The sequence below is a fragment of the Micromonospora nigra genome (genome assembly GCF_900091585.1).
GTDB lineage: Bacteria > Actinomycetota > Actinomycetes > Mycobacteriales > Micromonosporaceae > Micromonospora > Micromonospora nigra.
Map to the genome: position 1 here is coordinate 1,766,265 of NZ_FMHT01000003.1, position 459,221 is coordinate 2,225,485.

The window sequence follows — 459,221 nt, forward strand, 5'->3', positions numbered from 1 at the left end:
GTTCTGCCCCGGAGTGCCGAACAGATAGACCTGGAGATCGTCGTTGATGGTGATCCGGCCGAAGTCCATGGCCACCGTGGTGGTCGACTTGGCCTCGACCCCCGACAGGTCGTCGGTGCCGACGCCGGCGTCGGTGAGGATCTCCTCCGTCTGCAACGGCCGGACCTCGCTCAGCGCGCTCACCAGCGAGGTCTTGCCGGCCCCGAAGCCTCCGGCGACGAGAATCTTCAGCGCGAGCGGAACCCGGTGGCCCGGTGCCTCGCGATCACAACGCACGGAGTCCACTGACCACCGCCTTGAGGATGTCATTGTCGGGCAGGTATGCGAGCGGCTGCGGCTGGTGCACCGTCACCAGGCCACGGGCCAGCAGATCACCGAGCAGCACCCGGACCACGCCGAGAGCCAGGTCCAGGTCGGCCGCGAGATCCACCACGGGGGCGCCCGGACCGGCCAGTTCCACCAGCCGCCGGTGCTCGGGATGCAGATCGGGATGGGTCCCGGGGTCAGCGCCGGGTTTCGCGAACACGTACGCCACCAGGTCGAAGCCCTCGGCGGTCGGACGGACCCGACCGCCGGTCAGGGTGTAGGGCCGCACCACGGGACCCGCCTCCCCGTCCAGCCACTCGTGCCGCAGGCGGTGCGGTTCAGCCCGCATCGGGCACCCCCGCCGTGGACCGTACGGGGGCGCTGAGATTCTCGCCCACCCGGGTCACCAGCATCGCCATCTCGTACGCGACCAGGCCGATGTCCGCGTCGGCCTCGCTGACCACCGCCAGGCACGCGCCCTGCCCGGCGGCGGTGACGAAGAGGTACGTCGACTCCATCTCCACCACCGTCTGCCGGACCGGCCCGCCGCTGAGGTGCCGGCTGGCGCCGCGGGCCAGGCTGGCGAAGCCGGACGCCAACGCGCAGAGGTGTTCGGCGTCGGTGCGGTCCTGCCCGGAGGAGCAGCCGAGCAGCAGGCCGTCGGCCGAGAGCACCACCGCCTGTCGGGCACTGGGCACCCGCGTCACCAACTCGTCGAGCAACCAGTCGAGATCGGCATTCTTGTCCGTCGATCGCATCAGGCGTCCCTCTCAGTCGGGATGGGGTTCTCGGTGATCTCCGGCCGGTCGGCGGCACCGCCGGACGGCGTGGGTCCGCCGGCCGCGCGTCGTCCTCGACTGGTACCGGCCTGGAGCGCGGACATGACCCGGCGGGCGTCCTCCGGGCTACGGGGACTGGGAACCGCCGGTCGGGCCCGCACCACCGGCTGCGCGGCGGTGGGCGCGTCCATCACGGGGCGGTCGGCGTCGGTCGGGTCCTGCGGGGCAGCGTCCACGGCGGCCGGCCGGTCGGACCCGTCGGTCGCCGGCCGGGGCCGGACGGCCGGCCCCCGGCGTCGGACCCGGCGGGGCAACCCGTCGATCTCCCCGTCCACGGCCGAGGAGCCGTCGTCGCCGGCCGGACCGGCCGGGCGGTACGCATCCGAACCGCCGACCGGCTCAGGCCGCTGCCGGGTCGACCGGGCGGCGCGCGGGCGGGGCACCGTGGCCAGCCGGGTCGCCCTGGCCAGCCGTCGCCGCTCGGGATCGCCGCCGGACGCCGCCGACGGGCCGCCCGCCGAGGCGGGCAGCGTCGAGGGCTCCTCGGTGACCAGCTCGCCCGGGATGAGCACCACGGCGGTCAGCCCACCCGTGTCCGACGGGCGCAACCGGACCCGCACCGCGTGTCGGGCGGCCAGCCTGGCGACCACGAACAGCCCGAGCCGGGCGGTCTCACCGGGGTCGAAGTCCGGCGGCTCGGCCAACCGCTGGTTGGCCTCCGCGATCGCCGCGGCGCTCATGCCCAACCCCCGGTCGGTGATCGACAACGCGTAGCCGTTGGCCACCAGCTCGCCGCGGACCTCGACCCGGGTGTCGGGCGGCGAGAACACGGTCGCGTTCTCGATCAGCTCGGCCAGCAGGTGGATCACGTCGCCCACCGCCCGGCCCAGCACCCCGGCGGGGTGCACTCCGGCCGTGTCGACCCGGTCGTACGACTCCACCTCGGAGATCGCGCCGCGGATCAGGTCGACCACGGCGACCGGGTTGCGCCAGCCCCGCCCGGGCGCCGCGCCGGCCAGGATCACCAGGTCCTCGGCGTGGCGACGTAGGCGGGTGGAGAGATGGTCGACGCGGAAGAGGTCGGCCAGTTCGTCCGGGTCCTCCGTGTCGCGTTCCATCCGGTCGAGCAGGGCGAGCTGGCGGTGCACCAGTCCCTGGCTGCGCCGGGCGATGTTCAGGAACACCTCGCTGAGCCCTCGACGCAGGGTCACCTCGTCGGTGGCGGCTCTGATGGCGACCTTCTGCACCTCGATGAACGCCCGCGCGACCTGCCCGATCTCGTCGGCGCCGTGGTCGAGCACCGGCGCCTCCCGGGCGAGGTCCACCTCTTCACCACGACGCAGCCGGTCCACCACCTCCGGCAGCCGTCGCTCGGAGCGCTCGAGCGCCCGGCGCACCAGGGTGAGGCGCTGGGCCAGGGACCGGCCGACCCGCACCGCGACCAGCAGCGACGCCACGACCGCGACGAGCCCGAGCAGCCCCGCGGCGGCGAGGCGCACCAGGATGCGTACGGCGGTGGGCACCGACCGGTCGGCGAGGCCGTCGGCCTGGCTCAGCTCGTAGTCGCGCAGCGCCTGCCACACGTCGTCGTAGGCGGCCGTCCAGTCCTGCGCGTCGACCGGTGGGCGGGCGGTGCGACCAGCCGCCACGATGTCGTCCTGCATGGAGCGCAGCCGACCGAAGGCGTCCTGTTCGGTGAGCCGCTGGTAGGCGACCCGGTCCGTCTCGGGCAGGTCGGCGACCGCCGTCTCGGTCAGGAACCGCTGGTTGCCGATGGTCTGCACCAGCTGGGTGTGCTCGCCGTCGTCGAACCGGCCGGCGGCGAGGGCACCGGCCAGCAGGGAGTCCACCTGCCCCAGCAGCTCGCGGGAGCGGCCGAGGGCGGTGACCGCCAGCGCCTGCCGGTTCAGGTTCTGGTCGGGCAGGTCGGCCATCGCGGCGAACGATCGGAAGGCCGAGGTGATCATGCCGCTGTAGAGGCCCACCGCGCCGGCCCGGTCCATCGCCCGCCGGTCGATGAAGGTACGCCCGACGGGCAGGGCCTCCAGGTCGGTCACCAGCCGGTCCAGTCGGGCGTCCAGCAGGTCCGAGGCGGCGTCACGCAGCGCGTCCCCGGAGATCCGCCGGCGCAGCTCCGCGATCGCCGTGTCGGTGCGCTCGCGCTGCTCGGTGAGTTCGGGCAGCGCGCACGGCGCGGGTGGCCGCTCACAGGTCGCCTCCGCACGGGCGAGGAAGACCGTCGACAGTCGACGCTCCCGTTGCAACTCGGCGACCACGACCTCGCCGGGCCGGCCGAGGTCGTAGAGCAGGGTCCGCGCGGCGAGCAGGTCGAGCGCCGGGCCGAAGGTGAGGGTGGTCGCGAAGATCCAGAGGGCGAGCAACGCGGTCACCGGAACGACGACCAGAGCGGTCAGCTTCGAGCGGATCGGCCAGTCGCGCGTGTTCAATCAAACCTCGCCCGGAGGGTGTGGCAGCAGGGGACGCCGGCACCGGCCGGGCAGCGCCGCCAGCCGGCACGCGCCCCACTTCTCGCGGGACACCGGCCCGGGCGCCTTGGGCAGGATACGAAATCCCCGCCGGAAGCACTACCGTCCGTGGAGCCGGCCCGTACGCGGCCGGCGGCCGAGGTACGCCGACGCCCGGCTGCGGGCCGGGTTTCGAGTGTCGCTGTGCCCGGTGCGGCGCCGGTCGGCGACCGGGTGGACGTGGCCGCCGGTTCGTCGCCGATCGTCCCGTACGCCGGAACTCGACCCCGCCTGCGCACCCGGTCCGGTCTTCGGCGGATGCCCCGCCGGGTGGCCCGTGCTGACGGGTCGGACGCACCCGGGTCGTCACCGCCGACAAGGAAAGTGACCGGATCGGGATTGGCGATCAGTGCAGGGAGGGAATACCAGGCGACGAAGGAGGAGCCATGTCGCCCACGCAGGTAATCGTCATCGTTCTCGTCGTCCTGGTGATCGCGGCGGTGGTCGCGGCCGTCGTGGTCCTCGGCCGACGCCGGGCGCTCAAGCAGCGCTTCGGACCGGAGTACGACCACGTCGTCGCCGAGCGGGACAGTCGCAGCGCCGCCGAGCGGGAGCTGCGTGACCGCGAACGCCGGCACGCCGAACTCACACTCACCCCGCTCGACCCGGAGTCGCGCGCCCGGTACGCCGCGGCCTGGGAGGAACTCCAGGTCCGATTCGTCGACTCCCCCGCCGACACGGTGGGCGAGGCGGACGAACTGGTCTCCCGGCTCATCGCGGAACGGGGCTACCCGACCGGGGACTTCTCCGACCAGATCGCCCACCTGTCGGTGGAGCATGCCCGCACGCTGACCCACTACCGCGACGCACACGACATCCACCTGCGAAACACCCGGGGCGAGGCCAGCACCGAGGAGCTCCGCCAGGCGGTCGTCCACTACCGGGCCCTCTTCGCCGACCTGCTCGGCGAGGAGCCCGTCGGCCAGGCTGCCGGTCACCGGACGCCGCAGCAGCGCCACCCGGACAGCCCGCACGACGTCACGAACCGCTGAGGAGATCACTGATGCGCCAGGATGAGCAGCGGGTGGACAACGACCACCCCGAAGCCGTGCGGTCCGCACCGGTGCCGGTGCCGCCCGCGACGTCCGGCGGCACCGCCGCCGAACCGGACGACCGGACAGAGGCCGAGGACACGACCAGCGGCCAGGGGCGGGTTCGCCCATGGGACCGCCGGCCCGGCGACGACGAGGGCGAGTTCCACAAGCCTGGCCCGGTGCCGACCGCCTTCGGGGCGACCAGCGTCGGCGGTGCGGTCGCCGCTTCCGCGCTGGCCAGCCCGCTTCCCGAGGACGAGCCGGATCCGCGCGAGGAGCGCACCGCGCGCCCCGGCGACGGCGCCGTCGGCGGTGAGCGCGAGGGGCGCCGGGCCGACCCGACCGGCCAGGCCGACGGCCCGGAAGATCCCGGGGCGTCGGGCTACGGCAGCGCCGACCCGGAGCTGGTCGACCCGGACGCGGTGCCGGCACAGACCGAGAAGGCCCTCAGCGCCGCGGCCCGGCCCACCGCGACGGCGGTGCCGTCCGAGCCGGCGACCCTGTTCGACCACGACACCGCCCAGGGCTTCCGGGACCGCTGGCGGGACGTGCAGCTGCGCTTCGTGGACGACCCGAAGGCCGCGGCCGGCGACGCCCAGTCACTGGTCGACGAGGCGATCCAGGCGCTGGCGGCGGCCCTGCGTGCGCAGAAGGAGAAGCTGGGCGGCTGGCAGGACAGCGGCTCGGCCGACACCGAGCAGTTGCGGATGGCGGTACGGCAGTACCGCGACTTCCTCGATCGCGTCCTCGGTCGCTGACCGCACCACCGGCGGGGCGTCCCGGCAGGGGCGCCTCGTCGTCGCACGTCCAGGGCGGTAGGCGGCACGACGGTGGACGCATGGCCGTCGGCGCACCGGGTACGCGGCAGGGTCCGCCGAACGCGCCTGGGACAGGAGGGCAGCACGATGACGGATCGTGACCGGCAGCGACCGCTGGAGGAGAGTCCCGAGATGGCCGCGGCCGTGGAGGACGAGACCGGCATCTCCGAGCTGATGGACGGGGGCGACGCCGACCGCGACACTCCGTCCTTCGTGGGCCCGGAGGACGAGGTCATCGGGGACCCGTACGCGGCGGGGACCGGCGCCACCGGCACCGGTACCGGTACCGGCACGGTACGTACCGGTGCGGAACAGCCCTGGGAGCCGGAGGACCTGGTGTTGGCGCGGGGTCAGGACCTCACCCCGCAGAACCTGGAGCGGGCCCGCCGCGACCTCGCCGAACTGGGGCGGGCGGCCATCGAGAAGACGGTGCCCTGACCCGGCCACAGCACCGGCACCGCGTGCCCCGACCCGTCGCCACCTCGAAGCCGGTGCGGCCGGGCCATTGGACGCCCGGCCACCGGTGCGGCGGGCCACCGCGGTACCGGGCCACCGCGGTACGGGGACGCCGGGACGCCGGGGCCACCCACGTGAGGGGCCCCCGACCCGACCGGTGCGCGGTCGGGCCGGGGGCCCGGGTAACCTGCCGCCGCAGCGCCTCACCTACTGCTGGCGGCGGGTGTGCCTGACGCTCAGGAGAGCGGCGGGTAGGCGTTGTTCATCAGCTCGGTGAGCTGCGCCGGGAACCAGGCACCCGAGATCGGGGCGTCCGGCAGGGCACCGCTCATGCTGTTGCCGTTGCGGGCGTTACCGGTGTAGGTCGGGTCGCACATCCGGTCGAAGCCCTTGCCCTCGTTGTTCGGGATCTCCTTGCTGGAGCCGTCCGACTCACCCGGGGGCTTCACCCAGACGTAGGCGTCGATGCCCGGCTCGGGGGCGGCCTGCGGCCGCTCGCCGAGGCCCGCACCGGCCTGGTTGCACCAGTTACCGGCGTGGATCCGCCGGTCGACCCGGCCACCGTCGACGTACGCGTCCACGCTGGTCGTCGGGCCCGCGCCGGTCGGACGGGCGCTGCCGCCCCAGCCGTTGCGGGAGGTGTCGATCAGCATGCCGATGTTCGAGTTGAAGCCGCGGCTGACCAGCTCCTGGCGGAACGCCTGGGCGAAGGACAGCTCGTCGACGTAGAAGTTCCAGTCGATCCACTTGGACTGCCGCACGGTGGTGCCGTTCACCGTGTCGGTGATCTTGATGTACGGCTCCCGCAGCGCGGAGTAGTTCGCGGTGTTGACGATGAAGCCGTGCACGTGGTTCACGGTGCTGCCGGAGGCCACCGCGGCGTCCTTCAGGATCTGCGCGGTCGGGCCGAAGTTGCTGTCCCAGCCGATCCAGCCGTGGTGCGCGGCGTCGATGTAGTTGTAGACGTTCGGGATCGCGCCCAGCTTGGCCAGGGCGTAGCCCACGCCGTTGACGTACGCGCCGTTGGCCTTCACGGTGTCGCACATCGTGGTGCCACCCGGGTTGCCGGAGGTGTTGGTCACCAGGTTCGGCAGCGAGTCGATCTCGATGACGTTGATGATCCGCAGGTTGCGGTACTTCGCGTCACCCTGGATCGCCGCGATCGGGTCGATGTACTCGGCCTTGTAGCGGGGCAGCTCGTCGGCCTTCAGCTCGCCGTTGGAGGCGAGGGCGGCACAGTCACGGCCGGGCAGGTTGTAGATGACGATCTGGATGTAGTCGGCACCCTGCTCGAGCGCCTCGTCCAGGTGGTCACGCAGACCCATCGCGCCGTTGGAGCTGCTGTCCGGGGTGCCGTTGATGGCGGCGATCCGGTCCAGCCAGACGGCGGTCGGGGTGTTCGAGATCCGGTTGCCACCGGGCACCGACTCGGCCTTGGCCTTCCACTCAGGGTTCACGTACCCCTGGGCGTTCAGGTAGGGGTTGTCCACCTTCTGCCCCGGCGGCGGGGTGGTGGGCGGAGGCGTGGTGGGCGGCGGGGTGGTGGGCGGAGGCGTGGTCGGCGGCGGCGTGGTGGGCGGCGGCGTCGTCGGCGAGGTGCCGTTGCAGGCGACCCCGTTGATGGTGAACGCGCTCGGTGCCGGGTTGCTGCCGCTCCAGGTGCCCTGGAAGCCGATGTTCGTGCTCGCGCCGGAGGCCAGCGAGCCGTTCCACGACTGGTTCTGCGCGGTGACGTTGGCCCCGGACTGGCTCCAGACGGCCGACCAGCCCTGGGTGAGGCGCTGGTTGGCGTCGGGGAAGGTGAACCCGAGCGTCCAGCCGTTCAGCGCGTCGCCGACGTTCTTGATGTCGATGCTGGCGGTGAAACCGCCCGGCCACTGGTTGGTCGTCCAGGTCACGTTGCACTGGGTGGCGGCGTGGGCGGCGGTGACCGGAAGGGTCACCAGCGCGCCCGCCACCAGCGCGCCAGCGCCGGTGAGGGCTACGGCCCGACGGGGGCCGGACAGCCTTCTCCACAGATTCATACATGAACTCCTTGGGCGAGACCGGATCCGCGTACGGCCCGGCACGTGGCCCGTGGGACGTCCTGCGGACGACCGCCGGTGCCAACGGGATTCTTCGGGGACGCCCGACCCGGACGGGCGTTGGTGGTGGGGTGACGCACCGGCCTCGGCCGGCAGCGGGTGTCGTCCGGACGAACCGGTGCCCTCGACTCCTGCTTACGCGGTGTGGCTCCCCGAACCGCGTGCAGAGATTCTTGCATGGGAGCGCTTCCATAGCAATGCCTGGATGCGGGTGAGCTCACCGGGCGGCGCACGCCGGAGCCGGACGCCCCCGCGCCGACGGGGACGATCGCCCCGCATCGACCAGCAGGTCAGCGCGGCCCCGAACCACGCTAGCGGCGGCCAACCCGGTCGCCAACCCCGAATGTCCACAGGACCTCACGAAGGCGTCTTGACGGGAGCTAACCGCAAAACACGAATTTTTCCCTTCATAGGTCGTGAAACGGTCTAACGTCGGTTCTGGCTCGGTTGTCACCGGGCCCAGGACAACCAGGGATGGAGTGACGCAGGTCATGGCTAACAGGATGCTCGGGAAGGTCGTCGCGGGTGCCGCCCTCGGTGGCGCTTCCCTGCTGGTTTTCTCGCCGACGGTCGCCCTCGCGGACGGCCCCCAGCCCGTTGACGAGGGCAAGGTCTACGCCAAGCCCCACGCTGTCAAGCCGGGCCACGAGGTCAAGCTGCTCCAGGTCTGCGAGGAGCCGCAGGAGCACGCGTACGTCTGGTCGGAGGTGACCGGCAAGGTGAAGCTCAAGCCGGCCCACGACCACGGGGACCGGGGCGGCGACCGCGGCGACTGGCGCGATCGGGACGGCAAGGACCGGGGTGGTGACGACAACGGCCGGCCCAAGCCGCCGACCAGCAGCCCGCAGCCGACACCCACCACCACCCCGCCGCCGGCCAACGGCACCCAGCCGCCGGCCGAGGGCGACCAGCCGTCAGCCGGTGGCCAGGGTGGCGGTGACGTCGCCCCCGACGGGCAGGACAAGGACCGGAAGGGCTACGAGCACGGCCAGGACGCGGAGGCTGGCCGTGACGACAAGGGCCACGAGGGATACGGCCGTGGTGACTGGATGAACCACGACGACTACCTCGGTGGCGCCGACAGCCGCGACCGGAAGGACCACGACAGCGACTGGGCCGGCGGGTCCGACGAGCGTGACCACGGCTGGGAGCACAAGAAGGACTTCGTCTACTACGGCGAGGCCGTGGTCTCCCCGGACGCCGCCCCCGGCACCTACGAGCTGGAAGGGTCCTGCGGCACCGGCGAACTGGTCGTCCTGCCGCACGGCGGCGTCGACGGCGGTGACGGTGGTGTCGGTGCCGGCACCGACCGCGAGCTGGCCACGGCAGGGGCGAGCCTGGTGGGCGCCGCCGCCCTGGGTGGCCTCGTGCTGATGCGCCGGCGTCGGGCCGATGCGTCCGTCGCCTGACGTCACGGCGACACGGGCCGGCGGCCGCCACGGGACACCGTGGCGTGCCGCCGGCACCGCCGTCGTCGTCCTGCTCGCCATGGTCGGCGCGGGGCTGATCGGTGCCTCGCTCAAGACCGCCCCCGCCCCGCGACCACCCCAACCGGCGGCCCAGGCCGGGGCCGCCGCCGACCCGCCGCCCGTCGTCGCGACGAACCCGACGGCAGCGGTGCCGGCACTGCCCCGGTCCGCACCCACCACGGTCACCATCGCCCGCATCGGGGTGCACGCGCAGGTCATGTCGCTCGGCACCAACCCCGACGGCACGGTCGAGGTTCCCCCGTTGGAGCAGGCCCACCTGGCGGGCTGGTACTCACCGGGGGCCAGCCCCGGTGAGGCGGGCAACGCCGTCATCGTCGGACACGTCGACTCGGCGGCGACGGGGCCGGCGGTCTTCTTCTCCCTCGGCGCCCTCCGGCGGGGCGACACCGTCGGCGTCACGCGTGAGGACGGCCGGCAGCTCACCTTCCAGGTCGACGACGTGCGCTCGTACCCGAAGGCCGCCTTTCCCACCGAACTGGTGTACGGCCCCAGCGACCGGCCGGGTCTGCGGGTGGTCACCTGCGGCGGCGTCTTCGACGAGGCGACCCGCGACTACCCGGACAACGTGGTCGTCTTCGCCTCCCTGGTGGGGTGACCGCACCGGCGCGGGGCCCGGCCGAGCGGCCGGGCCCCGCGCCGGTCAGGAGGCGGCGGAGGTACGCACCAGGGTGCGGATCTGACGCAGCAGCACCGACAGTGCCGCCAGGTCCGCCCGGGACTCGTCGAACTCTCCCATCGCCCGCTGGGCGCGGTGGATCGAGGTCGCGTTCGACTGCTCCCACTGCTGCACCCGCTCCTGCGGGGGCAGGTCGGCCGGGGTGGCCTCCAACACCTCCGCGGTGAGCGCCGCCAGCGCGGCGTACAGGTCGTAGCGCAGCGCCATCCGGGCGAGGGTCTGCCAACGGTCCTCCCGCGGCAGCAGCGAGATCTTCGACAGCAGCGAGTCCACCCGGAACCGGTCCGAGATGACGAAGTAGACCGACGCCACCTCTCCGACGTCCCGGCCGGTGCCGGTGGCCGTCTCCACCACGTCCAGCAGACCGAAGCCGTACATCAGGCGGGTGGCCTGCTCGGCCAGCCCACGCGGCAGCCCCCGGCCGGTCATCGTGTCGATGTGTGCCGCGAGGGACTCCCGCTCGCTGCCGTAGAAGCGCTCCTCCAGATCCGGCAGCAGCCGGGCCACCCCGTCGCGGAGCCGGGCGATCTCGGCCGGCACGTCGATCGGCGAGCGACGGTTCGTCACCAGCCAGCGCACCGACCGGTCCAGCAGCCGCCGGGTGTCCAGGTAGACGGCGGTCTGCACCTCCGGGTCGACCCGGTTGTCCAGGGCCTCCACCGCGGCCCACAGGTCACGCAGCCCGAACACCTCGCGGACCACCACGTACGCCCGGATGACGTCCGCCGCCGACGCCGCCGTCTCCTCGACCACCCGGAAGACGAACGAGATGCCGCCCCGGTTGATCGCCTCGTTGACCAGCACCGTGGTCACGATGTCGCGGCGCAGGCGGTGCTGGCCCATCCGGTCGGCGAACCGCTCCCGCATCGGCGTCGGGAAGTAGTTGACCAGGACGTCGGTCGTCCACTCCTCGTCGGCCAGCCCCTCGGCGAGGATCTCCGTCTCGAGCACGATCTTGACGTACGCGAGCAGCACCGCGAACTCCGGCGCGGTCAGCCCCGACTCGGCCCGCACCGCCAGCTCCTCGTCCGGCGGCAGTGCCTCCAACGCCCGGTCCAGCGCCCCCGAGCGTTCCAGCTCGCTGATCATCCTCCGGTGCACCGGGAGCAACGAGGCGGCCTGGGCCTGGGCGTTGTTGATCGCCCTGGCCTGGTCGTAGTTGTCCCGCAGCACCAGCTCCGCGACCTCGTCGGTCATCTGGGCGAGCAACTCGTCCCGCTCCGCCACGGTCAGCTCACCGTCGGCCACGGCGGTGTTCAGCAGGATCTTGATGTTCACCTCGTGGTCGGAGCAGTCCACGCCGGCCGCGTTGTCGATGAAGTCGGTGTAGATCCGTCCGCCCGCCAGGGCGTACTCGATCCGGCCGAGCTGGGTGCAGCCCAGGTTGCCGCCCTCACCGACCACCCGGCAGCGCAGGTCCTTGCCGTTGACCCGGATCGCGTCGTTGGACTTGTCGCCCACCTCGGCGTTGGTCTGGCTCGCCGCCTTGACGTAGGTGCCGATGCCGCCGTTCCAGAACAGGTCGACCGGTGCCGTGAGGATCGCCTTCATCAGCTCCTGCGGGCTGAGCCGGGTGACGTCCTCGTCGAGGCCCAGCACCGCGCGGACCTGCGGGCTGACCGGCACCGACTTGGCGGTACGCGCGAACACCCCGCCGCCGGCCGAGATCAGCTCCTGGTCGTAGTCCTCCCACGACGAGCGCGGCAGGTCGAACAGCCGCTTGCGCTCGGCGTACGAGACGGCGGCGTCCGGGTCCGGGTCCAGAAAGATGTGCCGGTGGTCGAAGGCCGCCACCAGCCGGATGTGCTCCGACAGCAGCATCCCGTTGCCGAACACGTCGCCGGACATGTCGCCCACGCCGACGACCGTGAAGTCCTCGGTCTGGGTGTCGTGCCCCAGCTCGCGGAAGTGTCGCTTCACCGACTCCCAGGCGCCCCGGGCGGTGATGCCCATCCCCTTGTGGTCGTAGCCGGCCGAACCGCCCGAGGCGAACGCGTCACCGAGCCAGAACTGCTGCGCCACGGAGATCTCGTTGGCGATGTCGGAGAAGGTCGCGGTGCCCTTGTCGGCCGCCACCACCATGTACGGGTCGTCGCCGTCGTGCCGCACCACGTCCTCCGGCGGCACGATCTCCCCGGCGACGATGTTGTCGGTGACGTCCAGCAACGCCGTGATGAACTGCTGGTAGCAGACCACCGCCTCGTCCCGGTCGCCCGGCTTCTGCTTCAGCACGAAGCCACCCTTCGCACCCACGGGCACGATCACGGCGTTCTTCACCATCTGGGCCTTGACCAGGCCCAGCACCTCGGTACGGAAGTCCTCGCGCCGGTCGGACCAGCGCAGGCCGCCCCGGGCCACCGGCCCGAACCGCAGGTGCACGCCCTCGAACCGGGGCGAGTACACGAAGACCTCGAACTTCGGCCGGGGCGCCGGCAGGTCCGGGATGGCCTGCGGGTCGAGCTTGAACGCCACGTACGGCTTCGGCCGCCCGGCCAGCGGCTTGGCGTAGAAGCTGGTACGCAGGGTGGCCTGGATCAGCGTCAGGTACGACCGCAGGATCCGGTCCTGGTCGAGGCTGGCCACGTCGTCCAAGGCGGAGTGGATCTCGGCGATCAGTTCCTTGCTCTGCTGCTGGCGTTGCTCGGCGGTCGTCGACCCGGGTGCGAACCGGGCCTCGAAGAGCCGCACCAGCAGCGCCGCCACGTGCGGGTACGCGATGAAGGTCGACTCCATGTAGTCCTGGGAGAAGACCGTGCCGGCCTGCCGCAGGTACTTCGCGTACGCGCGCAGCACCACCACCTGCCGCCAGGTGAGGCCCCCGTGCAGCACCAGCTCGTTGAAGCCGTCCACCTCGGCCTCGCCCCGCCACGCCGCCGCGAAGGCGTTCTCCACGTGCGGGCGCACCTCGGCCAACTGCTGGTGCCCCTCGGGCAGGCGCAGCCCGAAGTCGTACAGCCAGATCCGGCCGTCGACGCGTTCCACCTCGTACGGGTGCTCGTCGACCACCTTCACGCCGAGGGAGTGCAGCACCGGCAGTACGGCGGAGAGCATCATCGGCTCGCCGTACCGGTAGACCTTGAACCGCACGTTCATCGACTCGTCGACGCCGCGACCGCCCGCGCGCGGCGCGAGCTGCTTGCGGAACAGGTGCATCTCCAGCTGGCCGGGCTCCTCCAGCAGTTCCAGCTTCGCCAGGTCCTTCATCGCCTCGTACGGCGTGTGGCCGTCCTTGTAGCCCTCCGGGAACGCGTCGGCGTACCGGGCGAACAGGTGCTTGGCCTGCTCGTCGCCGAGCTTGCGCTCCAGCACCAGCCGGTAGTCGTCGTCCCACAGCCGGGTGGCGTCGGCCAGCTCCTCGGCGAGCAGGTCCGCGTCGATCTCGCCGGGCGGGTCCGTCGGGTCGGTACGGACGATGAAGTGCACCCGGGCGAGCATCGACTCGGTGACCCGGGTGGTGTAGTCCACCCCGATGCCGTTCAGCTCGCGCAGCAGGATGTCCTGCATGCGCAGCCGGTTCTGGGTGGTGAACCGGTCCCGGGGCAGGTAGATCAGGCAGGAGATGAACCGCCCGTAGGCGTCCCGGCGCAGGAAGACCCGCAACTGCCGGCGGCCCGCCATCCGCAGCACGCCGATCACCGCGTGGTACAGGTCGTCGGTCTTGATCTGGAACAGCTCGTCGCGCGGATAGGTCTCCAGGATCTGGAGCAGGTCCTTGCCGGAGTGGCTGCGCTGGGACAGGCCGGAGCGGTCCAGCACCTCCGCCACCTTGCGCCGCACCACCGGCAGCTCCTGCACGCTGGTGCGGTACGCCGCCGTGGAGAACAGGCCCAGGAAGCGGCGTTCCCCCACCACCTGGCCGGCGTCGTCGAAGATCTTGAAGCCGATGTAGTCCAGGTAGGCCGACCGGTGCACCGTGGCCCGGGAGTTCGCCTTCGTGATGATCAGCAGGCGCTTCTCGGTGACCTTCTCGTGCGCCTCCGGCGTCATCGACGACAGGGCCCGGGCCTCCGGCGAATCCTGCCGCAGGATGCCCAGGCCCGTGCCCAGCACCGCCTCCAGCGCGGGACCGCCCTCCGCCGAGCCCGGCACCAGCCGGTACTCCCGGTAGCCGAGGAAGGTGAAGTGGTCGTGGGCGAGCCAGCGCAGCAGCTCCACCGAGTCGGTGATGTCCTTCTCCGGCACCGGCGGACGGTTGTCGGAGGTCCGGGCGTCGGCCAGCTCGTCGGCGAGCGCCATCGCCCGCTGCCGCATCTTCGGCCAGTCCTCCACGGCCTCCCGCACGTCGGTCAGCACCCGCTGCAACTCGCGGCGCAGCTTGTCGCGCTCCTCCGGGTCACGGACCGGGTCGATCTCGATGCGCATCCAGCTCTCGACCAGGTCGCCCGCGATCGCGTCGTCGGGTTCGACGTCGGCGGAGACCTCGGTGAGCCGGCCCAGCGGCTCCCGGCGGACCACCACCAGCGGGTGGACCAGCAGGTGCACGTCGAGGTGGTGGGAGTTCAGCAGGGCCGTCACCGAGTCGACCAGGAACGGCATGTCGTCGGTGACGATCTCGACGACGCTGTGGTGCTGGTCGGCGTCCGGGGAGTGGATGCGCAGCTTCAGCTCGCCGGGCACCCGCTGCTGGGCCAGGTCGCGATGCGCGCGGGCCGCGTCGAGCATCTCCTCGGCGGTGAAGCCGATCAGCTCCTCGTCGGGCGCGAACCGCCAGAAGCGGCCCACCAGGGTGGCCGCGTCGTGGTCGTCGCCGGCGAGCGCGACGGCCTGGGCGACCAGGCGCTCGGCGTTGGGCACCGGCTCGTCGAGTTCGGCATCCTCCAGGTCGTCGCCCAGCGCCTCCGCGGGCAGACCAAGGTCGTAGAGGGTGTCGATGCTCGAACCGGTCATCCCGGTCACGCCTGTGTCGATCCGGCCGAAGCCGTCCGAATCGGTTGCCGAATCGAAGTTGTCGTCCCGGCCGGTGTCAACCTGCCGGGTGTCGGGTCCCGGTTTCGTAGCCGGACGCCGGTCCATCGGTGCCACTCCCCTCGACCCACCGCGTTGTGGGTCACTCTGCCGCCCAGCCTAGGCCCTACCGTTCGGGCCCTCCGTCGGTGGACCACTGGCCGGACGTCCGGATCGGGACTTGTCGTCCTTTCACCCGTGCGGGTACGAGGTCGGCCGGATCCGGGAATACCCCGCCTCCCGTTGTTCATCACACCGTCCCGGCTCCCTCTTTGCACGTGAGCGCCCTCGGTGGGGGACATTGCGGACGGCGCGACCGTACTAGCGTGCGGGGGCAGCACCGAACCGGAGGGACCGCCGATGCACCAGCCGTACCCCCACCACCGCTCCCGGCTGGCGGCGTTCGCCGCCTGCCTGGTGGCCGCGGCCACCCTCACCGCCTGCTCCGGCGAGGACGGGCCGCAGCGCAGCGTGGACGCGTTCCTGGCAGGCTGGCGCTCGGGCGACCTGCGGGCCGTGGGCCTGGTCGACCCGACCGGTGCGAAGGTCCCGGCCGACGCCGTGTCCCGGGAGATCCGCGAACTCTCCGGCGAACTGGCGGACACCCCGCCCACCCTCACCCGGCAGGGCGACCCGACGATCACCCGGGACACCGCCACCGCGACCGTCCGGGTGGAGTGGACCCTGCCCGGTGACACCCGCTGGGCGTACGAACGGCCGGTCCGGCTCACCCGGGGTCGGGACGACCAGTGGCAGGTGATCTGGGAGCCGAAGGTCGTGCAGGAACAGCTCACCCGCGGTGACCGGCTGGGTCTGCGCCGCGATCCGGCGGCCCGGGCCGCCGTGCTCGACGGCTCCGGCCGTCCCATCGTGGCGCCCCGCGCGGTGGTACGGGTCGGGGTCCAGCCCGACGCGGTCGCCGACGTGGGGGCGCTGACCCGCCAACTGGACGCCGCCTTCCGTGCCGTCCGGCCGGCGATCACCCCGCCGGTCGACCTGTCCGGCCTGCCGGAACGGCTCGCCGAGGCGGAACCGGGCGCGTTCGTCGAGGTGGTGGTCCTGCGCGACGAGGCGTACCGGCAGATCAAGCCGAGGATCTACGACCTGCCGGGCACCAGGTTCATCGCCGACGAGCTCGACCTGGCCCCGACCCGTGAGTTCGCCCGCGCGGTCCTCGGCACGGTCGACCCGGCGCAGGCCGACGACCTGGCGAGGTTCCCCGACCGGTACTCCCCGGGCGACCTGGTCGGCCACGGCGGGCTGCAGGGCCGGTGGGACGAACGGCTGCGCGGCACCCCCGGGCTCACCGTCGTGGTGGAACGCCCCGCCGGCGACGGCATTCTGGCCCCCACCGGCGCCGAGCCGTTCCGCCGCGAGCCGCAGCAGGGCCGACCGGTGCGCACCACCCTCGACCCGGCGACCCAGAACGCCGCCGACCGGGCCCTGCGCGGGCAGCAGCGGCGCTCGGCCCTGGTGGCCGTGCGGATCAGCGACGGCGCGGTGCTCGCCGCCGCCAACGGTCCCGGCGCGGCCGGCGAGAACCTGGCCTTCACCGCGCAGGTGCCTCCCGGTTCCACCTTCAAGATGGTCAGCGCACTGGGGCTGGTGGAGCGGGGAGCCGTCACCCCCGACACCACCGTCGGCTGTCCGAAGACCTTCACCGTCGACGGGCGGGCCTTCCGGAACTCCAACGACTTCGCCCTCGGGGCGGTGCCGTTCCGCACCGACTTCGCGAAGTCGTGCAACACCGCCTTCGCGGCGCTGGCGCCGAAGCTCGGCCCGGACGGGCTCGCCGTGACCGGCCGCTCGCTCGGGCTGGAGGCCACCTGGGACGTCGGCCTGGACGCGTTCACCGGCCGGGTCTCCGCCAACGGCGGCGCTACCGAGCAGGCCGCCGCCGCGATCGGGCAGGGCACCACGCTGGTCAGCCCGCTGGCGATGGCCTCGGCCACAGCCGCGGTCGCCCGGGGCCGGTTCGAACAGCCGACGCTGCTGCTCGACCCGGCCCCCGCCCAGCCCGCCGCGTCGGGGCCGGAACTGAAGGCCGAGGCGGTGGCGGCGGTCCGGGCGATGATGCGTGAGGTCGTCACGGCCGGCACCGGGAGCGCGCTCCGGGACGTGCCGGGCGGGCCGGTGCACGGCAAGACCGGCACCGCGGAGTACGACGACGACCCGGCGAACACCCATGCCTGGTTCGTCGGCTGGCAGGACGACGTGGCCGTGGCCGTGTTCGTGGAGAGGGGCGGGTCGGGCAGCGGCACGGCGGTGCCGATCGCGGAGCGGTTCCTCCGCGCCCTGCCCCGCTGACCCCGGCCGAGAGACCTCGCCGGGGCGGCACCGGGTGTCGGTTCGCGGCCGACCGCCGTCGGGTTCCCCGGCCGGCCCGGTGAGCGGTGGTGTCCGTCGGCCGTCTCCGGGCCGGGCGGTGCTGGTCAGGCGATCTCCGCACCGGGTACGGCGGTCGGCTCCCCGTCGGGCTTCGGCACCCGGCGCAGCAGGCCCGGACCGGCGGCCGCGGGTGGACCGACCGGCTCCCAGCCGGGGCCGACCGCGTGATCGACCGCCCGGTCGACGCCGGCGGCCCTCTCGACATCGGCGGCCCGGTCGACGCCGGCGTCGGCGGCCGGAGCGGCGGTGTGGTCCGTGGTGCGGTCGACCGCCGGGTCGACGGTGTCATCGGCTTCCGGCACCGTGCCGTCCGACGCCTCGGCCGCCACGGTGGACCTTCCGCCGGCCGCGGCCGGCGGCGTCGGCCGCCCGTCCGCTCGGCGGGGTGCCGGGGTCCGCGGGTCGGGCGGCTCGGCGAGCAGCCGGGGCGGCCGCGCCGAAGGCGCGGTGACCGGCCGGAGCCCGGCCACCACCGTGTTGACGATCTCGGCCGCGTACGCGCCGTCCGGGTCGTAGTCGGGGTCGAAGACGGTCAACTCGACGCCGAGGCAGTGCGGGGTGTCGACCAGCCCGGACAGCAGGATCTCCAGCTCGGCGAAGGCGATCCCGCCCGGGTCGGGAGCGTCCACCGCCGGCATCACCGCCGGGTCGAGCACGTCCACGTCGACGTGCACCCAGTAGCCGGCGCAGTCGGCGAGCTGCTCGTGGGCCCACTGCGCGGTGCGGGCCGCGCCCTCGGCACGCAGCGCCGGCACCGGCCGGGTGGTGATCCCGGCGGCCTGGAGGTCGAGGCGGTACTCGTCCTGGGCCCGGATGCCGAGCACCACCACGTCGATGTCCCGGAAGTACGGTCGGCGACCCTCGATGGCCGCCAGGTCGGCCTGCCCGCGCCCGGTGACCAGGGCGAGGTCCTCACCGGCCGCCGCGCCCACGTAGGAGGCGTTGCCCGGGTGCCGGAAGTCGGAGTGGCCGTCGACGAAGACCAGGCCGATGCGACCGCCGACCGCCTCACCGAGCCGGTGCATGGCCAGCGCGGAACCGAGCAGGACGGAGCAGTCCCCGCCGAGGACCAGCGGAAACTCGCCACGGTCGATGATCGCGCCGATCCGGTCGGCGAGGGCCGTCGAGTAGTCGGCGATCTCCCGGGCGTGGCACACCCCGTCGCCGGGTCGCCAGCCGCCCGGGTCGTAGCGGGGCGCGGTCAGGTGCCCCGCATCGCGGGCCCGCAGGCGGGCCAGCAGGCCGTGGTCACGCAACGCTCCCGGCGCCTTGCCGCAGCCGGGGACCGAGGTGGGGGTGGGTGGGCGCAGGCCAAGGTTGGTGGGCGCGTCGAGGACGGCGATCCGGCGCATCATGGGCTCCCGTCCTCAGGTGTCGGGCGGGCCGGCCGGAACGCCGGCCCGCGCTGGCGTATGTCGTGCTCAGAACAGGGCGCTGGCCAGAGCCCGGCGGGCGGAGGCGACCGCGGGGTCGTCGGGGCCGGCGATGGTGAACAACGAGACCAGGTGCTGGCGTACCTTCTCCCGGTCGTCACCGGCGGTGCGCCGGACCAGACCGACGAGCCGCTGGTAGGCCTGCTCGGCCATGCCGCTGAGCACCTCGACGTCGGCGGCCAGGAGCTGCGCCTCGACGTCGTCGGGGTTGGCCTGGGCGGCGGCGAGCGCGGCCCGCGGGTCGGTGCCCCCGACCCGACGGGCGAGGCCGACCTGGGCCAGGCCCGCCTCGGCCGTGGGGTCCGCCGGGGTCTCGGCGAGGATCTTGCGGTACGCCTGCTCGGCCGCGTCGAGGTCGCCGCTCATCAGGGCGTCGTCGGCCTCGTCCAGCCGGGGGTCCTCCGGCTCGGCCACGGTGACGCCGCCGGCCTTGAGCACCGCCTGGAGCCACTGGCGCAGCTGCGCCTCGGGCACCACGCCGGAGAACGCGTCGACCGGCTGACCGCCGACCACCGCGTAGACCATCGGGATGCCCTGCACCCGGAACATCTGGGCGAGGCGGGGATTGGCGTCCACGTCGACCTTGGCGAGCACCCAGGCGCCGCCACCCTCGACGGCCAGCCGCTCCAGCATCGGGGAGAGCTGCTTGCACGGCTGGCACCACTCGGCCCAGAAGTCCACCACGACCGGTGTGCTCAGCGAGCGCTCCAGCACCTCCGACTGGAAGGTCGCCTCCGTCACGTCGATGACGGTGACGCCTCCGCCGCCGGGGACACCGGCGGGCAGATCCGCCGACGGGGCGGCCTGGCTGGGGGCGGTGGAGGGGCGGGCGGGGGCAGGGGTGGGGGTGCGCAGCGCGCTGAGGTCGACCGCGCCGCGGGTGAAGATCGACGAGGTGATCCGTGGGTCGCTCATGGTTACCTAGTCTCGCATGCTGGCGGCCCAACTCCGATCAACCGCGACGCCGACAGTTGCACCTGTCACGCCCTCACCCGGCCCTGCTCACCACCCACTCCCGCCGGCCCCGACGATCGTCGGGGCCGGCGGGAGTCGGGCGGTGCGTCAGAAGCGGGCGGGTTCGCGGTAGACACCCCACTCCGCGCGCAGGGCGTCGCAGATCTCGCCGAGGGTGGCCTCGGCGCGGGCGGCGTCGAGCATCGCCGGAATCATGTTCCCGCCGCTGCGGGCGACCTCCACCATCCGCGTCACGGCCGCCCGGACGGCAGCGTCGTCGCGGGCCGCCTTGCGCTCGGCAAGGACCCGGCGCTGTTCCACCTCCACCTCGTGTGAGATGCGCAGGATCTCGAGGTCCTTGGCGATCGTGCCGGTGTGGCAGTTGACCCCGACGATCCTCTTGTCGCCCTTCTCGAGCGCCTGCTGGTACACGAAGGCGGATTCGGCGATGTGGCCGGTGAACCAGCCGTCCTCGATGCCGCGCAGGATGCCGGAGGTCATCGGGCCGATCGTGTGCGGGCCCTCGCCACCGAGTTGCCGGATCCGAGCGAAGATCTCCTCCGCCTCCGCCTCGATCTTGTCGGTGAGCGCCTCGACGTACCAGGAGCCGCCGAGCGGGTCGGCGACGTTGGTGACCCCGGTCTCCTCCATCAGCACCTGCTGCGTCCGCAGGGCGATCTCCGCCGACTCGTCGGTCGGCAGCGCGAGCGTCTCGTCCAGGGCGTTGGTGTGCAGTGAGTTGGTGCCGCCGAGCACCGCCGCGAGCGCCTCGACAGCCGTACGGACGACGTTGTTGACCGGCTGCTGCGCGGTCAGCGACACCCCGGCGGTCTGGGTGTGGAACCGCAGCCAGAGCGCCTTCTCGCTGGTGGCCCCGTAGACGTCGCGCAGCCAGCGGGCCCAGATGCGGCGGGCGGCGCGGAACTTGGCGATCTCTTCGAAGAAGTCGACGTGCGAGTCGAAGAAGAAGCTCAGTCCGGGGGCGAAGACGTTGACGTCCAGGCCGCGGGAGAGCCCCAGTTCGACGTACCCGAAGCCGTCGGCGAGCGTGTACGCCAACTCCTGCGCGGCCGTCGAGCCGGCCTCGCGGATGTGGTAGCCGGAGACCGACAGCGGCTTGTAGCGGGGGATCTCCCGCGCGCAGTACTCCATCAGGTCGCCGATCAGGCGCAGGTGGGGCTCGGGGTCGAACAGCCACTCCTTCTGCGCGATGTACTCCTTGAAGATGTCCGTCTGGAGCGTGCCGTCCAGCGTGGACAGGTCGGCGCCCTGCCGCTCGGCGGCGACCAGGTACATGCAGAACACCGGCACCGCGGGGCCGGAGATGGTCATGCTCGTGGTGACCCCGGCCAGGTCGATGCCGTCGAAGAGGGCCTCCATGTCGGCGGCCGTGTCGATCGCGACGCCGCAGTGGCCCACCTCGCCGAGGGACTGCGGGTCGTCGGAGTCGCGCCCCATCAGCGTGGGCATGTCGAAGGCGACCGACAGGCCGCCCCCGCCGGCACCGAGGATCATCTTGTAACGCTCGTTGGTCTGCTGCGCGTTGCCGAAGCCGGCGAACTGCCGGATCGTCCAGGTCCGCCCCCGGTAGCCCGTCGGGTACAGGCCCCGGGTGTACGGGAACTCGCCCGGCCAGCCGATCCGCTCGAAGCCCGGGTACGCCACCCCCTCGGGGGGCCCGTAGACCGGGTCGACAGGCATCCCGGAGAGCGTGGTGAAGTCGGCGTCCCGCTTGCGCGCGGCGTCGTAGCGGGCCTGCCAGCGGGCCCGTCCGGCGGCGATCTCGTCGGCGTTCATCCCCGGGGCTCCTCCTCGAGTCCTCGACTGCACCCCGAGTGTAGAGGCCCGCCTGAACGATCGCTAAGGAACTTCGTACCGGCGGGTAACCCGAGGTGCGGGAACGCTCAGGTCGAGGGCGCCGCCCCCGGCTCGCCGAGCGCCACGTCGTCCACCCGGATGTTGATCTCGTCGACCCGCAGCCCGTACGCCTCGACCGCCTCGGTCACCTTCGCCCGCACCCCGGCCGTCACCTCCGGCACCGCGTGCCCGGCCGTGATCACGATGACCAGGTTGACCACCGCCGCACCGTCCGCGACGTGGGCCGAGCAGCCCCGACGGGCGTCGCCGACCTGGTCGAGCCCGACCCGGTCGAGCATCGCGTTGACGAACCGGGCCACGTCGCCGCCCAGCTCCGCCACGCCCGGCACCGACCGGGCCGCGATCACGGAGATCTTCTCCACCACCTCGTCGGAGACGTGCGTCGCCCCGCCCGCCACCGCGGCCGGCGTCACCGCCAGCTCCCGCGTCACCTCGTCGCCCATGGTCTCCCGCCCGCTCGCACCGCCGCACGCCCGTCGCGCGGCGGTGCGAGCGTACTCATCACGGGTCCGGTGTGGACGCCTCAGGGGCGATGGCGGCGAGCAGTTCGTCGGCCGCCGCGTACGGGTCGAGGGCACCCTCGGCGACCCGCGCGGCGAGGGCCGGCAGGTGCGTACCCTCACGCAGCGAACCGATCCGGGCGCGAAGGGCACCGAGCGCGATGGCCTCGACCTCGGCGGCGGCCCGCGCCTCCTGCCGGCGGCGCAGCTCGCCGTGCTCGACCAGCCAGCCCCGGTGCTTGTCGATCGCGGCGGCGATGTCGTCGATCCCCTCGCCCCGGGCCGCGACCGCGCGGACCACCTGCGGTCGCCACTGCCCCGGCCCACGCTCACCCAGGGCGATCATGCCCTGGATGTCGCGCACCGTGGCGTCGGCGCCGTCCCGGTCGGCCTTGTTGACCACGAACACGTCGGCGATCTCCAGGATCCCCGCCTTGACCGCCTGGATCGCGTCGCCCATGCCGGGGGCGAGCAGCACCAGCGTGGTGTCCGCGAGGGAGGCGACCTCGACCTCGGCCTGCCCCACCCCGACGGTCTCCACGAGCACCACGTCGCAGCCGGCACCCTCCAGCACCCGCACCGCCTGCGGGGTGGCCGCCGACAGCCCGCCGAGGTGGCCCCGGCTGGACATGGAGCGAATGTAGACCCCGGGGTCGGTGGCGTGGTCCTGCATCCGGACCCGGTCACCGAGGATCGCCCCGCCGGTGAACGGGCTCGACGGGTCGATGGCCAGCACGCCGACCCGGTGGCCGCGGGCGCGCAGGGCCCGCACCAGCTCGTTGGTGGTGGTCGACTTGCCCACCCCGGGGGATCCGGTCAGACCGACCACCTGGGCCTGCCCCGCATAGGGCGCGAGCGCCGCCGCGATGCGCGGCAGCGTCTCGTCGCCGGACTCGACCAGGGTGATCAGCCGGGCCACCGCCCGGGGGTCGCCCGCCCGGGCCCGTTCCACCAGCAGGGGTACGTCCCGGCTGCGACGCACCGGAACGGTGGCCGTGGCCGGGGCGTGGTCGACGGGGTTGGTCACCGCGCTCACTGCCCGCTCTCGGCACCCGCCGGCACGTGGATGATCAGGGCGTCGCCCTGCCCGCCGCCGCCGCACAGCGCCGCCGCGCCGGTGCCGCCGCCCCGGCGCTGGAGTTCCAGCGCGAGAGTCAGCACCAGGCGGGCACCGGACATGCCGATCGGGTGGCCCAGCGCGATCGCGCCGCCGTTGACGTTGACCTTGTCCGGGCTGACCCCGAGGTCACGGGTGGACTGGATACCGACCTGGGCGAACGCCTCGTTGATCTCGATCAGGTCGAGGTCCTCGATGCCCAGCCCGCCCTTGCGCAGCGCGTGGGTGATGGCGTTGGCCGGCTGCGAGTGCAGGGAGTTGTCCGGGCCGGCGACGTTGCCGTGCGCACCGATCTCGGCCAGCCAGGCCAGCCCCAGCTCCTTGGCCTTGGCCTTGCTCATCACGACCACGGCGGCGGCACCGTCGGAGATCGGCGACGAGCTGCCGGCGGTGATGGTGCCGTCGGAGGCGAACGCGGGGCGCAACCTGCCGAGCGACTCGGCGGTGGTGTCCGGCCGGATGCCCTCGTCCTCGCTGATCACCAGCGGGTCGCCCTTGCGCTGCGGGATGACCACCGGGGTGATCTCGTCGGCGAAGTGGCCGTTCTTCTGCGCCGCGGCGGCCCGCTGGTGGCTGGTGGCGGCGAACTCGTCCTGCTCCTGCCGGCTGATCCCGTGCCGCGCGCCGTGCCGCTCGGTGGACTCACCCATCGAGCAGCAGTCCCAGGCGTCGCTGAGGCCGTCGAGGGCCATGTGGTCCTTCACCACGACGTCGCCGTACTTGTAGCCGCCACGCTGACCGAGCAGCAGGTGCGGGGCGTTGGTCATCGACTCCATGCCGCCGGCGACCACGACGTCGAACTCGCCGGCCCGGATCAGTTGGTCGGCCAGGGCGATCGCGTCGAGGCCGGACAGGCACACCTTGTTGATGGTCAGGGCCGGCACCGACATCGGGATGCCCGCCTCGACGGCCGCCTGACGGGCCGGGATCTGCCCCGCACCGGCCTGGAGCACCTGCCCCATGATCACGTACTGCACCTGGTCGGGGGCGACGCCGGCACGCTCCAGGGCGGCCTTGATCGCCACACCGCCGAGCTTCGTCGCCGGAAGATCCTTGAGGTTGCCCAGCAGGCGCCCCATCGGGGTCCGCGCGCCGCTGACGATCACCGAAGCCATGCCTGCCTCCGAGGGGGTGCCGACCTGTACGCCTTAACGATTGTTCGGTCAGACTAGCGTCATGGCTGAGAACTCCCCCGTCGAGCCCGCTGCCGACTTTGTCACAGACGTCGGACTGCGTCGCATCGACCACGTCGGTGTCGCGGTCGTCGACCTGGACGCTGCGATCGACTTCTACCAGCGGACGTTCGGGATGCGCTGCGTCCACACCGAGACCAACACCGAGCAGGGCGTCCGTGAGGCGATGCTGGCGGTGGGACCGACGGCCGAGGGCGGCTTCGTGCAACTGCTCGCCCCGCTGACGCCGGAGAGCACCATCGCCAAGTTCCTCAACCGCAACGGTCCGGGCGTGCAGCAGGTGGCGTACACGGTCGCCGACATCGACGTCGCCTGCGCGGCGCTGCGCGAGCGCGGGATGCGCCTGCTGTACGAGGCCCCGAAGCGGGGCACCGCCGGGTCGCGGGTCAACTTCGTCCACCCGAAGGACGCCGGGGGCGTGCTGGTCGAACTGGTGGAGCCGGCCGCCGACCACTGACACCGGTGCGGCACACAGCCCAGGTCGCGGTGCCCCGGGCACCCCGGCACCGCGACCTGGCGCACCCGCCGACCCATCCGCCGATGCACTTTTTCACACAGGACTTCCGACCCTAGCTACCGTTCAGTAACGTCCGCCCCACAGGAGCGCGACCGGCCCGGATGTGTCGGACACCGACATGGCGGCGGGCGCGCACCGGTGCCGACGATGGCAGCACAGGCCCGCGCGGGACGCGGGGAGAACCGGAGGTCACCGTGCAGGACATCCTCGAAGCGATCATGTCGGCGGAGGGGTCGTCGGACCCCGGTCGGGAGTTGGCCGGCATCGCCGGCCTGCCGGTACCGGAGAGCTACCGGGGTGTCGTGGTACGCGCCGAGGACACCCGGATGTTCGACGGCCTGACCACCCGCGAGAAGGACCCGCGCAAGGCGCTGCACCTGCAGGAGGTGCCGACCCCACAGCTCGGCCCGGGTGAGGCCCTCGTCGCCGTGATGGCCAGCGCGATCAACTACAACACCGTGTGGACCAGCATCTTCGAGCCGCTGTCCACCTTCAAGTTCCTCCAGCGCTACGGCCGCACCTCGGAGCTGGCCAGCCGGCACGACCTGCCGTACCACGTGGTCGGCTCGGACGCCGCCGGCGTGGTCCTGCGGGTCGGCCCCGGCGTCAGCCGCTGGAAGCCCGGCGACGAGGTGGTGGCCCACTGCCTGTCGGTGGAGCTGGAGGACGCGGCCGGCCACGACGACACCATGCTCGACCCGCAGCAGCGGATCTGGGGCTTCGAGACCAACTTCGGCGGCCTGGCCGAACTGGCCGTGGTCAAGGCCAACCAGCTGATGCCCAAGCCGGCCCACCTGAGCTGGGAGGAGGCGGCCAGCCCCGGCCTGGTCAACTCCACGGCGTACCGACAGCTCGTCTCCCACCACGGCGCGAACATGAAGCAGGGTGACGTGGTGCTGATCTGGGGCGCCTCCGGCGGCCTGGGCAGTTACGCCACCCAGATGGCGCTCGTCGGCGGGGCGATCCCGGTCTGCGTGGTCTCCTCGCCGGAGAAGGCCGAACTGTGCCGGAAGATGGGCGCCGAGCTGGTCATCGACCGGTCGGCGGAGGGCTTCCGGTTCTGGAAGGACGAGCAGACCCAGGACCAGGACGAGTGGCGCCGCTTCGGCGAGCGGATCAGGGAGCTGACCGGCGGCGAGGACCCGGACATCGTCTTCGAGCACCCGGGCCGGGAGACCTTCGGCGCGAGTGTCTACGTGACCAAGCGCGGCGGCACGATCGTCACCTGCGCCTCCACCAGCGGCTTCCTCCACCAGTACGACAACCGCTACCTGTGGATGCACCTCAAGCGCATCGTGGGCAGCCACTTCGCCAACTACCGCGAGGCGTGGGAGGCGAACCGGCTGGTGGCCCTGGGGAAGGTCCACCCGACGGTGTCGAGGACGTACCCGCTGGAGCAGACCGGCCAGGCCGCGTACGAGGTGCACCGCAACGCGCACCAGGGCAAGGTCGGCGTACGCTGCCTGGCCCCGACCGACGGCCTGGGGGTACGCGATCCGGAGCGGCGCGCCCGGCACGAGTCGGCGATCAACCGGTTCCGGGGGCGCTGACGGAACGGACGATGCGCCGGTGACCATTACGGCGAGCGACGATTGGGCTTTCATCCGGCCGGCCGGGCACGTATTCACGTGATCGGCCGACCGGATGCCAAAGGGCCGCGGGACGATAACCCCCGCGGCCCTTTTCCCGTCAGCGCGCGTGCTGCCCGTCCTGCCCGGGACCTGCCAAGATCGCCCTTTGGTCCGACCGTCGACGGGCGACGAGTTGACCATGTATTTCGGACGTCAAAGCCGGGCCCCGCTCTTGCGAAGCACCCTGGTGCGTCTGCCAGTATGTCCCAATGCCCCAGCAGCAGTCCTCCCCTCTCGCGTTCTTCGATAACGCGAACTCGCAGCCCGACTTCACCGTTGGCCTGCGCGGATACAACACCGGTCAGGTCGACGACTTCATCGGTCGGCTGAACGCCGCGCTCTCCCAGGCCACCAAGGACCGCGCCGACGCCGAGCAGGCGCTCAACGACGCCCAACGCCGGCTCCGGCAGTCCGAGCAGCGACTGTCCGCTCTGGAGCAGAAGCTCTCCGACACCAGCAAGCAGCTCGAGGAGAACAGCCGGCCCACCCTCTCCGGCCTGGGCACCCGGGTCGAGCAGATCCTCCGGCTGGCCGAGGAGCAGGCCAACGACCACCGCAACGAGGCCAAGCGCGAGTCGGAGGGCATCCTCTCCGCCGCCCGCCTCGAGGCGCGGGAGATCACCGACAAGGCGCGCGCCGAGGCCGCGGCCATGAAGGCCACCGCCGAGCGCGAGGCCGGCTCCGTGCGTACCGCGTCGGAGCGGGAGGCCGCCGAGGTTCGCGTCCAGGCGCGTCGCGAGGCCGACACCCTGCGCGCGGACGCCGAGCGCGAGACGAAGCAGCTTCGCACGGTCACCGCGCACGAGGTGGCCGAGCTGAAGAGCACCGTGGAGCGGGAGGTCGCCACCCTGCGCGCCACCGCCGAGCGGGAGATCACCCAGCAGCGGGCGAAGGCCGCGCGGGAGGCCGAGGAGAAGCGCGCCGAGGCGACCAAGCTGCTCACCGACGCCCGCGACAAGCGGGACAAGGACCTCCAGGCTCTCGAGCTCCAGCTCGCCGAGCGCCGGGAGAAGGCCGAGCGCGAGGAGTCGGAGCGGCACGCCGCCCAGGTGGCGCAGACCCAGAAGCTGGTCAACGAGGCCGAGCAGCGGGCCCGGGCCGCGCAGGAGCGGGCCAAGGAGATCGAGCAGCGCGCCGAGGCCCGCCGGGTCGAGTCGGAGCGCACGGCGACCGAGACGGTCGAGAAGGCCAAGGCGCTGGCCGACAAGACCCTCGGCGAGGCGCGTGCCGAGGCGCAGCGCCTGCTCACCGAGGCCCGCACCGAGGCCGAGCTGACCACCCAGGCGGCCCGCCGCGAGGTCGAGGACCTCACCCGGCAGAAGGACGCCGTCACCTCCCAGCTCGGGCAGATGCTCTCCGGCCTCGCCGGGATCGTGCCGGGGGTGCCCCCGGCCGCCGCGGCGGCCAAGCCGGAGGCGAAGAAGGCCGACGGTGCCGACGAGAAGGTGAACGCCGACGCGTCCAACTGACCGGCCCAGCCGGGGCATGACAACGGCGCGGGGTGACACCGGGTGACCGGTGGCGCCCCGCGCCGTACGCGCTTCCGGGCCGTCCGGCAACCGAGAGTGAACTACCTCCCAACAGGGGCGTCCGTATCGCCCCAGCAGGGCCCGGTGCGTGTGAGGATGAGGGCATGTCGCACGGCGAGGAACTGTTCGCTCTCGGCGGGGATGTGACCACGGAGCCCAGCTTCGAGTCCGCTCTGCGGGGGTACGAGAAACGACAGGTCGACCGGTATGTCGCTCGTGCGGAGCACGAGATCGCCGCCCTGACTGCGGAGCGGGAACAGGCGTACACACAGATCCACAAGCTGGCCGGTCAGGTGGAGGTGCTCCAGCGCGACCTCGCTCAGACGCACCGGCCCGGGGCCACTGTCGACCGGGCGGCCTTCCGGCACCTCGGTCCCCGGGTGGAGCAGATCCTCACCCTCGCCGAGGAGCAGGCCGAGGACATCGTCTCCGCCGCGAACGAGGAGATCCAGGCCCGTCGCGCCGCCGCCGAGCACATCATCGCCGACGCCCGTGCCGAGGCCGGCAAGGCGTTGAAGGACTTCGAGATCGCCCTCGCCGCCCGGCGCGCCGAGGAGGAGCGGCACACCGCCGCCCGCCGCAGCGAGTCGGACAGTGCGCTCAAGGCCGCCAAGGAGGAGGCGGCCAGGCTGCGCAGAACCGCCGAGGAGGCGCTCGCCAAGGCCCAGCAGGAGGCCGTCCAGCTACGGGACGCCGCCAAGGAGATCCACACCCGGGCCCAGCAGGAGGCGAACCGGCTGCGTGAGACGGCCCGCGAGGCGCACGCCACGGCCCAGCGCGAGTCGGCCGAGCTGCGCGAGGCGGCCAAGGAGGTGCACGCCAAGGCGCGCGAGGAGGCCAAGCGCCTCGTCGACCAGGCCACGGAGGCCGGTCGGGCCACGCATGCGAAGGCCAGCCGGGAGGCCAAGCAGATCATCGACGACGCCTCCGAGGCTGGCCGGGCGGCCCGCGACAAGGCCCGCCAGGAGGCCGAGCGGCTGACCACGCAGGCCGCCGAGGCGGCGAAGCGCAGCCGCGCGGAGACCGAGGCGTACGTGCAGCGCATGCGCGGCGAGACCGAGGCGTACGTGCAGCAGACCCGGACCCAGACACAGCAGGAACTCGGCGCCTGGCGGGCCGGCGTGGAGGAGGAGGTCAACAGCCGGCGGGAGGCAGCCGACCGCGAGCTGGCCCAGCGCCGGGCGACCGCCGAGCAGGAGTTCACGGCCCGCCGCGACGAGCTGGAGAAGCAGTACAAGGCCCGGGTCGCGGAGTTGGACGGGCAGCACACGGCCCGCGCCGCTGAGCTGGAGTCCGGCTTCGAGGAACGTCGCGCCGCGCTGGAGGCCGAGTACACGGCCCGGAAGAACGAGATCGAACAGGGTGCCGCCCGGATCCGCGAGGCCGCCGAGCAGGACGCGGTGACGATGCGCCGCGAGGCGGAGGAGCAGTCGGCGGAGCTGTTGCGCCGGGCCGAGGCCGAGGCAGCCGACAAACGTCGCCAGGCCGACGAGCACGTCGCGACCTCCCGGCGGCAGTTCGAGGAGTACGCGGCCACCACCCAGCAGCACCTGGCAACGACGCAGCAGCACCTCGCGGCGACGCAGCAGGAGGCGGCGGCGGGCCGCCAGCAGTTGGCGAAGGTCATGCTGGAGATCGCGCATGCCCAGCAGCAGCTCGCCGACCTGCGGCAGGAGACGTGGGAGTCCCGGCAGGAGTCCGACAACCTGCAACGGCAGCTGATGGAGCTGCGCCTCCAGGCGACCTCGGCCGGCGACGGTCCGGCCCCGGCGGTCGACGGCGGCGCGCCTCCGCCTTCCGGAGACGCGGGCACGACGCTGGCCAAGCCGACGGCCGAGCCCGTCACGACCCTCGACGGGGGTGCCGCGAGCGCCGGCGTGGACGGCGAGCCGACGGTCGCCGCGGTGCCCGGTGAGGGTGGCCGGGGGGCGACGCCGACGAAGATCACCAGCACCGGCGAGAACGGCAAGCGGCCGACGAAGCCGACCACCGACGAGCGCAGCGCGAAGCCCAGCACGGTCTCCGTCGAGAGCGAGTAACCCGGTGGTCCCGCCACCGGATGCGGCCCCGGGGGTGGTGGGCCCGCTGGCCGGGTCATCTTCCCGCTCGGGACCGCGACGGCAGGGAACCGGCCCGCAGTGCGAACCGGCCCCACCGACCCGGGTCACCACGAACTGACGGGCCGGTCGGTGACGGGCCCGTCAGTCGTACGACGTCAGAGGTCACGCGTTGATCGGTACCAGAAGCCAGCGCTGCTTGGCGCCGCCCCAACAGTCCCAGATCATCGCCCGGGCCCCGTGGACGAGGCCGTTGCCGGTGATGTCCAGGCACCTCTGGGTGAGCTGGTTCCTGATCTCGTGGTAGCCGTTCGCGAACTCCTGGAGTCGCCAGCGCTGCTTGGCGCCGCCCCAGCACGCCCACTGCATCGCGAGCGCGCCCTGGTCGAGGCCCGACCCCGCCACGTCGAGACACCGCTGACTGTTGAGCGGACGGATGTCGTAGTAGCCGTAGCCGACGTCGACGAACCGCCACTTCTGGTGGGCGGCACCCCAGCAGTCCGCCACCACGACCGCCACTCCGTCGCCGTTTCCGGCGTTCGCGACGTCCAGGCACCGAGAGGGGACGGCCTGGGATCTGATCTCGTAGTACTGACCGGGTACGGGGACGATCAGCGGTGCGACCCTCGCGCCGCCCGCCCGGGCCGAATGGGCAGGAACTGCACCGAAAGCCATTACCATGACCGTCGCAAGCGCGACGATCCCGAGAGCCTTTCCGATCCTTTTCATGATTGTCGCAACACCCCATTCTTTCGAGGACGTCGGTTCGGGACGCGAGAGCGTCGGTTCGGGACGGCGCCGCCGCACGGATCCAGGCTGACCGGCCGTGCTCGTCCGCTCGTGAGATCCGGCCAGCCAGGCGCAGGTCAAAAGCTACCTGTGAGGTGAGTCGATGTCGTGAGTAGCGCGGCACTCAAGAGCCAGTCACCCCACAGTACGGTCGGGAGGGCTGGGCGTTCCCGGCTGCGGTGTCGGACGGGTTCGCGACGGCGACGGCCGAACGGGACGGTACCTGGTTGGTGGGGCCACACCGCCCGTACGCCCGACGCCAGCGCCATCACGAGGACCGAAACAAGACACTTCCGCATTGACGCTGTTGTATCGCCTCTACCGACATTAACCTTCGCACATGAGGCGAGCGTGGCCGTTCGCGGGGCGTCAGGAAGAGTTGCAGAAGATCGGCACCGCCATCCGTGCCGGCGCAGGGCACGGCATCATGCTGGCCGGGCCGGCCGGGGTGGGAAAGACCAGGCTGGCGCGCGAGGCGGTCGCGCTGGCGGGCCACCGGGGAGTCACCACTGGCTGGGTCACCGGTACGGCGTCGTCGCGCAGGCTTGCCCTGGGGGCGTTCACCGGACTACTCGGTGGCCTGCGCGGTGACCCCACCGTGCTCGTGGCCGAAGCCGTTGGCGCCTTCCGGTCGAATGCGAGCGACGGTCAGGTGGTCCTCGGGGTCGACGACGCCCACCTGCTGGACGAGATGTCGGCGCTCCTGGTGCACCAACTCGTCGTACAGGCCGCGGTGGTGGTGGTGGCCACCGTACGTACCGGCGAGGCGGTACCGGACCTCGTCACCCGCCTGTGGAAGGACGGCCACCTCGAACGGCTGGAGGTGGGGCCGCTCGGGCAGCAGCAGACCGGAGCCCTGTTGGAGGCGGTGCTGGGCGGCCCCGTGGAGCGGACGACTGTGGGCCGGGTGTGGGAGTTCACCCGAGGCAACCTGTTGTACCTGCGGCACTTCGTCGTCGGGGAGGTGGAGGCCCGCCGACTGCAGTCGGTCCGGGGGATCTGGCGATGGTCCGGCGGGGCGCTGATATCACCCGGATTGACAGATCTGGTGACGATCCGGATGGGCGAGTTGACCGAGCCGGAGTCTCTGGTGGTCGACGTGCTCGCCCTCGCAGAGCCGTTGGATGTCCGCCTGCTCGCCGGGCTCACCGACCCGGCTGCGATCGAACGGGCCGAAGAGGACGGCCTCATCCACGTCGAAGCTGTCGGGCGACACCTCGAAGCCAGGCTGGCACATCCCCTCTTCGGAGAGGTCAGGCGCGCCCGCATGGGAACACTGCGGGCGCGGCGACTGCGTGGACGGGTCAGTCGGGCGCTCGCTGACGCCGGGTGCCACCGGGCCGACGACATCCTCCGTCGCGCCGTGCTGGCCGTGGACTCGGATCTGGAGCCGGACCGGCAGCTGTTGATCGAGGCGGGCCGCCGTGCCGGCCAGCTGTGTGACCTCCCCATGGCGGTACGGCTCGGGCGCGCGGCGCAGGCGGCCGGCGGCGGATTCGAAGCAGCCATGATCGTGTTGGGAGCCTTCAACGGGCTGAGTCGTCCATCCGGCGCCGACTTCGCGGTGCTGACGGCGACCGCCGGGACAGATGCCGAGCTGGTCCGGGCCACGATGGCTCAGGCCATCGACCTGGCGTGGATGGCATTCCGGCCCGCCGAGGCGGAGGCGATCCTCGATGCCGCCGAGTCCCAGGTCGCCGGGGATGACGGCCGACGGCAGCTCTTGGCGCTACGGGCGTTGTTCGACGGACAACTCGCCCGCCCGGTCCGAGCGATCGAGGCCGCGGCGAGGGCACTCGAATCCCCGCTGCTGCCCGACGAATCGGTCCTCCTCGCCACGACCGGATACGTCATCGGCCTGGCCACCGTCGGCCGGGCCGACGAGCTCGCCAGCCTGGTGGCACAGGGTACGACTGCGGCGGGCCGCGCGGCGCAGTACGCCTTCCTGCGGTTTCCGCTGATCACCGCGCAGCTGCTCGGCCTGCGCCTGGCGGGCTACCTCGGGGAGGCCGCCGACGTGGCGCACAGGTGTTGGGAGTCGGCCCGGGGCCTGGAGCTCCCGACGGCGATCGCCAGCCTGCTGGTGGGAGACGTGCTCCTGGCCCAGGGCCGGCCGGTCAGCGCCCTACGCTGGCTGCGTGAGGCGTACGCCGGGTTCGAGCCGTTCGACCGGGCTGGTGGCTTCGAACATGTCTGCCTGATCCCCCTGGTCCGCGCGCTGGCTCTCGCCGGTGAACTGACGGCCGCGACAGAGGCGGCGGCGAAGCTGCGTGCCCAGGAACACCCGATGATCCGGTGCCTCCGGCCGGACATGCTGCTGTCACAGGCGTGGCTGGCTGCGGCGCAGGGCGTGTCCAGTGAGGCGGTCGCGCTCGCGTGGGAGGCCGCGTCGGTGGCGGCGGCGACCGGGCAGTCCGCCCACGAGGTCCTGGCGCTGCACACGGCGACGTGCCTCGGCGACCGGTCAGCCGTCGAGCGGCTCACCGCGTTGACCCGTCAGGTGCACGGCCCGCGCGCACGGGCCGCCGCGGCGCACGCGATCGCGCTGGCTTCGGACAACGGCGACGCCCTCCGATCGGCCTCGGACCTGCTGGAAGCGATGGGAGACCGGCTGGCCGCCGCCGACGCGGCCGCACAGGCGACCGTCGCGTACCGCAGGGCGCACCAGCCCGGGGCCGCGCTTCAGGCTGAGGCGCGAGTACGACGGCTGATCCAGGACTGCGAGGGGATCGGGACCCCGACGACGAGGGCCACGGGCCGCCCGCTGCCCCTCACCGGGCGTGAACGGGAGATCGGCACGCTGGCCGCGCAGGGCATGTCCAACCGGGAGATCGCGCACCGGCTGGTCGTGTCGGTGCGTACCGTCGAGAACCATCTGTACCGGATCAACACCAAACTCGGCCTCAGCAGCCGGGCAGCACTCGCCGACGTGCTGGGCGGCCACCCGGTCGGGGGCGCGGCGGCCACGACAGTTGAGTCGGGTGCCACGCTCGGCGAGGGTGGCCGGGAGGCGTGCCGGCACCCCCGGAACGCGCGGGACTCCGGGAGCGGCTCCCACTGACGCGGGCCGGGACGTCGCAGTCCAGGGCCACCGGGCGCCCCCGGACGGTCGTCAGGCGGCCCCATCGGGCGCAGGGCCCGGCACCGGGGTGTCGGCGAAGGAGGCCACGGTGCGGTCGGCGTACGCGCTCACGTCACCGGTCTCCATCGGGCCGTCCCAGGTGGTCGGTAGCGGCAGCGGCACAGCCGGGGCGACCCGGCGGACCACCTCGTCCAGCACCGTCTCCGCGTCGCCGACCCAGAGGTGCTTCGCCCCGGGCACACCGACCACCTCGGCCTGCGGGATCGCGGCGAACCGTTCCCGGGCCTCGTCGGGTCGCAGGTAGTCGTCGAACTCGGGCACCAGGGCGGTCACCGGTTTGCCCGATCCCGCCCAGGTGGCCAGGTCCTCCGGGGTGGAGAAGCGCAGCGGCGGGGAGAGCAGGATCGCCCCGGTCACCGACGGGTCGCAGCCGTACTTCAGGGCCAGGTCGGTGCCGAAGGACCAGCCGAGCAGCCACACGTTCGGCAGCTCGTGGAACTCCGCGTACTCGATGGCGGCGGCCACGTCGAAACGCTCGCCGACGGCCCCGTCGAACGCCCCCTCGCTGGTGCCGCGCAGGCTGCTGGTGCCCCGGGTGTTGAAGCGCAGCACCGCCAGGTCGGCCAGGGCGGGCAGCCGCCACGCCGCCTTGCGGAGGACGTGGCTGTCCATCATCCCGCCGTGGGTGGGCAGCGGGTGCAGGCAGACCAGGGTGGCCACCGGCGGCCGGTCGACCGGCCGGGACAGCTCGCCGACCAGCCGCAGCCCGTCCGCCGTGTGCAGGTCGATGTCCTCGCGGCGGCCCGGCAGGATCGAGGACGCACGGATCGCTGTGCTCACCCGCCCAGTCTCCCGCGTGCCGCCGCGCGCCGCCCGCCGGGGCCGCAACCGGGTGACGGAGATCGCTCAGCCGTACCGGGGGGCGCTCCGCCCGCGCTGCACCACCGGCCCGCGCCGGTCCCGGGCCTTCCAGCACCCGCTGTGCCAGTGCCGCCGATCGGTCAGGTCCCCACGTCCGTCGGCGGGCCAGGCCACCAGGTGCGCCACCCCGGGCGGGATCTCCTGGTCGCATCCGGGGCAGCGGTACGTCTTGGTGGACGCGCCGCCGCTGATCGCGCGTACCTGCCAGTCGCCGTCGCGCCACTGCTGCACCGAGGCGACGCCGTGGCGCACCCGGTCGGCGTCGAGACGCGCGCTGTCGTCCCGGCGGGGTCGGTTGCGACGAGGACTCACGTCCGTCAGCCTACGACCCGGCCCGCCGCACCGCCGACGGCGTCAGCGCCTGGTGTGGTCGCGAAAGCCGCGGCCGGTCTTGCGACCCAGGTAGCCGGCGGTGACCAGGTGTTCCAGCAGGGGCGCGGGCGCGAAGCCCGGCTCGCGCAGCTCCAGGTAGAGCTCCCGCTGGATGGCCAGCGACACGTCCAGCCCGACGACGTCGAGCAGCTCGAACGGGCCCATCGGGTAACCGCAGCCCAACTTCATGGCGTGGTCGATGTCGTCGGCGTTGGAGTAGCTGGCCTCCAGCATCTTCACCGCGTCGTTGAGGTACGGGAACAGCAGGGCGTTGACGATGAAGCCCGCCCGGTCGCCGCAGACCACGCCGGTCTTGCCCAGCTTCGCGCAGACCGCCTTCGCGGTGGCGGTGGTCTCGGCCGAGGTGCGGATGGTCCGCACCACCTCGACGAGCGGCATGACCGGTGCCGGGTTGAAGAAGTGCAGGCCCACCACGTCGGCGGGACGCTGGGTGGCCATCGCGACGTCGATCACCGGCAGCGACGAGGTGGTGGTGGCGAGCACGACGCCCGGCTTGCAGATCTCGTCGAGGCTGGCGAACAGGGCCCGCTTGACACTCAGTTCCTCGACCACGGCCTCGACCACCAGGTCGACGTCGGCCAGGTGCTCCAGGGTGGCGGACCAGTTGATCCGGCCCAGGGCGGCGTCGCGGTCGGCCTCGCTGAGCTTGCCGCGCACCACGCCCTTGTTGAGCGAGGTCTTGACCGACTCGAAGACCCTGGCGGACTTCTCCGCGCCCCGGGTGACCGAGACGACCTCGTAGCCGGCCCTGGCGAAGACCTCGATGATGCCGGTGGCCATCGTGCCGGACCCGACAACGCCGATCTTGGCAACGGCTGCGGGGTTCGCCGGCGCGGTCCCGCCGGCCGCCGCGAAGCCCTGCGCGCCGGGGACGGGTGCCAGCTCGGTCGCCGACGGCGTCTGCTCGTCGGGTACGACGACCGGGGAGCCCGGCCGCTCGTAGGTGTAGAAGCCCCGGCCGGACTTGCGGCCGAGCAGCCCTGCGGTGACCATCTGCTTGATCAGCGGCACCGGGGCGTGCCGGCGGTCCCGCCCGCCCCGGCGGTACATGGTGTCGAGGATCTCGTACGCGGTGTCGAGGCCGATCAGGTCCATCAGGGCGAGGGGGCCCATCGGCAGGCCGCAGCCGAGCTTCATCGCGGCGTCGATGTCCTCGCGGGTCGCGTACCGGGACTCGAACATGCTGACCGCGTGGTTGAGGTAGCCGAACAGCAGCGCGTTGGCGATGAACCCGGCACGGTCGCTGATGGTGACGTCGACCTTGCCGAGCCGCTCGCAGAGCGCCTCCACGTCGGCGATCACGTCGGCCGAGGTGACCACCGTCCGGACGACCTCGACCAGTTTCATCACCGGGGCGGGGTTGAAGAAGTGGATGCCGACGACCTGGTTGGGCCGGGCGGTGGCGACGGAGATCTCGGTGACGGACAGCGACGAGGTGTTGGTGGCGAGGATGGCCTCGGGCTTGCAGACCCGGTCCAGTTCGGCAAAGATCCGCTGCTTGAGGTCGAGGTGCTCGGGGACGGCCTCGATCACCAGGTCGACGGAGTGCAGGGCGTCCAGGCCGACCTGGAAGGTGACCCGGGACAGCAGGGCGTCCCGGTCGGCGGCGGCCAGCTTGCCCTTGGCCACGGCACGGTCGGTCGAGCCGGTCAGGGTGACCCGGCCGCGTTCCAGGGCGGCGTCGGAGATCTCCACGGCGACGACGTCGATGCCGTTACGCGCGAACACCTCGACGATGCCGGCACCCATGGTGCCCAGACCCACCACTCCCACACTGGTGAACTCCCGCGCCACGACCGGCCTCCCCAATGCTCCGCACGCCGACTTGAACGGCCACTAAGTTATGGGCGCGAGTCTGCCACGTGACACCCGGTTGTCGAGACGCCGTGGGATTTTTCACGCACCCCCGGTGAGCGCCAGCAGCTCGGCCACGAACTCGGCCGGGCGCTCCAGGTGGGGGGTGTGCCCGCAGCCCGGCAGCGACACCTCCCGGTAGCTGCCGCCGGCGGCGGCGTACCGGTCGAGCACGGCGCGGGTCTGCCCGACCATGGGCTGCGGCGGGCAGTCCGCCGCGCCGGGCCAGCCGGGCAGCACGCCGAGCGCGCCCAGCTGTGCCAGGTCGAACAGGGACGCGTCGGACACGATCACGTCGGCGTCGCCGTGCACCCAGGTGACCGGCGGCTTCGTCGTGACGGCCACCAGATCGTCGGCGATCCGGAAGTACGCCGGGGACAGCGCGTTGAGCACGCCCCGCCGCCCCGGCGCGGTTCCCGGCCAGTGTGGCGACGGCACCCCGTCACCGGGGTAGTTGTCCTCCCCCGTGGCGGTCGACAGCACGCTGTCGAGCAGCAGCTCCTCGTCGTCGCCGAGGCAGCCGGGGTCCGCCACGTAGCTGCTGCGCAGCACGGTGCGGGGGCTGGTCGGATCCCCACCACGGTCACCGGCGGCAAGCCGGGCCACGAAGTCGGGGTTGCCGGTGCCGCCACCGGTGCCGGCGAAATCCGGCGTGGTGGGGGTGCCGGCCAGGTCGCGGGTGCCGCCGAAGCCGTACGGCGACACCGGCGCGGCCAGCAGGAGCCCCGCCATCCGGTCGGGGTGGTCGACCAGCAGGCGCATGGCGACTCCCCCGCCGAGGGAGTGCCCCACCACCACGGCGCGGCGGCCGGCGGGGACCAGTGCCGGGTCGTCGAGCAGGGCGGCCACGTCATCGGCGAAGTCGGCCAGGCCACGGGTGGCGTCCACCGGGGCCCGCCGGGTGTCGCCGTAGCCCCGCAGGTCCGGCGCGACCACCCGCAGGGTGTCCGGCAGCCGCCGGATCAGCGGTTCCCAGAAGGCGGACGACGAACAGTTGCCGTGCACCAGCAGCACCGGCACGCCATCCGGCGGTCCGGCGACCCGTACGGACTGGTTGATCCCGTTGGCCGACACGGTGAGCTGCTCGGTCCTCATCCGCGGCATGCTGCCACGGCCCTGCGGGGGTGTCCATGGGCCCGGCCACCACCGGCAGTCCCCGGTCGGTGGCGCCCGGGCCCACCTGGCGCGGCGGCCAGGACCGGTCACCGCGCCGTGCGACCAGGACCGGTCACCGCGCCGTGCGGTCGCCGACGGCGATCGGCAGCGGCAGGGTCGGCCGACGGTCGTGGCGCGGCGGCCCGAGCCGCAGCCCCACCGGATCGGTGTGCGCCACCCCGGGATCGAAGAAGCGCAGTTCGGTGCGCCCGATCCGGATCACGTCGCCGTCGACCAGTCGCGTCACCTCGGTGAGGCGTCGGTCGTTCACCCAGGTGCCGTTGGTGGAGCCGAGATCCACCAGGGACACGCCCTCACCGGCGAGCCACACCTCGGCGTGCCGCCGGCTCAGGTGCGGGTCGTGGAGCACGATCTCCACCGTGTCGGCCCGCCCGAGCACCAGTGGTTCGGGGCCGAGGCGGAAGCTGAGTCCCCGCATCGGCCCACCCGCCACCGTCAGTACCGGCATCAGTTGCGGATCTCTATCCATGAGCAAGTCAGCCCTCCACCCCGATGGTCACCCCGCGCGCCAGCCTGCCATCCGACGGTAGTCACCTGAACCGACCGGCCGGCCATCTCCACGTCACCGCCCGGGCACCTCGCGTTCGACGGTTCGTCGACCGGCCGACCCGTCGGGCCCCGCGTCGGCCGGTGGGCCCACCGGCAGGTCCTCGACGAGGTCGAGGCCGCACCGCCCGGTCGACAGCCCTACCCGCGAGTAGTTCTCAGGTCTAGACTTCCGCCATGACGGCTGTGCATGTGCCGGGCACCCCGGTCATCGAAGACGGACTGCTGGTTTCGACGAGCCCGGCCACCGGCGCCGAGGCGGGCCGCCTGCCCGTCGCCGGTCCCCAGGACGTCGCCGCCGCGGTGCGGCGGGCGCGCGAGGCGGGGGCGTGGTGGTCCGGTCTCGGCTCCGCCGAGCGTCGTCGACGCCTGCTGCGCTGGCGCGCCCTGCTCGCCCGACGGATCGACACCCTGGCCGAGTTGGTGCACACCGAGGGCGGCAAGCCCGTCGCCGACGCGGTCGTCGAGATCGTCACCGCCGTCGAGCACGTCGACTGGGCGGCCCGCAACGCCGCCCGGGTGCTGGGTCCGCGCCGGGTCCGCTCGCGGCTCATCCTGGCCGAGCACTCCGCCCACCTCGAATACCAGCCGTACGGCGTGGTCGGCGTCATCGGCCCGTGGAACTACCCGGTCTTCACGCCGATCGGCTCCGTCGCGTACGCCCTCGCGGCCGGCAACGCGGTGGTGCTCAAGCCCAGCGAGTACACGCCGGCCGTCGGGCAGTGGCTGGTGGACAGTTTCGCCGAGGTGGTGCCCGAGCAGCCGGTGTTCACGGCGGTGCACGGGCTCGGCGACGTGGGCGCGGCGCTGTGCCGGTCGGGGGTGGACAAGCTGGCCTTCACCGGCTCCACGGCGACCGCGAAGAAGGTGATGGCGGCCTGCGCCGAGTCGCTGACCCCGGTGCTGCTGGAGGCCGGCGGCAAGGACGCCATGATCGTCGACAGCGACGCCGACCTGGACGCCGCCGCCGAGGCGTGTGTCTGGGGCGCGATGACCAACGCCGGGCAGACCTGCATCGGCATCGAGCGGGTCTACGCCGTCGAGCCGGTCTTCGACGCCTTCGTGGCGAAGGTGGTGCAGCGGGCCGGGCGGTTGACCGTGGGCGCGGACGACTCGGACGTCGGTCCGATCACCATGCCGAGCCAGCTCGACGTGATCCGGCGGCACATCGACGACGCCCTGGCCCGGGGCGGACGTGCCGTGCTCGGCGGGCCGGAGGCGGTGCGTCCGCCGTACGTGCACCCCACCGTGCTGGTGGACGTCCCGGAGGACTCGGTCGCCGTTCGGGAGGAGACCTTCGGGCCCACACTGACCGTCACCCGGGTCCGCGACGCCGACGAGGCCGTCCGGCGGGCCAATGCCCTGTCGTACGGGCTGGGCGGCTCGGTGTTCGGACGGCGGCAGGCGGTGGCGATCGCCCGCCGCCTGCGCTCCGGCATGGCGTCGGTCAACTCGGCGCTGACCTTCGCGGGAATGTCCACACTGCCCTTCGGCGGCGTGGGTGAGTCGGGCTTCGGGCGGATCCACGGCGAGGACGGGTTGCGCGAGTTCGGCCGGGCGAAGGCGATCACCCGACGCCGGGCGCGTTCGCTGCTGCCGTCGACCACCTTCGACCGGACGCCCGCCGACGTGGCCCGTCTGGTGAAGGCGGTCCGGGCCATGTACGGCAGGTGATTGTCGGATAGCCGATCATGAGATCCCCCTGACGCCTGCACGGGTTTAGCCTCCGTACCCGGAGCGGTACATTGCGTTAAATGGGCCCCCATCGATTGCGCTTCCACCTTGTCGACAGTGCGGGTTCGTGGAGCGCACGGCAGCGTCAACGTCGCGCCGAGTGGTTGACACGGACCTTTCCGGATCTCGCCGACATGCACGTCGTCGACCTCGGTGGCCGGCTCGGCACGTGGACCCGGGCGAGCGTCCGCCCCGCCCGCGTCCACGTGGTGAACCTGGAGGCGCCGCCGGCGGAGGTGCCGGACTGGGCGTACATCGACCGCGCCGACGCCTGCGACCTGCCGGAGCGGATCGCCCGGAACCGCTACGACCTGGTCTACTCGAACTCGGTGCTGGAGCACGTGGGCGGGCACGAACGGCGGCTGCGGTTCGCCGACGCGGTGCACACCCTGGCCGAGCGCCACTGGGTGCAGACGCCGTACCGCTACTTCCCCATCGAGCCGCACTGGATCGCCCCGGGCATGCAGTTCCTGCCCGTCCGGCTGCGTACCGCCGTCGCCCAGCGGTGGCCGCTCGGGCACAAGCCCACCCGCACCCACGACGCGGCCCTGCACCAGGTGCTCTGGACGGAGCTGCTGGATCGCTCGCAGATGCGGCACTACTTTCCCGACTCGCGTCTCCTCGTCGAGCGGGTGGCGGGCCTGCCCAAGTCGCTGATCGCCGTGCGTACGCCCTGACGACGCGACCGGCACCCCGTACACCGGCACCCCGTACGGCGGCCATCCGGCCGGCGGACGGGCGTGGGCCGGCCGGGTGGCGCGGTCAGAACAGCGTCAGCTCGTCGCGTTCGATGCCGCGCAGCTTGTCGTAGTCCACCACCACGCAGCGGATCCCGCGGTCGGTGGCCAGCACCCGGGCCTGCGGCTTGATCTCCTGGGCCGCGAAGACGCCGGTGACGGGCGCGAGCAGCGGGTCACGGTTCATCAGTTCGAGGTAGCGGGTGAGCTGCTCCACGCCGTCGATCTCGCCGCGCCGCTTCACCTCGACAGCGACCGCGCCGGAGCTGGCGTCCCGGCACAGCAGGTCGACCGGGCCGATCGCGGTCATGTACTCCCGCCGCACCAGCGTGAACCCCTCGCCGAGGGCCTCCGGGTTGGCGGCGAGCAGTTCCTGCAGGTGTGCCTCGACGCCGTCCTTGCGCAGCCCCGGGTCGACGCCGAGTTCGTAGGAGGTGTCCTGGAAGATCTCCTCCAGGGTGATCCGCAGTTCCTCGCCGGCCTTGTTGACGACCCGCCACACGCCGGGGGCCTCCTCCAGCCGGCAGGGCGGGCTCATCCAGTTCAACGGCTTGTACGCCCGGTCGTCGGCGTGGATCGACACCGAACCGTCCGCCTTCACCATCAGCAGCCGGGTGGCCGGCGGCAGGTGGGCCGAGAGCCGTCCGACGTAGTCCACCGAGCACTTCGCAATGACCAACCGCACCCGACGAGCCTAGCGGAGGGCCCGGCCGGCGCTGCCGAGCGGCACTGGCGTGCCGGTGCCATGCTGAGATGATGCTCGAAGTGCTCACCGGCACAGGTCTCGCCGCCTCGGCGGGGTTGAACGCCTACATTCCCCTTCTCACGCTGGGCCTGCTGGCCCGCTACAGCGATGTGGTCGACCTGCCCGGCAGCTGGCAGTGGCTGGGCAACGGTTGGGTGCTGGGAATCCTGGCGGTGTTGCTCGCCGTCGAGGTGGTGGCCGACAAGGTCCCGGTGGTCGACCACGTCAACGACGTGGTGCAGACGGTGGTCCGGCCCACGGCCGGCGGTCTGGTCTTCGGCGCGGGTTCCGCGTCGGAGACGGTCACGGTGAGCGACCCGGACAGCTTCTTCTCCTCGACGGGCCAGTGGGCGCCGGTGATCGTCGGCGTGCTCATCGCGCTCGGCGTGCACCTGTTGAAGTCCGCCGCGCGGCCGGTCGTCAACGCCTCCACGGGTGGGGTGGGAGCCCCGGTGGCGAGCACCGCCGAGGACGCGGCGAGCGTGCTGATGTCGCTGGTCGCGATCGTCCTGCCGGTGTTGGTGCTGGCGTTCCTGGTCGTCCTGCCGTTCTTCCTGGGGTGGTTCTTCCGCCGTCGGGCGCAGCGCCGCCGGGAACGTCGTGCCGCGCGGGAGGCCGGCTTCCGGGTCTGACGGGTACGCGCGGACGCCGCTGGCCGGCACCCGGTGTCGGGTGCCGGCCAGCGGTTTCGTTCCCCCTGTGTGGAAGGTCTGTGTGGGTCGGTCCGGGGGGGGTCAGCTGTTCCAGTGTTCGGCGACGAGGTCGGCGGCCTGCTGTTCCCACTGGGCGTAGTGGTCGGGGTACGCCGAGACCTGGACGGTCTGCGCGGCCACGGTCAGCGGCATGTCCTGCCAGCCGTCGACCTGCTTGAGGCCCTTCAGGAACGCCAGGGTCGAGTACTCGGGGTCGGTGATCTGCTCGACCGTGCCCCAGCCGCTGGACGGGCGCTGCTGGAACAGGCCCTGCGAGTCGTGGTCGTTACGGTCACCCAGGTGACCCAGGTTCTCCAGCTTCGACTCCTGCAACGCGGTACCGATCGCCACCACCGCGGCACGCTCGTCCATCCCGGCCTTCTTCGTCGCCGCGATGATCGCCCTGGCGTTGGCGACCTGCTCGTCGGACAGGTCGATACGCGACTGGGCGCCCTGCACACCATGCGGGATGAGCTTGCCCATGTCGGGCTTGCCCGTCACCGGCTTGTCGGCCTGCACCACCGCCGGGGCGGCGTTGACCGGCTCGGCCGTGCCGTGGTTCAGCGGACCAGCGGCCATGCCACCGGCGAACGCCAGACCAGCAACACCGAGAACACTCTTACGCAGCAGCTTCGAGGTCATGACAACAGCTCCGTTCGGGGGTCGACACCCACCACAAGGGGGGACACGGTGGGTGCAAGCACCGACAGGCGCTCAAAGAACCAAGGGGGGATGTCCGGTACCGGGGGATGCCCCTCGCGGCGCCGGGACCATGTGTAACCACCGACCGGCCCGACCCATTCCCCGGAACCCACCGGGGGGGGTCGCCGCACCCGAGGTGGCACGTGCCCTGCTCGATCAGCCACCCCACACAACCACCCCCACCCACCCGCCATTCCCACCCGCGGGCGACCCCGACCACACCCCGAAACCGGACGGACCCCCCGAAGTCGGCGTGACGACACACCGCGTCCGGCGCGGGATGCCCGTCCCGGCGGCTGGCGGCCGTCTCCTGACGGGCCGGCCGTGACCGTGTCAGCCGGGTTCCGCCCAGCCTGAATGGCAACCGGCGGACCGGATATCCGCGAACTGCCTAAAATCGGGGCAATCCACTAGAGGAGGGCGACATGACCGCAGCGATGGAGATGCCCCGCGTCGAGGAGTGCGTGGTCTCGGCCTGCGCCTACAACCACACCGGCGACTGCCATGCCTTCGCCATCACGATCGGCAGCATGGATCATGCCCACTGCCACACGTTCATCGAGATGCCCGCCGTGCGGGCCGGCCTGGACGGCACCATCGCCCAGGTCGGCGCGTGCCAGCGGTCCGACTGCCAGCACAACGAGCAGTTGGAGTGCCACGCCCCGGCGATCAGGGTCGGCCCGGACAACGACATGGCCGACTGCATGACGTACACCGGCCGCTGAGCGGCGGGGAGCCGGAACGTGACCGGACGGGAGCGCGGCAGCGCTCCCGTCCGGCGTATCAGGGGCCTCAGGCCAGTCCGTTGGCCTCCCGGATGACCGTGACCAACTCGTCGATGATCCCGGTCAGGGCGAAGTCCTTCGGGGTGAAGACCCGTGCCACCCCCGCAGCCCGCAGCGATTCGGCGTCCCCGGCCGGAATGATCCCGCCGACCACCACCGGCAGGTCGGCCCGGCCGGCGGCGCGCAGACCGTCGAGCACCGCCGGCACGGCGGCCAGGTGCGAGCCGGACAGCACGGAGAGGCCGACCAGGTCGACGTCCTCCTCGACCGCCGCGGCCACGATCTGCCCCGCCGTCAGCCGGATGCCCTGGTAGACGACCTCGAATCCGGCGTCCCGCGCGCGGACCGCGATCTGCTCGGCACCGTTGGAGTGCCCGTCCAGGCCGGGCTTGCCGACGAGCAGCCGCAGCCGGCCGCTGCCGAGGTCCCGGGCGGTGGCGGTGACTCGGCCCCGGACCCCGGCGAGCGTCGCGTCGCCGCCGGCCACCGCCGCCGCGGCCAGGCCGGTGGGTGCGCGGTACTCACCGAACACCTGCCGCAGCGCGCCCGCCCACTCGCCGGTGGTCACCCCCGCCCTGACACAGGCCAGCGTCGCGTCCATCAGGTTCGCCGTGGTCGCGGCGTCCGCGCGCAGCCGGGCCAGGGCCGCGTCCACCGCCGCCGCGTCCCGACCGGCCCGCCACCGGCGTACGGAGGCCGTGGCGGCCGCCTCGACCGCCGGATCGACCTGTTCGACCGCCTCGGCGCCGGCTGCGGTCAACGGCGACGGCTCGGTCTCGGTGAACCGGTTGACGCCGACCACCACGTCGGTGCCGTTCTCCATCCGGCGGCGGCGGTCGGCCAGCGAGGCCACCAGGGCGCTCTTGAGGTAGCCGGTCTCCACGGCGGCGACCACGCCACCCATCTCCAGCACCGTGTCCAGTTCGACCCGGGCACCGGTGACGATCTCGTCGACCAGCGCGGTCATCACGTGCGAGCCCTCGAACAGGTCGGGGTATTCGAGCAGGTCCGACTCGTACGCCAGCACCTGTTGCATGCGCAGCGACCACTGCTGGTCCCACGGCCGGGGCAGGCCCAGCGCCTCGTTCCAGGCCGGCAGCTGCACCGCGCGGGCGCGGGCGTCGCGGGAGAAGGTGACCCCGAGCATCTCCAACACGATCCGCTGGATGTTGTTCTCCGGTTGCGCCTCGGTCAGGCCGAGGGAGTTGACCTGCACGCCGTAGCGAAACCGGCGCTGCTTCGGGTTCCCGACCCCGTAGCGGTCGCGGGTGATCTCGTCCCAGAGCGCGCCGAACGCCCGCATCTTGGCGATCTCCTCGACGAACCGCACCCCGGCGTTGACGAAGAAGCTGATCCGCTGCACCACGTCGCCCATCCGCTCGGCGGGCACCTGACCGGAGTCGCGGACCGCGTCGAGCACCGCGACGGCGGTGGCCAGTGCGAAGCCGACCTCCTGCACCGGGGTCGCGCCGGCCTCCTGGAGGTGGTACGAGCAGATGTTGACCGGGTTCCACCTCGGCATCTCGCGCAGCGTGTACGCGACGATGTCGGCGGTCAGCCGCAGCGACGCCGCCGGCGGGAAGATGTACGTCCCCCGGGACAGGTACTCCTTGATGATGTCGTTCTGGGTGGTGCCGGCGCAGCGGGTCAGCTCGGCGCCCTGCTCGGCGGCGACGGTGCCGTACAGGCCGAGCAGCCACATCGCCGGGGCGTTGATGGTCATGGACGTGTTCATGTCGGCGATCGGGATGCCGTCGAACAGGGCGCGCATGTCGCCGAGGTGCGCCACCGGCACGCCGACGCGGCCCACCTCGCCCGTGGCCAGCTCGTGGTCCGGGTCGTACCCGGTCTGGGTGGGCAGGTCGAAGGCGACCGAGAGGCCGGTCTGCCCCTTGGCCAGGTTGCGGCGGAAGAGCGCGTTGGTCGCGGCGGCCGAGGAGTGCCCCGCGTAGGTGCGCATCACCCACGGGCGGTCGCGCTCGGGCAGCCGGCCGGGGACAGCCTTCTCATCCATGGCCGGAGTTTAAGTTACCGTTCAGTAAAACGGGTTGTGGAAAACCACACAGCCCGATGGAGCGGACGACCGGGCGGGAAGCGGTCGACATGTGCCGGACCGCCACACCCCCGGCGCGCCTCCCCCACCCCCGGGTCGCACACTTGACGGCATGAGTGACGAGGTCGCGATCCGCGTCCGGGGGCTGCGCAAGGCGTACGGCGACACCGTCGCGGTGGCCGGCGTCGACCTGGACGTCCGCCGGGGTGAGGTGTTCGCCCTGCTCGGCCCCAACGGGGCCGGCAAGACCACCACCGTGGAGATCCTGGAGGGCTACCGGCGGCGGGACTCCGGCGAGGTGACCGTGCTGGGCGTCGACCCGGCCGACCCGACGCCCGACTGGCGGTCCCGGGTCGGCATCGTGTTGCAGGGCACCGGCGAGTTCGACGAACTGACCGTGGCCGAGGTGGTGCGCCACTTCTCGGGCTTCTACCCCCACGCCGACGACCCCGACAAGGTGGTCGAACGGGTGGGGCTCGCCGCGAAGGCCGACGCCCGCACCCACACCCTCTCCGGCGGGCAGAAACGCCGTCTCGACGTGGCGCTGGGCATCGTCGGCCGCCCCGACCTGCTCTTCCTCGATGAGCCGACCACCGGCTTCGACCCGGAGGCCCGGCGCGAGTTCTGGGAACTGATCCGCGACCTCGCCGCCGCCGGCACCACCATCGTGCTCACCACCCACTACCTCGACGAGGCCGAGGCCCTCGCCGACCGGGTCGGGGTGATCGCGGGCGGCCGGCTGGTGGAGGTCTCCGTACCCGAGCGGCTGGGCAACCGGCAGGAGGCCCAGGCGACCGTCTCCTGGCGTACCCCCGACGGGCGGGTGGAGAGCGCGCAGAGCGCGACGCCGACGGCGCTGGTGGCCGACCTGGCCGCGCGCTTCGGCGGCGAGGTCCCCGGACTCACGGTGACCCGGCCGACCCTGGAGGATGTCTACCTGAGGATGATCGGACACTGATGACCACCACCACGAAGCCGGCGACCCCGGTCCCCGCCACCGGAACCCGGCGGCTCGGCGCGGGCACCCTCGCCCTGCGTCAGGGGCGGCTGGAGATCCGGCAGTTCCTGCGCAGCCGGGAGTCCGTCGTGTTCACGATGGGCTTCCCGGTCATCATGATCCTGATCTTCGCGGCGATCTTCAGCGACGAGATCGCCCCCGGGGTGAGCTACACGCAGTACTTCATCACCGGCATGATCGCGACGGGCCTGATGACGGTCAGCTTCCAGAACCTCGGCATCTGGATTCCCATCGAACGTGACCGGGGCGTGCTCAAGCGCTACCGGGGCACGCCGATGCCCCCGTGGGTCTGGTTCGCCGGCAAGGTGATCATGGTGGTGGTGATCGGCGTCGCCGAGACCGCCCTGCTGCTCGCCGTGTCCGTCGCCCTGTTCGACCTCGACCTGCCGGCCACCGCCGCCACCTGGCTCACCTTCGGGTGGGTGGCCGTGCTCGGCGTCACCGCCTGCACCCTCTGCGGCATCGCCATCTCGTCGCTGGCCCGCACCGCCCGCAGCGGCTCGGCCGTGGTCACCCCGGTCGCCCTGGTGCTCCAGTTCATCTCCGGCGTGTTCGTCGTCTTCACCAGGCTGCCAGACTGGATGCAGCAGATCGCGGCGCTGTTCCCGCTCAAGTGGATGTGCCAGGGCCTGCGCGCGGTCTTCCTGCCGGACAGCTTCGGCACCCGGGAGCCCGGCGGCTCCTTCGAACTGGGCCGCGTCGCCCTGGTGCTCACCCTGTGGTGCGTCATCGGCCTGGTGCTGTGCCTGACCACGTTCCGCTGGACGACGAAGCGCGACGGCTGAGCGGTGGGGCCGGGCACCGCTCAGCCAGGGCGGGGCGGCACCCGACGGCGGGGCCGGGGCGCGCGACGCACCCGGCCCCACCCGAACCGGTCAGTACTGGTAGAACCCCTTGCCGGTCTTGCGGCCCAGGTCGCCGGCCGTGGCCATCCGCTGGAGCAACTCCGGCGGGAAGAACTTCTCGTCGGCGGTGTCGGTGTAGATGTTCCGCGTGGCGTTGAGCAGCACGTCCACGCCGGTCAGGTCGACCGTGGCCAGCGGGCCCATGGCGTGGCCGAAGCCGAGCTTGCAGGCGGTGTCCAGGTCCTCGGCGGAGACGACACCCGCCTCGACCAGCTTGACCGCCTCCATCGCCAGGGCCGCGATCAGCCGGGTCGTGACGAAGCCGGCGATGTCCCGGTTCACCACCACCACGGTCTTGCCGATCTCCTCGGCGAACGTCTTCGCCGTGGCCAGGGTGGCGTCGCTGGTCTTGTAGCCACGCACCAGCTCGCACAGCTTCATCATCGGCACCGGCGAGAAGAAGTGCGTGCCGACGACCGCCTCCGGGCGCTCGGTGGCCGTGGCGATCTGGGTGACCGGGATGGCCGAGGTGTTGGTGGCCAGCACCGCGTCGGACCGGCAGATCTTGTCCAGCGCGCGGAACACCTCGTGCTTGATCTCCAGCTTCTCGAACACCGCCTCCACGACGATGTCCGCGTCGGCGGCGGCCTCCAGGTCGGTCGTCGGGGTGATCCGGTCGAGCGTCGCCTCGACCTCCCCGGCAGCGATCCGCCCCTTGTCGGCGAACTTCTGCAGCGACCTGCGGATGCCGTCCACGCCCCGCTTCGTGGCCGCGTCGTCCAGGTCCCGCAGCGTCACCTGCCAGCCCGCCTGCGCCGCCACCTGGGCGATCCCCGAGCCCATCAGCCCGGCACCGACGACCGCGAGTCGACCCGCCATCTGCTCTCTCCCTCGCTGCGATTGGGTGTCTGGGAAGCACCCTAGTCGGCGGGACTGAACGAATGCTAAGGCCGGTCTGGTGCGGCCGGGCAGGACGGGCAGGCGCGGTTCGCCGTGCCCGGCCCGCAGCGACGACGGCGTCAGATGACGAGGTCGGGCGCGTCCGCGGCGGTGCCCCGCTCCACCTCGACACCCAGCGCGCGCAGGTCGGCGACGAAATCCGGGTAGCCCCGGTCCACGTGGTGCACGTGCGACACCTCCGTCGTCCCGTCCGCGCAGAGCCCGGCGATGATCAGCCCCGCCCCCGCCCGGATGTCCGTGGCCCGCACCGGAGCGCCCGACAGCCGCTCCCGGCCGCGTACCACCGCGTGGTGGCCGTCGGTCTTCACGTCCGCGCCCAGGCGCATCATCTCGTTGGCGAACATGAACCGGCCGTCGAAGATGTTCTCCGTGATCAGGGATGCTCCCTCGCTCACCGCCGCCAGGCCGATCGCCATCGGCAGCAGATCGGTGGCGAAACCGGGATAGGGCAGCGTCACCACGTCGACCGCCAGGGGTCGGTCGTCCATGCGTACCCGGAAGCTGTCCCCCCGGGTCTCCACCAGGCCGCCGGCCGAGACCAGCTTGTCCAGCGCGACCTCCAGGAAACCCGGGTCCACCCCCGTCACGGTGACGTCCCCGCCGGTCATCGCCGCCCCGAACGCCCAGGTGCCGGCCACGATGCGGTCCCCCACCGTCGCGTGCCGAACCGGCCGCAGCGCAGGAACCCCCATGATCGTCAGGGTCGACGTGCCGGCGCCGTCGATCATCGCGCCCATTCCGGCGAGCATCGTGCAGATGTCGACGATCTCCGGCTCCCGGGCGGCGTTGTCGATCACCGTCACGCCGTCGGCCAGCACCGCCGCCATGACCAGGTTCTCGGTCGCACCGACACTGGGAAAGTCGAGCACGATGTCCGCGCCGTGCAGGCCGTGCGGCGCGGCGGCGATCACGAAGCCGTGCTCGCCGGAGATCTCGGCGCCCATCCGGGTCAGACCGGAGACGTGCATGTCCAGACCCCGCGACCCGATCGCGTCGCCGCCCGGGTGGGCCACCCGGACGTAGCCGCGCCGGGCCAGCAGCGGACCCAGCACGCAGATCGACGCCCGCAGCCGACGGACCAGGTCGTAGTCGGCCTCGACACCCGGCGCCTCCGGCACGTCGATGGCGACCGACCGCGAGCGGGCCACACCGCCCCCCGCCACCATCGGATCGACCGGCTCGTCGGCGTCGAAGTGCACCGCGCACCCGAGGCGTCGCAGCACCTCGCCCATGATCGCGATGTCGGTGATCCGTGGCACGTTGGTGATGACGCTGCGCCCCGGGGCGAGCAGCGCGCCGGCCATCAGCTTCAACGCCGAGTTCTTCGCCCCCACCACGTGCACGGTGCCCGCCAGCCGGGCCGTGCCGCGCACCCGGATCACGTCGACGTCGCCGACCGCCGGGGCCGCCCCCGCGTCGCCGGGGCCGACCGTGGCGGGCCAACCCGCGGCCGGATCCGGCCGCGTCGGGATCGTCAGGTCCGGTATCCGTAGGCTGTGCGTCATGGCCGTCCACCTCACGCGCATCTACACCAAGGCCGGCGACGCCGGCATGACCAGGCTGAGCAACAACGAACAGGTGCCGAAGACCGATCCGCGGATCGCCGCGTACGCCGACGTCGACGAGTGCAACGCGGCGATCGGCGTCGCGCTCGCCCTCGGACAGCTCGACGACGAACTGCGGGCGGTGCTGGCCTCGATCCAGAACGACCTGTTCGACGTGGGCGCCGACCTGGCCACCCCCGTCGAGCCCGATCCGAAGTACCCGCCGCTGCGGGTCACGGACGAGTACGTGGAACGACTCGAAGGCTGGTGCGACGAGTACAACGCGCGGCTGGGCAAGTTGGACTCCTTCATCCTCCCCGGCGGCACCGCGGGCGCGGCACTGCTGCACGTGGCGCGGACGATCGCCCGGCGTGCCGAGCGCGCGGCGTGGGCCCTCGTCGGCCACGACCCGGACCGGACCAGCCCTCTCCCGGCAAAGTATCTCAACCGCCTGTCGGATCTGCTGTTCATCCTGTCAAGAACGGCAAATCCGAACGGCGATGTGCTATGGGTGCCGGGCGGCAAGCGCTGACCGTCGGCCAGCCGCACCACCTGGAGGTCCGGGTACCCGGCCTCGCCGCCGCCATCCCTGCCTGGGCTGGGCTTCTCGGGCGCGGGGTCGGGAGACCGCGAGATCCCGCATGTTGCGGGGATCCAGGCTCGGGACACCGTGACCTGCCGCACCTCGTGCGGCGGGCAGCGGGCAGCGGGCAGCGGGCAGCGGGCCCGGGCGGGCAGGGCGCCACACGTGACGGCCGGACGAGGCAGGGCGCGACACGTGACGGCCGGACGAGGCAGGCGGCCGGACGCTGGGCTACGTGCCCGGCGGGCCGACCGGCTGCGCGCCGCGAGGGCGGGGCGGCGTCAGGCGGCAGGCCAGTCCTGGGCGGCGAGACGCGGCGAGGCCGCCCCGGGCGGGGCGGCCTCGAGCCAGGAGAGGAATCCGGTGACGGTGGACCGCGCCATCGCGATCTCCACCGGAAGGTGACCGGTGGTACAGCGGAGGATCACCCAGTCGGCGGGCATCGAGAGACGTTCCTGCCCCTCCGGCAGCCGCCGCCGCTCGACCGTCAACCCGTCGCGGCGAAGCACCCGCCGAGGGCGTACGGCGAAGCTGAACATGCGGTACCAGCGGAGCTCGTCGCCGACGAACCGGCCGAAGCCGGGCGACCAGCCACGACCGTCGAGCACGGTGGTGGTCCGGACGCTCAGCCGGATGATGCCACCGCTACGGGTGACCAGGGCCCGCCGGACGAAGAGGAACAGGACCGCGCCGAGGATCACGGCGAAGCAGATCCCGATCCCTTCGACGACCTCCATCGGCGGGACTGCTCAGTGACTCTGCGCGGTGGCGGAGACCGGAGTGGCGTTCTCGGCCAGCACGGTGACGCCCTGCGGGCCCACCGACAGGAACCCACCAGCCACCTCGAAGGCGACCTGCTCGCCCCCGGCGAGCTTGATGCGCACCTGACCGGGCTCGGCGAGCTGGCCGAGCAGGGGCGCGTGCCCCGGCAGCACACCCAGCTCACCCTCGGTCGTCCGGGCGACGACCATCTCGGCCTCGCCGGACCAGACCTTCTCCTCGACGGCTACGAGCTCGACGTGAAGCTGCTGTGCCACGCTGTCTCCTTGCTGCGGCGGCGGATTGGCAAAGTCTAGTCCCGAGCCGGAGCCCGCCGGCATGCGGGTGGCGAGAGCTACGCCACGATCAGCCGGCCTTGCTGGCGAACTTCGGGTGTTCCAGCAGGAACAGGTCGAGCTGGTCGTTCTCCAGCGCGGCGAAGAAGTCCTCCACCGCAGGGTCGAACCGCTCGCCGAGATACTCGCCGTTCTCGATCAGCGAGCCGCCCGGCAGCTTGACCATCTGGATGTTGCTGGGGCGGATGTTCTTCAGCGCGAGGCCGTAGTCGACCACGCTGTGCCCCCGACCGTTGAAGATCAACGACTCCCCGGCGGCGCGCAGCACCCGGTCCAGCTTGATCGGATTCGTCACCACGTCGGCGCTGAGGGCCTGCCCGGCCATCGCCTTGACGAACTGCTGCTGGTGCCGCTGGCGGCCGTAGTCGCCGTCGGGGACGCCGTTCTCCGGGTAACGCTGGCGCACGTAGTCCAGCGCCTGCCAACCACTGAGATGCTGTTCGCCCTTGGGGTAGACGGCCTGCGGACCGATGTAACCGTCTCCGTTGGGGTTGCCCTTACGGTGGGTGCCGTCCGGCTCGCGGTGCTCGGAGCGCACCTCACGCTCGATCTTCATCGTGACGCCGCCCATCGCGTCGACGATCTTCTTGAAGCCGGAGAAGTTGATGATCGCGCCGGCGTCGAAGCGCTCGATCCCGGTCTCGTTCTGCACCGTCGTGGCGAGCAGCTCGAAGCCACGGGCGGCGTCCGGTTGCTGGCCGGGCACCCGGCTGCCGTATGACATGGCGGCGTTGAGCTTGTCGGTGCCGCCGTCGAAGTCGGCCTTGGCGAACCCGGGGATCTCGACATACAGGTCGCGCGGCATGGAGAACAGGTAGGCCCGGTCCATCTCGGCCGGCACGTGCAGCACCATGATGGCGTCGGCCAGCGGCGGGGTGTCGGCGTTCCGGGGGTCGATACCGACCAGCAGGATGTTCAGCGGGCCCTTGATGTCGCTCGTGCGATCGCTGGCGCCCGCCGCCTGGTCACCGAAGAGGTCGGCCTTGCCGACCGCCCCCTCGTAGCGGGCGACGAGCGCCTCGGCACCCACCAGTACCGCGCCGCTGAGCAACATCAGCACCGCGCCGAAGACGGTGCAGACCCGGGCCCACCAGGGCACCCCCGCCCAGATGGACGGCCGCCGTCTGGCCCGCCCGCCGACCCTGCCGGCCTTTCCCACGAGCAACTCCGTTCGTCGCGCCCCGGCACCGTGGACGGGTGCGCGCAGCCGCATGGTGGCAACGATCCACGCTCGTCTCAGGACGAACGCGAAATAGACGGTATCTCGCGGATGGCGCAGTCGCCGACCGTGGAAACCGGCAGCGGAGACGATACGGCGCAAAAGTGAACGGAAGGCCGCCCCGACGTTACCGGGACGGCCTTCCTGGTGTTCGTGCGCTGACCCAGGGTCAGCCCTTCATCAGCTCGGCAGCCTTCTTCTCCAGGTCGTCGAGACCGCCGCACATGAAGAACGCCTGCTCGGGGAAGTGGTCGTACTCGCCCTCGCTGATCTTCTTGAAGGCCTCGATGGTCTCCTTGATCGAGACCGTTGAGCCCGGCACGCCGGTGAACTGCTCCGCCGCGTAGGTGTTCTGCGACAGGAAGCGCTCGATCCGCCGGGCCCGGGCCACGGTGATCTTGTCTTCCTCGGAGAGCTCCTCGATGCCGAGGATGGCGATGATGTCCTGCAGATCCTTGTAGCGCTGCAGGATCCGCTTCACCTCGGTGGCCACCTCGAAGTGCTCCTGGCCGACGAACTCCGGGGCCAGGATCCGGGACGAGGACGCCAGCGGGTCCACGGCCGGGTAGATGCCCTTGTCGGAGATCGACCGCTCCAGGTTGGTGGTCGCGTCGAGGTGGGCGAACGTGGTGGCCGGGGCGGGGTCGGTGTAGTCGTCCGCCGGCACGTAGATCGCCTGCATCGAGGTGATGGCCTGGCCCCGGACGGAGGTGATCCGCTCCTGGAGCTCGCCCATCTCGTCGGCCAGCGTCGGCTGGTAACCCACGGCGCTCGGCATACGGCCGAGCAGGGTGGAGACCTCGGAGCCGGCCTGCGTGAAGCGGAAGATGTTGTCGATGAAGAGCAGCACCTCCTGCTTCTTCACGTCCCGGAAGTACTCGGCCATGGTCAGCGCCGACAGCGCCACCCGCAGCCGGGTGCCCGGCGGCTCGTCCATCTGGCCGTAGACCAGTGCGGTCTTGTCGATGACGCCGGACTCGGTCATCTCGGCGATGAGGTCGTTGCCCTCGCGGGTGCGCTCACCAACGCCCGCGAAGACCGAGGTACCACCGAAGTTCCGGGCGACCCGGGTGATCATCTCCTGGATGAGCACCGTCTTGCCCACGCCCGCCCCGCCGAACAGGCCGATCTTGCCGCCCTTGACGTAGGGGGCGAGCAGGTCGATGACCTTGATGCCGGTCTCCAGCATCTCCGTCTTCGGCTCCAGGTCCGCGAAGGCCGGGGCCTTGCGGTGGATGCCCCAGTAGTCGTCGGGCTGGAGCGTCTCGCCCTCGGCCAGGTTGAGGCACTCGCCGATGGCGTTGAACACGTGGCCCTTGACCGCGTCGCCGACCGGCACGCTGATCGGCCGGCCCGTGTCGCGGACCTCGGTGCCGCGGACCAGGCCGTCGGTCGGCTGCATCGAGATGGCGCGGACCAGGTTGTCACCCAGGTGCTGGGCGACCTCCAGGGTCAGCGTCTTCTCGCCGCCGGAGAGCGTCACGTCCACGTGCAGGGCGTTGAACAGCTCCGGCATGGCGTCGCGGGGGAACTCGGCGTCGACGACCGGGCCGATGACCCGGACCACACGACCCGTGGCCGTCTTGGTCTCGGCTGGTCCTCCAGCAGCGGTGGAAACAGTCATCACACTTCACTTCCCGACGCGGCCAGCGCGTTCGCGCCGCCGACGATCTCGCTGATCTCCTGGGTGATCCCGGCCTGGCGGGCCGAGTTCATCTCACGCGTGTACTTCTCGATCATCTCTTCGGCGTTGTCGGTGGCGCTCTTCATCGCCCGCCGCCGGGCCGCCGACTCACTGGCCGCCGACTCGATCAACGCCGCGTAGATCCGGGTGTTGATGTACTTCGGCAGCAGCGCGTCGAGCAGCGCCTCCGCGTCCGGCTCGAAGTCGTACGACGGCAGCGCGCCCTCGGCCCGGGGCCGGTCCTCGACCTGCATCGGCCCGATGATCCGCGCCACCGGGTTCTGCGTCATCAGGGAGTGGAACTCCGTGTAGACGATGTGCAGCTCGTCGATCCCGAGCACCCCGTCGACCCCCGGGTCGCCGTCGACGTCGTCCGCGCCGGCCGAGAACGCCTTGACCAGCGTCTCACCCACCTCGCGTGCGTCGGCGAACGACGGCTGCTCCGAGAAGCCCGTCCAGCTGCCCTCGATCGGCCGGTTCCGGAACCGGTAGTACGTGACGCCCTTACGGCCGACGATGTAGAGCACCGGCTCCTTGCCGTCGGCCTTCAGCCGGGCGATCAGCGACTCCGCCGTCCGGATGGCGTTGGAGCTGTAACCACCGGCCAGGCCCCGGTCGGACGTGACCAGCAGGATGCCGGCCCGCCGTACCCGCTCGCGCGGGGTGAGCAGCGGGTGGTCGATCCGCGCGTTGGACGCCAGCGCCGTGAGCACGCCGGTGATGGCCTGGGCGTACGGCAGGGACGCCTCCACCCGGGCCTGGGCCTTGGCGATCCGGCTCGTCGCCACGAGCTCCATCGCCTTGGTGATCTTCTTCATCCCCTTCGCCGAGCGGATCCGTTGACGAAGAACACGTACCTGCGCCGCCATGGCCCGGCCCTACTGCTTCTCGGCCTCGGCATCGCCGCTGTAGCGGGTCACCGTCTCGCGGTTCTCCTCGCCCTCCAGCGGCGCCGCCGGCGCCTCGTTGATCCGACGCTCGTCCTCGTGGCCGAGGAAGCCCTGCTTGAACTCGGCGATGGCCTGGTCGAGCACGCCGGTGATGTCGTCGCCCCACTTGTTGTCGGCGATCGCCTGGAGCGTGGCGTTGTGCTTGCGCCGCAGGTGCTCCAGGAACTGGGTCTCGAAGCGCCGCACGTCGCCCACCGGGATGTCGTCCAGCTTGCCCTCGGTGCCGGCCCAGACCGAGACGACCTGCTCCTGCACCGGGTACGGCGAGTAGTTCGGCTGCTTGAGCAGCTCGACCAGGCGGGCACCGCGCTCCAGCTGGGCGCGGGAGGCCTTGTCCAGGTCCGAGGCGAAGGCGGCGAACGCCTCCAGCTCGCGGTACTGGGCCAGGTTCAGCCGCAGCGAGCCCGAGACCTTCTTCATCGGCTTGACCTGCGCGGCGCCACCGACCCGGGAGACCGAGGTACCGACGTTGATGGCCGGCCGGACGCCCTGGTTGAACAGGTCGGTCTCCAGGAAGATCTGGCCGTCGGTGATCGAGATCACGTTGGTCGGAATGAAGGCCGAGATGTCGTTGGCCTTCGTCTCGATGATCGGCAGGCCGGTCATCGAACCGCCACCCATCTCGTCCGACAGCTTCGCGCAGCGCTCCAGCAGGCGGGAGTGCAGGTAGAAGACGTCACCGGGGTACGCCTCGCGGCCCGGCGGGCGACGCAGCAGCAGCGACACGGCCCGGTACGCCTCGGCCTGCTTGCTCAGGTCGTCGAAGACGATCAGGACGTGCTTGCCGCCGTACATCCAGTGCTGGCCGATGGACGAGCCGGTGTACGGGGCCAGGTACTTGAAGCCGGCCGGGTCGGACGCCGGGGAGGCCACGATGGTGGTGTACTCCATCGCGCCCGCCTCCTCCAGGATGCCCTTGATCGAGGCGATCGTGGAGGCCTTCTGGCCGATGGCGACGTAGATGCAGCGGACCTGCTTCTTCGGGTCGCCGGAGGCCCAGTTCTCGCGCTGGTTGAGGATGGTGTCCAGCGCGACCGTCGTCTTTCCGGTCTTACGGTCGCCGATGATCAGCTGCCGCTGCCCCCGGCCGATCGGCGTCATGGCGTCGACCGCCTTGATGCCGGTCTGCATCGGCTCGAAGACGGACTGCCGGGCCATCACGTTCGGGGCCTGGAGCTCGAGCTCGCGGTAGCCCTCGTTCGCGATGTCGCCCAGGCCGTCGATCGGCTGGCCGAGCGCGTTGACCACGCGGCCGAGGAAGGCGTCGCCGACGGGCACGGAGAGCACCCGGCCGGTGCGCTTGACGCGCTGCCCCTCCTCGAGCCCGGAGTAGTCACCGAGGACGACGACGCCGATCTCCCGGACGTCGAGATTCAGCGCCACACCGAGCGTGCCGTCCTCGAACTCCAGCAGCTCGTTGGTCATGGTCGAGGGCAGGCCCTCGACGTGGGCGATGCCGTCGCCGGTGTCGGCGACGGTGCCGACCTCCTCACGGGAGACGTCGGGCGAGTAGGAGGAGACGTAGCGCTCCAGGGCGCCGCGGATCTCCTCCGTCGAGATGGTCAGCTCGGCCATCCTCTGCTTCCTTAAGTATCAGGGGCCCGGGATACCTAGTACCGACCGGTCCGTGGGTCGACTGTCATTCCGGGCGCTTCGCGGGGTGCGGGTCAGCGCTTCGCGAGCGCGTTGCGGGTTTCGTTCAGGCGGCGCAGGATCGTTCCGTCGTACAGGTCGGAACCCACCCGGACACTGGCCCCGCCGAGGACCGCCGGGTCCACCGTCAGCTTCACGGCCACCGGTCGACCGTAGATCGCCGACAGGTGATCGCCCAGCCGCCGTTCCTCGTCCTCGCTGAGCGGGGCCGCGACGGTCACGTACGCGACCTGCCGGTCCCGACGTTCCGCGGCCAGCTCCACCAGCCGGGACAGCGCGATGCCGAAGGACCGCCCGCCGAAGCCGGCGAGCGCCACCTCGGCGAGACGCACGGTCACCGGCCGGGCCTTGCCGGTCAGCAGCATCCGCACCAGCTCGGCCCGCTGCGCCGTCGGCGCCATCGGGTCGGACAGGGCGTTGGACAGCCGCGCGTCGGCGGCGACCACCTGACCGAAGCGGAACAGCTCGTCCTCCACCTCGCCCAGCTCGCCGGCGGCGTCGGCGCTGGCCAGCAGCGCCCGCACGCCGAGACGCTCGGTGCCGTCGAGCAGTTCCGACGGAGCCGACCACCGACCGGAGACCAGGGTGGTGAGCAGGTCGAGAGCGTCCGCGCCGACCTTGCCCGCCAGCACGGAGTTGAGCAGGCCGGTCCGGTCGGCCGGTGGCCGCGCCGGGTCCGACAGCGCCCGACGCAGGCGCACCTCACGCCGGAGCAGGTCCGCCACGGCGAGCAGGTCACCGCCGGTGGTGGCGACGGCCGGCGGCTGGGCGTCGCGGACGTACGCCTCCAGCCGCTCGACCGCGACGGTGTAGGACTCCCGGCTGGCGGCCTGCATCAGCGGGCCCCCGCGCTCTCGAGGCCGGTGAGGAAGCGCTCGACGGTGCCCTTGCGACGGGCCTCGTCGGCCAGCGACTCACCGACGATCCGGCTGGCCAGGTCGACCGCGAGACCGCCGACCTCCGCGCGCAGGTCGCGCACGATGGTCTGCCGCTCCACGGCCAGGGCGTCCCGACCGGCGGCGATGATCCGGTCGGACTCCTCGCGCGCCTTGGCGAGGATGTCGGTGCGGATCGACTCGGCGTCGGCGCGGGCGTCGTCCCGGATCCGGGCCGCCTCGGTACGCACCTCGGCGAGCTGGGCCCGGTACTGCTCGAGCAACTGGTTGGCCTCGGCCTGGGCAGCCTCGGCACGCTTGAGGCCACCCTCGATCGCGTCGACCCGCGCCTGGTACATCGCCTCCATGCGCGGCATGACGAACTTCAGCAGGACGAAGCAGAGCAGGGCGAAGGCGATCGACCCGATGACCATCTCCTGCCAGATCGGCAGGATCGGGTTGTGCTCGACACCTTCGGCGGCGATGAACATCTCAGACCTCCAGGTCGAGAACGGGCGATCAGCTGACGGCGAAGGCGAGCACCAGACCGAACAGCGCGAGCGCCTCGACCAGGGCGAAGCCCAGGACCAGCCAGGTCCGGTTGTAGCCGGCGGACTCCGGCTGGCGGGCGCTCGACTGGATGTAGGCCGCGAAGACCAGGGCGACGCCGATACCGGGGCCGATGGCGGCGAGGCCGTAGCCGATGGTGTTGACGTTACCGTTGATGGCGGCGAGAACGTCCATTGCGGGTATTCCTCCTAGTTGACGCGTGAGGTCTCACGCGTACGCGGTCGGTACCAGAAGCCAGGTCGGGCCGGGCGGCCCGCCGAGTCTGTGTCAGTGCTCGTCGGCGAGCGACGTTCCGATGTAGTTCGCGCTCAGCGTGACGAAGACGTATGCCTGCAGGATGGCGACCAGGGCTTCGAAGAAGGCCATCACGATCGCCATCGCGAAGGAGAGAACCGAGGTCACCTGGACGAAGAGGCTGTCCGAGGCGAGCATCACGAAGCCGCCGACGGTGAAGACCAGCAGGAGCAGGTGGCCGGCGAACAGGTTGGCGAACAGTCGCAGGGCCAGGGTGACCGGCCGGACGACGAAGTTCTGCAGGAACTCGATCGGGATCAGCAGGATGTGCATGGGCCACGGCACGCCGGGGATGACCAGGCTCATCTTGAGGTACTTGCCGAGGCCGTGCTTGCGGACGCCGATGTAGAGGTACATCACGTAGGAGATCGCCGCGAGCACGATCGGGAAGGCGATGTGGGAGTTGGGCGAGATCTGCAGCCCGGGGACGATGCTGAAGAGGTTGGTCAGCACGATGAAGCTGAACAGCACCGTGAAGTAGGGCGCGAAGCGGATGCCCTCCTTGCCCATCTGCTCCCGGGCGATGTTGTCCCGCACCAGGCCGTAGAGCGACTCCGCATACCACTGGCCCTTGCTCGGAACCAGCTTCGGGTTCCGGTAGGTGGCCATGAAGAAGAGGATCAGGAGCCCGACCGCCAGCCAGACCATGAGGGTGAACTTCGTGACCCAGGGGCCGGCGAGCTCCGGCGGGTAGAAGTCTCCGACGCTGGGGGGCCAGGGAAGGCCCTCTGCGGCGACAAGCTGTCCGCTCACCGTGTCATCCTCCGCACTCGACAGACCCGCACGTGCCGACACTCAGGCACTGAGCCTCTTCATGATCAGGTAGATCGCTCCGGCTGCGCCGAGCATCATGCCCGTGGCGATTCCCAGACCGGTCGGCACGCCGAGGAGGCCCTCCGCCAACCAGCCGAGAAACCCCCACACCACGATGCCGGCGAGCAGGTAGCCGAGAACGGCTCCAGCAACGCCTTCCGACGAGGGCTCGTCGGACTGTCCACGGTGAGGGTCGTCGGCCATGACGAGGCGAACACTATCAGCCGGCGTACCAGTGAGTGCGCGGCACCCCCCACACTGCGAAGCGTGCGGGCGGCGGGCTCTGGCGGTTCTGCCGGCGCCCAGATTACTCCTGTCACGCCCGTCCTACAGGCCGACGAAACGCCGGGAGAACTCCAGCCGTACGGTCAGTGACCGTTCGGCTCGCCCACGGTGGGCAGCGGGGACCGCAGCGCCCAGGTCAGGTGGGCTCCCGTCCACACCAGCACCCCGGCGATGATCGCCACTCCCATGTCCGGCAGGCCGGGCCAGCCGGTCGCCGCGACGGCGGACATGACCACGCCCAGCAGCACGATCTTGGTGGCGTAGGTGACCAGGCCCACCGACATGATCAGCCTCGGATTGACCGCGTCGGCCCAGGCCACCGAGAGGCTCGACACCAGGTAGCTGAACACCACCAGGCCGATCCCGGCGGCCACCCCCGCCCCGCCGGTCGGGCCGCGTACCACCGCCGCGGCCGGCACGCCGATCACGGCCAGCACCGCGCAGGCCGCCAGCGGCAACCGCAGGTGCGGCAGCCGGGCCCGGAGCGCGCCCGGCTCCCCCGCCCGAGGCGCGCTCATCGGGGGTACGCCCGGACGTCGGCGCGCGACTGCTCGAAATCCGGCCCCCGGTGGGTGCCCGTCACGGTCTTCACAGCGCGAGAGTCTATGGGGCCGCACACTGGGAACCGTGAGATGCCTGGTGACCGGTGCGACGGGTTACATCGGCGGGCGGTTGACGCCCCGACTTCTGGCGGAGGGGCACACCGTCCGCTGCCTGGCCCGCAAGGCCAGGCGGCTGCGCGACGTGCCCTGGGCGGGACAGGTCGAGATCGCCGAGGGCGACCTGCGCCGCCCCGAGACGCTCGCCGCGGCGTTCGCCGACGTGGAGGTGGCGTACTACCTGGTGCACTCCCTCGGGCAGGCCGGCTTCGAGGCCACCGACCGGGAGGCGGCGCAGAACTTCGTCGCCGCGGCCCGCGCGGCGGGCGTACGCCGCATCGTCTACCTGGGTGGGCCGGAGCCGCCGGCGGACGGCACCGCCGCACCCTCCGCCCACCTGCGGTCCCGGGCCGAGGTCGGCCGGATCCTGCTGGCCGGCGGCGTGCCCACGGCCGTGCTGCGGGCCGCCGTGATCATCGGGTCCGGCTCGGCCTCGTTCGAGATGCTGCGCTACCTGACCGAGCGGCTGCCGGCGATGATCACCCCACGCTGGGTACACAACCGGATCCAGCCGATCGCGGTCCGCGACGTGTTGCGCTACCTGGTCGGCTGCGCCACCCTGCCGCCCGACGTCAACCGGGCCTTCGACATCGGCGGGCCGGACGTGCTCACCTTCGGCGCCATGATGCAGCGCTACGCGCGGGTGGCCGGGCTGCGCCGACGGCTCATCGTGCCGGTGCGGGCGCTCACCCCGTCGCTCTCCTCGCACTGGGTGGGCCTGATCACCCCGGTGCCGAACGCCATCGCCCGGCCGCTGGTGGAGAGCCTCGTCACCGAGGCGGTCGCCCACGAGCACGACATCGCCGCGTACGTGCCGGACCCGCCGGACGGCCTCACCGGCCTGGACGAGGCGGTCGCCCTGGCGCTGGCGAAGGTCCGCGACGCCGAGGTGGAGACCCGCTGGTCGACGGCGAGCGGCCCGGACGCCCCGGCCGAACCGCTGCCCAGCGACCCCGAGTGGTCGGGCGGCACGGCCTACACCGACCTGCGCGAGCGTGACATGGCCGCGCCGCCGCAGGCACTGTGGCGGGTCATCGAGGGGGTCGGCGGTGACAACGGCTGGTACTCCTTCCCCCTCGCCTGGTCGATACGCGGCTGGCTGGACCGGCTGGTCGGCGGGGTGGGGCTGCGTCGGGGCCGGCGCGACCCGCACCACCTCCAGGTCGGCGAGGCACTGGACTTCTGGCGGGTCGAGGAGATCGTGCCCGGCGAGCTGCTGCGACTGCGCGCCGAGATGCGGCTGCCCGGCCGGGCCTGGCTGGAGATGCGGATCCTGCCGCTCGACGGTGGAGGAAGCCGCTACCAGCAGCGGGCCGTCTTCCTGCCGCGTGGCCTGGCCGGGCACGTCTACTGGGGTGCCGTGGCACCGTTCCACGCGGTGGTGTTCGGAGGGATGGCCCGCAACATCGCCCGCGGCGCCGAACACCTCGCGGCCGGCCGGGTGTCCGGCCGACGCTGACCGGCGTCGGATGCCCGTCCGCTCCCGCCGACCGGCCTCAGGTGCCCCGCCGGCCGACCGGCGTCAGGTGCCCCGCCGGCCGACCGGCGTCAGTTGCCCGTCCGCTCCCCGGTGAACCGGAACGCCGTCGCCTCGCCCGGTGGCACGAAGTCGCGCACCGGGCTGTCGCGCAGGGCGAACGCGAGCACCTCACCCACCGACTCGACGATCTGCGACTGCACCTGGAAGCCGACGGCGTCGCGCGGGTCGTCCGGGTTGGCCGCCATGGCGGCGACCACCAGCTGCGGGGTGAAGGCCACCACCGTCTCCGTCTCGTACCGCTCCGAGCTGCCCGTCTTGCCCGCCACCGGCCGACCGAGCTGACCGCGCAACCGCGTCGCGGTGCCACCGCGGCAGGCGTTGTACATCGACTGGTCGCCCACCGGGCAGCGGGCCGCGTCCGCCGCCGCACGGGCCACGTCCGCGTCCAGCGCCTGCCGGCAGTCCGGCTCGGCGGCGGCGACGGGACGCCCCGCCGCGTCGGTGATCGCCAGCACCGGGGTGGGGCGGCACCAGGTGCCCTCGGCCGCCACCGCCGCGTACGCGCCGGCCAGGTCGAGCGGGGTGGTGGCGGCGACGCCGAGGGTGAACGACCCCCAGTTGCGGGCATCCTCGCTGGCTATCCGGGCGTCCCCGGGGGCCCGCAGCACGATGCCCAGCCGCTGCGCCATCTCCACCACCCGGTCGGCGCCCACCCGCTCCGTCAGCCATGCGAAGTACGTGTTGACCGACTGTCCGAACGCGGTCCACATGTCCTGCGGCCCGCTCATGCCGGCGCTGGCGTTGCGCGGGCACCAGTAGCCGTCGCAGTTCGCCGGGCCGTCGACGTCCATCGGGAAGTGGGTGAGAATCCGGGTGGGCGCGTCGAACTCCGTCCGCAGGGGCAGCCCCGACTCCAGGGCGGCCAGCATGGCGAACAGCTTGAACGTCGACCCGGCCTGGTAGCCGGAGATGGTGCCGCCGCCGGCAACGAGCTGGTTGACCGTGTTCGGGTGGTTCTGCTGGCCCGGTGGGTTGGCGGCCACCCCGTAGACCCGGTTCACGGCCAGGGCGAGCACCCGTCCCGTGCCGGGCTGCACCACGGCGGTGGGCAGGGCGTGCGGATGGTCGGCCGGGTAGACCCGGCGTACCTGCTCGGCGGTGGCCCGCTGCACGGCGGGATCGAGGGAGGTGACGATGGAGAACCCGCCGCGGCGCAGGGTGCGCTGCCGCTCGTCGACGCTGCCGCCGAACGCGGGCTGCGCGTTCCACCAGCGGGTGAACCAGTCGCAGAAGAAGCCCCAGTCGTTGCGCCCCTCCGGCACCGCCGTGCAGTCGTTGGGCGTCTCGCTCGGGCGCAGCAGCATCGGCTCGACCTTCGCCCGCGCCGCGTCGTCGGGCGCGAGCTGACCCGACTCGACCAGCCGGTCCAGCACGTACGCGCGGCGTTGCAGGGCGGCGTCGGCGTCGCCGTTGATCGGGTCGTCGGTGTGCGGGGACCGCACCAGGCCCGCGAGCAGCGCCGCCTCGGCGAGGGTGAGCCGGGCCGGGGTCTTCGAGAAGTAGCGCTCGCTGGCCGCCGCCACGCCGTACGCGCCGGCACCGAAGTACGCGATGTTCAGGTAGCGGGCCAGGATCTCGTCCTTGCTCAGCTCCCGCTCGAGGGCCAGCGCATACCGGATCTCCCGTACTTTCCGGGCGGTGCTGACCTCGGAGGCGGCGGCGCGCTGCGCCTCGGTCAGCCGCGGATCGGTGCTGAGCACGTTGCGGACGTACTGCATGGTCAGCGTCGACGCGCCCTGCCGGGTGGTGCCGTCGCGCTGGTTGACCGTGAAGGCCCGCACGATGCCCCGCAGGTCCACCCCGTTGTGCTCGTGGAACCGGGCGTCCTCGGCGGCCACGATGGCCTGGCGCATCACCTCCGCCACCTCGCCGAGCGGCACCTCGACCCGGTCCTCCTGGTAGAAGGAGGTGATCAGGGTGGTGCCGTCGTTGGCGTACAGGTTGGAGCGCTGGGCGGTGGGCGGCGTGCGCAGCGTGTTCGGCAGCTCCGAGTACGGTGCGGCGAGCGCCGAGAAGCCGAGCCCGAACACCAGGGCGGCAGGTAGGGCCGCCGCCGCCAGCACCAGCCCGGCCAGCAGCCCGGCGAACAGGACGGTGAACGCTCTTTCCAGGTGGGTCCGGGTCATCAGCTCTCCCCGCAGGAGCCGGCAGGACCATCCCAGAATGGGGCTAATCGCCCTCTTCGGGATCAGTTTCCCCTGAACCCGCAGGAAATTCACGAGGACGGGTCGTCACGCGGCCGGGCACCGGATCAGCCGCGGGATCGGGGCAGCAGAGCCACCGGGAGTCGGGGCGGCAGAGCCGCCGGGAGTCGGGGCGGCAGAGCCGCCGGGAGTCGGGGCGGCAGAGCCGCCGGGAGTCGGGGCGGCAGAGCCGCCGGGAGTCGGGGCGGCAGAGCCGCCGGGGACCGGGGCGGCAGAGCCACCGTAGGTCAGGGCAGCAGCGCCGCCGCGAGCGGCTGCACCGTCTCCTCGATCTCGTCCGCCACCCGGCTGAAACACTGGTCGCCCCGGCCCCACGGGTCGTCGAGGTCGTCGGTGGGCAGCGCCGATGCGCCCTCCCGGACCCCGTGGGCGGCCTCGACCAGCGCCACGCCCCGGGCGTACACCGCATCCGGGGTGGCCTCGGCCGCCGGCAGCGCGGCGGCGTCCACAGCGGCCAGCAGCCGGCCGAACTCCCCCAGCACGAACGTCCGCGCGGCGGCGTCGGGGCGCAGCGCCAACACGTACTCCTGCTGATCGGCGGTGGCGGTGAGGACCAGGTCGGCGGCGTCGATCAGATCCGAACGCAGCTTGCGCGCGGCGAACTCGTCGACGCTGCCGCCCCGGGTCGTCACCTGGCGGGCCGCGGGCGGGTTCATCTCCTCGCCGGCGTGCCAGCCGCCGGTGCCCGCGCTGTGACTGTGCAGCAGCTCGTCGGCCGCCGCCGGGTCGACCCCACGCCGGGACAACCGGTCCCGGACGGCCAGCGTCAGCAGCCGCTCGGCCATCGGCGAACGGCAGATGTTGCCCATACAGACGTGCAGCACGGTGAAGGGAGGCACTACGCCACCCGGCTCTCGACGATGTCCGGCACCACGTCGCGCAGCTTCGCCCACGGAATCGCGCCCTCACGCACCACCTGCGGCACCTCCCCGGTCAGGTCGACGATCGTGCTGGGCAACGGATCCGGCCCGAGCCCGGCCTCCAGGTATGCCCGCACCGAGTAGGTGAGCTGGTCGCGGGCCTCCTCGGCGGTGAGGGCCGCCGACTGGCCGGCCCGGTTGGCCGAGGCCACCGCCATCGGCCCGGTCTCCCGGAGCACCTCCAACGCCACCGGATGCAGCGGCATCCGCACCGCCACGGTGCCCGTGTCGTCGCCCAGGTCCCACCGCAGACTCGGCGAGTGCTTCACCACGATCGTCAGCGCCCCCGGCCAGAACGCCTCCACCAGGTCGCGGGCCGCGCGGGGCAGCGAGAACACCAGGCCGTCGAGGGTGTGCCGGGAGCCGATCAACACCGGCGGCGGGGTACGGCGGCCACCCTTGGCGTCCAGCAGCGCCTTGACCGCGTACGGGGTGAAGGCGTCCGCCCCGATCCCGTAGACCGTGTCCGTGGGCAGGACGACCAGCTCGCCGTTCCTGACCGCCTCGATGGCCGCAGCGATGCCGCGGTCCCGGTCGGCGGGCGACCGGCAGTCGTAGAGCATCACGAGGAGCCAGTCTGCCACGTGCCGGCCGCCGCGGCGTGCGGGCCGTCCGCCCGGCGGAACGCGGTGGCGAACCGGGGCCGCCCCGCCAGGTCCGACCGGCCCACCACGTCGACGTACCGGCCGTCGGCGGACAGCAGCTCCGGCACCGTGGTGCCGTGCGTGTCGTCGTGTTCGACGCCCAGCACCCCACCCGGGCGCAGCAACACCGCCGCCCGGGCCACCACCGGACGCACCACCGCCAGGCCGTCGACCCCGCCGAAGACCGCCTCGGCCGGGTCGTGCCCGGCCACCTCCGGAGGGACCGTCACGCCCAGCGGCACGTACGGCGGGTTGCACAGCACCACGTCGACCGACCCGACCAGCTCGGCCAGGAGGTCCGGGTCGGTCACGTCGGCCTCGACCACCGCCACCGGGCGGTCCCCGGCGGCCGCCCGGGCCGCCGCGTTCCGCCGCAACCACGGCAGCGCGGCGGGCGAGCGTTCCACCGCCACCACCCTGGCCGCCGGCACCTCCTGGGCCACCGCCAGGGCGATCGCGCCCGAGCCGGCGCAGAGATCCACGACCAGCGGGGCAGGGTGCCCGCCGACCTGTTCCACCGCCCAGCCCGCCAGCAGCTCCGTCTCGGGCCGGGGCACGAACACACCCGGCCCGACCAACAGTTCCAGGTGCCGGAAACCCGCCACACCGGTGAGGTGTTGCAACGGCTCACGCTCCGCCCGCCGGGCCACCAAGGCGTCGAACCGGTCCACCTGCTCGCCGGTGAAGTCGTCGGCGAGGGCCAACCGGCCCCGCGGCACGCCCAGCACGTGCGCGGCCAGCAGTTCCGCCTCGGCCCGGGCGGATTCGACGCCCGCGTCGGCGAGGATCCGGGTCGCGCGGGACACCACGAGGGAGGGCCGGCGGCGTCCCGTCCCGTCGGACGGGTGTTGCGGCAGGATCGTCACGCGATAATCATGAAGCGTCGCGACGTTCGGCACGAGCCGGTGCGGGCAGCGGCACACCGACGGGAGGTCTCGGGTGGGCTGGCTCGACCGGGTCGACGACCGGGTCGTCGACCTGACCCGGGCACGGGCCCTGCAGGAGGTGAGCCGCTCCGCCGAGGCCTACGCGGTCCTGACCGGGGTGCTGCGCGACAGCACCGATCCGCACGCCCGCGCCGACGCCTACGTGCAGCGCCTCTCCGCACTGATCAACCTCGGTCGCACCGCCGAGTACACCCGCGCCGTCGAGGAGGCCTCGGCGGCCGTCCGCGACCTCGCCGAGCCGTACCTGCACGGTCACCTGAACGCGCTGGCGGCGCTGGCCGCCCACCATCAGGGGGCCCTGGACCGCTGCGTCACCCACCTGGTCCGGGCCGCCCGGTCGCTGGGCGCGGTGGCCGACCCGGACCGGGACACCGCCTGGGGCTGGCACGACCTGGCGATGGCGTACTCGTACCTGAGTTTCCACGGGTACGCGCTCGGCGCGATCGAACGCGCCCGGCAGCTCGGCACGGCCGCCGGGATCCCCGAGGAGACCTTCGCCGCCCCGGGCATCCGACTGCGCAACGCGGTGGCGCTGGACCACACCGGCGACAGCGACGGCTGCCTGCGGGTGCTGCGGGACGTCGCGGCGGACCTCGACCGGTTCCTGGCCGACGGACGGGCCGACCGGCTGCGACCCAGCAGCCTCGCCGCGTACGGCTACTCGGCGGCGCGTCGGGCCGCGTTGGGTGACGAGATCCCGACGGAGGCACAGGCCGACCCGGGCCGGCTGCTCGGCCACGGCGCGGACAGCGCCCGGGCCCGCGACATGCGCCAACTCGGCCAGGTCTGCCTCGCCATCGCCGCGGACCGTCCACAGGACGCGGTCGACCGGCTCGACGGCGTCCGGGTCTCCGCCGAGACGCTCGGCATGGCCGAGCCGGCCCGGCTGCGCAGCATCGCCCTGGCCCGGGCCGGGGACCACGCGGCGGCGCACCGGGTCGACCGGCTGGCCTTCCGGCTGGCCGCACAGCGCCACGACCGGCTGCGCGACGTCTACATCGACGGCATCGCGGCGCGCATCGACCACGAGGAGATGCGCCGCGAGGCGGCGCGGTTCGAGGGCGAGGCGCTGACCGACCCGCTGACCGGGCTGCCCAACCGGCGGCGCGTGGAACGCTACGTGGCGACGGTGGCGGCCCGGGGCGAGCGGGTTGTCGTGGGCGTGTGCGACCTGGACGGCTTCGGGGCGGTCAACAGCCGGCACGGCCACCACGCCGGGGACCTGGTGCTCCAGCGCGTCGCCGGGGTGGTCAACCGGGTGATGCGCCGAGGCGACCTGGTGGCCCGCTACGGCGGGGACGAGTTCGTGGTGGTGCTCTCCGGCGCGGGCATGGTTGAGGCGGCCGAGGTGGCCCGGCGCATCGACGCCGCCGTGCGGGCGGAGGAGTGGGAGTCGCTGGTGCCGGGCACCCCGGTCGGAGTGAGCATCGGCTTCGCCGAACTCCAGGTCACCGCCCGCGACCCGCTGGGCGCGGCCCTGGAGGCCGCCGACCACGAGATGCTGCGGGCCCGCGCCCGCGCCCGCACCGCCTGAGTCGCAGGCAGGTCAGCGGCGGGCGAGGTCCGGCGTGCCGGCCAGGCGGGCGGCGCGGTCGGCCTCGGCCAGCGCGTCGAGCACCCCGTCGAGGTCCCCGCCGAGGGCCAGGTCGAGGTTGTACGCGGTGTAGCCGATCCGGTGGTCGGTGATCCGGTTCTGCGGGAAGTTGTAGGTGCGGATCCGCTCGGAGCGGTCGACCGTTCGCACCTGCGCCTTGCGGGCGTCCGAGGCGGCCGCGTCGGCCTGTTCCTGAGCCGCCGCCAGCAGGCGGGCCCGCAGGATCCGCATGGCCTGCTCCCGGTTCTGCAGCTGGGACTTCTCGTTCTGGCAGGACACGACGATGCCCGTCGGCACGTGGGTGATCCGCACCGCCGAGTCGGTGGTGTTCACCGACTGCCCACCGGGCCCCGACGAGCGGAACACGTCGATGCGCAGGTCGTTGGGGTCGATGGTGACGTCGACGTCCTCGGCCTCGGGCAGCACCAGCACCCCGGCCGCGCTGGTGTGGATGCGCCCCTGGGACTCGGTGACGGGCACCCGCTGCACCCGGTGCACGCCCCCCTCCCACTTGAGGCGGGACCACACGCCGTTGCCACCGTCGGGCACACCCTTGGTCTTGATCGCCAGCGACACGTCCTTCACGCCACCGAGGTCCGAATCCTGCGCGTCGATCACCTCGGTGAGCCAGCCCCGCCGCTCCGCGTAACGGGTGTACATCCGCAGCAGGTCGCCGGCGAACAGGGCTGACTCCTCGCCGCCCTCACCGGCCTTGATCTCGACGATCACGTCCTTGGCGTCGTGCGGGTCGCGCGGGATCAGCAGCTCCGCCAGGCGCTCCTCCAGCACCGGCAGGGACGCCGCGATCGAGTCGGCCTCCGCCGCGAAGGACGGGTCCTCGGCGGCCAGTTCGCGGGCCGCGGCCAGGTCGGCGCGGGCCTGTTCCAGCTCGTCCGCCGCCTTGTGCAACGGCACCAACTCGGCGTACCGGCGACCGATGCGGCGGGCGGTGCCCTGGTCGGCGTGGATGGCCGGGTCGGCCAGCCGCTTCTCCAACTCGGCGTACTCGTCGAGGAGGGCGACCAGGCGCTCGCTGCTCATACGGGGACTTCTCCTTCGACGGCCGGACGGGCGGGCGGGCGGACCGGGTGGGGCGGACGGGACGGGACGGGCGGGCGGCGGGCTGGCCGGGCGGAGGACCAGGCGGGCGGCGGGCCGGGTGCAGGGGGACGGGCGGAAACACGGACGACGCCCGCGCCCGGTGGGAAACCGGACACGGGCGTCGAACGGAGAGTTACTTGGCCTTCTTGGCCTGAACCTTGGCGTACTTCTGCTGGAACTTCGCGACCCGGCCCGCGGTGTCCAGGACGCGCTGCTTGCCGGTGTAGAACGGGTGGCAGGCGCTGCACGTCTCGACACTGATCGCGCCGCCCTTGGCGGTGCTGCGGGTCGTGAAGCTGTTGCCGCAGGAGCAACGGACCTCGGTGGTCACGTACTCCGGGTGGATGTTGGGCTTCATGTCGCCTCGGTCCTCTCGTTGGTGGTCGCCGGGTCGCCCCGTCGCGTCGTACGCGCCGATGTGGGCGTGAACCGGAACCGGTGGCCGATTGACCAGTGTGCCATGGGCGTGGGCCGGCCCGGCAGGCGGGCCGCTCGACCGGTCCGGCAGCGTCAACAGCGGGTTCACCTGCCGTATTCCCGCTGCCCGGAAGGGGCATTCCCCGGGTCGCGAGCCGGATCGGCCCGCCCCGGCCCGGCCTCCGCGCGACGGGAGGAACGGTGTCCGGTTCGGCGCGCGGTCGGACCACGCGGGCGCGCGGCCACGGTGTCCGGTTCCGCGCCGGACCCGCCGAGGGGGCGCGACCCGCAGGCCACGCCCCCTCGTCGGTCTCTCACCCGGGTACGGTCACTCCCCCGGCGTCGACTTGGCGATCTGCATCAGGAACTCGATGTTGGTGCGGGACTGCTTGAGCCGGTCGAGCAGCAGGTCCAGCGCCGCCTGCGAGTCCAGGGAGTGCAGGACCTTGCGCAGCTTGTGGATGATGGCCAGTTCCTCCGGCGCGAACAGGACCTCTTCCTTGCGCGTGCCCGACGGGTTGATGTCGATGGCCGGGAAGACCCGCTTGTCGGCGATCTTCCGGTCCAGCTTCAGCTCCGCGTTGCCGGTGCCCTTGAACTCCTCGAAGATGACCGTGTCCGCCATGGAACCGGTCTCCACCAGGGCGGTGGCGAGAATGGTCAGCGAGCCGCCGTTCTCGATGTTGCGGGCCGCGCCCAGGAAGCGCTTCGGCGGGTACAGCGCGGTGGAGTCGATACCACCCGACATGATCCGGCCGCTGGCCGGCGCCGCCAGGTTGTACGACCGCCCGAGCCGGGTCACCGAGTCGAGCAGCACGACCACGTCGTGGCCCAGCTCGACCAGCCGCTTGGCCCGTTCGATCGCCAGCTCGGCGATCGTGGTGTGGTCCTGCGGCGGGCGGTCGAACGTGGCCGCGATGACCTCGCCCTTCACCGACCGCTGCATGTCGGTGACCTCTTCGGGCCGCTCGTCGACCAGCACCACCATCAGGTGGCACTCCGGGTTGTTGCGGGTGATCGCGTTGGCGATCGCCTGGAGCACCATCGTCTTGCCGGCCTTCGGCGGCGACACGATGAGCGCCCGCTGCCCCTTGCCGATCGGCATGACCAGGTCGATCACCCGGGTGGTGAGGATGTGCGGCTCGGTCTCCAGCCGCAGCCGCTCCTGCGGGTACAGCGGGGTCAGCTTGTAGAACTCCGGGCGACGCCTGGCCTCGTCCGGTTCCATGCCGTTGATGGTGTCCAGCCGCACCAGCGGGTTGTACTTGTCCCGCCGCTGCTCGCCGTCACGGGCCGCACGGACCGCGCCGGTGATGGCGTCACCGCGGCGCAGACCGTACTTCTTGATCTGGGACATCGACACGTAGACGTCGTTCGGGCCGGCCAGGTAGCCGGTGGTCCGGACGAAGGCGTAGTTGTCGAGCACGTCGATGATGCCGGCCACCGGGACGAGCACGTCGTCCTCGCTGACCTGCGGCTCGCGGCCGCCGCCGTCGCCACCGGACTCGCCGCGTTCGCCACGACCCCGCCGGCGGTCCCGGAACCGGCTGCGCCGGCCGCGCCGGCCGCCGCCCTCGCCGTCGTCGTCGTTGTCGTCCCGCTCGGCGCGTTGGCCCCGGTCGTCACGCTGGCCCCGGTCGTTGCGGTCGCCACGGTCGTCACGCTGGCCCCGGTCACCGCGGTCGTTGCGCTCGCCCCGCTCGCCGCGGTCGTTGCGCTCCGACCGCTCGTTGCGGTCGCCCCGTTCGGCCCGGTCACCGCCGCGCTCGTTGCGCTCGCCCCGCTCGGCCCGGTCGCCGCGCTCGTTGCGGTCGCCCCGTTCGGCCCGGTCACCACTCCGCTCGGCGCGCTCACCACGATCGCCCCGCTCGGCCCGGTCACCGCGCTCAGCCCGGTCACCACCCCGCTCGATCCGCTCGCGACCACTCCGGCCCTCGGACCGCTCGGCGGTCTCGGCGGGCGCCTCCTCGGCCCGCGTGTCGCCACGGGCCTCGGTACGCGCCTCGGTCCGCGCCTCCGCCGTCGCGGCCCGGCTGCGCCGGCTCCGGGGACGGCTCTCTGGCTCGGCGGCTGCCGGCTCGGTGCCGCGACGCTCGGTCTCCGGCCGCTCGGCGGTCTCCGGCACCTCCGCGTGGACCTCCTCGCGGGCGGGAGCCGCAGCGGCGGCGACCTCGGCCCTCGGCCGAGGGGTGCCGGCGGCGGCACCCTGCCGCTCCGAGATCGCGCTGATCAGCTCGCCCTTGCGCATCCGCGCGGTGCCCGAGATGCCGAGCGACGCGGCCAGGCTCTGCAACTCCGGCAGCAGCATCGCCGACAGCCCGGTGCCGCCGCGCCGACGACGGGCGGGGGCTGCGGTGGTGGCATCGCCAGCGACGTTGGAAACATCCGACGTCACGTCGGTGGTGTCGCTCAATGGATTCCTTCCCTCGATAGGCCGGGACTGCCCGGGGTTGACAAGCAGGTGGCCGGGCGGCCTCGGTGCACCCGCCTCGCATGACGCGTCGCGGGAGTCTGTGACACAGCAGCCCGTCGGTGTCCCGACTCGCCAAGGAACGGTGAGCGGGTCTCGCCGTCTGCGGCGACCAGTGAAGACTGCGGTGCGGCGTGGCCTAGGCAGGGGTGACGGGCTGACCGCCGAAACGCTTCGGGGGTGCGCCGACCCGCAGGAGATCGCATGCTTCGCGGCTGTGCTAGGTCTAGAGCGTAATCAACTCTTCCGACCTGCGGCAACAGGGTCCCGCTCCGCGTGTCCCAGTCTACCCCCTGCGACCTGTGCCCCGGACACGTCTACCGGCAACTGTCGAACCTGCCAGTTTGTTCCCGCGTCGAAGCCCTCGGGCAGGTCAGTCAGCGCCAGCACGGTCGGACCCGCCCCACTGACCACGGCAGCCACACCGGCCACCCGCAAGGCATCGACCAGCGCGTTCGTCCCCGGCATGCCCGCCGCCCGGTAGACCTGGTGCAACCGGTCGACGGTGGCGGGCAGCAGCAACGACGGGTCGACGGTCAGCGCGTGCACCAGCAGGGCCGCCCGGCCGGCGTTGAACGCGGCGTCGCCGTGCGGCACCGTCGCCGGCAGCGCGGCCCGGGCCGTCGCCGTCAGCCCTCGATCGGCGGGCACGAAGACGGTCGGCATGATCCCCTCAGCCACCGGCACCGACACCGCCCGAGCACCGGTCGGCTCCGTCCAGGCCAGCGTGAACCCGCCCAGCAGGCAGGGCGCGACGTTGTCGGGATGGCCCTCGATCCCCGCGGCCAACCGCAGGACGCCCGCGTCGTCGAGCCGGTCGGGACCGTCGGACACCAGGGCACGGGCCAGTAGCACCCCGGCCACGATGGCGGCGGACGACGAGCCCAGCCCACGCGCCTGGGGGATGCGGTTGAGGCACTCCACCGCCAGGCCGCGCGGCTGACCGCCCAGCACGTCGAAGGTCTCCCGCATCGCCCGGACCACCAGGTGCCGGTCGTCGGCCGGCAGCTCGCCCGCGCCCTCGCCGGACACCTCGACCGCGACGCCACCGGACGTCACCTCGGCGACCACGTCGTCGTGCAGCGCCAGCGCCAGACCCAGGGCGTCGAAGCCCGGCCCCAGGTTGGCGCTGGTGGCGGGAACCCGGACCCGGACCGGACCGGCGGCGAAAGTCGTCGACACCCGCCCATGCTATGGCGTGCCACCGACAACCCGGCCCCCTGCCCGCCACCTGGGACGACCGGCCTTCCCGCCCGCCCGGCGGCCCTCGTCGGGGCGGGCGGTGGCCCCTCCCCCGGCCCGCCGCTCAGCCGCGCGCCGTGGGAGCTGGTTCGGCGGCGGGCTCGGCCAGCGACAACCCCCGGGTGGCGATCCGCCAGCCGATCGCGTAGACCAACGTGACCAGGCCGCAGCCGGCCAGCACCACCCGCTCGTCGACCACGTCGACCACCGACGCCACCACCAGTTGGCTCACGGAGATCGCCAGGGTAGCCAGCATCATGTCGGTGGCGAAGACCCGGCCCCGCAACCGGTCCGGCACCTCGCCCTGCAGAGCGAAGTTGGACATCACCCAGTTGCTGCCACCGGCGAAGTGGGCCACGAACACCAGCGCCAGCACCAGCGGGAACCAGGCCGCCGCGGAGGTGCCGAGGTAGGCCAGCCCGTACAGCGACATGGACAGCGCCAGCCCCGGCAGCAACCAGGACCGGTTGGTCAACACCCGGCGCATCAGGATCGGCCCGACCAGCGCGCCCGCCCCGCGTACCGCGAAGAGCAGGCCGGTGCCCACCGCACCGACGCCGTACAGGCCCGCCAGCAGTGGGAACACCGTCAGCACGCCGTTGCCCAGACCCACCGCCGACTTCACGGTGACCAACGCCAGCACCCTCGGCCGCTGCCCGATGTAGCCGAGGGCCTCGCGGATCGCCGCCCAGGTCTGCTGCGCCGGCAGGCCCCGCTCGCGGGGGGCCTGCAACGGCCGGCGGATCAGCGCGGCCAGGCCCGCCGCGCCGACCAGGCTGCCGGCGGCGATCCAGAAGCAGGCGTACGGCCCGACGGCCGCGCTGAGCACCCCGCCGAGGGACGCCCCGACGATCGTCATCGTGCCCCACGCCGACCCGGCGATGGCGTTGCCGGCGGCCAGTTCCTCCGGGTCGAGCACGTTGGGCAGGGCGGCCTGCGCCGCCGGGGAGTAGAACGCCTTGGCCACGGCGACCACCCCGATGCCGAGCATCGCCAGCCAGGCGGTGCCGCTGTCGCGTACCCCGAGCAGCAACAGCACCCCGACCAGGGCCGCCGCGTTCGCCCCGATGAGGATCTTCCGGCGGTCGAAGCGGTCGGCGATCGTCCCGGTGTAGGGCAGCAGCAGCGCCAGGATGCCCGTGTCGGCCGCCAGCACCAGCGCGCCCCACACCCCGCTGCCGGTCAGCTTCGGCAGCAGCACGAGCAGCGGGACCATGACGAACCAGTCGGCTCCGAAGACCACCAGCTCGGCGAGGAGGAGGTTGCGGAAGTTCCGGTTCCGGCGCAGGACCGACCACGTGGACGTCACGGTCGCCGACCCTACCCGCCGCCGGCACGGCGCCGATTCGCCGTACGACCAGCGCGGACGCCGGCCGCCGGACGCGACCCGCCCCGGACGCCGAACGCCCCCGGCGGAAGCCGCCGGGGGCGTTCGGACAGGTGCCGTTACTCGGTGGGCGGCAACGGTGAGGTGCGGCTACGGGGCAGGCGCAGCACCTCGAACTGGTCGGTGCCGTCGACCAGTGCGCCGGACGGCCGGGGTGCCGCCGCGACCGGCTCCGGCCGTCGGTCCTCGCCGGGTGCGCCGTCGTCGGGCCCCTCGTCGGGGCCACCGTCGCCGGGCCCGTCGTCGCCGCGCTGGTCACCGCCGCCCGGACCGCCCCCGGCCCGGCCGCCGCCCCGACGCGCGGCCAGCCGTGCCCGCAGCGACTCCTTCGTGTGCTCCACCATGGCGTACAGGGTGGGCACCAGGATCAGGGTCAGCAGGGTCGAGCTGAGCAGACCCCCGATCACCACGATCGCCAGGGGCTTGGAGATGAAGCCGCCCTCGCCGGTGAGCCCGAACGCCATCGGCGTCAACGCGCAGATCGTGGCGATCGCCGTCATCAGGATCGGCCGCAGCCGCCGCCGGCCGCCCTCCACCACGGCCTCGGCGACGCCCATGCCCCGGGCCCGGTACTGGTTGACCAGATCCAGCAGCACGATGGCGTTGGTGACCACGATGCCGACGAGCATGAGCACGCCGATCAGCGCCGGCACGCCCAGCGGGGTGCCGGTGGCCAGCAGCAGCCCGATCGCGCCGGTGGCGGCGAACGGGATCGAGACCAACAGGATCAGCGCCTGCACCATGCTGCGGAACGTGGCCACCATGATCAGGAAGACGATGGCGATCGCGGCGAGGACCGCCAGGCCCAGATCGGCGAACGTCTCCTCCTGCTCGGCGCTGACCCCGCCGATGGTGAAGCTCGCCCCCGGCACGTCGAGGGCGTCCAGCTCACGCTGGAGATCCTGACTGATCGCGCCGAGGTTGGACCCGGTGGCCGTGCCGGTCACCGAGACGCTGCGCTCCCCGTCGATCCGGGTCACCTGCGGCGGCCCCGCCGCGCGGGTGACCGTCGCGATGTCGCCCAGCTTCACCGCACCGACCGGCAGGGCCCGCAGCTCGTCCTCAGTGGTCGGCGGCGGCACCGCGTACCGCAGCACCACGTCACGCTGCCCACCGTCCAGTGTGACCTGGCCCAGCGGCGTGCCCCGGAACGCCTGGGCCACCAGCTGGCCGACGGCCGCCTCGGTGAGCCCCGCCTGGCCGGCCTTGACCCGGTCGACGACCACGTCGACCCGCTCCACCTCGGCGGCCAGGGTGCTCGACACGTCCTCGACGCCCTCGACCCGGCCCATCGCCGCCTCGGCCTGCTCGGCCGCCCGCGCCAGGATCTCCGGGTCGGCGGCCTGGACGACCACCGCCAGTTCGTTGGCCGACGCCCCGCCCTGGCCGGAGCCGAAGCTCAGGTCACCGGTGGTGGCGCCGGGGGCGTCGAACGCCGCACGCAGGACGCCGCGCATCTCCTTGGCGTCGGTGTCGTCGTCCAGCGTGACCGAGTAGCTGGCGACGTTGTTGCCGCCGTCGCCCGCCCACGGCGTGTCCCCGCCGCCGGCGGTGACCTGGTACGACTCGATCCCGGGGGTACGGGCCAGGATCGCCTCGACCTGGCGGGCCGCCGCGTCGGTGCCGGCCAGTCCGGTGCCGGCCGGCAGTTCCTGCCGGATGTTCAGGGTGTCCTGGCCGGAGTCGTCCAGGAAGTTGGTCTCCAGCTGGCGGGACAGGCCGATGGTGCCGAACAGCACCAGCACGCCCAACCCGAGGGTGATCCAGCGGGTGTCCCGGCTGCGGGTGGCGAAGCCGATCACCGGCAGGTACGCCCGCTGCAACGGGTTGCGCAGCTCCTTCTCCTCGGCGGCCCGACGCACGGCGTCGTCGTCCGCCGCCCCGGCGGGCGGCTTGAGGAACCAGAACGCCAGCACCGGGATCACGGTCAGCGAGACCAGCAGCGAGGCGAGCAGGGCCACCGTCACGGTGATGGCGAACGGCGCGAAAAGCTGCCCGACGAAGCCGCCGACCAGCGCGATCGGCGCGAACACCGCCACCGTGGTCAGCGTCGACGCCGTGACGGCCCCGGCCACCTCGCGGACGCCGGTGAGGATCGCGGCGCGCTTCTGCTCGCCGTACTCCAGGTGCCGTTTGATGTTCTCCAGGACGACGATCGAGTCGTCCACCACCCGCCCGACGGCGATGGTCAGCGCGCCCAGGGTCAGCAGGTTGAGCGAGTAGTCGCCGATCCACAGGGCGATCAGGGCCACCACCACCGACAGCGGGATGGAGACCGCGGTGACCACGGTGGAGCGGATCGACAGCAGGAAGACCAGGATGACCACGACCGCCATGACCAGGCCCAGCAGGCCCTCGGTGGTCAGCGTCTCGATCGACTTCTCGACGAACGGGGCCTGGTCGAACACGACGGTCAGCTCGGCGCCGGAGGCGGTACGCAGGTCGGCGAGGCGGTCCCGGATCTGATGGGAGATCTCCACCGCGTTGCCGTCCGGGCTCGCGGTGACCGCGAGGCCCAGGCTCTCCGTGCCGTTGGTGCGGGTGATGGCGGTGGCCGGGGCGAGCGTCTGCTCGACGGTCGCCACGTCGGCGAGGCGGATCGGGCCGACCTTGCCGGCGGCCGGTGCCACCACGATGCCGCGCAGGTCGTCCAGCGTGGCCAGCGGAGTGCCCACCTGCACGGGCAGCGTCTGCTCGCCGTCGACGACCACGCCGGCGGGCAGCGTGACGCCGTTGGTCTTCAGCGCCGTCCCGATGGCGGCCGGCGACAGCTTCGCCCGGTTCAGCTTCGCGAGGTCGGGCGTGATCACCACGATCTCGTCGCGGGTGCCGGTCACCTCGACCGACCGGACCCCCTCGATGGCTTCCAGCTCCGGCACCACCGTGCCGCGCAGCTTCTCGGCCAGGGCGCGCTCGTCGCCCCCGCCCGACGCGGCCAGCACCACTGCCGGCAGGTCGTCGGTGCCACCGGCGATGACCTGCGGGTCGACCCCCTCGGGCAACTGGGCGGCGATCCGGTTCAGCGCGGTCTGCATCTCGTTGACCACGTCGTCGAGGTCGGTGCCGAACTCGTACTGCACCTGGATCGTGGCCAGCCCCTCCCGTGAGGTGGAGGTGACGGTGTCCAGCCCGGTGATGCCCTGGAGGCTGTTCTCGACCGGCTCGGTGACCTGGGACTCGACGATCTCCGGCGCGGCACCCGGGTACGGGGCCACGATGAAGGCGGCGGGGAACTCCAGCGAAGGCAGCAGTTGCTGCTTCAACGACGGTACGGCGTACACGCCGAACGCCGTGGTCACCACCGCGATGAGGGCGACGAGCCCTCGGTTGGCGAGGCTGAATCTGGCGAGCAGCGACATCGGGTTGGCTCACTCCTGGGGGAGGAAGGGATGCGGGGCGATTGCAGTGTGCCCGACCCGCTCCGGTGGGCGACTGTCGGGGCAGCTCACCCGGTCACCCACCAAGACCACGGTCAGGCCACGACGACCCCGGTCACCCGCGACGATCCCGGTCACCCACCACGATCCCGGTCAGGCCACGACGACCGCGGTCAGGCCAGGTCGAGGGAGCGGGCGGCGGCCAGCGGGTCGTTGGCGATGGTGATGGGGGCGGGCGCGGTGGAGATGGCCCATTCCGGGTCCTTCAGGCCGTGGCCGGTGACGGTGCAGACGATCCTGGAGCCCGCCGGCACCCGCCCGGCGGCGGCCTGCTGGAGCAGACCCGCCACGCTGGCCGCGCTGCCCAGCTCGACGAAGACACCGACCTCGCGGGCCAGCAGCCGGTACGCGGCGAGGATCTCCCGGTCGGTGACCGCCGCGATCAGGCCGCCGGAGGCGTCCCGGGCGTCGATGGCCTTCGTCCAGCTCGCCGGGTTGCCGATCCGGATGGCGGTGGCGATGGTGGAGGGCTCGCGGACGACCTGGCCGGTCACGATGGGGGCGGCACCGGCGGCCTGGAAGCCGTACATCTTGGGGGCGCGGGTGGCGTTGCCGTCGGCCAGTTCCTCCGAGTAGCCCATCCAGTAGGCCGACACGTTGCCGGCGTTGCCCACGGGCAGGCAGTGGATGTCCGGCGCGTCACCCAGAGCCTCGACGATCTCGAACGCGGCCGTCTTCTGGCCGTGCAGCCGGTCGATGTTGACGGAGTTGACCAGCGCGACCGGGTAGTCCTGGGCGAGCTTGGCGGCCAGCGACAGGCAGTCGTCGAAGTTGCCGCTGACCTGGAGCAGCCTCGCGCCGTGCACCAGCGCCTGGGCCAGCTTGCCGAGCGCGATCTTGCCCTGGGGGACCAGCACCGCGCAGGTGAGCCCGGCACGGGCCGCGTACGCGGCGGCCGACGCGCTGGTGTTGCCGGTGGAGGCGCAGATGATGGCCTTGTTGCCGGACTCGACCGCCTTGGAGACGGCGAGGGTCATGCCCCGGTCCTTGAACGAGCCGGTCGGGTTGGCCCCCTCCACCTTCAGGTGGACGTCACAGCCGAGCCTCGCGGAGAGCACCGGCGCGGGCAGCAGCGGAGTGTTGCCCTCGTGCAGGGTGACGACCGGGGTGGCCCCGGTGACGGGCAGTCGGTCCCGGTAGGTCTCGATCAGGCCCCGCCACATGTCGCTCTCCTCGCCTCTGTCGCCCCGGCGCTTCGGGGTCCCTTCCAGCCTGGACCAGCCCTTTCGACCGGTCGAGGGCGCACCCACCCTTACCACCAGGCGAGACAGGGCCCGGCCGGTTCGCCCTGCCGGTTCGCCCGGCCGCGGCCCGGCGTCTCGCCGACGGAGGCGGACGCACCGCCCGCGCCGCGGCCCGCGACCCGTGGCGGGACGCCGCCCTAGGGGCCGCCCTCGACCCGCAGCACGCTCGCCACCGAGCGGACGATGTCCAGCCCGCGCAGCTCGCGCACGGTGGCGGCCAGCGCGGCGTCCGGCGCGACGTGGGTGACGATGACCAGGTCGGCGTCGTCGCCCCGGCCGGCCGCGCCACCGCCCGACGGGCCCTGCCGCACCGTGGCGATGGAGACGTCGTGCCGGGCGAACATCCCGGCCACCGCCTCCAGGACGCCCGGCCGGTCGGTCACGTCGAGGCTGATGTGGTAGCGGGTCAACGCCTCGCCCATCGGCCGCACGGGCAGGTCCGCGTACGCGGACTCGCTGGCCGAGCGCACCCCGGCGAGCCGGTTGCGGGACACCGCCACCACGTCGCCGAGCACGGCGCTGGCGGTGGGGGCGCCACCGGCCCCCCGCCCGTAGAACATGAGCTGGCCGGCGGCCTCGGCCTCGACGAAGACCGCGTTGAACGCGTCCCCGACGCTGGCCAGGGGGTGGGTGAGCGGGATCATCGCCGGGTGCACCCGCACGCTGACCGCCTCCCGGCCGGTCGCGTCGGCCCCCCGGGCAGCGATGCAGAGCAGCTTGATGGTGCAGCCCATGGCCTTGGCGCTGGCCACGTCGGCGGCGGTGACCTCGGTGATGCCCTCGCGGTGCACGTCGGCCGCGCCGACCCGGGTGTGGAAGGCCAGCGAGGCGAGGATGGCGGCCTTGGCCGCCGCGTCGAAGCCCTCCACGTCGGCGGTCGGGTCGGCCTCCGCGTACCCCAGTTCGGTGGCCTCCTCCAGGGCCTCGGCGAAGCCGGCGCCGGTGGCGTGCATGGCGGAGAGGATGAAGTTGGTGGTGCCGTTGACGATGCCGGTGACCCGGGTCACCCGGTCGCCGTGCAGCGACTCCCGCAGCGGGCGCAGCAGCGGGATCGCCCCGGCCACCGACGCCTCGTAGTACAGGTCGCCGCCACCCTCGGCTGCCGCGTCGTGCAGCGCCGCGCCGTCCTCGGCGAGCAGCGCCTTGTTGGCGGTGACGACGCTCTTGCCGGCCCGCAGCGCCTCGACCAGCCACCCCCGCGCCGGTTCGATGCCGCCGACCACCTCGATCACCACGTCGACGTCGTCGCGCTTGATCAGGCCCAGCGCGTCGGTGGTGAACAGCGACGGGTCGACCGGCAGGTCACCCCGGTCGCGGCCGAGCCGGCGCACGGCGATGCCGGCGATCTCCAGCGGGGCACCGATCCGGGCGGCGAGGTCGGCCGACTGGTCGTGCAGCAGCCGGACCACCTCGGTGCCGACGGTGCCGCAGCCGAGCAGGGCCAGGCGCACAGGTCGTTTCATCCCACATCCAAGGCGAGCAGGTCGTCTTCGGTCTCCCGCCGGACGATCAGGCGGGCCTGGCCGTCCCGCACCGCGACCACCGGGGGCCGGGGGACGTGGTTGTAGTTGCTGGCCATGCTCCGGCAGTAGGCGCCGGTGCCGGGCACCGCGACAAGATCTCCGGGCTGCACGTCGGCGGGCAGGAATTCATCCTTCACCACGACGTCCCCAGACTCACAGTGCTTTCCCACCACGCGGGCGAGCATCGGCTCGGCGGCGCTCGCCCGGGAGGCCAGGGTCGCCGAGTACGACGCGTCGTAGAGCGCGGTACGGATGTTGTCGCTCATCCCGCCGTCCACGCTGACGTACGTGCGGATGCCGTCCACGTCCTTCACGGTGCCCACCTCGTAGAGGGTGAACACGGCGGGGCCGACGATGGCCCGGCCCGGCTCGATGGACAGGTGCGGCACCACCAGCTGCTCCGCCGCGCACTCCGCATCGACGATCTTGCGGAGCCGCTTGGCCAGGTCGGCCGGCGCGGCCGGGTCGTCCTGCGTCGTGTACGCGATGCCGAAGCCGCCGCCCAGGTCCAGTTCGGGCAGCTCCACGCCCCGCGCGTCGCGGATCTGCGCCTGCAGGGCCAGCACCCGGCGGGCGGACACCTCGAAGCCGCTGGTGTCGAAGATCTGCGAACCGATGTGCGAGTGCAGGCCGCGCAGCTCCAGCACGCCCTCGTCGAGGATCCTGAAGGCGGCGGCGGCCGCCGCCCCGCCGGCCAGGGAGAAGCCGAACTTCTGGTCCTCGTGGGCGGTGGCGATGAACTCGTGGGTGTGCGCCTCCACGCCGACGGTCACCCGGACCAGCACCCGGGGGCGCACCCCGCGCTCACGGGCCAGCGCCGTCAGCCGGTCGATCTCGTCGAACGAGTCGACGATGATCCGGCCCACCCCCGCGTCCACCGCCCGGGCCAGCTCGGCGACGGACTTGTTGTTGCCGTGGAAGCCGATCCGTTCCGGCGGCATCCCGGCCGACAGCGCGGTGACCAGTTCGCCGCCGGTGCACACGTCGAGGAACAGGCCCTCCTCGGCGATCGCCCGCACCACGGCGCGGCACAGGAACGCCTTGCCCGCGTAGTAGACGTCCTCGGTCGGGAAGGCGGCCCGGAAGTCGCGGCAGCGTGAGCGCAGGTCGTCCTCGTCGAGCACGTACACCGGGGTGCCGAACCGGTCGGCGATGTCGCGGACCGACAGGCCCGCGACGGCGAGCGCGCCGTCGGCCGCGCGCGTCACGTGGCGCGGCCACAGCGCCGGCACCAGGGCGTTGACGTCGACCGGGGTACGCAGCCAGGCCGGCCCCCGGTTGCCGATGTCGCCGTGCAGGGCCCCTGCCTCGTGCGCCCGCATCAGCTGTCACCGTCCGCCGCGCGGCGGGCCGGCCGGGCCGCGCTCACATCCGCTCCGGAGCGGAGACACCGAGCAGGCGCAGGCCGTTGGCGATCACGGTGCGGGTGGCGTCGTTGAGCCACAGCCGAGCCCGGTGCAGGTCGGTGACCTCCTCGTCGCCGCGCGGCAGGATCCGGCAGTTGTCGTAGAACCGGTGGTACGCCCCGGCCAGGTCCTCCAGGTAGCGGGCCACCCGGTGCGGCTCGCGCAGCTCGGCGGCGGCGGCAACCACGTTGGGGAACTCGGCGAGCGCCTTGAGCAGCTCGTTCTCCTTGTCGTGGTCGAGCAGCTCCGGGCGGAACGCGTCCGCGTCCCCCCGGGTCAGTCCGACCTCGGCGGCGTTACGGCCGACGCTGGCGGTCCGCGCCGCCACGTACTGCACGTAGTAGACCGGGTTGTCGCGGGTCGCCCGGGTCCACAGCTCCACGTCGAGGTCGATCGGGGAGTCCGACGAGTAGCGGGCCAGCGCGTACCGGGCGGCGTCGACGCCGATCGCGTCGACCAGGTCCTCCAGCGTGACCATTGTGCCGAGCCGCTTGCCCATCCGCACCGGCTTCCCGTCGCGGACCAGGTTGACCAGCTGACCGATGAGGATCTCCAGGTTGACCGCCGGGTCGTCGCCGAAGCACGCGGCCATCGCCTTCATCCGGCCGATGTAGCCGTGGTGGTCGGCGCCCAGCATGATCACGACCCGGTCGAAGCCGCGCTCGCGCTTGTCCAGGTAGTAGGCGCAGTCGGCGGCGAAGTACGTCCACTCGCCGTTGGACTTGCGCAGCACCCGGTCCTTGTCGTCACCGAAGTCGGTGGTGCGCAGCCAGGTGGCGCCGTCGGCCTCGACGATGTGACCCTGCTCGCGCAACCGGGTCAGCGCGTGTTCCAGTTCACCCCGGTCGTGCAGGTCCTTCTCGTTGAAGTAGGTGTCGAACTCCACCCCGAAGTCGCGCAGCGACGCCTTGATCTCGTCGAACATGAGGGCGACGCCCTCGACCCGGAACACCTCCTGCGCGGCGGCGTCGTCCATGGTCGACACGTCGGGGCGCCGGGCGCGCACCTGCTCGGCGATCTCGGCGATGTACGCCCCGCCGTAGCCGTCCTCCGGCGCGGACTCGCCCCTGGCGGCGGCCAGCAGGGACCGGGCGAACCGGTCGATCTGGGAGCCGGCGTCGTTGAAGTAGTACTCGGTGCCGACCTCGGCCCCGGCGGCGCGCAGCAGCCGGCTCAGCGCGTCACCGACGGCCGCCCAGCGGACCCCGCCGATGTGCACGGGGCCGGTCGGGTTGGCGGAGACGAACTCCAGGTTGACCTTCAGCCCGGCGAGCCGGTCACCGCGCCCGTACGCGTCGCCGGCCTCGACGATCGACCGGGCGAGCTGCCCGGCGGCGGCGGCGTCGAGCCGGATGTTGAGGAAGCCCGGTCCGGCGATCTCCACCGACTTGACCCCCGGCGCGTTGCCGAGTTCCGCCGCCAGTGCGCTGGCCAGGTCGCGCGGCGGGACGCCCACCTTCTTGCTCAACTGGAGGGCGAGCGTCGACGCGTAGTCGCCGTGGTCGGGGTTGCGGGGTCGCTCGACCGCCGTACGCTCCGGCAGCGCGGCACGGTCGAGCCCGCGCTCGGTGAAGACGGCGTGGGCTGCGGTGAGGACGACCTCGGCGAGTTCTGCGGGAGTCACCGATCCATGTTATCGGGGGTAGACTCGGGCACTCGGCGGCGACCCTAGGTGTGGTAAGAGCCGCTACGCCCCCCGACCGACGAACCTGACGAGGACCGATGAGCATCAGCACCCCGGGTGGCCCGGAGCGCCGCCCGACCGTGGTCAGCACCGGCAAGAAGCCGGCGGCGGGCCGGCCGGCCGCGACCGGCAAGCCGGCCGGCGCCAAGGCCGGGGCGGGCAAGGCGACGGGCCCGCGTCCGGGCGCCGGCGGCAAGGGCCGCAAGCCGGTCACCCCGGTGAAGGTCAACCAGAGTCGCCCCTGGGGCCCGATCGCGCTCTTCGTGGCCGTGGGCCTGCTCGCCGTGTCGATCGTCGGCTACGGCGCCTGGGCCACCTTCAAGGGCTCCCAGCCGTGGGAGGAGCGCGCGGCCGACATCGACGGCGTCGTGAACTACCGGGAACTGGACAGCGAGCTGGTCAAGGGCGCGAACCACCAGGCCGGCCCCATCAAGTACGAGATCCAGCCGCCGGTGGCGGGCCCGCACAACGGTTCGTGGCAGAACTGCATGGGCGACGTCTACGACGCCCCGATCGCCAACGAGCACGCGGTGCACAGCCTGGAGCACGGCGCGGTCTGGATCACCTACCGCCCCGACCTGCCGGCCGACCAGGTCGGCAAGCTGCGCGAGCGGGTCCAGGGCGTCGAGAAGACGATGCTCAGCCCGTACGAGGGGCAGGACAAGCCGATCTCCCTGCAGGCGTGGGGCTACCAGCTCAAGGTCGACAACGCCGACGACGACCGGATCGACGAGTTCATCAAGACCCTGCGGATCAACGCCTCGATCGAGGGTCCGACGGCACTGTGCAACCAGGGCATCACGGCCACCGGCACCACGCCGCGCGACGGCGCCGGGATGCAGGGCTGAGGAGGAGACGATGAGCACCCCGACCATGATCGAGACCGGCCCGGCGCCCGACCGGGCCGTGCCGGCTCCGGCGCGGGCACGCCACTTCGGCACCGTGGCGCTGGCCCTCGCCGTCGTGGTCGGGCTGCTCCTCGGGTACGCCGGGGGCCTGCTCACGCCCCGACTGACCCAGCCCGGCGACGCCTCCGTCGAGGCGGGTTTCGCCCGGGACATGAGCACCCACCACGGGCAGGCGGTGGAGATGGGGCTGATCGCCTTCCAGCGGGCGTCCGACCCGGAGGTGCGCAGCATGGGCGGCGACATCGCGCTGGGCCAGCAGGGCGAGCTGGGCGCGATGCAGACGTGGCTGCGCTCGTGGGGGCTGGATCCGACCGGTTCGCAGCCGCCGATGGCGTGGATGCCCGACGGCGCAGAATCGGTGCACGACGGGTTGATGCCGGGCATGGCCACCCCGCAGGAGATGGCCGCCCTACGGGCCGCGCAGGGCACCGACGTCGACGTGCAGTTCCTCCGGCTGATGATCAATCACCACATCGGCGGCATCCACATGATCGACGGCATCCTCGACGTCACCGACGAACCGGACGTGGTCCGGCTCGCCCAGACGATGAAGAACACCCAGCAGACCGACCTGACCAATCTCCGCAACGCGCTGGAGCGCCTCGGCGGCTGAACCAGCCTCGGGTCACCAGCCACCTCCGGGTCCGCGCCGGCACCGTCCGGCGCGGACCCGGCTCATGTCCGACCCGGCCTACACATCCGACCCGGTCTCACGTCCGACCCGCCCTTATGTCCGACTTGGGGCAACTGCCACCTCCTGCCCTCTTGGGGCATTTGGAGACCTTTCTACGTAGATATCGTGACCAGTTGCGATTCGTACTCGTTGCGCAGGACGTGGGGGTTGCACTCAGAGACGCGCGGCGCTCGGTCACCAGCTGGTGCCGACGCCACACCATCGGCGGTGACGGGGCGGTGGCAGCCGTCCGTCGCGGACAGCGGCAGGGCGAGCCGGGAACGCTCAGTCGCGAACAGGAACTCGAACTGATCGACGCCCTGCGTGGCGTCTACCCCGACGCGTTCGGCCTGGACGAGGAGCTGTGGACTCGGCAGAGCCTGCACACGCTCATCCAGACCCGCTTCGCACTGCCGCTGGACGCCGGCGCGGTCGGGGCGTACCTGCGGGCCTGGGGGCTCGGCCCCCGCGAACCCCGCGAGCGGGCCTGCGGGCTGTGCGTCGGCGCGGTGGAACGCTGGGTCCGCAGCGAGTACCCGACGATCACCCGCGCCGCCCAGGAGCACCTCGCGGAGGTCTACTGGATCGGGCGGATCCGGCTGCGCGGCACCATGCCGGCCGCCGACGTGATCTCCGCGGTGTCGTTCCGTGGCCGGGTACGCTTCATGATCACCACACCCACCGTCGACCCGCCCCTGCCCCGCGACTTCGTGCTGCGGCTCAGCGGCGCGCAACAGCGCACCGTGCACCTGATCGTCGACGGCTCCTGGCCCCGCAACGAGTGGCCGCGCCGACTTCCCCGCCGGGTCGTCATGCATCCGCTGCCCAGTTGCGGCCGCGCGGCAGCCGCCTGACTCACCGCCCGAGGGCGTCCGGCGCCACGGCATACCGATTCGGCGTACGCGGAGGAGGTTTGCTAGTCTTCTCCAGTCGCTGAGCCCCCGTAGCTCAGGGGATAGAGCACCGCCCTCCGGAGGCGGGGGCGCAGGTTCGAATCCTGCCGGGGGCACCAGAGATCGCCGGAAAGCCCGGGCCCGAAGGGCCAGGGCTTCTTCGTACCCGGCCACCGGGGCCGAACCAGCGAGCACCGGGCCCCGGAGCCGGCGAACCACCAGCCCCGGAGCCGGCGAACCACCAGCCCCGGAGCCGGCGAACCACCAGGGCCGGACCGCGCACGCTCGGGCCGGGCGGCTACGCGTACTCAGTCGGCGGCGCGGCGGGCGCGGGCCCGGCGCTTCCCCTCGTGCATGGCGGCCACCCGGGCGACCGGGATGGTGTGCCCCTCGGCCACCAGGTCGGCGGGCAGCCGCTGCGGTGGCGGCATCCCCTCGGCCCAGGGGTCACGGTCGGTCACCAGCGCGGGCGCGGTGCGGACGGTGAAGTCCGCCGGGGCGACCGACGGCAGGTCGTCCCAGGCGACCGGGAACGACACCGGCAGGCCCGGCCGCAACCGTGGGCTGTACGCCGCCACCACGGTCGCCCCACCGGCTCGGGTGGAGTCCACGAAGACCTTCCCCTCCCGGTCCTTGCGGATGAACGCGGTGGTGGCCAGGGCCGGGTCCAGTCGTTCGGCGTGGGCCGCCAGGGCGCGGGTCGCGGCGGCCAGATCCTCCGGCGGCGAGCCCTCGTCGACGGGCACGAAGACGTGCAGCCCCTTCGCCCCGCTGGTCTTGACCGCGCCAGCCAGGCCGGCATCGCCCAGAGCCTGTCGGACCAGCAGCGCGGCGGCCACCGCCACCCCGAACGCGGCCCCCTCCGGCGGATCCAGGTCGAGGATCAGGTGGGTGGGGCGACGCGGGTCGTCGGCGGTCGCCAGCGCGGGGTGGTACTCCACGGCGCGTTGGTTGGCGAACCAGAGCAGGGTGCGCCGGTCGTCGCAGAGCGCGTAGGAGATCTCCCGGTGTGACGCCTCCGCCCACACCGCCGCCCGCCGCACCCAGTCCGGGGTGTACTTCGGCAGGTTCTTCTGCATGAACGGGGGCTGGCCGGGCCGGAACCGGATGACCGACAGCGGCCGGCCGCGCAGCACGGGCAGGATCCGGTCCCGCACCGCGTCGAGGTAGTCGACGAGGTCCCGCTTGCTGGCCCCGTCGTACAGCTCCTGGTCGAGGTTGGTCAGTGCCACCCCGTCCCGGTTCTCCCCCGCCCCGCTCATCCGCCCACCCTCCCCGCCGACGCGCCGGCGGTCAACCGGACACGGCGGCTGATCCGCCCCCCGCCCGTACGTCGGCGAGCATCCGCTCCGTGGCGGCCCGGGCCACCGCGTGGAGGCCGGTGCCGAAGCTGACCCGCGCCGCCCCGAGCGCAGCCAGAGCGGCAGGCCCGGGACCACCCGGCCGGGCGAGGAGGTTCACCGGGGCGGCCACCTGGTCGACGAAGCGCCGGGCGGGGTCGGGGTCGGCCAGCAGGATCGGGTAGACGCAGTCCGCCCCGGCGGCCAGGTAGCGGCGGGCCCGGTGGACCGCCTCGGTCAGTTCGTCCGCCGCGGTGGCGGGGGCGGACCGGAGGAAGACGTCGATCCGGGCGTTGAGCACCACCGGCACCCCGACGGCGTCGGCCGCCGCCCGCACGGACGCCACCAGGTCGGCCTGTGCCGCCACGTCGACCAGCGCGCCGGTACGCGGGTCGGAGTCCTCCAGGTTCAGCCCGACCGCCCCGGCCTCCAGCAGACGCCCGACCAGTTCGTCGGGGCGCAGCCCGTACCCCCGTTCCAGGTCGGCGGTGACGGGGACGGTGACCGCCCCGGCGATCCGGGCGACCGCCGCGAACATCTCGGCGGGCGGAGTGGCCTCCCCGTCGGCGTGGCCGAGTGACTCGGCGACGGCGGCGCTGCTGGTGGCGACGGCGGGGAAACCGGCCGCGGCGACGGCGCGGGCCGAGCCCGGGTCCCAGACGTTGGGCAGGACCAGCGGGTGCCCGGGTCGGTGCGCGGCGCGCAGCCGGGCCGCCTGCCCGGTCGGTGTCACGGTCATGGTCACCATCCTCGGCCGGTTTCCGACCCCCCGCCGAGGGCCAATCCGGCACCGGTGGACATCCCGCTGTGGCGAATGCCACGGAAGGAGTCTGACCGATCGGTCAAGGTCTGACCGATCGGTCAGGCATGCTGAAGCGGGGGGTGACCGGCAGATGGCACGGGTGGTACCGGAGACGCGTGACGAGATCCTGGCCGCAGCGGCACGGCGGTTCGCCGTGACCGGCTACCGGGGGACCTCGTTGCAGGACATCGCCCGCGAGGTGGGCTGCTCCAAGGCAGCGGTGCTCTACCACTTCGCCAACAAGGAGGCCATCCTCACCGAGCTGATGGCCCCGGCCATCGCCGTGCTGGCGGCACTCGACGAGCGCATCTCCCGGGAGACCGGCGGGGCCGCCCAGCGGGTCGCCGCCGAGGGCTTCGTCGACCTGGCGGTGCGTTTCCGGCGGGAGATCGCGCTGCTGCGCGGCGAGTTCCCCGAACTGCTGCGACAGCCCGCCTTCGCGCACATCCAGCGGATCGCGGAACGGTTGCAGGACGCCCTGGCCGGGCACACCGACCGGCTGCCCGCCCGGGTCGCCGCGCTGGTGCTGCTGGCCGGCATCTCCGAAGCCTGTGCCGAGTTCGCCGACGTCGGCGACACCGAACTGCGCGACGCGCTGCTCACGCTCGTACGACGGGCACTGGACACCCCCGACTGACCCGTCCCACCCAATCCACCCACGACCGAGGACAAGGAACGTTCATGGCGACCCTGCTCTACCGGCTCGGCCGGGGCTCGATGCGCCGGCGGCGACTCGTCGCCGTGCTCTGGCTCGTCGTACTCGTCGGGCTCGGCCTGGCGGCGGCGACGCTGCGCGGCCCGACGGCGAGCAACTTCACGATGCCCGGCACCGAGTCCCAGCGCGCCCTCGACCTGCTCGCCGAGCAGTTCCCGGCGGCCAGCGGCGCCACCGGCACGATCGCGGTCAAGGCACCGGCCGACGGCCAGCTCGGCACTCCCGAGGGGCAGGCGGTGGTCCAGGGGATCATCGCCGAAGCCGCCGCGCTGCCCGGCGTCGTCGGTGCCGTCGACCCGTTCCAGGTCGGCGCGATCTCCCCGAACGCCCGGTACGCGCTGGTCCAGGTGCAGTTCGCCGGAGGTGCCGACGAGCTGACCGACGAGCAGCGCGACGCGTACGAGGAGATCGGCGGCCAGGCCGAGTCCCAGGGCTGGCAGGTGGCTCCCGGCGGCGAGGTGCTCAACACCGAGCCGGAGGTCGGCTCCACCGAGGCGATCGGCGTCGCGGTGGCCCTCCTGGTGCTGGTGGTGACCTTCGGCTCACTGGTGGCTGCCGGGATGACGATGCTCAACGCGCTGATCGGCGTCGGTGTCGGCATGGCCGGCCTGTTCACCCTGAGCAGCGTGGTCGAGTTGACCAGCACGGCCCCGATCCTGGCCCTGATGCTGGGCCTGGCGGTCGGCATCGACTACTCACTGTTCATCACCTCGCGCTACCGGCAGAACCTGCTCGAAGGGCTCCCCGCCGACGAGGCGGTCGGCCGCGCGGTCGGCACGGCCGGCTCCGCCGTCACGTTCGCCGGTGCGACGGTGGTGATCGCCCTCGCCGGTCTCGCTGTGGTGAACATCCCGTTCCTGACCGTGATGGGTCTCGCCGCCGCCGGCACGGTGACCGTGGCCGTGCTCGTCGCCCTCACCCTCCAGCCGGCCCTGCTCGGCTTCGCCGGCCGGCGGGTGCTGTCCCGCAAGCGGCGCGACGCCGCGTTCGCGCCCGCCGCGCCCGCGCAGACCACGCAGACCGCGCCCGAGCAGGCCACGCCCGAGCAGGCCACGCCCGCGTCGGCCGACGCCGCCCCCGCCGAGGACCGGTCCGCCTTCGGTTTCCGCTGGGCGCGCCTGGTCACCCGGTTCCGGGTGCCGGTGATCCTCGTCGGATTGCTCGGTCTCGGGCTGCTGGCCCTGCCCGCCCCGGACATGCGCCTGGCGCTGCCGGACGCCGGCACCGCCCCGGTCGGCTCGCCGGCCCGCGAATCCCACGACCTGATCACCGAGGGCTTCGGTCCGGGCTTCACCGGCCGACTGGCCGTGGTCGTGGCCGGCGACGACGCCCAGGCCACCGCCGCCGCCGTGCCGCAGGTGGCGGCCCTGGTGCAGGGCACCGAGAACGTCCTCGCGGTGGCTCCGCCACAGCTGAGCCCGGACGGCCGGACCGCGCTGCTCGGGGTGATCCCGAGGACCGGCCCGACGGAGCCGGCGACCGAGACCCTGGTCAACGACATCCGTGACTCGGTCGGCGGGATCCAGAACGCGGAGGTGCTGCTCACCGGCGTGACCGCGATCGGCATCGACGTCTCCGAGAAGCTCTCCGACGCGTTGCCGGTCTACCTGCTGCTGGTGGTGGGCCTGTCCGTGCTGCTGCTGATGCTGGTGTTCCGGTCCCTGCTGGTGCCGGTCAAGGCCGCGCTGGGCTTCCTGCTCACCGTCGCCGCGACATTCGGCATCACGGTGGCCGTGTTCCAGGAGGGGACGCTGGCCGGCCTGGTCGGTCTGGACACCCCGGGTCCGCTGATCAGCTTCCTGCCCATCCTGCTGATCGGCATCCTGTTCGGCCTGGCCATGGACTACGAGGTCTTCCTGGTCTCCCGGATGCGGGAGGACTTCGTGCACGGCGACACCGCGCAGCAGGCCACCATCAACGGAATGGGGCACGGTGCCCGGGTGGTCACCGCCGCCGCGCTCATCATGATCTCGGTGTTCGGCGGCTTCGTCTTCCTCGACGACCCGGTGATCAAGTCGATGGGCTTCGCGCTCGCGATCGGCGTCGCCATCGACGCCTTCGTGGTCCGGATGACCATCGTGCCGGCGGTGATGTCGCTGCTCGGGGCGAAGGCGTGGTGGCTGCCGCGTTGGCTGGACCGGGCGCTGCCCAACGTCGACATCGAGGGGGAGGGCCTGCGCAACCACCTCGGCGAGAAGACTCCCGCGAACGTCTGACCCGCCGACCGGAGGCGGTCGCGGTGCCCGAGTGGGCACCGCGACCGCCTCCGGCGTTCTCAGGTGCCGGCCGGGTAGGTCTCCATCTCACCGGGCGTGGTGAGGGCGGGCAGCGGGTGCAGCGCCGTCGTCTCGTCGCACCAGATGAACGCGTCGTACCGCTCCCCCAGCCGGGTCGGCATGTAGTTGCCCCAGGCTTCGAACGACGGGTCGTAGACCACCCCGATGGCCCGGTGGTCCAGTGCGTCGGTGACCCAGCCGGGCTGGTCGGCGGGGTCACCGAAGACGAGCACCGCCCGCTCCGGCATCAGTTCGTGCAGCCGGTGTTCCACCGACCCGGGGCGGGCCGGCGGCACCAGCATGGCCTCGGCCGGTGAGCCCCACCGGGGCACGGCGGTCACCGTTCCCCGCCAACAGCCGAAGCCGACCAGGACGACCGCGTCCGAGCCGTGCCGTTCCCGGGCCAACTGGCCGATGTTGACCATCCCGTCGGCCGCCATGTCGGTGGCCCGCGCATCCCCGACGTGGGTGTTGTGGGCCCACACGATCCCCCGGGCGCCGGGGCCGTGGCGGCTCAGCAGCCGGTCCAGAGTGTCGGCCATGTGGGTGTCGCGGACATTCCACGACTCCGGGCCGCCGCCCACCATCGTCCGGTAGTAGCGCTCCGCGCCGGCGATCACCTCCGCGTTCTGCCAGGCCGCGAAGGCGGCGGGCCCGTCGACGGCGGCGTGTTCCCGGGTCCGGGTCAGCAGGCGGATCACCTCCTCCTCGCAGCGGGCGGAGACGAACCGGCTGGCGGTGCCGTACTCCTCGACCCGCTTGCCGTACGGCTCGAAGCACCGGTACGCGTCCTGGGCGGCCTCCAGCGACGCCGGGTCCTCCTCGCCGACGTAGTCGAAGATCGCCCGCATCGACTCCCACAGGCTGTAGACGTCCAGCCCGTGGAAGCCGGCCCGGTCCTGCTCGGGTCGTTCCAGGTTCCACGCCCGCAGCCAACGGCAGAAGCGGGCCACCTCGGCGTTGGCCCACATCCAGGTCGGCCATCGCTCGAAGCGTTCCAGCGCGGTCTGCGGCTCGGCCGCACCGCCCGGGGCGGCGACGACCGACCGGTGCACCCGTTCGCAGTCGGGCCAGTCCCCCTCGACGGCGACGAAGGAGAAGCCGCACTCGGCGATGAGCCGCCGGGTGAGCTGCTCGCGGATCCGGTAGTAGTCGTAGCTGCCGTGCGTCGACTCGCCGATCATCACCAGTCGGGCGTCCCGGACACGCTCCAGCAACGGGTCGAGGTCGCTCGGTGCGCCGAGCCGCTGAACCAGCATGGTCGCGGCTACCCGTCGCGACGAGGGGCAAACGGGTGGGCGCGGCGCACCCGAGCGGCATGCCGCCCCGCTGAGCGGGTAGCCGGGCGGCATGACCGTCACCGGGGCGCAGTTGCAGGAGTACCTGGCCGGGCTCGACTACCCGGTCTCCCGCGAGGACCTGGTCCGGTGGGGCCAGGAGAACGGGGCGAGCACGGAGGCGCTGGCGCTGCTGCGGTCGCTGCCGGCCGTGGAGTTCGGCTCCCCGGCCGAGCTGGGCGAGGCGCTGGACATGCTGGCCTGAGCAGCGGTAGCCGGCCGGAGCAGCGGCAGCCCGCCGGGGGCCGGCGACCTGGCCCGACCAGCGGCCACCACGGCCGGCCCGGTCGCCGGTCATCGGGCGTGCAGCAGACGGAACAGCACCAGCCACTGCTCCGGCCAGACGTGCCCCACCGGGGTCGCCGGGTCGAGCCGGGCGGCCCGCAGCACCGCCGCGAGCCGGGCCCGCGGATGCCGGCGCCCCAGCGAGGCCGCGAGCGAGCCGCCGACCCCGCCGAACCCGAGCTCCACCATCCTCTGGTACGCGGGCAGCGTGGCCGCCGGCAGCAACGGCTCCGGCCTACGGGCGATCCGCAGGATCCCGGCGTCCACCCGGGGCACCGGCCGGAAGGCCGTACGCGGCACCCGTCCCGCCAGCCGCCAGGTGAACTCCGGCCACGTCGAGACCGTCAACCGGCTCCAGCGGCCCTGGTCGCCGGCCCGGCGGCGGGCGTACTCCAGTTGGGTGAGCAGGGTCGCGGCGCGCAGCTCCGGCGCGGTGAGGCACCAGCGCACCACGGCCGAGGTCAACGACCAGGGGATGTTGCCGACCACCTCGAACGGTTCCGGCGGGACGGGTGCGGCGAGGAAGTCGGCCTGCCGGTGGGTGACGTTCGGCAGGGCCGCGCAGACCCGGGCCAGCGTCGCGCCGGCGGCCGGGTCGACCTCGTACGCGACCAGGTGCCCACACCGCGCGGCGAGCGGCCGGGTGAGCTGGCCGCGACCGGCCCCCACCTCCAGCAGCAGGCCGTGGGGGTCGGGTCGGGCGGCGTCGACCAGCCGGCCGATGGCCGCCGGGTCGGCGAGGAAGTTCTGGGACAGTACGCGACGGGACCGGTCGCGTTCGGTCGTGCGGGTACGGCGGGGCGCCACGGGTTCGTCCTGTCTGTCGCACTCGGCGACGGGCACGGACAGGCCGCGTCGGGGCCTGCCCGGTCAACGGGGACTCGGACGGCCCTGGTGGTGGCGCGGAGCTGATCCTTGGCACCGCAGATGCGCACCCCGCGCGGTCGCAGTGGCGTGGGTGTCGCGATGTGGTGGTCGGCGGTGGATCAGACGCGGGTCGCGCCGGCCAGGGCCGGGCGCCGGAAGCGGGGGCGGACCGTGAGCCACGGCCCGAGGACGACCGGCGCACCGGCCACCTCGATCAGAGCGTGCGCGAACATGCGCCCGACCCTACCGACGTCGACGTGCCCACTCGACCCGTTTCGTACAAGCCCGCCCGCACCGGCTCGGCGGGGCGGCACGCCCGCCGCGCCGCGCCTGCCCCCCGGCCCCGCCTGCCCACCGACCGCGGGTGCCCCTGGCCGCGCCTGCCGCCCCCGTCAGGCCGGAAGGTCGACGGTGCGGGCCTCGGCGCGGGCGGTCTCGGCGGCGGCGAGCACCGCGACCACCTCGCGCCCGAAGCGGACGTCGCAGTGGTGGTCACGGGTGCCCGAAGCGACCTCCGCCAGCAACTGGTCGATCGCCACCCCGAACGCCTCGGCCGCGCTGCCCGCACCGGGCGGCACGGCCTCGACCCCGTTGTCGCCGTAGAAGACGAACTCGTGGGCCGCCGCCGCAGGCGGCGCGTCGAGGGTGAGTGACACGGTGCTCGTGGCACCGCCGTCGTGACCGAGCAGCAGGTGCACCAGCCCCCTCGGGCCGTCCGACGCCGCCACCCGGTTCACCCGGCCGAGCACCGGCAGGAGGATCGACAGGGCGTGCGGCCCGATGTCCCAGAGCGCGCCGTGCCGCCGACGCCAGAGCGAGCCCCCGTACGGGCTGCCGGGCTGGAAGATCGACCCGAACCGGACCGCGTGCGCGGTGTGCCACCCCCCGGCGGCTGCTGCCGAGGCGAGGAAGCCGGCGACATCCGGCTGGTAACGGGCGGTGAAGAAGACCACCGAGGCGACCCCGGCCCGCCCGGCCTCGGCGACCACCCGGTCGGCGTCGGCGACAGTCAGCGCCAGGGGCTTGTCCAGCAGCAGGTGACGGCCGGCGGACGCCGCCCGGGTGGCGATGCCGGCCTGCACGTCCGGCGGCAGGGCGACGGCCACCGCGTCACACGCCTCGATCAGGGCGTCGACGTCGTCGTACGCCGGGACGCCGTACCGCTGGGCGAGGGCGGTGGCCCTGCCGGGGTCGCGTCCCCAGACGCCGGCGAGCGTGGCCGCCGGGTGCGCGTCGAGCGCCGCGCCGTGCGTCTCCGCCGCCCAGTGTCCCGTGCCGAACAACCCGAACCGCACGTTGTGCCTCCTCTGCCCTCGTGCCGGCGTGGGTCCATCCTGTCGGGTGTCGCGCCGGCCCCACCGCCCGGGGGCGGACCGGGTGGGTGGGGCTGCGGTGGGGCTTGTACTACGGGGGTTAGTAGAGTGGTGCGGTGACCGACATGCGCGCCGGGTGGAGCCGGTGACCAGCGCGGCGGCCGTGGGCGGCTCGCCGGTGGACGGTCTGCTCGCGACCGCCTCGATCGTGCTGTCCCTGCTCGTCGCCGCCTGGGCGCTGGTGTCCACGCTGCGTCACCGCGCCCCGGACCGCGTCCAGCTGATCGGGCTGGCGGTGCTGGAGTTGGCGCTGCTCGCGTTGACCGTGCTGGCGCTCGTCGCCCTGGCCGGTGGTGACCGGCCGGGCGAGCCCGGTGCCTTCTTCGGCTACCTGGTGACGCTGCTGTGCCTGCCGCCGCTGGCCGCGGTGCTCGCCCGGATGGAACCGACCCGGTGGGGCTCGGCCATCGTCTGCGCGGTCTGCCTGGTGCTCCCCGTGGTGGTGGTCCGGCTCCAGCAGACCTGGGCGGTGCTCGGTGGCTGACCGCACCGCCGGCCGACGCGGCGACGCCGCCCGGCCCGGCGCGCGGGCCGAAGCAGCGGTACGCACCAACGCCGGTCCGGGACGCCTGCTGATCGCCGTCTACCTGCTCTTCGCCATCGCCGCGACCAGCCGCGCCGGTCTGCAGATCGCGACGCGGTTCGACGAGGCGCCGGTGGCGTACCTGCTCTCGGCTCTCGCCGCCGTCGTCTACATCGTGGCCGCGGTGGGCCTGGCCCGGGCCGGGCACGCCGGCCGCCGGGTCGCGCTGGCCTGCTGTGCCGTGGAGCTGGTCGGTGTGCTGGGGGTGGGTGCGCTCAGCCTGGCCCACCCCGACCTGTTCCCCGACGAGACGGTCTGGTCGGGCTTCGGCAGCGGCTACGGCTACATCCCGCTGGTGCTGCCGGTGCTCGGCCTGGCCTGGCTCTGGCACACCCGCGACACCCCGGCCTGAGCGCCCGGCCCCGGCCGTGGACGGGCCCGCCGGAGCGGTCCGGCAGGCCCCCGGCGGTCCCCCACGGCGACCGGGCGGTCAGTCCTTCGGGCCGCCCGCGACGTAGACGACCTGCCCGGAGACGAAGGACGCGCCCTCGCTGACCAGGAAGGAGATGGTGTGCGCGACGTCCTCGGGGCGGCCGGGACGACGGACCGGGATCTCGGCGGCGGCGTGCTTCTGCAACGCCTCGAAGTCGACCTTCATCCGGGCGGCGGTGGCGGCGGTCATGTCGGTGACGATGAAGCCGGGCGCGACCGCGTTCACGGTCACCCCGAACGGTCCCAGCTCGATGGCCAGGGTCTTGGTGAAACCCTGCAGACCGGCCTTGGCCGCCGAGTAGTTGGCCTGCCCCCGGTTGCCCAGCGCCGACGTGCTGGACAGGTTGACGATGCGGCCCCACTTCCGCTCGACCATGTGCTTCTGGGTGGCCTGGCTGAACAGGAAGGCACCCCGCAGGTGTACGCCCATGACCGTGTCCCAGTCGACCTCGGTCATCTTGAACAGCAGGTTGTCGCGGAGCACGCCGGCGTTGTTGACCAGCACGGTCGGCGCGCCCAGTTCGGCGGCGACCCTGTCCACGGCGGCCTCCACCTGGGCCCGGTCGGCGACGTCCGCGCCGACACCGACCGCCCGACCGCCGGTGGCGGCGATGGCGTCGACGGTGTCCTTGGTCGCCGACTCGTCGATGTCCACGACGGCGACGGCCATCCCGTCGGCGGCCAGGCGGCGGGCGGTGGCCGCCCCGATCCCCCGCGCCGCTCCGGTGACGATGGCGACGCGCTGCTCCTCCGACATGCCTACCTCCCGGTAACTTCGCTCGACGGCAGGAGCCTAACCCACCACGGCGTCGCGCCGCCGGTGTCGATCCGGGCGCGGGACCGGATCGGCCGGCGGCGCGACGCCGTGGGGGTCGCCGTCCAGCGGACCGGTCAGGAGGACCAGGAGCGGCACAGACGGATCCAGCGGTAGCCGTAGCCGGCGACCTTGAGCCGGTCCAGCTTGCCCACCGGCTCGTAGCTGCGGTCGGTGAGCACGTCGATCGGCAGATCGGACTCGGGGGCCAGTGAACTGAGGTCCACCTCGGCGTCCTCGGTGCTCAGGTTGTGCAGGAAGACCATCGTGCCGGTGGCACCGTCCGCGCGGTGGGCCAGCACGCCCGGGGGCATCGGCTGGTCGATGTGCGTGGTGGAGCCCGAGCCGATCTCGGGAGCCTCCCGCAGCGTCCTGATCATCCGCTCGAACCAGGCGAGCAGGGAGTTGCGGTCGATGCGCTGCGCGGTGACGTTGACCTGCTCGTAGCTGAACTCACCCTTGTCGATGACCGGGCGGACCAGCTTCTCCGGCTCCGCCGTGGAGAAGCCGGCGTTCGGCTGGTACGACCACTGCATCGGGGTACGGATCGACTCCCGGCCGGGCAGTGACAGGTCGTCGCCCATGCCGATCTCCTCGCCGTAACGCAGCACCGGCGTGCCGCGCAGCGAGAACTGCAACGCGTACGCCAGCTCGATGCGCCGACGGTCGTTGCCGAGCATCGGGGCCAGCCTGCGCCGGATGCCCCGGTCGTAGATGCGCATGTTCTCGTCGGGGCCGAACTGCGCGTACACCTCGTTGCGCTGCTCGGTGGTGAGCCGGGACAGGTCGATCTCGTCGTGGTTGCGCAGGAAGGTCGCCCACTGGCCGCCCTCCGGCAGCGCCGGGGTGTCCCGCAGCGCCTCGATCACCGGCTCCGGGTCCTGCCGGGCCAGGGCGAGCATGAGCCGCCCGTTGAGCATGAAGTCGAACAGCATGTGCAGCCGGTTGGCCGAGCCCCCGGCGTCGCCGAAGAAGACCGGCAGTTCGTCGGGTTCGACGTTCGCCTCGGCCAGCAGGACCGCGTCGCCGCGCCGCCACTGCACGTGCTGACGCAGCTCGGTGAGGAACTCGAAGTCCTTCGGCGAGTCCGGGTTGCCCGGTTCGGTCTGCTCGATGATGAACGGCACCGCGTCCATCCGGAACCCGGCGACACCGAGCTGGAGCCAGAACGACATGATCTTCTTGATCTCGGCCCGGACCTCGGGGTTGGTCACGTTCAGGTCGGGCTGGAACCGGTAGAACCGGTGGTAGTACCACGCCTTGGCGGTGCGGTCGTAGGTCCAGGTCTCGTGCTGCTCGCCGGGGAACACCATGCCCTGGTGGCGGTCGTCCGGCTCGTGGTCGGACCAGACGTACCAGTCGCGGTAGGGCGAGTCCGGCGAGGAGCGGGCGGACTGGAACCACGGGTGCTGGTCGGAGGTGTGGTTGACCACCAGGTCGATGATCACCCGGATACCCCGGAGCTGCGCCTGGTGCAGCAGCTCGGCGAAGTCGCCGAGGGAGCCGAAACGGGGGTCGATGTTGTAGTAGTCGGTCGCGTCGTACCCGTCGTCACGGTTGGGCGAGGGGTGGATGGGGTGCAGCCAGAGGCAGGTCACGCCCAGCCGTGCCAGGTAGTCCAGCCGGCCGATCAGCCCCCGGATGTCGCCGACGCCGTCGCCGTCGGAGTCCGCGTACGTGTCGATGTCGAGGCAGTAGACGACGGCCTCGGAGTACCACCTGTCAGACATGCTGGTCTTATGTCTCCGATCGCCACGGCCGGCAAACGCGCAGGGCGTGGACAGGGCGGTGCGGGGGTGTCCGGTCACACGTCTGGCGGGCTACGGTGCCGGGCATGAACGTGGACGCGCCGGAAGACGACCGCACCGTGGACTGGGCGGAAGGCCACTGGTTGCACCAGCCCGTTCGCGCCGACCGCACCGACGAGGGGCAGTTGCTGGTCGAGCCGGCTGCCGGCTCGGACTTCTGGCGGCACACCAGCTACGGGTTCGTGCACGACGACGGTCCGGCGCTGCTGCGGGACATGCCCGAAGGCAGCGCGGTCGAGGTGAGCTTCGTGCTCGACTACCGGGCCCAGTTCGACCAGGCCGGGATCCTGGTGCGGGTGGACGAGCACACCTGGGTCAAGGCCGGGGTCGAGGTCAGCGACGGCCAGCCCCAGCTCGGTGCGGTCGTCACCCGTGGATCGTCCGACTGGTCGGTCGCGCCCGTGCCCGGGTGGAGCGGCCGGGAGGTCACCGTCCGGGCCAGCCGGGCCGGTGACGCCCTGACCGTACGGGCGCGGGTGGCCGGCGAGCCGTGGCGACTGGTCCGGCTCGCCCCGCTGGACCCCGACGCCCCGGCCCGGGGCGGCCCGTTCTGTTGCTCCCCGACCCGCGGCGGCCTGACCGTACGCTTCACCGCCTGGCGCGAGACCCCGCCGGATCCCGCCCTCCACCCGTGACTCACCCGCCCACCACGGACGTGCGGGATCACGGGTGGCCACCCTCCGCCGCCGCCCGGTACGAGGACGCAGGAAAGGTCCGGCACACGGGCAGGAACGGGTGTGGTGGGGGCAGGTCAGGGTAGGAGTGCACGACCCGCGACCACCACACCGAAGGATCGTCATGCCGCTCGCCCAGAACGTCGACCCCACCAGACTCGGCGGGCTGACCGGCTGGGTGGCGGGGGTGATCGACGCGGCCGGCGCGCTCGGCGTGGCGCTGCTGGTGGCCCTGGAGAGCATCGTCCCGCCGATCCCCAGCGAGATCGTCCTGGCGATGGCGGGTTACCTCGCCGGAGAGGGGCGCTTCCACGTGGTGGTGGTGACCCTGGCCGCCACCGCCGGTTCCCTGCTCGGCGCGCTGTTCCTCTACTGGGTGGGCGCGGCGCTCGGGGAGGAGCGGCTCAAACGCTGGTTGGACCGGCTGCCGCTGGTCGACCGCGACGACCTGGAACGGGCCGACCGGTGGTTCGAACGGTACGGCCGGTGGGCGGTGTTCCTCGGCCGGATGGCACCGGTGGTCCGCAGCCTGGTCAGCGTGCCCGCCGGGGCGAACCGGATGCCGTTGGGCGAGTTCGTGGTGCTGACCACGCTGGGCAGCGGCATCTGGAACGCGGTCCTGATCGGCCTCGGCTACGCGCTCGGTACACGCTGGGAGCAGGTGGACCGGTACAGCTCCTGGTTCGACTACGGCATCATCGCGATCTTCGTCGTCATGATCGTGTCCTGGGCGGTGAAGAAGATACGCCGCCGCTCCGCCGAGCGCGACCGGGCCACCGCGTCCCACTGACCCCGACCGGGCCACCGCGTCCCACTGACCCCGACCGGGCCACCGCGTCCCCGCTGACCCCGGGTCGTGGTGCCCGCAGCCGCCGCCCACCCGGCCACCACGGGCACCACGTCCGCCCTGCCGGGCACAGATCCCCTGACCGGGCACCGTGCCGCCGCCCGGGGCGTCAGGCGTCAGGGCAGGGTGTCGAGGTGGGGGGCCACCGTGCGGGCGAAGGCGTTGTTGTTGGTCACGTCCCAGTTGACCGACCAGGTCATCGCGCCCCGCAGGTTCGGGTAGGTGCGCGGCGGACGGAAGCTCCCGCAGTTGGTGCCACGGGTCAGGCAGTCGAGAGCGGCGTTGACCACGCTGGGCGCGACGACACCGCCGCCGGCCGCCCCGGGACCGGCCGGCAGGCCGAGCCCGACCTGGTCGGGACGCAGCCCCGCCTCCAGTTGGAGGCAGGCCAGCGCGACGATGAAGTTCACCGTCCCCTGGGCGTACGCGGCGTTCTGGTCGCAGCCCAGCATCGCACCGGAGTTGTAGAACTGGGTGTTGACCACCGTCAGGATGTCCTTGATGTCCAGCGCCAGCTTGAAGTAGCTGGTGGCCGGCGACTGCATGTCGATGGTCTGCGGCGCCATCGCGATGATCAGTCGACTGCCCACCTTGGCGTGCAGCGAACGCAGCGCCTGTGCCATGTAGGTGGGGTTGAGCCCGTTCTCCAGGTCGATGTCGACGCCGTCGAAGCCGTAGCGCTGGATCAGGGCGTACACGCTGTCGCTGAACGCCACGGCGGAGGCGGCGTCGTTCACCGCCACCCGGCCGGTCTCGCCGCCGACCGAGATGATGACCTTCTTGCCCCGGCTCTGCAGGGTGCGTACGTCGGCGGAGAAGTCCGCGTCGGTGTAACCGCCGAGCGCGGCGGACAGCCCGGGGTCGACGGCGAAGTCGACCGCGCCGGGGGTGGCGGTGGCGTCGGCGAAGGCCACGGCGACCACGTCGTACTCGGCGGGCACGTCACGCAGCCGCAGCTCGACGGCCGGGTTGTCGAAGTTGTGCCAGTAGCCGGTGAGGATGCGCTTCGGCAGCCCGGTGACCGGCGGCGGGCTGGTCGGGGGCGGCGTCGTGGGGGGCGCGGTCGTGGGCGGCGCGGTGGTCGGGGGCACGGTGGTGGGCGGGGCGGTGGTCGGGGGCGGGCTGCCACCGCATGACGCGCCGTTGAGCTGGCAGCCGACCGGGCTGCCCGGCCCGGTGCCGAGGAAGCCGAAGGAGACCGAGGCACCCGGGGCGATGGTGCCGTTCCAGGAGCGGTTGGTGAAGGTGTGGCGCTGCCCGGACGAGCTCAGCAGCGCGTCCCAGTAGGTGCCGACGGCGGTTCCCGCCGGCAGGTCGAACGACAGCGTCCAGCCGGAGACGGTGGACGAGCCGCCGTTCGTGATCGTGTACTTCCCCTCCCAACCCGACCCCCAGTCGGAGGTCTTGACGAACGTGGCGGTGGCTCCGGCGGCGAACGCGGGGGCCGCCACCCACACCGCCCCCAGCGCGGCGGCCACGGCCGCCACCACCGACAACACCAGAGAACGTGACCGTTTCACGCGACCCTCCACCTGGACGACATCCATGGACTTCATCATCGACGCCTATTATTAGGAGTGTTAACTGTTTCTGTCCAGGGGCGGACCGCCGGGTAACGGCGCGTGCCGCTCCGGAGAGCGGGCTCGGGCGGGCCGGGCGCGACCTCGGACGGGCCGACCCCGGAGGGCCGGCCCGTCACCGGCCACCCGTCACCGGGCAGCGGTCACCGACGGAACTGGAACCAGTTGACGTTGACGAAGTCGTTCGGCTGGCCGCTGGTGAAGGTCAGGTAGACGGTGCGCCGGCCGGTCACCGACGAGACGTTGCCGGGCACCGAGCGCCAGCTCTGCCAGCCGCCGGTGTTGGCGAGAGCGAAACTGCCGATCGGCGGGCTGGTCGGGCTGTCCACCCGCACCTCCACCAGGCCGCTGACGCCGGCACCCGCGCCCGAGGCGACCCGGGCCACGAAGTCGCGCGGCCCGGACGAGCCGAACTCGACGTTGTCGAAGCGCACCCAGTCGCCGTTGCGCAGCGCGCCGATGTTCTGCCCACCCTCGGAGCAGGCCTCGACGATGACGCCGTTCTGGCCGTTGAACGACTCGGCCTGGATGGTCGCGTACGCGTCCCGCACCCCGCCCGGTGGCGGCGTGGTCGGCGGCGGGGTGCTGCCGCCGCCCCGGCTGTAGACGGCGACGTAGTCGACCAGCATCGACCGCCCCGGCACGGTCGCCGCGGTCGGCGTCGTGCCACCGGCCACGCCATTCGGGAAGGCTCCCCCCATCGCCACGTTGAGCAGCAGGAAGTAGCCGGCGTGGTTGGTCATCTGCGACCAGTACGGCTCGCCGACGCGGTCCTGGCGCACGGTGTGGTAGAGCTGCCCGTCGACGTACCAGCGCAGTTGCTGGGGGCTGACCGAGGCGTCCCACTCGAAGCGGTACGTGTGGAACGCCGACTGGCAGGTGGCGCCCGGGCAGGCCCGCGACCCGCCGATGCCGTTGAACTCGTCGCACGGCCCGCCGGGCGCGACGCCGCAGTGCAGCACCCCCCAGACCGTGTTGAGCCCGTTGACGTTCTCCATCACGTCGAACTCACCGATGCCCGGCCAGTTCTGGTAGTTGCCCCGGTACGGCGAGCCGAGCGCCCAGAACGCCGGCCAGTAGCCGGACGCCGCCGCCCCGGTGACGTTCGGCATCTGGATGCGGCCCTCGATGGCGAGCACGCCGCCCGCCGGGGCCTTGAAGTTGCTGCGGACGGTCTCGATGCGGGCGGAGGTCCAGTTGCCGGCCCCGTCGCGCAGCGGGGTGATCCGCAGGTTTCCGCTGCCGTCGTGGCTGACGTTCGCGGTGCTGTTGGTGTAGGTCTGGATCTCTCCGGTGCCCCAGTTGGGTGGGCCGCCGGGGTAGCTGGTGCCGGTGTCGATGATCCAGTTGGCGGCGGACGGCAGGGTACCGGCGGAGCCGGTGAAGTCGTCGCTCCACACCAGGCTCCAGCCCGGCGCGGGGGCGGGCACGGCGGCGTCGGCGGTCGCCCCGGCCCCGGCCAGGACCGCGGTGGTGGCGGTGATCAGGGCGGCGGCCAGCGCCAACCGGCGTCGCACGGGCGGGGCGGCAGCAGCCGCCGGATCAGGTGTCATGGATGTGCCTCTCTGCGGGACGGTTGCGGGAGAGCGCTCTCCGACGAGTTGTACGCGCATCCCCGGACAGTTGTCAACGTCGATCGACGGCCGCCGGCTGGTTCCGGCGCAGAACCACCTGTTCCAGCGCCGGCAGGCAGCCGGCCAACGGCGACGCGCCGTGGGCCCGGTACAGGTCGAGCAACTCCCGCTGGAGCCGGGGTGGGTCGTCCGCGTATCGCCGCCGCAGTTGTTCGACCTGTGGGGCGAGCGCCGCGCGACGCCGCTCCGCACGGACCTGCGCGACGGTCAGCGGGCTGGTCAGCAGGCGGACGGCGACGGTGAGGACGACCACGGCGAGCGCGGCCGCCGCGCCACCGGCCGCCGGGGTGAGCAGGGTGGTGAGCCAGCCCAGAACGGTGCCGGCGGCACCGACCGCCTCGGGCAGGGCAGGGAGAGCGAGCATGGTGAACCCCTCGGTTCGATTCCGGGAGCGGTCCGGCCGGCGCACGGCGGGCGGGACCGGGATGGCAGGCGGAATCGACCGCGCGTTACGCGGCCGAGGGGTACGGGCCCGGTGCGCGGGGACGGGGTCAGCCGGCGGCGTCCGGATCGACCTGTCGGGGCACCCGACGACGGCGGGACGTCGCGCGCAGGGCGACGGCCCGGCGGGCCGCCCGGGGTGCGCCGACCAGCCCGGTGTGAATGGCGAGCAGGGCGACGAGCAGCGCCAGCGCGGCACCTGCGAGCAGCTCGGTCGGGCGGTCGGCCAGCACGGTCAGCTGGGCGAGCGCGTACGCCCACGTCCCCAACACGATTCCCGGCGGCACGCGCCCAGGCTAGGACCCGCCGTCCAGTGACCAGTTCCGGGTTTTCCCAGTCGGCCACGGTGGGTAATTGCCGGCCGATCCGGCGCGGACGGCCCGCGACCGGCAGGAGCGGACGGTGAACCCGATGACCGGTCAGGTGGCCACGGCCCCAGCGACGACGGAACTGCTGACCGTGGGCGTCGAGGAGGAGTTCCTGCTCGTCGACCCGCACACCGGGGCGGCGGTGCCCGCCGTGGACCTGGTCATGGAACAGGTCCCGCCGGAGCTGCGCGGCCAGGTGGAGCGGGAGTTCCAGACCAGCCAGATCGAGATCGGCAGCCCGCCCGGGCTGGAACTGTCCTCGATCCGGCACTCCCTCGGCATGCTGCGCGCGGCGCTGGCCGACGCGGCCGAGCGGGCCGGCGTACGGCTGCTGGCCATCGGCACCGGGCCGGTCGACGGGCCGGTGCCGCCGGTGGTCGACAAGCCCCGCTTCGACCGGATGGTGGAGCGGTTCCGGCTGCTGGTGCCGGGTCCCGGCAACAACGGCATGCACGTGCACGTCGGGGTGCCCGACCCGGACACCGGGGTGCAGGTGCTCAACCACGTGCGCCCCTGGATGCCGGTGCTGCACGCGGTGACCGCCAACTCGCCGTTCGCGGGCGGCACCGACACCGGGTACGCCAGCTGGCGCTCCGTCGAGTGGGAACGCTGGCCGTCGGTGGCGCCGACGCCCCACCTGGATTCCCACGAGCACTACGAGCGGCTGATCCGCCAGCTCATCGCCAGCGGCGTGATGCTGGACGAGGGAATGCTCTACTGGTATGCCCGGCTGTCGGCGAAGTACCCGACGGTGGAGCTGCGCATCGGCGACGTGTGCCCTTCGGTGGACGACGCGGTGCTCGTGGCCGCCCTGGTCCGGGCGCTGGTGGCGACCGCGATGGAGGACATCGCCGCCGGACGGCCGGCCATCCGCGCCGACCACCACCTGCTGGTGGGCGCACACTGGCGGGCCGCCCACGACGGCCTGGAGGGCCAGGGCGTCGACCTGGCCACCGGCGAACTGCGCCCGGCGTGGGAACTCCTGGACGGGCTCGTGGAGCGGCTGCGCCCCGCGCTCGAACGGCACGGCGACCTCGACGAGGTGACCGCGCTGCTGGGTGGTCTGCGCCGGCACGGCACCGGGGCGGCGCGGCAGCGGGCCGTGCACGCCCGCACCGGCCGGCTGGTGGACGTGGTGGCGGAGGTGGCGCGACAGACCCGTGGCTGATCTCCGACAATGACAGGATGGGGCTCGTGACTGAACGGCTGATCGTCATCGGCGGGGACGCCGCCGGCATGGCGACCGCATCCCAGGCGCGTCGCCGCCGGGGCCGGGACGACCTGGAGATCGTCGCGTTCGAGCGCGGCCACTTCACCTCGTACTCGGCGTGCGGCATCCCGTACTGGATCAGTGGGGTGGTGCCCGACCGCGACCTGCTGATCGCCCGGTCGCCGCAGGTCCACCGGGAGTCCTACGACATCGACGTACGGCTGCGGCACGAGGTCGTCGGCATCGACCTGGACCGCCGCGAGGTGCTCGCGCGGGACCTCGACGGCGGCGGCGAGGTCCGCGAACGGTTCGACACCCTGATGTACGCCACCGGCGCGGTGCCGGTGGAGCCGCACTGGGCCCGCACCGACGCCGCCGGGGTGTTCGGGGTGCAGACCCTCGACGACGGTTCGGCGCTGCGCGAATGGCTGGAAGCAGAACCCGCGCCGCGCCGGGCGGTGGTCATCGGCGGCGGCTACATCGGCGTGGAGATGGCCGAGGCGCTGGTGTTGCGCGGCCTGGAGGTCACGCTCGTCGAGCAGTCCGAGCAGCCCATGTCGAGCGTGGACCCGGACATGGCGCAACTGGTCGCCGAAGCCATGCGGGGGTTGGGCATCACGGTGCGCACCGGCGTGACCGTGACCGGCCTGACGGAGACCGACGGTCGGGTGTCCGCCGTGGTCACCCCCGAGGGATCGCTGCCGGCCGACGTCGTGGTCCTGGGGCTGGGGGTACGCCCCAACACCGCGCTCGCCGAGGCGGCCGGGCTGCCGCTCGGGCCGACCGGCGGGATCCGGGTCGACCGACGGATGCGGGTGGTCGGCATTCCCGGCGTCTGGGCGGCCGGGGACTGCGTGGAGACCCTGCACCGGGTCAGTGGGCAGCCGGTGAACATCCCGCTGGGCACCCACGCCAACAAGCAGGGCCGGGTCGCGGGGATCAACATCGGCGGCGGGTACGCCACCTTCGCGGGCGTGATCGGCACCGCCGTGACGAAGGTCTGCGACCTGGAGGTGGGCCGCACCGGCCTGCGGGAGCGGGACGCGGCGGCGGCCGGCTTCGAGTTCGTCTCCGTGATCACCGAGTCGACGAACCGGGCCGGTTACTACCCGGGTGCGCGCACGATGTCGGTGAAGCTGATCGCCGAAAGGTTCAGCGGCCGGCTGCTCGGCGCGCAGATCGTGGGCTTCTCCGAGGCGGCGAAGCGGATCGACACCCTGGCCGTGGCGCTGTGGAACGGCATGACGGTGGAGGACATGACGGCTCTCGACCTCGGCTACGCCCCGCCGTACTCCCCGGTCTGGGATCCGGTGCTGATCGCCGCCCGCAAGGCGGTGGACGCCCTCGCGGAAACCAGCCGCTGAGGCACGGCCACCGACGCCCCGCGGGCCCGTCGGAGAATGGCCGGATGAACACCGGTCCGCAGATCCCGGACAGCCTCTCCTGGGTGCGGAACAGCCCCGAGGGGCAGGCGTGGCTGGCGGAGCTGCCGCAGCGGCTGGCCGACTGTGCGGATCAGTGGTCGCTGCGGCTGGGCCCACCATTCGGGTACGCCTTCGCGTCCCTCGCGGTGCCCGCCGAGCTGCCCGACGGCACCCGGGCGGTGCTGAAGGTGCAGTACCCGGACGCGGACAGCGTGCACGAGGCCACCGCGCTGGCTCGCTGGGCCGGCGACGGCGCGGTGCGGCTGCTCGCCCACGACGCACCACGCCGGGCCCTGCTCGTGGAGCGGTGCGCCCCCGGCACACCCCTGCATGCCGTACCACCCGACGAGGCCCTCGGGGTGGTGGTCGGCCTGCTCCCCCGGCTGTGGGTGCCGGCCGGCCCGCCGTTCACGCCGCTGGCCGAGGAGGCCGCCGGCTGGCGGGAGCGGCTGCCGCGCAAGTGGGAACGGGCCGGCCGCCCGTACGAGCGTCGGCTGCTCGACACCGCGCTCGGCGTCCTCGCCGAGCTGCCCGGTGACCAGGGTGAACAGGTGCTGGTCAACCAGGACCTGCACGCCGGCAACGTGCTGCGGGCCGGCCGCGAGCCGTGGCTGCTCATCGACCCGAAGCCCCTGACCGGCGAGCGGGAGTTCGGGGTGGTGCCGATCGTGCGCGGCGGCGAACTGGGTCACTCACCGGCGGCGGTGCGGCATCGGCTGGACCGGGTCAGCGCCGAGCTGGGGCTGGACCGTGAGCGGGTGCGCGGCTGGGCGATCGCGCAGACCCTCGCCTGGAGCATCGACGCCGACACGGTCTTCTGGAACAACGTGGAGGCGGCCCGCTGGCTGCTCGACGCCTGAGCGACGCCGGGCCGGGAGGGCGGCCGGCCGGGCCGGGAGGGCGGCCGGCCGGGCCGGGAGGGCGGCCGGCCGGGCCGGGAGGGGCCCGCCCGACTGTGGGCCGGGCGGGCGGGGCGGGTCAGGTCGGCTGGCAGGTGGGGCACCAGTAGAGGTTGCGGCCGACCAGTTCGCCCCGGCCGACCTGCGTCCCGCAGACGTGGCAGGGCTGACCGGGGCGGCGGTAGACGTACACCTCACCGCCGTGCCGGTCGACGCGCGCCGCGCGGCCCATCGCCTCGGGCAGGTGGACCGGGCGGACGGTGTCGATCCGGCCGCTGGTCACAGCGAGCCGCATCAACCCGACCAGGTCCGCCCAGAGCGCGTCCCAGCCGGTGCGGGTCAGGGCCCGGCCCGGCAGAGTCGGGGGCAGCCCGGCCCGGAACAGCGCCTCCGTCACGAAGATCAACCCGGTGCCGGCGACCACCGACTGGTCGAGCAGCAACGCCGCCAGCGGGGTGGAGCGGCGGGAGATCAGGGCGTACGCCCGCTCGGGGTCGGCGTCGGCGCGCAGCGGATCCGGGCCCAGCCGGGCACGCAGCGCCGCCACCTCGGCGGGGGTGAGCAGCTCGCAGGCGGTGGGCCCGCGCAGGTCCAGCCAGTGCCGGTCGCTGGCCAGCCGCAGCCGCACCTGCCCCACGGGCTCCGGCGGCTCCCCGTCGCCGTCGGTGAACCTGCCGTACAGGCCCAGGTGCACGTGCAGGGTCCGCTCGTCGGCGTAGTGGTGCAGCAGATGCTTGCCGTACGCCTCGGTGCCGTCGAGCACCGTACCGCTGATCAGGGCGGCTCCCTCGGCGAAGCGGCCCTGAGGGCTGGCGGCGTGCACCTTGTCCCCGGCGAACAGCTCGGCGTGCCGGGCCGCCAGGCGATGGATCGTGTGTCCCTCTGGCACGAGTGCCAAGCGTACTCAGCGGGCAGGGCGAACTCCGTCGCGGTCAGCGCAGCCCGCGCCGCGTGTGGTGCACGAAGGCCGACCAGGCGGCAGGGTCGAACGCGAGCACCGGCCCCGCCGAGTCCTTGCTGTCTCTTACGCCCACGACGCCGGGCAGGTTGTCGGCCACCTCGACGCAGCTGCCAGACGATCCGGAGCGGGTGCTCTTGCGCCACACTGCGCCAGGTACGTCCACGCCACACCTCTTCCTACGCGGCCAATTCCTGAGCGATCCTACGCAGGTTGTCCCGTGTTGCCGTAGGCGAAAGCGCCACAGAGCAGAGCTGTTCGAAGGCGGTCGCGTAAGCCGCCACCTCCGCCGGCCGTTCCAGGTACAGCGCGCCGGTCAGCGTGTCGATGTAGACCAGACGATCCTCGACGGAGTCCGGGTACGGCGCGGGCAGCGGCGGGAAATCCAGGATCGTGAAGCTGCCGTCGAAGCCGGTACCCGCGCCGAACGGCAGCAGTTGGATCTGCACCCGGTTGCGCTCGGACTCCTGGAGCAGCCGCCTGATCTGTGCCCGCAGCACCTCTGCGCCACCTACCGCTCGACGCACGGCCCCCTCGTCGAGGATCACCCGGAGCGCCGGCTGCTCCTCGCCGCCGAGGATGGTCTGCCGATCCATCCGCAGAGCTACCTGTCGCTCGATCTCATCGTCCCGCATGGGCACGGGCGCGCCCCGGAAGACCGCTCGCGCGTAGTCCTCGGTCTGGAGCAGGCCGTGCACCATCTGGCACTCGTAGATGCGCAGCACGGACGCCTCCGACTCCATGCCGACGTAGGTCGCGAACCAGGTTGGAAGAACATCGCTGTACTGCTGCCACCAGCCACGTTGTTTCGCCTGACGCGCGACCTCGATCACAGCTTCCGCCTCGTCGCCGGTCATGCCGTAGAGCGCGAGCAGGGCACGGACGTCGTTGGGGTGAGGCCGCACCTCGGCTATCTCGATCCTGCTCAGCCAACTGACGTCGTGATCTACCCGCCTCGCCGCCTCCGAGGAGGACAGGCCGCTCTGTTCGCGGAGTTTGCGCAGCGTCAGGGCCAGCCGACGACGCTTCACGGTCGGGCTGTTACGTCTGGTCACGAGCGCATTGTCCGAGCCCGAAGCATGAAGTTCAATCGCAACACGCCGATCACCTAACCGCGATCCGCACATTGCGGATTAACGCTTTGAGTGAAACGGTGACTGCATGCAGTCATCTGGTTGCCCCTGGAGGTTCGATGGCGAAGGTTGCCTATGAGCACTACGTCCTGGCCACCGCGCTGACTTTGGCTCGCCGGCACCGGCCGGTCTGGAGTTGGGCGCGCTGGCGCAGGGTGTGCCGCTGCGGCGCGGAGCTGCCCTGCCGCGCCCGTCACCGAATCCCGATCAACCGTGGGCACTGGCCGGCGTGAGCACCTTCAAGCCGGGAGACGTGCTGCTGATCGGCGAGGCGTGCTCGGTCCAGTTCGCCGGCGACCGCGCGCTGCGCCTGCGGCTGGTCAGTGTGGACTCCTACCCGACGTACGACGGGTGGGTCTGGCTGGCCGGCTACGTGCTGAACGACAAGGACCTGGCCACCGACAAGCGCGAGGTGTTCGTGCAGCGGTCCGGCGTACGGGTGCTGCACGCGGCCCCCGCACCCGGCAGACCGATCCGGCCGGCTGCCGCCCCGAGCGTCCGCCACGTCCGCCGACCCGCCGGAGGGCCGGTCACCCCGCAGCGCCGCGCGACCTCTGGCCGGCGTACGACTGATCACGGGTGACGCGGTGGGCCTCCCCCATCCTGCGCGCCGTGTCGCGAGGTGCGGCGTGTGGCGGTGTCCCGGGCGTCGGGTGCCGCGAGGTACGGCCCGTTCGAGTGCCCGGGGTGTCGCGCAGCTCGCGCGGGGGTAACCCCACAGGTGTACCCCTGCGCGGGTGCCACCGCTCCACCGGCCGCCGCGCATCGATCTGGAGGTGTGACGTGAAGATTCCTTTGCTGTCCCGGCGGACGGAGCCGGCGACGAACGACGACCACCACGACGACCGGAGCCCGACCGGGAACGCCGACCGGCCGACGGTGACCGACCGGCCCGACGCGCAGACGACGTACCGCAGCGGCGCGGACGACAACACGCCGGCCGCCGAGCACCGGGCCGCCGAGCGGGCCGCCGTGGCCCGGGCCGCCACCAACCGACCCGTCGACGACGACACCCGGCGCGACGACCTGCCCGCCACCGAGCGGGACGGCCGCGCGGACCAAGCCACCACGACCACCCTCACCGACCACGACCGGACGGTCCACCACGACCGGACGGCCGACCATGACGGTGACGGGGTACCTGACCGACCCGTGGTCGCCGGCCCCAAGCCCCGCGCCAGCCTGCTGGCCACCCTCGGCCTGATCGTCGGTGTCGTGGGTGTGCTCTTCGTGCTCACCGGCACCCTCGCCGGCTACGGCATCGCCATCGGCGCGGTCGGCGCGGTCCTCGCGGTGGTGGGCCTGCTCGCGACCCGCCGCCGGCACGTCGCCGGCAAGACCGACGCGCTGCTCGGCATCGCCGCCGGGCTCGGAGCCGTCGTGCTCGGCGTGCTCGCCATGACCGGCCAGTTCGACTGGCCCAGCACCGACGGCGACTGGGTGGCCCGGCTCCGTGAGTGGCTCGACTCACAGTTTGTCGATCGGCTGTAGCGGGCACTGTCCGGCTCGCCGGTGGTGCACCGGCGAAACGGCCGGTGCGGAACCGGCCAGCCCGACCAGTCTGGTGGTTCACCAGCCGGGCACCACACCTTTCAGGGGCGGCGGTTCGCCGCCCCTGAAGTGTGTCCGCGGTCGCTCCGCCGACGAGGGCCGGGCGCGGTGCGGGCCGGACCCGACGAGGGTTGGGCGCGCTGCGGGCCCGACGCGGCGAGTGCCGGGCGCGGCTGGACGGCGCGCTGGCGGCTCCACCGGCCCGCGTACGCAACGAAGCTTCGCTGGGATGTGCGCAGACGCAACGAACAGGCGTCAGGCGCAAGGGTCTGCGGTGGAAAGTGCCGGCAGGGGCCGCATACGGTTGAGCAACGGCGCCAGCCCGTGGGCCGACGTGGCCGGGCGCGCGAAGACCCTGGGAGCAGGACAATGACGATGGACGCCACCAGCCAGCGCTTTCTGATGTGCCGGCCGACGTACTTCGCCGTCGACTACGCGATCAACCCGTGGATGGACCCGACGGCGCCGGTCGACGCCGACCTCGCCATCCGGCAGTGGGAGCGGCTGCGCCAGATCTACCGGGAGCTGGGTCACACCGTCGAGGAGATCCCTCCGGTGCCGGGCCTGCCCGACATGGTCTTCGCCGCCAACGGCGGCACCGTCATCGACGGCCGGGCGATGGCAGTGCAGTTCCGCGACCCGCAGCGCGCCGACGAGGCGCCCGCCTTCCGGGCCTGGTTCGAGGCCGCCGGCTTCGAGATGCACGACCCGAAGCACGTCAACGAGGGCGAGGGCGACGTCCTGCTGGCCGGCGACCACCTGCTGGCCGGCACCGGTTTCCGCACCGCGCACGCCTCGCACGCCCAGCTCCAGGAGGTCTTCGGGTATCCCGTCGTCACCATGCAACTGGTCGACGCCCGGTTCTACCACCTCGACACCGCGCTGACCGTCCTCGACGAGCACACGGTGGCGTACCTTCCCGAGGCCTTCTCCCCCGGCAGCCAGGCGGTGCTACGCCGGCTCTTCCCCGACGCGATCCACGCCACCATGGCCGACGCCGAGGTGCTGGGCCTCAACGCGGTCAGCGACGGCCGGCACGTGGTGCTGCCGGCGCAGGCCACCGACCTGGCCGCGAAGCTGCGCGACCGGGGCTACGAAACCATCGGTGTCGACCTGTCCGAGCTGCGTAAGGCCGGCGGCGGACCGAAGTGCTGCACATTGCGACTCCGTCAGGGAAAGGCGAGCAAGTGATCGAGGACATGCTGCGGACGCCCGAGGCCGTCCGCGACGCGGAGCGGTGGACCGCGCACAACTACCACCCGCTGCCCGTCGTGGTCGCCTCGGCGGAGGGCGCGTGGCTGACCGACGTGGACGGCCGGCGCTACCTGGACTGCCTGGCCGGCTACTCGGCCCTGAACTTCGGTCACCGGCATCCGACCCTGATCGACGCCGCGCACGCCCAGCTCGACAAGCTGACCCTGACCAGCCGGGCGTTCATCCACGACCAGTTCGCCGACTTCTGCCGGGAGCTGGCCGCGCTCTGCGGCAAGGACATGGTGCTGCCGATGAACACCGGCGCCGAGGCGGTCGAGACCGGCATCAAGGTGGCCCGCAAGTGGGGCTACCAGGTCAAGGGCGTCACCCCGGGGCAGGCCAACATCGTCGTGGCCGAGGGCAACTTCCACGGGCGTACGACCACGATCGTCAGCTTCTCCACCGACGCCGACGCACGGGCCGACTTCGGGCCGTACACGCCGGGCTTCACCGTGGTTCCCTACGGCGACCTGGCCGCGCTGACCGCCGCGATCGACGAGAACACCGTCGCGGTGCTGCTGGAACCGATCCAGGGCGAGCAGGGCGTGGTGGTGCCGCCGGAGGGCTATCTGCCGGGCGTACGCCGGGTCTGCACCGAGCGCAACGTGCTCTTCCTCGCCGACGAGATCCAGTCCGGTCTCGGCCGCACCGGGGCCACCTTCGCCTGCGAGCACGAGGGCGTCATACCGGACATGTACCTGCTGGGCAAGGCGCTCGGCGGCGGCATCGTGCCCGTCTCGGCGGTCGCCGCGAACCGGGACGTGCTGGGCGTGCTCGAACCGGGCCAGCACGGCTCGACCTTCGGCGGCAACCCGCTGGCCTGCGCCGTCGCCACCGAGGTGGTCCGGCTACTGGCCACCGGCGAGTTCCAGCGCCGCTCGGCCGAGTTGGGCGAGCGCCTGCACGCCGGCCTTCGTGGTCTGCTCGGCCGGGGCCTGGTGGCCGTTCGGGGTCGGGGCCTGTGGGCCGGCGTCGACATCGACCCGGCGCTGATGACCGGCCGGCAGGCGTGTGAGCAGCTGATGGAGCGGGGCGTCCTCGCGAAGGACACCCACGGCTCCACCATCCGACTCGCCCCGCCGCTGGTGATCACCGCCGAGGAGATCGACCTGACCGTGGCCCACCTGGCCGCGATCCTGGCCCTCTGACCTGCAAACCCCACTCCCCCCGCCCCGCCCGCCCCGTTGGAGGCGCGGCGGGCGGGGGTCGGGGCCGCGAAGCCGGGTGATCAGTGGGGTAGGCGCATGGCCATCGTGGGGGCCTCGGCCATGACGGAGGTCGGGGTGTACGAGGCGCCGGAGGGCAGCTCGTCCGGACGGCCGACCTGCACCCCGGGGTAGAGCTCCACCATGTCGCCCTCGCCGAGCACCCGGGACTGCTGCGGGGCCAGCGGGATCCGGTCCGCCTCGGCCATCGAGCCGCCCGGCCGGATGCCGGAGCCGTTGGTGCTGACATCGGTCACGATCACCTCGCCCACCCGCAGCTCGAACCGGACGTGGCTGCGGCTGATCCAGCGTCGGGCCTCGTCGTTGAGCCACTGGCCGAGGGTGATCCCGCCGCTGCCGTCGGGTGCCCGGCCGACCACCACCGGCTGCTCCTCGGTGAGGACGAAGCGGCGGCGGACCAGCCCGCCGACCCGGACCGCGAGGACCTCGCTGCGCGGCCGTGGCCCGCCGTCGCCGAGCCGGGTGCCGTGCCGGGGGCAGGTGGGCTGTCCGCCACGCAGCGCGGGAGGTGGCTGACCCGCCGGGGCGCGGTCCACCCGGGCCAGGTCGGCGAAGGCACCGCCGCCTCCGCCGCCGCCGAACAACGCGCAGCCCGGCTCGGGGCACCGCCACTGGCGGGCCAGCAGTTGCGTGCCGGCCGCCGAACGCTGCCCGGCCACCGGGGTGTGCCCGCCGCCGACGTGGGCGATGAAGACCGGGCCGCCGGCACCGGGCACCGGGGCGACCACCCGGCCCGGCTGCTCGACCAGCCACGGGTACCGCCCGCGCAGGCCGTCGAAGCGGACCCGGCTGAGCACGGGAAGGCCGAGCAGGTCGGCCACCTCCAGCATCCGGTCGCCGGGGTTGTCGAGCACCTCGACCAGGCCGTCGTCGGCCCAGCGCCGGACCACCATGCGTTCGTTGGAGGTCAGGTCGGCGTCCGAGAGCAGGCCGCGGTGCACCACGGCGTAGACGGCGACGCTGTCCTCCTCCAGGTGGCGGGCCAGCGCGTCGATGACCATGCCGAGGCGCAGCAGGCTGGCCGGTCGGCCACCGTCGATGTCCTGGTAGCGGATCACCTCGGCCAGGTCGAGCACCGCGCGGGCCAGCGACGGATCGGTGCAGACCCGGCCCTCGATGGCGTCCAGCACCTTGCTGATCTCGAACCTCATGCCGCCTCCCCCACGATGCCGTCGATGCGCCGAGCAAGTTCGATGTCACGTCGGGTGACTCCGCCAGCCGAATGGGTGACGCAGCGGAACGTCAGCGTCCGCCAGCGGATGTCGATGTCGGGATGGTGGTCCAGTTCCTCGGCCGCCGCGGCGACCCGGTCGACCACCGCGACAGCCGCGGGGAAGCTGACCAGTTCCACGGTACGGGTGATCCCGGTCGGGTCACCCGACCAGCCCGTCAGGGCACCCAGCTCGTCTCGCACCGCGTCCGCGGTGAGCACGTTCGCCATGGCCAGACCCTACCGGGGGCCGCCACCGCACTGTCCGAGACCGGCACCTCCGGGCTGCCCGGAGGCGCTGCCCCCGGGCTGCCCGACAGCCGTGCCGCCGAGGGGTTGCACCGGCCCGTCCCGCCCCGTCAGCTCATCCGGCCCACCGCCGTGCGCAGGCGGTCCAGGTCCCGTCGCCGCCGTTCGTACGTGGCGGCGAGCCCGATCAGCGCCAGGCCACCCACCCCCAGGTAGATCCACCGGGGCAGCAGGTCCCAGCTGCGCACCAGCTCGTGCAGGGCGAGCACCGCCAGGGTGGTCCCACCCAGCACCACAGGTGCCTGCCAGCGCCGCGACGCCCCGACCAGGGTGGTGGCCAGTGCGGCACCGCCGAGCAGCAGCCGCCGCCACGGCTGCGGCTCCGGTCCCACCAGCACCGCGGCCAGGCTGGGCAGCAGCACCGCGGCCAGCCCGGGGCCGAGCGCGAGCCAGCTGGTGAGACCGGGACGGGTACGCAGGGCCGCCGCGCCCGCGCACAGGGCGAGCACCGCCGCCGGCAGCGTGTACGCCTCCAGCAGCACCACCCCTCCCGAGGCCAGCAGGAGCCAGGCACTCAGCAGCTCACTGCCGCCGGCGATCCCCGCGAAGACCCAGCGCCTGCCGGCAGGCTCGGCCCGGCGCAGCACCCGCAGGGCCAGGATCACGCCCCAGATTCCGCAGACCGCCGCGGCATGACGGGGCGTGCCCACCGTGAGCAGCAGCGCCACCAGGGCGACCGCCTGCGCGGCGACGTCCAGCACGGCTGCCCGGGCCGCTACGCGACCGGCTGGCGGGGATCCGGCAGCGGCCAGCGACGCTTCGGCCGGGCGGTGGGTGAGCGCGGCGACGACCAGCGTCGCCGCGGCCACGCCGAGCACGGTGAACGCCGCCGTGCGCAGCGGCAGGTCGGCGGCCAACGGGGCGAGCACGGCGAGAACGGTCGCGGCGACCACCGCCACCAGGCGACCGATCAGGCGTACCGCGACCAACCGGGCGGCCATGCCGACCACGACCGCCGCCACGACCAGCAGGCCCAGGCCGGCCAGGGTGGTGGCCCGGGTGGCGAGCAGGGTGAACATCCCCGCGGCGACCAGCTTGAGCCCGACCGCCAGGCCGACACCGACCAGCGGGGTACCCACCGGGCGCAGGGCCAACGCCAGCAGCAGCCCCACGCCGGCGAGCAACGCCACCGCGGGTACCAGCGGCCAGGGCGCGGCGGCGGCGACGAGCAGCACCTGCATCGCGCCGGCCGCGAACGGCAGGGCGGCGCTCAGCATCCGCGACCACCCGGCCTCCGGTCGGACGGTCGACGCCGCCGCCACCGCCAACACCATTAGTGCCAGTCCCACCGGCAGGGCACCGGGCACCGGCTCGTCGGCCGGGACGCCGGACCACGGGGCGGGCGGGTCACCGTAGGGGGCGACCAGCGCCGTGAACAGCGCCGGAACGGCGGCGATCGCCGACACCACGAGTAGCCCGACACCTGCCACCGACAGGACGGCCGGCGGACGGGACCGCACGGCCGCCACGGCGACCAGCAGTGCGGCCAGCGCCGCGTACAGGGTCACCGGCTCGTCGCCCACACCGGTCAGGGGAGCCAGTCCGGCCGGCACGACGGCGGCGGCCAGGCCGACCGAGGCGTACCCGGTCAGTTCGGGCCGCCGACGGCGGATCACGTGCGTCGCGACCGGCAGCGCGGCAGCGGCGACCAGCGCGGCCCGCGCCTGCCACCAACCGGGCCCACCGGCGTCGAACAGTGCGAGGGCGGCCCCGGCCGGCACCGCGACCATCGCCGCGCCGACCGCGCAGCCGGCGACCCGGCGCTGCGCCGGCGTCCCGCGTCGGATCGCCGCGCCGATGCCGACGACCAGCAGCACCGCCAGGCCCGCGCCGACGCCCACCGGATCGGCCAGCCCCACCAGCAGGGCGTGACCGAGCAGCATCGCGCCGGCCACCGCCGGGGTCAGCACCATCGCGGCCCGCGCCCACGGGCGGGCCAACGCGACGGCCACCAGCGCAGCCCCCGCGACCAGGTTCACCGCCACCACGGCGGGCCACGGCGCGGCCCACGCCACGGGTACGGCGAGGGCCGTGGCCGCCACGCCGACCGCCGCGAGCGGGGGCCGGGCGGCGCGCGGCAGCAGCCCGGCGACCGCCGCCACGGCCAGCGCCACCGCCACCGGCAACTGCCAACCCCAGGGCAGCGCGGGACCGCCCGCCGCGCCCTGCCACGGAGGCAGCGACCGGGCGACGGCGGCACCGGCGAGGATCGCCGCCATCAGCACCGTCACCGCGACCATGCCGGCCGACACCACCAGCGCCCCCGCGCGCGGGCCGGTGCGCCAGCCGGTCGGTAGCCACCGCACCGCCCCGGCCAGCGTCACGGCGACCAGCGCCGCCACGACCAGCAGCACCGACGTGCGCAGCTCCGCCACCGGGCGAAGAACGGCACCGGCAAGCACCGGCACGAGCAGCCCGGCGGCGATGCCCCGGAACACCCGCTGCCCGCTGACCAGCGCACCGCCGAGCAGCACCACCGCGACCAGCAACAGCGGCGCGCCGGCCAGCACCGGCAGTCCGGCAGCCCGCCCCAGCGCCAGTGGCACCAGGGCGGTGGCCAGGGCGAGGAGCAGCGCCGCGGCGTACGCGATCCAGCCCACCACGCGACCGGCCACGAGCAGCGGCGGATCGGCCCGGGTCGCCGCGGCCCCCTCGCCCGCGGCGACCCCCGACCCGACGCCGACACCCGACCCGACGCCGTCCCCCGGCCCTCCCCCGGCCATCGACCGGTCCGCGCCGGGCACCGGACCCCCGAGCGGGGCTCCGGCCCGTCGACCGCCCAGCGCGACCAGCACCCCCAGGTCGAGCAGGGCGACCCCGACCAGGGCCAGTGTCCAACCCGACGGCCCGGGGCCGAACTCGGCCGCCAGCAGGGGAAGCACCGGCTGCGCCACGAGCAGCGCCGCGAACCACGGCACCGCGAGCCGGCTCAGCCGGGCGTACCCGACGGCGACGGCCGTGGCGACCGCCGCCACCAGGGCCGCATAGCGGGAGCCGGGCCAACCGGCCACTCCGCCCAGGTCGACCGACCATGCGGCGTACCCGTCGAGCAACACCAGCAGCAGGCCCACCGCGGCGAACGTCTCGGCGGTGCCGCGCAGTGCGCGCCGCGCCGCGACCAGCGGCACGGCCAGCGCGAGGCCCGTGAACGCGGCGAGGATCAGCGCCCGACCGGCCACCCCCACGGCCGCCCAGGCCACTGCGGTGAACACCACGGCGGCAGTGCCCAGCAGCAGCCCACCGAGCACGAAGAGCAGATTCTGCACCGTCCGGGTGGAGGTCTCCGCGCCACCCGGACGAGCCGGCGACGTGGGTGCCGCCACCGGAGGGGCCGCTGCGGGACCAGCCTGGGCCGGCGCGGCCACCGGCCACGCGGGCAGCCCAGGCGACCCGGACGACGCGGGGCCGACCACCGGACGCGCGGCCGGCACGGGCGGCACCACCGGACGGGCCACCGGCACGGGCGGCACCACCGGACGCGCGGCCGGCACGGGCGGCACGGGGAACTCGGCGCGGACCGCGGCGGCCAGGTCCGCCCGCCGGCGGCGGGTCGTCGACAGCCGGTCGACCAGCTCCCGGTACGCCAGCCGCGCCCGTTCCACCTCACCGCCGAGCGCCACGATCTGCCGGTCGAGTCGGATCACCTCGGCCGCGCGCGGGTGCGGTGGCCGCCGACAGCCGGAGCAGCCGGAACCGAGGTCGGCCGGCGCACCGCAGGCGGGGCAGGGATAACGGGTGTTCTCCTCCACCCGCCCATCCTCGGCGGGGGCCGTGACGGCGAACCAGAGTGCCCGTACCTAGGTGTACCGCCTAGGGACGGGTGTGGTCGAACACCCAGGCGGCGTAGCCCGGGTCGCCACAGTCCACCCGGGACACCAGGATCTCGGGCGTCTCGTACGGGTGGCTGACCCGGATCTGGTCCACCAGCACCGCGACCCGGTCCGGCGCGGTCTTGAACTGCACCGACCACTCGGTGCTGGTCTCCACCCCGGAGCGCCACCAGTAGGTGCTGTCCACCTGACCACCCACCTGGGCGCAGGCGGCGAGTCGCCCGGCCACGGCGGCCGCCGCGAGCAGGTCGGCGACCGACCGGGCGTCCACCACCGTCGTCACCACGCTGATCTGGTCCACGAGCGCACCCTACGCGCCGCCGTCCCGGTTGGCCGCGATCCACGCGTCCATCCGCGCCCACCAGTCGAACAGCCAGTCGATGCGTTCCTGCCGCCCGGCGGGAACCTCCTCGGGCGGCACCGACCAGAACCGCATCACGATGCGCTTGTCCATGGGCAGTTCCCGCCACACGTCGGCTGCGGTGAGCAGCCGGTCCAGGCCGGTGTGCGCCACGAAGACCACGCCGGCGTCGGGGGCGGCCTCCAGCGCCGCCAGCAGGCCACCCGGCTGCGGGGCGAGCACGTGCCGCATCCGCTCCGCGCGCAACGCCATCAGGTCGTGGCCCAGTTCCCGCAGCCGTTCGATGGCCCGGAGCCGGCGCCTCGGGGTGAAGTTGCCCCCCTCCGGGAAGATCACGAAGGCGTCGTCGTCGTCCAACCCGGTGGCCAGGTGCCCGATCTGCTCGCTGACCGACCCCCGGCCCTTCGGCCCGGGTGCCAGGAACCTGTTGGGCAGCCGGTTGAGCAGCACGTCGATCGCCGGATCCCACTGCAGGCTGTCCTTCAGCACGATGCGCGGCTCCCGGTTGAACCAGTTCACCAGCGCGTGGATCAGGATGAACGAGTCGCCGGGGCCGGCGTGTCGGCACAGCACCAGCTCGGGCCGGCCGGGCAGGGCCGTGTCCGGGTCGGCACCGGCCACCTCGATGGTCAACCGCAGCGTCCACCGGGCCTGCCAGAACAGTGCCCGCAGGAACCAGCCGGCGAGCCGGTAGTGAGCCCGTTGGAAGGCCGGTGAGCGGGTCCGCCAGCCGAAGCCGGAGCCGACCCAGAGGGCGAAGAGGGCCAGCAGTGCGGCGGCGTCCCAGACCAGGTAGACGCAGACGATCCAGAGCAGCCGCAGCGGGCGCAACCGGCCCGCCACGAACGGCGACACGGCCAGCGCGAGCAGGGCCCAGACGGGCACGGTGGTGAGCACCGTGCCGGCGAGCAGCACCACGCCGGGGCCGAGCAGCAGCCGACGGGCCCACCGGGGCGGCAGTGGCATCAGTGCTCCAGGTGGGTCGCCAGGTAGTGCCGGGACGCGGTGTAGGCGCGGCTGATCCGCCGCCCCACGGCCGCCATGTCCCGGTACGCCCACGGCGTGTCGTCCCGCGGCTCCAACCCGCCGGTGGGCAGCACGTGCACCTCCACTCCCTCGGGCAGGGCCGCCAGTTCCCGCGCGAACCGGTGCCGCCGGGCGATCTCGAACGCCACCTGGGCGATCTCCCACGGCCGGCGGGGCGGGGTCAGCGCCCGTTCGATCCGCCCCACCTGGAGCACGAAGATCCGGGTCGCCCCGGCGACGACGGCCTCCCCGATCGGGATCGAGTTGACGATGCCGCCGTCGACGTAGTGCTGGTCGCCGATGCGGGCCGGCGGCAGCAGCCCCGGCACCGAGGCGGAGGCGAGCACGGCCGGCACCAGCGGCCCCCGGTCGAACCAGTGTTCGGCGGCCCTTTCGATGTTGGCCGCACAGCAGCGGAACGGCACCTTCAGGTCGGCGAAGGTGGTGTCCGCACCGAGTTCGGCCTCCAGCAGCTTGCGCAACGGACGGGGCGAGTGCAGATGGGTCCGGGCGGCGAAGCGCCGAAGCTGCCGGGCGACGGAGTCGCCGTACACCTCGCTGGCCTCGGGCGACGCCCAGAGCCGAACCAACCGGTCGGTGACCGCCTCGGTCGGATCCGCCGCGACGAGCGCGCCGTTGACCGCGCCGATGGACGTGCCGAGCACCATGTCGGGCCGGATGCCGGCGCGGAACAGCGCCCGCAGCATGCCCACCTCGACCGCGCCGAGGACTCCGCCGCCCCCGAGCACGAACGCCACCGGTCCCGTAACCATGCCGTTCATCCTGGCACGAGCGGGCAGCCGCGCTCGGGGAGCGGGCGACCAGCACGGGACGGTCCACGATGGCGCCGGAAGGCGTTGACACCGGCGAAACATTCGCGCAACCTGATACCGCTCCCACCCCGAGGCAGGTGCGTTCGTGAAGCCAGCACTGCAGCCCGGCCGCTTGCTGGCCCGCAGGTACCGGCTGATCGACCAGATCGGCGCAGGTGGCATGTCGGTGATCTGGCGGGCTCGCGACGAGGTGCTCGACCGGGTCGTCGCCCTGAAGGTGCTCGCCCCGTCACTCGCCGCCGACGCCCGCTTCCGGGACATGGTCCGCGAGGAGGCCCGGGCGGCCGCGCAGCTCGTCCACCCGCACGTGACGTCGGTGCACGACTACGGCGAGGCGATGGCCCCGGACGGCTCCATCACCTCGTTCGTGGTGATGGAGCTGCTCAGCGGCGAGGAGTTGGAGTTCCGGCTCACCGAGGGGCCGCTGCCCTGGCCGGAGGCGGTGCGCATCGGCGCGGAGGTGGCCGACGCGCTGGCCGCCGCGCACCGGCTGGGCATCGTGCACCGCGACATCACCCCGGCGAACGTGATGATGACCGACGTGGGCGCGAAGGTGCTCGACTTCGGCATCGCCGCCCGCATCGGCACGCCCGACGACGACGAGGACGGCGGCACCTTCGGCACTCCCGCCTACGTCGCGCCGGAACGGCTGGACGGTGCGCCCGCCCAGCCGCACACCGACGTCTACTCGCTCGGGGTGCTGCTGTTCGAGGCGCTGACCGGCCGGGTGCCGTACCCGGCCGACACCTGGGAACAACTCAGCACCGCGCTGGCCACCGGAACGCCGCCGTCGCTGGCGGACCTGCCGGACCTGCCGCCCGGAGTGGCCCGGGTCTGCCTGCGCTGTCTGTCCCGCGATCCCGCGCAGCGGCCCACCGCCCGGCAGGTGGCCACCGTGCTGCGCGACCAGATGCTGCCGGCCGACCCGCAGGCCGCCACCATGCTGTCCCCCACCGTGACCCTGCCGGCGGTGGAGTCCGCCCCGGCCCAGACCGTGTCCCGGCTCGCCGGGGAACGGAACCAGCCCGTCGCGGGCCAGGCCGCACCGGCCCCGGCCGGGGAACGGGCTCAGCCCATCGGCAACCCGGGTCAGCTGGCCGACGGGCGGAGTCGGGCCGCCGGGGAAGCGGGCCGGCCCGCCGGGGTCGCCCTCGCGGCACCGGCCGACGACGCGCCGCCCGGTTACGCCGGCCCGCAGGTCGACCCGCCACCGCGACGGCGCTCCCGGATCCCGGTCCTGCTGGTGCCGGTGGTCCTGGCGCTGGGGCTGGCGCTGGCCATTCCCGCGCTGTGGCCCGACGACCCGAGCCCGCCGGTCACGCTGCCCACGGAGGCACCGGTCGAGTCACCCTCTCCCGTCGAACGGTCCGCCGAACCCGACCCGCCCACGGCGTCCGCCGTCGCGCCGCCGTCGCGTCCGCCCGCGCCGCCGTCGTCGCCGTCACCGACTCCCAGCCCGGCGACCGGCGACACCCTCATCGAGGCGGCCAACCGGATCGACGGGCTGATCGAGGCCGGCCTCGACGACGGCGGCATCCGTCCCGACGTGGGCCAGGACCTGCGCAACGAGCTGCGCAACCTGACCGGCGCGGCTGCCCGCGGCGAGGACGCGCTCGGCCCGGCGGTGGCCCGACTGCGCGAGAAGGTCGCCATCCGCCGTGCTGAGGGCTCGCTGAGCGCGGAGTACGCCCGCCAACTCGACGCCGCGATCACCGCGCTCGGTGCCGCGCGGGCCTGAACCGTGCGAGCCTGAACCGCGCCGGTCCGAGCGGACCTGAGCTGCGGGGGCCTGAGCCGTGCCGGCCGGAGCCGCGCGGAGTCCCTCAGCGGGCCGCGACCCGGGGCGGCTCGCGCACCGGTACGGGTGGCACGGCGGCGCCGACGAACCGGCGGTACACCGCCTCGTAGCCGAGCGCCATGCGCTGCGTGGAGAAGTTCTCCACGACGTGCGCCACGCAGTCCGCCGGGTCGATCCGGGACGCGGCGCGCAGCGCGGCGGGCAGTTCGTCGTCGCGTTCGCAGACCAGGCCCGTCACACCGGGCCGGACCAGCTCGGGCACCGAGCCCCGGTGCAGCGCCACCACCGGCGTGCCGGTCGCCATCGCCTCCAGGATGACCATGCCGAACGGCTCCTCCCACTGGATCGGCATGATCAGGCAGCGCGCCTCGACGAGCAGCCGCAGGGCGGCGGTCCGGTCGGCGTCCATCACCACCGTCACGTCCTCGCCCAACATCGGCCGGACCACCTCGTGGAAGTAGCTCCGCTCGGCCGGCTCGTTGCACTTGCCGGCGAGCACCAGCGGCAGCCCCGCCTCCCGACAGGCCCGGATCGCGAGGTCGGGGCCCTTGTCGGGGCTGAACCTGGCCAGCCAGAGCACCGGGCCGGGACCGGGCGCGTACTTGCGGGGGATGCCCTGCACGTCCATCGCGTTGTGTACGGTGCCGACCCACGGCAGCCCCGGGTTGAGGCGGCGCTGGGCGTGTGAGATCGCCACCAGGCCGACTCCGTGGTCGGTGTCGCCGAGCACCGTGCCGTACTCACCGACGGGGTTGCCGTGCACGGTGGCGACGGTCGGCACCGCCCGCCTGCCGGCGACCAGCGGCCCGATGGTGGTGTGGTCGTGGATCACGTCGAAGTCGGCCGGGTCGACGAGGTCGTTGACCCGGGCCAGGTGGGCCAGTTCGGGCAGCGACTCGCCCAGGCGGTGGTACTGCAACTGCGGCCCGGTCGAGACGAAGCCGGCGGCGGTGCCGTGGTGCTCGCCGGCCCCGAACAGGGTCACCGCGTGGCCGCGCGCCACCAACGCGTCGACCAGCCCCGCCACCACGTTCTCCAGACCGCCGTACCCCGGTGGAGGCACCGACAGCCACGGCGGCACCACCATCGCGATGCGCAGCGGCCGCTCGGCCGGAAGGTGGTTGTCGGCCACGAGTCCTCCCCGTCGGTCTGCGGTGGCACGGGCGCCCCGGCGGAGCGGTCGGTGGGGGTTTCCCACTGCCGGTGGCACCAAACGACGTCGCCCCGCCGGGTCAACCGCCGACCAGCAGGCGGTCCCGCACCGCCCGGACGCCCCCGGTCGACCAGGCGATCCGCTCCGCCTGGTCGCGTTCCCACCCGGAGCGGACCACCCCGCCCAGCACGACCGCACCCCCGTCGTGCACCTCGACCGTCACCCGCTCGGTGCCGATGCCCCGCAGCAGGGCCCGCTGGACGTCCCGACGGATCCGGTCGTTGTCCGATGGGGTGTCGGGCCTGACCTCGACCAGGTTTGTCACCCCGCGTACGCCGCGCAGCCGGCGCAGCTCCGCCTCGGCGGTGCGCCGCTGCCAGCCGAACTCGACCTCGCCGCGCAGCATCACCCAGCCGGCCGACACGGTCACGTCGAGCCGTTCGGCGGGCACGAAGCTGTCCCAGTCCAGCGCGCGGACGGCCGCGATGGCCAGGTCGCCGTCGGTCACCTCCACCGGGCCGGGCGGGCGTACCTCGATCTGGTCGGCGACCGCCCGCACCCCGCGTACCCGGTGGGCGCAGCGCTGCGCCGCCCACCTCCGGGCCGCGCCGTCCACCTGCCCGGTGAGGGTGACCACACCGTCGGACACGCTCACCCCGATGCCGGTGGCGTGCACCTCGGCCGCCCAGGACAGTTCGGCGAGCACGTCACGTTGGATCAGGTCGTCACTGCGGACGGCGGCCGCGGTGGCGGTCATGGCAACCCCTCCCGTACGTCTCGGCTGGTCCCACGCTGCCTCGTGGCGGGGTGGGCCGGGCTCACCCGGACCGGGTGAACCGGTCCCGACACGCCAAACGGGCGGCGGGTGACGCGACCGCTGGTCGCGTCACCCGCCGCCCGAGGAGGGAGCTGGTTGCCCGGTACCGCCTAGGACGCCTCGGCGAGCGTCACGACGACGCTGGCCTCGGCGCCGTTGCGCTGGTAGGTCACCTCGACCCGGTCGCCGACCTTGCCGGCCTGCACGGCGCCGACGAGATCGGTGGAGTCGTTGATCACCTTGTCGCCGAAGCGGATGATGACGTCGCCGCGCTGGAGCCCGGCGCGTTCGGCGGCGCTGCCGGGGCTGACGGCGGCGACCAGCGCGCCACCGCCCGGGGCAGCGTTCACGCTGACACCGAGGGACGGGTGGCTGACCTTCTCGCCCCGCTGGAGCTTGCCGGCCACGTCCTTGGCCTTGTTGCTCGGGATCGCGAAGCCCACACCGATGTTGCCGCTGCTCTGCCCGGAGGTGGCGATGGCCGTGTTGATGCCGATCACCTCGCCCCGGGTGTTGACCAGCGCACCCCCGGAGTTGCCCGGGTTGATGGGCGCGTCGGTCTGGAGCAGGCCGGAGATCGAACTGGCGCCCCGGCCCGGCTCCTGCTGGCTGCCCGCGGAGATGGTGCGGTCACGGGCGCTGAGGATGCCGGCGGTGACGGAGCCCTGTAGGCCCAGCGGGCTGCCGAGGGCGAGCACCTGGTCGCCGACCTGCATGGCGTCACTGTCGCCGAAGGTGGCCGCCTTCAGGTCGCGTACGCCGCCGGCCTTGAGTACGGCCAGGTCGGTCTTCGGGTCGGTACCGACGATCTCCGCCTGGGCGATGGTGCCGTTGGCGAAGATCACCCGGACGTTGTCGGCCGAGGCGACCACGTGGTTGTTGGTCAGCACGAAGCCGTCGGCGCTGAGGATCACGCCGGAGCCCTCGCCGCTGTCGGTGGCGATCGACACCACGCTGTCCTGTACGGCGGCGGCGATCTTCGGCAGATCCGCGCCGTTGATCACGGGTGCCGCGGAGTAGGTGCGGGTCACTCCGCCGTCGCTGTCCAGGGCGTGCACCAGCGCGCCGCCGGCCACGCCGGAGCCGAGCATCAGGGCGAAGACCGCCACACCGGCGCCGGCGAACTTGGCGATCCGGCCCGGCCGGGGGCCCGACTGCGGCGCCGGGGCCCACGGTGCCGCCGGCTGGCCCGGGTAGCCCGCGCCGGGGTAGCCGGGCTGCGCGGACGGATAGCCCGACTGGGCCGTGGCCGGATAGCCCGACTGGGACGAGCCCGGGTAACCCGACTGGGCCGGGGCCGGATAGCCCGACTGGGCCCCGGGGTAGCCACTCTGGGAAGTGGAGGGATAGCCCGACTGGGCGGCGGACGGGTAGCCGGGCTGGTTCGCGGCGTGGTAGCCGAGCTGCGGCGCGGCCGGATAGCCGGGCTGGGACGAGCCCGGGTTGCCCGTTCCCGGCCCGGGACGGCCGGGCTGCGGGCCGGCCCAGGGGCCCTGCTGACCAGGGTGGAACGGTGCGCCGGGCTGGCGGGCGGCCGGATACGGGCCGGCCTGCGGCTGCCCGGCCTGCGGGTACGGCGGGGCCGACGGCGTGGCAGAACCGCCGTCACGGGCGGCCTCGGCAGCGGCGTGGCCGCCGTCGGAGGCGGAAGCGGAGTCGGACGGGCTGCCGGGGCGGGACTCCGGCGCACCGGCGACGCGGAGCGCCTCGGTCGGTTCGGCGGGGTCGGACTGCGCACGCTCGGCGCCAGGCAGCTCGGGGGATGCCGGGTCGGCGTCGGAGGGGGCCGGCCGCCGTTGCGGGTCGGACTCGTACTCGGTCATGTCACCACTGTGCCCGGTGACACTAGGACGAGGCTGGGCCGGGGCTGAACGTTAGCTGAAAGTCACCCGCCCTCACCGTCCGCGTTCGGGGCCAGCGGGAGCCGGACCCGGAAGGTCGCTCCCCCACCCGCCGTCTCCGCCACCTCGACGGTGCCCTCGTGGGCGGCGACCAGAGCGGCGACGATCGCCAGCCCCAGCCCTGTCCCGGTGGTGCCGCCGGCCCGCCGGGTCCGTGCCGCGTCCGCCCGGTAGAACCGCTCGAACACCCGCTCCGCCTGCTCGGGGGTGAGACCCGGGCCGGTGTCGGCCACCTCCACCACGGCCACGTCCTCCACCACGGTGACGTCGCCGGGTTCGGCACGCAACCGCAGCGTCACCGTCGCCTCGGCCGGGGTGTGCCGCAGTGCGTTGGTCATCAGGTTGCCGATCACCTGGCGCAGCCGCGCGTCGTCGCCCCGCACCACCAGCGGCCCGGAGTGGGGGGCGATCTCCAGGTCGATGCGCCGGTCGGGCGCCACGGCGCGGGCGGCCTCCACGGCGTCCGCCGCCAGCACGGGCAACTCCACCGGGGCCAGGGACAGCGGTCGCTCCCGGTCCAGCCGGGCCAGCAGCAGCAGGTCCTCCACCAGCAGCCCCATCCGGGACGCCTCGTCCTCGATGCGGCGCAGCAGGTCGGCGGTTTGCTCGGGTGCGCGGGCGGCACCCTGCCGGTACAGCTCCGCGAAGCCCCGGATGGTGGTCAGCGGCGTACGCAGCTCGTGTGAGGCGTCCGCCACGAACTGCCGCATCCGCTCCTCCGAGCGGCGTGCCCGCGCCTCGGAGGCCAGCGCCGACCCGGCGGCGTCGCGGGCGGCGGCCTCGGCGGCACGGGCGGCGATCTCCGAGGCCGCCCGTGCGGTGAAGGCCACCTCGATCTGGGTCAGCATCGCGTTCAGTGCCCGCGACAGCCGGCCCAGCTCCGAGGTGGGGCAGGGATCCCCCTCCTCCGGGTCGGGCACCCGCTGGCTCAGGTCGCCGCCGGCGATGGCGGCGGCCGTGCGTTCGATCTCCACCAGCGGTTTCAGGCTGGTCCGTACGATCGCCGCGCCGATCGAGGCGAGCAGCACCAGGACCGCCCCGCCGACCAGCACGTCGATCCAGACCAGCCGGGTGACCGCCCGGTCGACGTCGGTGAGGTGCTGGCCGATGGCCGCCCACTGGCCGTTGGGCAGCTGCGTGTAGAGCATCCGCCACCGCACCTCGCTGCCCCTCGCCCGCTGCGGGACGGGCTCCCCGGCCCGCTCCTCGAAGCCCGCCGCGTTCGCCGGGATCAGCGGCAGGTCCCGTTCGTCGAACTGGCGCACGTCGTACTTCTCGGGATACACCTTCCCGCTGCTGCGGTCGGTCACCACCACCAGGTAGTCGGTGGGGAAGCCGATCGGGCCCTCCTGGCCGGCCAGCAGCGCGAGTTCGACGTTGCGGGCCGCGCCGCGCAGTTCGGCGTCGACCTGGTCGATGAGGTAGCTGCGGAGGAAGAACGTGGTCAGCGATGCGATCACCAGCAGCGCCGCCGCGACCAGGGTCAGGACCGCCGCGACCAGCTTGACGCGCAGCGGAATGCCGCGCAGCCGGAGCTTGCCCTGCTGGTACGCGTTCACGCCGCCGGCTTGCGCAGCACGTACCCGACCCCCCGCAGGGTGTGGATCAGGCGGGGCTGGGTGGTGTCGACCTTGCGCCGCAGGTACGAGATGTACGACTCGACGATGTTGTCGTCGCCACGGAAGTCGTAGTTCCACACGTGGTCGAGGATCTGTGCCTTGGACAGCACCCGGTTGGCGTTGAGCATCAGGTAGCGCAGCAACTTGAACTCGGTGGGCGAGAGCTGGACCCGCTGCCCGGCGCGGTAGACCTCGTGGGTCTCCTCGTCGAGTTCCAGGTCGGCGAAGGTGAGCCGGGCCGGGGCCTGCTCGCCGGTGCTGGTGCGGCGCAGCACGGCGCGGATCCGCGCGGTCAGTTCCTCCAGGCTGAACGGCTTGGTGACGTAGTCGTCGCCGCCCAGGGTGAGGCCGCGGATCTTGTCGTCGGTGGCGTCGCGGGCGGTCAGGAAGACCACCGGGGTACGCGTGCCACCCTCGCGCAGCATCCGGATCACCTCGAAGCCGTCGAGGTCGGGCAGCATCACGTCGAGGACCACGAGGTCGGGCCGGTGGTCCTTGGCGGCGTGCAGCGCGGCGCTGCCGCTGGTCGCGGTCGCCACGTCGAAGCCCGCGAAACGCAGGCTGGCGGAGAGCAGTTCGAGGATGTTGGGATCGTCCTCGACGACGAGCAGTCGCGCCTCGGTCTGGGTAGCGGCCATGCCGCCCATCATCCGCGCTCACGCTGCACCCGCGCTGGACGGAGGCTGGAAAGAACCTGTGAGCGTGTTCAGGCGGCCAGGTCGAGTTCCCCGGCGGGCTCCACGGCGGCGGGCTCCACGGCGGCGGGCGGGCCGGCGGACACCCGTCGCGGCGCCGCGGACGGGCGGCCCGCCGACGACGGCACGAGGCGTACCGCCGACTCGGCGGCCCTGGCCAGCGCCCGCCGGTCGGTGCCGGCGGCCGGGTGCAGCACCCCGGCGACCGTCACCGACACCACCAGCCCCGGCGCGGCCAGCACCCGGCGTACCGACCGCCACAGCGTCTCTTCGCCGAGGAACGCGGTCGCGGTGCTCGGGGCACCGGTCCCGGCGCATCCGTAGCTGATCCGCAGCGGCACCACCGGGGTGCCCGCGTCAACGGCCGCCTGGAACAGCGCCGGCCGGAAACCCCGGGCCGGTCGGCATCCGGCGGACACGCCGCACCACGTGGTGCCCTCGGGAAACACCGCGACCGTGTGCCCGGTCCGCAGCGCGGCCCGCACCCGGCCCACGGCCTCCGGCAGGTCCCGGGGGCGGGAGCGGTCGACGAACAGGGTGCCGCCCACCCGGGCGAGCAGTCCGAGCAGCGGCCAGCCCCGCACCTCTCCCTTGGCCACCATCCGGGCGGGCGCGACCGCGAGCAGCGCCGGCACGTCCAGCCAGGAGACGTGGTTGGCGACCACCAGAGCCCGGCGGCGGGGCAGCCGGCCCCGCACGACCAGCCGCACCCCGAACGCCCGGACGGTGGCCCGCGCCCAGCTTCGCAGCGCGGTTCGGCGCTCCCGTACGGGCAGCACCGGGAGCACCGCCGCCATGCCGACACCGAGCAGCAGCATTCCGAGCACGGCGAGCAGCCGCGCCGCCTGCCGCGCCGCCGAGACCGCCGGCACGGCACCGTCGACGGGCAGGCAGGCCGGGTAGCAGCCGGAGGCCGGGAGCCAGAGGTCGGGTGCGCCGACGCTCACCGTGTCGGATGCGCCGACGCTCACCGTGTCGAATGCGCCGACGCTCACCGTGTCGAATGCGCCGACGCTCACCGCTGCACCTCGCCGAGGAAGTGGCGCAGGTGGCGGGGGTGCATCCGGTCCAGGGAGAACAGCACGTAGAAGTCCGCCACCCCGAAGTCGGGGTCGTACGCCGGCTCGCCGGCGATCCACGCACCCAACCGGAGGTAGCCGCGCAGCAGCGGCGGAACCGCCGCGCGGACGGCCGGGTCGGGGAGAGCCGGCGCGCCGGGTTCGGCGAACCAGGGGCGCAGCGGTCGTACCCGCAGCCGCGGCGGCGCGAGGTGCCGGTCCTGCGCGCGGGCCCACACCTCGGCGGCGGCCTGCCCACCGTCGGCGACCGGCACGGACGCGCAGCCCCCCAGCCAGCGCATCCCGCGCAGGTGCAGGTAGCGGCTGATCCCGGCCCACATCAGGTTGATCACCGCGCCGGTGCGGTGGTCCGGGTGGACGCAGGACCGGCCCGCCTCGACCAGGTCGTCGCGCAGCGGGTCGAGGGCCCGCAGGTCGAACTCGGTCTCCGCGTACCGCCGGGTGGTCCGGCCGGGCGGGAGCAGGCGGTAGGTGCCCACCACCTCGCCGGTGTCCTCCCGCCGCACGAGCAGGTGGTCGCAGGCGGGGTCGAGGTCGTCGGCGTCCAGGCCGGCCGGGTGGGGGCGCAGGGCAGCGCCGAGTTCGGTGCCGAACACCCGGTGACGCAGCCGCTGGGCGGCGGCGACCTGGGCCGGGTCGTCAGCGATTGACAGAATGTATCCGCTGGTCGTCAGGGCTGCGCCAGCGAGGGGCGAAACGGCCATGCCACCTGTGTAGGGGCCCGGGGTTGCCGGCCACGGTGGTGAGGGGTGTCGATCGGGTGAACGCCGGCCGGCGGCCGGTGGGCGGCGTCGACCGGCCGGTGTGCGAGGCTGCCGGGGCGACTGGCGACGCGGCCGGGGCAGCCAGTACCGGGAGGGCTGATGATCATCGAGTCCCGCTTCAACGGGCCGCCCGGCTCCGGCAACGGCGGGTGGAGTGCCGGGATCTTCGCCGGGGCGTACGGCGGCAGCGGCCCGGTCGAGGTGACGTTGCGCCGCCCGCCGCCGCTGGACACGCCGCTGACCCTCGTCGACGGGGAGGTCCGCGATCCCGACGGGGAACTCGTCGCGCAGGTCGGCCCGGCGGAGCCGGTCGAGGCGGTGGTGCCGCCGGTGGACCCGGCGACCGCGCGGGAGGCCGCCGCGGCGTACCCCGGACTGGTGGACCACCCGTTCCCCGGCTGCTACGTCTGCGGGCCGGACCGCGACGACGGCCTGCGGATCTTCCCGGGCCGGCTGCCGGACGGCCGGACGGCGGCGCCCTTCCGGGCACCCGCGCAGGTCGACGTGGCGACGGTGTGGGCGGCGTTGGACTGCCCCGGCGGCTGGGCGGTGATCGGGGCGGGCCGGCCCTACCTGCTGGGCCGGCTCGCGGCCGTGGTGCGGGGTCTGCCGCAGCCGGGCGAGGAGTGCGTGGTCACCGGCGCAGCCGTCGCCACCGAGGGGCGCCGGGCGCTGGTGCATTCCAGCCTATACGGTCATAGCGGTGCCCTGCTCGGCGTGGCGCGGGCCACCTGGGTCGCGGTGCCGGCGCCACGGGTCGTCCCTGCGGAGGACCGGCCTCCTGCCTGAGGTGGAGAGGGAACTACGGACCGCGCCCGATGGTCTGGTTGCGTTGACCAGGCAGGCTGTCCAACGGCGCACCCCGACGCCGCACCCTGGGAGAAGGAGAACGATGACTGACGGGCAGCGAAGCCCCACCGTTGACGGACAGATCGTGGTGTCCGGTCTGACGAAGCAGTACCGCAACCTCAGGGCGGTCGACAACCTGTCCTTCACCGTCGAGCCGGGACGGGTGACCGGCTTCCTCGGCCCGAACGGTGCGGGTAAGACGACCACCCTGCGCATGCTGCTGAACCTGGTCACCCCGACCGCCGGCACGGCGACCGTCGGGGGACACCGGTACGCCGACCTGACGGACCCGCTGCGGCACGTCGGCGCGGTGCTGGAGGCGTCCAGCGCGCACAAGGGCCGCACCGGCATCAACCACCTGCGGGTGATCTGCGCGGCGGCGGGCCTGCCGAAGCAGCGCGCCGCCGAGGCGCTGGAGATGGTGGGTCTGGCCCCGGCGGCGAAGCGCCGGTTCAAGGGCTACTCGCTGGGCATGAAGCAGCGGCTCGGCATCGCCGCCGCGATGCTCGGCGACCCGCGGGTGCTGATCCTCGACGAACCGGCCAACGGGCTGGACCCGGAGGGCATCCGGTGGATGCGCGGGTTCCTCAAGAGCCTGGCCAGCCAGGGGCGGACCGTGCTCGTCTCCAGCCACCTGCTGTCGGAGATGCAGCTGCTCGCCGACGACGTGGTGATCATCGCGGCGGGTCGGCTGGTCCGTCAGGGCCCGGTCGACCGGGTGATCGGCTCGATGGCCCAGGGCGCCCGGGTACGGGTCCGCACCCCGAACGCCGAGGCCCTGACCACGGCGTTGGCGACGGAGTCCGCGACCGTCGAGGCGGACCCGACCGGCCCGCTGCTGATCTCCGGGGTGGACGCGCCGACCGTGGGCCGGGTCGCCCTGGCCGCTGGCGTGGAACTCCACGAACTGACCACCGAACGACCCGACCTCGAACGGGTGTTCCTGGAACTGACGGCCGGGAAGGCGGGCATCCGATGAACCTGGTCCGATCCGAACTGCTGAAGATCCGCACCACCAGCACCTGGTGGATCTTCGGGCTGATCGCCCTGCCGCTGTGGGGCATCGCTCTGCTGTTCAACTGGTTGCAGACCGACGCGCTGGCCGGCGACAGCTTCGGCGAGGTGCCGGCCGACCAGGCCGACGCGGTCGAGGCGCTGTCCAGCCCGGCGGCGCTGGCGGCGAACCTCTACACCAACGGTCAACTCTTCGGCCTGATGATCGTGATGCTGCTCGGTGTGGTCGTGGTGACCAGCGAGTTCTTCCACCAGACGGTGACCACGACCTTCCTGACCACCCCGCACCGCACCGCGGTGATGCTGGCGAAGCTCGTCGCGGCGGCCTGCCTGGGCGTGCTGTTCTGGCTGTTCACGACGGCGCTCAACCTGGTCGCCGGCACGGCGGTACTGAACGCCACCGGCGTCGGCTCCCAGCTGGGAGCGAGCGAGGCGTGGGAGGCGATCGCGCTCAACGGCCTCGCCTACCTGCTGTGGGCGATCCTGGGCGTCGGCCTGGGTGTGCTGATCCGCAGCCAGATCGGTGCCACGGTGACCGGCATCCTGCTCTACCTGGGCGGCACCATCGGCGCGGCCACCGTCATCGCGCTCCTGGCCTCGCGCTACGGCGAGTGGATCAACGATCTCCAGCTGCTGGTGCCCTCGCTGGCGTCGAGCCTGATGGTCGCCGGGACCGACATCCCCGGCAATCCGCCCCGGTGGGCGGGCGCGGCGGTGCTGATCGGGTACGCCGTGGTGGCCGGCGCGATCGGCGCGCTGACGATGCGGCGACGCGACATCTCCTGACCAGGGGCCGCACGTACGGGTGGGGGCGACGCCGTCGGGCGTCGCCCCCACCGTCGTCTCGCGCGACCGTCGCCCACCTCGCGGTCCGCGACCGTCGTCGCCTAGCAGGAATCGTACGAACACGCAGCGCTTGCGGAACTTCTGGCATCTTCTGTGAATCCGGCCACGCGACGGAGGCGGAAATGCCGGGGACTTTCGCACGGCGTAGCCTGGGACCGTCTTCCGTGTGCCCACCGTCCCGGGCTGTGGAAGCCACCGCGTGACAGCCAACCCGCGTGAAAGAGGCGATTAGCGGCCGTGTCGACCCAGCAGACTTCGCAGGAGAACCCACTGGCGGGTTTCGGCCCGAACGAGTGGATCGTCGAGGAGATGTACCAGCGCTACCTCGCCGACCCCACCAGCGTCGACCCGGCCTGGCACGACTTCTTCGCCGACTACCGGCCGGGAGCCGGCTCGGCCTCCGCCAAGACCGGGCCGACCCCGGCCAGGACCGACGACGCCGCCACGTCGGCTCCCGGGGCCGCCGAGCCCACGAAGGCCGCCGGGCCCACGAAGGAAGCCGGGCCGTCCAAGGAAGCCGAGGCCACGAAGGCCGCGGCACCCACGAAGGCCGCCACACCCACCAAGGCCGCCGAGCGCGGGCCCGAGCCGAAGCCGGCGCAGCCGGCCGCGAAGACGGAGGCCCCGGCGAAGCCCGCCGCGCCCGCCAAGCCCGCCGGCACGAAGGCCGCGCCCGCCAGGTCCACCGGCAAGGCCTCCCCGGCGAAGACCGCCCCCTCCGCCACCGGCCCGGAGACCACGCCGCTGCGCGGCATCGCCGCGAAGATCGTCCAGAACATGGACGCCTCGCTGGCCGTGCCCACCGCGACGAGCGTGCGGGCCGTCCCGGCGAAGCTGCTGGTCGACAACCGCATCGTGATCAACAATCACCTCGCCCGGGGCCGGGGCGGCAAGGTCAGCTTCACCCACCTGATCGGGTACGCGATGGTGCGGGCGCTCGTCGCCCACCCGGAGATGAACAACTCCTTCGCCGAGGTCGACGGCAAGCCGGCCGTGGTCCGCCCGGAGCACGTCAACCTGGGCATCGCGATCGACCTGACCAAGCCCGACGGCAGCCGCAACCTGGTGGTCCCCTCCATCAAGGCGTGCGAGCAGATGGACTTCCGGCAGTTCTGGCAGGCGTACGAGGACGTCGTCCGGCGGGCTCGGCGCAACGAGCTGACCATGGACGACTACTCGGGCACCACGATCTCCCTGACCAACCCGGGCGGCATCGGCACGGTCCACTCGATGCCGCGACTCATGCAGGGGCAGAGCGCGATCATCGGCGTGGGCGCGATGGAGTACCCGGCGCCCTACCAGGGCATGAGCGAGGCCACCCTGGCCGAGCTGGCGGTCAGCAAGGTCATCACGCTGACCAGCACGTACGACCACCGGATCATCCAGGGCGCGCAGTCCGGCGAGTTCCTCAAGGTCATGCACGAGCTGCTGCTCGGTGAGCACGGCTTCTACGACCAGCTCTTCACCTCGCTGCGCATCCCGTACGAGCCGGTGCGCTGGATGCGCGACGTGGCGGTCGACAGCGAGGGCCAGATCAACAAGACGGCCCGGGTGCACGAACTGATCCACGCCTACCGGGTCCGGGGCCACCTGATGGCCGACACCGACCCGCTGGAGTTCAAGATCCGCAAGCACCCCGACCTGGACGTACTCCAGCACGGGTTGACGCTGTGGGACCTGGACCGCCAGTTCCCGGTGAACGGCTTCGCCGGCAGGCAGCGGATGAAGCTGCGCGACATCCTCGGTGTGCTGCGCGACTCGTACTGCCGCCGGGTCGGCATCGAGTACATGCACATCCAGGACCCGGAGGAGCGGCGCTGGATCCAGGAGCGGGTCGAGCGCAGGTACGAGAAGCCGGCGGCCGACGAGCAGAAGCACGTGCTCAACCGGCTCAACGCCGCCGAGGCGTTCGAGACCTTCCTGCAGACCAAGTACGTCGGGCAGAAGCGCTTCTCGCTGGAGGGCGGCGAGTCGTTGATCCCGCTGCTCGGCGAGGTGCTGGAGGCGTCCGCCGAGGGTGGGCTGGACGAGGTCGTCATCGGCATGGCCCACCGGGGCCGGCTCAACGTGCTGGCCAACATCGTCGGCAAGCCGTACGAGAAGATCTTCTCGGAGTTCGAGGGCCACCTGGACCCGCGCTCCACCCAGGGTTCCGGCGACGTGAAGTACCACCTGGGCCAGAACGGCAAGTTCACCGCGCCGGACGGCGAACACGCGGTCAAGGTGTCGGTGGTGGCCAACCCGTCCCACCTGGAGGCCGTGGACCCGGTGCTGGAGGGCATCGTCCGCGCCAAGCAGGACCGCATCGACCTCAAGCTGGAGGGCTACACCGTGCTGCCGCTGGCGGTGCACGGCGACGCCGCCTTCGCCGGCCAGGGTGTGGTCGCCGAGACGCTGAACCTGTCCCAGCTGCGCGGCTACCGCACCGGCGGCACCGTGCACGTGGTGGTCAACAACCAGGTCGGCTTCACCACCGCCCCGGAGTACAGCCGGTCCAGCCTCTACAGCACCGACGTGGCCCGGATGATCCAGGCGCCGATCTTCCACGTCAACGGCGACGACCCCGAGGCCGTGGTCCGGGTCGCCCGGCTGGCCTTCGAGTACCGGCAGGCGTTCAACAAGGACGTCGTGATCGACCTGGTCTGCTACCGGCGGCGTGGGCACAACGAGGGCGACGACCCGTCGATGTCCAACCCGCAGATGTACAAGATCATCGACTCGAAGCGCTCGGTCCGCAAGCTCTACACCGAGGAACTGATCGGGCGGGGCGACATCACCGTGGAGGACGCGGAGGAGCTGCTGCGCGACTACCAGTCGCAGCTGGAGCGGGTCTTCAAGGCCACCCGGGACGCGGCCACCACGCCGCGTCAGCTCAGCCGGCCGGCCCGACAGGACGAGCCGGAGCCCGAGGTGGAGACCGCCACCGACGCCTCGGTGGTCCGGGCGGTCGGCGAGGCCCACGTCAACCTGCCGGAGGGTTTCACCCCGCACAAGCGGATCCAGCAGTTGCTCGACCGGCGCGCGAAGATGGCCGTCGAGGGCAACATCGACTGGGGCTTCGGCGAGATCATCGCCTTCGGGGCCCTGCTGCACGACGGGGTGACGGTCCGTCTCGCCGGGCAGGACTCGCGCCGGGGCACCTTCGTGCAGCGGCACGCCTCGGTGGTGGACGCGCAGACCGGCGACGACTACCTGCCGCTGGCGTCACTGACCGCCGACGGCGAGCGTTCCCGGTTCTTCGTCCACGACTCCCTGCTGTCGGAGTACGCGGCGATGGGTTTCGAGTACGGCTACTCGGTGGAGAACCCCAACGCGCTGGTCTGCTGGGAGGCGCAGTTCGGCGACTTCGTCAACGGCGCCCAGTCGGTCATCGACGAGTTCATCTCCTCCGGCGAGGTGAAGTGGAGCCAGCGCTCCGCGGTCACCCTGCTGCTGCCGCACGGTCACGAGGGTCAGGGCCCCGACCACACCTCCGGCCGCCCGGAGCGGTTCCTCCAGCTCTGCGCGGAAGACAACATGCGGGTGGCCATCCCCACCACCCCGGCGAACTACTTCCACCTGCTGCGCCGCCAGGCCCTGTCGCCGAAGCGCAAGCCGCTGGTGGTGTTCACGCCGAAGTCGCTGCTGCGCCACAAGCTCTGCGTGTCGCAGGTGGAGGACTTCACCACGGGCACCTTCGCGCCGGTGCTGGGTGACCAGGCCGCCCCGGCGTCCGAGCAGGTCAAGCGGGTGCTGCTCTGCTCCGGCAAGGTCTACTACGACCTGTTCCAGGCCCGCGAGGAGCGCGGCGTCACCGACACCGCGATCATCCGGCTGGAGCAGCTCTACCCGCTGCCGGTGGAGGAGATCCGGGCGGCGCTGGCGGCGTACCCGAACGCGGAGGACTTCGCCTGGGTGCAGGAGGAGCCGGCCAACCAGGGTGCCTGGTCGTTCGTGGCACTCAACCTGCTGGAACACCTGGCCGACGTGCGGCTGCGGCGCATCTCGCGACCGGCCGCCGCCGCCCCGGCGGTGGGCTCGGCGAAGATGCACGAGGTGGAGCAGGCGGCCCTGATCGAGGCGGCCCTCCCCCGCCCGTGACACCGACGAACGCACACCGGACACCAGGCGGGGCGTCGTGAACGACGCCCCGCCCCACCTGTCCGGGGCCGATCGCGCCAACGGACCGCCGGCGCGGTCGGCAGGTCAGCGCGTCGACAGGGCCGGCTGGCCGGCAGGTCAGCGCGGTCAACAGGGCCGGCTGACCGGACGAGACGAGGAGCATCGATGTATTTCACCGACCGGGGGATCGAGGAGCTGGTCGAGCGGCGCGGCGAGGAGTCCGTCAGCGTCGAGTGGCTGGGCGAGCGGCTGCGCGACTTCGTCGACCTCAACCCCGAGTTCGAAACCCCCATCGAGCGGTTCGCGACGTGGCTCGCCCGGCTCGACGACCCCGACGACGACTGACCGTGGCAATCGACCCGCACGGACCGGCCCGGCCCGGCCGCGAGAAGGTGGGAACAGGATCCGTCCGCGTCCGAGTGACCCACGCCGACCGAACCACGATCTTGTAGCGTGAGGGCGTGGCCCGAAGCGTGTACCTGACCAGCGTGGGATCGGGCGGGGGCAAGTCGACCATTGCCCTCGGCCTCGCCGAGCTGCTGTCCCGGCAGGTCGAACGGATCGGCGTGTTCCGCCCGCTGGTCGCGGGCAGGCGGCCGGATCCGATCCTCGCCCTGCTCGCCGACCGCTACCGGGTCGAGCTGCCCGTCGACGAACTGTCCGGCACCACCTACGCCGAGGCCACCGCCATGGTCGCCGACGGCCGGCGGGAGGAACTGATCTCCCGAATCGTGGAACGCTACCGCGAGGTGGAGCGGCGCTGCCCGGCTGTCGTCGTGGTGGGCAGCGACTTCGCCGACGGCGGCGACGGTGCGGGGCCCCGCGAGCTGGCCTTCAACGCCCGGCTGGCCACCGAGTTCGGCAGCGTCGTGGTGCCCGTCGTGGACGGCTTCGGGCAGCGGCCCGAGGCGATCACAGCCGCCGCGCGGGGGGCGTACCACGACCTGGAGGATCTCGGGGCCACCGTGCTGGCGGTCGTCGCCAACCGGGTGTCCGGCGGGATGACGCTGCCGGAGCTGCCCGTGCCCACGTACGCCATCCCGGAGGTGCCGACCGTGTCGGCGCCGACGGTGGCCGAGGTGGCGGCGGCGCTCGGTGCCACCATGCTCGCCGGGGACGACACAGCGCTCGGCCGGGACGTGCTCGACTACGTGGTCGGCGCGGCCCACGTGCCCATCCTGCTCGACCACCTGACCGACGGTGCCCTGGTCATCACCCCCGGAGACCGGGCCGACCTGCTGGTCGCCGCGGGCGCCGCGCACGTCGCCGGGCAGGTGTCGCTGGCCGGGCTGGTCCTCACCCTCGGCGAGCCGCCCGACCCCCGGGCGATGCGCCTGGTGGAACGCCTCAACACCGGGCTGGCGGTGCTGTCAGTGCCCAGCGACAGCTACGACACGGTGGCGGCGTCCAGCCGGATCGAGGGCCGACCCAGCGCCACCAACCCGCGCAAGGTCGAGGCGGCGCTCGGTGCCTTCGAGGCGAACGTGGACACCGCGGAACTGGCCAGCCGGCTGCGGGTCAGCCGCTCGGCGCGGGTCACCCCGCTGATGTTCGAGTACGACCTGATCGACCGCGCCCGCGCCCAGCGTCGGCACCTGGTGCTTCCCGAGGGCACCGAGGAGCGGATCCTGCGCGCGGCCGAGATCCTGCTGCGCCGGGGCGTGGCCGACCTGACCCTGCTCGGCCGGCCCGACGACGTGGCCCGGCGCACCCGGGAACTGGGCGTGGACATCGGCGCGGCCCGGGTGGTCGACCCGGCGACCAGCGAGTGGCGCGACGGGTTCGCCGAGGCGTACGCGAAGCTGCGCGCCCACCGTGGCGTCACCGCCGAACTGGCGCACGACATCGTGGCCCAGCCGAACTACTTCGGCACGATGATGGTGCAGGCCGGCCGCGCCGACGGGATGGTCTCCGGAGCCACCCACACCACCGCCGCCACCATCCGACCCGCGTTCGAGATCATCCGCACGGTGCCGGGGCTCTCGGTGGCCTCCAGCGTGTTCTTCATGCTGCTCGCCGACCGGGTGCTGGTCTACGGCGACTGCGCGGTCAACCCCGACCCGGACGCCGCCCAGCTCGCCGACATCGCGACCTCCTCGGCCGACACCGCCGCCCGGTTCGGCATCGAGACACGGGTGGCGATGCTGTCGTACTCGACCGGCAGTTCGGGGGCGGGGGCCGACGTGGAGAAGGTGGCGGCGGCAACCGCGCTGGTTCGCGAGCGCCGGCCCGACCTGCTGGTGGAGGGCCCGATCCAGTACGACGCGGCGATCGACCCGGCGGTGGCGGCGACGAAGCTGCCGGGCAGCCCCGTGGCGGGACGGGCGACGGTGTTCATCTTCCCCGACCTGAACACCGGCAACAACACCTACAAGGCGGTGCAGCGCTCCGCCGGGGCGGTGGCCGTCGGCCCGGTCATGCAGGGCCTGCGCCGCCCCGTCAACGACCTCTCCCGGGGAGCCACCGTGCCCGACATCGTCAACACCGTGGCGATCACCGCCATCCAGGCCGCCGGCCAACCGGCGACATCCACCGACATCCAGGCCGCCGGCCAGCCGGCGCGGGGGGTGGTGGAGTGAGCCGGGTGCTGGTGCTCAACTGCGGATCGTCGTCGGTCAAGTGGCGGCTCTACGACGACGACCGGATCGTCGACCGGGGCACCGTCGAGCGGGTCGGAGAGCCCGGCGGCGGGCCGGCGGACCACGAGACGGCGGTACGGCGGATCATCGACGGGCTGGATCTGGGCGGCCTCGTCGCCGTGGGGCACCGGGTGGTGCACGGCGGTCAGCGGTTCACCGCGCCGGTGCTGGTCGACGACGCGGTGCTGGCCGCCATCGGCGACCTGGTGCCGTTGGCGCCGCTGCACAATCCGGCGAACCTGGCCGGCATCGCGGTGGCCCGCCAGGCGCTGCCCGACGTGCCGCAGGTCGCGGTGTTCGACACCGCGTTCCACCACACCCTGCCCGAGGCCGCGGCGACCTACGCGATCGACCGGGACACCGCCCAGCGCTACGGCATCCGGCGGTACGGCTTCCACGGCACCTCCCACGCGTACGTCTCGCGGCGCACCGCCGAGCTGCTCGGCCGGCCGTACGGGCAGGTGAACACCATCACCCTGCACCTGGGCAACGGCGCCAGCGCCTGCGCGGTGGCCGGGGGGCGCAGCGTGGCCACCTCGATGGGCATGTCCCCGCTGGAGGGGCTGGTGATGGGCACCCGCAGCGGCGACCTGGATCCGACGATCGTGTTCCACCTGCGCCGCGAAGGCGGGCTCGGCGTCGACGAGATCGACGACCTGCTCAACCACCGCAGTGGCCTGTTCGGGCTGAGCGGCGACAACGACATGCGTGAGGTGCTGGCCCGGCGGGCGGCCGGGGACGGGGCGGCGGCGCTGGCCTTCGACGTCTACTGCCGGCGGATCACCAGCTACGTGGGGGCGTACTACGCGTTGCTCGGCCGGGTGGACGCGGTCACCTTCACGGCGGGGGTCGGGGAGCACGCCGCGCCGGTGCGGGAGGCGGCCCTGGCCGGGCTGGAACGGCTCGGCGTCGTCGTGGACCCGCAACGCAACGCGGGCGACGGTGACCGGTTCATCTCCCCCGAGGGGTCGGAGGTGGCCGTGTGCGTCATCGGCACCGACGAGGAACGCGAGATCGCCCGGGAGGCCCGGGCCGTGGTGGCAGCCGCCGGCTGACGCGGCCCGATCACCGGGGCGGGGCACGGTGGCCGGGCGGGCGGGGCACAATCGGAACCATGCCGCGTCGCGTCACCCCCGCCCTGCTCGTCAGCGCCCTGCTCGCCGCCGGTCTGGTCGGCTGCTCCACGGAAGGCCCACCCGCTGCCCGGGTCGACCCGCCAGCCCCGCAGGCGACCACCCCGGCGCCGGCGGCATCCGCCGGCAGCGCCCCCGGAAGGTCGTTCGCGGTCGGCGTACGCCAGCTCGAACTCACCCGGGAGGACCGTCCGCTGCCCGTGACGGTCTGGTACCCGGCCGGCGGGAAGGCCGGCGGTGAGGCACGCCGATCGGCGGCGGTGGCGCGCGGGTCGTTCCCGGTGGTGATGTTCAGCCACGGGCTGGGTGGCCGGCCGGCGGACTACGAGGCCCTGCTCACCCGCTGGGCGGCGGCGGGTTTCGTGGTGGCCGCACCGACCTTCCCGCGCACCTCCTCCGGCGGCGACGGCCACGTGCTCGACGTGCTGAACCAGCCGGCCGACGTGTCGCACGTGCTGACCCGGGTGCTGTCGCTCGACACGAAGGCGGGTGACCCGCTCAACGGCCGGCTCGACACCGAGCGGGTGGCGGCGGCCGGGCACTCGGCCGGCGGGGTGACCACCATCGGGCTGTTCACCACGGGCCGGGACGAGCGGTTGGACGCGGGGGTCGTCTTCGCGGGCACCGCCCTCGGGGTGGGCACCGCCTTCGCGGGTGCCGCCGCCCCGCAGCTGTTCGTGCACGGCGAGGCCGACGAGGTGGTCGAGTACGCGGCCGGCAGGGCCGTGTACGACAAGGTGCCCTGGCCCAAGGCCATGCTCAGCCTGCCCAGGGGCGACCACGGGCGGGGGCTGCTCGGCGACGGCGTGTCACTGCGGGTGGTCTCGGACACCACGGTCGAGTTCCTGCGCTGGACACTCTACGGCGACGAGGCCGCCAAGCGGCGACTCGCCGAGGACACCACGCGCGACGACGTCGCCACCTTCGACAACCGCCTCTGAGCGGGAGACCCGCCCCCGGCCCGGTGCCGGCCCTCGACCGGGCGGGCCGGCACCGGCCCCGACCGGTCGGGTCAGGCTGTGTGGTCGACGACGACCTTGCCGAAGACGTCCCCCGAGTGCAGGCGCGTGAACGCCTCCGTCACCCGGCTGAACGGCACCACGCTGTCCACCACCGGGCGCAGGCCCCGCTCGGCGCAGAACGCGAGCAGCTCGGTCAGTTCGGCCGGGGTGCCCATCGAGGTGCCCAGGATCTCCAGCTGCATGGCGAAGACGCGACGCAGGTTGACCGCCGGCTCGTGCCCGGAGGTGGCGCCGGAGACGACGATCCGGGCCATCGGGGCGGCCGACTTCAGCGAGTGGTCGAAGGTGGCCGCCCCGACCGTCTCGACCACCACGTCCACCCGCTCCGGCAGCCGCGCCCCGGGCTCCAGCGCGGTGGCCCCGAGCGCGGCGATCCGCTCCCGCTTGGCGGCGTCGCGGCTGGTCGCGTACACCCGTTTGCCCATCGCGACGGCGAGGGCGACGGCGGCCGTGGCCACGCCACCGCCCGCACCCTGGACGAGCACGGCGTCGGCCTCGGCCACCCGCCCCTTGGTGGTGAGCATCCGCCACGCGGTCAGCCACGCCGTGGGCAGGCAGGCCGCGTCGGCCGGCGTGAGGCCCGCCGGCAGCGGCAGCAGGTTCGACCGGGGTACGGCCACCCGCTCGGCGAGCGTGCCGGGGAAGTGCTCGGAGAGGATGGACACGCCGCGCGGGTCGCCCGGGGTGACGACCACCGGGTAGACGACCACCTCGTTGCCGTCCGGGTCGACCCCGGCGGCGTCGCAGCCGAGGATCATCGGCAACTGGTCGGCGCGGAGCCCGACCCCGCGCAGTGACCACAGGTCGTGGTGGTTGAGCGAGCTTGCGGTGACCTGCACGGTCACCCAGTCGTCGTCCGGGTGGACGGGCTCGGGCCGGTCACCGACGGTGAGGGCGGCGAGCGGGTCGGTGTCGTCGAATCGGGAGGCGAAGGCGGCACGCATGATCGGCACCGTAACAAGCTGAGCGGTCGTTCAGAAGGGTTCCGACGCGCGTCACGCCCCCGGACGGTGGCCGGCGGCCCGACCGTCCCGGGGCTGGTCCGTGCACCGGAACCAGCCCCGGAACCGGCCGGGCTCAGGCGCGGGCGACGCCGTCGCGGCGGGCGGCCTCGGCGACCGCCGCGGTCACGGCCGGCGCGACCCGCGGGTCCAGTGGCGAGGGCACGATCGCGTCCGCCGTCAGCGCCTCGGCGACCACGGAGGCGATGGCATCGGCGGCGGCCACCTTCATGCCCTCGGTGATCCGGGTGGCACGGGCGTCCAGCGCGCCCCGGAACACGCCGGGGAAGGCCAGCACGTTGTTGATCTGGTTGGGGTAGTCGCTGCGGCCGGTGGCGACCACCGCGACGTGCCGGGCGGCCACCTCGGGATGCACCTCGGGGGTGGGGTTCGCCAACGCGAAGACGATGCCGCCGGGGGCCATGCCGGCCACCGCGTCCTCCGGGATCTGCCCGCCCGAGACGCCGATCAGCACGTCCGCGCCGCGCAGCGCCTCGGTCATGTCACCCTGGCGGCCGTCGGCGTTGGTCAGCTCCGCCAGGTCGGCCTTGGTGCCGGTGAGGCCGTCGCGGTGCCGCCCGAGGATGCCCCGGGAGTCGCAGACCACCACCTGGTCGGGGTTCACTCCCCCGGCCACCAGCATCTTCGTCACGGCCACGCCGGCCGCGCCGGCCCCGCTGACGGCCACCCGCAGGTCGCCCAGTTTCCGGTCGAGCAGGGTCGCGGCGTTGCGCAGGGCGGCGAGCACCACGATCGCGGTGCCGTGCTGGTCGTCGTGGAAGATCGGGATGTCGAGTTCCTCGTCGAGCCGGCGCTCCACCTCGAAGCAGCGCGGGGCGCTGATGTCCTCCAGGTTGATCCCGCCGAACGAGGGCGCCAGCGCCTTCACCACCGCGACGATCTCGTCCACGTCCTGCGTGTCCAGGCAGACCGGTACCGCGTCGACCCCGCCGAACTGCTTGAACAGCACGGCCTTGCCCTCCATCACGGGCAACGCGGCACGCGGGCCGATGTTGCCCAGCCCGAGCACGGCGGAGCCGTCGGTGACGACGGCGACGGTGTGCGACACCCACGTGTAGTCGGCGGTGAGGCTCTCGTCGGCGGCGATGGCCTCGCAGACCCGGGCCACGCCGGGGGTGTACGCGAGGGACAGGTCTTCCCGGCTGGTGAGCGGGACCGTCGAGGTGACGGCCATCTTGCCGCCCCGGTGCAGCCGGAAGACGGGATCAGCGGGGTCCACGGTGGACGGTGACATGGTGACTCCAGGATTCGTCGAGCAACTGGACCGGCCGGTCGGGCGCGAGGTGAGGCGGCGAGCGGCGGCGCACGGTGCGGGGGGTCACCCGGACACTTCCGAGCATAGTGTCGTGTGTGGGTCCCCGATGTGAGCAGGGTCATACCCGCTTCGGTCGCACCCGTCCAGGGTCGGGCCAGTAGCGGGCGACCACGCGCCCGAGCACGTCCGCCGGCCCGTACGCCCGCGAGTCGTCGGTGACCAGGTCGTTGTCGCCGCGCAGCCACCAGCCGCCGGCCTCGGGGCGTACCGCGCGCTTGACCACGAGCAGGTCCGGCCGGGCACGGAAGACCGCCACCACCACGTCTCCGGGCCGGACCGGGCGCCCACCGGGGCGGACCAGCACGGCGTCGCCGTGGCGCAGGGTCGGCGACATCGAGGGGCCGGTCACCAGGACGGCGGTGAGTGGCCGGCGCAACCGCGGGACGGGCATCCGGTTTCACCTCCAGCCACCTCGGGGAGCACCTCCAGGAGTAATGTCGTCTTGGATCATCGCAAACTTCCCATGGAGGATCCCGATGCGACTTCCACGCATCCTTGCGCCGCGCGTGACCGCGAGCGCCCACTGCGACCTGCCCTGCGGTGTCTACGACCCGGCACAGGCCCGGATCGAGGCCGAGTCGGTCAAAATGATCTGCGAGAAGTACCAGGCGAACAACGACCCCGAGTTCCGCACCCGCGCGATCCTGATCAAGGAGCAGCGCGCCGATCTGGTGAAGCACCACCTGTGGGTGCTGTGGACCGACTACTTCAAGCCGCCGCACTTCGAGAAGTACCCCCACCTGCACCAGTTGTTCAACGAGGCCACCAAGCTGGCGGGGGCGGCCGGCGCCAAGGGCGCGACCGACCCGACCAAGGCCGACGAACTGCTGCAGAAGATCGACGAGATCTCCAAGATCTTCTGGGAGACCAAGCAGGCGTGAGCCGGCCCGGCCCGGCACCGACCACGGCCGGCACGCCACGTGGCGTGCCGGCCGTGGTCGTCACGGTGACGGCCCCCGCCCGCCCGGCCCCCCGAGCGGGTAGAGTCCCCGACCGGGGGGATGAGCCGTGACTCAACTGACCGGGCAACTGATGACCGACGACGACGTGGTGCTGCTCACGGTGCCTGCCGACGGCGGATACCTCGGCGTGCTGCGCACCGCCACCGCGGGTCTCGCGGCCAGGCTGCAGTTCGCCCTCGACGAGATCGAGGATCTGCGGATCGCAGTCGACGAGGCGTGCGCCATGCTGCTCGCCATCGCCACCCGGGACGCCGAGCTGGACTGCCGGTTCGCGGTCACGGAGGACGCGTTGACGGTCGAGGTGACCGTGCCGACGGTTCGCGGCGCGACGCTGCCCGCCGAGTCGTCCTTCGCCTGGAAGGTGCTCACCGCGCTGACCACGTCGGCTGCGGCGAGCGCCACCGACGGGCGGGCGACCATCTCCCTGCTGACCCGCCGCGCCTCGGGCTGGTGACGGCCCCGCCGGGGCAACGCCCCGGCGTCACCGCAGGCCGAAGGCCCGGGTGGTGGGCGGGCTGACCAGCAGCCAGGTGACGCCGAGGCCGAGTGCGATCAGGGGTGCGCCCAGCCAGCCCAGTCCCCCCTGGATCATGAACCAGCCGATCGGCAGCAGCATCAGTTGAAGCACGATCGCCGGGGCCCGAGCGGCTGCCCGGCGACGCAGCAGCGCCCCGCCCAGCGCCCAGAGCGCCGCCGCCACGCCGAGCGCGAACGCGGTCACCAGCAACGCCGACGGCAGGTCGGTGGTGGTGGCGGTGAGGTCCGCCCACACCAGCCAGGCCGCGACCAGCCCCACGGCGACGGCCTCACCCCGCACCAGGCGCACGGCCCAGCGGAGCGTGACGGGAATCAGGTCGGAGTCGATGGTCACGGGGGCCACGATACCGGTGGGGACGCGCGGTACAGTGCCGCGCATGCGCGCCGTCCTGGTGGTCAATCCGAAGGCCACCACCACCAGCGAACGCAGCCGGGACGTGCTGGTCCGGGCACTGCGCAGTGAGGTCGATCTCTCCGTGCGGTACACCCGGCGGCGGGGTCACGCCACGACTCTGGCCCGTGAGGCGGCGCAGGAGGGCGTGGACCTGGTCGTCACCCTGGGTGGCGATGGCACGGTCAACGAGGTGGTCAACGGCCTGATGACGGCGACACCGCCGGCCGGTGCCGCCGGGGCCACGGTGGCCGAGCGGCTGCCGGCCCTGGCGACCGTGCCGGGCGGTTCGACCAACGTCTTCGCCCGCGCGCTGGGGCTGCCCCGGGAGTGGCCGGAGGGGACCAGCATGATCCTGGAGGCGCTGCGGCTGGGGCGGCACCGGACGATCGGGCTGGGTCGCGCGGACGACCGCTACTTCACCTTCTGCGCCGGGTTCGGGGTCGACGCGGCGGTGATCCACCGGGTGGAGGAGGCGCGTCGGCGCGGGCGGGTCTCCACTCCGGCGCTGTACTTCCGTTCCACCGTGGCGCAGTACTTCCTCGGCTCCGACCGGCGGCATCCGGCGATCTCGCTGGACCGACCGGGCGAGCCGGCGGAGGAGGAGCTGGCAACGATCATCGTGCAGAACACGGCACCGTGGACGTACCTGGGCGACCGGGAGGTGAACCCGAATCCCGAGGCGTCGTTCGACCTCGGCCTCGACGTGCTGGCCCTTCGACAGCTCCGGGTTGCCAGTACGACACGCACAGTGACGCAGTTCTTCGCCCGTCAGCCCGATCCGCACGGCCGTCAGGTGCTCCGGCTGCACGACGTGGCCGAGTTCACGCTGTTCGCGCGGCGTCCGCAGGCGTTTCAGCTCGACGGCGACTATCTTGGTGAGCGGGAAAAAGTCAGATTTACCTCCGTGCCGGCCGCACTGAGAGTAATCTGCTAGGTCTCGGGTACCTCACCCGGTGGACGCGGTCGCCACACCCCCGGCGACACGACGACCGCCACACCGAACCGGTGCCGGAAATGTCAGCAATGTCACGCGGACTGTACTATATTGATCCTCGACTGTGGTAAGCCGGGTCGCCAGAGCGCTCTGGAATCCGGGCAAATGGGTTGTGGGCTTGCTCACCGCGCGGAGTTTTTCCGAGCGCCACCCTTGACATCGCGTGAGTTCGTGAAAGTATTCACAAGCGACTTGAGTTACCGGGACATTGCCTGGAGAAGCTCGGCAGGTTGAGCCGTTCCAGCAGGTCCCCGGGTCCGAAAGACTGCTCACGCAATGCCGAATGGGCGAACGCGAACCGTAACCAACGGCACTGCAGCGCATAAAGAAAAGTACGACCTGCAATATCTGCCACCCATCCAGAATGAGGAGTGTTGCCGCCATGGACTGGCGTCACCATGCTGTCTGCCGCGACGAGGACCCGGAGCTGTTCTTCCCGATCGGGACGTCCGGTCCGGCTCTCCTTCAGGTCGAGCAGGCCAAGGCCGTCTGCCGGCGCTGCTCCGTGACCGACCAGTGCCTCCAGTGGGCACTCGAGTCGGGTCAGGACGCCGGCGTCTGGGGCGGGATGAGCGAGGAGGAACGGCGCGCCGTCAAGCGCCGTGGTGGCCTCCGGGTGCTGCGCGCTCACTCCGCCTGATCAACCCCACGAAAGCCGACACGCCCCGGCGGGCTCAGCCCGCCGGGGCGTTGCGCTGCCCGGGTTCGGCGTCGACCCGCCGCAACACCAGTTCCGCCAGTTCGGGAGCGTCGGTGAGCGGGTCCGCCACGGCCACCGCGCCCGCTTCCCGGGCCGTCGCCAACACCGCGTCGTGGAACAGGCCGGGTGCCAGGAAGTACGCGGACACCGCCACCCGACGCGCGCCCCGGCTCCGCAGCCGGGCCACCGCCACCCCGGCGGCCGGCGGGGCCGCCGAGGCGTACGACACGCGGGTGGGCACGCCCAGCGCGCTGCCCAGCGCCGCGGCGGCCCGCCCCACCGAGGCCCGCGCCGCCGCGTCCCGGGTGCCCGCCGCCGCGAGCACCAACGCGTCGATCGGGCCCGGCCGCGCCTCCGTCAGCCGCCGCCGCAGGCCGGCCAGCAGGACGTCGTCCACCTCGCCGCCGGCCGGCCCGAGCACGTCGGTCACCCGCACCGCCAGCGGCGGACCGGACTCGCGGGCCGCGGCCACCGCAGCGGGGATGTCCACCCGCCGGTGATAGGCGGCGGTCAGCAGCAACGGCACCAGGACGGCCCGGGGGTGGCCCGCCGTGGCCAGTTCCCGCAGCACCTCGGTCGGCCCGGGTTCGGTGTGGTCGAGCCAGCTCGGCAGCACCGGCAGACCCGGCCGGGCGGCGGCCACCGCCCGGGCCAGGGCTCGGGTGGCCGCCGCCGCCCGCGGGTCACGACTGCCGTGCGCGACCAGCACCACCGGCTCGGGGCCGCTCAGACGTGCAGCCCGCACTCGGTCTTCTCGAACATCGCCCACCGGCCGGCGCGCGGGTCCTCCCCCGCCTTGGTGCGGCGGGTGCAGGGCCAGCAGCCGACCGAGCCGTAGCCCTGCCGGAACAACTCGTTGACCGGCACGTTCCAGCGGGCGACGTACGCGTCCACGTCCTCCTGCTTCCAGGCGGCGATCGGGTTCACCTTGACCCTGCCCCGGCGGGCGTCGAAGGTGACCACCGGTGTGTTCGCCCGGGTCGGCGACTCGTCGCGGCGCAGTCCGGCCGCCCAGGCGTCGTAACCCGCGAGCGCCCGCTCCAACGGCTCCACCTTGCGCAGCTGGCAGCACTCGTCCGGGGAACGGTTGAACAGCCGGGGGCCGTACTCGCCGTCCTGCTGGCCCACGGTCAGCCGGGGGCGGATCGACCGTACGGTCACCGGCAGCGTCCGGGCCACCTCGTCGCGCACCCGCAGCGTCTCGGGAAAGTGCAGGCCGGTGTCGAGGAAGACGACGTCGACCCCGGGCGCGACCCGGGACACCAGATGGGCCAGCACGGCGTCGGCCATCGAACTGGTCACACAGAACCGGTCGCCGAACGTCTCGGCCGCCCATCGGGCGATCTCCAGGGCCGGTGCGCCCTCCAGCTCACGGCCGGCCCGCTCGGCAAGCGCCCGCAGTTCCTCCGGGTCGCGGCGAGTGGGATCGGCAGCGGCCGGGGCGGCGACCCCGACCAGGTTCAGGTTCGCGGCGGAGAGCAGCTTCACCGGGTCACCGCCCGGGACAGCAGGCCGGAGAACTTCACGGTGAACACCCGGGCGCAGGCGTGGCACTCCCAGGCCCCGTGCCCGGCCTCGCTCGGCCGCAGGTCCTCCTCGCCGCAGTACGGGCAGTACAGCGGTGCGGAACGGGTTTCGCTCATCTGAGTTCCTCCTCGTCGACCCTGATCACCCACTGGGCGAACGCCTCACCCTCGGTCCGGCCGGCCAGGTAGCGGCGGGCCAGCCGTTCGACGTACTCGGGAAGTTCGTCGGCGGTGGTCTTCAGGCCGCGCAGCTTGCGGCCGAACCCCGCGGTCTGTCCCTGCGCCATCCCCAGGCCACCGCCGAGGTGCACCTGGAAGCCCTCGACCTGCCGGCCGTCCGGCCCGGTCACCAGTTGGCCCTTGAGGCCGATGTCGGCGATCTGGGTGCGGGCGCAGGCGTTGGGGCAGCCGTTGAGGTGAATGGAGATGTCGGCGTCGAAGTCGCGCAGCCGCTGCTCCAGGCGGGCCACCAGCTCCTCGCCGCGCGCCTTGGTCTCCACGATCGCCAGCTTGCAGAACTCGATGCCCGTGCAGGCCATGGTGCCCCGCCGCCAGGCCGACGGGCGGGCCTCCAGACCGATCTCGCGCAGCGCCGCGACCAACGGCTCCGTCCGCTCCTGCGGCACGTCGAGCACCAGCAGCTTCTGGTACGGGGTGAGCCGCACCCGGCCGCTGCCGTGCGCCTCGACCACGTCGGCGAGCCGGGCGAGCTGGGTGCCGGAGACGCGGCCGACCACCGGGGCGGCGCCGACGTAGTACCGGCCGTCGCGCTGCCGGTGTACGCCGATGTGGTCGACGGGCTTGTCCGGCAGCTGCGGGGCGGGCCCGTCGAGCAGGGTCCGGCCCAGGTACTCCTTCTCCAACACCTCGCGGAAGCGTTCCACGCCCCAGTCGGCGACCAGGAACTTCAGCCGCGCCCGGTGGCGCAGCCGGCGGTAGCCGTAGTCGCGGAAGATGCCCACCACGCCCGCCCACACGTCGGGCACCTCGGCCAGCGGCACCCACACGCCGAGGCGCTGCGCCAGCATCGGGTTGGTGGACAGCCCGCCGCCCACCCACAGGTCGAAGCCGGGCCCGTGTTCCGGGTGGTCGACGCCGAGGAAGCCGATGTCGTTCGCCTCGTACGGGGTGTCCACCAGCCAGGAGATCGAGGTCTTGAACTTGCGGGGCAGGTTGGAGTACTGCTTGTCGCCGACGTACCGGCTGACGATCTCGTCGATCGCCGGCGTCGGGTCGACCAGCTCGTCGGCGGCCACGCCGGCGACGGGGCTGCCCAGCACGATGCGGGGGCAGTCGCCACACGCCTCGGTGGTCTGCAGGCCGACCGCCTCCAGCCGGCGCCAGATCTCCGGCATGTCCTCGACCCGGATCCAGTGGTACTGGATGTTCTGCCGGTCGGTGATGTCGGCGGTGTCCCGGGCGAACTCCCGGGAGATCTCCGCGATCGTCCGCAGCTGGGCCAGGTCGAGCTGGCCGCCGTCGATGCGGACGCGGAGCATGAAGAACTCGTCCTCCAGCTCGTGCGGCTCCAGCACGGCGGTGCGCCCGCCGTCGATGCCGGCCTTGCGCTGGGTGTAGAGGCCCCACCAGCGGAACCGGCCGCGCAGGTCCTGCGGGTCGATCGAGGCGAACCCGCGGTGGGCGTAGATGCTCTCGATCCGGGCCCGCACGTTCAGCGGGTCGTCGTCCTTCTTGATCCGCTCGTTGGGGTTGAGCGGCTCGCGGTGACCGAGCGCCCACTGACCCTCGCCCCGGGGGCGGCGGGGCGCCCTCGCGGGACGCGCCGACGGGTCCCCGGGCCTGGCCGGAATGCTGCTGACCGCCATCGCGGCGTCCTCCGTTGGGTTGCTGGTGCCTCGTGGGCTGAGCGGACGCGGCGGCCGGCCCGGCGAAGGGGCCGTGGACGGCGATGTCGTTGACGGCCGGCGCGCACCGCGCCCGAGACAGATTGGTCGGGCGTCGTCAGTGGGCCGGACAGATCGCGCTGCGTACGCGGCCGTAATCGACGTGGCGGCGGGCCACGAAGCGGCGGACGACAGCGGAGGTCATGGGCTCATGCTGCCACACCCCCACCCGCCGGGCCAATGAGCGCATGCCGGATCCCACATCACGGGCTGTCGATCGCCGGGCGTCGTTGCGCTGTCGGGGGCATCCGGACCCGCGACTGCGCCGCGCCGGGTGTGACAGGCTCGGACGGTGAGCGAAATGTCCGGAAGGTCGCCGGCGGGGCCGGGGCGGGGCGTCACCGTCCCCCGTCCGCACATCCCGATCTGGCTCCTCCCGGCCCTGCTCACGCTCGCCGTCACCCTCACCGGGCTCGACCGGGCCCCGCTCTGGCGCGACGAACTCGCCACCTGGAGCGCCGCCACCCGGGGGGTCACCGGGCTGGTGCGGCTCGCCGGCACCATCGACGCCGCGACCGGCCCCTACTACCTGCTGATGCACGGCTGGATCGCCGCCGTCGGCGACTCCCAGGCCACGCTGCGCCTGCCCGCCGCGCTCGCCATGGCCGGCACCGCCGGGCTGACCGCCGTCCTCGGCGAACGGCTGGCCGGCCCGCGTACCGGGCTGCTCGGCGGGCTGCTGTTCGCGGTGCTGCCGGGCACCTCCCGGTACGGGCAGGAGGCCCGCCCCTACGCGCTGGCCGCACTGTTCGCGGTTCTGTCCACGCTGCTGCTGGTGGCGGCACTGCACCGGGGCGGTCCCGCCCGCTGGACCGGGTACGCCGCGGCGGTCACCGGCCTGGGCCTGACCCATCTGGTCGCGCTCACCCTGCTCGCCGCCCACGCCCTCGCGGTGCTGGCCGCCCGCCGGGGCCCCCGGTCGACCGCGTGGTGGTTGCTCGCCCTGCTTCCGGCGGCGCTGGTGCTGACGCCCCTCGCGCTCGTCGCCCGGGGGCAGCGCGCCCGGCAGCTCGCCTGGGTGGATCCCGCCCGGCTGGCCGACCTGTCGGCACTGCCCGGCGGGGTGGTGCAGAGCGGCGCGGCGGGCGGCCTGCTGGTCGGTCTCGCCGCCCTCGGCGCGGCACGTCTCGGCCGGCGCGGGCTGCTGCCGGTCGCCTGCGTGGCGCTCCCGGTGCTGGCGGTCTTCGCCGCCGGGCTCGTCGTGGCGCTGTGGGTGCCCCGCTACCTGGTCTTCGTGCTGCCCTTCGCCTGTCTGCTGGCCGGCGCGGCGCTGACGACTGTGCGGCTGCCGGCCGCCCTGGCCGTGCTGCTGCTGGCTGGTGCGCTCGGGCTGCCGGACCAGGCCGCGCTGCGCCGCACCCACGAGTGGCCGCGCAGCGCCGGGGTCGACTACCGGGGCGCGGCGGCGGTGGTGGCCGCCGGGGCGCAGCCGGGCGACGCCGTCGTCTACGAGCCCCGGGACAGCTGGCTCTTCCTCGATCTGGGTCTGCGCTACCACCTGCGGGGGCGGACCCCCCGGGACGCGCTGCTGGCCGAGGACGCGGCCCGTCGGGGTGACCTGTGGGCCGCCGAGTGCGACCGCCCGGCCGACTGCCTGGCCGGCGTCGACCGGGTCTGGCTGGTGTTGGCCGGGCGTCGGTCCGACCCGCTGGCGGCGGTGCCCGGGGCGAAGGGGGCCGCCCTGCGGGCGGACTACACGGTGGTTCGGGTGCAACAGCCCGACGGGCTCACGGTCGCCCTGCTCACCCGCTGACCGGGTGGCATCGCCTCCCTGACGGCGGCCCTGGACGCCCGCGGCGCGCACCGGCAGCCGCCCCCGCACCGGACGGCCGGGGACGGTTGCCGTCACGCGGGCGAGGTCAGCCGCCCGGACGGCCCTCGGGAGCGCCGCCGCGGGCCAGCGGAACCACGAGCACCGCCTCCGTGCCGCACTCGGCGCCGTCGCGCAGCTCGATGCTGCCGCGCAACTCCCCGGTGACCAGGGCGCGCACGATCTGCAGGCCGAGGTTGCCGCCGCTGTCGGCGTCGAACCCGTCCGGCAGTCCCCGGCCGTTGTCGACCACCGACACGTGCAGCATCTTGCGGAACCGGTGCGCCGACACCACCACCTCGGGGGCGACCGTCGCCGGCTCGGCCGACGCGGTGCCGTCCTCGGCCGGCGGGAACCCGTGCTCGACGGCGTTGAGCAGCAGCTCGTTGAGCACCATGACCAGCGAGGTGGCGACCTCGGCGGGCAGCACCCCGAAGCTGCCCCGCCGGCGCATGCCGATGGCCCGTTCGGTCGCCGCCACCTCCGTCGCCGCACTGGCCACCCGGTCGACGATGCCGTCGAACTCGACCGCCTCGTCGCTGGACATGGACAGGGTCTCGTGCACGAGGGCGATGGAGGCGACCCGGCGGACCGACTCCTCCAGGGCCACCCGCGCCTCGGGCATCGACACCCGGCGGGCCTGCAACCGCAGCAGCGCCGCGACGGTCTGGAGGTTGTTCTTCACCCGGTGGTGGATCTCCCGGATGGTGGCGTCCTTGGTGATCAGGGCGCGGTCTCGGCGGCGTACCTCGGTGATGTCGCGGACCAGGACCAGCGCTCCGATCGGCACCCCCGCGGGCATCAGTGGCAGGGCCCGGGTGAGCATGGTCGCTCCCCGGGCGTCGATCTCGCGACGCGGCGGCGCCTCGCCGCGCAGCGCGGCGAGGATGCCGTTGGCCGCGTCGGTGCCCTCCAGCGGGTCGCCGGCGAGCCGGCGGTGCAGCGCCGCCAGATCCTCACCCACCAGGTGGGAGGCGTAGCCCAACCGGCGGTACGCGGACTGCGCGTTGGGGCTGGCGTAGGTGACCTTGCCCCCGGCGTCGAGCCGGACCAGCCCGTCGCCGACCCGGGGCGCCGAGGTGGTCTCTCCCGGGTGCCGGGGCGGCGGGAAGGTGCCGTCGGCGATCATCTGCGCGAGGTCGTCGGCGGTGGTCAGGTAGTTCAGCTCCAGCTGGCTCGGGGTCCGGGCGGTGGACAGGTTGGTGTCCCGCCCGACGACGGCGACCACCTCGCCGGCCTCCCCGTCGGCGGTGCGCAGCCGCACCGGGATCGCCTCGTGCCGGGCCGGCACGTCGCCGTACCAGACCGGGTCGCCCTCCCGCCAGATCCGCCCCTGCCGGTAGGCGACCTCCAGGTGGGCCACCTCGGGCCCGCCCACGATCCGGCCCACCTGGTCGTCCTGGTAGGCGGTGGGCGCGGTCGTGGGGCGGACCTGGGCGACGCAGAGGAAGCCGCCGTCGCCGTCCACCGGCACCCACAGCAGCAGGTCGGCGAAGGACAGGTCGGACAGCAACTGCCAGTCGCCGGCGATCCGGTGCAGATGGTCGATGTCGGCCGGGCGGAGGTGGGTGTGCTCCTCGGCGAGGTCGCGCAGCGTGGACACGCCCCACAGCGTGCCACGTCGTCGTTCACATCGTCGCGGTGACCTTCTTCAGCCCGCGCGGGGAGTCGGGATCCTCACCCCGGGCCAGCGCCAGGGCGAGCGCCAGCCGCTGCAACGGCAGGATGTCCAGCAGCGGGGCGTAGCGCTCGTCGACCTCGGGGACGGCCATCCGGGTGGCGCCCCCGACCTCGGCCGAGCCGACCACCACCACGTCGGCGCGGCGCTCCCCGAGCCGGGGCAGCACCTCACCCATGGACCGCCCACCCGGCCCGGAGCCGACCACGGCGAGCACCGGAACGTCCGGGTCGGTCATCGCGAGGGGGCCGTGCAGCAGGTCGGCGCCGGAGAAGGCCAGCGCCGGCAGGTACGAGGTCTCCATCAGTTTCAGCGCCGCCTCCCGGGCGGTCGGGTACGCGTACCCCCGGCCGGTGGTGACGAGTTGCGCCGCGAACCGGTAGCGCGGGGCGAGCCGGGTCGGGGTGGGGTCGTCCAGGGTGCGGGCGGCCAGGTCGGGCAGGGCGGCGAGGGCGGCGCGCTCCTCGGCGGGCAGTGTTCCGTCGCCACCGGCCCGGACGCCCTCGACGAGCATCAGCAGGGCGAGCAGTTCGGCGGTGTAGGTCTTCGTGGCGGCCACCGCACGTTCGTGGCCGGCGGCGATGTCGACGCTCAGTTCGGCGACGTCGGCCAGCGGCGAGTCGGGGGCGTTGGTGACCGCGAGGGTCAGCGCGCCGGACGCGCGGGCGCTGCGCAGCACCTCGGCGAGGTCGGGCGAGCCGCCGCTCTGGCTGACCCCGACGACGAGCGCGTCGGACAGGTCGGGCCGGGCGCCGTAGACGGTGACGACGCTGGGCGAGGCGAGCCCGGCGGGCAGCCCGAGCCGGATCTCGGTGAGGTAGGCCCCGTAGAGCGCGGCGTGGTCGGAGGTGCCCCGGGCGGTGAACACGACGTGCCGGGGGCGGCGTTGCGCCACGACCGCCGCGACGTGGGCGATCTCGCGGGCGTGGTCGGTGGAGAGCAGGCGCGCGTAACCGGCGGGCTGCTCGTCGATGTCGGCGGCCATGCCGGCCCCTGGACGCGTCACGGAAGCTCCTCCCACTGCGCGTTCGCCGCGCGTTTGCTGCTCAGTCTTGCATGTTTGATCTAGATCAAGCAATCGAACGAGCAGAATCGAACAGGTGATCACCAAAGTGAGGCGAGATCACCTACGCTGTCGCCGCACCGCACCCGACGAGCGAGAGGACGACGTGGCCGAGGGAACGGACGACCGTGCGCTGCCGGCGTCGGAGGAACTGACCCTGGCCCGCCGGGCGCTGGTCGACGGTGACCTGACATCCGCCGCCGGTCACGTCGCCGCCGCCCTCGCCCAGGCCCCGACCCTGCCGGAGGTCCACGAGATCCTCGCCCGGCTCGCCGCAGCCGGCGGCGAGGACGCCCTGGACCTCTTCCCCCTGCAACACCACACCTTCGTCGGCACCGTCGTCGCCCGCGCCCACCTGCTGGCCGCCGCCGGTCGGCCCGCGGAGGGCCTGGACCTGCTCGTCGCCGCGACCGGGCACACCCCCACGGCCGACTGGGCGGGGGTGCCCTGGGTGACCGCCCCCGAGCTGGCCGACCGGCTCGACCCGGAACGGTCCGCCCGGATCCTCATGCAGGTCTGCGCCGCCGTGCCCGACCCGGTGCCCCGTCCGCAGCGGGCCGCACTGGCGGCCTACCTCACGCTGGCCCGCAACGCGATCACCGTCCACCCCGGGCACGGCCTGCTGCTGGGCGCGGCGTCCGCGCTGGCCCGGCGGGTCGGCGAGGCGGCGCTCGCGGTCCGCTGGGCCGAGCGGGGGGTACGCGCCGAGCCGTCGAAGATCGGCGAGGTGTGGCTCGGGTACGCGCTGCGCAGCGCCGGCCGGGTCCGGGAGGCGGTGGCGGCGCTGCGCCGAGCCGTCGGCCACGATCCCGACGACCTGTCCGTCTACGCCGACATCGCCGGCACCCTGGCCGACCACGGCCGCCTCGACGAGGCCCTCAGCTGGGTGGACCGGGCGCTGGCCCGGGACCCGTCCTTCGACTGCGCCGTGCACACCGCCCACCGGCTGCGCTTCCAGCGCGACGGCGACGTGGCCCACCTGGTCGCGCTGGCGGACTTCGTGCGTGACCACCCCGACGACACCCACGAGCACGGCGACCTGGCCGAGTGCTGCCGGTCCCGGCCCTGGCTCGGTCAGGTCGCCCCGGCCGAGGGAGTGCTGCCGGAGGCGCTGCGGCAGATCGTGGCCGACGACCACGGCGGCCTCGGCTCGGCCGTCCTGCTCCGTACGCCCCCGCCGCCCAGCGCGCTGCGTACCGCGTCCTGGATCTCGCCCGGACTGCGCGTGGAGGTTCCCGAGCCCGACGGACCGGACCCGCGCGAACCCCGGCGATCGACCACCCGCCCGCTGTGGCGCTACGACGACGGGGTTCCCGTGCCCGCGCTGCCCGCGCCCACCCCGGAGGCGGCCCGGCGGCTGCGGGAACTCGCCCACCCGGCCTGGCAGCACCCGCCCGCGGCCTACGACGCGGCCGTCGGCCTGGCCACCCTCGACCTGGCGGATCTGCTCGGCCTGCTGGTGCATCCGCCCGAGCCTCCGCCGACGGCGCTGGGCCGGGTGCTGGCCACGCAGGACCCCAGCCTGTGGATCCGCAGCGCGCAGGTCTGGGCGTGCCTCGGCCTGTTGCACCACAACACCGACGAGCCCTGGGCCGGCTCGACCCGGCGACGGGTGCTGCGGGAGCTGATCTGGGACGTCGAGGACTGGATCACGGAGGCCGCCCTGTTCGCCCTGGTCACCGCCGCCTGGGTGGATCCGGGGGCACGCCCCGACGTGGCCCGTACGGTGGCGGCACGGCTGGCCGACGCGGTCGAGGTGGCGCAGTCCCGCCAGGTGCCGATCGCCGTCTCGCTGGCCCACCTGGCCCTGGCCACCCCGGAGTTGGACCCCGACACCCGCGCCGTGGCCCGCGCCCTGGCCGGTGCAGCGCAGCGACGCCGTGGGGGTCGGCTCCGCCGCCTCCTGCGCGCCCTCCGGTGGCGGCGGAGCTGACCGGCTCCGTCAGACGGCGGGCGCCTTGGCGAGCGCGGTCCCGGCCTGCTCCTCCTCCGTCGCCCCGGGCGGGGGCTCGTTGACGGTACGCAGCGGAATCTCCCGGATGAACCAGGCGAGCGCCGGCACCGCCAAGGTGAACAGCACCGCCCACCAGAACACGTGCGAGATGGCGTCGGCGAGACCACCGAGGACCACGTCGCGGGCCGCCGCCGGCAGCGCCCGGAGCTGTTCCAGGTCCATCGCCGCGCCAGCCTCACCACCGCCGCCGAACGCCGCCCCGGCCGGCGAACCGCCGAGCCGGTTGGCGAAGATCGCGCCGAACAGGGAGATACCCAACGAGCCGCCGATCGAGCGGAAGAAGGTGGCGGCACCGCTGGCCGCCCCCAGGTCCTTCTGCGCCACACTGTTCTGCGCGATCAGCATGGTGGTCTGCATCAGGAAGCCCATGCCGACACCCAGCACCACCATGTAGAGCGCGGACTCCGTCCTGCTGGTGTCCACGTCGAGCAGGGTGAGCAGCCCCAGGCCCAGGGTCATCACCACACCGCCGACGATCGGGTAGACCCGGTAGTGCCCCGTCCTGGTGATCGCCCGGCCGACCACCAGCGAGACGACCAGCATGCCGAACATCAACGGCAGCAGCAGCAGCCCGGAGTCGGTGGCCGAGGCGCCCTGCACGGTCTGCTGGTAGAGCGGGAGGAAGTTCATCGCGCCGAACATGGCGAAGCCGAGCAGGAAACCGACCAGCGAGATCAGCGCGAAGTTGCGGTTGGTGAACAAACCGAGCGGCAGGATCGGCTCGACGGCCCGGTGCTCGACCAGGCCGAACGCCACGAGGGCGACCAGGGCCAGCGCGGCGAGGCCGAGGATCTGCGGGGACGCCCAGGCGTACTCGTTGCCACCCCAGGTGGTCATCAGCACGATCGCGGTGATGCCCACCGAGAGCAGCGCGGCACCCAGCCAGTCGATCCGGTGCACGGTGCGGTGTCTCGGCAGCCGCAGGGTGGCGAGCAGCAGGACCAGGGCCACACCCCCGAGGGGCAGGTTGACGTAGAAGGCCCAGCGCCAGGAGAGGTTGTCGGTGATGAAGCCGCCGACCAACGGCCCGGCCACCATGGCGACGGCCATGATGCCCGCGATCATGCCCTGGTAGCGGCCCCGCTCGCGGGGCGGCACGAGGTCGCCGATGATCGCCATGACGCCGACTATCAGACCGCCGCCGCCGAGGCCCTGGAGGGCGCGGAAGGCGATCAGCTGGACCATGCCGCTGTCCGGGCCGCCGAGCACGCCCGAACCGGCCATGCCGCAGAGGGCCGAGCCGGCCAGGAAGACCACGACGGCGGTCAGGAAGACGGACCTGCGACCGTAGAGATCGCCGAGCTTGCCCCAGATCGGGGTGGAGACGGTGGTGCCCAGCACGTACGCGGTGACCACCCAGGTGAAGTGGTCGAGGCCGCCGAACTCGCCGACGATGCGCGGCAGGGCAGTGCTGACGATCATGTTGTCGAGCATCGCCAGCATCATGGCTATCATCAGGCCGAACAGCACCAACCGGATGCGGGGTCGTGCCACGGTCTGGTCTGACTGAATCATCGGTAGGCTCCCCCGAGAGTTTTGCCGCACTTACTTGCCGCCCGGTCAGTGACCTTACTAGCCGCACGGCAAGTTGGAGGCGAGGTCCGATCAAACGAGTTGGGTGGTGCGGGTGAGCCAGAGCACAGGCGGCACGCGGGAGCGGATCAAGGCCGTCGCGCTGGAGCTCTTCACCGAGCAGGGCTACGAGGCGACGTCACTGCGGGAGATCGCCGAACGGCTGGGTGTGACGAAGGCCGCCCTCTACTACCACTTCAAGAGCAAGGACGAACTCGTCACCAGCTTCGTCGAGGACCGCTTCGGTCGGATGGACGAGCTGATCGCCTGGGCCGAGTCACAGCCCGTGAGCGCCGCCACCCGACGCGCCGTCGTCGGCCGGTACGCCGACACCATGTTCGCCGGCGAACAGCCCGCCGTGATGCGCTTCTTCGAGCAGAACCAGACGGTGCTGAGGAGCCTGCCGGCCGGCCGGGACCTGCGGGAGCGCATGCTGCGCCTGGCGAGCACGCTGTGTCGGGGTGACGAATCCCCCAGCGGTCAGCTACGGGCCACCCTGGCCCTGTTCGCCGTGCACAGCAGCTGGTTCGCCGTCCGCAGCCCCGGCATCACCGACGCCGAGCGCAAGCGGATCGCCCTGGAGGTCGCCGACGAACTCCTCGCCGGGATCGGCGAACACTCCCCACCCCCCACCGCCGCCTGACCGCGCCCGGCGAGCCGGGCGATCAGGCCGGCCAGGGTGGCGTGGACCCCCTGCGTGCGGCCGGTGCAAGAAGCGAGGGTGGTCAGGTGGGTCAGCGCAGCGGGGTCAGGGTGAGACGCAGGGCCAGCAGGTCGACACCGGGCAGCGGGGACCAGTCCTTCTCGGGCAACCGGACGAAGCCGCGCCGCTCGTAGAGGCGGTGGGCGGACTCGGCGAAGCCGCTGCGGACGCAGATCACCACGGCCGAGCACCCCAGCCCGGCAGCCCGCGACACGCACGCCTCGACCAGCGCCGCCCCCGCGCCCCGACCCTGCGCCGACGGATCCACCGCGAGCATCCGGAACTCGGCCTCCCCGGGCCCGGACAACTCGGCGTAGGGACTGCCCGGCAGCACGAAGGTGACCGAGCCGAGCAGGTCGCCGGCAGCCTCGTCGACCGCCACCAGCACCTCGCCGTGCGCGGCACGACCCACCACGTCGGCCAGCACGTCGGCGTACCCGTTCTCGCCCTTGAGCTGACCGTCCGCCTCGTACGCGGCCACGGTCAGCCGGGCCACCTTCGGGAAGTCGACCGCCTCGGCCCGCCGAACCTGGACGCCTGTCAACCGATCACCGCGATGAGGTCACCGTCCTGCACGACGTCGCCCTCGTTCACGGCGAGCTGCTGCACGACGCCGTCGGACTCGGCGACCACCGGAATCTCCATCTTCATCGACTCCAGGATCACCAGCGTGTCCCCCTCCGACACGCTGTCCCCGGCCGACGCGACGACCTTCCAGACGTTCGCCACCATCTCGGCGCGGATCTCCTCGGCCATGTCCGGCCCTCCCTCTCGCGAATGCTGCGACGTATCCAATCATGCGGCGGCCCCCCGTGGGCGCGGAGCGGCGTTCGTGCCCTTCTCGGGATCCACTCAACCGGCCGCACTAGCATCAGCGGGTCGGACCCCGGCACCGGGCGGCCCGCGTGTACGCCGACGCCGAGGGTCGCGCAGACGGTCCGACCATCACGAGGAGGTCAGCATGGCGAAGAAGGCCCGCAAGAAGAAGGCCCGTAAGAAGAGCGCCGCCAACCACGGCAAGCGCCCCAACTCCTGATCGGGGGGCCGGTCACGGCCCGACGCGGATCAGACGACGAGACCGGTGGCCCGGGTCGGCATGTCGACCCGGGCCACCGGTCCGCGTGATTCCGTCGCGGTCAGTCGGCGAGTTCGCGCGACTCGCTGCTCTCGAAGACGACCAGCTCGCTGATCCGTACCCGGAGCCGCTCGCGCAGCTCGTCGGGCGCGGACTCGTTGCCGCAGCAGCGGGCGACGAGCGCCTTGACCTCCTGCTCGATGCCGTACTCGCGCAGACACGGGCCACACTCGTCGAGGTGGTGCCGGATCAGGGTGCGCCGTTCCTCGGCGCACTCCAGGTCGAGGTAGAGGTAGACCTCGGCGATGACCTCGCGGCAGTCCGTCTTGTGCGGATCTCCACAGCTCACGTCACACCTCCCGGCCGGCGGCAGCGGTGGAGCCCTTCGACGACGCCGCACCGGAGAACCCGCGCTCCGCGGCGTAGCCCTCCAGTAGCTTGCGCAGATTGCGACGACCGCGGTGCAGCCGCGACATCACCGTGCCGATCGGCGTACCCATGATGTCGGCGACCTCCTTGTAGGAGAAGCCCTCGACATCGGTGAGGTAGACAGCCAGGCGGAACTCCTCCGGTAGCTGCTGGAGTGCCTCCTTGACGTCGCTGTCGGGCAGCCGGTCCAGCGCCTCCGTCTCGGCCGAACGCAGGCCACTGGAGGTGTGCGACTCGGCCTCGGCGAGCTGCCAGTCGGTGATCTCGTCGGTCGGCGCCTGGACCGGCTGGCGCTGCCGCTTGCGGTAGGAGTTGATGTAGGTGTTGGTCAGGATGCGGTACAGCCAGGCCTTGAGGTTCGTGCCCTCCTCGAACTGGTGGAAGGCCACGTACGCCTTGAGGTACGTCTCCTGGACCAGATCCTCGGCATCCGCCGGGTTGCGGGTCATCCGCAGACCGGCTGCGTAGAGCTGATCGACGAAGGGCATTGCGTCCCGCTCGAAGCGGGCCCTGCGCTCGTCCGTCTTCTCGGTGGTCAACCGCACATCCCCTCGCGTCGGATGCTGTCCCGCCGAGGATACGCGCACGGACCCGTCGGCCGACTCGGTTCCGACAGGTGTGCCCCCGCTCACCGCCGGTACCGCCGCGGGCCACTGCGGGCCGTCGAGCAGCCGCCGCAGCCGCCGCACCCCCCGTTCGTCCCGTTCCCGGTTCCGTGTCTCGATCGGCACCGGTCACCCCCTCCGCCACTCGTGTCCTCCGAGGGGTGCAACGCGACCGCAGGGGCGGGACATTCCGGATGCTCCGGCCCCGTTCCTGGTCCCGGCCCCGACGGGGTGCCGACGCTGGGACCAGGAAGGGCCTGGGAGGGACGGTACGACCGCCCGAACCGGGCGGGCGGCACCATCGGATGCAACGACCCTGCGCCGCCGCCGGACACGGGCTGCGGGGACCGCGAGGGACGCGGCGACCCCGGCATCATCCCGGGCGTCGGGCCCGCGCCCGGCGGCGTCGACGACCACCGGGCACCCGACCCGCCAGCACCGCCCCCGGGGTCGGCCCTCAGCCGCGCGTCCAACCCCGTGCGCGCAGCCAGTCGACCACCAGGGCGGCGGTGCCCGGGGGATCGCCGCGCAGGTCGTGGCGCTCCCCCGGCCGGGTGACGACCCGCACCTGCGGCCCGGGTTCCGGCACCCCGAACGGATCCCGGTCACCGTTGACCACGAGGGTGGGCAGGCCGGTGCCCAGTTCGGCGGCCCGCGTCCGCTCCGGCCGACCGGGCGGGTGCAGCGGGAAGGCCAGCGCGACCACCCCCGCGGCCCCGACGGCGGTCGCGGTGCGGCAGGCCACCCGCGCTCCGCTGGACCGTCCACCCACGAGCAGGGGTACGCCGCCGTGCCGCCGGCGGAGCACGGCCAGCACGGTCGTCCACGCCTCGTCGAGGTGTCCTGCCGGCGCGGGTGCCCGCCGACCGGCGACCCGGTACGGCTGTGTCACCCGGGCCACGACCAGGCCGGCTCCGATCGCGGCGGTCCGCAGGGCGACGAGATCCGGCGCGTCCACGTCGCCGCCGGCCCCGTGCCCGAGCACCAGCAGGGCGGTCGGTGGCCCGTCCGGCTGGTCGGTGTCCACCCGGGCCGGCCCCCGTGGGGTGTCGACGTCGTCGGTCTGCGGCACCGGCCCATTGTGCCTGCCACCCCGCCTGACGAGCTGCCGTCAGCAACCGACCGCCCGAACAGGGGCACCCGGCCCGGCGTCGTCAGCTCAACGGGACGAGGGTGAGCAGTCGGTCCCGGACCGGCGGGCCGGCCTCGGCCGCGGCGTCCGGATCGGGTTGCACCTCGGTGCGCCAGGCGACGAGCATCGCCCGGCGTTCGCGCGGGGTGGTGCCGCCCCACACGCCGTGACAGTCACCGACCTCCAACGCCCAGGCCAGGCAGGAACCCTGCACGTCGCAGCCGCGGCAGAGCGCCACGGCGACGTCGGCGGGCTCGTTCGGCGCCGGAAAGAACGTTTCCGGGTCGACGCTCTGGCAGGTTCCCCTTGTTCGCCACGCTTCGTCCTGTCGGCGCTCGCGCAACGCCCGCAGCAGTCGCGGATCTCGGCGTGCGGCAGCCACCTCGTGCGGGCGGGGCATACGCGCCCGTGTCATCCACCCACCTCCCCCGTGGGACCGGCAAGCTCGATGAGCATCGTTCGCCCCGTGCGAATCGACGCCCACCACCGGCGCTGTGTTCTATCGCACTTGACCGTGGGGGGACAAGGCTTTCCCGCGAGGTTGGGGTGATCACCACGCGACGTTTCGCCAGGAAACCTGGCAAATCACACCCGCCAATGTCTTTCGGTGTCAGAAGAGCGTCATATCCTCCGGGTCCTCCGCCCCGTCTACCGGCACCCGGGCCACGAGCCCCGGCCCGTCGTTGCGGACGTTGCCCACCGCCGGCCCCACCGGGCGCACCTCCAGGCCGGCGAGCCAGCTCACCGGAGGCGGTGCCAGCAGGTCCTCCGGGCCCGCGGCACGCCCCCCGCCCGCACCACGCCCGCCGGCACCACCACCGGTGTCACCGCCGGCACCACCGCTGTCACCGCCGAGCCAGGCCGACCAGCGGTCGGCGGGCAGCAGCAGCGGCATCCGGTCGTGCACCCCGGCCAACTCCCCGACCGCCGCCGTGGTCAACACACTGCACGTCACCAGCGGGCCGGCCGGGCCGTCCCACACCGACCAGATGCCGGCGAACGCGAGCACCGAGCCGTCCCGCGGGGTCATGTAGTACGCCTGCCTGGCCCCATCCGAGGCGCGGACCCACTCGTACCAGCCGTCGGCGGGGACCAGGCAGCGCCGACGCGCGAAGGCTCCGGCGTACGCCCGACTGGTGGCCACCGTCTCGGCGCGGGCGTTGATCATTCGGGCGGCGCCCGCGGACGAGCGGGACCACGGCGGCACCAGTCCCCAGCGGCCGAGGGTGAGCGAACGGTGGCCCGCGGAACTGACGCGGACCAACGGCACCGGATCGGTCGGGGCGACGTTCCAGTCGGGCGCGAGTCGCCCGTCGGTCTCGTCGACGGACTCGAACACGGCACTCAGGTCGCCCGCGCCCCGGGTCGTGGCGTACCTCCCGCACATGACCCACACGCTAGCGCGCGGACGCGCCACCGGCTGTCCCGTCCACCGGGAGCGGCGCTGCCGGCAGGCACCACGAGGCGTCCCGGCACGGCAGAATGGCACCCGTGGGCAACCTGACCGCGACCCGGCCGCTTCAGCCGTGGACCGCTCCGACCGCGACCGACCCGGTGGCGGCGACGCTGCGCCTGCCCGGCTCGAAGTCGCTCACCGCCCGGGCCCTGGTGCTCAGCGCGCTGGCCACCGGCCCGTCCACGCTGGCCAAGCCGCTGCGCGCCCGGGACACGACGCTGATGGCCGGCGGTCTGCGGGCCATGGGCGCGCACATGTCGATCGCCGACGACGAGCGCTGGCTCGTCCGTCCCCACCACCTGGCCGGCCCGGCCCACGTGGACGTGGGCCTCGCCGGCACCGTGATGCGGTTCCTGCCACCGGTGGCGGGCCTGGCCGAGGGGCAGGTCACCTTCGACGGAGATCCGCATGCCCGCACCCGCCCCCTCGGGCCGCTGATCGGGGCGCTGGGCACGCTCGGCGTCCGGGTCGACGTGACCGGCGACGGCAGCCTGCCGCTGGCCGTGGTCGGCGACGGCCGGGTGCCGGGCGGCGAGGTGGTCATCGACGCCTCCGCCTCCAGCCAGCTCGTCTCCGGCCTGCTGCTGGCCGCACCCCGCTTCGACCGGGGCGTCGTGGTGCGCCACGTCGGCCCGCCGGTGCCCTCGGCCCCCCACCTGCGGATGACGGTGCAGATGCTGCGGGCCGCCGGGGCGGCCGTCGACGACGGCACCCCCGACGTGTGGGTCGTCGAGCCGGGCCCGCTGACCGGGCGCGGCTGGGAGATCGAGCCGGACCTGTCGGGCGCGGTGCCGTTCTTCGCCGCCGCCCTGGTCACCGGCGGCGAGGTGACCCTGCAGGGCTGGCCGCACAGCAGCGTCCAGCCCGTGGAGCAGCTCCGCGCACTGCTGCACTCGATGGGTGGCGACGTCACCCTCACCACCAGCGGCCTGACCGTGCGGGGCACCGGCACGGTCCGGGGAATCCGGGCCAACCTGTCCGACGTCAGCGAGCTGACCCCGGCGCTGACCGCGCTGGCCATGCTCGCGGACTCGCCGTCGGTGTTCACCGGCGTCGGCCACATCCGGGGGCACGAGACCGATCGGCTCGCCGCGCTGGCCCGCGAGTTCGCCGGGCTCGGTGCGGACGTCACGGAGTCGCCGGACGGGCTGGAGATCCGCCCCCGGCCGTTGCGGGGCGGGGTCTTCCGCACCTACCAGGACCACCGGATGGCGCACGCCGCCGCAGTCGCCGGGCTCGCCGTGCCCGGCATCGAACTGGACGACGTTTCGTGCACCTCGAAGACGATGCCCGAGTTCCCGGCACTATGGTCGGGGATGGTGACCGGCAAGAACTGAGCGGGCGGAAGGGGCGACCCTGGGGACCAGGCGGCGGGAGTACGACGAGGACGACGTCCGGGTGCGACCCGGGAGGTCCTCGCGTCCGCGTACCCGCACCCGCCCCCTGCACGCCGACGCGCGGGACGGCTTCGTGATCGCCGTCGACCGGGGCCGGTACACCTGCGTGGTGCCCGACGCCGGGCCGGACGCGCCCCTGGTCACCGCGATGCGGGCCCGCGAGCTGGGCCGCAAGTCGGTGGTGGTGGGCGACCGGGTGGGACTGGTCGGCGACACCACCGGCGCGGCGGGGGCACTGGCCCGGATCGTCCGGATCGCCGAGCGCTCCTCGGTGCTGCGGCGCACCGCCGACGACGACGAGACCACCGCCGAGGGTCGCCTGGAACGGGTGGTCGTGGCGAACGCCGACCAGCTGGTGATCGTCAGCGCGTTGGCCGACCCGCCCCCCCGCACCGGGTTCGTCGACCGCTGCCTGGTGGCGGCGTACGACGCGGGCATCGAGCCGCTGCTCTGCCTGACCAAGGCCGACCTGGCCGGGCCCGAGGCGGTGCTCGACTACTACGCCGAGCTGGAGCTGCCGTACGTGCTGATCCGCCCCGACTCCGACCTCGACGCGCTGCGCAGCCTGCTCGCCGCCCGGATCTCGGTCATGGTGGGGCACTCCGGAGTCGGCAAGTCGACGCTGGTCAACCGCCTGGTGCCGGACGCGGCGCGGGCGGTCGGCACGGTCAGCGCGATCGGTCGCGGCCGGCACACCTCCACCAGTGCGGTCGCGTTGCGCCTGCCGGCGCTGCCGGGCCGCGACGACGACCCCGGCTGGATCGTGGACACCCCCGGGGTGCGCAGCTTCGGGCTGGCGCACGTGTCCGCCGAGAGCCTGCTGCACGGCTTTCCCGACCTGGTCGAGGCGACGGTCGACTGCCCGACGAACTGCCCGCACACGGCCGACGAGGCCGACTGTGCGCTGGACGCCTGGGTGGCCGCCGGCAAGGCGGATCCACGCCGGCTGGCCTCGTACCACCGGCTGCTGGCCTCCCGGGCCGGCGAGGGCGACCCGCGCGGCGAGGCCGACCAGCGCGGACCCGGCGAGTCCTGGGCGACCGAAGGCGACCCCCCGGCCGCCGGCTGACCCGCCCGCCCGTCGGCCCCGGGGCCGCCGCTACCGTTTGCGCCATGACCGGGTACGCCGCTGACCTCGCCCTCGCCCACCAGCTCGCCGACGCCGCCGATGCCATCTCCATGGCCCGGTTCCGCGCCCTCGACCTGCGGGTCGAGTCCAAGCCGGACCTCACCCCGGTGTCGGACGCGGACACCGCCGTGGAGCGGGAGATCCGGGCGCTGCTGGCCGCGCACCGGCCCACCGACGGCCTGCTCGGCGAGGAGTTCGGGGAGACGCCGGCCACGGCGGGGGGGCGGCGGTGGGTGGTCGACCCGATCGACGGCACCAAGAACTTCGTCCGGGGCGTTCCGGTCTGGGCGACGCTGATCGCCCTGCTGGAGGACGGGCGGCCGGTCGCCGGCCTGGTGTCCGCGCCGGCCCTGGGGCGCCGCTGGTGGGCCGCGACCGGCGCGGGAGCGTACGCGGGGCCGGACGCGGCACACGGCGCCCCGATCCGGGTCTCCGGGGTGCGGGAGCTGACGGACGCCAGTTTCTGCTACTCCTCGCTGGGCGGCTGGGAGGACGCGGGCCGGCTGGAGGCGGTGCTCCAGTTGATGCGCGACACCTGGCGCAGCCGGGCGTACGGGGACTTCTACGGCTACATGCTGCTGGCCGAGGGGGCCCTGGACGTGATGGTGGAGCCCGAGCTGTCGCTGTGGGACGTCGCCGCGCTGGTGCCGATCGTCGTCGAGGCGGGGGGCACGTTCACCGACCTGGCCGGTCGGCCGGCGCCGGCCGGCGGGGAGAACAGCGCGGTGGCCAGCAACGGCCCACTGCACGCCGACATCCTCGCGCGCCTCGGTCGGCCCACCACGCACTGACCTCCGACACCCTCTATCCTCGCGGGGTGTCCACTTCCGGCTGGTGCTTCCTCGCCGCGATGATCATCGCGTACGGGGTGGCCAACCTCCTCCAGTCGGTCGCCGCCGCGCGGACCACGGTCCACCACACCTTCGATCCGGGGCTGCTGCTGCGGTTGGCCGGGCACCGCACCTACCTGGTCGGGCTGGGGTGCCAGGTGGCCGGCTTCGTGCTGGCCTTCCTGGCCCGCCGCGACCTGCCGTTGTTCCTGGTGCAGGCCAGCGTCGCCGCTGGGCTGGGGGTCACCGCGATCCTCGGCGTGCTGGTGCTCAAGTGGCGACTGCCGGCGGCGGAGGTGGCCCTGCTGGTGCTGCTCTTCGCCGGGATCACCGCCCTGGTGCTGTCCGCCCGACCGGCCCCCTCGAAGCCGTTGGGCACCGCCGGGGTGATCGGCCTGGCGGCGGCGCTCGGGGTGATCGCCCTGCTGGGGGTCTTCGCGGTCCGGTTGCACGGTGCCCCCGGCTCGGTGGCGCTCGGCTCCCTGGCCGGGCTGGCGTTCTCCGCCGCGGCGATCGCCGCCCGGCCGCTGGCCTCCGCCCCGAGCTTCGAGGCGTTCGTCCGGGACCCGCTGCTCTACCTGCTCATCGTGCACTCCGTGGTGGGCCAGCTGCTGCTCGGCCTGGCCATGCAGCGCGGCTCCACCACGGCCGCCGTCGCGGCGATGGACGCCGCCGGTGCGGTGCCCGCCGCGATCGTCGGCCTGCTGCTGCTCAACGACAAGATCTGGCCCGGCCGGGAGTGGCTGGCCGCCGCCGGCTTCCTGGTCACCCTCGCGGCGGTCATCGGGCTCACCCGGTACGCCGAACCGCAACACCACCACGCCGTCGCCCAGGAGACCCGACGGGCGATGGTCGGCGTCGGCCGGGGCTGACGGCGCGAACCGGCGCGCGGTTCCTGCCCGGCGCTCCGGCCGACCCTCAGACGGCCTCGACGGGCTTGCGGCGGCCCACCACCCGTTCGTAGAGCCGCTCCAGGGCGTTCGCCGTCCGCTCCCAGGTGTAGCTGCACCGCACCCGGTCGACGGCCGCGTGCCCGTAGGCGAACCGCCCCGCGTTGTCGGCGAGCAGCCGGCGCAGGGTGACCCCCAGGGTGCGTACGTCGCCGGGTGCCAGGAGCCTGCCGGTGACCTCGTCGACGACCGCGTCGGCGATGCCGCCCATCGCGTAGCCGACCACCGGCACGCCGCAGGCCATCGCCTCCAGCGAGACCCGGCCCGCCGACGCGTAGTGCGGGGTGCAGGCCACCACGTCCGCCGAGCGGTACCAGGTCGCCATCTGGTCGTGCGGCACCGCGCCCACCAGCTGCACCTGCTCGGCGACACCGGTGCGCTCCGCCAACTCGCGCAGCCGACGGAACTCGGCGTGGCTGGCCAACTGCTCGACGGGCGGCCCGCCGGCGATCACCAGCTCCGCGTCACCGACGAGGCGCATGGCGTGGACCAGGTCCTCGTGGCCGTGCCCCCGGGACAGGCCGCCGACGGAGAGGATGCGGGGGCGCTGCTCCCGCGGCGCGGCCTCCCCGTCGGGCTGGAACTGCGCGGTGTCCACTCCCGTCGGCACCATCGCCACCGAGGTTCGTTGCAGCCCCATCCGGGTCAGCTCGTCCACCTCGTCGTTGCACTGGGCGACCGCGATGTCCACCACCCGGGTCAGGGCCCGCTCCAGCGGGATGCGGGTGTCCGGCCCCTGGTAGTCCGCACCGAGGTGACGCAACTGCTCGACGCCCAGCGAGTGGAAGGTCTGCACGACCGGGATGTCGGTCTCGCGGACGGCCTGCGCGGCAGCCAGGCCACCGGGCCAGTAGTGGCCGTGCACCACCTCGGGGGCCCAGTCGGCCGCCCACCGGTCAGCCAGCCAGCGACCGAAGTCGGCCAGGTGGGGCACCAGTTCGGCGGTGGGCACCGGGGCGACCGGGCCGACCGGCACCCGCTCGATCCGGTAGCCGTCGACCACCGCGGTCTCCGGCAGGTCGGGGGCGTCCCGGCGCTCGTACACCCGGACGTCGTGGCCCCTCCCGGCCAGTTCGGCGGCGACCCGCGCGATGTGCTCACGGGTGCCGACGGCAGGACCGTCGGCGTGCCGGGGGGCAGCGGCGTGGGCGCAGACGAGGCCGACGCGCATGGTCACCTCCATGCGTTCTGTTCAGCGGTGGTCTTCGGTCAGAGCGTCCCATTAACCGGGGTGCCGGGTGCCGAAACCTGGCAGATCGGGAAGTGACGGGCGGCATGAGCGGCGGCTGCGGGGGTACCGGCGAAGAATGCCACTGACCCGAAGCCTCCCCGACGCTGCGGTGGTGATCACCGGCGCTTCCAGCGGCATCGGGACGGCCACCGCGTACGCTCTCGCCCGCCGTGGCGCCTCCCTCGTCCTCGCCGCCCGCAGCGAGCCCGCACTGCGGGAGGTGGCCCGCACCTGCCGAGGCCTGGGCGGCCGGGCGGTGGTGGTGCCGACGGACGTCACCGACCCGGTCGCGGTCGAACGGCTGGCCGCGCGGGCGGCGGCGGAGTTCGGCCGGATCGACGCCTGGGTCAACAACGCGGCCGTCGGCGCGGTGGGGCTGTTCGACGAGATCCCGGTGGCCGAGTTCCGCCGGGTGGTGGAGGTGAACCTGCTCGGCGTCGCGTACGGGATGCGGGCGGCGCTGCCGCACCTGGCCGCCGGCGGTGGCGGCGTGCTGGTCAACAACGCGTCGGTGCTGGCCGAGGTGGCCATGCCGTACCAGTCGGCGTACAACGCCACCAAACACGGCGTGCGGGGCCTCTCCGACACGGTGCGGCAGGAACTCCGGGTCACCGGGCGGACCGCCATCTCGGTCTGCACGGTGCTGCCCGCCACCATCGACACCCCGTTCTTCCGGCACGCCGCCAACCACAGCGGCCGGGAACTGGTGCCACCGCCGCCGGTGTACCCGCCGGAGGTGGTCGCCGAGACCATCGTGCGGCTGATCCGCCGGCCACGCCGCGAGGCGTACGCGGGAGGCGCCGCCCGCCTGATCGGCCTCCAGTGGCGGCTGGCCCCGGCGCTGGCCGAACGGGTGCTCGGCTGGTATGCCAAGCACACCCAGTTCGGGCCAGGGGTACGCCTGACCAGCTCCGGCAACGTGTTCGCCGCGGACGCCGAGGCGAGCCGGGTCGGCGGCTGGCACGGACGGCGGCGGCAGCTCGTGCGGATGGGCGCGGCGTTCGGCTTCGCCGCGGCCGGCACGGCGGTCGGCACGGTCGCCGCGATCACCCGACGACCACGGGCAGGCCGCTGATGAGGCGTTCGGACGCGCGGGCCGGCCCCCGGCGGGACGGGACGACGACCGACGGGGACGGGCCGGCGACCGACCCGACCTGCCGGGTGGAGGCCGACGCCGGTTCGGCCCTGGTCCGGGTGACCGGAGTCCTGGACACCGCCGGGGCCCGGGCGGTACGGGAGGCGCTGCTGCTGCTGCTCGCCGACCGTCCCGGGCCGGTGGTGGCGGACCTGTCCGGGCTACGGGTCGGCGACCCGGCGGCGGTGGCCGTCTTCCCGCAGGTGCGCCGCGACGTGGTCGACTGGCCGGCGGCCGAGCTGCTGCTGTGTGATCCGGCCGGCCAGGTTCCCGGCGTGCCGTCCTGGCCCACCCTGGGCGCGGCGCTGGCCGCGTTGCCCGGAGCGCCGACGGCGGCGGTACTCAGCGCCGACCTGGACCCGGCGGTCGGATCCGCCCGGTGGGCCCGGCAACTGGTGACGGACGGCTGCGTCCACTGGGGGGTGCCGACCCTGACGGAGCCGTGCCGCATCGCGGTCACCGAACTGGTCAACAACGTGGTCGCGCACGCGCGGACCCCGATGACGGTGCGGCTGGCGCCGCGCCACCGCGAGTTGCACCTCGCGGTGCGGGACCGCTCACCGAGGCTGCCCTCCTACGCCGGCGTCTCCCCGGCCCATGTCATGGGCGGACGCGGCATGCTCCTGGTCGACACGGTCGCCCGCCGCTGGGGCAGCACGCCGGTGCCGGACGGCAAAGTCGTCTGGTGTGTTCTGCACACCGAGGACGAACCGTTCTGATCAGGCCGCTTCGCCCCCGCCGTCGGGTGGGAGACGCCGGTGGACCGGTTATGGCGGGAGGGCAGCGGGTAGTGGTCAGTCATGCGTGAGGACGAGTACCCGACCCCCGTGTCCGACCCCGAGGCCGACGGCCTGCCCGACACGGCCGACGACGATTCGACGGCGGGCGACGACGTGCTGACCGGCCGGGAGGCCGACGGCCCGTCGCCGGCCCAGTTGCCCGGCGACCGCACCCCGGTGGCGGTGGACCAGTTCGGCACCACCGCCGAGGAGCAGCTCGACGGTGAGTCGCTGGACCACAAGCTCGACCGGGAACGGTTCGAGCGCCCCGCCGACGATCCGCTGGCCGGCCCGGTCGACCCGGACATCGCGGCCGAGGCCGACAGCGAGGAGGCGGCAGCCCAGGCGCAGCTCGACGCCGACGTGCTCGAGCCGGGCCCGACCTCCGACCCGAACTCGCCGGTGTCGCTCTACGACCACGGCCGGCTGGGCAGCGTCGCCGACGGGCAGGTGGGCCGGCTCGTCGAACCGGACGAGGGCGCGCACACCGACCAGGAGACCGACTCGGTCGCGTACGACGCGGGGTCGGCCGGCGGCGGGGCGAGCGCGGAGGAGCTGGCCGTCCACGAGACCCGACCGCCGCACTCGGTCTGAGCCGCCGCCGGGCGGGTCGTGCCGCCGCACCGGGTGGGACGCCCGCACCCGGGCTGGTGGGACGGCACCGCACCCGCTGTGCGGGCCGGTGCCGCCGCCCGCTGTGCGGGCCGGTGCCGGCTCAGCCGTCGAGGCCCCGCTCGATGGCGTACCGGGTCAGCTCGACCCGGTTGTGCAACTGAAGCTTGCCGAGCGTGTTCTGCACGTGGTTCTGCACGGTGCGGTGGGAGAGCCCGAACCGCTCGGCGATCTGCCGGTAGGACAGCCCCTTGGCCACCAGCCGCAACACCTCGGTCTCCCGGTCGGTGAGCCGGGGTGCGGGGTCGCCGGGATCGCGCCGCCCGCCCGCGCCGACCGGGTCCGCCGCGAGCCGGCGGTACTCGCCGAGCACCAGCCCGGCCAGCCCGGGGGTGAAGACCGGCTCCCCGGCTGCGGTGCGGCGCACCGCGTCCAGGAACTCGGCCGGCCCGGCGGACTTGACCAGGTAGCCGGTGGCACCGGCCTTGACGGCGTCGAGAACGTCCTGCTGTTCGCCACTGGCCGACAGCATCAGCACCCGCACCTCGGGCAGCGCCGCGCGCAGGCCATGGATCACCTCCACCCCGGAGATGTCCGGAAGTTGCAGGTCGAGGACCACCACCTCCGGCCGGGCCGCCGCGGCGACGCGGACGGCCTGTCGACCCTCCCCGCTGGTGGCGACCACGTCGTGGCCGGCCTCGGCGAGGTCGCGGGCCACCCCCTCGCGCCACATCGGATGGTCGTCGACCACCATCACCCGCGCCACCGTGCCTCCTCCGTGTCCGGTCGTCCGCCGTCCGTGCGGCCGACGACGAGTTCCAGCTCCGTGCCGGCACCCGGAGCGGAGGTGATCCGCACCTCGCCGCCGAGGTCGGCGAGCCGGCCCCGGATGGACCGCGCCACCCCGAGCCGGCCCTGCGCCTCGGCCTCGGCCAGCCGCTGCGGCGGGAAGCCGGGGCCCTCGTCGCGGATCGACACGGTGACGGTCGACCCCTCGTCCTCGACCAGCACCCACGCCCGCCCGCCGGCGTGCCGGGCCACGTTGTCGAGCGCCGCCCCGACGGCGGCGGCGAGTTCCCGGGCCACCGGACCGGGCAGGGGAACCGGGGTGGCCGGCACGGACAGCGACACCGTCGCGGAGTCGTACCGACCCAGCAGCCCCCGCAGGTCCACCGGCCCGACGGCGGTGGCGGGCGGCGCGGCGGCACCGGAGATCAGCGCCCGCAGGGCGGCCTCCTGCTCCCCGGCCAACCGGGCCAGCTCGGCGGCCTCACCGTCGAGGCGGGCCCCGCGCCGTTGCACCAGGGCGAGCACCTGGAGCACGGAGTCGTGGATGTCGCGGGCCAGCCGTTGCCGCTCCCGGGTGGCGGCCTCCAGCTCCACCGCCCGGTGCAGTCGCTCCTCGGCGGCCACGGCCAGCCGGGCGACGTGCCCGACCACCACGCCGGCCAGCAGCATGAGGATCGCCCCGTTGATCGCCGACGGGGTGGTCACACCCCGCGCCGCCAGGTCGGCTCCCGCGAGCACCAGCGCGGCGACCGTGCCGCGGCGTCGCCCGCCGGACACCGCCCACGCCAGCACCGGCCCGCCGAGCCACGCCACGGCCAGGGTGGGCACACCGTCGGCCAGCGCGGCCCGCCCGATCACCCACGGCGAGGCCAGCACGACGGCCAGCACGACGGCCAGGTCAGTCAGGAGCAGCGGCCATCCGCGCAGGGCGGGGCGGGCGTAGCCGACGGCGGTGACGCCGGTCCAGGCCGCCATCGCGAGAACCACGCCCGCGGCGGCGAGGGGATGCGTGTAGCGGTCCGCGTCGCGCAGCGCCACCACGCAGACGTACGCGAGGGAGGCGAGCCGGTACACGGTGACGGCCCGCCAGAGCGGGACCTCGAGACCTCCGGGCGGTGCGGGCACGCGGTCACGATGCCACAGCCGGACGACGGGCCGCCGGGTGCCGGAGGGGCGCCGGCCGACGCACACCGCGTACGGTGGTGCCCATCGAACACACCCCACTGATCGCCGAGGCCTTCGACCAGGCCCAGGTGACCGGGCTCCGCCACTCGGTCACCTCCTGCGCGCGTGCCGCCGGGCTCGCCGACCAACGGCTGGACGACTTCGTGCTGGCCGTCAACGAGCTGATCACCAACGCGGTGCGGCACGGTGGCGGCCGGGGCTGGCTGCGGCTGTGGCAGGAAGCCGGTCACCTGGTGTGTGAGGTGTCCGACCACGGCGACGGGATCAGCGCCGGACGCCTGGCGGAACGGCACCGCCCCGCGCCGGACACCGCCGGCGGCTGGGGCCTCTGGCTGGCCCGCGAACTCAGCGACGCGATGGACGTGACGACCGGCCCGCAGGGCACCACGGTCCGCATCTTCGCCGCCACGGTGGACGTCCCCCACCACGTCGGCCGGCACCGCCGCGACTGACTCCCGCGCCCTCAGGAGAACAGGGCGCTGACGGACTCGCCGTCGTGGATGCGACGGACCGCCTCGGCCAGGGCGGGGGCGATCGACAGCACCGTCAGCTTCGGCACCCGCTTGTCGGTGGGGATGGGCACGGTGTTGGTGCAGACGATCTCCCGTACGTCGTCGGCCGCGCCGAGCCGCTCCAGCGCGTCCGTGGAGAACAGCCCGTGTGTGCAGGCCAGCCGGATCGAGCGAACCTCCAGACGGCGCAGGTGCGCCATCAGCTCGATCATCGTGCTGCCCTTCGCGATCTCGTCGTCGAGCACGATCACGTCCCGACCCGCCACCTCGCCGATGACCGCGCTGATGCTCACCCGGTCGTCGGTGAACCGCTGCTTCGCCCCGGCGGCCACCGGGGTGCCGAGCCGACGGGCGAAGGCCGCCGCGGCCTTGGCGTTGCCCAGGTCCGGCGAGACCACCACGGTGTTACTCAGGTCGTAGGGGCGGAAGTGGGCGGCCAGCTCCCGCAACGCGTGCAGGTGGTCCACCGGGACGCTGAAGAAGCCGTGCACCTGCGGCGAGTGCAGCGTCATCGCCAGCACCCGGTCCGCGCCGGCCGCGACCAGCAGGTCGGCCACCAGCCGGCCGCCGATCGAGATGCGGGGCGCGTCCTTCTTGTCCGACCGGGCGTACGCGTAGTGCGGCAGCACGACGGTGATGCGGCCCGCCGATGCGCCCCGCGCCGCGTCGACCATGAGCAGCAGCTCCACCAGGTGTTCCTGCACGGGCGGCACCAGCGGCTGGATGAGGAACACGTCGCGTTCCCGGCAGTTGGCCTGCAACTGCACTTCCAGGCAGTCGTTGGCGAACCGGGACACCCGCGAGGGTTGCAGCGGCACCCCCAGGTGGAGGCAGATCTCGGCGGCCAGCTCGGGGTGGGCGGAACCACTGAAGACGGCTATGTCGCGCACGTTGGCACATCGTACGCACCGGCGCGGCTCCGCGACCCGCGACGCGCGCTCCCTCGGCAAGCTCCGGCCCCGGCGGGTACGGTGCTGCCGTGACCGCCGACCACGTCGCCGCCATCGACCAGGGCACCACCTCTTCCCGGTGCATCGTCTTCGACCGGGCCGGGGAGATCGTCTCCGTCGCCCAGCGGGAGCACCGCCAGATCTTCCCGAGACCGGGTTGGGTGGAGCACGACGCCGAGGAGATCTGGACCAACGTCGAGGTGGTGGTGCGGGAGGCCCTGGCCGCGGCCGGCATCGACACGGGCGGGCTGGCCGCCGTCGGCATCACCAACCAGCGGGAGACGACGGTGGTGTGGGACCGGGCCAGCGGCCGTCCCGTCGCCAACGCGATCGTCTGGCAGGACACCCGCACCGACCCGCTGCTGCGCGAGCTGGGTGCCACGTACGGCGAGGAGAAGGTCAAGGCCCGGACGGGCCTGCCGCTGGCCACCTACTTCGCCGGCCCGAAGCTGCGCTGGCTGCTCGACTCGACCGACGGGCTGCGCGAGCGCGCCGAGGCCGGCGAGGTGCTGTTCGGCACCATGGACAGCTGGCTGATCTGGAAGCTGACGGGCCGGCACGTCACGGACGTGACCAACGCCAGCCGGACGATGCTGATGAACCTGGCCACCCTGGACTGGGATCCGGAGCTCCTGGAGGCGGTGGGCGTGCCGGCCGCGATGCTGCCGGAGATCCGCTGTTCCGCCGAGGTGTACGGCACGGCCACCGGGGTGCTGGCCGGGGTGCCGGTGGCCAGCGCGCTCGGCGACCAGCAGGCCGCCCTGTTCGGGCAGACCTGCTTCCAGCCGGGCGAGGCGAAGTGCACCTACGGCACCGGCAGCTTCCTGCTGCTCAACACGGGTGCCAGCCCGGTCCCGTCGCGCCACGGGCTGCTCACCACGGTCGCGTACCAGATCAAGGACAACCCGCCCGCGTACGCGCTGGAGGGCGCGATCGCGGTGACCGGTTCGCTGGTGCAGTGGCTGCGCGACAACCTCGGCATCATCTCCTCCGCGCCCGAGGTGGAGGAGTTGGCCCGCACGGTCGACGACAACGGCGGGTGCTACGTGGTGCCGGCCTTCTCCGGGCTGTTCGCCCCGCACTGGCGCAGCGACGCCCGGGGCGTGATCGCGGGGCTGACCGGCTACATCACCCGGGGCCACCTGGCGCGGGCGGCCCTGGAGGCGTCGGCCTGGCAGACCCGGGAGGTGGTCGACGCGATGAACGCCGACTCGGACGTGGCGTTGCGCCGGCTGCGGGTGGACGGCGGGATGACCGCCAACGACCTGCTGATGCAGTTCCTCGCCGATGTGCTCGACGTGCCGGTGGTGCGTTCCCGGATCACGGAGACGACCTGCCTCGGTGCCGCGTACGCCGCCGGCCTGGCCGTCGGCTTCTGGCCGGACCTGGCCACGCTGCGGGACAAGTGGCGCTCCGACGCCCAGTGGGAGTCGGCCATGGACCCGGCGCACCGCGAACGTGAGCTGCGCAACTGGCGCAAGGCCGTGCAGCGCACCCTCGACTGGGTGGACTGACCAGGTCCTACCAGCGGTTGCCGGTGAGCGTCTCGTAGACGTCGACGTAGCGGGCCCGGGTGGCCTCGACCACCTCGGCCGGCACCTCGGGGGCGGGGGCCTGCTTGTCCCACCCGCTGGCGGTCGCCCAGTCCCGCACGTACTGCTTGTCGTAGGAGAACTGCGGCCGACCCGGCTGGTACGACTCGGCCGGCCAGAACCGCGACGAGTCCGAGGTGAGCAGTTCGTCGCCGAGCATCAGGGTGCCGTCGGGCGTCCAGCCGAGTTCCAGCTTGGTGTCGGCGACCAGGATGCCCCGGTCGGCGGCCAGTTCGGCGCCACGCCGGTAGACGTCGACGGTGATCTGCCGCAGGCGCTCGGCCGTGTCCGCGCCCACCTTGTCCACCACGTCGGCGAACGTGATCGGCTCGTCGTGCTCCCCCACCGGCGCCTTCGTCGACGGGGTGAAGATCGGCTCGGGCAGGATGGACGCCTCGACCAGGCCGCGTGGCAGCTCGACGCCGGAGACCCGGCCGGTGGCCTGGTATTCCTTGAGGCCCCCGCCGGTGAGGTAGCCCCGGGCCACGCACTCGACGGGCACCATCTCCAGCCGCCGGCAGCGCACGGCCCGGCCGGCGAACTCGGCGGGCACGTCGGTGGCGGACAGGACATGGTTGGGCACCAGGTCGGACAGCTGCTCGAACCACCACAGGGACAACGCGGTGAGCAGCCGGCCCTTGTCCGGAATGGGCGTGGGCAGCACCACGTCGTAGACGCTGATCCGGTCGGAGGCGACCAGGATGAGGTCGTCGCCGTCGGCGTAGACATCCCGAACCTTGCCCGAGTGCAGAAGTTCCACGTGGTCAAGTACATCACGGTGCCCGCGTCCGGCGGTGGCGGGTGGTCACGCTCCCGCGGGCGTACCCGACCGGCGTTGACACCTTCCGCCGCGCCTGGGTGAATGGTCCGGCTGCACCCCCGTTCGAAGCCAGGAGGCCGACCGTGCCCGCCGCCCGCTGCCCGCTGCCCGGCGCGCGACCCGGCCGTCGCACGGTGCTGGCCGCGCTGCTCGGCGCACCGCTGCTCGCCGCGACCGGGGTCACCGGCTGCACCACGGGGCCGGCCTCGTCGGGCCCGGACGGCCCGATCGAGCTGTCGGTCTTCTGGTACGGCGGCGCCCGGCGGGCCGAGGCGACCGAGCGGGTGCTGCGCCGCTACACCGAACGGAACCCGGGGGTCACCTTCCGGGTCACCTGGCAGGGCGCGGCCGGCTACTACGAGCGACTCGCCACCCAGGCCGTCGGCGGCAACGTGCCCGACCTGATCCAGCTCGACGACAGCATGCTCGCGGAGTACGCGCAACGGGAGATCGTGCTGGACCTGACCGATGCCGTCGCCGGGCACCGGCTGGACCTGCGCGGCCTGCCGCCCGGGCTGGCCCGCGACGGCCAGGTGGGCGGCCGGACGGTCGGCGTGCCGGCGGGTCAGACCGCCGCCGCGCTGGTGGTGAACCGGGACGTGCTGCGCCGGCTGCGGGTGCCCGAGCCGCGGGCCGGCATGGCCTGGCCGGAGTACGTCGCCTGGGCGCAGCGGGTCACCCGGGCCAGCCGTGGCCGGGTCGCCGGCACGATGGACCCGTCGGGTGACCACCGGGCGTTCTGGATCTGGCTGCGTTCCCGCGGGCACGAGCTGTACCAGGGGCGGCAGCTCGGTTTCCCGGTCGACGCGCTGGTGGAGTGGTTCGAGCTGTGGCAGCGCGCCCGCGCCGGACGGGCCACGCCCAGCGCCGCCCTCGTCGAGCAGGCCGACACGGGCGACCCGGCCCGGCAGGTCGTCGTCACGGGTGCCGCCGCGGTGTCCGTCGCCTGGACCCACCAGCTCCCGGAACTCCAGCAGCTCACCGACGCCGACCTCGGCCTGGTCGCCCTACCCGGCCCCACCGCGGCGCAGTGGCCGCGCGCGTCGATGTACTGGGCGGCGTTCCGGGGCACCCGGCACCCCGGCGTGGTGGTGGACGTACTCAACTTCCTCACCACCAACGCCGAGGCCGGGCACCTGCTGGGTCACGAACGGGGACTGCCCCCGAACCTGGCCGTGCGGGAACGGACGACCGCCGACCTCACCGACCCGGCCCTGCGGCGGGCCGCCGAGTTCGTGGCGGCCCGCACCGGCGGTCTCGGTCCCACGCCGCCACCGCCGCCGAAGGGTCATCCCCGCGTTCGTGATCTGCTACTCGACGCCGCCGAGAGCGTCCGCGCGCGGCGGATCGGCAGTCGGGACGCCGCCGGGACGTTCGTCGCGGCGGCCGAGGCGGCCCTGGCGGGGTGACTCGCCGCCCTCCCGGCTGCGGGGGTGCCGAGCCGGGCCGCCTCGGCCGTCGGCGGCGAGGCCGGTCAGCGCGGCGGGCCGCCACCACGACGGCCACGCATCATGCGCAGCAACAGGAAGACGACCACCGCGACCACGACCAGGCAGCAGAGCAGGCCCAGCAGGCCGAAGCCGCCCCGGGAGCGCCGCCGAGCGGCCTCGACCACCAGTTCGCCCGTGCCGGTGGACGCCCAGGCCGCGACCGGCACGAAGACCGACAGGGCGACCGTTGCGAGGACCGCGCCGAGGCGGCCCCACCACTTACCGAAGGAAGACATGGCCCCATCTTCGCCGAACCGGGCAAGCGGGACGCGCGGCGCGACCGAACCGTGACCGGTTCTGGCACGACGAAGGGCCCGGAGGAATGCCTCCGGGCCCTTCGTGTCTCGTAGCGGGGACAGGATTTGAACCTGCGACCTCTGGGTTATGAGCCCAGCGAGCTACCGAGCTGCTCCACCCCGCGTCGGCTCCTTCAGCTTAACGCATCCCCCGGCGGGATGATCAGCGCCCCCCGGAACCCGGGCTCCCGGCCCGCCGCCGCCCGACCCGTCACGGAGACTCGCCGTGAGGCCGTCGCGGAGGTCCGCCGGCGAGCCCGCGGGGGGTCGGCCCCCGATGCCGAGCCCGACATGCGGAACGGCCCCGAGGAGAACTCCTCGGGGCCGTTCGGCGTGGTAGCGGGGACAGGATTTGAACCTGCGACCTCTGGGTTATGAGCCCAGCGAGCTACCGAGCTGCTCCACCCCGCGTCGGCTTCACCACCGTAGCCTAGAACCCCCACGCCCCGCAAAACGACCCGCAACCCCCGACTCGTCAGGCGAGCCAGGCTTCGACCGCCCGCACCGCCCGACGGCTGTCGAAGTCGAACCGGATCCGGTCCGTGGAGGTGTACTCCCAGCCCCGCTCCCACAGCACCGTCACCACGTCCCCGACCCGGATCGCCCGCACGAGGCGGAGCAGGCCGGTGCCGGCCGGATCCTCGTCGAAGGTCCGCGTGCGCATCTCGAACAGCACCGACTCGTCGCCGTACGCCCCGTCGGGCAGCAGCCGCTGTAGCGACACCAGCCCCGGGGCGATCTCGACCAGCGGGCACTCCCGCACCGCCCGCCGCAGGTTCACCAGCCAGTCGTCGGCCAGCCCCGGCCCGTGCACGGAGACGGTGTGCAGGTAGCTGCCGTCCGGCACGTACTCCTGCGGGGTCTGCGGGTCCAGCCAGAAGATGAGCGAACGGGTGCGGCTCAGCTCGGGTGCCGCCGGCGTGCGACCGCACAGCTCCGGCAGCACCGGCCCGTCGACGAACTCCGGCGGCTGCACGGCGGTGCCGGCGAGCGGGGTGAAGAACGCCCGGTCGGGGATCGAGGTGGGCAGCCGGGCGGGGGCGCTGGCACTCGGCGCGCCGGTGGCGGGGGGCGTGGTCCTGGCCGGGGCCGAGGTGTCGTCCGCCGACGCGGTCGGTGTCGCCCCGGCTGTGGGTGGCACCGAGGTGGGTGGCACCGAGGTGGGTGGCACCGAGGTGGGTGGCACCGAGGTGGCCGGCGGCGGCACGGGGCGGGGCGGCTGCGACGGGGGGCCGGCGGTCACCCCCCACTGGGTGCCGGCCACCGTCCCACCCGCGAGGACCGCCACCGCGAGGGCACCGGTCGCTCCCCTGGTGCGCAGGCGCCGTTCGGCCAGGCGGCGCACCGCCTCGGGCGTGGGCAGGGGGTACGCGTCCACGTCCGTTGCCAGGACGCGGTAGCGGCGGTTCAGCTCAGGCGACATCGTCGGCCTCCATCTCGTCGGCGATCGGGCCTGGCAGCAGCTCGGCCAGCCGGGTGCGGCCGCGGGACAGCCAGGACTTGACGGTTCCGGTGGGCACCTGCGCCTCGCGGGCGATCTCCTCCACCGGCAGGTCGAACAGGTAGTGCAGGGCGAGCGCCTGCCGCTGTGCCACCGGCAGCCGCCGCAGCGCGCCGACCAGCAGCACGGTGTCCTCGGTGGGGGGCCGTACCGCCTCCGGTGGCCCCGTCCGGCTCATGGCGGCCCGCAGGCCGCGCAGCCGCCGCCACCTGTCCGCCGCGAGCCGGGTGACCACCAGCCGCATCCAGGCCTCCGGCGCGGGGTGGGTGGACAGGACGGCCCACCGCCGCCAGGCACGGGCGTACGCCTCCTGGACGAGGTCCTGCGCCTCGGTGTGGTTGCCGGCGACCGCGTAGCCGTAGTGCAGCATTCGTCGCGCGGTGCCGCGGTAGAACTCGTCGAAGCTTGCGGAGTCCCTCATGTCCCACCACGTCTTCCCGAAGCGTCGCCACCGATACAGACAGGACGGACGAAGGGGACGACAGGTTGCGGTCCGGGCGGTGGGCGTCCGGAACCCGACAGAGCCCGTGACCAGCGACCTCGGGGGTCGCGGTCACGGGCTCCGTCGCGCGGGGGACCGGCGGGTCAGCCGCCGGGGTTCGGTGGCGGCGTTCCCGAAGGGCTCGCCGCCGGGCTGCCACCCGGTGCGGGGGTGGCGGCCTGCTGGGCCTGCTGGAACGCCGTCAGCGCCTCGTCGAGGGCCTTGAGCGCCCGGCCGTACCGCTCGAAGTCGCCGGACGCCTGCGCGGCCCGCACCTCGGTGATCGCGGCCTGCACCCGGGCGGCGGCGGTGGCGAGTTCGCCGGTCAGCGGCGGTGCCTCGCCGGGCGGCGGCGTCTCACCGGCCGGCGGCGGGGTCTCCCCCTCGCCCGGCGGTGGCGGCGGGGGCGTGCCGCCCGGCGCGGCGCGCTTGCCCTGCTCGACCAGTTGCTTGACGCCGTCGGTGAGGCTGTCGGCCAGCACCACGAAGGAGCCGCCGTCACCGTAGGAGAGCAGCACCTTCTGCAGCAGCGGGTACGCGTCGCCCTGGTTGCTCTTGACGTAGACCGGCTCGACGTAGAGCATCCCGTCGGCGAACGGCAGGGACAGCAGGTTGCCGTACTGCACCTGGGCCTGGTTCGACGAGAGCAGGTTCAGCTGCTGCCGGATGTTGGCGTTGTTGGTCATCTGCTGGTGCACCTGCACCGGGCCCGAGATCCGGGTCTGGTCCGGCAGTTCCAGCACCTGCAGGGTCGGTCGGCCGTCCTCGTACGACCCGGAGATCAGCGCGGCGAGGTTCTGCCGCCCGTTCGGGGTCACCGCGCTGGTGAGCTGGAAGCGCGGCGAATCCTGGCCCGGGAACTGGGTGTAGAGGTAGTACGGCGGCTGCTTCTGGCCGCTGTCCGGCGCGTCCGGCACGTTCGGCACCTGCCAGAAGTCCTGGCCGGAGTAGAAGTCGCCGGGGTTGGTGACGTGGAACCGGGTCAGCAGGTTGCGCTGCACCTTGAACAGGTCGGCCGGGTAGCGGAAGTGCGCCGCCAGGTCTGCGGGGATCTCCGTCTTCGGCGTGACCAGCTCGCCGCCGAAGGCCTTGTTCCACGCCTTGAGCACCGGGTCGTTCTCGTCGAACTCGTACAGGGTGACGGTGCCGTCGTAGGCGTCGACGGTGGCCTTGACCGAGTTGCGGATGTAGTTGACGTTCTCCCGGGCGAGCTGGAAGGTGCCCCGGCCGGTCAACTCGTCGGTGGTCTCCTGCTGGAGGTTGACCCGCTCGGCGTACGGGTAGGTCGCGGAGGTGGTGTAGCCGTCCACGATCCACTTCACCCGCCCGCCGACCACCGCCGGGTACGGGTCGCCGTCGACGGTGAGGAACGGGGCGACCTTCTCGACCCGGTCGCGCGGGTTGCGCACGTAGAGGAGCTTGGAGTTCTCGTTCACCGCATCGGCGAGCAGGAAGTTGGCCTCCTGCTCCTTGATCGCGTACAGCAGTCGGCGGGTGAACGAGCCGATCTCGACGCCACCGGAGCCGGTGTAGGTGTAGTACGCCTCGGGGCCACCCTCGCCGTCGCCGGCCGGGCGGTCGAACTCGGCCGGGTTGGCGTCGTCGCTCGGCTTGCCCACGATGGCGTAGTCCCCGTCCTCCATCTGCTCGCCGTAGTAGATCCGCGGCTGGCTCGCCGGGATCCGCTCGGTCTGCGAGGAGCACGCCTCCTGCTGCTGCTCGCCGAGGAAGCCGGAGACGAAGTAGGGCTGCCCGCCGCAGACCACCTGGTTGGCCGGGGCGGCCACCAGCCCGTAGCCGTGGGTGTAGACGGTGTGCCGGTTGATCCAGTTGCTCTGCTGGGCGGTCAGCGCGCTGTAGTTGATCTCGCGTACGCCGACCACGTAGTCCTGCGTGTTGTTCTCGACGGTGTACCGGTCGATGTCCAGCTTCGGGCCGAAGTCGTAGAAACCACGCACCTGCTGGAGCTGCGTGTAGGTCTCGCTGACCAGCTGCGGGTCGAGCAGCCGGGCGTTGGGCACCACCGCCGTGTCGGTGGCCAGGCTCTCGGGCGGGGTCAGGTTGCTCGCCGAGTACGCCGAGGACCGCGTGTCGGTCAGGTGGAACGCGGCCCGGGTGGCGTCGATGCTGCGCTGGATGTACGGGGCCTCCTTGTCCCGGGCACTCGGCTTGACCTCGAAGGTCTGCACCGCCCAGGGGTAGATGCCGCCGATGGCCACCGCCGACACGCCCAGCAGGGCCAGCGAGATGCCCGGCCAGACCAGGTTCCGCATCCAGGCGTTGGAGAAGATGATGATCGCCAGGGCGACGACCACGGAGATGTAGGCGAGGATCTCCTTGGCCGGCAGCAGCGCGTTGATGTCGGCGTACCCGGCGCCGTAGACGTTCGCGCCGTCGTTGTACTCCAGCAGCATGGCCCGCCGGTCGAGCACGTACGCGACGGCCTTGAGCAGGACGAAGAGCGCGACCAGGGTGCTCAGGTGGGCGCGTGCGGCGTTGCTCATCCGGTCGCCGACGCCCTGCAACCGGACGCCACCGAACAGGTAGTGCACGGCGAGCGCGCCGATCAGCGACAGCACCACCGCGGTGAAACCCACTCCGAGCAGGTAACGCCAGAAGGGCAGGTCGAACACGTAGAAGCCGACGTCGACCCCGAACTCCGGGTCCTTGATCCCGAAGTCGCCGCCGTTGCGGAACAGCAGCCACTGGTTCCAGCGGGTCTGCGCGGAGAGGCCGGCGAAGAGGCCGACGACCGCGGCGACGACCCCGATCCACAGCCCGAGGCGCGGCGAGAGCAACATCCGGTAGCGTTCCAGGGTGGCCTGTTCCGGCGAGTGCGGGCGCATCCGGGGGCGCAGCCGGTGGGCCAGCCACAGGTTGCCGCCGACGATCACCGCCATGCCCAGGCCGATGCTGAGGAACAGCAACAGCCGGGTGACGAGCACCCCGGTGAAGACCCCGGTGTAGTCGACCTCGTCGAACCACAACCAGTCCGTCCACGCCTGGACACCCCAGCCGAGCAGGGTGAATAGCACGAACACCCCGACCAGCACACCGATCGTGACGCGTCCGCGTCGGCTCATCCTCGGCAGGGGGCTGCTGCTACGCATGACCACTGTTGGCTCCGCACGCTCGATGTGATCGGCTCCGACCAGGCACCCAGAGTACGGGGTCTTCCTGAACGCGGTCCCCCACGGTCACGCGGGGCGGTCAGCAGCGGGTCGGCGTACCACCGGCGCGCAGGGTCTCCAGCGCCGTCAGGGCCTCGTCCAGCGACCCGACCCGCAGCAGCGGCAGGTCGGGCTGGGCGTTGCGGACGGCCTCGGCGCAGTTCGCCGCCGGAACCAGGAACGCCGTCGCGCCGGCCTGCTTCGCCCCCACCAGCTTCTGCGGGATGCCACCGATGGGGCCGACCCGGCCCGTGTCGTCGATCGTGCCGGTGCCGGCGATGATCTGGCCGCCGGTCAGGTCCTCCGGGGTGAGCTTGTCGACGATGCCGAGGGCGAACATCAGCCCGGCGCTCGGGCCGCCGATGTCCTCCAGGTCGATGGTGAGGGTGAACGGGTGCGGCTGCCGCTGCTCGATCTCGATCCCGATCCGGGGGCGGCCGTCCTGCTCCCCGCTGGTGACGGTGGCGGTCTCGGCGCGCCCGTCGCGGGTGTAGCCGATGCGCAGCGCCGTGCCCGCAGGCTTCGCCCGCACCAGCTCGGTCAGCCGGGACGCCAGCGGCACCGGCTCCCCGTCGACGGAGGTGATCACGTCGCCCGGCCGCAACACGCCGGCCGAAGGGCCGTCCGGGACCACCGCCTTGACCACGACCTGCACCTCGTAGCCGAGTTCACGCAGCGCCGCCGTCTCGGCGCTGGTCTGCGAGACCTGGAAGTCCTCGGCGTTGCGCTGCTCGACCTCCTCCTGCGTCTCCCCCGGCGGATAGACCAGCTCCCGCGGCACCACCGCCTCCTCGTCGGAGAACCAGCCCTGGATCGCCGAGCGCAGCCGCACGCCGGGCTGCACCCCCACGGTGGTGAGCCGCAACTGGCCGGCGGAGCGGGAGGTCTCCCGACCGGTGACCTGGATGACGTCCCGGCCGTCCTCCTCGCCGAGCGTGTTGACGGTCGGGCCGGGACCGAGCACCACGTACGGGATGGGCGTGCCGAGCACGCCGATGCTGAGCAGGGTGGTGAGCAGAGCACCGAGCAGGACGGTCAGGCCGCGACGTCTCATGCGGCAGAGCGTACCGACCGCCGGGGGCACTCCCGGCGGCTCGACCACGACTTCGCCCTCAGCGCAACGTCAGCGACGGCGACCTGGGGCGCGGCGCGCGTACCGTAGACGTCGTGCCTGATATTCCGTTCGGTTTCGCGCTCCCGGGTGGGCAACCACCAGACCCCAACGATCCCGCGCAGATGCAGCAGTTCATGTCGCAGTTGCAGCACCTGCTCGCCGCGCCGGGCAGCGGGCCGGTGAACTGGGACCTGGCCCGGCAGGTGGCCGCCAGTCAACTGGCCGCCACCGGTGACCCGGCGGTCACGCCGTTCGAGCGCAACGCGGTGGATGAGGCCCTGCGGCTCGCCGACCACTGGCTGGAGCCGGCCTCCGCGCTGCCGTCGGGCATCCGGACCTCGCTGGCCTGGAACCGCAACGAGTGGATCTACAAGACGCTGGACGTGTGGCGCAAGCTCTGCGACCCGGTGGCCAGCCGCATGGTCGGGGCGATGGGCGACCTGGTGCCGCCGGAGGCCCGTGCGCAGCTCGGCCCGATGCAGTCGATGGTCGCCACCCTCGGTGGCGCGTTGTTCGGCGGCCAGCTCGGCCAGGCGCTCGGCTCGCTCGCCGCGGAGGTGCTCTCCGCCGGTGACATCGGGCTGCCGCTCGGTCCGGCCGGCACGGCCGCGCTGATCCCGGCGAACATCCGGGCGTACGGCGAAGGGCTGGAGCTACCGGAGGACGAGGTACGCCTCTACGTTGCGCTGCGCGAGGCCGCCCACCAGCGGCTGTTCGAGCACGTGCCGTGGCTGCGCGGGCACGTGCTCACCGCCGTGGAGACGTACGCGGCCGGGATCCGGGTGAACCGGGAGGCGATCGAGGAGGCGATGGGGCGGGTCGACCCGACCGACCCGGAGTCGATGCAGGCGATCGCGCTGGAGGGCATCTTCACCCCGGAGGACAGCCCGGCGCAGAAGGCGTCCCTGGCCCGGCTGGAGACCGCGCTGGCCCTGGTGGAGGGCTGGGTCTGCCACGTGGTGGACAGCGCCGCCGGGCAGCGGCTGCCCAACGTCGTGGCCCTCGGCGAGGCGTTCCGCCGTCGGCGGGCGGCCGGCGGGCCGGCCGAGCAGACCTTCGCGGCCCTGGTCGGGCTGGAACTGCGGCCGCGCCGGCTGCGGGAGGCGGCGGCGCTGTGGGCCGCGCTCACCGAGCACCGGGGCATCGCGGGCCGCGACGACCTCTGGGGCCACCCGGATCTGCTTCCCTCGGACGACGACTTCGCCGACCCGGTGGCCTTCGCGACGGCCCAACTCGACCTGAGCGAGCTGGACAGCTTCGACTTCTCCGCGCCGGGCGGGCCGGAGGAGAAGGCACCCGGCGAGCGTGACGACCCGGACGGCGACACCCGCTCCTGATCCACCCCGGGGCGGTCCGCCTCGTCCTTGAGGCGGGGCGCGGCCAGGTCGGCGCTCAGCCGGGTCGGCCGGTGCCGGACAGCAGCGCCCGGGTGTTCTCCCAGCCGCCGAGGCCGGGGTCGAGGCGGGCCAGATCCGCCGGGCCGCGCAGCCGGTGCCAGCCGGGGGTGACGGCCAGTTCCCCGGGCCGGGGTGCCGCCGAGCGCACGGCCGCCGGCACGGCGGTGTCCAGGTCCAGCGCCGGCAGCCATCCCGGTACGGGCAGGCGGGCGGCGACGCCCAGGAGGCCGGGGGCGGCGCCCTCGGCCGGCGCGAGTGCCACCGGCCGGGTGGTGAGCGGGCGCAGCAGCTTGCCGACGATCAGTCCCGGCACGTCCGGGGCGTCGCCGGCGATGACCGCCGCCTGCGGGTGCCCGTCGTCGGGCGGGCCGCCCCCGGCGGTGGGTGCCTGGCCGGCAGCGGTGGACAGCGCGGCGAGCACCGCGTTCGGGGTGGGCTCGGGCACCTCGTGGACGATGGTGCCGGGCCAGATCACGGCCTCGGCCAGCCAGCGGTCGGCGGGAGTGACCGCGACCGCGGTGTCCACCTCGTTGAGCGTGGCGAGCAGGTCGACGACGTCCTCGGCGAGCGCGGTGCGCCAGGCCACCGGGTCGATGCCGGGCGGGGTCCAGGTCACCGGGGCGAGCAGCGCCACCACCACACGTCGAGCCACGTCTGCGACCCTACGCCGACGACGGCCGCGTCACCCTGCCGGGCCGCGCCGCCGGTGGGGTCGGTCCGGCGCGTGCCGGAGAACGCGGCTCAGTCCGGCGTGCCGGAGACCGCGGCGACGCCCTCCAGGTAGCCGCGGGCCCGTTCGGTCTTCGGGTACCGGCCGACCAGCGCCCAGAACTGGGCGTTGTGGCTGGGCACGATGAGGTGGGCCAACTCGTGCAGCAGCACGTAGTCGATGACCCAGTCGGGCATGTCCTGGATCCGGTGCGAGATGCGGATGGACCGGTCCGCCGGGGTGCAGGAGCCCCACCGCCCGTTCTGGTTGGTCACCCAGCGCACGCTGGCGGGCCGGGCACGGTCGCCGTACTCGGCGAGGTGCAGGGTGATCAACCGGTTGGCGCGGGTCAGCAGTTCGGCGTCGGAGCGGACGAACCGGCCCTCCCTGGCGGCGAGCCGGGCGAGCATCCGGTCGACCCACTCGCTCTCCTCGGCCCGCGAGAACTGGTCGGGGATGAGCACGACCACCCGCTCGCCGTCCCGGTACGCGGACACTGTGCGTCGCCGGCGCTGGCTGCGCCGTACCTCGACGACCGGCTTCCGCACCCCTGCCATCAGCGGGCCGCGCAGCCTCGGTTTCCGTTCACGAAGGAAAGCTAATGCCCTCTGACCAGGGCACCGCAAGAGTCAACACCACGACACACGCCCGGAAAATGGGGATTGGTCGCCAGGAGTCCCGAAAAATTTCTGTGCCGCTGGTCACGTCGGCCGACCGGCGCTCGTCGTGGACGCCCGGGGCCGGTTTCCAACCGCCGCCCACCACGTTAGGTGATCATTCACCGGGCCGCCCACCCGGGGGTGGCCGACGGGACCAGCGGCGGGCCGCGCTGCCGGGCCTGTGGCCCGTGCCGCCTGATCAGGGGCGATCTGATCGGCGTGTCCCCGCCAAACTGACTAATCCGACCTAATTCGCCGTGCACACTCTCGACGTCGACTAGCTCACAGTGTGGATGCACAGCTGACATGGAACCGCCCAGACCTGGGTAGGGTCCGCCAACCAGTGGTCACGCAGGTGGCCGCTGGAGAAGACCCCGGCGGCAACGCCCGCGTGACGCGCCGCCGGGACACCGCCGGGACGGCATCGGCCGGCGGACGAGACGAGGAGGGCTACCGTGGCCGACCAGGCCCAGACCTACAACGGTTACTGCGTCAAGTGCAAGGAGAAGCGGGACTTCGAGGGTCGCGTCGAGGTCTCGAAGACCGGCATGAACATGGCCAAGGGCAAGTGTCCGGTGTGCGGCACAACAGTGAACCGCATCCTGGGCAAGGCCAAGGTCTGACCCGTACGGGTTTCGCGGGAGGGGTGGCTCGCGGCCACCCCTCCCGCGTTGTGTTCACTGTCGGGTGACGGACACGGTTACCGGCCGGTTGTGGAAAACTCGCCGAATCCTGTGGACAACCCAGGACGTGCCGCCGAGCACCTGTGGACAACGATCCACGGAGCGCAGGGCAACGGTCACCATCGGTACCCATGAACCGTGCTCCTCTCCCCCGCCCCACCCTGCTACCCGGTCTCACCCGGCTCTGGCGGGACCGGCACACCCTCCAGCTCGGCCTCGAACCCGGGCGGGCGATCCTGGTGGAGATCGCCGACCCTCGGGCGGCCCGGCTGCTGGACCTGCTCGACGGCACCCGCAGCGAACGCCACGTGCTGACCAGGGCGAGCGGGGCCGACGTCCGCCCACAGGACGTCCGCCACCTGCTCGACGCCCTGCGGACGGCCGGGCTGGTCGTACCCGCGCACTCCCTGCTGCCCCGCGACCTGGCCGAGCCCCGGCGGGCCCGGCTCGGCGCGGAGGCCGGCGCGCTCGCGCTCGCCGCCGCCCGGCTGCCGGGCACGCCGGCCCAGGTGCTGCGACGGCGGCTGTCCGCCCGGGTGGTGGTGACCGGCACCGGCCGACTCGGCGCTCCGGTCGCCCTCGCCCTGGCCCAGGCCGGCGTGGGGCACGTCAGCCCCGACCTGCCGGGCCGGGTCGGCCCCGCCGATCTGGTCGGCACGGGCGTGCCGGCCACCGAGGTGGGACGCCCGCTGGCCGACGCGGTACGCGACGCCGTGGACCGCCTCGCCCCGGGCACGCTGACCGGGCCGCTGCGGCGGGGCCGGGTCGACCTCGTCGTCCAACTCTCCGCCGGGCGGCCGGCGGCGCTGTTGGCCGCCGGTCACGCCCGACGCCGGCAGGCGCACCTGCTGGTCGGCGTCCGGGAGGGGGTCGCGGTGGTCGGCCCGACCGTGCGACCGCCCGCCGGGCCGTGCCTGCACTGCCTCGACCTGCACCGCACCGATCGCGACCCTGCCTGGCCCGTGCTGGCCGCACAGCTCGCCACGGACGATCCCGGCGGGGCGTGCGCCGCCACCACCCTGATGGCGGGGGCCGCGTACGCCACCTCGGAGGCGTTGACCCACCTCGACGGGGGTGTCCCGGAGACCGTGGGCACGGCGGTGGAGGTGATCGGGGTGGGCCAGGTGCGCCGTCGGCACTGGCCGCCGCACCCCCGGTGCGGCTGCTCGGGCCAGGCACGGTGAGCGTACGGGCCCTTTCGGCGGGCACCCGACGCCGCGCGGCAACCCGGACGAACCGACCATCTTCAGGCGCGGCGGAGTGGTCAGCCCGGCCGCACGGCAGCAACGGAGCCGCCGAGTCGGTAACAATGGCCGGGTGACCGACATCCCGCGCCGGGCTGTGTCCCGGACCGCCAAGCTCGCCGCTCTGCCGCTCGGCTTCGCCGGTCGGACCGTCCTCGGCATGGGAAAGCGCGTCACCGGGCTCGCCTCCGACGTCATCTCCGCGGAGATCCAGCAGCGCACCGCCGAGCAGCTGTTCAGCGTGCTGGGCCAGCTCAAGGGCGGTGCGATGAAGTTCGGTCAGGCGCTGTCGGTGTTCGAGGCGGCCCTGCCGGAGGAGGTCGCCGCCCCTTACCGGCAGGCGCTGACGAAACTCCAGGAGTCGGCCCCGCCGCTGCCCGCCGCCAGCGTGCACAAGGTGCTCGCCGAGCAGCTCGGCCCGGCCTGGCGGGAGCGGTTCGTCTCCTTCGACGACACCCCCGAGGCGGCGGCCAGCATCGGGCAGGTGCACCGGGCGCTGTGGCGGGAGGACGACGGCAGCGGCCGGGACGTGGCAGTCAAGATCCAGTATCCGGGGGCTGGGGACGCCCTGCTCGCCGACCTCAAGCAGCTGTCCCGCCTCGGCGGGATGTTCCGGGCGCTCCAGCCGGGCCTGGACATCAAGCCGCTGCTGGTGGAGTTGCGCGAACGGATCACCGAGGAGCTCGACTACGAGCTGGAGGCCGAGTCGCAGCGCGCCTTCGCCGCCGCCTACGCCGACGACCCGGAGATCTTCGTCCCGGCTGTGGTGTCCTCGGCGCCACGGGTGCTGGTCACCGAGTGGGTGGAGGGCACCCCGCTGGCCGACATCATCCGCGAGGGCAGCGAGGAACAGCGCGACCACGCGGGTCGGCTGATGGCCACCCTGCACCTGTCCGCGCCGACGCGCGCCGGCCTGCTGCACGCCGACCCGCATCCGGGCAACTTCCGGGTGCTGCCCGACGGGCGCCTCGGCGTCATCGACTTCGGCGCGGTCGCCCGGATGCCCGAGGGAACACCGGAGCCGATCGGCCGCATCGCCGGACTGGCGTTGCGCGGCGACGCCGACGAGGTGGTGGCCGGGCTGCGGGCCGAGGGGTTCGTGAGTCCGACCGAGGAGATCGACGCGCAGGCCGTACTCGACTTCCTGCGACCGATGCTGGAACCGATCGCCGCACCCGAGTTCCGGTTCACCCGGGCCTGGCTGCGCGCCGAGGCGGCCCGGCTGGCCAGCCCGCGCTCACCCGCCTACCAGCTGAGCCGCCAGCTCAACCTGCCGCCTTCCTACCTGCTCATCCACCGGGTGACGCTCGGGTCGATCGGGGTGCTGTGCCAGTTGGAGGCCAAGGCCCCCTACCGGGCGGTCCTGCAACGCTGGCTGCCCGGCTTCGCCCCCACCGGCTGACACCTTCCGGTACGCCGAAGGGCGGGGGACCGTGACCGGTCCCCCGCCCTCCACAGTGGGTGGAACTACAGGACGCCCAGCTCGCGGGCCGACCGCTGACGGCTGGCCATGGCGACGGTACGGGCGGATCGGGTTGCCTCAGTGCTCGTGGTGGTGCGACCGGCCTGAGGCCGGGGCATTCGAGCCCTCGACAACGCTTCGTGGAGTAGTTGCATGTGGGTTTCGTTCGGCAGGTGCAGCATCGTCATCAGCTTTCTCGTGGCCGGTGCGGGGACCGGCGTGGGTGTAACGATCGGGAAGGTTGTCAGGCCGCCAGCCGGACCGCGTCGCGGGTGGACAGCCCGTTGGCTGCCAGCCGCGCCTCGGCCTCGACCCGGAGCGCGGCGTCGCGGGCCAGGTCCTCCTTGCGCGGACGGCCCCGGGGCCGCTTGCGCGGGACGACCGCGCCACGCTCGAAGATCTCGCCGCCCCAGACGCCCCAGGGTTCGGCCCGCTCGACCGCGCCGGCCAGGCACTCGACGCGCAGCGGGCAGTCCCCGCAGAGCGACTTGGCCAGCTCCAGGTCGGTGGGCGAGTCGGAGAACCACAGGTCGGGGTCGAACTTCCGGCAGGGCAGGTTCGCCTCCACCTCGACGGTCACGTCGAGTGGGGCCAACGCCAGACTCATCGCCCGGTCACCTCTCTCTCACTTCGATCTCGTGGATCGCTGTTCCGACGTACTTCGGCGGTGCAAAAAACTGAGGCCGCGGATCCCGGTAGCGGGTTCCGCGGCCTCGAGGTGAGCCGGTGGTCTGGTGGTCAGACCGGTCTACCTCGAGGTGGAACACCGCGGACGTCCATCCGCTTGGCGCCATCGACGCCCTTGCCCGTGAAGCCACTGGTGCCCTGGTATCCGTTCGGCGTGGTCGCGAGGATCAGCTCGGCCTGAGCCTCGACCCGGTGCGCCTGCGGAGCCCACGGTCGCGTGGCGACGGCGGTCGCCCGGACGGCCGTCGCCACAGGGGCGACGGTCAGGGCAGCCGACAGCGGAGCGACGGCAACGGGCAGCGCCGCCGGACGCTCGTAGATGCAGATCTCCATCGGTGCCACCTCCCTGACGTTCACTCGTGATCGGCTGAAACACCCCCTGTGAGCAGCCGGAACAGGCCCGCTCCCAAGGTGTGCCCTGAGGCTATGCCGCCCCGTAGGGCAAGGGCAAACGATTTAACGGCCAGATTCAGAAACTTTTCTGCGGGCAGATCTCGTCGACCGCCGCGCCCCCCACCAAGGCCAGCACCGCCTCGCCGTACAGGCCCAGCTTGCGCGGCCCGATCCCGGCGATCGCGATCAGCTCCTCCGCCCGGGTGGGTCGCCGCTCCGCCAGCGCGACCAGGGTGGCGTCGGTGAAGACGACGTACCCGGGCACCCGCTGCGCGCCGGCCACCCGCTGCCGCCACTCACGCAGCCGCTCGTGCAACTCGTCGTCGATGTCCGAGGGGCAGGTAAGGCACCGACCGAGTTTGCGGTCCCCGCCGGCGAGGAGGGTCGCGCCGCAGACCCGGCAGGACACCACCTGCACGCGCCGCCGCTCCGCCGGCCGCCGGGCGGGTCCACCGGCCCGCTCGCCGCCGCCGGAGCGGTCGAGCTGCGGCAGGAACCGCGAGGGGCGTCGGGCCCGCCCGCCCGGGGACCGGGCCGAGGCGTACGACAGCCAGAGCCACTCCCGCGCCCGGGTGACGCCGACATAGAGCAGCCGGCGTTCCTCCTCGACCTGCCCGGGTGTCCGCGCGTACGACGTGGGCAGGGTGCCCTCGGCGAGCCCCACCAGGAAGACGGCGTCCCACTCCAGCCCCTTCGCGGAGTGCAGCGAGGCCAGGGTCACCCCGTCGACGGTGGGCACGTGCTGCGCGGCGGCCCGGCGGGCCAGCTCGTCGGTGAAGTCGGCCAGGCTGACCGGCCGTTCCACCGTGGCGGCCTCGCCGATGGGCAGAAGCTGCGACCCCGCGTAATCCCCGGCGAGTTGCACCAGCGCGGCCAGCGCCTCCCACTGTTCACGCGCCGCGCCCCCGGCCGGTGGCGCGTCGGGTGTCCAGCCGACGGCGGCGAGCGCCTCCACCACGGCCGCCGGCAGCGGCGTCCGGGCCGGGATCGACCGGGTCGCCGCCCGCAGCGCCACCATCGCCTGGCGCACCTCGGCCCGCTCGAAGAACCGTTCCGCACCCTGCACCACGTACGGCACCCCGACCTCGGTGAGCGCCTTCTCGTACGCCTCGGACTGCGCGTTGGTGCGGAACAGCACGGCGATCTCCCGGGCCGGGGTGCCGGCGTCGACCAGGGCCCGGCAGCGGGCGGCGACGGCGGCGGCCTCGGCCGGCTCGTCGGTGAAGATCCGCAACTCGGGTTCGGGACCGGGTGGGCGCTGGCCGACCAGCTCCAGCCGCAGCCTCGCCTCCGCGCCCCGGGCCTGTGAGATCACCGCGTTGGCCAACCCGACGACCTGCGGCGTGGACCGGTAGTCGCGAACCAGCCGGACCACGGTGGCCCCCCGGTGCCGGCGCGGGAAGTCGATCAGATAAGCCGACGTCGCCCCCGTGAACGAGTAGATCGTCTGGCTGGCGTCGCCGACCACGGTCAGGTCGTCCCGGCCACCGAGCCACACCTCCAGCAGCCGCTGCTGGAGAGGGTTGACGTCCTGGTACTCGTCGACCACGAAGTGCCGGTACTGCGCGCGAATCTGCTCGGCGACGTCCGGGTGCTCCTCGATGCCCCAGACGGCGGCGCGCAGCATGTCCTCGAAGTCGATCACCCCGCCGGAACGTTTGAGCTTCTCGTACGCGGCGAACACCTCGGCGACCCGCGCCGGCTCGTGCGGGGTGTCCCGCAGCGCCTTGGCCGCCGCGACCACGTACTCGCCCGGTTCGACCAGCGACGACTTGGCCCACTCGATCTCACCGGCCAGGTCCCGCGCGGCGGCCCGGTCGGCCCGCAGGCCGACCCGGGTCGCGGCGAGGGTGACCAGCCGGACCTTGCTGTCCAGCAGTTCCGGCATGGCCCTTCCGGCCAGCAGCCGGGGCGCGAAGTAGCGCACCTGGCGCAGGGCCGCGGCGTGGAAGGTGCGCGCCTGCACGCCGGGCACCCCGAGCGCGGTGAGCCGGCTGCGCATCTCGGCGGCGGCGCGGGCGGTGAAGGTGACCGCGAGCACGTGCCGGGGGGAGATCTCCCCGCGCAGCGACCGGTGGGCGATCCGGGAGGTGACGGCCCGGGTCTTGCCCGTGCCGGCACCGGCCAGCACACAGACGGGGCCGGCCGGGGCGGTCACCGCCGCCCGCTGCTCCGGGTCGAGCCCGCCGAGCACGCGTTCGGACGTCGAGTGAACCACCACAGCGAGGAATTGTCTCAGCTCCACCGGACGTTGCAGTGGTTAGCCCGGGCTTGATCGGCAAGCAGCCGGGCGCGACGTTGGAGGATCTCACCATGCTGACGATGTATTCCACTCCCTGGTGCGGCTACTGCCACCGGCTGAAGTCGCAGCTCGACCGGGAGGGCATCGACTACCAGGTGGTCGACATCGAGCAGGATCCGGCGGCGGCCACCTTCGTGATGAGCGTCAACGGTGGCAACCAGACCGTGCCCACGTTGCGTTTCGCCGACGGCAGCGCCCTGACCAATCCCTCGATCAACCAGGTCAAGCAGCACCTGGCCAGCCTGTCCGCCTGACCTCGATCACGATCTGGTCGCCCGGGACGCCGACGCGTCCCGGGCGACCACGTCGTGAACGGGGGTGGACGGGCGGCGTGGGGCCGGGATGCGCGGTCGCGGGGCGGCCCCGGGCGGGCTGAGTTGGCGACCGTGCCACAGGTACGCCCCGGCGAGCAGGGTGAGCACGCCGATCAACGCGAACAGCAGCCGGTAGTCCACCACGCCGACCAGCAGCGCGCCGCCCCCGATCGAGAGCGCCTGCGGGCCGCTGACCACCGCCTCGGAGGCCGCCGCGACCCGGCCCAGCAGGGCACCCGGGGTGCGCCGCTGGATCAGGGTGTGCAGCCCCACCATGGTCAACGGCAGGGAGACGCCGGCCATCAGCACGGCCGCGAAGCCGAGCCAGAGGTTCGGGTACGCCAGGGCCAGCGCGGCCGGTCCGAAGAAGGCGACCCCGGCGGCGAGCGTGCCGACCTCCCCGGCCCGGCGGACCACGGCCGGCGAGAGCAGCCCGCCGACGAGCCCGCCGACGCCCTGCACCGTGACCAGCACGCCGACGAAGGCGGCGTCGCGGCCCAGCCCCCGGTCCACGTACGCGAAGATCAGCGACTCGGTGAAGCCCATCACGAGTGAGCCCAGCCCGTAGCCCAGCAGCGCCCGGCGCAGCGCCGGCTCACCCGACAGGTGTCGCAGCCCCGCGCTCAGTTCGGTGGTCCAGCGCAGCGTCGGCCCGGTCGGCGGGGTTTCGGTCACCCGCAGCGCCCCCACCACCAGCGCGGCGGTCAGGAATCCGGCCATCCCGACGGCGGCCAGCCCCGCCCCGCCGAGGGCCGCGTACAGTCCCGCGCCGGCCAGCGGGCCGACGAGCCGCAGCCCCTGGCGTACGGTCTGGAGCACCCCGTTGGCGTCGGCCAGCAGTTCGGCGGGCACCAGATGCCGGATCAGTCCACTGAGCACCGCGCTGAGCGTGATGTAGGACAGGCCGTAGAGCGCCGCGACGGTGTAGATGACCCACACGTCCGTCGAGTCCCGCACCGCGAAGAGCGGGGTGAGCGCCAGCGCGGTGACGAGGTTCGCGGCGACGAAGAACGGGCGGCGCGGGTAACGGTCCACGACCCAGCCGACCAGGGGGGCGAGGGTCATCGGCGCGATGATCGCGAAGATCGTCGCCCCGGCGAGTCCGTCCGAGCCGGTGAGATCCTTGACCCAGATGGCGAGCGCGAGCAGCAGGATCGACTCGGCGGCCATGCTGGCCAGCAACCCGCCGAAGAGCAGGCGGAAGTCGGGTCGACGCAGGACGGTGCGCATGGATCCCTCCGGCGGGGTGGGGCGGTTCGGGGCGCGGTTCGGTGCGGGGCGTCGGGTTCCGGACGGCGGCATACCGGCTCCCGTCGCACCCTTGCAGGGTCTCCGGATTTCTTCGGAGACACGCCCTCGCCGGAACCTCCGACGCCGGCCGCGACGTCCATACTGACCGTGGGGGGCGAATTCCATACAGTTACCGTCGCGTCTGCGGCGGTCGACGGGAAGAGAGGACACCGTGCCTCCTGCCTCACCCGGCCCGATCCTGCGTCGCCGCAGGCTCGGCACGGAGTTGCGCCGCCTACGCGAGGCCGCCGGTCTTACCGGTGAGCAGGTCATCGATCGCATCGGCTGGGCCTCCGCGTCCAAGTTGTCCCGACTGGAGAACGGTCGCAGCCGGCCCGACCCGCAGGACGTGCGTGACCTGCTGAGTCTCTACGGCGCCGACGAGGCGTCGCACGCCGAACTGCTGGGCATGACCCAGGAGGCCGGCGACATCCGGGGCTGGCTGCGCAACTTCCCGGTGATGACCCAGCAGCAGCGCGCCTTCGCCGAGTTGGAGGCCGGTTGCGCGGAGATCTCGGAGTACAACCCGGTGCTGGTGCCGGGGCTGTTGCAGACGCCGGGCTACGCCCACCTGCGGATCGCCTCGGCCCGCCAGGTGGCCGAGGGGGCGGGCGACCCCGAGGCGGGCGAGGACACCCGGACCGAGGTCCGCGCCCGGCAGGCCCGCCAGTCGTTGCTGACCCGTGGCGCCGACGCCCCCCGCTACACGGCGGTGCTGGAGGAGGCCGCGCTCGGTCGCCGGGCCGGGCCGCCGGAGGCGCTGCGGGATCAGCTCAGGCACCTGTGCGAGCTGGCCGAGCTGCCGAACGTCACCCTGCACGTGCTTCCCCGCGACACCCAGATCAACCAGTTCTACCTGCCGCCGACGGCGTTCTCGGTCTACCGGTTCGCCGATCCGCTCGATCCGGAGACGCTCGCCATCGAAGGGGGCTTCACCGACGTCATGTCGACCGAGGTAAACACCCTAAATCGATATAAAGTGGTGTTCGAGTGGCTATGCACGGCGGCGCTCTCCGCATCGGACACCCTCTCCTGGCTGAACGAGTCCTCGGGCCGGGTGTCCGACGTGGCGGCCCCGCCCACCGCGACGTACGGATCGGCAACGGCGCCGGCCCAGCGTCGCGGACACACCGGGCGCCTGACCGAGCGGTGATCCACCAGGGACCGCGATCAGGGGCGTGCCGGCCACTCGTTCCGTCGGTGGTTCACCTCAGGAGTGCAACGATGAACGAGATCCGCAACACGCCGTCCGTCCCCGCCCAGTTCGCGGACGCTCCATGGCGCAAGAGCACCCGCAGCCAGACCTCCAACTGCGTCGAGGTGGCACCCGTGCGCCCCGGCGCCACAGCGGTGCGGGACAGCAAGGACCCCGGCGGTCCGGTGCTGCTGTTCGAGCGGGCCGGTTGGCTCGGCTTCCTCACCGGCGCGCGGAACGGACAGTTCGACTCGCACTGAGTTCGCGCGTCCCCAGGGGCCGTCGGCGCACGCCGGCGGCCCCTGGGCGTACCCGTCCCCACGCGACCTCGCTGAGCAGGCATCGGATGATCGGCCCGTGCTCGCCGCCGATGGTCGCGTTTCACTTGCTGGGACGCCCGCCGGGCGTACGATGACGGCAATGTGACGTGGAAGTTCCACCCGTCACCACCTGTCGCGGGACATCCGGAGACCCCCATGCGGTTCCTGATCGTTCGCACCGAGATCCGCGCCGCCGCCGACGTGGACGTCGCCGCCGCGCTCGCCTGCGGTGGCCGGCTACGGGACGAGACGACCATCCCCGAACCCCGCCGGCAGGTGGTGCACGCCGAGAACCGGGAGGCGGCGCTGCTGCTGGCCCGCGCGCTGTCCACGGTAGGTGCCGTCCGCGCCGGCAGACAGCGGGTCAAGGTGGTCCCACTGCCCGGCCCCGACACCACGGGCGGCACCTGACCAGACGTCCGTCGTGGCCGGCCGGCTCCCCCGCCGCGTTCCCCGCCCCACCGGCCACGACGGCGCGGGTCCCCGGTCCGTGACCGTCGCGGCAACGACGGTCACGGGCCGGGACCGCACGTGCCGGGGCACCCGCCCCGGTCAGGGCCCGTCGAGCCAGCGCCGGATGAGGAACAACGCGATCGACGACGGCGGGGGCAGCACCAGGTGGGCACCGCCCGCGTCCACCTGCCCGCCGTCGACCGCCGCCCCGATCTCCCGCCGGGAGAACCATCGGGCGTACGCGATCTCCGTCGGGTCGAGCCGCACCGGGTGACGGGGGTCGGCGGTGGCGAGGAAGCCGAGCATCAGCGAGCCGGGAAAGGGCCAGGACTGGCTGCCCGCGTACGCGATGTCGGCCACCGCGACGCCGACCTCCTCGCGGACCTCGCGCAACACGGCCGCCTCGGCGGACTCCCCGGGCTCCACGTAACCGGCGAGACACGAGAAGCGCCGCTGCCCCGGCGTGCTCGGCCAGGTGACGTTGTTGCCGAGCAGGCAGCGACCCTCGGGGCCCGGCACCCCGTCGTGCACCAGCACGATCATCGCCGGGTCGGTACGCGGCCAGATCCGGTCCCCGGCCGGGTCCACCCGGGACCAACCGGCCTCGTGCGCCTCGGTCGGCTGCCCGCTGACCGGGTGGTAGAGGTGCCGCAGGTGCCAGTTGGTCAGCGCCAGCGCGGTGGTGAACAGGCCGGCGTCCCGGTCGCCGAGGAGGTGACCGATCTCCCGCAGATGCGCCGCACGGGTAGCCGGCAGCACCGGCAACCCGGCGTGCACGCAGAACACCGGCACCCCGTCCGGCTCGACGCCGAGGAACATCGCCCCCTCGGCGAGGGTCGAGGGCAGGTCCGCCGGGTCGAGCAGCACCAGCCTCGGCGGCGAGACGTCGGTGCGTACCAGCGCCCGCCCCTCGGCGGCGACGTCGAGCACCAACACCCGTGACCCGGCCCAGGCCCGCGCCAACCACTGCGGGTCCGTCCGCCGGTGCGCCGCCCGGTCCAGGGTGGACCGGGCCAGCGGTGGGGCCGGTTCGGCGCTCACGACACCCTCCCCGGCCGGTCGACGACCACCCCGGTCACCGCTCGGCCGGCACGGTGTCCAGCGCAGTCAGCGCGGCCAGGCCCGGGGCCACCCGTTCCGCGTCGCCCAGCACGACGGTGACCGCCCGGGACGGAGCCAGGTAGCGGGCCGCCGCCGCGGCGACGTCGTCCACGGTCGTCTTCGCCAGCCGGGCCGCGTGCTCGGCCAGGAAGTCCAGACGCAGCCCGTTGCCGGCGTAGGCACTGGTGAGCGAAGCCAGCCCGGCCTGGGTCGACATGCCGAGCTGGAGGGTGCCGAGGGCGTACTGGCGGGCCTGTTCCAGCTCGTCGGGCTTCGGCGGCAGCGTGGCCAGCCGACCCAGCTCGTAGCTGGTCTCCAGCAGGGCCGGCGCGGTCACCTCGGTGGCCACGTCGGCGGCGGCGACCAGCACCGAGCCGGCCACCGAGTGCTCCACCAGGGAGTGCGGCCCGTACGTGTAGCCCTTGTCCTCCCGGATGTTCTCCACCCAGCGGGAGGAGAAGTAGCCACCGAAGACGAGGTTGGCCAGTTGCAGGGCCGCATGGTCGGGATGGGTACGGGGCACCGCGGGCAGCGCCATCCGCAGCGAGGACTGCACCGCGCCCGGCCGGTCGACCAGCAGCAGCGGACCCGGCACCAGCGGCGGGGCGGGCGGCAGGTCGGCGACGTGCCCGGCACCGTTCCACCCCCCGAGGGCCTTCTCGGCGGCGTCCAGGGCACGCTCCGGCTGCACGTCACCGACCAGCACCAGCACCGCGTCGGCCGGATGCACCCGCTCGGCGTGCAGCTTGCGCAGCGCCGCGGGACGCACCGCGTTCACCTGGTCGGGCTCGGGGGTCTGCACCGCGTACGGGTGAGCGCCGTAGACACGGCGCAGCAGCGCGGTGCGGGCCAGGTGCGAAGGCTGGCTGCGGGCGACCTGGATCCGGTCGACCAGCCGGTCCCGCTCCGTGCCGACCTCGTCGCCGGGATAGGTCGCGCCGGTGAGCACCTGCCCGAGCAGGTCGAGCATCCGGTCGAGCCCGGTCACCAGGCCGGCACCGGAGAGCATCAGCCGGTCGGGGTCGATGCCGGCGGACAACCCGCCGCCGACCGTCTGTAGTTCGGCGGCGAGCCGCACGCTGGACAGCGTGTCGGTGCCGGAGAGCATCGTCTGCGCGAGCATCGCGCCCCGGGCCAGGTGAACCCGGCCGAAGGGCATCCAGAGCCGCAGCTCGATCAGCGGAACGGCGGGCCGGCGGACCGCGATCACGGTCAACCCGTTGCCGAGTCGCCGCTCGGCCTGCTTCGGCAGCTTCAGCCGGCGGGTGGGGCCGAGCGGCGGCAGCGTACGCGGACCGGCCTGGACAACTGCACTCACTGAACCACCTTCGTTCGCGACTGCGGGGCTCGCAAACCCGGCTCACTCCTCGCACTCACTGAACCACCTTCGTTCGCGACTGCGGGGCTCGCAAACCCGGCTCACTCCTCGCACTCACTGGCGGCCACCTCCCGGGACGATCTCGACGGACGCGCGGCGCTCCGGCCGCAGGGTGGCGGCGGCGGCACGGACCTGCTCCTCACCGACCTCGCCGACGAGCCGGGGCAGGTCGTTGAGCAGGCCCGGCTCACCGCGCTGCTGCTCCAGCACCGCCATCCGCAGCGCCCGGCCGAGCACCGCGTCGGTATCGCGCAGCAGGTGGGTGGCCATCCGGGCCTGGGTGCGGGCCAGTTCGCCCTCGGCCAGCCCGTCGGTGGCCAGCCGGTCGAGTTCCTCGTCGACGGTGCGCAGCACCTTGTCCGCGTCGCCGCTCGGCGGCAGGTGCGCCTGGAGCAGCAACGCCGTCGGGTCGCGCACGTCGAACGGGTCGCCCATGAAGCCGAGGTAGCCGCCCAGGCTGGTCACCGAGCGGTCGCGCTGAACCAGGCGCTCGACCAGCCGGGACGCGTCGCCGTCGGTGAGCACCTCGGCCAGCACCACGTACGGCAGGTAGGCGGCGAAGTCGCCGACCGGGTCGGGCACCCGCCAGGCCGATGCCACCGCCGGCAACGGGGCCAGCTTGTCGGTGTACGACGTGCGTCGCTCGGCGGTCAGGTCGGGTTCGGTGAAGTCGGGCCGCACCGGCGCGGGCCGGGCCGGAACGTCGCCGAAGTGCCGCTCGATCAGCGCGGTGGCCTCGACGACGTCCACGTCCCCGCTGACCGCCAGGACGGCGTTGCCGCTGGCGTAGTAGCGGCGGAAGAAGTCGGCGGCGTCGGTGACGGTTGCCGACTCCAGGTCGTCGAAGGAACCGTAGCCGTCGTGGGCGTTGGGGAAGGTGTCGAACATGACCGGCGGCAGGGTCAACCAGGGAAACCCGCCGTACGGCCGGTTCAGCACGTTGACCCGGATCTCCTCCTTGACCACGTCGACCTGGTTGCGCAGGTTCTCCTCGGTCAGCCGGGGGCCGCGCATCCGGTCGGCCTCCAGGAACAACGCCCGTTCCAGGGCGTTGCTCGGCAGGGTCTCGAAGTAGTCGGTGTAGTCGAGGTGGGTGGAGCCGTTGAAGGTGCCGCCCGCGCCCTGCACGTGCCGGAAGTGGGCCAGCTTCTCCAGGTTCTCCGAGCCCTGGAACATCAGGTGTTCGAAGAGGTGGGCGAAGCCGCTGCGCCCCTCGGGTTCGGAGCGGATGCCGACGTCGTAGACCACCGCCACCCCGATCACCGGGGCACTGCGGTCGGGGGTGAGCACCACCCGCAGGCCGTTGTCGAGGGTGAACCGCTCGACCGGGTACTTCGTCGCTGGAATTCTCGATCTCCGCGCCGCCACGGGATCGACCCTAGCGCGTCGGCACTGCCCTCACCGGTGACCTCCCCGGGCGCGGCACTCCGCCGGACGGGTGGGCCGGAACGGGCGGCCCGGCGAACCCCACCAACCACCCCCGGCCCAGCCGTCTCAGCCGGCGTGCACGTCGGTCCGCCCGGCCGTCCCGGGCGGACCGTGCAGCTCCACCAGCCCGGCGGGGCCCGCCCCGCCGGGCTGCGCCGGCCAGGGCGTGAAGGCGACGGCCAGGGCGAGCAGCAGCCCGACGGCCGCGACCGCGACAACCAGGAGCAACTCACGCACCGCCGCCACGTCGACGTCGTACGCCATGACACATCCCCTCTGCGCCGAGCCGACCCCCCGGCTCGTCCCCCGGGGGTCAGCCTTCCCGGCACGCCGGAGGGAGTCAGTCGGCCAGCCGACGCAACCGCCGCCGATTGGCGACTCGGTTGCGGTCGGCGGGGCCGGTACGGCGCGGGCGTGCTGGTGGCCACGCCGGGCGGTGACGCCTCAGGTGGTGCTGGTGGCCACGCCCGGCGGTGACGCCTCAGGCGGTGCGGGGGCGGCGGGCCCGGCGGGGGCGGCCCGAGGCCCGGTGCGGCGTCGCGCCGCCGTCACCGCCACGACCGCCCTGCGGGGCCCGACCTCCGGCGGCGGGGCGGCCCTCACCGGCGAAGCGGCTCTCGTCCACCCGCCCGGCTCCGGCGCCCCGGCCCCCCGACCGACGGGTGCCGCGACCGGCGGTGGCGACCGACGGGGTGGGCACGACGATGGTCACCGGTACGCCCGACGGCTCCCGGGCCCCGGTGACCCGGACCAGCGCCTCGTCGCCGACGGAGCGCACCTCGGTGGCCTGCGGGCGGATGCCGGCGGTGGCCATCAGCCGGGACACGTCCCGCCGTTGTTCCGGCAGCACCAGGGTGACCACGGTCCCCGACTCCCCCGCCCGGGCCGTACGCCCGCCCCGGTGCAGGTAGTCCTTCGCCTCGGCCGGCGGGTCGACGTTCACCACCAGGTCGAGCCCGTCCACGTGGATGCCGCGCGCCGCCACGTCCGTGGCGACCAGGGCGGTCACCTGCCCCGTGCGGAACTGCTCCAGGATGCGGGTGCGCTGCGGCTGCGACTTGCCCCCGTGCAGGGCGGCGGCGCGTACCCCTTTGGAGAGCAGTTGCCGGGCGAGACGGTCGGCGCGGTGCTTGGTCCCCATGAACAGGATGGTGCGGCCCTCCCGGGCCGCGATGCGGGTCAACGCGGCCGGCTTGTCGGCCGCGTCCACGTGCAGGAGATGGTGGGTCATCGCGGTGACCGTGGCGGTGCCCGGATCGACGGAGTGGGTCACCGGGCTGGTCAGGAAGCGGCGGACCAGTCGGTCCACGCCACCGTCCAGGGTGGCCGAGAACAGCATCCGCTGGCCGTTCGGGGCCACCTGCTCCAACAGCTTGGTGACCTGCGGCAGGAAACCCATGTCGGCCATCTGGTCGGCCTCGTCCAACACCGTGACGGCCACCTGGTCCAGCCGGGCGTCCCCCCGGTTGATCAGGTCGTGCAGCCGGCCGGGCGTGGCCACCACCAGTTCGGCACCGGTACGCAGGGCGTCCGCCTGGCGTTGCAGCGACAGCCCACCCACGACGGTGGCGCAGCGCAGCCCGAGGGCGCGGGCGTACGGGGCGAGCGCCGTGGTGACCTGCTGGGCCAGTTCCCGGGTCGGCACCAGCACCAGCGCCAGCGGCCGGCCGGGTCGGGCGCGGTGGCCGGCGGTGCGGTGCAGCAGCGGCAGCCCGAACGCCAGGGTCTTGCCCGAGCCGGTGCGGCCCCGGCCGAGCACGTCCCGGCCGGCGAGCGAGTCCGGCAGGGTGGCCGACTGGATCGGGAACGGCGCGGCGATGCCCTGCGCGGTCAACTCGGCGAGCAGGGCCGGCGCCAGCCCGGTGGCGGCGAAGGTCGGAAGAGTGGTGGTCATGCGAAAGCCTTCCTCGACGCGGCACGTGTCGAGGAAGGCGCCCTGAGGCGCGCGCCGGACGGCACAGCCGCCAGGCGGTCGCAAGCACGAACCGAAGGTTCCGGGCGGTCCGCCCACGCCGTCGACGTCGCGCGCCCGGAAGGGCGCGGCGTGTTGTCGCGGCGGGGCGGACCGGCCGGGCCACCGCGCCCGGCGGGCGCGGTGGGTGTCACACGGTGATCCGGCGGATCAGAGCGGACGGATGTTCTCCGCCTGCGGGCCCTTCTGGCCCTGGGTCACCTCGAACTCGACCCGCTGGTTCTCGTCCAGGCTCCGGTAGCCGGAGGACTGGATCGCCGAGAAGTGGGCGAAGACGTCGGCGCCGCCGCCGTCCGGGGTGATGAAGCCGAAGCCCTTGTCAGCGTTGAACCACTTGACGGTGCCAATAGCCATGTCTGTTTCGTCTCCTTGACGGAACGGTCGACCCGCACGTGTTGCGGGCCGGAGAGGAGCGATCCGCGCGGGATGCGTGGATCGCCTGTCGCTGCTGGTCGCCCCGCCCGGAGAACTCCGGACACAACAAAGAGCGCCTGGGGCCACAATCCGCCAGGCGCACACAGAGTCTCTGGAAACCAAAACTGCAACACCGACAACCTACCACGCCCGACGCGATCCGCTCACCCTCTCGCCGGAATTCCTGCTCCCGGAAGTTCCGCGATCAGTGCGGTGAGCCCCTCGACGTCGAGCAGGTCGGCCGGACGGACGGTCACCCCGTCCCGCACGTAGTGGAACGCCGCGCCCACCCGGTCCACGGGCACGCCCGCCAGCTCCGCCCAGGCCAGCCGGTAGACGGCCAGCTGCACGGCGGCCGCCTCGGCCGCCCTGCCCACCGGCTGCCCCCCGGTCTTCCAGTCGACCACGTCGAACCGCCCACCCGGGCGGGCGAAGACGGCGTCCATCCGACCCCGGACCACCACCCCGGCGAGGACCGTGGCGAACGGCACCTCCACCTCGACCGGCACCCGGTCGGCCCACTCGCTGGCCAGGAAGCGCTCCTGAAGCTCGGCGAGGGCCTCGTCGGGCGCGGCGTCAGCGTCCGCCGCGCCCGGCAGCTCGTCGACGTCGAGCAGCCGGTCCGCCCCGAACCGCTGCTCCAGCCAGGCGTGGAACGCGGTGCCCCGGCGGGCGTACGGACTGGGTTCGCTGGGCAGCGGCCGACGCAGGGCCCGGGCCAACGCCTCCGGATCCCGGCGCAGGGCGACCAGCTGGGTCACCGACAACTGCCCCGGCACGGCCACCTCCACCGGGCCGGACAGCTTCGTCAGCTCGGACCGCTCGGCCAGCAGCAGATCAGCCTCCCGCTCCCAGCGGGCCACCTCCGGATCGTCCGCGACCCCGTTGGCGGGGGCGGGCCCGTCGGCGGGGACGGGCCTGCCGGGGCCGTCGCCGGCTGCCAGGTTCCGGCGCACCAGCGCCGCCGCCTCGGCCAGTGCGGGCCGGCGGACGCCCAGCGGGTCGGCCGGCCACTCGGCCCGCAACACCACCTCGGTGGTCGGGTTGACCGCGTCCGGTGTCGGCTCCGGGGCCCACTCGTCGACCAGGTGGCCCGTGCCGCCGTCCAGGCACGCGTCGTGCACCTCGCGCAGCAGCACCGACGGCCCGCGCGGGCGCTTCACACCCTCGCCCCACCAGTGCCCGGAGCAGAGCAGCAGCCGACGGGGGCGGGTGACCGCGACGTACGCCAGCCGCCGTTCCTCCCGCTCGTCGTGCGCCCGCCAGGAGTCGGTGAAGTCCTCCACTGCCCGGGCCACCCCACGCTGGTCGCCCACCTCGGCCAGGTCGAGGTGCGGCAGCCCGTCGGCGTCGCCCCGCAGCGGGAACGGCAGCACCCCCAACCCGCCGAGCCAGTGGTCGGAGTTGCGCACCGGCCCCGGCCAGATCCCCCGGCTCAGCCCGGCCACCGCCACCACGTCCCACTCCAGACCCTTGGCGGCGTGCGCGGTGAGGATCTGCACCGCACCCTCGACCACCTCCACCTCGCCGGGCGCCAGTCCGCGTTCCTCGTCCTCGGCGGCGGTCAGGTAGGCCAGGAACCCGGCCAGGGTGGCCCCCGGCGTCTCCCCGCTGAACCGGGCGGCCACGTCCCCCAGCGCGTCGAGGTGCCCACGCGCCAGGCCCGCGTCGCCCGCGCCGTCGTGGCCGGCCCGTACGGCGACCTCCACGTCCAACCCGATGGTCCGCTCGATGTCCGCGATCAGTTCCGGCAGGGACTGGTCCAGGCGGTAGCGCAGCAGACCCAGCTCGTGGGCGTACGCGCGCAGCCGGGCGTAGCCCTCCGCCGAGTACGCCTGCGCCGGGCCGAGGTCGGCCAATGCCTCCACCAGGGTGGCCTCGTCCAGCAGATCCGGGGTGATCTCCGGGGCCCCGTCGTCGGCGAGCTGCCGACGGGCGGCGGCGAGGGTCTTCGCCCGCCGGTGCAGGGCCACCAGATCGCGCGGGCCGATCCGCCAGCGGGCCCCGGTGAGCAGCCGCAGCAGCGCCGCCCCGTCGGTCGGGTCGGCCAGCACCCGCAACGTGCACACGACATCCCGCACCTCGGGGGTGTCCAGCAGGCCGCCCAGGCCGACCACCTCGACGGGCAGGCCCCGGGCGCGCAGCGCCGACTCGATCGCCGGGATCTGGCTGCGCAGCCGCACCAGCACGGCCGTGGTGGGGCGCCGGGCCACCGGGATGTGCTCGGGCAGCGCGCCGGGGTTGCCGCCCGCCGCCCGCCACGCCGCCAGGACGCTGTCGGCGATCCAGTCGGCCTCGTCGGCGTACGTCGTCAGCAGCGCACAGTGCACGGTGCCGGCGGCGGCCCCACGAGGGCTGCGGTGCGGGATCGGGTCGGCGACGCTCAGCGCGGCGTGCAGCTCCGGCACCCGGGCCCCCGCGGCGCGCAGCGGGGTCGCCAGCGCGTTGGCCACCCCGAGGATCTCCGGGCGGTTGCGCCAGCTCGTGGTGAGGCCGAGCACCCGGGCCGGACCGCCGTCGGAGCGGGCGAACTCGGTGGGGAAACGGTCCAGGGTGCCGGCGCTGGCCCCCCGCCACCCGTAGATCGACTGGCAGGGATCGCCGACGGCGGTCACCGGGTGCCCGCCGCCGAACAACGCGTTGAGCAGCACCACCTGGGCGTGGCTGGTGTCCTGGTACTCGTCGAGCAGCACCACCCGGAACCGGTCCCGCTCGATCTCGCCGACGCCCGGGTGGTCCCGGGCCACCCGGGCCGCCCGGGCGAGCTGGTCGGCGAAGTCCATCGCCTCGAAGTCGTCCTTGCGCCGGGCGTACGCGCGCACCAGCGGCAGCAGCTTCAGCCGGGTCTGCTGGAGCGCGAGTGCCCTGCGCACGTCGGCGTAGACCCGGCCGGGGCGGGACTGCACGTCGGCGAAGAACCGGCCCGTCCAGGCGGCCAGGGCGTCCGGGGCGACGAGATGCTCGTCCAGCTCTCCGGCCAGCGCCAGCACCGCGTCGGTGACGGTGCTCGGCATCCGGTCCACCCCGGTCATGTCGCCGTCGTAGTTGCGCACGATCAGGTCGACCAGCTGCCACCGGGACGCCTCGGTGAGCAGCCGGGTCGACGGCTCGTAGCCGGCCCGCAGGCCGTGCTCGGTGACGATGCGGCCAGCGTACGAGTGGTACGTGGACACCGTCGGTTCTCCCGCGAGGGGATCGTCCAGCGGGTCGCGCCCCCGCCTGCCGAGGCGGCGTACGAGCTGGTCGAGTCGGGTCCTCACCCGGTGCGCCAGCTCGCCGGCCGCCTTGCGGGTGAAGGTCAGCCCGAGCACCTGCTCGGGGCGCACGTACGAGTTGGCCACCAGCCAGACCACCCGGGCGGCCATCGTCTCGGTCTTGCCCGAGCCGGCACCCGCGACCACCAGCAGCGGCTCGACGGGCGCGGCGATGATCTCCGCCTGCTCCCGGGTCGGCGCGGGCAGGCGCAGCAGCCGGGCCAGCTCCACCGGGGTGTAGCGGGGGCCCGCGTCGGGCCTGCGGGGCACCGGCGGGACGGTGCCGAACAGGGCGGGCTGGGTCACCGGGTCACCCTAGGGCCGGCAGGGACGTTTCCCACAGTCACGGCTGCGCCTCGCGGCGGGTCGGCGGCTCGACGACCTGACGACCCTGGCCCGACACGGGGCAGCTCGTGCGCACGGGGCAGACCCGGCACTTCGCGTTCGCGACGGCGGCGAAGGTGGACGCGGCCATCGTGTCGGCCGTGCGCCGCACCAGCGCCGTCGCCCAGCCGGCCTCCGGCCCCTCGCCTGCCGGCGGCTGGCTCTGTTCCCGGGCGTCCTTCGCGGCGGTGCCGAGCTGCACCAGCGCCGCGCCGCCGGACTCCTCACCGAACTCGGCGAACGCCCCGGCCTCCACCGCCGCCTGGTACGCGCCCAACTGTGGATGTTCCGTCAGGTCGGACGCGGTGACGGCGGTGGACTTGCCGGTCTTGAGGTCCACCACCACCAGGCGGCCGTCCGCGTCGATCTCCAGGCGGTCCACCCGACCGACCAGGTGGACGGGGCGGTGCGGGTCGTCGAGGCGCACCGCGAACTCGTGCTCGATGGCGAGCAACCGGCGCGGATTCGCGGCGAGCCAGCGCAGCAGCTTGTCCACCATGCCCTCGGCGCGGTCGCGTTCCGGGCCGACCATCCACCGCGCGGCCAGTTCGATCGCGTCGAAGCGCGCGGCGACGTAGTCCAGCAGCGCGCCCCGGTCGGCGCTGGCGTCCTCGGCCAGCATGGCCGCCGCGTGCACCAGGTTGCCGACGCCCTGCGCGGTTCCCGTCGGCGGGCTGCCGCCGTGCCGTTCCAGCAGCCAGCGCAGGCTGCACCGCAGCGCGCTCTCCATCGCCGACGGGGTGACCCGCACCGCGTCGCCCTCGTCGACCAACGGCCGGTCGTCGGAGAGCGGGCGCAGCCCCCACCAGTCGTCGGGGTGTGCGCCGGAGACCCCGGCGGCGGCGAGCCGGGCCAGTTGGGTCGCCGCCGCGTGCCGCCGGGCGGTCGGGGTCGCCGGGTCGGTGACCGCCGTACGCAGTTCCGCCACCAACGCCGGCAGGGTCAGCGCCCGGGGCGGCCGGCTCACCGGCAGGGTCACCGCGACCTCCGGGTCCGCCCCGCCCTCCCCGGCCCGGTCCGGTCGCCCCGGCTCCCCGACGCCACCCGAGCCGGTCGGACCCGTCGAGCCGGTCGGACCCGTCGAATCGGTCGGACCCGTCGAATCGGTCGGACCCGTCGAATCGGTCGGACCCGTCGAGCCGGTCGGGTCGCCCGGACCGGTCGGGCCGAGTTCGTACAGGAAACGGCTGGGCTGTTCCTCGTGGTCGTCGCCGCCCACGGCGGCGGAGGCGACCGCCGAGACGAGGAGGCGTCGCCGGGCCCGGGTCACCGCCACGTGGAACAGCCGGCGTTCCTCGTCCAGCAGCGCCGACGTCTGCCCGACGAGCGTGGCGACCGAGCCGCTGCCGTCGGACCGGCCGGCCAGCACGTCGACCAGCCGCTCCGAGCCGAGCAGGCTGCCCCGCAGCCGCAGATCCGGCCAGACGCCCTCCTGCACGCCCGCGACCGCCACCAGGTCCCACTCCGACCCCTTGGCGGCGTGTGCGGTGAGCAGTCGCACCGCGTCTCCCCGGTCGGCTGTGGGGGCGAGCGTGTCGGCCGGCAACTCCTGGCCGAGCACGTGGTCGAGGAACACCTCGGTCCGCGCACCGGGCAGGCGGTCGGTGAACCGGGCGGCGGCGTCGAAGAGCACCAGCACCGCGTCCAGGTCACGGTCGGCGGCCTCCACCCGGCGACGGCGTGCCACGTCGCCCTCGCCGGATGCGGCCGGCCCCCGGCTCAGGGTCGCCGACCACAGCTCGGCCAGCCCGCTGGCCGACCACACCGCCCACAGCACGTCCTCGGCGGTCGTGCCCGGCCGGGCCGCCGCGTCCCGTGCCACCGCCAGCAGCCCGGCCACCGTCTGCGCCGGCTCCGCCCACCGTCGCTCGATGCCGGCCAGCTCGGCCGGATCCCGCAGCGCCTCCACGATCAGCTCGCCCGAGGGACGGCGGTCGCCCGCCGCCAGCGCCAACGCCCGCAGGCCCTGGCGCAGCCGCCGTTCGGCCAGGGGGTCGGCGCCCCCGAGCGGCGAGTGCAGCAGCGCGACGGCGGCCTCCTCGTCCAGCCGGTCGGGCTCCAGCGCGCAGCGCAGCAGGAGCAGCAGCGGCGCCACCGCCGGTTGCAGGTGCAGCGGCAGGTCCTCGCCGTGCACCACAGTGGGCACCCCGGCGGCGTGCAGGGCCCGGCGCAGCGAGGGCAGGTGTCGCCCGGTCGAGCGGACCAGCACCGCCATCCGGGACCAGGGCACCCCGCCCAGCAGGTGCGCCTCGCGCAACGCGTGCGCCAGGAAGGCCGCCTCGCTGGTGGCGGAGCGGAAGGTGCGCACCTCCACGGAGCCCGGCGGCGCGTCGGGCAGGGGACGCAGCCGCCGGTGGGCCGCCGGGCCGCGCAGTCGGCGGGCCAACCGGGCGGCGGCGGCCACTAACCGCTCCCCCGCCCGGTAGGAGGTGGTCAGCACCACCTGGGCCGCGGGCGCACCGGAGGCCGTGCGGAACCGGTGCGGGAACGTGGTCACGCCGGCCGGATCGGCTCCCCGGAACGCGTACGTCGAGGAGTCCGGGTCGGCGAAGGCGACGAGCGGGGTGCCGCCGCCGGCCACCGTGGCGAGCAGATCGAGCTGCGCCGGGTCGGTGTCGGCCAGCTCGTCGACGTAGACGCACGACAGGCGCCGGCGCTCGGCGGCGAGCAGCTCCGCGTCGTCGCGCAGCATCCCGGTGGCCGCCCGGACCAGCTCCGCCGGGTCGTACGCCACCGAACCGCGGTTGCTGACGTCGCGCAGGGCGAGGACGGCCACGTACTCGCGCAGGAAGCGCGCGGCGGCCGGCCAGTCGGCGCGACCGAGCTGCTCGCCGAGCCGGGCCAGCTCGGTCGGGCCGACGCCCCGCTCGGCGGCACGCATCAGCAGGTCGCGAAGCTGGGCGGCGAACGCCCGGGTACGCAGCGCGGGTCGCAGATCCTCCGGCCAGCCGACCGGGTCGTCGCCGGGTTCCTCTCCCACCACGTCGAGCAGCTCGCGGATGATCAGGTCCTGTTCCGGGCCGGTGAGCAGCCTGGGCGACGGCTCACCCCGCTCGGCGGCCGCCCGGCGCAACAGCCCGAAGGCGTACGCCGGGAAGGTGCGTACCAGCGGCTCGCGCAGCACCCGGTGCCCGTCGCGGGCGATCCGCGCCTCGATCCGGTGCCGTAGCTCGGTGGCCCCCCGCCGGCTGAACGTGAGCACGAGGACGCGCTCCGGGTCGACCCCCTCCGCCACCCGGGCGGCGACCGCCTCCACCAGGACGCTGGTCTTGCCGGTGCCCGGCCCTCCGAGCACCAGCATCGGCCCCTCGGTGTGCGCGACGATCTCACGCTGCGCGGGGTCGTCGCGCCAGATCGCCTGTTCCGCGCCGCCCACCTGGGTCGGAGCACGACCGGACAGCGGCTCGCCCACCTGGGCCGGAGCACGACCGGGCAGCGGCTCGCTCGCCTGGGCCGGCCCGTCGGGCCGACGCACCAACCGGTACGCCTGCATCCCGCCATCCCATCACGGGCCTGCGACACTCCCCGACCCGCCACACCCTCGGCGGCCCAGCTCACCGGCTTCCTGTTTCGACCGGAGGATCGCCCGACAACCTCCGCCCGGAAGATCGCCCGACAACCCGAGTTGCGGCAACTCGGGCCTCCAAGCCCCGCGGACATCCCGAATTGCCGCAACTCGGGCCGCCCCACCTCCGCCCGCCCCGCCCCGCCGCCACACCACTCCGCCACACCACACCGCCGCCCCGCCCCGTCCCGTCACCCCGTCACACCGCCATCCCGTGACGATCCGTGCCAGCGCCCGCTCCACGCAGCCTTCAGGTGAGGTGGGACTCGATGACGTCGACCGCGCCGGCCACGGTGTCGGCGAGGTGGACCAGGTCGAGGCCGGCGGGCTTGAGGAAGCGCTGCTCGGCCAGCGACCGCAGCCAGTCGACCATCGGCCGGTAGAAGCCGTCGGTGTCGAGCAGCACCATCGGCTTGGCGTGCATGGCGAGGGTGGCGGTGGTCCACACCTCGAACAGTTCGTCGAGTGTGCCGAGGCCGCCGGGCAGGGTGAGAAAGGCGTCCGACTTCTCGATCATGAGGATCTTCCGAGCCGCCATCGACTCGGTGACCAGCAGCTCGTCGGAGGCGAGGTCGGCGACCTCAAGGTCGACCAGCGCCTGCGGGATCACCCCGACCGTACGCCCGCCGGCCGACCGCGCGCCGTCGGCGAGCGCACCCATCATGCCGACGCAGCCTCCACCGCTGACCAGCGTGTGCCCGCGTCGGGCCAGCTCCGCGCCGGTGGCGGCTGCCAGGTCGAGCCAGTGCTGGTCGAGGGTCCGCGAGGACGCACAGAACACGCAGATGGCCGCCACGGTCAGCCCTCCCCGCCCTGCTCCGCGGCGGCCCGCTGGTCGGCGGCGGTCCGGGCCACGGCCTCCTCGCGTACCGCCTCCTGCTCCGTCGAGAGGTTGGTCTCGGAATCCACGATGTGCCGGACGGCCGCCTCGACCTCGTCGGTGACGCAGATCAGTTCGAGGTCGACCGGGCCGATCTTGCCCTCGGCGGCCATGGTGTCGCGCAGCCAGTCGAGCAGCCCGCGCCAGTAGTCCGCGCCCATCAGCACCACGGGGAAGCGGGTGACCTTGCCGGTCTGCACGAGGGTGAGCGCCTCGAACAGCTCGTCCATCGTGCCGAAGCCGCCGGGCAGCACCACGAACGCCTGGGCGTACTTGACGAACATGGTCTTGCGGGCGAAGAAGTAACGGAAGTCGATGGCCAGGTCGACCCACTCGTTGAGGCCCTGCTCGAACGGCAGCTCGATGCCCAGCCCGACGGAGAGGCCACCGGCCTCGCTGGCCCCCCGGTTCGCCGCCTCCATGACGCCCGGCCCGCCGCCGGTGATGACGGCGTACCCGGCACGGGACAGCGCCGCGCCGAGCGCCTCGGCGAGCTGGCACTCGGGGCTGTCGGGCTTGCTGCGGGCGGAGCCGAAGACACTGACCGCCGGCGGCAGGTCGGCGAGGGTGTCGAACCCCTCGACGAACTCGCTGAGGATGCGCAGCGCCCGCCAGGCGTCCTTGGTCTTCCAGTCGTCGCGGGCCCGCGAGTCGAGCAGGCGCTGGTCGGCGGTGCTGGTCGGGATGGCCTGCCGGCGCAGCGTCACGGCACCTCTGTGCCGCTCTTGTCCCGGTTCGCGGGCGTTGCTTCGGGTCATGGGAGCAACCGTAGTGGAGTCACCCCCACCCGCCAGGCAAACAACTCGTGATCTTGGGCAACCAATTCGCTTGCCCGGACGTCCTACTATTCACATACCGGGTATGCCCCGGCAGCGCGCTTCGGGGGAGGAGACAGCGTGATCACCAACAACGAACGGATCCGGATCCGGCGCCAGATGGAGCGGCGGATCCGCGACGTGGTGGCCGAACGCCGCCGCGCCCGCCTTCTGGAGTCCCCACCGGAAACCCCCGCCAGCGATCCCGCCGACCCCTCCCACCTGACACCCGCCTGAGCCGACCCCCGTCGGGTCAGGCGGAGGCCAACCAGCGGTGCAGCGTGGCCGCTCCCTCTCGGATCTTGCCGATCTCGACGTGCTCGTCCCGGTGGTGGGCCAGGTTCGGGTCGCCGGGGCCGAAGTTGAGTGCCGGGATGCCCATCGCGGCGAACCGGGCCACGTCCGTCCAGCCGAACTTGCCGATCGGAGCCGCCCCGACGGCGGCCAGGAACTCCTGGGCCGGCGGGTTGTCCAATCCCGGTGCGGCACCGGCCGCGGCATCGGTCACCGCCAGGTCGAAGCCGGCGAACACCTCGCGCAGGTGAGCCTCGGCCGCCGCCGGGTCGCGGTCCGGGGCGTACCGGTAGTTGATCTCGATTTCGCAGCGGTCGGGGATCACGTTGCCCGCCACGCCGCCGTTGACCCGGACGGCGTTCAGGCCCTCACGGTAGTCGCAACCGTCGATGGTCACCCGGCGTGCCTCGTAGGCCCCGAGCCGGCGCAGCACCTCACCCGCCCCGTGGATGGCGTTCACCCCGTGCCAGGACCGCGCCGCGTGCGCCCGCTCGCCGTGCGTGGTCACGACCGCCCGCATCGTGCCCTGGCAGCCGGCCTCCACGATGCCGTACGTCGGCTCCAGCAGCACCGCGAAGTCGGCCTCCAGCCACTGCGGGTACGCCTGCGCGACCAGGTGCAGGCCGTTGTACTTCGACTCGATCTCCTCGGCCTCGTAGAAGAAGTACGTCACGTCGTAGCGCGGGTCGGGCAGGCTCACCGCCAGGTGCAGCGCGAACGCCACCCCCGACTTCATGTCGGAGGTGCCGCAGCCGTACATCAGGTCGCCGCGCATCGTCGACGGGAAGTTGTTGTTCAGCGGCACGGTGTCCAGGTGACCGGCGAGCACCACCCGGGTGGCCCGGCCCAGTTCCGTCCGGGCCATCACCGTGTTGCCGTGCCGGTGGGTGGACAGGTGCGGTACCGCCCGCAGCACCTCCTCGACACAGTCGGCGATCGCCTTCTCGTCGAGGGACACGGACTCGATGTCGACCAGCGCCCGGGTCAGGGCCACCGGATCGGCGAGGACCTCGGGGGTCAGCGGGTTCTCCATGCAGGGCACGGTACCGTCAGATCCGGCGACCGAGGGAGGTGAGCCCCGGAGCCCGGCAGCAGCGAACGAGGGGTGAACACGTGACGTCCACACAATCCGCGTGGGGCATCGGCCTGGCCACCGTCACCGCCGACGACCAGGTGCTCGACACCTGGTACCCGACGGGGAAGCTGGGTCTCGGCAAGCTTCCGCTGATCGCCGGTGAGGACCAGGGCGACGTGCTGGACCTGCCCCCCGGTGCCGTGGGCGACCGCTGCCTGCCCGGCCTGCGGACGGTGCAGGTGGTCACCGTGATCGGCGCGCTCGACGAGCCGATCAAGGACGCGGCCGACGCGTACCTGCGGCTGCACCTGCTCTCCCACCGCCTGGTGCGGCCCAACGAGCTGAACCTCGACGGCATCTTCGGCAAGCTGGCCAACGTGGCCTGGACCTCGGCCGGCCCGTGCCCGCCGGAGCGGGTGGACGAACTGCGCGTCATCGAGCGGGCCGCCGGCCGCCACCTGGCCGTGTACGGGGTGGACAAGTTCCCCCGGATGACCGACTACGTCGTGCCCGCAGGCGTGCGGATCGCCGACGCCGACCGGGTCCGCCTCGGCGCCCACCTCGCCGCCGGCACCACGGTCATGCACGAGGGGTTCGTCAACTTCAACGCCGGCACCCTCGGCACCTCCATGGTCGAGGGCCGGATCGTGCAGGGCGTGGTCGTCGGCGACGGCTCCGACATCGGCGGCGGCGCGTCGATCATGGGCACCCTCTCCGGGGGTGGCACCGACCGGATCAGCATCGGCGAGCGCAGCCTGATCGGCGCGAACGCGGGCGTCGGCATCTCCCTCGGCGACGACTGCGTGGTGGAGGCCGGCTGCTACATCACCGCCGCCTCGAAGATCGCCCTGCCGGACGGCCGGGTGGTCAAGGCCCGCGACCTGTCCGGGGTGGACGGGCTGCTGTTCTGGCGCAACTCCGTCACCGGCGCGCTGGAGGCGAAGCCGCGCACCGGCCGGGGCATCGAACTGAACGCGGCGTTGCACGCCAACGACTGACGGGCGACCCTGCGGGTCCGCGGCTGTCGGCCACGGACCCGCAGGGGGTACGCCTCACCGCAGGCGGTACGCCTGGACGGTGCGCTGGGTGACCGTGGTGCCGTCGGCGGCCCGGGCGGTCGCCTTGAGGGACACGTGCCCCGGTCCCGCCGGGTGCCGGAGCAGGGCCGTCCACTGTCCGCCGACCTTGACCACGTCGGCCCGCCGCCACGTCGTCCCGCCGTCGTAGGAGACCTCGACGCGCAACGCGGTCACCTTCGCCGCCGGTGCGCCGGCCTGCCTGTGCACCTGCACCGGGACGGGGAACAGCTTCCCGGCCGGCGCGGAGTTGGCGGCGTCCAGCGGAGGCAGGAACCGGATCGCCGAGGCGGGCAGCCGCAGCGGCTCGTTCCCACGGGCACGCCGGGACGGGAACGTCCACGTCGTGGTCACCTCGGTGCTCAGGTCGCCCACGCTGCGCTTCGCCGTCGACTCCAGCCGGTAGTCGGCCGCGCCCGCGGGCACCTCGAACTGCCCCCAACCGGGCTCTGGGCTCTCCCCGACCAGCACGCCCCCGCGGTAGAGGGACGTGCGGGCGCTGTCGACGACGGAACCGCCGGCGTGGCCGACCGCATCGCTGAACAGGGGCACGGCGAGAGTGATGAGGTCGCCCTGCCGGGTCAACCCCTCGCCGGGGCGGCGCGGCGCCGGGAAGTTCACTCCGTACGGCGCGCCGTTCCAGGTGTCCCGGTAGCGCTGCCCGGCCCGGTACGTACGACTGTCCGAGGACAGCGCCACGCGGTAGTCGAGCCAGCCGTCGTCGGTGGGCGCCCCGAACAGCAGTTCGGTCGTCCAGCCCATCCCCCGGGTGTTGACGTGCTCCACCCGGCGGCCGGGGACCGTCGTGGGCAGCCCGACCGCCCAGCCGCCCAGGTCATGTGGCGGGGCGGGGAAGACGAGCCGCTCGGCGGAGAGGTCCGGGTAGCCGCCACGGAACGTCTGGGTGATCGTGGCCAGGTCGCCACGACGGTAGTGGCGCTCGAAGCCGGCCGGCAGCCGGCCCGGGAACACCTCGCTCAGCGCGTACAGGTACGGGCTGCTGTCCGCCTCCAGGTCGGCCCACTGGCTGCTCACGGAGCCGACGAACCGGTCCGCCGGCACGCGCTCACCGAGCTGGCCGCTGGCCAGGCCGGCGAAGTCGTCGGAGATCAGTCCGAAGCTGTAACCGCCGTCGTCGATCAGGAAGTTCGCGCTGACCTCCACCAGCGCCGGGGTGGCGGAGCGGTCCGGCACCGTCATCCGGATCGGCCTGGCCCGACGCGCGTCGACGGTGATGCCGGTGTCGCCGTCGACCACCAGCTCCGGCTGGGCGACCAGGCTGGCACCCGGCTCCGCACCGTCCTCGTACAGGTAGCTGGACAGGCCGTACCGGCCCTTGGGCAGGCGCACCTCGGCGACGCCGTCCGGGTCGAACACGTCGAAGGAGGCGAAGTCCGCCAGGTCGACCAGCGTGGTGCTGTGGTTCCCGGTGGGTGCACCCGCCCCGTCGAGGTGCCGGATCGTCACGGTGTAGCTCTCCACCTCCTGGTGGACGGCGATCGGGGTGACCGCCGCGACCGCCCCGGAGCGGGCGACGATCCGGCCGGTCCAGTGGCCGTCCGGGCCGCCGGTGCCGGTGTCGGCGGTGACGGTGGCGGTCGCGGTGCCACCGGCCGGCACGGTGAGCGCCGTGGTGCTCAGCCGGAACAGGCCGGCCGGAACGGGCGCGCCGCCCGGTCCGGACGCCTCGACGGTCAGGTTCAGCGTCAGGTCGGTCGTGCCGCCGTTGCGCCAGGTGACCTCGCGGGTGACCGGGGCGTCGTCGTCGTGCGGCCACAGCGTGCGTCCGAAGGAGACGCTCGGCGGGTCGCTCACCAGCGCCTGGTCGATCGCCCGGGCCACGTCGACCCGACCGGCCCCCTGCTGGTACGCGGTCAGCTCCGGGTGCGCCTTCGCCGACGCCATCAGGGTGGCCTTGAGCTGGCCGGCCGTCCAGCCGGTGTGCCGCTGGGCGAGCAGGGCCGCGGCCCCCGCGACGTGCGGGGCGGACATCGAGGTGCCGGAGAGGGTGACGTACCCCTCGCCGGCCGGCTCGCCGAGCCGGGTGCCCGCAGCACGGGCGGCGACGATGTCGACGCCGGGCGCGGTGATGTCGGGCTTGAGGGCGTCGTCGCCGACCCGGGGGCCCTGGCTGGAGAACCAGGCCAGTTCGTCGTCGCGGTCGACGGCGCCGACGGCGAGGGCGGCGTCGGCGCTGGCCGGCGAGCCGACGCTGCCGGCCGAGCCGGCGTTGCCGGCCGAGATCACGAACAGCGCGCCCGTCTGCGCGGTGAGCGTGTCGACCGCCTCCTCGACCGGGTCCACCTCCGGGGTGTCCCACCCGCCCAGGCTCAGGTTGACCACGTCGGCGCGCTGCTCGGTGGCGGCCCAGTGCATGCCGGCCAGGATCGCCGATTCGGTGCAGCCGTACTGCTCACACACCTTGCCGGACAGCAGCGTGGCGTCGGGGGCCACGCCCCGGTTGCGCCCCCCGGAGGCGGCCCCGCTGCCCGCCACGATCGAGGCCACGTGGGTGCCGTGCCCGACGATGTCGCCCGGGTCGGTCTCCTCGGTGAAGTTGCGTGCCTCGGCCACCCGGCCAACCAGGTCGGGGTGGGCGGCGTCGACGCCGGTGTCGAGGACCGCCACCCGGACGCCCCGGCCGGTGAAGCCGGCCTGGTGCGCGACGGGTGCCCCGATCTGGGGGACGCTGTGCTCCAGGGTGACCTTCCGCCGCCCGTCGAGCCAGATCCGGTCGACACCCCCCGCCGTGTCGATCCGGGCCCCGCCACCGCTGATCGTCGTCCACAGTTCGCCGACGCGCTTCTTGTCGGCCGTGGCCGCGACCCCGTCGATGGCGTTCAGTTCGCGGGTGACGGTGACCCCGCCGGGGGCGGCGGCCCGCCGCTCGGCGCCGGCCCGCTGGCGCAGCAGCACCGGCAGGTCGGCTCGCCGCGCGTCGTCGTAGCCAGCCTCGACGAGCCCGGTGACGTCGAAGAAGCGGCGGTCGACGGTGCCGGCGCGCAGCAGCGGCAGGGCGTCGGCGGGGACGACCTCCAGGCGTCCCCGGTCCCGCCGGGTGAGGAACCGGACGTCGGCCCGGCCCGCACCGGGGCGGACGCTGGCCCGGCCGGTGGCGGTGACGGTGACCCGGTCACCGGTGATCAGCGTGACCGTGGTCGCGGCCGGTCGGCCGGGGGACGCGGCACCGGCCACCCCGTTCGGCGACGTGGGCGGGGCGGTGCCGGCCGGCGCGGCGGTCACTGCCGCCGGCGTGCCGAGGACCAGACCGGCCAGCAGGCCGGCCGCGGTCAGTTTCCTTCGTCGATGCAACGGAACCTCCTCGTGGGGCGTCTCCTATGGAGACGATCGACAACGGTCAGACTTGCATACTGAGTATGTAAAGTGATGTCCAGAATCTGACGAACCCGCCAACGCGGCACCCGACGCCCAGGTCGGCCCGAACGTGCAGGTGTCGACCCTCCACCCACCCCGTCGACCCGAGGCCCGGCGGGCCAGGTGGGAGGCGGCCGAACCGATCACGATCGGCGACAACACGTGGCCCGGCGGCGGGGCGATCGCGACGGTCGGTGAGAGAACCGTGGCGGGCGCGGGTGCCCGAGGCGACCCGCAGCCTGCCACCGAACGTGGTCGCGGTGGGCAACCCCGCCCGACCGGTACGCGACCTCGACCAACCCCAAGACGCCACCACCTGCATAAACGTGGCCTCCATGGGTGGCGCAACCCCTAATCCGAGGTGCACTCTGAGTAGTGACGTCGTCACTAGGAGGCGGAGATGGGCGGCCGGATTCTCGAACTACGCGTACACGGAGTCTCCAACACGCCTCCCCACCAGACGCTGGGACTGGCACCCGAGCCCACCCCGCCCCAGCCCGCGACGCCTCAACCCCTCCTCGTCGCGGGCGACGCCGTCACCGGCTTCTACCGGTCCACCGCCGCCTCCCCCCGCGACCCGATCACCGTCGAGGCGTACAGCTGGGGGCAGTTGACCTCCGGCGCGCGGACCGCGCGGGACGTCGAACGGGCCCTGTGGACGCTGCTGCTGCCCTTCGCCCTCGCCAACGTGGCGCTGCACGCCCGACCGGGGATACCCGCCGACCCCGACACGGAGCGCTGGGCCAGCCGCTCCGGCCTCACCGCCTGGCTGATTCGGCTGTTCTGCCTGAGCCTCACCGGCACGGTCGTGCTCACCTTCACGGGCATCGGCGTCGACCTGATCGCCTGGCAGTGCGTCGACCGGTCCTGCCTCGGTCGCGTCCCGGGCCCGTGGGAGTTCCTCGGCCAGGGCTGGTGGCACCAGGGCGCCCGCTCACTCGCCGTGGGACTGCTCGTGCCGCTCGGCCTGCTCGCCCTGCTCGGCATCGTCGCCTGGCGCACCTACCAGTACGAGGCGGAGATGCCCGCCGATCCGGCACGCACCCCCGCAGCCGGCCCGCCGGCACCCGCGCCGGCCGACGCGAACGTGCCCACCGGTCAGCCCGGCGAGGCACCCCCGCCGCCGGACCCGCCGCCCGGACCACCGACGAACCCCCTCCAGGACCCGACCTTCTGGTGCGGCGAGGGGCAACTGCGCCGGGCTGCCGTCCTGCACCTGTGCTCCGGGGTGGTCGTCGCCGCCGCCGTGCCGCTGGGCACCGTCCTCGCCTTGGACCCACCCCGGGACGGCCGGGCCGTCGCGGCCTGGCCCACCGTCGCGCTGCTCGTCGCCGTGGTGGTCATCACCCTGGTGGCGCTCAGCCGGCCCTGGCTCACCCGACGGGCCGGTGCCACCCCGCTCGGCCGGTGGAGCATCGCGGTCGTCGTGCTCACCGGCCTGGGCCTCGCCGGCACGATCCTCGTGCTGCTGCTGCCGGACGGTCCCGCCGGCACGCCGCTGGCCGACCTACGTCCCTCGGCGGGCTGCACCGGCACCCCCGGCTGCGGCGTCGACCGGTCCCTGCCGGGGTTCGACTGGATCATCGCCTGGCTGGGCACCGCCCAGCTGATCCTGCTGATCGCGATCGGGGGCGCCGCGCGTTCGGGCCGGCGGGCCCTCGTCGCCCCTGCCGCGGCGACGCTGCTGATCGTCGCCGGCACGTTCTGGCGGTCCGGCTGGCTGCCCGGCCTCCCCGCCGTACCGTGGGAACCCTGGCAGCTCGCGGTGCCCGGCATCGCGCTCGCCACCACCGGCCTGCTGCTGCCCCGCTCCCGGCAGGCCACCGGCAGCCGGTCCCCGGAACCCCACAGCGACCTCGCCTGGGGCGGACGGGCCCCGGCGGTTGTCGCCGGAGCCGGCTGGCTGCTCTGCATCGCCTACTGTGCCGGGCTGCTCTACTGGGTCACCGACCGGTTGAACGGCGCCGCCACCCCCGGCGGTCCGCCCACCGTGGTGCCGCCGATCCCGGTGATGTGGGCCGGGTTCTGCTTCGCCACCGCCCTGCTGCTGCTCGGCGCGGTCGCCGTACGCGCCGTGCTGCTGTTCCACCGGCTGCGCCGCGCGGAGTACGCCGCGCTGGCCCACGACGACCGCCGGCTCTCCGCCCACGAACTACGCCGTGGACGGGAGGTCGCCACCTACCGGGCGCTGCACCGGCTCGTCGGCGAGCAGGCCGTGCGGCTGGTGGGCTGGTACGCGGCCGGGATCCTGGTGCTGGCCGCCTTCGGGGTCGCCGCCGTGCTCTCCCCCACCCGGCCACAGGTGCATCCGTTCCACCCGGCCGACGGAGGCGCGGCGGCCGTGGTGGCGATCGCCGACCTGGGTGACGCCCTGCTGGGCTGGCTGCCCGTGCTGATCGCCACCCTGGGGCTGCTCGTGTACCGCAACGACACGGTCCGCCGCTCGGTGGGGGTCATCTGGGACCTGGGAACCTTCTGGCCCCGCGCCGCGCATCCGCTCGCCCCGCCCAGCTACGCCGAACGGGCCGTTCCCGAACTGCTCACCCGCACCGCCGGTCTGCTGGCCCTGCCCCACCAGGACCCGCGCCGGATGGACGGCATCATCCTGTCCGGACACAGCCAGGGCACCGTCATCTGCGCGGCCGTCGTGCTCCAACTGCCGGCCCGCTGGCGGCGGCGCATCTGGTTCCTCTCGTACGGCTGCCAGCTCACCCGGCTCTACGGGCGGGTGTTCCCCGCATACTTCGGCCCCGATCGCCTGCCCGCACTGGCCGAGGCACTGGCCCGCCCCTGCGGAACCACCGGCTGGACCAACTTCTGGCGGGCCACCGATCCGCTGGGCTGGCCGGTCACCGCCGGCGAGCGCGACATGGCGGTCACCGACCCGCAGGCGCTGCACCCCAGCGACGGCGAGGTCGCCGACCCGCCGATCCGCAGCCACAGCGGCTACCCGGACGCGGCCGAGTTCCAGCGGGAACGCTCCCGAGTGGCATGGCTGCTGCGCCAGCCCGTGCCGTCACCCCGGCGGGGGTTCGACTAGCCGTACCACCAGATCGGCGCGGTCCGCGGTGGCGGCGACCACGGCGGCGTTCTCCTCGTCGCTGCCCCACGCCCAGGCCCGGGCCTCCTCCGGCGACCGCCCGTACGCCTCGTGTCGCGCGGTCAGCCGGCGCAGCCGCAGCTCCGCCTCCAGGTCGAGGTACCACGCGTCGTGCAGCAACGACCGCACCTCCTCCCAGGGAAAGTCCCGCACCAGCAGGTAGTTGCCCTCGGTCACCACGAGCCGGACCTCCGGCGGCACCTCGATCGCCCCCGCCACCGGCTCCTCCAGCTCCCGGCGGAACTCCGGGGCCCACACGGAGGTCGGTTCCCGGCGGCGCAGCCGGCGCAGCAGCGAGACGTATCCGTTGGCGTCGAAGGTGTCGATGGCGCCCTTGCGGTCGGCCCGACCCAACCGCCGCAACGCCGCCTGGGCGAGGTGGAAACCATCCATCGGCACCAGCCGGGCCGTTGGCCCGACCGCCGCCACCACCTGCGCGGCCAGGGTGGACTTTCCCGCCCCGGGCGCACCGACGATGCCGAGCAACTGCCGGGGACCGGCCTCGGCCAGGGTGTTGGCGCGGGCCACCAGATCGGCGACGGACAGCACCCGGGCGGCGGGCATCAGGACAGGACCGGCTCGCTGATCACGAACCGCGCCAGCACGCTCGCGTGGACGGGCTGCGGCTGCGGATCCAGTTCCAGCGCCGGGGTGCTCTCCGGCAGACCGCCGTCGAACGCCGCCCGGGTCATCATCATGGGTTGGGCGCCCGCCCCCTCGTCGGCCAACTCAACCAGGGCGGTGACCTGGGCACCGAGCGCCTCTGCGTACTCCCGGGCCCGGTGCAGCGCGTCGGTGATCGCGGCGTGCCGGGCCTCCCGGCGGGCCGGGCTGTCCGGCCGCAACGACCACCACGGGCCGGCCACCTCGACCTGATCCTGGTCGGCCAGGCGCAGCATCAGCTCACCGAGGGCGGTGAAGTCGGTGACCGTCACGGTCGTGACCACGCTGCCGTGCCACGCCACCACCCGCTCGCCGGAGCGCCGGGTCTCGGGCCGCACCCGCAGGTCGCCCGTCTCCCGGCGGTCGATCAGCGGATCGTCGAGGAGCACCCGCACCGCCGCCGCCCGCTCGGCCAGCCGGGTCAGGGTTGCCTCCCGGTCCCTGTCGCGGGCCGACGCGGTGACCGTGAACCGGGCCAGTTCCGGAGGAACCTCCCGGTACGCCTCGCCGCGCACCGCCACCACCGGTCCGTCCACCATGCCCCCACCCTAGCGGCGGGGAACCCGAAGCGCCCGCCGATGCGGACGGTGATCGCCGCGCGCGGGACCGGTCCGCGCGCGGGACCGGTCGGCGCGCACCGGTCCGCGCCGGACAGGTCCGCGCGTGGGGCTAGTCAGCGTGGGGCAGGACGGCGGCGTAGGAGACGGTGGTGTCGTCGACCCCGCAGCCGCTCAGATGGCCGCCCGACGCGCCCAGTCCGCACAGCCAGGCCACCTCGTCGGCGTGGTCGCCGTCGACCGGGAACGACCGCACCTGCTCGTCGTACGTGCGCCCGGCCAGCGCGACGCGGGCGGCACGGGCCTCCGCGTACCGGGCGGTGAGGGTGGCGCCGTCGGCGGACCGCAGCGCGTCGGCCAGCTCGTCGAGAACCGCGGTGACCGCGGTCAGGGAGTCCAGCACCTCACGGCGGTTGCCCAGCAGCATGTTCACCGTGCGCTGCGGCGGGGTGCCGGCCACCCGGGTTCCGTCGCGGAAACTGCCGGCGGCCAGCGAGAGCACCGCCTCCCGCAGCGCGGAGCGCCGCACCGCGCCGGCCAGTGCCCCGGCGAGCAGGTGCGGCACGTGCGAGGCCAGCGCGGCGGCGGCGTCGTGGTCGGCCGGCGACATCGGCACGACCCGGGCGTCGAACACCACCGTCAGCAGCCGGGCGAGTCGGCGGAACGCCTCCGTCGCCGGGCCGGGCGACGGGCAGAGCACCCAGGCCGCCCCGTCCAGCAGCGCGGCGCTGGCCGCGGTGAGGCCGGCGGTGTCCGCCCCCGCCATCGGGTGGCCGGGAACGAACCGGCCGGTCAGGCCGTGCCCCCGGGCGAAGGCGGCCAGTTCCGCCTTGGTGCTGCCGACGTCGGTGAGCAGGCAGTCGTCGCGGGTCGCCGCGGCGACCTCCAGCAACGTCGCCGGCAGGGTGGGCAGCGGCCCGCAGAGGAACACCACGTCCCGGTCGGCCACCGCCTCGACCAGCCGCGGCGACACGGGTACGCCGGCCAGCCGCGCCTGCCCACGGGTCGCCTCGTCCGGGTCCCACCCGGTCACGTCCAGCCCGGCGGCGTGCAGCCGCAGCAGCACCGACCCGCCGATCAGGCCGGTGCCGACGACGGCCGCCCGCACCCGTTCCGGGGTCACGGCCCGGCGAGGCGGGCGGCGACGGCCGCGACGTGCGCGTCGGACTCGGTCAGGGCCACCCGCACGTGCTGAGCGCCACCCGGGCCGTAGAAGACGCCGGCGGCGACCAGGATCCCCCGTCGGGCCAGCCAGTCGACGGTGGCCCAGCAGTCTTCTCCCCGGGTGAGCCACAGGTAGAGGCCGGCCTCCGAGTGCTCGACGGTGAACCCGGCCGCGGTGAACGCGGCCCGCAGAATCTCCCGTCGCGCCCGGTAGCGTTCCCGCTGCTCGTCGGCGTGCGTCTCGTCGCGCAGCGCGGCGACCATGGCCGCCTGCACCGGCGCGGGCACGATCATCCCGGCGTGCTTGCGGACCTTCAGCAGCTCGGCCACGAGCTTCGGGTCGCCGGCCACGAACCCCGCCCGGTAGCCGGCGAGGTTGGAGCGCTTCGACAGCGAGTGCACCGCCAGCACACCCTCGTGAGAACCGCCGCAGACCTCGGGCGACAGCACCGAGACCGGTTCGGCGTCCCAACCCAGCGGCAGGTAGCACTCGTCGCTGGCGACGACCGCACCGCGCTCCCGGGCCCAGTCGACCACCTTGCGCAGGTGGGCGGCGGGCAGCACCCGGCCGGTCGGGTTGCCCGGCGAGTTCACCCAGACCAGACGCACCCGGGGGGTGGGGCCGACCGCCGTCAGCGAGTCGGCCCGAAGCACGGTGGCACCGGCCAGCCGGGCCCCGTCCTCGTAGGTCGGATAGGCGATCGACGGCACCACGACCACGTCACCGGGCCCCGCCCCGAGCAGGGTCGGCAGCCACGCGACCAGTTCCTTCGAGCCGATCGTGGGCAGCACACCCAGACCGCTCACACCGGTGCCGCAGGACCGGGCCACCCAGTCGGCGATCGCCTCCCGCAGCACCGGGGTGCCGGCGGTCAGCGGGTATCCCGGAGCGTCGGACGCGTCGGCGAGCGCCTGCCGGATCACCCCGGGAACCGGATCGACCGGCGTCCCCATGGAGAGGTTGATCAGGCCGTCCGGGTGCGCCGCGGCCAGGGTGGCCGCGGCGTCCAGACTGTCCCAGGTGAACTCGGGCAGCCGCGACGAGACCGGCGCGGGCCGGTTCAGTGGCCCTCGCCGCGCGGCGGCTGCGCGGCGACGAAGGAGGCGTCCTTCTCCACCTTGCCGATCTTCGAGGCACCACCGGGCGAACCCAGCTCCTCGAAGAACTCGTAGTTGGCGCCCGTGTAGTCCTTCCACTGCTCCGGGACGTCGTCCTCGTAGAAGATCGCCTCGACCGGGCAGACAGGCTCACAGGCACCGCAGTCGACGCACTCGTCGGGGTGGATGTAGAGCATCCGGTTGCCCTCGTAGATGCAGTCGACCGGACACTCCTCGATGCATGCCTTGTCAAGCACATCCACGCATGGCTCGGCGATGATGTAGGTCACCGGTCTTCTCCTCCGCAAGACACGCCGCGATCACCCGCGACGGTATGAGCCTAGTATCTCGCCGGGGAGGGGGTCGATCGTGCTCCGACAGCAGGATGTGGGACATCGGATCGTGGTTCGTCGGATTGTGGGGATTCGCGAAGGCCGACCCCTGTTCGCCGACGCCCTCGGCGAGTTGGTCGAGCTGAACGAGACACATCTCACGTTGACTACCCGGCAGGGCCGGCTCAGCGTTCCCCTCGCGGAGGTGCACCGGGCCAAGCGGGTGCCGCCGGCCCGCCGGCCGACCGCCGCCGCGGTGATCGAGCTGGAACTGGCCGCCGACGAGGCGTGGCCGGCCCCGACCCGGGCCCGTCTGGGCGACTGGCTGCTGCGCGCCGCCGACGGGTGGACCGGCCGCGCCAACTCGGCGCTGCCCGTCGGCGACCCCGACCGGCCGCTGCCGGCCGCGCTGGACGCGGTCACCCGCTGGTACGACGACCTGGGCCAGCCCGCCATGGTCAACACGCCGCTGCCGCTGGCCGCGCCGGTCGGCGCGGAGCTGGACGCCCGGAGCTGGGGCAGTCGTCCGCCGGTCCTCGTCCAGACCGTGCCGCTGGCCGGCCTGCTACCGGACGCCGACACGCCGAATGGCGACACGCCGAAGGCGGTTCCGGTGGGCCCTCCGGCGGTGGACCGGGCGGTGGTCGAGCCGGCGGCGGCGGTCGACCCGGCGGTGGTCGAGCTGGCCGGCGTGCCGTCGGCGCAGTGGCTGGCCCTGGCCGCCGGGCGCAAGGGCGGGCTGCCGGACGCCGCCCGACACGTGCTGACGGCCGTGGACCGGGTCCGCTTCGCCCACGTGCACGTCGCCGGCGAACTGGTCGCGATCGGCCGGGGTTCGGTGACGGGGCGGGGCCGGTGGCTCGGGCTGAGCCTGATCGAGGTGCTGCCCGCCGCCCGCCGGCAGGGACTTGCCGTCCGGCTGGTCCGTGCGCTCGCCGGTTGGGCCGCCGCCGAGGGGGCCACCGACGCGTTCCTCCAGGTGGAGCAGCGCAACACCGCCGCGGTGATGCTCTACGCCAAACTCGGCTTCACCACCCACCACACCTACCTGACCCGGGTCGCCCCGCGCTGACTCCGCCCAGCGGCTCCAACCGGCCTTGATCGACACAGGTTGCGGCAGCTTGGCCCTTGAAGCGCCTCTGACACCCACATGCCGCAAGCTGCGCCGGGGCGGTTGACGCGCAACCCGCCCGGACCGGACGCGACAGCCGGTCAGCGCCGGACGACGCGACGGGGCTTGGCGGTCTTGATCTCCGCGTACCGCTTGAGGATGCGCGAACGGTGGTCGAGGCCGAGTGCGGTGACCAGCAGGTAGCCGAGGAGCACGCCGGCGCCGGTGGCGACGAGGTAGAGACCGATCTGGGCGAAGAAGACGTCGCCGGAGTCGGCGAACGGGCTCTGGCCGACCAGCAGCGGCCCCACGAGCATCGTCAGCGCCAGGGCCACGCCGATCGCGGCCGCGATGTCGGGGCCCCAGTCCGCCACCGGGCGGCGGTGGCTCCAGCGGGCGGCGACCCCGGCGAGGATCAGCCCGATCACCACGAACATCCCGAGGGTCACCCGGTCGGCGGCGGTGGTGTCGGCACCGTCGAAGCCGAACCGGATGACGAGCCGGGCGACCACGTTGACCGCGAACAGCGCCACCGCGAGAACGCCGATCCCGCGCCACCACTTGCCCATCGCACGCCTCCCGCCGTACGACCCGCCCCGACGGCGGGCCTCCTGGCAGGAATATCTACCACTCGCGGCGGCGTCGCGTCAGTCCCCCGGCCGCACCGACGGGGGTGCGAGGATCAGCCGGAAGGCCATCACCGCGAAAGTGGTCGCGCCGGCCACCACCACCGCCAGGCCCACCCAGTTGCCGGCCAGCAGGATGTCCCCCTCGGCGGTCCGGTCGGCGGCGGTGATCATGATCACGAACCAGGGCAGGGCGGGCAGGGCCACCGCCCAGCGCCGGCCGACCGCCTCGTGGGCGAACCAGCTCAGCGCGACGTTCACGCCGATCGCCACCAACACCGCCGCTCCGATCAGCTGCCCGCCGACGCGGGCCGGGGCGAGCAGCAGTTCCAGCACGGCGCTGAGCGCACCGGCGACCACGGCGACGATCCCGCCGGTCACCCGCAGGACCAGGTCGACCGCCCGCGACGGACGCCGGGGTGGCGGGGCCTGTTCCTCGGGGACGACGGACATCGGCGCGGCGGGCAGGCTCACCGGAGACCGGCCGCGGGCACCGGGGGCGCACCCGCCCCGCCGGTGGTCGGCTCCGAACCGCCGGCCGCCGGGCCACCGGCACCCCCGGCGGAGGGTTCGGCACCCTCGACGGAGGGGCCAGCACCCCCGGCGGAGGGTTCGGCGCCGGCGGCCACGTCCAGCCCGGCGAACAGGTCGGACTCCCAACCGTACGGGCCGTCGCCCGGGCCCTTCTCCCCGACGGCGAGGGTGAAGTACTCCACCCCCATGAACTCGGCGCCGAAGTTGCCGGCGATCGAGTACAGCCAGGAGGTGTCGGGGATCTGCGTGGCGTGCGCCCGCATGGCCGCCTCCTTGGCGGCGTGCTGATCCGTGGCGTCGATCCGGGCCGCGATCTGCTCGTCGGGCGTGCCGAAGGGCAGCTCGGTCAGGTCGTCGATGCCGGCGAAGGGATTGTCCGACGACTCGGCGAAGTGGCTCATCCCCGCCTCCAGCACACTCAGCGGCATGGCCGTCCAGTAGATCTTCGCCGGGGCGAAGCCCTGCCCGGCGGCCAGCTCCGCCGCACGCATCGCCACCCGGTGCGCCTGGATGTGGTCCGGGTGGCCGTAGAAGCCGTTGTCGTCGTACGTGATCATGACCTGCGGGCGGACCTCGCGCATGACCTCCGCCAGGTGGCCGGCGGCCTCGTCGAGGTCGGCCTGCCAGAAGGCCCGGGGGTGCTCGTTGGTGGACAGGCCCATCATGCCGGAGTCCCGGTATCGGCCGGCGCCGCCGAGGAAGCGGTGATCGGTCACCCCGAGTGCGGCGCAGGCCGCCGCCAGCTCGGTGATCCGGTACCCGCCGAGCTGGTCGGCCTCGGCCGCGGCGAGCTGGGCAAGCGCCGGCACGTGGACCTCGCCCTCCTCGCCGAGCGTGCAGGTGACCAGGGTGACGTGGGTGCCGGTGGCCGCGTAGTGGGCCATGGTGGAGCCGGTGCCGATGGACTCGTCGTCGGGGTGCGCGTGGACCAGCAGGAGCCGGCGGGCGGGCAACGTCGTCACGCCGGTCACTCTATCCGGCGGTTCCCCCGCACCGGCCCCGACGCGTCCGCCCAGGTCGGCCACATCACCACCGGCGCGGTCCTACGATCTACAGCTGTGGACTATCCGGAGCTGGCCGCCCGTACCCGCCGGTTCAGCCACGGGGCACCGCGCGCCGTCTCCGTGGCCGACGACGGCACCCGCGTGCTCTTCCTGCGCTCCGGCGGCCCGGAGGACCCGGCCGACGCGCTCTGGCTCCTCGACGTCGCCACCGGCACCGAGCGACTGGTCGCCGACCCGACCGTCCTGCTGGGCGACGCCGATCCCGGCACGCTGAGCCCGGGTGAACGCACCCGCCGGGAGCGGCTGCGGCTGAGCGCCTCGGGCATCGGCGCGTACGCCTTGGACGCCGCCGGCCGGGTCGCGGTGTTCGCGCTGGCCGGCCGGCTGTTCCGGGCCGATCTGGTACACGGCGACGTGGTCGAGGTGGCGGCCGTCGGCCCGGTGCTCGACCCGCGTCCCGACCCCACGGGTGAGCGGCTGGCGTACGTCACCGACTCCGCCGACGGGGTGCGCCGGGGCGAGCTGCGGGTGGTGGGCCCCGACGGCGCCGACACCTTGCTGGCCGGCGAGGACGCCGGGGTGACCTGGGGGCTGGCCGAGCACGTCGCGGCGGAGGAGTTCGGGCGGCACCGCGGCTACTGGTGGGCGCCGGACGGGCGGTCGGTGCTCGCCGCCCGGGTGGACGACTCCCGGCTCGCCCGTTGGCACCTGCACGACCCGACCGAGCCGGCCAACCCGCCGACCACCGTCGCGTACCCGGTGGCGGGCGGGCCGAACGCGGAGGTCAGCCTGCACCTGTTGGACCTGGACGGCGGCTGGGTCGACGTGCACTGGGACCGGGAGACCTACCCCTACCTGACGGCGGTGCACTGGGGCGAGGGCGCGCCACTGATCACGGTGCTGCGTCGCGCGCAGCAGCACGGCCTGGTGCTGGCCGTCGACCCGCGGACCGGGGAGACGCAGGTGCACGCCGAGCTGGCCGACCCGCGCTGGGTGGAGCCGATCCCCGGCACACCCTCGCACCTGCCGGACGGCCGGGTGCTGGTCGGCGGCGAACTGGCCCACGACGGGTACGACGCGCGCTGCCTGTTCGCCGACGGCACGCTGCTCACCCCGCCCTCGTTGTACGTACGTCGGGTGGTGGGCCGCCTGGCGGCCGGCACCAACGGGACGGACCTGCTGGTGGAGGCGAGCGAGGGCGAGCCGAGCGAGCAACACCTGTTCCGGGTGCGGACCACCATCGGGGGTGGGGTGGACGCCCGGCGGGCCACCTCCGACGCGGGCTGGCACGTGGCCGCCGTCGGCGGGGACGTGCTGGTCGTGGGCAGCGCCTCGCTGGACCACGCGGGCCTGCGCTGGACGGTGTGGCGGGGCGACCGGGAGGTGGCGACGCTGCGTTCGCTGGCGGCGAACCCGCCGTACGCGCCGTTGCCGTTGCTGGAGCGGGTCACCGACCGGCGGCTGCCGGCGGCGGTGCTCTACCCCGACCAGCACGTCACGGGTCGCCGGCTGCCGGTGCTGCTGGACGTCTACGGGGGGCCGGGGCACCAGGAGGTGGTGGCGGCCCGGTCGGCGTGGCTGGAACGGCAGTGGTGGGCCGAGGCCGGCTTCGCGGTGGTCGTCCTCGACAACCGGGGTACGCCGGGCGTGGCGCCGTCGTTCGAGAAGGCGATCCACCGGCGGTTGGCGGACGTCATCCTGGCCGACCAGGTGGACGGGTTGACCGCGCTCGCGGACAAGCACCCGGATCTGGACCTGGGCCGGGTGGCGGTGCGTGGCTGGTCGTTCGGCGGCTGGCTGGCCGGGCTCGCGGTGCTGCGGCACCCGGAACTGTTCCGCTGCGGGATCGCGGGGGCGCCGGTGACCGACTGGGGCCTGTACGACACGGCGTACACCGAGCGGTACCTGGGTCTGCCGGAGGACGGCACGGACGTCTACGCGCATCACTCGCTGGTGGAGTTGGCGGCGGAGCCGGTCACCGGTCCGGCGCAGGCGCGACCGCTGCTGCTGGTGCACGGCCTGGTGGACGACAACGTGGTGGCGGCCCACACGCTGCGGCTGTCGGCGGCGTTGCTGGCCACCGGCCGCCCGCACGCGGTGCTGCCGTTGAGCGGGGCCACCCACATGGCCACGGGTGGTCTGGCGGAGCGGCTGCTGCGGTTGGAGCTGGACTTCGTCCGCGGGCACCTGTGATGATCGATCAAGCATTGATCATGCTGGAAAGCCTTTCCAATTGGCGGGACACACGGAAGACTGCCTTGCGCGGACGACCCGCCTAGATCGGCGTAACGTGTGTCACCTAGCTGCGCCGACGCGCCGGCGCGGTCGTTGGTGTGTGCGCATGACGTGGCGTGCGGTCGGCTTCGCCGGGTCCGCGTGCCGACCGTAAGTGTTCCGCCGCCCCTCGGGGCCCCGTCAGGGAGACGACTCGAATGACATCACCGGCAACGAAGCCGCGGGCGCGGGCCGCTGTCGCGGCGAAGACGTTGCGCACCGACCGCTGGTGGCTCGCCCCACTGGTCACCGTGATCGGGCTCAGCGCGTGGATCGCGTACGCGACGGTCCGGGTCTTCATGCACAAGTGGTACTGGGTGGAGGACTACCACTACCTCACCCCGTTCTACTCCCCCTGCGTCACCGACCGGTGCCTTCCGGAAGCCTCACACTTCGGGCAGTACCTGCCCGGCTGGTGGATCATCCCCGACGCCGCGCTGACGCTGCCCTTCCTGCTGCTGTTCCGGCTGACCTGCTACTACTACCGCAAGGCGTACTACCGGTCGTTCTGGCTCTCGCCGCCCGCCTGCGCGGTGCCGGACGGGCACGCCAGCTACAGCGGCGAGACCCGGTTCCCGCTGCTCGGGCAGAACCTGCACCGCTACTTCTTCTACGCCGCAGCCGTCATCTCGCTGATCAACACCTGGGACGCGATCCTGGCCTTCCACAGCCCCGAGGGCTTCGGCTTCGGGCTGGGCAACATCGTCCTGCTGGTCAACGTGGTGATGCTCTGGGCCTACACCATCTCCTGCCACTCCTGCCGGCACATCATCGGCGGTCGGCTCAAGCACTTCTCCAAGCACCCCGTCCGGTACAAGGCGTGGACGGGGGTCTCCTGGCTGAACGTCCGGCACATGCAGTTCGCCTGGATCACCCTCGGCACCCTGGCGTTCACCGACTTCTACGTCATGGCGGTCGCCGCCGGCTGGTTCACCGACCTGCGGTTCATCAACTAGAGGGCCCCCTGAGATGACCACTACCACTCGCATCGAGCGACACCACTACGATGTCGTCGTCATCGGGGCCGGCGGCGCCGGTCTCCGCGCGGCGATCGAGGCCCGCCTGGCCGGTAAGAAGACCGCGATCATCTCCAAGTCGCTGTTCGGCAAGGCGCACACGGTGATGGCCGAGGGCGGCGCGGCCGCCGCCATGGGCAACGTGAACAGCCGGGACAACTGGCAGGTGCACTTCCGTGACACCATGCGCGGCGGCAAGTTCCTGAACAACTTCCGGATGGCCGAGCTGCACGCGAAGGAGTCGCCGCAGCGCATCTGGGAGCTGGAGACCTACGGCGCGCTGTTCGACCGCACCAAGGACGGCAGGATCTCGCAGCGCAACTTCGGCGGCCACGAGTACCCGCGCCTGGCCCACGTCGGCGACCGCACCGGCCTGGAACTGATCCGCACCCTCCAGCAGAAGATCGTCTCCCTCCAGCAGGAGGACAAGGCGACCCACGGCTCGTACGACGCCCGGATCCGGGTGTTCGCCGAGACCACCGTCACCGAGCTGCTGCTCGACGGCGACCGGGTGGCCGGGGCGTTCGGTTACTACCGGGAGTCCGGCGAGTTCGTCCTCTTCGAGGCCCCCGCCGTGGTCCTGGCCACCGGCGGGGTCGGCCGGTCCTACAAGGTCACCTCGAACTCGTGGGAGTACACCGGGGACGGTCACGCCCTCGCCCTGCGGGCCGGGGCGACGCTGATCAACATGGAGTTCCTCCAGTTCCACCCGACCGGCATGGTCTGGCCGGTCTCGGTGAAGGGCATCCTGGTCACCGAGTCGGTCCGCGGTGACGGCGGCGTGCTGAAGAACTCCGAGGGCAAGCGGTTCATGTTCGACTACGTGCCCGACGTGTTCCGCAAGCAGTACGCGGACAACGAGGCCGAGGCCGACCGCTGGTACTCCGATCCGGACAACAACCGGCGTCCGCCGGAGCTGCTGCCCCGCGACGAGGTGGCCCGGGCGATCAACAGCGAGGTCAAGGCCGGTCGGGGTACGCCCGCCGGCGGCGTCTACCTCGACATCGCCTCCCGGCTGCCGGCCGAGGAGATCCGCCGCCGCCTGCCGTCGATGTACCACCAGTTCAAGGAGCTGGCCGACGTCGACATCACCAAGGAGCCGATGGAGGTCGGGCCGACCTGTCACTACGTGATGGGCGGGGTCGAGGTGGACCCCGACTCGGGGGCCGCGGCGGGACACGTCCGTGGCCTCTTCGCCGCCGGTGAGGTGTCCGGCGGTATGCACGGCTCCAACCGGCTCGGCGGCAACTCGTTGTCGGACCTGCTGGTCTTCGGCAAGCGCGCGGGCGGCCACGCCGCCACGTACGTCGACCAGCTCCCCGCCCGCCCCCGGGTGGCCGTGGCGGCGGTGGAGACCGCCGTGGAGACGGCCCTCGCCCCGTTGCAGCGGGACACCGGCGAGAACCCGTACACCCTCCAGCAGGACCTCCAGGCGGTGATGGGCGACCTGGTCGGCATCATCCGGCGCGAGGGCGAACTGGTCGACGCCCTCGCCCGGCTGGCGGAGCTGCGCGAGCGGGTGGCGAAGGTCAGCGCGGCCGGCGGCCGGCGCTACAACCCGGGCTGGCACCTGGCGCTCGACCTGCGCAACATGCTGGTCGTCTCGGAGTGCACCGCGAAGGCGGCGCTGGAGCGGCGGGAGTCGCGGGGCGGACACACCCGGGAGGACCACCCGACGATGGACCCGGCCTGGCGTCGGGTCAACCTGGTCTGCTCGCTGGAGGGTGACACCGTGCGGCTGGACCGCAAGCCACTGCCGAGGATGCGCGCCGAGCTGATCGCCCTCTTCGACCGCGCGGAGCTGGCCAAGTACCTCACCGACGAGGAGCTCGCCGACGTCGACGCCCCCGCCACCCCCGCTTCCGACGCCGAGAAGGAGCGCTGACGAATGGGTACCGAATCCACTCCGGCGGCCGGCAGGCCGGCCGCGAAGCGCCAGTTCCGGATCTGGCGTGGCGACGAGTCCGGCGGCGAGCTGCGGGACTACGCGGTGGAGGTGAACGAGGGCGAGGTCGTCCTCGACGTGATCCACCGGTTGCAGGCCACCGACGCGCCGGATCTGGCCTGCCGGTGGAACTGCAAGGCGGGCAAGTGCGGTTCCTGCTCGATGGAGATCAACGGGATGCCCAAGCTGGGCTGCATGACCCGGATGTCGACCTTCGAGGAGGGGGAGACGGTCACGGTCACCCCGCTGCGCACCTTCCCGGTCATCCGGGACCTGGTCACCGACGTCTCGTTCAACTACGAGAAGGCGCGGGAGACCCCGGCTTTCGCGCCACCGCCCGGCGTCGCCCCCGGCGACTACCGGATGCAGCAGGTCGACGTGGAGCGTTCGCAGGAGTTCCGCAAGTGCATCGAGTGCTTCCTGTGCCAGACGGTCTGCCACGTGGTGCGCGACCACGAGGAGAACAAGCAGGCGTTCGCCGGGCCGCGGTACTTCATCAGGGCGGCCGAACTGGACATGCACCCCCTCGACACGAAGCCGGACCGCAAGGAGTACGCGCAGGCCGAACAGGGCCTGGGCTTCTGCAACATCACCAAGTGCTGCACCGAGGTCTGCCCGGAGCACATCAAGATCACCGACAACGGGATCATCCCCATGAAGGAGCGGGTCGTCGACCGCAGGTACGATCCCCTCGTGTGGCTCGGTAGCAAGATCTTCCGGAGGGGTCAGGTGCCTCAGACCAGCGTGACCAGCGGGCATTCCAGCGATGCCGTGCACGCCAGCGCCGCCCACGGCGGCGTGCACTCCCACGCGGGCGGGTCGCACGACCCGCAGGCCGAGGCGCAGGCGCAGGGCGGCGTCAACTGGCACCGTGAGGTGCCCCGCCCGACCTCCCCCGCCGTCGACGAGCACGGCAAGCTGCCGCTCACGGAACTCACCTTCGACCGCCCGGCGGCACCCTCGCCGTTCGGCGACGACGTGACCTTCCCGCTGCCCCCGGAGCACCTGAACTTCGCCCACCCGGACCAGGACAAGCACTGACCTTCGGCATGTCGACGGGGGCCGCGCGGTGGGACCGCGCGGCCCCCGTCCGCATCCAGCCGACCCGCCGACCCCGCACCCGGTCGAACCCGGCCGTCAGGGACGGCCGTCGGTCCCCGCGTCAGGGAGGGCCGTCGAGCAGCCGGCGGTCAGGAGCGGGCGGAGGGCGGCGACGATGGGCACGTCGGCGGGAAGCCAGGTGACCGAGTCGAGTTCGTCGGCGCAGAGCCAGCGCATTCCGGAGTGTTCCAGCGCCTGCGGCTGGTCGCCGTGCAGCAGGCGGGCCGCGTACACCTTGAGCACCGACCGGCCGTGCGCCATCCGGACGTTGCGACCGACCCGCTCGCCGATCTCCACGCGGACGGCCAACTCCTCGGCGCACTCGCGGGCCAGGGCTGCCGTTTCGCTCTCCCCCGGTTCCACCTTCCCGCCGGGGAACTCCCACATTCCGGCCACCTCCGGCGGGGCGGACCGGGCGCAGGCCAACACGCGCCCGTCCCGGATGATCGCCGCGCCGACGATCACCTTGAGGTCCCGTCGCCCGCTCTGCCCACCGCCGCTAGCCCGTTCGGTCCGCACGGGCGTCCAGGGTGCCAGATCAATCGGCGGTTTGGGTACCGTGGCCGACCGTCAGGTCAGGAATACCCGGAAGTGTGGGCGTGGACACACCCACTGTGCGACGACAGACTAGACACCACCGACAAGACACGGGACGGCGACGATTTGGCCACAAGCCGGCAACGACGCCTGGGAGGTGCGGTGATGCGTGCGCTGTTCAGCGCTCGGGCGAAGCATGACTACCTGAGCGACGCCCTGACCCTACTCTCCGGATGGATCCGGGAGGGGGAGCAGATCAGCCGCACCCTGGTCATCGACGACACCCAGCACGCGGCCCTGACCGAGCGGGTCAAGGTCGTCGCCGACGCGTTGCACCTGCGGCCCGAGATCAGCCGCCGGGCAGACCGGACCCAGATCCGGGTCGGGCACGACGACGGGCCGCTCAGCGAGGGCGAGGTCCTGCTGGCCGCCCGCATCGAGGACGCGTACCGCGCGGTCACCGAGTCCTGAGCACGGCCCCGCTGGACGATGCGGCACGCAGAGTTCCGCCACCCGAGGCTGGTCCAGGTGTACGACGCGGAATGCCTCTGGGGCCCCGGCGCTGGGAGCGATGGAACCCGGCCGAAACGCGACGCCGGCTCGTCCTGCCCGACGGCAGCGCGGTCGAGGCGTTCGCCGAGGTGACGAACATCGACGGCGGTACCGTCGAGTTCACCCACCACTACCGGTTCGACCACGGCGAGGAACTGGTCAGCTCGGCGAGCCTGCGGTTCCGCACCGAGGCGGAACTTCGCGACTCGCTGCGGACCGCCGGATTCACCGTCGAGCAGGTGTTCGGCGGCTGGCGCGGGGAACCGGCCGGAGGCGGCGACGGCGAGTTCGTGGTCCTGGCCCGGCGAGAATGATCTGCGCTGGCGCGGCGGGCCTACCGTGGGCGGCATGGCCAACGCGACGTACGACCGTAAGGAACAGTTCCAGCAGATCCAGAGCGGCCTGCTCGACGGGGAGCAGATCATCGCCGTCTACGACGCCGTCGGCACCGGAACGGGCTTCATCGGGCTGACCGACCGGCGCGTGATCATCCAGGACCGCTCGTTCGTCGGCAAGCGGTACGCGATCACCAGCATCCCGTACTCGAAGATCACGAGCGTGAGCGTGGTCAGCAACAAGTCGTGGGGCGGTCAGTTCTTCTCCACCGGCTCCATCGCGATCCACGTCGGCACGCACACCTACGAGGTGGAGTTCCGCGGCTCACAGAAGACCCATCACGTGCACAACGTGATCCTGCACCACATCAGCTGACCCGAGGACGGGGTCGGGTGGCGCGGAGGCCCCGTGGCTGAAGGCTGACGTGCGTCGCTCCGCTTCCCCCGCTGGCGTCTCTGCTCGGCAGCATCGGGTGGTCGGCAGCCGAACTGTCCGCCGTAGGCGGCGGCGGTCGCAGCGCTCGGCCCGGAGCTTCACGTGCGACCCCTGTCGAGCTGCACCGTTTGTGCTATCAGGCCCAGCGCCTCGCCGAGGTCGCCACGGTCTCCCACCACACCGGCCCGGGGGCAGGCGCCGCGCTCCGTCTGCGCTATCAGCTCGGGAGGGTCAGCAAGGGCAGCACGCCCCCGCCGGGATGTCCCCTGCCGGTTGGGCGTTGCATGCCAGGCTGGCGACGGCTACAGGCGCTTGCGCATCTTGATGCTGGTGGGCTCGTAGCCGAGCTGCTCGTACAGGGCGCGGGCGGCGGTGTTGTCGCCGAACACGTTCAACTCCATCGCCACCACGTCCCGCTCCCGGCAGTACACCTCCGCGGCCTCGGCGATCGCCCGGCCGTGGCCCCGGCGGCGCAGTTCCTCGCGTACCTCGAAGTCGTAGCCGAAGGCGTGCACGCCGTCGGACTTCCGTTCCAGGTGCAGCCAGAGGATGCCGACCTCGTCGTCCCCGTCGTAGGCGGTGAGAAAGTGGTGGCCTGCGGTGTGGAAGCCGTCCGGCAGGAGGGACACGTAGTCGGCGCGGGCCTTCTCCCGCGCCTCCTGCGGCGGCAGCGTGCCCGAGGAGGCGATGTGCTCGGCGTACTTCTCCTCACCGACCTCCCGGTAGCGGTCGTAGCGCTCCTCGGTCATCGGCTCCAGCCGCAGCGTCCCCATCACCGCACCCTAGGGCCGAAGCGGCGCGTCCGGGAACCCGGCCGACGAAGGCCACATTTCCCCCGTACGCGGTCAGATGGTGATGGCGCCACCTGCTGCGGAACCGGCGGGTGTCAGACGTTCAAGCGGAACCTCACCGGATCCGTCGCCGATCAACGGCACAGCCGGTCGGGACCGCTCAGATTCAGGAACATCACGTGCAGCCCCACCAGGCCGTGCTCGGGGTGGTCGAACGCCTCGGGGACGGTGGCGAGCACCTCGAAACCCAGCGAACACCACAGCCGGACCGCGACCTCGTTCGACTCCACGACCGCGTTGAACTGGATGCTCCGGTAGCCGGCGGCGCGCGCCCAGCCGACGACGTGCTCACCGAGAGCGCGACCGACGCCGCGGCCGGAATGCTGTGGATCAACCATGAAACTGGCCGTTGCCACATGTGCGCCGCGGCCGGGCCGGTTCGGGCCCATCTTCGCGCTGCCGAGAACGGTCGACCCAGCCACCGCAACGACGGTCCGCCCCGGAGGGGATTCCATCCACCACCCGCGAGCCTGCTCCAGAGACAGATTCTCGGGGAACGCGTATGAGCGACCCTGCGCCACGATCTCCCTGAAGAACGGGTAGATCGCGGGCCAGTCGCCGTCCTCGGCGTCTCGGATCATCACCGGATCACCGTAGGGCCGGCCGACAGGCCGGGCAACGCGATTCAGCCGGGCAGCGCGGCCCGTACGACAACGGCCCCGGGGCGAGAGCTGTCCGCGAGATGTTGGACGGACGGAACTGGGCGTTGAAGCGGAACTCCACCAGATTGCGTCGCCGATCAACAGACGTGACACACCTGCGCCGTCACCGGAGAAAGCCCACCTACAGCCCGATGGCCCGAACCCGCTGCCCGCACAGCTTGACGATGTCATCGACATCGGATGTCAGGATCGCCACCGGCGCGGGTAGTCGCAACGCCACCTCGGCGACCATGGCATCCATGGCGTACTTGTGCCCATGAAGCCCCGCCGCTTTCAGCAGCCCCGCACTGCGGCGGGCGCTCTCCTTCGTCACCGCCTCCACCCGGATCCGGGACAGCAGCCAGGTCAGCCGCGCGACGTCCACGCCGGAGTGGGAGACCTCGATGATCGTGGCAGCCGACATGGCAAGATCGACCCCATCACGCTCCGCCTGCTCCAGCAGTCGCATCACCTTGCGGTCCCGTTCGATCCACAGTGTCAAGCCTTGCGAGTCGAGCACCAGCGACTCAAGGCTCACGCCGCGCGCCCGATCTCCTCGGCCCCGTGCAGGAGCGCCCGAGCCTCGGCCATCTCCTCGTCAGTGAACGTCCCACACTCGCCCTGGTAGCGATCCAACTCCTCTCGGAGAAGTCTGCGCCGCTCGGCCCGCTCGGCCAGCTCGGTGAGGTAGCCGGAGACGTTGTCGGTGTGTGTCTTCATGCTCTCCAGCAACTCTGCCGGCAGCGTGATCGTGACCTTCTTCGTCCTCGCCATCCCGCGACCATACCATGGTGTTACCAGTGCTGGGCGAACCCGATCCAAGCCTGGCGCGCATGCCCTGACCAGGATTGCCCGCCCAGGACCTACGCGCGGAAGGCTCTGCGGGTTCGCACCAACGCCGACTACGAGCGGCGACCCGAGGCGGCAGACGTTGGACCGAAGTCAGACATTGAACCGGAACTCGACGACGTCGCCGTCCTGCATCACGTACTCCTTGCCCTCGATGCGGACCTTGCCCGCCGCCTTCGCCGCCGCCATCGAACCGGCGTCGACGAGGTCGGCGTAGGAGACCACCTCGGCCTTGATGAAGCCGCGCTGGAAGTCGGAGTGGATGACCCCTGCGGCCTCCGGCGCGGTCGCGCCGACCGGGATGGTCCAGGCCCGCGCCTCCTTGGGGCCGGCGGTGAGGTACGTCTGGAGGCCGAGCGTGCGGAAGCCGACCCGGACGAGCTGGTCCAGGCCCGGCTCGGACTGGCCGATCGAGGCCAGCAGCTCGCGGGCCTCGTCCTCGGGCAGGTCCACCAGCTCCGACTCGATCTTCGCGTCCATGAAGACCGCCTCGGCGGGGGCGACCAGGGCGCGCAGCTCGTCGAGGAACTCGGCGTTGCCCAGCTCCGCCTCGTCGACGTTGAAGACGTAGAGGAACGGCTTGGTGGTGAGCAGGTGCAGCTCGCGCAGGTGTTCCAGCTCGATCTTCGCGGCGGCGGCCCCGGCGTACAGGGTGGTTCCGCCGTCGAGCACCTCGACGGCGGCCTTCGCGGCGGTCACGGCGGCGGCCCGGTCCTTGCGGAGCTTGGCCTCCTTCTCCAAACGGGGCAGCGCCTTCTCCAGCGTCTGGATGTCGGCGAGGATCAGCTCGGTGTTGATCGTCTCGATGTCGTCGGCCGGGGAGACCTTGCCGTCGACGTGCACCACGTTCGGGTCGGAGAAGGCGCGCACCACCTGGCAGATCGCGGCGGCGTCGCGGATGTTCGCCAGGAACGCGTTGCCCCGGCCCTGCCCCTTGGACGCCCCGCGCACCAGACCGGCGATGTCGACGAACGACACCGGCGCGGGCAGCACCTTCTGCGAGGAGAAGATCTCGGCGAGCTTGGGCAGCCGCTCGTCCGGCAGACCGACGACGCCGACGTTGGGCTCGATCGTGGCGAACGGGTAGTTCGCGGCGAGCACGTCGTTCTTGGTCAGCGCGTTGAACAGGGTGCTCTTGCCGACGTTGGGCAGGCCGACGATGCCGATGGTGAGACTCACGACGGGCCAGCTTACGCCGTGGGCCGACGCCCCGGGACAGGCCGGTCCCGAAAGGCTCCGGACCGTCGCGTCAGGCAGGTGGATCGGTGGCGGCGGCCAGGAGGGTACGCAGGAGGTCGGCGAGGCGCTCGCGGTCGGCCGGGGGCAGCGCGTCCAGCAGTCGGCGCTGCACGGTGAGCCCGGCCTCGGCGGCCTCCTCGACGAGGTTGCGGCCGGCGGGGGTCAACGTGACCCGCAGGCCCCGCCGGTCGGCCGGGTCGGGCGAGCGCCGGACCAGCCCGGCGCGTTCCAGCCGGTCGAGCCGGCCGGTCATGCCCCCGGAGGTGAGCATGAGGGACGCGGCGAGCGCCTTCGGCGCCAGGCTGTACGGCTCACCGGCGCGGCGCAGCGCGGCCAGCACGTCGAACTCGCCCCGGCTGATCGACCAGCGGGCGTACGTCCGCTCCTGTTCGTCGCCGACCAGCCGGGCCAGCCGGTAGATCCGCCCGAAGACCGCCATCGGCTCGGGGCGCATGCCCGGCCGTTCCCGGCGCCACTGCTCGACGATGCCGTCGACGTCGTCCCGCTCCACACCGGGATTGTGCCGCACCTCGCAGCCCACCTGTCACTCGACGGTAAGTAGCTTGGAGCTAAGCTACTTGCCAACGAGCAAACTGGGGGCCCTGATGAACCGTCGTCCGACCGCCGTCCTGACCACCGCCGTGGCACCGGTGGCGTGGGGCACCACCTACCTGGTCACCAGCGAACTGCTGCCCGCCGACCGCCCCCTGTGGTCCGGGGCGGTGCGCGCCCTGCCCGCCGGCCTGCTGCTGCTCGCCCTGACCCGCCGACTGCCACCGGGTTCCTGGTGGTGGCGGGCCCTCGTGCTCGGCGCGCTGAACATCGGCGCGTTCTTCCCGCTGCTGTTCCTCGCCGCGTACCGGCTGCCCGGCGGCACCGCCGCCGTGCTCGGCGCGACCGGCCCCCTGCTCGTGGCGGGCCTGACGGTGCTGCTGCTCGGCGAGCGTCCCCGCCCCCGGGCGCTCGCCGCGGCGGTGACCGCCCTGGCGGGGGTCACCCTGGTGGTGCTGCGCCCCGACGGCACGGCACCGGCCGGACCCGACCCGGTCGGCGTCGCCGCCGGGCTGTCGGCCGCCGCCGCGATGGCCGCCGGCCTGGTCCTCGCCCGGCGCTGGGGACGACCGCCCGGGGTGGGCACGCTGGCCACCACCGCATGGCAGCTCACCGCCGGCGGGCTGCTGGTGTCGCCGCTGGCGTGGGCCGTGGAGGGCCCACCACCCGCCCCGGACCTGCCCGCCGCGACCGGGTACGCCTGGCTGACCCTGGCCGGCACGGCACTGGCGTACGCGCTGTGGTTCCGGGGCGCGGCCCGCCTGCCCGTCACCCAGGTGTCACTGCTGGGCGCGCTCAGCCCACTCACCGCCGCCCTGCTCGGCTGGGCGGTGCTCGGGCAGGGTCTGACCGGCTGGCAACTGGCCGGTTTCGCCGTCGCCGTCGGCGCGACGGTGCTCGGTCAACTGCCGCCCCGGACAGGCCGCCGACCACACCCGACGGCAGGACCGGGCCTGGTCAGCCCCGCGCAGCCGGGCCGGACTGACGCGCCATCAGCAGACCCGACACCAGCGAACCCGGGGCCGGCGACGCGGTGGCCGGTGACGCAGTGGCCAGGCAATCTGAGACCAGTGAGCCCGGGGCCGGCGATCCCGACACCAGCGAACCCGGGGCCGGCGACCCTGGCGGCAGGCGACCCGGGGCCAGTTCGGCGGCGGCGGCGAGTGGAAGCATGAACCGGGCGGCGGCGGCCGGGCCGGCGGCGTGCGACTCGCGCAGCATCCAGCGCACCTCGTCGGCCGTCCAGCCCAACGCGGGGCGGCCGGCGATCTCGCGGAGCATCCGCAGCGCGACCCGGGTGTCGTCGTCGTAGAACCGCATGCACCAGTGGTGAACCCACATGCCGAGGGCCCGCAGCCCGTCCCGGTCGAGGGACCGGGCGAGCCGACCGCAGGCGGTGTCGCCGAACGCCCGGCCCGGGTCACCGGCCCGGTCGCGCTCGATCGCGCCGACGGCGGCCGGCGCGACCGCCCGCATCCGGGCGTAGAAGCCCTGCACGACCGCCCCGTCCAGCGGACGGTGCCCGTCCCGAGTCGACGCCGCTTCCCGACCCGCCACGCTCGCCATCGCCCCGCGCCCCTTCTTGAGTTGGTGCGCGCACGCTACCGACCACAACCGACACTTTCGAAAGATCACCACGAGTTCCGGCATCCCGGCCCTTCGGCGGGGCCGGACAGACCAACCTGCCGCAACCCGCGCGGCCAGCGGGGCACCGGCCACGCTCATGTCCGATCACCGCCAGCCACCCCGCGCGGGCAGGGGCATCATCGGTGACGTGGAGTTGGACTTCGAGCGGTGCTACCGGGCCGTGGACAGCCGCGACCAGCGCTTCGACGGCTGGTTCTACACGGGCGTGACGTCGACCGGGATCTACTGCCGGCCGTCCTGCCCGGCGATGACACCCAGGCGGCACAACGTCCGGTTCTTTCCCTCGGCGGCGGCGGCCCAGGGCGCGGGGCTGCGGGCCTGCCGGCGCTGCCGGCCCGACGCCGCCCCGGGCTCCCCCCAGTGGGACGTCCGGGCCGACGTCGTCGGTCGGGCGATGCGGCTGATCGCCGACGGGGTGGTGGACCGCGACGGTGTCCCGGGACTGGCCGCCAGGCTCGGCTACACCGTGCGGCACCTGCACCGGATGCTGTGCGCGGAGCTGGGCGCCGGGCCGCTGGCGCTGGCCCGCGCCCAACGCGCACAGACCGCCCGCACGCTGATCGAGACCACCGGACTCGGCATGGCCGAGGTGGCGTTCGCGGCGGGCTTCGGCAGCGTCCGGCAGTTCAACGAGACGGTACGCGAGGTGTACGCGACCGCCCCGTCGGAGCTGCGCCGAGGTCGGCCGCCCGTCGACGAGCGCGGGCGCGACCGGCGCGCGACGGCCGACGGGGCGGGCACGATCACCGTACGGCTGGCGTACCGGCCGCCGCTGCACGCCGACGCGCTGCTGGGCTTCCTCGCCGTCCGTGCGCTGCCCGGCGTGGAGGAGGTACGCGACGGGACGTACCGGCGTGGGCTGCGACTGCCGCGCGGCGCCGCCGAGGTCGCGCTGACCCCGGCCGACGGATACGTCTCGGCGACCCTGCGGCTGGCCGACATGCGCGACCTGGCCCCGGCGGTGGCCCGGTGCCGCCGGCTGTTCGACCTGGACGCCGACCCGGTCGCCGTCGACCAGACCCTGGCCGTGGATCCCGCGCTGGCGGCGGTGGTGGCCGCGGAGCCCGGCGTTCGGGTTCCCCGCGCGGTCGACGGGTTCGAGATCGCGCTCCGGGCGATCACCACCCAGCAGGTCTCGCTGACCTCCGCCCGGACGACCCTCACCCACCTCCTGGCCCACCTGCCCGACCCGGCCGACCACGAGGTGGACGGCCGGTGCGGTGGCCCGCACCCCCACGGGCCACCGGATCGACCGACCGGGCCACGGGAGGTTCCCCGGGCCGGGGAGGCGGCCGGGCTGCGGAGCTTCCCGGCGGCCGGAGCGGTGGCCGGGGCACCGGACTCGGCGTTCCGGATGCCGGCCGCGCGGCGGGAGGCGATCCGGGGGCTGGCGCGGGCCGTCGCCGCCGGAGAGGTCGACCTCGAACCGGGCGGCGACCGCGAGGAGATCCGGCGACGACTGTCGGCGCTGCCCGGGATCGGCCCGTGGACGGCGGGCTACGTCGCGCTGCGTGCCCTCGGCGACCCGGACGTGCCCCTGACCACCGATCTGGCCGTACGCCGGGGCGCAGCCGCCCTCGGCCTGCCCGACGACCCCGCCGGTCTCGACCGGCACGCGGACCGCTGGCGCCCCTGGCGGTCGTACGCGACGATCCGACTCTGGAGAGCAGCATGACCCTCTACGGCACCCGACTCGACACCCCCGTCGGGCCGCTGAGCATCCTCGCCGGCCCGGACGGCGCCGTCCGGGCGGCCGGCTTCACCGCCGACCCGCACACCCTGCCGCCGCTGGTGCATCCGGGGCTGCGCGGGCCGGTGCGCCACCTGGCCGACCTGGGGCCGGTCACCGCCGCCGTGACGGCCTACCTGGACGGCGACCTGACCGCCATCGACGACGTCGCGGTCGAGCAGCACAGCGACGGGGAGTTCCTGCCCCACGCCTGGAAGGTGCTGCGCGACGTGCAGCCGGGTGAGCCGGTCACGTACACCGCGTTCGCCGGCCTGGCCGGCCGCCCCGCCGCCGTACGCGCCGCCGCGGCGGCCTGCGCCCGCAACGCCGCCGCCCTCTTCGTGCCCTGCCACCGGGTGCTGCGCACCGACGGCACGCTCGGCGGGTACCGCTGGGGCCTGGACGTGAAGAGGTGGCTCCTCGATCACGAACGGCTGGCGTGACCACCGGCGCCGGGGGCGGATCGTCGTGCCGGCGCAAACCCGTGGCCGCCTTCGGGTGACGGTACCTACCATCGACGGATGACCGACACGGCGAGGCAGGCCCGCGCCGCCGTCCCCGAACGCCCGTCCCTCGACGGGCTGGAGGAGACCTGGGCGCGCCGCTGGCAGGACGAGGGCACGTACGCGTTCGACCGGGCCACGGCGGTTGCCTCCGTACGCGACGCGGCGCCGGGACGCGCCGGCCGCCCGTCGACCGTGTACGCCATCGACACCCCACCGCCGACCGTGTCGGGCGAACTGCACATGGGGCACGTGTTCTCGTACACGCACACCGACACCGTGGCGCGGTTCCAGCGGATGCGCGGCCGTACGGTGTTCTACCCGATGGGCTGGGACGACAACGGCCTGCCCACCGAACGCCGCGTGCAGAACGTCCACGGGGTGCGCTGCGACCCGTCGCTGCCGTACGACCCGGCCTGGCGTCCCCCGTCCGGTCCCGTCGACGACGCCGCCCGCCGGGACCCGACGCCCATCTCCCGGCGCAACTTCGTGGAGCTGTGCGAGAGGCTCACCGCCGCCGACGAGCAGGTGTTCGAGGTGCTGTGGCGGCGGCTCGGGCTGTCGGTGGACTGGTCACTGACGTACACGACGATCGGTCGGGTGGCCCGGGCCACGTCGCAGCGGGCGTTCCTGCGCAACCTGGCCCGGGGCGAGGCCTACCAGGCGGAGGCGCCGACCCTGTGGGACGTCGGCTTCGCCACCGCCGTGGCGCAGGCCGAACTGGAGGACCGGGAGCGGCCGGGGGCCTACCACCGGCTGCGGTTCCACGGGCCGGACGGCCGGGACGTGCTGATCGACACGACCCGCCCGGAGCTGCTGCCGGCCTGCGTGGCGCTGGTCTGCCACCCCGACGACGAGCGGTACGCGCGCCTGCACGGCACGGTGGTGCGCACCCCCGTGTTCGGGGTGGAGGTGCCGGTGCGCCCGCATCCGCTGGCGGACCCGGCCAAGGGCACGGGCGTCGCGATGGTGTGCACGTTCGGTGACCTGACCGACGTGACCTGGTGGCGGGAGCTCCACCTGGAAACCCGGGTGGTCATCGGCCGGGACGGTCGGCTGCTGCCCGAACCGCCGGCCGGCGTGCCGGCGCAGCCCTACGCGGCGCTGGCCGGGCAGACCGTCACCGGGGCCCGGCGCACGGTGGTCGGGTTGCTGGCCGAGTCGGGCGACCTGGTGGGCGAACCGCGCCCGGTCACCCATCCGGTGAAGTTCTACGAGAAGGGCGACCGCCCGCTGGAGATCGTCTCCACCCGGCAGTGGTACCTGCGCAACGGCGGCCGGGACGACGCGCTGCGCCAGGCGCTGCTGGCCCGGGGCCGCGAGCTGACCTGGGTGCCCGGGCACATGCACCACCGGTACGCGCACTGGGTGGGCGGCCTGACCGGCGACTGGCTGGTCAGCCGGCAGCGCTTCTTCGGCGTGCCGGTGCCGGTGTGGTACCGGCTCGACGACACTGGCGAGCCGGACCTCACCCACCCTCTCACGCCCGACGACTCCGCGTTGCCGATCGACCCGTCCGACGACGTCCCGCCCGGCTACGACGAGTCACAACGCGGCCGGCCCGGCGGGTTCGTGGGCGACCCGGACGTGCTGGACACCTGGGCCACCTCGTCGCTGACCCCGCAGATCGTGGGCGGCTGGGAGACCGATCCGGAGCTGTTCGCCGCGGTGTTCCCGATGGACCTGCGCCCGCAGGGGCACGACATCATCCGCACCTGGCTGTTCGCCACCGTGGTTCGTTCCCACCTCGAACACGGGGTGCTGCCGTGGCGGGACGTCGAGCTGTCCGGCTGGATCCTCGACCCCGACCGCAAGAAGATGTCCAAGTCGAAGGGGAACGTGGTCACCCCGATGGCGCTGCTGGAGCAGCACGGCTCCGACGCGGTGCGGTACTGGGCGGCCAACGGGCGGCCCGGCATGGACCTCGCCTTCGACCCGGCGCAGGTCAAGGTGGGCCGGCGGTTGGCCACGAAACTGCTCAACGCGTCGAAGTTCGCCCTGGGCCTGGGTGCCGCGGACGCTCTACGCGCCCCGGCCACCGAACCGCTGGACCGGGCCCTGCTCGCGGAACTGGTCACGGTGGTCGACGCGGCGACGCGCGCCTTCGAGGCGTACGACCACACGGCCGCCCTCCAGGTCACCGAGTCGTTCTTCTGGCGGTTCTGCGACGACTACATCGAACTGGTGAAGGAACGGGCCTACGGCACCGGGCCGGGTGCCGACTCGGCGCGGGCGGCACTGGCCACCGCCCTGTCGACGCAGTTGCGCCTGTTCGCGCCGGTGCTGCCGTACGTGACCGAGGAGGTGTGGTCGTGGTGGCGGTACGGTTCGGTGCACCGCGCCACCTGGCCCACCACGTACGAGGTGGGTCGGGCGATCCGGGGTGACGGGCAGCCGGAGCTGCTGCGCCTGGCGGGCGACGCCCTGGGGCAGGTGCGGCGGGCCAAGTCGGAGCGGAAGCTGTCGATGCGGGCGGAGGTGCCGCTCGCCGAGGCGCTCGGCCCGGCCGCAGTGCTCGACCAGCTCACCCTCGTCGCCGACGACGTGCGCGCCGCCGGCCGGATCGGCACCCTCGACCTGCTTCCCGACCGCACCCCGGAACTCGTCGTCGCCTGCGCCTTCTGACCCGCCGGCACGCCCCCGGCCCCCCGGCCCGGGGGCGTGCCGCGGGCGGGTCAGCTGGTTTCGCCGGTGACCGAGAAGGACCGGAGCCGGTCGACGGCGAGCACCGTGAAACCGACGCTGACCAGGGCGGTCAGCACGGCCGCCACCGGCGCGGAAACGGTGGTGCCGAGCAGGTCGGTGGGGGCGAGCCGGTCGGCCAGCGCGATCACGTACTGCTGAACGGACAACACCCTGGTGCCGCTGACCGCATTGCCGAGCAGCCCCTCCCAGATCAGCACGTAGACCAGACCGAGCAGCACCGGCCGACGGGTCAGCAGGCTGAGCGCCAGGAACAGCGCCGAGTACGCCAGCGCCCCGACCGCCGCAGCGGCGGCGAGCGCCAGGCCGAGGCGTGCCGAGTCGGCCAGCAGGCCCGCGGCGGCGAGCGGCACGGCGACGGTGACCGCGGTGACCACGGTCGCCACCGCCAGCTTGGGCAGCACGATCTGCCAGCGCGGCAGCGGCTTGGTCAGCACGTGCACCACCGTGCCGTCGTCGATCTCGGCGCCGAGCACGCCGGTGCCGACGACCAGCGCGACGACCGGCAGCACCACGGCCAGGCCCAGCCCGACGAGGATCGGGGGCCCCCAGTCGGCGGCGGCCACGCCCAGCGCCCGGGACAGCACCGCGAGCGCCACCAGCAGCACCGGCAGCGGGAGCAGCAGCAGGAACCGGCGGCGGCCGAACAGCCCGCGTACCGTGATCCACGAGACAGTCGACATCAGGCCTCCACCAGGTAGGAGAACACGCTCTCCAGGGACTCGTCCTCGGGCACCAGTTGGCGCACCCGCACGCCGTGGGCCATCGCCAGTTTCGGCAGCGCCCGGGTGAAGGCGCCGTAGTCGCCGGCCCGCACCGTCAACCCGTCGCGCCCCAGCTCCACCCCCGTCACCGAGGTTTCGGCCATCAGGGCGACCGCGAGCGCCCGGTCGTCGGTGGAGCGGACGGCGAACACGTGCGGTCGGTTGGTCATCAGCCGGCGGATCGTCCGGAAGTCGCCGGAGGCGGCGAGCCGGCCGGCCACCATCACCTGCACGGTGCCGGAGACCTGCTCGACCTCCTCCAGGATGTGCGAGCTGAACAGGATCGTGCGGCCCGTGTCGCCGAGGCGGTGCAGCAGCCCCATCATGTGCAGCCGCTGGCGCGGGTCCATGCCGTTGAACGGCTCGTCGAGCAGCAGAACCTGCGGGTCGTGCACCAGCGCCGCCGCGACCCGGGCCCGCTGCCGCATGCCCTTGGAGTACGTGCCGATCCGGCGCGACTGGGCATCCTCCAGCTCCACCATGGCGATCGCCCGGCGGGCCGCCCCGACGGGATCGGGCAGCCGGTGCAGCTTCGCGCTGGCCAGCACGAACTCGTACGCGGTCAGGAAGGTGTGCGCGGCCTCCCGTTCACTGACCAGGCCGAGCCGCCGGTAGGCGTCCGGGTTGCGCCAGGTGGGTTCGCCGTCGAGGGTCACCGTGCCGCGCGACGGGGCCAGGAAGCCGGCCATCATGTGCAGCAGGGTGGTCTTGCCGGCGCCGTTGGGGCCGAGCAGCCCGGTCACGCCCGGGCCGAGGCGCATGCTGACGTCGTTGACCGCGACCACGTTGCCGTACCAGCGGGACACGCCGGCGAGGTCGAGGGTGCTGGTGGCGGCGGCCGGCGGGGCGCCTGGGGCGAGTGTGGTCATCGGGCGGCCACCTTCCGGTAGCGGGCGAGCAGCAGGGTGACGCAGGTGGCGACCAGCAGCAGCGTGACGACGGCGTACACCGGGCCGTACGGGCCGATCTCGAATTCACCGGAGTTGGTGTCGTTGACCAGCAGGTCGCCCAGCGACCACATGCCGACGCCCTGGACCAGGGTGGACGGCGAGGCCAGGCCGGCCAGTTCGGTCACCGCCTGCGACGGCATGATGGCCAGGGTCGCCACGACCGGGGTGGTCATCAGGAAGACCGCGACGATCCCACCGGCGGCGAACGCGCGTCGCCCGGTGAGCGAGGCGACCAGCAGGCCGACGGAGGCGAAGACCACCGCCCACAGCCCGGCGTAGAGCAGGCCGGGCAGCAGGTCGAGCAGCTCGTTCCACACCCCGCGCAGCCCGCTGTCGGTGGTGAAGGCACCACCGAGGAACATCACCAGCTGCGGCGCGCCGAGCAGCAGCCACAGCGCCGTCGCCAGGGCGGCGAGCTTGGCCAGCGGATAGTCGGCTCGGGGCAGCGGGCGGGAGAAGTACAGCGGCAGCACCCCGCTGTGCAGGTCGCGGGAGACCAGCTCGGGGGCGGCGACCGCGACGAAGAAGATGACCAGCCAGCTCATCGAGTCGGCGAACTGGGCGTACGTCATGAGCACCTCCCCGATCTGGCTGCGGATCGCGGTCAGCGCGGCGGCCACCACGATCACGATGGCGACCACCAGCCAGGGGAAGATCTTGGCCTTGGCGCTGCGGCCCAGCCCGAAGGCCGCCCGCAGGCCGTGCAGGTAGAGCGCGCCGAAGACGGCCCGGCGCGCGAGGCGGGGGCCGGTGTAGCGCTGGTAGCCGATGTCGTGGATGACGCCCGTCGGCTCAGACATGGCCGGGCTCCCTCGTGGCGAAGAGTTCGGCGACGCGGTGCCGGCGCTGGTCGAGCCGGTGCAGCGGCAGGTCCAGCTCGGCGACCGCGCCGAGGATCAGGTCGTAGGTGGCGTCGTCGGCCAGCGGGACGAGCAGCAGCCGCCCCTCCCGGCTCACGGGCAGGCTCAGCGCGGTGAGGCGGCCGGCGAGGTCGTCGGTGCCCTCGCTGACCTCGACGGCGAGCACGTCGGTGGTCGAGGTCATCGCGTCGATCCGGGCGGCGCGCAGCAGCCGGCCGCCGTCGATCGCGACCAGGGTGTCGCAGATCCGCTCCACCTCGCCGAGCAGGTGCGAGCAGACCAGCACGGAGATGCCGAACTCGGTGCCGATGCGGTGCACCAGGGCCAGCATCGCGTCCCGGCCGGCCGGGTCGAGGCCGTTCGTCGGCTCGTCGAGCAGCAGCAGGTCCGGGTCGTGCACCAGCGCCTGGGCGAGTTTCACCCGCTGCTTCATGCCGGTGGAGTAGCCGCCGACCGGGCGGTACCGCTCCTCGTACAGCCCGACGTGGCGCAGGGCTTCGGAGGCCCGCTCCCGGGCGACCGTACGCGGCAGGCCGCTGATCCGGCCGAGGTGGGTGACCAGTTCGGCCGCGGACAGGTCTGGTGGGAGGCAGTCGTGTTCGGGCATGTAGCCGACCCGCCTGCGAACCTCGGCCGCGGCGGTACCCGGGTCGAGGCCGAGCACCCGGACCCGGCCGGAGGTGGGTTCGAGCAGCCCGAGGAGAATCTTTATGAGGGTGGACTTGCCGGCCCCGTTCGCGCCGACCAGGCCGATGATCCCCGGTTCGACCGCGACGGTCAGGTCTGCCAGTGCGGTGACTCCGCCCCCGTAGGTCTTCGTCAGCGACTCCGTTGCGATGAGCGTCACAGCGTCAGCCTAGACAGAAGGTGAGCTGGGGGAACTCCGGCGCGCTCCCCTACCTTCCCCCCAACTGGGCGGACGATCTCCCCTAGGGAGGCAACCCCGAGGGCCCGGTCGCGCGTCCATCTGGGACTGACCGTCCGGATGGGGGACGGCACGCAGCGTCCACGGGGGAAGGATACGAGGGTGAACGCACCGAAGGTGAGCGTGGTGGTTCCGGTGTTCAACGCCGAGACACACCTCGACAGGCTCGTGGAATCGTTGCTGCGCCAGTCGCTGCCGGCCGGCGACTTCGAGGCGGTGTTCGTCGACGACGGATCGACCGACGGCACGGCGGCCCGGCTGGACGCGCTGGCCGCGACCCACCCGCACCTGCACGTGCTGCACATCCCGAACTCCGGCTGGCCGTCGCGCCCCCGCAACCTGGGCATGGCGCAGGCCCGCGGGGAGTACGTGTTCTTCGCCGACGACGACGACTGGTTCGCCGACGAGGCCCTGGAGCGCCTGTACGGGTACGCGCGGGCCAACGACGCCGACATCGCGGTCGGGAAGATGGCCGGGCACGGCCGCAACGTGGCCCGGGAGCTGTTCCGCACCGACCAGCCCGACGCCACCCTGGAGAACACCCCGCTCATCGACAGCCTGACCTGCCACAAGCTGTTCCGTTCGGGGTTTCTCGCGGAGCACGACCTACGCTTCCCGGAGGGTGGCCGGAGACGGCTGGAGGACCACGCCTTCGTCACCCGGGCGTACCTGCTGTCGAAACGCACCAGCGTCCTGGCGCACTACACCTGCTATCACCACGTCCGACGCCGCGACGGCGGGGGCGTCACCGCCACCCGACTGGTGCCCGCCGACTACTTCGCGCGGCTGCGCGAGACCCTCGACATCGTCGACGCCCACGTCGGGCCGGGTCCGCTGCGCGACCGGCTGCACCGCCGGTGGCTACGCAACGAGATGGTCAACCGGCTGCGCGGCAAGCGGCTGCTCGACGCGCCGTCGGAGTGGCTGGACCAGGTCGCGGCGGAGGTACGCGCGATCATCCGGGACCGCTTCGCCCCCGGGGTGGCCGCCGGTCTGCCGCCGCTGCCGCGCATCGTCGCCGAACTGGCCGGACAGGGCCGGGTGGCGGACCTGCGCCGGCTCGCCGAGTGGGAGGTCGGCGTCCGTGCCCGAGCGCGCCTGCGGGGGTACGACCTGACCGGCAGCACCCTGACGGTGAGCGTCGCCGCGCACCTGCGCTCGGGCCGCGATCCGATCGTCGACGCCGGGCGGGACGGCCGGGACCGGCTGGTTCTTCCCGTCGACGGCCTCGACCCCGAGCTGCTGGACGTCACCGGTGCGCTGGCGCAGGCCCGGCTCGACCTCGTCGCCCGGCGGCAGGAGACGGGAGACGAGGTTGCCCTGCCGGTCGCGGTGGAAGCCCGGCGGGTCACCGACACCGCCGGCGCGACGCACGTCGTGCACCGCGGCAGCGTGGCGGTGGACTTCGCCGCCCTGAACTCCGGCCGGACGGAGGGCGCCTGGACGTTGCGGGCGCGGATCCAGCACTCGGGGTGGACGCAGGACGCGCGCCTGCCGTTGCGCGTCTTCTGCCCGGCCGACGGCGCCGCCCCTCAGGTGACCGACCAGCGCCCGGACGAGGAGCCGGGACGCTGGGTCCGGGTACGCGCTGCGGTGCGCCGGCTGCTGCGACCCGCGACGGGCCGCCCGGGGAGCACGGATCGGTAAGCGATCCGTAAGCGGCCGGAACCAACCGCCGGGGGCGGCAGCGGGAAGACTGTCCCCATGCTCATCCGTCTGTTCCGCAGTCCGCTCGCCTGGGTCGCGATCACCGTACTCACCGCCGGGGCCGCGCTCGGCCTCTACTGGTTCCAGCCGTGGAAGCTGGTCACCGACGCGGAGGTCGACGAGGAGTTGAGCGTGGTCGCCACGGCCGCGCCGCCGTCGGCCTCCGACACCGCGCCGGCCACGGCGTCCGCCCCGCCGGCCGGGCCGGTCGTGGTGAGCGCCGGCGGCTTCGTCACCCACGAACACGACACCTCGGGGGACGCGCGGATCGTGCGCACCCCCGAGGGGCGGCACCGGCTGGAACTGGTGGGGCTGGACACCTCCAACGGGCCCGACCTGCGGGTGTGGCTCACCGACCAGCCGGTACGCGAGGGCGAGGCCGGCTGGCACGTCTTCGACGACGGCCGCTGGGTCGAGCTGGGCCGGCTCAAGGGCAACCGCGGCAACCAGGCGTACGACATTCCCGCCGACGTCGACCTCGCCGGCCTGACCAGCGTCTCGATCTGGTGCAAGCGGTTCGCCGTCTCGTTCGGCGCGGCCCCGCTGGAACCGGCCGGCTGACCCCGTCGCCGGCGCGCGTCACCGTCGTCCGGGTGGCGGTCCTTCCCGTTGCCCTGCTGGGGGCCGTCGGCCCCCTCGGGCCCGCCACCACCTGCGGGCGGGGCGGGCCCGAGGAGTGGCGCTCTCGACCGATCGGCGGCCGGCTGCGAAACTGTGTGCCGGTCGGCGCGAGTTGGGGGTCTGATGAGCAACGGGTGGATGCTGCCCGACGAGGTGCTTCGGGACGCACCGGCGTACACGCCGCGTCCGGGGGAACTGGCCGACCTGGAGCTGCTGCTGACCGGCGGGTACGCGCCGTTGACCGGGTTCCTGACCCGTGCCGACCTGGTCTCGGTCAGCCGCCGTGGCCGGCTGATGGACGACAGCCCGTGGCCGGTGCCGGTGACCCTCCAGGTGCCGTCGGCGCTGGCCGAGAAGCTCGACCCGGGCGACCCGGCCCGCCGCACGGTGGTGCTGACCGACGGCGAGGGCGCCCCGATCGCCGCGCTGGACGTCGCCGACGCCTGGCCGGTCCGCGAGGGGGTGGCCGCCCTGGGCGGCCCGGTCCACCGGCTCGGCGACGGCGGTCACGGGCCGTTCCAGCGGCTGCGCCGCACCCCCGCCGAGATCCGCTCGCTGCTGCCCGCCGGCCGGGTGCTCGGCGTGGTGGCCGACCGGCCGCTGCACCGGCCACAACTGGCCCAGATCGCCCACGCCGCCCGCACCCTGGCCGCCCACCTGCTGGTGATGATCCCGGTCGGTGAGGAGGGCTCCGGCGGACTGCCGTCGGAGGCGCTGGTGCGCAGCATCTTCGCCGCGCGGGACCGGATGCCCCCGGCCACCCTGGTCGCCGTGCCGTTGGCCCGACGGCGGGACGAGATCAGCGACGCCCTGCTGCGGGCGCGGGTCTCCGCCGCGTACGGGGTGACCCACCTGCTCTCCACGGGCGAGATGCTCTCCGGTGCGGGCCTGCGGGTGCTGGTGCCACGGGAGTTGGCCTACGACAACCGGGACGGGCAGTGGCGCTGGCGGGAGGACATCCCGCCGCGCAACCGGCGGCTGGCGCTGACCCAGGCGGAGATCGACGATCTGCTGGACCGCGGTTTCCCGCTTCCCGAGTGGCACACCCCACCGGCGGTGGCCAAGGAACTGGTGCGGGCCCGGCCGCCGCGCCGCCACCGCGGCCTGGTGGTGTTCCTCACCGGGCTGTCCGGCTCCGGCAAGTCGACCATCGCCCGGGGGCTGGCCGACGCGCTGCGGGAACAGGGCGAGCGGACGGTCACCCTGCTCGACGGCGACGTGGTTCGGCGGGAGCTGTCGGCCGGGTTGGGCTTCAGCAAGGCCGACCGGGATCTCAACGTCCGCCGGATCGGCTGGGTGGCCGCGGAGATCGCGCGGCACCGGGGGGTGGGCATCTGCTGCCCCATCGCCCCGTACGCGCAGGCCCGGGCCACCGCTCGGGAGATGGCGGTGGCGGCCGGGGCCGGCTTCGTGCTGGTGCACGTGGCGACGCCGCTGGCCGTGTGCGAGCAGCGTGACCGCAAGGGCCTGTACGCGCGGGCCCGGGCGGGCCTGCTGACCGGGATGACCGGCATCGACGACCCGTACGAGGAGCCCACCGACGCGGACGTGGTGGTCGACACCGCACACCTCAGCGTGGACGACGCCGTGCAGGCGGTTCTGCACCACCTCACCGAGACGGGTTGGGTCGAGCCGCGCCTGCCGGGCGTCTGACCTCCGGGGTCGCCCTTCCCGGGTCGCCGGGCACCCGCTAGTGTTCGCTATTGTTCGAACACGTTTGACCGCGTGCTCGGCTTGGCCGCCACGTCGGCGACCTCGCCGCGCGGCGGCCACGGGAAGGGCGGCGGATGCTCGCGCAGCAACGGCAGGCGGCGATCCTGGACCGCGTCCGGGCGGCCGGCGGGGTACGCGTCACCGAGCTGGCCGCCGAGTTCGGCGTCTCCGACATGACCATCCGGCGCGACCTCGACCTGCTGCACGACCGGGGCCTGCTGGCCAAGGTGCACGGTGGGGCTACGCTCACCGGCCCGGGTTCCACCGACGAACCGGGCTTCCACGCCAAGTCGGTGCGACAGTCCGCCGAGAAGGCCGCCATCGCCGCCCGCGCCGCCACGCTGGTTCGCCCCGGCGCGGCCGTCGCGCTGTCCGCCGGCACCACCACGGCGGAACTGGCCCGCCACCTGGTGGACGTGCCGGGGCTCACCGTGGTCACGAACTCCCTGCCGGTCGCCGAGATCCTGCACGCCGGTGGCCGCGACGACCAGACCGTGGTGCTCACCGGCGGCGTGCGCACCCCCTCGGACGCCCTGGTCGGGCCACTGGCCGTCGGGGCCGTCCGCTCACTGCACCTGGACATGCTCTTCCTCGGCGTGCACGGGATCACCGAACGGGCGGGCTTCACCACCCCGAACCTGATGGAGGCCGACACCGACCGGGCTCTCGTCGCGGCGGCCGACCGGCTGGTGGTGCTCGCCGACCACACCAAGTGGGGCACCGTGGGCATCTCGTCGATCGTGCCGCTGGGCGCCGCGCACCTGCTAATCACCGACGACCGGTTGCCGACCGAAGCCCGTCGGACACTCGCCGAGCAGGTGGGCGAACTGGTGGTCGTGCCCGGGGCGGAACGAGGGGTGGCGCAGTGAAGCGTACGGCGATCGACCTGGCCGACGGCCGCGAACTGATCTACTTCGACGAGCGCGACGACGCGGTGCGCTCCGAGCCGGACCGACGGGACCTGCCCCCACCCCCGCCCGCCTCGCAGCTACGCCTCGACCCCCTCACCGACGAGTGGGTGGCCGTGGCGGCACACCGGCAGACCCGCACCTTCCTCCCCCCGGCCGACCAGTGCCCCCTGTGCCCCTCCAGCGGCGGGCGGCGCAGCGAGATCCCCGCGCCGGACTACGACGTCGCCGTCTTCGAGAACCGGTTCCCCTCCCTCAGCGGGCGGGTCGCCGAGGAGCCCGCGGAGATCACCCCGTTCACTCCGGCACGGCCGGGGCGTGGACGCTGCGAGGTGGTCTGCTTCACCGACGACCACAACGCCTCGTTCGCCAGCCTGCCGCCCCGCCGGGTGCGCACCGTGCTCGACGCGCTGGCCGACCGGACGGCGGTGCTCGGCGAACTGCCCGGGGTGGAGCAGGTGTTCTGCTTCGAGAACCGGGGCGTCGAGATCGGTGTGACCCTGCACCACCCGCACGGCCAGATCTACGCGTACCCCTTCGTCACCCCGCGGACCCGCGCCCTGCTGGCCGCCGCCCGTCGGCACGCCGACCGCACCGGCGGACGCAACCTGTACGCCGACGTGCTGGCCGCCGAGCGCACCACCGGCCACCGGGTGGTCGCGGCGAACGCGCACTGGACGGCGTACGTCCCGGCGGCGGCCCGCTGGCCCTTCGAGGTGCACGTCGCCCCGCACCGGCCGGTGCCCGACATCCCCGCACTCGACGACGACGAACGGGACGCGTTCGGCCCGCTGTACCTCGACCTGCTGCGCCGCTTCGACGGGCTGTTCGACCTGCCGATGCCCTACATCGCCGCGTGGCACCAGGCACCGGTGCGGGTAGACCGGGAACTGGGGCACCTGCACCTTCAACTGTTCAGCACCCGGCGGGCCCGGGACAAGCTGAAGTACCTGGCCGGCTCGGAGTCGGGCATGGGCGTGTTCATCAACGACATCGCCCCGGAGCGGGCCGCCGAACTCCTGCGCGCCGCCTGAGCCGCGCGGGCGAGGCCGGGCGCGGGCACGAGGCCGGGCGCGGGGGCCCGGGACAGGGCGCGGGGGGCCCGGGACAGGGCCCCCCGCAGGGAAGGGACGGCTGGCAGTGCACGACAGCCGGGAAGGCTGGCTGATCGGCACTCGTGCCGCGAGGCGACCGCGGTCAGCCTCCTGGACGCGACTGGCATCTCGTCCACCCAGGTCAACGAGGCGCGCCGAACGAAGTGACGCGTACTGCGTGTCACTGCCCCGACACGCCGACCGGCCGGGCCGGGCACTCCCCCGGTCGAACACGACGGAGCCCGCCGGGGGTGCCGGCGGGCTCCGGGTGCGGTGCGGCGCTCAGGCGGAGAGCCGGCGCGCCAGGTTCTCGTCGAGTGCGTTCATGAACTCGTCGGTGGTCAGCCACGGGGCGTCGCGCGAGATGAGCAGCGCGAGGTCCTTCGTCATCTGGCCACCCTCGACCGTGTCCACGATGACCTGCTCCAACGTGTTGGCGAACTCGGTCACCGCCGGGGTCTCGTCCAGCTTGCCCCGGTGGGCCAGGCCCCGGGTCCAGGCGTAGATCGAGGCGATCGGGTTGGTCGAGGTCTTCTCGCCCTTCTGCCACTGCCGGTAGTGCCGGGTGACGGTGCCGTGCGCGGCCTCCGCCTCGACGGTACGGCCGTCGGGGGACAGCAGCACCGAGGTCATCAGGCCGAGCGAGCCGAAGCCCTGCGCGACGGTGTCCGACTGCACGTCACCGTCGTAGTTCTTGCAGGCCCAGACGTAGCCGCCCTCCCACTTCAGGGCGGCGGCCACCATGTCGTCGATCAGCCGGTGCTCGTAGGTGATGCCGGCGGCGTCGAACTCCGACTTGAACTCGTTCTCGAACACCTCGGCGAAGATGTCCTTGAACCGGCCGTCGTACGCCTTCAGGATGGTGTTCTTGGTCGACAGGTAGACCGGGTAGCCCCGGTCCAGGCCGTACCGGAACGACGCCCGGGCGAAGTCGCGGATCGACTCGTCGAAGTTGTACATGCCCATGGCGATGCCGCCGCCGGGGAAGTTGGCGACCTCCATCTCGACGGGCGCGGAGCCGTCGGCCGGGGTGTAGGTGATGGTCACCGTGCCCGGGCCGGGAACGACGAAGTCGCTGGCCTTGTACTGGTCGCCGTGGGCGTGCCGGCCGATGATGATCGGCTTGGTCCAGCCGGGTACGAGCCGCGGCACGTTGGACATGATGATCGGCTCGCGGAAGACCACACCGCCGAGGATGTTGCGGATGGTGCCGTTCGGCGACCGCCACATCTTCTTGAGGCCGAACTCCTCCACCCGGGCCTCGTCCGGGGTGATGGTCGCGCACTTGACGCCCACGCCGTGCTGCTTGATGGCGTTGGCGGCGTCGATCGTGACCTGGTCGTCGGTGGCGTCACGGTGCTGGATCGACAGGTCGTAGTAGTGCAGGTCGACGTCGAGGTAGGGCAGGATCAGCTGCTCCCGGATCTGCTTCCAGATGATCCGGGTCATCTCGTCGCCGTCGAGCTCTACGACCGGGTTGTTTACCTTGATCTTCGCCATCGGCCGGCGCTCCTCTCAGGGGACACGTGCTCAAGCAGTACGAGCGTACTGGAAACAGCCCTCCGCCCCCCACCCGACCTCCCCCTTCCACCCCGCGCCCCACCGCGGCGATCATGAAGCCGTTGCCATTCCACCGGCACGTCGCAGGCGATGACTACACGATCACCGCGCGGTGGGGTGATCACCCGGCGGAGGGAGCGAGGGACAGGGAGTGGAGAGGGTGGTGGGGTAGGTCGGCGCGCGTGGGGCTACATGCTGGCGACGTCGGCCTGCTTGGCGCGGACGGCTTCGGCGGCCTCCTTGAGGCTGGCCAGCTCGTCCGCGTCCAGGTCGGTCTCGACGACCTTCTTGACGCCCTCGGCCCCGATCTGGGCCTCGACGCCCAGGTAGACGCCGGAGATGCCGTACTCGCCGTCCACCCAGGCGCACACCGGCATGACCGCACCGGAGTCCTCCGCGACGGCCTTGGCCATCCGAGCGGCGGCGGCCGACGGGGCGTAGTACGCGGAGCCGGTCTTCAGCAGCGCGACGACCTCGGCACCGCCGTTGCGGGTCTTGACGACCAGCTCCTCGATCTGCTCGGCCGGCATGGCCTCGCGCAGCGGCTTGCCGTTGACGGTGCTCTGCGAGGGCACCGGGACCATCGTGTCGCCGTGCGAACCCAGCGTCAGGGTCTTGACGGACTTCACCGGTACGTCCAGCGCCTCGGCGACGAAGTTGGTGAACCGGGCGGTGTCGAGCATGCCGGCCTGGCCGAGCACGCGGTTCTTCGGGAACTGCGTGGCGAGCTGGGCGAGCGCGGTCATCTCGTCCAGCGGGTTGGAGACGACGATGACGACGGCGTTCGGGGCGTACTTGGCGACGTTCTCCGAGACCTGGCGGACGATCTTGGCGTTGGTCTCCAGCAGGTCCATCCGGCTCATGCCCGGCTTGCGGGGCAGCCCGGCGGTGATGACGACGACGTCCGAGCCCTCGATGGCCTCGTACCCCTCGCCGTTGGGGCCGGTGGTCACGCCGACGAGCTTGGTCTCGAAGCCCTCGATGGCCCGCGACTGGTTGAGGTCCAGGGCGAGGCCGGCGGGCTTGCCCTCCACGATGTCGGTGATCACGACGGTGTCGAAGACGTCGTACTCGGCGAGGCGCTGCGCGGTGGTGGAGCCGTAGAAACCGGCGCCGACGACAGTGACCTTCTTACCCATGGTCGTCCCACTCCCTGATACCAGTCGGTTTTCCGGACCGTATCAGTCATCCTGGCACCGAACGGGCCAGGGGCGGCGGCCGTCGCCGGGATGGGGTGAACGTCACCGTCGTCCGTCGGGATGGGGCGAACGTCCCCGTCGTCCGTCGGGCCCGGCTGTCGGCGGGCGGCCACCGCACGTCACGACCGGGCCGGCAGCCCTCCGCCCCCGACCGGGCCACGCGCCGCGACCGGCCGCGAGCCCCGCCCGCCCCTGCCACGCGCCGCGAACCGACCGTCAGCCCGGCCGGGGCCACGCGCCGCGAACCGGCCGTCAGCCCCGCCAGCCGGCCGTCAGCCCCGCTCGGCGCGCTCCACCACGTTGGTCAGCAGCATGGCCCTGGTCATCGGCCCGACGCCACCCGGCATCGGCACCAGCGCGCCGGCGACCTCGGCGACCTCGGGGTCGACGTCGCCGGTGTAGCGGCCCTTGCCGTCCTGGCCGACCACCCGGGTGATGCCGACGTCGACCACGACGGCACCGGGGTTGACCATGTCGCCGGTGAGCAGGCCGGGAACCCCGGCTGCCACGATGACGATGTCGGCGGCCCGGGTGTGCGAGGCGAGGTCGAGGGTGCCGGTGTGGCAGAGGGTGACAGTGGCGTTCTCGCTGCGCCGGGTCAGCAGCAGCCCGAGCGGGCGACCGACCGTGTTGCCACGCCCCACGACGGCGACCCTGGCACCGCGCAGCGCCACGTCGTGGCGGCGCAGCAGTTCGACGATGCCGCGCGGGGTGCAGGGCAGCGGCCCGTCGTAGCCGAGGACGAGACGGCCCAGGTTCACCGGGTGCAGACCGTCGGCGTCCTTGTCCGGGTCGATCAGCTCCAGGACCCGCTGGGTGTCCAGGTGGGCCGGCAGGGGCAGCTGGACGATGTAACCGTGGCAGGCCGGGTCGGCGTTCAGCTCGGCGAGGACGGCGTCGACCTGATCCTGGGTGGCGTCGGCGGGCAACTCCCGCCGGATCGAGGCGATACCCACCTCGGCGCAGTCGCGGTGCTTACCGTTCACGTACGCCTGGGAGCCGGGGTCAGCACCCACCAGCACCGTACCCAGGCCGGGGGTGATCCCGCGTTCCGCCAGTGCCTTGACCCGCGTCCGCAGCTCGTCCTTGATCTCCGCCGCAGTGGCCTTACCGTCCAGAACCGTCGCCGTCACGCCCTGATCGTCTCACGCCCCTCGGCGACGTTCCGCAGGACCTCTCCGACCGGCCGGGCGGCCCGCCGGGTGTCGGCCCGCCGGAAGCCAGGAAGCGGGCCCGCCGGGTGGCGGACCCGCTTTCCGGGCGGCTCGTCAGTGGAAGAAGTGCCGGGTACCGGTGAGGTACATGGTGACACCGGCCTGCTTGCAGGCGGCGATGGTCTCCTCGTCCCGCACGGAGCCGCCGGGCTGGACGATCGCCGTCACACCCGCGTCGATGAGGATCTGCGGGCCGTCGGGGAACGGGAAGAACGCGTCGGAGGCCGCCACGGAGCCCCGGGCCCGCTCCGCGCCGGCCCGGTCCACCGCCAGCCGCGCCGAGTCGACCCGGTTGACCTGGCCCATGCCCACGCCCACGGTCGCGCCCTCGCGGGCCAGCAGGATCGCGTTGCTCTTCACGGCCCGCACGGCCCGCCAGGCGAAGGCCAGGTCGGCGAGGGTGGCCTCGTCGGCCGCCTCGCCGGTGGCCAATCGCCAGTTGGCCGGGTCGTCCCCGTCGGCGTCGACCGCGTCGCGCAGCTGCACCAGCACGCCCCCGGTGACGTGCCGCCACTCGGCCGGCTGCGGGCGGAACGCGGGCGCACGCAGCAGCCGGATGTTCTTCTTGGCCGCCAGGACGTCCACCGCCCCCGCCTCGTAGTCGGGGGCCACGACCACCTCGGTGAAGATCTCGGCGACCTGCCGGGCCAGTTCCACCGAGACGGGCCGGTTCACCGCGATCACGCCGCCGAAGGCCGACACGGGGTCGCAGGCGTGCGCCTTGCGGTGCGCCTCGGCCACGTCCGCGCCCACGGCGATGCCGCAGGGGTTGGCGTGCTTGATGACCGCCACAGCCGGCTGGTCGGGGAAGTCGTTCGCGGCCCGCCACGCGGCGTCCGCGTCGACGTAGTTGTTGTAGGACATCTCCTTGCCGTGCAGCTGCTCGGCCTGGGCCAGCCCGGCCGGGCCGGCCGGGTCGGCGTAGAGGGCCGCGGCCTGGTGCGGGTTCTCGCCGTAGCGCAGCACCGCCTGCCGGCGCAGCGACAGCCCGGCGTACTGCGGCCAGTCGGCCTCCGCGACCAGCTCGCGGGCGCACCACTGCGCGACCGCCACGTCGTAGTCGGCGATCGCGGCGAAGGCCTCCGCCGCCAGCGCGCGACGCTGCGTCAGGGTGAAGCCGCCCGCGTCGAGGGCGGCCAGCAGCATCGGGTACGCGGCCGGATCGGTCACCACCGCGACGGAGGCGTGGTTCTTCGCGGCGGCCCGCACCATCGCCGGCCCACCGATGTCGATCTGCTCGACACACTCGTCCTGGCTCGCGCCGGAGGCGACGGTGGCCTGGAACGGGTAGAGGTTGGACACCAGCAGGTCGATCCCCACGATGCCGTGCTCGTCGAGCTGGGCGGCGTGCGCGTCCTTGCGCAGGTCGGCGAGCAGCCCTCCGTGGATCTTCGGGTGCAGGGTCTTGACCCGCCCGTCGAGGATCTCCGGGAAGCCCGTCACCTGCTCGACGGCGGTCACCGGGACGCCGGCGGCGGCGATGGTGGACGCGGTGCTACCGGTCGAGACGAGCTCCACCCCGGCCGCGTGCAGCGCCCGGGCCAGCTCGACCAGACCGGTCTTGTCGTAGACGCTGACCAGCGCCCGCCTGATCGGGCGGCGGGAGTCCTGAGTGGAACTCACGGAACCGTGACCTTCCTTCCGGTGATCGTCCAACCTTCGCGGACCAGGCGGCCCACCTGCTCGACGAGCTGGCGCCGCTCGGCTTCCTTGATGCGCTCGGTGAGCGTGTCGACGTCGTCGTCGTCGCGCACGGGCACGGCGACCTGCGCGACGATCGGGCCGGTGTCCATGCCGGCGTCGACGAAGAAGAGGGTGGCCCCGGTGACCTTCACCCCGTAGGCGAGGGCGTCGCGCGGGCCGTGGATGCCGGGGAACGCCGGCAGCAGCGTGTTGTGCGTGTTCAGGTAGCGGTCACCGAACGCCGTCAGGAAGTGCGGACCGACGAGTTTCAGGAAGCCGGCCGAGATCACGAGATCGGGCTGGTAGGCGGCGACCTGCGCACACAGGGCCGAGTCCCAGTCCTCGCGGGTCGGGTGGTCGGCGACCCGCTCGACAAAGGTCGGCACCCCGGCGGCGACCGCCCGGTCGAGCCCGCCGATGCCGTCCCGGTCCGCGCCGACGGCGACCACCCTGGCCCCGTACGCCGGGTCGGCGCAGGCGTCCAGCAGCGCCTGGAGGTTGCTCCCGGAGCCGGAGACGAGGACGACGATGCGGGCGGCGGACGCGGGGTCGGTCACGCGCACACCCTATCGGCAGGCCGGTCCGGGCCCGGCGTGGGCGTCCCGGCCCGCCGCCCACCACCTGGCCTGGGCGGTCGGCTGCCCGCCCCACCTCACGTCGGCGGTCGGCACCCGCCCCGCACGCACCCGGCGGGTGGGGTCGGGCGTCCAGCCGCTGGGCCCCGCCGCGCACGAGGTCAGCCGGCCTGGCCCGGACCGGGTACGCTGCCGGTCGCCCGGGACCGGCGCCGTCCGTCCCGCACCCGTCAGTGAGACAAGGCACGCGTACGTGTCGCCGATTCGAGGAGTCACCGAGGATGCAGCCCGGATACCCGTCCCAGCAGCCCCAGCACGTCGACAACAACATGACGATGTCCATCGTCTCCATCTTCCTGTTCTGGCCGCTGGCCATCCCGGCGATCATCAACGCCTCGAAGGTGAACCCGCTGCTCCAGCAGGGTGACTACGCGGGTGCCCAGGCCGCCGCGGCCGAGTCGAAGAAGTGGTCGAAGTGGGCGATCATCGTCGGCGTCGCCTGGCTCGCGATCGTGCTGGTGTGCTGCCTGGGTGGCGGACTGCTCGGTGCCCTCTCCGGCAGCAGCGCCAGCACCAGCGGATACTGAGCCGATGCAGCCTGGTAACCCCGGTCAGGACCCGTACGGCCAGCAGCCGTACGGGAGCCCGGCCACACCGCCCCCGCACGACCCGTACGCCCCGCCGCCGGCCGCGCCCTACGGGCAGCCGCCCACCTCCGGCCAGCCGTACGATCCGTACGCCCCGCCGTCCCATGGCCAGCCCCCGACGTCCGGCCAGCCCTACGGCCCCACGTCCGGCCAGCCCTACGGCCAACCCCCCACCTCCGGCCAGCCCTACGGCCAGCCGGACCCGTACGCCGCGCCGCCGCCACCGGCACCCGGGCAGCCGTACGGTCAGCCCTACCAGGACCCGTACGGCCAGCAGCAGCCGTACGGCCAGCCGCAGATGTACCCGAACGCGGGCTTCGCGGCCCAGGGCCAGCAGAACACCCTCGGCCTGGTGTCGATGATCCTCGGCATCGCGTCGATCCCGCTGGGCTGCTGCCTCTACCTCGGCCTCCCGCTGGGCATCGCCGCCGTGGTGACGGGCTGGCTGGGCAAGCAGAAGGCCGACCAGGGTCTGGCCAGCAACGCCGGCCAGGCGAAGGCCGGTCTGATCTGCGGTGCCGTCGGTGCCGGGCTCACCGTGCTGCTGCTCGTCCTCGCTGTCGTGGCCAACGTCACCCTGCCCGCGCAACCCTGAGCACCGTTCGTCGAGGGGCGTTGCGGCCTTGGCCGGGACGCCCCTCGCGCGCGCCCGGCACCCCCGCACGCGCACCGCGACCGCATGAATGGGCGACCGGGGTCAGGTGCGGGTGAGCCAGCGGGTGGCCGCCGCACCAAGCAGCGCACCCACCCCGCACACGGCGGTCGTCACCGCCGCCACCTGCCAGCCGACCGGACCGACCTCGGCGAGCCGTCCGCCGCCGAGCGGCCCGCCGGAGGCTGCCGCGGCGGCACCCAGCAGCAGACCCGCGACCGGACCGGCGACGACGGCCGGTGTCAGCAGCGGACGCCAGGGCAGCACCACCCGGTCGGCGGCGGCACCACGCAGCAACCGGCGGGCCAGCAGCCCGCCGCCGGCCATCCCGGCCAGCGCGGGCACCGCGAGCAGCGCCACCCCGAGCCCGTCGACCGGGCCTGCAGGCAGGCCGGCGAACAGGGGTACGGCCGGCAGCGCGCCCACGGAGACCTCGCTGGTGCGCACCGCCGTGTCCGTGCCCACGGCGAAGCCGGGGCCGAGCAGGTAGGCGACCGCCCAGACCGCGGCGTTCGGCGCGTAGGCGAGGCTCACCAGGGTGATCCCGGCCTGCCCGGCGACCCCCGTGCGGTAGGCGCCGATCATGTCGGCGGCGTCGCCGCCACCGGTCGCCACGGCGAGCCCCGCCGCGGCGGCGCCGGCCCCGAGCAGCAGCAGAGCGGCGACCAGCCCGGTGCGTACCCCGTCGCGCAGCGCGGCCGGGGCGCGCGTCGCGACCGCGCCGGCCGCCCCGGTGGTGCGGGCCGCGCCCACGCCGGCCGCGAGTGTGCCGACGACCGCCAGGGTCAGCCCGGCCCGCACCGGCGACGCGTCCGGCCCGCCCGTGCCGGTCAGCACCGCCGCGAGCGCGCCCAGCAGCCCGTACGCGACTCCGACCGTCACCGCTGCGACGGCCGCGCGCCGGGGCGACCGGCTGGCGCGGGCACCGATGGCGCGGCTGGTGTGCACGCCGGCGCGGGTCAGCCGCCAGACGGCGAGGGCGGTGATCGCCAACGGCGCCAGCCCGAACGGGCCGGCGGAGGTGGCCAGGGGAACGCCGTGGCCGAGCAGCCAGCCGGCCAGCCCGGCCCGCAGCACCCCGGCGAGCGTGGCGGCGCCCTCGCTGGCCTGGAACAGCCAGAGCCCGGCAACCACCGGCAGCAGCGAGGTGATCCCGGCCCATCCGGCGGCCACCAGCGCGGCGAGCGCGAGCGGGGCCCGGCTGCGCGGCCCGTCACCGCCACGGGGGGCGGGGACACGCCGCGGGCCGCCGGCACGGCCGGGCGGCCGTGCGCCGGCACGGGCGTCGGCGGAGCGGCGGGGCTGATCCGGGGTGACCGAGGACATCGGGTCTACTCTGGCATGCCCGCCCGGCGGGGACCGCCCGACACCGTCCCCCACCGGCGGTGAGTTCGCCCGAACCCCGGCCGATCGCCGGTGTGCCGGTCTAGCCTCGGCCCAGGGGCGCGACGCACGCCGTGCCACCGACCCGCCGGAGGACATCCGTGAACACTGCGTATCCGCCGCCCCCGCCGCCACCGGCCGCCGCCGGCCGCGACCGTACCGTGCTGTGGGGCGTGCTGGGCATCGTGACCGGTCTGCTGTGCTGCGGCGTCCTGGGCATCGTCTTCGGTTACCTGTCGATCCGCGACGCGAAGCGTTTCGGCCAGTCGCCCCTGCTGGGCTACCTCGCCGTCGCCTTCGGCGTGCTGAACATCGTGGGCAGCCTGATCCTCGGAGCGACCGGAAACTATCCGGTCTGGGACAACAACGACTGAGGGGGTCGACCGGAACCGGTCGACCCCCTCGGTGTCACTCGTCCGGTCAGCTGCCGGACATGATCTTCCGCATCAGGTTCGCGGTCTCGGTGGGCGTCTTGCCGACCTTGACCCCGACGGCCTCCAGCGCCTCCTTCTTGGCCTCGGCGGTACCCGCCGAACCGGAGATGATCGCGCCGGCGTGGCCCATGGTCTTGCCGGGCGGCGCGGTGAAGCCGGCGATGTAGCCGACCACCGGCTTGGTGACGTTGGCCTTGATGAACTCCGCGGCCCGCTCCTCGGCGTCGCCGCCGATCTCGCCGATCATCACGATGGCGTCGGTGTCGGGGTCGGCCTCGAATGCGGCGAGGGCGTCGATGTGGGTGGTCCCGATGATCGGGTCACCGCCGATTCCGACGCAGGTCGAGAAGCCGATGTCGCGCAGCTCGTACATCATCTGGTAGGTCAGGGTGCCGCTCTTGCTGACCAGACCGATGCGGCCGGTGCCGGTGATGTCGGCCGGGATGATGCCGGCGTTCGAGGCGCCCGGCGAGGCGACACCGGGGCAGTTCGGGCCGATGATGCGGGTCCGCTCGCCCTTGGCCACGTTGTACGCCCAGAACGCGGCGGTGTCGTGCACCGGCACGCCCTCGGTGATGACCACGGCCAGGCCGATGCCGGCGTCGATCGCCTCGACGACCGCGCCCTTGGTGAACTGCGGCGGCACGAAGATGACCGTGACGTCGGCCCCGGTCTCGGCCATCGCGTCCGCGACGGAGGCGAACACGGGCAGCTCGGTGCCGTCGAAGTCGACGGTGGTGCCGGCCTTGCGCGGGTTCACACCGCCGACGACGGTGGTGCCGGCGGCGAGCATCCGCCGGGTGTGCTTGGAACCCTCGGAACCGGTCATCCCCTGGACGATGACCTTCGAGTCCTTGGTCAGCCAGATTGCCATTGTCAGACCCCCGCAGCCGCCAGCTCGGCGGCCCGCTCGGCCGCGCCGTCCATGGTGTCGACCCGCTGGATCAGCGGGTTGTTCGCGCCGTCGAGGATCGCCCGACCGGCCTCGGCGTTGTTGCCGTCGAGGCGGACGACGAGCGGCTTGGTGACCTTCTCGCCGCGCTGCTCCAGCAGGGCCAGCGCCTGCACGATGCCGTTGGCGACCGCGTCGCAGGCGGTGATGCCGCCGAAGACGTTGACGAAGACGCTCTTGACGGAGGGGTCGGAGAGCACGATCTCCAGGCCGTTGGCCATCACCGCGGCGCTCGCGCCGCCACCGATGTCGAGGAAGTTGGCCGGCTTGACGTTGCCGTGCCGTTCACCCGCGTACGCGACCACGTCGAGCGTGGACATGACCAGGCCCGCGCCGTTGCCGATGATGCCGACCTCGCCGTCGAGCTTGACGTAGTTGAGGTCCTTCTCCTTGGCGGCCTGCTCCAGCGGGTCCACCGCGGCCTGGTCGACCAGAGCCTCGTGGTCGGGGTGGCGGAACGCGGCGTTCTCGTCCAGGGTCACCTTGGCGTCGAGCAGCAGCAGCTTGCCGTCGCCCGTCGTCGCCAGGGGGTTGACCTCGACCAGGGTCGCGTCCTCGGCCACGAAGGCCTTCCACAGACCCACGGCGACGTCGACGACCTGGTCGGCGACCTCGGCCGGGAAGCCGGCGGCGGTCACGATCTCCCGGGCCTTCGCCTCGTCCACGCCCTCGACCGCGTCGATCGGGGCCTTGACGACCTTGTCCGGGGTCTCGGCGGCGACCTGCTCGATGTCCATGCCGCCCGCGACGCTGGCGATGCAGAGGAAGGTGCGGTTCGCCCGGTCCAGCAGGTAGGAGAAGTAGTACTCCTCGGCCACGTCCGCAGTCACCGTGATCATGACCTTGTGGACGGTGTGGCCCTTGATGTCCATGCCGAGGATGTCGGTGGCCCGGGCCACCGTCTCCTCGGCGCCCTCGGCCAGCTTCACGCCGCCGGCCTTGCCTCGGCCCCCGACCTTCACCTGTGCCTTGACGACCACTCGACCGCCGAGGCGTTCGGCGATCGCGCGGGCCTCCTCCGGGGTAGTGGCGACGCCGCCGGCGAGCACGGGCAATCCGTGCCGCTCGAACAGGTCCCGCCCCTGGTACTCGTACAGGTCCACGATTGCGCGTCCCGTCCCGTCTCCGCGGCGCGCCGTCGCGCCGCCACCAGCGTTGGAATAACAGTTTGACGCCTGTCATCACATCAGACAGGCCATTTGCCGCAGCCTAACGAGACGCGGCCGGGCGGCAACCGAACGGGTGCGCGGTGTGCGGTAATGCACAGCGCCGCGGCGGGGCGGCGGGCGGCCCGAGTGCCGGCCGAGGGGCGCGTGTCACCCGTTCGGGCGAACGTCGGCCGCCGGGGGCGGTCGTCGCCACAGGCGCGTAACCCCCTGGTGGGGGCGTCGTTGAGTCAGGTGTCGGAGCGCTGGACACAGCGCGAAGACGGGAGCGGCCGATGCCCTGTCGGTCGAGGGGTGGCGGCGGGGCATCGTGCATAGAGGGGCCGGACGTGTGAGGGGTGCGTCCGGCCCCTCCCCCTGTCCGGGTTCGGGCGGTCCCCCGTCCGGGTTCAGGCGACGGGCTGCGCGACGTTCTGCCGCACCCACTCCACGATCGACTGTGTGGTCGCGCCCGGGGTGAAGATCTTGGCGACGCCCAGCTTCTCCAGCTCGGGGAGGTCCGCGTCGGGGATGATGCCGCCACCGAACACGACGATGTCCCGTGCCTCCCGCTCGCCGAGAAGCTCCAGCACCCGGCGGAAGAGGGTCATGTGCGCCCCGGACAGCACGGACAGGCCGACGGCGTCGGCGTCCTCCTGGATCGCGGTCTCGACGATCTGTTCCGGGGTCTGGTGCAGGCCGGTGTAGATCACCTCCATGCCCGCGTCCCGCAGGGCACGGGCGACGACCTTGGCGCCGCGGTCGTGGCCGTCCAGGCCCGGCTTGGCGACGACGACCCGAACACGAGAGCTCATCAGCGCATCCCTTCACCGACTCCGCGGCACTTCACCTGAACGAACGGTAACCCGACCGACCGGGGCCCGGGAACCGGGGCTCGCGGAAGTGCCGGGACGCGCGGAAGTAGTAGTGCCGGGACGCGCGGAGTTACCAGCGGGCGCGGAAGCACCGGGACGCGTGGAGGCACCAGACGCGTGAGCACCAGAGCGGTGCCGCCGCAACGACCCACCTGCCGCGCCCGCCCGCCCGCGACGTCCGGGCCGGCCACGGGCCGCCTCGGCCGGTCACCGTGCGGCGGTTCGCATCAGCCACTCGTCAAGTCGGACACCTCCGCCGAACGGTCACGGTACGCAACGAACGGCCGATAACCGGGGCAGGCAACTGAGCGTGAAGCCATGACAATAGTGGACGGAAACGGACAGAACGCGCCGGCAATTCGGCGCTTCGGCTTGTGACGGACGTGGCTGTTGGCTAACGTGTCCACGGTTGTCATCAGGTCCACGGACGGGTGGCGACGCGGCCAGCCGACGTTCATCCGAGCTTCACGAGCGGCGGCGGGACGCTTCGAAACCCCGACAACGGAGGGTGTGCGTGCGCCAGCGCCTGTCGTCTGAGCCCGATCGATATCGCGGTCGCCGCCGCGTACCCACTCCCCCGCGTAGCCGCTACGCCGCCGTCGTCACCACCGCCTTCGTCGGCGCCGGTGTCGTCGCGCTGGGCGCGGGCGCACTGCCGGACGCCAAGAACGTCAGCCCGTCGGTGCTCGACGAGCTGAAGCAGGCGTCCATCGCCAGCGAGGACGCCGCCGCACGCGCCGGCGCTGCCGACCGCGCCACCCGCGACAGCGCACGCGGCGGTGCCGAGCAGGTCGACGAGTCCGACGTCTGGCTCCTCCCCCTCCAGGGTTACGACTTCACGTCCCCGTACGGCATGCGGTGGGGCAAGCTGCACACCGGCGTCGACCTGGTGGCCGCCGAGGGCACCCCGTACGTCGCCATCCACGACGGCACGGTCACGAAGGCCGGCTGGTTCGGCGGCTACGGCTACACGGTGATCGTCCAGCACCCCGACGGCAGCGAGGCCATCTACGGGCACTCCTCGGCCGTCAGCGTCAAGGAGGGCCAGCAGGTCAAGGCCGGCGACCAGCTCGGCCTGGTGGGCAACACGGGCCACTCCTACGGCTCCCACCTGCATCTGGAGATCCATGTCAAGGGCGAGCCGCGCGACCCGGTGCCCTGGCTCCAGGAGCGCGGAGTGGACATCAAGCTCCAAGTCGAGGCAATCTACAGCGAGGTAGCCGGTTCCTGACGCTACGTATCGCCCGTTGACCGCCCGGATCTAGCGATCCGGGCGGTTTTCTGTGCGCTCGCACGACGGAAAGTATTCCAGGTCACACCAGCGACTGTGGCCCACGTCACTCAGCAGCATGATCACCTTTGCCGTCATACCGCTCAGACCGCCAGGAACCGGGCTGCGCGGGACGCCGTGGGCCGGTGGGTCCAGCATGCCGATACCCACCCCGGACCGACCTGACACCACTATTTCCGGGTCAGTTGTCCCTCGATCCCGTGTCAGATGCCCATCGGGCACATGTCAGTTGTCCCTCGATCCAGTGAAGGTCCGCCGTGCAGGAACACAGCACCATCCGCAGCTCCGCCACTCCCGACGCGCCCGCCCGGCACCGGCGGCGGGCCAGCGGACGGACCCGGGCCCTGGTCGTCGGCGCGGTCGCCGTGGTGGGGCTCGGCCTCGGCGGGGTCGCCGTGGCCACCACCGCCGGAGACGGGCCCGGCCCCGCCCCGGCCGCCCTCGACGCGCAGAGCCGGGCCGAGGCGGCCGACCGGGTCGACCGCTCGGACCGTGCCGACCGCTCCGACCGCAGGACGGCCACCCCGTCCGCGACCCCCACCAGCCCCACCCCGAGCCCGTCAGCCAGCAGGCGGCCGGCCGCGGCCACCCCGGAGGCGACGAAGACGACGAAGACAGCCCGGCCCACCCCGAAGAAGACCAGCAAGCCGGCGGCGACCTGGGTCATCCCGATGAAGGGTGCGGCCATCACCTCCTGCTACGGACCGCGCTGGGGCACGCTGCACGCCGGCGTCGACTTCGCACTGCCCGCCGGCACCCCCGTGCGGGCCGCGTTCGGCGGCACCGTCACCAAGGCCGGTGACGTCGGCGACGGCTACGGCATCTCCGTGGTCGTGGACCACCACAACGGCTACCTGACCCACTACGCCCACCTGAGCACCACCAGGGTGGGGGTGGGCGACAAGGTCACCGCCGGTCAGACCATCGGCCTGGAGGGCTCCACCGGCGACTCCACCGGCCCGCACCTGCACTTCGAGGTGCACCAGGGGCAGATGTGGAACCAGATCGACCCGGCGCCGTTCCTGCGCGCCCGCGGCGTGGACGTAGCCTGCTGACCCGCGCCCGCGGCGTCGACGTGGTCTGCTGACCCGCTGGCGACAGCACCGCCCGGTCCGGCGGGCACACCGCCGGGCCGGGCGACCCGCACCGACCGCCCGCGCACCGACCCGGACCACCCGACCCCGGAGGGCCGGAAGCTCAGAGCCTGTCGATCGGGGCGTGCCGCAACACCAGCCACATCGTCTGGTCACCGAAGTCGATCTGCGCCCGGGCACCCGGCCCGTGCCCCTCCACGGCGAGCACCCGACCCAGCCCGTACCGCTGGTGATTGACCCGGTCCCCGGCGGACACCTTGGGACCCTGCGGCAGCTCACTGGCGGTCGCCAGCCGGCTGCCGTCCACCCCGAGCCGCTTCGCGAGCTGCGCCGCCTTCGGCGTACCCCCGGTGAAGCCCCCACGCCCGCCGGCCACGCGGTCCGCGCGGCCACCCACACCGCCGCCCCCACCGGCCCACGAGGTGTACGAACCCTCGGTGCGTTCCCAGCGGACCAGTTCCGGCGGCAACTCCTCGACGAACCGCGAAGGCGGGTTGTAGGACGGCTGCCCCCAGGCCGAGCGGGTCACCGCCCGGGACAGGTAGAGGCGCTGCCGGGCCCGGGTGATGCCGACGTACGCCAGCCGGCGCTCCTCCTCCAGCTCGCGGGTGTCGCCCAGCGAGCGCAGGTGCGGGAAGACGCCGTCCTCCAGGCCGGTCAGGAACACCACCGGGAACTCCAGGCCCTTGGCGGTGTGCAGGGTCATCAGGGTGACCACGCCCTGGTGGGGCGCGGCGTCGTCCGCGTCGGCGTCGTCAGGCTGCGCCGGGACCTGGTCGGCGTCGGCCACCAGGGCGACCTGTTCCAGGAAGCCGGCCAGGGTGGCCCGTTCCCCCTCGGCGCCGGTCGCCTCGATGCGCTCGGTGTACTCCCGGGCGACGCTGACCAGCTCCTGGAGGTTGTCCACCCGGCCGGCGTCCTGCGGGTCCAGGCTCTCCTCCAGCTCGGTCAGGTAACCCGAGCGGGTGAGCAGCGCCTCCAGCACCTCCTCGGGGGTGCCGGTGGTGGCCAGCTCGCGGGCACCGTCGAGCAGCGCCACGAAGTCACCGATACCGTTGGCCGCCCGGCTGGAGATGCCCGGTGCGTCCTTCGCCCGGCGCAGTGCCGCGCCGAAGGAGATGCGGTCCCGGCTGGACAGCGCCTCCACGCACGCCTCGGCGCGGTCGCCGATCCCCCGGCGCGGGGTGTTGAGGATGCGGCGCAGGCTGACCGTGTCGTCGTCGTTGACCACCGCCCGCAGGTAGGCCAGCGCGTCGCGGACCTCCTTGCGCTCGTAGAAGCGCACCCCGCCGACCACCTTGTACGGCAGCCCGACGCGGATGAACACCTCCTCGAACACCCGGGACTGGGCGTTGGTGCGGTAGAAGACGGCGACGTCACCCGGCCGGGCGTCGCCACCGTCGACCAGCCGGTCGATCTCCCGGGCCACCCAGTCCGCCTCGGCGTGCTCGGTGTCGGCCACGTATCCGACGATCTGCTCGCCGGCCCCGGCGTCGCTCCACAGCCGCTTCGGCTTGCGGGAGGTGTTGCGGTCGATCACCGCGTTGGCGGCGTTGAGGATCGTCTGGGTGGAGCGGTAGTTCTGCTCCAGCAGGATCGTCCGGGCGTCGGTGTAGTCCCGCTCGAACTCCAGGATGTTGCGGATGGTCGCGCCCCGGAACGCGTAGATCGACTGGTCGGCGTCACCGACCACACACAGCTCCGCCGGTGGGATCCCCTCGGTGCCGGAGACCAGCTCCCTGATCAACACGTACTGGGCGTGGTTGGTGTCCTGGTATTCGTCGACCAGCACGTGCCGGAACCGCCGCCGGTAGCTCTCCGCGACGTGCGGGTGCGACTGGAGCAGGTGCACCGTCGTCATGATCAGGTCGTCGAAGTCGAGCGCGTGCGCCTCACGCAGCCGACGCTGGTAGAGCGTGTACGCCTCGGCCAGCGCCCGCTCGTTGGGCCCCTTGGCGCGGGCGGCGAACTCCTCCGGGTCGACCAGCTCGTTCTTCAGGTTCGACACCTGGGCGGCCAACCCCCGCGCCGGATACCGCTTCGGATCCAGGTCGAGTTCGCGGGCGACCATCTGCATCAGCCGGCGCGAGTCGTCCGCGTCGTAGATGGAGAAGGTGCTCTTCAACCCGGCGTGCTCGTGCTCGGCCCGCAGGATGCGCACGCAGGCCGAGTGGAACGTCGACACCCACATCAGCCGGGCGCGCGGACCGACCAGCTTGGCCACCCGCTCCTTCATCTCCCCGGCGGCCTTGTTCGTGAACGTGATCGCGATGATCTCGCCGGGATGCACGTCGCGCGCCGCGAGGAGGTGGGCGATCCGGTGCGTCAGCACCCTGGTCTTACCCGAACCCGCACCCGCCACGATCAGCAGCGGCGAACCGGAATGGGTGACCGCGTCCCGTTGCGGGCCGTTGAGGCCCTCCACGAGCTGCTGTGGATCGAGCCGGGCGGGCACGGGACGGTGGGGTGGCGGCGTCCGGGCCGGCTCGGGCGCGGGCGGGGACGCGGGGAGGTCGAAGAGAGGATGCATCGCACGGCGAGTCTATGCCGCCGGGCGGACATCCCCGTCGCCGCACGGGCGCGCACGCCGGCATGGCGCGGCGCACCGGCGCGTACGCGCTCCGCGACCGGATGGGCGGCATTCGGGCCCGACCTGCCCGGATGAGACGATGCCGCAACGACGTCCCCTCTGGCGTCGTCGCCCCCCGTGCACAACGATGGCGGGGACACCCCGGCTCCTCCCCCGTACACGACCTGGGAGAAACACCATGAGTCAACCGCGCTCGCGCGGTCGGGCCGCGCTGCGTCACCTCGCCGCGCCCGCCCTCGCGCTGGCCGTCGTCGCCACGCTGCCGGCCACCGCGCCGTCGGCCCCCGCCCCCACCGAGGACACCTGGGCGGCGCTCGCCCCCGTCTCGGTCGCCTACGGCAAGCCCGCCGCAGGTAGGGAGGTCAAGGGCAACTTCCTGAGCTACAACGACTTCCACGGCGCCATCGACCCGCCCGGCGGCAGCGGTGCGGCCGTCAACGGCACCCCCGCCGGTGGCGTGGAGTACCTGGCCACCTGGCTGAAGAAGCTGCGCGCCGAGGCCAAGGCCGAGGGCCGCGTCACCACCACCGTCGGCGCCGGTGACCTGATCGGCGCGACCCCGCTGGTCAGCGCCGCCTTCCACGACGAGCCCACCATCGAGCTGATGGACGAGATCGGGCTGGAGATCAGCTCCGTCGGCAACCACGAGTTCGACGAGGGCGTCGACGAGCTGATCCGGATCAACAAGGGCGGCTGCCACCCGGAGGACGGCTGCCAGGACGGCGACGGCTTCGCCGGCGCCAAGTTCACCTACCTCGCCGCGAACACGGTCAGCCGGAAGACCGGCCTGCCCATCCTGCCCCCGGTCGACGTACGGTTCGTCGGCGGCGTGCCGGTGGGCTTCGTGGGCGTGACCCTGGAGGGCACCCCCGACATCGTCAACCCGGCGGGCATCACCGACGTCCGGTTCACCGACGAGGTCAAGACCGCCAACAAGTGGGGCGGGCTGCTCAAGCTGTTCGGCGTCCGGGCGATGGTGCTGCTGGTGCACGAGGGCGGCGCCCAGTCGGCCCCGCCGACCACCCCCGGAGTGTCGGACTGCGCCAACTTCTCCGGCCCGGTCGTCGACATCGTCAAGGGTCTGCGGCCCGAGTTCGGGATCGTCGCCTCCGGGCACACCCACCGCTTCTACTCCTGTTCCCTGCCCAACTCCTCGGGCGCGCACAGCGTGGTCACCAGCGCCGGCAACAACGGCCAACTGATCACCGACATCGACTACTCGCTCGACCGGCGCACGGGCCGGTTCACCTCGATCTCCGCGCGCAACGTCGTCGTGGAGAACGGCGTCCGCAACGCCGACGGCACCTGGCAGCAGAGCGCGCCGGGCGTCTTCGTGCGCAACCCCGACCTGGTCGACCCGGGTGCGAAGGCCCTCGCCGACAAGTACCGGGCCGCCGTCGCGCCGATCGCCAACGAGGTGGTCGGGCGGATCAGCGCGGACATCGTCCGGGACGCCCTGCCCAACGGGGAGAGCCCGCTGGGCGACGTGATCGCCGACGCGCAGTTGGCGTACACCCGGGACGCGGGGGCACAGATCGCGCTGATGAACCCGGGCGGCATCCGGGCGTCGCTGTCGTACTCGGCCTCCACCGGCGGCGAGGCACCGGGCGAGGTCACCTACGGCGAGGCGTTCACCGTCCAGCCGTTCAACAACCTGGTGGTCACGCAGACCTTCACCGGGGAACAGCTCAAGAACGTCCTGGAGCAGCAGTTCGTGGGCTTCAACGGGCAGCGCACCCAGCGGATCCTCCAGGTCTCGGCGGGGCTCACCTACTCGTACGACTCGACCGCCCCGGTCGGTTCCCGGGTCAGCGCCCTGACGTTCGACGGCGCTCCGGTCGACCCGACGGCCACCTACCGGGTCACCACGAACGACTTCCTGGCCAACGGTGGCGACGGCTTCACCGAGCTGCGGGCCGGCACCGACCGGGCCACCGCCCCCGGTTTCGACGTCGACGCGCTGATCGCCTACCTGTCGGCCGGCGAGCCGGTCGCCCCCGGCCCGGCGGACCGGATCACCCGGCTCGGCTGAGTCCTCCTCCGGCGCGCGGTCCCGGTCGGGATCGCGCGCCGGACCACGGATCCGCCGGTTTCCTTGCGCGCCGGTCGGCCGGTGGGCATACTCGACGACGTGATCGGTCAGGCGTTCTACTTTTACTACGGCTCCGGGAGTCCGGCAGCCGTAGGTCGCGCCTGATCAGACAGACCTGCGAAAGCCCCGGGCTCCTGGAGCCCGGGGCTTTCTTCGTCCCGGGATCCGGGCACCGGGCACCACGATGCGAGAGGTACCCGATGATGACTGACGTGAGGGAACAGAACGGCGCGCGGCCCGGATCCGGCGAGGCGGGCGCGACCGAGGCGGCGGACGGGCAGACCGGGACGGCAGAACCGGTCGCCTCCGCGCGGATCACCGAGATCCGCGAGCGCATCGACGAGATCGACCGCGCCCTCATCGGACTGTGGCAGGAACGGGCCGCGCTGTCCCGCGAGGTCGGGGCGACGCGGATGGCCTCCGGTGGCACCCGGCTCGTGCTCTCCCGGGAGCAGGAGATCCTGGAACGGTTCCGGGCCGCGCTGGGAGCCGACGGCACCTCGCTCGCCCTGCTGCTGCTGCGCGCCGGCCGCGGCCCGCTCTGACCGTCGCCGCAGACCGTCAGGCGCCGCGGCCTGCTCTGACCGTCGCGCAGACAGGCCGTCAGTCGCCGGTGGCCCCGGCCCGAACGAGGATCCGGGGCGCCGACCGTGGGTGACGGCCGACGCCCCGGATCATCTGAGGAGGCACTACCTTCACCGCCGGCCCGGTGCGGTTGGTCGGGCGCGACGGCGTCTGAGCGGCTACCCGGACGCGCGCACCACGTCGCGAACCTCGGCGAAGTGGCAGCGGCTCGGGTGACCGGACTTGTCCCGGATCTCCAGCAACGGCTCCTGCTCGGCGCAGATGTCCTGTGCCTTCCAGCAGCGGGTGCGGAAGCGGCAGCCCGACGGCGGGTTGGCTGGCGACGGCACGTCACCGGTCAGGACGATCTGGTCCCGGAGTCCGCGCAGCTTCGGGTCCGGAACCGGCACCGCCGAGAGCAGCGCCTGGGTGTACGGGTGAGTGGGCTTGTCGTAGATCTCGTCCTCGGTGCCGATCTCGACGATCTTGCCGAGGTACATGACCGCGACCCGGTCGGCGATGTGCCGGACCACCGACAGGTCGTGGGCGATGAAGACGTACGACAGGCCCAGCTCCTTCTGGAGCTTCTCCAGCAGGTTGATCACCTGGGCCTGGATGGACACGTCGAGCGCGGAGACCGGCTCGTCGCAGAGGATGATCTCCGGGTTGAGCGCCAGCGCCCGGGCGATGCCGATGCGCTGCCGCTGGCCGCCGGAGAACTGGTGCGGGTACCGGTTGATGTGGTCGGGGTTGAGGCCGACCAGCTCCAGCAGTTCCTGCACCCGGACCCGCCGCTTGCCCTTCTCGAGCACGTCGGGGTGCACCTGGAAGGGCTCGCCGACGATGTCGCCCACGGTCATCCGCGGGTTCAGCGACGTGTACGGGTCCTGCATGACGAGCTGGATGTTGCGCCTGCCGCGCCGACGCTCCTCGGCGCCGACCTTCGACATGTTCTTGCCCTGCACGAACAGGTCGCCGGAGGTCGGCGTCTCCAGCCCGACCAACATCCGGGCCAGGGTGGACTTGCCGCAGCCCGACTCGCCCACGATGCCGAGCGTCTCGCCCCGACGCAGGTCCAGGTCGACCCCGTCGACCGCGCGGACCGCGCCGATCTGCTTCTTGAAGACGATCCCGCTGGTGAGCGGGAAGTGCTTGGTCAGGCCACGGGTCTCCAGCACCAGATCACTCATCGCCCTTGACCTCCTTCCAGAAGTGGCAGGCGGACGTGCGGCTCGCCGACACCTGGTACAGCGGCGGGGCCGGGTCGACCCTGCACACGTCCTGCGCGTACCGGCAGCGCGGGTTGAAGGCGCAGCCCGGCGGGATGTTCGTCAGCACCGGCGGCAGGCCCTTGATGGCGCTGAGCTCCTGGCCCTTGACGTCGAGGCGCGGAATCGACTCCAGCAGACCCTTGGTGTACGGGTGGGCCGGGTTGGCGTAGATGGCCTCCACGCCGGCCTCCTCGATGACCCGACCGGCGTACATGACCGAGATCCGGTCCGCGACGTCCGCCACCACCCCCATGTCGTGGGTGATCAGGACCAGGGCCATGTTGCGCTCCCGCTGGAGCTCGGCCAGCAGGCTCATGATCTGGGCCTGCACGGTCACGTCCAGCGCCGTGGTCGGCTCGTCGGCGATCAGCACCTCCGGGTCGAGCGCCAGCGCCATGGCGATCATGACGCGCTGGCGCATGCCTCCGGAGAACTGGTGCGGGTAGTCGTTCACCCGCTGCTTCGCCGCCGGGATCTTGACCAGGTCGAGCAGTTCCGTGGCGCGGACCTTGGCGTCCTTGCGGGACATGCCCCGGTGCTTGCGGAACTGCTCGGAGAGCTGGAACCCGACGGTGAAGACCGGGTTCAGGGCGGAGAGCGCATCCTGGAAGATCATCGCGATCCGGTTCGCGCGCACCTTGCGGCGTTCCGCCTCCGGCAGCGTCAGCAGGTCGACACCCCGGTAGAGGATCTGCCCGCCGGTGACGTACCCGGGCGGGGTGTCCAGGATGCCCATGATCGCCTGGGCGGTCACGCTCTTGCCGCAGCCGGACTCGCCGAGGATCGCCCGGGTCTCACCGGCCTTCACGTCGAAGCTCACGCCGTTGACGGCGTTCGCGACGCCGTTGCGGGTGCGGAACTCGACGTGCAGGTCCTTGACCTCGAGCGGCAACGCGTCCGGGTCGAGGCCGGGCAGGGCATCCATCTTGACGTTCACATCAGTGCTCATGGTGCTCACCGGAGCTTCGGGTCGAGGGCGTCACGCAGGGCGTCACCCATGAGGATGAAGGACAGCACCGTGCCGACCAGCAGACCGCAGGGGAACAGCAGCAACCACGGATCCTCCAGGAAGTAGACCTGGTGGGCCGAGATCATGATGCCCCAGGACTGTGCCGGCGGCTGGAGGCCGACGCCGAGGAAGGTCAGGGTGGCCTCCGCGGCGACGAACGAGCCGAGCACGATGGTGGCGTACACCAGCATCGGGGCGACCGCGTTCGGCAGGATGTGCCGGAGCATCAGCCGACCGTTGCGGGCACCGACCGCCTTCGCGGCGTGCACGTAGTCGAGGTCCTTCGAGGAGATCACGCTGCCCCGGATGATCCGGGCGATCGTCGGCCAGCTCAGCACCACCAGCACGAGCGTCAGCGTCCACACGTTCTGCTGCTTGACCACGGTGAGGAACACGATCGCGCCGAGCAGGAAGGGCAGCGAGAAGAAGATGTCCATCGCCCGGGAGATGATCGCGTCGGCCCAGCCGCCGTAGTAGCCGGCGAGCAGGCCGAGGCCGCCACCGATGACCACGAGGCCCGTGGTGGCCAGCAGCGCGATCTGCATCGACGGCCGAGCGCCGTAGATGGCGTGGGCGTAGTAGTCGCAGCCGAGGATGTCGGTGCCGAACGGGAACTCCGCGTTCGGTGGCGTCCGGGACCGGTCGGTGTTGCAGGCCCGCGGGTCCGCGCTGGTCCACAGCCTCGGGAACAACGCCATCGAGGTGACCACGAGGATGTAGAGGGCCGCGATCACGAAGACCGGATCGCGGACCAACTGCCGGCGGGCGTCCGCCCACAGGCTCGCGTTGCGCTCCTTGCCGCCCGGAGGCGTCTCGGGAGCCAGCGTGTCGGCCACCGTCGGGTCGCCGGTCGCCGCCGCGCCGGCTCTCGTCACGTCGCTCATGTCCACACCTCGTTTCGCTTCGCCACACCGGTGGCGGCCGGGGACGTCCGCCCGGGCCGCCGCTTCGAGACCAGGAATCCGTCACTCATAGCGGATCCTCGGGTCGAGCACGGCGTAGAGGATGTCGACCAGCAGGTTCGCGATGAGGAAGACCAGGGCGAGCATGGTCACCACGCCGACCACCACGGAAGCCTCACCGGTACGCGCCGCCTGCGTCACCAGCCGACCGATGCCCGGGACGTTGAAGATGGTCTCGGTGACCACCGCGCCGCCCATCAGGCCGCCGATGTCGACACCCAGGTAGGTGATGACCGGGATCAGCGAGTTGCGCAGGGTGTGCACGCCGACGACCCGCTTGTTGGCCAGGCCCTTGGCGCGGGCGGTGCGGACGTAGTCGGCCCGGATGTTCTCCATGATGCTGGTGCGGGTCAGCCGGGCGGTGGTGGCCAGCGAGATCGCGCCGAGCACCAGGCCCGGGATCACCAGGCTGGCCCACGGGTAGTCGGACTTGAAGACAGGGCTGAACACGCCGTCGGCGATGAGCTCCGGAATCCAATCCTGGTCGCGCAGCACGTTGCCGAACTTGACCCCGACGAACTCCCGCACCACCACGCCGAGCACGAAGATCGGCACGGAGATCAGGAAGACCGTGGAGATCTTGACGAGGTAGTCGGCGAAGCTGCCGCCGCGCAGGCCGGCGAGCACACCGGCCGCGATGCCGACGATCGTCTCGAAGACGATGGCGATCACGACCAGCCGCAGGGTGTACGGCATCGCGTCGGCGACCAGCTCGGTGACCTCGCGCTGACGCAGGTTGATGCCGAAGTCGAAGCTGAAGAAGATGTTCTGCAACCGGTCCGCGAACAGGCCCAGGCAGGGGTTGCCCTTCTGGTCCAGGCACGGGTCGTCGTAGCCGAGCCGCTGGGTGATCGCCTGGAGCAGGGCCGGTGGCGGCGTCCGGTCGCCGAAGAGGGCCCGGACGGGGTTCCCGCTGAACTGGATCGCCAGCGAGGTGAGGTAGTGGAGCAGGAACATGGTGCCCAGCACGGTCGGGATGAACTGGAGCAACCGTCGGATGACGTAGCGCCCCATGTCGGGGTCTCCTCTCGGCGCTGACGTGGCGGCAACGATCACCCGGTGGGGAGACCGTTGCCGCCACGTCGTGTTACGGCTAGATCAGGAGTCTGAAGCGGGTTACTGCTTCAGCGAGGTCTGGCCGTAGTCGGCGTCCGAGACGGCGTTCCAGACGAAGTTGTCGACGTTCTCGCCGTACACCGCCGCCACCTTGCTGAACCACATCGGGATGACCGGCAGGTCCTCGACGAGCAGGTCCTCGGCCTTCTGGTAGGCCGGGATGGCCTCCTGGATCGAGTTCGCCGCGTCACCCTCGGTCATCAGGGCGTCGAAGGCCGGGTTGGCGTAGGTGGAGTTGTTGCTGTCGGCACCCGTGCTGTACAGCGGAGCCAGGTAGGTCTCCATGAACGGGTAGTCCGGGCCCCAGCCGAGGCGGAACGGACCGGTGAACTTCCGGCTGTCCGCGGTCTCCAGGTACTCGGGGAACTGCAGGTTGACCTTCAGCTCGTAGTCGATGCCCAGGGCGGCCTTGATCTGGTCACCCACGGCCTGCAGCCACTGGTCGTGGCCGGCACCGGCGTTGGCCCACAGGGTGAGCTTGCCACCCTTCCAGCCGCCCGCCTCGGCGAGGAGCTGCTTGGCCTTCTCGACGTCCTTCTTGCAGTACTGGCAGATGTCGTCGCGAGCGCCCTCGAAGGTCGGGGCGACGAAGCCGGCGGCCGGGGTGAACCGACCGTCGAACACCGCGTCGATGATCGACTGGCGGTCGATCGCCAGCGACAGCGCCTGGCGGACGCGCTTGTCCTTGAAGTTCTCGTTGTACAGCGGCAGGCCGACGTAGGTGAAGCTGTCGCCCGGCTGCTCGTACAGACGGTCACCGTACTGCTGCTTGGCCTCCTTGTAACGGGCCGGCGGCAGGGTGTACATCACGTCCAGCTCGCCGGCCTGGAAGGCGGCGTAACCGGCGTCGACGTCGGCGAAGATCCGGTAGTTGATCTTGTCCGGCTTGCCCGGCTCACCCTTCCAGGTGTCGCTGCGGGCGAGCGTGATGCCGACGTTGTGCTGCCAGGTCCCCTCCATCTTGTAGGGGCCGTTGCCGATCGGCTTCTCGTTGCACTGGTCCGCGGCGTCGACGCAGGCCTGGGCCATCGGGAAGAAGCCCGAGTAGCCGACCGTGGTCGGGAAGCCGGAGAACGGCTTGTCGAGCTCCACGGTGAAGGTCAGGTCGTCGACCTTCTTCAGGCCGGACAGCTCCTTGGCCTTCGGCTCCGGGGCCTTCTGCGGGCCGTCGCCGTCCGGGTCCACGGACGAGACGTCCTTGATACCGGCGATCCGCTTCATGAAGTACGAGTTGTTCTGGGCGTTCGGCCCGTACGCCGCGTAGTTCCACGACCGGATGAACGAGTCGGCGTTGACCGGCTCACCGTTGTCGAAGGTGTAGCCGCTCTTGAGCTTGATCGTCCAGAGCTTCTGGTCGTCCGAGTCGATCGACTCGGCCAGGTCGTTCTCGACGGCCGCGGTCTCGGCGTTGTACTTGACAAGACCACGGTAGAGCTGACGGATCACATAGATCGACGGCTCGTCGTCAGCGGCGGACGGCAGCAGGAAGGCCGGCTCCGACGCGTAGACGCGGAGTTCGCCACCGGACTTGCCGGTCTCCTCCGCCGCGTCATCGCCGCCGCTGCATGCGGTGGCCAACATAGCGGTGGCGGTCGCAGCGACCGCCACCTTCAGGAATTTCCCGCGCATGGGAGTGCCTCCTCAGGGCGCTCGGCTCACGAGGGGGTTGTGAGGTGCCTGCAACTGTGACACCCGATGGCTCACGGCGGGAAGGCGTGTTATCAACCCGATACCCGGCCGGGACGGGGCCGACACTCAGGCGACGGCTGGCGGACGCCAGCCGGTTGATCTGGTATGAGCTGCGACAAGACGCCGCTCCCGCGCGTGGATGACCGCCTCGGCGGACCCCTGCCGCCCCGCCCTCCGGGGGCCCGGAAGGCACACGTGAGACCACTCACTCCGGGGCGATCACACCGGCCGTACGGGCGAGAACGGGTCGTCCGGCCGGTCGACGGCACGAACCGGTCGACCGACACCGGACAGTCCCGATGTCGGCCGCCGCGCCGATTCGGGACACCGGCACACCGTCTCATTCCGGCCGTTCCGCCCCCGCGCCCCAACGCCGATCCGAGACCCGGAACGGGCGTCGACCGGCGGCGGACGCGACACCGGCCCCGGACCCGCTGGTCGCGGGTTCGGGGCCGGTGGTCGGCGACGCGGACGTCAGGCCGTGAAGCGCACCCGACGACGGCGCACCAGCAGGACGGTCACCGCGCCGGCGGCCAGCAGCACCAGGCCGGCGGCGACCGCCGCGGCGATCGGCGAGCCGGTCAGGGGCAGGTCACCCCCGTTGGACGCGGGCGACGTCGACGGGGCCGGGCTCTCTCCCGGGGTCGAGGGCGACTCCACCGGCGTGGACGGCGACGGGGAGGGGGATTCGGCCGACGGCGACGGCGACGGCGACTCCGGAGCAGCGGTGAAGGTGGCAGCCGCCTCGGCGGTCACGGTCGAGCCGGTGCTGCCGCCCAGGATCAGCTTCTGCGCGGCCCGCTTGCCGGTGAACAGGAAGACCCGGCCGAAGGAGACCGAGTCGGCCGCGGACGCCGTCACGGTGGCCGTGCCCGTGCCCTCGGCGGTCAGCCAGAACTGGCCGCCGTTGGTGGTCGAGGTGACCGGCGCACCCTCGGCGTCGACCGCCCCGCCGCCGGTGACCGCGAGGGCGATCTCGCCCGCCGGGCCCTTGACGGTGAACGGGCCGGCCTTCTCGCCGGCCGTGGCGGTGGCCGTGGCGGGGTCGATGCTCAGCTCCGCCTTCGGCTCGGGCTGGTCGGTCGCGTTCGCGACCAGGTAGTCGCGTACCTTCTGGACCACCTCGTACTGCTTCTTGCCGAGCAGGCCCCCGCCCTGCTGCCAGGCGTCGAGGGTGACGCCGTCACTGAAGTGCCAGACGGCGGTCTGGGTGCCGAAGTAGAGCAGGTTGTCGCGGCGCTTGTCGGACAGGTCCGCCGGCAGGGTGGCGCCCGCGGCGGCGAGCAGCGCGGTGGCGTCGGCGTTCGGGTAGCCGTGGGTGAGCACCCACTGCACCCTGGCCAGGTTCTTCACCTGGGACTCGTCCCAGGTGCCCTCCTCGTACTTGCCGTTGAGCGCCACGTTGGTGTGGTAGTCGATGCAGAAGGCCGGGACGAGCTTGCCACCGATCTTCAGGGCGAGCTGCGAGGTGCTCTTCTTCTCGCCGTTGAGCTTGAGGGTGACGGTGGTACCAGCGACCGACTTCGCCACGCCGGTGGCCGCCTCCTCGGCGACGGCCGGGGCCGCGACGCCGAGCGCGAGCGCACCGCCGGCGACGGTCGCCAGGGCGATCCGCGCCCAACGCCGTCCTCGTTGTCCGATCATGTGTGAGCGCACCTCTCCGCAAGGGGTGTGTCCCGCCCGGGGCGGGCTGCGTGAGCCGCCGTTCCCGCGGGATGCGCACCACCCGCGCGCGAGAAAGCGACGGGGCATTATCAGCAGGTCGTTGATCTTTTGTCAGCCCCGGCGAGGTGAACAACGGCTTATGCCCGGGAAAATCCGATCGGGTGGGGCCGTTCAGACGAGTCAGACGAGGCGACGGTCCGCCGCCCAGCGCGACAACTCGTAGCGGTTGGACATCTGGAGCTTGCGCAGCACGTTGGAGACGTGGGTCTCCACCGTCTTGATCGAGATGTACAGCTCCTTGGCGATCTCCTTGTACGCGTACCCCCGCGCCAACAGCCGCAGCACCTCACGTTCGCGGTTGGTGAGCTGGTCCAGCTCGGGATCGGCGACCGGCGCGTCGGGCCGGGCCGCGAAGGCGTCCAGCACGAAACCCGCCAGCCGGGGGCTGAACACCGCGTCCCCGTCGGCGACCCGGCGGATCGCGGCCGCCAGCTCGTCCGGTGAGATGGTCTTGGTGACGTAGCCCCTCGCCCCGGCCCGGATCAGGCCGATCACGTCCTCGGCAGCGTCGGACACGCTCAGCGCCAGGAACCTGACCTGGGGATGACTGCGCCGCATCGCCTCCAGCACGGCCCGCCCGCCGCCGTCGGGCATGTGCACGTCGAGCAGCACCACGTCCGGCTCCGACGCGGCGATCCGGCTGACCGCCTCGGCCACCGTGCTCGCCTCGCCCACCACCTCCACGTGTGCGCCCAGCTCGGCGCGGACCCCGGCGCGGAACATGGCGTGGTCGTCCACGAGGAACACCCGCAGCCGCTCGACGGGCCCGCCCGCCGACACGACCGGTGACTGCTCAGTCATGATTTGTCCCTTTCTGTGGTGGACGACTCCCCGGGGGTCGACAGGATCAGCCGGACCTCGGTCCCCTCGCCCGGCCCGGACCGGATCTCCGCCCGGCCGCCGTGGCGCTTCATCCGGCCGACGATCGACCCCCGGACGCCGTGCCGGTGGTCCTCCACCGTATCCGGATCGAAGCCCTTCCCCCGGTCCCGCACGAAGACGCTGACCTGCTCGGGCTCGACCTCGGCGTACAGCGAGACCGTCTGCACCCCCGCGTGCCGCGCCGCGTTGACCAGGGCCTCGCGGGCGGCGGCCACCAACGCGCCGACCCGTTCGTCGGTCTCCCGGTCGCCGACCACCACCGTCTCGACGGTGATCGCGAAGGTGTCCTCCACCTCGGCGGCGGCCTGCTCGACGGCGGCGGCGAACCGTTCGGTGGGCGACGCGGTGGGCTTGTAGAGCCAGCTACGCAGCGAGCGCTCCTGCCCCCGGGCCAGCCGTTGCACGGCCTTGACGTCGGTCGCGTTGCGCTGGATCAGCGCGAGGGTGTGCAGCACCTGGTCGTGCACCATGGCCGCCAACTCCGCCCGCTCCTGCTCGCGGATGCGCCCCTCCCGTTCCGAGCGGAGCTGGTTCCACGTCCGCCAGAGCACCGGAGCGGCGACGACCCCGACGCCGGCCAGCCCGACCAGCGCGAAGATCACGCCGTTGACCACGGCGTCGAGGTTCTGGGCGGGCGAGTAGACCGCCGCGACCCCGATGATGCCCACCGCGACCAGCACCCCGCCGCCGATGAACCGCAGCACGAAGGCGCGCCGGTCGCTCTCCTCCACCACGGCGCCCAACCACGGGACCGGCAGCGATTCGCCCCACTGCCGCCGGCGCTCGGGCGCGGACTGGTGCCAGATCACCCCCGCACCCACCGCGATGATCGCGACGAGCCATCCGGCGGTGCCGGCCGCGCCGACGAAGTCGAACAGCAGCACCTGGATCAACAGGACGCCCAGCCCGATCGCCACGAACGGCAGCAGCTGGGCGACGTCCCGCCGGGGCGGCACGGCGGTGTCGCCGGGGCGCAGCGGCACGACGGCCCAGAAGGCGGCGTACAGCAGCAGGCCGAGGCCCGACAGGCCGAGCAGGACGGTGAAGGCGACCCGGACCCGCACCACCGAGATGCCCAGGTGGTCGGCGATGCCGGCGGCCACCCCCGCCGCCATCCGGTGCTCCGGAGCGCGGTAGAGGCGGGGCGGCTGGGTCACGGTGATGATCGCGGGCTCCCTGGTCACGAGGTCGGCGGTCGGGAGGTCGGCGAGCCGGTCACGGAAGGCCGTCACGTCCGCCGGTCCGATCGTCACACGCCGGGTACCCGCCCGACCACGGGGACGCCCCGGACATCCGGGCCGCCGGGATCTCAGGGTGGGGTCAGGGTCGCCTCCTGAGGCCGTCCGGGCGGTCGGGGCAGCAGGATCGAGAGCATGACCGAGGAAGCTGCCCAGCCACCCCGGCCCGGGGCGACCGGGCCGGACGGGGCGCCGTCGCCCGTACCGCCGGCGACCACGTCGTCTCCGCGGGGCGAACCGTCCGAACCGCCCGAACCGTCCGACGGGGAGGCCGCCACCGCCGGGGAGGCCCCCACGGCCGGGGAGGCCCCCACGGCCGGAGCCGCCCACCCGGCCGGGGTCGCCGCCGGTCGGGAAGCCGGGGACCCACCGCCGTACTCCGGCACCCCGCCCTGGGCCACCGCGCCGCCGGTGGCCGAGCCGGCCACCGGCGCGACCGACGCGGGCCCGCCACCACCGGGAGCTGGCCTGCCACCGGGAGCTGGTTCGCCACCACCGGCCGGCTTCACCTCGCGGTACGGGCTGGTGCGCCCCCGCGAGGGCCGCTACCTGGCCGGCGTGTGCGCGGCGATCGGCCGCGCCACGAACACCGATCCGGTGCTCTGGCGGGTGCTGCTCGCCGTGCTCGGCTTCTTCGGAGGCATCGGCATCCTCGTCTACGTCAGCGCCTGGCTGATCATTCCCGGCGAGGGTGACAGCGCCTCGCCCGTGGAGTCGATGCTCGGCCGGGGCCGGTCCAGCATGTCGCCGGTCACCGTGATCGTGCTGAGCGTCGTGGTCGCGGTGGGCTTCGGCTACATCGTCACCGACGCGTTCCGGGCCGTGCTGCTCGGTGCCGCGATCCTGATCGGCGGGGCGCTGCTGCTCAACCGGGAGCACCGGACCCGCGCAGCCGGGCCCGCCCCGGCCCCACCGGCCGCCCCGCCGCCCGCGCCGGCACCCCCGGTGACCTGGCCCGCGCCGCCCGCGTACGCGCCACCGGCAGCGCCCACGGTCGCGGGGCCGACCGCTCCGTGGCCGTACGCCGTGGTCTCCGGGGCCCCGACGTCCCCCCTCGGCCCCCAGGGACTCCCCGGGGAACCGACCGCCGGGCCGCCGGCGACTCCCCCGCCGGGCTGGCCCGCGCCGCCCCCCGCCCTACCGGCCACGGCTCCCCGGCCCCCGGTCTACCGGGCGCCGTTCGCCCCGCACGGCCCGTACGCCGGGCCACCGGCCGCCGGACCGTACCCGCCGGTGCGGCCACCGAAGCCAGTGAAGAGACCGCGCGAACGCTCTCCCCTCGGGGCGGTGACCTTCTCCCTGATCTTCGTGGCCCTGGGCGTGGTGGGCGTGCTCAACCTGCTCGGCGTCTTCCCGGTGAGCGCGTCGGCGTACTTCGCGGCGGCACTGGCCGTGATCGGGCTCGGCCTGCTGGTCGGCACCTGGTTCGGCCGGGCGCGCTGGCTGATCGCCCTCGGTGTGGTGACCGCCGCCGCGCTGGCGGTGGCCACGGTCGCCGAGTCCTACGACCGGGTACGCGGCGTGGACGGGGCGGTCACCTGGGCGCCCACCAGCACCCGCGACCTCGCGGACCGGTACGAGAACAGCTTCGGCGACGCGGTGCTCGACCTGCGCGCGATCGACTTCGCCGCCGGCGGCCACACGGACCTCACCGTGGGCATCAACTTCGGCAAGGCCACCGTGGTGCTGCCGCCGAACGTCGACGTGACCGCCGTGGCGCACGTCACCGCCGGCGAGGCGGTCGTCCTCGGTGAGCGCTCCAGCGGGCTCGACGGCCAGCGTCGGGAGGTCACCGACCTCGGCACGGACGGCGCCGGTGGCGGAACGCTACGACTGACGCTCCAGGTCAACGCCGGTCAACTGGAGGTGATCCGATGAAGGCACACCGGACCGACCTGGTCTCGTTCGCCTTCGGGCTGCTCTTCGTCGCCCTGTCCGCCTGGTGGCTGCTCGCCCAGATGCTCGGGCTGGTCCTGCCGGCGGTGGGCTGGTTCCTGGCCGGCGGGCTCATCATGGTCGGCGTCCTGGGCCTGGTCGGTGCCCTGCGGTCCAGCCGCTCGCCGGCACCGCCGCCGACGGAACCCGCGACCACGGAACCCGCGACCACAGAACCCGCGACCACAGAACCCGCGACCACGGCAGCTCCGGTGGCATCCGCCGACCCGACCCTCGACCTCACGGCCGACCAGCCGTGGTCACCCGCGGCCGGACCGGTGACCGGGGAGCCGGGAGGCGGGGCGGCGCCATCCTCCGGACCACCCTCGGCAGGCCGGGGGGCGGTCGGTTGACCGGCTCGGTGTGGCCCTCCACCGACGCGGCCTATGCTGGCCGGTGGAGGTTCCGCCGTCCGCCGCGATTGCCGTCTCTCATTTCGTCAGGAGCCCGCCCGACATGACCCAGTCCCCCGCCGTGCGCACCCCCGGCCGGTCCGGTCCGGTCCGCATCGGCGAGCGTGCCGCCCGTACCCTCGTCGCCGAGTTCGCCCGGATCAACGACCCCAAGGCCGCCCTGCTGGTCGGCGCGGCCCCGGGGTCGGCGGTGCTGGCCGCCGCGATCGACGCGCTGCTTCCCGGTGACACCCTCACGCTGGTGCCGGCCGAGGGAACCGCCGCGGGGACGCTGCGTGAACACGTCACCGCCCAGGGCCGCTGGGTCGCCGACCGGGTGACGGTCGTCGACACCCTCGCCGAGGCCGAGCCGGCGGCGGTGGTCGTCGCGGGCGAGGCGCTCACCGGCACCGCCGACGAGACCCGCGCCACGATCGAGGGCCTGGCCAAGTACCTCGCCGACGGTGCGGTGCTCAGCGTCGCCACCGCGCCCGGCCGGACGGCCGGAGCCGCGGCGGAGCTGGACCGGCAGGGTGCCCTGTACGGGGTCGGCGTCGACCTGGTGCTGCGGAACACCCCCCCGGTGCGGGTGTTCCGCCTCCGGTTCACCCCCGCCGACGCGGCAGCCGCCGGCTCGCTCGCGCCGGCCTACCGGCCCTCCAGCGTGCCGCTGACCCGGAGCATGCACATCGACTCCAACGGGGTGGCCGCCGCCGGGATCAGTCTGGGCCTGGCCGCGCTGGCCCGGCTGGCCCGCCCGAAGTCGAAGCTGTGGCTGCTGCCGGCCCTGGCCGCCGCGCCGGTCGCCGCCTTCTTCCGCGACCCTGAGCGGGACGTGCCGGAGGACCCGTCGGCCGTGGTCGCCGCCGCCGACGGCCAGGTGCTGTCGGTGCAGCGGCTGCACGACGAGCGGTTCGGCGACGGCGAGTTCCTGCGGGTCGCGGTGTTCCTGTCGGTGCTGGACGTGCACGTCAACCGGTCGCCGGTGGCCGGCAAGGTGGTCGACTACTTCGTCGCCGACGGCGGTTTCGCCAACGCGATGAAGCCGCAGGCGGAGCACAACGTGGCCGCCTACACGGTGCTGGACACCGCACACGGCACGGTCGTGGTGGCGCAGCGCACGGGACTGATCGCCCGCCGGATCGTGCAGCGGGCCCCGATCGGGTCGCTGCTGGCCCGGGGTGAACGGTTCGGGCTGATCCGGTTCGGTTCGCGTACCGACGTCTACCTGCCCGCCGACGCGGCGGACCCACTGGTCGGGCCGGGCGACAAGGTCGTCGGCGGTGCGACCGTCATCGCGCGCTGGCGCTGACGGCAGACGTACGCGAAAGGGGCGCCGCGGGAGTCCGCGGCGCCCCTTTTCGTGTCTGTGTCCGGGTGCCCCTTGGTGTGTGGGCGTCCCTTCGGTGTCTGCTGCGGGTCAGGCGGTGCGGCGCTGGCGCAGCCACAGCCCCGGGCCACTGACCAGGTAGCCCACCACGATCAGCGCGAAAGTGAGCCGAACGTCGATCAGCGCACCCACGACCGGGGCCAGCCAGACCCACGGCGGCAACTTGACCAGCTGGGCGAGTTTGGCGTACGGGAAGCTGGAGACCATCGCGAAGCCGAGCAGCGCCACCCCGGCGATCTGCACCAGCCCCGGCAGCGGCAGGTCGATGAGCACGGCCAGTGCCAGCACGGCGGCGGCCATCGTGGTCGGTACGCCGCAGAAGAAGCGGCCGTCCTTCGGTGAGACGTTGAACCGGGCCAGCCGGATCGCGGCGCAGGCCGCGACGAGCGCCGCGACCACGGCCGCCGCCGCCGTGGGGGCCGAACCCGCGAGGGACGCGTAGACCACCACCGGCGCGGCCAGACCGAACGAGCACATGTCGGCCAGTGAGTCCATCTGGGCACCGAACGGACTGGACACCCCGAACCTGCGGGCCAGCGCGCCGTCGAGGCCGTCGAGGAGCACGCAGGCGATCAGGAGCAGCGCGGCGATGCGCACCTCACCCTGCATCGCCAAGAAGATGGCGCCCATGCCGAGCATGAGGCTGGCCAGGGTGCACGCGTTGACCAGGGCGAACTGCATCCGGCGGGCGAGGGTGCGCTCGCCGGGCAGCAGCGGGATCGGGCCTGTCGGCGACTCGTCCACCGGCACGGTGGGCGCGAGGACCGGGGCGACCGGGGCGACGGTCTCGACGGTGGCGCGCTGGAACCGGTTCAGGCCGTACCGGCGGCGGGGGCGGTCCGCGTACCGGCGCTCGGGCAGCATCACGTCGGTGGCCGTGCGCAGGTCACCGTCGCGGCGACCGACCCGAACCAGCAGCACCTGACGGGCGAGGGAACCACTACGGCGTAGCGGGCCCGCCCAGCGGCGCCCGGCAGGGCGCGGACTGTCAGTCGTACGACGCCGGCGCCATGGGGCTCTCGGCACGTTTCCTCCATCACCGGATCGGGTGGCCGCCGCGAGGGCGGGTGTCCGGCTGTCTCGTGCCGGACCTTTCTGGCCCGGCAGCCGTTTTGCGGAGTACACCATTGCACAGGGCAACGGGGCTTGGCGATAGCTGCCGGCGGAACTGTCTCCTGGTGGAACCGCGCGAACCGCTCTTTTATTCCCAGCCCGGGCCGCAACGCCTGTTTCCTCCATCAACCCGTCTCTGACTCTACCGGAGCCCGCCCACCCCGGCCGGGCTGGTGATCACTATGACACTCGATGCCCGTTTGGCAGCACCCGGAGAGCTGCCGCCCGTGATCGAACGGGCACCTTTGGTCACCGGGCGAATGGGGGGTCGACCGGTCGGACACACCCGGCCCGGCCGGTCGGTGCCGTCCACGTCGACGGCGCCACCCGTCCGACGGTCACGGAGCGTCCCCGGTTCCGCCGTCGGCGGCACGATCCACACGGCCACGCCCGGGGTCGGCGGGCGGGCGCTGAGCGTCCACGACGGCTCGTCGAGCAGCTCAGCGTCAGCGACCGTCGCGCGGAGCCGGGTGATTCAGCGCCAGGGCGGCGATCTCGGTGAGCGGCAGGGCCGCCAGGCCGGTCGGCGCGAACCAGCCCGCCCGGGCGGTGGAGCCGCCGGCCAGCTCGGTCACCAGCGGCTCGGTGGGAGTGTCCACCGCCACCCGGTAGAGCACCCGGACCCCGTGCCAGTCGATCGGACGCCCCTCCGGGCCCCACGCCGCCGGGTTGTGCAGGTTGTCCACGCCCATCAGCTCGACCACCCGACCGAGCTGACCGGTCTCCTCCACCAGTTCCCGCAGCAACGCGGTGACCGGCTGCTCGCCGTGATCCGTCCCGCCACCGGGCAGGTGCCAGCGCCCGGCACCCGGGTACCCGTCGGCGATCATCGTGAGCAGCACCCGCCCGGCCGGATCGGTGACCAGGCCGTACGCCCCGAAGCGCTGTCGCCGGTCGGGCGGGGGCGGGGCGGCCTGAGCGGCCGGCAGGGTGGTGGGCAGCCCCGGCGGCAAGGGTCTGACGCCCAGCCCGAGCAGCTCGGCGGTGAAGGGCATCAGCGGCAGGGTCGCCGCCCGCGCGACACTGAACCAACCCAGCTCGTCGCTGCCGCCGGCCGGCTCCGGTCCGCGCACGCCCGGCTCGGCTGTCACGTCGAAGACCAGCCGGTCGGTGTGCACGGCGACCCCGGCGTCGGCGAACACGGCCACGTCGGCGACGGCCGCCCGGATCCCGGCCACCGCCACTGCCAGCCCGGTCTCCTCGGCGAACTCACGGACGGCCGCCTCAACCGGGTGCTCGGCGTGCGACAGCCCACCGCCCGGCAGCTGCCAGACACCCGGGTACGCGCACCTGGCCGACCTCCGGGCGAGCAGCACCCGCCCGTCGTCGTCCCACAACACCCCGTACGCCGCCACCCGTCTCCGCTGTTCCACGACCCACTCCCCACCCGTCGGCCCGTCGAACCGATCATGAAGTTATTACCGTCGACTCCGGCGTGTCCCGACAATAACTTCATGATCACCGGAGCGGGGCAGGCGGGAGGCGGGGACGGCAGAGCAGGGCGGAGACGGCGGAGTGGGGTCAGGTCAGGCGGGCGGCTTGCACGGCCTCGGCGGTGACCTCGGTGAGGCGGTCGGTGGGCAGCGCGCCCAACTCGTCCCGGCCGAACCAGCGGGCCTCGCAGGTGGAGCCGCCGACGTCGCCGACGGTCGGCGGGGCGGGCTGGTCGACCACGACCCGGTAGAAGGCGCGCACGCCGTGCCAGTCGATCGGGTAGCCCTCCGGGCCGAGCGAGGCCGCGTCGCGGTGGCTGGCCACCCCGAGCAGCTCGACCAGGCGGCCCCGCTGCCCGGTCTCCTCGACCAGTTCCCGGATCAGCGCCGCGCCCGGCTGCTCGCCGTAGTCGGTGCCGCCGCCGGGTAGGTGCCAGCAGCCGGCACCCGGGTAGCCGTCGGACACCCGGGTGAGCAGCACCCGGCCGGCCGGATCGGTCACCACGGCGTACGCGGCGAAGCGCTGCGCGCGGTGCAGCCCGTCCGGGCCCGGCACGGCGTAGAAGGAGGGGAACTCCGGGGGCTCGTCGGGCACGATGTCCGCCGAGGAGGCGGGCAGCCCGAGCGCGCGGGCGGTGAAGGAGCGCAGCGGCAGCTCACGCGCCTCGTCGAGGGTGACCCAGCGGGCCAGGTCGGTCGGCCGGTCCACCCGGTCGGTGAGCGTGCCCCCGCGGACCGAGACCCGGTAGACCAGGCGGTCGGTGTGGATCGTGATGCCCCGCTCGGGCAGTGCCCGCATGTCTGCCAGCACGTCGTGCAGGCCGCAGACGGCGACCGACAGCCCGGTCTCGGCGGCGGTCTCGCGGACGACCGTGTGGTTCGGGTCCTCGCCGTGGTCGACGGCCCCGCCGGGCAGGGACCACGTGCCGGGGGTGCCGGAGCGCTCCGATGCGCGGACCAGCAACACACGGCCGACTTCATCAGCACAAACTGCGTACGCCGCGATTCTGCGGAGCGGCTCCAGCATGGTGGTCACGGGGGGAAATTCTCCCTGTGTCCGGTTACCAGTATCGAGAAGAGTCAGATTCCTGACTGAACGCTTGCCGGGTCAGGGGTGGTTCAGGGTATGGATCCGGGCGGTCACCGAGGTCGTCCCGACGCCCGGTGTGGACCGTGGAGTCATGACCGACACCAGTGCTTTCCAGCCTCCGTACAAGCAGCTCCGCCGCCCCACCACCGACCGGATGGTCGCCGGGGTGGCCAGCGGCGTCGGCCGCTACGTCGCCGTCGATCCCAACCTCGTGCGGGTCGTCTTCGCCGTCGCCACCTTGCTCACCGGCGGGCTCGCCGGGCTCGCGTACCCGATCATGTGGTTCCTGATGCCCGAGGAGCCGGCCGGCGCGCCCGCCTGGCCGCACCCCGCACGCGGCGTGCCGTACACCCCGGCTCCGCAGCCGCACGTCCCGCAGCCGCACGCTCCCGCCCCGCAGCCGGGTGGCGCGTGGACCCACAGGCCGCCGACGGCTCCGACCGCGACGCCGGAGCCCACCCCTCGGCCGCAGCCTCAGCCGCCGGCCCGGTGAGCCGAAGTCACTCCCACTCGATCGTGCCCGGCGGCTTGCTCGTCACGTCCAGCACCACCCGGTTGACCTCGGCGACCTCGTTGGTGATCCGGGTGGAGATCCGGGCGACGACGTCGTACGGCAGGCGCGACCAGTCAGCGGTCATCGCGTCCTCGCTGGAGACCGGGCGCAGCACCACGGGATGACCGTAGCTGCGCCCGTCACCCTGCACACCGACGCTGCGCACGTCGGCCAGCAGCACCACCGGGAACTGCCACACCCCCCGGTCCAGACCGGCCGCGGTCAGCTCCTCGCGGGCGATCAGGTCGGCCTGGCGGAGCAGGTCGAGCCGCTGCCGGTCCACCGCGCCGATGATCCGGATGGCCAGTCCCGGGCCCGGGAACGGGTGCCGCCACACCATCGCCTCGGGCAGGCCGAGCTGGAGGCCCAGCGTGCGGACCTCGTCCTTGAACAGGGTGCGCAGCGGCTCGACCAGGGCGAACTTCAGATCCTCCGGCAGTCCGCCGACGTTGTGGTGGCTCTTGATGTTGGCGGTGCCGGTGCCGCCGCCGGACTCGACCACGTCCGGATAGAGGGTGCCCTGCACCAGGAACTCCACGTCGCCGTGGGAAGCGATCTCGCGGGCCGCGGCCTCGAAGACCCGGATGAACTCCCGCCCGATGATCTTGCGCTTCTGCTCCGGATCGGTGACCCCCGCCAGGGCACCGAGGAACCGCTCCTGCGCGTCCACCACCTTCAGGCGGATGCCGGTGGCCGCGACGTAGTCCTTCTCCACCTGCTCGGCCTCACCCGCGCGCAGCAGGCCGTGGTCGACGAAGACGCAGGTCAACTGATCACCGACGGCCCGGTGCACCAGCGCCGCCGCGACCGCCGAGTCCACCCCGCCGGACAGGCCGCAGATGACCTCCTTGTCGCCCACCTGCGCGCGGATGCGGGCCACCTGCTCGTCGATGATGTTCTCCGGCGTCCAGGTGGGCTCGATGCCGGCGATGTCGTAGAGGAAGCGGGTCAGCATCTCCTGCCCGTGGGCGGTGTGCCCCACCTCCGGGTGGAACTGCACGCCGGCCCGGCGACCGGCCAGGTCCTCGAACGCGGCCACCGGGGCGCCCGCCGACTCGGCGGTCACCGTGAAGCCCGCCGGGGCCTCCGTCACGCAGTCGCCGTGGCTCATCCAGACCGGCAGGTCGGCCGGCAGGTCGCGCAGCAGCACGCCCGGGTCGAGGAGGCGGGGCCGCAGCGGGGTGCCGCCGTACTCGCGGTTGCCGGTCCGCGTGACCGTGCCGCCCAGGGCCTGTGCCATCGCCTGGAAGCCGTAGCAGATGCCGAAGACCGGCACACCCGCGTCGAACATGCCCGCGTCGATCCGGGGGGCGTCCGGCGCGTAGACGCTCGACGGGCCGCCGGACAGGATGATCGCCGCCGGCTGCTTCGCCAGCATCTCGGCGACCGGCATGGTGTGCGGGACGATCTCGGAGTAGACCCTCGCCTCGCGTACCCGACGCGCGATGAGCTGGGCGTACTGGGCTCCGAAGTCCACCACGAGGACAGGGCGAGGCGTGCTCATGGCAGCAAATCCTACCGACGGCGATGTCGGGGCCACCGCGGTCCCCGGTCGGCCCGTCGAGGGAGGGTCGAAAACGGGCGGATCAGGCCAGATCCCCTCCCCGGGCGACCCGTCCACGCGACAATGACCGCTGGCACACCGCGACACGTACGCCTGCGTCCGGCGAGGCCCGGCGTCACCCGCCGGGCGGCCCGGCGAACCGGAGCCGGGCCGAGGAGTTCGTATGACCGACTGGTGGTTGTGGTTGTACGTCTGTGCCATGGCAGCGGGCGCCCTGCTGTTCGTCCGCTGGCAGGCGAACCCGCGAGGGGTGCCGAAGGTCGAGTACCGGGTGGCGATCGCGATCCCCCTCTGGTCGGGCCTCTGGTATCTGGTCATGGCGTTGGGCGGCGGACGGGTCGAGGCCGCCGGTCACCCGGTCTACTGGGCGCGGTACGTGGACTGGGTCGTCACCGCCTCCCTGCTGCTGGTGGCGCTCGCCCTGACCGCGACCCACGCCCTGCCGGGACGGTGCGGGCGGGTGATGGCCGCGCTCGTCGGGGCGAACGTGGTGATGATCCTCAGCGGCCTGCTCGCCGACCTCACGGTGGACGCGTTCACCCGCTACGCCGTGTTCGCGGTCGGGGTGGTCGCCTTCCTCGTCGTCTACGGCCTGATCTGGGGACCGCTGCGGGCCCACGCCCACCGGCAGCCGGAACGGCACACGGCGGTGTTCCTGGAGGCCGCCGTGCTGCTCAGCGTGCTCTGGATCGGCTACCCGGTGATCTGGCTCCTCAGCCCGTCAGGGTTCGACATGCTCGGCTCCGCCACCACCAGCGTGCTGTTCGTCGGGTTGTCCATCATCTCGAAGGTGGGCTGGAGCATCGTCGACCTCGGCCGGCTGCGCGCCCTGTCCGACCGTGGCCAGCTCACCGTCGTCTGACCGTGGCCGTCAGCCGCGCGGCACGCCGGCTGAGCCGGTCGGCGCGCGACGGGCAGTTCAGCCGCGCAGCGCGCCGGGGGCGTGCGGCGGCACCGCCGGCCGGTGCGGAGGTACGGGTGCCAGCCGCCGGTACGCCTCACCGAGCGCGGGGCGCGGATCCGGCTCCCCCCGGTTCGGCCAGAAGGACATCGCCCGTTCCGCCTGGGCGGCGATGGTCAGCGACGGGTTCACCCCGAGGTTCGCCGACACCGCGGCACCGTCCACCACGTGCAGCCCCGGGTGACCGTAGACCCGGTGCCACGGGTCGACCACCCCGTCGGCCGGGGTGGCCCCGATCACCGCACCACCCAGGATGTGCGCCGTCACCGGGATGTCGAACGGCTCGGTCAGCGCCCCGCCCGGCGTACCGCCGATCTCCTCGGCGAGCAGCCGGGCGACCTGGTTGCCGGCCGGGATCCAGGTCGGATTGGGCGTGCCGTGCCCCGGCGCGGAAACCAGCCGCCGGCCGAACGCACCCCGCCGCCAACTGGTCGCCAGCGAGTTGTCCGCCGACTGCATGACCAGGGCGATCACCGTGCGCTCCGACCAGCCGCGCACCGACAGCGTACGCAGCGCGGCCACCGGGTGCCGGGCCAGTTCACCCCACCACCGGCGGACGCGGCGGGGGCCGCCGTCGACCAGCAGCGACTGGAGCAGACCCATCGCGTTGGAGCCCCGCCCGTAGCGGACCGGCTCGACGTGCGTCTGCGGGTCGGGGTGGAAGGAACTGGTGATCGCCACCCCCTGCGTGAAGTCGGTCCCCCGGGCCCGGGCCTGGCGGCGTGGCACCGACGCGCCGAGGATCGCCTCGGAGTTGGTGCGGGTCAGCTCACCGAGGCGGGGCGAGAGCGCGGGCAACGCCCCGGACGCCCGCATCGCGTGCAGCAGCCGCTGGGTGCCCAACGCCCCGGCCGCGAAGACCACCTGGTCGGCGTGGAACACCCGGCGACGCCGCCGCAGCCACGCCCCGGTGCGCTCGGTGTGCACCTCGTACCCGCCGCCCGCCGCCGGCCGCACGGCCGTGACCGTGGTCAACGGGTGGACCTGCGCGCCGAGCCGCTCGGCCAGCCACAGATAGTTCTTGACGAGGGTGTTCTTCGCCCCGTACCGGCAGCCGGTCATGCAGGACCCGCAGTGGGTGCAGCCGGTGCGCTCCGGGCCCACGCCACCGAAGTAGGGGTCGGCCTCCCGCTGGCCGGGCCGGCCGATGTGCACCCCGACGGGCGTGGCGTGGAAGGTGTGGCCCACCCCCATCCGGTCGGCCACCGTCCGCATCGCCCGGTCCGCCGCCGTGGAGTGGGGATACGTGGTGACCCCGAGCATCCGCTTCGCCTGGTCGTAGTGGCGGGTCAGCTCGTCGCGCCAGTCGGTGACGTCCCGCCACTGCGGGTCGGTGTAGAAGGCGTCGAGCGGCTCGTAGAGCGTGTTGGCGTACACCAGGGAACCGCCACCGACCCCGGCGCCGGAGAGCACCATGACCCCGCCGCCCGCCTTCCGGTCGGCCGCCCGCAGCAGGGTGATCCGTTGCAGGCCGTAGCAGCCGAGCTTCGGCGCCCAGAGGAACCGGCGGGCCTGCCAGGACGTCTCAGGGAACTCGTCGTCGGCGAACCGTCGACCCGCCTCCAGGACGCCGACCGTGTAGCCCTTCTCCGCCAGCCGCAGCGCGGTGACGCTGCCGCCGAACCCGGAACCGATGACGACCACGTCATACCGCATGAACGCATCATTACTCGCGGGTAGCACTCGCGCCAGCGGCACTTTTCGCGCGATCATGCACCCGCCCCGACAAGACCGGCCCCCGGGCGCAACCCGGGACGCACCCCGGAGCGTTGAAGTCGGTACGGGGGAAGGGTGGCCGCAATGGTGCAGCGTCGACGACTGCGGTGGGGACTGGCGGTGCTCGCCACCGTCGCGATGGCCGCCGGCACGGTGGCGGGCTGCACGGGCGGCGGGGACGACACCGGCGACGGCGCGACACCGGCCGCCGCACGATCCGCCACGCCGTCGGCCAGCCCGAGCCCGACCGGGCCACCGCCCGGCGCGGACATCACCGGCCCACTCACCCTGCTGCTGGTGGGGGTGGACACCCGGGTCAGTGTCCCCGACTGGGAGCCGCACGCCGACGCCGTGCTGCTGGCGCACGTGCCCAGGGGGCTCGACCGGGCGTACCTGTTCTCACTGCCCCGCGACCTGGTGGTCGACATCCCGGCATACCCCGAGGCCGGCTACCGCGGCGGGCGGACCAAGCTCACCCACGCCATGAGCTACGGCAGCCGGGCGCCGGGGCGGCGCGGGAAGCCGGACACCGCCCAGGGGTACGAGTTGCTGCGCGCCACCGTCGCCGGCTACACGGGGCTGCGCATCGACGCCGGAGCGGTGATCACCTTCAGCGGCTTCGACGACCTGGTGGACGCCCTCGGCGGCGTCGACATCCGGGTGGACCAGCGGGTCACCTCCCTGCACCGGCGCCCCGACGGCCGGCACCGCGAGCCGGTGCCCGGCGGCTACGCCGGACCGCAGATGGTCTACGAGCCGGGGATGCGGCACCTGACCGGCTGGCAGGCGCTGGACTACGCCCGCCAGCGTTACCTGCCCGGTGGCGACTACAGCCGCCAGCGGCACCACCAGCAGCTCCTGCGGGCGATCATCGGCAAGATCCACGACCAGGGGCTGGCCCGGCAGCCGGACCGGGTCGAACAGGTGGTCGCCGCGCTCGGCGAGACCCTGCTCTACGTGGGCGGACGGCGGATCGTCGACCTCGCGTACGCCCTGGGCGGCCTGTCGCCGCAGGCGTTCACCCTGGTCGGCCTGCCCGGCGCGTCGATCGGGCGGGGCCGTGCCTACCGCGGCGAGGAGCTGACCCGCGCCGGGCGCGGCTTCCTCACCGCCCTACGCGCCGGCCGCACCGACCCCTACCTCGCCGAGCACCCCGCCCTCCGGGTCACGGCCTGACCGTCCCGCTCACCAGGTGACCGCACGGCGATCCCGCCGTGCGACGCGCCGGGCGGGGAGGACGGACAGGGCCTCGGTCGCCGGGCGCGCAGACCTGCGCCGGGGGCGTCGAGCTGCCGGCCTGACGCACTCGGCCGGGCACGCCCGTCCGCGTCACGGCAGCTCTGGGGCCGTGGTTCCGGACAACCACGCGTCGAAGAACGGCCCGAGGTCGCGCCCGCTGACCCGCTCGGCGTGCGTGACGAAGTCGTCGGTGGTCGCGTTGTCGTCGCGCCGCTGCGCCGTCCAGGTGCGCAGGACACGGAAGAAGGCGTCGTCACCCACGGTGCGCCGCAGCGCGTGGACGGTCAGCGCGCCCCGCCGGTACACGGCGGTGCCGAAGAGCTGACCGGGGCCCGGATCGAGGGTCGGACGGGACCAGTCCGTCGCGGCGTACTGGGCCTCGAAGATGCGCTGCGCGCTGCGACCGCCGTCGTGCTCCTCCCACAGCCACTCGGCATAGCTGGCGAAGCCCTCGTTGAGCCAGATGTCGCGCCAACTGCTCAGCGCCACGCTGTTGCCGAACCACTGGTGGGCCAGCTCGTGCGCCACCACCGACAGGTTTGGCTCGGCGCGGAAGAAGCCGGGCCCGTACACCGGCCGGGACTGGGTCTCCAGGGCGTAGCCGATGCGGTTGTCGGTGACGGCGACCCCGCCGTACGCGGCGAACGGGTACGGCCCGAAGCGGGTGGCCAGGTAGTCGGCGATCTCTCCGGTGCGCGCCAGCGACACCGCCTGCGGGCTGTCGGCGGGCAGTTCGGCCGGCACGGCGGTGACCAGCGGCAGCCCTCGGTGGGTGCCGTTGGTGACCCGGTAGTCGCCGACCACCAGGGTCGTCAGGTAGCTCGCCATGGGGAAGCGTTCCGCCCACCGCCAGGTGACCCAGCCGTCGGCGCTGGACCGTTGCCCCGGCACCCCGTTGCTCAGGGCGGTGAGCCCCTCGGGGACGGTCACCTCGATGTCGTACGTGGCCTTGTCGGAGGGGTGGTCGTTGACCGGGAACCAGGTGGCCGCCGAGCGTGGCTGGCCGAGGGCGATCGCGCCGTCGTCGGTGTGCAGGAAACCGCCGAGACCGAGCGCACCGTCGCCCGACGGGGCGGGCACTCCGGCATAGCTGACCGCCGTGGTGAAATCGTCGCCCTGCGGCAGCCCCCGGGGCGGGGTGACCACCAGCTCGTCGCCGGCCCGGCGGTGCTCGGCCCGCGCCCCGTCGACGGTGACCTCGTCGACCGTCAGACCGGCGAGGTCCAGGTTGAACCGGGACAGGCCCTGGGTGGCGGTCGCGGCGATCTCCGTACGGCCGATGAGCCGGTCGGTGGCGGGGTCGTAGCGGATCGCGAGGCGGTAGTGGGTCACGTCGTAGCCGCCGTTGCCGCTGCCGGGCACGTACGGGTCGCCGAGGTCGGCGGCACCCGGCCGGAAACCGGGACCGTCGGGCCCGTCCCGGGTCACGGCCACGCCCACCAGTACGGCAGCCGCAGCCACGGCCACCGCCAGCGCCACCCCGCGTCGGCGGCCCGCTCCACTGCTCATCGGTCGAGAACCAGGCCGACCTTCTGGAACTCCTTCAGGTCGCGGTAGCCACACTTGGCCATCGCCCGCCGCAGGCCGCCGAACAGGTTGAGCTGGCCGTCGGGCTCGTCGGCCGGGCCGAACAGCAAACGCTCCATCGAGCCGATCGGCTCACCTGCCACCTCGAACGCGCCCCGGGGCAGCGACGGGTGGCTGGCGGCGGAGTGCCACCAGGCGCCGCCGGCCGGGGCCTCCTCGCACAGCGACAGCGGCTCACCGAGCATCACCGCGTCCGCGCCGCAGCCCAGCGCCTTGGCGATGTCACCCGAGGTCTGCACGTCGCCGTCGGCGATGAGGTGCACGTACCGGCCGCCGGTCTCGTCGAGGTAGTCCCGACGGGCCGCCGCCGCGTCGGCGATCGCCGTGGCCATCGGCACCCGGATGCCGAGCACCGACTCGGTGGTCGACCAGTCGTCGCCACCGATACCGACGATGACGCCGGCCGCGCCGGTACGCATCAGGTGCAGGGCGGTCTTGTAGTCGGTGCAGCCGCCGACGAGGACCGGCAGGTCGAGGTCGGCGATGAACTCCTTGAGGTTCAGCGGCTCGTCGGTGGTGGAGACGTGCTCGGCGGAGACGATGGTGCCCTGGATGACCAGGATGTCGACACCCGCGTCGAGGATCACCGGGGCCAGTGCCAGGGTGTGCTGCGGGGAGACCCGCACGGCCACCGTGCCGCCGCCGGCGCGCAGCTCGCTGACCCGCTCGGTGATCAGGTCGGGTCGGATGGGCTCCGAGTAGACCTCCTGGAGGCGCTTGGTCGCGCGGGCGTCCTCGCCCAGGCCGGCCAGGTCCTCCAGCACCTTCGTCGGATTCTCGTAGCGGGTCCACAGGCCCTCGACGTTGAGCACGCCCAGGCCGCCGAGCTGACCGAGCCGCACGGCGGACGCGGGGCTCATTGTGGCGTCGGACGGGTGCGCGACGCAGGGGATGCCGAACTGGTAGGCGTCGAGCTGCCAGCCCGTGGAGACGTCGTCGACGTCGCGGGTCCGGCGGCTCGGCACGATGGCGATGTCGTCCAGGTGGTAGCCGCGCTGCGCGGTCTTGCCCAGCCCGATCTCGACCACGTCACGCATGGGGACTCCAGGTTGTTTGAGGGGACGGTCAGCGGGAGTGGTAGTTGGGCGCCTCGACCGTCATCTGGATGTCGTGCGGGTGGCTCTCCTTGAGCCCGGCCGCCGTGATCCGGATGAGCTGGCCCCGGCGGTGCAGCTCCGGGATGCTCTCCGCGCCGACGTACCCCATCGCGGCACGCAGGCCACCGATGAGCTGGTGGGCGACCGCGGACAGCGGGCCCCGGTAGGGCACCTGGCCCTCCACGCCCTCGGGGACGAGCTTGTCCTCGGCGAGCACGTCCTGCTGGAAGTAGCGGTCCTTCGAGTAGGACTTGGCCTGCCCCCGGGACTGCATCGCGCCGAGCGACCCCATCCCCCGGTACGCCTTGTACTGCTTGCCGTTGATGAAGATCAGCTCACCGGGGCTCTCCTCGCAACCGGCGAGCAGGCTGCCCAGCATCACCGTGTCCGCGCCGGCGACCAGCGCCTTGGCGATGTCGCCGGAGTACTGGATGCCGCCGTCGCCGATCACCGGCACCCCGGCCGGACCGGCCGCGCGGGCGGCCTCCATGATCGCGGTGATCTGCGGTACGCCCACGCCGGCCACGATCCGGGTGGTGCAGATGGCACCGGGCCCGACGCCGACCTTCACGCCGTCCGCACCCGCCTCGACCAGCGCCCTCGCGCCGGCATAGGTGGCGACGTTGCCGCCGACGATGTCGATCGGCACGTCTTTCTTGAGCCGGGCGACCATCTCCAGCACGGCGCGCTGGTGGCCGTGGGCGGTGTCCACGATCAGCACGTCCACGCCCGCGTCGACCAGGGTGCGGGCCCGCTTGTACGCGTCCTCGCCCACCCCGATGGCGGCGGCGACCCGCAGCCGGCCCGCGTCGTCCTTGGTGGCGTTGGGGTACTGCTCGCTCTTGGTGAAGTCCTTGACGGTGATCAGCCCGCGCAGCCGGCCGGTCTCGTCGACGATCGGCAGCTTCTCGACCTTGTGCTGACGCAGCAGCGCCAGGGCGTCGTCCTTGCTGACGCCGACCCGGGCGGTGATCAGCGGGGTGCGGGTCATGATCTCGCGGACCGGGGTGGCCGGGTCGGAGACGAAGCGCATGTCGCGGTTGGTGACGATGCCGACCAGCTCGCCCTGCGCGTCCACCACCGGCACGCCGGAGATGCGGTACCGCCCACAGAGCTGGTCGACCTCGCGGAGGGTGTCGTCCGGGCTGGCCGTCACCGGATTGGTGATCATGCCGGACTCGGAACGCTTGACCAGGTCGACCTGGAGGGCCTGGTCCTCCAGGGAGAGATTGCGGTGCAGCACGCCGATGCCGCCCTGCCGGGCCATCGCGATCGCCATCCGCGCCTCGGTCACCGTGTCCATCGCGCTGGACAGCAACGGGATGGACAACTCCACGTTGCGGGTGAGCCGGGTACGGGTGTTGACCCGGCTGGGAACGACGTCCGACTCGCCCGGCTGGAGCAGCACGTCGTCGAAGGTCAACCCCAGCGGGACCACCCGGGCGGAGCCGGCCGGCAGCTCCGGCAGGTGCCCACCCCACTCGCCGCCCTCGGCGCCGGCGGAACGGTCGGTGCGGGGCGAATTCTCCACGATTGCTCTCCTGAGCTGCTCGAACGGGCTTCAGCGAGGTGGCGCGAGGGCACCGGCGTACGCCGGGCGAGGGCGCGTCGTCCCATCGTACCCAGTGACCTGGCCGACCCTCGGTGCGGCGGGGCCGGGCGCGGACGGGGCCGCGTCGCGGACGCCGGTCGGGCGCGGACAGGGCCGGGGGCGGGCATCGGCCGAGGCTTGGGTCTACGGTGAGGGGGTGCAAGACGAGCCCATCGACCCGTTCACCGGCGACCCGGCCGACCCGGCCGCCGGCCTGCACGACTCCGGCGACGACGCCCCGCTCGACCCGCTGACCGACGTCGAACGGCAGGACGTGCTGGAGGATCTCGCCGACCTGGAGATCTACCAGGCCCTGCTCTCACCGATCGGGGTCCGTGGTCTGGTCATCGAGTGCGAGGACTGCCGGGAGCCGCACTACTTCGACTGGGACCTGCTGCGGGGCAACCTGCGCCACCTGCTCAACTCAGGACGGCCGCGGGTGCACGAGCCGGCGTTCGACCCCGATCCGGACCACTACGTCACGTGGGACTACGCGCGGGGGTACGCCGACGGTGTGCACGACACGCTGACCGAAGGCGCGGAGGACAAGGACGAGTCCGACCCGAGCCCGGCCTGACCGGCACCACCACTCGGAACGGGCCACCGCTCGGAACGGGCCACCCGCTCGGAACAGGCCACCGCTCGGAACGGGCCACCGCTCAGGCGACCAGGCCGGCGCGGAAGCCGGCGGCCACGGCGTGCGCCCGATCGCGGGCACCCAGCTTGCGGAAGAGGCGGCGGGCGTGGGTCTTGACGGTGTCCTCCGAGACGAACAACTCCCGGCCGATCTCCGCGTTGCTCTTGCCCTCGGCCATCCCGAGCAGCACCTGGAGTTCCCGCTCCGTCAGACCCACCGGAGTGGACCCGGCGCGCTGCCGGTTCCCACCCCGCGCGTTCGGCTCCTCCGGGGCCTCGGCACCCTCGGCCGGGTCGTCCCCGCGCTGCACCGGCACCACCGACGGCCCGGTGCCGGCCGCTTCGGCGGAGCCCGCCGGCCAGGCGGGCGGGGTGTCGGTCGGGGGCCGTCCGCCGGGGGCGGACCGGACGACGCCGCCCACCGCCGCGGCGTCGCGGGCCGGGTCGGTGATTCGGTGCCGGCTCGCCCGGCCCGGCGCGGCCAGCAGCAACAACGCCTTCGCCACCGCACTGGTCAGGTCGTGGTCGACGCCCTGGATCAGGCCGCGGGCCCCGGCGCTGATGGTCGCCGCCGCGGCCTCCGACTCCTCGGCGCCCAGCAGCAGCACGGCGGCCTGCGGCGACCGGGCGAGCACCCGCCGGACGAAGCCGGCGCTGTCGGGCCGGGTGAGCGCCGTGTCGACGAGCACCACGTCGGCGGGACGCTCGGCGAGCCGGAGCATCACCTCGGGATCGGAGACGGCCGTCCGGACGACGGCAGCCAGCCCCAACCGCGCCGCCGCGGAGGTCAGATGCTGGGCGGCAAGCGGTGTCCGAACGCACACGAGCACGGTACGCACTGTGGTCTCCTCTCCGCCCACGAGCAGACCATGACCCGGTCGACTCAGGAGGAGGTTCCGGGCAATCCTCCGAACTTTTGCGACATTTTGGTCATCTGGGGCATGTCGTCAAGGCTTTCGGATCACACACGTGTGAGTTGCCGACGGGCCGGGTACCGAGGGCCACAGGCCGGGAACGGTGCGCCTGCGCGGCCCGCCGCCCGGACAGCCGGCCAACAACGGATCTCGCGGTGCCGCGCGGGAGGAGGGGTGCTGATGTCGAACGTACGCAGACTGCCCGGACCCATCGTCGATCTCTGGGACTGGCAGCGCCTGGGAGCCTGCCGGGGTCGCGACAGCGCCCAGTTCTTCCACCCCGACGGCGAACGGGGCTCCTCCCGGCTGCGCCGCGAATCCGGTGCCAAGTCCGTCTGCCGCGCCTGCCCCGTCCGCGCCGAGTGCGCCGCACACGCCCTCGCCGTCCGCGAACCGTACGGCGTCTGGGGTGGCTTCAGCGAGTCGGAGCGGCTGCGCCTGCTCGCCCTCGGCTGGGAGGACCTGGCGGACCGCCGGCAGGCACGGGTCGACATCAACCGCCTGGAAGCCCGGCTGGGCAGCACCCACCGGTCGACCGTCCCCGCCCAGCGCACCGCCGCCGACAACACCCGGCGCAACGTCGCCTGATCCCCGGAAGACCTCACCCGACGCCGCGCCCCGGACCCCGGGGCGCGGCGTCGCGCCGGGGATGGGCGGCCGGAAGCTGGACCGCCGCGCACCGAACTTCCGACCCGCCTGGGCGGTGCCGCCGGCCCCCGAGATCGCCGGGGGGCCGCCGCCGCCCTTCGACGCACCCCTCACCGACCGGGCAGCCGTCAGCGGACGGTGACCTCGACGGTGTGCCAGCCGGTCGCGCCGTCGGGGGCCACCGGTGAACGCCGGGCCGTCTGGGTCTCGCCGTCGCGGTCGGTCGCCCGCACCTGGAGGGTGTGCTCGCCGACGGTCGCCGGCCACCGCCACGACCACTGCACCCAGGTGTCCACCGACACCGTGGGGGCGAGCGTCGCCCGCTGCCAGGGACCTCCGTCCACCCGTACCTCCACCTGGCTGATCCCCCGACGCTGGGCCCAGGCGACTCCGGCCACCACCACCTCACCGGCGGTCAGCCGGTTACGCGGGCGGGGCGTGTCGATACGTGACTGGGTCTTCACCGGCGCCTGCTCCGACCAGCCGCGCGGCACCCAGTACGCGTCGAAGTCGGCGAAGCTCGTCAGTTCCAGCTCGGTCACCCACTTGCACGCCGACACGTAGCCGTAGAGGCCCGGCACCACCATGCGTACCGGGAAGCCGTGCTCGACCGGCAGGGGCTCCCCGTTCATCCCCACCGCCAGCAGGGCGTCCCGCCCGTCGCGCAGGGCCGCCGTGGGGGTGCCACAGGTCCAGCCGTCCACCGAGCGCCCGACCACCTGATCGGCGCCGTCCAGCGGCTGTGCCTCGTCCAGCAACTCCCTGATCGGCACGCCGAGCCACCGGGCGTTGCCGATCAGGTCGCCGCCCACCTCGTTGGAGACGCAGGCGAGGGTGACGTACCGCTCGACCATCGGCCGGGCCAGCAGGTCGGCGTAGCTCAACTCGATCGGGTTGCGGACGCGGCCATGGACGCGCAACCGCCAGGTGGCCGGATCCACCTGCGGCACCACCAGCGCGGTGTCGATCCGGTAGAACGCGTTGTTCGAGGTCACGTACGAGGCGACCGGGGTCGGTCCGAGGTCCGCCCCGGGCGGCACCGGTGGTGCGGCGGAGACCGGGGCGGGCAGCACCACCGCCTCCCGGGCCGCGGACACGCCGCGCCGGCCGGCGAGCCACCGCCCGGTGAGCCCGCCGACGGTGGCCGCACCGAGCAGCGTCCCCACCCCGGTGAGGAACCGCCGTCGCGACTCCGGGCCGGCACCCGCCCGCGCACCGGACGCCGGGGGCGGTTGCGGGGCCGCCGCGGCGGCGTCCGCCGGGATCGGCTGCGTGGGCGTCGCGGCGGCATCCGCCGGGGTCGGTGGCGACCAGGGCCAGGGATCGAGTTCCAGCGGACCGGCGACGAAGGCCCACAGCGTCAACGCGCCCAGCCCGCCGCCGACCAGCGACGGCAGCGCGTCGGCCGGGTCCGCGCCGGCCCGGGTCAGGGCCGCCACCACGCCGAGCAGGGCGAACGCCGCGATGCCGGTCAGGCCCACCGCCAGGCGGCGTACGGCCAGCATCCCCAGCACCGCGGCGACGCCGCCCAGCAGCAGCGCCGTACCCACCAGCAGGGCGATCTTGTCGTACGTGCCGAACAGGGTGATGCCCAGTTGCTTGAGCGGCTCGGGCACGGTGTCGACCACCAGCCCGCCCACCGCGACCAGCGGGGCGGAGCGGGGACCCGTCGACACCGCCACCAGTTCGGCGGAGCCGATCGCCACCGTGGCGGCGGTGAACCCGGCGAGGGCGGCGTAGCGGGGGGTCGTGCTGCTCATCGGCCCAGTCTTTCCGACCGGCCGGTTGATCCGGTAGCCGTGTCAGCGTTCCGTAATCACCTGCCCAGCCGCGAAGGGGGTGCCGGACAGGGTGGTGCGCGGGTTCAGGGGTGCGCGAGCGGGCCTGCGCGCGAGCGGCGGGGTGCGTGGGCGAGGTGGTGCGCAGGCGGTGGGCGACAACAACGGCGACGGGGCACGTCGTCGGATGACGACGTGCCCCGCGTACCGCTGGGGTCAGAAGCCCGGGCCGTGCTGGTGGCCGTGGCCGTGCGAGTGGCCGTGACCACCGGCGGCGGCCGGCTCCGCCTCCTTCGGCTTCTCCACCACCAGGCTCTCGGTGGTGAGCAGCAGGCCGGCGATCGACGCGGCGTTGCTGACCGCGTTGCGGGTCACCTTCACCGGGTCGACGATGCCGGACTTGGCCAGGTCGACGTACTCGCCGGTGGCGGCGTTGAGGCCGTGGCCCCACTCCTGGCCGGCGACCTTCTGCACCACGACGTAGCCGTCGTGGCCGGCGTTCTGGGCGATCCAGCGCAGCGGCTCGACCAGCGCCTTGCGCACGATCGAGACGCCGACCTTCTCGTCACCGGTGAAACCGAGGTCGTCGTCGAGCACCGACAGGATCTGCGCCAGGGCGGCACCGCCGCCGGGCACCGTGCCCTCCTCGACCGCGGCCTTGGTCGCGGCGATGGCGTCCTCGATGCGGTGCTTGCGCTCCTTCATCTCGACCTCGGTCGCCGCGCCCACCTTGATCACGGCGATGCCGCCGGAGAGCTTGGCGAGCCGCTCGGCGAGCTTCTCCCGGTCCCACTCGGAGTCCGAGGCCTCGATCTCCTTGCGGATCTGGGCGACCCGGTCGGCGACCTCGGCGGACTGCCCGCCACCGTCGACGATGGTGGTGTTGTCCTTGTCGACCACGACGCGCCGGGCGGTGCCCAGCACCTCCAGGCCGACCTGGTCGAGCTTGTAGCCCAGCTCCGGGGCGACCAGTTCCGCACCGGTGAGGATCGCCATGTCCTGGAGCATCGCCTTGCGGCGGTCACCGAAGCCGGGTGCCTTCACCGCGCAGACCTTGACGGTCTTGCGGATCGCGTTGACGACCAGGGTGGACAGCGCCTGCCCCTCGACGTCCTCGGCGATGATCAGCAGCGGCTTGCTGTTGGAGAGGACCTTCTCCAGCAGCGGCAGCAGCTCCTCGATCGCGGAGATCTTCTGGGTGGTGATCAGGATGTACGGGTCCTCCAGGACCGCCTCCTGCCCCTCCACGTCGGTGACGAAGTTCGGGGAGATGAAGCCCTTGTCGAACTGGAGACCCTCGGTCACGTCCAGCTCGGTGTGCAGGGCCGAGCCCTCCTCGACGGTGATGACGCCGTCGCGGCCGACCCGCTCCATCGCCTCGGCGATCAGCTCACCGATGGTGGAGTCCTGCGCGGAGATCGTCGCCACGTGCGCGACCGACTCCTTGTCGGCGACCTCGACGGCCCGGCCGAGCAGCGCCTCGGAGACCTTGGCGGCCGCCGCGTCGATGCCGCGCTTGAGCCCGGCCGGGTTGGCACCGGCGGTCACGTTGCGCAGGCCCTCGCGGACCATGGCCTGGGCCAGCACGGTGGCGGTGGTGGTCCCGTCGCCGGCGACGTCGTTGGTCTTCGTCGCCACCTCCTTGACCAGCTGCGCACCGAGGTTCTCGTAGGGGTTGGTGAGCTCGATCTCCTTGGCGATGGTCACGCCGTCGTTGGTGATCGTCGGCACACCGAATTTCTTGTCCAGGACGACGTTGCGCCCGCGCGGGCCGAGGGTGACCTTGACCGTGTCCGCCAGCGCGTTGACACCGTGCTCCAGCAGGTGTCGGGCGTCGTCCGAGAAGCTCAGGATCTTCGCCATGAATGTCCCTTCGAAGCGACGCTGCCCCGGCCCGGCGAGCCGGACCGGGGCAACGACACTGATCGGTTGCTTACTTCTCGATGACCGCGAGGACGTCGCGGGCGGAGAGCACCAGGTACTCCTCGCCGGCGTACTTGACCTCGGTGCCGCCGTACTTCGAGTAGAGGACGGTGTCGCCGACCTTCACGTCGATCGGCACGCGGTTGCCCTTGTCGTCGATCCGGCCCGGGCCGACAGCGAGGACGGTGCCCTCCTGCGGCTTCTCCTTGGCGGTGTCGGGAATCACGATGCCCGACGCCGTGGTGGTCTCAGCCTCGTTCGCCTGGACCACGATCCGGTCCTCGAGCGGCTTGATCGCAACCTTGGTCGCGGTAGTCACGGGCATACCCTCCTGGGGTACTGGTTTCGTTACCGGTCGACATGCCGACCAGCGTCAATCTGCCACATGCCACCGGGCGGGGCCGTCGTCGCGGGTGCCGGTCCGCCTGGCGTTCAGCCTCCGGACCGAATGACCCGGCGGCTGGCACCCTCAGGGTGAGAGTGCTAATCGCAGGTTATTCCTCGGCTAGCACTCCGTCAAGGAGAGTGCCAACGGCACCCGTACGTGTCGCCGCCGTTGCACCACCGCTCACCGCGCCACCCCGACATTCGCCGTCGCCCGTACCGATCCGCCGCCGACACCGCCGTCGGGGCACCCCGACCGGGGCCGGACAATGGCCGGGTGAACCTGGAACAGCTGGCCGAACTGCGTACCCCCGAGGGGGCGGCCGCACTCGACGCCGCCGCGCGGCTGGCCGGCGGCGACCCGCTGACGGCGGCGGCGGCGCTCCGCTCGGCCGGCGTTCCCGCCGGGCTCGCGGCGGCCGCGCTCACCCAGGCGGAGCTGCGCCGCCGCGCGGCCGGCAAGTTCGGCGCGTCGGCCGCCGGGATGTTCCTCACCCGCGCGGGGCTGGAGCAGGCCACCCGGGGTGTCGTCGCGCGGCGGCGCGCGGAGCGGCTGCGCGCGGCGGGGGTGGCGACCCTGGCCGACCTGGGCTGCGGGTTGGGGGCGGACGCGCTCGCCGCCGCCCGCGCCGGCATCCGGGTGTACGCCGTGGAAGCCGACCCGGTCACCGCCGCGATGACCGCCGCCAACGTGGCGACCGCCGGGCTCGCCAACCTGGTGACCGTGAAGTGCGGCGATGCGACCACGGTGGACGTTTCCGGGTTCGACGCGGTCTTCTGCGACCCCGCCCGGCGGCGGGCCGGCACCGGGCGACGCATCTTCGACCCGAACGCCTACTCCCCGCCGTGGGACTTCGTCACCGACCTGGTGCGACGGCTGCCGCGCACGGTCGTGAAGGTGGCCCCGGGCCTCGACCACGCGCTGATCCCCGCCGACACCGAGGCGGAGTGGGTCAGCGTCGACGGCGACCTCGTCGAGGCGGCCCTGTGGGGCGGCCGGCTGGCGGAGGAGCCCCGACGGGCCACCGTGCTGCCCCGGACGCCGGCACCGCACCGTGGCACGCCGGCACCGCTCGGTGGCACGCCGGCACCGCACCGTGGCACGACGGCCGAGGCGGACGCGGAACCGCAGCCGGGGAACGCGGTGGCGCACGTGCTGACCGGGCCCGGCACGGACGAGGCGCCCGTCGGCCCCGTCCGCCGCTACCTGTACGACCCCGACCCGGCCGTGGTCCGCGCCCACCTGGTGGCCGAACTGGCCGCCGAACTGGGTGCCAACCTCGCCGACCCGGCCATCGCCTACCTGTACGCCGACGTGGCCGCCCCGACGCCGTACGCCCGTTGCCTGGAGGTGACCGACGTGCTGCCCTTCTCCTTGAAGCGGCTGCGGTCGCTGCTGCGGGAGCGCCGGGTCGGCCGGGTGGAGATCCTCAAGCGGGGCTCGGCGCTCGACCCGGAGCAGCTACGCCGGGACCTGCGGCTCTCCGGCGACCAGCCCGCCAGTCTGGTGCTCACCCGGGTGGCCGGCGCGCCCACCACGCTGCTCTGCCGCCCGGTGCCCTGACCTGACCTGACCGACCCGCCAGCGCCCCTGACCGACCCGCCGGCGCCCCTGACCGACCCGCCGGCGCCCCTGACCGACCCGCCGGCGCGCGGGTCATCGCGTGCCGGTCGGCGCACGCCGCCCGGAGGTGCCGGTAGCGTGACCGGCGTGGCGGGACAGGGCACGCCGGCGACCGCGTTGCTGGCGAGGCGGAGGATCACCCATCGCACCTACCCGTACGAGGTGTCCGCCGACTCCCCGAACTACGGCGCACTGGTCGCCGCCGCCCTCGGGGTGGCCCCGGAGCGGGTGTTCAAGACGCTGGTGGCCGACGTGGACGGTGCGCTCACCGTGGCGGTGGTGCCGGTGACCGGCGAGCTGGATCTCAAGGCCCTCGCCGCTGTCGTGGGCGGCAAGCGGGCGACGCTGGCGGAGCGCACGGCGGCCGAGCGGGCCACCGGGTACGTACGCGGTGGCATCAGTCCACTCGGTCAGCGCCGACGCCTGCCGGTGGTGGTCGACGCGTCGGCGCTCGCCCAGCCCACCGTGTACGTGTCGGCGGGCCGACGCGGGCTCCAGGTCGAGCTGGCTCCGGCGGACCTGGTCGCCCTGACCGACGCCCGCACGGCACCGCTGGCCGCCGCGCCCGCCTGACCGCCACCGCCACGCACCGCCACGGCCACGCACCGCCACGCACCCGCACCGCCACCGCCACGCCTTGCGGCAATCAGGGCCATCCCACCCGTAGGGACACCGCGAGGTGCCGTACCTCGTGCAGAGGAACCCTCTGGACACCGCGGCAGGCCGCACCTCACGCAACCCTCGCCAACCGGCCGACGGCGGGCAGGTGTCGGGGGCGTTGCCGAATTGTTACCGCCGCCAACAAACTCGTGACCTCGGCACCCTTGTATTGGGGGCGGAGCACGAAATACGTTGCCGGACACAACAAAACAAGCACCACCACCCCTTCCCCCACCTCGAAAGGACCCTGCACATGCGCAAGGGATTCCTCGCCGTCGGTGCCGCTGGCCTGCTGGCCCTCGGCAGCGTGACGGCATGTGGCGACAACTCAGGCGACAGCGAGCAGACCGGCTCCGACAAGACCCCCAAGATCGGCGTGATCCTGCCGGACAGCAAGTCCTCCGCCCGCTGGGAGGGCGCGGACCGCAAGTTCCTCCAGGAGGCGTTCGAGTCCGCCGGCGTCGAGTACGACATCCAGAACGCGCAGGGCGACAAGTCCCAGTTCCAGACGATCGCCGACCAGATGATCACCAGCGGCGTGACCGCCCTGATGATCGTCAACCTCGACTCCGGCACCGGCAAGGCCGTGCTCGACAAGGCCAAGTCGCAGGGCGTCGCCACCATCGACTACGACCGGCTCACCCTGGGTGGCTCCGCCGAGTACTACGTCAGCTTCGACAACGAGGCCGTCGGCAAGCTCCAGGGCGAGGGCCTGGTCAAGTGCCTGACCGACGCCAACGTCACCAAGCCGGCGATCAGCTACCTCAACGGCTCGCCGACCGACAACAACGCCACCCTGTTCAAGAACGGCTACGACTCGGTGCTCAAGCCGAAGTTCGACGCCGGCGAGTACACCAAGGTCGCCGACGACTCGGTGCCGGACTGGGACAACGCCCAGGCCGCCACCATCTTCGAGCAGCAGCTCACCCAGGCCGGCGGCAAGATCGACGGCGTGCTCGCGGCGAACGACGGCCTCGGCAACGCGGCCATCTCGGTGCTCAAGAAGAACAAGCTCAACGGCAAGGTCCCGGTGACCGGCCAGGACGCCACCCCGCAGGGCCTGCAGAACATCCTCGCCGGCGACCAGTGCATGACCGTCTACAAGGCGATCAAGGAGGAGGCGAAGGCCGCCGCCGACCTGGCCATCGCACTCGCCAAGGGCGAGCGGAAGGACACCGGCCAGACGGTCAAGGACCCCGAGAGTGGCCGCGACGTGCCCGCCGTCCTGCTCACCCCGAAGGCGATCTACAAGGAGAACGTCAAGGACGTCATCGCCGACGGCTTCGTGACCAAGGACGAGGTCTGCACCGGAGCCTTCGTCCAGCTCTGCGCCGACGCGGGCATCAGCTGACCCACCCGCCGAAGGCGGCGCCGCCCGGCACGGTCCCACCGTGCCGGGCGGCGCGCCGCCGGACGGGCCCCGATCTCCCCTCCGCGTAAAGGAGACCCCCGTGTCCGCGACTCCCCTGCTGGAACTGCGCGGGATCGACAAGAGCTTCGGTCCCGTCCAGGTCCTGCGCGACGTCGCCCTCTCCGCCTACCCGGGCGAGGTGACCGCGCTGGTCGGCGACAACGGTGCCGGCAAGTCCACGCTGGTCAAGTGCATCAGCGGCATCCACCCCACCGACTCGGGCCAGTTCTTCTTCGACGGCCGGCCGGTGAGCGTCCACAGCCCGCGGGACGCCGCAGCGCTCGGCATCGAGGTCGTCTACCAGGACCTCGCGCTCTGCGACAACCTCGACATCGTGCAGAACATGTTCCTCGGCCGGGAGAAGCGCAGCGGCATCGTGCTCGACGAGCCGACCATGGAACAGATGGCCGCCGAGACGCTCGCCAGCCTCTCCGTGCGGACCGTCAAGTCCCTGCGGCAGCAGGTCTCCAGCCTCTCCGGCGGCCAGCGTCAGACCGTGGCGATCGCCAAGGCGGTGCTCTGGAACAGCAAGCTCGTCATCCTGGACGAGCCGACCGCCGCGCTGGGCGTGGCCCAGACCGCCCAGGTGCTCGAACTGGTGCGGCGGCTCGCCGACAGCGGCCTCGCCGTCATCATCATCTCGCACAACATGAACGACGTCTTCGCCGTCTCCGACCGGATCGCCGCCCTCTACCTCGGCCAGATGGTCGCCCAGGTGAAGACCACCGACACCACCCACGCGCAGGTGGTCGAGCTGATCACCGCCGGTCGCTCCGGCGACGTCGGGCTCGCCGCCGACCCGGCCACCGGCGGCAACGGCGCGGCGACGGCCGGCACCACCCCAGGAGGCGTCTCATGAGCACCACCGCCGTGCGCAAGGAAGGCCCGCCCGCCGGGACACCGACCTCCACGCTCACCGACCACGTCCGCGGCTACGTGGGTCGCGTACGGGGTGGCGAGATCGGGGCGCTGCCGGCCGTCCTCGGACTGATCGTGCTCTGCACGGTCTTCGCGGTCCTGCGGCCCTCGTTCCTCACCACCGCCAACTTCGCCAACCTGTTCACTCAGGGCGCGGCGGTGACCCTGATCGCGATGGGTCTGGTCTTCGTCCTGCTGCTGGGCGAGATCGACCTGTCCGCCGGCTTCGCCAGCGGCGTCTGCGCCGCCGTGCTGGCCAACGTGGTCACCGTCCTCGGCTACCCGTGGTACGTGGCGGTGCTCGCCGCCGTGGTCACCGGCATGGTGATCGGCACGAGCCTCGGCTTCCTGGTGGCCAAGGTCGGCATTCCGTCGTTCGTGGTCACCCTCGCCGGCTTCCTCGCCTTCCAGGGTGTGGTGCTACTGCTGATGGAGGAAGGCACCAACATCTCGGTACGCGACGACGTGCTGGTGGCCATCGCCAACCGGAACCTGCCCCCGGCGCTCGGCTGGGCGCTCACCGCGGCTTCCGTCGCCGGCTACGCGGCCGTCCAACTGCTGCGCCACCGCAACCGCGCCGCGCGTGGCCTGCACACCGACCCGATGGTCGTGGTGCTCATCCGCATCGGCGGCCTGGCGCTGATCCTCGGCCTCGCGGTCTACGTGCTCAACCAGGAGCGCAGCTTCAACACCTTGATCAACTCGCTGAAGGGCGTGCCGATCGTGGTGCCCATCATCGCGTCGCTGCTGGTGCTGTGGACCTTCGTGCTCCAGCGCACCAGCTACGGCCGGCACATCTACGCGGTCGGCGGCAACAAGGAGGCCGCCCGCCGGGCCGGCATCAACGTCGACCGGATCCGCATCTCCGTGTTCGTCATCTGCTCCACGATGGCCGCGATCGGCGGCATCGTCGCCGCCAGCCGGGCCAACTCCGTCGACCCCAACACGGGCGGCAGTAACGTCCTGCTCTACGCCGTCGGCGCGGCGGTGATCGGCGGCACGAGCCTCTTCGGCGGCAAGGGCCGGGTGCTCGACGCGGTCCTCGGTGGCGCGGTCGTGGCGGTGATCGACAACGGGATGGGCCTGCTGGGCTACAGCTCCGGGGTCAAGTACGTGGTCACCGGTATCGTCCTGCTGCTCGCGGCCAGCGTCGACGCGCTGTCCCGACGGCGGTCCGCCGCCGCCGGCAACCGCTGACCCCCTCACCCGGAGCTAACCGCACGATGCGCGTAGGACCGAGCCAGGACGAGATTCGCCGGCAGAATCTCGGTGCCCTACTGCGCCACGTGCACCTGCACGGGGCGACCACGCGGGCGGAACTGACCGCCACGCTGGGGTTGAACCGGAGCACCATCGGCGCGCTCACCGCCGACCTCGCCGCGGCCGGCCTGGTGAGTGAGGGGACGCCGAGGGAAACCGGCCGGGCCGGACGACCGTCGCTGGTCGTCCGGCCCGAGTCGGACCGGGTGTACGCGTACGCGTACAGCATCGAGGTGGACCGGCTCCGGGCCGCGCGGGTGGGTCTGGGTGGTGCGGTGCTCGACCGCCGGGAGCTGGACCGGCCCCGGGGCCTGTCCGCGGCGGAGGCCGCGCCGCTGCTGGCCGGGGCGGTCAAGGAGATGCGCGGGCCGGTGCCGGCCGGCGCGGTCTGCGTGGGCGCGGGCGTCGCGGTCTGCGGAATGGTCCGCCGCGACGACGGTCTCGTCCGACTCGGCCCCACCACCGGCTGGGTGGACGAGCCGATCGGCGCGGCCCTCGGCGCGGAACTGGGCCTCGACCTGCCGGTGACGGTCGGCAACGTGGCGGACGTGGCCGCCTTCGCCGAGTACGCCCGGGGAGCGGCGGCGGGCTGCGACAACGTCATCTACCTGTACGGCGACGTGGGGGTGGGGGCCGGCATCATCGCCGGCGGCCGGCGGCTGACCGGGCACGGCGGTTACGGCGGCGAGGTCGGGCACATGGTGGTGGCGCGGGACGGGGCGCCCTGCGAGTGCGGCAACCGGGGCTGTTGGGAGACGGAGATCGGCGAGCACGGCCTGCTGCGGGCCGCGGGACGCCACGACGCCCGGGGCCGGGACGCGCTGCTGGGCGTCTTCGACGCCGCCGACCGGGGCGACGCCTGCGCCCAGACCGCCGTACGCCAGGCCGGTGACTGGCTCGGCTTCGGCGTCGCCAACCTGGTCAACATCTTCAACCCGGAGATGGTCATCTTCGGCGGCACCATGCGCGACCTGTACCTGGCCGCCGCCGCCCAGGTGCGCAGCCGGCTCAACTCCAACGGGCTGCCCGCCTGCGTGGAGCACGTCCGGCTGCGCACCCCGAAGCTCGGTGAGGACGCCCCGCTGATCGGCGCCGCCGAGTTGGCCTTCGACCGGCTCCTCGCCGACCCCCTCGACGCCGGCTGACCGGTCGGCCCGCGCTCAGGCGGGACCCTGGGACCAGGCCGCCGGCAGGGCTGTGGGGCCGCGCCGGGCGGGGCCGTTGGGTGAGGACTCTTCCCGCCGGTCGCGGCGCGCGGTGAACTGATCGGGCGGTCAATCCGTACCAGTGGACGGACGGGCGGCCGGCGGGGTGCGGTCGCCCGTCCGTAGGCGACCGGTTCTCGACCGAGGAGGCACCGCAGACATGGCACCGCTGGAATCCGCTCGTCGCCGGCAGGGCACCCGGACCCGTCGCCTGGCGGTGCTGCTCATCGCGATCGCCGCCGGCATCACGGTGTTGCCGGGCGTCGCGTTGGCCGCGCCCGTCGGGCAGCAGCTCAACGCCGCCGACGCCGCCCTGCTCAACGGTGTCCGCCTGGCCGGGCTGTGGGAGATGCCGGCCGGGCAGATGGCCGCTGAGAAGGGTCAGAACCCGGTGGTGCGCCAGATCGGGGCGGAGATCGCCCGGCAGCACGAGGAACTGGACCGGATCACCGTCGAAGCCGCCAACAAGCTCGGCGCGGCCATCCCCAACGACCCGACGCCGGAGCAGCAGGGCTGGCTGACGGAGATGAAGGACGCCACCGGCGCCCGCTTCGACCAGATCTTCGTGACCCGGCTCCGGGTCGCCCACGGCAAGATCTTCCCGGTGATCGGCGCGGTCCGGGCCAGCACCCGCGACCCGATCATCCGCAAGTTGGCCGACCAGGCCAACACCTTCGTCGGCGACCACATGCAGATGCTGGAGAGCACCGGACTGGTCCGCTGGGCGGAACTGCCGCCGGCCGCGCTGCCCGCCCCGGGCAACGACGGTTTGCTCGCCGCCGCCTCCGCCAACACCGGCCCGCAGATGGGCATCAGCAGCACCATCGTGTGGCTGGTCTTCCTCGGTGCTCTCGCCACCGGCGGCGTGGCCACCTGGCGCATGCTGCGCCGCACCTGATCCCACCGCCGGTCCTGAGGTCCGTGGCGTCGTCCCTGTCCCGAGCGGAGGATCCGTTGAGCCGGCAGGCTGCCGCCCGTGCCCGCTGCGCCGTCCTGCTCGGGCTGGTCCTGGCCGCGCTGTGCGTGCCGTTGGGGCCGGCGAGCCCGGCCGCCGCGCACGCCGTCGTGGTCGCCACCATGCCGCTGCGCGACCAGGTTCTCGGGTACGCGCCGCGCGAGGTGGTGGTGACCTTCAGTGAACCGGTCACCCCGGTGCCGGGCCGGGTGCAGGTGCTGGCTCCCGACGGCAAGCGGATCCACAGCGGGGAGCCGCAGGTCCGCGACACCGTCCTGCGCATCCCGCTGCGGGTCGCCGACCGGCCGCTCGGCACGTACCTCGTCAGCTACCGGGTCGTCTCCGCCGACAGCCACCCGGTCGCCGGCAGCTTCGTCTTCTCGGCGGGCGCCCCGTCGGCGAGCCCGCCACAGCCCGCCAGTAGTGCCGACACCCCGGCCGGGGCGCTGGTGCCCGCCGCCAGGTACGTCGGCTACCTCGGCCTGTTGCTGGCCGTGGGTCCCACGCTGCTGGCGGCGACGATGTGGCCCCGGCGACTGTCCCGGCGGAGCGTGACCGTCACCGCGCTGGCCGGGCTCGGGCTGGCCGCCGTCGCCACCGTGGGCACCTGGGTCGGTCAGGCCGCCCAGGTGGTCGGGGCACCCGTCGACGACCTGTCCGCCGCCGACCTGGTGGCGGTGGCCGACAGCGACATCGGCGTGGTGCTCGGCGTACGACTGGGGCTGCTCTGCCTGGCGGGGGCGCTGCTGCCCGCCGCCGTCGCGCGAGGTGCGGGCCGGGGACGCGCGGGGGCGCTCGCGGCGGTCGGGGTCGCCGTCCTGGCCACCTGGCCGCTCGCCGGCCACCCGGTGGCCGCCCCGCTGCCCCCGGTGAGCATCACGCTGGGCGTCATCCACCTGGCCGGGGTGACCGTGTGGCTGGGCGGGCTGTTCGCCCTGACCGTGTTCCTGCTGCGGCGTACCCACGAACGGGTGCTCGCCCGGATACTGCCGGCCTGGTCCCGGCTGGCCACCCTCGCGGTGGCCTGGCTCGTCGTCGCCGGGGTCGGCCAGGCCGCGATCGAACTCGGCCGGCCGGCTGCGCTGCTGGACAGCACCTACGGGCGGCTGCTCTGCGCGAAGGCGGCCCTGCTGGCGGGGGTGCTCGCCGTGGCCGCCCGGCAGCGCCGGCTGGTGCGGCGGCGGGTCGCCGCGAAGCTGCCCCGCACCGTCGCCCGGGCCGCCTGGGTCGAACTCGCCGCCACCGCCGGGGTGCTCGCCCTGACCGCGGCGCTGGTGCAGACCCCGCCCGGCCGCACCGCCGGCACCGGGGCGCAACCGGTCGCGCGGGACGGCGTCGCCCGGTCGCTGACCACCGACCTGTTCGCCCTCCAGTTCGACGTGTACCCCGCGCGGGCCGGCGTGGCGAACAGCCTGCACGCCTACACGTACACGCCCGGGGGCCGGGAGCTGCCGGTCGCCGAGTGGACCATCACCGCCACCCTGCCGGCTGCCGGCATCGAGCCGGTCGATGTCGAGATCGCCGCGATCGAACCGCACCACGCCAGCGCCGAGCTGCGCTTCCCCGTCCCCGGCGAGTGGACGCTGACGATCACCGCGCGGATCAGCGAGATCGACCGGGCCGCCGCCACCACCACGGTGACCATCCGCTGAGGGGTCGGCCGGCCCGTTGACGTCTGACGGGTCGGCCGACCCGGCGACGTCAGGGGCGGTCGCCGTGCCAGGGACGCGCTCGGCCCGACGTCAGGGGCGGTCGCCGTGCCAGGAGCGCCACAGCGCGGCGTACGCGCCGCCGGCCGCCACCAGTTCCTCGTGCGGGCCCAACTCGGTGATCCGGCCCCCCTCCACGACGGCCACCCGGTCGGCGTCGTGCGCGGAGAACAGCCGGTGGGCGATCGCCACCACCGTGCGACCCGCGAGGACAGCCGCCAGCGAACGCTCCAACTGCCGGGCGGCCCGCGGGTCGATCAGCGAGGTGGCCTCGTCCAACACCAGGGTGTGCGGGTCGGCCAGCACCAGCCGGGCCAGCGCCAACTGCTGCGCCTGCGCCGGTGACAGCGGATGCCCGCCCGCCCCGACCACCGTGTCCAGCCCGTCGGGCAACGCGTCGGCCCAGTCGAGGGCCTCGACCGCGGTCAGGGCCGACCGCACCGCCGTGGTGTCGGCGTCCGGGCGGACCATCGCCACATTGTCGCGCAGCGTACCGATGAAGACGTGGTGTTCCTGGGTCACCAGGGCGACGTGCCTGCGCAACTCCGCCAGTGGCAGTTCGTCGAGCCGCCGCCCGGCGACGGTGACCGAGCCGCTGCGCGGGGCGTGCACCCCGGCCAGCAGCCGACCGAGGGTGGACTTGCCGGCACCGGACGGCCCGACCATGGCCAGCTTCTCCCCCGGCTCCGGCACGAGCGTCACCCCGTGCAGGACGTCCCGGCCCGCGCGGTAGGCGTACCGGACGTCGTACGCGGCGACCCGCCGGTCCCCGCCCGACAGGGCGTGCTCGACCGGCACCGTGGGCACGGCGGGCCCGGTCGGCCCGGTCGGCCCGGTCGGCTCGGCGGGTGTCGCGACGCCCAGCAGCCGGGCCATGGAGGCACCGCCGACCTGCAACTCGTCCAGCCAGGTCAGCAGCCGGTCGACCGGGTCCACGAGTTGCTGCGCGTAGAGGGTGGCGGCGGTGACCTGGCCGAGGGTGACCCAGCCCTCCAGGTACCACCAGCCCCCGAGCAGCAGGGTCGCCACCACCGGGATCACGTACCCCAGCTCCGCCACCGGGAAGAAGACCGTCCGCAGCCGCAGGGTGTACCGCTCGGCCGCGTACGACCGGCGGATGTCAGCGTCGGTGCGGGCCCGGCGGCGCGGCTGCTGTCGTAGCGCCTCCGTGGTCCGCGACCCCTCGACGGTCTCGCTGATCCCGTCGGTGATGTCGGAGTAGGCGGCGTTCTCCCGCAGGTAGCCGTCGGGGGCGCGGCGCAGGTACCAGCGGGTGCCGGCCCACAGCACCGGCACCGCCAGCAGGGACGGCAGCATCAGCAGCGGCCCCACCAGCAGCAGCGCGCCGACGACGAAGGCCACGGTGACGACCGCGATCAGTGTCTCCGGCACCGCGAAACGGACCGTGCGGGACAGCGCCGAGACGTCCCGGGACGTCCGGGTGAGCAGGTCGCCGGTGCCGGCCCGCTCCACCGTCGACAGGGGCAGGGCGAGGACCCGGTCGACGAACTCCTCCCGCAGCTCCGCCAGCACCCGCTCGCCGAGCCGGGCCGAGGCCAGGTGCGCGAAGCGGACCAGCACCGCCTGCGCCACCACGAACCCGGCGATGAGCAGCGCGATCCGGTCCACGGTGGTGCTCGCCACGCCCCGGGAGATGCCCTCCACCAAGTCGCCCAGCAGGCGCGGGGCGACCAGGCCGGCGGCGGCCGCCGCCGCGTGCAGGCCCAGTGCGGCGGCCAGCGCCCGTGGGTGACGACGCACCAGCGTACGGGCGTAACGGCGCACCTGGCGGGCGTCGGCGACGGGCAGCGCAGTGGCCATCAGTCCTCCTCCCGGCTGACCGTCGCCCGGTAGCGCGGCTCACTGTCGAGCAGCTCGGCGTGCGTCCCGCAGGCCACCGCCTTGCCGTCCTCCACGAAGACCACCCGGTCGGCGCGGCCAAGCATCAGCGGGCTGGTGGTGCAGACCAGGGTGGTGCGACCGGCGCGGGCCGCACCGAGGCGTTCGGCGATGCGGGCCTCGGTGTGCGCGTCGACCGCGCTGGTCGGCTCGACCAGCAGCAGGGCCTCCGGGTCGGCGACCAGCGCGCGGGCCAGCCGCAGCCGCTGCCGCTGGCCGCCGGAGAACTCCCGGCCCCGCTCGGCGACCCGGCTGTGCAGCCCGTCGGGCAGCGCCTCGACGATGTCCGTCGCGCCGGCCGCCGCCAGCGCCGCCAGGACCGCCGCGTCGTCGGCCCGGTCGTGCGGGTCCAGTTCCGCGCGCAGCGGGCCGGTGAACAGGTGCGCGTCGTTGTCGGCCACCAGGATCCGCTCCCGCACCGTCGCCAGCGCCACGTCCCGCAGCGGTACGCCGTGCAGGGTCGCGTCCGAGTCGACGTACCGGCCGAGCCGGTCGACGACGGCCGCCGCGTCCTGCGGCGAGGTGGCCGCGAGCGCGGTGAACCGGCCGGCCGGCACCGTCACACCGGACGCGACGTCCACCAGGTCACCCGGCCCGCCGGGCACGGCGACCGGCCGGGGCGGGTCGGTCAGTTCCGGGGCCAGCCCGAGCAGGCGCACCACCCGGCGGGCGGCTACATGCCCCCTGGTCAGCCGGTCCACCGCTTCGGTGAGGTTGCGCAACGGGCTGACCAGGAACGCCGTGTAGCCGTAGAAGGCGACGAGCTGCCCGGCGGTGATCTCGCCGCGCAGCGCGAACCGGGCACCCAGCCAGGTCACCACGACCAGGAACGCACCGGGCAGCAGGATCTGCGCCGCCTCCAGCAACGACTCGATCCGGGCCACCCGCAGGCCGTCGACGCGCAGGCCCTGCGACTGCGCCCGGTAGCGGGCCGACAGCGTCTCCTCGCCGCCCACCCCGCGCAGCACCCGCAGACCGGAGACGATGTCGCCGGCGCGGGTGGTCAGCGCCCCCTCCGAGTCCCGGTAGGCCCGCTGCTGCCGGTGCAGCGGCCGGATCAGCAGCCCGACCACCGCCATCAGCAGCGGCACCCCGAGCACCACGACCAGCCCCAGCGGCACCGAGGCGGCCAGCAGCACCACGGCCACCACGCCGACCGCGACGAGTGAGCCGGTGCCCCGGGCGGTGATGTCGAGGGCGTGGCCGATGTGGCTGATGTCGGCGGTGCCGATGCTCACCACCTCACCGGCGGCGACCCGCCGGGGCAGCGCGGCTCCCAGCCGGTTGGCGGCCCCGACGGTGAGCTGCACCGTCCGGTACGCGCCGCCGAGGAAGTTGTGCACCGCGAACCGGTGCCGCAGGATCCCGGCGACGGCCTGCACCACACCCAACGCCAGCAGGACGAGGCCCCAGGTGACCAGGCCGCCCCGGTCACGGGCGGTGAGCGCGTCGATCGCCCGGCCGACGGCGGCGGGCATCAGGGCCTGCGCCACCATCCAGACGACGGCGAGCAGGATGCCGGCGGTGAACAGCACCTTGTGCCGGCCGGCCAGCCAGATCAGGTAGCGGGTCGCCGACCGCGCGTCGGGAACGCCGGGATCGCCGGCCGGTTGGAAACGCATGGCAACCCGACGCTATGGGGCGGGCCGGCACGGGCGCGAACCAATTAACGCCGGGCCGTGCCACAGGTCACGTTGCCGGCGCGGCCCGGCCTGCGGTCAACGGTCGACCTGGGTGAAGTCCCAGGAGTGCGGGGGCCGGGCGAGCAGCATCGGGGGCGCGTCGGGCAGGGGACGCGGGCTGCTACGCCACTTGGAGATCACCACCACCCGGTGGTCGGTGGAGGAGAACACCTCGCTGGACACGTGCAGCGGGTCGTGGTCGAACTCGGGCAGCGCGGTCTCGCAGACCCAGGTGACCAGGTCGGCCAGGGCGTACGGTTCCGCCCGCGCCTCCCACATCCGTACGATCATGTGTCGTCCTCCCCCCGGACGCTGACCGTGGTCAGCGGCATGGCCGAGTCGGCGGGCAGGTCGAGTCGGCTGGGCGCGACACCCGAGGCGACCAGGTGCGAGCCGAGCGCGGCGACCATCGCGCCGTTGTCCGTGCACAGTGTCGGCCGGGGCACCCGGACCCGCACCCCGCGCGTCGCCGCACGCTGCTCGGCCATCGCCCGCAGTCGCGAGTTGGCCGCCACTCCCCCGCCGATCACGAGCGTGTCCACCCCGTTCGCCCGGCAGGCGTCGAGGGCCTTGCCGACCAGCACGTCACACACCGCCTCCTGGAACGACGCCGACACGTCGGCGACGGGCACCGGCTCGCCGGCCCGCTGCCGCGCCTCCACCCAACGGGCCACCGCCGTCTTGAGGCCGGAGAAGGAGAAGTCGTACCGGTGGGCCGCCAGGTCCTTCGCGGCGGTCAGCCCGCGCGGGAAGGCGATCGCCGCCGGGTCGCCGGCCCGGGCCTCCCGGTCGATGTACGGCCCGCCGGGAAACGGCAGCCCCAGCAGGCGGGCCACCTTGTCGAACGCCTCGCCCGCCGCGTCGTCGATGGTGGCGCCCAACGGGGTGACGCCCCGGGCCAGGTCGTCGACCAGGAGCAGGGAGGAGTGCCCGCCGGAGACCAGCAGGGCGATCGCCGGCTCGGGCAGCGGGCCGTGCTCCAACGTGTCCACCGCGACGTGCGCGGCCAGGTGGTTGACGCCGTAGACGGGCTTCTCGGCAGCGATGGCGTACCCCTTGGCCGCAGCCACCCCCACCAGCAGCGCCCCGGCCAGCCCCGGGCCGGAGGTGACGGCGATCGCGTCGATGTCGGCGAGGGTCACCCCCGCCTCGGTCAACGCCCGCTCCATGGTCGGCACGATGGCCTCCAGGTGGGCCCGGCTGGCCACCTCGGGCACCACCCCGCCGAAACGGGCGTGCTCCTCGACGCTGGAGGCCAGCGCGTCGGCCAGCAGGGTGTGCCCGCGCACGATGCCGACACCGGTCTCGTCGCACGAGGTCTCGATGCCGAGGATCAGAGGTTCGTCAGCCATCGCTCAATCCTGGGTGCGCCGCATGACCAGCGCGTCGGTGTTGCTGGGTTGGTAGTAGCCGCGCCGTACGCCGATCGGCTCGAAGCCGTACGCCGCGTAGAGCCGCTGGGCCGCCACGTTGTCGGCGGCGACCTCCAGCAGGGTGTCCCGGGTGCCGAGCCGGGCCGCCTCGGCGAGCAGCGCCTCCAGCAGCAGCCGGCCCACCCCGCGCCGCTGGGCGTCGCGCCGCACGGCGATGTTCTGCACCCACGCCTCGTCGGGCGGGGTGGCCGTCAACCCGGCGTAGCCGAGCACCGCGCCGCCGCCCGCGCCGACGCCGCCCGTCGGGTCGGCTGTGTCGGTGGTCGTCGGATCGGTGGGGTCGGCTGTGTCGGTGGTCGTCGGGTCGGTGGCGATCAGGTAGAAGTGGCCGTTGGCCAGCTCGTTCCAGAACATGGCGGCGGACCACTGTTCCGCACCGAACAGATCCGCCTCGATGCGCAGCACCTCGTCGATGTGCCACCAACGGAACCGGTCGAGCCGGACCGGTGGAGTCACGGTGTCACCTCGGATCGCGACTGCGGGGCTCGCAGACCCGGCTCACTCCTCGCGCTCATGGTAGGACCGGCTTTCGGGCGGTCGCCGCCACGGCGTCCGGGCGGCGCAGGTAGAGGGGGGTGAGCGCCTCGCCGGGCGCGGCGGCGCGGATCCGTTCCGCAGCCACCAGGGCGAGCACGGTGGCGTCGGGGTAGCGCGGCTCGGCCCGCACCGGCAACCCGAGGATGTCCGCGTACCGGTGGGCCCCGTCGCCGACCGCGCCGGTGACGGACAGGTCGCGGGCCCGCTCGGCGGCGACGGCCGGGGCACCGACCTCGGGGCCGACGATCCGCCGGCCCGCGCCGTCGTACACCGCCCAGTAGATCTCCCGGCGGCGCGCGTCGCTCGCCGCCAGCACCGGCTCGCCGGTGGCCGCCGGGCAGCCGATGGCGTCCAGTGAGCAGACGCCGTACGTCGGTATGCCGAGGACCTGCCCCATCGTGGCGGCGGTGACCAGCCCGACCCGCAGCCCGGTGAACGGGCCGGGGCCGAGCCCGGCGACGATCGCGCCGAGATCGGCCGGGCGGGCGTCCGCGTCGGCGAGCACCGCGCCGACGTGTGGGGCGAGCAGTTCACCGTGCGCGCGGGCGTCGACGGTGCACCGGTTTGCCCGGAGCGTCACGCCGACGGGGGTGACCTCGACCAGGGCCGCGGTCACGGCCGGGGTCGAGCTGTCCACCACGAGTACGAGCACGGTGAACCAGCCTAGCCGCCGCCGCGACCACCCCGGCCCGTGCCCCGCCACGCGGGTCGACAGGGCCGCGACGGCCGTGGTACGCGTGCCCGGTGGGCCGGTGGGCCGGTGGGCCGGTGGGCCGGTGGGCCGGTGGGCCGGTGGGCCGGTGGGCCGGTGGGCCGGTGGGCCGGTGGGCCGGTGGGCCGGTGGGCCGGTGGGCCGGTGGGCCGGTGGGCCGGTGGGCCGGTGGGCCGGTGGGCCGGTGGGCCGGTGGGCCGGTGGGCCGGTGGGCCGGTGGGCCGGGCGCAGCGGGCTGGGACTTGGGGCGGGCAGGGCGCGGCGGTTCAGCTCGGGGTGCGGAACTTGCGCAGGAAGGCCGGCAGCAACCAGGGGCGGCGACCGCTCACCCGCATCTTCCCGGTCAGCACCGCGCGCAACCTGCTCATCCGGCCGAACATCACCAGGTTGAGCGTGCCGGGGTCGTGGTCGATCCGGGCGTCGGGCCGGGCCGTCGGGTCGGCGAACGAGACGACCCCCCGGTGGAGCTGGAGGCGGATCGGGGCCGCGTACGCCGACCGGAACTCGACCACGATCGGGTGTTCACGGGGCGGCGCGCCGCCGTCGATCAGCCGCCCGTACCCGTGCCGGATGACCCCGACCAGGAAGAGTTCCAGGAACAGCGCGGCCTCCCGGCCGGGCAGCGGCCACGGACGGCCCACCGCGCTCGCGACGTCGTGCCCGTGGACGAGCAGCTCGTTGACCAGGTGGCCGCACAGCCCGGCGAGGGGCACCCGGGCGTCGCCGAGCCAGGGCACCGTCTCGTCGGGGGACCGCCCCTCGCAGGCGGCCAGGAGCTGCGCGACGTCGGCCTGCAACCGGTCGAGCAGCGGCCCGGCCTCCCGCTCGGGCAGGTGCCGCAGCACCACCTCGTTCATGTCGGCGACGGTGTCGACCGTGACGCCGGGCAGCAGCTCGGCGAAGCCCGGAACCGGCAGGGGCGGGTGGTCGCGGTCCACCAGGCACACGTAGTACCAGGCGAGCGACGCCACGTGGGCGAGCGTGTCGGCGACCGACCAGTGCTCCGTGCACCTGGTCGACGCGTCGACGGAACGGACCAGACCGACGAAACGATCGGTCTGCTCCGCCAGGGCGACCCTCGCCACCTGCCACTGTTCCGCGCTGACCGTCGCCGTCATCCGTCGCCCCTCGCGTGCCGTCGGGCCACCAGGGGCAGAGACTACATCGGACGGTGACCGGTTCGTCACCCCCGATCGTCAGCCCGCGGTGCGCTCCCAGTCGACCGTGGGCAGACCCGCGTCGGCGAGCGCCTTGTTGGCCGCGCTGAACGGCCGGCTGCCGAGGAAGCCGCGCGGGTTCATCGGGCTCGGGTGACCGGCCTCCAACACCACGTGTTGCGGGTTGGTGACCAGGGCGGCCTTCTTGCGCGCGTAGCCGCCCCAGAGCAGGAAGACCACCCGCGAGTCGAGGGCGTCGAGGGCCCGGATGGTGGCGTCGGTGAACTCCTCCCAGCCGGAGTTCGCGTGTGATCCGGGGCTGGCCTGCCGGACGGTCAGCACCGCGTTGAGCAGCAGCACCCCCTGCGCCGCCCAGCCGCTGAGGTTGCCGCTGCGGGGCTTCGGTACGCCCAGATCCTCACCGAGCTCCTTGAACACGTTGCGCAGCGACGGCGGCACCGCGACGCCCTCCTGGACGCTGAAGCTCAAGCCGTGCGCCTGCCCCGCCTTGTGGTAGGGGTCCTGCCCCAGGATCAGCACCCGGCAGTCCTGCGGCGCACAGAGCCGGTAGGCCGAGAACAGCTCCCCCACCGGGGGGAAGACCGTCGTGGTGGCGTACTCCCTCGCGACGAACTCGGCCAGCGCGGCCGTGCGGGCCGGGTCGAGGTGCGGGGTGAGCACGGCCCGCCAGCTCTCGGGTAGCAGCGCGAGCAGATCCAGCGGGGGGACGTCGTGGGGCATCGGCAACCTTTCGCAGTCGTCCCGCGCACTCTAGGCAGCGGGTACGACAGCGCTCAGCCCAGGGCCAGACAGCGCTCAGCCCAGGGCCGCGAGGCGCTGCGCCCAGTCGCCGCCCACCGGTTCCAGCTCGACGACGCGGGTGTCGTCGTCCCGCCGGTCCAGGCGGACCCGCAGGTGGGCGTCGGCGAGCTGCTCGACCAGGCCCTCGCCCCACTCCACCACGGTCACCGACTCGTCAACCGAGGCGTCCAGGTCGAGGTCGTCGATCTCGGCGCGCGGGTCGGCGGCGTCACCCAGCCGGTACGCGTCGGCGTGCACCAGGGCGACTCCGCGTCCCGCCACCGGGTCCGGGCGATGCACCCGGGCGATCACGAAGGTCGGCGAGGTGACGTCGCCGAGCACCCCGAGCCCCGCCCCCACGCCCCGGGTCAGCGCGGTCTTGCCGGCACCCAACGGACCGGTCAGCAGGAGCAGGTCGCCGGCCCGCAGCAGGCCGGCCAGCCGCCGGCCGAAGGCGTGGGTGTCCTCCACCGTGGGCAGGACCACCCGACGGCTCGTGGGCCCGACCGGCGGGGCATGGCCGGCGGCGGCGCGCGTGGGCCCGACCGGCCGGACGGGACCGGCGGCGGCGCTCACGGCTCCGCCCGGCCGCACGTGCCGAGGAACCGCAGCAGCGCCGCGTCGACCTCGTCGGCGTGCTCCAGCATCACCACGTGCCCGCTGTCGGCGATCTTCACGAACTCGGCGTGCGGCAACCGCCGGACGATCTCCTCCGAATGGGTCATCGGCGTGATCATGTCCTTGTCGCCGACGATCACCAGCACCGGGGCCTGGGCGAGCGCCACCAGCGCCGGGAACCGCGAGTGCGTCGCCAGGGTACGCAGGTAGCGGGTCACCGTGTCGGCGGACGTCCGCGAGTTCATGGTCTCCACGTACGACACCAGGGTCGGGCTCGGGTTGCGGGTGCCGAAGCCGTACCGGCGGGTCAGCAGCCAGGCGACGTTCGTCGTCGACCGGCGTGCCCGGTCGATCACCGGCGCCCCGTACCGGGTGACGTTGCCGGCCATGTGAAGCACCGGCGCGCCCACCCGGCCGAGCAGGGCCGGCGCCACCAGTTTCGTCTCCGCCAGCAGGCCGCCCGAGGTGGCCATGAGCACCGTGCCCACCACCCGGTCGCCGAACATCTCCGGGAACAGCTCGGCGAACGCCATGATCGTCATGCCGCCCATGGAGTGGCCCACCAGCACCAGCGGCCCCTCCGGGGTGGTCCGGTCGAGCACCGCGCGGAGCGTACGGCCGAGCGCCGTCAGGTCGTACTCGCCGCTCTCCAGCCGGCCGGAGCGGCCGTGTCCCGGCTGGTCGTACGCGATGATGCGGTGTTCGCCCCGCTCCGCGAGCATCTTGCGCTGGAAGTGGAAGGTGCCCATGTCCAGACAGAAGCCGTGCACCAGCACGACGGTCGGGTTGCCCGGCACGGGGCGGGTCGGCTCGACCACCTCGACGTGCACGTCGGTGCCGTCGGGCATCTCCACGGTCAACGCCGCGTCGTACCGCTGCTCGCCGAACACCTCGTGCGCGTACGGATCGGTGGGGTCGGCCTTGAGCCGGCGGACCAGGGCGCGTTCGGTGGCGACGCCGGCGGCGAGCCCGGCGGCGGCCACGCCGAGGGCCGCCCCGACCAGGCCGGCGGCCCTCCCGGCGGCGGTACGGGGGCGGGGGATCAGGTGCCGACCCGTCACCGGCGCTCGCCGTCGTAGACGCGGGGCACCCGGGTGCCGCCGAAGCGGGTGACGATCTCGTAGTTGATGGTGCCGACCGCCTCGGCCCAGTCGTCGGCGGTGGGCTCGCCGTCCGTGCCGGGGCCGAACAGGGTGGCCACCTCGCCGGCCGCCACCGGATCGTCGCCGCAGTCGAGCACGAACTGGTCCATGCAGACCCGGCCCGAGATGGTGCGGCGGGCCCCGGCGAGCTGCACCGGGCCCACGTTGGAGGCGTGCCGGGGCACCCCGTCGGCGTAGCCGAGCGGAACCACGGCCAGGTTCGCGTCCCGCTGCGTGGTGTACGTGTGGCCGTACGACACGCCCGAGTCGGCCGGAACCCGCTTGGTCAGCATCACCCGGGCCCGGGCGGACATGGCCGGCCGCAGCCCGTACCGCTCGCCGGTCACCGGGGACAGGCCGTAGATCGCCAGGCCGGGGCGAACCAGGTCGAAGTGGGTGTCCGGGCGGGTCAGGGTGGCCGCGGAGTTGGCCAGGTGCCGGTAGCGGGGGCGCAGCCCGGCCTGCTCGACCATGCCCAGACCCTCGCGGAACACGGCGAGCTGCCGGTCGGTGGTGGGGTGGCCGGGCGAGTCCGCGTACACGAAGTGGCTCCACACCCCGACCACCTCGACCAGGCCGTCGGCCTGCGCCTTCGCGGCGGCCTCCAGCAGGCGGGGCCAGTCGGCGACCGTCGCGCCGCCCCGGGACAGCCCGGTGTCGATCTTCAGGTGCAGGTGGGCGGCCCGACCGGCGACCCGGGCCGCCTCGACCATCTCGTGCAGTTGGGGCAGGCTCGCCGCGCCGAGGTCCACCCCCGCCGCCACGCCCTCGTGCAGCGGCAGCCCCGGAGAGAGCAGCCAGGCCAGCACGGGGACGGTGATCCCGGCCCGGCGCAGCTCCAACGCCTCGTCCAGCGTGCAGACGCCCAGCCAGTCGGCCCCGGCGTCGAGCGCAGCCCGGGCGGCCGGGAGCATGCCGTGGCCGTACCCGTCGGCCTTCACCACCGCCATCAGCTCGGCGCCGGTGCCGGCCCGGAGTCGGGTCACGTTCTCCCGGATCGCGTCGAGGTCGACACGTACCTCCGCCTGCCACATGCCCCCAAGCCTACTTCCGCGCTGATCAGCGGGCGGCACCCCGCCCACGTCTCACCCCAGCAGAGGCGCGACCACCGGGCGCAGCGCCGACGCCACGTCGGGCGCGGTCACCGGGCCGCCCCGGGCCGCCTCCCGGCCGGCCAGCCCGTGCAGGTACGCCGCGGCCGTGGCCGCCCGTTCGGCGGGCAGCCCGGCGGCCAGCAGCGAGCCGAGCAGCCCGGCCAGCACGTCGCCCGTGCCGCCGGTGGCCAGCGCGGGGGTGCCGGTCGGGTTGACGTACGCCCGGCCGCCCGGCATGGCGACCACCGTGCGGTCGCCCTTGAGCAGCACCACCGCGTTCATCCAGGCGGCCAGTCGCAGTGCCGCGCCGACCCGGTCACCGTCCGGGGCCTCCCCGCACAGCCGGGTGAACTCCCGGTCGTGCGGGGTCACCACGATCGGGGCGTCCCGCTCGCGCAGCCGGTCGGCGAGGGAACCGTCGACCAGCAGGGTCAACGCGTCCGCGTCGAGCACCACCGGCACCGGGGCGGCCAGCACGGCGCGCAGCTCCGCCGCCGCGTGCTCGTCGGTGCCCAGCCCCGAACCGCACACCCACGCCTGCACCCGACCGGCGTCGGCCACCCGCCCGGTGGCGATGACCGAGGGATACCGGTGCACGACCTCGGCGCGGGCGCCACCCGCGTAGCGGACCAGCCCCGTCGGGCCGGCCAGGGCCCCGCCGACGGAGAGCACGGCCGCGCCGGGGTACGTCGCCGAACCGGTCGCCACGCCGACCACCCCCCGGGTGTACTTCTCCGACTCCGGGCCGAGCCGCGGCCACCAGTCCGCCACGTCCGACCACTCGGTGACGCGCAGGGCCGGGCTGCCGCGCAGCCACGGGTCGAGGCCGATGTCGACCAGCTCCACCTGCCCGGCGAGGGCGGCGGCCGGGCCGACCACCAGGGCCGGCTTCAACGCGCCGAAGGTCACCGTCACGTCGGCGCGCACGGCGCTGGGCTGTCCGGAGGGGGTCACCGGCACCGCGCCGGTGTCGACCGCGACGCCGCTGGGCACGTCCACCGCCACCACGGTCGCCCGTGCGCCGTCACGGCCCTGGTGCCGGGCCAGGCTCGCCGCCAGTTGCTCAGCCGGCTCCCGCAGCCCGCCCCGCCCGCCGATGCCGACGACGCCGTCGAGCACCAGGTCGACCACGGCCGGCGGACGGTCCACCACCCGGCCACCGGCGGCCCGGAACGCGGCCAGCCCCTCGGCGTGCGCCCGCCCGGGGGTGAGCAGCAGCGCCGACACCGCCGCGCCGCGCCGCGCCAGGCGGGCACCCGCGTACAGCGCGTCGCCGCCGTTGTCGCCCGAGCCGACCAGCAGCAGCACCCGCCCGCCGTACACGCCGCCCCGGTCGGCGAGCAGCAGGGCACAGCGGCGGGCCAGCCCGGCCGCCGCCCGCTGCATCAGCGTGCCGGGCGGCAGGGTGGCCATCAGGCCGGCCTCCGCCGCGCGTACGTCCGCCACCCGCCACACCGCTCTCATGTCACTCCCGTCCCCGTGTGCACGCCGTCCCCGTGCCACTCCCGTCCCCGTGTGCCGGTCCCGTCCCCGTGTGCGGTCAGCGCTCCGCCACCACCATCGCCGAGGCGATCCCGCCGTCGTGCGACAGCGACAGGTGCCAGCGGTTGATGCCACGTTCGGTCGCCGCCGCCGCGACCGTGCCGGAGACGGTCAACCAGGGGCGGCCGTCCGGGTCCGGCACGATCTCGCAGTCGTGCCAGCTCAGCCCGGCCGGCGCACCGAGCGCCTTGGCCACCGCCTCCTTCGCGGCGAAGCGGGCCGCCATCGATTCGGGCGAACGCGGGTTGCCGGAGACCGTGTAGCGCTCGGCCTCGGTGAACAGCCGGTCGGCGAGCAGCGGTGTGCGCGCCAACGCCCGGGCGAACCGGTCGACCAGAACGACGTCGATGCCGACAGCGACGATCACGGCCCTCACCCTACCGGCGTGGGGGCCCGCAGATTAGTCGTCGGCCACGCGATGGGCAATGCCTGTGGACGACCCGGGGGTACGCGCCGGACCGGCCGTCCACAGGGGCGGCGGCGGGGCCGGCGGACGGCCTAGCGTCGGGCCCGTCGAGGCGGTCGGGCACGGGGGTGGCTGGTGGTGGAGGTTCCGTTCACGGTCGAGCCGGAGGTGTTGCGTCGGGCGGCGCGGGCTCTCGGCGACGAGGGATACCGGCTCTGCCACGGGCTGACCGGGGTGCCGGGGCTGGTCGTGGCGGCGCCCGGATGGGCCGCCGGGGCGGCGACGGCCGTGCTGGAGGCGGCGGTGCACGGTTGGTGCGGCCGGCTCGGCGCCAGGGTGGCGGCAACGGGAGAGGCGGTCCGTGGGGCTGCCGAGGCCTACGAGTCGGTCGACGACCGCGCCGCCGCCCGGCTCAGGGCGGTACCCCGGTGACCGGCCGCCCGACGCGGGAGGGGTTGCCGATGGCCAGCCGCCCGACCCGAGTGGGTGCCCGGTGAGCGGGCATCCGGCGCAGGTGGGCAACCCGGCGGCCGGCTCGGCGGGGGTCGGTGCCGCCCCGTCCACCGCCGCCCCGCCCACCGCCGGGGCCGGCATCGGCTACCGGCAGCTCTGGGCGGCCGACCCGGGCGACTGGCGGGCGGCGGGCCGGGCCTGGGGTGCGCTGACCGGGCTGGCGCAACGCCGGCGGAGCAGCCTCGACCGGCAGGCGGGCACCCTGCGAACCGCCTGGGCGGGCGGCGCCGCGTCGGCGGCCGATCACCGGTTGGGCGGGTTGGGCAGGGAACTGACGGCGTTGGCGCCCGCGATGATCGAGGCCGAGCAGACGCTCGCCGAGTTCGCCCGGCGGGTGCAGACCGCCCGGGCCCGCCTCGACGCGGCGGTGGCGTCGGCGCAGGTGTCCGGCGTACGCGTCGACCGGGACGGGCGGGTGTCCGCCGGCCCGGCCCCGGCCCCCGGGCCCGTGGTGGCCGGTGTCGCACGAGCACTGCGCGACGCGCTCGACCTGGCCGGGACCGCCGACCGGGAGGCGGCGGCCCGGTTGGCGGCGCTGTCGGAGGCCGCCCACACCGGGTGGGTCGATCCGCCGCCGCCCGACCGACCGTGGCCCGGTGCGTCACCGGCGGCGGTGCGGGCCTGGTGGTCGGGGCTCACCGCGGCCGAGCGGCGGTGGTTGGTGACGTACGAACCGGAGCGGGTGGGCGGGCTCGACGGGATCCCGGCGGCGGCTCGGGACCAGGCCAACCGCCTGCGGCTCGACGCCGTCCGCGACGAGTTGCTCGCCGAGCGGGCACGGCTGCTGCTGCGGGTGCCGAGAGGGCCGGTGGAGGCCGTCGGGCTGCTCCGCGTGGAGGCGTCCCTCGCCGGGCTGACGGCGCTGACCGGGCGGCTCGACGCACCGGAGGCTCCCCGGGCGTACCTGCTCGGCATCGATCCGGCCGGTGAGGGTCGGGCAGTGGTGGCGCTGGGCAACCCGGACCGTTCGACCCGGGTGTTGACGCACGTGCCGGGGATGACCGCCGGGCTGGACGACGCCACCGACGAGCTGGGCCGGGCGGGCCGGGTGCTGGGCCGGTGCGCCGAGCTGGCCCCCGGCGAGGAGACCTCGGCGGTGCTCTGGCTGGACTACGACGCCCCCGACTTCCTGCACGAGGCCGCCGGGGACGGGCGGGCCCGCGACGCCGGTGGCGCACTGCACCGGTTCCAGGAGGGGTTACGGGCCACCCACGAGGGGCCACCGGCCCGGCAGACGGTGCTCGGGCACAGCTACGGCTCGCTGGTGGTCGGCGCGGCTGCCCGCGACCACGGGCTGGCCGCCGACGCGCTGGTCTTCGTGGGGTCGCCGGGCGTCGGGGTGGCGCACGCCTCCGAGCTGGGCGTGCCCCCCGGCCAGGTCTGGGCGAGCACCGCCCCCGACGACGTGATCCGGCTGACCCGACCGCCCGACGACCTGGCCCGACAGGCCGTGCTGGGCGGCTCGCCGGTGGGCACGCTGGCGGGGCTGCTGACGGGGCGGGACGACGAGCGCTGGTTCGGGCACGATCCCGCCGACCCGGGCTTCGGCGGGCGGACGTTCCCCAGCGGCCGGCACGGGCACACCGGCTACTGGGAGCCGGCCAACCCGGCACTGGACGGCATGGCCCGCGTGGTGCTGGGCCGGTGACCCGGGAACGGGCCGGGGATCGCCTACTCCACCGTGACGGACTTGGCCAGGTTGCGGGGCTGGTCGACGTCGTGGCCCCGGGCAGCGGCGATCTCCGCCGCGAACACCTGCAACGGCACGGTCGTCACCAGCGGCGCGAGCAGCGTCGGGGTGCGCGGCACGTGGATCAGGTGGTCGGCGTAGCGGACGACGGCCTCATCGCCCTCCTCGGCGATCACGATGGTGCGGGCCCCCCGGGCGCGGACCTCCTGGATGTTGGAGACGATCTTGTCGTGCAGCAGGCCCCGGCCGACCGGGGACGGCACCACGCAGATGACCGGCGTGCCCTTGTCGATCAGGGCGATCGGGCCGTGCTTCAGCTCGCCGGCGGCGAAGCCCTCGGCGTGCATGTACGCCAGCTCCTTGAGCTTGAGCGCACCCTCCAGCGCCACCGGGTAGCCGACGTGCCGGCCGATGAACAGCACGGTGGGCTCCGACCTCAGCTCCCGGGCCAGCTCCCGCACCGGATCCATCCGACCCAGCAGCTCGCGCAGCTTGGCCGGCATCCGGTGCAGCTGGTCGACGACGGCGGCCACCTCGTCGGCGAACTTGATGCCCCGCACCTGGGCCAGGTGCAGGCCGATCAGGTAACAGGCGACGAGCTGGGTGAGGAACGCCTTGGTGGAGGCGACGGCGATCTCCGGGCCGCCGTGGGTGTAGAGCACGGCGTCGGACTCGCGCGGGATGGTGGAGCCGTTGGTGTTGCAGATGGCCAGCACCCGGGCTTTCTGCTCCTTGGCGTGCCGCAGCGCCATCAGGGTGTCCATCGTCTCGCCGGACTGGGAGATCACCACGATGAGGGTGGACCGGTCGAGCACCGGGTCGCGATAGCGGAACTCGCTGGCCAGTTCCACCTCGCAGGGGATCCGGGTCCAGTGTTCGATGGCGTACTTGGCGACCAGACCCGAGTGGTACGCGGTGCCACAGGCCACGATGAAGATCTTGTCGACGTCGCGCAGGTCCTGGTCGGACAGGCGTACCTCGTCGAGCATGATCTCGCCGGTCTCGGTGAGCCGGCCGAGCAGGGTGTCGGCGACGGCCTGCGGCTGCTCCTCGATCTCCTTGAGCATGAACCAGTCGTAGCCGCCCTTCTCGGCGGCCGAGGAGTCCCAGTCGATGTGGAAGTCCTTGCCGCTGGCGGGCTGGCCGGTGAAGTCGGTGATCTCGATCGTGTCGGCCGTGATGAGCACGATCTGGTCCTGGCCCAGCTCGACGGCCTCGCGGGTGTGTTCGATGAAGGCGGCGACATCGCTGGCGAGGTAGTTCTCGCCCTCGCCCCGGCCGACGACCAGCGGCGAGTTCCGCCGGGCCCCGACGACGGCCCCGGGGACGGCGGCGTCCACGGCGAGCAGGGTGAAAGCCCCCTCCAACCGCTGGCACACCACCCGCATGCCGGCGGCGAGCAGTTGCGGGCCGTCGGGGTGGCCGGCGGCCCGCAGGTCGGCGAGCGCGGCGGAGAGCAGGTGCGCGGCGCACTCGGTGTCGGTGTCGCTGGTGAAGTTGACGCCGTCGGCCTCCAGTTCGGCGCGCAGCTTCGCGAAGTTCTCGATGATGCCGTTGTGAATGACGGCGACCCGCCCGTCGGGGGCCAGGTGCGGGTGGGCGTTGCGGTCGGTGGGGCCACCGTGGGTCGCCCAGCGGGTGTGCCCGATGCCGGTGGTGCCGTCGCCGATGCCCATGGGGCTGGCGGCGCAGGACGTCGGGTCGTTGGCGGCCCGCTCGGAGAGGACCTTCTCCAGGTTGGCCAGCTTGCCGGCCTTCTTCTCCGTCAGCAGCTCGCCGTCGCAGACGATGGCGACGCCGGCCGAGTCGTAGCCGCGGTACTCCAGCCGCCGCAGGCCGTCGAGCACGATGCCGAGCGCCGGGCGACCGCCGGCGTAACCCACGATTCCACACATGGCTCGCAGCCTAACCCAGCTTCGCTCATGGTGCGTGCTCGAAAGCCTGGTAAACAAGCATCGAACTTGAGCGAACAGGCGAGTGTGGTGCTCCTGGGCACAAAGCCCTCATCCGGAGCCGCCCCGGCGGCCCGTACCCTGGCGACGTGACGACGACCGCCGATGCCGACCCCCTGGTGGCGCGGATGCGCCCATTCGGGACGACCATCTTCGCCGAGATGTCCGCCCTCGCTGTGCGCACCGGCGCGGTCAACCTCGGCCAGGGCTTCCCCGACACCGACGGGCCACCGGAGATGCTGGCCGCCGCCGCCGAGGCGTTGCGCTCCGGCCGTAACCAGTACCCGCCCGGCCCCGGGGTGCCCGAGCTGCGCGCGGCGGTGTCGGCGCACCAGCGCCGGTTCTGGGGCCTGGAGTACGACCCGGACGGCGAGGTCGTGGTGACCGCCGGTGCCACGGAGGCGATCGCCGCCGCGATCCTCGGCCTGTGCGAGCCCGGCGACGAGGTGGTGTGCTTCGAGCCGTACTACGACTCGTACGCCGCCTCGATCACCCTGGCCGGCGCGGTCCGCCGCCCGGTCACCCTGCGTCCCGACCCCGAGGGCCGGTACGCCTTCGACCCCGACGCCCTGCGTGCCGCCTTCGGCCCGCGTACCCGGCTGGTGCTGCTCAACTCCCCGCACAACCCCACCGGCAAGGTGTTCACCCCGGGCGAGCTGGAGCTGGTGGCGCAGCTGTGCCGCGAGCACGGCGCGTACGCGGTGACCGACGAGGTGTACGAACACCTGGTCTTCACCGACGCCGCGTCCGGGCACGTGCCGCTGGCGACCCTGCCCGGGATGTGGGAGCGCACGCTGCGCATCTCCTCGGCCGGCAAGACGTTCTCCTGCACCGGCTGGAAGGTCGGCTGGGTGAGCGGGCCGAGGCCCCTGGTCTCGGCGGTGCTACGGGTGAAGCAGTTCCTCACCTTCGTCAACGCCGCACCCCTGCAACCGGCCGTCGCGGTGGCGCTCGCCCTGCCCGACGACTACTTCGCCGAGTTCCGCCGGGGCATGCAGGCCCGCCGGGACCAGCTCGTCGGCGGCCTGACCGACGCCGGCTTCGGGGTGCTCGTGCCCGAGGGCACGTACTTCGTCACCGCCGACATCGGGCCGCTCGGCGGGGTCGACGGCGTCGACTTCTGCCGCTCCCTGCCGGAGCGCTGCGGCGTGGTGGCGGTGCCCACCCAGGTCTTCTACGACGACCCGGAGGCCGGCCGCCGGCTGGTCCGCTTCGCCTTCTGCAAGCGGCCCGAGGTGCTGACGGAGGCCGTCGGCCGGCTGCGCCGCCCGGCGGGCTGACCCGCCGGCGGGCCGCCGCGGCCACGGGCCGCGAAGCCCACGGACGGCCAGGCCGAGCGGCCAGGTCCGGTTCTGCCGGCGCGACGATTCTGCCGCCGCGACGGTTCTGCCGGCGCGACGAGCGGGACCGGGACGCCGCTGCCCTTCCGGCCTCCGCCGACGCGCTGCCGGACGGCACCGAACGGCCGTCAGCGGATCGGGTCGGTGGGCGGCACCGGGCCGGGCGCCCCGGTGTCCGGGCGCGGGCGCGGCGGAGCCCAGACCGAGTCGTCCTGCCCACTGGCCGGCGGGCCCACCGGCGTCGGACCGCCCGCCCGGGCCGGGCCGGCCGGCGGGGAGCCGGCTGCCGCTGCGGCGTCCTCGGCGCCGGTGTCGACCCGGGCCCTGCGGCGGGCCGCCGACCAGGCCAGCACCGCCGCCACGAGGAACAGCAGGGCCGCCAGCTGCATCAGCTCGGCTGCGGACCGCACGTCGTGCGTGACGGCGAGGTGGCGGGACCGTTCGGCGGCGTCCTGCCACTGCTCCGGGTCCAGCGGCAGCACGTCCTGGAGCAGACTCAGCGCGGCGGCGAGCGGCAGGGAGACCAGCAGCAGCGCCAGCCGGCCCCGGGTCGACCGGCGCAGCGCCGCCCACCAGACCAGCCCGGCCAGGACCACTGTGCCGAGCACCAGCAGCACGGCGGTGGCACCGAAGGTGGGCCACCAGACGTTGCGCCGCTCCACCTCGGCGGCGGTCAGGCCGTACACGGTCACCCAGGGGAACAGCACGCCCGCCAGCGTGGCGAGCGTGGCCGCGCCCGCCACGGCGAACCGGCCGCTGCCGGGCCACCAGGTGGCGACGAGGACCATCGCGAGCACCGCGACGCCGAGCACGCCGAGTGTCAGGCCGGAGGTGTCGTAGCCGAACCAGATCGAGCCGTACCCCTCGTCGAGGAGGGTCCCGGTCCGGCGGACGACCTCGGCCCAGCGGCCGGCGGCCTCGTCCGCGCCGGACGACAGGCGGTGCGCCGCACCGACCAGCACCGTGGACAGGACCGCCAGCGCCAAGCCGGCCACCGCCACCGCTCCGCGCGCCCACCGCCGGGGCAGCAGCACGGCAGCCCCGACCAGCAGGACCACCGGCACCACGACCACGAGGAACGCATATCCCCAGGCACCGATCCCGGTGACCCCGAGCCGGGCCTCCGAGTCCTGGTTGACCAGGGCGTCGGAGCGCACCCCGAGCACCGAGAGGGACACCTCGGACCAGGGCGCCACGGCGGCGACGCCGAGCAGACCGACCCCGACGAGGGTGGCGAGCAGCCGACCCCAGCGGGCTGCGAACCAGCCGGCCTCTTCCTCCGGACCCGGTTCACCGGCCGGCGGGTCGTCGGCAGGCTGCCAGGTGGCGGCGGGATGGGACACGATCACCTCCGCGGGACAGGCTGGTCGCCGTACGACCAGGCCGGAATCACGCTGGTCGCCGAACGACGAACGGGGACAGGGTGGTCGCCGGACGGCCACCCGGGACGTGGACGTCGTGGGACGACGCGCGACATGGTCCCACGACGGCGGCCCCGGTGCGGGGACGCGACACCGGACAGATGGCAGGCGCCACGAGGAAACGGTCGAGCGGGCGGCGGTGTGGTCAGGCCCTCGGCGGGCTCGCGGTGCGGACCAGGGCGGCGATGCGCTCGGCGACGTCCCGGGCGGTCTGCTCGGTGGCGGCCTCGACCATGACGCGTACCAGCGGTTCGGTGCCGGAGGGCCGCAGCAGCACCCGCCCGGTGTCGCCCAGCTCCGCCTCGGCCCGCTCGACCTCGGCCCGGACGACGGGAGCGGCGGCACCGACCGTACGGTCGCCCACCGGGACGTTGATCAGCACCTGGGGCAGCTTGGTGACCACGCCGGCCAGGTCGGCCAGGGACCGGCCGGTGGCCGCCATCCTGGCCATCAGGTGCAGGCCGGTCAGCACCCCGTCGCCGGTGGTGGCGTAGGCCGGCATGACGATGTGTCCGCTCTGCTCGCCGCCGAGGGCGAGGCCGGCGGCGCGCAGCTCCTCCAGCACGTACCGGTCGCCCACCTTGGTCTCGACCAGCCGGATGCCCTCGGCGGACATGGCCAGGCGCAGGCCGAGGTTGCTCATCACGGTGGCCACCAGGGTGTCGTCGGTCAGCGTGCCGGCCTCCCGCATCGCCAGGGCCAGGATGGCCATCACCTCGTCGCCGTCGACCTCGTCGCCCTCGGCGGTCACCGCGAGGCACCGGTCGGCGTCGCCGTCGTGGGCGATGCCGAGGTGCGCGCCGTGCTCGACCACGGCGGCGCGCAGCGCCTCGATGTGGTTGGACCCGCAGCCGTCGTTGATGTTGAGGCCGTCCGGCTCGGCGTGGATCGCGACGACCTCGGCACCGGCCTCCCGGTAGGCCACGGGGGCGACCTCGGCGGCGGCACCGTTGGCGCAGTCGACCACGACCTTGATGCCGTCGAGGCGGTGCGGCACCGTGCTGCCGAGGTGCTGGACGTAGTGGTCGGCACCGTCGAGCAGGTCGTGCACCCGGCCGACGCCGGCCCCGACGGGCCGCGCCCAGGCGGTGGTGGCGTTGGCTTCGACGGCGGCCTCGATACGCAGCTCGATCTCGTCCGGCAGCTTGTGTCCCCCGGCGGCGAAGAGCTTGATCCCGTTGTCGGGCATCGGGTTGTGCGAGGCGGACAGCATCACCCCGAGGTCGGCCTTGGCCTCGGCGGTGAGGTAGGCCACGGCGGGGGTGGGCAGCACACCGACCCGGATCACGGTCGCGCCGGCGCTGGTGAGCCCGGCGACCACGGCCGCCTCCAGCATCTCGCCGCTGGCGCGGGTGTCCCGCCCGACCACGGCCACCGGCGGGTGGCTGCGGTCGGTCTCCGCGAGCGTGTGGGCGGCGGCCACGGCGACCGCGAGCGCCAGCTCGGGAGTGAGATCCGCGTTCGCCCGCCCGCGTACGCCGTCCGTGCCGAACAACCGACCCATACCCGCCAACCTCCGTTGGAACTGCCGTGGAAGAAAAAGCGGAACGGCCGGCCCACCTCCCCCGGTCGAGGGGGAGGCGGACCGGCCGTCCGTCAGAAGTACAAGGTGCGGCTGAAGGTCAGCGCTTCGAGTACTGGGGAGCCTTGCGGGCCTTCTTGAGGCCGTACTTCTTGCTCTCCTTGACCCGCGCGTCGCGGGTGAGGAATCCGGCCTTCTTCAGCGCCGGACGGTCGTCGGGCTCGCTGACGATCAGCGCCCGCGCGATGGCGAGGCGCAGTGCGCCGGCCTGACCGGTGGTGCCGCCGCCGCGCAGGTTGGCGATGACGTCGAAGGCCTCCGGCTTCTCGGCGGTGACCAGCGGATCCTTGATCAGCTGCTGGTGCACCTTGCTCGGGAAGTAGGCCTCGAGGTCCCGACCGTTGCAGGTGATCTTGCCGGAACCCGGCACGATGCGGACCCGGACGATGGCTTCCTTGCGCCGACCCACGGTCTGGATCGGGCGGTCACCACGGGGCGCGCGGGCGACGGGCGCCGGCGCCTCGGTGGCCTCGGGGGCGACCTCGGTGGCGGTGATGTCGGTCATGCTGCTTCCTTCGCCCGCGCTCACTGCGCGATCTGCTTGATCTCGAACGGCACCGGCTGCTGCGCGGCGTGCGGGTGCTCGGCACCGGCGTAGACCTTCAGCTTCTTGATCAGCTGACGGCCGAGCTTGTTGTGCGGGAGCATGCCCTTGACGGCCAGCTCGACGGCCCGCTCGGGGCGCTTGGTCAGCAGCTCCTCGTAGCCCACCTGCTTGAGACCGCCCGGGTAGCCGGAGTGGCGGTAGGCGATCTTCTGCTGCCGCTTGTTGCCGGTCAGCGCAACCTTGCCCGCGTTCACGATGACGACGAAGTCGCCCGTGTCGACGTGCGGCGCGAAAGTCGGCTTGTGCTTGCCGCGCAGCAGCGTGGCGGCGTGGGTGGCCAGGCGGCCCAGCACGACATCAGAGGCGTCGATGACGTGCCACTGACGCTCGATCTCACCCGGCTTCGGGCTGTACGTACGCACAGGTCTACCTTGTCTCGTCGTCGGTCTGGGGTCGCGCGCCGAGGTGACCAGATGCTCCAGGCCGGACCAGCGCGCACGAACGACCAAGCGCACCTTAGGCGGCACGCCACTGGATGTCGTACAACAGCAGGCAACGATACCCGCCGCCCGGCGGGCCAGTCAAAACGGGGTCCGCCCCGCGCGGCGGACCCCCGGCCATGACCGGGATCACACCCGGGCGCGGGCCATCCGGGCTCCCGGGCGCAGGTAGGCGGCCCAGGTGACCACCAGCAGCAGCAGGAAGAACCCGAGGTAGAAGCGCAGTGCGGGCTGGATGCCGCCGTAGGTCGACCTGGCCCAGGCGTAGCAGATCGGCACCAGGAACCCGCCGAGGGCGCCGACCGAGGAGATGATGCCGAGCGCACCGGCCGCCTGCCGGCGCATCGCCAGCATCGTCTCCGGCGACCCGCCCAGATCCTCGCCCTTGACCTGGAAGATCCTGGAGATCATCCGGTAGGTCGAGCCGTTGCCGATGCCGGTGGCCACGAACAACACCATGAAGGCCACGAAGAACACGCCGAGGCTGCGGTTGTCGACCGACCACAGCGCCGCGTACGCGCCGACGGCCATCAGGACGAAGCTGCCCACCGTCACCCGGGCGCCGCCGACCGAGTCGGACAGCCGGCCGCCGAACGGCCGGCAGACCGAGCCCACCGCGGCGCCCAGGAACGCCCAGGCGAGCGCGATGTCGGGCCGACCGAAGACGGAGTTGAGCAGCGTCGGGAAGGCCGCCGAGTAGCCGATGAAGGAGCCGAAGGTGCCGATGTACAGCAGGGACATGATCCAGGTGTCCCGGTGCCGCAGCGACGACCAGACGGGCCTGACGTCGGCCTTGGCCTCGGCGAGGTTGTCCATCCACAGGAAGGCGCAGACGGCGGCGATCACCGCGAGGGGGATGTACATCAGGCCCGCGCGGGCCAGCGCCAGCCCGCCGCCGATGACGATCACCTGGGGCACCACGAACTGCACGACGGCCACGCCGATGTTGCCGCCGGCGGCGTTGAGCCCGAGCGCCCAGCCCTTCTCCCGCTCCGGGTAGAAGAAGGAGATGTTCGCCATGCTGGAGGCGAAGTTGCCGCCACCGAAGCCGGCGGTCGCGGCGATCAGCACCAGCGGCACGAAGCCGATCTGGGGGTTCTCCACCGCCCAGGCCAGCCCGGCGCAGGGCACGATCAGCAGCAGCGCGGAGATGACGGTCCAGTTGCGCCCGCCGAAGAGCGGCACCGCGAACGTGTACGGCAGCCGCAGCAGCGCGCCGACGCCGCTGGGCACGGCGGTGAGCCAGAGGGCCTGGCTGGTGGTGAGCTGCCAGCCGGTGTCGCCGAGGCGGACCACCACGATGCTCCAGAGCAACCAGACCGAGAAGCCGATGTGCTCGGCGAAGATCGACCAGATCAGGTTGCGCCGGGCGACGCCCCTTCCGGCGCTCCGCCAGAAGACGGGGTCCTCGGGTGCCCAGTGGCCGATCCAGCGGCCGGGGCGGCGTTGCAGGTCGACCTCGTCGGTCACCTCGGGTCGCACGCTTGTCGCGGTCATCAGCTCCTGCTCCTCCCGGCCGGCCACGTGGTCGACGGCCCGTGCGTACCCGGTCGGTCGGGGGCGGCGGGCGGTCCCGGCAGAAAGCTAGGCAGCGGCCGTTACCACGGCGTTCGTCGTCGGAGTCGGCCAGGCAACGGTGATCGCACGGCCGGGCGGAGGCGGCGGTGAGGACGGTGGCTCAGAGCTGCTGGAGGATGCGCAACGCCCGGCTGACCCGCAGCATGGTGTCGGTGTCGGCCACGTCCACACACTCGGTGAACCACTTCTTCATGGGCGCGGAGAGCCGGTCGGGCATGACGACCCACCCACCCATCGGCACGGCCAGGGGCGAGTCGCGCAGCAGCGCGGCCTCGACCACCTCGGCGACGATCACGATCGGCACGTCGGTGGAGTTGTAGACGTCGGAGCTGACCACCAGGCCGAGGCGTTCCCGGGCGCCGGAGATGCGCCAGACCTCGCCCCTACGCAGCACGCGGGCGCCCGCCGAAGAGCAGGTCGTCGACCATGCCCACCTCGCGGGCGTCGGCCAGGGCGGCGGCCTCCAGGTCGAGCCCGGCGCGACCGACGGCGGCGGCGTGGGCGCTGAACACCTCACGCAGCGCCTTCTCCCGGGCCGCCTGGTCCATCCAGGCGGACAGCGAGAGCCCTTCGCGCTTGGCGAACCGCCGGGCCTCCTCGATCGTCTCGTCGGAGAACGACAGGGTCACCTTGGCTGTCATGCCGAGCAGACTACCCGCTGGTATGACCGCCAGTCATCCCGACCGGTCCGCGGATTGGCGCCGACCGCCGAAGACGGCAAACCGCCGCCACCGCCCACGACCGACGTCGGCGGTGTCGATCGCACTCACCTGCTCCCGCAGTTCGGGAACCGGCTTCCGCCTGGTGGGCACTGCGAGCCGACGCGGTGCCCCTGTGCGGTGTGAGCGGCTCTTGACAGGACCGAAACAGACGGGACCCGGACCGGAAACCGCCCCCCGGCACGCTGTGCCGACATGACAGACGGTGTGCGGTCGACGACCCGGCCGGGGCAACGGCCCCGGGAGGTGGCGACCCACTGTCCCTACTGCGCCCTCCAGTGCGGCATGACCCTGCGCACCGACGGCGCGGCGGTGACGGTCGCGCCCCGCCAGTTCCCGACCAACCGGGGCGGCCTCTGCCAGAAGGGCTGGACCGCAGCCGAACTGCTCGACCACCCCGAGCGGCTGACCACTCCCCTGCTGCGCGACCCGGCCACCGGCGAACTGCGCCCCGCCACCTGGGACGCCGTCCTGGCCCGGATCACCGACGGCGTCCGGGCCGCGCAACGGGGGCACGGGCGCGACGCCGTCGCCGTCTTCGGCGGCGGCGGGCTCACCAACGAGAAGGCGTACGCCCTGGGCAAGTTCGCCCGGGTCGCGCTGCGCACCCGGCACATCGACTACAACGGACGGTTCTGCATGTCGTCGGCGGCGGCGGCCGGGATGCGTGCCTTCGGCGTCGACCGGGGGCTGCCGTTCCCGCTGGCCGACCTCGGCCGGGCCGACACGCTGCTGCTGGTCGGCGCGAACCCGGCCGAGACCATGCCGCCGCTGGTGCGCTGGCTGACCGAGCAGCGGGAGCGGGGCGGGAAGCTGATCGTGGTCGACCCCCGGGTCACCGCCACCGCCCGGCTGGCCGACCTGCACCTGCAACCGCTGCCCGGCACCGACCTGGCGGTGGCGAACGCGCTGCTGCACGTCGCGCTCACCGAGGGCTGGGTCGACAAGGAGTACGTGGACGCCCGCACCACCGGCTTCGAGGCGGTCCGCCGCAACGTGGCCGGCTGGTGGCCGGCCCGCGCCGAGGCGCTGTCCGGGGTGCCGGTGGCCGACCTGGAGGCGACCGCCCGGGCCCTGGGTACGGCCGGCCGGGCGATCATCCTCACCGCCCGCGGAGCGGAACAGCACGCCAAGGGCGTCGACACCGTCACCGGGTTCGTCAACCTGGCCCTCGCTCTCGGCCTGCCCGGCCGGCCCGGCTCCGGCTACGGCTGCCTGACCGGGCAGGGCAACGGGCAGGGCGGCCGGGAACACGGCCAGAAGGCCGACCAGCTCCCCGGCTACCGGAAGATCGACGACCCGGCCGCCCGCGCGCACGTCGCCGGGGTCTGGGGCGTACCCGCAGACGAGCTGCCCGGGCCGGGGGTGCCCGCGTACCAGCTGCTCGACGCCCTGGGCACCGACGGCGGCCCCCGGGCGCTGCTCGTCTTCGGCTCCAACCCGGTGGTCTCCGCGCCCCGCGCGGCCCGGGTCGAGAGTCGCCTGCGCGACCTGGACCTGCTGGTCGTCGCCGACTTCCTGCTCTCCGAGACGGCCGCGCTGGCCGACGTCGTGCTGCCCACCGCCCAGTGGGCCGAGGAGGACGGCACGATGACCAACCTGGAGGGCCGGGTGCTGCGCCGCACGGCCCTGCGCCCACCGCCCGCCGGTGTGCGCACCGACCTGGAGATCCTCGCCGCACTGGCGGAACGGCTGGGCGGCCCCGCGGCGCGGCAGCGCTTCCCCACCGACCCGGCCACGGTCTTCGGCGAACTGCGCCGGGCCTCCGCCGGCGGCCTCGCCGACTACGCCGGGATCAGCTGGGAACGCGTCGAGACCTCCGACGGCGCGTTCTGGCCCTGCCCCGACGCCGACGGCCCCGACAGCCCACGGATGTTCACCGACCGGTTCGCCACGCCCGACGGGCTGGCCCGCTTCCACCCCGTGGAGCACCGGCCGGCCGCCGAGGAGGTCTGCGCCCGCTACCCGCTGCACTTCACCACCGGCCGGGTTCTCGCGCAGTACCAGTCGGGCACGCAGACCCGGCGGGTGGCCGCGCTGCGGCGGGCCGCGCCGGAGGCCTTCGTCGAACTGCACCCCGACCTGGCCCACCGGCTCGGCGTCGGCGACGGCGAGCCGGTGCGGGTCGTCTCCCGCCGGGGTGAGTTCCGCGCCCCGGCCCGGCTCAGCCCGGCCATCCGCCCCGACACGGTGTTCGCACCGTTCCACTGGGGCGGCGCGGCGCGGGCCAACTCCGTCACCAACGACGCCGTCGACCCGGTCTCCGGGATGCCCGAGTTCAAGATCTGCGCGGTACGGGTGGAGAAGGTATGACCGAGCGAATCGTGATCATCGGCAACGGCATGGCCGGCTCCCGCCTGGCCGGCGAGCTGCACGCCCGGGGTGGCGACCACAAGGTCACCGTGCTCGGGGCGGAACCGCACCGGGCGTACAACCGGATCATGCTGTCGACCCTGCTCGCGGGGAAGATCGGCGAGCCGGACGTGGAGCTGGCGGAGGTCGCCGGCCACGGCGTCGACCTGCGTACCGGCAGCACGGTGACCGCGATCGACCGGGCCGCCCGGCAGGTGCACACCGCCGACGGCGACCGGATCGACTACGACCACCTGGTGCTCGCCACCGGCAGCCGGGCGGTGGTGCCGCCGCTGCCGGGGCTCGACCCGGCCGACCCGCCGGACCGGGTGGTGCCGTTCCGCACCCTGGACGACTGCCGGCGGATCCTCGCTCACGCCGACGGCGCACGCCGCGCGTTGGTGCTCGGCGGCGGTCTGCTGGGGCTGGAGGCCGCGCGAGGGCTCGCCGCCCGGGGCCTCGACGTCGGGGTGGTGCACCCGGTGCCACACCTGATGGAACGCCAGCTCGACGCGGCCGGCGCCGCGGTGCTCGCCGGCACCCTCGCCGACCTCGGCGTGACCACCCACCTGGCCGTGCCGGCGACCGCGGTGGCCGCCGACGCCGACGGCGTCCGACTGGATCTCGCCGACGGCCGGTCGCTCACCGCCGACCTGCTGGTGCTGTCCTGTGGGGTACGCCCCGACACCGCGCTCGCCGTCGCCGCCGGGCTGGACGTGGAACGGGGCGTGCTGGTCGACGACCGGCTGCGCACCCGCGACGAGCAGGTCTCGGCGATCGGCGACTGCGCCCAGCACGACGGTACGGTCACCGGGCTGGTGGCCCCCGCCTGGGCGCAGGCCCGGGTCGTCGCCGACCTGCTCACCGGGGCCGAACCGGCGGCCCGGTACCGGCACCGGCCGGCGGTGACCCGGCTCAAGGCCGCCGGTATCGACCTGGCGGCGATGGGCGACCCGGCCGGTGGGCCGGGCGAGGAGCTGACCTTCGCCGACCCGACCCGCGGCACGTACGCCCGGCTGCGCATCCACGACGAGCGGCTCACCGCCGCCATCCTGCTGGGCGACAACCCCACGGTCGGCACCGTGATCCAGCTCTTCGACCGGGGCCAGCCGGTGCCCGCCGACCGGCGGGCCCTGCTCCTGGGCCGGGCGGTCGGCACCACGACCGCCGCACCGGCCACGTCCCCGGCGCTGATGCCGGACGCGGCGACGGTGTGCCAGTGCAACACCGTCAGCAAGGGCGCCCTGGTGCGCTGCTGGCGCGACGGAGCCCGGACGGTCGACGCCGTGGTCTCCCGGACCCGGGCCGGCACCGGCTGCGGGAGCTGCCGGGACGCGGTCGTCGGCATCGTCGACTGGCTGTCAACAGTGGATTCGGTGGAGGTGTCACGATGAACCGGGTCGTCGTCATCGGCAACGGCATGGTCGGACAACGGTTCGTGGACGCCCTGCGCGCCCGCGATCCCCGGGGACGCTGGCAGGTCACGGTGCTCGCCGAGGAGGGCCGGCCCGCGTACGACCGGGTGCGGTTGTCGGCGTTCTTCGACGGGGTGTCCGCCGAGGAGCTGAACCTGCACACCCCGCACGACGGGGTGCGGGTGCGCCTCGGCGAGCCGGCCGGCGCGATCGACCGGGACCGGCGGGTGGTGACCACCGCCGCCGGCGAGTACCCGTACGACGCGCTGGTGCTGGCCACCGGCTCGTACGCCTTCGTACCGCCGGTGCCGGGCGCGACGCTGCCCGGTGTCTTCGTCTACCGCACGCTGGACGACCTGGCGGCGATCCGCGCGCACGCCGCCGGCCGACACGCCGGCACGGTGATCGGCGGCGGCCTGCTCGGACTGGAGGCGGCCAACGCGCTGCGCCTGCTGGGCCTGTCCACCAGTGTCGTGGAGTTCGCGCCCCGGCTGATGCCGGTGCAGGTCGACCCGGCCGGTGGGGCGATGCTGCGCCGCTACGTCGAGGACCTGGGCGTGACCTGCCACCTGGGGGTGGCCACCACCGCGCTGCGGCCCGGCCCCGACGGCACGGTCGCGGCCCTGGAACTGGCCGACGGCACCGTGCTGGACACCGAACTGGTCGTGGTGGCCGCCGGCATCCGGCCCCGCGACGAACTGGCCCGCGCGGCGGGGCTGGAGCTCGGCCCGCGCGGCGGGGTGCTGGTCGACGACACCGGCCGTACCGCCGACGAGCGGATCTGGGCGGTCGGCGAGTGCGCCGCCGTGGACGGCACCTGCCACGGCCTGGTCGCCCCCGGCTACGCGATGGCCGAGGTGGTCGCCGACCGGCTGGTGGGCGGCGCGGCCACCTTCCCGGGCGCGGACACCGCCACCAAGCTGAAGCTGCTCGGCGTCGACGTGGCCTCCTTCGGCGACGCGCACGGCACCACACCGGGCTGCCTCGACGTGACGTTCACCGACCCGGTCACCCGGGTGTACGCGAAACTGGTCCTGTCCGACGACGCGCAGACGCTGCTGGGCGGGGTGCTGGTCGGCGACGCGTCCGCCTACCCGACGCTGCGGGCCAGCGTCGGGGGTCCGTTGCCGGGGCCGCCGCTGGCGCTGCTCGCGCCGGAGGGCGCGGCGGCGGGCGGGGCGACCAGTCTGCCCGGCACCGCGCAGGTGTGCTCGTGCAACGCGGTGACGCGGGCCGACATCGACTCCGCGATCGCCGGTGGCTGCGCGGACGTGCCGTCGCTGAAGGCGTGCACCCGGGCCGGCACGAGCTGCGGGTCGTGTGTGCCGATGCTCAAGCAGCTCCTCGACGCCGCCGGGGTGCGGCAGTCCACGGCGCTGTGCGAACACTTCGACGTCAGCCGCCAGGAGCTGTTCGACATCGTGCGGGTGCGGGGCGTCCGCACCTTCTCGCGGCTGGTCGCCGAGCACGGCCGGGGCCGGGGCTGCGACATCTGCAAGCCGGTGGTGGCGTCGATCCTCGCCTCGCTGGGCGGCGGGCACATCCTCGACGGCGAGCAGGCGTCGCTCCAGGACACCAACGACCACTTCCTGGCCAACCTGCAACGCGACGGCAGCTACTCGGTGGTGCCCCGGATCCCCGGTGGCGAGATCACCCCGGACAAGCTGATCGTGATCGGCGAGGTGGCCCGCGACTTCCAGCTCTACACGAAGATCACCGGCGGGCAGCGCATCGACCTGTTCGGCGCGCGGGTCGACCAGCTTCCGCAGATCTGGCGCCGGCTGGTCGACGCCGGGTTCGAGTCCGGCCACGCGTACGGCAAGGCGCTGCGGACGGTCAAGTCGTGCGTCGGGTCGACCTGGTGCCGGTACGGGGTGCAGGACTCGGTGGGCATGGCGATCGCGTTGGAGCTGCGCTACCGGGGGCTACGCGCCCCTCACAAGATCAAGTCTGCGGTGTCGGGCTGCGCCCGCGAATGCGCCGAGGCGCGCAGCAAGGACTTCGGCATCATCGCCACCGACACCGGCTGGAACCTCTACGTCGGCGGCAACGGCGGCTTCCGACCCCGGCACGCCGACCTGTTCGCCACCGACCTGTCCACGGACGCGCTGGTCCGACTCGTCGACAGATTCCTGATCTACTACATCCGCACCGCCGACCGGCTGCAACGCACCGCCGCCTGGATCGAGGCGATGGACGGCGGCCTCGACCACCTGCGCGCGGTCATCGTGGACGACAGCCTCGGGCTCTGCGCCGACCTGGACGCCGCGATGGCCCGCCACGTCACCTCGTACTCCGACGAGTGGGCCGACGTGCTCGACGACCCGGACCGGCTGCGGCGCTTCACCTCCTTCGTCAACGCCCCCGACGTGCCCGACCCGTCGATCACCTTCACCAGCGAACGCGGCCAGCCGGTGCCCGCCGGGGGCCGTCTCCCCTCACCCGCGGGCCGCCAGGCGGTCCCGCTCGGCCTGCCGGAGGTACGGCGATGACCATCGCCCTGACGACACTGCGCTGGACGACCGTCTGCCCGCTGGAGCGGCTGGAACCGGACCGGGGCGTCGCCGCCCTGGTCGACGGGGTGCAGGTGGCGCTGTTCCGCACCGCGGACGGACTGTTCGCGATCGGCAACCTCGACCCGGTGGGGGGCGCGTACGTGCTGTCCCGCGGGATCGTGGGCAGCCGGGGCGGGGTACCCACCGTCGCCTCGCCGCTGCACAAGCAGGTGTACGACCTCCGCACCGGCCAGTGCCTGGACCTGCCCGGGGTGTCCGTGCCCCGGCACGAGGTGCGCTGCCGGGACGGCCTGGTCGAGGTGCGGCTGCGACAGGAGGAGTGAATGCGCGAGGAACTGGCCGGCTTCACCATCGGGGTGACGGCCGACCGGCGGCGGGACGAACTCGCCGCGCTGCTCCAGCGTCGGGGGGCCCGCGTGGTGCTCGCCCCGGCGCTGCGGATCGTGCCGCTCGCCGACGACACCGAGCTGCGCGATGCCACCCGGGCCTGCCTGGACCGGCCGCCGGACATCCTGATGGCCAACACCGGGATCGGCATGCGCGGCTGGCTGGAGGCGGCCGAGGGCTGGGGCCTGGCCGAACCGCTGCGCTCGGTGCTGGGCCGGGCGTACGTGGTGACCCGGGGCCCCAAGGCGCGCGGGGCGATCCGGGCCGCCGGACTGCACGACCAGTGGTCGCCCGATTCGGAGAGCTGTGACGAGGTCGTGCGGCACCTGTGCCGGCGCGGGGTGGCCGGGCAGGTGATCGCCATGCAGCTGCACGGGGAGCGGCAGCCGGAGTGCACCCTCGCCCTGGAGGAGGCCGGCGCCACCGTCATCGAGGTGCCCGTCTACCGGTGGGCCCCGCCGACCGACCCGGCGCCGTTGCACCGGCTCGTCGACCTGGTCGCCGGCCGGCTCGTGGACGCGGTCACGTTCACCTCCGCCCCCGCCGCGGAGGCGCTGCTGCGCGCCGCCGGGGACCGCACCGAGACGGTGCTGGAGGCGCTGCGCGGCGACGTGCTGGCCAGTTGCGTGGGTGCGGTCACCGCGGAGCCGCTGCTGCGGCGGGGTGTGCCGGTGGCCGCTCCCAGCCGGGCGCGGCTCGGGGCACTGGTCCGCACCATCGTCGACGAACTGCCCCGGCGGACCACCACCATCAAGGCGGCGGGACACCTGCTGACCCTGCGCGGGCACGCCGCCGTGGTGGACGGGGAACTGCGCCCGCTCGCCCCCGCGCCGATGGCGGTGCTGCGGGCCCTGGCGCAGACCCCGGGACGGGTGCTGTCGCGTACCTCGCTGCTGCGGGCGCTACCCCGGGGAGCCGACGAGCACGCGGTGGAGATGGCGGTGGCCCGGCTGCGCGCCGGTCTGAAGACCCCCCGCGTGGTGCAGACCGTGGTCAAGCGCGGCTACCGTCTGCGCGTGGACTGACCGGCCGCGCGCCGGGGGTCGCTCCCGGCACGCGGCCCGGCGGTCAGCCGACGGGCGTCGGGTAGCCCCGGTCGTGTTCGGCCTGCAGGCGAAGCATGGCGTGTTCCACCACCGTCACCAGCACCTGCTTGACCGCGTCCCGGTTCCGGGCGTCCGTCATCACCAGCGGCACGTCCGGGGAGATGGCCAACGCCTCCCGGACCTCCTCCAGCTCGTACTGGGGGGCGCCGTCGAACCGGTTCAACGCCACCACGTACGGCAGCTTGCGGTTCTCGAAGTAGTCCAGCGGGGCGAAGGCGTCGGTGATCCGGCGGGTGTCCACCAGCACCGCGGCACCCACCGCACCCTTGATGATCTCGTCCCACATGAACCAGAACCGGGTCTGCCCGGGTGTGCCGAAGAGATACAGGATCAGGTCCTCGGCCATGGTGATCCGGCCGAAGTCCATGGCGACCGTGGTCGTCTGCTTCCCCGGCACCTTGGACGGATCGTCGATTCCGACGCCGGCCGCGGTCATCACCGCCTCGGTGGTCAGCGGCGTGATCTCGGAGATCGCGCCGACCAGGGTCGTCTTGCCGACACCGAAGCCACCCGCGACAACGATCTTCGCGGAGATGATTCCCCGGCTCTGGCGGGCCCCGACGGGGTCATAGCTCGCGAAGTCCACTCAGCACCCTTCCCAGCAGTTCCATCCGCTCCTCGTAACCCGTTGCGGGAGCGGCCGTGTGTAGCGTCAGCAGACCCTCGGCCACCATGTCGGCGACCAGCACCCGGGCCACGCCCAGGGGCAGCCGGGTGTACGCGGCGATCTCCGCCAGCGACTGTGCACGGCCCTCGCAGACCGTGGCGATGCGGTACTTGTCGTGCCCGGCGAAGCGTGCCTCGGCGGCCTGGGTGGGACTGGCACCGAGCACCGCCTCCAGGGCGATGTCCTGGAGCGGCTCGGTGCGCCCGCGAGTGACCGCGTAGGGGCGCACCAACGCCCCCCGTGGGTCACGTCGTTGTGGGTCCATCCGCAATCACCTCCTCGTCCCCTCCGACTCGCCTCGTCCACGCGGCGCGTGGCGGGTACGACTACGACCGCACCTTGTCCCGCGGCAGTGGCACCAACGCCGCACCGACCCGTTCCACCAGCAGCGCCATCTCGTAACCGACCTGGCCCACGTCACAGCTACGAGCGGCGAGCACCGCCATCGAGGAGCCGTCACTGATGGACATCAGGAACAGGTAGCCGCTGTCCATCTCGATGACGGTCTGCAGCACGCCGCCCGCGCTGAACATCCGCGCCGCGCCTTCGGTCAGGCTCACCACACCGGAGGTGATCGCCGCGAGCTGGTCCGCCCGGTCCGCCGGGAGGTCCCGCGAGGAGGCGAGCAGCAGCCCGTCGGCGGACACCGCCACCACGTGGGCGATGCCCGCCACGCTGTCGGCGAAGTTGGTGAGCAGCCAACCCATGTCCTGCATGGCCGCTGGCCTGTTCATCGGCTCGTCTCCTTGGTCGAGGTGCTGTTCTGGTCCGCGCCGGCCGACCGACCGCGCTGGACGCCACGGTGGTAGGCCGACAGCAGTCCGCGTACTTCGTCGGGCGTGCGCCGGCTGCGCTCCCGCCCGCTGCGGTTCTCGATGCCACCGGGCACGAGCTGCGCCTGCGGCACCCGCTTGGGCAGACCCGACCGGGTGGTCCCGCCGGCCTCAGGTTCGGCGGCCCGGCTGGCCCGGGACCAGCCGTCGTCCGCCGCGGTGCGCCACGCCTCGGAGTCGGCCGCGGGGGCCTCCGCCCCGGGGGGCGGGGCGGCCGGGGCCGGCGCGGCGCGCGGCGGGGTCGGAGCGGCGGGCGGCGGGGTCGGGGCGGCGGGCGGCGGGGTCGGGGCGGCGGGCGGCGGGGTCTGTGCCGCCGCCGGCGGGCTGTACGAGGGCGGCGGCGGCTGGGTCACCCCGGTCGACCCGCCCGGCGTCCGCGTGGGCAGCGGTGGTCCTCCCGCGCTCGGGCGGGCACCGGCGGCGGCCCCGACCTGCTGACCCGCGGCCGGCTGGTCGAAGTCGGGACGGCTGAAGATGGCCGTGGCGTCGTTGCCGTGCGAGCGGAACCAGACCGCTTCCATCTCCCGGAAGATCGGCGCCTCGGCCTGCGGTGCGGGTCGCGGCGTGATCGGCGGGGTGGAGGTCACCGGCCCGGTGGCGGCCAGGCTCGCCCCCAGGCCGCCACCGGCGGGCCAGCCGTTGGCGACCGGGCCGGGGCTGGTGGCATTGCCGCCAGCCAGTGGACCGGCGGTGCCGGAACTCGCCGTGCTGGCCGGCGCACCCGCCCGGGCGAGCGGCCCCGCCGTGGCGGCCGGTGATCCGGCGACCGGACCCAGGGGCAGCGACGGGGCCGGCTCTGCGGCCTCGGTGCCGGGAGTGCGCCGGGGCAGCGGGGGCAGGGTGGGGTTGGCGACGGTCGGCCCGCCGGTGAACAGCGCGTTCGACGACGGCTGCCCCGACCCGAGGCCGCCGGCCTGGACGGTGCTCCTGCTGTCCCGCGCCTGCTCGGATGCCTGCCAGGGGGCGGGAGAGTCGGCGTCGGTGCGCCAGCGGTCGGTGAGTGTGGCGGTGCCGGTGCGGCCCGCTCCGGGGGACTGGTCACCGAGGCTCGCCGGGGCCATCGAGGGCTGCTCGACGGCCAGCGGCTGGCGGGGCCGGTTGACCGCCTGGTCACGGCCGCCGCGCAGGCTGGGCAGCACCACCGTGGCGGCGGGCAACGTCACCTGCGCCACCGTTCCGCCCTCGACGTTGCGGCGCAGTTCCACCCGGATGCTGTACCGGGCGGCCAGCCGGCTGACCACGGCCAAGCCCATCAGCCGGAACGCCGCCACGTCGACGGTCGCCGACGCGGCCAGCCGCCGGTTGAGCGAGTCGAGCTGATCGTCGGTGAGGCCGAGACCCCGGTCCTCGATCTGGATCAGCACGTAGTCGCGGATGCGCCGCCCGTCGGCCACCACGGTGGTGTTCGGCGGCGAGAAGCGGGTGGCGTTGTCGAGCAGCTCGGCGACCAGCCGGACGACGTCGTTGACAGCGTGGGCGGCGACCGACACGTCGGTGTCGACCGTGCCGAACTCGATCCGGTTGTAGAGCTCCACCTCGGACTGGGCGGCTCGCAGCACGTCCACCAGCAGGGCGTCGTCGCGCCGCGGCACGGCCGAGTCGGCCCCGGCGAGGACCAGCAGGTTCTCGTCGTTGCGGCGCATCCGGGTGGCGAGGTGGTCGAGTTCGAACAGCTGGGCGAGCCGCTTCGGGTCCTCCTCGCCACGCTCGATCGCGTCCAGCTCGCCGATCATCCGGTCGACCAGGTTCTGACTGCGGCGGGCCAGGTTGAGGAACATCGCCGAGACGCTGGTCCGCAGCGCGGCCTGCTCGGCGGCGACCCGGACGGCCTCCCGGTGCACCACGTTGAAGGCGAGCGCGACCTGGCCGACCTCGTCGCGGTTGACGAGCTTGATCGGGTCCCGGACCTCGCGGACGATCTCGTCCACCCCGCCCTCGCCGACGCTGCCCATGTTCTGCAGCCGGCGCACGGCCTCGGGCAGCTCGTGGTTGGCCACCGACAGGGCGCCCTCCCGCAGGCGGCGCAGCGAGTGGTTGAGCGAGCGGGCCAGCACCACGGCCAGCGTCACGGCGATCACGAGGGTGAGCAGCACCAGGATCGACTCGACCACGGCCTGCTGGATGACGTTCGACTGGGCCTCGTCGGCCTGGATGAGGAGCTGGTCCTGCAACTGGATCTCGGCCCACCGCATCAGGTCGTGCACGGCCCCGATGGCCGCCCGGGCGTCCTGCACGTCCACCAGCGGACGTTGCCCGACCGAGCGGGTGATGTCGGTGGCCACCCGGTCGGCCAGGGTCACCGCGTCACCGGCCACGGTGCCGTTCACCAGCGCCCGCTGGTCGGGGTCGGCCGACAGCGAGAAGGCCAGCAGCGCCTCCTGCTGGCTGGTGAGTGTGGCCACGAAGGAGGAGAACTGCTCGTCGTCGAGCCGGCCGGCGCTCAGCGCGGTGAAGACGACCGACTCCTCCTCGGCGACGGCGGCCTTCGCGCGGGCGAATGCGGCGACCGCCCGCCGGCTGTCGGCGAGGCGCTCGTCACCGGGCAGCTGGGCCAGGCCGTCGCCGTAGGCGACCAGGTCGGACAGCACCACGCCGTAGCGCAGCGCGGCCTCGGCGACGGCCATCTGCTGCCGGTCGAGCACCTTCTGCCGGATGCCGTCCAGGGCGTCCAGGTGGCCGTCGATGGCGGCGAGCCGGTCACGGACCGCTTCGGGCACCTCGCCGATCTGGGCCCGCTCGGCGCGGTACGCGTCCACCCGCTCCTGCGTCCGGCGGACCCGCAGGTTGTAGGTGTCGGCCTGCTGGTTCGGCGCGGCCAGGAAGGCCGAGGCCGCCATCCGCTCGGCGTGCAGGTCCTGTGCCAGCGCGGAGATGTCGACGGACAAGGCGGTCAGCGTGCGGGCACGGCTGGCGTCGACGGCGCCCTCACCGACGCTGATCAGTCGGACGGTCGCCAGCGCGATCACCGCTGCGACGGGGACGACCAGGATCAGCGCGAGCTTCGACCGGATCCGGGCGTCACGCAGCCGGGGCAACCGGCGGCGGGCGGATCGTTCGTCGCCACTCGCGGGCAGGGTCGTCGGTACGGTGCTCACGACATCGCCTCCGTCGTTTTCTCCACGCCTGCCCCGTCGACCCCTGCCGGACCAGACGGCCGGCGCCACGCGCGGCACGGCCGCGATTTCATCAGACGAGATGCGGTTTGGGAAGCCGCAGTGAGGCAGAAAACGGTTGGACGACACGCAACCCGTGTTCCGGTCACCTAATACCTACATTTCCCGAGGGCCCTGAACAGGGCATCTAACTCCAGAGTGGTCGCTCGTGTCGCCACCGTGAGCGTTTGAAAACATTGGGTTACCCCAGCATGTGGGATCGTCGTCCCGAAACGCTTCGGCGCATCCGCGCTTGACCACAGCGCGCGGCATTGGCAAGGTTTTGCAGGCTTCGCGCACACCGTACGCGAAACCCGCCCGTCTCTCCACTGAGGACGGACGGGACCGCGGTGACCGGGCCCCATCCGCGCCCGCTCCTGGAGGACTGAGTTGAGCCCCATCCGCTCCGCGACCGCCAAGGCACTCGCCTCGGCCGTCTTGGCCACCTCACTCGCCGGCTGCCAGTTCGGCTCGGCGGAGCAGGACACGAGCCCCATCGTCATCGGCGCCGACCTCGAACTGTCCGGTGCCGCCGCGCCGGCCGGCAAGGCCCACCGGCAGGCCCTGGAACTGAAGGTCGAACAACTGAACTCCTCCGGCGCGCTCGGCGGCCGGCGCGTCGAACTTCGGGTGAAGGACAACCGTTCCGACGCGAGCGAGTCGCTGCGCAACATCGCCGACTTCGGCGACGATTCCACAGTCAGTGCCATCATCATGGGCGGCTGCAACGAATGTGCTATCGGCTCGGTACTGACGGTGAGCGAAAAGAAGGTGCCCACCATCGCGCTCGCCTCCTCCAGCGCGATCACCAACCCCGTCGCCGAGCGCCGGTACATGTTCAAGCTCGCCCCGAACGCCACCGACAGCGCCGCCGCCCTCACCGTCGAACTGCGCCGCAGGCAGGTGACCGAGGTCGGCGTGCTACGCAGCGACGACACCTACGGCCAGGAAGGGCTGGCCGCCCTGCGCAGCGAGTTCGCGAAGGCCGGGATCACCCTGGTCCGCGAGGAGCCGGTACGCGCCACCGACACCGACGTCACCGCCCGCGTCGGCGCGTTGACCGGCCCCGGACCGGACGCCCTGGTGTTGTGGACCCCTCCGGAGCAGGCGCTGCTGGCCGCCACCGCCGCCCAGCAGGCCGACTTCGACGGGTTGCTGTTCTTCGACGCCTCGGCCGCCGGTGAGCTGTTCCTCGGCTCCTCCGCCCGTGCCGTCGAGCGGGCCACCCTCGTCTACACCCAGACGATGGTCATCGACGACGTGATCGCCACGACCCCGGCCAAGGCCGCCCGACGACAGTGGTTCCAGGACTACACCGCCCGCTTCGGCGGCTACCACGGCTCGTCGTCGTTCGCCGCCGACGCCGTACAGCTGATCGCGGACGCCGAACTGCGCTCCGGCGGACCGGCCGGTCAGGTCGACCGCGACGGCATCCGCGACCTGCTGGAGACGTCCCAGATGGACGGGCTGTCCGGTCCGATCCGGATGACGCCGGACAACCACTCCGGCCTCATGCCGCAGGCACTCACCACCCTCGTCGCCCGCAACGGCCGCTGGCGGCTGGCCGGCTGACGCCGACGGGCCGGGTGCGGCGGGTCGTTCCCCCGCGCCGCACCCGGCCCGTCGGCGGATCACCGGCTGGTGGTCTCCCGCACCCAGGGCAGGGCGACGCGTTCGACGAGCACCAGGGCGGCGTAGAGCAGGATGCTGACCAGGGCGACCAGGATGATCGCCGCCCACGCGGTGGCGGTGTCGCCGATGCCCGCGTACTGCTGGATCACGTAGCCCAGGCCACGCTCGCCGGCCTGGAACTCGCCGATCACCGCGCCGATGGCGGCCAGCGGCATGGCGACCTTGAGCCCGACGAAGATCTGCGGCAGCGCGGCCGGGAAGCGCACCTTGCGGAAGGCCTGCCACCGCGAGGCGTGCCAGGATCGCACCAGCTCCGCCAGGTCCGCCGGGGTGGTGGTCAGCCCGGTGGCGGTAGCCAGCACGATCGGGAAGAAGCAGAGCAGGAAGACCATCGTCAGGATCGGCTTCTGCCCCCAGCCGAGCGCCACCACCAGCAGCGGCCCGAGCGTGATCTTCGGGACGGCGTTGACCGCCACCAGCAGCGGGGTGAACATCCGCTCCACCGTCCGCGACGCGGCCAGCGACAGGCCGAGCAGCACCCCCGCGACGGCCGAGAGCGCGAACCCGAACAGGATCTCGCCGGTGGTGGTGGCGGTGTGCTCCAACAGGCGGGCGGGCTGCTCGACGAACGCCGCCAGCACTCCGCCGGGCGGCGGCAGGGCGGCCGGGTGGACCAGCTCCAACCGGGCCACCAGCCACCAGACGCCGAGGGCCACCAGCAGGCCGACCGAGGGCAGCAGCGTCGCGGTCGCACCGTCGACCGCTCCCCCGGCAACCCACCGAACGCCACCCGCCGGCCCCGCCCGGGTGCCGGGCGCGGCGGTGTCCGCCTGCGGGTCGCGGGTGCGGACATCGGTCATCTGGTCCTCCTGCGGATCGGGCGGCGCTGCGGCCGGAAAAGACCCCGGGGGTACGTCGCACCGGGCGCGCCGGTGTGCGTACCCCCGGGGTGGGAAGCGGGTCGTCGGGCGGTCAGGCCTTCGGCGCGAGGTCGAAGTCGATGATCTGCTCGGGGTTGATGTTCTCCTTGAGCGCGCCGGCGCCCTGCAGGATCGCGATGGTCTTCGCGACCCGGCCACTGTCCAGGGTGCCCAGGACGGTGCCGGTGTTGCCGGACCGGACGTAGCCCGCCATCAGCTGGAGCTCGGCGGCGGCGGCGGCGGTGATGGTGGCGTCCACGTTCTTCTTCAGGATCTCGGCGGCCTCCTGCGGGTTGGCCAGCGCGTACTCCAGGCCCTTGAGCAGCGCCCCGGAGAACCGCTTGACCATCTCCGGCTTCTCCTTCGCGATCTGCGCGGAGGTGATCAGCACGTTGCCGTAGAGGTCCTGCATCACGTTGCTGTACGGCAGCATGACGGCCTTCTTCTTGGTGACCGACTCGATGGTCGGCTGGCCCACCACGAACTGGCCGATGCCGTCGACCTTGCCGCCGGCCAGGGTCCCCATCAGCGTCTGCGGCGCACCGTTGACCCAGGTCACCTTGGTGTGGTCGATGCCGGCCATCCGCGCGTACGTCGGGAAGAGGTTGCGGACCACCGACCCGGGGGCGTCGGCGAGCGTCTTGCCCTCCAGGTCCTTCGGGGTGGCGATCTGCTTGTCCTCGGTGGTGGCGATGGCGGCCATGGTGCGCTGCTGGATCGCGGCGACCGCGACGAAGTCCTTGGCCTGGCCGTTGCCGAACTGGAGCAGGCCGCCGGTGAGGTCGATGGGCCCGAACTGGGCCTGCCCGCCGACGATGGTCTGGATGACCCCGCCGGTGCCCTGCCCGGGCTTGATCTCGACGTCGAAGCCCGCGTCCTTGAAGTAACCCTTCTCCTTCGCCACCCAGGCGTACGAGTCACGGCCGAAGTTGCCGAACGAAGTGAGGTACGTCACCTTCTCCAGTGCGCCGCCCTCACCGCCCTTGGCTTCCTCGGCGTCCGAGCCCGTGCAGGCGGAGACCAGGGTGAGGGCCGTGGCGAGCGCGGCCGCGGCGACCGTGCGGGTCAGCCTTCTCATTCAGTACACCTTGTCCTTTCCAACCGGGGCACAGCGGCCACCGGAGGGGGGTTGTCGGGCGGCGCCGTGCAGCCGGGGGGAGGCCGACACCACCGTCGTGAGGGGACTCTTCGCGGACACAGGGTACGAGAACCCCCCCTTTGCGACACCAGCCACTCCGGGTTTCGAAACGGATACAAGGCGAAGTCGACCCCGGACGGTGCGATGGGGACACCGGGCAGATAACCTGATCCGATCCTGTCCCCTGACCGTCGACTCAGCGGAGGCCGCCCGACATGATTCGCCTGTCCGGGGTGTCCCGCACCTTCGACGGCCGAGCCGGCCGGGTCGAGGCCCTGCGCGGCATCGACCTGGAGGTCGCCGAGGGCGAGTTCGTCGCGGTCCTCGGCCGCTCCGGCTGTGGCAAGTCCACTCTGCTGCGGCTGGTCGCCGGCCTGATTCCGGTCACCTCCGGCGAGCTCACCGTGGCCGGCGACCCGGTCACCCGTCCGCGCCGCGACGTCGCGATGCTGTTCCAGCGGCCCGCCCTGCTGCCCTGGCGCACCGTCCTCGACAACGTGCTCCTGCCCGTCGAGATCTTCGGCTGGAAGAAGGCCGAGTACCGGCAGCGGGCCCGCGAGCTGCTCGAGGTCGCCGGTCTCGCCGGCTTCGAGAAGCGCCTCCCGCACGAGCTGTCCGGCGGCATGCAGCAGCGGGTGTCGCTGTGCCGGTCCCTGGTCGGCTCGCCCCGGGTCATGCTGATGGACGAGCCCTTCTCCGCGCTGGACGCGCTCACCCGCGAGGAACTCGCCGGCGAGCTGCAACGCATCCACATGACCAACCGGCCCACCGTCGTGTTCGTCACCCACTCCATCGACGAGGCCGTCCTGCTGGCCGACCGGGTGGTGGTGCTCAGCCCGCGCCCCGGCCGGGTCCGCAGGATCGTCGACGTGACCGTCCCCCGCCCGCGCACCCTCGGCCGCAACGCACACCTCGCCGACGTCGCCCGGATCAGCGCCGACCTGCACGAACTGCTGATGGAACGCGAGATGTCGGCGCCGGCCGGAACGGAGGGGCGATGAGCATGCGGGTGTGCGTCTTCATCGAGCCGCACCGCGGCGCCAGCTACGACGACCAGCTCCGGTTCGCCCGGCTGGCCGAGGCGGGCGGCTTCGAGGGTTTCCTCCGCGCCGACCACTACCAGGCGATGGGCGACGAACCGGCACTGCCCGGTCCCACCGACGCCTGGCTCACCCTGGCCGCGCTCGCCCGGGAGACCAACCGGATCCGGCTCGGCACCCTGGTCAGTTCCGCCACGTTCCGGCTGCCCGGCCCGCTCGCGGTCATGGTGGCCCAGGTCGACCAGATGAGCGGCGGGCGGGTCGAGCTGGGCATCGGCGCCGGCTGGTACGCCCGCGAACACACCTCCTACGGCATCCCCTTCCCCGCGGTCGGGGAGCGCTTCGACCGGCTCGCCGAGCAACTGGCGATCGTCACCGGGCTGTGGCGGACCCCGTCGGGCGAGACGTTCAGCTTCACCGGCGACCACTACCGGCTCACCGACGCCCCCGCGCTGCCGAAGCCGGTGCAGACCCCCGGCCCGCCGGTCATCGTGGGCGGACGCGGCCCCAAGCGCACGCCCGAACTCGCCGCCCGGTACGCCGACGAGTTCAACATGCCGTTCAAGAGCGTCGAGGAGACCGCCGAGGCGTACGACCGGGTACGGGAGGCCTGTGACCGCGTCGGCCGGGCGGAGTCCGGGCGTGCGCCGCTGGTCCTCTCCGCCGGAATCGTGGTCGCGATCGGGCGTACCGACGCGGAGTCCCGCCGCCGGGCCGCCCCGCTGCACGTCAAGAGCGCCCTGCCGCCGGAGGACCCGGTGGTGGGCTCACCCGCGCAGCTCGTCGACCGGATCGGCGAGTTCGCCGCGATCGGCGCGAGCCGGGTACATCTGCGCCTGATCGACCTCGACGACCTGGACCACCTGGAGCTGATCGCGGCCGAGGTGCTTCCCCGACTGGACGGAACCCGATGACGGACACCCACACCGATCCCGGCGACGGCCTCGAACTCGGCCCCGTGGGTCAGGAGGTCGTGCTCGACAACGACCGCGTCCGGGTCTGGCACATCCGCCTGGAGCCGGGCGAGCGGCAACCGCTGCACCGGCACGACCACCCCTACCTGGTGGTGGCCGTCCAGGGCGCGAAGAACGTCGTGCAGACCGTGGACGGCACCCGGATCGACGCCGACGAGCCGACCGGCGGGGTCGTCTACCGGGATCCGGGCGCGGTGCACATGCTGACCAATGTCGGCGACACGACTTACCTCGCCCGGCTGGTCGAACTCAAGTAGACCCGCCGGGAGCAGGTCCGACGCTCCGCACGGCGCGCCGGTGGCGATCGGACGCACCGGACCGTAACGTGCCGGACATGGCCTTTCGGACCTGGGGCAGACTGCTGCTCACGGCGCTCGGAGTGAGCGTGCTGGCCGGGGCGGGTCAGCTCGGTGTCGCCTTCGGGTTCGGCATCGTCCGGCTCACCGGCGCGTTCACCGGCGACACCGTCAACCAGTGGCCCGCCCAGCTCGTGTGGGTCGGCTGGTTCGCGGCGAACGCCGCCGTCGCCGGAGCCGTGCTGACCGACCGCCTCGCCCGCCGGAACGGGCAGCTCGCCGGCACCGGCGGCCGGCTCGCCGTCGTGGGCGCCGCCGCCCTGGGCGCGACCGTCGTGGCACCACTGTGCATGCAGCCCGCCCGCAACGCCGAACTGGTCTTCGTGGACCCGGTGTGGGCCATCGGCATCTGCGCGGTCCTCGGCGCGGTGGCCGGGGCGGGCGCGGCGCTCGCCGTCCTCGTCCGCCCCCCGGTGGGGTGGAACCTGGCCGTCCTGGCCGGGGCGGTCTGGCTGCTGGCGCTCATGTCGGTCGGCCCGTCCCTGGGGGCGGACGGGCCGCTGCGGGCCGTCCGGCTGGGGGTGCTGGAGCCGCCGGGGCTCTCCGACGATGCCACCCAGCGGCTCGCCCTGCTGGTCCCGCCGACCGTGGCGCTGCTCGCCGGAGCCGCGACGGGCGCGCTGGCCCGCTGGCGCGGCCACCCACCCCTGGTGAGCATCCCGGCCGGGGTGGCCGGTCCGGTGCTGGTGGCCTTCGCATACCTGACCTCCGGGCCCGGCGACGCCGCCGACCGCTACCAGTTGTCCCCGTACTACGGGGCGTTGATCGCGGTGGCCACGGGCGCGCTCGGGTCGGCCGCCGCGGCGCTGCTGCCCGGGCCGGCGACCTGGCCGCCCGGTCTCGCCGGGGGGACGCGCGCCGGCAGCCCGGATCCTGGGGCGGGAACGGTCGGGCGGTCAGGCGAGGGCACCCCGGAGCCGGCCGTCGAGCCGACCGACATCCTCCAGCCACTGCCCCCGGGTCCGCCGCTGCCCCGCGCGGCGACCACACCCACCGGCGGCCCGGCCGACACCGTCGGCGCGGACCTCGTCCCCCGCCCCGACAACCGGGGTACGCCCGAGCAGGTCATCGGAGGGCCGCGCTCCGCCCCGCCGCACTGGGACTGGCCGAGCACGGGGGCCGGACCGACGGCAGGCCGGCCCGCCCCGACCGACGGTCCGGCACCGGCCGACGTCGTCGCACCGCACGACAGCTCCGCGTTGGACGAGGTCACCGCCTCGGACGAGGTCACCGCGCCGGACGAGGTCACCCCACCGGACGAGGTCACCGCACCGACCGGCGGCGCGCCCGACGCCGCGCCCCCGACCGACACCACACCGGGCCCGGCCGCATCGCCGGCAGCAGCACCGCCACCCATCGCGGCGCCGTCCGTCACGCCCTCGCCGCCGCCGGCCCCCGCCGGATCGCCCCCGGACCTGCCCGTCGACCACGAGCCCGCCGGGCAGGACGTGACCGGGCAACCGCCCCGGCCCCGGCACCACGCGTTGCTGCCCGACCTCAACCGCGCCAGCACCTGGGACGCCTTCGGCACGGTCCACCGCTCCGGCCCGGCACGCCGCCCCCGGACCGGCCCCCCGGCGGCCCCACCGACAGGGGTCGACGCGCCGTTCGCGGCCGACACCGACCCGGTCGGGAACACACCGGAGCCGTCGGCGGGGAAAGGCGGGGTCACTCCGCAGTTCCCCGACCCCTCGGTGGTGGCCCGCGATCTCACCGCCGCCTTCGCCAACCCGCCGGCCGCCGCGAAGACGCCACCGGCCGCCCCCGCACCCCCGCCGGCGGGGGCGGACACCGCCGACCCCGCGAACGGCCCAGCCGACCCTGCGAACACCGGCGGCCCAGGGAACACCGGCGGGGACCGGGGCCGGGCACGTCGCGGACTGTTCCGTCGGCCGAAGCTTCGCGCCGGACAGGACCGCCCGGCCGAGCGGGACGGCGAGCCGCTGCCCGACCAGGACGAGGAGTACGTGGACTGGGTGGCCGGGTTGAGCCGACCGGTCGCCGACAACGAGCCGGCGCAGGAGAGCGGGCGCCGTTCGCTGCGCTCGTCGGGCCGGCACCACGAGAGCTGACCCGCTCGGCCACCACCACGAGAACTGAACCGCTCGGCCGGCACCACGAGAACCGGCCCGCTCAGCCGGCACCACCGGAGTTTCGGCGGCGCCACCGGAACCGCCGGACGGACCGCCCTGCCGGGACGGCCTGTGGGCGGGGCGCCACCAGCGGTGACGCCCCGCCACCCGCGCGGTCAGGCCAACGGCAGGTACACCTTGCCGCCGGAGTTGACGAACTCCTCGGACTTGTCCTGCATGCCGCGTGCCGCGTACTCCTTCAGCTCCTGGGTGATCTTCATGGAGCAGAACTTCGGGCCGCACATCGAGCAGAAGTGCGCGGTCTTGGCCGGCTCGGCCGGCAGCGTCGCGTCGTGGTACGACCGGGCCGTCTCCGGGTCCAGCGAGAGGTTGAACTGGTCCTCCCAGCGGAACTCGAACCGCGCCTTCGACAGCGCGTCGTCCCACGCCTGGGCGCCGGGGTGCCCCTTGGCGAGGTCGGCCGCGTGCGCCGCGATCTTGTACGCGATCACGCCGGCCTTCACGTCGTCGCGGTCCGGCAGCCCCAGGTGCTCCTTCGGAGTGACGTAGCAGAGCATCGCGGTGCCGAACATGCCGATCATCGCCGCGCCGATGGCCGAGGTGATGTGGTCGTACGCGGGCGCGATGTCCGTGGTCAGCGGGCCGAGGGTGTAGAACGGGGCCTCGTGGCACCACTCCTGCTGGAGGTCCACGTTCTCCTTGATCTTGTGCATGGGCACGTGCCCGGGGCCTTCGATCATCACCTGGACGTCGTACTCCCAGGCGATCTTCGTCAGCTCGCCGAGGGTGCGAAGCTCGGCGAACTGCGCCTCGTCGTTGGCGTCCGCGATCGAGCCGGGCCGCAGCCCGTCACCCAGGGAGAACGTCACGTCGTAGCGGGCCAGGATCTCACACAGCTCACGGAAGTTGGTGTAGAGGAAGTTCTCCTGGTGGTGGGCCAGGCACCAGGCGGCCATGATGGACCCGCCGCGCGACACGATCCCGGTGACCCGGTCGACGGCCAGCGGCACGTACGGCAGCAGCACCCCGGCGTGCACCGTCATGTAGTCGACACCCTGCTCGGCCTGCTCGATGACGGTCTCCCGGAACACCTCCCAACTCAGCTTCACCGGGTCGCCGCCGACCTTCTCCAACGCCTGGTAGATCGGCACCGTGCCGATGGGCACCGGCGAGTTGCGCACGATCGCCTCGCGGGTCTCGTGGATCCGCTTCCCGGTCGACAGGTCCATCACCGTGTCCGCGCCCCACCGGGTCGCCCAGGTCAGCTTCTCCACCTCCTCGGCGACCGACGAGGTGACCGCCGAGGTGCCGATGTTGGCGTTGACCTTCACCAGGAACGCCTTGCCGATGATCGCCGGCTCGCACTCCGGGTGGTTGACGTTGAGCGGCAACACGGCCCGTCCGGCGGCGATCTCGTCCCGGACGAACTCGGGGGCCATCCCCTCCCGCACCGCCACGAACTCCATCTCCGGCGTGACGATCCCGGCCCGCGCGTACGCGAGCTGCGTCGGCCGCTTCCCGTCCGCCCCGGCCAGCGGGGTTCCGGCACCCCGACCGGGGGCGACGTCCCCGCGCTCGGCGATCCAGGGCCCGCGCAGCGGCGGTAGCCCCACCTCGGGGTCCGAGCCCGGCCCCGAGGTGTCGTACAGCCGCACCGGCGGGTTGTCCCCGGTGAGGTCGACCTCCGCGAACGGCACCCGGACGTCCGGTCGGGACCCCTCGACGTACACCTTGCGACGTGCCTGCATGACAGCCTCCCTGAAGATCAAGCGGACCAGCCGAAGTGGTCCAGCGGGCCGCGTCCCGCGCCCAGCTCCCAGTCCCGCGCGCCGGTCAGCGCGCGGGTGACGTACTCCTTGGCGGCCGACACCGCCGCCGGCACCGGGTCGCCCAGCGCCAGCCGCACGGCCGTGGCCGCCGAGAACGAGCACCCGGTTCCGTGGTTGTGCCGGGTCGGCACGCGCGGGGCCCGCAGCAGGGTGGTTCCGCCGGGGCCGTGCAGCACGTCCACCGCCTCGCCGTCGGCGGCCACGTCGCCGCCGGTGACCACCACCCATCCAGGGCCGCGGGCCGCCAGCGTCCGGGCCGCGACGACCATCTCCTCGACCGTGGTCACGGGGCCGCCGGTGAGGGCGGCGGCCTCCGCGCAGTTCGGCGTCGCCACCAGCGCGTACGGCAGCAGCCGCTCGACGCCCTCGACCACGCCGAGCGGGTGTCCGCTGGTGGCCACCAGCACCGGGTCGACGACCAGTTGCGGAAGCCGGCCCTCCCTGGCCGCCTCGGCGACGGCGTCGGCCACGGCCGGGGTGCCCAGCATTCCCGTCTTGACGGCCCGCACGGAGAAGTCGGCCAGCACGCTGTCGAGCTGCTCGGTGACCGTTCGCGGCGGCAGCGGCAGGACGGCGTCCACACCCCGGGTGTTCTGCGCGGTGACCGCGGTGATCACGCTGGTGCCGTACGCGCCGAGCGCGGCGAAGACCTTCAGGTCGGCCTGGATTCCGGCGCCGCCGCCGGAGTCCGAGCCGGCGATGGTGAGGACCGTGGTGGGTGTCATGACTCTCCCGCTGTCGTTGCGCTCTGGGGCTCCCCGAAGACGGTCGTCAGCGCGACGGCCGCCTCGGTGGGGTCCTCGGCGCGCATGACGGTGCCGAGGACCGCCACGCCGGTGGCCCCCGCCCGCACGCAGGCCCGAACCTGCGCCGCCGTTGCGATCCCGCCCAGGGCCAGCACCGGCACCGGGCTCGCCGCGACGAGCGCCGCCAGCCCGGCCGGGTGCAGGGGCGGGCCGTAGCCGGGTTTGGTCCGGCTCGGGTAGACCGGCGAGAGGGTGACGTAGTCCTCCGTGGTCAGGCGGGCCAGCTCCGCCCCGTCGTGGCAGGAGCGGCCGACGAGTCCGACGCGCGGCGGCGGGTACGGGCCGGCGGCGGGCAGGTGCACCGCGTCGCCGTCGAGCGGGTCGGGGCCGGCGACGACGAGGGTTCCGCCCGCCTCCGCGAGGACGGCCCGCAGGTCGGTGGCGAGGGCGGCCCGCTCGACGCGCGGCAGGTCCTTCTCCCGCAGCACCACCCAGCGCACTCCCCCGGCGACCGCGCCCGCGACCACCTCGACGAGCGGCGTCCGCGCCAGCCGTCGGTCGGTGAGCAGCACGACCCCCGTGGGCGGAACCGGCGGGTTCCGGGTGGACCGTGGCACCGCCACGGCGCGGCTCCCGCTGCCGGGCCGCGTGTCGAGCCCCGACGACGCGGTCACAGGTCCGGCCTGCCCTCGTCAGGGGTGGAGGCGAGGGCGTGGAAGCGGCGGGCGATCCGCCCCGCGCCGTACGCCAACCGGCCCGCCTCGACCGCGTACCGCATCGCGGTGGCCATCGCCACCGGGTCGGCGGCCCGGGTGACGGCGCTGGCCAACAGCACCCCGTCGCAGCCCAGCTCCATGGCCAGTGCCGCGTCGGAGGCGGTGCCGATGCCCGCGTCGAGGATCACCGGCACGTCGACGCTCTGCCGGATCAGCCGGATGTGGTGCGGGTTCGACACGCCCAGCCCCGACCCGATGGGTGCGCCCGCCGGCATCACCGCCGCACAGCCCACGTCCGCGAGCCGCCGGGCCAGCACCGGGTCGTCCGACGTGTACGGCAGCACGGTGAACCCGTCGGCCACCAGCTCCTCGGCGGCGCGCAGCAGCTCCACCCCGTCGGGCAGCAGGGTCCGCTCGTCGCCGATCACCTCCAGCTTGACCCAGTCGGTGTCGAACGCGTCGCGGGCCAGGTGCGCCACCTTCACCGCCTCCGTCGCGGTGTAGCAGCCCGCCGTGTTCGGCAGCAGCCGCACCCCGCACCGGTCGAGCAGCTCCAGCAGCCCACCGGAGCCGCCGGGGGTGGTGCCGACCCGGCGCAGGGCCAGGGTGACCAGTTCGGTGCCGGACGCCCGGATCGCCTGTTCCAGCACGTGCAGGTTGGCCGCGCCGCCGGTGCCGAGGATCAGCCGGGAGGTGAACGCGTCGCCGCCGAGGGAGAGGGTCACGGCGCTCACCCGCCCTGCGCCGCGCTGAGCACCTCGACCCGGTCACCGTCGCGCAGCACGGTCTCCGGCCAGCCGGTACGCGGCACCACCTCGCCGTTGACCGCGACCGCCACCCCACGTTGCTGCGGGGTGACCTCCCGGACCAGGTCGGCCACCGTCACGCCGCCGGGCACCGTACGCCCGGTGCCGTTTACCGTCAGTTCCACGTGTTCTCCTCCGTGCCGAAGCGGTCGGGCCGGAACGGGGCCAGCAGGGGGTCCGCGACACCGTCGACGATCAGGCCGGCGACGAGGTCGGCGGTGACCGGGGTGAGCACGATGCCGTGCCGGTGGTGCCCCGTCGCCGCGATCACCCCGGGGCGTCCGGGCAGCGGGCCGAGGATCGGGGCGTTGTCTGGCGTACCGGGGCGCAGCCCCGCGAGGGTCTCCACCAGGTCGTACTCGGCGAGTTCCGGCACCAGGTCCACGGCGGCGCGCAGCAGCCGCAGCACCGCCCCCGCGACGACGGTCGTGTCGGAACGCTCCTCCTCGGTCGCGCCCACCACCACCTCGCCGCTGTCGCGGGGGACCAGGTAGACGCGCTCGCCGTCGGCGTACCCCCGGATGACGTGCCGGAAGCCCGGCCCACCGCCGCCGGGCGCACGCAGCCGCAGCACCTGGCCCTTCACCGGCCGGACCGGCAGCCCGGCGAGGGCGGCGGCGCCACAGCCGGCGGCCACCACGACCGTCCCGGCGTCCACATCGGACAGCCGAGTCACGAGGCCGGGCACCACCACCGCACCGGCCCGTTCGGCGGCCGTCCGCAGTGCCGGCACGAGCCGGCGCGGATCGACCTGGTGGTCGGTGGCGGCGAGCGCCCCGCCGCGCAGCCGGGGAGCCAGCGCCGGTTCGCGGTCGCGCAGCTGCGAGGGGCGCAGCGGCGTGACCGGCAGCCCCAGCCTCTGCTGGTACGCCCACAGCCGACGCGCCTCGGCCAGGTCGTCGCCGGTGAGCCCGACGACGAGGGTGCCCTCGGTGCGGTGTCCGACGTCGGCCCCGGCCGCCTCGGTCAGCTCGGCCGCGAACGCGGGCCAACGGGCGGCCGAGGCGGTGAGCAGCCCGGTCAGTTCCCGCTCCCCGAAGTACGCCTCGGCGACCGGAGCGAGCATTCCCGCCGCGACGTGGGACGCGCCGGAGCCGGGAGCCGGATCGTGCACGGCCACGCGCAGTCCCCGGGCGGCGCAGCGCCAGGCGATCGCCAGGCCGACCGGTCCCGCCCCGATCACGGCGACGTCCGGCCGGCTCAACACCCCAGCGCTCCGAGCAACTCCGCGGTGGCCCGGGCGGGATCGGCGGCGGCCGACAGCGCCCCCACCACCGCCACCCCGTACGCCCCGGCGGCGACGAGCGCCGGCACGGTCGCCGCGGTGACCCCGCCGATGGCGATCACCGGCACGTCGACGGCCGCCGCGACGGCGCGGACCCCGGCGGGGCCGATCGGTTCGGGCAGCCCGTCCTTGGTGGTGGTGACGTGGCAGGGCCCCACGCCCAGGTAGCTGGCTCCGGCGGCGACGGCCTCGGCGGCGGTCACCGGTTCCCGGGCGGTCGCGCCGAGCACCGCCGCCGGGCCGAGCACCCGGCGGGCCGCCGCGACGGGCAGGTCGTCCGCGCCGACGTGCCCACCGGCGGCAGCCACGGCCAGGGCCACGTGCAGCCGGTCGTTGACCAGGCACGTCGCCCCGTAGACGGCGCACTGGCCCAGCACCCGACGGGTCAGGTCGTACGCCTCGCGGTCGGTCGCCGAGTCCTCGACCCGGACCTGCACCACCAGTTCGGCGCGGGCCACGGCCAGGGCAGCGGAGACCACGGCGAGCGGATCACGCCCGGGTCGGGTGTCGGTGACCAGATGCAGACGCCCCAGGGACGGCACGGCAACGCTCCTCCCTGCGCCGGCATTACCCGGATCAGGTTCGACGGTCGGGGGCTGTGTCAGCCCCCCTCTCAGCCCGGTGCACCGGGCTCCCGTGGGTTACTTGCGTGCCACCGTACGACGAACCGGCGGATCCGCCAAGCGCGGGTACGGGATTTCACAGCGACCGCCCGAAGGCGCCACCCGGGGCGGCGGGTGACCCCACCGTCACACCATGCTGTCCGGATACCCTCCGCCGCCGTCGCCGGGCGGGTTCAGCGGCGCGCGGGTTCAGAGGATGGCGCGCAGGGCCTTGAGGTCCTCCTCGGTGGGGTGCCAGGCGCCCGCCTCGGCGTTGGCGCGCACCTGCTCGGCCGTGGTGGCGCCCGCGATCACCGAGGCCACCGCCGGCTGGGCGGCCAGCCCGCCGATCGCCACCTGGAGCATCGACAGCCCACGCTCGGTGGCGTACGTCCCGATCGCCTCGATGGTGTCCCAGTCGGCGGCGGCGAGGCGCTGCGCGTACCGGCCGCCGCCGGCGAGGCGGCTACCCGCGGGCGGGGCCTCGTCGCGCTTGTACTTGCCGGTGAGCAGGCCGTTGGCCAGCGGGAAGAACGGCAGCATGCCGAGGCCGAAACGTTCGCAGGCGGGCAGCACCTCGATCTCGGCGTCCCGGTTGAGCAGGCTGTAGTGGTTCTGCGCGCTGACGAACCGCGTCAGGCCCCGGGTCTTCGCGGTCCAGTCGGCGTCGGCGATCTGCCAGCCGGCGAAGTTGGAGTTGCCCAGGTAGCGGACCTTGCCCGCGCGGACCAGGTCGTCGAGGGCGGCCAGGGTCTCGTCGATCGGGGTGCCGGGATCGGGCTCGTGGAGCTGATACAGGTCGATGTGGTCGGTGTCCAGCCGGCGCAGCGACGCCTCGACGGCGCGCACCACGTACCGGCGGGAACCACGGACGCCGAAGTCGCGGCCGTTGGCCCCGCCCATCGACATGCCGAACTTGGTGGCCACGACCACGTCGTCGCGGCGGCCCTTGAGCGCCGCGCCGAGGCACTCCTCGGACGCGCCGTGCGGCTCGCCGTAGATGTCGGCGGAGTCGAAGAAGTTGATCCCGGCGTCGAGCGCGGCGTCGACCACCGCCCGGGTGCCGTCGAGGTCGAGCTTGCGGCCGAAGTTGTTGCAGCCGATGCCGACCACGGACACCACGAGCCCGGAGTCGCCGAGCCGCCGATAGGTCATCTCAGTCACGAGATCCACTCTATGCGGCGGCGACGCACCCGGCCCGGCGTAGGCCACGACCCGTCAGCCCACGTCCCACACCGGTTCGGAGGTCTCCACCACCTCTCCGTCGCCGCGGAACAGCACGAAGCGGTCGAAGGTGCGGGTGAACCAGCGGTCGTGGGTGACCGCGACCACCGTGCCGGCGAAGGCGGACAGTCCGGCCTCCAGCGCCTCGGCGGAGGCCAGGTCGAGGTTGTCGGTGGGCTCGTCGAGCAGCAGCAGGGTCGCCCCGGACAGCTCCAGCAGCAGGACCAGGAAGCGCGCCTGCTGGCCACCGGAGAGGGTGCCGAACCGCTGGTCACCCTGCGCTGCCAGCTCATACCGGGACAGCACCGCCATGGCCGCGTGCCGGTCCATGCCGGCGCGGTGCTCGTCGCCCCGCCACAGGATCTCGACCAGGGTCCTGGCCATCAGCTCGGGCCGGTCGTGGGTCTGTGAGAAGTGTCCCGGGCGGACCCGCGCGCCGAGCCGCGCCATGCCGTCGTGGCGCACGGGGGCGAGGGCCGCCGCGCCGTCGACCGGCCCGTTGGCCGGATCGGGGTCGGTGCCGCCGCGGGCGAGCAACCGCAGGAAGTGCGACTTGCCGGTGCCGTTGGCGCCGAGGACCGCGACCCGGTCGCCATACCAGATCTCCAGGTCGAAGGGGTAGGTCAGGCCGTCCAGCTCCAGCTGTTCGCAGATCACCGCGCGTTTGCCGGTCCGTCCGCCGGCCAGCCGCATCCGGATGTCCTGCTCCTTCGGGGGTACGGGCGGCGGCCCGGCCTCCTCGAACTTGCGCAGCCGGGTCTGCGCCGCCTGGTAGCGGGAGGCCAGCCCGTCGTTGTACGCGGCCTTCTGCTTGTACATCAGCACCAGCTCACGCAGCTTCTGGTGTTCCTCGTCCCAGCGGCGGCGCTGCTCGTCGAGCCGGGCGTGCCGGGCCACCCGCGCCTCGTGCCAGCTCGCGAACCCGCCGGGGTGCACCCAGGCGCTGCCACCCTCGACGGCGACCACCCGGTCGGCGGTGTGGGCCAGCAGCTCCCGGTCGTGCGAGACGTAGAGCACGGACTTGCCGGATTCGCGGAGCCGCGCCTCCAGCCAGCGCTTGCCGGGCACGTCGAGGAAGTTGTCCGGTTCGTCGAGCAGCAGCACCTCGTCGGGGCCGCGCAGCAGCAGTTCCAGGGCGAAGCGCTTCTGCTGACCGCCGGAGAGGGTACGCACCGGCCGGTCGCGGGCGGTGTCCCAGGGCAGGTCGAGGACGATGGTGGTGACGGTGTCGAAGAGGACCTCGGCGTCGTATCCGCCGGCCTCACCCCAGGCGGCGAGCGCGTTCGCGTACGCCAGTTGGGCCTTGCCGGCGGCGGTGCTGGACGCGTCGCGTGCGTCGGCCGCCCGCATGGCCGCCTCGGTGGCGGCGAGCCGGTGACCGGCGTCGCGCAGTGCCGGCGGGGCCAACGACAGGGCCAGGTCGGCCAGCGTGGACTCGTCGCCGATCATGCCGATGAACTGGCGCATGACGCCCAGCCCACCGGCTCGGGCGATCGCGCCGGTCTGCACGGGCAGGTCACCGGCGACCATGCGCAGCAGCGTCGTCTTGCCGGCGCCGTTGGGCCCCACCAGGGCGACCTTCGCGCCCTCACCGACCCGGAACGACACGTCGGCGAAGAGTTCCCGCCCGTCGGCGAGGGTGTGCCCGACTGCTGCCACGTCCACGTATCCCACGCGGGCATCCTGCCCGAGTGGCGGTCGGGCGGCCCAGTCAATTACGGGTGACGCGCAGCACCCGGAAGCCCTTCTGGCTGGCGTGCCGGTCGACCTGCCAACCCTGGTCGACCAGCCAGCGGTGCAGCGAGTCGCCGCCGAGGTGCCGGGCGACGACCAGCCAGCCCACCCCGTCGGGGGCGAGCCGGGGCAGCCAGCGGGCCAGCAGCTCGTGCAGGCCGTCCTTGCCGATGCGGATCGGCGGGTTGGACCAGAGCTGGGCGAAGGTGACGTCGGCGGGTACCGCGTCGGGGTCGAGCACGCGCACCCGGTCGGCCGCGCCGACCCGGGCGGCGTTGGCGGCGGCCAGCTCGCGGGCCCGCTCGTTGACGTCGACCGCCCAGACGGTGGCGGCGGGCGCGGCCTCGGCGAGCACGCAGGTGATGGGCCCGAAGCCGCAGCCGAGGTCGAGCAGGTGGCCGGTGGTGCCGGCGGTGGGCAGGTCGGCCTTGCGCAGCAGCACCGCCGTGCCGGGGTCGAGGCGGGTCGCGGAGAAGACCCCGGCAGCCGAGGTCAGCGTGTAGTCGCGGTCGGCGACGGTGAACTCGATCTCGCGCGGGCGCGCGGAGGTCGCGGGCTCAGCGGTGAAGTAGTGGTCGCCGGTCACCGGGGCATTCTCGCACCGCGCCGGGCGGTCGTCCGGCGCGGGAGTGCGCGGGACGGGCGCCCCGACCCCGGGCCGGGCGGCGGCCACGGGGCCGGGCGGCGGCCGTGGAGGCCGGGTGGCGGACACCGTCACGGGTGGCGGTCGTGGAGGCCGGGTGGCGGCCGTGGAGGCCGGGTGGCCGCCACATGGGGACGGTCGACACCGAGATTCTCTGAAATTGCCCCCTAAAGGGACAAACACTCCTACTCTGGGCGACATGGCGTATCGGTACGAGTCCGATGAGGACGCATACGTGAAGCACTCCGAGGACGGGCCCGAGCTGTCGCCCCCCGAAGGCCCACCACCTCCGGCGGGACCTTCCCCGTCGCGCTTCCCCACGCCGTCGCTGCCGCACCCCAACCAGCTCGTGCTGGCCGCCACGGCACCGCCCCGCGTCGCCGCGCCACCGCCACCGCCGGCCGACGAGGAGGAACCGCCCGTCAGCCTGCTGTCGGACGAGCCGCCGCGGCCCACCGGCGAACCGACACCGCGTCGCGGCCCCGGCCGGGCCTGGCAGGTGCTGGTCGGCACCGCCGCCGTGCTGGTCCTGCTCGGACTCGGGGGCCTCATCGGCGCGGTCCTGCTCACCGACCGGGACACCACGCCGCAGGCGGCACCCAGCGCAGATCTCGCCACCACCCGGGACCACACGCCCACCACGAGCGACCTCGACTCCCGCGACACCGACCAGGCGCCGCTCACCGCCCGGGAGGTCTTCCCCGGCGACACGCTGGTGGTGGCCGACGGCCGGCCCGCCTACCGGGTGCTGCGGACCAACTCCAGCGGCAGCTGCGCGGTCGCGACCACGGGCGAGGTGTCCGACCTGCTGGTCCGCCTCGGCTGCAACCAGGTGGTGCGGGCGACCCTGCGAACCTCCGACGGCGAACACCTGGTCACCGCGGGGTTGTTCAACCTGACCGACCGGTCCAGTGCCGAACGGGCCCGCGACCGGGTGCGGCAGATTCTCGACGAGCGGCAGGGCAGGTTCCGGGGCATGCCCGCCGACGAGCAGACCGACACGATGGCGACCGCACCCGCCCGCGTCGGCTGGCAGGTCCGGGGCCACTACCTGGCGTACGCGGTGGTCACACGTAGCGACGTCAGCACGATCCGCTCGGGGGACACCACGGTACGCGAGGTCCTGTTCGACCTGATCGAGCTGCACCTGAACCGGGGCGTGCTGGAACGCCGTGCCGACGGAGGCACGGCCGCCCAGCCCAACCAGGGGACCGACGACGACACCGGCGGCCAGGACGGCACGGGGTCCAGCGGGGACTGAGCCCCCGTTCCGGCCGGCGGCGGGTGCGTGGCGACGGCCACGCACCCGCCGCGTCCGGTCAGCCCTCGACCGGCACCCGCAGTCGCCGGGTCAGGTCGGCGCGGCGGGCGTACTCGGCGGGGTCTTCGGGATAGCCGACCGCTACCAGGGTCAGACCGTGCGCCGGCGCGACGGTCACTTCGCTGGACCGTTCCCGGCGGGTGAGCAGGCCCGCCGGCCACTCCACCCCACGCCGGCCGTCCCCGGCCACCAGCATCGCCCCGACCAGGCTGCGCACCATCGCCTGACAGAACGCGTCGGCCTGCACCGTCGCGACCAGGATCCCGTCCGGGTCGCGTCGCCAGTCCAGCCGGGTCACCTCGCGCAGCGTCGTCGCATTCTCCTTGCGCCGGCAGTACGCGGCGAAGTCGTGCTCCCCCACCAGACCGGCCCCGGCGGCGTTCAGCGCGTCGAGGTCCAGCGGCTTCGGCCAGGCCAGCACCTCGTGCCGGCGCAGCGGCTCGGCCCCCCACGGGGCGTCGGTCACCCGGTACTCGTAGCGGCGGAAGGTGGCCGAGAACCGGGCGTCGAAGTCGGTGGGCACCTCCGTCATCGCGCGCACCCGCACATCGGTGGGGAGCAGCCGGGCCAGCCGACGCAGCAGCTTCGGCCCGTGCTCCCGCCACGTCGCGGTCGGCAGGTCGAGGTGGCAGACCTGCCCGGACGCGTGCACCCCGGCGTCGGTGCGGCCGGCCACCGTCAGGCCGGTCGCGGTGCCCGCACCGAGGACCAGGTCGAGTGCCTCCACCAGCACGCCCGCCACCGTACGGCGGGTCGGCTGGGCGGCCCAGCCGGAGAAGCCGGTGCCGTCGTACGCGACGTCCAGCCGAAGCCGGCTGCGCTCCTGCACCTCGTACCTCCCCTGACGGATCGGGCCCGGCACCCCCTGGGGGATGCCGGGCCCGACGGTGGTCTGGATCAGACCTTGCCTTCCTCGGTGGCCAGGTCGCTGTCCTCGCGGGCGGCAGCGGTGTCGCCGGAGGCCGACACCGGCGGCTCGGCGTCCTGGTCGCCCGGCGTCGACGTCGACGCCGGGGTGTCGTCGGCCGGGGCGAGCGCCTCGACCTTGTCCTGCTGCGCGGACTTGCGGGCGGCGGTCTTCTTGTTCGCCTTCGGCGCGGCGACCTGAAGCTCCTCGACCAGCTCGATGATCGCCATCGGAGCGGCGTCACCCTTGCGCGGACCGGTCTTCACGATCCGGGTGTAGCCACCGTTGCGGTTGGCGTACCGGGGCGCGATCTGGTCGAACAGGGAGTAGACCACGTCCTTGTCCTTGACGACGGCCAGCACCCGCCGACGCGAGGCGAGGTCGCCGCGCTTGGCCTTGGTGATGAGCTGCTCGGCGAGCGGACGCAGCCGCCGGGCCTTCGTCTCGGTGGTCTGGATCTTGCCGTGCTGGAACAGCGCAGTGGCCAGGTTGGCCAGCATCAGCCGCTCGTGCGCGGGGCTGCCGCCGAGGCGGGGGCCCTTGGTGGGCGTGGGCATGCTTGGTGCTCCTCAGGTGTGGCGGCAGCGCGGACTAGAGCTGCTCGGTCTCGCGGTAGTCGTCGGTGTCGTAGTCGGCCTCGCCGAAGGTGTCCACGACGTGCGCCGGGTCGAAGTTCGGGGCCGAGTCCTTCAACCCCAGCCCCATCCCGGCCAGCTTCATCTTGACCTCGTCGATCGACTTCTGGCCGAAGTTGCGGATGTCGAGAAGGTCGGCCTCGGTACGCCCGATGAGCTCACCAACGGAGTTGATGCCCTCGCGCTTGAGGCAGTTGTAGGAGCGGACGGTGAGGTCCAGCTCCTCGATCGGCAGCGCCAGGTCCGCCGCCAGCTGCGCGTCCTGCGGGGACGGCCCGATGTCGATGCCCTCGGCGGTCTCGTCCAGCTCCCGGGCCAGCCCGAACAGCTCGACCAGCGTCGAACCGGCGGAGGCCAGCGCGGTGCGCGGGCCCATCGACGGCTTGGTCTCGACATCGATGATCAGCCGGTCGAAGTCCGTCCGCTGCTCGACACGGGTGGCCTCGACCCGGTAGGTGACCTTCAGCACCGGCGAGTAGATCGAGTCGACCGGGATCCGGCCGATCTCGGCGCCGGCCTGCTTGTTCTGCGCCGCCGTCACGTACCCGCGACCCCGCTCGACGGTCAGCTCCATGTCGAGCCGGCCCTTGCCGTTGAGGGTGGCGAGCTTGAGGTCCGGGTTGTGCACCGAGACGCCGGCCGGGGGCTGGATGTCACCCGCGGTCACGTCGCCCGGGCCCTGCTTGCGCAGGTACATGCTGACCGGCTCGTCGTGCTCGGAGCTGACGCAGAGCTCCTTGATGTTCATGACGAGCTCGACCACGTCCTCCTTGACCCCGGGGATCGTGGTGAACTCGTGCAGCACACCGTCGATCTTGATCGAGGTCACGGCCGCACCCGGGATCGACGACAGCAGCGTACGCCGCAACGAGTTGCCCAGGGTGTAGCCGAAGCCCGGCTCCAGCGGCTCGATGGTGAACCGGGACCGGGTCTCGTTGATCGACTCCTCGGAGAGGGTCGGTCGCTGGCTGATGAGCATGTCTTCTCTTCTCTTCCGGGGCGCCCGCCATATGACGCCCACGACACAACGTGTTCCGGTGGCCCGCCCGGTGTGGGCGGGCCACCGCAACGAGCCCCTACTTGGAGTAGAGCTCGACGATCAGCTGCTCCTGGACCTGGGTGTCGATGACCTGACGGGCCGGGAGCGAGTGCACCAGGATCTTCATCTGGCTGGGGATCGCCTCCAGCCACGCCGGAACGGTCTTGGAGCCGGCCTCGGCCTGGGCGACGATGAACGGGGTGAGCTCCTTGCTCTTGCCCCGCACCTCGACGATGTCGTGCTCCTTGATGCGGTACGACGGGATGTCGACCTTCTTGCCGTTCACGACGAAGTGACCGTGCTTGACCAGCTGACGGGCCATGTCCCGGGACTTGGCGAAGCCGGCCCGGTAGACCACGTTGTCCAGCCGCGACTCGAGGATCTGCAGGAGAACCTCGCCGGTCTTGGCCTTCTTGCCGACGGCCTCTTCGTAGTAGCCGCGGAACTGCTTCTCCAGCACGCCGTACACGCGGCGGGCCTTCTGCTTCTCACGAAGCTGGAGCAGGTACTCCGTCTCCTTCGTGCGGCCGCGGCCGTGCTGTCCGGGCGGGAACGGCCGGGACTCGAACGGGCACTTCGGGCCATCGCACTTGCTGCCCTTGAGGAACAGCTTCATCTTCTCCCGCCGGCAACGGCGGCAGTCAGCACCGGTGTAACGAGCCATCTCTCTCTACCTCTCAGACCCGACGACGCTTGGGCGGACGGCACCCGTTGTGCGGCTGCGGGGTGACGTCGGAGATCTGTCCGACCTCAAGGCCCACGGCCTGCAACGAACGGATGGCGGTCTCCCGGCCGGAGCCGGGGCCCTTGACGAACACGTCGACCTTGCGCATGCCGTGCTCCATGGCCCGACGCGCGGCGGCCTCGGCGGCGAGCTGCGCGGCGAACGGAGTCGACTTGCGGGAGCCCTTGAAGCCCACCTGGCCGGACGAGGCCCAGGAGATGACGGCACCGGTCGGGTCGGTGATCGACACGATGGTGTTGTTGAAGGTGCTCTTGATGTGCGCCTGCCCGTGGGCGACGTTCTTGCGTTCCTTGCGCCGGACCTTCTTGACGGCGGCTCCGGCACGAGCCTTCGGTGGCATAAGTCTGTGCGCTCCTAGTTACTTCTTGCCGGGCTTCTTCTTGCCGGCGACGGTCCGCTTCGGGCCCTTCCGGGTCCGCGCGTTGGTCTTGGTCCGCTGGCCACGCACGGGCAGGCCCCGGCGGTGCCGGATGCCGGCGTAGCAGCCGATCTCGACCTTGCGGCGGATGTCAGCGGCGACCTCGCGGCGCAGGTCGCCTTCAACCTTGTAGTTGCCCTCGATGTGGTTACGGAGCTGGACCAGCTCCTCGTCCGTGAGGTCCCGGACACGCTTGTCCGGCGAGATACCGGTGGCGGTGAGCGTCTCCAGGGCGCGGGTGCGACCCACGCCGAAGATGTAGGTGAGCGCGATCTCCATCCGCTTCTCGCGGGGGAGGTCGACGCCGACTAGACGTGCCATGTGCGGGCGTGCTCCTCGTGATGTTGTGGCGGAGGTGTGGACCCGTCCCATCCCGCTACCGACCGCCCTGTCCTTCCGGCGCTGTCAGCACCGGCGACCGGGTGGTCGCTGCCCGAGCGGGCCCCGGCCTCCGACCGGGGGTCAACCACGCAGAAGTACGCGATGCGCACCACTCGCGGCTGGGACGAGCATGATGAGTTGGCTGGATCTGCGGCCGGACCGGTTCGACCGACCGTGTTGTCACACGACCGGTCGGATCTGGTTCAGCCCTGGCGCTGCTTGTGGCGCGGGTCGGTGCAGATGACCATGACCCGGCCGTGCCGGCGGATAACCCGGCACTTGTTGCAGATCCTCTTGACGCTCGGCTTGACCTTCACGGTTGCCTTACTTCCCATCTGGCCCGGCGACGCGAGGACGCGACACCGGACGTCGAAGACGGACACGGGACGTCCCGGCCGCCGTCAGGCTCACTTGTAGCGGTAGACGATGCGCCCGCGGGTCAGGTCGTACGGCGAGAGTTCGACGACGACCCGGTCCTCAGGCAGGATGCGGATGTAGTGCTGCCGCATCTTGCCGCTGATGTGGGCGAGCACCTTGTGGCCGTTCGCGAGCTCCACCCGGAACATGGCGTTCGGCAGGGGCTCGATGACCCGACCCTCGATCTCGATTGCTCCGTCTTTTTTCGGCATGTACTCCGCTGTCCTGACGTCGGTTGCTCCGGACGGCCCACAACGTCTTACACGGGTGTCTGATCTCGGATCAGAAGCCCGCGCCAGCCGCGGCTCCGAATCCCGCCGAAGCGCTGGCGGGCATGCCGGAGTGGACGCTGTGCGCCGATCAGAAAGTGTACGCCCGCCTGCGGGTCGCCGCCAAACCGGCCACCGATCGGGGCTGGCGATTCCGACAAAACTCACCTGTCAGGTGTTCTCGGCGTCGTCCGAACGTCGTCCGGCGGGCTCCGAACCCGCCACCTCCGAACCCCCCACCCCGGGGCCGCCCACCTCGGGCCGACCGCCCGCCACCGCCGTGGAGCCGCCACGCTCCCGCTTACGGGCACGCTTCTCCGCACGGCGACGACGCCGCCGGTCCTGCTTGGCGGCCCACCGCACCGGCTCCCCCGTCGCCAGGCCCGTCACGGTACGGACCGCCACGATCGCGCCCCACGGGCCGGCCACCCAGCCCGGCCAGAAGTACAGCGGCTCCCCCGCCACGATCGAGGTGCCCGCCCAGACCGCCAGCACGATGCCGACGACCTTGAGCCAGGGCTCCCAGACCTCCACCAGCCAGCGACCGGTCACCGACCGTCCGTACGTCGGCGTCACGCCGTCAGGCACCGCGTCGTCCGGCACCGCCAGCCGCGACGAATCCGCGCTGGCCGGGGCCGGCAGGTCGACCACCAGGACGGCCAGGTCGCCGTACGTGCGCGCCGCGTAGGCCCGGCCGAGCCGCTCGTCGTACTCGTGGAAGTCGAGACGGCCCTCCTCCAGCGCCACCCGCAGCCGTTCCGCCGTGGCCTCCCGGTCCGCGTCGGCCGCCCGCGCGTCCTCCCGCCCGTCCATGCCAGCAAGCATGCCACCACGTCGCCACGTCGCCACCCGGAGCCGGACGCCGTTTCACCGTGGGGCCGGCACCACCGCAGGGCGCGGTTCACCGTGGGGCCGGCACCACCGCAGGGCCCGGCCCACCGGCACCGGCGCCCCCGTCACCCACTGCCGGTGGTCACCACCGCGGGCCGCCTCGCCAGGGTCTCGGTGCCCCGGGTCTCGCCGGTCAGGTGTCGCCGGTTCAGTGGGCCACCGGGACGGCGGGCTGCCGAGCAGTCACCAGGTCACCGAGGCGGGCCCGGCCGCCGTCCGCAGCGGTCAGCACCCACACGCCGTCCGGGAGCAGCGCCATGGTGTGTTCGACGTGTGCGGCCATCGAACCGTCCCGGGTGACGACCGTCCAGCCATCGGCCAGTTCCTCCGTGCGGGGGGAGCCGAGAGTGATCATCGGCTCGATGGCCAGGGCCATTCCCGGCACCAGCCGGGGCCCCTTGCCGGGCCGGCCGTGGTTGAGCACGTGCGGATCCTGGTGCATCTCGGTGCCGATGCCGTGGCCGCCGTAGCCGTCGACGATGCCGTACCGGCCCCCCTTACGGACGGCGCTCTCCACGGCGTGGGAGATGTCGGTGAGGCGGCCCCGCCCGCTGGCCGAACCCCGGGCTGCGGCGGCGATACCCGCCCACATGGCGTCCTCCGCCACCGCGGTCATCCGCGACACGGCCGGGTCGACCTCACCCACTCCGACCGTGATGGCGGCGTCGCCGTGCCAGCCGTCCAGCACCGCCCCGCAGTCGATGGAGATCACGTCGCCCTCGTGCAGCACCTGCTCCGGTGACGGGATGGCGTGCACGATCTGCTCGTTGACCGAGGAGCAGATCGATGCGGGGAAGCCGTGGTAGCCCTTGAACGAGGGAACGGCCCCGGCCGCCCGGATGGTGGACTCCGCGATCGCGTCCAGGTCGGCGGTGGTGACCCCGGGGGCGACCGCCTCGCGCATCCGACGCAGCGCCTCGGCCACCACCAGGCCGGCGGCGCGCATCTTCTCGATCTGGTCAGGGGTCTTCAGCTGGATGTCCAGCTGGGGACGACGCATGGAGCCGCTACCTTTCGTTGCCGAAGAGCGGGGCACGTCGCGCGTACCCCGCTCTTCGCACTCTATCCACCGCCGGACTGGCGTCGACGAGCCGATCGCGATCGTCGGCAGCGGGACGTCAGCCGCCGTAGGACCTCAGGGCGTCGATGGCGCGGACCGTGACGTCCTCCACCGGGCCCGTGGCGTCTATGCCGACCAGCTTGCCCTGGGCGCCGTAGTAGTCGACCAGGGGCGCGGTCTTGTCCGCGTACTCCCGCAGGCGGGCGGCGATCGTCTCCGGCTTGTCGTCGTCACGCTGGAACAGCTCCGCGCCACAGCGGTCGCAGATGTCCTCGCGGGTCGTCGGGTCGAACTCGACGTGCCAGATCTTGCCGCACCCCCGGCAGGTACGCCGGCCCGAGAGGCGACGGATCACCTCGTCGTCGTCGACGACCAACTCCAGGACGAGATCCAGCGCGGTGCCCAGGTCGGCGAGGAGCTTGTCCAGCGCGGCGGCCTGCGGCGTGGTGCGCGGGAACCCGTCGAGCAGGAACCCCTCGGAGGCGTCCGGCTCCGCGAGCCGGCTCCGGACCATGTTGATGGTCACCTCGTCCGGAACCAGCTTGCCGGCGTCCATGTAGCGCTTCGCCTCGACACCCAACGGCGTGCCCTGCGACACGTTCGCCCGGAAGATGTCCCCGGTCGAGATCTTCGGCACCGCGAGATGAGCGGCAATGAACTCGGCCTGTGTGCCCTTGCCCGCACCCGGCGGGCCAACCAGAACCAGTCTCATCTACCGCAGGAACCCTTCGTAGTTCCGCTGCATCAGCTGGCTCTCGATCTGCTTGGTCGTCTCCAGACCGACGCCGACCATGATCAGCACTGCGGTGCCGCCGAACGGGAAGTTGAGGTACTGCTGCCGGTCCAGCCAGATGAAGAAGAAGTTCGGCAGGATCGAGATGATCGCCAGGTAGAGGGCACCCGGCAGGGTGATCCGGCTGAGGATGAAGTCGAGGTAGTCGGCGGTCGGCTTGCCGGGGCGGATGCCCGGCACGAAGCCGCCGTACTTCTTCATGTTGTCTGCGACCTCGGTCGGGTTGAACGTGATCGAGACGTAGAAGTACGTGAAGAAGATGATCAGCAGGAAGTAGACCACGATGTAGATCGGGCTGGTCGGGTCGACCAGGTTGTTCTGGATCCACGCCTGGGTCTTGCCCGGGTCGGTCTGGTCGAAGAACTGGAGCGCGAGCTGCGGCAGGTACAGCAGCGACGAGCCGAAGATGACCGGGATGACACCCGCCTGGTTCACCTTCAGCGGGATGTAGGTCGAGGTGCCGCCGTACATCCGCCGGCCGATCATGCGCTTGGCGTACTGCACCGGGATCCGGCGCTGCGCCTGCTCGATGAAGCAGACCGCGGTGATGACCACCAGGACCAGCGCGATGACCAGGAAGAACTTGGCCCAGCCCTGGCTCTCCTTGATCGACCAGCCCTCGGCGGGGAGCCGGGCGGCGATCGAGGTGAAGATCAGGACGGACATGCCGTTGCCGACGCCCCGGTCGGTGATCAGCTCGCCGAGCCACATCACCACACCGGTGCCCGCGGTCATCGTCATCACCAGGATCGACAGGGTCAGCCAGTCGGGGATGCCGGTGCCCTCGGGGATGATCGGGAACTGGTCGCACTGGTTGTTGAACAGCTGCCCGGAACGGGCCAGGGCGACGAACGCCGACGCCTGCAGGACACCCAGGCCCAGGGTCAGGTACCGGGTGTACTGGGTGATCTTCGCCTGGCCGGACTGGCCCTCCTTGCGGAGCTGCTCGAGGCGCGGGATCACCACGGTCAGCAACTGCAGGATGATCGACGCGGTGATGTAGGGCATGATGCCCAGCGCGAAGACCGAGAGCTGCAGCAGCGCCCCGCCGGAGAACAGGTTGAGCAGGTTGAGCACCCCGGTCGAGCCGTTCTCCAGGGTGTCGAGGCACTTCTGCACGTTGCCGTACGACACGCCCGGGCTGGGCAGGGTCGCGCCCAGCCGGTAGACCGCGATGATGCCTACTGTGAACAGCAGCTTCTTGCGCAGGTCAGGCGTACGGAACGCACTGAGAAAGGCGGACAGCAACTTCTTCCTCCTGCGCGAGGCGGGCCGCCGGTGATCCCTGGCGGGTCGGGGTGGTCGGGCGAACGCCCGATATCCATAGCTGGAAAGGGACTCTAACAGCCCGATCCCGGTCCGGGCAGATGCGCCCGGCTACATAAACCGAGTCCGATGTTACCGGTCGCAAGGGCCCGGGGTACACCATGGCGCCCGCCAGTTTGGATCAACCGGACGGGCGCCATGGGTTCTACAGCCTTACAGCTCGGTGGCCGAGCCACCGGCCGCGGTGATCTTCTCCTTCGCCGACGCGCTGAACGCGTGCGCCGACACCTGGAGCGCCACACCGCCGAGGTCCCCGGTGCCGAGCACCTTCACCGGGTGGCCCTTGCGGACCGCACCGGCCTCGACCAGCTCGGCCGGGCCGACCTGACCGCCGTTGGGGAACAGCTCGGCCAGCCGGTCCAGGTTGACCACCTGGAAGACGACCTTGAACTTGTTCTTGAAGCCCTTCATCTTCGGCAGGCGCATGTGGATGGGCATCTGCCCACCCTCGAACGCCGCCGAGATGTTCTTGCGGGCCTTCGAGCCCTTGGTACCGCGACCGGCGGTCTTGCCCTTGGAGCCCTCACCACGACCCACGCGGGTCTTGGCGGTCTTGGCCCCGGGTGCCGGGCGCAGGTGGTGGACCTTGATCGTCATTACTCGACCTCCTCGACCTTCACGAGGTGGTTGACCGTGAAGATCATGCCGCGGATCTCCGGACGGTCCTCCTTGACCACCACGTCGTTGATCCGCTTGAGACCGAGCGAACGCAGCGAGTCACGCTGGTTCCTCTTGGTCCCGATCTCGGACCGGACCTGGGTGACCTTCAGGCGAGCCATCAGGAAGCCACCTCCGCCCGCGACGCCAGCATGGCGGCCGGCGCGACGTCCTCGACCGGCAGACCACGACGCGCGGCGACCTGCTCCGGGGACTCGAGCCCCTTCAGCGCCGCGACGGTGGCGTGCACGATGTTGATCGGGTTCGACGACCCGAGGCTCTTGGAGAGCACGTCGTGGATGCCCGCGCACTCCAGCACGGCACGCACCGGCCCACCGGCGATGACACCCGTACCGGCCGAGGCCGGCTTGAGCAGCACCACACCGGCGGCGTCCTCGCCCTGCACCGGGTGCGGGATCGAGGCACCGATGCGCGGCACCTTGAAGAAGTGCTTCTTGGCCTCCTCGACACCCTTGGCGATCGCCGCGGGCACCTCCTTGGCCTTTCCGTATCCCACGCCGACGGTGCCGTCGCCGTCGCCCACGATCACCAGGGCGGTGAAGCTGAAGCGACGACCACCCTTCACGACCTTGGCGACGCGGTTGATCGCGACGACCCGCTCGAGGTGCGGGGTCTTCTCGACGGGCGCGTTTCCGCGACCGCCCTCACGGCGGTTGTCGCGGCGACCACCCTCGTTGCCACCGGACCCGCCGCCACGGCGCTGTTGACCTGGCATCAGCAGCCTTCCTTCTCTCTCGTGACGGGGTTTGTCAGAACTCGAGCCCGGCTTCGCGGGCGGCGTCGGCAAGCGCGGCGACCCGCCCCGCGTACCGGTTGCCACCGCGGTCGAAGACGACCTTGGAGATGCCGGCGGCCTTCGCCCGCTCGGCGAGCAGACCACCGACCTTGCCGGCCAGGGCGCTCTTGTCGCCCTCCGTGCCACGCAGCGACGCGTCCAGGGTCGAGGCCGACGCCAGGGTGTGACCCTTGGTGTCGTCCACGACCTGGGCGACGATGTGCCGCAGGGAACGGGTGACCACGAGGCGGGGACGCTCGGCGGTGCCGCTGATGTTCTTGCGGACCCGGAAGTGCCGGCGCGCACGCCCGACGGCACGCTTGGCGGCGACGCCGCGGCGGCGCTTGAGCAGCGTGGCGCTCACTTCTTACCTGCCTTTCCAGCCTTACGGCGGATTACCTCACCCTGGTACTTCACGCCCTTGCCCTTGTAGGGCTCCGGCGGGCGGATCTTCCGGATGTTGGCGGCAACCTCACCGACCAGCTGCTTGTCGATGCCGGCCACGTGGAACAGCGTCGGCTTCTCCACCGTGAAGGTGATGCCGTCGGGCGCGGCGACCAGCACCGGGTGCGAGAACCCGAGCGCGAACTCCAGGTCCTTGCCCTTGGCCGTGACACGGTAACCGGTGCCGGCGATCTCCAGGCTCTTGCGGTAGCCCTCGGTCACGCCGACGATCATGTTGGCGACCAGGGTACGGCTCAGGCCGTGCAGTTCCTTGGCCCTGCGCTCGTCGTTCGGGCGGTTGACGTTCAGCTGCCCGTCCTCGGCCCGCTCGACGGTGATCGGCTCGGCCAGCGTGTGCGCGAGCTCGCCCTTGGGGCCCTTGACCTTGACGGTCTGCCCGTCGATCGTGATGTCGACGCCGGAGGGCACCGGGATCGACTTACGTCCAATACGCGACATTTCTACCTGTCTCCCGTTACCAGACGAAGGCGAGGACTTCCCCGCCAACGCTCCGCTTGCGGGCCTGCCGGTCGGTGAGCAGCCCCTGGGACGTCGAAATGATCGCCACACCCAGCCCGCCGAGCACCCGGGGGAGCCCGTCCGACTTGGCGTACACCCGGAGACCGGGCTTGGACACGCGCTTGATGCCGGCCAGGCTCCGCTCGCGGTTCTGGCCGTACTTCAGCTCGACGACCAGTCGCTTGCCGACGGCGCCCTCCTCGGGCTCCTCGACCAACCAGGTGGCGATGTAACCCTCGGCCTTGAGGACCTCGGCGATGTTCGCCTTGATCTTCGAGTAGGGCATCGTCACCCGGTCGTGGTACGCCTGGTTGGCGTTACGCAGACGCGTGAGCATGTCTGCGATCGGGTCGGTCATCGTCATGAAACTCGTCAGCCTTTCTCGCCGGGGTTCCCGGGGCGTTGCGCCCCGGGCCTACGGCGAAGAGCAATAGCTATTTACCAGGAAGCCTTGGACACGCCGGGCAGCTCACCGCGGTGGGCCATCTCCCGGATGCACACCCGGCAGAGACCGAACTTGCGGTATACCGCCTTGGGACGCCCGCACCGCTGGCAGCGGGTGTACGCGCGAACCGAGAACTTCGGCTTCGCGGCCGCCTTGAGGATCAGCGCCTTCTTGGCCATCTCAGTTCTCCTTGAACGGGAAGCCCAGGAGCTTGAGCAGCGCCCGGCCCTCGTCGTCGGTCGTGGCGGTGGTGACCACCGTGATGTCCATGCCCCGCGGCCGATCGATCTTGTCCTGGTCGATCTCGTGGAACACCGACTGCTCGGTCAGGCCGAACGTGTAGTTGCCGTGCCCGTCGAGCTTGCGCCCGTCGAGACCGCGGAAGTCGCGGATACGCGGCAGCGCGATGGACAGCAGCCGGTCCAGGAACTCCCACATCCGGTCGCCGCGCAGGGTCACCTTCGCGCCGATCGGCATGCCCTCGCGCAGCTTGAACTGCGCGATGGACTTGGTCGCCCGCCGCACCTGCGGCTTCTGGCCGGTGATCGTGGCGAGGTCGCGGACGGCGCCGTCGATCAGCTTGGCGTCGCGGGCGGCCTCGCCCACGCCCATGTTGACGACGATCTTGACCAGCCGCGGCACCCGCATGGGGTTGCCGTAGCTGTACTGCTCGCGCAGCTGGGCCACGATCTCGTTGCGGTACCGCTCCTTGAGGCGCGGCAGGGTCTTGGTTTCGGTAGCCGTGGTCATCACAGGTCCTTACCGGTGCTACGCGCGATGCGGACCTTCTGGCCGTTGTCGTCGATCCGGTAGCCGACCCGGGTCGGCTTGCCGTCGGAGTCCAGGACCTGCACGTTCGAGACGTGGATCGGGGCCTCCTGGGTGACGATGCCACCAGTCTTGGCGCCACGCTGGGTGGTGCTGATGCGGGTGTGCTTCTTGACCCGGTTCACGCCCTCGACTAGGACCTTGTCCTGCCGCGGGTAGGCCGCGATGACCTTGCCCTTGGCACCCTTGTCCTTGCCGGCGATGACGACGACCGTGTCGCCCTTCTTGACCTTCACGGTCACAACACCTCCGGCGCGAGGGAAATGATCTTCATGAACCGCTTGTCCCGCAGCTCCCGGCCCACCGGGCCGAAGATACGGGTACCGCGCGGGTCCCCGCCGTCCTTGATGATGACGGCGGCGTTCTCGTCGAAACGGATGTACGAGCCGTCCGGCCGCCGCCTCTCCTTGGCGGTGCGGACGACGACGGCCTTGACGACGTCGCCCTTCTTCACACCGGCACCCGGGATCGCGTCCTTGACGGTGGCCACGATGACGTCGCCGATGCTCGCGTAGCGCCGACCGGAGCCACCGAGAACCCGGATGCACAGGATCTCCCGGGCACCCGTGTTGTCGGCGACGCGCAGTCGCGACTCCTGCTGAATCACGTCTATCTCCTATGTCTGCCGGTTCTCCGGCCGCACCTGGCGGCCGGAGCCTGGCGGAACCTGCGCCCGGCGTGACACCGGGCGAGCTCGAGCCTTCGCTACTTGGCCTTTTCCTGGATCTCCACGAGCCGCCAACGCTTCGTGGCGGACAGCGGCCGGGTCTCCATGATCAGGACCCGGTCACCGATGCCGGCGGCGTTCTGCTCGTCGTGCACCTTCAGCTTGCGGGTACGGCGCATGATCTTGCCGTACAGCGCGTGCTTGACCCGGTCCTCGACCTCGACCACGACGGTCTTTTCCATCTTGTCGCTGACCACGAGGCCCTCGCGGACCTTGCGACGCGCACGGGGCGCGTCCACGGTGGTGTTCTCCTCGGTCATGCTCGAGCTCCCTTACGCTCGCTCCGCTCGCTCACGAAGTCACCTCAGTCGGCGCGGCCGAGAGCCCCAGCTCGCGCTCACGCATGATCGTGTAGATCCGGGCGATCTCCCGACGGATGACCTGCAGCCGCCGGTTGTTGTCCAGCTGCCCGGTTGCGGCCTGCACGCGGAGGTTGAACAGCTCCGCCTTGGCCTCGCGCAGCTTCGTGACCAGCTCCTCCTCGGAGAGCTCACGCAGCTCGGAAGGCTTGACGCCCGCTGCCATCAGGATTCACCCACTTCGCGCGTCACAATGCGGCACTTCATCGGGAGCTTGTGGATCGCGCGACGCATCGCCTCTCGCGCGATCTGCTCGTTGGGGAAGGACATCTCGAAGAGCACCCGCCCCGGCTTGACGTTGGCGACCCACCACTCGGGCGAGCCCTTACCGGAACCCATCCGGGTCTCCGCCGGCTTCTTGGTCAGGGCCTGGTCCGGGAAGATCGTGATCCAGACCTTGCCACCACGCTTGATGTGGCGGGTCATCGCGATACGCGCCGACTCGATCTGACGGTTCGTCACGTACGCCGGCTCGAGAGCCTGGATCCCGAACTCGCCGAACACCACCCGGTTGCCGCCCTTGGACGCGCCGCTGCGGTCCGGGTGGTGCGGCTTGCGGAAGCCCTTCGGGGGCTTGCGCGGCATCAGCATCTGTCAGCCCTCCTGCTGCGTTTCCGCCGCGGCGGCGACGGCGGCGGGATCCACCGCGTCACCACTCGGCGTCTCGGCCTGCTGCGCGATGGTGGTCGCGGCAGCCCGGCCGGCTTCGGTGCCACCGGCGGTCGTGCCGGACGAGCCGGACCGACCACGGCGCGGCCGCTCGGGGCGGTCGCCGCGCTCACGACGCGGGCGCGACGGCGCCTCGGCCGGAGTCTCCCGACCCGGCACCGCGTCGCCCTTGTAGATCCAGACCTTCACACCGATCCGACCGAAGGTGGTACGGGCCTCGAAGAAGCCGTACTCGATGTTGGCCCGCAGCGTGTGCAGCGGAACCCGGCCCTCGCGGTAGAACTCCGTCCGGCTCATCTCGGCGCCGCCGAGGCGACCCGAGACCTGCACCCGGATGCCCTTGCAGACCGGGTTCTTCATCGCCGACTGCATGGCCTTACGCATGGCCCGACGGAAGCTGACCCGGCTGGAGAGCTGCTCGGCGACGCCCTGGGCGACCAGCTGCGCGTCCGACTCGGGGTTCTTCACCTCGATGATGTTCAGCTGGACCTGCTTGCCGGTGAGCTTCTCCAGCTCGCCGCGGATCCGGTCGGCCTCCGCACCCTTACGGCCGATGACGATGCCCGGCCGGGCGGTGAAGATGTCCACGCGGACCCGGTCGCGGGTGCGCTCGATGTCGACCTTGGAGATGCCGGCGCGCTCGAGCCCCTTGGACATCATCCGGCGGATCTTGACATCCTCGCCGATGTAGTCCTTGTAGAGCTTGTCCGCGAACCAGCGGGACTTCCAGTCGGTCGAGATGCCGAGCCGGAACCCGTGCGGGTGAACCTTCTGACCCATTACTCGGCACCCTCCGTCGTGCTCTGCGTCTCCGCCGTCTCGGCCTGCTTCGCCGGGGCCGCCTTCTTCGCGGCCTTCTTCGGCGCGGCCGGCGCCACCGCCTCCACCTTCACCGTGATGTGGCAGGTGCGCTTGCGGATCCGGTACGCCCGGCCCTGTGCCCGAGGCTGGAACCGCTTCATGGTCGGGCCCTCGTCGACGAACGCCTCGCTGACGAGCAGCGCATCGGGGTCCAGCCGCTCGTTGTTCTCCGCGTTGGCGATCGCGCTCGCGAGCACCTTGTACACCTGCTCGCTCGCAGCCTGCGGCGCGAACTGCAGCACCGTGAGCGCCTCCTTCGCGGGCAGGCCGCGGACGAGGTTGACCACCCGGCGCGCCTTCATCGGCGAGATGCGCACGTGCCGCGCAACCGCCCGCGCGCCCGGAAGCACCGGAGCGTCGCCCTTTCCTGGCATCGCTGTAACCCCTTGATCCTCTATCCGTATGCCCGCGGCGTCAGCGCCGACGGCTCTTCCGGTCGTCCTTCTCGTGACCCTTGAACGTACGGGTCAGCGCGAACTCGCCGAGCTTGTGCCCGACCATCGCCTCGGTCACGAACACCGGGACGTGCTTGCGTCCGTCGTGCACGGCGATCGTGTGACCCAGCATGTCCGGGATGATCGTCGAGCGCCGCGACCAGGTCTTGATCACGTTCTTCGAGCCCTTTTCGTTCTGCGTCTCCACCTTCTTGAGCAGGTGGTCGTCGACGAACGGGCCCTTCTTCAGGCTGCGAGGCATGTCTTATCTCCCTCAGCCGCGCTTACGCGTGGCGTAGCGACGGCGGACGATCAGCCGGTCACTCGGCTGGCCCTTACGACGGGTGCGGCCCTCGGGCTTACCCTGCGGGTTGACCGGGTGGCGACCGCCGGAGGTCTTACCCTCACCACCACCGTGCGGGTGGTCGACCGGGTTCATCGCGACACCACGGACGGTCGGGCGCTTGCCCTTCCACCGCATGCGGCCGGCCTTGCCCCAGTTGATGTTCGACTGGTCGGCGTTGCCGATCTCGCCGACGCTCGCGCGGCAGCGGACGTCGACACGCCGGATCTCACCGGACGGCATGCGCAGGGTCGCGTACGCGCCCTCACGGCCGAGCAGCTGGATCCCCACACCGGCCGAGCGGGCCAGCTTCGCGCCGCCGCCCGGACGCAGCTCCACGTTGTGGATCGTGGTACCGACCGGGATGTTGCGCAGCGGCAGGTTGTTGCCCGGCTTGATGTCGGCGGCCGGACCCGACTCCACGGCGTCGCCCTGCTTCAGGTCCTTCGGCGCGAGGATGTAGCGCTTCTCGCCGTCGGCGTAGTGCAGCAGCGCGATGCGCGCAGTGCGGTTCGGGTCGTACTCGATGTGGGCGACCTTCGCCGGGATGCCGTCCTTGTCGACCCGCTTGAAGTCGATCAGGCGGTACTGGCGCTTGTGCCCGCCGCCGTGGTGCCGGGCGGTGATCCGGCCGTGGGCGTTGCGACCGCCCTTCTTCGGCAGCGGAGCCAGCAGCGACTTCTCGGGCGTCGACCGGGTGATCTCGGCGAAGTCGGCGACGCTCGAGCCACGCCGGCCCGGCGTCGTCGGCTTGTACTTACGGATAGCCATTGTCTACACCCCTCAGCTGACCGGGCCGCCGAAGGCCTCGATACGGTCACCGTCAGCCAGCTTCACCATCGCCCGCTTGGTGTCCTTGCGCTTACCGAACCCGGTCCGGGTCCGCTTGCGCTTGCCCTCGCGGTTGAGCGTGTTGACCGTCAGGACGCGGACGTCGAAGATCTGCTGGATAGCGATCTTGATCTCGGTCTTGTTCGCGTCCGGGTGCACCAGGAAGGTGTACCAGTTGCGGTTCAGCTCGCTGTAGCTCTTCTCCGAGACGACCGGCGCCACGATGATGTCGCGCGGGTCGGCGATCGTGCTCACTTGCCATCCTCCTCGGTGGTCTCGGCGGACCCGGCCGCAGGGCCGACCTCCGTCGGCAGCCCCAGGAACTCGTCCAGGGCCTCCTTGGTGAAGACCACGTCGTCGGCCACCAGCACGTCGTACGTGTTGAGCTGACCGGCCTCGATCAGGTGCACCCGCGGCTCGTTGCGCAGCGACACCCAGTTCAGCTCGTCGGTGCCGCTCAGCACGACCAGGACCCGACGGGCGTCGGTCAGCTTGGCGAGCGTGGCCAGGGCGGCCTTGGTCGACGGCTTCTCGCCCGAGACGAAAGCCTCGACGACGTGCACCTGCCCGGCGCGGGCCCGGTCGGAGAGGGCGCCACGCAGGGCGGCAGCCTTCATCTTCTTCGGGGTGCGCTGGCTGTAGTCGCGCGGCACCGGGCCGTGCACCACGCCACCGCCGGCGAACTGCGGCGCGCGGATCGAGCCCTGCCGGGCCCGACCGGTGCCCTTCTGCTTGTAGGGCTTCTTGCCGCCGCCGGCGACCTCGCCCCGCGTCTTGACCTTGTGGGTGCCCTGCCGGGCCGCCGCGAGCTGGGCCACCACGACCTGGTGCATCAGCGCGACGTTGGCCTGCACGTCGAAGATGTCGCCGGGCAGCTCGACCGAGCCGCTCCTGGTGCCCTCGACGGTGATCACGTCGACCGTGGTCACTTCGCCGCACCACCCTTCTTCACCTTGGTCTTGGCCGCGGTGCGGACCAGAACCAGCGCGCCCTTGGGGCCGGGGATGGCACCACGGACGAGCAGGAGGTTGTTCTCGGTGTCGACCGCCTGGACGGTCAGGTTCTGGACGGTGTAGCGCACGCCACCCATCCGGCCGGCCATCCGGGTGCCCTTGAAGACCCGACCCGGGGTGGCGCAGGCGCCGATGGAGCCCGGCGAGCGGTGCTTGCGCTCGACACCGTGGCTGGCGCGCAGACCGTGGAAGCCGTGCCGCTTCATCGGGCCGGCGTAGCCCTTGCCCTTGGTCTTGCCGGTCACGTCGATGGTGATGCCTGCGGGGAACTCCTCGACCGTGACCTCCTGGCCCGGCGAGTAGTCCGCGGCGTCGACGGTGCGCAGCTCGACGATGTGGCGGCGCGGCGCGACGTCCGCCTTCGCGTAGTGCCCGCTGATCGGCTTCTTGACCTTGCGCGGGTCGATCGTGCCGTAGGCGAGCTGGACCGCGGAGTAACCGTCCTTCTCGGCGCTACGAACCTGGCTGACGACGCACGGGCCGGCCTGAACCACGGTCACGGGAACAACACGGTTGTTGTCCCAGACCTGGGTCATGCCGAGCTTTGCGCCCAGGATCCCCTTGACTTGCCTGTCCATTTGTCCGGTCCCTACAGCTTGATCTCGATGTCGACGCCAGCCGGCAGGTCGAGGCGCATGAGCGAGTCGACCGTCTTCGGGGTCGGGTCGATGATGTCGATCAGACGCTTGTGCGTACGCATCTCGAAGTGCTCGCGCGAGTCCTTGTACTTGTGCGGCGAGCGGATGACGCAGAAACGGTTGATCTCCGTGGGCAGCGGCACCGGGCCAGCGACCTGCGCCCCGGTACGCGTCACCGTCTCGACGATCTTCCGAGCCGAGGAGTCGACGATCTCGTGGTCATAGGCCTTGAGCCGGATGCGGATCTTCTGTCCCGCCATGGTGGCTTCTGTTCCTTCTCTCGATGCCGCTGTGTCGCGGGCACCTGTACCGGCTGGCACAGGCCCACTTCCGCCGACCCCCGCGGTCGGGCGTGTCGCGCCCGTGGGTCGAGCTCCGCCCCGGGCTCCGGAGCGATTCCCTGACCACGCAATTGGGGGTCTGTGGCGCCGATCGCGGTGACCGCGACCCGGACGCCGTACGAGGGTGGTTGACCGCCAGGGGCGATCAACCACCCTACGCGCGACGGTTCGTTCGCCCGGAGGTCCAGCTTTCGCCGGACGCAGGCAACCAACTGTCGTTACGCAACCTGACTAGTATGCCGCACGACCGGCGGCGACGCTAATCGGGGTTACCCAGTTCACTTGACGATCTTGGTGACGCGACCCGCGCCGACCGTACGACCACCCTCGCGAATCGCGAACTTGAGGTTCTCCTCCATGGCGATCGGCTGGATCAGCTTCACGCTCATGGTGGTGTTGTCGCCCGGCATGACCATCTCGGTGCCCTCGGGCAGCGTGACGACGCCGGTGACGTCCGTGGTCCGGAAGTAGAACTGCGGGCGGTAGTTCTGGAAGAACGGGGTGTGCCGGCCGCCCTCCTCCTTGGAGAGGATGTAGACCGTGGCCTCGAACTCCGTGTGCGGGGTCGTGGTGCCCGGCTTGATGACGACCATGCCGCGCTCGACGTCCTCGCGCTTGATGCCACGCAGCAGCAGCCCGACGTTCTCACCCGCGCGGGCCTCGTCGAGCAGCTTGCGGAACATCTCGATGCCGGTGCAGGTGGTCTTCATCGACTTCTCGCGGATGCCGACGATCTCCACCTCCTCGTTCGGCTTGAGGATGCCACGCTCCGCGCGACCGGTGACGACGGTGCCACGACCGGTGATCGTGAAGACGTCCTCGATCGGCATCAGGAACGGCTTCTCGGTCTCGCGCTCCGGCTGCGGGATCGCGGTGTCGACCGCGTTCATCAGCTCCATGAGCCGGCCGGTCCACTCCGGGTCACCCTCAAGGGCCTTCAGGGCCGAGACCCGGACGACCGGCAGGTCGTCACCCGGGTACTCCTGCGAGGAGAGCAGCTCACGGACCTCGAGCTCGACGAGCTCCAGGAGCTCCTCGTCGTCGACCATGTCGCTCTTGTTGAGCGCCACGACGATGTACGGCACACCGACCTGACGGGCCAGCAGCACGTGCTCGCGGGTCTGCGGCATCGGGCCGTCGGTCGCCGCCACCACCAGGATCGCGCCGTCCATCTGGGCGGCACCGGTGATCATGTTCTTGATGTAGTCGGCGTGACCGGGGCAGTCGACGTGCGCGTAGTGCCGCGCCTCGGTCTGGTACTCGACGTGCGCGATGGAGATCGTGATGCCCCGGGCCTTCTCCTCCGGCGCCTTGTCGATCTGGTCGAACGGCGTGTACGGGTTCAGGTCCGGGAACTGGTCGTGCAGGACCTTGGTGATGGCCGCCGTCAGCGTCGTCTTACCGTGGTCGATGTGACCAATGGTGCCGATGTTGACGTGCGGCTTAGTCCGCTCGAACTTCGCCTTCGCCACTGGTGTCCTCCTGTGGACTTCTTGGTTCGTTCGCCCCGGTGCGCCGGTCGGCGCTTAGGACTCTGTCGACAGCCTTTCCGGCCTGGCGGCCGGAGAGCTTTGGTGGGTTCTGCGGCGATGAAGCCTACAGGCCCGGTCACACACATCCCGACCGAGGTGGCCGCGGGCGGACGAATCCGTCCGCGACCAGCCCCGGATCACCGGGTCAGCTCAGGAGAGCGTCACTCACCCGTCGCCTTGGCGATGATCTCCTTCGCCACGGAGGCCGGAACCTCGGCGTAGGAGTCGAACTGCATGCTGTAGCTAGCCCGGCCCTGGGTCTTCGACCGCAGGTCGCCGACGTAGCCGAACATCTCCGACAACGGCACCAGGGCCCTGACGACGCGGGCGCCGCTGCGCTCCTCCATCGCCTGGATGATGCCACGACGGGAGTTGAGGTCGCCGATGACGTCACCCATGTTCTCCTCAGGAGTGGTGACCTCAACGGCCATCATCGGCTCCAGCAACGCGGGGTCGGCCTTGCGGGCCGCCTCCTTCATCACCATGGAGCCGGCGATCTTGAACGCCATTTCCGACGAGTCGACCTCGTGGTACTGGCCGTCCACCAGGGTGAGCTTGACGCCCACCAGGGGGAAGCCGGCGAGGATGCCGTACTGCATCGCGTCCTGCGCGCCCGCGTCCACCGACGGGATGAACTCCCGCGGGATGCGGCCACCCGTGACGGCGTTGGCGAACTCGTAGGTCGGGGCGTCGTTGCCCAGCGGCAGCGGCTCCAGGCTGATGATCACCCGGGCGTACTGGCCGGAGCCACCGGTCTGCTTCTTGTGGGTGTACTCGACCTTCTCCACCTTGCGGCGGATGGTCTCGCGGTACGCCACCTGCGGCTTACCGATGTTCGCCTCGACGTTGAACTCGCGGCGCATCCGGTCGACCAGGATGTCCAGGTGCAGCTCGCCCATGCCGGAGATGACCGTCTGACCGGTCTGGTCGTCCAGCTTGACGCGGAAGGTCGGGTCCTCCTCCGCGAGCCGCTGGATGGCCGTGCTGAGCTTCTCCTGGTCGGCCTTGGTCTTCGGCTCGATGGCCACCTCGATGACCGGCTCCGGGAAGGTCATCGACTCCAGGATGACCGGCTTCGCCGGGTCGCACAGGGTGTCACCCGTGGTGGTCTGCTTCAGACCCTGCACCGCGATGATGTCGCCCGCCTGGGCCGAGCTGCGCTCTTCCCGCTTGTTGGCGTGCATCTGGTAGATCTTGCCGATCCGCTCCTTGCGGTCCTTGGTGGAGTTGACCACCTGGGAGCCGGACTCGAGCGTCCCGGAGTAGATCCGCACGTAGGTGAGCTTGCCGAGGTGCTTGTCCGTCTGGATCTTGAACGCCAGACCCGAGAACGGCTCCGAGGCCGACGGCTTACGCTGCATCGGGGTCTCGCCGTCGGTGGCCGTGCCCTCGATCGCCGGGATGTCCAGCGGCGACGGCAGGTAGGCCACGACCGCGTCCAGCATCGGCTGGATGCCCTTGTTCTTGAAGGCGGTGCCGGTGAGCACCGGGTTCGCCTTACCGGCGATGGTGGCCCGACGGATGGCGGCCTTGACCTCCTCGACGGAGATCTCCTCGCCCTCCAGGTACTTCTCCATCACCGCGTCGTCGACGTCGGCCAGGGTCTCCATCAGCTTCTCGCGCCACTCGGCGGCGGAGTCGGCGAGGTCGGCCGGGATCTCCTCGACCGCGTAGTCCTCACCCTTCTGGGTCTCGCCGCGCCAGGTGAGGGCGCGCATCTCCACCAGGTCGACCACGCCGATGAAGTCGGACTCGGCACCGATCGGGATCTGCAACACCAGCGGGGTGGCGTTGAGCCGGTCGATCATCATCTGCACGCAGCGGAAGAAGTCGGCACCGGTGCGGTCGAGCTTGTTGACGAAGCACATCCGGGGGACGTTGTACTTGTCGGCCTGCCGCCAGACGTTCTCCGTCTGCGGCTCCACGCCGGCGACACCGTCGTAGACCGCGACCGCACCGTCCAGCACCCGCAGCGACCGCTCGACCTCGACCGTGAAGTCGACGTGGCCGGGCGTGTCGATGATCTGGATCGTGTGGCCCTTCCACTCACACTTGGTGGCAGCGGAGGTGATGGTGATGCCACGCTCCTGCTCCTGCTCCATCCAGTCCATGACGGCAGCGCCCTCGTGGACCTCACCGATCTTGTACGTGATACCGGTGTAGAACAGGATCCGCTCGGTGGTGGTGGTCTTACCGGCATCGATGTGCGCCATGATGCCGATGTTGCGTACGTTGGCGAGCGCGTCTGCGGCGGCCACTTCAATCCCTACTTATCGTCGTCTCGACACAACTGGTGGCGGTTCCGGCGCCGGTCCGGCGCCGGAACCAGGGTGTTACCAGCGGTAGTGCGCGAAGGCCTTGTTGGACTCGGCCATCTTGTGGGTGTCCTCGCGTCGCTTGACGGCGGCGCCCAGACCGTTGCTCGCGTCCAGCAGCTCGTTCATGAGCCGCTCGACCATGGTCTTCTCACGACGGGCCTTGGAGTACGTCACCAGCCAGCGCAGGCCGAGCGTGGTCGCCCGGGCCGGGCGGACCTCGACCGGCACCTGGTAGGTCGCGCCACCGACCCGGCGGCTGCGGACCTCGAGGGTCGGCTTGACGTTGTCCATCGCGCGCTTGAGCGTGACGACCGGATCGGTGCCGCTCTTCTCGCGGCAGCCCTCCAGGGCGGCGTACACGATGCGCTCGGCGAGCTGACGCTTGCCGCGCAGCAGGATCTTGTTCACCAGCTGGGTGACCAACGGCGAGTTGTACACCGGGTCAGCGACCAGCGGCTTCCGCGGAGCGGGTCCCTTACGCGGCATCTCAGCTCTTCTCCTTCTTCGCGCCGTACCGGCTGCGCGCCTGCTTGCGGTTACGGACACCCTGGGTGTCCAGCGAACCGCGGACGATCTTGTAACGCACGCCGGGGAGGTCCTTCACCCGGCCGCCGCGGACGAGCACGATCGAGTGCTCCTGCAGGTTGTGACCGACGCCCGGGATGTAGGCGGTCACCTCGATCTGGCTGCTGAGCTTGACGCGAGCGACCTTGCGGAGCGCCGAGTTCGGCTTCTTCGGGGTGGTGGTGTACACGCGGGTGCACACACCGCGCCGCTGAGGGCTGCCCTTCAGCGCCGGGGTCTTGGTCTTGGTCGTCTTGGCCTGGCGGCCCTTTCGGACCAGCTGCTGGATGGTGGGCACCGGGTTTCTCCGCTCCCTTCGGCCGCTGCCGCGGCCGCGCCGTCTGCTCGTTAGCCGCCTGCTGGACGGCTCTCCTACATTCCGACCGGAGCCACCTCACGATGGCATCGGCACCCGCGGTCGGGCGTGTCGCCCCACCCACGGTCCCGGTGCCGGCACTCGCGCGCGGACCGGGGATTCTGTCACCGGCACACGGCAGGCCGCGCACCGGATCTTCGACTCTCGTTCGTGACGCCGCCGGAATCCGGAACGCCGGATCCAGCGCACGCACGAGTTGCCCGGGCGGGCCCGGGCACAAGGGGAAAGAGTACCTACCACAGTCGAGCTGGTCAAAACGGGGACACCGGTCGGCGGCCACCTGCCCGCCAGCCCGACCCGTCATGCCTGCCTGCCCGTGATGGGCACCTACAAACACAAGTGTACCGGCTTCCCCACCGGGCCACCCGCCTGGCCCCCGGCTGAACCGACCGGGCACCGCACCGTTGCCGCAGCGTCACGCCAACGACAGCAGCACGCCCAGCACCAGGCCGAGCAGGTTGATCAACAGCCCCGTACCGCCGCAGCTCACCCCGGCGATGGCCAGGCCCCGGCCGGTGAACCGGACCGCCGGCGGTGCCGCGGGCCGGCGGATCTGCCGCATGCCCAGCAGGCCGGCGACGACCGCCCCGGCCCCGGTCAGCAGGCCCAGCAGGGCGAAGGCGGCCGCCGCCCAGACTCCTCCGCCCCTGCCGGCCACCGCGCCTATGCAGACCACCAGCAGGCCGACCAGGACCGAGACGACGCCGGCCACGAGGGAGCCGACGGCCAGGCCGGACGTGACCGGCGCGACGTCGAGGTGCACCATCCCGAACGGGGTACCCGGCACCGCCTCCACCCGCTTCGGCGGCCGGGGCCGCTCCTGCGGCGGGGGCGGCGCGGCGACCGGAGCCGGCCCGCCCCCACCGGCCGGACCGGCGACCGGGCCCCAGACGGCGGGAGGACCGGCGGGAGGCGGCAGGGGGACGGCAGGGGGCGACGCGACATGACCCGCCGGGGGTGACCCGACGGCATGGGCCGCGTGACCCGGCGGGAGCGGCGCGGCGGCGTGGGCCGCAGGACCCGGCGCGGGCGCATGACCCGGCGCGGGCGCAGGACCCGGCGCGGCCGCCGCGGTGGGCGGCGGCGGGTGGTTCGGCGGAGCCGCCTCCGACGGCGGGCCGGAACCCTGGTCGGGCCGTGCCCACTGGCTCGGCCCACCCACGGCACCGGGCTGCCCGGGATCGCCGCCCGGGGGGCGCACCGGTTCCGTCACGGGTCCTCCTCATCCGCCGTCGGCGTCCACCGCCGTGCGACGGACACCGGTCAGGCTACCGTCGCGGGTCCGCGCGGGCGCACCCGCGCGAGTTCAGTCCATGTGGGGAGCGAAGTCCTGGCCGTAGGGCGCCTCGGCCAGCCGCACCACCCCGATCACCACCGCGGCCACCACGCTGACCGCGACGAGCACCAGACCCGCCCAGGCCAGCCGCTCACCGCGCCGCAGCCAGGCAGCGCCGGTCAGGAAACCCCCCGACGCGTACGCCTCACGGCGCGCCTGCCGGGACAGGTGGAGTGCCAACGTGGCCGGCACGACGCCACCGACGAACAGACCGGTCAACACCGCCATCAGCCCCAACGCGAAGACGGCCCGCGCCTTCGTGGACCGGACCGGATCCGGGTCCAGGGGGTGACGCGGCACCGGCGGCGCGACGGGTGCCTGCCCGGGTGCGGTCGTCATGCCCCCATCATGCCCTGCGCCCACGACGCGGACCGGCGGTGCGCACACGACGAGGCCCCCGGCGGCCACAAGCTGCCGGGGGCTCGTCGGTCGTGCTGGTTAGCGGTACGACCCGAAGTCGAAGTCGTCCAACGGAACCGCCTGCCCGCTGGCCGGCCCGAAGCCGTAGTCAGTCTCCGGGTAGCCGGTCATCGAGTAGACCTTGGCCTTCGCCTCCTCGGTCGGCTCGACCCGGACGTTGCGGTACTTGCTGATGCCCGTACCGGCCGGGATGAGCTTACCGATGATCACGTTCTCCTTGAGGCCGACCAGCGAGTCGCTGCGCGAGTTGATCGCCGCGTCGGTCAGCACCCGGGTGGTCTCCTGGAAGGAGGCCGCCGAGAGCCAGGAGTCGGTGGCCAGCGAGGCCTTGGTGATACCCATCAGCACCGGGCGACCGGCGGCGGGCTCGCCGCCCTCGGAGACGAGCCGGCGGTTCTCCGACTCGAACAGCGCCCGGTCGACCAGCACACCCGGCAGGAACTCGGTCGAGCCGGAGTCGATGACCGTCACCCGCTTGAGCATCTGGCGGATGATGATCTCGATGTGCTTGTCGTGGATGAGCACACCCTGCGAGCGGTAGACCTCCTGGACCTCCTGGGTCAGGTGGACCTGCACCGCGCGCGGGCCGAGGATGCGTAGCAACTCGTGCGGGTCGATGGTGCCCTCGGTGAGCTTCTCGCCCACCTCGACGTGCGAGCCGTCGTGCACCCGCAGTCGCACCCGCTTGGAGATCTTGTCGTAGACGATCTCGTCGCTGCCGTCGTCCGGCACCACGATGATCTTCCGCGACCGTTCGCCGTCCTCGATCCGGATCCGGCCCGGGGTGTCGGCGATGGGCGCCTTGCCCTTCGGGATCCGGGCCTCGAAGATCTCCTGGACCCGCGGCAGACCCTGGGTGATGTCCTCACCCGCGACACCACCGGTGTGGAAGGTACGCATCGTCAGCTGCGTACCCGGCTCACCGATGGACTGGGCCGCGATGATGCCGACCGCCTCGCCGATGTCCACGCTCTTGCCCGTCGGCAGCGACCGGCCGTAGCAGGCCGCGCAGACACCGAGCTTGGACTCGCAGGTGAGCACGCTGCGCACCCGGACCGTCTCGACGCCGGCGGCGACGATCCGGTCGACCAGGATCGAGTTGAGGTCCTGACCCCGCTCGGCCACCACGGTGCCGTCCGGCCCCTTGATGTCGTCGGCCAGGGTCCGGGCGTGCGCGCCGGTCTCGGCGTGCTCGTGCACCACCAGCGTGCCGTCGAGCTGCTCGCCCACCTGCATCGGGATGGCCCGCTCGGTGCCGCAGTCCTCCTCGCGGATGATCACGTCCTGCGAGACGTCCACCAGACGACGGGTCAGGTAACCCGAGTCGGCGGTCCGCAGCGCGGTGTCGGCCAGACCCTTCCGGGCACCGTGCGTGGAGATGAAGTACTCCAGCACGGACAGGCCCTCGCGGTAACTGGACTTGATCGGACGCGGGATGATCTCGCCCTTGGGGTTGGCCACCAGACCACGGATCGCCGCGATCTGCCGAAGCTGGAGCAGGTTACCTCGGGCACCCGAGTGGATCATCTTCCACAGCGGGTTCTCCTTCGGCAGCGAGGTCTCCAGGTCCTTGGCGACCTCGTTGGTCGCCTTCGTCCAGATCTCGATGAGCTCGCCGCGGCGTTCCTCACCGGTCATCAGACCCCGCTGGTACTGCTTGTCGATCCGGTCGGCCTCGGCCTCGTACCGCTCCAGGATCTCCCGCTTGCGCGGCGGCGGGTTGACGTCCTCCATGCCGATGGTGACGCCCGACCAGGTGGCCCAGTGGAAACCGGCCTCCTTGAGCCCGTCCAGGGTGGCGGCCAGCGCCACCTTCGGGTACCGCTCGGCGAGGTCGTTGACGATCTGCGAGAGCTGGCCCTTGCGGACCTCGTAGTTCACGAACCGGTAGCCCTGCGGCATCGTCTCGTTGAACAGCACCCGGCCGAGGGTGGTGTCCACGACCAACGGGTCGCCCTCGACCCAGCCCTCGGGGGCGGTCCACGGCTCGGCACCGGTGCCGTTGTCGACCTCGGACAGCCCGCGCAGCCGGATCCGCACCGGCGTCTGCAGGTGCAGCTCGCCGCTGTCGTAGGCCATCCGGGCCTCGGAGTCCGAGCTGAACGCCCGGCCCTCGCCCTTGCCACCGGGAGTGCGGTGGGTGAGGTGGTACAGACCGATGATCATGTCCTGGGTGGGCATGGTCACCGGCTTGCCGTCGGCCGGCTTGAGGATGTTGTTCGACGACAGCATCAGGATCCGGGCCTCGGCCTGCGCCTCAGCGGACAGCGGCACGTGCACCGCCATCTGGTCACCGTCGAAGTCGGCGTTGAACGCGGTGCAGACCAGCGGGTGGATCTGGATGGCCTTGCCCTCGACCAGCTGCGGCTCGAACGCCTGGATGCCCAGGCGGTGCAGGGTCGGGGCACGGTTCAGCAGCACCGGGTGCTCGCTGATGACCTCTTCCAGCACGTCCCACACGACCGGCCGCTGCCGCTCGACCATCCGCTTGGCGGACTTGATGTTCTGCGCGTGGTTGAGGTCGACGAGCCGCTTCATCACGAACGGCTTGAACAGCTCCAGCGCCATCTGCTTGGGCAGGCCGCACTGGTGCAGCTTGAGCCGCGGGCCGACGACGATGACCGATCGGCCGGAGTAGTCGACGCGCTTGCCGAGCAGGTTCTGCCGGAACCGGCCCTGCTTGCCCTTGAGCATGTCGGACAGCGACTTCAGCGGGCGGTTACCCGGGCCGGTGACCGGCCGGCCCCGGCGACCGTTGTCGAACAGCGCGTCGACGGCCTCCTGGAGCATCCGCTTCTCGTTGTTGACGATGATCTCGGGCGCGCCGAGGTCGATCAGCCGCTTGAGGCGGTTGTTCCGGTTGATCACGCGGCGGTACAGGTCGTTCAGGTCGGAGGTCGCGAAGCGGCCACCGTCCAGCTGCACCATCGGACGCAGGTCCGGCGGGATGACCGGTACGCAGTCGAGCACCATGCCGAGCGGCGAGTTGCGGGTGTTCAGGAACGCCGCGACCACCTTGAGCCGCTTGAGCGCCCGGATCTTCCGCTGGCCCTTGCCGGTGCGGATGGTCTCGCGCAGGTTCTCGGCCTCGGCGTCGAGGTCCATGTTCTGGACCAGCGCCTTGATGGCCTCGGCACCCATGCCACCGGTGAAGTACTCGCCGAACCGGTCGCGCAGCTCCCGGTAGAGCAGCTCGTCGGTGACCAGCTGCTTCGGGTCCAGCTTGCGGAAGGTCTCCAGAACCTCGTCCAGGCGGTCGATCTCGCGCTGGGCCCGGTCGCGGATCTGGCGCATCTCGCGCTCTCCGCCCTCCTTGACCTTGCGCCGGACGTCCGCCTTGGCGCCCTCGGCCTCCAGCTCGGCCAGGTCGGCCTCGAGCTTGGCGGCCCGCTTCTCGATCTCCGAGTCGCGGCTGTTCTCGGACTGCCGCTTCTCGGCCAGGATCTCGTTCTCGATGGTCGAGAGGTCGCGGTGACGCGCCTCGGCGTCCACGCTCGTCACGACGTACGAGGCGAAGTAGATGATCTTCTCGAGGTCCTTGGGGGCGAGGTCCAGCAGGTAACCCAGCCGGCTCGGCACGCCCTTGAAGTACCAGATGTGGGTCACCGGCGCGGCGAGCTCGATGTGGCCCATCCGCTCCCGACGGACCTTCGACCGGGTCACCTCGACGCCGCAGCGCTCGCAGATGATGCCCTTGAAGCGGACCCGCTTGTACTTACCGCAGTAGCACTCCCAGTCCCGTTGCGGGCCGAAGATCTTCTCGCAGAAGAGCCCGTCCTTCTCCGGCTTCAGGGTGCGGTAGTTGATGGTTTCGGGCTTCTTGACCTCACCGTGGGACCACTGACGGATGTCGTCGGCGGTGGCGAGACCGATGCGCAGCTCGTCGAAGAAGTTGACGTCGAGCACTATGTCCCCTATGTCGTCGTCTGTACTGCTAGATAACCTGTGGAGTCGGGGGCAGGGTGACCCGCGCAGGGATCAAGCCTGACCTCGCGGGTTCCGGCGCGCCCGCTCTCGCGTCGCGCCCCGGAACCCGCGTCGGAGCCGGTCACCCTGCCCCAACCACCACCTCAGACCTCTTCGACCGAGCTCGGCTCGCGCCGGGACAGGTCGATGCCCAGCTCCTCCGCGGCCCGGAACACCTCGTCGTCGGTCTCGCGCATCTCCAGGGCCACACCGTCGCTGGAGAGCACCTCGACGTTGAGGCACAACGACTGCAACTCCTTGAGCAACACCTTGAACGACTCCGGGATGCCCGGCTCGGGGATGTTCTCGCCCTTGACGATGGCCTCGTAGACCTTGACCCGGCCGAGGACGTCGTCGGACTTGATGGTCAACAGTTCCTGCAGGGCGTAGGCGGCGCCGTACGCCTGCATGGCCCAGCACTCCATCTCACCGAAGCGCTGGCCACCGAACTGCGCCTTACCACCCAGCGGCTGCTGCGTGATCATCGAGTACGGACCGGTCGACCGAGCGTGGATCTTGTCATCAACCAGGTGGTTGAGCTTCAGGATGTAGAGGTAGCCGACGGCGATCGGGTCCGGCAGCGGCTCACCGGAACGACCGTCGAACAGCTGGGCCTTGCCGGACGAGCCGATCAGCTGCTTGCCGTCCCGGTTGGGCAGGGTCGACGAGAGCAGACCGGAGATCTCCTCCTCGCGGGCACCATCGAAGACCGGGGTGGCCACGTTGGTGTCCGGCGCGGCCTCGTGCGCGTCGATCGAGCGAAGCTGACGCTTCCACTCGGCGTCATCGCCGTCCACGCTCCAGCCCGTCTTGGCCACCCAGCCGAGGTGCGTCTCCAGCACCTGGCCGAGGTTCATCCGGCCCGGCACACCCAGCGGGTTGAGCACGATGTCGACAGGCGTGCCGTCCTCCAGGAACGGCATGTCCTCGACCGGCAGAATCTTGGAGATGACGCCCTTGTTGCCGTGCCGGCCGGCGAGCTTGTCGCCGTCCTGGATCTTCCGCTTCTGGGCGACGTAGACCCGGACCAGCTCGTTGACACCCGGCGGCAGTTCGTCGCCGTCCTCGCGGGAGAAGGTCCGCACACCGATGACCGTGCCGGTCTCGCCGTGCGGCACCTTCAGGGAGGTGTCCCGGACCTCACGCGCCTTCTCGCCGAAGATCGCCCGGAGCAGCCGCTCCTCCGGGGTCAGCTCGGTCTCACCCTTGGGCGTGACCTTGCCGACCAGGATGTCGCCGGGGACGACCTCGGCACCGATCCGGATGATCCCGCGCTCGTCGAGGTCGGCGAGCATCTCCTCACTGACGTTCGGGATGTCGCGGGTGATCTCCTCCGGGCCGAGCTTCGTGTCCCGCGCGTCGACCTCGTGCTCCTCGATGTGGATCGAGGTGAGCACGTCCTGCTGCACGAGGCGCTGCGACAGGATGATCGCATCCTCGTAGTTGTGACCCTCCCAGCACATGAACGCCACGAGCAGGTTGCGCCCGAGCGCCATCTCGCCCTCGTCGGTGCACGGACCGTCAGCGATGACCTGGCCGGCCTCGACGCGGTCGCCCTCGAAGACCACCGGCTTCTGGTTGACACAGGAGCCGGAGTTGGAGCGACGGAACTTGTGCAACAGGTACGTCCGACGGTGGCCGTCGTCCTGGTGGATGGTGACGTAGTCGGCGCAGAGGTCCTCGATCACACCACCGGCCTCGGCGACGACCACGTCGCCGGCGTCCACGGCCGCGCGGTACTCCATGCCCGTGCCGACCAGCGGTGCCTCGGCCTTGACCAGCGGCACTGCCTGGCGCTGCATGTTGGCGCCCATCAACGCCCGGTTGGCGTCGTCGTGCTCGAGGAACGGGATCATCGCGGTCCCGACGGAGACCATCTGCCGCGGCGAGATGTCCATGTAGTCCACGGCAGCCGGCGGTACGTCCTCGGTCTCGCCGCCCTTACGCCGGCACAGCACCCGCTCCTCGGCGAACGAGCCGTCCGCCGTCAGAGGCGCGTTGGCCTGGGCCTTGACGAACCGGTCCTCATCGTCAGCGGTCAGGTAGTCGACCTGGTCGGTGACCCGACCGTCGACGACCTTGCGGTACGGCGTCTCGATGAAGCCGAACGGGTTGACCCTGGCGAACGTCGACAGGTTGCCGATCAGACCGATGTTCGGGCCTTCGGGCGTCTCGATCGGGCACATCCGGCCGTAGTGGGACGGGTGCACGTCGCGGACCTCGAAGCCAGCCCGCTCGCGGGACAGACCACCCGGGCCGAGCGCGTTCAGCCGCCGCCGGTGGGTGAGCCCCGCCAGCGGGTTGGTCTGATCCATGAACTGGGACAGCTGCGAGGTACCGAAGAACTCCTTGATCGCCGCCACCACCGGACGGATGTTGATCAGAGTCTGCGGCGTGATCGCTTCGACGTCCTGCGTGGTCATCCGCTCCCGGACGACCCGCTCCATCCGGGACAGGCCGACCCGGACCTGGTTCTGGATGAGCTCACCCACGGTACGGATCCGGCGGTTGCCGAAGTGGTCGATGTCGTCGGCCTCGTAGCCCTCCTCACCGGCGTGCAGCCGGCACAGGTATTCCACGGTGGCGACGATGTCGTCCTCGGTGAGCGTGCCGGTGGTGATCGGCAGGTTCAGCCCGAGCTTCTTGTTGAACTTGTAGCGCCCGACTCTGGCGACGTCGTACCTCTTCGGGTTGAAGAAGAGGTTGTCGAGCAGGGTCTGGGCGTTCTCGCGGGTCGGCGGCTCGCCAGGGCGCAGCTTGCGGTAGATGTCGAGCAGCGCCTCGTCCTGGCTGGCGATGTGGTCCTTCTCGAGCGTGGTCATCATCAGCTCGGACCAGCCGAACTTCTCGCGGATCCGCTCGGCCGACCAGCCGATCGCCTTGAGAACGACCGTGACGGCCTGACGGCGCTTGCGGTCGATCCGGACACCGACGGTGTCGCGCTTGTCGATGTCGAACTCCAGCCAGGCACCCCGGCTCGGGATCACCTTGACGCTGGAGATGTCGCGGTCGGAGGTCTTGTCCGGCTGCTTGTCGAAGTACACACCCGACGAGCGGACGAGCTGGCTGGTGACGACGCGCTCGGTGCCGTTGATGATGAAGGTGCCCTTCGGCGTCATCATCGGGAAGTCACCCATGAACACCGTCTGGCTCTTGATCTCGCCGGTGGTGTTGTTGGTGAACTCCGCGGTCACGAACAGCGGCGCGCAGTAGGTCAGATCCTTCTCCTTGCACTCCTCGATCGAGGCCTTGACCTCGTCGAAGCGCGGGGCCGAGAAGGAGAGCGACATGGTGCCGGAGAAGTCCTCAATGGGACTGATCTCGTCGAGGATCTCCGCGAGACCCGAGCGTGCGTGCGGGTCGTCCGCCGACCGGCCCTGCCAAGCCTCGTTGCCGACGAGCCAGTCGAAGGACTCGTTCTGAATGGCGAGGAGGTTGGGGACCTCGAGGTGTTCGGTGATCCGGCCGAAGGAAACTCGGCGGGGAGCGAATGCGCTCGACGTACGACTGGTCTTCGCAGGGCGGGAAGCTGCCAAGATGCGTCCTTCCGAGGACCGGTGCTGCAGAACGGCTGGTACGCGTGCACTCCAATGACCCACCAGGAATATCCACAAACGGACATTTCCGAGCAGGGGTCAAGTCGGAAGGCAGCGCAAACTAGCAGTGTAGCCGAGAGGCTAACCGCTGTCCAGCCCACCCCGCAGGTCGTTGCGGAACATGCCTCGGGACCCTGGATCCGGGTCTCACCGGGCCGCTCGGAACGCAACGTTTCCCACCGGGCCGCTCGGGGTGCCGCGGCGTTGGTGCTGCCGCTGCCTTACCCGCGCGGTGGCCGTTGCAAGCGCGGAAAGTCTTGCTGATGTCAGCGTGCCTGGGAGGCTGGTGTCACGTCAAGAGTCTCCTCCCGGGTCGCCGCCGTCTTTCCCACCGACAGGCGACCGCACAGCGCCGACCCGCACTCGCAACGGAGCGTCGACACCCTGCTCACGCATGCTGTAACGGTCCACCAACACGGCGGGCGGCGATCCGATCCCGGATCGCCGCCCGCCGCGACGCGCTGTGTGCCCCGGCTCACGTCAGCCGGACAGGCGCCTGATCGAGCTCAGTCACTTGAGGGTGACCTTGGCGCCCTCGCCCTCGAGCTTGGCCTTGGCCTTCTCCGCGGTCTCCTTGTTGACCTTCTCCAGGATGGCCTTCGGCGCGGACTCGACCGCGTCCTTGGCCTCCTTGAGGCCCAGGCCGGTCAGCTCACGCACGACCTTGATGACCTGGATCTTCTTGCCACCGTCGGCGTCGAGGATGACGTCGAACTCGTCCTTCTCCGGCTCGGCCTCGGCGGCGGCACCGCCGCCGGCCGGGCCCGCCATCATCATCGCGGCCGGCGCGGCGGCGGTGACCTCGAAGGTCTCCTCGAACTGCTTCACGAACTCGGAGAGCTCGATCAGCGTCATCTCCTTGAACGCGTCGAGCAGCTCGTCGGTGCTGAGCTTCGCCATGTCTGGCGTCCTTTCTGAAAGGTTTGACTAAGAACGTGGGTGCGCCGCGCGGCCTCAGGCCGCCTCGGCACCTTCCTTCTCGCGCTTGTCCTGCAGGGCGGCCGCCAGACGGGCGGTCTTGGAGAGCGGAGCCTGGAACAGGGCCGCGGCCTTGCTCAGGTTGCCCTTCATCGCGCCGGCCAGCTTGGCCAGCAGCACCTCACGGGACTCCAGGTCGGCGAGCTTCGTGACCTCGGCCGCGGTAATGGCCTTGCCCTCGAAGACGCCGCCCTTGATGACGAGCTTCGGGTTGGCCTTCGCGAAGTCGCGAAGCCCCTTCGCCGCCTCGACGACGTCGCCCGAAACGAAAGTCAGCGCGGTAGGACCGGTGAACAGCTCGTCGAGGCCGGAGATGCCCGCCTCGGTCGCCGCACGCTTGGCCAGCGTGTTCTTCGCGACCGTGTAGGTGGTCTCCTTGCCGAGCGAGCGCCGCAGCTGGGTGAGCTGGGAAACCGTCAGACCACGGTACTCGGTGAGCACCGCGGCACCCGCGTTGCGGAAGTTCTCGGTCAGCTCAGCGACGGCCGTGGCCTTGTCGGCCCGGATCGGCTTGTCCGCCATGTCCCTCCTCTCTCGTTGCTCGAGGCTGGTCACCATCGCAGGCGGGAACCTTCGACGGGGGCGGAGGCATCGCGACAACAGAAAAGCCCCGGCGCAGGGCGCACGGGGCGAGATCGGCGGGATCGCCGTGGTCGGCGGACCACAGGTGAAGCCGGAAGTCGCTTGCCGCCCTGCGCGGGTCGCCCGTCGAAGCGGGACCTTCGACCGTGCCGGAGCACGGTGACCAGCGGTCTCTGGGTGGAACTTCGCGGCAAAGGCTACGCGAGGAGGCCCCGGATCGCCAAATCGCCCCAGGTGGGCCCGGTCACCTCCCCGACGGTCGCCACCGCCGGGTCCCGCGATTCGTTGCCGCCCGCTGCGTTCCCGTCGCTGACCCGCCCGTTCCGGTACGGACGCGCAGGGGCCCCGCCACGGTCCGTGGCGGGGCCCCTGTCACGTCAGCCGTGCTCAGCCCTCGGTGGACTCCTGGAGGTTCTTCACCACGTTCGGGTCGACCGGGACGCCCGGGCCCATGGTGGTGGTCAGGGTGACCTTCTTGAGGTACTTGCCCTTGGCCGCGGACGGCTTGGCCCGCAGCACCTCGTCGAGGACGGCGGCGTAGTTGTCGACCAGCTGGGACTCGGAGAACGAGGCCTTGCCGATGATCAGGTGCAGGTTGGAGTGCTTGTCCACCCGGAAGGCGATCTTGCCGCCCTTGATGTCGGCGACGGCCTTGGTGACGTCCATGGTCACGGTGCCGGTCTTCGGGTTCGGCATGAGACCGCGCGGGCCCAGGATCCGCGCGATCCGGCCGATCTTGGCCATCTGGTCCGGCGTGGCGATCGCCGCGTCGAAGTCGAGCCAACCGCCCTGGATCCGGGCGACCAACTCGTCGGTGCCCACCTCGTCCGCACCCGCGGCGGCGGCCTCCTCGGCCTTCGCACCGGCGGCGAACACGATCACGCGGGCGGTCTTACCGGTGCCGTGCGGCAGGTTGACCGTGCCGCGGACCATCTGGTCCGCCTTGCGGGGGTCGACGCCGAGGCGCATCGCGACCTCGACCGTGGCGTCGAACTTGGCGGTGGTGGTCTCCTTGGCCAGCTTCACGGCCTCGGCGGGGGTGTAGAGCTTGGCCCGGTCGATGACCTCGGCGGCCTTGCGGTAGCTCTTGCTGCGCTGCATTTCTGGTTACTCCTGTGGTCTCTGGCGGGCCGCGGTGCTCGCGCGCCCTCCCACGATCCGTACGGGTCGGTGGTGGCCGAGGTCAGTCGGCGACGGTGAGGCCCATCGACCGGGCGGTGCCGGCGATGATCTTCTCAGCCTGGTCGAGGTCGTTGGCGTTGAGGTCAGCCATCTTCTTCTCGGCGATCTCACGCAGCTGGGCGCGGGTCACGGAGCCCACCTTCTCCTTGTGCGGAACGCCCGAGCCCTTCTGCACACCGGCAGCCTTGATCAGCAGCCGGGCGGCGGGCGGGGTCTTCAGCACGAAGGTGAAGGACCGGTCCTCGTACACGCTGATCTCGGCGGGGACGATGTCGCCCCGCTGGGACTCGGTCTGCGCGTTGTAGGACTTGCAGAACTCCATGATGTTCACGCCGTGCTGGCCGAGCGCGGGGCCGACCGGCGGCGCCGGGGTGGCCTGGCCCGCCGGCAGCTGAAGCGTGAACGTCTTGACGAGCTTCTTCTTCGGAGGCATGTCACTTCCTGGGGCTTGGAACTGGGAATTGTTCGCACCGACCCGCCGTCGGGCGCGCACGGTCAGCGCGGGGTCGACGGCGGCGACGTTCTAGGTTAGCGCAGCCCGCCTCCTGCCCGTGCGCCGAGGTCGCGCGGGCAGGAGGAACGGCGACGCCGGGGCGGGCCGAAGCCCGCCCCGGCGTCGGCGAATCAGATCTTGGTGACCTGGTTGAAGTTCAGCTCCACCGGGGTCTCCCGGCCGAAGATCGACACCAGCACCTTGAGCTTCTGCTGATCGGCGTTGATCTCACTGATCGTGGCCGGCAGCGACGCGAAGGCACCGTCGGTCACCGTGACCGAGTCGCCGACCTCGAAGTCGAGGACCTTGACCTCCGGCCTCGCCTTCTTCTGCTCGGTCTCGACGGCCGGTGCCAGCCACTTGAGCACCTCGTCGAGGCTCAGCGGCGCCGGGCGGTCGACCCGGTCGGTCGCCCCCACGAAGCCGGTGACTCCCGGGGTGTTGCGCACGCAGGAGTAGGACTCGGCGGTCAGCTCCATCCGGACCAGGATGTAGCCCGGGAAGACCTTCGCCTGGACCTGCGAACGCTTACCGTTCTTGACCTCGACCTCTTCCCGGGTCGGCACCTCGACCTGGTAGATGTAGTCCTCCATGTCGAGGGACGTGATCCGGGTCTCGAGGTTGGTCTTGACCTTGTTCTCGTAGCCGGCGTACGAGTGCACCACGTACCAGTCGCCCGGCGCGTAACGCAGCTTCTGGCGCAGCTCCGCGACCGGGTCGAAATCCTCGTCCGGCGCGGGCTCGGTGGCGGGGAACTCCGGCTCGCTGGCGGCCTCGATCGACTCGTCACCAGCCGCCGTCGCCACCGTGGACTGCTCGTCCGTGGTCTCGGCGGTCTCGTCGTACTCAGGCACGCTCGCTCACTTCCGTAACTATCGGCACAGTCAGCCGGTCAGCTGGGGTTGCCGAAGACCCACAGCACGCCCTTGGCGAAGGCGTAGTCGAGCCCGGCGACGATCGTCAGCATCACCGCGACGAACACGATCACCACGGCCGTGTAGGTCAGCAGCTCCTTGCGGGTCGGCCAGATGACCTTACGCAACTCGGCCACGACCTCGCGGACGAAACGCGCGATACGGCCGAACGGGCCGACCTTGTCGGTCTCCGACCGGGTCTTGGGACGGCTGTCGGCGGAGTCCGCCCTGGCGCGCGAACGGGTCGCGGTGCCACCGCCGCGAGTGACCGGCTCGTCGTCCGCCTCGGTGGCGTCGTCGGCCACGTCGTCGACGGTCTCGTCGTGCAGACGGTCGTCGCCGGGGTCCTCGCCGCGCCGCTTGTTGTCGGCCACTTCGCCCTCCGTCGCGGGATGTCGGGGCCGCACGCCGTCGGGCGTGCGGTCGGCGCCTGCTGAACGCCGGCCGGCCCAACCGTCCCGCGACGGGCCGCGGCCGGCGGATCGACAGAAAGGCCCGATGCCTCGGAACCTCCCCGCCGATGCCACCACCACGGGCCGGGCGCCGCCTGGCGGCGGCGCGACCCACGGGAACGGTCAGGCCTGAGGCGCAGGGGTGACAGGACTTGAACCTGCAGCCTGCGGTTTTGGAGACCGCTGCTCTGCCAATTGAGCTACACCCCTGTGCGGCACGCTCGCCCCACCGGCCACGACGGACCAGGCAGGGGTCACTTGCCCCACGGCGGACCAGTGTACGGGTACCGGCACGACTTTCCCAAGCGGTCTACCCAACCGGGCGGTTGTGCCTGGTCAGCGTGGCGTCCGGACCGTCACGCGGGCCTGCGAGAGGACCTTCTCCCCCTGGCAGGTGGCGGTGATGTCGAGGCGGGTCAGACCGTCCTCGGTCACCTCACGCACCACGGCCGACACCTCGACCTCCGTACCGTGGTCGTCGTCGGGCACCACCACCGGACGGGCGAACCGGACGTTGAAGTCGACCACCCCGTCGGCGGCACCGGCCCAGCCGGTCACCGCCCGCCCGACCAGCGCCATCGTGAACATGCCGTGGGCGATGACCCCGGGCAGCCCCACCTTGGTGGCGAACCGGTCGCTCCAGTGGATGGGGTTGAAGTCGCCCGAGGCACCGGCGTAGCGGACCAGGTCCGCGCGGGTCACCCGGAACGTCTGGGTGGGCAGTTCCATCTCAGGCCTCCCCGCGTACGACGATCTTGGACCAGACGGCGACGACCGGCTCCCCGGCGACGGTGCTGACGTCCGTCCGGGTGGTCAGGAAGTCGTGGCCGCCGCGGGAGCGGACGTCCTCGACGGTGTTGACACAGACCAGCTCGTCGCCCGCCACCACCGGCCGGGTGTACGCGAACCGCTGGTCACCATGGACGACGCGGCTGTAGTCGACCCCGAGCTCGGGGTCGTCGACGATCTGCCGGGTCGCGGCCATGGTCATCACCACGGGGAAGGTCGGCGGGGCGACCACGTCCGGGTGACCGAGCGCGCGGGCGGCTGCCGGGTCGTGGTGGGCGGGGTCCGTCGCGCCGATCGCGCTGGCGAACTCACGGATCTTCTCTCGGCCCACCTGATAGGGGGCGGTCGGCGGGTACGTCCGGCCGACGAAGGACGGGTCCAGAGGCATGACGCGAAACTACACGTACCACGCGACAACCGGCCCGTACGGTCGGCGGCGGCTCGGGGCCGCGCCTGTCGTACGGACCGGCGGTCGGATGGTATGCGGTGGCGGGCCGGCAGAGCCGGCCGACGCTCAGCGGGTCTCGCGGTGGACCGTGTGCTTGCCGTCCCGCGGGCAGAACTTCTTCAGCTCGATGCGGTCCGGGTCGTTACGGCGGTTCTTGCGCGTGATGTAGTTGCGCTCCTTGCACTCCACACACGCCAAAGTGATCTTCGGCCGAACATCGGTCGCCTTCGCCACGGCGGAGTGCCTTCCTCGCTAACGGTTACAACGACGGCGCATCAGACTACGCGCTGACGACGCAGACATGCAAAGTGGGCGCCCTTTGTGGCGCCCATCTCTCGACCACCAGGGCCAGGCCCGGAGGACGACAGTAGCGGTGGCCGGACTTGAACCGGCGACACAGCGATTATGAGCCGCTTGCTCTGCCATCTGAGCTACACCGCCGCGGTGGGCCCAGCCGGACCCTCTGAGCCCCCTTACGGAATCGAACCGTAGACCTTCTCCTTACCATGGAGACGCTCTGCCGACTGAGCTAAGGGGGCCTGCGCGATCACTCCGTGCCCGCGCAGAGGTAAGAGTACACGGCGTCGACCCACAGGTGAAATCGGATCCCCCTCGGCGGTGTCACGCCAGCTCAGGGCACCGCGCGAAGGCGCGGCAGCTCGGCGGCGGAGATCGTCTCCGGGTCGAGCTGCGCACCGAACCAGGCCCCCAGCCGCTCGTACGGCAGCGGCCGACTGAACAGAAAGCCCTGCCCGATCTCGCAGCCGATGTCCTGGAGCAGCTCCAAGGTCAACTCGCTCTCCACACCCTCGGCGACCACTGTCAGCCCGAACTGCTGGGACAGGGTGACCACCGCGTTGACGATCGCCAGGTCCCCCGGATCGGTCGCCATGCCCTGGACGAAGGAACGATCGACCTTGACCTCGTGCACCGGCAGCCGGCGCAGGTGGGCCAGGGACGAGTAGCCGGTGCCGAAGTCGTCCACCGACAGCCGCAGGCCGAGATCGCGCAGCCGGCGCAACGTGGGGACCGAACGGTCCGTACCGTCCAGCACACCGGCCTCCGCGATCTCCAGGGTCAGCAGCTGCGGTGGCACACCGTACTCGTCGAGCCACTCCCGTACGCGATCCGGAAAGTGCTGGTCGGTGAGCGTACGGGCGGAGATGTTGACCGCCACGGCCAACGGCTGGCCGCCCAGGCTCCACTCCCGGCTGTGCCGCAACCCCTCCCGCAGCACGAACTCGGTGAGCCGGCACAACTGGCCGGTGTGCTCGGCCACCGCCACGAAGTCCTCCGGGGCGACCGCCCCGTGCGTCGGATGCTCCCACCGGGCCAGGCACTCCACCCCGACCAGCCGGCGGTCCCGCAGTGTGACCTTCGGCTGGAAGTAGACCTCCAGTTCCCCGGCGTCCAGGGCGTGCCGCAGGTCGCCGGCGAGACCGAGCCGTCGCAGGGACCGCGACTCCAGCGCGGGGTTGTAGAGCTGGACGCTGCCTGCGATCGTCTTGGCCGCCGTCGCCGCCAGGTCGACCCGTTGCAGCAGGGTGGCCGGATCACTGCCGTGGTCGGGGTGCACCGCGACCCCGACGGCAGTGTCCACATCGAGGGTGAGCGAGTCGAAGACCATCTCGTCGCGGATCTGCTCCCGCAACTGGGCGGCCAAGTCGACCGCCGCCTCGGCGCTCTCCAACCGCAACGTCACCAGGAACTCGTCGCCGCCGGCCCGGCCCACCAGCGCCGCCGACGGCATGCAGCCCCGCAACCGGTCGGCCACCTCGACGAGCACCTTGTCGCCCGCCGCGTGGCCGAGGGACTCGTTGACCTGCCGCAGCCGGTCCACGTCGAACAGCAGCAGCGCCACGACCTCGCCGGGAGCCCGGATCCGGACCGCCTCCTCCAGGGCGCCGAGGATCCGGCGACGGTTCGGCAGCTTCGTGAGCCCGTCGTGGTAGGCGTCGTGCCGCAGCCGGTCGACCAGCCGGGAGTTCTCCAGCGCCACCGCGGCATGCGCGGCGACGGTCTCGAAGACCGTCACGTCCGCGGGCCGGAAGAAGTTCGTGTCGCCGAGGCGGTTGGCCACCTCCAGGGTGCCGATCACCGCCTTGCCCGAACGCAACGGCACCACGATGACGTCCTTGACCGGTGCCCGCCCCAACGCCTCCCGTACCTCCGGGTCGCCGCCGAGCCGGCTACCCACCGCCACCGTGGCCTGGCGAGACACCGCGGCCTGCCGTAGCGCGGCCGGGATCGGAGCGGAGTCGAGCAGCCCCGGCTTGCCTTCCTGCGCGGTCAGCAGCACCTCCGGATGGCGGCCCTGGGCGGGCAGCCAGAGGGTGGCGTACTCGGCCTGCATGAGGCTGCGGATGCGGACCAGCAACGCGTCGATGAGGGTGCCGTCCGGGCCGCTCTCCGTGATCGCCCTGGTCAACTCGTACATTTCGGAGAGGGTGCGGTGCTGCCGGAGGAACTGTGCATAGGACCCGTAGACCAGGGCGAATGCCATGGCCAGGCCGGCGAAGAGGAACACGGCCCACGGAGTGCTCTCCAGGGCGATGATGATCAACAGCCCGATGGAGAGGTTGATCGCGACCGCGATCAGCATCGGCGGGGCGGCCCGGATCAGCTCCCGGCCGGCCTGCCAGCCCTGAACGACGGAGATCACCGCGACCACGGCAACCAGCGCGACCAGGGTGTGGGTGCCGACTGCGGCGAGCAGCACGCCCCAGGTTCCCGGCCCGACGCCGCGGGTCTGCGGCAGCAGGTGGTAAACCAACGTGGCCAGGGAGGTCGCCGCCGCCGCGAGCGCGACGTTGAACCAGAGCTTCGCCGGCAGGAGCCGGCGCCGCAGCTGCACCACGAGCGTCGCCACGATGTAGGCCAGCACCACCGACAGCGGCGGCAACAGGTAGAGCGCGACGACGAGGGGAATCTCGGTGGGGGTGACGGCGAGCGCCTGCCGGCGCACCACGACGTTGATGGTCGGCATGGCGGCCGCGACCATGGCGACGGTCAGCACCAGGGTGACCGGCAGGTCGCCCAGCGCGGGGTCGGTTGTCAGCCCGAGCAGCACCGACAGGACCACGGCACAGATCGCCAGTGGTCCGGTGATGAGCCAGGCGTGGTCCGTCCGCCGATGAACGGCACGAGGGCGAGACGTCATGGTTCCCCTCGTGACGTCGGTTTCCGCGGATGCCGGACTTTGCCCTGACGGAGGCCGCCCGTCAGGGCACCGACGGATCCGGCGCAGGCATGTTCCATTCGATGCCGGACGTCCTGAGGTCGAGCTCCGTGGCGATGCTGGACGCGACTACCAGGCTGGTGACCAGCAGAAGGGAGCCGAGCAGCCGGCCCAGACGTTGAGCAGACATCTGTGCTCCTGTTGGGGTGACGACAGAGTTGATGGAGGTCCCCGATGGTGCCACAGCGCATGTCCCGGTGGAAGTTCGCAGGGCGGAGGTTGACCCGGTTGGCGGGCAGCGCGCAACGACTGGGCCCCGTGCCGTGGAACGTCCGGGCAGATCAGGCGGACGTCATCGCCCGCTCCGCCCAAGAAATCGCCATTCAGTCATACCGACCTTACCTGGCGTAGCCCTCCCAGTCGACGGGCAACTGCCAAGTGGACACACCGTAGCGGGGCTTCCGGGGCCACACCAACCACCCGCGTCGTACGCCCGGACCGGCCACCCCGGGAGTCCACAGTGATCGGCGCGGCGGGAGCGGCACGTCAGGCCCCACAGCGACATCCACGGCCGATGACGCGGCGGCACCGCCGGCGATTCCGACCGGTCGTCCGAGGAACACCACCGCCCGATCGACCCACGCCCCAGAGCCGTGGCACCGTGGCACCGACCGTCGTAGCCACGCTGCCAGGTAGGCGAGGGCACCCAGGCCCAGCGGTACCCGCAAGAGGACGAGTCGTCCACGGCTGAACTGGGCCGGACTCCGGCAGACCAACGACAACGGCCCCCGATCAGCATTCTTGCTGGTCGGGGGCCGTTGGTGCTCCTGGTGGCGGGTAGAGGATTCGAACCTCTGTAGCTTTCGCGACGGATTTACAGTCCGCTCCCATTGGCCGCTCGGGCAACCCGCCAGGGCACCCACCGCGTCGTGACGCGGTAGCGGAAGCAAGGATAGCGGCTCCACCCACCGCCAGCGCAACCGGGTACCGTCAGAGGTCGTACCGCTGGTCAGCGGGGGACACAGGACCACAAACCGGCCCGACAGCAGGAGCAGAAGCATGGCATCGAACCCGTCGTTCGACATCGTGAGCAAGGTCGACCGGCAGGAGGTCGACAACGCCCTCCGCCAGGCGGAGAAGGAGCTCGCGACGCGGTTCGACTTCCGGGGGACCGGCGCGGAGATCTCGTGGTCGGGCGAGGAGGCGATCAGTCTCCAGGCCGAGACCGAGGAGCGGGTGCGGGCGGCGCTGGACGTCTTCAAGGAGAAGCTGGTCAAGCGCAACATCTCGCTGAAGTCGCTGGATGCCGGTGACCCGCGTGCCTCGGGCAAGACCTTCAAGATCGACTGCAAGGTCGTCCAGGGCATCGACTCGGACAAGGCGAAGGCGATCAGCAAGAAGATCCGCGACGAGGGGCCGAAGGGCGTCCAGGCCCAGATCCAGGGCGACCAACTGCGGGTCACCGGCAAGAAGAGGGACGACCTCCAGGCGGTCATCGCCCTGTTGAAGGCCGAGGACTTCGAGGTCGCCCTCCAGTTCACCAACTACAGGTAGGGGATCCGAGGCCGACCTGGTTGCGGGCTGGCCGTGCCCTGTCACCACCAGGCTGGCCACGCCCTCTCGCCAGGGCGGGCATCGTCACCAATGGTCGTCGTTGGTCGGTCGCGATCGGTCTCCGACGGCCTGGTGACGGCCTGGACCTGCGCCTCGCCGGCCCACCCGAATCGGTGCTCGCTGCGCTCGTCGTAGCGGCGGCGGAGGCGGCACGCCCGAGCCCGCGCTGCCCACCGGGCAACGCCTCTGCTACGAGACCTCGCTGAGCAGCAGGTACCCGCCGCCGGTCAGCGCCACCACACCCATCAGCACCATCCCCGCTCCGAGGATCCTGTCGAACACGACGAAGCGAGCGCGACGTCGATCGAGGCGGTCAGCTGTCCACCGGAAGGGGCTGAGCGTGCCGACGACCCGCATGGACAGCTCTGCGTGCTTGGTCGCGATGCCGCGACAGTCGCCTGCGAGGGCTGCTCCGATCGCGATCAAGAGCCCTCCCCACGAGAGCCCGAGCCAAGCGCGCCACATCACGATGCCTCCGCCGAACGGCTCCCGCGCAGCCAACCAACACAGCGGAGACTAGCCGACGCCTCAGCGGCCGAAGATCAGCAGCAGGACGATGGTCAGGATCGCGCTGACCAGGATCGAGCCCAGGCAGCCCAACCGGTTCGAGAAGAAGGCGAACATCCTGCGGGCATACCCGCCTCAGCGCGGATCAGACGGTCGCCGCCAGGGACGTCTGGGCGTACCGCGCGGGTCAGACGGCGACCGGGGCGTCGAGGCGTACGGCGGCGGCCTCCGCGCGGGCGATCGGCCCGGTGGGCAGGCCCGCGAGCCCGGCCCCGGCGGCGACCGCCGCACCGGCGAACAGGAACGCCCAGGGAACTCCGCCAGCGCCGTCGACGATCACCCCGGCGACCGCGCCGCCGGCCGCGCTCGCGCCGATCGACATGGTCACCACCCAGGTGTACGCCTCGTTGAGCATGCCGCCGGGGCTGATCCGCCCGACGAGGGTGTTCTCCAGGGTGAGCGCGGGCGCGATGGTGGCCCCGCCCACCAGCAGGGCCGTGCCCAGCGCCAGCGGGGTCGGCATCAGCGCGAACACGGCGAAACTGGCCGCGACGCCGCCGAGGAGCCAGCCGAACTGCCGGGACATGTTCGCCGACGGCTTGCGGACACCGAACCAGAAGCCGCCCAGCGCGCTGCCGACACCCCAGACGGCCAGCAGTAGCCCGGCGAGACTGTCGGGGTCGTCGGTGGTGTACGCGGTGGCGAAGGCGGGCACGGTGACGCCTGCCACGCCGAAGGCGATGCCGAGGCTGGCCACGCACAGCAGCAGCGCCGGGAAGCCGGCCACCCGCAGCGGGCCGAGCCCTCGGGCGTGGTGCTCCCGGGGGTGGGGCCGCCAGGCGCGCATGACCCCGCCGAGGGCGATGGCCGTCGTGCCGGCCAGGGTGACCACGGCTGCCCCAACGAGGGCCGCCCCGGCGTCGGCGACGAGCACGAAACCGGCCACCAGCAGTGGGCCGAGCACGAAGACGATCTCGAACAGGGTGGTTTCCGCGGCGAGTGCGGTGTTGCGCAGGTGGTACCGGCCGGATGTGGCGTTGGTGAGGTCGTTCCAGGCGCCGCGCAGGGCGGCGGTCAGCGGCGGGTAGGTGGCGCCCGCCACCCCGGCGGCCACGAAGACCAGGGCGAGGTTGCCGGTCGGTGACTGGGCGGCCCGGAGCAGCCCGATCAGGGCCAGCGGGTGGGCGAACGCGGTGCCGAGCAGCACCGGGGTGGGCCCGATCCGGTCGGCGACCCGCCCGGCGACGGGGCTGAGCGCGGCCCCGGACAGGGCGTAGATGCCGCCGGCCACGGCCGCGAGCGCGTATCGCCCGGTGTTCTGCTCCACGACGAGCAGCAGCGCCAGCGGGGTCATGCCGATCCCGAGCCGGCCGACGATGCCGGCGATCAGCAGCAGTGGGGCGCCGGGGATCCGCCAGACGCCCAGGTACTGCCGCAGTGCGGCCACGACGAACCTCCGGGGGCGTAACGAGCGGGAGTCGTTCCGACCCTAACCTCAGCGGGGTGTCGCGGTGAAACGGTTATCGCGGTCCCCCGACCCGGACGCACGCCGCCCGCACCGGGTGGACCCGGTGCGGGCGGCCGAGGGGTTGTCGTAGGTCAGCGCTGGAACCGCACCGGACCGGCGCTGGCGGCCATCCGCTCCAGCCGGGCCACCCGCTCCTCCATCCGGGGGTGGGTGGCGAACAGCGCGGCCATGCCACCGCCCTTGGTGAACGGGTTGTCGATCATCAGGTGGGCGGTGCTGGTGAGCTGTCCCTGGGCGGGCAGCGGTCGGGCCTTCGTACCCGTGTGGATCTTCTTGAGGGCGCTGGCCAGGGCCAGCGGGTCCCGGGTCAGCGCGGCGCCGGAGGCGTCCGCCTGGAACTCCCGGCTGCGGCTGATCGCGAGTTGGATCACCGTGGCCGCGATCGGGCCCAGGATGATCGTCAGCAGCAGCACGGCCGGGTTCGGGGCGTCCTCGTCGTCACCACCGGCCAGCGGGATGAAGAACGCGAGGTTCGCCAGCATGGTGATGATGCCGGCCAGGCCGGCGGCCACGCTGGAGATCAGGATGTCCCGGTTGTAGACGTGCGACAGTTCGTGCCCGATCACCCCGCGCAGTTCGCGGTAGTCGAGGATCTCCACGATGCCCTGGGTCACGCACACCGCCGCGTTCTGCGGGTTGCGGCCCGTGGCGAACGCGTTGGGCTGCGCGGTCGGGCTGACGTACAGGCGTGGCATGGGTTGCCGGGCCTCGGTGGCCAGTTCCCGCACCATCCGGTACAGCTCGGGGAACTGTGCCTCGCTGACCGGTTGCGCCCGCATCGACCGCAGCGCGAGCTTGTCGGAGTAGAAATAGGTGACACCGTTCATCACCAGCGACACGACGACGGCGATGACCAGTCCGCCGCTGCCGCCGAACCAGTAGCCCACCGCCAGGATCAGCGAGGTGAGCAGGCCGAGCAGCGCGGCGGTCTTGAGACGGTTGTGATGCACGATCACTCCTTCGGTGCACGGACCTCGGCGGATCCGCCGACCGGTACAACACCTCCGGTACCCGGTAACCATCCCTTCCATGACTGGGAGTTACCTGAGTGATCGCCCCGGATCAGCCCCCGGCGAGGTCGAGCACGAGCTGTGGCGCGAAGCCGACCAGCACCGCGAGGGTGGTCGCCACGCCCAGCGCGGCGGCCACCGCGCCGACCGGCCGACCGGCGGTCTGTTCACCGACAGTGACCGTCGGTCGGGCGTACAGCAGGGCGGCAACGCGCAGGTAGTAGGCCAGGCCGAGGACCGCGTTCAGGGCCACCACCACCGCCAGCAGGCCCAGCTCCCCGACCAGCAGCGAACGGACCACGGTGACCTTGGCGAACAGGCCGGCCAGGCCCGGCGGCAGGCCCGCCAACCCGACCAGCGCGAACGCCAGCGCCCCGCCGATCCACGGGTGACGGCGGGCCGCGCCGCGCAGGTCGTCGAGCCGGCCGCCGTCGGCGCCCGCCGGGCGCAGGGCCACCACCCCCGCGAAGGCCGCCAACTCCAACAGCACGAAGAACACGGCGTACGCGACGGCCGCCGCGTACGCGCCCGCGCGGGCCTCGGCGTCGGCCAGGGCCAGCACGCCGAGCGGGGCCAGGATGTAGCCGGCCTGCGCCACCGAGGACCAGGCGAGCAGCCGCACGGTACGCCGCTGGCGCAGCGCCACCAGGTTGCCGACGGTCATGGTCAGCACGGCCAGCAGCGCCAGCACCGGCCCGGTCACGGCGGCCGGCAGCGCCTGCTGCACCACGGCCAGGAGGGCCACCACCCCGCCCAGCTTCGAGGCGGTCGACAGGTACGCGGCGACCGGCAGCGGTGCGCCGTCGTACGTGGCCGGGGCCCACGCGTGGAACGGCACGGCGGCCACCTTGAACGCCAGCCCGGCCACCACCAGCGCCACGGCGACGGTGGTCAGCGGCAGATCCAGCAGGTCGGGGCGTTCGGCCAGGGTCGCACCGACCCGGCCCAGGTGCAGGGCGCCGGTCGCCGCGTACAGCAGCGCCGCGCCGAGCAGGGTGACCGTGGTGGCGACCACGCTGACCACGAAGAAGGTGACCGCCGCCTCGGCACCGGCCAGGCTGCCCCGGCGCAGCCCCACCAGCACGTACAACGGCAGGGTCAGCGTCTCCACCGCCACGATCAGGGTGATCAGGTCGCCGGCCGCGCCGAGCACCACGCCGCCGGTCATCGAGCAGGCCAGCAGGAAGCAGAACTCCCCCACCGGCGTGTCCCCGGCCCGCAGCAGCGGCCCGGCCAGGGCCAGCACCCCGAGGGTGAGCAACGCGACCACGGCCGCGACCAGGGCGGCCCGCCCGCCGAACACGAACGAGCAGTCCGCGCCCACGCAGAACGTACGCCGCTGCGGCCCCGACCCGACCACGGCCGCCCCGGCGGCGGTCGCCAGCGCACCGGTGACCGCCGCCGCGACGGTCGCCGCCGGGCGGGCCAGGATCAGGTCGACCAGCAGCACCAGCACGGCCGTGCCGGCGGCCAGGTAGGCCGGCAGCAGCGCCACGTTGTCGACGCTCTGCACCACGCTCATCCCGCCACCTCGCCGCGTCGGTCGACCCGCCCGTTCATCGCAGCACCTCCACCAGTGCCGCCACCGGGGCCTCGGCGACGCCCAGCACCAACGTCGGGGCCAGCCCGACGGCCAGGGCGAGCAGCACCAGCGGCGTCCAGGCGGCCAGTTCCGCCCCGGCCAGGCCCGGGGCGAGGGTGGTGACCGCCGGGCTGGGCGGCCCGTGGGTCACCCGGCGCAGCAGCCGCAGCAGGTACGCGGCGGTGAGCGCCCCGCCGAGCGCGGCCAGCGCGGCCAGGGTGGTCCACAGTGGGCCGCCCACCTCGATCGCGGCGACCACGGCGAACGCCTCTCCCCAGAAACCGGCCAGGCCGGGCAGCCCCAGCGAGGCGACGGCCGCGAAGGCGAGCAGCCCGGACAGCCGGGGTGCGGTCTCCCGCAGCCCGGACAGTTCGGCCAGCGAACCGGTGTGGGTGCGGTCCTTGATCGCCCCGGCGAGGAAGAACAGCAGGCCGGTGATCACGCCGTGGGCGACGTTGCCGATCAGCGCCGCCTGGATGCCGGTGGCGGTGAGCGTGGCCACCCCGAGCAGCACGAAACCCATGTGCCCCACACTGGAGTACGCGATCAGCCGTTTCAGCTCCGTCTGCGCCAGGCAGACCAGCGACCCGACCAGGATCGCGGCAACGGCCAGCACGCCGAGCACCGGGGCGGCCCAGCGGGCGCCCTCCGGGGCCACCCCGACGGCGATGCGCACCAGCCCGTACGTGCCCATCTTCAGCAGCACCCCGGCGAGCAGCACACTGCCCACGGTGGGTGCCTGGGTGTGGGCGTCGGGCAGCCAGGAGTGCAGCGGCCACAGCGGACTCTTCACCGCGAAGGCCACCGCCAGCAGGGTGAACGCGGCAAGCTGGGTGCCCCGGGTCAGTGCGGTGCCGCCGGTCAGCGCGACGACGTCGGCGGTGCCGGCGGCGGCCACCACGACGTAGACGCCGACCAGCAGCAGCACCGAGCCGAACAGGGTGTAGAGCGCGAACTTGCGGCCGGCCCGCCGCCGTGCGGCGACCGCCGCCGGGTCGGCGCCGTCGCCGCCCCAACCGACGATGATCGCGTACATCGGCAGGAGGACGACCTCGAAGAACAGGAAGAACAGCACCAGGTCGAGGGCGAGGAAGGTGCCGAGGATGCCGACCTCGACCGTCAGCAGCAGCGCCACCAGCGCCCGCCCGGAGCCGCCGTGCGCCGGCACCCGCCACATCGTGTACCCGCAGCAGAGCAGGGTGAGCAGCGCGGTGAGCACCACCAGCGGCCAGGAGATGCCGTCGATCCCGAGGTGGAAGCGCAGTTCCAGCCCCGGCACCCAGGGCAGGTCGATCTCGTGCCACGGCAGCACCGCCCCGGCGGTTGCCTCCGGGGCGTAGCGGACCCAGCCGCCGTCGCGACCGGCGGCCAGGGCCAGCGCACCCACCAGGGTCAACGCGGCGGCGACCGTGCCCACCAGCCGGGCGGCCCGGTCCTGCGGCACCGCAGCCGTCACCAGTGCCCCCAGCGCCGGCACGGCCAGCACCGCCACCAGCAGGAACTCCCCCAGGCTCATGCGGTCACTCCGATCAGGGCGGCGACCACGCCGACCAGCAGCGCGCCGGCCAGCACCGCCACCGCCGCGCGGGGCAGCGCCGCCCGGTGCAGTTCGGCGAGCCCGGCACCGAGCCCGCGGGCGGCCCGGCCGCTGCCGACGACCGCGCCGTCCACCACCACCTCGTCGGCGGTACGCGCGGCCCGTCCCGACGCCACCGTCGGGCGTACGACCAGGGCCTGCTGGGCGTCGTCGAGCCGGAACGCGTGGACGAACACCGGCCGCAGCGGACCCAGCGCGGTCGCCGGGTCGGCGGTGGTGTCCCGCCGCCAGCGCGCCCAGGCCAGCCCCGCCCCCACCGCGAGCAGGGCCAACGGCAGCAGCATCATCGGCCCGACGTGCATCAGGACGGGCACTCCGGCCTCTCCCGGGGCGCTCGACAGCAGCCGGTCGACGAACGACGGCCAGAACCCGGCCAGGCCGAGCAGCGCAGCCGGGACGGCGAGCAGCAGCACCGGCCAGCGCAGCACGGCGGGCGGATCGTGCGGGTGGAGCTGCGGATCGCGGGGCGTGCCGAAGAAGGCGCGCAGCAGCAGGCGGGTGGCGTACCAGGCGGTGACCGCCACGCCGACCAGCCCCGACACGAGAACGAGCCAGCCCACCCAGGCGGGTGCGGGCCCACCGCCGAGCACGGCGTCCTCGGCGGCGGCGAGCACCCCCTCCTTGCTCCAGAAGCCGGACAACGGCGGCACCCCGGCCAGCGCACCGAGGCCGACGACGGTGCACCAGAAGGTCACCGGCATCGTGCGTCGCAGGCCGCCCATCCGGGACATCAGCGCGGTGCCCACCGCGTGGATCACCACGCCCGCGGCGAGGAACAGCAGCGCCTTGAACGCGGCGTGGGTGAGCAGGTGGAACAGCGCCGCGTTCGGGGCTCCGACCGCCAGCGCGCCGGTCATGTAGCCGATCTGGGACACCGTCGACCAGGCCAGCACCCGCTTCAGGTCGTCCTGGGCGGTGGCGGCGAACGCACCCAGCAGCAGCGTTACCGACGCCATCACGCCGAGCACGGCCAGCGCCGTCGGGGTGGCCTCGAACAGCGGCCACAGCCGGGTGACCGCGTACACGCCGGCGGCGACCATGGTCGCGGCATGGATCAACGCGGAGATGGGTGTCGGGCCGGCCATCGCGTCGGGCAGCCAGGTGTGCAGCGGGAACTGGGCGCTCTTGCCGGCGACCCCCGCGAGCAGCAGCAGACAGGCGGCGGTCAGTGGGCCCGTGGCGTGGTCGTGGGCCAGCACGTCGGCGATCCGGAAACTGCCCGCCGACACGCCGAGCAGCGCGATGCCGAGCAGGAACCCGACGTCACCGACGCGGGTGACCAGGAACGCCTTCACCGCCGCCTTCGGGGCCGCCGGTAGTCGCCGGTCGTGGGCGATGAGCAGGTACGAGCACAGGCCCATCACCTCCCAGCCGACCAGCAGCAGGATCAGGTCCCCGGAGACCACCACCAGCAGCATCGCGGCGGTGAAGAGGCTGATCTGCGCCGCGTACGGCGGGTAGCGGTGGTCGATGTCGGCGTCGTCGTGCGGGCCGCGCCGGAGGTAGCCGACCGAGTAGACCTGCACCGCCAGCGCGACCGTGGCGACGGCGACGGCGACCAGGGCGGCGGCGCCGTCGAGGCGCACCCCGAGGGTGACGGTGAGCCCGCCCAGGTCGATCCAGGTGGTGGACGCCTCGACGGGAGCGTCCACGGTGACCAGCAGCGCCACCGCCAGGGCGAGGGCACCGGCCGCCCCGACCACCCCCAACGCGACGGCGGCCCGCCGGGCCGGATCCGGGGCGGTGCCCATGCCGCGCGCGTGGCCGCCGGTGGTCGCACCGCCCGCCTGGCCGCCGGTGGCGGCGCCGCGTGACGCCGGCGGCAGCAGCAGGCCGGTCAGGCCGGCGACCAGCGGTACGGCCGGCAGCAGCGCGCCGAGCAGGGTCGTGCGGCTCACCGGGACACCTCCGCCGGTGCCTCGGCCAGCGGCACCCGGTCGACGGCGACGCTGGCCCGCAACCGGTAGAGCTGGAGCACGATCGCCAGCCCGACGCCGATCTCGGCGGCGGCGAGCACGATCACGAACAGGGCGAAGACCTGCCCGCCGTGCGGCAGCACCGCCTTCGCCGTGGTGTCGGCGGTGACCAGGATCAGGTTGACCGCGTTGAGCATCAGCTCCACGGCCATCAGCACCAGCACCGCGTTGCGGCGGCGTAGCACGCCGTAGGTGCCGAGGCCGAACAGCAACGCCGCGGTGACGTACGGGATGACGGGCCTCACCGCACCCGCCCGCCCTCGCCGGCCCCGACGCCGTCGGCCCGCCCGTCCGCGCCGGCTCCGGCGGCTCCGGCTCGTCCTCCGCCCGCCGGTCGGCTGCCGATGTCGGGACGGGACAGCACGATCGCGCCGACCAGCGCCGAGAGCAGCAGCACCGACAGCACCTCGAAGGGCAGTACCCAGGTGCGGAACACCTGCTCGCCGATCCGCTCGGCGCTGCCCGCCGCGGGCAGTTCCACCGCCGTCCAGCGGTAGGCGTCGACCAGCAGCGCGGTCAGGCCCAGCCCGACACCGCCGCCGACCAGGGCAGCCGGCCAGCCGGGCCGGTCCAGGTCGTCGGACGCGCCGATCGGGGCGCGGGTCAGCATCACCGCGAACAGCAGCAGCACCACCACCGCGCCGACGTAGATCAGCACCTGCACCCAGGCGACCAGCTCGGCGGTGAGCACCAGGTACATTCCGGCCAGCGCGCCCAGGCACACCACCAGGTAGAGGCCGGCCCGGACCAGGTGCGACGTGGCCACCACCAGCACGCCCGAGCCGACCGCCACCGCGCCCAGGCCGAGCAGCAGGGCGTCCGCGGCGGTCACGAGGGCGTACCTTCGGCGGGCCCGACCGGACCGGACGCGGGCGGACCGGACGCGGGCGGACCGGACGCGGGCGGCGGTGCCTCGACGGGGCGGGTCGCGGGGCGGACGGCCGAACCGGTGGGGGCCGCGGCCTTGCGCGCGGCGGCGGTCTCCTCCTTGGCCGGCTCGCCGTTGCGGTCGTGGGCGGGCGGCGGCGGGACCGTTCCCATCCACTGTCCCAGGTGGTCCTTGTCGTGCAGCAGGTCCTTGATGTCGTACTCGGCGTACTCGAACTCGGGCGACCAGTAGAGCGCGTCGAACGGGCAGACCTCGATGCAGATGCCGCAGTACATGCAGAGGGAGAAGTCGATGTCGAAGCGGTCGAGCACGTTGCGCTGGCGGGGACGGGCGGCGCCGGGCACCGCCACCTCCTCCTTGTGCGAGTCGATGTAGATGCACCAGTCGGGGCACTCGCGGGCGCACAGCATGCAGACGGTGCAGTTCTCCTCCAGCAGCGCGATCACCCCGCGCGAGCGGGGCGGCAGCTCGGGGGCCACGTCGGGGTACTGCTGGGTGGTGGAGCGGCTCGTCATCGTCTTCAGGGTGACGGCCAGGCCCTTGACCAGTCCGCTGCCGGGCAGCCCGCGCCCTGCACCGTCGCCGGGATCGCTGCGCTCGCTCATGCGCACCATCCTGCCCTGTGGTCCCGGCGCGCGCGACCACCACCCGGACGGGGTCACGGCGGGTACCGTGACCGCGGGGAGAACCCACGCACCGGACAGGCCCGGACGACCGACGGCATCCTGCTGCCCGAGCCGTGGGAGCTGGACGTACCGCTCGCCAGGATCACGCCCCGGTCCCGCTGGCGGGGCCCGGCGGAGGAGGCAGCATCTCGACACCGAGTTGCTGGAGGAGCTGGAACAGTTCGTGGCAGCTCCACACGTCCGCGATCCGTCCCTCCTCGTCGAACCGCAGGAACGACGCGCCGGAGAAGCTGACCACCTGGCCGGTGGCCGGCACCAGACCGAAGGAGCCGGCCTGAGTGCCGGCGGCCCGCCAGTGCACCGCCACCCGGTCCCCGGCGGCCACCAGCTCGACGATCTTGTAGCGCAGGTCCGGGAACGCGGCCCGTCGGTCCCGGTGCCAGGCCAGCACCGCCGCCGGGCCGGCACCGCCGAGCCCCGGGCACTCGGGGGCGACCAACTCGTACGCCGCCTCCTGCCCACCCGCGTTCCACACGTCCGCCACGAACCTCCGGGCCACCGCCTCCACATCGACCATGCCGGAAGCCTAGCCAGCGCCCCGGCGGGGACGGTTGCGCGCTCACCGCGCCGACCGGCCGGTGATCGGCCATGATGGGTCTTCAGGACGGTGCGGATCACCTGGGGGCGACGTGGGCGAGACCGGGACGACCAGCGGCGGGAAGTACGTGGAGCCGGGCGGCGAGTTCAGCCGCGACCAGCGCTACATCGCCACCCGGATCACCGCCGACGGCAGCGACGGCTATCCGGTCGAGCCGGGCCGGTACCGGCTGGTCGTCAGCCGCGCCTGCCCCTGGGCGAACCGCCTGATCATCGTGCGGCGGCTGCTCGGCCTTGAGGATGCCATCTCCATGGGCGTCGCCGGCCCGACCCACGACGAGCTGAGCTGGACCTTCGACCTCGACCCGGACGGGCGGGACCCGGTGCTCGGCATCGAGCGCCTCCGGGAGGCGTACCTGGCCCGCCACCCGGACTACCCGCGCGGCATCACCGTGCCGGCGCTGGTGGACGTGCCGACCGGGCAGGTGGTCACCAACGACTACGCGCAGATGAGCCTGGACCTGTCGACGCAGTGGACCGCCCACCACCGCGAGGGTGCGCCGCAGCTCTACCCGGAGCCGCTGCGCGCCGAGATCGACGAGGTCAACGCCGTGGTGTTCGCCGACGTCAACAACGGCGTCTACCGGTGCGGCTTCGCCGGCAGCCAGAAGGCGTACGAGCAGGCGTACCACCGGCTGTTCGACCGGCTCGACTGGTTGAGCGAGCGGCTGGCCGAGCAGCGCTACCTGGTGGGCGACGCCATCACCGAGGCCGACGTACGGCTGTTCACCACCCTGGTCCGCTTCGATCCGGTCTACCACGGCCACTTCAAGTGCAACCGGCAGAAGCTGACCGAGATGCCGGTGCTGTGGGCGTACGCGCGGGACCTGTTCCAGACTCCCGGTTTCGGCGACACCATCGACTTCGACCACATCAAGCGGCACTACTACGAGGTGCACCGGGACATCAACCCGACCGGCGTCGTTCCGCTCGGGCCGGACCTGGCCGGCTGGCTCACCCCGCACGATCGGGAGGAACTCGGCGGCCGGCCCTTCGGCGACGGCACCGCTCCGCCGCCCCCGCCGCCCGCCGAGCGCGTCGACCCGGCCCACACCCCGCTGCGCTGACGGGCCGCTGTCCCCGCCGGGCTGACCTGTGCCCGACCGGCACGGTCCGCCGATCGACCCGCTTGCGGCGGATCGCGGTGTCCTCGTGCGCGGACAGCGCGACATGCCGCAGGTCGAGTGGATCAAGACCCGGAGCAGGCCGGAGTGGGCCGGAGCACGCGGGCTGGCAGCGGGACGGGGCTCAGAGGGCGACGCGGACGGCTGCGGTGAGGACCAACTGCGCCAGGGAGGCAGGGACCAGCACCAGCCAGCAGAGCCGCTGGAGCTGGTCCTCGCGCAGCCGGGGGTACGACACCCGGAACCAGATGATCACGAAGCTGACCGCAGCGACCTTGAGCAGGGTCCACAGCCAGCCGAGCTGCGCGTCGGCGAACGGGCCCTGCCAGCCGCCGAGGAACAGCACGGTGGTCAGCGCGGCGATCACCACGATGCCGACGTACTCGGCGAGCAGGAGGAACGCGAAGCGCAGGCCCGTGTACTCCGTCAGGTAGCCGAACACCAGCTCCGAGTCGGCCACCGGCATGTCGAACGGCGGACGGCGGATCTCGGCCAGGCCCGCCACGAAGAAGATCACCATCGCCGGGGCCTGCCAGAGCAGCCACCAGGGCTGCCACGCCTCGACGATGCCGGTCAGACTGAGGGTGCCCGCCGCCATCGCCACGGAGGCCGCCGCCAGCACCAGCGGCAGCTCGTAGCCGAGCAGCTGCGCCGCGCCGCGCAGCCCGCCGAGCAGGCTGTACTTGTTGGCCGACGCCCACGCCGACATCAGCACGGCCAGCACGCCCACCCCGACGACGGCGAGCACGAAGAACAGGCCGATGTCCAGTGGCTGCGCCACCAGGTCACCCGGGCCGAGCGGGATGACCAGCAGCACCAGCAGGTAGGGCACGAGCGCGACCACCGGCGCGAGCCGGAACACGGCGCGGTCGGCCTCCCGCGGGGTGACGTCCTCCTTCTGCACGAACTTGACGCCGTCGGCGATCAGCTGCGCCCAGCCGTGGAAGCCGCCCGCGTACATGGGGCCGAGCCGGCCCTGCATGTGAGCCATCACCTTGTGTTCGGCCTGCCCGACCAGCAGCGGAAGGACGAGAAAGGCGACCAGCACCCCACCGACCCGGATCACCAGCTCAAGCCACAGCGGCATCAGGGCCTACCTTTCTGGTCGGTGGCCGGGCCGTCGTCCGCCGAACCGGCGCGGGTGGCCGGACCGCCGCCGGCCGGTGCGCCGGGTTCGCGGGCGGCCGGCGGATCGTCGCCGGTGCCGGCCGTTCGGGGGGTACGCGGTGCCCGCCCGCCCGGCGCGGGCCGGGCGGGACGTTCCCGGGCCGGACGGGCGGGGGTGCCGCCGCGCGGACCCTCCCCGACCCCGCCCGCGCCTGCCGGGGTCGGGGTGGTGCCCCACTCCCCGGGCGCGGGCACGCCCGGCGGGCGCACCGGCCGGCGTCCGCCACCGGCCTCCGACTCGCCCGGCTCCTTCGCACCCGGCCAGGGCTTCGCCACCCGGGAGGCGAGCACGAACTCCTTGCGCAGCGGGTGCCCCTCGAACTCGGGGGGCAGCAGCAGCGGTCGCAGCTCGCCGTGGCCGACGAAGCCGATGCCGAACATCTCGTGCGTCTCCCGCTCGTGCCAGGCGGCACCCGGGTAGACGCCGACCACCGAGTCGACCCGCGGTGCGGCGCGGGGCACCCTGGTGCGCAGCAGGAGACCGTGCCGGTGCCGGGTCGACCACAGGTGGGTCAGCACGTCGAAGCCGTCGGCCAGCTCGTCCACGGCCGACAGCCAGTCGAAGAAGTCGCAGGCCAGCTCGGCGTCGTCGCGGGCGGCGGACACCGCCCGCCGCCAGTCGGTCGGGGGTACGTCGACGGTGGCCCGGGCGTACGCCTGACCGCCGGAGACCGATACGGTGGCCTCGGCGGGCCCGAGCAGCGCGACCAGCCGGGCGCCGACCTCTTCCGGTGTCATGCCGTCGATCCTAGGCGGCCGGACCGGCCACAGCGGCGCGGCCGGGCCCCGGTTCGACGGGCCTCGGCAGGACTGCGACACCACCGCCTCGTCGGCGCGGGGGTCGACGAACTCCGGTCCGGCCCGCAGGCGGCGTCCCGGGCCGGCGCCGGTCACGGAGTGGTTCCGCCGCTTTCCCGGCGAGCGGCCCCCGCGCCGGGCGAAGATGGACACCGTGCGTGCACTCACCGTCACTCCCGGCGTCGCCGGCTCGTTGCGGCTCGTCGACGACCACCCGGAACCGGCGGCCGAGGAGGGCGCCGTCCTCGTCGAGTCCCTGGCCGTCGGGGTGTGCGGCACCGACCAGGAGATCGTCGCCGGGGAGTACGGCCAGGCCCCGCCGGGCGAGACGAGTCTGGTGCTCGGGCACGAGTCGCTGGGCCGGGTGCTGGAGGATCCGAGCGGCACCCTCCAGCCCGGCGACCTGGTCGCCGGCATCGTTCGACACCCCGATCCGGTGCCCTGCCCGAACTGTGCCATCGGCGAGTGGGACATGTGCCGCAACGGCCGGTTCACCGAACACGGCATCAAGGAGCTGCCCGGCTTCGCCCGCGACCGGTGGCGACTGCAACCCCGGTTCGCCGTGGGCCTGGACCCGGCCCTGGCGGACGTCGGCGTGCTCCTCGAACCCACCAGCGTGGTGGCGAAGGCGTGGGACCACATCGAACGGATCGGGCAGCGGGCCGACTGGCAGCCGCAGCACGTGCTGATCACCGGTGCCGGACCGATCGGGCTGCTCGCCGCCCTCCTGGCCACCCAGCGCGGCCTGACCGTGCACGTGCTCGACCGCTACCCCTCCGGGCCGAAGCCGGGGCTGGTCGCAGCCCTCGGTGCCACCTACCACACGTCGACCGTCAGTGAGCTGGACTTCGAGCCGGACGTCATCGTCGAGTGCACGGGCGCGCCGGTGGTCGTCCTCGACGTGATGTGCAAGATCGGCCACAACGGGGTCGTCTGCCTGGCCGGAGTGTCCAGCGGCGGCCGCACCATCGACTTCGACGCCGGCGCGCTGAACCGGGCGCTGGTGCTGGAGAACAACGTGGTGTTCGGTTCGGTCAACGCCAACCGCCGGCACTGGGACCTGGCCGCGGCGGCGTTGGGCCGCGCCGACCCGGACTGGCTCGCCGCGCTGATCACCCGCCGGGTGCCGGTGGCGGAGTACGCCGCCGCGTACACCGCCGAGCCGGACGACATCAAGGTGGTCGTGGAGTTCCGCGACTGACGGGTCAGATGCCGGGCAGCCGACCGTTGCGGAACAGGTCGACGAAGAGCTGGTGATCCTGCCGGGCACGGATGCCGTACGCGTGGGCGAAGTCGACCAGGTGGGTGACGAACCCGTCGGGGTCGGCGTCGACGGCCGCCACGATCGCCTCCTCGGTGGAGTAGTCGACGAGGTCGTGGCTGGACTCGTCGTCGGCCACCGAGTGCATCCGGGCCACGGCCCGGCCCAGGTCGGCGAGCACCCCGGCCAGTTCCTCCGGCTCGTTCACGTCCGACCAGTCCAGGTCGGCGGCGTACGGGGAGACCTCGGCGACGAGCTGCCCGACCCCGTCCAGTTCGGTGAAGCCCAGCCACGGGTCGGCGTGCGCCTGCAACGCCCGCTGCGACTCGGCGGTGCGGTGCCCCTGGTGCCGGAAGTAGCCGCGGACCCGCTCGTCGTCGACGTACCGGGCCACCGCCGGCACCTGGGCCTGCTTCATGTAGATCACGACGTCGTTCTCCAGCGCCTGGGTGTGCCCCTCCAGCAGCAGGTTGTACGACGGCAGCCCGGCCGAGCCGATGCCCACACCCTTGCGCAGCACCACGTCCTTGATGTGTGCCGCCACCGGACGCAGCCGGGCGGTGGTCCCGGGCAGCGTGGTCAGGTAGTCCTCGAAGGCCGCACAGACCCGCTTGCGGGTGTCCCCGTCGATCTCGAAGACGCCGTCGCCGAGCGAGAACCGCCGCTCGTAGTTGTCCACCGTGGTCTGTGCGGCGAGCAGGTCGACCCGGGTGTTCAGCCGAGCCTGCTGGAGCACCCGGCGCAGCACGCCGTCGGCGTTGTCGAGGGTGATCGAGCCGATCGCGTCGTCGCCACCGGCGGCGATGGCCCTCAGCTCGGTGAGGTACGCCCCGGCGAATCCGGCGACCAGTTCGCCGATGACCCGGTCGGAGAGCGCCTTGCCGTAGCCGAGCAGCGCCACGCTCGCCGCGAACCGCCGCAGGTCCCAGGTGAACGGCCCGACGTACGCCTCGTCGAAGTCGTTGACGTTGAACACGAGCTGGCCGGAGCCGTTCATGTAGGTGCCGAAGTTCTCAGCGTGCAGGTCGCCGTGGATCCACACCCGGCTGGTGTGCCCGTCGAGGTAGGACTCGTCGGTGAAGTCGCCGCGCTGGTCGGCGTAGAACAGGCTGGCGCTGCCCCGGTAGAAGGCGAACGGCGAGGCGGCCATCTTGCGGAACTTGCGCCGGAAGGCGGCCGGGTCGAGGGCCATGGACTCGCCGAACTCGGCGGTGAGCACCTCGACGATGAATGCCGAACGCTGGTTGTCGTTGTCGGTCATGGCCGCAGGCTAGCGGGCAGCCACCACCCGGGGGCGATCACCCGGCCGACGGTTCCCGGGCCTGCCGGCCGGTCGGGGTCAGGGGGCCGGAGGGCGGACCGGCGGGGCCGTCAGGGACGCGGCGGAACGGGTTGACGCGCCGTCGTGGGGTGGGGCGGAACGGGTTGACGCGCCGTCGTGGGGTGGGGCGTCGACCGGCGCGGCGAGCGCGTCGGGTCGGGCCACGCCGCCGACGCCGGACTGCTCGGCGGCGATCCTCTCCTGCAACCGCAGGATGCCGTGCAGCAGCGCCTCCGGACGGGGCGGGCAGCCGGGCACGTAGACGTCCACGGGGATGATCTGGTCGACACCCTTGGTCACCGAGTAGGAGTCCCAGTACGGGCCGCCGCAGTTGGAGCAGGCACCGAACGAGATGACGTACTTCGGTTCGGGCATCTGGTCGTAGAGGCGCTTGATGGCGGGGGCCATCTTGTCGGTGACCGTGCCGGAGACCACCATCAGGTCGGCCTGCCGGGGGCCGTGCGCGAAGGGGATCACGCCGAGTCGCATGAAGTCGTGGCGGGACATGCTGGTGGCGATGAACTCGATGGCACAACAGGCCAGGCCGAAGTTGAACACCCACAGCGAGTAGCGGCGGCCCCAGTTCAGCACGAACCGGATCGGCTCACCGAGCACCGCCGGCAGCTGCACGAGCGTCCCCTTCCCGTCCTCCGTCCGACAGTCAACCACAGCGGGGGCGTCGGACGCCGGGTGCGGCGGAGGGCCGCACCCGGCACCTCACCACGGCCGCACCCGGCACCTCACCACGTCGGTCGTTGCAGCAGGCTGACGAACTCCACCAGCAGCCGCTCCCGCAGCGCCGGGGGCGCCGCGTCGAGCAGGGTGTTCACCGTCGCCATCCGGTCCGGAACCGCCGGACCGGGTGTGCCGGCCGCGTCGGGGCCGGCCACGCCGAGGCCGAGGCCGGCGACCAGGTTGGCGACCAGGTCCGGGGTGAGCGCCTCCGGGGTGAGCGCGCCGGCCAGGGCCAGCAGCTCCGGCGGGAGGGTCACCGGGCCGGCCGCCCGGGTGGCGGCCACCGCCGCGGCGAGGTCCGGGCCGAACTCGGCCACCCGGGCCGCCACGGCCGCGGTCACCGTCAGGTGCACGCTGCGCGGCAGGTCGGCGTACGTGAGCTGCGGCTGGGTGTGCCAGCCCCGCGCGGCCAGCTCGTCGACCAGCACGAACAGGTCCACGGCCGGGTCGTCGGCGGTGAGGCAGACCACGGTCGACTCCGGTTCGGCCACCAGGCGCAGCCCGTCGACCGCGCGCACCGCGTCGGCCAGTGCGTTGACGGCGGCGAGGGTGCGTTCGGCCAGCGCCAGGTAGCCGTCCTCGCCGAGGTGCCGCAGGGTGGCGTACGCGGCGGCGATCGGGCCGCCCGAACGGGTGGACGCGATGACCGAGTTGATCATCGTGTAGCCAGGCCAGTCGGCGTACGCGAAGTACTGCGGGGCGCGCAGTGCGGCGTCGCGGTGCAGCAGCACCGACACCCCCTTCGGGGCGTAGGCGTACTTGTGCAGGTCGACCGAGATCGAGGTGACCCCCGGTACGGCGAGGTCGAACGGCGGCACCGGTTCGCCGAGGCGGCGCAGCCAGGGCAGGGCCCACCCGCCGAAGCAGGCGTCGACGTGGCAGCGCACCCCGGCTCGGGCGGCGGCCTCGGCGATCGGCTCGACGGGGTCGACGACGCCGTACGCGTACGAGGGAGCTGAGCAGGCCACCAGCACGGTGTCGGGGCCGATCGCGGCGGCCACGTCGGCGACCGCCGGACGCAGGGTGGCCGGGTCGACGGGCACCTGGTCCACGGCGACCCGCAGGTAGTGGGCCGCCTTGGCGAAGGCGGCGTGCGCGGTGACGGGCACCACGATCCGGGGGGCGGTGATGTCGGGGCGGGCGTCGCGGGCGGCCTTGACGGCCAGGATGAGCGACTCGGTGCCGCCGCTGGTGACGCTGCCGACCACGTCCGGGGCGGTGGTGCCGGGTCCGCCGCCGAGCAGCCGGGCCGCCGCGCCGACGAGCGCGTTCTCCATCGCCAGCAGCGACGGGAACGCGGTCGGGTCGAGCCCGTTGACGTGGGCACTGGCCGCGTGCGCGGCGGCGGTGAGGTCGTCCAGCCCCGGAACCGCCGGGTCGTACACGTAGGCGAACAGCTGCCCGCCGTGCGTGGGCCGGTCGAGGCTCCGCAGCTGCCGGATCCCCGCCAGCACCTGCTCGGCGGCGAGCCCGTTGGCGGGCAGGCCGGTCCCGGTCGTCTCGTCCATCATGGGGTCGTGGTGCCCTTTCCGTGGTTGTCGGCGGTGTTCGTCCCGACCGCGACCGGGTGACCGGCGGTGTCGGCGGGCAGGGCGGCGGCCAGGCGGGACGGGGTGAGGTCGTAGGGGCGCAGCAGGAGGGTGGCCAGGCCGACCAGGAGGGCCGGAAGGACCGTGAAGCCGAGCAGCACGCCGAGGCGGGCGGTGTCCGACTGGGTCGCCGCCGTGCCGGTGGACGAGGAGACGTAGCCGCTGACGGCGAGCACCAGGCCGTAGATCCCCGGCCCCAGGGCCAGGCCGAACGTCTCCCCCGCCGTCCACAGGCCGGTGAACACGCCGGCCTGCCGCCGCCCGGTGCGCGCGGTGTCGTAGGCGATGCAGTCGGGCAGCATGGCCAGCGCGAAGACCTGCTGACCGGCGTACCCGACGCCGACCACCGCGACCAGCGCGTAGACGGCAGCGGCCGGCAGGACCGGTGCGGCGACCAGGGCCAGCGCCCCGACGGTGAGGATCAGCGAGGCGGCCACCAGGGCGGCGAGCTTGCCGAGCCGCGCGCCGGCCCGCGACCAGAGCGGCATCACCAGCAGCGCCGGCCCGACGAAGCAGACGAACAGCACGGTGGGCCCGGTGACCGGGTCGCGCAGGATCTGGTCGGCGAAGTACTGCACGCCGGCGAGGATGGTCGCCACCCCGGCGGACTGCACCACGAAGCAGAGCAGCAGCGCCCGGAACGGCCGGTTGCGCCCGGCGACGGCGAGCTGGGCGCGCAGCGTCGGCTCGCTCTCCCCCACCACGCCGGTGGGCGCGGACCGGGTGCCGAGGAACGCGCCGACCGCGCCGACGGCGATGAGTGCCGCCACGAACAGCCCCATCCACCGGTGCCCGGCCACGCCCCCGCCACCGGCGTCGCGCACCAGCGGGGCCACCGCGCCGGAGACCAGGATGGCCAGCGCCAGCACGGCGATCCGCCAGGTCATCAGCCGGGTACGTTCCGCGTAGTCGCCGGTCAGTTCGGCCGGCATCGCCACGTAGGGCACCTGGAAGAAGGCGAACGCCGTCGCGGTGGCCAGGAAGGCGACCGCCACGTACGCCCCGGCGGCGGAGCCGACGCCGAACGGCGCGGCGAAGATCGCGGCGAACAGCACGGCGAGCGCGAGGCCCGCGACCAGCAGGTACGGGCGGCGGGCGCCCCAGCGGGAGCGGGTGCGGTCGGAGATCCGGCCGGCGACGGGGTTGACGAGGACGTCCCACGCCTTCGGCAGCAGCACCAGCAGGGCGGCGATCCCGGCGGCGATGCCGAGGGTGTCGGTGAGGTACGGCAGGAGGAGCAGGCCGGGCACGGTGCCGAACGCCCCGGTGGCCAGGGATCCCAGCGCGTACCCCGCGTGCACCCCACGCGGGAGGGGGGCGGACGGCGCGTTCATGGGGCCGAATGTTACTCACGTTATGGCCCGGGTCACATCCCCTCGTCCGGCCACCAGTTCGCCGCCGGCAGGTCCACCCCCGATCCCCGCAACGGGGTGCCCTCGGCGAGCCAGCGCGCCCGCGCCCGACCGGCGAGCCGGGGCGGCAACCGGCCGGACGCGTTCACCACCCGCTGCCAGGGCACCCCGCCCCCGTACCGGGCCATGATCGCCCCCACCAGCCGGGCCGAGGCCCGCCCCGACCGTTCGGCGAGTGCGTCGGCGACCGCCCCGTACGACATCACCCGCCCCGGCGGGATCCGCTCGACCAGCGCCAGCACCGCCTCGACGTACTCGTCAGGTGTCACGAGCGGCCAGACTATGGGAACGCGGCCGGAGGTCGCGGGAGCGACCACGCAGAATAGGCGGGTGCGCGACGCAGTCACGGCGGCCCGGCGGGTCGTCGTCAAGATCGGATCCTCCTCGTTGACCACGGCCGGGGGCGGCCTGGACCACGGGCGGGTCGACGCGCTCGTGGACACCCTCGCCGAGCGCGCCGCCGGGGGCCGCGAGGTCGTCCTGGTCTCCTCCGGCGCGATCGCCGCCGGCCTCGCGCCCCTCGGGCTGTCCCGACGCCCACGTGACCTGGCCACCCAGCAGGCCGCCGCCAGCGTCGGGCAGGGCCTGCTCATCGGCCGGTACGCCGCCGCCCTCGCCCGGCACGGCCGCACCGTCGGCCAGGTGCTGCTCACCGTCGACGACGTGACCCGGCGGGCGCACTACCGCAACGCCTACCGCACCCTGCGCAAGCTGCTCGACCTCGGGGCGGTGCCGATCGTCAACGAGAACGACACGGTCGCCACCGAGGAGATCCGGTTCGGCGACAACGACCGGCTGGCCGCGCTGGTCGCCGTGCTGGTCGACGCCGACCTGCTGGTGCTCCTCTCCGACGTCGACGCCCTCTGGACGGGCGACCCGGCACGCCCCGGCTCCCGGCGCATCACCGAGGTACGCGACGAGGGAGACCTCGCCGGCGTGGACATCGGCGGTGCGGGCCGGGCCGGGGTCGGCACCGGCGGCATGGTGACCAAGGTCGAGGCGGCCCGGATCGCCACCGGCTTCGGCATCCCCGTGGTGCTCACCTCGGCCCCGCTCGCCGCCGACGCGCTCGCCGGCCGACCCGTCGGCACCTTCTTCCACCCGAGCCGCAGCCGCCCCGCCGCCCGCCTGTTCTGGCTCGCGCACGCCACCTCCCCCGGGGTCGACTACATCTGGACCCGGGCGCGGTGGCCGCCGTGGTGGGCCGGCGCAAGTCGCTGCTGCCGGCCGGCATCACCGCCGTCGACGGGGCGTTCACCGCCGGTGACCCGGTCGACCTGGTGGACGCCGCCGGCGCCCCCGTCGCCCGGGGGCTGGTCAACTACGACGCGGTGGAGCTGCCCGGCCTGCTCGGGCGCTCGACCGCCGACCTCGCCGCGGCACTCGGCCCGGCGTACGAACGGGAGGTCGTCCACCGCGACGACCTGGTACTGCTGTGAGGAGTGGCGGATGAGCGTGACCGAACAGGCCCGGCGGGCGCGGGTGGCGGCCGGCGAGCTGGCCGTGGCGACCCGTACCGCCAAGGACGCCGCGCTGGCGGCGATGGCCGACGCGCTGGTGGCGCGTACCCCGGAGATCCTGGCCGCCAACGCGGCGGACCTGGCGGCCGGGCGCGGGGCCGGACTGGGCGCGGCCGTGCTGGACCGGCTCGCTCTCGACGAGGGCCGGGTGGCGGGCATCGCCGAGGCGCTGCGCGAGATGGCCGCGCTGCCCGACCCCGTCGGCGAGGTGGTCCGCGGCTCGACCCTGCCCAACGGCCTGGAGCTGCGGCAGGTGCGGGTGCCGTTCGGCGTGGTCGGCATCATCTACGAGGCCCGGCCCAACGTGACCGTGGACGCCGCCGGCATCTGCCTGAAGTCCGGCAACGCCGCCCTGCTGCGCGGCTCCTCCTCGGCGGCCCACTCCAACGCGGCGCTGGTCGCGGTGCTGCGCGACGCCGTCGCCTCGGCCGGCCTGCCGGCGGACGCCGTGCAGCTGCTCGACGCCACCTCACGCGACTCGGTCAAGGAGCTGATGCGCGCCCGGGGCCTGGTCGACGTGCTGATCCCGCGCGGCGGGGCGGCCCTGATCCGCACCGTGGTCGAGGAGTCGACCGTGCCGGTGATCGAGACGGGCGTGGGCAACTGCCACGTCTACGTCGACGCCGCCGCCGACCTGTCGAAGGCGCTCGCCGTCACCCTGAACTCGAAGACCCAGCGGCTGTCCACCTGCAACACCGCCGAGTCGCTGCTGGTGCACGCCGACGTCGCCGACGCGTTCCTGCCGCCGGTGCTGGCCGCGTTCGCCGAGGCCGGGGTGACCGTGCACGGCGACGCCCGGGTCGCCGGGCACTCCGACGCGGTGGTGCCGGCCACCGACGAGGACTTCGCCACCGAGTATCTCTCGGCCGACATCTCCGTCGCCGTGGTCGACTCCCTCGACGCGGCGGTGGCGCACATCCGGCGGTACGGCAGCGGGCACACCGAGGCGATCCTCACCGACTCGCAGGCGGCGGCCCGGGAGTTCGTGGCCCGGGTGGACGCGGCGGCGGTCATGGTCAACGCCTCCACCCGGTTCACCGACGGCGGCCAGTTCGGCTTCGGCGCCGAGATCGGCATCTCCACCCAGAAGCTGCACGCCCGGGGCCCGATGGGCCTGCCGGAGCTGACCAGCACGAAGTACGTGGTGACCGGCGACGGTCACCTGCGCGGCTGACCACCCCGCGCCGCACCGTGACCGCCGGCCCGGCCCGCTCCCCCGGGCCGGGGGACGGCCCCGGCCCGGCGGCAGGTGGTCCGGGTCGACAGCCCCGGCCCAGCGGCAGGTGGTCCGGGTCGAGGCCCCGGCCCAGCGGCAGGTGGTCCGGCTCATGGGCAGGTCGTCCGGGTGGACGGAACCGGCTCAGCGGCAGGCGCGGATCGCCGTGAGGGTGGTGTGCACGTCGAACTGGTGGCCGTCGTCGCTCTCCCACCCGCCGTCGCTGCGCTGGGTCTCGGCGAGCCGGCGACGGGCCGCCGTCAACGTCCACTCCTGGTCGTCGACGCCGACCCGGCGCAGCGCGGCGGCCAGCCAGGCCGCGTCCGTCGGTGACATCTGCGGCAACCGCTCGGCGAGCACCAGCTTGATCCGCGCCGACTCGTAGAACATCTGCTGCCGGTGCAGCACCGCCGCGCTCAGCCAGCCGGCCGCCAGGAACGACGGCCAACTCCCGTCGGGACGCAACTGCGCGGCGAGGGCCTGCGCGGCGGCGTGCACCACCCCCGCGTAGGCACCGCCGACCCGGTGGTCCAGGGGGCCCGCGGCGCGGGCGTCGAGACCCGCCACGGTGAGCCAGAACCCGGCGTTGGCGGTCAGGTAGAGCCGAGCCGCCGCATCACCCGGCCGGGCCCACTCCGGTGCGGTGCCGGCGAGGGCCTCGTCCTCCTCCCAGCCGCCGTCGCGCTGCTGGCGGCCGGCGAGCCAGTCCAACGCCCGGCGGGCCGCCGGACGGCCCAGCGCGCCCAGGTCGTCCAACTCGGCGAGCCGGAAGCAGGTCGCGTCGACGGAGGCAACTTCTCCTCCCCAGGTGGCCGGCCAGCCGCCGCCCGGGGCCTGGCCGACCTCCGCGCTGTCGAGCACCTCGGGCGGCGGGGGCGTGCCGGTGCGCAGCCAGGACAGGCGGGCGCGGTCAACCGCGTCCCCGTGAGCCACCACGAATCCGATCGCGGCGTCGATGTCGACCACGGCGGTCACGCTACCGGCGCGAACGCGATCCCGCCTCGGGGAATCGGCCGAGGTCGTGGGGCGAGCGGTGGGCCCGCCCCACGACGGGTCAGTACGCCGGCAGCGACGGGTCGACCTGCTTGATCCAGGACAGCACGCCGCCCTGGACGTGCACCGCGTCGCGGAACCCGGCCGACTTGAGCGCGGCGAGTGCCTCGGCGGACCGGACGCCGGACTTGCAGTGCAGCACGATCTGCCTGTCCTGCGGCAGCTTCGCCAGCGCCTCACCCGAGATGATCTCGCCCTTGGGGATCAGGGTGGCGCCGGGAATGCGGACGATCTCGTACTCGGCAGGTTCACGCACGTCGACCAGGAAGATGTCCTTGCCCGCGTCCTGCCACTCCTTCAGCTCGGCGGCGGTGATGGTCGCGTCGACGACCGCCTCCTGGGCCTCGACCGAGACCGCGCCGCAGAAGTCCTCGTAGTCCTCCAGCAGGTCGGTCACCGTCGGGTTCTCGCCGCACAGGACGCAGTTCGGGTCCTTCCGCACCTTGATCTTGCGGTAGGACATCTCCAGGGCGTCGTAGACCATCAGCCGGCCCACCAGCGGCTCACCGATGCCGGCCAGCAGCTTGATCGCCTCGTTGACCTGGATCGAGCCGATCGAGGCGCAGAGCACGCCGAGCACGCCGCCCTCGGCGCAGGAGGGCACCATGCCGGGTGGCGGGGGCTCCGGGTAGAGGCAGCGGTAGCAGGGGCCGTGCTCGGCCCAGAACACCGACGCCTGGCCGTCGAACCGGTAGATCGAGCCCCAGACGTACGGCTTGCCGAGCAGCACCGCCGCGTCGTTGACCATGTAGCGGGTGGCGAAGTTGTCGGTGCCGTCGACGATCAGGTCGTACCGGGAGAAGATGTCGCGGACGTTCTCCCGGTCCAGCGCGGTGTTGTGGATCTCGACGTTGACCAGCGGGTTGATCTCCCGGATGCTGGCCGCCGCCGACTCGGCCTTCGACCGGCCGATGTCGGAGACACCGTGGATGATCTGGCGCTGGAGGTTCGACTCGTCGACGGTGTCGAAGTCGATGATGCCGAGGGTGCCCACCCCGGCGGCGGCCAGGTACATCAGGGCCGGGGAGCCGAGGCCGCCGGCGCCGACACAGAGCACCCGGGCGTTCTTCAGCCGCCGCTGCCCGGTCACCCCGACGTCCGGGATGATCAGGTGGCGCGAGTAGCGGCGGATCTCGTCAACGGTCAGCTCGGCGGCGGGCTCGACGAGCGGGGGCAGCGACACGGTGGACTCCCCGGGATCGGCGTGGTGGACAACCGCGCCATTGTCGCTCGACCGGCCGTCGATCGACCATGAGCAGGGACACGTCGCCCGACATGCGGGAGCGGGAATATCTCAGACGCCGTCCACAGGCGGCCCGGCGTACCGGGCCCCGTCGGGATACGGCCAGGGGTTGGCCACGCAGCCGGCCAGCCCGTACGTCTGCTGCTGCATCACCGGCGCGGGTCGGCCGGGCCCGGGACACGCCTCGTGCCCCTCGCCGAACTCGTGGCCCACCTCGTGGTTGACCACGTACGCCCGGTAGACCGCCAGCGGCGCCCCGTAGCCCGGCACCGCCGTCATCCAGCGGTCCAGGTTGACGATCACCGTTCCGGGCAGCCGGCAGGAGGTGTAGCCCTCGGTGTGCAGGCCCCCCGTCGCGCACATCTGCGCGGAGGTGCGCGACGTGGCGAGGTGGACGACGAAGTCCGCGTCGGCCGCGTCGGCCACCCGGCGCACCCGCAGCCCGCCCGAGCCGACCCAACTGCGCCCGTCGGCCAGGGTCGCGTCGACGGCGGCGGCGAAGTCGGCCGGGTCCTGCCCGGAACCGTGCTCGACCGCCACCGCGTAGCGCCACAGCGGGCCGGCCCGCCCGTACGTGGGCGAGCCGCCGTCGGCGAACGCGAAGGTTCCCGCGCCGGCACTCGGATGCGTGGGTACCGGCGGGGCGGACACGCTCCGTACCGAGCCGGTCGGGGCCCGCTCGGCGACGCGCCCGCTCGACCGGAGGGGCAGCGTCGTCACCACGACGGCCAGCAGCAGAACCGCCCCGAGCGCCGCGACCTGCCGGCGGACCGACCGGACCGGCGACGGCCCGGTCAGGTCGCGGGGGTACGGCGGCGTCATGTTCCGAGCGTCGCACAGCAACCACCCTTTATCGGGCATTTGCCGCCTGATACGTGAAACACCCCAGTCAGAGTGGCGGACCCTGGTATCGGCGACCGTCCCGGTACGGCCACGGATTGGCCACGCAGCCCTTGAGGAACAGCGTCTGCTGCATCATCACCGGCGCCGGCCGGCCCCGCCCCGGGCAGCGTTCGTGGCGGTTGCCGAGCTGGTGGCCGACCTCGTGGTTGACGACGTACGTCCGGTAGACCGACAGCGGCACCCCGGCCCGGACGAAGTGCGGCACCGACAGCCGCCAGCGCTCCAGATTGACGATGACCTTGCCGGGTGCCCGGCACGACGTGTACGGCCGGCCACCGACCCGGATGTCCACGCCGCCCGCCGCGCACATCAGCCCCGCCGTGCGAGCGGTCGCCAGGTAGACCGTGAAGTCGTGCCGGGCATCCCGGCCCACCTGCCGCAGCCGCAGCCGCCCGCCGTCCACCCAGCTGCCCGGCCCCGCGAGGGCCGCCTCCACCTCGGCGGCGAATTGCCCCGGATCCTCGCCCGCACCCCGCTCCACCGCCACCCGGTAGCGCTGCACCGCCCCCGACCCGCCCAGCACTCGACCCGCCCAATCGGCGTAGCCGAAGCTGCCCCGCCCGGCGTCGGGAACCGGCCCGGTCAGCTGCAACACCGGCTCGGTCCGTGGCGGGGCGCTGCCCGGCCCCGCACCGGCCGGTGCCGCGACCCCCGGCTGGGCCGTCCCCACGGACGGCGGCGTCCCCACGGAAGGCGGCGTCCCGGTGGCCGGTGAGGGCGCGGCGGGAGACGACCCGGCGGCCCGCACGCCGGCCGCCGACCCCCCGGCGTCCGGAACAGGCCGGGTGGCGACCACGACCACCACCGCACCGACCGCGAGCACCAGACCGAACAGCTGCCGGCTGCGCAAGCCGCCGACCCGCCCGGTGTCGACGCGCCGCGGGCGGCGGCGACCCGTCGGGACGGAGGCCGACCTGCGGCGGAACCGGGACATCCGGCTCATCCTGCCATGTCGGGCCGTTCCAGGGCGGTACCCACCCCGTCCGTCTCGGCGAGGAGCCCCAGCACCGCGCGGGCGACCAGCCGGGGCACCTCGAGCTGGGCCACGTGGCCGACGCCGTCCAGCAGCATCAACCGGCTGTCCGGGATCACCCGCGCGGTCTGCGGCGCCACCCGCACGTCGACCAGCCGGTCCTGACGACCGCCGACGACCAGCGTCGGTGCCCGAACCGCCGCCGCCAGCCGCCACAGCGAACCCGACCCCGGCAGGTACGCCCGCAGGAAGCTGGCGACCAGGCCCCGGAACGTGCGGACGTACGCGGCGGCGTAGTGCTCCGCCTCGTACCGCACCCGGATCTCCTCCAGCGCCTCCTGCCGGCGCTGGTCACTGATCCGGGTCAGGTCGGCGACGCACGACTCCATCACCTGCTGTGCCATCACCTCCGGTGCGAGCTGGGCCAGCCGCCAGGCGGCCAGCCGTTCCCCCCGGGGGACCGCCAGCAGCGGCAGCATCCGCCCCTGCAACGACCGGCGGAAGTCGAGGAACGGCAGGGCCGGCGACACCAGGGTCAGGGTGCGCACCAGATCCGGCCGCAACGCCGCCACGTGCACCGACACCGAGCCACCGAGGGAGTTGCCGAACAGGTGCACCGGCCCCCGGTCGGAGTGCTCGATCCAGCGCACCACCCGCTGGGCGAAGGACGGGATCGTGTAGCGCTGACCGGGCTCGCTGCGTCCGAAGCCCGGCAGGTCGATCGCCTGCCCGTCGAGCCGCTCGGCGAGCAGGCCGGCGAGGTCGGTCCAGTTCTGCGAGGAGCCGCCGAGACCGTGCACGTAGAGGGCCGGCTCGGCGTCGGGCCCGGTGGCCGGAGTGTCCCGCACGTAGGTCACGGAACCGTCGAGGTGCACCTCCCGGCCGGGCCAGGGCGGTGGGACCGAGGGCGCGGGCAACAGGTGGTCGGGGCCGAGGATGGCGCGCTTCATCATTCCAGTCTGCCCGGACACGCTCAGGCCAGCAGGGCCTCCAGCCGCCGGTTCACCGCGGCCAGGGTGGCCCGCACCACCGCCTGCCGGGGATCGCCGGCCACCAGCGCCGAACCGGCGAGCTGCTCCACCCAGCCGTCGCAGACCAGCAGCACGACCACAGTGGCCACCTCGCAGTTGCCGAACGGCACCACCGCCGTGTGCTCCACGAAACACCGGCCCCGGTCGGTGGACGTGGCCGCCCCGCCCAGCAGTTCGTCGACGGCCGCGGCGGCGGCCACGGCGCACAGCCGCAGCACGTACCCGTCGACCGCCGGCCCGGTCGCGTAGCCGGCGGCGTTCTGCTCGCCGGCGACCAGGCGGACCTCCACCGTCGCGTCCAGCCCGAAGGTGCTGACCTGGACGTGGTCGATCACCACGCGGGGGCCCGGATTGCCGCCGGTGTCCAGCGGCCGGGACGGGGCCGTCTCCGTGCTGGTCATCTGACCACCCGAGTACGAGGAACCGAGCGTGGCGGGGCTCCCGGTCGCCGCGCCCACCACCGACGTCGCCGGGTCCTCCACGGTGGCCCGACCACGGTGTGGCGTGGTGGACGGCCGGCGACGGCGGAGAGCCTCGGTGGCTGCCTCGGCGCGTACCTGCGGAGCGTCCGGGCGGCCGGGCACCGCCAACCGTCCCGGCACCCGGGCCTCGGCGAGGGCCTCAGCCGTCGGCCCGGCTTCCGCGCCGGACGCGGCGGCGGGCGAACCCGTGGCACGGGACTCCGCGGCACGGGACTCGGCGGCACGGCGGCGGGCGGTCGGCACGGGTGGCGGCGGGGGTGCTCCCGGCAGGTTCTGCGGGGCCGCGGCCAGGCCCATCCGCTCCTGGAGCAACCGCGCCACCTGCCGGCTCACCTCGGCCGGGTCGGCCCCGTCCGAGAGGTCCAGCCGGAGGCTGTGCGCGCCCGCGGGGGTACGGCGCAGCTTGGCGTCGCGGACGCCGCCCACCCCCCGCACGGCGTCGAGGATCGCGTCGACGTCGAAGCCCTCGGGCCGCTCGCGCAGTGGAGCGGGCTCGTCGTCGCGGCGCAGGTGGGTGGCGATGCGGGCGAGTTCCGGGGTTTCGGCAGGTGGCTCCACGGCTGGCGGCTCCGGCACGACGGGCACGTCCGGCTCGGCGGGGACACGTTGCGGCAGCACCGGCGACGTCTGGTCCGGGGACCGGTCGTCGGCCGGTGCCACCGGCACCGGGTCGGGGGCGGAGCGGCGGGCCGCGTAGGGGGGTGCGCTCGTCGGTGCGGGCGCGGACGGGGTGCGGTCGTGTCGGCCGGCGCCGCTCGTGGCGGGCCCGGCGGCCGATGGGCCGGTCGCCGTCTCGTCGACGACCGGCCGGAGCCGGAACGGCCGGGTGGCCCTCGGGGGGCCGCGTCGGCCTCCGCCGTCCCGGCGGGAGGCATGTCCCGCGAGGCCGGCGGAGCGCTGGTCGGGCGGGCCCAGGCGGGCCGGTCCTCGGGCGCGACGCCGGCCGGACAGGGCGGGACGCCGGTCGACTGGTCGGACGCGGCCGGCGGCACGCTGACCGGGCGACCCGTCGGCGCGGGACCGCCGAGGGACCACGCCCGCTGGGCGGCGGGCGAGGCAGGCTCCGCGACGGGGGGCACGGCGGTCAGGCGGCCGGTGGCCCAGGGCGGTCGATCGGCCGTGGAACCGGGGCCGGCCGCCGGTGGCGCGCTGGTCGGCCCGCCTGCGGGCTGGGAGGACCGGTCGACGGGTGGCGCGCTGCGCGGCCGGGACTCCGCCACCGGTGGGGTGCCGGCCGGAGCGGGTGGGGCGCCGGCCGGGACAGGTGGGCCGTCGGCCGGAACTGGTCGGCCGTCGGCCCAGCGGGGTCGGCCGGTCGGGGCGGGGGCCGCCTCCGGTACGGGGGTCGGGTCGGCCCAGGACGGGCGCGTGGCGTCGACCGGCCGCTCCGGCCCGGCCCAGGCGGGTTGGACGGGCGGGGCCGAGGTCGGCGGGTCGCCCGCCTCGTTAGGTCGGGGCAGCTCGTAGGGGCGGGCCGGTTCTGCCCGCACCGGCTCGTACGGTCGGGTGGGCTCGGCACGCACCGGCTCGTACGACCGGTGTGACTCGCCCTCCCGGGCCGACATCCGGGCAGCACGGGACCGGTGAGCGACCGGCTCCCCCTCGTCCTCCCGGTTCCACGACGGGGCCCAGCCACCGCCCCAACTCGGCCGGTTCCAGCTCGGGCCCGACCAGTCGGGTTCGGCCGGCGCACCGCCGCCCGACCGACCCCGGCCGGGTTCCGGTGCGGCCGGCGCACGGTCGGCGGGGTTCGGCTCGGACGGGAAGGTGTCGTCGCCCGGAGCATCGGCGCTCGCGGCCACCGCGGGCCGGTCGGGGGCGTGCAACCCGGGTGGCATCTCGAAGCCGGACGCGGCGGTGCCGACCGGCGGAACCTGGCCGGCGGGCGGCGCGGACGTCGGCGGGCCGGCGGGCGACCAGCGGCGGAAGCCCGGGTGGTCGTCCAACCGGGACGGCCTGTCGGGTGGGCCCGCGTCGGTCGGGGCGGCGGAGCGCTCGGCGGCCGGGGCCGGGCGTTGCAGCGGCACCGCGAGCCGTTCGTCGCCGTGCGGGTCCGGGTGCCCGCCGGGCGGGACGCTGACCGGGGAGCGCCACCCGCCGGCGGGGTCGGAGGACACGCCGTTGACCCGGCGCCCGTTGACCCGGCCGGCCCCGCTGGTGTCCCCGATCGGGCCGGGTGAGGACGCGGGCAGGTCGCCGTGCCGGGAGGAGGAGGCGGCCCAGCCGATCTCCTCGGGGGCCCACGACGCGGGATCCCGGGTGTCCCCGCCGGACCAGGACCAACCGGCCGTGGGGGGCGCCCATCCGTCGCCGGCGCGGGTCAGGTCGTCCTGCTGACCCGTCCCTTCGCCGTGCTCTCCCGGGGTGGCGGCACCGGGTTGCCCTGTTTCACTCACCGCGCGCTCCTTGGTCGCCCCCGCTGAGGCTACCGTGTGGCGACAGTGGCGATAAGTTACAGCAGCGGGCCAATTCCGCGAGGGGCCGAGGGGCCCTGACCGGTTCGAGGTGAATGCCGGCTCGTACGAAGAAACTCGGAGGTTCCCATGACCGCTGTGGGGAACGGTGCCCAGACCGCCGGCCGGCCCACCCGCCTGCCCCGATCCGCGCGCCGCAAGCAGCTTCTCGCGGCGGCTCAGGAGGTGTTCGTCGCGCAGGGCTACCACGCTGCGGCGATGGACGACATCGCCGAGCGGGCAGGGGTGTCGAAGCCGGTGCTCTACCAGCACTTCCCCGGCAAGATGGACCTCTACCTCGCCCTGCTCGACACGCACTGTGACGCGATCGTCGCGAAGGTGCACGACGCCATGCGCAGCACCAACGACAACAAGGAGCGGGTCGGCGCGTCGGTGCAGGCCTACTTCGACTTCGTCGACCACGAGAGCGAGGCGTTCCGGCTGGTCTTCGAGTCCGACCTGCGCAACGACCCGGCGGTGCGGCAGCGCGTGGAACGGGTCGAGCAGGGCTGCATCGCGGCCATCACCGACACGATCATCTCGGACACCGGCGTGAGCAGGTCGCACGCCGAGCTGCTCGCCTCGGGTCTGGTGGGCGCGGCGGAGACGGCCGCGCAGTTCTGGCTGGCCGGCGGCCGGCAGGTGCCGAAGGCCGAGGCGGAGGCGCTGGTCGCCGCCCTGTCCTGGCGAGGGATCGCCAGCTTCCCGTTGCAGGGTGAGTCAGCCTGAACATCCGGCCCCGAGATCGGATAGCCTTCCCATCGGCGGTCCTTTCGCCCGAACGAGGAGGCACAGTGGAGGTCAAGATCGGCGTGCAGTACGCGCCCCGCGAACTGGTGCTGGAGAGCGCCCAGACGCCGGCCGAGATCGAGCAGATCGTGACCGAATCCATGGCCAAGGCCGAGGGCACGCTGTCCCTCACCGACGAGAAGGGCCGGCGGGTCATCGTGCCGGTCAACAAGGTCGCCTACGTCGAGATCGCCGAGGCGTCCCCGCGGGCGGTGGGTTTCACCGTTCGCTGACGGTCAGTTGTTGAGTCCGGCGGCGGCCATCCGCGTGGTGTGCGCGGCGGTCAGCCGCCGGAACAGCATCTGGGGGTCCATCCGCTCGTCACGGGCGATCAGCGCGGTGAGCGCCCCCCGGTCGGCCGCCGCCACCCGGCCCGCCTGGGACAGCGCCTCGCCGACCAGGCGCCGGGCCCACATGGAGAGCCGCCCGGCCACCTTCGGGTCGGCGGCGACGGCGAGCCGGATCTCGGCGGCGGCGAAGTCCGCGTAGCGCGACTCGTGCAGCACATCCAGGATGAGCTGCCGGTCGGGCCCGGTGAGCGCCCCGGCGATCTCACGAAGGAAGTCGTCGGTGATGGCGTCCCCCACGTACGCCTTGGTGACGGCCTCGGCCCAGTCTCTCGGCTCGGTCGAGTCGTGGTAGGCCTGCAGGGGCGCGACGTAAGGGGCCATCGCGTCGTCGGGCAGCACGCCGAGGACGGCGAGCCGGTCGGCGAGACGTCGGTAGTTGGCGATCTCCGCGGCGGCCATCTCGCCCAGCGCCGCACGTCTGTGCAGGTCGGGGGCGAGTCGGGCGTCGGCGGCCAGCCGCTCGAACGCGAGCAGCTCGCCCAGGGCCACCAGCCCGAGCAGGTCGACGACGGCGTGGTCGGTGGGGGCGGGCACGAGCGCAGGTTACCGTCCGCCGCGCCCCGGCGGGGACGCCGCCATCCGTCAGCCGCAAGTGATGCAGGTCACAACAGATACCCCCGCCCGCACTGCCCGCTATCGGAATCAGGACGTCCGAGCAGGGCTTCAGGTAGCATGGACGAGTTGCCGTGGGCACCGATCCGACCGCAATGGCATTCCACCGCAGTGGCATTCCACCCGGACGACCATCACCCGGAGTGGCATCCCAACCGGCAGTGGCATTCCACCCGGTCGACGTCCGGTCCACGCGGCGCGCGTGCGGCCCGGTCCGCCCGGCTCTTCGCCGCCGACCGTGTGGCCCGCGCCAAACCGAGAGCGCCCTGAGGACATGACGGGGCGCACCCACGAGAGGGCACCCCCAAATCCATATGAGTGAGCTGACAGAAGACCTCACAACCGGCCAGGAACTGGCCCCCACCGCCCCGGTGCGACCGGAGGCGCCGACGTTCGCCGAGCTGGGCGCGCGGGCGGAGACCGTCGAGGCGCTGGCCGCCGCCGGCATCACCCGCGCCTTCGCCATCCAGGAGTACGCGCTGCCGATCGCGCTGCGCGGCACCGACCTGATCGGCCAGGCCCCGACGGGCACCGGCAAGACCCTCGGCTTCGGCGTGCCGCTGCTGGAGCGGGTGTTCGCACCCGACGAGGGCAGCGACGGCGTGCCCCAGGCACTGGTCGTCGTACCCACCCGCGAGCTGGGCATCCAGGTCGCGAAGGACCTCGCGGCGGCAGGTCGCACCCGGGGCGTACGCGTACTGCCGATCTACGGTGGCGTGGCGTACGAGCCGCAGATCGACACGCTCCGCAAGGGCGTCGAAATTCTCGTCGGCACCCCCGGCCGCCTGCTCGACCTGGCCAAGCAGAAGCACCTGCGCCTGGACCGGGTGCACGCCCTGGTCCTGGACGAGGCCGACCGGATGCTCGACCTGGGCTTCCTCGACGACGTCGAGAAGATCCTCGCGATGCTGCCGGAGGACCGGCAGACCATGCTCTTCTCGGCCACGATGCCCGACCCGATCGTCGCGCTGTCCCGGCGCTTCCTGCGCCGGCCGGTGACGATCCACGCCGGGCACACCGCCGAGACCGGCCCCTCGCCGCAGACCCAGCAGCTGGTCTACCGCACCCACTCGATGAACAAGGTCGAGATCGTGGCGCGGATCCTCCAGGCCGGGGGACGCGGGCTGACCATGATCTTCACCCGTACCAA

At 73.0% G+C, this 459,221-nt stretch carries 416 protein-coding genes, 7 tRNA genes, 7 pseudogenes and 1 riboswitch (2 of these 431 cut by a window edge); of the genes and pseudogenes, 139 read left to right on the top strand and 291 right to left on the bottom strand.

Annotated features, from left to right (window positions below; all coding sequences use genetic code 11):
* The 4 genes in view from GA0070616_RS07315 to GA0070616_RS07330 are tightly spaced (each overlapping or abutting the next) and all read right to left on the bottom strand, a layout consistent with a single transcriptional unit that may run on beyond the window.
* On the bottom strand, positions 1–285 hold the start of the coding sequence (locus GA0070616_RS07315) for a GTP-binding protein (protein ID WP_091078336.1). Its footprint begins 315 nt before the window's first position; the window shows 285 of its 600 coding nt (coding positions 1–285); the start codon lies at positions 283–285; its stop codon lies off the left edge, out of view.
* On the bottom strand, positions 266–655 hold the full coding sequence (locus tag GA0070616_RS07320) for a DUF742 domain-containing protein (RefSeq protein WP_091078340.1): 390 nt from the start codon (positions 653–655) through the stop codon (positions 266–268). Before GA0070616_RS07320 ends, GA0070616_RS07315 begins: the two co-directional genes overlap by 20 nt.
* Positions 645–1,064 (bottom strand): roadblock/LC7 domain-containing protein, encoded by a 420-nt coding sequence (locus GA0070616_RS07325; RefSeq protein WP_091078344.1) that lies wholly within the window; start codon positions 1,062–1,064, stop codon positions 645–647. Before GA0070616_RS07325 ends, GA0070616_RS07320 begins: the two co-directional genes overlap by 11 nt.
* The gene (locus tag GA0070616_RS07330) at positions 1,064–3,532 is read right to left on the bottom strand and encodes a sensor histidine kinase (protein WP_091078349.1); all 2,469 of its coding nucleotides are present in this window, start codon (positions 3,530–3,532) and stop codon (positions 1,064–1,066) included. The genes GA0070616_RS07325 and GA0070616_RS07330 overlap by 1 nt, the downstream gene beginning before the upstream one ends.
* Positions 3,533–3,996: 464 nt before the next feature.
* Between GA0070616_RS07330 and GA0070616_RS07335 the strand changes: the two genes are divergently transcribed.
* From GA0070616_RS07335 to GA0070616_RS07345, 3 genes are all read left to right on the top strand, one after another.
* Entirely contained in the window at positions 3,997–4,602 is a 606-nt protein-coding gene (locus tag GA0070616_RS07335) for a hypothetical protein (protein ID WP_091078352.1), read from the top strand.
* Positions 4,603–4,613: 11 nt separating this feature from the next.
* Positions 4,614–5,402 (top strand): hypothetical protein, encoded by a 789-nt coding sequence (locus GA0070616_RS07340; protein WP_091078356.1) that lies wholly within the window; start codon positions 4,614–4,616, stop codon positions 5,400–5,402.
* A gap of 147 nt (positions 5,403–5,549) precedes the next feature.
* Complete coding sequence (locus tag GA0070616_RS07345; RefSeq protein ID WP_091078359.1) at positions 5,550–5,900, top strand: hypothetical protein; 351 nt, start codon at positions 5,550–5,552, stop codon at positions 5,898–5,900.
* 254 nt (positions 5,901–6,154) lie between these two features.
* On the opposite strand, the gene GA0070616_RS07350 is transcribed toward GA0070616_RS07345, so the two are convergent.
* A complete protein-coding gene (locus tag GA0070616_RS07350; RefSeq protein WP_091078363.1) occupies positions 6,155–7,942 on the bottom strand; it encodes a glycoside hydrolase family 6 protein in 1,788 nt (595 codons plus the stop codon).
* Positions 7,943–8,493: 551 nt separating this feature from the next.
* Between GA0070616_RS07350 and GA0070616_RS07355 the strand changes: the two genes are divergently transcribed.
* On the top strand, positions 8,494–9,411 hold the full coding sequence (locus GA0070616_RS07355; RefSeq protein WP_091090141.1) for a hypothetical protein: 918 nt from the start codon (positions 8,494–8,496) through the stop codon (positions 9,409–9,411).
* A complete protein-coding gene (locus GA0070616_RS07360) occupies positions 9,395–10,087 on the top strand; it encodes a class F sortase (protein ID WP_091078367.1) in 693 nt (230 codons plus the stop codon). Before GA0070616_RS07355 ends, GA0070616_RS07360 begins: the two co-directional genes overlap by 17 nt.
* Positions 10,088–10,132: 45 nt before the next feature.
* Here GA0070616_RS07360 and GA0070616_RS07365 read toward each other — a convergent pair whose 3' ends face one another.
* Positions 10,133–15,181: an NAD-glutamate dehydrogenase gene (locus GA0070616_RS07365; RefSeq protein ID WP_091078371.1), complete on the bottom strand. Its 5,049-nt coding sequence runs from the start codon at positions 15,179–15,181 to the stop codon at positions 10,133–10,135.
* 291 nt (positions 15,182–15,472) lie between these two features.
* Here GA0070616_RS07365 and GA0070616_RS07370 point away from each other — a divergent pair, with 291 nt between their 5' ends.
* The gene (locus GA0070616_RS07370; RefSeq protein ID WP_091078374.1) at positions 15,473–17,419 is read left to right on the top strand and encodes a penicillin-binding transpeptidase domain-containing protein; all 1,947 of its coding nucleotides are present in this window, start codon (positions 15,473–15,475) and stop codon (positions 17,417–17,419) included.
* 341 nt (positions 17,420–17,760) lie between these two features.
* Here the strand turns inward: GA0070616_RS07370 and GA0070616_RS07375 are convergent.
* From GA0070616_RS07375 to GA0070616_RS07400, 6 genes and pseudogenes are all read right to left on the bottom strand, one after another.
* Positions 17,761–18,855: pseudogene (locus GA0070616_RS07375) on the bottom strand (arginase family protein); the annotation flags it as partial.
* Between the two features lie 66 nt (positions 18,856–18,921).
* A complete protein-coding gene (locus tag GA0070616_RS07380) occupies positions 18,922–19,848 on the bottom strand; it encodes a tetratricopeptide repeat protein (protein ID WP_091078377.1) in 927 nt (308 codons plus the stop codon).
* A gap of 147 nt (positions 19,849–19,995) precedes the next feature.
* Positions 19,996–21,684, bottom strand: coding sequence for a coenzyme B12-dependent isobutyryl-CoA mutase large subunit (gene icmA, locus GA0070616_RS07385; protein ID WP_091078381.1), 1,689 nt, complete (start codon positions 21,682–21,684; stop codon positions 19,996–19,998).
* A gap of 107 nt (positions 21,685–21,791) precedes the next feature.
* Entirely contained in the window at positions 21,792–22,208 is a 417-nt protein-coding gene (locus GA0070616_RS07390) for an Asp23/Gls24 family envelope stress response protein (RefSeq protein ID WP_091078386.1), read from the bottom strand.
* A gap of 58 nt (positions 22,209–22,266) precedes the next feature.
* On the bottom strand, positions 22,267–23,292 hold the full coding sequence (gene meaB / locus GA0070616_RS07395; protein ID WP_091090144.1) for a methylmalonyl Co-A mutase-associated GTPase MeaB: 1,026 nt from the start codon (positions 23,290–23,292) through the stop codon (positions 22,267–22,269).
* Between the two features lie 5 nt (positions 23,293–23,297).
* Entirely contained in the window at positions 23,298–24,497 is a 1,200-nt protein-coding gene (locus GA0070616_RS07400) for an acetyl-CoA C-acetyltransferase (protein WP_091078389.1), read from the bottom strand.
* Positions 24,498–24,558: 61 nt separating this feature from the next.
* Between GA0070616_RS07400 and mce the strand changes: the two genes are divergently transcribed.
* The 4 genes from mce (at position 24,559) to GA0070616_RS07420 (ending at position 30,291) form a co-directional block, all read left to right on the top strand.
* Entirely contained in the window at positions 24,559–25,032 is a 474-nt protein-coding gene (mce, locus tag GA0070616_RS07405; protein ID WP_091078392.1) for a methylmalonyl-CoA epimerase, read from the top strand.
* A gap of 254 nt (positions 25,033–25,286) precedes the next feature.
* Positions 25,287–26,642: a crotonyl-CoA carboxylase/reductase gene (gene ccrA, locus GA0070616_RS07410; RefSeq protein ID WP_091078395.1), complete on the top strand. Its 1,356-nt coding sequence runs from the start codon at positions 25,287–25,289 to the stop codon at positions 26,640–26,642.
* Between the two features lie 290 nt (positions 26,643–26,932).
* Positions 26,933–28,192 carry a DivIVA domain-containing protein gene (locus tag GA0070616_RS07415; RefSeq protein WP_091078399.1) on the top strand — a complete coding sequence of 420 codons (1,260 nt, stop codon included), beginning with the start codon at positions 26,933–26,935 and terminating at the stop codon, positions 28,190–28,192.
* A 164-nt stretch (positions 28,193–28,356) separates the two neighbouring features.
* Entirely contained in the window at positions 28,357–30,291 is a 1,935-nt protein-coding gene (locus GA0070616_RS07420; protein ID WP_091078402.1) for a hypothetical protein, read from the top strand.
* 183 nt (positions 30,292–30,474) lie between these two features.
* Here GA0070616_RS07420 and GA0070616_RS07425 read toward each other — a convergent pair whose 3' ends face one another.
* Positions 30,475–31,038 (bottom strand): RICIN domain-containing protein, encoded by a 564-nt coding sequence (locus tag GA0070616_RS07425; protein ID WP_342672260.1) that lies wholly within the window; start codon positions 31,036–31,038, stop codon positions 30,475–30,477.
* Positions 31,039–31,438: 400 nt separating this feature from the next.
* Between GA0070616_RS07425 and GA0070616_RS07430 the strand changes: the two genes are divergently transcribed.
* Positions 31,439–34,159, top strand: a complete 2,721-nt coding sequence (locus GA0070616_RS07430; protein ID WP_091078406.1) for a helix-turn-helix transcriptional regulator — start codon at positions 31,439–31,441, stop codon at positions 34,157–34,159.
* A gap of 51 nt (positions 34,160–34,210) precedes the next feature.
* Here the strand turns inward: GA0070616_RS07430 and GA0070616_RS07435 are convergent, their stop codons facing one another.
* The 5 genes from GA0070616_RS07435 to GA0070616_RS07455 all read right to left on the bottom strand — a co-directional run bounded on the left by GA0070616_RS07435 (position 34,211) and on the right by GA0070616_RS07455 (position 38,942).
* Complete coding sequence (locus GA0070616_RS07435; protein WP_091078409.1) at positions 34,211–35,020, bottom strand: alpha/beta hydrolase; 810 nt, start codon at positions 35,018–35,020, stop codon at positions 34,211–34,213.
* A gap of 66 nt (positions 35,021–35,086) precedes the next feature.
* Entirely contained in the window at positions 35,087–35,413 is a 327-nt protein-coding gene (locus tag GA0070616_RS07440; RefSeq protein ID WP_091078412.1) for a hypothetical protein, read from the bottom strand.
* 42 nt (positions 35,414–35,455) lie between these two features.
* A complete protein-coding gene (locus GA0070616_RS07445) occupies positions 35,456–37,288 on the bottom strand; it encodes a 3-hydroxyacyl-CoA dehydrogenase family protein (RefSeq protein ID WP_091078415.1) in 1,833 nt (610 codons plus the stop codon).
* Between the two features lie 102 nt (positions 37,289–37,390).
* Positions 37,391–38,443, bottom strand: coding sequence for an alpha/beta fold hydrolase (locus GA0070616_RS07450; protein WP_091078419.1), 1,053 nt, complete (start codon positions 38,441–38,443; stop codon positions 37,391–37,393).
* Positions 38,444–38,576: 133 nt separating this feature from the next.
* Positions 38,577–38,942, bottom strand: a complete 366-nt coding sequence (locus tag GA0070616_RS07455; RefSeq protein ID WP_245712692.1) for an FHA domain-containing protein — start codon at positions 38,940–38,942, stop codon at positions 38,577–38,579.
* Between the two features lie 305 nt (positions 38,943–39,247).
* Here GA0070616_RS07455 and GA0070616_RS07460 point away from each other — a divergent pair, with 305 nt between their 5' ends.
* Together GA0070616_RS07460 and GA0070616_RS07465 are read left to right on the top strand one after the other, a co-directional pair.
* Positions 39,248–40,744: an aldehyde dehydrogenase family protein gene (locus tag GA0070616_RS07460; protein WP_091078426.1), complete on the top strand. Its 1,497-nt coding sequence runs from the start codon at positions 39,248–39,250 to the stop codon at positions 40,742–40,744.
* Positions 40,745–40,824: 80 nt separating this feature from the next.
* On the top strand, positions 40,825–41,481 hold the full coding sequence (locus tag GA0070616_RS07465) for a methyltransferase domain-containing protein (protein ID WP_091078429.1): 657 nt from the start codon (positions 40,825–40,827) through the stop codon (positions 41,479–41,481).
* Between the two features lie 85 nt (positions 41,482–41,566).
* On the opposite strand, the gene nucS is transcribed toward GA0070616_RS07465, so the two are convergent.
* Positions 41,567–42,226: an endonuclease NucS gene (nucS, locus tag GA0070616_RS07470; RefSeq protein WP_091078433.1), complete on the bottom strand. Its 660-nt coding sequence runs from the start codon at positions 42,224–42,226 to the stop codon at positions 41,567–41,569.
* A 71-nt stretch (positions 42,227–42,297) separates the two neighbouring features.
* Here nucS and GA0070616_RS07475 point away from each other — a divergent pair, with 71 nt between their 5' ends.
* Positions 42,298–42,918, top strand: coding sequence for a DUF4126 domain-containing protein (locus tag GA0070616_RS07475; RefSeq protein WP_091090152.1), 621 nt, complete (start codon positions 42,298–42,300; stop codon positions 42,916–42,918).
* 102 nt (positions 42,919–43,020) lie between these two features.
* Here GA0070616_RS07475 and GA0070616_RS07480 read toward each other — a convergent pair whose 3' ends face one another.
* Positions 43,021–43,620 carry a hypothetical protein gene (locus GA0070616_RS07480; protein ID WP_091078437.1) on the bottom strand — a complete coding sequence of 200 codons (600 nt, stop codon included), beginning with the start codon at positions 43,618–43,620 and terminating at the stop codon, positions 43,021–43,023.
* A gap of 485 nt (positions 43,621–44,105) precedes the next feature.
* Here GA0070616_RS07480 and GA0070616_RS07485 point away from each other — a divergent pair, with 485 nt between their 5' ends.
* Positions 44,106–44,405, top strand: coding sequence for a DUF1540 domain-containing protein (locus tag GA0070616_RS07485; RefSeq protein WP_091078440.1), 300 nt, complete (start codon positions 44,106–44,108; stop codon positions 44,403–44,405).
* 67 nt (positions 44,406–44,472) lie between these two features.
* On the opposite strand, the gene GA0070616_RS07490 is transcribed toward GA0070616_RS07485, so the two are convergent.
* Positions 44,473–46,479: a protein meaA gene (locus tag GA0070616_RS07490; RefSeq protein ID WP_091078444.1), complete on the bottom strand. Its 2,007-nt coding sequence runs from the start codon at positions 46,477–46,479 to the stop codon at positions 44,473–44,475.
* 151 nt (positions 46,480–46,630) lie between these two features.
* Here GA0070616_RS07490 and GA0070616_RS07495 point away from each other — a divergent pair, with 151 nt between their 5' ends.
* Positions 46,631–47,476 carry an ABC transporter ATP-binding protein gene (locus GA0070616_RS07495; RefSeq protein ID WP_091078447.1) on the top strand — a complete coding sequence of 282 codons (846 nt, stop codon included), beginning with the start codon at positions 46,631–46,633 and terminating at the stop codon, positions 47,474–47,476.
* A complete protein-coding gene (locus tag GA0070616_RS07500) occupies positions 47,476–48,321 on the top strand; it encodes an ABC transporter permease (RefSeq protein WP_091078450.1) in 846 nt (281 codons plus the stop codon). Before GA0070616_RS07495 ends, GA0070616_RS07500 begins: the two co-directional genes overlap by 1 nt.
* A 90-nt stretch (positions 48,322–48,411) precedes the next feature.
* Here the strand turns inward: GA0070616_RS07500 and GA0070616_RS07505 are convergent, their stop codons facing one another.
* Together GA0070616_RS07505 and murA are read right to left on the bottom strand one after the other, a co-directional pair.
* The gene (locus GA0070616_RS07505; RefSeq protein WP_091078454.1) at positions 48,412–49,260 is read right to left on the bottom strand and encodes a 3-hydroxyacyl-CoA dehydrogenase family protein; all 849 of its coding nucleotides are present in this window, start codon (positions 49,258–49,260) and stop codon (positions 48,412–48,414) included.
* Positions 49,261–49,400: 140 nt separating this feature from the next.
* Complete coding sequence (gene murA, locus GA0070616_RS07510; protein ID WP_091078459.1) at positions 49,401–50,846, bottom strand: UDP-N-acetylglucosamine 1-carboxyvinyltransferase; 1,446 nt, start codon at positions 50,844–50,846, stop codon at positions 49,401–49,403.
* On the opposite strand from murA, the gene GA0070616_RS07515 reads away from it, so the two are divergent.
* Positions 50,845–51,417 carry a cob(I)yrinic acid a,c-diamide adenosyltransferase gene (locus GA0070616_RS07515; protein ID WP_091078463.1) on the top strand — a complete coding sequence of 191 codons (573 nt, stop codon included), beginning with the start codon at positions 50,845–50,847 and terminating at the stop codon, positions 51,415–51,417. The two genes, murA and GA0070616_RS07515, sit on opposite strands and share 2 nt — an antisense overlap.
* Positions 51,418–51,749: 332 nt before the next feature.
* Here the strand turns inward: GA0070616_RS07515 and GA0070616_RS07520 are convergent, their stop codons facing one another.
* From GA0070616_RS07520 to GA0070616_RS07575, 12 genes are all read right to left on the bottom strand, one after another.
* Complete coding sequence (locus tag GA0070616_RS07520; RefSeq protein ID WP_091078466.1) at positions 51,750–52,205, bottom strand: DUF2550 domain-containing protein; 456 nt, start codon at positions 52,203–52,205, stop codon at positions 51,750–51,752.
* 12 nt (positions 52,206–52,217) lie between these two features.
* A complete protein-coding gene (locus tag GA0070616_RS07525; protein WP_091078470.1) occupies positions 52,218–52,505 on the bottom strand; it encodes a F0F1 ATP synthase subunit epsilon in 288 nt (95 codons plus the stop codon).
* An 88-nt stretch (positions 52,506–52,593) separates the two neighbouring features.
* Positions 52,594–53,748: an LCP family protein gene (locus GA0070616_RS07530; protein WP_091090155.1), complete on the bottom strand. Its 1,155-nt coding sequence runs from the start codon at positions 53,746–53,748 to the stop codon at positions 52,594–52,596.
* A gap of 223 nt (positions 53,749–53,971) precedes the next feature.
* Positions 53,972–55,426, bottom strand: coding sequence for a F0F1 ATP synthase subunit beta (atpD, locus tag GA0070616_RS07535; protein ID WP_091078473.1), 1,455 nt, complete (start codon positions 55,424–55,426; stop codon positions 53,972–53,974).
* The gene (locus GA0070616_RS07540; RefSeq protein WP_091078479.1) at positions 55,426–56,355 is read right to left on the bottom strand and encodes a F0F1 ATP synthase subunit gamma; all 930 of its coding nucleotides are present in this window, start codon (positions 56,353–56,355) and stop codon (positions 55,426–55,428) included. The genes atpD and GA0070616_RS07540 overlap by 1 nt, the downstream gene beginning before the upstream one ends.
* Positions 56,356–56,364: 9 nt before the next feature.
* Positions 56,365–58,011: a F0F1 ATP synthase subunit alpha gene (atpA, locus tag GA0070616_RS07545; protein ID WP_091078482.1), complete on the bottom strand. Its 1,647-nt coding sequence runs from the start codon at positions 58,009–58,011 to the stop codon at positions 56,365–56,367.
* Positions 58,012–58,103: 92 nt separating this feature from the next.
* Positions 58,104–58,925: a F0F1 ATP synthase subunit delta gene (locus tag GA0070616_RS07550; RefSeq protein WP_091078486.1), complete on the bottom strand. Its 822-nt coding sequence runs from the start codon at positions 58,923–58,925 to the stop codon at positions 58,104–58,106.
* Positions 58,925–59,455 carry a F0F1 ATP synthase subunit B gene (locus GA0070616_RS07555; RefSeq protein ID WP_091078489.1) on the bottom strand — a complete coding sequence of 177 codons (531 nt, stop codon included), beginning with the start codon at positions 59,453–59,455 and terminating at the stop codon, positions 58,925–58,927. The genes GA0070616_RS07550 and GA0070616_RS07555 overlap by 1 nt, the downstream gene beginning before the upstream one ends.
* 28 nt (positions 59,456–59,483) lie before the next feature.
* A complete protein-coding gene (gene atpE / locus GA0070616_RS07560) occupies positions 59,484–59,708 on the bottom strand; it encodes an ATP synthase F0 subunit C (protein WP_091078493.1) in 225 nt (74 codons plus the stop codon).
* A 93-nt stretch (positions 59,709–59,801) separates the two neighbouring features.
* On the bottom strand, positions 59,802–60,623 hold the full coding sequence (gene atpB, locus GA0070616_RS07565) for a F0F1 ATP synthase subunit A (RefSeq protein WP_091078496.1): 822 nt from the start codon (positions 60,621–60,623) through the stop codon (positions 59,802–59,804).
* Positions 60,624–60,845: a hypothetical protein gene (locus tag GA0070616_RS07570; RefSeq protein ID WP_091078499.1), complete on the bottom strand. Its 222-nt coding sequence runs from the start codon at positions 60,843–60,845 to the stop codon at positions 60,624–60,626.
* 164 nt (positions 60,846–61,009) lie between these two features.
* The gene (locus GA0070616_RS07575) at positions 61,010–61,444 is read right to left on the bottom strand and encodes a hypothetical protein (protein ID WP_139128862.1); all 435 of its coding nucleotides are present in this window, start codon (positions 61,442–61,444) and stop codon (positions 61,010–61,012) included.
* Positions 61,445–61,553: 109 nt separating this feature from the next.
* Between GA0070616_RS07575 and GA0070616_RS07580 the strand changes: the two genes are divergently transcribed.
* The gene (locus tag GA0070616_RS07580) at positions 61,554–63,044 is read left to right on the top strand and encodes an SDR family oxidoreductase (protein WP_091078502.1); all 1,491 of its coding nucleotides are present in this window, start codon (positions 61,554–61,556) and stop codon (positions 63,042–63,044) included.
* Positions 63,045–63,133: 89 nt separating this feature from the next.
* Here GA0070616_RS07580 and GA0070616_RS07585 read toward each other — a convergent pair whose 3' ends face one another.
* The 4 genes from GA0070616_RS07585 to prmC all read right to left on the bottom strand — a co-directional run bounded on the left by GA0070616_RS07585 (position 63,134) and on the right by prmC (position 67,750).
* Positions 63,134–65,251: a transglycosylase domain-containing protein gene (locus GA0070616_RS07585; RefSeq protein WP_091078505.1), complete on the bottom strand. Its 2,118-nt coding sequence runs from the start codon at positions 65,249–65,251 to the stop codon at positions 63,134–63,136.
* A 305-nt stretch (positions 65,252–65,556) separates the two neighbouring features.
* A complete protein-coding gene (locus GA0070616_RS07590) occupies positions 65,557–66,168 on the bottom strand; it encodes an arsenate reductase/protein-tyrosine-phosphatase family protein (protein WP_091078509.1) in 612 nt (203 codons plus the stop codon).
* A complete protein-coding gene (locus tag GA0070616_RS07595; RefSeq protein WP_091090158.1) occupies positions 66,168–66,812 on the bottom strand; it encodes an L-threonylcarbamoyladenylate synthase in 645 nt (214 codons plus the stop codon). The genes GA0070616_RS07590 and GA0070616_RS07595 overlap by 1 nt, the downstream gene beginning before the upstream one ends.
* A complete protein-coding gene (gene prmC / locus GA0070616_RS07600) occupies positions 66,812–67,750 on the bottom strand; it encodes a peptide chain release factor N(5)-glutamine methyltransferase (RefSeq protein ID WP_425412988.1) in 939 nt (312 codons plus the stop codon). Before prmC ends, GA0070616_RS07595 begins: the two co-directional genes overlap by 1 nt.
* Positions 67,751–67,832: 82 nt before the next feature.
* On the opposite strand from prmC, the gene GA0070616_RS07605 reads away from it, so the two are divergent.
* Positions 67,833–69,374 carry a GGDEF domain-containing protein gene (locus GA0070616_RS07605; protein ID WP_091078516.1) on the top strand — a complete coding sequence of 514 codons (1,542 nt, stop codon included), beginning with the start codon at positions 67,833–67,835 and terminating at the stop codon, positions 69,372–69,374.
* 12 nt (positions 69,375–69,386) lie between these two features.
* Here GA0070616_RS07605 and prfA read toward each other — a convergent pair whose 3' ends face one another.
* The 10 genes from prfA to argS all read right to left on the bottom strand — a co-directional run bounded on the left by prfA (position 69,387) and on the right by argS (position 85,285).
* Positions 69,387–70,475 carry a peptide chain release factor 1 gene (gene prfA / locus GA0070616_RS07610; protein ID WP_091078520.1) on the bottom strand — a complete coding sequence of 363 codons (1,089 nt, stop codon included), beginning with the start codon at positions 70,473–70,475 and terminating at the stop codon, positions 69,387–69,389.
* Positions 70,476–70,668: 193 nt separating this feature from the next.
* Positions 70,669–70,893, bottom strand: coding sequence for a 50S ribosomal protein L31 (gene rpmE, locus GA0070616_RS07615; protein ID WP_046563792.1), 225 nt, complete (start codon positions 70,891–70,893; stop codon positions 70,669–70,671).
* A 387-nt stretch (positions 70,894–71,280) separates the two neighbouring features.
* A complete protein-coding gene (gene rho / locus GA0070616_RS07620) occupies positions 71,281–73,365 on the bottom strand; it encodes a transcription termination factor Rho (RefSeq protein ID WP_091078523.1) in 2,085 nt (694 codons plus the stop codon).
* Positions 73,366–73,659: 294 nt separating this feature from the next.
* Complete coding sequence (thrB, locus tag GA0070616_RS07625; protein WP_091078526.1) at positions 73,660–74,604, bottom strand: homoserine kinase; 945 nt, start codon at positions 74,602–74,604, stop codon at positions 73,660–73,662.
* Positions 74,605–74,728: 124 nt separating this feature from the next.
* Positions 74,729–75,973 (bottom strand): MFS transporter, encoded by a 1,245-nt coding sequence (locus GA0070616_RS07630; RefSeq protein ID WP_091078531.1) that lies wholly within the window; start codon positions 75,971–75,973, stop codon positions 74,729–74,731.
* Positions 75,974–76,110: 137 nt separating this feature from the next.
* Positions 76,111–79,410: an efflux RND transporter permease subunit gene (locus GA0070616_RS07635; protein ID WP_091078535.1), complete on the bottom strand. Its 3,300-nt coding sequence runs from the start codon at positions 79,408–79,410 to the stop codon at positions 76,111–76,113.
* Between the two features lie 191 nt (positions 79,411–79,601).
* Positions 79,602–80,651, bottom strand: coding sequence for a threonine synthase (gene thrC / locus GA0070616_RS07640; protein WP_091078539.1), 1,050 nt, complete (start codon positions 80,649–80,651; stop codon positions 79,602–79,604).
* A 218-nt stretch (positions 80,652–80,869) separates the two neighbouring features.
* On the bottom strand, positions 80,870–82,183 hold the full coding sequence (locus GA0070616_RS07645) for a homoserine dehydrogenase (RefSeq protein WP_175440248.1): 1,314 nt from the start codon (positions 82,181–82,183) through the stop codon (positions 80,870–80,872).
* 8 nt (positions 82,184–82,191) lie between these two features.
* The gene (gene lysA / locus GA0070616_RS07650) at positions 82,192–83,577 is read right to left on the bottom strand and encodes a diaminopimelate decarboxylase (RefSeq protein ID WP_091078547.1); all 1,386 of its coding nucleotides are present in this window, start codon (positions 83,575–83,577) and stop codon (positions 82,192–82,194) included.
* 43 nt (positions 83,578–83,620) lie between these two features.
* A complete protein-coding gene (argS, locus tag GA0070616_RS07655; RefSeq protein WP_091078550.1) occupies positions 83,621–85,285 on the bottom strand; it encodes an arginine--tRNA ligase in 1,665 nt (554 codons plus the stop codon).
* A gap of 98 nt (positions 85,286–85,383) precedes the next feature.
* Between argS and GA0070616_RS07660 the strand changes: the two genes are divergently transcribed.
* From GA0070616_RS07660 to GA0070616_RS07675, 4 genes are all read left to right on the top strand, one after another.
* Complete coding sequence (locus GA0070616_RS07660) at positions 85,384–86,193, top strand: thioredoxin-like domain-containing protein (protein ID WP_091078552.1); 810 nt, start codon at positions 85,384–85,386, stop codon at positions 86,191–86,193.
* Between the two features lie 10 nt (positions 86,194–86,203).
* On the top strand, positions 86,204–86,866 hold the full coding sequence (locus GA0070616_RS07665; protein ID WP_091078555.1) for a DUF305 domain-containing protein: 663 nt from the start codon (positions 86,204–86,206) through the stop codon (positions 86,864–86,866).
* A 221-nt stretch (positions 86,867–87,087) separates the two neighbouring features.
* The gene (locus tag GA0070616_RS07670) at positions 87,088–87,780 is read left to right on the top strand and encodes a winged helix-turn-helix domain-containing protein (RefSeq protein WP_091078558.1); all 693 of its coding nucleotides are present in this window, start codon (positions 87,088–87,090) and stop codon (positions 87,778–87,780) included.
* Positions 87,781–87,863: 83 nt separating this feature from the next.
* Positions 87,864–87,938, top strand: a tRNA-Arg gene (locus GA0070616_RS07675).
* 189 nt (positions 87,939–88,127) lie between these two features.
* Here the strand turns inward: GA0070616_RS07675 and GA0070616_RS07680 are convergent.
* The gene (locus GA0070616_RS07680) at positions 88,128–89,081 is read right to left on the bottom strand and encodes a DNA polymerase domain-containing protein (protein ID WP_091078561.1); all 954 of its coding nucleotides are present in this window, start codon (positions 89,079–89,081) and stop codon (positions 88,128–88,130) included.
* Between the two features lie 31 nt (positions 89,082–89,112).
* Entirely contained in the window at positions 89,113–89,898 is a 786-nt protein-coding gene (locus GA0070616_RS07685) for an isocitrate lyase/PEP mutase family protein (protein ID WP_091078565.1), read from the bottom strand.
* A gap of 154 nt (positions 89,899–90,052) precedes the next feature.
* Between GA0070616_RS07685 and GA0070616_RS07690 the strand changes: the two genes are divergently transcribed.
* From GA0070616_RS07690 to GA0070616_RS29420, 3 genes and pseudogenes are all read left to right on the top strand, one after another.
* The gene (locus GA0070616_RS07690; protein ID WP_091078568.1) at positions 90,053–90,598 is read left to right on the top strand and encodes a TetR/AcrR family transcriptional regulator; all 546 of its coding nucleotides are present in this window, start codon (positions 90,053–90,055) and stop codon (positions 90,596–90,598) included.
* Between the two features lie 44 nt (positions 90,599–90,642).
* Positions 90,643–91,654: pseudogene (locus GA0070616_RS29415) on the top strand (MMPL family transporter); the annotation flags it as partial.
* A gap of 95 nt (positions 91,655–91,749) precedes the next feature.
* Positions 91,750–92,892, top strand: a pseudogene (locus GA0070616_RS29420) (MMPL family transporter); the annotation flags it as partial.
* Positions 92,893–92,951: 59 nt separating this feature from the next.
* Here GA0070616_RS29420 and GA0070616_RS07700 read toward each other — a convergent pair.
* On the bottom strand, positions 92,952–94,211 hold the full coding sequence (locus GA0070616_RS07700; protein ID WP_091078574.1) for an erythromycin esterase family protein: 1,260 nt from the start codon (positions 94,209–94,211) through the stop codon (positions 92,952–92,954).
* 91 nt (positions 94,212–94,302) lie between these two features.
* Between GA0070616_RS07700 and GA0070616_RS07705 the strand changes: the two genes are divergently transcribed.
* A complete protein-coding gene (locus GA0070616_RS07705; protein ID WP_091078578.1) occupies positions 94,303–94,494 on the top strand; it encodes a DUF2795 domain-containing protein in 192 nt (63 codons plus the stop codon).
* An 89-nt stretch (positions 94,495–94,583) separates the two neighbouring features.
* Here the strand turns inward: GA0070616_RS07705 and erm are convergent, their stop codons facing one another.
* Positions 94,584–95,381, bottom strand: coding sequence for an ErmE/ErmH/ErmO/ErmR family 23S rRNA (adenine(2058)-N(6))-methyltransferase (gene erm, locus GA0070616_RS07710; RefSeq protein WP_091090162.1), 798 nt, complete (start codon positions 95,379–95,381; stop codon positions 94,584–94,586).
* Positions 95,382–95,833: 452 nt separating this feature from the next.
* The gene (locus GA0070616_RS07715; RefSeq protein WP_091078581.1) at positions 95,834–96,736 is read right to left on the bottom strand and encodes a Gfo/Idh/MocA family protein; all 903 of its coding nucleotides are present in this window, start codon (positions 96,734–96,736) and stop codon (positions 95,834–95,836) included.
* A 154-nt stretch (positions 96,737–96,890) separates the two neighbouring features.
* Between GA0070616_RS07715 and GA0070616_RS07720 the strand changes: the two genes are divergently transcribed.
* Positions 96,891–97,298, top strand: coding sequence for a hypothetical protein (locus GA0070616_RS07720; protein WP_091078585.1), 408 nt, complete (start codon positions 96,891–96,893; stop codon positions 97,296–97,298).
* A complete protein-coding gene (locus tag GA0070616_RS07725) occupies positions 97,291–97,749 on the top strand; it encodes a hypothetical protein (RefSeq protein WP_245712693.1) in 459 nt (152 codons plus the stop codon). The genes GA0070616_RS07720 and GA0070616_RS07725 overlap by 8 nt, the downstream gene beginning before the upstream one ends.
* A gap of 78 nt (positions 97,750–97,827) precedes the next feature.
* On the opposite strand, the gene fabG is transcribed toward GA0070616_RS07725, so the two are convergent.
* Together fabG and GA0070616_RS07735 are read right to left on the bottom strand one after the other, a co-directional pair.
* Positions 97,828–98,586, bottom strand: a complete 759-nt coding sequence (gene fabG, locus GA0070616_RS07730; protein WP_091078587.1) for a 3-oxoacyl-ACP reductase FabG — start codon at positions 98,584–98,586, stop codon at positions 97,828–97,830.
* 134 nt (positions 98,587–98,720) lie between these two features.
* Positions 98,721–100,373: an alpha-amylase family protein gene (locus GA0070616_RS07735; RefSeq protein ID WP_091078590.1), complete on the bottom strand. Its 1,653-nt coding sequence runs from the start codon at positions 100,371–100,373 to the stop codon at positions 98,721–98,723.
* 104 nt (positions 100,374–100,477) lie between these two features.
* On the opposite strand from GA0070616_RS07735, the gene GA0070616_RS07740 reads away from it, so the two are divergent.
* Both GA0070616_RS07740 and GA0070616_RS07745 read left to right on the top strand, forming a co-directional pair.
* A complete protein-coding gene (locus GA0070616_RS07740; protein WP_091078594.1) occupies positions 100,478–101,086 on the top strand; it encodes a DUF1349 domain-containing protein in 609 nt (202 codons plus the stop codon).
* A 163-nt stretch (positions 101,087–101,249) separates the two neighbouring features.
* A complete protein-coding gene (locus GA0070616_RS07745) occupies positions 101,250–101,915 on the top strand; it encodes a DedA family protein (protein WP_091078597.1) in 666 nt (221 codons plus the stop codon).
* 173 nt (positions 101,916–102,088) lie between these two features.
* Here GA0070616_RS07745 and GA0070616_RS07750 read toward each other — a convergent pair whose 3' ends face one another.
* From GA0070616_RS07750 to GA0070616_RS07765, 4 genes are all read right to left on the bottom strand, one after another.
* The gene (locus tag GA0070616_RS07750; protein ID WP_091090169.1) at positions 102,089–103,492 is read right to left on the bottom strand and encodes a chitinase; all 1,404 of its coding nucleotides are present in this window, start codon (positions 103,490–103,492) and stop codon (positions 102,089–102,091) included.
* Positions 103,493–103,695: 203 nt separating this feature from the next.
* Positions 103,696–105,105 (bottom strand): carbohydrate-binding protein, encoded by a 1,410-nt coding sequence (locus tag GA0070616_RS07755; RefSeq protein WP_091078601.1) that lies wholly within the window; start codon positions 105,103–105,105, stop codon positions 103,696–103,698.
* A 73-nt stretch (positions 105,106–105,178) separates the two neighbouring features.
* Positions 105,179–105,550, bottom strand: coding sequence for a YidC/Oxa1 family membrane protein insertase (locus GA0070616_RS07760; protein ID WP_091090172.1), 372 nt, complete (start codon positions 105,548–105,550; stop codon positions 105,179–105,181).
* Positions 105,551–105,677: 127 nt separating this feature from the next.
* Complete coding sequence (locus GA0070616_RS07765) at positions 105,678–105,914, bottom strand: hypothetical protein (protein WP_175440005.1); 237 nt, start codon at positions 105,912–105,914, stop codon at positions 105,678–105,680.
* Positions 105,915–106,038: 124 nt separating this feature from the next.
* On the opposite strand from GA0070616_RS07765, the gene GA0070616_RS07770 reads away from it, so the two are divergent.
* From GA0070616_RS07770 to GA0070616_RS07780, 3 genes are read left to right on the top strand one after another with little or no spacing between them, the layout of a single operon-like run.
* The gene (locus tag GA0070616_RS07770; RefSeq protein WP_091090177.1) at positions 106,039–107,163 is read left to right on the top strand and encodes a carboxylate-amine ligase; all 1,125 of its coding nucleotides are present in this window, start codon (positions 106,039–106,041) and stop codon (positions 107,161–107,163) included.
* A gap of 26 nt (positions 107,164–107,189) precedes the next feature.
* On the top strand, positions 107,190–108,569 hold the full coding sequence (locus tag GA0070616_RS07775) for an FAD-dependent oxidoreductase (protein WP_091090180.1): 1,380 nt from the start codon (positions 107,190–107,192) through the stop codon (positions 108,567–108,569).
* Between the two features lie 44 nt (positions 108,570–108,613).
* Positions 108,614–109,489: an aminoglycoside phosphotransferase family protein gene (locus GA0070616_RS07780; RefSeq protein ID WP_091078606.1), complete on the top strand. Its 876-nt coding sequence runs from the start codon at positions 108,614–108,616 to the stop codon at positions 109,487–109,489.
* 118 nt (positions 109,490–109,607) lie between these two features.
* On the opposite strand, the gene GA0070616_RS07785 is transcribed toward GA0070616_RS07780, so the two are convergent.
* Genes GA0070616_RS07785 through GA0070616_RS07795 form a run of 3 tightly spaced genes read right to left on the bottom strand, consistent with a single transcriptional unit; the run spans position 109,608 to position 111,541 of the window.
* Entirely contained in the window at positions 109,608–110,417 is an 810-nt protein-coding gene (locus GA0070616_RS07785; protein ID WP_091078610.1) for an Fpg/Nei family DNA glycosylase, read from the bottom strand.
* 43 nt (positions 110,418–110,460) lie between these two features.
* Entirely contained in the window at positions 110,461–110,652 is a 192-nt protein-coding gene (locus tag GA0070616_RS07790; RefSeq protein ID WP_091078614.1) for a DUF397 domain-containing protein, read from the bottom strand.
* Between the two features lie 13 nt (positions 110,653–110,665).
* Entirely contained in the window at positions 110,666–111,541 is an 876-nt protein-coding gene (locus GA0070616_RS07795) for a helix-turn-helix domain-containing protein (protein WP_245712694.1), read from the bottom strand.
* Between the two features lie 307 nt (positions 111,542–111,848).
* Between GA0070616_RS07795 and GA0070616_RS28020 the strand changes: the two genes are divergently transcribed.
* The 4 genes from GA0070616_RS28020 to rocD all read left to right on the top strand — a co-directional run bounded on the left by GA0070616_RS28020 (position 111,849) and on the right by rocD (position 115,572).
* Positions 111,849–112,202 carry a hypothetical protein gene (locus tag GA0070616_RS28020; RefSeq protein WP_175440006.1) on the top strand — a complete coding sequence of 118 codons (354 nt, stop codon included), beginning with the start codon at positions 111,849–111,851 and terminating at the stop codon, positions 112,200–112,202.
* Positions 112,203–112,402: 200 nt separating this feature from the next.
* Complete coding sequence (locus tag GA0070616_RS07805; RefSeq protein WP_245712695.1) at positions 112,403–113,110, top strand: thrombospondin; 708 nt, start codon at positions 112,403–112,405, stop codon at positions 113,108–113,110.
* A 435-nt stretch (positions 113,111–113,545) separates the two neighbouring features.
* The gene (ddaH, locus tag GA0070616_RS07810; protein ID WP_175440249.1) at positions 113,546–114,361 is read left to right on the top strand and encodes a dimethylargininase; all 816 of its coding nucleotides are present in this window, start codon (positions 113,546–113,548) and stop codon (positions 114,359–114,361) included.
* Positions 114,358–115,572, top strand: a complete 1,215-nt coding sequence (gene rocD / locus GA0070616_RS07815; RefSeq protein ID WP_175440007.1) for an ornithine--oxo-acid transaminase — start codon at positions 114,358–114,360, stop codon at positions 115,570–115,572. Before ddaH ends, rocD begins: the two co-directional genes overlap by 4 nt.
* A gap of 80 nt (positions 115,573–115,652) precedes the next feature.
* On the opposite strand, the gene GA0070616_RS07820 is transcribed toward rocD, so the two are convergent.
* The 6 genes from GA0070616_RS07820 to GA0070616_RS07845 all read right to left on the bottom strand — a co-directional run bounded on the left by GA0070616_RS07820 (position 115,653) and on the right by GA0070616_RS07845 (position 123,159).
* The gene (locus GA0070616_RS07820) at positions 115,653–116,801 is read right to left on the bottom strand and encodes an FHA domain-containing protein (RefSeq protein WP_091078624.1); all 1,149 of its coding nucleotides are present in this window, start codon (positions 116,799–116,801) and stop codon (positions 115,653–115,655) included.
* On the bottom strand, positions 116,798–117,091 hold the full coding sequence (locus tag GA0070616_RS07825) for a 4a-hydroxytetrahydrobiopterin dehydratase (RefSeq protein WP_091078628.1): 294 nt from the start codon (positions 117,089–117,091) through the stop codon (positions 116,798–116,800). The genes GA0070616_RS07820 and GA0070616_RS07825 overlap by 4 nt, the downstream gene beginning before the upstream one ends.
* Before the next feature lie 128 nt (positions 117,092–117,219).
* Positions 117,220–120,918, bottom strand: coding sequence for an SCO7613 C-terminal domain-containing membrane protein (locus tag GA0070616_RS07830; RefSeq protein ID WP_091078632.1), 3,699 nt, complete (start codon positions 120,916–120,918; stop codon positions 117,220–117,222).
* 61 nt (positions 120,919–120,979) lie between these two features.
* Positions 120,980–121,300, bottom strand: a complete 321-nt coding sequence (gene cutA, locus GA0070616_RS07835; RefSeq protein ID WP_091078636.1) for a divalent-cation tolerance protein CutA — start codon at positions 121,298–121,300, stop codon at positions 120,980–120,982.
* Positions 121,301–121,309: 9 nt separating this feature from the next.
* Positions 121,310–122,326 carry a 1-acyl-sn-glycerol-3-phosphate acyltransferase gene (locus GA0070616_RS07840; protein WP_091078640.1) on the bottom strand — a complete coding sequence of 339 codons (1,017 nt, stop codon included), beginning with the start codon at positions 122,324–122,326 and terminating at the stop codon, positions 121,310–121,312.
* The gene (locus GA0070616_RS07845) at positions 122,326–123,159 is read right to left on the bottom strand and encodes a patatin-like phospholipase family protein (protein WP_091078644.1); all 834 of its coding nucleotides are present in this window, start codon (positions 123,157–123,159) and stop codon (positions 122,326–122,328) included. Before GA0070616_RS07845 ends, GA0070616_RS07840 begins: the two co-directional genes overlap by 1 nt.
* Before the next feature lie 145 nt (positions 123,160–123,304).
* On the opposite strand from GA0070616_RS07845, the gene GA0070616_RS07850 reads away from it, so the two are divergent.
* Complete coding sequence (locus GA0070616_RS07850) at positions 123,305–124,957, top strand: serine/threonine-protein kinase (RefSeq protein WP_091078647.1); 1,653 nt, start codon at positions 123,305–123,307, stop codon at positions 124,955–124,957.
* Between the two features lie 85 nt (positions 124,958–125,042).
* Here GA0070616_RS07850 and GA0070616_RS07855 read toward each other — a convergent pair whose 3' ends face one another.
* The 7 genes from GA0070616_RS07855 to GA0070616_RS07885 form a co-directional block, all read right to left on the bottom strand.
* Complete coding sequence (locus GA0070616_RS07855) at positions 125,043–126,104, bottom strand: glycosyltransferase family 4 protein (protein ID WP_091090191.1); 1,062 nt, start codon at positions 126,102–126,104, stop codon at positions 125,043–125,045.
* Positions 126,105–126,249: 145 nt separating this feature from the next.
* Positions 126,250–126,927, bottom strand: a complete 678-nt coding sequence (locus GA0070616_RS07860) for a BON domain-containing protein (RefSeq protein WP_091078651.1) — start codon at positions 126,925–126,927, stop codon at positions 126,250–126,252.
* 170 nt (positions 126,928–127,097) lie between these two features.
* Positions 127,098–128,810: a trypsin-like peptidase domain-containing protein gene (locus GA0070616_RS07865; protein WP_091078654.1), complete on the bottom strand. Its 1,713-nt coding sequence runs from the start codon at positions 128,808–128,810 to the stop codon at positions 127,098–127,100.
* A gap of 62 nt (positions 128,811–128,872) precedes the next feature.
* On the bottom strand, positions 128,873–130,447 hold the full coding sequence (locus GA0070616_RS07870) for a sensor histidine kinase (protein WP_091078657.1): 1,575 nt from the start codon (positions 130,445–130,447) through the stop codon (positions 128,873–128,875).
* Positions 130,444–131,145 carry a response regulator transcription factor gene (locus tag GA0070616_RS07875; protein ID WP_091078660.1) on the bottom strand — a complete coding sequence of 234 codons (702 nt, stop codon included), beginning with the start codon at positions 131,143–131,145 and terminating at the stop codon, positions 130,444–130,446. Before GA0070616_RS07875 ends, GA0070616_RS07870 begins: the two co-directional genes overlap by 4 nt.
* Positions 131,146–131,213: 68 nt before the next feature.
* Positions 131,214–132,149, bottom strand: coding sequence for a lysophospholipid acyltransferase family protein (locus GA0070616_RS07880; protein ID WP_091090200.1), 936 nt, complete (start codon positions 132,147–132,149; stop codon positions 131,214–131,216).
* Positions 132,150–132,217: 68 nt separating this feature from the next.
* Entirely contained in the window at positions 132,218–132,985 is a 768-nt protein-coding gene (locus tag GA0070616_RS07885) for a GNAT family N-acetyltransferase (RefSeq protein WP_091078663.1), read from the bottom strand.
* Positions 132,986–133,144: 159 nt separating this feature from the next.
* Between GA0070616_RS07885 and GA0070616_RS07890 the strand changes: the two genes are divergently transcribed.
* From GA0070616_RS07890 to GA0070616_RS07925, 8 genes are all read left to right on the top strand, one after another.
* Entirely contained in the window at positions 133,145–133,834 is a 690-nt protein-coding gene (locus GA0070616_RS07890) for a hypothetical protein (RefSeq protein WP_091078667.1), read from the top strand.
* Between the two features lie 103 nt (positions 133,835–133,937).
* The gene (locus GA0070616_RS07895) at positions 133,938–134,873 is read left to right on the top strand and encodes an ABC transporter ATP-binding protein (RefSeq protein ID WP_091078670.1); all 936 of its coding nucleotides are present in this window, start codon (positions 133,938–133,940) and stop codon (positions 134,871–134,873) included.
* Positions 134,870–135,694, top strand: a complete 825-nt coding sequence (locus GA0070616_RS07900) for an ABC transporter permease (protein ID WP_091078674.1) — start codon at positions 134,870–134,872, stop codon at positions 135,692–135,694. Before GA0070616_RS07895 ends, GA0070616_RS07900 begins: the two co-directional genes overlap by 4 nt.
* Positions 135,695–135,991: 297 nt before the next feature.
* On the top strand, positions 135,992–139,834 hold the full coding sequence (locus tag GA0070616_RS07905) for a multifunctional oxoglutarate decarboxylase/oxoglutarate dehydrogenase thiamine pyrophosphate-binding subunit/dihydrolipoyllysine-residue succinyltransferase subunit (protein WP_091078677.1): 3,843 nt from the start codon (positions 135,992–135,994) through the stop codon (positions 139,832–139,834).
* 186 nt (positions 139,835–140,020) lie between these two features.
* A complete protein-coding gene (locus GA0070616_RS07910; RefSeq protein ID WP_091078681.1) occupies positions 140,021–140,200 on the top strand; it encodes a DUF6104 family protein in 180 nt (59 codons plus the stop codon).
* A 116-nt stretch (positions 140,201–140,316) separates the two neighbouring features.
* Complete coding sequence (gene pta / locus GA0070616_RS07915) at positions 140,317–142,434, top strand: phosphate acetyltransferase (RefSeq protein ID WP_091078684.1); 2,118 nt, start codon at positions 140,317–140,319, stop codon at positions 142,432–142,434.
* Entirely contained in the window at positions 142,431–143,549 is a 1,119-nt protein-coding gene (locus tag GA0070616_RS07920; RefSeq protein WP_091078687.1) for an acetate kinase, read from the top strand. The genes pta and GA0070616_RS07920 overlap by 4 nt, the downstream gene beginning before the upstream one ends.
* A 59-nt stretch (positions 143,550–143,608) precedes the next feature.
* On the top strand, positions 143,609–144,568 hold the full coding sequence (locus tag GA0070616_RS07925; protein WP_091078690.1) for an alpha/beta hydrolase family protein: 960 nt from the start codon (positions 143,609–143,611) through the stop codon (positions 144,566–144,568).
* Between the two features lie 71 nt (positions 144,569–144,639).
* Here GA0070616_RS07925 and GA0070616_RS07930 read toward each other — a convergent pair whose 3' ends face one another.
* The 3 genes from GA0070616_RS07930 to GA0070616_RS07940 form a co-directional block, all read right to left on the bottom strand.
* On the bottom strand, positions 144,640–145,602 hold the full coding sequence (locus GA0070616_RS07930; RefSeq protein ID WP_175440008.1) for a zinc-binding dehydrogenase: 963 nt from the start codon (positions 145,600–145,602) through the stop codon (positions 144,640–144,642).
* A gap of 124 nt (positions 145,603–145,726) precedes the next feature.
* Positions 145,727–146,905, bottom strand: a complete 1,179-nt coding sequence (locus tag GA0070616_RS07935; RefSeq protein WP_091078694.1) for an NAD(P)-dependent malic enzyme — start codon at positions 146,903–146,905, stop codon at positions 145,727–145,729.
* A 139-nt stretch (positions 146,906–147,044) separates the two neighbouring features.
* Complete coding sequence (locus tag GA0070616_RS07940; RefSeq protein ID WP_091078697.1) at positions 147,045–147,377, bottom strand: S24/S26 family peptidase; 333 nt, start codon at positions 147,375–147,377, stop codon at positions 147,045–147,047.
* A gap of 85 nt (positions 147,378–147,462) precedes the next feature.
* On the opposite strand from GA0070616_RS07940, the gene sodN reads away from it, so the two are divergent.
* Both sodN and GA0070616_RS07950 read left to right on the top strand, forming a co-directional pair.
* Entirely contained in the window at positions 147,463–147,867 is a 405-nt protein-coding gene (gene sodN / locus GA0070616_RS07945; protein ID WP_091078700.1) for a superoxide dismutase, Ni, read from the top strand.
* 127 nt (positions 147,868–147,994) lie between these two features.
* On the top strand, positions 147,995–148,402 hold the full coding sequence (locus GA0070616_RS07950) for an ATP-binding protein (protein ID WP_091078704.1): 408 nt from the start codon (positions 147,995–147,997) through the stop codon (positions 148,400–148,402).
* A 27-nt stretch (positions 148,403–148,429) separates the two neighbouring features.
* Here the strand turns inward: GA0070616_RS07950 and GA0070616_RS07955 are convergent, their stop codons facing one another.
* Positions 148,430–148,819, bottom strand: coding sequence for a hypothetical protein (locus GA0070616_RS07955; protein ID WP_091090205.1), 390 nt, complete (start codon positions 148,817–148,819; stop codon positions 148,430–148,432).
* A gap of 43 nt (positions 148,820–148,862) precedes the next feature.
* Here GA0070616_RS07955 and GA0070616_RS07960 point away from each other — a divergent pair, with 43 nt between their 5' ends.
* Positions 148,863–149,813 carry a diacylglycerol/lipid kinase family protein gene (locus tag GA0070616_RS07960; RefSeq protein WP_091078709.1) on the top strand — a complete coding sequence of 317 codons (951 nt, stop codon included), beginning with the start codon at positions 148,863–148,865 and terminating at the stop codon, positions 149,811–149,813.
* Positions 149,814–150,255: 442 nt separating this feature from the next.
* Complete coding sequence (locus tag GA0070616_RS07965; RefSeq protein WP_007072794.1) at positions 150,256–150,513, top strand: WhiB family transcriptional regulator; 258 nt, start codon at positions 150,256–150,258, stop codon at positions 150,511–150,513.
* 34 nt (positions 150,514–150,547) lie between these two features.
* On the opposite strand, the gene GA0070616_RS07970 is transcribed toward GA0070616_RS07965, so the two are convergent.
* Genes GA0070616_RS07970 through GA0070616_RS07980 form a run of 4 tightly spaced genes read right to left on the bottom strand, consistent with a single transcriptional unit; the run spans position 150,548 to position 153,925 of the window.
* Complete coding sequence (locus GA0070616_RS07970) at positions 150,548–151,318, bottom strand: sirohydrochlorin chelatase (RefSeq protein WP_091078713.1); 771 nt, start codon at positions 151,316–151,318, stop codon at positions 150,548–150,550.
* A complete protein-coding gene (locus tag GA0070616_RS07975; RefSeq protein WP_091078717.1) occupies positions 151,300–152,061 on the bottom strand; it encodes a phosphoadenylyl-sulfate reductase in 762 nt (253 codons plus the stop codon). Before GA0070616_RS07975 ends, GA0070616_RS07970 begins: the two co-directional genes overlap by 19 nt.
* A complete protein-coding gene (locus GA0070616_RS28025; protein WP_175440009.1) occupies positions 152,058–152,216 on the bottom strand; it encodes a hypothetical protein in 159 nt (52 codons plus the stop codon). Before GA0070616_RS28025 ends, GA0070616_RS07975 begins: the two co-directional genes overlap by 4 nt.
* Entirely contained in the window at positions 152,213–153,925 is a 1,713-nt protein-coding gene (locus GA0070616_RS07980; protein WP_091078720.1) for a nitrite/sulfite reductase, read from the bottom strand. Before GA0070616_RS07980 ends, GA0070616_RS28025 begins: the two co-directional genes overlap by 4 nt.
* Before the next feature lie 379 nt (positions 153,926–154,304).
* Here GA0070616_RS07980 and GA0070616_RS07985 point away from each other — a divergent pair, with 379 nt between their 5' ends.
* Positions 154,305–155,756 carry a glycosyltransferase family 39 protein gene (locus tag GA0070616_RS07985; RefSeq protein WP_091078724.1) on the top strand — a complete coding sequence of 484 codons (1,452 nt, stop codon included), beginning with the start codon at positions 154,305–154,307 and terminating at the stop codon, positions 155,754–155,756.
* A 106-nt stretch (positions 155,757–155,862) separates the two neighbouring features.
* Here GA0070616_RS07985 and GA0070616_RS07990 read toward each other — a convergent pair whose 3' ends face one another.
* Both GA0070616_RS07990 and GA0070616_RS07995 read right to left on the bottom strand, forming a co-directional pair.
* On the bottom strand, positions 155,863–157,416 hold the full coding sequence (locus GA0070616_RS07990) for a sensor histidine kinase (RefSeq protein WP_091078728.1): 1,554 nt from the start codon (positions 157,414–157,416) through the stop codon (positions 155,863–155,865).
* Between the two features lie 25 nt (positions 157,417–157,441).
* Complete coding sequence (locus GA0070616_RS07995) at positions 157,442–158,476, bottom strand: SIS domain-containing protein (protein WP_091078731.1); 1,035 nt, start codon at positions 158,474–158,476, stop codon at positions 157,442–157,444.
* Positions 158,477–158,660: 184 nt separating this feature from the next.
* On the opposite strand from GA0070616_RS07995, the gene GA0070616_RS08000 reads away from it, so the two are divergent.
* Positions 158,661–160,487: a tetratricopeptide repeat protein gene (locus GA0070616_RS08000; protein WP_091078735.1), complete on the top strand. Its 1,827-nt coding sequence runs from the start codon at positions 158,661–158,663 to the stop codon at positions 160,485–160,487.
* Between the two features lie 9 nt (positions 160,488–160,496).
* Here GA0070616_RS08000 and GA0070616_RS08005 read toward each other — a convergent pair whose 3' ends face one another.
* The gene (locus tag GA0070616_RS08005) at positions 160,497–162,083 is read right to left on the bottom strand and encodes an MDR family MFS transporter (protein ID WP_091078739.1); all 1,587 of its coding nucleotides are present in this window, start codon (positions 162,081–162,083) and stop codon (positions 160,497–160,499) included.
* A gap of 112 nt (positions 162,084–162,195) precedes the next feature.
* On the opposite strand from GA0070616_RS08005, the gene GA0070616_RS08010 reads away from it, so the two are divergent.
* Positions 162,196–162,783, top strand: a complete 588-nt coding sequence (locus GA0070616_RS08010; RefSeq protein ID WP_091090208.1) for a TetR/AcrR family transcriptional regulator — start codon at positions 162,196–162,198, stop codon at positions 162,781–162,783.
* 91 nt (positions 162,784–162,874) lie between these two features.
* On the opposite strand, the gene GA0070616_RS08015 is transcribed toward GA0070616_RS08010, so the two are convergent.
* Both GA0070616_RS08015 and GA0070616_RS08020 read right to left on the bottom strand, forming a co-directional pair.
* Entirely contained in the window at positions 162,875–163,387 is a 513-nt protein-coding gene (locus GA0070616_RS08015) for a GNAT family N-acetyltransferase (protein ID WP_091078742.1), read from the bottom strand.
* Positions 163,384–163,599 (bottom strand): biotin/lipoyl-binding carrier protein, encoded by a 216-nt coding sequence (locus GA0070616_RS08020; protein ID WP_091078745.1) that lies wholly within the window; start codon positions 163,597–163,599, stop codon positions 163,384–163,386. Before GA0070616_RS08020 ends, GA0070616_RS08015 begins: the two co-directional genes overlap by 4 nt.
* Positions 163,600–163,804: 205 nt before the next feature.
* On the opposite strand from GA0070616_RS08020, the gene GA0070616_RS29425 reads away from it, so the two are divergent.
* On the top strand, positions 163,805–163,879 hold the full coding sequence (locus tag GA0070616_RS29425; protein WP_370461611.1) for a 50S ribosomal protein bL37: 75 nt from the start codon (positions 163,805–163,807) through the stop codon (positions 163,877–163,879).
* A 100-nt stretch (positions 163,880–163,979) separates the two neighbouring features.
* Here the strand turns inward: GA0070616_RS29425 and rsrA are convergent, their stop codons facing one another.
* The 5 genes from rsrA to GA0070616_RS08050 all read right to left on the bottom strand — a co-directional run bounded on the left by rsrA (position 163,980) and on the right by GA0070616_RS08050 (position 167,471).
* On the bottom strand, positions 163,980–164,267 hold the full coding sequence (gene rsrA / locus GA0070616_RS08030) for a mycothiol system anti-sigma-R factor (protein WP_091078753.1): 288 nt from the start codon (positions 164,265–164,267) through the stop codon (positions 163,980–163,982).
* A 1-nt stretch (position 164,268) separates the two neighbouring features.
* Entirely contained in the window at positions 164,269–165,078 is an 810-nt protein-coding gene (locus tag GA0070616_RS08035; protein WP_091078757.1) for a sigma-70 family RNA polymerase sigma factor, read from the bottom strand.
* A 331-nt stretch (positions 165,079–165,409) separates the two neighbouring features.
* On the bottom strand, positions 165,410–166,024 hold the full coding sequence (locus GA0070616_RS08040) for an alpha/beta hydrolase family protein (RefSeq protein WP_091078761.1): 615 nt from the start codon (positions 166,022–166,024) through the stop codon (positions 165,410–165,412).
* An 82-nt stretch (positions 166,025–166,106) separates the two neighbouring features.
* The gene (locus GA0070616_RS08045; RefSeq protein ID WP_091078764.1) at positions 166,107–166,499 is read right to left on the bottom strand and encodes a WhiB family transcriptional regulator; all 393 of its coding nucleotides are present in this window, start codon (positions 166,497–166,499) and stop codon (positions 166,107–166,109) included.
* A 195-nt stretch (positions 166,500–166,694) separates the two neighbouring features.
* Positions 166,695–167,471 carry an SOS response-associated peptidase gene (locus GA0070616_RS08050; RefSeq protein ID WP_091090211.1) on the bottom strand — a complete coding sequence of 259 codons (777 nt, stop codon included), beginning with the start codon at positions 167,469–167,471 and terminating at the stop codon, positions 166,695–166,697.
* A 104-nt stretch (positions 167,472–167,575) separates the two neighbouring features.
* Between GA0070616_RS08050 and aroA the strand changes: the two genes are divergently transcribed.
* The 4 genes and pseudogenes from aroA (at position 167,576) to GA0070616_RS08070 (ending at position 171,860) form a co-directional block, all read left to right on the top strand.
* A complete protein-coding gene (aroA, locus tag GA0070616_RS08055; protein WP_091078767.1) occupies positions 167,576–168,877 on the top strand; it encodes a 3-phosphoshikimate 1-carboxyvinyltransferase in 1,302 nt (433 codons plus the stop codon).
* A gap of 166 nt (positions 168,878–169,043) precedes the next feature.
* Entirely contained in the window at positions 169,044–170,006 is a 963-nt protein-coding gene (rsgA, locus tag GA0070616_RS08060; RefSeq protein WP_091090216.1) for a ribosome small subunit-dependent GTPase A, read from the top strand.
* A 44-nt stretch (positions 170,007–170,050) separates the two neighbouring features.
* Positions 170,051–170,857: a histidinol-phosphatase gene (hisN, locus tag GA0070616_RS08065; protein WP_091078770.1), complete on the top strand. Its 807-nt coding sequence runs from the start codon at positions 170,051–170,053 to the stop codon at positions 170,855–170,857.
* A gap of 59 nt (positions 170,858–170,916) precedes the next feature.
* Positions 170,917–171,860, top strand: a pseudogene (locus GA0070616_RS08070) (hypothetical protein).
* On the opposite strand, the gene GA0070616_RS08075 reads toward GA0070616_RS08070, so the two are convergent.
* Positions 171,815–173,017 (bottom strand): glycosyltransferase, encoded by a 1,203-nt coding sequence (locus GA0070616_RS08075; RefSeq protein WP_091090220.1) that lies wholly within the window; start codon positions 173,015–173,017, stop codon positions 171,815–171,817. The pseudogene GA0070616_RS08070 and the gene GA0070616_RS08075 overlap by 46 nt on opposite strands.
* A 136-nt stretch (positions 173,018–173,153) precedes the next feature.
* Here GA0070616_RS08075 and GA0070616_RS08080 point away from each other — a divergent pair, with 136 nt between their 5' ends.
* The 3 genes from GA0070616_RS08080 (at position 173,154) to GA0070616_RS08090 (ending at position 175,585) form a co-directional block, all read left to right on the top strand.
* Entirely contained in the window at positions 173,154–174,152 is a 999-nt protein-coding gene (locus GA0070616_RS08080; RefSeq protein WP_091078779.1) for an SDR family oxidoreductase, read from the top strand.
* Positions 174,152–174,931 carry an ATP-binding protein gene (locus GA0070616_RS08085; RefSeq protein WP_245712697.1) on the top strand — a complete coding sequence of 260 codons (780 nt, stop codon included), beginning with the start codon at positions 174,152–174,154 and terminating at the stop codon, positions 174,929–174,931. The genes GA0070616_RS08080 and GA0070616_RS08085 overlap by 1 nt, the downstream gene beginning before the upstream one ends.
* Before the next feature lie 81 nt (positions 174,932–175,012).
* Positions 175,013–175,585, top strand: coding sequence for a DUF5709 domain-containing protein (locus GA0070616_RS08090; protein WP_091078784.1), 573 nt, complete (start codon positions 175,013–175,015; stop codon positions 175,583–175,585).
* Between the two features lie 121 nt (positions 175,586–175,706).
* Here GA0070616_RS08090 and GA0070616_RS08095 read toward each other — a convergent pair whose 3' ends face one another.
* Both GA0070616_RS08095 and macS read right to left on the bottom strand, forming a co-directional pair.
* Positions 175,707–176,357: a response regulator gene (locus GA0070616_RS08095; protein ID WP_091090230.1), complete on the bottom strand. Its 651-nt coding sequence runs from the start codon at positions 176,355–176,357 to the stop codon at positions 175,707–175,709.
* Complete coding sequence (gene macS / locus GA0070616_RS08100) at positions 176,357–177,517, bottom strand: MacS family sensor histidine kinase (protein WP_091090237.1); 1,161 nt, start codon at positions 177,515–177,517, stop codon at positions 176,357–176,359. Before macS ends, GA0070616_RS08095 begins: the two co-directional genes overlap by 1 nt.
* A 74-nt stretch (positions 177,518–177,591) precedes the next feature.
* Here macS and GA0070616_RS08105 point away from each other — a divergent pair, with 74 nt between their 5' ends.
* Complete coding sequence (locus GA0070616_RS08105; protein WP_281187876.1) at positions 177,592–178,029, top strand: ATP-binding protein; 438 nt, start codon at positions 177,592–177,594, stop codon at positions 178,027–178,029.
* Positions 178,030–178,040: 11 nt separating this feature from the next.
* Here the strand turns inward: GA0070616_RS08105 and GA0070616_RS08110 are convergent, their stop codons facing one another.
* Positions 178,041–178,979: a ribose-phosphate diphosphokinase gene (locus GA0070616_RS08110; RefSeq protein WP_091078787.1), complete on the bottom strand. Its 939-nt coding sequence runs from the start codon at positions 178,977–178,979 to the stop codon at positions 178,041–178,043.
* Between the two features lie 89 nt (positions 178,980–179,068).
* On the opposite strand from GA0070616_RS08110, the gene glpK reads away from it, so the two are divergent.
* Complete coding sequence (gene glpK / locus GA0070616_RS08115) at positions 179,069–180,553, top strand: glycerol kinase GlpK (protein WP_091078790.1); 1,485 nt, start codon at positions 179,069–179,071, stop codon at positions 180,551–180,553.
* A 7-nt stretch (positions 180,554–180,560) separates the two neighbouring features.
* Here the strand turns inward: glpK and GA0070616_RS08120 are convergent, their stop codons facing one another.
* Positions 180,561–181,391 (bottom strand): phosphoribosylaminoimidazolesuccinocarboxamide synthase, encoded by an 831-nt coding sequence (locus GA0070616_RS08120; protein WP_091078793.1) that lies wholly within the window; start codon positions 181,389–181,391, stop codon positions 180,561–180,563.
* A 143-nt stretch (positions 181,392–181,534) separates the two neighbouring features.
* Here GA0070616_RS08120 and GA0070616_RS08125 point away from each other — a divergent pair, with 143 nt between their 5' ends.
* Positions 181,535–182,860 (top strand): ABC transporter substrate-binding protein, encoded by a 1,326-nt coding sequence (locus GA0070616_RS08125; RefSeq protein ID WP_245712698.1) that lies wholly within the window; start codon positions 181,535–181,537, stop codon positions 182,858–182,860.
* 65 nt (positions 182,861–182,925) lie between these two features.
* Here the strand turns inward: GA0070616_RS08125 and GA0070616_RS08130 are convergent, their stop codons facing one another.
* From GA0070616_RS08130 to GA0070616_RS08160, 7 genes are all read right to left on the bottom strand, one after another.
* Positions 182,926–183,177 (bottom strand): hypothetical protein, encoded by a 252-nt coding sequence (locus tag GA0070616_RS08130; protein ID WP_091078798.1) that lies wholly within the window; start codon positions 183,175–183,177, stop codon positions 182,926–182,928.
* A 111-nt stretch (positions 183,178–183,288) separates the two neighbouring features.
* Positions 183,289–183,362 (bottom strand) — tRNA-Met (locus GA0070616_RS08135).
* 209 nt (positions 183,363–183,571) lie between these two features.
* A tRNA-Met gene (locus tag GA0070616_RS08140) sits at positions 183,572–183,648 on the bottom strand.
* Between the two features lie 64 nt (positions 183,649–183,712).
* A complete protein-coding gene (locus GA0070616_RS08145) occupies positions 183,713–184,660 on the bottom strand; it encodes a hypothetical protein (protein ID WP_091078802.1) in 948 nt (315 codons plus the stop codon).
* Positions 184,650–185,159, bottom strand: a complete 510-nt coding sequence (locus tag GA0070616_RS08150; protein ID WP_091078805.1) for a SigE family RNA polymerase sigma factor — start codon at positions 185,157–185,159, stop codon at positions 184,650–184,652. Before GA0070616_RS08150 ends, GA0070616_RS08145 begins: the two co-directional genes overlap by 11 nt.
* A gap of 164 nt (positions 185,160–185,323) precedes the next feature.
* Entirely contained in the window at positions 185,324–188,329 is a 3,006-nt protein-coding gene (locus GA0070616_RS08155; RefSeq protein WP_175440012.1) for a UPF0182 family membrane protein, read from the bottom strand.
* 100 nt (positions 188,330–188,429) lie between these two features.
* Positions 188,430–189,443 (bottom strand): YlbL family protein, encoded by a 1,014-nt coding sequence (locus GA0070616_RS08160; RefSeq protein WP_091090245.1) that lies wholly within the window; start codon positions 189,441–189,443, stop codon positions 188,430–188,432.
* A gap of 113 nt (positions 189,444–189,556) precedes the next feature.
* Here GA0070616_RS08160 and GA0070616_RS08165 point away from each other — a divergent pair, with 113 nt between their 5' ends.
* Positions 189,557–190,840 (top strand): zinc-dependent metalloprotease, encoded by a 1,284-nt coding sequence (locus GA0070616_RS08165; protein ID WP_175440013.1) that lies wholly within the window; start codon positions 189,557–189,559, stop codon positions 190,838–190,840.
* A 55-nt stretch (positions 190,841–190,895) separates the two neighbouring features.
* On the opposite strand, the gene GA0070616_RS08170 is transcribed toward GA0070616_RS08165, so the two are convergent.
* The gene (locus GA0070616_RS08170) at positions 190,896–191,552 is read right to left on the bottom strand and encodes a hypothetical protein (protein ID WP_091078816.1); all 657 of its coding nucleotides are present in this window, start codon (positions 191,550–191,552) and stop codon (positions 190,896–190,898) included.
* An 89-nt stretch (positions 191,553–191,641) separates the two neighbouring features.
* On the bottom strand, positions 191,642–192,166 hold the full coding sequence (locus tag GA0070616_RS08175) for a M48 metallopeptidase family protein (protein ID WP_091078820.1): 525 nt from the start codon (positions 192,164–192,166) through the stop codon (positions 191,642–191,644).
* Positions 192,167–192,723: 557 nt separating this feature from the next.
* Between GA0070616_RS08175 and GA0070616_RS28030 the strand changes: the two genes are divergently transcribed.
* The 3 genes from GA0070616_RS28030 to GA0070616_RS08185 all read left to right on the top strand — a co-directional run bounded on the left by GA0070616_RS28030 (position 192,724) and on the right by GA0070616_RS08185 (position 195,597).
* The gene (locus GA0070616_RS28030) at positions 192,724–192,891 is read left to right on the top strand and encodes a DUF5679 domain-containing protein (RefSeq protein WP_012014940.1); all 168 of its coding nucleotides are present in this window, start codon (positions 192,724–192,726) and stop codon (positions 192,889–192,891) included.
* A gap of 191 nt (positions 192,892–193,082) precedes the next feature.
* A complete protein-coding gene (locus GA0070616_RS08180; protein ID WP_091078823.1) occupies positions 193,083–194,135 on the top strand; it encodes a ThiF family adenylyltransferase in 1,053 nt (350 codons plus the stop codon).
* A 133-nt stretch (positions 194,136–194,268) separates the two neighbouring features.
* Positions 194,269–195,597, top strand: coding sequence for an ABC1 kinase family protein (locus GA0070616_RS08185; RefSeq protein ID WP_091078827.1), 1,329 nt, complete (start codon positions 194,269–194,271; stop codon positions 195,595–195,597).
* Between the two features lie 304 nt (positions 195,598–195,901).
* Here the strand turns inward: GA0070616_RS08185 and GA0070616_RS08195 are convergent, their stop codons facing one another.
* From GA0070616_RS08195 to GA0070616_RS08205, 3 genes are all read right to left on the bottom strand, one after another.
* The gene (locus GA0070616_RS08195; protein WP_091078834.1) at positions 195,902–196,264 is read right to left on the bottom strand and encodes a WhiB family transcriptional regulator; all 363 of its coding nucleotides are present in this window, start codon (positions 196,262–196,264) and stop codon (positions 195,902–195,904) included.
* Between the two features lie 131 nt (positions 196,265–196,395).
* On the bottom strand, positions 196,396–196,677 hold the full coding sequence (locus GA0070616_RS08200) for a hypothetical protein (RefSeq protein ID WP_091090248.1): 282 nt from the start codon (positions 196,675–196,677) through the stop codon (positions 196,396–196,398).
* Positions 196,678–196,813: 136 nt separating this feature from the next.
* Positions 196,814–198,958: an ATP-dependent DNA helicase UvrD2 gene (locus GA0070616_RS08205; protein WP_091078840.1), complete on the bottom strand. Its 2,145-nt coding sequence runs from the start codon at positions 198,956–198,958 to the stop codon at positions 196,814–196,816.
* Positions 198,959–199,050: 92 nt separating this feature from the next.
* On the opposite strand from GA0070616_RS08205, the gene GA0070616_RS08210 reads away from it, so the two are divergent.
* On the top strand, positions 199,051–199,293 hold the full coding sequence (locus GA0070616_RS08210) for a mycoredoxin (RefSeq protein ID WP_091090251.1): 243 nt from the start codon (positions 199,051–199,053) through the stop codon (positions 199,291–199,293).
* A 6-nt stretch (positions 199,294–199,299) separates the two neighbouring features.
* Here the strand turns inward: GA0070616_RS08210 and GA0070616_RS08215 are convergent, their stop codons facing one another.
* Complete coding sequence (locus GA0070616_RS08215; protein ID WP_245712699.1) at positions 199,300–200,583, bottom strand: MFS transporter; 1,284 nt, start codon at positions 200,581–200,583, stop codon at positions 199,300–199,302.
* Between the two features lie 232 nt (positions 200,584–200,815).
* Between GA0070616_RS08215 and GA0070616_RS08220 the strand changes: the two genes are divergently transcribed.
* The 3 genes from GA0070616_RS08220 to GA0070616_RS08230 all read left to right on the top strand — a co-directional run bounded on the left by GA0070616_RS08220 (position 200,816) and on the right by GA0070616_RS08230 (position 202,569).
* Positions 200,816–201,796 carry a helix-turn-helix domain-containing protein gene (locus GA0070616_RS08220; protein ID WP_091078847.1) on the top strand — a complete coding sequence of 327 codons (981 nt, stop codon included), beginning with the start codon at positions 200,816–200,818 and terminating at the stop codon, positions 201,794–201,796.
* Between the two features lie 71 nt (positions 201,797–201,867).
* The gene (locus GA0070616_RS08225; RefSeq protein WP_091078850.1) at positions 201,868–202,098 is read left to right on the top strand and encodes a DUF397 domain-containing protein; all 231 of its coding nucleotides are present in this window, start codon (positions 201,868–201,870) and stop codon (positions 202,096–202,098) included.
* A gap of 216 nt (positions 202,099–202,314) precedes the next feature.
* A complete protein-coding gene (locus GA0070616_RS08230) occupies positions 202,315–202,569 on the top strand; it encodes a hypothetical protein (RefSeq protein WP_091078854.1) in 255 nt (84 codons plus the stop codon).
* Between the two features lie 141 nt (positions 202,570–202,710).
* Here GA0070616_RS08230 and nudC read toward each other — a convergent pair whose 3' ends face one another.
* From nudC to GA0070616_RS08280, 10 genes are all read right to left on the bottom strand, one after another.
* Positions 202,711–203,652 (bottom strand): NAD(+) diphosphatase, encoded by a 942-nt coding sequence (gene nudC, locus GA0070616_RS08235; RefSeq protein WP_091078857.1) that lies wholly within the window; start codon positions 203,650–203,652, stop codon positions 202,711–202,713.
* A 34-nt stretch (positions 203,653–203,686) separates the two neighbouring features.
* Positions 203,687–205,030 carry a M16 family metallopeptidase gene (locus GA0070616_RS08240; protein ID WP_091078861.1) on the bottom strand — a complete coding sequence of 448 codons (1,344 nt, stop codon included), beginning with the start codon at positions 205,028–205,030 and terminating at the stop codon, positions 203,687–203,689.
* A 114-nt stretch (positions 205,031–205,144) separates the two neighbouring features.
* On the bottom strand, positions 205,145–206,458 hold the full coding sequence (locus GA0070616_RS08245; RefSeq protein ID WP_091078864.1) for a M16 family metallopeptidase: 1,314 nt from the start codon (positions 206,456–206,458) through the stop codon (positions 205,145–205,147).
* A 126-nt stretch (positions 206,459–206,584) separates the two neighbouring features.
* Entirely contained in the window at positions 206,585–206,782 is a 198-nt protein-coding gene (locus GA0070616_RS08250) for a hypothetical protein (protein WP_091078868.1), read from the bottom strand.
* Positions 206,783–206,999: 217 nt separating this feature from the next.
* Entirely contained in the window at positions 207,000–208,412 is a 1,413-nt protein-coding gene (locus GA0070616_RS08255) for a DEAD/DEAH box helicase (protein ID WP_091078871.1), read from the bottom strand.
* Positions 208,413–208,640: 228 nt separating this feature from the next.
* On the bottom strand, positions 208,641–208,844 hold the full coding sequence (cspE, locus tag GA0070616_RS08260) for a transcription antiterminator/RNA stability regulator CspE (RefSeq protein ID WP_007464836.1): 204 nt from the start codon (positions 208,842–208,844) through the stop codon (positions 208,641–208,643).
* A 224-nt stretch (positions 208,845–209,068) separates the two neighbouring features.
* Positions 209,069–212,464 (bottom strand): ATP-dependent helicase, encoded by a 3,396-nt coding sequence (locus GA0070616_RS08265; RefSeq protein ID WP_091078875.1) that lies wholly within the window; start codon positions 212,462–212,464, stop codon positions 209,069–209,071.
* Positions 212,465–212,501: 37 nt separating this feature from the next.
* Entirely contained in the window at positions 212,502–216,035 is a 3,534-nt protein-coding gene (locus GA0070616_RS08270) for an ATP-dependent helicase (protein ID WP_091078877.1), read from the bottom strand.
* A gap of 322 nt (positions 216,036–216,357) precedes the next feature.
* Positions 216,358–216,903 (bottom strand): LOG family protein, encoded by a 546-nt coding sequence (locus tag GA0070616_RS08275; RefSeq protein ID WP_091078881.1) that lies wholly within the window; start codon positions 216,901–216,903, stop codon positions 216,358–216,360.
* A gap of 2 nt (positions 216,904–216,905) precedes the next feature.
* On the bottom strand, positions 216,906–217,745 hold the full coding sequence (locus GA0070616_RS08280; protein ID WP_091078885.1) for an LOG family protein: 840 nt from the start codon (positions 217,743–217,745) through the stop codon (positions 216,906–216,908).
* A 138-nt stretch (positions 217,746–217,883) separates the two neighbouring features.
* Here GA0070616_RS08280 and GA0070616_RS28035 point away from each other — a divergent pair, with 138 nt between their 5' ends.
* A complete protein-coding gene (locus tag GA0070616_RS28035) occupies positions 217,884–218,039 on the top strand; it encodes a hypothetical protein (protein ID WP_175440014.1) in 156 nt (51 codons plus the stop codon).
* 16 nt (positions 218,040–218,055) lie between these two features.
* On the opposite strand, the gene dapE is transcribed toward GA0070616_RS28035, so the two are convergent.
* Complete coding sequence (gene dapE / locus GA0070616_RS08285; protein WP_091078889.1) at positions 218,056–219,129, bottom strand: succinyl-diaminopimelate desuccinylase; 1,074 nt, start codon at positions 219,127–219,129, stop codon at positions 218,056–218,058.
* An 80-nt stretch (positions 219,130–219,209) separates the two neighbouring features.
* On the opposite strand from dapE, the gene dapD reads away from it, so the two are divergent.
* Positions 219,210–220,169 carry a 2,3,4,5-tetrahydropyridine-2,6-dicarboxylate N-succinyltransferase gene (dapD, locus tag GA0070616_RS08290; RefSeq protein WP_091078892.1) on the top strand — a complete coding sequence of 320 codons (960 nt, stop codon included), beginning with the start codon at positions 219,210–219,212 and terminating at the stop codon, positions 220,167–220,169.
* A gap of 54 nt (positions 220,170–220,223) precedes the next feature.
* On the opposite strand, the gene GA0070616_RS08295 is transcribed toward dapD, so the two are convergent.
* Positions 220,224–223,559, bottom strand: a complete 3,336-nt coding sequence (locus tag GA0070616_RS08295; protein ID WP_091078893.1) for a S8 family serine peptidase — start codon at positions 223,557–223,559, stop codon at positions 220,224–220,226.
* 463 nt (positions 223,560–224,022) lie between these two features.
* Here GA0070616_RS08295 and GA0070616_RS08305 point away from each other — a divergent pair, with 463 nt between their 5' ends.
* Positions 224,023–226,662, top strand: a complete 2,640-nt coding sequence (locus GA0070616_RS08305) for a hypothetical protein (protein WP_091078898.1) — start codon at positions 224,023–224,025, stop codon at positions 226,660–226,662.
* Here the strand turns inward: GA0070616_RS08305 and GA0070616_RS08310 are convergent.
* The 5 genes from GA0070616_RS08310 to fdxA form a co-directional block, all read right to left on the bottom strand.
* Entirely contained in the window at positions 226,639–227,286 is a 648-nt protein-coding gene (locus tag GA0070616_RS08310; protein WP_091078901.1) for a nucleoside/nucleotide kinase family protein, read from the bottom strand. The two genes, GA0070616_RS08305 and GA0070616_RS08310, sit on opposite strands and share 24 nt — an antisense overlap.
* Positions 227,286–227,924, bottom strand: a complete 639-nt coding sequence (locus GA0070616_RS08315; RefSeq protein WP_091078904.1) for an SIMPL domain-containing protein — start codon at positions 227,922–227,924, stop codon at positions 227,286–227,288. Before GA0070616_RS08315 ends, GA0070616_RS08310 begins: the two co-directional genes overlap by 1 nt.
* Before the next feature lie 130 nt (positions 227,925–228,054).
* The gene (locus tag GA0070616_RS08320; RefSeq protein ID WP_245712700.1) at positions 228,055–229,050 is read right to left on the bottom strand and encodes a prephenate dehydrogenase; all 996 of its coding nucleotides are present in this window, start codon (positions 229,048–229,050) and stop codon (positions 228,055–228,057) included.
* 11 nt (positions 229,051–229,061) lie between these two features.
* Positions 229,062–230,171 carry a succinyldiaminopimelate transaminase gene (gene dapC, locus GA0070616_RS08325; protein WP_281188590.1) on the bottom strand — a complete coding sequence of 370 codons (1,110 nt, stop codon included), beginning with the start codon at positions 230,169–230,171 and terminating at the stop codon, positions 229,062–229,064.
* Positions 230,168–230,494, bottom strand: a complete 327-nt coding sequence (fdxA, locus tag GA0070616_RS08330) for a ferredoxin (RefSeq protein ID WP_091078915.1) — start codon at positions 230,492–230,494, stop codon at positions 230,168–230,170. The genes dapC and fdxA overlap by 4 nt, the downstream gene beginning before the upstream one ends.
* A gap of 79 nt (positions 230,495–230,573) precedes the next feature.
* Between fdxA and GA0070616_RS08335 the strand changes: the two genes are divergently transcribed.
* A complete protein-coding gene (locus GA0070616_RS08335; protein WP_091078918.1) occupies positions 230,574–231,608 on the top strand; it encodes a GNAT family N-acetyltransferase in 1,035 nt (344 codons plus the stop codon).
* Positions 231,609–231,748: 140 nt separating this feature from the next.
* Here the strand turns inward: GA0070616_RS08335 and GA0070616_RS08340 are convergent, their stop codons facing one another.
* From GA0070616_RS08340 to mshB, 3 genes are all read right to left on the bottom strand, one after another.
* Complete coding sequence (locus GA0070616_RS08340; RefSeq protein WP_091078922.1) at positions 231,749–232,216, bottom strand: hypothetical protein; 468 nt, start codon at positions 232,214–232,216, stop codon at positions 231,749–231,751.
* A 78-nt stretch (positions 232,217–232,294) separates the two neighbouring features.
* A complete protein-coding gene (locus tag GA0070616_RS08345; RefSeq protein ID WP_091090255.1) occupies positions 232,295–232,726 on the bottom strand; it encodes a hypothetical protein in 432 nt (143 codons plus the stop codon).
* A 17-nt stretch (positions 232,727–232,743) separates the two neighbouring features.
* A complete protein-coding gene (gene mshB, locus GA0070616_RS08350; protein WP_175440015.1) occupies positions 232,744–233,778 on the bottom strand; it encodes an N-acetyl-1-D-myo-inositol-2-amino-2-deoxy-alpha-D-glucopyranoside deacetylase in 1,035 nt (344 codons plus the stop codon).
* An 87-nt stretch (positions 233,779–233,865) separates the two neighbouring features.
* On the opposite strand from mshB, the gene GA0070616_RS08355 reads away from it, so the two are divergent.
* The 4 genes from GA0070616_RS08355 (at position 233,866) to GA0070616_RS08370 (ending at position 240,087) form a co-directional block, all read left to right on the top strand.
* Complete coding sequence (locus GA0070616_RS08355; protein ID WP_091078930.1) at positions 233,866–236,004, top strand: S9 family peptidase; 2,139 nt, start codon at positions 233,866–233,868, stop codon at positions 236,002–236,004.
* Between the two features lie 239 nt (positions 236,005–236,243).
* A complete protein-coding gene (locus GA0070616_RS08360) occupies positions 236,244–237,041 on the top strand; it encodes a hypothetical protein (protein WP_091078934.1) in 798 nt (265 codons plus the stop codon).
* 13 nt (positions 237,042–237,054) lie between these two features.
* Complete coding sequence (locus GA0070616_RS08365; RefSeq protein ID WP_091078938.1) at positions 237,055–238,986, top strand: fumarate reductase/succinate dehydrogenase flavoprotein subunit; 1,932 nt, start codon at positions 237,055–237,057, stop codon at positions 238,984–238,986.
* Between the two features lie 3 nt (positions 238,987–238,989).
* Positions 238,990–240,087 (top strand): succinate dehydrogenase/fumarate reductase iron-sulfur subunit, encoded by a 1,098-nt coding sequence (locus GA0070616_RS08370; RefSeq protein WP_091078942.1) that lies wholly within the window; start codon positions 238,990–238,992, stop codon positions 240,085–240,087.
* A 96-nt stretch (positions 240,088–240,183) separates the two neighbouring features.
* On the opposite strand, the gene GA0070616_RS08375 is transcribed toward GA0070616_RS08370, so the two are convergent.
* Positions 240,184–240,666: a (deoxy)nucleoside triphosphate pyrophosphohydrolase gene (locus GA0070616_RS08375; RefSeq protein ID WP_091078945.1), complete on the bottom strand. Its 483-nt coding sequence runs from the start codon at positions 240,664–240,666 to the stop codon at positions 240,184–240,186.
* Between the two features lie 183 nt (positions 240,667–240,849).
* Between GA0070616_RS08375 and GA0070616_RS08380 the strand changes: the two genes are divergently transcribed.
* The 3 genes from GA0070616_RS08380 to GA0070616_RS08390 all read left to right on the top strand — a co-directional run bounded on the left by GA0070616_RS08380 (position 240,850) and on the right by GA0070616_RS08390 (position 241,947).
* Positions 240,850–241,155 carry a 4a-hydroxytetrahydrobiopterin dehydratase gene (locus GA0070616_RS08380; RefSeq protein ID WP_091078949.1) on the top strand — a complete coding sequence of 102 codons (306 nt, stop codon included), beginning with the start codon at positions 240,850–240,852 and terminating at the stop codon, positions 241,153–241,155.
* Positions 241,156–241,226: 71 nt separating this feature from the next.
* Entirely contained in the window at positions 241,227–241,550 is a 324-nt protein-coding gene (locus tag GA0070616_RS08385; protein WP_091078953.1) for a hypothetical protein, read from the top strand.
* A gap of 34 nt (positions 241,551–241,584) precedes the next feature.
* Positions 241,585–241,947, top strand: a complete 363-nt coding sequence (locus GA0070616_RS08390) for a PH domain-containing protein (protein WP_091078956.1) — start codon at positions 241,585–241,587, stop codon at positions 241,945–241,947.
* A 362-nt stretch (positions 241,948–242,309) separates the two neighbouring features.
* Here the strand turns inward: GA0070616_RS08390 and GA0070616_RS08395 are convergent, their stop codons facing one another.
* From GA0070616_RS08395 to GA0070616_RS08420, 6 genes are all read right to left on the bottom strand, one after another.
* Entirely contained in the window at positions 242,310–242,780 is a 471-nt protein-coding gene (locus tag GA0070616_RS08395) for a GNAT family N-acetyltransferase (protein ID WP_091078959.1), read from the bottom strand.
* Between the two features lie 152 nt (positions 242,781–242,932).
* Positions 242,933–243,439, bottom strand: coding sequence for a GNAT family N-acetyltransferase (locus GA0070616_RS08400; protein ID WP_091078963.1), 507 nt, complete (start codon positions 243,437–243,439; stop codon positions 242,933–242,935).
* 202 nt (positions 243,440–243,641) lie between these two features.
* A complete protein-coding gene (locus GA0070616_RS08405; RefSeq protein WP_091078967.1) occupies positions 243,642–244,037 on the bottom strand; it encodes a PIN domain-containing protein in 396 nt (131 codons plus the stop codon).
* Positions 244,034–244,273 (bottom strand): hypothetical protein, encoded by a 240-nt coding sequence (locus GA0070616_RS08410; protein ID WP_091078970.1) that lies wholly within the window; start codon positions 244,271–244,273, stop codon positions 244,034–244,036. The genes GA0070616_RS08405 and GA0070616_RS08410 overlap by 4 nt, the downstream gene beginning before the upstream one ends.
* 168 nt (positions 244,274–244,441) lie before the next feature.
* Entirely contained in the window at positions 244,442–245,527 is a 1,086-nt protein-coding gene (ychF, locus tag GA0070616_RS08415) for a redox-regulated ATPase YchF (RefSeq protein ID WP_091078973.1), read from the bottom strand.
* A gap of 70 nt (positions 245,528–245,597) precedes the next feature.
* Positions 245,598–246,098 carry a MarR family winged helix-turn-helix transcriptional regulator gene (locus GA0070616_RS08420; RefSeq protein ID WP_091090258.1) on the bottom strand — a complete coding sequence of 167 codons (501 nt, stop codon included), beginning with the start codon at positions 246,096–246,098 and terminating at the stop codon, positions 245,598–245,600.
* Between the two features lie 94 nt (positions 246,099–246,192).
* Between GA0070616_RS08420 and GA0070616_RS08425 the strand changes: the two genes are divergently transcribed.
* A complete protein-coding gene (locus tag GA0070616_RS08425; RefSeq protein WP_091078977.1) occupies positions 246,193–247,314 on the top strand; it encodes an EamA family transporter in 1,122 nt (373 codons plus the stop codon).
* On the opposite strand, the pseudogene GA0070616_RS08430 reads toward GA0070616_RS08425, so the two are convergent.
* Positions 247,253–247,705: pseudogene (locus tag GA0070616_RS08430) on the bottom strand (hypothetical protein); the annotation flags it as partial. The gene GA0070616_RS08425 and the pseudogene GA0070616_RS08430 overlap by 62 nt on opposite strands.
* A gap of 208 nt (positions 247,706–247,913) precedes the next feature.
* Between GA0070616_RS08430 and GA0070616_RS08435 the strand changes: the two are divergent.
* The 3 genes from GA0070616_RS08435 (at position 247,914) to valS (ending at position 252,643) form a co-directional block, all read left to right on the top strand.
* Positions 247,914–249,461, top strand: a complete 1,548-nt coding sequence (locus tag GA0070616_RS08435; RefSeq protein WP_091078981.1) for a DNA-3-methyladenine glycosylase 2 family protein — start codon at positions 247,914–247,916, stop codon at positions 249,459–249,461.
* Positions 249,458–249,958, top strand: a complete 501-nt coding sequence (locus GA0070616_RS08440) for a methylated-DNA--[protein]-cysteine S-methyltransferase (RefSeq protein ID WP_091078984.1) — start codon at positions 249,458–249,460, stop codon at positions 249,956–249,958. Before GA0070616_RS08435 ends, GA0070616_RS08440 begins: the two co-directional genes overlap by 4 nt.
* A gap of 78 nt (positions 249,959–250,036) precedes the next feature.
* Entirely contained in the window at positions 250,037–252,643 is a 2,607-nt protein-coding gene (valS, locus tag GA0070616_RS08445; protein ID WP_091078986.1) for a valine--tRNA ligase, read from the top strand.
* 50 nt (positions 252,644–252,693) lie between these two features.
* Here the strand turns inward: valS and GA0070616_RS08450 are convergent, their stop codons facing one another.
* From GA0070616_RS08450 to GA0070616_RS08465, 4 genes are read right to left on the bottom strand one after another with little or no spacing between them, the layout of a single operon-like run.
* Positions 252,694–253,404 carry an ABC transporter permease subunit gene (locus GA0070616_RS08450; RefSeq protein ID WP_091078988.1) on the bottom strand — a complete coding sequence of 237 codons (711 nt, stop codon included), beginning with the start codon at positions 253,402–253,404 and terminating at the stop codon, positions 252,694–252,696.
* Entirely contained in the window at positions 253,404–254,354 is a 951-nt protein-coding gene (locus GA0070616_RS08455; protein ID WP_091078989.1) for an ABC transporter ATP-binding protein, read from the bottom strand. The genes GA0070616_RS08450 and GA0070616_RS08455 overlap by 1 nt, the downstream gene beginning before the upstream one ends.
* Positions 254,351–255,235, bottom strand: coding sequence for an ABC transporter permease (locus tag GA0070616_RS08460; protein WP_091078992.1), 885 nt, complete (start codon positions 255,233–255,235; stop codon positions 254,351–254,353). The genes GA0070616_RS08455 and GA0070616_RS08460 overlap by 4 nt, the downstream gene beginning before the upstream one ends.
* Positions 255,228–256,142: an ABC transporter ATP-binding protein gene (locus GA0070616_RS08465; protein WP_091078995.1), complete on the bottom strand. Its 915-nt coding sequence runs from the start codon at positions 256,140–256,142 to the stop codon at positions 255,228–255,230. The genes GA0070616_RS08460 and GA0070616_RS08465 overlap by 8 nt, the downstream gene beginning before the upstream one ends.
* 180 nt (positions 256,143–256,322) lie before the next feature.
* Here GA0070616_RS08465 and GA0070616_RS08470 point away from each other — a divergent pair, with 180 nt between their 5' ends.
* The 5 genes from GA0070616_RS08470 (at position 256,323) to galT (ending at position 262,203) form a co-directional block, all read left to right on the top strand.
* Entirely contained in the window at positions 256,323–257,867 is a 1,545-nt protein-coding gene (locus GA0070616_RS08470; protein ID WP_245712701.1) for a glycosyltransferase, read from the top strand.
* 57 nt (positions 257,868–257,924) lie between these two features.
* A complete protein-coding gene (locus GA0070616_RS08475; RefSeq protein WP_091079001.1) occupies positions 257,925–258,488 on the top strand; it encodes a DM13 domain-containing protein in 564 nt (187 codons plus the stop codon).
* 183 nt (positions 258,489–258,671) lie between these two features.
* On the top strand, positions 258,672–260,201 hold the full coding sequence (gene cysC / locus GA0070616_RS08480) for an adenylyl-sulfate kinase (protein ID WP_091079005.1): 1,530 nt from the start codon (positions 258,672–258,674) through the stop codon (positions 260,199–260,201).
* Between the two features lie 134 nt (positions 260,202–260,335).
* Positions 260,336–261,130, top strand: a complete 795-nt coding sequence (locus tag GA0070616_RS08485) for a DeoR/GlpR family DNA-binding transcription regulator (RefSeq protein WP_091079009.1) — start codon at positions 260,336–260,338, stop codon at positions 261,128–261,130.
* Positions 261,127–262,203 (top strand): galactose-1-phosphate uridylyltransferase, encoded by a 1,077-nt coding sequence (galT, locus tag GA0070616_RS08490; protein WP_091079012.1) that lies wholly within the window; start codon positions 261,127–261,129, stop codon positions 262,201–262,203. The genes GA0070616_RS08485 and galT overlap by 4 nt, the downstream gene beginning before the upstream one ends.
* Before the next feature lie 342 nt (positions 262,204–262,545).
* On the opposite strand, the gene GA0070616_RS08495 is transcribed toward galT, so the two are convergent.
* From GA0070616_RS08495 to purN, 5 genes are all read right to left on the bottom strand, one after another.
* Positions 262,546–263,763, bottom strand: coding sequence for an NADP-dependent isocitrate dehydrogenase (locus GA0070616_RS08495; RefSeq protein ID WP_091079016.1), 1,218 nt, complete (start codon positions 263,761–263,763; stop codon positions 262,546–262,548).
* A 248-nt stretch (positions 263,764–264,011) separates the two neighbouring features.
* Positions 264,012–264,962 carry a malate dehydrogenase gene (mdh, locus tag GA0070616_RS08500; protein ID WP_091079019.1) on the bottom strand — a complete coding sequence of 317 codons (951 nt, stop codon included), beginning with the start codon at positions 264,960–264,962 and terminating at the stop codon, positions 264,012–264,014.
* 332 nt (positions 264,963–265,294) lie between these two features.
* Positions 265,295–266,155 (bottom strand): bifunctional methylenetetrahydrofolate dehydrogenase/methenyltetrahydrofolate cyclohydrolase, encoded by an 861-nt coding sequence (locus tag GA0070616_RS08505; RefSeq protein WP_091079022.1) that lies wholly within the window; start codon positions 266,153–266,155, stop codon positions 265,295–265,297.
* Between the two features lie 135 nt (positions 266,156–266,290).
* On the bottom strand, positions 266,291–267,859 hold the full coding sequence (gene purH / locus GA0070616_RS08510) for a bifunctional phosphoribosylaminoimidazolecarboxamide formyltransferase/IMP cyclohydrolase (RefSeq protein WP_091079025.1): 1,569 nt from the start codon (positions 267,857–267,859) through the stop codon (positions 266,291–266,293).
* Positions 267,856–268,476 carry a phosphoribosylglycinamide formyltransferase gene (purN, locus tag GA0070616_RS08515; protein ID WP_091090261.1) on the bottom strand — a complete coding sequence of 207 codons (621 nt, stop codon included), beginning with the start codon at positions 268,474–268,476 and terminating at the stop codon, positions 267,856–267,858. The genes purH and purN overlap by 4 nt, the downstream gene beginning before the upstream one ends.
* A gap of 299 nt (positions 268,477–268,775) precedes the next feature.
* Between purN and GA0070616_RS08520 the strand changes: the two genes are divergently transcribed.
* The gene (locus GA0070616_RS08520; protein ID WP_091079028.1) at positions 268,776–269,081 is read left to right on the top strand and encodes a CD225/dispanin family protein; all 306 of its coding nucleotides are present in this window, start codon (positions 268,776–268,778) and stop codon (positions 269,079–269,081) included.
* A gap of 4 nt (positions 269,082–269,085) precedes the next feature.
* Entirely contained in the window at positions 269,086–269,736 is a 651-nt protein-coding gene (locus GA0070616_RS08525) for a DUF4190 domain-containing protein (RefSeq protein WP_091079031.1), read from the top strand.
* Positions 269,737–269,838: 102 nt separating this feature from the next.
* Here the strand turns inward: GA0070616_RS08525 and GA0070616_RS08530 are convergent, their stop codons facing one another.
* A complete protein-coding gene (locus GA0070616_RS08530; protein ID WP_091079035.1) occupies positions 269,839–271,119 on the bottom strand; it encodes a cell division protein PerM in 1,281 nt (426 codons plus the stop codon).
* Positions 271,120–271,277: 158 nt separating this feature from the next.
* Here GA0070616_RS08530 and GA0070616_RS08535 point away from each other — a divergent pair, with 158 nt between their 5' ends.
* Positions 271,278–271,550, top strand: a complete 273-nt coding sequence (locus GA0070616_RS08535) for a hypothetical protein (RefSeq protein ID WP_091079038.1) — start codon at positions 271,278–271,280, stop codon at positions 271,548–271,550.
* 46 nt (positions 271,551–271,596) lie between these two features.
* On the opposite strand, the gene sucD is transcribed toward GA0070616_RS08535, so the two are convergent.
* The 3 genes from sucD to icmB all read right to left on the bottom strand — a co-directional run bounded on the left by sucD (position 271,597) and on the right by icmB (position 274,522).
* Positions 271,597–272,484 (bottom strand): succinate--CoA ligase subunit alpha, encoded by an 888-nt coding sequence (gene sucD / locus GA0070616_RS08540; RefSeq protein WP_091079041.1) that lies wholly within the window; start codon positions 272,482–272,484, stop codon positions 271,597–271,599.
* A gap of 2 nt (positions 272,485–272,486) precedes the next feature.
* A complete protein-coding gene (gene sucC / locus GA0070616_RS08545; RefSeq protein ID WP_091079044.1) occupies positions 272,487–273,665 on the bottom strand; it encodes an ADP-forming succinate--CoA ligase subunit beta in 1,179 nt (392 codons plus the stop codon).
* 452 nt (positions 273,666–274,117) lie between these two features.
* Complete coding sequence (gene icmB / locus GA0070616_RS08550) at positions 274,118–274,522, bottom strand: coenzyme B12-dependent isobutyryl CoA mutase small subunit (RefSeq protein ID WP_091079048.1); 405 nt, start codon at positions 274,520–274,522, stop codon at positions 274,118–274,120.
* A 574-nt stretch (positions 274,523–275,096) separates the two neighbouring features.
* Here icmB and GA0070616_RS08555 point away from each other — a divergent pair.
* Both GA0070616_RS08555 and GA0070616_RS08560 read left to right on the top strand, forming a co-directional pair.
* The gene (locus tag GA0070616_RS08555) at positions 275,097–275,813 is read left to right on the top strand and encodes a M23 family metallopeptidase (RefSeq protein ID WP_091079051.1); all 717 of its coding nucleotides are present in this window, start codon (positions 275,097–275,099) and stop codon (positions 275,811–275,813) included.
* Between the two features lie 317 nt (positions 275,814–276,130).
* Entirely contained in the window at positions 276,131–276,928 is a 798-nt protein-coding gene (locus GA0070616_RS08560; protein WP_091079054.1) for a M23 family metallopeptidase, read from the top strand.
* 142 nt (positions 276,929–277,070) lie between these two features.
* Here the strand turns inward: GA0070616_RS08560 and pcrA are convergent, their stop codons facing one another.
* Positions 277,071–279,497: a DNA helicase PcrA gene (gene pcrA, locus GA0070616_RS08565; protein ID WP_091079058.1), complete on the bottom strand. Its 2,427-nt coding sequence runs from the start codon at positions 279,495–279,497 to the stop codon at positions 277,071–277,073.
* Positions 279,498–279,735: 238 nt separating this feature from the next.
* Between pcrA and GA0070616_RS08570 the strand changes: the two genes are divergently transcribed.
* Together GA0070616_RS08570 and GA0070616_RS08575 are read left to right on the top strand one after the other, a co-directional pair.
* The gene (locus tag GA0070616_RS08570; protein WP_091079061.1) at positions 279,736–281,589 is read left to right on the top strand and encodes a bifunctional metallophosphatase/5'-nucleotidase; all 1,854 of its coding nucleotides are present in this window, start codon (positions 279,736–279,738) and stop codon (positions 281,587–281,589) included.
* A 260-nt stretch (positions 281,590–281,849) separates the two neighbouring features.
* A complete protein-coding gene (locus tag GA0070616_RS08575; RefSeq protein ID WP_091079065.1) occupies positions 281,850–282,194 on the top strand; it encodes a chorismate mutase in 345 nt (114 codons plus the stop codon).
* A 198-nt stretch (positions 282,195–282,392) separates the two neighbouring features.
* Here the strand turns inward: GA0070616_RS08575 and GA0070616_RS08580 are convergent, their stop codons facing one another.
* From GA0070616_RS08580 to GA0070616_RS08615, 8 genes are all read right to left on the bottom strand, one after another.
* The gene (locus GA0070616_RS08580) at positions 282,393–283,403 is read right to left on the bottom strand and encodes an ABC transporter ATP-binding protein (RefSeq protein WP_091079069.1); all 1,011 of its coding nucleotides are present in this window, start codon (positions 283,401–283,403) and stop codon (positions 282,393–282,395) included.
* The gene (locus GA0070616_RS08585) at positions 283,396–284,433 is read right to left on the bottom strand and encodes an ABC transporter ATP-binding protein (protein WP_091090264.1); all 1,038 of its coding nucleotides are present in this window, start codon (positions 284,431–284,433) and stop codon (positions 283,396–283,398) included. The genes GA0070616_RS08580 and GA0070616_RS08585 overlap by 8 nt, the downstream gene beginning before the upstream one ends.
* A 5-nt stretch (positions 284,434–284,438) precedes the next feature.
* Positions 284,439–285,377: an ABC transporter permease gene (locus tag GA0070616_RS08590; protein ID WP_091079073.1), complete on the bottom strand. Its 939-nt coding sequence runs from the start codon at positions 285,375–285,377 to the stop codon at positions 284,439–284,441.
* A gap of 81 nt (positions 285,378–285,458) precedes the next feature.
* Positions 285,459–286,469, bottom strand: a complete 1,011-nt coding sequence (locus GA0070616_RS08595) for an ABC transporter permease (protein WP_091079077.1) — start codon at positions 286,467–286,469, stop codon at positions 285,459–285,461.
* Between the two features lie 102 nt (positions 286,470–286,571).
* The gene (locus GA0070616_RS08600) at positions 286,572–288,200 is read right to left on the bottom strand and encodes a peptide ABC transporter substrate-binding protein (protein WP_091079080.1); all 1,629 of its coding nucleotides are present in this window, start codon (positions 288,198–288,200) and stop codon (positions 286,572–286,574) included.
* A 534-nt stretch (positions 288,201–288,734) separates the two neighbouring features.
* The gene (locus GA0070616_RS08605) at positions 288,735–289,904 is read right to left on the bottom strand and encodes a thioester domain-containing protein (RefSeq protein WP_091079083.1); all 1,170 of its coding nucleotides are present in this window, start codon (positions 289,902–289,904) and stop codon (positions 288,735–288,737) included.
* A gap of 201 nt (positions 289,905–290,105) precedes the next feature.
* The gene (locus tag GA0070616_RS08610) at positions 290,106–290,786 is read right to left on the bottom strand and encodes a response regulator (protein ID WP_091079087.1); all 681 of its coding nucleotides are present in this window, start codon (positions 290,784–290,786) and stop codon (positions 290,106–290,108) included.
* Positions 290,783–292,051 carry an ATP-binding protein gene (locus tag GA0070616_RS08615; protein WP_091090268.1) on the bottom strand — a complete coding sequence of 423 codons (1,269 nt, stop codon included), beginning with the start codon at positions 292,049–292,051 and terminating at the stop codon, positions 290,783–290,785. The genes GA0070616_RS08610 and GA0070616_RS08615 overlap by 4 nt, the downstream gene beginning before the upstream one ends.
* A gap of 189 nt (positions 292,052–292,240) precedes the next feature.
* Between GA0070616_RS08615 and GA0070616_RS08620 the strand changes: the two genes are divergently transcribed.
* The 3 genes and pseudogenes from GA0070616_RS08620 to GA0070616_RS08630 all read left to right on the top strand — a co-directional run bounded on the left by GA0070616_RS08620 (position 292,241) and on the right by GA0070616_RS08630 (position 295,744).
* Positions 292,241–293,983, top strand: a complete 1,743-nt coding sequence (locus GA0070616_RS08620; protein WP_091079091.1) for a PspC domain-containing protein — start codon at positions 292,241–292,243, stop codon at positions 293,981–293,983.
* Positions 293,980–294,186 (top strand): annotated as a pseudogene (locus tag GA0070616_RS29295) (hypothetical protein); the annotation flags it as partial. The gene GA0070616_RS08620 and the pseudogene GA0070616_RS29295, both read left to right, overlap by 4 nt.
* A gap of 310 nt (positions 294,187–294,496) precedes the next feature.
* Positions 294,497–295,744: a phosphatidylserine decarboxylase gene (locus GA0070616_RS08630; RefSeq protein ID WP_091079095.1), complete on the top strand. Its 1,248-nt coding sequence runs from the start codon at positions 294,497–294,499 to the stop codon at positions 295,742–295,744.
* 108 nt (positions 295,745–295,852) lie between these two features.
* Here GA0070616_RS08630 and GA0070616_RS08635 read toward each other — a convergent pair whose 3' ends face one another.
* The 3 genes from GA0070616_RS08635 to GA0070616_RS08645 all read right to left on the bottom strand — a co-directional run bounded on the left by GA0070616_RS08635 (position 295,853) and on the right by GA0070616_RS08645 (position 299,404).
* Positions 295,853–296,848 (bottom strand): CDP-alcohol phosphatidyltransferase family protein, encoded by a 996-nt coding sequence (locus GA0070616_RS08635; RefSeq protein ID WP_245712703.1) that lies wholly within the window; start codon positions 296,846–296,848, stop codon positions 295,853–295,855.
* 533 nt (positions 296,849–297,381) lie between these two features.
* The gene (locus GA0070616_RS08640; protein ID WP_091079101.1) at positions 297,382–298,308 is read right to left on the bottom strand and encodes an NUDIX hydrolase; all 927 of its coding nucleotides are present in this window, start codon (positions 298,306–298,308) and stop codon (positions 297,382–297,384) included.
* Between the two features lie 148 nt (positions 298,309–298,456).
* A complete protein-coding gene (locus GA0070616_RS08645) occupies positions 298,457–299,404 on the bottom strand; it encodes an NUDIX hydrolase (RefSeq protein ID WP_091079104.1) in 948 nt (315 codons plus the stop codon).
* A gap of 145 nt (positions 299,405–299,549) precedes the next feature.
* Here GA0070616_RS08645 and GA0070616_RS08650 point away from each other — a divergent pair, with 145 nt between their 5' ends.
* Positions 299,550–299,951 (top strand): PspC domain-containing protein, encoded by a 402-nt coding sequence (locus GA0070616_RS08650; RefSeq protein ID WP_091079109.1) that lies wholly within the window; start codon positions 299,550–299,552, stop codon positions 299,949–299,951.
* Between the two features lie 7 nt (positions 299,952–299,958).
* Here GA0070616_RS08650 and guaA read toward each other — a convergent pair whose 3' ends face one another.
* Entirely contained in the window at positions 299,959–301,515 is a 1,557-nt protein-coding gene (guaA, locus tag GA0070616_RS08655; RefSeq protein ID WP_091079113.1) for a glutamine-hydrolyzing GMP synthase, read from the bottom strand.
* A gap of 223 nt (positions 301,516–301,738) precedes the next feature.
* On the opposite strand from guaA, the gene GA0070616_RS08660 reads away from it, so the two are divergent.
* Positions 301,739–302,437, top strand: coding sequence for a bacteriorhodopsin (locus GA0070616_RS08660; RefSeq protein WP_091079116.1), 699 nt, complete (start codon positions 301,739–301,741; stop codon positions 302,435–302,437).
* 57 nt (positions 302,438–302,494) lie between these two features.
* Here GA0070616_RS08660 and GA0070616_RS08665 read toward each other — a convergent pair whose 3' ends face one another.
* Complete coding sequence (locus GA0070616_RS08665; protein ID WP_091079118.1) at positions 302,495–304,192, bottom strand: FAD-dependent oxidoreductase; 1,698 nt, start codon at positions 304,190–304,192, stop codon at positions 302,495–302,497.
* A gap of 147 nt (positions 304,193–304,339) precedes the next feature.
* Between GA0070616_RS08665 and GA0070616_RS08670 the strand changes: the two genes are divergently transcribed.
* A complete protein-coding gene (locus GA0070616_RS08670; RefSeq protein WP_091090272.1) occupies positions 304,340–305,428 on the top strand; it encodes an LCP family protein in 1,089 nt (362 codons plus the stop codon).
* 153 nt (positions 305,429–305,581) lie between these two features.
* Here GA0070616_RS08670 and GA0070616_RS08675 read toward each other — a convergent pair whose 3' ends face one another.
* From GA0070616_RS08675 to guaB, 3 genes are read right to left on the bottom strand one after another with little or no spacing between them, the layout of a single operon-like run.
* Entirely contained in the window at positions 305,582–307,000 is a 1,419-nt protein-coding gene (locus GA0070616_RS08675; protein ID WP_091079122.1) for a M1 family metallopeptidase, read from the bottom strand.
* Positions 306,997–308,115 carry a GuaB3 family IMP dehydrogenase-related protein gene (locus tag GA0070616_RS08680; RefSeq protein WP_091079126.1) on the bottom strand — a complete coding sequence of 373 codons (1,119 nt, stop codon included), beginning with the start codon at positions 308,113–308,115 and terminating at the stop codon, positions 306,997–306,999. The genes GA0070616_RS08675 and GA0070616_RS08680 overlap by 4 nt, the downstream gene beginning before the upstream one ends.
* 28 nt (positions 308,116–308,143) lie before the next feature.
* A complete protein-coding gene (gene guaB, locus GA0070616_RS08685; RefSeq protein ID WP_091079129.1) occupies positions 308,144–309,706 on the bottom strand; it encodes an IMP dehydrogenase in 1,563 nt (520 codons plus the stop codon).
* Positions 309,707–309,923: 217 nt separating this feature from the next.
* On the opposite strand from guaB, the gene GA0070616_RS08690 reads away from it, so the two are divergent.
* The gene (locus GA0070616_RS08690; protein ID WP_091090275.1) at positions 309,924–310,343 is read left to right on the top strand and encodes a DUF5319 domain-containing protein; all 420 of its coding nucleotides are present in this window, start codon (positions 309,924–309,926) and stop codon (positions 310,341–310,343) included.
* A gap of 82 nt (positions 310,344–310,425) precedes the next feature.
* Here the strand turns inward: GA0070616_RS08690 and GA0070616_RS08695 are convergent, their stop codons facing one another.
* Positions 310,426–311,241 (bottom strand): helix-turn-helix transcriptional regulator, encoded by an 816-nt coding sequence (locus tag GA0070616_RS08695; protein ID WP_091079132.1) that lies wholly within the window; start codon positions 311,239–311,241, stop codon positions 310,426–310,428.
* 255 nt (positions 311,242–311,496) lie between these two features.
* On the opposite strand from GA0070616_RS08695, the gene GA0070616_RS08700 reads away from it, so the two are divergent.
* Complete coding sequence (locus GA0070616_RS08700; RefSeq protein WP_091090279.1) at positions 311,497–311,904, top strand: WhiB family transcriptional regulator; 408 nt, start codon at positions 311,497–311,499, stop codon at positions 311,902–311,904.
* A 188-nt stretch (positions 311,905–312,092) separates the two neighbouring features.
* Here the strand turns inward: GA0070616_RS08700 and GA0070616_RS08705 are convergent, their stop codons facing one another.
* The 3 genes from GA0070616_RS08705 to groES all read right to left on the bottom strand — a co-directional run bounded on the left by GA0070616_RS08705 (position 312,093) and on the right by groES (position 315,990).
* Positions 312,093–313,724, bottom strand: a complete 1,632-nt coding sequence (locus tag GA0070616_RS08705) for a molybdopterin-dependent oxidoreductase (RefSeq protein ID WP_091079136.1) — start codon at positions 313,722–313,724, stop codon at positions 312,093–312,095.
* Between the two features lie 234 nt (positions 313,725–313,958).
* The gene (groL, locus tag GA0070616_RS08710) at positions 313,959–315,605 is read right to left on the bottom strand and encodes a chaperonin GroEL (protein ID WP_091079141.1); all 1,647 of its coding nucleotides are present in this window, start codon (positions 315,603–315,605) and stop codon (positions 313,959–313,961) included.
* Positions 315,606–315,675: 70 nt separating this feature from the next.
* The gene (groES, locus tag GA0070616_RS08715) at positions 315,676–315,990 is read right to left on the bottom strand and encodes a co-chaperone GroES (RefSeq protein WP_018222648.1); all 315 of its coding nucleotides are present in this window, start codon (positions 315,988–315,990) and stop codon (positions 315,676–315,678) included.
* A gap of 336 nt (positions 315,991–316,326) precedes the next feature.
* Here groES and GA0070616_RS08720 point away from each other — a divergent pair, with 336 nt between their 5' ends.
* The 8 genes from GA0070616_RS08720 to GA0070616_RS08755 all read left to right on the top strand — a co-directional run bounded on the left by GA0070616_RS08720 (position 316,327) and on the right by GA0070616_RS08755 (position 325,734).
* Positions 316,327–317,613, top strand: coding sequence for a class I SAM-dependent methyltransferase (locus GA0070616_RS08720; RefSeq protein ID WP_091079145.1), 1,287 nt, complete (start codon positions 316,327–316,329; stop codon positions 317,611–317,613).
* Positions 317,614–317,760: 147 nt separating this feature from the next.
* On the top strand, positions 317,761–318,246 hold the full coding sequence (ybaK, locus tag GA0070616_RS08725; RefSeq protein ID WP_091090283.1) for a Cys-tRNA(Pro) deacylase: 486 nt from the start codon (positions 317,761–317,763) through the stop codon (positions 318,244–318,246).
* Between the two features lie 340 nt (positions 318,247–318,586).
* Positions 318,587–319,684, top strand: a complete 1,098-nt coding sequence (locus tag GA0070616_RS08730) for a sugar ABC transporter substrate-binding protein (protein ID WP_091079148.1) — start codon at positions 318,587–318,589, stop codon at positions 319,682–319,684.
* 100 nt (positions 319,685–319,784) lie between these two features.
* Positions 319,785–320,603, top strand: a complete 819-nt coding sequence (locus tag GA0070616_RS08735) for an ATP-binding cassette domain-containing protein (RefSeq protein WP_091079151.1) — start codon at positions 319,785–319,787, stop codon at positions 320,601–320,603.
* On the top strand, positions 320,600–321,859 hold the full coding sequence (locus GA0070616_RS08740) for a sugar ABC transporter permease (protein WP_091079153.1): 1,260 nt from the start codon (positions 320,600–320,602) through the stop codon (positions 321,857–321,859). The genes GA0070616_RS08735 and GA0070616_RS08740 overlap by 4 nt, the downstream gene beginning before the upstream one ends.
* A 26-nt stretch (positions 321,860–321,885) precedes the next feature.
* Entirely contained in the window at positions 321,886–323,067 is a 1,182-nt protein-coding gene (locus GA0070616_RS08745) for an ROK family transcriptional regulator (RefSeq protein WP_091079156.1), read from the top strand.
* 220 nt (positions 323,068–323,287) lie between these two features.
* On the top strand, positions 323,288–324,025 hold the full coding sequence (locus GA0070616_RS08750; protein WP_091079159.1) for a DUF4142 domain-containing protein: 738 nt from the start codon (positions 323,288–323,290) through the stop codon (positions 324,023–324,025).
* Between the two features lie 56 nt (positions 324,026–324,081).
* Positions 324,082–325,734 carry a copper resistance CopC/CopD family protein gene (locus GA0070616_RS08755; RefSeq protein ID WP_091079163.1) on the top strand — a complete coding sequence of 551 codons (1,653 nt, stop codon included), beginning with the start codon at positions 324,082–324,084 and terminating at the stop codon, positions 325,732–325,734.
* Between the two features lie 90 nt (positions 325,735–325,824).
* Here GA0070616_RS08755 and GA0070616_RS08760 read toward each other — a convergent pair whose 3' ends face one another.
* The 13 genes from GA0070616_RS08760 to GA0070616_RS08825 form a co-directional block, all read right to left on the bottom strand.
* Positions 325,825–327,612 carry an ABC transporter ATP-binding protein gene (locus tag GA0070616_RS08760; RefSeq protein WP_091079166.1) on the bottom strand — a complete coding sequence of 596 codons (1,788 nt, stop codon included), beginning with the start codon at positions 327,610–327,612 and terminating at the stop codon, positions 325,825–325,827.
* Entirely contained in the window at positions 327,612–329,312 is a 1,701-nt protein-coding gene (locus GA0070616_RS08765) for an ABC transporter transmembrane domain-containing protein (RefSeq protein ID WP_091079170.1), read from the bottom strand. The genes GA0070616_RS08760 and GA0070616_RS08765 overlap by 1 nt, the downstream gene beginning before the upstream one ends.
* A gap of 96 nt (positions 329,313–329,408) precedes the next feature.
* The gene (locus GA0070616_RS08770) at positions 329,409–329,663 is read right to left on the bottom strand and encodes a hypothetical protein (protein ID WP_091079175.1); all 255 of its coding nucleotides are present in this window, start codon (positions 329,661–329,663) and stop codon (positions 329,409–329,411) included.
* Positions 329,660–330,724 (bottom strand): tRNA (adenosine(37)-N6)-threonylcarbamoyltransferase complex transferase subunit TsaD, encoded by a 1,065-nt coding sequence (gene tsaD, locus GA0070616_RS08775; RefSeq protein ID WP_091079180.1) that lies wholly within the window; start codon positions 330,722–330,724, stop codon positions 329,660–329,662. Before tsaD ends, GA0070616_RS08770 begins: the two co-directional genes overlap by 4 nt.
* A 3-nt stretch (positions 330,725–330,727) precedes the next feature.
* Positions 330,728–331,261: a GNAT family N-acetyltransferase gene (locus tag GA0070616_RS08780; RefSeq protein WP_091079184.1), complete on the bottom strand. Its 534-nt coding sequence runs from the start codon at positions 331,259–331,261 to the stop codon at positions 330,728–330,730.
* 55 nt (positions 331,262–331,316) lie between these two features.
* Complete coding sequence (gene tsaB / locus GA0070616_RS08785) at positions 331,317–331,994, bottom strand: tRNA (adenosine(37)-N6)-threonylcarbamoyltransferase complex dimerization subunit type 1 TsaB (protein WP_091090288.1); 678 nt, start codon at positions 331,992–331,994, stop codon at positions 331,317–331,319.
* A gap of 326 nt (positions 331,995–332,320) precedes the next feature.
* Positions 332,321–333,172, bottom strand: coding sequence for a maleylpyruvate isomerase N-terminal domain-containing protein (locus GA0070616_RS08795; protein ID WP_091079188.1), 852 nt, complete (start codon positions 333,170–333,172; stop codon positions 332,321–332,323).
* 78 nt (positions 333,173–333,250) lie between these two features.
* Positions 333,251–333,952: a uracil-DNA glycosylase gene (gene ung / locus GA0070616_RS08800; protein ID WP_091079191.1), complete on the bottom strand. Its 702-nt coding sequence runs from the start codon at positions 333,950–333,952 to the stop codon at positions 333,251–333,253.
* Between the two features lie 75 nt (positions 333,953–334,027).
* Positions 334,028–334,498 (bottom strand): tRNA (adenosine(37)-N6)-threonylcarbamoyltransferase complex ATPase subunit type 1 TsaE, encoded by a 471-nt coding sequence (tsaE, locus tag GA0070616_RS08805; protein ID WP_091090291.1) that lies wholly within the window; start codon positions 334,496–334,498, stop codon positions 334,028–334,030.
* A gap of 86 nt (positions 334,499–334,584) precedes the next feature.
* Positions 334,585–335,691 (bottom strand): alpha/beta fold hydrolase, encoded by a 1,107-nt coding sequence (locus GA0070616_RS08810; protein WP_091079195.1) that lies wholly within the window; start codon positions 335,689–335,691, stop codon positions 334,585–334,587.
* Complete coding sequence (alr, locus tag GA0070616_RS08815; RefSeq protein ID WP_091079200.1) at positions 335,688–336,806, bottom strand: alanine racemase; 1,119 nt, start codon at positions 336,804–336,806, stop codon at positions 335,688–335,690. Before alr ends, GA0070616_RS08810 begins: the two co-directional genes overlap by 4 nt.
* Before the next feature lie 51 nt (positions 336,807–336,857).
* A complete protein-coding gene (locus GA0070616_RS08820; RefSeq protein WP_091079204.1) occupies positions 336,858–338,330 on the bottom strand; it encodes an NAD(P)H-hydrate dehydratase in 1,473 nt (490 codons plus the stop codon).
* Positions 338,331–338,406: 76 nt separating this feature from the next.
* On the bottom strand, positions 338,407–338,775 hold the full coding sequence (locus GA0070616_RS08825; RefSeq protein WP_091090294.1) for a holo-ACP synthase: 369 nt from the start codon (positions 338,773–338,775) through the stop codon (positions 338,407–338,409).
* Between the two features lie 177 nt (positions 338,776–338,952).
* Here GA0070616_RS08825 and GA0070616_RS08830 point away from each other — a divergent pair, with 177 nt between their 5' ends.
* Positions 338,953–339,246, top strand: a complete 294-nt coding sequence (locus GA0070616_RS08830) for a hypothetical protein (RefSeq protein ID WP_245712705.1) — start codon at positions 338,953–338,955, stop codon at positions 339,244–339,246.
* Positions 339,247–339,307: 61 nt separating this feature from the next.
* Complete coding sequence (locus GA0070616_RS08835; RefSeq protein ID WP_245712706.1) at positions 339,308–340,975, top strand: alpha/beta hydrolase; 1,668 nt, start codon at positions 339,308–339,310, stop codon at positions 340,973–340,975.
* 23 nt (positions 340,976–340,998) lie between these two features.
* Here the strand turns inward: GA0070616_RS08835 and glmS are convergent, their stop codons facing one another.
* The gene (glmS, locus tag GA0070616_RS08840) at positions 340,999–342,912 is read right to left on the bottom strand and encodes a glutamine--fructose-6-phosphate transaminase (isomerizing) (protein WP_091079211.1); all 1,914 of its coding nucleotides are present in this window, start codon (positions 342,910–342,912) and stop codon (positions 340,999–341,001) included.
* Between the two features lie 146 nt (positions 342,913–343,058).
* On the opposite strand from glmS, the gene GA0070616_RS08845 reads away from it, so the two are divergent.
* Positions 343,059–344,249: a pyridoxal phosphate-dependent aminotransferase gene (locus GA0070616_RS08845; RefSeq protein WP_091079214.1), complete on the top strand. Its 1,191-nt coding sequence runs from the start codon at positions 343,059–343,061 to the stop codon at positions 344,247–344,249.
* Positions 344,250–344,437: 188 nt separating this feature from the next.
* Here GA0070616_RS08845 and GA0070616_RS08850 read toward each other — a convergent pair whose 3' ends face one another.
* The 7 genes from GA0070616_RS08850 to GA0070616_RS08880 form a co-directional block, all read right to left on the bottom strand.
* Positions 344,438–345,652 carry a hypothetical protein gene (locus GA0070616_RS08850; RefSeq protein WP_139128863.1) on the bottom strand — a complete coding sequence of 405 codons (1,215 nt, stop codon included), beginning with the start codon at positions 345,650–345,652 and terminating at the stop codon, positions 344,438–344,440.
* 223 nt (positions 345,653–345,875) lie between these two features.
* Complete coding sequence (gene glmM, locus GA0070616_RS08855; protein WP_091079222.1) at positions 345,876–347,234, bottom strand: phosphoglucosamine mutase; 1,359 nt, start codon at positions 347,232–347,234, stop codon at positions 345,876–345,878.
* A gap of 118 nt (positions 347,235–347,352) precedes the next feature.
* Complete coding sequence (rpsI, locus tag GA0070616_RS08860; protein ID WP_088991922.1) at positions 347,353–347,817, bottom strand: 30S ribosomal protein S9; 465 nt, start codon at positions 347,815–347,817, stop codon at positions 347,353–347,355.
* A 20-nt stretch (positions 347,818–347,837) separates the two neighbouring features.
* Positions 347,838–348,281, bottom strand: coding sequence for a 50S ribosomal protein L13 (rplM, locus tag GA0070616_RS08865; RefSeq protein WP_091079225.1), 444 nt, complete (start codon positions 348,279–348,281; stop codon positions 347,838–347,840).
* Between the two features lie 207 nt (positions 348,282–348,488).
* Complete coding sequence (locus tag GA0070616_RS08870) at positions 348,489–349,856, bottom strand: NarK family nitrate/nitrite MFS transporter (RefSeq protein ID WP_091090301.1); 1,368 nt, start codon at positions 349,854–349,856, stop codon at positions 348,489–348,491.
* A gap of 181 nt (positions 349,857–350,037) precedes the next feature.
* The gene (locus GA0070616_RS08875; RefSeq protein ID WP_091079228.1) at positions 350,038–350,331 is read right to left on the bottom strand and encodes a hypothetical protein; all 294 of its coding nucleotides are present in this window, start codon (positions 350,329–350,331) and stop codon (positions 350,038–350,040) included.
* Complete coding sequence (locus GA0070616_RS08880; RefSeq protein ID WP_091079231.1) at positions 350,321–350,578, bottom strand: DUF6364 family protein; 258 nt, start codon at positions 350,576–350,578, stop codon at positions 350,321–350,323. Before GA0070616_RS08880 ends, GA0070616_RS08875 begins: the two co-directional genes overlap by 11 nt.
* Positions 350,579–350,851: 273 nt before the next feature.
* Between GA0070616_RS08880 and GA0070616_RS08885 the strand changes: the two genes are divergently transcribed.
* The 5 genes from GA0070616_RS08885 to GA0070616_RS08905 are packed head-to-tail and all read left to right on the top strand — an operon-like array spanning position 350,852 to position 358,351.
* Entirely contained in the window at positions 350,852–352,969 is a 2,118-nt protein-coding gene (locus GA0070616_RS08885; protein WP_091079235.1) for a molybdopterin oxidoreductase family protein, read from the top strand.
* Positions 352,966–354,402, top strand: a complete 1,437-nt coding sequence (locus GA0070616_RS08890) for an FAD-dependent oxidoreductase (protein ID WP_091079238.1) — start codon at positions 352,966–352,968, stop codon at positions 354,400–354,402. Before GA0070616_RS08885 ends, GA0070616_RS08890 begins: the two co-directional genes overlap by 4 nt.
* Positions 354,399–356,915 carry a nitrite reductase large subunit NirB gene (nirB, locus tag GA0070616_RS08895; protein WP_091079242.1) on the top strand — a complete coding sequence of 839 codons (2,517 nt, stop codon included), beginning with the start codon at positions 354,399–354,401 and terminating at the stop codon, positions 356,913–356,915. The genes GA0070616_RS08890 and nirB overlap by 4 nt, the downstream gene beginning before the upstream one ends.
* Positions 356,912–357,262 carry a nitrite reductase small subunit NirD gene (gene nirD / locus GA0070616_RS08900; protein WP_091079245.1) on the top strand — a complete coding sequence of 117 codons (351 nt, stop codon included), beginning with the start codon at positions 356,912–356,914 and terminating at the stop codon, positions 357,260–357,262. Before nirB ends, nirD begins: the two co-directional genes overlap by 4 nt.
* Positions 357,263–358,351, top strand: a complete 1,089-nt coding sequence (locus GA0070616_RS08905) for a uroporphyrinogen-III synthase (RefSeq protein ID WP_091079248.1) — start codon at positions 357,263–357,265, stop codon at positions 358,349–358,351. It begins immediately after the preceding gene.
* Between the two features lie 43 nt (positions 358,352–358,394).
* Here the strand turns inward: GA0070616_RS08905 and GA0070616_RS08910 are convergent, their stop codons facing one another.
* From GA0070616_RS08910 to GA0070616_RS08925, 4 genes are all read right to left on the bottom strand, one after another.
* Entirely contained in the window at positions 358,395–359,018 is a 624-nt protein-coding gene (locus tag GA0070616_RS08910) for a GTP-binding protein (protein ID WP_091079250.1), read from the bottom strand.
* The gene (locus tag GA0070616_RS08915; protein WP_091079253.1) at positions 358,999–359,364 is read right to left on the bottom strand and encodes a DUF742 domain-containing protein; all 366 of its coding nucleotides are present in this window, start codon (positions 359,362–359,364) and stop codon (positions 358,999–359,001) included. Before GA0070616_RS08915 ends, GA0070616_RS08910 begins: the two co-directional genes overlap by 20 nt.
* Before the next feature lie 61 nt (positions 359,365–359,425).
* On the bottom strand, positions 359,426–359,833 hold the full coding sequence (locus GA0070616_RS08920; protein WP_091079257.1) for a roadblock/LC7 domain-containing protein: 408 nt from the start codon (positions 359,831–359,833) through the stop codon (positions 359,426–359,428).
* A complete protein-coding gene (locus tag GA0070616_RS08925; RefSeq protein ID WP_091079260.1) occupies positions 359,830–363,027 on the bottom strand; it encodes a sensor histidine kinase in 3,198 nt (1,065 codons plus the stop codon). Before GA0070616_RS08925 ends, GA0070616_RS08920 begins: the two co-directional genes overlap by 4 nt.
* A gap of 447 nt (positions 363,028–363,474) precedes the next feature.
* On the opposite strand from GA0070616_RS08925, the gene GA0070616_RS08930 reads away from it, so the two are divergent.
* Entirely contained in the window at positions 363,475–364,656 is a 1,182-nt protein-coding gene (locus GA0070616_RS08930; RefSeq protein WP_091079263.1) for an ABC transporter substrate-binding protein, read from the top strand.
* Positions 364,657–364,715: 59 nt separating this feature from the next.
* Here GA0070616_RS08930 and GA0070616_RS08935 read toward each other — a convergent pair whose 3' ends face one another.
* The gene (locus tag GA0070616_RS08935; RefSeq protein ID WP_091079267.1) at positions 364,716–365,576 is read right to left on the bottom strand and encodes an ABC transporter permease; all 861 of its coding nucleotides are present in this window, start codon (positions 365,574–365,576) and stop codon (positions 364,716–364,718) included.
* A 112-nt stretch (positions 365,577–365,688) separates the two neighbouring features.
* Positions 365,689–366,714 (bottom strand): ABC transporter substrate-binding protein, encoded by a 1,026-nt coding sequence (locus GA0070616_RS08940; RefSeq protein ID WP_091079270.1) that lies wholly within the window; start codon positions 366,712–366,714, stop codon positions 365,689–365,691.
* Positions 366,715–366,989: 275 nt separating this feature from the next.
* Here GA0070616_RS08940 and GA0070616_RS08945 point away from each other — a divergent pair, with 275 nt between their 5' ends.
* The 4 genes from GA0070616_RS08945 to GA0070616_RS08960 all read left to right on the top strand — a co-directional run bounded on the left by GA0070616_RS08945 (position 366,990) and on the right by GA0070616_RS08960 (position 371,216).
* A complete protein-coding gene (locus GA0070616_RS08945) occupies positions 366,990–367,775 on the top strand; it encodes an ABC transporter ATP-binding protein (RefSeq protein WP_091079274.1) in 786 nt (261 codons plus the stop codon).
* A gap of 2 nt (positions 367,776–367,777) precedes the next feature.
* Positions 367,778–368,728 (top strand): LLM class F420-dependent oxidoreductase, encoded by a 951-nt coding sequence (locus GA0070616_RS08950; RefSeq protein ID WP_091079278.1) that lies wholly within the window; start codon positions 367,778–367,780, stop codon positions 368,726–368,728.
* Complete coding sequence (locus tag GA0070616_RS08955) at positions 368,725–369,045, top strand: cupin domain-containing protein (protein ID WP_091079283.1); 321 nt, start codon at positions 368,725–368,727, stop codon at positions 369,043–369,045. The genes GA0070616_RS08950 and GA0070616_RS08955 overlap by 4 nt, the downstream gene beginning before the upstream one ends.
* 77 nt (positions 369,046–369,122) lie before the next feature.
* Positions 369,123–371,216 (top strand): hypothetical protein, encoded by a 2,094-nt coding sequence (locus GA0070616_RS08960; RefSeq protein WP_091079286.1) that lies wholly within the window; start codon positions 369,123–369,125, stop codon positions 371,214–371,216.
* 176 nt (positions 371,217–371,392) lie between these two features.
* On the opposite strand, the gene thiC is transcribed toward GA0070616_RS08960, so the two are convergent.
* The 10 genes from thiC to GA0070616_RS09010 form a co-directional block, all read right to left on the bottom strand.
* On the bottom strand, positions 371,393–372,985 hold the full coding sequence (thiC, locus tag GA0070616_RS08965) for a phosphomethylpyrimidine synthase ThiC (protein ID WP_091079290.1): 1,593 nt from the start codon (positions 372,983–372,985) through the stop codon (positions 371,393–371,395).
* A gap of 17 nt (positions 372,986–373,002) precedes the next feature.
* A complete protein-coding gene (gene thiD, locus GA0070616_RS08970) occupies positions 373,003–373,791 on the bottom strand; it encodes a bifunctional hydroxymethylpyrimidine kinase/phosphomethylpyrimidine kinase (protein ID WP_091079294.1) in 789 nt (262 codons plus the stop codon).
* Entirely contained in the window at positions 373,788–374,429 is a 642-nt protein-coding gene (locus GA0070616_RS08975) for a thiamine phosphate synthase (protein ID WP_091090305.1), read from the bottom strand. The genes thiD and GA0070616_RS08975 overlap by 4 nt, the downstream gene beginning before the upstream one ends.
* A 53-nt stretch (positions 374,430–374,482) precedes the next feature.
* A complete protein-coding gene (locus tag GA0070616_RS08980; RefSeq protein WP_091079298.1) occupies positions 374,483–375,262 on the bottom strand; it encodes a thiazole synthase in 780 nt (259 codons plus the stop codon).
* On the bottom strand, positions 375,259–375,459 hold the full coding sequence (gene thiS / locus GA0070616_RS08985; protein WP_091079302.1) for a sulfur carrier protein ThiS: 201 nt from the start codon (positions 375,457–375,459) through the stop codon (positions 375,259–375,261). Before thiS ends, GA0070616_RS08980 begins: the two co-directional genes overlap by 4 nt.
* Positions 375,450–376,541: a glycine oxidase ThiO gene (thiO, locus tag GA0070616_RS08990; protein ID WP_091079306.1), complete on the bottom strand. Its 1,092-nt coding sequence runs from the start codon at positions 376,539–376,541 to the stop codon at positions 375,450–375,452. The genes thiS and thiO overlap by 10 nt, the downstream gene beginning before the upstream one ends.
* Positions 376,535–377,161, bottom strand: coding sequence for a thiamine phosphate synthase (thiE, locus tag GA0070616_RS08995; protein WP_091079310.1), 627 nt, complete (start codon positions 377,159–377,161; stop codon positions 376,535–376,537). The genes thiO and thiE overlap by 7 nt, the downstream gene beginning before the upstream one ends.
* Positions 377,156–377,267: riboswitch (TPP riboswitch) on the bottom strand. Its footprint overlaps the gene before it by 6 nt.
* Before the next feature lie 164 nt (positions 377,268–377,431).
* Positions 377,432–378,394 carry an aldo/keto reductase gene (locus GA0070616_RS09000; protein ID WP_175440017.1) on the bottom strand — a complete coding sequence of 321 codons (963 nt, stop codon included), beginning with the start codon at positions 378,392–378,394 and terminating at the stop codon, positions 377,432–377,434.
* Between the two features lie 45 nt (positions 378,395–378,439).
* Positions 378,440–380,119, bottom strand: coding sequence for an ABC-F family ATP-binding cassette domain-containing protein (locus GA0070616_RS09005; RefSeq protein WP_091079317.1), 1,680 nt, complete (start codon positions 380,117–380,119; stop codon positions 378,440–378,442).
* A 37-nt stretch (positions 380,120–380,156) separates the two neighbouring features.
* Entirely contained in the window at positions 380,157–380,765 is a 609-nt protein-coding gene (locus GA0070616_RS09010) for a class I SAM-dependent methyltransferase (RefSeq protein WP_091090309.1), read from the bottom strand.
* A 256-nt stretch (positions 380,766–381,021) separates the two neighbouring features.
* Between GA0070616_RS09010 and GA0070616_RS09015 the strand changes: the two genes are divergently transcribed.
* Entirely contained in the window at positions 381,022–382,083 is a 1,062-nt protein-coding gene (locus GA0070616_RS09015; RefSeq protein ID WP_091079321.1) for a hypothetical protein, read from the top strand.
* Between the two features lie 58 nt (positions 382,084–382,141).
* Here GA0070616_RS09015 and truA read toward each other — a convergent pair whose 3' ends face one another.
* From truA to GA0070616_RS09290, 56 genes are all read right to left on the bottom strand, one after another.
* Positions 382,142–382,972, bottom strand: a complete 831-nt coding sequence (gene truA / locus GA0070616_RS09020) for a tRNA pseudouridine(38-40) synthase TruA (RefSeq protein WP_091079325.1) — start codon at positions 382,970–382,972, stop codon at positions 382,142–382,144.
* Between the two features lie 68 nt (positions 382,973–383,040).
* A complete protein-coding gene (rplQ, locus tag GA0070616_RS09025; RefSeq protein ID WP_091079329.1) occupies positions 383,041–383,607 on the bottom strand; it encodes a 50S ribosomal protein L17 in 567 nt (188 codons plus the stop codon).
* A gap of 34 nt (positions 383,608–383,641) precedes the next feature.
* Complete coding sequence (locus GA0070616_RS09030; RefSeq protein WP_091079335.1) at positions 383,642–384,664, bottom strand: DNA-directed RNA polymerase subunit alpha; 1,023 nt, start codon at positions 384,662–384,664, stop codon at positions 383,642–383,644.
* A gap of 97 nt (positions 384,665–384,761) precedes the next feature.
* The gene (gene rpsD, locus GA0070616_RS09035; RefSeq protein ID WP_091079338.1) at positions 384,762–385,388 is read right to left on the bottom strand and encodes a 30S ribosomal protein S4; all 627 of its coding nucleotides are present in this window, start codon (positions 385,386–385,388) and stop codon (positions 384,762–384,764) included.
* A gap of 13 nt (positions 385,389–385,401) precedes the next feature.
* A complete protein-coding gene (gene rpsK / locus GA0070616_RS09040) occupies positions 385,402–385,809 on the bottom strand; it encodes a 30S ribosomal protein S11 (protein ID WP_013288613.1) in 408 nt (135 codons plus the stop codon).
* 18 nt (positions 385,810–385,827) lie between these two features.
* A complete protein-coding gene (gene rpsM / locus GA0070616_RS09045; protein WP_091079342.1) occupies positions 385,828–386,208 on the bottom strand; it encodes a 30S ribosomal protein S13 in 381 nt (126 codons plus the stop codon).
* A gap of 263 nt (positions 386,209–386,471) precedes the next feature.
* A complete protein-coding gene (gene rpmJ / locus GA0070616_RS09050) occupies positions 386,472–386,585 on the bottom strand; it encodes a 50S ribosomal protein L36 (protein ID WP_012184307.1) in 114 nt (37 codons plus the stop codon).
* A 90-nt stretch (positions 386,586–386,675) separates the two neighbouring features.
* Positions 386,676–386,897 (bottom strand): translation initiation factor IF-1, encoded by a 222-nt coding sequence (infA, locus tag GA0070616_RS09055; RefSeq protein WP_007073013.1) that lies wholly within the window; start codon positions 386,895–386,897, stop codon positions 386,676–386,678.
* A gap of 228 nt (positions 386,898–387,125) precedes the next feature.
* Complete coding sequence (locus tag GA0070616_RS09060; RefSeq protein WP_245712707.1) at positions 387,126–387,767, bottom strand: DUF1707 SHOCT-like domain-containing protein; 642 nt, start codon at positions 387,765–387,767, stop codon at positions 387,126–387,128.
* A gap of 226 nt (positions 387,768–387,993) precedes the next feature.
* Positions 387,994–388,845 (bottom strand): type I methionyl aminopeptidase, encoded by an 852-nt coding sequence (map, locus tag GA0070616_RS09065; RefSeq protein WP_091079349.1) that lies wholly within the window; start codon positions 388,843–388,845, stop codon positions 387,994–387,996.
* Positions 388,846–388,963: 118 nt separating this feature from the next.
* Complete coding sequence (locus GA0070616_RS09070; protein ID WP_091079352.1) at positions 388,964–389,617, bottom strand: adenylate kinase; 654 nt, start codon at positions 389,615–389,617, stop codon at positions 388,964–388,966.
* Entirely contained in the window at positions 389,618–390,946 is a 1,329-nt protein-coding gene (gene secY, locus GA0070616_RS09075) for a preprotein translocase subunit SecY (protein ID WP_091079355.1), read from the bottom strand.
* Between the two features lie 231 nt (positions 390,947–391,177).
* Positions 391,178–391,621 carry a 50S ribosomal protein L15 gene (gene rplO / locus GA0070616_RS09080; RefSeq protein ID WP_091079360.1) on the bottom strand — a complete coding sequence of 148 codons (444 nt, stop codon included), beginning with the start codon at positions 391,619–391,621 and terminating at the stop codon, positions 391,178–391,180.
* Positions 391,621–391,803 carry a 50S ribosomal protein L30 gene (rpmD, locus tag GA0070616_RS09085; RefSeq protein WP_012184313.1) on the bottom strand — a complete coding sequence of 61 codons (183 nt, stop codon included), beginning with the start codon at positions 391,801–391,803 and terminating at the stop codon, positions 391,621–391,623. Before rpmD ends, rplO begins: the two co-directional genes overlap by 1 nt.
* Positions 391,803–392,417: a 30S ribosomal protein S5 gene (gene rpsE, locus GA0070616_RS09090; RefSeq protein WP_091079364.1), complete on the bottom strand. Its 615-nt coding sequence runs from the start codon at positions 392,415–392,417 to the stop codon at positions 391,803–391,805. Before rpsE ends, rpmD begins: the two co-directional genes overlap by 1 nt.
* A gap of 34 nt (positions 392,418–392,451) precedes the next feature.
* Positions 392,452–392,841, bottom strand: coding sequence for a 50S ribosomal protein L18 (gene rplR, locus GA0070616_RS09095; protein WP_091079369.1), 390 nt, complete (start codon positions 392,839–392,841; stop codon positions 392,452–392,454).
* Complete coding sequence (gene rplF, locus GA0070616_RS09100) at positions 392,838–393,380, bottom strand: 50S ribosomal protein L6 (RefSeq protein WP_091079373.1); 543 nt, start codon at positions 393,378–393,380, stop codon at positions 392,838–392,840. The genes rplR and rplF overlap by 4 nt, the downstream gene beginning before the upstream one ends.
* Before the next feature lie 16 nt (positions 393,381–393,396).
* The gene (gene rpsH / locus GA0070616_RS09105) at positions 393,397–393,804 is read right to left on the bottom strand and encodes a 30S ribosomal protein S8 (RefSeq protein WP_067301438.1); all 408 of its coding nucleotides are present in this window, start codon (positions 393,802–393,804) and stop codon (positions 393,397–393,399) included.
* A gap of 74 nt (positions 393,805–393,878) precedes the next feature.
* A complete protein-coding gene (locus GA0070616_RS09110) occupies positions 393,879–394,064 on the bottom strand; it encodes a type Z 30S ribosomal protein S14 (RefSeq protein WP_007073023.1) in 186 nt (61 codons plus the stop codon).
* A gap of 1 nt (position 394,065) precedes the next feature.
* Positions 394,066–394,635, bottom strand: a complete 570-nt coding sequence (gene rplE, locus GA0070616_RS09115; RefSeq protein ID WP_091079376.1) for a 50S ribosomal protein L5 — start codon at positions 394,633–394,635, stop codon at positions 394,066–394,068.
* Complete coding sequence (gene rplX / locus GA0070616_RS09120; protein ID WP_007465276.1) at positions 394,635–394,955, bottom strand: 50S ribosomal protein L24; 321 nt, start codon at positions 394,953–394,955, stop codon at positions 394,635–394,637. Before rplX ends, rplE begins: the two co-directional genes overlap by 1 nt.
* Entirely contained in the window at positions 394,952–395,320 is a 369-nt protein-coding gene (rplN, locus tag GA0070616_RS09125) for a 50S ribosomal protein L14 (RefSeq protein WP_007465279.1), read from the bottom strand. Before rplN ends, rplX begins: the two co-directional genes overlap by 4 nt.
* A 98-nt stretch (positions 395,321–395,418) precedes the next feature.
* A complete protein-coding gene (gene rpsQ / locus GA0070616_RS09130; RefSeq protein WP_091079380.1) occupies positions 395,419–395,700 on the bottom strand; it encodes a 30S ribosomal protein S17 in 282 nt (93 codons plus the stop codon).
* Positions 395,701–395,731: 31 nt separating this feature from the next.
* Positions 395,732–395,965 (bottom strand): 50S ribosomal protein L29, encoded by a 234-nt coding sequence (gene rpmC / locus GA0070616_RS09135; protein ID WP_018784554.1) that lies wholly within the window; start codon positions 395,963–395,965, stop codon positions 395,732–395,734.
* Entirely contained in the window at positions 395,965–396,390 is a 426-nt protein-coding gene (rplP, locus tag GA0070616_RS09140) for a 50S ribosomal protein L16 (RefSeq protein ID WP_007465292.1), read from the bottom strand. Before rplP ends, rpmC begins: the two co-directional genes overlap by 1 nt.
* 3 nt (positions 396,391–396,393) lie before the next feature.
* Positions 396,394–397,248, bottom strand: coding sequence for a 30S ribosomal protein S3 (rpsC, locus tag GA0070616_RS09145; RefSeq protein ID WP_091079383.1), 855 nt, complete (start codon positions 397,246–397,248; stop codon positions 396,394–396,396).
* Positions 397,248–397,703 (bottom strand): 50S ribosomal protein L22, encoded by a 456-nt coding sequence (rplV, locus tag GA0070616_RS09150; RefSeq protein ID WP_091079386.1) that lies wholly within the window; start codon positions 397,701–397,703, stop codon positions 397,248–397,250. The genes rpsC and rplV overlap by 1 nt, the downstream gene beginning before the upstream one ends.
* A gap of 40 nt (positions 397,704–397,743) precedes the next feature.
* A complete protein-coding gene (rpsS, locus tag GA0070616_RS09155) occupies positions 397,744–398,025 on the bottom strand; it encodes a 30S ribosomal protein S19 (protein WP_091079388.1) in 282 nt (93 codons plus the stop codon).
* Positions 398,026–398,037: 12 nt separating this feature from the next.
* Complete coding sequence (gene rplB, locus GA0070616_RS09160) at positions 398,038–398,877, bottom strand: 50S ribosomal protein L2 (protein ID WP_091079392.1); 840 nt, start codon at positions 398,875–398,877, stop codon at positions 398,038–398,040.
* Between the two features lie 12 nt (positions 398,878–398,889).
* Positions 398,890–399,192, bottom strand: coding sequence for a 50S ribosomal protein L23 (gene rplW / locus GA0070616_RS09165; protein WP_091079396.1), 303 nt, complete (start codon positions 399,190–399,192; stop codon positions 398,890–398,892).
* The gene (gene rplD, locus GA0070616_RS09170; RefSeq protein WP_091079399.1) at positions 399,189–399,866 is read right to left on the bottom strand and encodes a 50S ribosomal protein L4; all 678 of its coding nucleotides are present in this window, start codon (positions 399,864–399,866) and stop codon (positions 399,189–399,191) included. The genes rplW and rplD overlap by 4 nt, the downstream gene beginning before the upstream one ends.
* Positions 399,863–400,528 carry a 50S ribosomal protein L3 gene (gene rplC, locus GA0070616_RS09175; protein ID WP_091079402.1) on the bottom strand — a complete coding sequence of 222 codons (666 nt, stop codon included), beginning with the start codon at positions 400,526–400,528 and terminating at the stop codon, positions 399,863–399,865. The genes rplD and rplC overlap by 4 nt, the downstream gene beginning before the upstream one ends.
* Positions 400,529–400,539: 11 nt before the next feature.
* The gene (gene rpsJ, locus GA0070616_RS09180) at positions 400,540–400,848 is read right to left on the bottom strand and encodes a 30S ribosomal protein S10 (protein ID WP_091079406.1); all 309 of its coding nucleotides are present in this window, start codon (positions 400,846–400,848) and stop codon (positions 400,540–400,542) included.
* 359 nt (positions 400,849–401,207) lie between these two features.
* Entirely contained in the window at positions 401,208–402,401 is a 1,194-nt protein-coding gene (gene tuf, locus GA0070616_RS09185) for an elongation factor Tu (RefSeq protein ID WP_091079408.1), read from the bottom strand.
* A 221-nt stretch (positions 402,402–402,622) separates the two neighbouring features.
* Positions 402,623–404,719 carry an elongation factor G gene (gene fusA, locus GA0070616_RS09190; RefSeq protein ID WP_091079412.1) on the bottom strand — a complete coding sequence of 699 codons (2,097 nt, stop codon included), beginning with the start codon at positions 404,717–404,719 and terminating at the stop codon, positions 402,623–402,625.
* Positions 404,720–404,794: 75 nt separating this feature from the next.
* Complete coding sequence (gene rpsG / locus GA0070616_RS09195; protein WP_091079418.1) at positions 404,795–405,265, bottom strand: 30S ribosomal protein S7; 471 nt, start codon at positions 405,263–405,265, stop codon at positions 404,795–404,797.
* Position 405,266: 1 nt separating this feature from the next.
* Positions 405,267–405,641 carry a 30S ribosomal protein S12 gene (gene rpsL / locus GA0070616_RS09200; protein WP_007465318.1) on the bottom strand — a complete coding sequence of 125 codons (375 nt, stop codon included), beginning with the start codon at positions 405,639–405,641 and terminating at the stop codon, positions 405,267–405,269.
* 493 nt (positions 405,642–406,134) lie between these two features.
* A complete protein-coding gene (locus tag GA0070616_RS09205) occupies positions 406,135–406,506 on the bottom strand; it encodes a hypothetical protein (protein WP_091090312.1) in 372 nt (123 codons plus the stop codon).
* Positions 406,507–407,025: 519 nt separating this feature from the next.
* On the bottom strand, positions 407,026–407,394 hold the full coding sequence (locus GA0070616_RS09210) for a hypothetical protein (RefSeq protein WP_091079422.1): 369 nt from the start codon (positions 407,392–407,394) through the stop codon (positions 407,026–407,028).
* Between the two features lie 99 nt (positions 407,395–407,493).
* Positions 407,494–411,381 (bottom strand): DNA-directed RNA polymerase subunit beta', encoded by a 3,888-nt coding sequence (locus GA0070616_RS09215; protein ID WP_091079426.1) that lies wholly within the window; start codon positions 411,379–411,381, stop codon positions 407,494–407,496.
* A gap of 164 nt (positions 411,382–411,545) precedes the next feature.
* Entirely contained in the window at positions 411,546–414,977 is a 3,432-nt protein-coding gene (gene rpoB, locus GA0070616_RS09220) for a DNA-directed RNA polymerase subunit beta (RefSeq protein WP_091079430.1), read from the bottom strand.
* Between the two features lie 570 nt (positions 414,978–415,547).
* A complete protein-coding gene (gene rplL, locus GA0070616_RS09225; RefSeq protein ID WP_091079433.1) occupies positions 415,548–415,937 on the bottom strand; it encodes a 50S ribosomal protein L7/L12 in 390 nt (129 codons plus the stop codon).
* Positions 415,938–415,991: 54 nt separating this feature from the next.
* Positions 415,992–416,537 (bottom strand): 50S ribosomal protein L10, encoded by a 546-nt coding sequence (gene rplJ, locus GA0070616_RS09230; protein ID WP_091079437.1) that lies wholly within the window; start codon positions 416,535–416,537, stop codon positions 415,992–415,994.
* A 447-nt stretch (positions 416,538–416,984) separates the two neighbouring features.
* Positions 416,985–417,698, bottom strand: a complete 714-nt coding sequence (gene rplA, locus GA0070616_RS09235; protein ID WP_091079441.1) for a 50S ribosomal protein L1 — start codon at positions 417,696–417,698, stop codon at positions 416,985–416,987.
* 82 nt (positions 417,699–417,780) lie between these two features.
* Positions 417,781–418,212: a 50S ribosomal protein L11 gene (gene rplK, locus GA0070616_RS09240; protein WP_091079444.1), complete on the bottom strand. Its 432-nt coding sequence runs from the start codon at positions 418,210–418,212 to the stop codon at positions 417,781–417,783.
* A 191-nt stretch (positions 418,213–418,403) separates the two neighbouring features.
* Positions 418,404–419,126 carry a transcription termination/antitermination protein NusG gene (gene nusG / locus GA0070616_RS09245; protein WP_091079447.1) on the bottom strand — a complete coding sequence of 241 codons (723 nt, stop codon included), beginning with the start codon at positions 419,124–419,126 and terminating at the stop codon, positions 418,404–418,406.
* A 38-nt stretch (positions 419,127–419,164) separates the two neighbouring features.
* Positions 419,165–419,560: a preprotein translocase subunit SecE gene (gene secE / locus GA0070616_RS09250; protein WP_091079451.1), complete on the bottom strand. Its 396-nt coding sequence runs from the start codon at positions 419,558–419,560 to the stop codon at positions 419,165–419,167.
* A 215-nt stretch (positions 419,561–419,775) separates the two neighbouring features.
* Positions 419,776–419,848: transfer RNA gene (locus tag GA0070616_RS09255), tRNA-Trp, on the bottom strand.
* A gap of 126 nt (positions 419,849–419,974) precedes the next feature.
* Positions 419,975–420,367, bottom strand: a complete 393-nt coding sequence (locus GA0070616_RS09260) for a MaoC family dehydratase (RefSeq protein WP_091079455.1) — start codon at positions 420,365–420,367, stop codon at positions 419,975–419,977.
* A gap of 1 nt (position 420,368) precedes the next feature.
* On the bottom strand, positions 420,369–420,815 hold the full coding sequence (locus tag GA0070616_RS09265; protein WP_091079458.1) for a MaoC family dehydratase N-terminal domain-containing protein: 447 nt from the start codon (positions 420,813–420,815) through the stop codon (positions 420,369–420,371).
* Between the two features lie 126 nt (positions 420,816–420,941).
* Complete coding sequence (rpmG, locus tag GA0070616_RS09270; RefSeq protein WP_013288652.1) at positions 420,942–421,109, bottom strand: 50S ribosomal protein L33; 168 nt, start codon at positions 421,107–421,109, stop codon at positions 420,942–420,944.
* A gap of 134 nt (positions 421,110–421,243) precedes the next feature.
* Positions 421,244–421,316, bottom strand: a tRNA-Met gene (locus GA0070616_RS09275).
* A 25-nt stretch (positions 421,317–421,341) separates the two neighbouring features.
* Positions 421,342–421,414, bottom strand: a tRNA-Thr gene (locus GA0070616_RS09280).
* Positions 421,415–421,506: 92 nt separating this feature from the next.
* Positions 421,507–424,035: a putative bifunctional diguanylate cyclase/phosphodiesterase gene (locus GA0070616_RS09285; protein ID WP_091079462.1), complete on the bottom strand. Its 2,529-nt coding sequence runs from the start codon at positions 424,033–424,035 to the stop codon at positions 421,507–421,509.
* 61 nt (positions 424,036–424,096) lie between these two features.
* Positions 424,097–424,243: a hypothetical protein gene (locus GA0070616_RS28040; protein WP_175440018.1), complete on the bottom strand. Its 147-nt coding sequence runs from the start codon at positions 424,241–424,243 to the stop codon at positions 424,097–424,099.
* A 638-nt stretch (positions 424,244–424,881) separates the two neighbouring features.
* Positions 424,882–424,965, bottom strand: a tRNA-Tyr gene (locus tag GA0070616_RS09290).
* Positions 424,966–425,112: 147 nt separating this feature from the next.
* Between GA0070616_RS09290 and GA0070616_RS09295 the strand changes: the two genes are divergently transcribed.
* The gene (locus GA0070616_RS09295; RefSeq protein ID WP_091079465.1) at positions 425,113–425,607 is read left to right on the top strand and encodes a YajQ family cyclic di-GMP-binding protein; all 495 of its coding nucleotides are present in this window, start codon (positions 425,113–425,115) and stop codon (positions 425,605–425,607) included.
* A 249-nt stretch (positions 425,608–425,856) separates the two neighbouring features.
* On the opposite strand, the gene GA0070616_RS09300 is transcribed toward GA0070616_RS09295, so the two are convergent.
* The 10 genes from GA0070616_RS09300 to GA0070616_RS09345 all read right to left on the bottom strand — a co-directional run bounded on the left by GA0070616_RS09300 (position 425,857) and on the right by GA0070616_RS09345 (position 435,959).
* On the bottom strand, positions 425,857–426,093 hold the full coding sequence (locus tag GA0070616_RS09300) for a hypothetical protein (RefSeq protein ID WP_139128864.1): 237 nt from the start codon (positions 426,091–426,093) through the stop codon (positions 425,857–425,859).
* A 268-nt stretch (positions 426,094–426,361) separates the two neighbouring features.
* Positions 426,362–427,621, bottom strand: coding sequence for an MFS transporter (locus tag GA0070616_RS09305; RefSeq protein WP_091079473.1), 1,260 nt, complete (start codon positions 427,619–427,621; stop codon positions 426,362–426,364).
* Positions 427,622–427,773: 152 nt separating this feature from the next.
* Positions 427,774–428,652, bottom strand: a complete 879-nt coding sequence (gene htpX / locus GA0070616_RS09310) for a zinc metalloprotease HtpX (protein ID WP_091090317.1) — start codon at positions 428,650–428,652, stop codon at positions 427,774–427,776.
* Positions 428,653–428,764: 112 nt separating this feature from the next.
* Complete coding sequence (locus tag GA0070616_RS09315; RefSeq protein ID WP_091079477.1) at positions 428,765–430,234, bottom strand: NADH-quinone oxidoreductase subunit N; 1,470 nt, start codon at positions 430,232–430,234, stop codon at positions 428,765–428,767.
* Positions 430,235–430,268: 34 nt separating this feature from the next.
* Complete coding sequence (locus tag GA0070616_RS09320) at positions 430,269–431,810, bottom strand: complex I subunit 4 family protein (protein ID WP_091079480.1); 1,542 nt, start codon at positions 431,808–431,810, stop codon at positions 430,269–430,271.
* Positions 431,807–433,789 (bottom strand): NADH-quinone oxidoreductase subunit 5 family protein, encoded by a 1,983-nt coding sequence (locus GA0070616_RS09325; protein WP_091079482.1) that lies wholly within the window; start codon positions 433,787–433,789, stop codon positions 431,807–431,809. Before GA0070616_RS09325 ends, GA0070616_RS09320 begins: the two co-directional genes overlap by 4 nt.
* Positions 433,786–434,112, bottom strand: a complete 327-nt coding sequence (gene nuoK / locus GA0070616_RS09330) for an NADH-quinone oxidoreductase subunit NuoK (RefSeq protein WP_091079485.1) — start codon at positions 434,110–434,112, stop codon at positions 433,786–433,788. Before nuoK ends, GA0070616_RS09325 begins: the two co-directional genes overlap by 4 nt.
* Positions 434,109–434,699: an NADH-quinone oxidoreductase subunit J family protein gene (locus GA0070616_RS09335; RefSeq protein ID WP_091079489.1), complete on the bottom strand. Its 591-nt coding sequence runs from the start codon at positions 434,697–434,699 to the stop codon at positions 434,109–434,111. The genes nuoK and GA0070616_RS09335 overlap by 4 nt, the downstream gene beginning before the upstream one ends.
* The gene (locus GA0070616_RS09340) at positions 434,696–435,370 is read right to left on the bottom strand and encodes a NuoI/complex I 23 kDa subunit family protein (RefSeq protein WP_245712708.1); all 675 of its coding nucleotides are present in this window, start codon (positions 435,368–435,370) and stop codon (positions 434,696–434,698) included. The genes GA0070616_RS09335 and GA0070616_RS09340 overlap by 4 nt, the downstream gene beginning before the upstream one ends.
* 154 nt (positions 435,371–435,524) lie before the next feature.
* A complete protein-coding gene (locus GA0070616_RS09345; protein WP_091079497.1) occupies positions 435,525–435,959 on the bottom strand; it encodes an ester cyclase in 435 nt (144 codons plus the stop codon).
* A 112-nt stretch (positions 435,960–436,071) separates the two neighbouring features.
* Here GA0070616_RS09345 and GA0070616_RS09350 point away from each other — a divergent pair, with 112 nt between their 5' ends.
* A complete protein-coding gene (locus GA0070616_RS09350) occupies positions 436,072–437,106 on the top strand; it encodes a glutathione S-transferase family protein (RefSeq protein WP_091079500.1) in 1,035 nt (344 codons plus the stop codon).
* 181 nt (positions 437,107–437,287) lie between these two features.
* On the opposite strand, the gene GA0070616_RS09355 is transcribed toward GA0070616_RS09350, so the two are convergent.
* Both GA0070616_RS09355 and GA0070616_RS09360 read right to left on the bottom strand, forming a co-directional pair.
* Positions 437,288–438,250 carry a complex I subunit 1/NuoH family protein gene (locus GA0070616_RS09355; protein ID WP_091079503.1) on the bottom strand — a complete coding sequence of 321 codons (963 nt, stop codon included), beginning with the start codon at positions 438,248–438,250 and terminating at the stop codon, positions 437,288–437,290.
* Positions 438,250–439,068, bottom strand: coding sequence for an NADH-quinone oxidoreductase subunit C (locus tag GA0070616_RS09360; RefSeq protein WP_091090320.1), 819 nt, complete (start codon positions 439,066–439,068; stop codon positions 438,250–438,252). The genes GA0070616_RS09355 and GA0070616_RS09360 overlap by 1 nt, the downstream gene beginning before the upstream one ends.
* Before the next feature lie 214 nt (positions 439,069–439,282).
* On the opposite strand from GA0070616_RS09360, the gene GA0070616_RS09365 reads away from it, so the two are divergent.
* A complete protein-coding gene (locus GA0070616_RS09365) occupies positions 439,283–440,329 on the top strand; it encodes a glucose 1-dehydrogenase (RefSeq protein WP_175440019.1) in 1,047 nt (348 codons plus the stop codon).
* A gap of 4 nt (positions 440,330–440,333) precedes the next feature.
* On the opposite strand, the gene GA0070616_RS09370 is transcribed toward GA0070616_RS09365, so the two are convergent.
* The 5 genes from GA0070616_RS09370 to GA0070616_RS09390 form a co-directional block, all read right to left on the bottom strand.
* Positions 440,334–441,650, bottom strand: a complete 1,317-nt coding sequence (locus GA0070616_RS09370) for a DUF2252 domain-containing protein (protein ID WP_091079508.1) — start codon at positions 441,648–441,650, stop codon at positions 440,334–440,336.
* A 78-nt stretch (positions 441,651–441,728) separates the two neighbouring features.
* On the bottom strand, positions 441,729–442,340 hold the full coding sequence (locus GA0070616_RS09375; protein ID WP_091079512.1) for an NADH-quinone oxidoreductase subunit B: 612 nt from the start codon (positions 442,338–442,340) through the stop codon (positions 441,729–441,731).
* Positions 442,341–442,450: 110 nt separating this feature from the next.
* Positions 442,451–443,956 (bottom strand): pyridoxal phosphate-dependent decarboxylase family protein, encoded by a 1,506-nt coding sequence (locus tag GA0070616_RS09380; protein ID WP_091079515.1) that lies wholly within the window; start codon positions 443,954–443,956, stop codon positions 442,451–442,453.
* The gene (locus tag GA0070616_RS09385) at positions 443,953–445,368 is read right to left on the bottom strand and encodes an MFS transporter (RefSeq protein WP_091079518.1); all 1,416 of its coding nucleotides are present in this window, start codon (positions 445,366–445,368) and stop codon (positions 443,953–443,955) included. The genes GA0070616_RS09380 and GA0070616_RS09385 overlap by 4 nt, the downstream gene beginning before the upstream one ends.
* 32 nt (positions 445,369–445,400) lie before the next feature.
* Positions 445,401–445,715, bottom strand: a complete 315-nt coding sequence (locus GA0070616_RS09390; RefSeq protein WP_091079522.1) for an MGMT family protein — start codon at positions 445,713–445,715, stop codon at positions 445,401–445,403.
* A gap of 13 nt (positions 445,716–445,728) precedes the next feature.
* Here GA0070616_RS09390 and proB point away from each other — a divergent pair.
* Both proB and GA0070616_RS09400 read left to right on the top strand, forming a co-directional pair.
* A pseudogene (gene proB, locus GA0070616_RS09395) lies at positions 445,729–446,885 on the top strand (glutamate 5-kinase).
* Between the two features lie 10 nt (positions 446,886–446,895).
* On the top strand, positions 446,896–448,140 hold the full coding sequence (locus GA0070616_RS09400) for a glutamate-5-semialdehyde dehydrogenase (RefSeq protein WP_091079526.1): 1,245 nt from the start codon (positions 446,896–446,898) through the stop codon (positions 448,138–448,140).
* Positions 448,141–448,326: 186 nt separating this feature from the next.
* On the opposite strand, the gene GA0070616_RS09405 is transcribed toward GA0070616_RS09400, so the two are convergent.
* From GA0070616_RS09405 to GA0070616_RS29430, 6 genes are all read right to left on the bottom strand, one after another.
* On the bottom strand, positions 448,327–449,157 hold the full coding sequence (locus tag GA0070616_RS09405; protein ID WP_245712709.1) for a prenyltransferase/squalene oxidase repeat-containing protein: 831 nt from the start codon (positions 449,155–449,157) through the stop codon (positions 448,327–448,329).
* Positions 449,158–449,236: 79 nt separating this feature from the next.
* On the bottom strand, positions 449,237–450,418 hold the full coding sequence (gene moeZ / locus GA0070616_RS09410; protein WP_091079529.1) for an adenylyltransferase/sulfurtransferase MoeZ: 1,182 nt from the start codon (positions 450,416–450,418) through the stop codon (positions 449,237–449,239).
* Between the two features lie 111 nt (positions 450,419–450,529).
* Positions 450,530–451,300 carry a DUF3152 domain-containing protein gene (locus GA0070616_RS09415; RefSeq protein ID WP_091079533.1) on the bottom strand — a complete coding sequence of 257 codons (771 nt, stop codon included), beginning with the start codon at positions 451,298–451,300 and terminating at the stop codon, positions 450,530–450,532.
* 67 nt (positions 451,301–451,367) lie between these two features.
* On the bottom strand, positions 451,368–452,315 hold the full coding sequence (locus GA0070616_RS09420; RefSeq protein WP_091079536.1) for a DUF3152 domain-containing protein: 948 nt from the start codon (positions 452,313–452,315) through the stop codon (positions 451,368–451,370).
* 5 nt (positions 452,316–452,320) lie between these two features.
* On the bottom strand, positions 452,321–453,304 hold the full coding sequence (locus GA0070616_RS09425; RefSeq protein WP_091079539.1) for an alpha/beta fold hydrolase: 984 nt from the start codon (positions 453,302–453,304) through the stop codon (positions 452,321–452,323).
* Between the two features lie 23 nt (positions 453,305–453,327).
* A complete protein-coding gene (locus GA0070616_RS29430; protein ID WP_425412932.1) occupies positions 453,328–454,527 on the bottom strand; it encodes a hypothetical protein in 1,200 nt (399 codons plus the stop codon).
* Positions 454,528–456,410: 1,883 nt separating this feature from the next.
* Between GA0070616_RS29430 and GA0070616_RS09435 the strand changes: the two genes are divergently transcribed.
* Positions 456,411–457,049, top strand: a complete 639-nt coding sequence (locus tag GA0070616_RS09435) for a TetR/AcrR family transcriptional regulator (protein WP_091079541.1) — start codon at positions 456,411–456,413, stop codon at positions 457,047–457,049.
* A gap of 65 nt (positions 457,050–457,114) precedes the next feature.
* Positions 457,115–457,342, top strand: a complete 228-nt coding sequence (locus GA0070616_RS09440; RefSeq protein WP_091079545.1) for a DUF3107 domain-containing protein — start codon at positions 457,115–457,117, stop codon at positions 457,340–457,342.
* Between the two features lie 3 nt (positions 457,343–457,345).
* Here the strand turns inward: GA0070616_RS09440 and GA0070616_RS09445 are convergent, their stop codons facing one another.
* Entirely contained in the window at positions 457,346–457,993 is a 648-nt protein-coding gene (locus tag GA0070616_RS09445) for a ferritin-like fold-containing protein (RefSeq protein WP_091079548.1), read from the bottom strand.
* A 392-nt stretch (positions 457,994–458,385) separates the two neighbouring features.
* Here GA0070616_RS09445 and GA0070616_RS09450 point away from each other — a divergent pair, with 392 nt between their 5' ends.
* Positions 458,386–459,221, top strand: partial view of a DEAD/DEAH box helicase gene (locus GA0070616_RS09450; protein WP_175440020.1) — the 5' end (the start) only. 874 nt of this gene lie beyond the right edge of the window; 836 of the gene's 1,710 nt are visible here — the first part of the coding sequence; the start codon lies at positions 458,386–458,388; its stop codon lies beyond the right edge, outside the window.

Bases quoted from the DNA above. Each gene is read 5' to 3' on its own strand.
- GA0070616_RS09295 (WP_091079465.1), top strand. From the start codon at position 425,113: ATGGCATCGAACCCGTCGTTCGACATCGTGAGCAAGGTCGACCGGCAG.
- GA0070616_RS08360 (WP_091078934.1), top strand. From the start codon at position 236,244: ATGACATCACCGGCAACGAAGCCGCGGGCGCGGGCCGCTGTCGCGGCG.
- GA0070616_RS08005 (WP_091078739.1), bottom strand. From the start codon at position 162,083: ATGATTCAGTCAGACCAGACCGTGGCACGACCCCGCATCCGGTTGGTG.
- GA0070616_RS09385 (WP_091079518.1), bottom strand. From the start codon at position 445,368: ATGAACGCGCCGTCCGCCCCCCTCCCGCGTGGGGTGCACGCGGGGTAC.
- cspE (WP_007464836.1), bottom strand. From the start codon at position 208,844: ATGGCTATTGGCACCGTCAAGTGGTTCAACGCTGACAAGGGCTTCGGC.
- GA0070616_RS09355 (WP_091079503.1), bottom strand. From the start codon at position 438,250: ATGCCGCTGTGGCTTGAGCTGGTGATCCGGGTCGGTGGGGTGCTGGTC.
- GA0070616_RS08175 (WP_091078820.1), bottom strand. From the start codon at position 192,166: ATGGCAGGGGTGCGGAAGCCGGTCGTCGAGGTACGGCGCAGCCAGCGC.
- GA0070616_RS07320 (WP_091078340.1), bottom strand. From the start codon at position 655: ATGCGGGCTGAACCGCACCGCCTGCGGCACGAGTGGCTGGACGGGGAG.
- GA0070616_RS07500 (WP_091078450.1), top strand. From the start codon at position 47,476: ATGACCACCACCACGAAGCCGGCGACCCCGGTCCCCGCCACCGGAACC.
- atpA (WP_091078482.1), bottom strand. From the start codon at position 58,011: ATGGCCGAGCTGACCATCTCGACGGAGGAGATCCGCGGCGCCCTGGAG.
- GA0070616_RS07460 (WP_091078426.1), top strand. From the start codon at position 39,248: ATGACGGCTGTGCATGTGCCGGGCACCCCGGTCATCGAAGACGGACTG.
- GA0070616_RS08475 (WP_091079001.1), top strand. From the start codon at position 257,925: ATGCTCATCCGTCTGTTCCGCAGTCCGCTCGCCTGGGTCGCGATCACC.
- GA0070616_RS28040 (WP_175440018.1), bottom strand. From the start codon at position 424,243: ATGTCTGCTCAACGTCTGGGCCGGCTGCTCGGCTCCCTTCTGCTGGTC.
- GA0070616_RS09380 (WP_091079515.1), bottom strand. From the start codon at position 443,956: ATGATGGACGAGACGACCGGGACCGGCCTGCCCGCCAACGGGCTCGCC.
- GA0070616_RS08595 (WP_091079077.1), bottom strand. From the start codon at position 286,469: ATGGGGCGCTACGTCATCCGACGGTTGCTCCAGTTCATCCCGACCGTG.
- valS (WP_091078986.1), top strand. From the start codon at position 250,037: ATGACCGACACGGCGAGGCAGGCCCGCGCCGCCGTCCCCGAACGCCCG.
- rplC (WP_091079402.1), bottom strand. From the start codon at position 400,528: ATGGACAGGCAAGTCAAGGGGATCCTGGGCGCAAAGCTCGGCATGACC.
- GA0070616_RS08935 (WP_091079267.1), bottom strand. From the start codon at position 365,576: ATGACCGATGTCCGCACCCGCGACCCGCAGGCGGACACCGCCGCGCCC.
- GA0070616_RS07825 (WP_091078628.1), bottom strand. From the start codon at position 117,091: ATGGCGAACGTGCTCACCGCGGACGCGGTGCGAGACGAGCTGGGTGCC.
- GA0070616_RS08085 (WP_245712697.1), top strand. From the start codon at position 174,152: ATGAGGCGTTCGGACGCGCGGGCCGGCCCCCGGCGGGACGGGACGACG.
- GA0070616_RS08630 (WP_091079095.1), top strand. From the start codon at position 294,497: ATGACCCAGTCCCCCGCCGTGCGCACCCCCGGCCGGTCCGGTCCGGTC.
- rpsS (WP_091079388.1), bottom strand. From the start codon at position 398,025: ATGCCTCGCAGCCTGAAGAAGGGCCCGTTCGTCGACGACCACCTGCTC.
- GA0070616_RS07335 (WP_091078352.1), top strand. From the start codon at position 3,997: ATGTCGCCCACGCAGGTAATCGTCATCGTTCTCGTCGTCCTGGTGATC.
- rpsI (WP_088991922.1), bottom strand. From the start codon at position 347,817: ATGACCGACATCACCGCCACCGAGGTCGCCCCCGAGGCCACCGAGGCG.
- GA0070616_RS08315 (WP_091078904.1), bottom strand. From the start codon at position 227,924: ATGGTGGACGGACCGGTGGTGGCGGTGCGCGGCGAGGCGTACCGGGAG.
- GA0070616_RS09260 (WP_091079455.1), bottom strand. From the start codon at position 420,367: ATGGAACTGCCCACCCAGACGTTCCGGGTGACCCGCGCGGACCTGGTC.
- GA0070616_RS07925 (WP_091078690.1), top strand. From the start codon at position 143,609: ATGCCGCGTCGCGTCACCCCCGCCCTGCTCGTCAGCGCCCTGCTCGCC.
- GA0070616_RS08890 (WP_091079238.1), top strand. From the start codon at position 352,966: ATGACCGAGCGAATCGTGATCATCGGCAACGGCATGGCCGGCTCCCGC.
- GA0070616_RS07760 (WP_091090172.1), bottom strand. From the start codon at position 105,550: ATGCTCGCTCTCCCTGCCCTGCCCGAGGCGGTCGGTGCCGCCGGCACC.
- groES (WP_018222648.1), bottom strand. From the start codon at position 315,990: ATGCCCGTGACTACCGCGACCAAGGTTGCGATCAAGCCGCTCGAGGAC.
- GA0070616_RS08145 (WP_091078802.1), bottom strand. From the start codon at position 184,660: ATGTCGCCTGAGCTGAACCGCCGCTACCGCGTCCTGGCAACGGACGTG.
- GA0070616_RS08885 (WP_091079235.1), top strand. From the start codon at position 350,852: ATGACAGACGGTGTGCGGTCGACGACCCGGCCGGGGCAACGGCCCCGG.
- GA0070616_RS07875 (WP_091078660.1), bottom strand. From the start codon at position 131,145: ATGGCCGCTACCCAGACCGAGGCGCGACTGCTCGTCGTCGAGGACGAT.
- GA0070616_RS08080 (WP_091078779.1), top strand. From the start codon at position 173,154: ATGCCACTGACCCGAAGCCTCCCCGACGCTGCGGTGGTGATCACCGGC.
- rpsQ (WP_091079380.1), bottom strand. From the start codon at position 395,700: ATGACCGAGGAGAACACCACCGTGGACGCGCCCCGTGCGCGTCGCAAG.
- GA0070616_RS07855 (WP_091090191.1), bottom strand. From the start codon at position 126,104: ATGGTGGTGCCGCCGTGGCTGTCGGTGCCTCCACCGGGGTACGGCGGT.
- GA0070616_RS07685 (WP_091078565.1), bottom strand. From the start codon at position 89,898: ATGACCGTGACACCGACCGGGCAGGCGGCCCGGCTGCGCGCCGCGCAC.
- map (WP_091079349.1), bottom strand. From the start codon at position 388,845: ATGCGTCGTCCCCAGCTGGACATCCAGCTGAAGACCCCTGACCAGATC.
- rplO (WP_091079360.1), bottom strand. From the start codon at position 391,621: ATGACGATCAAGGTCCACCACCTGCGCCCGGCACCCGGGGCCAAGACC.
- GA0070616_RS09285 (WP_091079462.1), bottom strand. From the start codon at position 424,035: ATGACGTCTCGCCCTCGTGCCGTTCATCGGCGGACGGACCACGCCTGG.
- GA0070616_RS08305 (WP_091078898.1), top strand. From the start codon at position 224,023: ATGGGCGGCCGGATTCTCGAACTACGCGTACACGGAGTCTCCAACACG.
- GA0070616_RS07450 (WP_091078419.1), bottom strand. From the start codon at position 38,443: ATGAGGACCGAGCAGCTCACCGTGTCGGCCAACGGGATCAACCAGTCC.
- GA0070616_RS09110 (WP_007073023.1), bottom strand. From the start codon at position 394,064: ATGGCCAAGAAGGCGCTGATCCTCAAGGCGGCCGCGAAGCCGAAGTTC.
- GA0070616_RS08960 (WP_091079286.1), top strand. From the start codon at position 369,123: ATGGCCTTTCGGACCTGGGGCAGACTGCTGCTCACGGCGCTCGGAGTG.
- GA0070616_RS08200 (WP_091090248.1), bottom strand. From the start codon at position 196,677: ATGGAGATCTGCATCTACGAGCGTCCGGCGGCGCTGCCCGTTGCCGTC.
- GA0070616_RS07355 (WP_091090141.1), top strand. From the start codon at position 8,494: ATGGCTAACAGGATGCTCGGGAAGGTCGTCGCGGGTGCCGCCCTCGGT.
- fabG (WP_091078587.1), bottom strand. From the start codon at position 98,586: ATGTCGGAGGAGCAGCGCGTCGCCATCGTCACCGGAGCGGCGCGGGGG.
- rplL (WP_091079433.1), bottom strand. From the start codon at position 415,937: ATGGCGAAGCTCAGCACCGACGAGCTGCTCGACGCGTTCAAGGAGATG.
- GA0070616_RS07885 (WP_091078663.1), bottom strand. From the start codon at position 132,985: ATGGCCGTTTCGCCCCTCGCTGGCGCAGCCCTGACGACCAGCGGATAC.
- rplQ (WP_091079329.1), bottom strand. From the start codon at position 383,607: ATGCCCACGCCCACCAAGGGCCCCCGCCTCGGCGGCAGCCCCGCGCAC.
- GA0070616_RS08425 (WP_091078977.1), top strand. From the start codon at position 246,193: ATGAACCGTCGTCCGACCGCCGTCCTGACCACCGCCGTGGCACCGGTG.
- GA0070616_RS07490 (WP_091078444.1), bottom strand. From the start codon at position 46,479: ATGGATGAGAAGGCTGTCCCCGGCCGGCTGCCCGAGCGCGACCGCCCG.
- GA0070616_RS08180 (WP_091078823.1), top strand. From the start codon at position 193,083: ATGAACCGTGCTCCTCTCCCCCGCCCCACCCTGCTACCCGGTCTCACC.
- GA0070616_RS08390 (WP_091078956.1), top strand. From the start codon at position 241,585: ATGGCCAACGCGACGTACGACCGTAAGGAACAGTTCCAGCAGATCCAG.
- GA0070616_RS08075 (WP_091090220.1), bottom strand. From the start codon at position 173,017: ATGCGCGTCGGCCTCGTCTGCGCCCACGCCGCTGCCCCCCGGCACGCC.
- GA0070616_RS08410 (WP_091078970.1), bottom strand. From the start codon at position 244,273: ATGGCGAGGACGAAGAAGGTCACGATCACGCTGCCGGCAGAGTTGCTG.
- GA0070616_RS08020 (WP_091078745.1), bottom strand. From the start codon at position 163,599: ATGGCCGAGGAGATCCGCGCCGAGATGGTGGCGAACGTCTGGAAGGTC.
- GA0070616_RS09370 (WP_091079508.1), bottom strand. From the start codon at position 441,650: ATGACCGACAACGACAACCAGCGTTCGGCATTCATCGTCGAGGTGCTC.
- GA0070616_RS07555 (WP_091078489.1), bottom strand. From the start codon at position 59,455: ATGTTCATCGCCGCCGAAGGTGTCGAGCACAACCCGATCCTGCCGATC.
- hisN (WP_091078770.1), top strand. From the start codon at position 170,051: ATGACCGGGTACGCCGCTGACCTCGCCCTCGCCCACCAGCTCGCCGAC.
- GA0070616_RS08675 (WP_091079122.1), bottom strand. From the start codon at position 307,000: ATGAGCAGTGGAGCGGGCCGCCGACGCGGGGTGGCGCTGGCGGTGGCC.
- GA0070616_RS08370 (WP_091078942.1), top strand. From the start codon at position 238,990: ATGGGTACCGAATCCACTCCGGCGGCCGGCAGGCCGGCCGCGAAGCGC.
- GA0070616_RS08130 (WP_091078798.1), bottom strand. From the start codon at position 183,177: ATGTCTTCCTTCGGTAAGTGGTGGGGCCGCCTCGGCGCGGTCCTCGCA.
- GA0070616_RS09265 (WP_091079458.1), bottom strand. From the start codon at position 420,815: ATGCCTCTGGACCCGTCCTTCGTCGGCCGGACGTACCCGCCGACCGCC.
- GA0070616_RS08095 (WP_091090230.1), bottom strand. From the start codon at position 176,357: ATGGTGGTCGACGACCATCCGATGTGGCGCGAGGGGGTGGCCCGCGAC.
- GA0070616_RS08945 (WP_091079274.1), top strand. From the start codon at position 366,990: ATGATTCGCCTGTCCGGGGTGTCCCGCACCTTCGACGGCCGAGCCGGC.
- GA0070616_RS08880 (WP_091079231.1), bottom strand. From the start codon at position 350,578: ATGACAGCCAAGGTGACCCTGTCGTTCTCCGACGAGACGATCGAGGAG.
- rpsC (WP_091079383.1), bottom strand. From the start codon at position 397,248: ATGGGTCAGAAGGTTCACCCGCACGGGTTCCGGCTCGGCATCTCGACC.
- rpsJ (WP_091079406.1), bottom strand. From the start codon at position 400,848: ATGGCGGGACAGAAGATCCGCATCCGGCTCAAGGCCTATGACCACGAG.
- rpsE (WP_091079364.1), bottom strand. From the start codon at position 392,417: ATGCCAGGTCAACAGCGCCGTGGCGGCGGGTCCGGTGGCAACGAGGGT.
- GA0070616_RS08660 (WP_091079116.1), top strand. From the start codon at position 301,739: ATGACCGACTGGTGGTTGTGGTTGTACGTCTGTGCCATGGCAGCGGGC.
- GA0070616_RS08225 (WP_091078850.1), top strand. From the start codon at position 201,868: ATGAACGAGATCCGCAACACGCCGTCCGTCCCCGCCCAGTTCGCGGAC.
- GA0070616_RS08705 (WP_091079136.1), bottom strand. From the start codon at position 313,724: ATGAGCAGCACGACCCCCCGCTACGCCGCCCTCGCCGGGTTCACCGCC.
- GA0070616_RS08280 (WP_091078885.1), bottom strand. From the start codon at position 217,745: ATGACCCGAAGCAACGCCCGCGAACCGGGACAAGAGCGGCACAGAGGT.
- GA0070616_RS08090 (WP_091078784.1), top strand. From the start codon at position 175,013: ATGCGTGAGGACGAGTACCCGACCCCCGTGTCCGACCCCGAGGCCGAC.
- GA0070616_RS07900 (WP_091078674.1), top strand. From the start codon at position 134,870: ATGAACCTGGTCCGATCCGAACTGCTGAAGATCCGCACCACCAGCACC.
- murA (WP_091078459.1), bottom strand. From the start codon at position 50,846: ATGACGCACAGCCTACGGATACCGGACCTGACGATCCCGACGCGGCCG.
- GA0070616_RS07960 (WP_091078709.1), top strand. From the start codon at position 148,863: ATGCGCGCCGTCCTGGTGGTCAATCCGAAGGCCACCACCACCAGCGAA.
- GA0070616_RS07660 (WP_091078552.1), top strand. From the start codon at position 85,384: ATGAGCATCAGCACCCCGGGTGGCCCGGAGCGCCGCCCGACCGTGGTC.
- alr (WP_091079200.1), bottom strand. From the start codon at position 336,806: ATGTGGCAGGCGGAGGTACGTGTCGACCTCGACGCGATCCGGGAGAAC.
- GA0070616_RS07365 (WP_091078371.1), bottom strand. From the start codon at position 15,181: ATGGACCGGCGTCCGGCTACGAAACCGGGACCCGACACCCGGCAGGTT.
- guaA (WP_091079113.1), bottom strand. From the start codon at position 301,515: ATGAGCACGCCTCGCCCTGTCCTCGTGGTGGACTTCGGAGCCCAGTAC.
- GA0070616_RS07465 (WP_091078429.1), top strand. From the start codon at position 40,825: ATGGGCCCCCATCGATTGCGCTTCCACCTTGTCGACAGTGCGGGTTCG.
- prfA (WP_091078520.1), bottom strand. From the start codon at position 70,475: ATGAGCAGCGAGCGCCTGGTCGCCCTCCTCGACGAGTACGCCGAGTTG.
- ddaH (WP_175440249.1), top strand. From the start codon at position 113,546: ATGGACGCCACCAGCCAGCGCTTTCTGATGTGCCGGCCGACGTACTTC.
- GA0070616_RS08250 (WP_091078868.1), bottom strand. From the start codon at position 206,782: ATGGCGTACGACGTCGACGTGGCGGCGGTGCGTGAGTTGCTCCTGGTT.
- GA0070616_RS07980 (WP_091078720.1), bottom strand. From the start codon at position 153,925: ATGGCGGTCAGCAGCATTCCGGCCAGGCCCGGGGACCCGTCGGCGCGT.
- GA0070616_RS08380 (WP_091078949.1), top strand. From the start codon at position 240,850: ATGCGTGCGCTGTTCAGCGCTCGGGCGAAGCATGACTACCTGAGCGAC.
- GA0070616_RS08460 (WP_091078992.1), bottom strand. From the start codon at position 255,235: ATGTCTGAGCCGACGGGCGTCATCCACGACATCGGCTACCAGCGCTAC.
- rpsK (WP_013288613.1), bottom strand. From the start codon at position 385,809: ATGCCACCGAAGGCTCGTGCCGGAGCCGCCGTCAAGAAGGTCCGGCGC.
- GA0070616_RS07700 (WP_091078574.1), bottom strand. From the start codon at position 94,211: ATGCTGGTTCAGCGGCTCGGCGCACCGAGCGACCTCGACCCGTTGCTG.
- GA0070616_RS07635 (WP_091078535.1), bottom strand. From the start codon at position 79,410: ATGTCGCTGCTCGCCAGATTCAGCCTCGCCAACCGAGGGCTCGTCGCC.
- GA0070616_RS08520 (WP_091079028.1), top strand. From the start codon at position 268,776: ATGCAGCCCGGATACCCGTCCCAGCAGCCCCAGCACGTCGACAACAAC.
- GA0070616_RS07420 (WP_091078402.1), top strand. From the start codon at position 28,357: ATGTCGCACGGCGAGGAACTGTTCGCTCTCGGCGGGGATGTGACCACG.
- GA0070616_RS08770 (WP_091079175.1), bottom strand. From the start codon at position 329,663: ATGATCGTACGGATGTGGGAGGCGCGGGCGGAACCGTACGCCCTGGCC.
- mce (WP_091078392.1), top strand. From the start codon at position 24,559: ATGGCTGAGAACTCCCCCGTCGAGCCCGCTGCCGACTTTGTCACAGAC.
- GA0070616_RS09060 (WP_245712707.1), bottom strand. From the start codon at position 387,767: ATGGACGGGCGGGAGGACGCGCGGGCGGCCGACGCGGACCGGGAGGCC.
- GA0070616_RS08905 (WP_091079248.1), top strand. From the start codon at position 357,263: ATGCGCGAGGAACTGGCCGGCTTCACCATCGGGGTGACGGCCGACCGG.
- GA0070616_RS08620 (WP_091079091.1), top strand. From the start codon at position 292,241: ATGACCGAGGAAGCTGCCCAGCCACCCCGGCCCGGGGCGACCGGGCCG.
- rpmD (WP_012184313.1), bottom strand. From the start codon at position 391,803: ATGGCTCGCCTGAAGGTCACCCAGGTCCGGTCCGAGATCGGGACCAAG.
- GA0070616_RS07455 (WP_245712692.1), bottom strand. From the start codon at position 38,942: ATGCGGGGACTCAGCTTCCGCCTCGGCCCCGAACCACTGGTGCTCGGG.
- rpmE (WP_046563792.1), bottom strand. From the start codon at position 70,893: ATGAAGCCCAACATCCACCCGGAGTACGTGACCACCGAGGTCCGTTGC.
- GA0070616_RS08940 (WP_091079270.1), bottom strand. From the start codon at position 366,714: ATGAGAAGGCTGACCCGCACGGTCGCCGCGGCCGCGCTCGCCACGGCC.
- GA0070616_RS08045 (WP_091078764.1), bottom strand. From the start codon at position 166,499: ATGACACGGGCGCGTATGCCCCGCCCGCACGAGGTGGCTGCCGCACGC.
- GA0070616_RS08270 (WP_091078877.1), bottom strand. From the start codon at position 216,035: ATGCAGGCGTACCGGTTGGTGCGTCGGCCCGACGGGCCGGCCCAGGCG.
- GA0070616_RS08740 (WP_091079153.1), top strand. From the start codon at position 320,600: ATGAGCACCACCGCCGTGCGCAAGGAAGGCCCGCCCGCCGGGACACCG.
- GA0070616_RS08400 (WP_091078963.1), bottom strand. From the start codon at position 243,439: ATGATCCGAGACGCCGAGGACGGCGACTGGCCCGCGATCTACCCGTTC.
- GA0070616_RS08580 (WP_091079069.1), bottom strand. From the start codon at position 283,403: ATGAGTGATCTGGTGCTGGAGACCCGTGGCCTGACCAAGCACTTCCCG.
- GA0070616_RS07495 (WP_091078447.1), top strand. From the start codon at position 46,631: ATGAGTGACGAGGTCGCGATCCGCGTCCGGGGGCTGCGCAAGGCGTAC.
- GA0070616_RS08760 (WP_091079166.1), bottom strand. From the start codon at position 327,612: ATGGCCACTGCGCTGCCCGTCGCCGACGCCCGCCAGGTGCGCCGTTAC.
- GA0070616_RS07935 (WP_091078694.1), bottom strand. From the start codon at position 146,905: ATGTCACCGTCCACCGTGGACCCCGCTGATCCCGTCTTCCGGCTGCAC.
- GA0070616_RS07325 (WP_091078344.1), bottom strand. From the start codon at position 1,064: ATGCGATCGACGGACAAGAATGCCGATCTCGACTGGTTGCTCGACGAG.
- infA (WP_007073013.1), bottom strand. From the start codon at position 386,897: ATGCCGAAAAAAGACGGAGCAATCGAGATCGAGGGTCGGGTCATCGAG.
- GA0070616_RS08455 (WP_091078989.1), bottom strand. From the start codon at position 254,354: ATGACCACACTCGCCCCAGGCGCCCCGCCGGCCGCCGCCACCAGCACC.
- GA0070616_RS08745 (WP_091079156.1), top strand. From the start codon at position 321,886: ATGCGCGTAGGACCGAGCCAGGACGAGATTCGCCGGCAGAATCTCGGT.
- rpsD (WP_091079338.1), bottom strand. From the start codon at position 385,388: ATGGCTCGTTACACCGGTGCTGACTGCCGCCGTTGCCGGCGGGAGAAG.
- GA0070616_RS09340 (WP_245712708.1), bottom strand. From the start codon at position 435,370: ATGGTGCGCATGAGCGAGCGCAGCGATCCCGGCGACGGTGCAGGGCGC.
- GA0070616_RS08530 (WP_091079035.1), bottom strand. From the start codon at position 271,119: ATGTCCTCGGTCACCCCGGATCAGCCCCGCCGCTCCGCCGACGCCCGT.
- GA0070616_RS08525 (WP_091079031.1), top strand. From the start codon at position 269,086: ATGCAGCCTGGTAACCCCGGTCAGGACCCGTACGGCCAGCAGCCGTAC.
- GA0070616_RS09435 (WP_091079541.1), top strand. From the start codon at position 456,411: ATGACCGCTGTGGGGAACGGTGCCCAGACCGCCGGCCGGCCCACCCGC.
- rplB (WP_091079392.1), bottom strand. From the start codon at position 398,877: ATGGCTATCCGTAAGTACAAGCCGACGACGCCGGGCCGGCGTGGCTCG.
- GA0070616_RS09210 (WP_091079422.1), bottom strand. From the start codon at position 407,394: ATGACGACCGCACCCGGGCAGGCACCCGTCGCGCCGCCGGTGCCGCGT.
- sucD (WP_091079041.1), bottom strand. From the start codon at position 272,484: ATGGCAATCTGGCTGACCAAGGACTCGAAGGTCATCGTCCAGGGGATG.
- GA0070616_RS07595 (WP_091090158.1), bottom strand. From the start codon at position 66,812: ATGCTCTACGACTGCCGGTCGCCCGCCGACCGGGACCGCGGCATCGCT.
- GA0070616_RS08395 (WP_091078959.1), bottom strand. From the start codon at position 242,780: ATGGGGACGCTGCGGCTGGAGCCGATGACCGAGGAGCGCTACGACCGC.
- GA0070616_RS07985 (WP_091078724.1), top strand. From the start codon at position 154,305: ATGTCCGGAAGGTCGCCGGCGGGGCCGGGGCGGGGCGTCACCGTCCCC.
- rpsH (WP_067301438.1), bottom strand. From the start codon at position 393,804: ATGACGATGACCGACCCGATCGCAGACATGCTCACGCGTCTGCGTAAC.
- GA0070616_RS07845 (WP_091078644.1), bottom strand. From the start codon at position 123,159: ATGGTTACGGGACCGGTGGCGTTCGTGCTCGGGGGCGGCGGAGTCCTC.
- GA0070616_RS08440 (WP_091078984.1), top strand. From the start codon at position 249,458: ATGACCCTCTACGGCACCCGACTCGACACCCCCGTCGGGCCGCTGAGC.
- GA0070616_RS07890 (WP_091078667.1), top strand. From the start codon at position 133,145: ATGATCATCGAGTCCCGCTTCAACGGGCCGCCCGGCTCCGGCAACGGC.
- GA0070616_RS07390 (WP_091078386.1), bottom strand. From the start codon at position 22,208: ATGGGCGACGAGGTGACGCGGGAGCTGGCGGTGACGCCGGCCGCGGTG.
- pcrA (WP_091079058.1), bottom strand. From the start codon at position 279,497: ATGCATCCTCTCTTCGACCTCCCCGCGTCCCCGCCCGCGCCCGAGCCG.
- GA0070616_RS08150 (WP_091078805.1), bottom strand. From the start codon at position 185,159: ATGAGGGACTCCGCAAGCTTCGACGAGTTCTACCGCGGCACCGCGCGA.
- thiD (WP_091079294.1), bottom strand. From the start codon at position 373,791: ATGACACCCACCACGGTCCTCACCATCGCCGGCTCGGACTCCGGCGGC.
- GA0070616_RS08590 (WP_091079073.1), bottom strand. From the start codon at position 285,377: ATGAGCGACGTGACGAGAGCCGGCGCGGCGGCGACCGGCGACCCGACG.
- GA0070616_RS07770 (WP_091090177.1), top strand. From the start codon at position 106,039: ATGACCGGTCAGGTGGCCACGGCCCCAGCGACGACGGAACTGCTGACC.
- GA0070616_RS08210 (WP_091090251.1), top strand. From the start codon at position 199,051: ATGCTGACGATGTATTCCACTCCCTGGTGCGGCTACTGCCACCGGCTG.
- thiC (WP_091079290.1), bottom strand. From the start codon at position 372,985: ATGCAGGCACGTCGCAAGGTGTACGTCGAGGGGTCCCGACCGGACGTC.
- rplK (WP_091079444.1), bottom strand. From the start codon at position 418,212: ATGCCTCCGAAGAAGAAGCTCGTCAAGACGTTCACGCTTCAGCTGCCG.
- GA0070616_RS28025 (WP_175440009.1), bottom strand. From the start codon at position 152,216: ATGAGCGAAACCCGTTCCGCACCGCTGTACTGCCCGTACTGCGGCGAG.
- GA0070616_RS08050 (WP_091090211.1), bottom strand. From the start codon at position 167,471: ATGTGCGGGAGGTACGCCACGACCCGGGGCGCGGGCGACCTGAGTGCC.
- GA0070616_RS07570 (WP_091078499.1), bottom strand. From the start codon at position 60,845: ATGGCCGACGACCCTCACCGTGGACAGTCCGACGAGCCCTCGTCGGAA.
- GA0070616_RS08955 (WP_091079283.1), top strand. From the start codon at position 368,725: ATGACGGACACCCACACCGATCCCGGCGACGGCCTCGAACTCGGCCCC.
- GA0070616_RS07520 (WP_091078466.1), bottom strand. From the start codon at position 52,205: ATGGAGGTCGTCGAAGGGATCGGGATCTGCTTCGCCGTGATCCTCGGC.
- GA0070616_RS07475 (WP_091090152.1), top strand. From the start codon at position 42,298: ATGCTCGAAGTGCTCACCGGCACAGGTCTCGCCGCCTCGGCGGGGTTG.
- GA0070616_RS09320 (WP_091079480.1), bottom strand. From the start codon at position 431,810: ATGAGCCTGGGGGAGTTCCTGCTGGTGGCGGTGCTGGCCGTGCCGGCG.
- dapE (WP_091078889.1), bottom strand. From the start codon at position 219,129: ATGGAGAACCCGCTGACCCCCGAGGTCCTCGCCGATCCGGTGGCCCTG.
- sodN (WP_091078700.1), top strand. From the start codon at position 147,463: ATGCGACTTCCACGCATCCTTGCGCCGCGCGTGACCGCGAGCGCCCAC.
- GA0070616_RS07680 (WP_091078561.1), bottom strand. From the start codon at position 89,081: ATGAGCGGGGCGGGGGAGAACCGGGACGGGGTGGCACTGACCAACCTC.
- GA0070616_RS07360 (WP_091078367.1), top strand. From the start codon at position 9,395: ATGCGTCCGTCGCCTGACGTCACGGCGACACGGGCCGGCGGCCGCCAC.
- GA0070616_RS08795 (WP_091079188.1), bottom strand. From the start codon at position 333,172: ATGACGGCGACGGTCAGCGCGGAACAGTGGCAGGTGGCGAGGGTCGCC.
- GA0070616_RS08385 (WP_091078953.1), top strand. From the start codon at position 241,227: ATGCCTCTGGGGCCCCGGCGCTGGGAGCGATGGAACCCGGCCGAAACG.
- GA0070616_RS07550 (WP_091078486.1), bottom strand. From the start codon at position 58,925: ATGCAGGCCGCCAGCCGGGAGTCCTACACCGTCGCGGTCGAGCGGCTG.
- GA0070616_RS08600 (WP_091079080.1), bottom strand. From the start codon at position 288,200: ATGCGCGGGAAATTCCTGAAGGTGGCGGTCGCTGCGACCGCCACCGCT.
- GA0070616_RS07895 (WP_091078670.1), top strand. From the start codon at position 133,938: ATGACTGACGGGCAGCGAAGCCCCACCGTTGACGGACAGATCGTGGTG.
- GA0070616_RS07340 (WP_091078356.1), top strand. From the start codon at position 4,614: ATGCGCCAGGATGAGCAGCGGGTGGACAACGACCACCCCGAAGCCGTG.
- GA0070616_RS08915 (WP_091079253.1), bottom strand. From the start codon at position 359,364: ATGGACCCACAACGACGTGACCCACGGGGGGCGTTGGTGCGCCCCTAC.
- GA0070616_RS09345 (WP_091079497.1), bottom strand. From the start codon at position 435,959: ATGGTCGATGTGGAGGCGGTGGCCCGGAGGTTCGTGGCGGACGTGTGG.
- cysC (WP_091079005.1), top strand. From the start codon at position 258,672: ATGAGCAACGGGTGGATGCTGCCCGACGAGGTGCTTCGGGACGCACCG.
- rplA (WP_091079441.1), bottom strand. From the start codon at position 417,698: ATGCAGCGCAGCAAGAGCTACCGCAAGGCCGCCGAGGTCATCGACCGG.
- GA0070616_RS08310 (WP_091078901.1), bottom strand. From the start codon at position 227,286: ATGCCCGCCGCCCGGGTGCTGTCCGTCGCCGATCTGGTGGCCCGCGCC.
- GA0070616_RS07755 (WP_091078601.1), bottom strand. From the start codon at position 105,105: ATGACACCTGATCCGGCGGCTGCTGCCGCCCCGCCCGTGCGACGCCGG.
- GA0070616_RS08610 (WP_091079087.1), bottom strand. From the start codon at position 290,786: ATGACTGAGCAGTCACCGGTCGTGTCGGCGGGCGGGCCCGTCGAGCGG.
- GA0070616_RS08585 (WP_091090264.1), bottom strand. From the start codon at position 284,433: ATGAGCACTGATGTGAACGTCAAGATGGATGCCCTGCCCGGCCTCGAC.
- GA0070616_RS07540 (WP_091078479.1), bottom strand. From the start codon at position 56,355: ATGGCGGCGCAGGTACGTGTTCTTCGTCAACGGATCCGCTCGGCGAAG.
- GA0070616_RS09070 (WP_091079352.1), bottom strand. From the start codon at position 389,617: ATGAGACTGGTTCTGGTTGGCCCGCCGGGTGCGGGCAAGGGCACACAG.
- GA0070616_RS08650 (WP_091079109.1), top strand. From the start codon at position 299,550: ATGACCGACACCAGTGCTTTCCAGCCTCCGTACAAGCAGCTCCGCCGC.
- GA0070616_RS08195 (WP_091078834.1), bottom strand. From the start codon at position 196,264: ATGAGTCTGGCGTTGGCCCCACTCGACGTGACCGTCGAGGTGGAGGCG.
- GA0070616_RS09425 (WP_091079539.1), bottom strand. From the start codon at position 453,304: ATGAAGCGCGCCATCCTCGGCCCCGACCACCTGTTGCCCGCGCCCTCG.
- rplP (WP_007465292.1), bottom strand. From the start codon at position 396,390: ATGCTGATGCCGCGCAAGCCCCCGAAGGGCTTCCGCAAGCCGCACCAC.
- GA0070616_RS08450 (WP_091078988.1), bottom strand. From the start codon at position 253,404: ATGTCGACTGTCTCGTGGATCACGGTACGCGGGCTGTTCGGCCGCCGC.
- icmA (WP_091078381.1), bottom strand. From the start codon at position 21,684: ATGAACGCCGACGAGATCGCCGCCGGACGGGCCCGCTGGCAGGCCCGC.
- GA0070616_RS08920 (WP_091079257.1), bottom strand. From the start codon at position 359,833: ATGAACAGGCCAGCGGCCATGCAGGACATGGGTTGGCTGCTCACCAAC.
- GA0070616_RS08485 (WP_091079009.1), top strand. From the start codon at position 260,336: ATGCTCGCGCAGCAACGGCAGGCGGCGATCCTGGACCGCGTCCGGGCG.
- GA0070616_RS07910 (WP_091078681.1), top strand. From the start codon at position 140,021: ATGTATTTCACCGACCGGGGGATCGAGGAGCTGGTCGAGCGGCGCGGC.
- atpE (WP_091078493.1), bottom strand. From the start codon at position 59,708: ATGGACGTTCTCGCCGCCATCAACGGTAACGTCAACACCATCGGCTAC.
- glmM (WP_091079222.1), bottom strand. From the start codon at position 347,234: ATGGGTCGGTTGTTCGGCACGGACGGCGTACGCGGGCGGGCGAACGCG.
- GA0070616_RS07940 (WP_091078697.1), bottom strand. From the start codon at position 147,377: ATGCCCGTCCCGCGGTTGCGCCGGCCACTCACCGCCGTCCTGGTGACC.
- GA0070616_RS08765 (WP_091079170.1), bottom strand. From the start codon at position 329,312: ATGCGTTTCCAACCGGCCGGCGATCCCGGCGTTCCCGACGCGCGGTCG.
- GA0070616_RS09015 (WP_091079321.1), top strand. From the start codon at position 381,022: ATGGCGTATCGGTACGAGTCCGATGAGGACGCATACGTGAAGCACTCC.
- GA0070616_RS07430 (WP_091078406.1), top strand. From the start codon at position 31,439: ATGAGGCGAGCGTGGCCGTTCGCGGGGCGTCAGGAAGAGTTGCAGAAG.
- GA0070616_RS08255 (WP_091078871.1), bottom strand. From the start codon at position 208,412: ATGACCACCACTCTTCCGACCTTCGCCGCCACCGGGCTGGCGCCGGCC.
- GA0070616_RS08700 (WP_091090279.1), top strand. From the start codon at position 311,497: ATGTCGAACGTACGCAGACTGCCCGGACCCATCGTCGATCTCTGGGAC.
- GA0070616_RS08950 (WP_091079278.1), top strand. From the start codon at position 367,778: ATGCGGGTGTGCGTCTTCATCGAGCCGCACCGCGGCGCCAGCTACGAC.
- GA0070616_RS07505 (WP_091078454.1), bottom strand. From the start codon at position 49,260: ATGGCGGGTCGACTCGCGGTCGTCGGTGCCGGGCTGATGGGCTCGGGG.
- GA0070616_RS08750 (WP_091079159.1), top strand. From the start codon at position 323,288: ATGGCACCGCTGGAATCCGCTCGTCGCCGGCAGGGCACCCGGACCCGT.
- GA0070616_RS07690 (WP_091078568.1), top strand. From the start codon at position 90,053: ATGGCACGGGTGGTACCGGAGACGCGTGACGAGATCCTGGCCGCAGCG.
- GA0070616_RS07740 (WP_091078594.1), top strand. From the start codon at position 100,478: ATGAACGTGGACGCGCCGGAAGACGACCGCACCGTGGACTGGGCGGAA.
- rplV (WP_091079386.1), bottom strand. From the start codon at position 397,703: ATGCCAGGAAAGGGCGACGCTCCGGTGCTTCCGGGCGCGCGGGCGGTT.
- GA0070616_RS07425 (WP_342672260.1), bottom strand. From the start codon at position 31,038: ATGAAAAGGATCGGAAAGGCTCTCGGGATCGTCGCGCTTGCGACGGTC.
- GA0070616_RS08575 (WP_091079065.1), top strand. From the start codon at position 281,850: ATGATGACTGACGTGAGGGAACAGAACGGCGCGCGGCCCGGATCCGGC.
- nirB (WP_091079242.1), top strand. From the start codon at position 354,399: ATGAACCGGGTCGTCGTCATCGGCAACGGCATGGTCGGACAACGGTTC.
- GA0070616_RS07400 (WP_091078389.1), bottom strand. From the start codon at position 24,497: ATGGCTTCGGTGATCGTCAGCGGCGCGCGGACCCCGATGGGGCGCCTG.
- GA0070616_RS08680 (WP_091079126.1), bottom strand. From the start codon at position 308,115: ATGCGTGACGTGGTCGAGATCGGGCTGGGCAAGACCGCGCAGCGCGGC.
- GA0070616_RS07780 (WP_091078606.1), top strand. From the start codon at position 108,614: ATGAACACCGGTCCGCAGATCCCGGACAGCCTCTCCTGGGTGCGGAAC.
- GA0070616_RS09030 (WP_091079335.1), bottom strand. From the start codon at position 384,664: ATGCTCATCAGCCAGCGACCGACCCTCTCCGAGGAGTCGATCAACGAG.
- ung (WP_091079191.1), bottom strand. From the start codon at position 333,952: ATGCCCCACGACGTCCCCCCGCTGGATCTGCTCGCGCTGCTACCCGAG.
- GA0070616_RS07860 (WP_091078651.1), bottom strand. From the start codon at position 126,927: ATGACCGCCACCGCGGCCGCCGTCCGCAGTGACGACCTGATCCAACGT.
- GA0070616_RS08230 (WP_091078854.1), top strand. From the start codon at position 202,315: ATGCGGTTCCTGATCGTTCGCACCGAGATCCGCGCCGCCGCCGACGTG.
- GA0070616_RS08160 (WP_091090245.1), bottom strand. From the start codon at position 189,443: ATGAGACGTCGCGGCCTGACCGTCCTGCTCGGTGCTCTGCTCACCACC.
- GA0070616_RS09420 (WP_091079536.1), bottom strand. From the start codon at position 452,315: ATGTCCCGGTTCCGCCGCAGGTCGGCCTCCGTCCCGACGGGTCGCCGC.
- GA0070616_RS07380 (WP_091078377.1), bottom strand. From the start codon at position 19,848: ATGAGCGACCCACGGATCACCTCGTCGATCTTCACCCGCGGCGCGGTC.
- tsaD (WP_091079180.1), bottom strand. From the start codon at position 330,724: ATGGCTGACGAACCTCTGATCCTCGGCATCGAGACCTCGTGCGACGAG.
- atpD (WP_091078473.1), bottom strand. From the start codon at position 55,426: ATGACTGTTTCCACCGCTGCTGGAGGACCAGCCGAGACCAAGACGGCC.
- rpsG (WP_091079418.1), bottom strand. From the start codon at position 405,265: ATGCCGCGTAAGGGACCCGCTCCGCGGAAGCCGCTGGTCGCTGACCCG.
- GA0070616_RS07705 (WP_091078578.1), top strand. From the start codon at position 94,303: ATGACCGTCACCGGGGCGCAGTTGCAGGAGTACCTGGCCGGGCTCGAC.
- nirD (WP_091079245.1), top strand. From the start codon at position 356,912: ATGACCATCGCCCTGACGACACTGCGCTGGACGACCGTCTGCCCGCTG.
- rpmC (WP_018784554.1), bottom strand. From the start codon at position 395,965: ATGGCAGCGGGCGTCAAGCCTTCCGAGCTGCGTGAGCTCTCCGAGGAG.
- GA0070616_RS07575 (WP_139128862.1), bottom strand. From the start codon at position 61,444: ATGAGCGCGCCTCGGGCGGGGGAGCCGGGCGCGCTCCGGGCCCGGCTG.
- GA0070616_RS07665 (WP_091078555.1), top strand. From the start codon at position 86,204: ATGAGCACCCCGACCATGATCGAGACCGGCCCGGCGCCCGACCGGGCC.
- rplF (WP_091079373.1), bottom strand. From the start codon at position 393,380: ATGTCGCGTATTGGACGTAAGTCGATCCCGGTGCCCTCCGGCGTCGAC.
- GA0070616_RS07820 (WP_091078624.1), bottom strand. From the start codon at position 116,801: ATGAGGTTCGAGATCAGCAAGGTGCTGGACGCCATCGAGGGCCGGGTC.
- GA0070616_RS09415 (WP_091079533.1), bottom strand. From the start codon at position 451,300: ATGACGCCGCCGTACCCCCGCGACCTGACCGGGCCGTCGCCGGTCCGG.
- GA0070616_RS07350 (WP_091078363.1), bottom strand. From the start codon at position 7,942: ATGAATCTGTGGAGAAGGCTGTCCGGCCCCCGTCGGGCCGTAGCCCTC.
- GA0070616_RS09360 (WP_091090320.1), bottom strand. From the start codon at position 439,068: ATGACACCGGAAGAGGTCGGCGCCCGGCTGGTCGCGCTGCTCGGGCCC.
- GA0070616_RS08365 (WP_091078938.1), top strand. From the start codon at position 237,055: ATGACCACTACCACTCGCATCGAGCGACACCACTACGATGTCGTCGTC.
- GA0070616_RS07995 (WP_091078731.1), bottom strand. From the start codon at position 158,476: ATGGCCGCCGACATCGACGAGCAGCCCGCCGGTTACGCGCGCCTGCTC.
- GA0070616_RS07585 (WP_091078505.1), bottom strand. From the start codon at position 65,251: ATGACCCGGACCCACCTGGAAAGAGCGTTCACCGTCCTGTTCGCCGGG.
- GA0070616_RS08345 (WP_091090255.1), bottom strand. From the start codon at position 232,726: ATGTCCGTCGTCCCCGAGGAACAGGCCCCGCCACCCCGGCGTCCGTCG.
- GA0070616_RS08870 (WP_091090301.1), bottom strand. From the start codon at position 349,856: ATGACCGCGACAAGCGTGCGACCCGAGGTGACCGACGAGGTCGACCTG.
- GA0070616_RS08820 (WP_091079204.1), bottom strand. From the start codon at position 338,330: ATGAGAGCGGTGTGGCGGGTGGCGGACGTACGCGCGGCGGAGGCCGGC.
- GA0070616_RS07515 (WP_091078463.1), top strand. From the start codon at position 50,845: ATGGCCGTCCACCTCACGCGCATCTACACCAAGGCCGGCGACGCCGGC.
- GA0070616_RS07735 (WP_091078590.1), bottom strand. From the start codon at position 100,373: ATGTCTGACAGGTGGTACTCCGAGGCCGTCGTCTACTGCCTCGACATC.
- GA0070616_RS07370 (WP_091078374.1), top strand. From the start codon at position 15,473: ATGCACCAGCCGTACCCCCACCACCGCTCCCGGCTGGCGGCGTTCGCC.
- thrC (WP_091078539.1), bottom strand. From the start codon at position 80,651: ATGTGGCGGGGCCTGATCGAGACCTACCGGGACCGACTGCCCGTCACC.
- GA0070616_RS08495 (WP_091079016.1), bottom strand. From the start codon at position 263,763: ATGGCGAAGATCAAGGTAAACAACCCGGTCGTAGAGCTCGACGGCGAC.
- rpsM (WP_091079342.1), bottom strand. From the start codon at position 386,208: ATGGCACGTCTAGTCGGCGTCGACCTCCCCCGCGAGAAGCGGATGGAG.
- GA0070616_RS07485 (WP_091078440.1), top strand. From the start codon at position 44,106: ATGACCGCAGCGATGGAGATGCCCCGCGTCGAGGAGTGCGTGGTCTCG.
- GA0070616_RS07345 (WP_091078359.1), top strand. From the start codon at position 5,550: ATGACGGATCGTGACCGGCAGCGACCGCTGGAGGAGAGTCCCGAGATG.
- lysA (WP_091078547.1), bottom strand. From the start codon at position 83,577: ATGCGGGCGCACGAGGCAGGGGCCCTGCACGGCGACATCGGCAACCGG.
- icmB (WP_091079048.1), bottom strand. From the start codon at position 274,522: ATGAGCTCTCGTGTTCGGGTCGTCGTCGCCAAGCCGGGCCTGGACGGC.
- GA0070616_RS07965 (WP_007072794.1), top strand. From the start codon at position 150,256: ATGGACTGGCGTCACCATGCTGTCTGCCGCGACGAGGACCCGGAGCTG.
- GA0070616_RS07745 (WP_091078597.1), top strand. From the start codon at position 101,250: ATGCCGCTCGCCCAGAACGTCGACCCCACCAGACTCGGCGGGCTGACC.
- mdh (WP_091079019.1), bottom strand. From the start codon at position 264,962: ATGGGTAAGAAGGTCACTGTCGTCGGCGCCGGTTTCTACGGCTCCACC.
- GA0070616_RS08340 (WP_091078922.1), bottom strand. From the start codon at position 232,216: ATGGGCAAGTGGTGGCGCGGGATCGGCGTTCTCGCGGTGGCGCTGTTC.
- GA0070616_RS08605 (WP_091079083.1), bottom strand. From the start codon at position 289,904: ATGATCGGACAACGAGGACGGCGTTGGGCGCGGATCGCCCTGGCGACC.
- rplE (WP_091079376.1), bottom strand. From the start codon at position 394,635: ATGACCACGGCTACCGAAACCAAGACCCTGCCGCGCCTCAAGGAGCGG.
- GA0070616_RS07480 (WP_091078437.1), bottom strand. From the start codon at position 43,620: ATGACCTCGAAGCTGCTGCGTAAGAGTGTTCTCGGTGTTGCTGGTCTG.
- GA0070616_RS07865 (WP_091078654.1), bottom strand. From the start codon at position 128,810: ATGACCGAGTACGAGTCCGACCCGCAACGGCGGCCGGCCCCCTCCGAC.
- GA0070616_RS07840 (WP_091078640.1), bottom strand. From the start codon at position 122,326: ATGCCACTGCCGCCCCGGTGGGCCCGTCGGCTGCTGCTCGGCCCCGGC.
- GA0070616_RS08215 (WP_245712699.1), bottom strand. From the start codon at position 200,583: ATGCGCACCGTCCTGCGTCGACCCGACTTCCGCCTGCTCTTCGGCGGG.
- GA0070616_RS08730 (WP_091079148.1), top strand. From the start codon at position 318,587: ATGCGCAAGGGATTCCTCGCCGTCGGTGCCGCTGGCCTGCTGGCCCTC.
- GA0070616_RS07415 (WP_091078399.1), top strand. From the start codon at position 26,933: ATGCCCCAGCAGCAGTCCTCCCCTCTCGCGTTCTTCGATAACGCGAAC.
- rplJ (WP_091079437.1), bottom strand. From the start codon at position 416,537: ATGGCGGACAAGCCGATCCGGGCCGACAAGGCCACGGCCGTCGCTGAG.
- GA0070616_RS09400 (WP_091079526.1), top strand. From the start codon at position 446,896: ATGAGCGTGACCGAACAGGCCCGGCGGGCGCGGGTGGCGGCCGGCGAG.
- GA0070616_RS08155 (WP_175440012.1), bottom strand. From the start codon at position 188,329: ATGCGTAGCAGCAGCCCCCTGCCGAGGATGAGCCGACGCGGACGCGTC.
- groL (WP_091079141.1), bottom strand. From the start codon at position 315,605: ATGGCGAAGATCCTGAGCTTCTCGGACGACGCCCGACACCTGCTGGAG.
- glmS (WP_091079211.1), bottom strand. From the start codon at position 342,912: ATGTGTGGAATCGTGGGTTACGCCGGCGGTCGCCCGGCGCTCGGCATC.
- GA0070616_RS08570 (WP_091079061.1), top strand. From the start codon at position 279,736: ATGAGTCAACCGCGCTCGCGCGGTCGGGCCGCGCTGCGTCACCTCGCC.
- GA0070616_RS08665 (WP_091079118.1), bottom strand. From the start codon at position 304,192: ATGCGGTATGACGTGGTCGTCATCGGTTCCGGGTTCGGCGGCAGCGTC.
- GA0070616_RS09315 (WP_091079477.1), bottom strand. From the start codon at position 430,234: ATGAGCGTGGTGCAGAGCGTCGACAACGTGGCGCTGCTGCCGGCCTAC.